Source organism: Streptomyces sp. CA-250714 (genome assembly GCF_050936705.1).
GTDB lineage: Bacteria > Actinomycetota > Actinomycetes > Streptomycetales > Streptomycetaceae > Streptomyces.
In genome coordinates this window covers 795,873-1,254,861 of sequence record NZ_JBNJMI010000001.1, presented here as the reverse complement: position 1 = coordinate 1,254,861, position 458,989 = coordinate 795,873, and the positions used below count along the sequence as shown (strand labels likewise).

Here is a 458,989-nt window from a genome sequence, read left to right as displayed (position 1 = left end):
CGTACTACACCGAGCGCATTGCCGAGGGCGACGAGATCGCTGTGCACGCCAAGGCGCTGCCGACGGTGTTCATCCACCACGAGGAACTTGCGGACGTACTGCTGTGGGCGGCCACCGCCACCGGTTTCACCGGCCCGGTCAACGCCTGCTCGGACGGCCTGCTCGACGTGCGCGACCTGGCCGCGGTCGTCGCCGAGCAGACCGGCCGCGAGCCCGTCTACCGGACCGTCGCCGCGGGCGGGGCTGCCTCGCCGTTCTCCTTCGACCGGCACTACGCCATGAGCAACGCCCGCGCGAACCAGCTGGGCTTCGCCTTCTCCCGTACTGCCGACTGGCTGCCCGGCGCCGTCGCCGAAGCCCTCGCCGCATCCGCCGCCCCCAGCGCCTGAGGAGCACGATCCGCCATGCAGTACCGCGCCATCGGAGACAGCGCTGTCAGCGCCATCGGACTGGGCGCCATGCCACTGTCCATCGAGGACCGCCCGGACGAGACGCGTGCCATTGCCACCGTCCACGCCGCCCTCGACGCCGGCGTCACACTCATCGACACCGCCGACAGCTACCACTGGCACGCTGACGAGGTGGGCCACAACGAGCTGCTGATCGCCCGCGCCCTGGCCCGCTACGGCGGCGACACCTCCGGCGTCCTGATCGCGACCAAGGGCGGCCGTGGGCGGCCCGGCGACGGCAGCTGGACCGTGAACGCCACCCCGGAACAACTCAAGCGCGCCGCCGAAGCCTCCGCCGGACGGCTGGGGGGCGAGGCCATCGGCCTGTACCAACTGCACAAGCCGGACCCGGCCGTGCCCTGGGCGGAGTCCGTCGGCGCCCTGCGCGACCTGCTCGACGCCGGCACGATCCGCGCCGCCGGCGTCTCGAACGTGACCACCGACCAGATCCGCCAGGCGCACGCGATCCTCGGCGACGGACTCGTCTCCGTACAGAACCAGTACTCGCCCGCCGTCCGCGACAGCGAGCCCGAGCTGCGGTTGAGCGCACAGCTGGGCCTGGCGTTCCTGCCCTGGAGCCCCCTCGGCGGCATCTCCCGCAGTTCCCTCGACGGCCCCTCCGGACCGACCTCCACCGGCACCGCCTTCCACCGCATCGCGGCCGAGCGCGGCGTCAGCCCGCAGCAGATCGCCCTGGCGTGGCTGCTGAGCCGCTCACCCGCGGTGATCCCGGTGCCGGGAGCCAGCCGCCCGGCCTCCATCACCGACTCGGCCCGGGCCGCGGAACTCGAACTGGGCCCGCAGGAGCTGGCACAGCTCGAGGACGCGCACCACGCCACGCACCAGGGCCGTTGAGTGCGTACGCCGGGTGTCTCTCCTCCCTCAGCCCTCGGCCGGGAGGTGCCCCCGGCGACGTGAAGATCAGATGCCGTACAGCCGCCTCGCGGTGCCGCCCGCGATCATGGCCGTCACCCGTTCCGCGTCGGACGGTGACCACTCGCCCCGTTCGACCCACTGTTCCGTCAGGTGTGTCATCGCCTCGCGGAAGAGTTGGGCGCCGGTCAGATAGAGCTCCGGAATGCCGTAGGCGTCGGTGGAGAAGAGGAGTTTGCCGAACGGGGTGAGTTCCAGCAGTTCAGCGAGCACATGGCGGGCGCGGGCGCCGGTGTGGGTGAGGGTGAGGCCGAAGTCGGCGTAGACATGGGGGAAGACGGCGGCCAGATAGCCGGCACCGCGGTGGTACGGGTAGCAGTGCAGGAGGATCAGCGGGACGCCGTAGGGGGCCGCCGCGCGGATGAACTCGGTCAGCAGCAGCGGATCACAGCGGTCCAGGCGCAGATCCGGGTCGCCGAAGCCGGTGTGCAACTGCAGCGGCAGGCCCGTCCGTACGGCAGACCACAGCAGATGCCGCTCCAGTACGGGGTCGGAGAGCCTGCCGCCCTGCACCCGGGAGGCCAGCCAGCGGTCGGCCGCGGCGTAGATCTCCGAGGTGCCGGGAGGCGCGGGGTCGAGGTCCAGGCCGCAGCGGTAGGCGACCACGGACTTGAAGCCCCGGGCGTTGCGGGCCGATTCACGCACGCTGTCCGAGAGCTCGGCCAGGAAGGCGTGGGTGTCGCGGGCTGTGTCCGCGGCCCGCTCCGCCAGCCGTTCGAGCCGGACGATCTCATGGGCCTCCGCGGTCGCCGTCTCGGCCAGCTCGCCCGGGGTGAGCAGCGGGCCGGGCAGCCCGGTGTCCATGAGGAAGGCGGAGATGCCGCTGGCCCGCAGCAGCCTGCCGGTCACCTCGGTGGTGCCCAGTTCGGCACGCCGGTGCAGATAGGCCGACGGCTCGCAGTGCGGCTCCAGGCCGAGCACGGGTGCACACCAGCGGCGTACGGCGAAGCCCAGTTGGGTGTCGAAGTAGCTGAACGGCGGGCCGGTGTCGGTGGCGGCGGAGCCGGTGCCGGGAGCGGGGCGCTGCGGGAGGTGGGCCTCCGTCAGATAGCTCTCGAACGCGGCAGGGTCGGGGCCCGCCCTGAGGACCCCGTGGCAGTGCTGGTCGATCAGTGGCGGGAACGCGGGCATGGACGTCGGCATTCAGTACCTCCCCCGGGTCGCGGCGGCGATCTCGTGTTCACTTGTTCCCTCGAACAGCTCGATCTCGCCCGCCCGCACCGCTCGGATGGCGCCGAACAGCGGCTCGCCCAGCGCCTGGCGCAGCACGGCGGAGTTCTCGAAGTGCTCCAGCGCGGCCCCGAGTGAGCCGGGCAGCGGCCGGGGCCCCGACTCCCGCAGCGCCGGGTCGCCCGCCACGGGTGCGGGCAGCCGGGCGGCGGCCGGGTCAGCCCCGGCGAGGTCGCCGAGACCGGCCAGCCCCGCCGCGATGACGCCGCCCACCAGCAGATACGGGTTGGCCGCCGAGTCCACACACTTGACCTCGGCGTTCGCGCTGTCCGCGGCGGTCCCGCTGCCCGCGATGAAGCGGAGCGCGGCCTCCCGGTTCTCCAGGCCCCAGCACTGGAAGGCGCCCGCCCAGCGGGACGGCCGCAGCCGCAGATAGCTGGCGGGGGAGGGGGCGCCCAGCGCCAGCAGCGCGGGCATCTCCCGCAACACCCCGGCCAGGAACGCTTCGCACTCCCGCGTCATCCCGAACGGCCCCTCGCCGCCCGCGCACAGATTCCGGCCGTCCCGCCACAGGCTCAGATGCAGATGCCCGCCGTTGCCCACCCCGCCCGGGTCGACCACCGGCGCGAACGACGCCGTCAGCCCGTGCCGGAGCGAGACCGCGCGTACGGTCTCCCGCACCAGCACCGCCAGGTCCGCGGCGCCCACCGGATCGGAGGGCGCGACCGACACCTCGAACTGGCCTCCGGCGTACTCGGGATGGATCTGGAGCACCTCGATGCCCTGAGCCGTGAGTGCCGCGAGGACATCGCGCAGATAGTCCGAGGTCTCCACCAGCCGCGCCATCCCGTAGGCCGGGCCGGTCGTCGGATACGCCGGCTCGCCGCCCGCCTCCGGCAGCGCGCCGCGCACAACCACCCATTCCGTCTCGAATCCGGCGCGCAGCTCGATGCCGTGCTCGGCCAGCGCCCGTTCGGCCATCCGCCGTGCGAAGCCCCGCTGGCAGGCCGCGTACGGCGTGCCGTCCTGCTCGTGGCGGTCCACCGGCGCCCAGGACCAGCCGGGCTGCCCCGACAGCACCGTCAGCCGGTCCAGGTCCGGTACCAACCGCAGATCCCCGTCGGGGCCGCCGATGTGCTCGCTGGCCGTCATGGAGTCGTCGACCAGATAGACGTCGAAGCAGGGGGACATGCCAACGCCGGTGGCGACGGCCTGCGGCAGCCGGTTCGCCGGTACGGCCTTGACGCGGGTGAGCCCCGCGTTGTCCACCCAGGTGAGCGCCGTGCCGTGCACCCCGGCCCGGGCGAGCCGCGCCGCGGCGGCCCGGGCCCGCTCCTGGTCGCGCGCGGGGTCCCGGTCCCGCCGGTGGCCGGGGTGCCGCGTCGTGTCCGCTGTGGTCCGTGCCGTGTCCGTTCCGGAGGCCGGCGTCCGCCGTGTCGTTCCCATGCACGAGGCGTTTACTCCCCCTTCGCGATCAGGGCAAGTCGCCGTGCGCCTGGGCCCCGGATCCGTGCCGGAACCGTGCGGGATCAGCGTCTTCGCACGCTGTGGGATGTGCCAACGGCAAGAAGCCTGGGTACGACGTGCCTGACTTCAGGGCTAGTTGGGCAGGTACCCCAATGAGGGCACATCGGAGCGGGGAGGGAAACTTGGAAGGTGGCGAGACCCATGCGGCTACGGTACGGGAGCAGCGGTATGCACATCACTGACGTCACTGGCGGTGAAGCGGCCGCCAGAGACGCCGTGCAGGACGGTTCGGCGGAAGGAGGCGGCGCGTCCCCGGCAGTACCCCGGATGGTGCTGGGGATCCGGCTGCGAAGACTGCGCGAGGCACAGTACATATCCCGCCGGGAGGCCGCGGAGGCCATTCGGGTCACCCACCAGCGGATCCGGGATCTCGAACAGGGCCGTACCGGCTGCGCCCTGCGGGACATCGCGGACCTGCTGACCATCTACGGCGTCACGGACGAGAGCGAGCGCGCGGTGCTGACCGCGCTCGCCGAGCAGGCCAACACTCCCGGCTGGTGGCAGTCCTTCCAGGGAGTCGTCCCCCACTGGCTGCACACCTACCTGGGCCTGGAGCAGGCGGCCAGCGTGATCCGCACCTACGAGGTGCAGTTCGTGCCCGGACTTCTCCAGACCAGCCAGTACGCCCGCGCCGTCATCGAACTGCTCCACGAGGATGAGCCGGAGGCGGGCATCCGGCGCCGTGTCGACCTGCGGATGCGGCGCCAGCAGATCCTCTACGGTCCGCGCGCCCCGCATGTGTGGGCCGTCATCGACGAGGCCGCGCTGCGCCGCCCCGTCGGCGGAACGGCCACGATGCGGGCCCAGCTGCGGCACCTGAGCGCGATGAGCGAACTGCCGCATGTGACGGTGCAGATCATGCCGTTCAGCGCGGGCGGACACGCAGCAGCGGGAGGCCCCGTCACGCTGCTGCGGCTGCCCGAGAGCGAACTGCCTGACATCGTTTACCTGGAGCAGCTGCACAGCGCCACGTACCTTGAGGACGACGCCGATATCGAGGCGTACCGTCGTGTCACCGATCGGCTGGTGACCCGCTCGTTGCCGCCGTCCCGGACGCGGGACATGTTGCGGGAGATCGCCGAGGAGCTGCCGGGCGATGGGTCCGCGGAGCCAGTCGTGCGCCGCCTCGCCTCGCGCTAGAGCTTGTTCGCCCTCTCCGGTGCTGGGGAGGGGCTGCCCCTTGCTGACATCCGCAGACTGCGGGTGAGTTGTGGCTGGTCGCGCAGTTCCCCGCGCCCCTGACGGGGCGGCAGCCCCCACGCGGGGTCAGTTGGTGTCGGGTAGGCGTTCGAGAATCGCGGCGAGGCCTTGGCCGCCGCCGATGCACATTGTCTCCAAGCCGTAGCGGGCGCCGGTGCGCCGCATCTCGTGGGCCAGGGTTGTGAGGATGCGTGCGCCCGTGGCGCCCACCGGGTGTCCCAGGGAGATGCCGGAGCCGTTGACGTTGATCCGCTGCTCGTGGTCCCGCTCGGTCAGTCCGAGGGCGCGGGTGCAGGCGAGGACTTGTGCGGCGAACGCCTCGTTCAGCTCGATGAGGTCGAGGTCCGCGAGCCCCAGCCCGGCCTTGGCGAGCGCGTCCCGGGTGGCCTGTACCGGGCCCAGGCCCATCGTCGTGGCGGGCACGCCTGCCCGGGCGAAGGAGACCAGCCGTACCAGTGGCCGCAGTCCGAGCCGCTCGGCGGTCTCCGCGCCGGTGACCAGGCAGGCGGCCGCCGCGTCGTTCTGACCGCTGGCGTTGCCCGCGGTCACGGTGGCCTCCGGGTCCTCCCTGAGCCGTACGGGCCGCAGCCCGGCCAGCTGTTCGGCGGTGGTGTCCGGGCGGGGGTGCTCGTCGGTGTCGATACGCGTCTCGCCCTTGCGGGTCCGCACGGTCACCGGCACCGTCTCCGCCTCGAACCTGCCCTCGGCCAGCGCCCGTCCGGCGCGCTGCTGGGAGCGGAGCGCCAGCGCGTCCTGCTCCTCGCGGCTGACGGAGAACTCCCGGCGCAGATTCTCGGCGGTCTCGATCATGCCGCCGGGCACCGGATGGTTCTCGCCGCCCGCGGTGACCCGGCCGCGGGCGAGGGAGTCGTGCAGGGTCAGCCCCGGGCCGTTGATGCCCCAGCGGCCCTCGTGGGTGTAGTACGGGGCCGCGCTCATCACCTCGGCGCCGCCCGCGATGACGACCTCGCTGAACCCGGCCCGTATCTGCATCGCGGCGTCCAGCACCGCCTGGAGGCCCGAACCGCAGCGCCGGTCGACCTGGGTTCCCGTCACCGACTCCGGCAGCCCCGCGTCCAGCGCCGCCACCCGGCCCAGGGCCGGGGCCTCCGAGGTGGGGTAGGCGTGGCCGAGGATCACCTCGTCGACCCGCGCCGGGTCGATGCCCGTACGCGACACGATCTCGGAGATCAGCAGGGCGGCCAGCGCCTGCGGCCGCTGCCCCGCCAGCGCCCCGCCGAACCGGCCGATGGGGGTGCGCAGGGGTTCGCAGATGACGATGTCGGTGTCGGACATGCGGTGGCCTTCCTGGGGTTGAGGGACGGTCGGGCGGGCGGCGCAGCGCCGGTCACCCGGTCTCCGCCGCGGAGTGCGGCTCTTCCTCGGGATCCGGCGTCCGCGGTGGCGGGGTGGGCAGCACCTCGTTGGCGACGTCCAGCACGCTGTGCAGCGCGGCGGACGGGTTGTCCGGGCGCCAGGCGAGCGCCGCGCGGAGCACCACCGGCGGCCCCGCGAGCGGGCGGTAGACCAGGCCCGTCTGCTGGATGTGGGTGCAGGAGGTGAGCGTGAGGGTGACCCCCACGCCCATCGCCACCAGCGCGAGGATGGTGTACGAGTCCGGTGCTTCCTGTACGACACGCGGGATGTGTCCCGCGCGCTCGCAGGTCTGGAACGTCACATCGCGCAGGCTGGAGCCGGTGTCGGCCGGGAAGCTGACGAACGGTTCGCCCGCCAGGTCCGCGACGTCCACCCGCTCCCGGCGGGCCAGCGGATGGTCGGAGGCCAGTGCGCAGATCAGCTCCTCCTCGGCGATCACCCGGGTCGCCACGCCCGCTCTGCTCACCGGCAGCCGGACGAAGCCGAGATCGAGAGAGCCCTCGGCGACCCGGGCGAGGGCCCGGTTCGCATAGTTCTGGCCCTGCATCACCAGCTCGATTCCGGGGTGCGCGGTCCGTACCGCGCGGGTCAGCAGCGGGAGGGTGCGGTGGCTGGAGGCGCCGGCGAAGCCCACGCTCACCCGGCCGGACTCGCCCCGCCCCGCGGCCTTGGCGATCCGGGTGGCGGCGTCCAGGTCCGCCAGCACCTTGCGGACCGGCGCCAGAAAGGACTCGCCCGCGCTGGTCAGCCGTACCGAGCGGGTACTGCGCTCGAACAGCCGCACCCCCAGCTCCTTCTCCAGCTGGCGGATCTGCTGGCTGAGCGGCGGCTGAGCCATGTTCAGCCGCTTGGCGGCCCGGCCGAAGTGCAGTTCCTCGGCCACGGCGACGAACGCGGCGAGGTAGCGCAGCTCCACGGCGGGCTCACTTTCACAAAGGCGGCCTGAAGCGGCCACTGATCTGTTGCTCGTCTCAAAAAGACTCTAATTTGGTGTCGGACGCGGATCAATGGGCTGTCAGTGTAGGCCCGCGCAGCAGGAGAGGGAGCCGTTCATGCGGATCAGGGTGGTCGGAGCCGGAACCATGGGGCGCGGCATCGCGCAGTGGGCCGTCATGGCCGGGCACACCGTCGAACTCGCCGACGCGCGGCCCGAAGCGGTGGCCGACGCGGTCGCGTTCGTCCGCGGAATGCTGGAACGGGCGGTGGAGAAGGGCCGGATGAGCCGCGCGGCGGCCGACCGCGCGATCGGCGCTCTGCTGGCACTGGACTCGCCGTACGACCTTGCCGGGGGCGGTGCGGCTCCCGAGTTGGTGATCGAGGCCGTGCTGGAGGATCTGGAGGTCAAGGCGGAGCTGTTCATCGGCCTGGAGCGGGTGCTGCCCGACTCGACCGTCTTCGCGACCAACACCTCGTCGCTGTCCGTCACCCGGATCGGCGCCCGGCTCGCCGATCCGGGGCGGCTGGCCGGGCTGCACTTCTTCAATCCCGTACCGCTGATGAAGCTCGTCGAGGTGGTGCCGGGCGCCGCCACCCGCGAGGGCGTTCCCGAACTGTTGACGGCGCTGGTCGCGGAGTCCGGCCACCGCCCGGTCACGGTGGCCGACACCCCCGGCTTCCTCGTCAACCACGCCGGACGCGGGCTGGTGACCGAGGCGTTCGCGCTGCTGGAGGAGTCCGTCGCGGGGCACGCGGCGATCGACCGGATCGCGCGCGACGTACTCGGGCTGCGCATGGGGCCGTTCGAACTGATGGACCTGACCGGGCTCGATGTGACCGCCTCCGTGATGGACACCGTCTGGGACGGCTTCCGCCACGCGGACCGGCTGCGCCCCTCCTATCTGCCGGCCAACCGGGTCGCGGCCGGGCTGTACGGGCGCAAGTCCCTGCGCGGCTTCTACGCGTACGGCGAAGGGGAGGCGGGGCCCTCGCTCCCGGAGCCCCGGATCGAGGGAGGCGACCCCGCGCGGGCCGTGCGGACGACGGGTGACGAACTCGCCGCTGTGGCCACCGCGTCGGCGGCCGCCGAGGATGCCCTGGTCCTGGTGCCGACTTGGGGCACCTCGGTCGCGGCCGCGGTCGCCGCGGACGGGCTGCCCGCGGAGCGCACTCTGGGAGTGGACCCGCTGTCCCTCGGCACACCGCGCCGGGTACTGGCGGTGACCCCCGCCACCCGCGACGACGCCGTACGGGACGCCGTCGCCGTGCTCGCCAGGGACGGTCACGCGGTGTCCGTCGTACGGGATACCGCCGGGTCGGTCGCGCAGCGGCTGCTGGCCTCGATCGTGAACGTCGCCACCGGTATCGCCGAGCGCGGTGTTGCCGAGCCGGCCGAGATCGATGTGGCCGTCACTCTCGGCCTCGGCTATCCCCAGGGCCCGTTGGCCTGGGGCGACAGTGTGGGCTCCGCCCGGATGCTCGCCCTGTTGCGGGCCCTCGCCCACGAGACCGGCGACCCCCGCTATCGCCCCACCCCCTGGCTCACCCAGCGGGGGAGCCTGCGCCTGCCGCTGAGCACCCCGATGGCCCGCCTGCCGGAATGACGCGCGCCCTCTTTCCGCCGCTTGCCTGCAGGCCTTCGGCGGGTACGGCCACATCGGCGTGCCCCGCAACCTCACCGGCCGGGTGGCGACTCGTCCTGGAAGATCCGGGTGACGAGTTGGCCGTCCCGCGTGAGGTAACCGGTCAGCATGCCCTCGCTGCTGTGCGGCGCGTCGAAGGTGCCGGCGCGGTCCAGCGCGATGACCCCGCCGTCGCCGCCCAGCTTCGGCAGCCGCTCGATCAGGACTTGATACGCGGCGGAGGCCACGTCCTTGCCCTTGAACTCCATCAGATCGGAGATCGTCGCGGTGGCCGCGCCGCGGATGAAGACCTCGCCCTGCCCGGTGGCGCTGGCGGCGACGGTGCTGTTCTTCGCGTACGTTCCGGCGCCGATGACGGGTGAGTCCCCGATGCGGCCCGCCATCTTGTTGGTGAGCCCGCCGGTGGAGGTGGCGGCGGCCAGATCCTTCTTCCGGTCGAGCGCGACGGCGCCAACCGTGCCCTTGGTGGCGTCCTTGACGGGCTGCTTGCCCTTGGCCTTCATCAGCTCGTCCCAGCGCCGCTGGGTGTAGAAGTAGTCCTGCGTCACGGGCTTCAGACCCTGCTGGGCCGCGAAGTCGTCGGCGCCCTGCCCGGCCAGCAGCACATGCTTGGTCTCGTCCATCACCAGCCGGGCCGCGGTGATCGGATTGCGTACGTGCTTCACGCCGGCGACCGCGCCCGCCTTCATATCCGAGCCGCGCATGATCGAGGCGTCCAGCTCATGTCCGGCGTCGGCGGTGAAGACCGCGCCCTTGCCCGCGTTGAACAGCGGGTCGTCCTCCAGGACGCGTACCGCCTTCTCCACGGCCTTCGTGCTGCTGCCGCCCGCGTCCAGCACCCGCTGCCCGGCGCGCAACGCCCGCCGCAGACCGTCCCGGTACGCCTTCTCCTTCTCCGGGCTGGTCTCGTCCCGCTTCAGCGCGGTTCCGGCGCCGCCGTGCACGGCGAGCACCACATCGCGTGCGTCCGGCTCCGCCTTGCCGGCGGGCGCGGGTGCGGCTGCCGCAGCGGCGGAACCGGGGGAGTTGTCATGTGTACCGCCCGGTGGGCCGCCACCGTCCCGGGGGACGGCGACGAGTACCACCGCCAGCGTGGTCGCCGCGGCCAGCGCCGGGGTCAGCCACGCTGCGGGATGTACGGGACGCAGGGAACGTACACGTGGACGTAGCCGTATCCGAGCACGCATGCCCATCCTCCTCGGTCCGCGACCTGGGACGCGCGCACCCTACTGCTCCGCACCCCGTTCGCTGTAGAGGGCGTCGATCTCGGCCGCGTACGCCTCGGCCACGGCCTTGCGTTTCACTTTCAGGGACGGGGTCAGCAGCCCGTTCTCCTCGGTGAACTCGCCGTCGACGATGCGGAAGCGGCGGATGGACTCGGCCGTGGAGACCGCCTCATTCGCGTAGTCGACGGCCCGCTGCACGGCGGTGATCAGCTCCGGATCGTCCCGCAGCTCGACGAGCGGGGTGTCGGCGGGCCGCTTGCGCACCCTGAGCCAGTGCGCCACCGCCTCCGGGTCGAGGGTGACGAGTGCGCTCACATAGCGGCGGCCTTCGCCGACGACCATGCACTGCGCCACCGGTGGCCGACTGCGCAGCCGGTCCTCCAGCGGAGCGGGGGAGACGTTCTTGCCGCCGCTGGTGATGAGGATGTCCTTCTTACGGCCGACGATGGTCAGATACCCGTCTTCGTCCAGCTCCCCGAGGTCACCGGTGGCGAACCAGCCGTCGGACAGCACCTCGGCACTCGCCTGCGGCTGGTTCCAGTACGAACCGAAGACGATGCCGCCCTTGATGAGCACCTCGCCGTCGTCCGCGATCCGTACGGCGGTGCCGGGCACCGGGCGGCCGACGGTGCCCGGGCGCGGGCTGAGCGGCGGTGTGACAGTGGCGGCGGCGGTCGTCTCGGTGAGCCCGTAGCCCTCGTAGACGACGATGCCGGCCGCGTAGAAGAAGAGGTTGAGGCGGCGGTCCAGCGGTGAGCCGCCGCTGATGGCGTAGCGCAGTCTGCCGCCCAACTCCTTGCGGACACGCCGGTAGACCAGCAGGTCGTACAGGCCCCAGGCCAGATACAGGCCCGGCGAGGGGCCGTTGCCGGTGCCCAGGAACTTGTGCAGATACGCCTCGCCGAAGCGCACCGCGATCCGGTCGGCGCGGTCGAAGGAGGAGCCGCGCCCCAGCTTCTCGGCCGTCTCTCGCCCGGTGTCGTGGATCTTCTCGAAGAGGTACGGCACCCCGACGACGAACGTCGGCCGGTAGGAGCGCAGTTCGGGGCGGAGTTCGTCGGGCTTGATGCTGGGACAGTGCCCGAACTCGATCCGGGCGTACATGCAGGCGATCTGGATGGTCCGGCCCAGAATGTGCGCGAGAGGCAGGAAGAGCAGCGTCGAGGCCGTCTGGCCGGTGACTTCTTTGAAGACCGGGTGCAGCAACTCGACCGTGTTGGCGGCCTCGGCGTGCAGGTTGCCGTGGCTGAGGACGCAGCCCTTGGGCTTCCCGGTGGTGCCGGAGGTGTAGCAGAGGGTGGCGACGGTGTCGGGGCCGAGGGCCGCGCGGCGCCTGGTCAGCTCCGCATCGGGTATCTCCCGTCCCGCGTCGGCGAGTTGGGCGAGTGCGGACCGTGCGCCCGGGGCCGGGTCGATCTGCCACAGCCGCGGCCGCTGTGGCTGCGCCGCCAGCGCGGGTTCCGCCGTGGCGGCGTGCTCCGCCGTCTCGACGAACAGGAAGGCCGCGCCCGAGTCGCGCAGGATCCACTCGATCTGCTCGGTCGAGGAGGTGGCGTAGACGGGGACGGTCTGGCCGCCTGCCGCCCAGACGGCGAAGTCCAGCACACACCACTCGTAGCGCGTACGGCACATCAGCCCGACCCGCGCTCCGGGCTCCAGCCCGGCCGCGACCAGCCCCTTCGCGGTCTCGGTGACCTCGCGGGCGAAGGCCGCTGCGGACACCGGGAGCCACTCGCCCGCGACTTTGCGGCGGACGACGATCGCGTCGGGTGCCTCGGCGGCGTTGGTGAAGGGGAGGTCGGCGAGGCTGCCGGAGGTGGTGGGCGGAACCAGGGGCTCGGCACGTGCCTCGCGTACGGTGCCGTTCTCCTTGAGCACCTTCACCGGGCCACGTGTTGCCAGGTCGCCGCGCCGTTTCGCTGTCCTGAGGTCTTTCCAGACGCCCATCTTCGGCTCCTGTTCGCGGGTGCCGACGCGCTGCGCTGTGCTGCGCGCGCTTGGTGACAGGACAGTCAACTTACTCGTGCGTAAGGAGAAATCAATGGGCGCGGCAGAGGGAGTTGGGCAAGCTTCATTGGGGGATGCGCCCCGAAGGGGCGCGGGGAACTGCGCGACAAGCCACAAAGCACCCGCAGCCCGCGAGCGTCGGATAGGGGCACCCCCTGACCGGAACAACGGAGGGCGGGGAAGACCCGCCGGACCCGGCGATCCGGATCGCCCCCCGCGGCTCTGTTGCGAACTCCCCGCTCCGGATCGCCGTCATCCACGCCGGGCCGTTACTGACGGCGGCGGCCCATGCGATGTGTGCCCTCGCTGGGATCGGGCCCGCCGAGGATCGGGCCGTTGATGCCGCCCGCGGACCCCCCACAGGCCGCGGGCGGCTGCCCAGCGGTGGCACGGCCCGGGCGTCTGACGGGGAGACGCCCGGGGACTTCCTTCAGAGTGCCCTACACCGGCTCAGCCCAGCAGGGCCGAACGGCCCCTCTCCTGGGCGGATCAGTGCTCGTGCGGTCCGTCGTGGTGCACCGGTCCGTGCGGGGTCGCACAGTGCCCCGCACCGGCCGCAGCGGTCGCGGACAGCGCGTGCGCGCCCGCCGGCAGCCGGTCCGCGGCGTGGTCGATCTGCAGGGTGGTGTGGGTCAGTCCGTGCCGCTCGGCCAGCATCCGGTCCAGGTCGCGGCGCACCCGGTGACAGTCGCCGCCCGGCTCCACCAGGACGTGCGCCGACAGCGCGGGCTCGCCCGAGGTGATCGTCCAGATGTGCAGGTCGTGCACCTCGGTCACCGAGTCGGCCGCGGCCAGTTCGTCGCCCACCTGGTCCGGGTCGAGGCCGACCGGCGCCGCCTCCAGGAAGATCCGGCCGGAGTCACGCAGCAGCCCGTAGCCCGCCTTCAGCATCAGCCCCACCACGAGCAGCGTGGCGATGGCGTCGGCCCGCGCGTAGCCCGTGAGCAGGACGACGAGGCCGGCCACCGCTGTGCCGATGAAGGCGAACAGGTCGTTGAGAATGTGCTGGTAGGCGCCCTCGATGTTGAGCGAGGAGCGGTTCGCCTTGGACAGGAACCAGGTGGCCAGCAGGTTCACCACGATGCCGGCCAGCGCCGTGGTCAGCACCATCCAGCCCGTCACCTCGGGCGGACTGATCAGCCTGCGTATGGCCTCGTAGCCCAGCCAGCCGGCGGCCAGTATCAGGGTGAGACCGTTCGCGTGGGCGGAGAGGATCTCGGCGCGCTTGAGCCCGAAGGTGTAGCCGCCGCGTGCGGGCCGCGCCGACAGCCGCATCGCGACCAGCGCCAGCACGATCGACACCGCGTCGGTCAGCATGTGCGCCGCGTCCGACAGCAGCGCCAACGAGCCCGCCAGTACGGCGATGCCCGCCTCGACGACGATGAACGCGGTGATCAGTGCGAGCGCCATCGACAGCCAGCGGCGGTCGGCCCCGGCGGAGACGCCGTGCGTATGCCCGGCGTGCCCGTGCCCGTGCCCATGGCCGTGGCCCGGCTGTCCCTGGTGGTGCTGGTCTCTCCCGCCCACGTCGGTCCTCCCCATAGATGACTCTCGGCGACCCTCCCGGCCTCCGGCCGGAAGGTGCCCCACCGCCCGTCGGCGACCGTGGTCCGCCGCCCCCTCGCGGTGTCGGGCTGAGTGCAGTGAAACCCACCACGCGCCGAGGGTGCAAAGGCTGCATCGGTGACCGTTGTCAAAACCAACAACACCGCTCTGACCTGCGGTTTCTTTATGATTTCCGTTGTCGTCGCGAGCCTGCGGGCCGACCCGCCCGATACGGTCCGTGCGGCTGCCGCGCCGTCCTGCATCGTGACCACTCCGACTGCTTTCGCAGCGCCCCCGAGCACCGGATCTGAGAGGCTGGCCACAGCCAGTGATCGACAAGAGCGACATGAGCGGTGTGAGTCGAATGGACCGTAGCTCCCAGAATGCCGCTGCCTCCCCGCACGCCTCCGCCTCCCGGCATGCCGCCGTCGAGGCCGCGCTCGCCGGGCTGGACCTGCCGACGAAGGTGGCGCTGCTCGGGGGTACGGACATGTGGTCGGTCGGCCCGGTCGGCGCCGGGGCGGCGCCCGGTTTCGGCAGGCTCGTCCTCTCCGACGGCCCGGCCGGGGTGCGCGGCGAAAACTGGACACCCGAGGACCCCAGCATCGCGCTGCCCTCGCCCTCCGCGATCGGCGCCACCTGGGACACCGAGGCGGCCCGCACCGCCGGGCTGCTGCTCGCCCAGGAGGCCCGCCGCAAGGGCGCCCACGCGGTGCTGGCCCCCACCGTCAATCTGCACCGCACCCCCTACGGCGGGCGGCACTACGAGGCGTACTCCGAGGACCCGCAGCTCACCGGCGTGCTGGGCGCCGCACTCGTCGCGGGCCTCCAACAGGGCGGCGTTGCCGCGACCCCCAAGCACTACGTGGCCAACGACGCGGAGACCGACCGCTACACCGTCGACGTACGTGCCGACGGGCGCACCCTGCGCGAGCTGTACCTCGAACCGTTCGAACGCATCGTGCGCACCGCCCGCCCCTGGCTGGTCATGGCCGCGTACAACAGCGTGAACGGCGTGACGATGAGCGAGCACGACGTGCTCAACAACGGGGTGCTGCGCGCCGAATGGGGCTTCGACGGAGCGCTGGTCTCCGACTGGACCGGCGCCCGCTCCACCCTCGGCTGCGTACGCGGCGGCCTCGACCTGGCCATGCCGGGCCCGGACACCGTCTACGGCGAACATCTGGTCGCGGCCGTCCGCGAGGGCCGGGTGGCCGAGGAGACGGTGGACATGCTCGCCCGCCGGGTGCTGCTGCTCGCCGCCCGCGTCGGCGTCCTGGACGGTGCGCCGCCCGCCGTGCCGGCCGACACGCTGCCCGCACCACTCGACGGGCCCGCCACCGTACGCGACCTGGCCACGCGCTCCTTCGTGCTGCTGCGCAACGAGAACGCCGCGCTTCCGCTCCGGACCGGCGGCCCCGCGGAGTCCGCCGAGGGCGCCGTACGCCGGATCGCCGTCAGCGGACTGCACGCCTCCGCGCCCCGGTTCGGCGGCGGAGGCAGCTCACAGGTCTTCCCCGAACGGGTGGCCACCCCGCTGGACGCGCTGCGTACAGCGGCCGGGGCCGGAACCGACGTGACCTACGAGCCGGGACCCGACCCCCGCTCCCGGCTGGCCCCGGCGTCCGACGCCGACGGCTTCCGGCTGACCGCCGTGCTGCACGGCCTGGACGACGCGGAGCTTGCCCGCGTGGAGCAGCGCGACGGCAGCGTGCGGTGGATGGGCAGCCTGCCGGGCGACGTCTCCTTCGCCGATCTGGGCCGGGTCGAACTGGTCGGCGAGTTCACCCCGCGTCAGAGCGGCACCCACCGGCTCGCGGTGCGCGGCGTGGGCCACTTCCGGCTGGAGGCGGCGGACCGGGTGCTCTACGACGCGGAGCTGCAGGCCGAGAGCGAGGACCCGGCCGCCGCTTTCCTGCACCCTCCGCAGCGGACGTTTCTGCTGGACGCGGAGGCGGACAAGCCACTGCCCGTCCGCCTACTGCACTCCGTCCCCGCGTACGGGGTCGGCGGCCTGTTCGGGCTGGTCTCCTTCGAACTCGGCTACGGCGCGCCTGCCGTCTCCGAACAGGAGCTGATCGAACGGGCGGTGGGTGCGGCGGCCGAGGCGGACTGCGCGGTGGTGTTCGTCGGCACCACGGACGAGTCCGAGAGCGAGGGTGTCGACCGCGATTCCCTCGCCCTGCCGGGCCACCAGGACGAACTGGTGGCCCGCGTCGCCGAGGTCAACCCCCGCACCGTGGTCGTGGTCAACGCGGGCGCCCCCGTGCTGATGCCGTGGCGGAAGGACGTGTCCGCGGTACTGCTGTGCTGGTTCCCGGGCGAGGCGGGCGGCGAAGCCCTCGCCGATGTGCTGCTGGGCGCCGCGGAGCCCGGCGGGCGGCTGCCGACGACCTGGCCGGACGCCGAGGGCGACGTGCCGGTACGCCAGGTCGTACCCGGAAGCGACGGCCAACTGCCGTACGCCGAAGGCCCGTACATCGGCTACCGCGCCTGGAAGCGTGCCGGCTCCGAGCCCGCCTACTGGTTCGGGCACGGGCTGGGCTACACCCGGTGGGAGTACGAGTCGCTGAACATCACCGCGCTGGAGGCCGCCTCCGACGGCGATCCGTACCGCCCCGTCGCCCGGACCACCGTCCGCGTCCGCAACATCGGCCCCCGCGCGGGCCGCGAGGTCGTCCAGCTCTATCTCGGTCCCGAGGGCCCGGACCGCAGGCTGGCGGCCTTCGCCGTGGTCGAGGCCCCGGCAGGCGGCGCGGTCGAAGCACACCTGCAGGTCCCGCTGCGCGTCGCCCAGACCTGGGACGACACCCACGCCACCTGGCACCCGACCCCGGGCCCCCACCACTTCGCCGCCGGCCGCAGCGCCGCCGACATCCGCCTGACGGCCGAACTGGAACTGAAACTCCCGACCTAGAGCGCCCCGAAGGGGCGCGGGGAACTGCGCGACAAGCCACAACCCACCCGCAGCCTGCGAGCATCGGGCAGGGGCACCCCCTCCCCAGAACAGGGGAGAAGGGGTCACCCAGACATGGCGGTCACAGGGGCGCGGAGGCCCCCAGGAGGGCGAAGCGCCGATGGCCTGCCCTCAGCGCCGTACCGAGGCGCGGAATGCGCCCGGGGCCGTGCCGGTGCGCTGGTGGAAGAACTTGGCGAAGTTGGTCGCGTCGGCGAAGCCGAGAGCCGCGGCGATACGCGCCGCGGAGCGGTCGGTGTGCGCGAGGAGGCGCTTGGCCTCCAGGACGACGCGGCGGTCCACGAACTCCTTGGCGCCCAGCCCGACCGCGGCGCGGGTGGCCCGGGAGAGGGTGCGCGGCGAGTAGCCGAGGGCACGCGCGTAGTCGGCGACGCGGCGGGTGCGGGCGAAGTCCTGCTCGACGGCGGCGCGGAACCGGCGGAAGGTGTCCGAGGGCGTGGCCGCGTCGGCCTCCTCGCCGTCCGGCTCCGTCAGCTTGACGAGCCGCAGCAGCAGCACCGCCAGCAGATGGCGCAGCACCTCCGTATGGGCGCTCTGCGCGGGCGGGTGGCGTTCCGCGGCGAACTCGAAGCGCAGGTGGTCGAGGGCGATCCGGACCGCGCGGGCGTGCTCGCCGTACGGGTGCCGGGCCACCGCGCCCGACGCTTCGTCCAGGCCCACGGCCTCCGCCGTCGCCGGGCCGGGGAAGGCGGGCTGGAAGAGGATCAGCGTGCCCTCGGCGTCGTCCAGCTCGTCGTACTGCTGCACCTGCCCGGGGTGTACCCACAGCCAGCCGCCGGCCGGGGTGGTGTGCTCGGTGAAGTCAACGGACTGGCGCAGTGTTCCCGACTCCACGGCGAAGAGCTGGTGGAAGTCCGGCCGCTGCGGGTCCGCCGGCCGCTGACCGGCGCGCGCCATGCGGTCCCGCAACTCGGACAGCGTCATCACTTCGAGGCCCGTGGCCGCGACGCCCGGCGGCGGGGCGTACGGGAGCTCGGGGATCGCGGCGGATGCGGATGCGGTGGACTGTCCGGTTCTCACCATGGCTGGTCGTGACCTTACCTCGCGGGGTGGCCGATGCCCGGTTAGCTTCGAGGTGTCGGCTTTCCGGCAGGGAGAACCCGGCGCGAACAGTGGCGGAAAAATGCCACCCGCGCGGTGTTCCCCTCCCCGCACCCCTCCCTCGTCCGCACAGCGCAACAGGAGTACCACCATGGCGAACATCGCCGTCTTCGGCGCCAACGGCAACATCGGCAGCAGGATCGTCCGCGAGGCGCTGGACCGCGGCCACCAGGTCGTCGCCGTCGTCCGCGACCCCGGCAAGTTCGTCGCCTCCCGGGACGCCGTCACGGTCACCACCGGCGATGTGCTCTCGCCCGAGTCCGTCGCGGCCGTCGGCGGGAACGCGGACGTCGTCGTCAGCGCGGTCGGCGGCAAGGACGGTCCCGGCCATCTGGCCACCATCAGGCCCGCCGCCGAGTCACTGGTCACCGGGCTGCGTTCGCTCGGGGCCGGAGCGCCGTCGCTGGTGTTCGTCGGCGGTGCGGGGTCGCTGCGCAGGCCGGACGGCTCCAGGGTGTGGGACACCGAGGGTCTGCCCGACACGGTGCTCCAGATCATGCACGCGCACGGCGAGGCCCTCGAATACCTGCGCGGTGTGCACGACGTGCGCTGGACCAATATCAGTCCCGCCGCGACGATCGAGCCCGGTGCGCGCACCGGGACCTACCGCATCGGCAAGGACGAGCTCGTCGTGGACGAGAACGGTGAGAGTCACATTTCCATGGAGGACTACGCGGTCGCCGTCCTCGACGAGATCGAGAACCCGAAGCATGTGAGGGAGCGCTTCACCGTCGCCCATTGAGCCTGCGGGCGGGGTGCCCCTTCCGGGGCGACCCCTCCTACTGTGCTTGGGCAGTCTGCTCCCCCAAGCTCTTCGAGCAGGGGGTACCCCCAGAGCGCAGGGTGGGCAAGCGCAGCCCTCACGGGTCAGGGCAACCGTCGATCCAGCGCTGCGCGGCCTTCGGCCGCAATGCGCTCGCGGGCCCACTGGAGGTTCGCCTCCGACAGGTCGCGGCCGGTGGCCATGACGAGGTCCTCGGGGGTGGGCTCGCTGTCGGGGGCGGCGTGCAGGATGGCGTCCGGCGACGTCCCCTCGTAGCGCTGGCGGAACTTGGCGATCCGGCCTTCGGAGTCCACGACTCGCGCCTTTCCGGTGTAGAACGGATGGCTCTCGGAGGAGATCTCCACATCGACGACGGGATATGTGCGCCCGTCGTCCCACTCGATCGTGGTGTCGCTGGTGGCCGTCGAACGCGTCAGAAACGCGTAACCGGCCGCCCGGTCACGGAAGACCACCTCGCGGTATTCGGGGTGAGTATCAGACTTCACAAGTCGCTCCTTCCCCCACGTACAGGGCGCCCCATCCAGGCTACGTCCGCACTCCCGCCGGGGCATCCCGCCTGGTGGTCCGCCCCGCCCTGCGGCCTCGCCCGGAGGGGCCGGTACCTGCGGGTACCCGCAGGCCCGGCGGCCAGTACCGCGGGTACCCGCGGTCTCCGCGGCTCCGAGGTGCGGAGCTCCGGGTCGGGCGAGATGCTGGAGGGTGCGGTCGTCGTCCCCTTCCGGAACGAGGTACGGATGCGCACCAACGACCTGACCAACGAGGTCCTCGCCAATCTGCGGAAGCCGCGCCCCTACCCCGCGGTCACCCTGGTGCTTCCCACCCACCGCACCAAGCCGGACAAGCTGCAGGACCCGGTGCGGCTGCGGAATCTCATCGCCGAGACCGGGCGGCGGCTCGCCGATGATCCGCAGGTCACGGCGGCGGTGCGGGCCGATGTGATCAAGCAGCTGGAGCAGGTCGAGAACGAACTCGACCTGATGTACGCGCTCGACACACTGGTCGTCTTCGCCGCCCAGGGCGAGCACCAGTTCTGGCATCTGACCCGGCGTGCCGACACCGAACGCATCGTCATCAACGACACCTTCCTCACCCGCAACCTCGTCGCGGCCCGGGCCCAGAGCCGCCCGTACTGGGTTCTCACCTTCGACGAGGACACGGCCAGGCTGTGGAGCGGTGCGGGTGAGCAGCTCACCGAAGAGCAGCGCTACGGCTTCCCCGTCGAGCACGAGACCAACGTCTCCGAGCGCGAGCGGGCCTCCCGTACCGGGGTCTACACCACCGGTTACCGCGACGAGGCGGCGCTCCAGCATCTGCGGGACGTGGACGCCGACCTCGCCAAGGTGCTGGAGAACGAGCCGCGCCCGTTGCTGGTGGCCGGGCTCCAGCACGGGCTGACGGCGCTGGCCGACGTGGGCACGCACGCGGCCCGCAACGCGCTGGCCACCGTGCCCAAGGGCGGGCTGGCCAACGCGCGGGCCTCCGTGGTGTACGAGGCCATCGCACCCGCGCGCGACGAGCTCCTCCGGACCCGGGCCGACCGGGCGCTCCGCGACCTCAGCGACGCGATGGGCCGCAAGGAGTTCGTCGCGGGCATCGACGAGGTGTGGCGGGCGGCCCAGGAGGGCCGGCTGGCGCTGCTGGTCGTCGAGGAGACGTACCGGCAGAAGGTGCGGCTGACCAGCGGCCATCTCTCGCCCGCCGCCGACGACGCGGTGAGCGACGAGTCGGGTGAGGTGCGCGATGACATCGTGGACGAGACGGTGGAGTCGGCGCTGTCCACCGAGGCCGATGTGGTCTTCGTGGCCGACGACGCGCTGGCCGAGCACGACCGGATCGCGGGCGTGGTCCGCTACACCTGGGCCGGGTAGGGGCCGGGGGAGCGCCGGGGAGTGAGCGCCCAGGGCCACCAGGGCCGGCAGCCGTGACCCCGCACAGCGGCGAAGCCGCCGCCGCGCCCCCGCGTCGTCTGCTGTGGTACGCGGCGGCGACCTTCGTGTTCGCCGTCGGCATGGCGGGCACCACGCTGCCGACCCCGCTCTACGGCCTCTACCGGCAGGAACTCGGCTTCGGTGAGCTGATGGTGACGGTCGTCTTCGCCGTCTACGCCGTCGGCGTGATCGCCGCGCTGCTGGTCGCCGGTGACTTCTCCGACAAACTGGGGCGCCGGCCGGTGCTGTTCGCGGCGATCGTCCTCTCGGCGGCCAGTGCCGGGTGCTTCCTGCTGGAGGGCGGGCTGCCGTGGCTGTTCGCTGGGCGGCTGTTGTCCGGGTTCGCCGCCGGGCTCTTCAGCGGCGCGGCCACCGCGGCCGTCCTCGAACTGGCGCCGAGCGGCAGCCGGGGCTTCGCCGCGACCGCCGCGAACATGGGCGGACTCGGCTGCGGACCGCTGCTGGCCGGCCTCCTCGCGCAGTACGCGCCCCGCCCGCTCACCCTGCCCTTCGCCGCCCATCTGGCGCTGCTGGCCGTCGGGTTCGCCTGGACGCTGGCGCTGCCGGAGACCGTACGGCGGGACGGCCCGCGGCCCCGGCTGCGGCCGCGCGGGATGGAGGTGCCGCGCGAGGTGCGGCCGGTGTTCGTCCCCGCCGGGCTGGCGTGCTTCACCGGCTTCGCCGTCTTCGGCCTGTTCACCGCGGTCTCGCCGGGCTTCATGACCGGAACCCTGCACATCGGCAATCTGGCGGTCTCGGGCGCTGTCGTCTTCTCCGTCTTCTGCGCCTCGCTGCTCGGCCAGTCGCTGACCGGCCGGATCGGCCCTCCGGTGGCGCTGCCGCTGGGCTGTCTGGGACTGGTCGCCGGCATGGCGCAGGCGGGGCTGTCGCTGGTGGTCAGCTCGCTGGTGCTGCTGGTGACGGGCGCCGTGACCGGGGGAGTCGGGCAAGGGCTCGCGTTCCGTTCGGCCATGGCGACGGTCAGCGCCCGGGCACCCGAGGACCGCCGGGGCGGCACCATCTCGGCGCTGTTCGTCGTCGCCTATCTGGGTATCTCGCTGCCGGTGGTGGGGGTGGGCGCCCTCAGCACCGGGCTCGGGCTGCGCGACGCGGGACTGGTCTTCGCCGCCTGTGTCGTGGTGCTCGCGTCCGGCGTCGGTGCCTGGCTGTGGCGGACCAGAAAGGCGGAGGCGGCGGCGCTCGCCACAAGCGGCTGAGGCTGCTCCGCCGCACCGGAGGGTCGCCTCAACTCCCTTGCACCGTACGGCCGGACACCCCCTTGTCCCCGTCCGGCAGGCGCGTGTAGCGTCCCGCCACGTCAGGACATCCCATGTCCTACGTGTGATCCTTTCCGGCGGCCGAAGGGGCGCTCCGCGATGGCGAAACTGACCAGACAAGACGGCAAGACGCTGTTCGCCGCCTGGCTCGGCTACCTCATGGACGGCTTCGACTTCGTGCTCATCACCCTGGTGCTGACGGAAGTCGCCGACGCCTTCGACCTGTCGACCGTCACCGCTGCCACGCTGGTTTCCGCCGCCTTCATCTCCCGCTGGTTCGGCGGCCTGGCCATCGGCGCGGTGGGGGACAGATACGGCCGCAAACCCGCGATGATCCTCAGCATCGTGCTGTACTCCCTCGGTTCGCTGGCCTGCGGACTCTCCTGGGGCTACTGGTCGATGTTCGCCGCCAGGCTGGTACTCGGCCTCGGCATGGCGGGGGAGTACTCCGCCAGCGCCACCTACGTCATCGAGAGCTGGCCCGTCGCGGCCCGCAACCGCGCCAGCGCGCTGCTCATCTCCGGCTACGCGGTCGGCGCCATCATCGCGGGGCAGGTCTACCGCTTCGTGGTGCCCGCCTGGGGCTGGCGGGCGATGTTCTTCCTCGGCGTCGTTCCCATCGCGCTGGCTCTGTGGATGCGCCGCGGGCTGAAGGAGTCCCACGACTGGGAGCAGGCGCGCGCCGCGGCCGCCGACGGGGCGGATACGGCGAACGTGCCGGCTACCCGGCGGGACTTCGTCACGGTCCTGTACCGCGGCCGCCACGCGCTGCTGAACCACGCCGTCACCGTCGTCGTGGGGGTGAGCCTGTTCCTGCTGTTCACCGAACGCGCCGGGGGCTTCGCCTGGCCGCTCGCCCTGCTCACCGCCGCCGGATTCGTGCTGTTCGCCGCGCAGTTCGCCCGTGGCCGTACGCCGACGATGGTGACGCTGATGATCACCGTCTTCTGCGCGTTCCTCTACTCGTGGCCCATCCAGGCGCTGCTGCCCACCTACCTCAAGAAGGACCTGGACTTCTCCCCGGGAACCGTCAGCGACATGCTGTTCTTCGCCGGGTTCGGGAACGTGGCCGGCTGTGTGCTGGTGGGGTTCCTCGGCGACCGGTGGGGCACCCGGCGCACCTATGTGGCCTCGCTGTGCGTGTCGATGCTCTTCGTGCTGCCGGTCTTCGCCATGGACAGCGGTCAGACGGTCTGGCTCGCGCTGCTGCTGTTCTTCCAGCAGATGTTCGCGCAGGGCATCTCAGGGCTGCTGCCGAAGCTGATCGGCGGCTACTTCCGCACCCCGGAGCGCGCGGCCGGGCTCGGCTTCACCTACAACGTCGGCTCACTCGGCGGTGCGGTGGCGCCCGTGCTGGGCGCCTCACTGGCGGGCGGACACAGCCTAGGGCCGTCCCTCGCCTGGCTGACGTTCTCCCTCACCCTGGTGGTGATCGTGCTGATCGCGGTCGACGCGCCGGCGCGTGCGCAGAGGCTGTTCCGGGCGGACGTTTCGGTCGCGGCCGTCGAACTGCCGCCGGAGCCTCGCTTCCCCCAGCCTCCGGCCGGGAGGTACCCCCAGGGTTCCCGCCGCGACGGCGGGAAGGATTTGGCGGCAGAGCATGATTGATTCGCAGCAGACATGAGTGAGGGGACACCGACCCGATGACCGTCCAGCCCTCGTCCGGACCCGTCACCCCTGACCGTGCAGCCCTCAGCGGTGTGATTCCGCCGTTGTGTACGCCGCTGACCGCACAGCGGGAGCTGGATGTGGGCTCGCTGGAGCGGTTGTGCGGGTTCCTGCTGGACGCCGGGGTCGACGGGCTGTTCGTCAACGGGTCGACCGGCGAACTCGCCTACCACACCGACGAGGTGCGGCTGGCGGCGCTGCGCGTCGTACGGCGGATGGCCGGCGGCTCCGTTCCGGTACTGGTGGGGGCTGTCGACATGACCACCAACCGGGTCATCGCGCAGGCGCGCGCCGCGCGGGACGCGGGCGCGGACGCCGTCGTAGCCACCGTGCCGTTCTACTCGCCCACCCATCCGGGCGAGATGGCCGACCACTTCCGCGCGGTGCGGCAAGCCGTCGAACTGCCGCTGTGGGCCTACGACATCCCCGGCAACGTCCAGCGCAAGCTCCCCGCGCAGGTCGCGGCCGAACTCGCCGCCGACGGGGTGCTCGCCGGCCTCAAGGACAGCAGCGGCGACCTCGACGGGATGCGCACCCTCCTCGAACTCACCGAGGCCAACGGCGCACGCGGCACCGGGTTCGCGGTGCTCACCGGCTCCGAGACGATGGCCGACACCGCCCTCGCCCTGGGCGCCGACGGCATCGTGCCGGGCCTGGGCAACGTGGACCCGCACGGCTTCGTCGCCCTCCACCGGGCGGCGCGGCGCGGCGACGCCAAGGAGGCGGCGGCCGAACAGGCCAGGCTGCGGCGGCTGTTCGCGCTGACCACCGTGGGCGACCCCGCGCGGATCGGCACCTACTCGGCTGCCATCGGCGCATTCAAGGAGGCCCTGCGCCGACGCGGAGTCATCGACACGGCCATCACCCCGCTGCCCATGCGTCCCCTCACGGACGACGAGCGCGCACTGGTCGCCCGCCACCTGGAGGAGGCCGGCCTGGGGCCGGTGTGACCCGGAGGGGAGGGGCGGGGCTACTGCGCCGCGTAGCCGCCGTCCACCAGGTGATAGCTGCCCTGCACATAGGAGGCGCGGTCGGAGAGGAGGAACGCCGTCAGCTCCGCGACCTCCTCGGCCGTGCCCAGGCGGCCCTGCGGATGCAGGGAGACGAGACGCTCGTGCATCGCATGGTCCGTCTCGCGCAGCAGCGGCGTATCGATGAACCCCGGCCCTACGGCGTTGATCCGTACGCCCTTGTCGGCGTACTCCAGCGCCGCCGTCCTGGTGAGCCCGACGACGCCGTGCTTGGCGGCCACATCGGCGGGGCTGCCCGCGAAGCCGTGGGTGCCCAGGACGGAGGCCATGTTGACGATGGCGCCCCGGCCGGCGGCTGACATCACGGGCAGCTCGTACCGCAGGCCGTAGAAGACGCCGCTGAGGTTGGTGGCGATGATCCGGTCCCAGGCGGTGATCTCGTACTCGCCCGTGGGCAGCGAAGGGCCGCTCACCCCCGCGTTGTTCACCGCCAGATCGAGCGAGCCGAAGGTCTCGGTGGTGAACCGCACGGCCCCGCGTACCGAGTCCGGATCGGTGACGTCGACGACCAGCGCCTCGGCGCGCGCCCCCGCGGTCTCCAGCTCGCCCGCCGCCAGCTGGGCACCGTCCTCGTCATGGTCGGCGACGACCACCGAGGCACCCGCCCGCGCGAGCCGGCGGGCCACGGCCAGTCCGATACCGGAGGCGGCGCCGGTGACCAGCGCGGCCCTGCCCTCGAACTCGCCGCTCATCCGTTCGACCTCCCGCTCGGTGCCCGCGTCCGGCCCTCCTGGTCACCCTCCACCCCACTGCCGCGGGCCGCACCGCCGCCACCGCATCCGGGTGAGCGCCCCACGGAGCCCGCTCGGTTGCCGCGGGCCGGTCGTGCGCCGTACGGAGGGTTCCGGGTTGCGGGCTGGTCGTGGTACGCGTGACATGGCGGTGACGGCACTGCCGCCGCGCCCTCCGACCGCCCGCACCCAAGGACTCCGGATGACACCTCTGCAACTGGTCTCCCGCCCGCTTCTCGGCGCGTTCTTCGTCAATGCGGGGGTGGGAACGCTGAGCAATCCCGAGCCTCCGGCCTCCATGGCGGCGCCCTTCCTGGACAAGCTGCGCGAGAAGATCCCGCTGCCCGGCGACGATGTGACGCTCGTACGAGTGAACGCAGCCGTACAGGTGGTGGCCGGTGCGCTGCTCACCACGGGACGCGTCCCGCGGACCGCCGCGCTGACGCTGGCCGCCTCACTGCTGCCCACCACCTTGGCCGGGCACCCGTTCTGGGAGGAGGAGGATCCCGGGCAGCGCGCTGCCCAGCGCATCCACTTCGGCAAGAACACCGCCATCATGGGCGGCCTGCTGGCTGTGGTCAGCGACGCCAACCACCAGGCGGTGGCCCAGGCGGTGCGGGCCCACCTCAAGAAGCAGCGCAAGAAGCACAAGGCGGGACACTGCCCGCTGCCCGTCCGGCATGCCGCCCCCAAGTCGGGCGTGGCCCGGCTCGCGCACTGCAAGCCGGGCGGCGGGAATCCGGCCCGCTCCAAGTAGCGAACGGACGCGGTGCCGTGGCTGCGGGCCGCGGCTCCCCGGGCCTGCCGCGGCTCCCCGGGCCTCAGGAACCCTGAGGCCCGGGGAGCCTCAGGAGCCCTTCAGGGTGTACTTGCAGCCCTGTGAGCTGTCACCACCTGGGTTCTCGTCCACCTTCTTGCCGTCGACCTCGAGGACGCACGGTGGGAAGACGAACTTGCCGTCGGCTCCCTTCACGGCCTGCGGAGTGACGTACAGCTGTACGCCGTTCTTCAACTCCGCCCCTTCGAGCGTGACCGCGGTCGTCTTCTTCCAGGGCAGCGTCGCCGTCCCGAAGTGGCTGGAGCCGGCCGCCCAGCCGATCTGCGAGGAGCCGGTGCCCTTCACCGTCAGGGTCACCTCATGGGTCTCGGGCTGCGCCGGCTTCTTCTTCGACTTCGCCGCCGCCGACTTGTCGCCGCCGTCTCCCTTGCCGTCCCCTGATTCACCGCCGCAGCCGGTCAGCAGAACGCCAGCCATGACCAGGGCCACTCCCGAGACTGTCCTGCGCACCTTCTTCTCCTCCGCGTCCGACGGCCAAGCACTTGCCCAGAACTCGACCGGGAGCCTAGTGCGGCCGGAGCTGTTCGGTGGGCCGAATGCGGCGGAGAGAGATCACCGTCTCAGACGACATATGCCCCCGGGCTAACTCCCCAGCGGACGTGCTGTTTCCAGCACGCGTTCCGCCGCGTGCACGGAGTCGACCAGGGGGTGGAGGGCGAGGGCACGCAGGGCGGCGCGGGGTGACATGTCGGTCGCGGCCTCGATGGCGCTGCGTTCGACGGCCTTGAGCTGAAGCATCAGCCCCAGCTGGTCCGGGGCGACCGGGCCGGTTGCCAGCGGGCGGGCACCGCCGGCGTCGACCAGGCACGGCACCTCCACCACCGCGTCGGCGTCGACGCCCGGTACGGCGCCACGGTTGCGGACGTTGAGGATCAGGGTGGTGCGCTCATTGCGCGCGATCGCCAGCATCAGAGCCAGCGCGACGCGGTCGTAGCCGCCGCCGTCCAGGTCGCAGCTGTCGCGCTGCCAGCCGCCGGACGCCTGGCGGCTCTCCGCCATGTACGTCTCCTCACGTTCGCGGCGGGTGGCGTCCCACGCCTTGAAGGCGCCGCCGGTGTGTGCGCCGCCGCCCGCGAGCTCGGCGTAGAAGCCCTCCTGCTGCCGGGCGAGGAACTCGCCCCGGGTGGCGTCCGCTTCACGGATCGCGGTCAGCGCCTCGCGGTGGTGGTAGTAGTAGTGCAGATATTCGTTGGGCAGGGCACCCAGCGCGCGCAGCCACTCGGCGCCGAAGAGCTTGCCCTCCTCGAAGGACTCCAGCGCCGGGGTGTTGTCCAGCAGCTCCGGCAGCCGGTCGGTGCCGTCCACCACGATGCGGCGCAGCCAGCCCAGGTGGTTGAGGCCCACGTAGTCGTAGTCGGCGCGGTCGGGGTCGGCGCCGACGGCGCGCGCGGCACGGCGGCACAGTCCGACGGGCGAGTCGCAGATGCCGACGACCCGGTCGCCCAGTACCCGGCTCATGGCCTCGGTGACCATACCGGCCGGGTTGGTGAAGTTGATGACCCACGCCCGGGGGGCGACCGCCGCGATGCGCTCGGCGATGTGCGTGGCCACCGGAACGGTGCGCAGCCCGTAGAGCACTCCGCCCGCGCCGACGGTCTCCTGGCCCAACAGCCCCTCGGCCAGCGGGAGTTGCTCGTCGCGGACCCGCCCGGCCAGGCCGCCGACGCGGATGGCGCTGAAGACGAAGTCGGTGCCGGCCAGCGCCTCGTCCAGATCGGTGGTGGTGCGTACGGCGGGCGCCGGGCCCGGGTGCTGTGCGGCCTGCTCGGCGAGGACGGCGCCGATGGCGGCCAGCCGCGCGGGGTCGGTGTCGTGGAGGACGAGCTCGGTGCAGCGCCCGGCGGCATCGGGACCCCCGGCGTCGTCCAGCAGCGCCCGGTGGACCAGCGGAACCCGGAACCCGCCACCGCCGAGCACGGTGAGCCGCATACCGTCGGAGCCGGCCGTGCCCGTGGCGCCTGCCGCGTCCGTGGCGCCGGTCATTCCCGTCATAGCTGTACTACCTCCACATCGGCCTCGCGGAACGTGGCGAGGGTGGCCGGGTCGCTCTCCTGGCCGGTGATCAGCATGTCGATGTCGCCGGCCTGGCAGACGCGGGCGCTGCCGGTGCCGGGGAACTTGCGCGGGGTGGCCAGCAGTACCGCCTGGCGGGCCGAGCTCAGCATGGCCCGTTTGACGGGGACCTCCACCTCCGTGGTGTCCAGCACCCGGCCGTCGGCCAGCACTCCGCTGGTGCCGAGGAAGACGCGGTCGGCGTAGATCTCGCGCAGTGCTGCCTGGGTGAGCTGGCCGACAAGGGAGCGGTAGTTGCGCCGTACTTCGCCGCCCAGCAGTACGAGTGCCACCTCGGCGTCGGAGCGGAGCTCCTCGTAGACGGCGAGGCTGGAGGTGACGACGGTGATCTTCCGGCCGTGCAGCAGCCGCGCGAGTTGCAGGGTGGTGGTGCCGATGTCGAGCAGCACCGTCTCGCCGTTCTGGATCAGCTGTGCGGCACCGGCGGCGACGGCCTCCTTGGCCGGAAGGTCGTCCACCTCCTCCTCCGCGAAGGGGCGCTCGACCGGTTCGCGGGCGATGGCGCCGCCGTACACCCGGCGCAGCCGTCCGGCCCCGGACAGGTCGGACACGTCGCGCCGCGCGGTGGCCTCGCTGACCTGGAGCCGCCTGGCGATCTCGACGACGGGCAGCACCCCCTCCTCGCGGAGGAGCCGCAGCAGCTTCTCGTGCCGGGTTTCGCGCAACATACTCAGCACCCTAACCCGCTTGAGCGTCTTTGCGCGAGTGTGACCGATCTCTTGCAATCCGGCCCGGGAAGCGTGCAAGGTATCGCTCAAACAGATCACTGAAAAGCTAAGTTCTGGCCATTGCTGAGAGGGGCGAGCGGCCTTGAGTACCACTGGGAGCGCCCTCCCCCAAGTTCTCGACTTCGCTCGAACAGGGGGTACCCCCATCGCACCCGCCGGGAGCTGGTTGGACCCGCTCGCCGCCCTCCGCACGGACGGCGGCCCCGAGACCGATGTGTTCCTCACCGGAACCGTCTTCCTCGACATCGTCTTCACCGGCCTCGACCACGCCCCCGTGCGCGGCACCGAGACCTGGGCCCGCGGCATGGGATCGAGCCCGGGAGGGGTGGCCAACATGGCCACCGCGCTGCGCAGGCTCGGGCTGCGTACCGCGCTCGCGGCGGCCTTCGGCGACGACATGTACGGCGACTACTGCTGGGAGGCCCTCGCCGGCAGCGAGGGCATCGATCTGGCGCCCTCGCACCGGGCGAAGGGCTGGCACTCGCCGGTCACCGTCTCGATGGCGTACGACGGCGAACGCACCATGGTCAGCCACGGGCACGAGGCGCCCAAACCGTGCGTCAGCGTCGCCTCCAGGCCGCCGTCCCGGGCCTGCGTCACCTCACTGTCCCCCGGCCGGGTGGGCGACTGGGTACGGCAGGCGCATGCCGAGGGCAGCCTCATCTTCGCCGACACCGGCTGGGACGAGACGGGCGCCTGGGATCCGGACACCCTGGCCGATCTGTCGCTGTGCCACGCGTTCCTGCCGAACGCCACCGAGGCCCTGCACTACACCCGCACCGACACCCCCGAGGCAGCAGTACGGGCACTCGCCGAGCTGGTGCCCGTCGCGGTCGTGACCAAGGGCTCCGGCGGCGCGGTCGCCGTCGACGGGACCACGGGCGAGTACGCCGACATACCCGCGCTGGAGGTCGACGCGCTCGACCCCACCGGCGCCGGGGACGTGTTCATGGCCGGTTTCACCACCGGGACGCTGGCCGGCTGGCCGCTCGCCGACCGGCTGGCCTTCGCCAATCTGACCGCGGCACTGTCCGTACAGCACTTCGGCGGCTCCCTCTCCGCACCCGGCTGGAGCGAGGTGGCGGCCTGGTGGCAATACGCGCGACGGATCGGCGGCCAGAGCCAGGACGTGATGCGGCGCTATTCCTTCCTGGACGACCTGTTGCCCGGCGGCAGCAGCGACTGGCCCCTACTCCGCGCCACCCCCACCATCGGCTTCCGCCAATGAGAGGGCACAGCGCCCCGCAGGGGCGCGGGGCTGTGCTCATTTATGCGGCTCCGCCGCGTGGGCGCGAGCAACCACAAACCCGCGCAGTCTGCGACGCACCGGCAGGGGCAGTCCCAACCCAGCAGGCGAAGCATCAAGGAGGGGGTACAACGATGAACGCGCACCGGCACCACAGGAGAGGGCGACCGCGCCACGCCCTCACAGCGCTCGGCGCCCTCGGCGCCCTACTGCTGGCCGCCGCCTGCGTGCCCGGCACCGACGGTTCCGGCGCCGCAGGCCCCGGCGGCGCGGCAGCCACCGCCATACCCGACCCGGGCAAGGCCGGCAAGGTCACCCTCACGGTGTGGGACCAGCAGGTGCGCGGCGGCACGAACGCCGAGATCGAGCGCCTCAACAAGGAGTTCGAGAAGAAGTACCCCAACGTCACCATCAAGCGGGTCGCCCGCAGTTTCAACGACCTGAAGAAGACTCTCAAACTGGCCCTCAGCGGCGACAATCCTCCCGACGTCGTCCAGGCCAACCAGGGTTACGCCGACATGGTGGCCTTCGCCCGCGCCGGGATGCTCACCCCGCTGGACAGCTACGCGGGTCTCTACAGCTGGAACACCCGCTTCCCGCAGACCCTGCTCAACCTGAACCGGGTCTCGCCCGACGGAAAGCGGTTCGGCACCGGCCAGCTGTACGGAATCTCCCAGGAAGCGGAATATATCGGCGTCTACTACAACAAAACGGTGCTACGAAAGGCCGGTGTCGAGCCGCCGAAGACCTGGCAGGACCTCACCGGCGCGCTGCCGAAGCTGAAGCGGGCCGGTCAGTTGCCGGTGCAGTTCGGCAACTTGGACAAGTACCCCGCCATCCACACCTTCGGCGTGCTCCAGGGCCAGGCGGCGGGCAGCGCCGAGCCGGTCCGCGAAACGGTCTTCGGCCGTGGCGGTGGCTTCGACACCGACGCCACCCGGGAGGCGGCCCGTACCCTCGCCGACTGGGCGGAGAAGGGTTACTTCCCCAAGGGCGCCAACGGCAAGGGCTACGACGACGCCGCCAAGCAGTTCGCCGACGGCAAGGGCGCCTTCCTGATCACCGGCACCTGGCAACTCGCCGACCTGCTGGGGCCGATGGGCGACGACCTCGGCTTCATGCCACCGCCCCCGGCCGCCGGGCGGCAGCCGGTCACCACCGGCGGCGAGGGCCTGCCCTGGTCCATCACCTCCAAGTCCGACCACCCCGAAGTCGCCGCCGCCTACCTGGACTTCCTCACCGACGCGCACGCCTCGAAAGTGATGACCGAGGAGGGCGTGCTGCCGGTCGTGCCCGGCAAGGCAGCGAAGAAGCTCGACCCGGACACCGCAACCGGCCAGATGTTCGCCGGCTGGCAGAAGCTGAACGCCGCCGACGGGCTGGTGCCCTACCTCGACTACACCACCCCCACCTTCTACGACACCCTCTCCGCCGACCTCCAGGGCGTCCTCAGCGGCAAACTCAGCCCCGACGGCCTCGCCGAGCGGATGCAGAAGGAGTACGCGGACTTCCGCGCCCAGCAGCGCGCCGACGGCAAGGACGAGGAATGAGCGCGGCCACCGGCCCCGGCACGCGTACGGGCGCCGGGCAGGATGCCCCGCGCGGACCCGCCGTGCTGGGCCGGATCACCGCCCGCTACCGGCGGCAGGCACCCGGCGAGCCACGGGCGGTGGGCTATCTGTACGTCCTGCCGGCGCTCGCCGTCTTCGGGGTGTTCCTGCTGTGGCCGCTCGGCCAGACCGCCTGGCTGTCGCTGCTGCACTGGGACGGGCTGACCCGCGCGAGCTGGGCAGGTCTCGACAACTACCAGGACCTGCTCACCGACCCCGAGCTGCGCGCACCCTTCGCGCACGCTGCGGTGCTGCTGCTCTTCTACGCCGTACTGCCGGTGGCGATCGGCCTGTTGCTCACCGCTGCGCTGACCCGCTTCCGCATCCACGGCATGACCTTCTTCCGCACCGTGCTGTTCCTGCCGCAGGTGCTGGCCATGGTCGTCGTCGGTGTCGCCTGGCGCGCGGTGCTGGCCCCCGACGGGCTGCTGAACGACGCCCTCGGCGCCGTGGGCCTGGACGGACTGGCCCGGTCCTGGCTCGGCGACGACACCTGGGCGCTGCCCGCCGTGGGCGCCATCGGCACCTGGGTGGAGACGGGACTGTGTCTGGTGCTCTTCCTCGCCGGAGCCCAGCGCATCCCGCGCGAACTCTACGAGGCGGCACGCCTCGACGGCGCGGGCCCCGTACGGGAGTTCTGGACCGTCACCCTGCCGGGACTGCGCGCCGAGATCGCCGTCGCGCTGACGCTGACCATGGTGGCGGCGCTGCGCAACTTCGACCTGATCTACATCACCACCAGTGGCGGTCCTGGCAACGCCACCTCCGTGCCCGCCTACGAGGTCTACCGCCGGGCCTTCGAGAGCGGTGAGGTCGGCTCGGCGTCCGCCATGGGCATCACCCTCACCGCCGTGATCTTCGCGCTGACCATGGTGGTCACCAGGCTCGTGGAGGGCCGGAGACGTTGAACACTTCCCGCACCGAACGCGGCGTCACCTACGCCATCCTCTGCCTGTTCGCGCTGATCGCCCTGATACCCGTCGCCGGGATCCTGACCACCGCGCTGTCCCGGCAGGACTCGCTGGACACCGGCTTCGCCGTGCCGGACGGCCTCAACTGGGGCAACTTCGCCGATGCCTGGACCCGCGGACACTTCGGCAGCTATCTGCTCAGCTCCGTAGTGGTGGCCGTCGCCGTGGTGGCCGCCACCACTGTGCTGGCCACGCTGGCCGCCTACGCTTTCGGCACCATGCGCTTCCCCGGCTCCAACTGGCTCTTCTACCTCTTCGTCGTGGGGCTCACCCTGCCGCAGGAAGCGGTGATCGTCCCGCTCTACTTCGACTTGCGGCACTGGGGGCTCACCAACACCTACTGGGGGCTGATCCTGCCGCAGACCGCGCAGTCCCTCGCGTTCGGCGTCTTCTGGATGCGGACGTACTTCCGCAACACCCCGCGCTCGCTGCTGGAGGCCGCGCGCATCGACGGGGCGACCCACTGGTCCACCCTCACCCGGATCCTGGTGCCCATGGGACGGCCCGCCTTCTCCACGCTGACCGTCATCGTCTTCATGTGGACCTGGAACGAGTTCCTGATGGCGCTGGTGATGGTGAGCGACGAGGCCCACCGCACGGTCCCCCTGGGACTCGCCTTCTTCCAGGGCCAGCACGCTTCGGACACCGCCCTGCTTGCGGCTGCCGCCACGCTGATCGCGCTGCCTGTCGTCCTGGTCTATCTGCTGCTGCAACGGCGCTTCATCCAGGGCATGCTGACCGGCTCCGCGAAGGAGTGACGGGGCGGCGGCTTGCCTATCAGCGCACGGAGTGCTTTATGGCACTGACGAACGTGGTCCAGGCCGCCGTTGAGAACATGAGCGGTGCCCGCTCGGTGTCCTTGCTGTCCCGTACGGGGACGGTGCCTTTTCGTACCTCGGACGGCGCCCACTCAAGGCACTGCCCGCCGTTGCCGGCGCTGTAGCTGCTCCTGATCCACTTCATTGGTACACCTCGGAAATCTCTCGGATGTAGCGCACTGACTCTTCAGGGCTGAGTGCGCGTGCCCTGAGCAGGTCATACATATCCATACACGCTGCGGCGAACTGCTCGTCATCGTAAGCGCGACCACCGTATGGGAACTCGGTGTACACGCTCCATTTGGTGTCTGCCCTCAGCATCGTGTACGGACTGGGGCACGGCGAGGCGCCCGCCTTGTACGGGAGAACCTGGATCGTCACGCGAGGATGCTCCGACACATCTGCGAGGTGTTCGAGTTGCCCTCGCATCACGCTCGCGGGGCCTACCGGCGTCCGTAGACAACTCTCTGTGAACACTACCCACAGCAGGGGCGCGTCCTTCTTCTCAAGCAGTTTTCGCCTAGTGATTCGAGCTGCGAGCGCCGGACCGAAATCCTCACCGCGAGCGGCCATCGCTCCAGCGCGGTAGACGGCTTCTGCGTACTCAGGCGTTTGGAGCATGCCCATCGGAAAGATGGGACTGAAGTCCAAGATCCGGTCAGCCCGTTCCTCGAGGTCAATATACGGAGCGAACCACTCAGGGATTCGGTCACCATGAAGGAGCCGCCGCAACTGCTCAGCAAAGAGGCTGCCTGTCCCGAACACCTTGTCGCATCCCGCCGCGAACCGTTCCGACGGTAGACGAATCCCCGCCTCGACACGCGATACATAGCCCTCGCTGTATCCCGTCCCGTGGCCTAACTGCTTCTGCGTCAGCTTCCGAGCGAGCCGCACCTGTTTGATGTCCTCGCCAAGCCTGCGGGCCACTGGAGAGCCGCGCAAGTCGTCGCCGCCGTTCTGTTTACGCCCCACCCTGACCAGCCCTTTTTGCGCCATCACCGCTGAGCAGCGACTTGCCGACTTGCGAGCAAGCCGTACCAGCGTAGCTCCCTTTGTGTTGGGTTGGCTACACAGCGCAAGCACGCGGCAAGGAGGCAGGGCCATGCCCGAGGACGGAGCAAGCGTGAAGGTGGCGATGAACGGCGGCTGCCAGGACTGCGAATGGTTCCGGACGATGATCATCCGGGCGCGAGGGGCATGCGACGACAGGGGCGCCGCGGATCTGGAAGCGTTGCAAGGTGCGCACCTGCATTTGAAGCACAATCCTGACGCCCGGCCTGGACTGCGCGGCCTTCCGAGTGGGCTGTGACATGTGGCAGGTCGGCGACACCGCGAGGGACGTGAAGAGTGGCCACGCCGGGGAGATCGTCCAGGTCACTGGTCCGGCCCCGTACATCTACCGGTTGAGGGTCGTCACGGGCCCCAACGAACCCCCGATCATGCTCTATCGCTATGCCCCCGAACTTCGCCGCGTGGCAACCCCCGTCTCCCGACGCACTTGAGCCAGTCAGTTCAAGGCCGCGGCGGCTGGGGAGAGGACCAGACGCCGCACCGTCTCCGCCTCCACGCGGGGGCGGGAGTAGGCAAGAGGGAACGCCCCATCGGCGGCCCACGCGGCGAACAGATCCCCATAGTGCGGGGAGCGCGGATCCCCGGACTGGCCGGGGGAGTTCATCGCGAGGGAGTCGTCCCAGGAACCGACGTCCACCGCCATGCGGAACGTCGCCCCACCGTTCTGCCGGAAGTCCGGCAGATACGCGGCGGCGCCCACCGTGTCGCCGCTGCCACCCCGCGGGAGCGGACCGAGAGCGCACCAGTCGGGCGCGTTCGTCACCCCGCGGTGGGCCAGCAGCGTGGCCACCGGATGGCGTAGCTCCGCGCGGTGCAGGGTGCCCCAGGACCAGTCGTCCGGGTCCGCGCCCAGCAGCTCGGTGACGGCCGCCACCGCCGCGCCGAGACTCGTCAGCAGCAACTCCCCGCGTTCGCCGCCCGGATCGGGCGCGGCCAGCAGCCGTAGCTCGACCCGTGGGTCCGCCGAGTCGCTCTCCACGGGCAGTACCCGCGCCAGTGCATCCTCCAGCCGCGCCGCCGGTACCAGCCCGCGCAGCGCCCGCCGCAGCAGCGCGGGCCGCAGATGGCGGCGGAACCACACCTCGAACAGCGCGGCCGCGGCCGAGTCGGCGCGCAGGGTGCCGTCCCAGCCGCGCAGCAGCGCAAGGCCGGTCCGTACACGGGGGTCCGTACTCTCCAGCCCGGACAACAGCGGCAGCACTCGCCGCGCGGGCAGGCTGACCGCGTCGGTCTGCAACCGCACACAGTCCTCGACGCTCCAGTCGTCCCGCGCCGCGAGGGCCTCGGCGCACCGCTGGTGGCGGAAGGGCGCGTACCAGTCGTGGGTGACGGGCCGCTCGGCGTGCGGATAGTCCGGCGGCAGATTGAGCTGGTTCGCGGTGGCCAACCAGCCCTGGGCCGGGTCACGTTCGCTCGGCAGCTCGTCCGCTTCGAGGAAGCCGTCCCACTCGTAACGCCCGTCGCCCGGCACCGGCAGCGTGCCGTCCCAGCCGCGCCGCCGCGGGACGCGTCCGGCCGGGCGCCAGCCGATCGTGCCGTCGGGCGCCGCGTACACCTGGTTCTCCCCGGGCGCGCCCCAGCGGCGCATCGCTGCCGTGAACGCGTCCGGGCTCACGGCGCCCATATAGCCGGCGCTGCCCAGGTACGGCGCCATCCCGGGCCCCAGCCACGCGGCGCGCACCGCGAACGCGGCCTCTTTCTCCGGGTGTTCGCGGATGACGGGCCCGTGCCGGGTGAACCACAACCGGGCCCGCACCGGCTTCGCGTCCCTGACCGGGATCTCCTCGGTCACGCACGTCATCCGCTCCCAGCCGTCCCCGTACGCGTAGGAGTGCGGGTCACCGGGCCGGGTGCGGTAGACGTACAGGTCCTCCTGGTCGATCGGGAAGATCGTCAGGCCGAACGCGATACGGCCGTTGTGCCCGATGGAGATCCCCGGCAGCGCCGGCTCGCCCGCCCCGATGACGTCCAGCCCGGGCGCTGACAGGTGGGCGAGATAGCGGAGCGAGGGCACGGTGACGGCCCGGTGCGGGTCGTTGGCCAGCAGCGGCCGCCCGGTGGCGGTGCGGGAGGGCGCCAGCACCCAGTTGTTGCTGCCGTCCAGGCCCTGGCGGGGCGGGGTGTCGGTGGCCCAGGGCGGGGTGGTGGCCAGATCGTAGACGCGGAGTACGTCGTCCGGGATGACGTCCAGATCCAGGCCCTCGGGAACGCGCAGCTCGTGGCCCTCGGGCTCCCGGACCTTGCGGAGCTCCTCCACCTCGGGGCCGAAGTCGCGGAGCGTGCGGGCCCGGGCCACCTCCTCGCGGAGGTTGTAGAAGAGGCCGTGTGTGCGGATGCGGGCCAGATCGCTGTGGTGCCAGTAGGACGGTGCATGGTCGAGGGCCGCGAACTCGAGCGGGAGGGAGCCGGCTCCGCGCACTGTCGCCACATACGCGTTGATCCCGGCGACGAAGGAGCGCGCCATCTCCTCCGTCCCCGGCCCGTACGCCGCCCACTCCTCGGCCATGTCGCCCCGGTACAGGAACAGCCGGGCCGCCCGGTCGTGCTCGACGTAGCTCTCGCCGAACACCTCCGCCAGCAGCCCCAGCCCGCGCCGCCGCCACAGGTCGAGCTGGAACAGCCGCTCGCGGGCCGCGTTGAACCCCTGCGCGAGGAAGAGGTCGGCGCGGGAGGCGGCGTACAGATGCGGCACGCCCCAGCGGTCCACCAGGATCTCCACGGGCTCCGCCAGCCCCGGAACCTCGAACCTGGTCACATCCACGCCGACTCCTCCTCGCCGGTTCACACCGATTCCTGACCGTGCCTCACACCGACTCCTGCGCCGGTGACGGGGTCCGCCTGGCCGGCGCCGGTGCCGTTCCGGGTGCGGCGGGCCGGGCGTAGGTGACCGCGAGGGACACCAGCAGATTGGCCGCGAGCCCCAGGACACCGCCGTTGATCCCGTGCCACGGGTCGTTGTCCGTCCACCACAGCAGCAGTACCACCCCGAGCCCCACCAGCATGCCCGCGACCCCGGCCGCCGCGGTCAGCCGCCGCCAGAACAGCGACAGCAGGGCGAGCGGCACGAGCTGCGCCAGCCCCTCGTACGAGAGGACCGACAGCTGCACCAGGGTGTTCGGGAAGAAGAGGCTGCCAAGCAGCGCCACGAGCCCGGCCAGGAAGCACACCAGCTGGGACAGCCGCTTGATCCGCACGTCCTGCGCACCGCCCGGCTCGTCCACGGGCTCGCCCGCGGCGCGGGCCCGGTAGGCGCGGCTGCGCGGGTCGGAGCCGTTGCCGCCGCCGAGCAGCGTACGGCCGCACAGCGTGCCGATCGCCAGCATGAACACGCTCATCGGCACGATCGCCGACAGTGCGCCCGCCACCCCGATCACCGCGACGACGGGAGCCGGCAGCGAGTCGGTGACCAGCCGGAACAGTGCCAGGTCCGGGTTGTCCAGCGCGGGCAGCGCGAACAGCGCGACGGCGCCGACCATCATCGGGATGAACAGCAGCAGTTGGTACCAGGGCAGCAGCAGCGCGTTGCGGCGCAGCGCGTTGGGGTTCTTCGCGCTGAGGTACCCGGCGACGGTGGTGGGGAAGATGGAGATCGTCACAGCGTTCAGCAGCAGCGTGGAGACGAACCAGGTGCCGTTCAGCCCGCCCGACGCATGGCCGGGGAACGTCAGCCACTCGGGCTTCTCCTGCACCATCCGTGTCATGAAGTCCCCGTACCCGTCGAGGTAGTGCAGCGGCACCCACACCGCGAGGAACACCACCGCCACGATGACGAGCACATCCTTGAGCACGCTCACCCACGCCGAGCCACGCAGCCCGGAGACGAGGATGAACGCTTCCGCGACGACAAAGGAGATCACGGCGGCGACATGCAGATCGACGCTGCCGTACGTCATCGCGTTCACCACCACCCCCATGCCCTGGATCTGCACCTGGACGTAGGGGACGATGAAAACAGTCGCCGTGATCGCCACCAATATCCCCACCGGCCGGGAGCGGAAGCGGTGTTCGGCCATGTCCGCTATTGACAGCAGCCGGTGCCGGCTCGCGTACGTCCACAGCGCCGGGCCGACCACGTACGCCACCGCGAAACCGACCGTCAGATAGGCGACCAGGTAGAGGATCGGCACGCCCATCGAGTACGACCAGCCGGCCGTGCCCAGGAACGAGAAGCTGGTGTAGGTCTCGCCCGCCATCAGCAGCCAGATGAACAGCACTCCGAGGCCGCGGCTGGAGACCGACCACTCGGCCATGCCCTTGTCCCGCCCCCGTGCGCTGAGCACGCCGATGGCGAGGGTCGCCGCCATGGCGAGACCGAAGATCGTCGTCGCGATCGCCGCTGATCCGCTCATCGCGCGCCTCCCATGTCATCGACCGGAAGCGGTTCGACCGCGCCCTCCTTGAAGGCGGGGTCGAGCCGCGAGACCGCCCAGATGACCAGCGGGCTCACGACGGTCGCGGCGAGGATCCAGAACAGCAGGAAGGGGAGGCCCGCGATGCGGGGTTCGATTCGGTTCGCCACCAGGGGGGCCGAGCAGTAGAGGACGGCGGGGACGAGCAGGAGCCACAGCGCTGGGCGCTTGGCTCTGCTACGGGGGAGCCCTTCGAGGGGGTCCTCCCCTTGCGGAGGGCGGTGGTGCTCGGGCATGACGGGGTGCTCCTTCGGGGATCGTGGGTAACGGCATGGGGGTCACACGGCCGGGTCGTACCGTCCGTCGACGGCGGTCCATCCGCCGTCCACGGTCAGGACGCTGCCGGTCACGAAGGTGGCGGCGTCGGAGATCAGATACACGACGGCGCCGGCGATCTCGTCGGCCCGCGCCCACCGCTGCAGCGCGGAGGCCCGCGCATAGGCGTCGTACCACTCCGCGTCGGCGGCGATCTGGTCGGTGAGCGGAGTCCGCACCACCCCGGGCGCCACGGCGTTGAACCGCACACCCTGCGGCCCCCACTCCGCGGCAGCCGTCCGCAGCAGCTGGACGAGGCCCGCCTTGGAGGCCGCGTACACGCCCTGGCCCGGCTCCACCTGGAAGGCGCGCATGGAGGCGAGGGAGACCACCGAGCCCCGGCCGCGCTCCGCCATCGCCGGGGCGCAGGCCCGCAGCAGCGAGAAGTGCGCCCGCAGATTCAGCGCGACCACCCGCTCGAACTCCGCCACGGTGTAGTCCGCGATCCGCTTGCGCACGTTGACGCCGACCGTCACCACGAGCCCGTCCAGCGGGCCCCAGTCGGCCGCCGCGCGGGTCAGCGCTTCCTCGTCCAGCACATCGAGGGGGTACGGGGAGGCGCCGGGGCCCGCCAGGCGTACGGTCTCCGCCGCGCCCGCCTCGTCCCGGTCGGCCACCACGACTTGGGCGCCGTGTGCCGCCAGCGCTCGCACCGCCTCCCGGCCGATGCCGCTCGCGCCGCCGACCACGGCCACCCGCCGCCCGTCGAGCCGGAACAGCCGGCTGTAATCCACCTCGGCACCCCGGTCGTTGTCCTGGCTCATGGCTTGATCACCGCCATCTTCGTCACCGTCAGCTCCTCGATCGCGAACCGTGGACCCTCCCGTCCGATGCCGGAGTCCTTGACGCCGCCGTAGGGGGCGACGTCGCAGCGGTAGCCGGGCACTTCGTTGATCACCACGCCGCCGACGTCGAGTTCGTCCAACGCGCGGAATGCGACGTCCAGGCGGTGGGTGAAGACCGCGGCGTGCAGCCCGTACCGGCCGGCGTCGACCGTGGCGAAGGCGGCGTCCAGATCGGGTACGGAGCGCAGGCATACGACGGGCCCGAAGATCTCCTCGTCCCACGCGGGCTGCCCGTCCGGCACCTCGGCCAGCAGCGCCGGGGTCAGACAGCGGCCCACCCGCTCGCCGCCCGCGACCAGCCGGGCGCCCGCCGCACGGGCGTCCGCGAGCCACGACAGCACCCGCTCGGTGGCCGCCTCGTCGATGAGCGCCGCGACCCGGGTGCTGTCCTCGCGCGGGTCGCCCACCCGTACCGATGCCAGCCGCGCGGTGATCCGCCGCTCCAGCTCGGCGGCGACCGGCTGTTCGGCGATCACCCGCTGGACGGCGATACACGCCTGGCCCGAGGCGTAGTAGCCGCCGCGTACCACCGCGTCGGCCGCCGCGTCGAGATCGGCGTCGGCCGCGACGACCAGCGCCGCGTTGGAACCCAGCTCCAGCACCACCTTGCGGGGCGCCGCGTCCTTCGCGATGCGATGGCCGACGGCGGCCGAGCCGGTGAACGAGACCGCGGCGACGGCCTCGTGCGTGGTGAGCGTACGACCCACCTCGACGTCGCCGGTCACCAACTGGACCGCGCCCGCCGGGGCGCCCTCGGCGACGAGCCGTTCGCGCACCAGACGCACCAGCCACAGGGTCGCCAGCGGGGTCGCCGGCGCCGGTTTGACGATCACCGGACAGCCCGCCGCCAGCGCCGGCGCGATCTTGTGACTGGCCAGCATCATCGGATAGTTGAACCCGGCGATCCCGACGACCACCCCCACCGGGCGCCGCGTCCAGAAGCCGGTCATCCCGTCGCCGGACGGCAGCCCGTCCAGCGGCACCGTCTCGCCGTGGATGTGCACCACCTCGTCGGCCGCGGCCCGCCAGGTGGCCACCGCCCGGGTCACCTCCGTACGGCAGTCGACGCGCGGCTTGCCCGTCTCCAGGACGAGCAGGTCCTCCATGCCGGCGGCCACGCTCTCCAGCGCCTCCGCCACACCGCCGAGTACGGCGCGGCGGGTGCGGGTGGGGAGCGCGGAGACCTCGCGGCGCAGTGCGGCGGCGTGCTCGACGGCCTGCCGGGCGAGCGCCGGGTCACCGAGTGGGGCCTGCGCCACGGGGCTTCCGTCGTAGGGGAAGGTAACGAGCTGCTGCCCCGGTGCCGCCGACCAGCTCTCGCCGACCGGCAGTCCGTCCGGGAACTCCTTGCCCTGCCACAGATTCACGCTGCCGTACCTCCCGTGCCGCCCGCGGTGAGGAAGTGGTGCGCGGCTGCCGCGTACACCCGGGCGTACTCGCCGATCTCCCGCACCTCCACGAACTCGTCCTTCTGATGGGCGATCCACTTGCCGCCCGGGCCGTAGACCACGGTGGGCAGCCCCGCGTCCCGGGTGAGGATCGTGCCGTCGGTGGTGCCGGGCACCGCGCCGAACGCCGGTGCGCTGCCGTGCACCTGGGTGTGTGCGGCGACCAGCCCTTGGACCACGGGATGGTCCTCGGCTATCTCGATGGCGGGCCGGTCGTCGACGACGGTCAGCCGTACGGTCACCCCGAAGGCGGCCGCCGCCTGCTCCGCCGTGCTCCGCACCCGCTCGGTCAGCTCGGCGTGGTCGGTGCCGGGGATGGTCCGTACGTCGACGCCGACGACGCCGTGCGCGGGGATGACGTTCAGCTGGTCCGGGTCGCCGCCGAGCAGCACGGTCGGGGTGACCGTCACCGAACCGGCGTGCGGGTGGTGGCCGAACCGCACGGTCGCCCACTCCTGCACCGTGCCGAGGGCCTCCACGATTCTGGCCCCCGCCGCGATCGGGCTGCGCCCCTCCTGGGGCATCGCGCCGTGCGCCATCACACCCGTCAGATCCAGCCGCAGCCGGATGCCGCCGCGCGCCGAGGTGCACACCTCGTAGCCCTCCGGCTCGCAGACGATGACGCCGTCCACCTCGCCCGCCAGCGGGGAGGCCGCGAACGCCTTGGCGCCGAGCATCATGCCTTCCTCGTCGGCCATGACGCCCAGCACGATCCGGCCCGGGAAGGAGGCTGCCTGCTGGAGCGCGCGCACGGCGTAGATCATCGCCGCCACACCGGACTTCATGTCGGCGGTGCCCCGGCCCCACATCCTGCCGTCGCGGATCTCGGCGCCGTACGGGTCCACGCTCCAGTCCGCTGGATCGCCTTCGGTCACCACATCCGTATGGCCCTCGAACATCAGCGTGGGGCCCGGGCCCCCGCCGCCCTCGACGACCGCGATCACGTTCGGGCGGCCCGGAGCCACCTCCGTGACGGTGTGTTCCCAGCCGAAGCGGGTGAACAGCTCCGCGACCAGCTCGGCAGCCGGTCTCTCCACGTCCTCGGCGCCCTCGGCGTTGACGGTGCGCAGCCGTACCAGCTGCTGGGTGAAGGCGATGGCCGCCTCGGTGTCGAGCAGGGAATCCCACGGCAGTGCGCCGGGACCGGAATGCATCTGGCTCCTCCACGTCCCTGTCCCAGTCGGCCGGCCGATCGGCTTGCTCCGGAGGCCAGGCGACTGGTCAGACCAGTTGACTGGCCGTACTCTGCTTGCGGGCCACGGTCCCGGTCAAGGGGTCGGCAAGCAGAGCGCACGAAAGCAACATGAGAAGCCGCCGAGAAGGCATCGGGAAACCGGTGGGAAACAGCGCGAAAGCCATCAGCAACCGCCGCTGGACAACCGATCAGCCTTCGGGGCCAACCACGCGACGAGTCACGAGGAAGGGTGCCGGATGACGGCCGAGTCACCTGGTCAGATCGGATTCAAGCCGGTGCGTCCGGTGCGCGCCTACCAGCGCGTCGCCGAGCAGATCGAGGAGCGCATCCTGGACGGTGAACTGCCGCCCGGCTCCCGGCTGCCCGCCGAGCGGGAGTTGGTGCGCCAGTTCGCCGTGGGCCGCTCGACCATCCGCGAGGCGCTGCGGGTCCTCCAGTCCTCGGGGCTGATCCGCTCCCGGCCCGGCGATCCGCTGGGCGCCGAGGTGCTGGGCGTCTCGCCCGACACCCTCAGCCACGCCCTCGGCCGCCTCGCCCGCTCCCATCTGTCCGGTCTGGCCGAACTGATCCAGTTCCGGATGGTCCTCGACGCGGAGAGCTACCGCCTGGCGGCACGGCTGCACACCGAGGACGATCTGCACCGGCTGACGGAGCTCGCGGACCGGATGGAGGAGTGCGTCCCGCACGACCCGCACGCCTTCAGCGAGGCCGACGCGGAGTTCCACCGCGCCGTCGCCGAGGCCAGCGGCAACGCGCTGCTCGCACTGTGCGCGCGGGCGGTCCATGACGCGGTCGTGGACGCCATCGAGGGCAAGCTGGTCCGCGCGAAGCGGGCCGGTGACGCGAGTGACTGGATGCGGCGCTCCGTCACCCATCACCGCGAGATTCTCGCGGCCCTCCGCGCTGCGGACGGCGCCCGTGCGGCGCGGCTGGGCCGGGAGGCGTTGTTCGAGCACTATGCCCCGCATCTTCCGGAGCAGGACCGCGAGCGGTTGAGGGCGGCGCTGGACTGAGTAGGGGCTGCCCCTTGTTGTGCGTTGCAGGCTGCGGGATGGTTGTGGCTGGTCGCGCAGTTCCCCGCGCCCCTGATTGGCAACCTCCTGCGCTTGGGCAGTCTGCGCCAGGGGCGCAGGGTGGGCAAGCGCAGCCCCCGCGCGGGGTACGCCCCTGTCAAACGGTGAGCTCGTGGAGGTCCGCCAGTGTGCCCGCGCTCGCGTCGGCCAGCCAGGCGGCGGGGGTCGGCCCTCCCGTGTAGCCGAGGACCGGGATGTTGGCGGCGTGGGCGGCGCGGATACCGGCTGGACTGTCCTCGATCACCAGGCACTCCGCGGGCGGCACACCCAGGGTGGCGGCCGAGTGCAGGAACAGATCGGGGGCCGGCTTGCCCTCGCGTACGTCGTCCGCGCTGAAGACCCGGCCCGCGAAGCGCTCCCACAGACCGGTGGCCGTCAGCGAGTGCCGGATGCGCGGATGACTGCCGCTGCTGGCGACGCAGTACGGGATGGAGCCGGCATCCAGCGCGTCCAGCAGCTGGACGACGCCCGGCATCGTGTGCGGGGCCGCGTCGAACGCGGCGGCCACCCGCCTCCGGTACTCGACGAGCCAGCTGTCGTCCACGGGCACCGTGGCGTGTGCCCGCACCTGCGCCAGCAGATAAGGCTCCGGGGTGCCCAGGAACTTCTCGAGCACGTCGTGGGGAGTCAGCGGCCACCCCGCCTCGGTCGCCATCGCGGCGACGACCTTGGGCCCGATCCGCTCCGTGTCGACCAGCACCCCGTCGCAGTCGAAGATGACGAGCCGCGCCGCCGCGAGGGCCCGGGCGGGGGAGGGGTGGGGCGTACTGTCCATACGCCCCACCCCATCACGCCCCGGCGCGGGGCCTCAGCCCGGGCCCGGCCTGCCGACCCGGTCGGTGACCCAGGTGTGGAACTCCCCGATGTGGTGCTCGCTGGGTACCAGCACCCCGCCGTCCCGGTAGGCGCGGGAGGCCATGGCGGGCTGGGTGCGTTCGCAGGCGTCGAAGTCCTGGACGTTGACCCGGTGGAAGAGCTCCACCGAGTGCGAGACGTCCGCACCCGCGGCAACCACCTCCGGCGCGTACAGCCAGTCGCACTCGATCACCGTGCGGTCCTCGGCCAGCGGGAACATCCGGTGGACGATCACATGGTCGGGCACCAGGTTCACGAACACCTGCGGCCGGATGGTGATGGCGTAGTAGCGGCGGTCGTGGGCGTCCGGGACGCCGGGCAGCCGCTCGAAGCCCGCGCTGCCGTCCACCGTGAAGCCCTGGGCCTCGGCGGCGAACTCGGGCCCGTGCCCGACGTAGTACTGGGCGGCGAACCCGTCGGCGAACTCCGGGAGTACCTCGGTCAGTTCAGGGTGGATCGTGGCGCAGTGGTAGCACTCCATGAAGTTCTCGATGATCAGCTTCCAGTTGGCCGCCACGTCGTAGGTGTGCCGTCGGCCCAGGGCCAGCGACTCGATCGCGTAGTGCCCGATCACCTCGGTGCCGCCCAGCCGCTCGGCGACATCCCCCATCACGGACTCCTCGAACGAGGGCGGCTCGGCGGCCAGGCACACCCACGCATAGCCCAGCCACTCCCGCAGCCGCACCGTGTGCAGTCCGTACTCGGTACGGTCCACATCCGGCATCCGGGTCAGATTGGGGGCCGCCGTCAGCTTGCCGTCCAGGTCGTACGTCCACGCGTGGTACGGGCACTGCAGGCTGCGCCGTACCTCGCCGGCCTGCTCCGTGCACAGCCGGGCGCCGCGGTGCCGGCACACATTGAGGAAGGCCCGCAGCTCACCCCGCCGGTTGCGGGTGATCAGCACGTTTTCGCGGCCCACTTGAACAGTGCGGTAGGCGCCTGGCTTGTCGAGATCGGCCGAGCGGACCGCGCAGAACCACTCGGTCTCGAAGATGCGCTCCTGCTCGCGCCGGAAGTTCTCCGGATCGGTGTAGCGGTCTCCTGGCAGAGTCGCCAGCAGGCTGCCGACAACGGTCGTCATGTCGTGGTTTCTCCCTCGGGAGTGGCGAACTGGCGGTGCGGGGCCTTCAGGGGCTCCCTGAGCGGGTCGAACAGGGCGATGGGATGCTCGGTGGTGCCGTTGAGCGCCAGATCGGCGAGTATCTCGCCGACGACGGGTACGAACTTGAAGCCGTGCCCGGAGAATCCGCAGGCCACGGTGACCGCGTCCGGATGCTCCGGGTGCCGGGCCAGCACGAAGTGCTCGTCGGCCGTTGTGGTGTACATACAGGTGACGGCCTTGCGCAGCCGCCCCGGCAGATCGGGGATACGGGGCCGCAGCTGCGCCGCCATCGCCCCGGCCTCCGCCTCGGACACGGTGCGGTCGATGGTCTCCGGGTCGCACAGCGAACCCTTGCGGAAGAAGGCGACCTTCGCCCCGCCGTCCGGGCCCTCGATCGCCGGGAAACCGTAGACCTGCACGCCGTCGGTATCCTCCCACACGTAGACGGGGTGCTGCTCCGGCGCGAACGGGGCGGTGCCGCCGCGCGGGTGGAACCAGTACATGACCTGCCGCTCGATGGCGAAGCCGACACCGAGGTCGGCGAGCAGGCGCGGTGCCCACGCGCCGGGGCAGACCACCAGATGCCCGGCGGTGTAGACGTCATCCGTCGTGTGCACCCGGACGCCTCTGCCGCCCGGCAGCACCTCCCAGCGGGTCACCGGTTCCTCGAACCGCAGGTCGGCACCGGCCTGCTGGGCGAGCTGCACATGCGCGGTGACGGTTGCCTCGGGGCGGACGAAACCGGCGCGCTCCTCGTAGAGCGCGACCTCGTCGTCCGCCGGTGTCAGGGTCGGGAAGCGGCGGCGTACCTCGGCCGCGTCCACCATCTCGTGGGGGAGGTCCCACTGCCGGGCCGAGCGCAGGCTGCCGGAGACGGCCCGGCTGTCCGGGCGGCCCACCATCACGCCGCCGCAGAGGGTGGCGAGGGTGCGGCCGGTGTCGCGTTCCAGCTTCGCGAAGAGGTCGTAGGAGCGGAGGAGGAGGGGGACGTAGGCGGGGTCCTCGAAGTAGGACTGGCGGATGATGCGGGAACCGCCGTGGCTGGAGCCGCGGTTGTGGGCCGGGCCGAAACGCTCCAGTCCGAGGACCTGGTGGCCGCGGGCTGCCAGATGACAGGCGGCGGCGCTGCCCATACCGCCGAGTCCGATGACGATGACATCGCGGGAATGTGCCACTGCGGGCCTCCTTGTGGGTCAGCGGCGGATGCGGGCCATCTCGGGGTCGAACAGCGGCTCCGGGGCGACGGTTGCCGCCACCTTTTCGCCGAAGTACTCGACGGCGACCGAGGTACCCGGCACAGCTGCGCCGGCCGGCACCCACGCGTAGGCGACGCACCGCCCCACGCTGTAGCCGTACGAAGCGCTGGTCACATAGCCGGCGACGACCCCGTCGACATGCACGGGTTCGCTGCCCATGACAACCGCGGCGGGGTCGTCGAGGGTGAGGCACACCAGCTTCCGGGTGGGCTCCCCGCGTTCGGCCAGCGCGTCCCGCCCCACGAAGTCGCCCTTGGCGGGGCGGACGGCGAAGCCGACGCCGGCCTCCTCCGGGGTGTGCTCGGTGGTCATGTCGGCGCCCCAGGCGCGGTATCCCTTCTCCAGCCGCAGGCTGTTGAAGGCACTGCGGCCCGCGGCGATGACGCCGAGCCGCTGTCCGGCCTCCCACAGGGTGTCCCACAGCCGCAGTCCCACATCGGCATCCGTGTACAGCTCCCAGCCCAGCTCGCCGACGTAGCTGACCCGCAGCGCGGTCACCGGGATGTGGCCCACGTATGTCTCGCGCGCCTTGAAGTAGCCGAACGCCTCGTGCGAGAAGTCCGCGGGGGTGAGGGGCTGCACCAGCTCCCGGGCCAGCGGGCCCCACACCCCGATGCAGCAGGTGCCGGAGGTGATGTCGCGGATCTGTACGCCCTCGGGCGCGTGCCGGGTGAGCCAGTCCAGGTCGGCGGGGGAGTTGGCGCCGAGCTGCCAGCGGTCCGGGCCCAGCCGGGCGGCGGTCAGGTCGCTGCGGATGCCGCCGTTCTCTTCGAGCAGCAGCGTGTAGGTGACTGAGCCCGTCCGCTTCTTGAGGTTGTTGCTGGTCATCCGCTGCAGGAAGGCGAGCGAGCCGGGCCCGGTGACCTCCAGCCGCCGCAGCGGCGTCATGTCGTACAGCGCGACCTTCTCCCGCGTCAGCTTCGCCTCGACGGCGGCGATCGGCGACCAGTGCTGGACCGACCAGCTGTCGCGCTCGGGCAGCTGAATGCCGAGCTCGGCCACGAGCGGCGCGTTGGCCTCGTACCAGTGGGGCCGCTCCCAGCCGCCCGACTCCAGGAAGTGGGCGCCCAGTTCCTGCTGCCGGGGGTAGAAGGGGCTGGTGCGCAGGGGGCGGCCCGTGCCGGGCGGCTGCAGCGGGTGGATCACGTCGTACACCTCGACGAAGCTGCGCTCGCCGCGTGCACGCACATACGCGGGGGAGCGCTGGGCCTTCTCGAAGCGGTGCGGATCGCACTCGTGGACGTCGACCGTGGTGCGGCCGTCCGTCATCAGCTCGGCGACGGCCCGCGCGGCGCCCGCCGAGTGCGTGACCCAGACGGCTTCGGCGAGCCAGAAGCCGCGCACCGTGTCGGACTGGCCCAGCAGCGGCATCCCGTCGGGGGTGAAGGAGAAGACGCCGTTGAAGCCCTCGTCCACCCGGGAGCCGGCCAGTGCGGGCAGCAGCCGGCCGGTCTCCGTCCAGCTGGCTGCGAAGTCCTCCTCGGTGAAGGGCAGCGAGGACGGCATCTCGGGGGCTTCGTCGTAGGGCAGGATCGTGTACGGGTCGACGGGCAGTGGACGGTGTGCGTACGTACCGATGCCGATCCGGCCGGGGCCGCCCGCCGGGTCGAGGTGTTCGCGGTAGTACAGGTCGTGGTCCTGGTGGCGGAGCAGCGGCCGGACGGCCTCGACACCGTTGGCCCCGGTCAGCTCCGGCAGCGGCGCCGTCCTGGCGTACTGGTGGGCGAGCGGCAGCAGCGGTACGTCCACGCCGGCCATGGCGCCGACGACCGGCCCCCAGAACCCGGCGGCGGAGACCACATGGTCGGCCGGGAAGGTGCCCCGGTCGGTGACGACGCCGGTGACCCGGCCGCCCTCGCGCTCGATGCCGGTGACGGTGTGCCGGTCCAGGAAGCGGGCACCGCGCTGCGAGGCGCGCTCGATCTGGGCCAGGCAGGCGTCGACCGCGCGGGCCAGACCGTCGCCGGGGGTGTGGAAGCCGCCGAGCACGCTGTCCGGGTCGAGCATCGGGAAGAGCTCGGCGCACCGCGCGGGTCCGACCAGCTCGCCCTCCACGCCCCAGGAGGCGGCGAGCCCAGCCTTACGGTGCAGATCCAGCCAGCGGGCCTCCGTCGTGGCGACCTCCAGGCCGCCCACCGGCAGGAAGCACGGCCGCCCCGCGTGGTGCAGCGAGCTGAACTTCTCGACGGTGTAGCGCGCGTACTGGGTCAGCGTCCGCGAGGGGCTGGTGCGGAAGACGAGGCCGGGGGCGTGCGAGGTGGATCCGCCGGGTGCTGCCAGCGGGCCCTGTTCGAGAACGGTGACGTCGCGCCAGCCGCGCGCCGTCAGCTCGTCGGCCAGCGAGCAGCCGACGATTCCGGCGCCGACGATGACGACGCGCCCGGCCCGCGAATCGGCCGGCGCCTGGGGAGATTCGCGGGGAGGCTCAGAGGAAGAAGTGCTCACAACACCACCACCGATCGCAGCACCTTGCCGCGCTGCATCCGCTCGAAGGCGACCTCGACCTCGTCCAGCGCGATCGTCTCGGTGACGAAGGCGCCCAGGTCGAGCTTGCCGCTGAGGTAGAGGTCGATCAGGACCGGGAAGTCCCTGCTGGGCAGGCAGTCCCCGTACCAGGACGACTTGAGGGCACCGCCCCGCGAGAAGAGCTCCTGGAACGGGAGCTCGATCGTCACGTCCGGGGCCGGGACGCCGGCCTGGACCAGCACGCCCGCCAGGTCCCGCATGGCGAAGCCCTGGAGATAGGTTTCCGGACGGCCGACCGCCTCGATGACGACGTCCACGCCGTGCCCGCCGGTCAGCTCGCGGACGGCCTCGACGGGATCGGTGCCGCGCGAGTTGACGCTGTGGGTGGCGCCGAACTGGGTGGCGACATCCAGCTTGTTGTCGTCGATGTCGACGGCGATGATCCGGCGTGCCCCGGCCAGCGAGGCCGCCGCGATGGCCGCGTTGCCGACACCGCCGCAGCCGATGACGGCGACGGTGTCCCCGTAGGAGACACCCCCGGTGTGCACGGCGGCGCCCCAGCCGGCCATCACGCCGCAGCCGATGAGTCCGGCTGCCTCGGGCCGCGCCGCGGGGTCGACCTTGACGGCCTGCCCCGCGTCGACCAGCGTCTTGTCGGCGAACGCGCCGATGCCGAGCGCCGGGCTGAGCGGGGTGCCGTCCAGCAGCGTCATCGGCTGCCGGGCGTTGCGCGAGTCGAAGCAGTACCAGGGCCGCCCCTTACGGCAGGAGCGGCAGCTTCCGCACGGTGCGCGCCAGGCGAGCACGACGAAGTCGCCGGGGCGCAGATCGGTGACGCCCGGGCCCGTCTGTTCGACGACGCCCGCGGCCTCATGGCCGAGCAGGAACGGGAAGTCGTCGCCGACGGCGCCTTCCCGGTAGTGCAGATCGGTATGGCAGACACCGCATGCCTGGATGGAGACGAGGACTTCGCCCGGGCCGGGGTCCGGTACCAGGACCGTCTGCACCTCGGCCGGGGCGTCCTTCTTCATCGCGATGACAGCGCGGACCTCGTGTGGCATTCCCAGACCTCGCAGTTGTTGCGTAGTGCACGACTGGTTGCGCTATGGGAGACATAGTGAGAACGCCGAACCTCGCCCGTCAAGAGATGTGGATCAGTGGTTCATGACAAGGCGTCAGAAAAACGCACCGCGGGCCCGGCCGATGCCGGACCCGCAGTTATGGGAGGTCGGGGCGCTGCTACTGCTGACGCTCCATCAGAAATTTGTACTTTTCGACGGCAGATTCCCGGTCGGTTCCAGAGCTGTTCCGGGCCGGTTCCGGGCCGGCCGACGGGTGCCCGCAGCGGGTGCAGGCCGGGCTCAGTAGGCGTAACCCATCCGGCGCGAGAGATCCTGGGCCGCCGCCATCGTGCGCTTGGCGACCTCCTGGAGCCGTTCCTCCTCCAGCCGGTAGGAGGGCCCGGACACGCTGATCGCGCCGATCACCTTCCCGTCGTGCGCCCGCACCGGTGCCGCCACCGCGTGCAGGCCCAGCTCCAGCTCGTCCCTCGCCACCGCGAAACCGGTCTTGACCACCGATTTCAGCTCAGCGCGCAGCTCCGCGGGGGAGACCACGGTCGACTCCGTCAGCCGTGGCAGCTTCCGCGACAGCACGCTCTCCTGGACGGATTTCGGCTGGTGCGCCAGCAGCGCCTTGCCGCTGGAGGTGGCGTGCAGCGGCGTCCGTCTGCCCAGCCAGTTCTGCGCGGTGACCGACGACGCGCCACGCGCCTGCATGATGTTGACCGCGGCGTCGTCGTCCAGCACCGCGATGTTCGCCGTCTCCCCGGCGTCCTCGGCCAGCTCGCGGCAGACCGGAGCGCCCTCCTGTGAGATGTCCAGCCGGGAAGCCGCGGCTCCGGCCAGTCTCAGCACGCCCGGGCCCAGGTAGTACTTGCCGCGGTCCTGCTCCTGGGAGACCAGGCCCCTGGCCTCCAGGACGCCCAGCAGCCGGAACGCCGTCGATTTGTGGACGCCCAGTTCCTCGGCGATCTCCGTCACGCCCGCGTCGCCGTGCCGGGCCAGGATCTCCAGCACGCTGACGGCGCGGTCGACCGACTGGACCGAAGCAGCCGCGCCTCTGGACTGCTTACCAGTCGCTGTGTCCTCCGATTTTTCACTCATCTGCTCAACGTCACCGCCTGCTGGCCTGGTTGTGGTTCCCGGTTCCCGGTTGCCGGCGCGCGGCCGCGCGCCGTGCTCCCCGGAGGCTGCCGTTTCTCTCCACTATCCGCGGAGGTCGTCGGCGGGTGCTTGACGTGAAGCCTCCCCGCTTGGATTCTGTTGCGCATCACGCTCCATCGTGCGCGATACGGAACTCGGATAGTAGCGAAGTGTCTTCCCCGCGCTTCTCCGGTCACCCGGTACCGGGATCCGCCGACCCTGCTCACTCGAACGTGCTCGCGAGGTGAATCACAGTGATCCCTGTCTGCCGCCTTGAGGACCTGCCCGAAGGCGAATCCGTCCGTCTCGACCTCGAACCTCCCATCGCCGTCTTCAACGCCGACGGCGAGCTCTACGCAATCGACGACACCTGCACCCACCAGGACGCGTCCCTGTCAGAAGGCTGGCTCGAGGGCTGTCTGGTCGAATGCCCGCTGCACGCTGCTTCATTCGACCTGCGCACCGGCCGCCCCACCTGCCTCCCTGCTCGCAAGCCGGTCCGCACCCACGCGGTGAGCGTGCTCGACGGCACCGTATGGGTGCACGTCGAGGCCGACCGGGCCGCGCAAACACCGCACACCGCCGTAGCCGGACAAGGGAGCGCCGCATGAAAACCATCACCGTGATCGGCGCCTCCCTGGCAGGACTCCATGCCGCACTGGCGCTCCGCGCAGAGGGCTACGACGGCAGGCTGGTGATCGTAGGGGAAGAACACCATCGCCCCTACGACCGGCCTCCACTCTCCAAGGAATTCCTGACCGGCGCGCTGACCGCCGAACGGCTCTCCCTCGCCGACGCGGAGGAGATCGCCGAGCTGGACGCCGACTGGCTGCTGGGCACCCGTGCCGAGGGCCTCGACCCGCCCTCCCGTACGGTCACGCTCACGGACGGCCGCAGGCTGTCCACCGACGGCGTCGTCCTGGCCACCGGAGCGGTGCCCCGCACCCTGCCCGGCGAGCCGCTGGAAGGGGTGCACACCCTGCGCACCCTGGACGACGCCGCCGCGCTCCGCGAGGAGCTGAGCCGGGGGCAGGTGCGGGTCGTGGTGATCGGCGCCGGATTCATCGGCGCCGAGGTCGCCTCCTCCTGCGCCACCCTCGGGCACACGGTCACCGTCGTCGAGGCCGCCGAGCAGCCACTGCTGCCCCAACTCGGCCCTCAAGTCGCGGAGTTCTGCGCCGACCTGCACACCGACCACGGCGTCACCCTGCTCACCGGCACCGGAGTGCGCGCACTGCACCCGGACGGCGCCCGTAACCGGGTCGGCTGGGTGGAGCTGGCCGACGGGCGGTTCCTGCCCGCCGACGTGGTCGTGGTCGGTATCGGCGTACGGCCCGCGACCGGCTGGCTGGAGGGCTCAGGCCTCCCGCTGGACGACGGCGTCGTCTGCGACGCGGGCGGCGTCACCCCGGTGCCGGGTGTGGTGGCCGTGGGCGATGTGGCCCGCAGCGCCGGGCACCGGGCCGAGCACTGGACGAGCGCCATGGAGGCCCCGGCCGTCGCCGTACGGAATCTGCTGGCCGGCACGACCGTGGAGACGTACACGGCACTGCCGTACTTCTGGTCCGACCAGTACGGCATCCGGCTCCAACTCGCGGGCAGCCGCGGTCCGGACGACACCCTACGGGTGGTGGAGGGCTCACCGGAGGACCGCAGCTTTCTCGCCGTCTACGAGCGCGACGGCACCACCACGGCAGTCCTCGCAGCCAACCGCCCCCGCCCCTTCATGCGAGCCCGGCGCGAGCTGGCCCGCGCCGGGATGGCGGCGGTCTGACGCTGCGGGTTGCTGTGTTGCGGCGAAGAGAGGTTCAGGGGGCTCCGCCCCCTGAACCCCCTTGCCGAAGGGCCGGGGGCTCGGGGGCGGAGCCCCCGAGATCAATCCCGCCGCAACGGCGGGAACCCCAACAGCGAGGGTCCGGCGGAAAAGGAGGCGGCCGGAACCACAACGTCCGGCGTCAATTACCGGCGGTCGCCGGCTGCTTCTCGCTGGGGCGGACGATGACGAAGCCCTCTCCGTCCAGCCTCAGCTGCACGGCCTCGCCCGAGCCGCCCCGGATCATCGAACCGAAGCTCTGCGAGCGGTGCAGCGAGGTCTGCAACTGGGCGCTCCAGCCCACCACCGCGTCGGTGTCCACGAACACCGGCATCTGCTGCGACACCGGGATGACGATCGGCGTGCCCTCGCAGATGACACCGAGCCTGCCCTGGCCCGAGAAGACGCTGTTGAACAGCCCGCCGCCGGCCATTCCCGCGCCCTTGACGATGCCGATCTCGTAGTGCAGACCGGCGTCGAAGACCAGCACGTTACGCCCGTTGACGGTGAGCGAGTCGCCGGGCGCTATGTCGATGAGGAAGCAGTTCTCCGCCTCGTGCGCGAACCACGCCTCGCCCTGGCCGCTGACCGACATCAGCGCCAGCCCTTCCCCGGTGACCTGGCGCTTGAGGAAGTTGCCGACCCCCTGGCCCTTCTTCTCGAACCGGAGATTCCCCCGGAAGGCCACCATCGATCCCTGCCGCGCGTAGCACTCGCCGTTCACCGTGTACTTCACGCACTTGTCGTTCTGCAGCTCCATCCCCGCTGTGGGGCTGGGCTGCGCCATGTTCTTCGTAGCGAAGAGATCACTCTGCATGGCGCCATGTTCCCCCGGAACCTGTCGCTCCTTCCAGACATTCCGTGCCGCTGGTTCACCTGACCCCAGCGCAGTCGGCTCGCTCCACCGGACGGGTGGGAGATCGTCAGGTCCGTTTCTGGCAGCGGGCGCGTCCGGAGTGCCGCGGTGGTGCTTGAGCAGCTCGTACTTGGCCGTGCCGCCGGTCGATCGGTCGATTCTTCTTCGGCGCGGGATACGGGAGATGCGGGTGGGTGGATGCGTCCCGCGCGACGTCTGCTTGCGCCCGGGTGCGCTGGAGTGTGCGCGTGGTGTGGGAGGGCCCCGGTGTACTGCGGTGCCGCTCATAAGGGGGGCACACGGCCTGATCGTGGCGGGTATGCCTCCGACGGTCGGCACACGAGGCGGTGGAGCGAGGAGAAGGGCGCGATGGTGCCATGCGCGGTTGCCCGAACTGTAGGGGCCGTCCTCGCGCTGGTAAGTAGCCGTACTGCTGTCCCGCGCCACCTCGCGCACTTCTGTCACCACTTGCCGGACCTGATGCCCCGGCGGTCGGGCAGAGCCTGACCAGGTCGCCGAGCGGCGAGCCACGCGTTCCCCCGAGCGGGGCCGCTTGCCGGTGTGCGGTGACGGACCGAGGCATTCCGCTGTGCTGGGAGAAGGCGCCTCGACAACGAGGACGCCGCCTCGACAACGACAACACTTCAGCAGCTTGGACACCACAGCAAGGAGACAGGACATCATGGCTTCCCCCGCTTCCGGCAACGACAACGCCCGGCCCCACGCAGCCCCGACCGACCACCCGATCGCTAAGGACGAGCCCCCGTACGTGCCGTACTGGCACCCCGGCGACACGGATCTGCCGTCGAACGGCCGAAGCATTCTCGACTGGTCGCCCGCCACGGACGCGGACGCGCCTTTCAACCGCAGCTGCGTCCCGCTGCACCCGCGCGTGCAGAAGTCGTCGCTGCGTGCCAACAGCAAGGCCTGCGCGGGCGAGGGCCGGATCATGTCCTGCGCGGAGTTCTGGGGCACTGTCCGAAACCCGTCCCAGGGCGTGGCGGATCACCGGTACTACGCCTTCAGCCACTGGCAGTACGTGGACACGCTGGTCTTCTGGGCAGGCGTCGCCGACGAGGGGCTGATCTGTCCACCCAACGGGCACGTCACCGACGCTGCGCACCGCAACGGGGTCAAGGTCTACGGCAGTGTCTTCTTTCCGCCGCCCGACGCCGGCGGCAACCCGAACTGGGTCAAGGACTTCGTCCAGGCGGGTGCCAGTACGGGAGAGGAACGGTACCCGGTCGCTGACGCGCTCATCGCGGTCGCCGACTACTTCGGATTCGACGGCTGGTTCATCAACTACGAAACGCCCACCGACGCCGAGACCGAGGCGAGGCTGCGTGACGTCCTCGCCTACGCCAACGCCCGCTCCAGCCTCGACTTCGTCTGGTACGAGGCATTCCGCTACGAACTGACCGACACTGACACCGACACCGGCATCGGCAGGAACGAGTTCTACCTTCAGGACGGGACCAAGAAGGTCTGCGACTCGATCTTCATCGACTACGAGTGGGGCAACGACAACATCGCACGTTCCATCGCCACGGCAGAGAAGATCGGACGCGACCCGTACGACGTGCACTATGGTCTCGAACTCGTGCGCAAGGTCCCCCAGAACCCGGCCCGAGCGCGACTGGTCTGCCCCGCCGGTACGAAGCACCGCGGCTCGCTGGCCCTGTACGCCGCGCACACGGTCTCCAACCAGCCGAAGGAACCCAAAGACACCTGGCTGGACTACTTCTACCGAGCGGAGGCCGACTACTGGACCGGCCCCAGCCACGATCCCTCCGACTCCGGCTGGCCGGGAATCGCCGCCCACATCGCCGAGCACACGACCGTGCTGAGCATCCCCTTCGTCACACACTTCAACGCCGGTCACGGAACTGCCTATCACCATGCCGGAGCCAGGACCGATCAGAGCGCCGACGGTTGGGCCAACCTGTCACTGCAGGACGCCCTGCCCACCTACCGGTGGATCACCCGCAGCACCGGCAACTCCCGTATGTACGCCTCGCTGTGCTTCGAGGAAGCCTGGGAGGGCGGTTCCTGCCTGCGGCTGACCGGCGCCCTGGCCCCCGGATACGACTCCGCGGTGCGCCTGTACCAGACGCAGCTCACCGCCACTGGCAGTACGAAACTCACGGTCCGGGCCAAGACCCCTTCCGACCAGAACTTCAGCTTCCACGCCCTGATTGCTCTGGACAGCCGACCGGAGCGCTTGGTGCCCGTACCGCTCAGCACCACCTCGACCAGCGGCTGGAAGACCTACACCGCTGATCTGTCCGCCTACACCGGCCAGACGGTCGTCCAGCTCGGCCTCAGGCTCGCACTGGCCCGGTCCGCCACAACCGACCTCGCCTACGACATCAGGGTCGGCCAACTCGCGGTGCACGACCAGGACTTCACCGCGCCGCCACCTCCAACCGGTCTCACGATCGACCACCCCACCACGCTCGCCCCCAACCGCAAGGCCCTGCGTCTGTCGTGGACACCCCCCTCTTCCGCGGCGGAGGTCCACCACTACGAGGTCCATCGCGGCAGCACGGGTGCCCTCACCCACCTCGGTGCCACTCCCAACACCGTGTACTACGTCGCCCAGCTCGACCGAGGCAGCGACGCCACAAGCACCACGCTCACCGTCACCTCTGTCGGTATGGACGGCACCCACAGCACCACCGGCGCCACAGCCACCGTCACGTGGTGACGCCCGCAGCCGAGGAGCGGCGGACGACGGCGTCGGGCACCCTGTCTTCTTCCCCCGTCGTGATTTCGCCGGTACGAGTTCGCCAGGCAGAAATTTCTCGGGTAAGGCCGAGGACGTAAATCCCAAGCGCGCTCTCTTCCTGCACCTGACGGCAGGGCGAAGGGATGAGGAAAAGCAGGAAAAGTCTCTTCCGGGGCGGTGCGCGAGTTGTGTCCTCACTTGAGGGGGATTTGAGGGGGACTTGACGGGCGTATTCCCGATAATCACGTTCAGGCTCTTCGCGCCGATCCCGCATCCGTGCGCCCCCGGACCTGTCCGATTCGGTGCGGAAAAGTGAGGGAATCAACCTCAAGCCGACATCCATAGACCCGCGAGGCCGCCGCACACGCGGCATTCCCGCTGGAGTCCACCGGGCGCCGATGCCAGGCCCGGATCACGGCAGGCCGCGTTTCCCGGCACTTCCGCCCCAGCCGCTGAACGGCTTTACCGCGGGCATCCCGAAAAGGAGAGAACAGTGTACTCGAATACCCTCGACACCTTCGTCAGGTCCGTGCAGCACGGCAAGGAAATCATGATCATCCACCGGGTCACCGGAGGCTATCTGACCCAGAGCGGCGACTTGCAGATCGCCATGGACCCGCTGGAGGGCATCACCGACAACAAGCACCTGTGGGTCGTCCATCTGGACGGCTACATCAAGAACAACACCGTCTTCAGCCTGGAGAACAAGAGCTCCGGAAAGCGTCTGACCGTCAACGACAAGAACCCGCGCGAGGGCATGACGTTCACCGATGCGCAGGATCCGGGCGCCACCGGCAAGGCGGCCGACGCGCAGCGGTTCTTCGTGCTGCCGCTGTGCTGCGGCGGCTACTCGCTGGTCCCCGTGCTGTGGCCGGAGTACTGCCTCGGGCCAAAGGACAACCACCCGCAGCCCGGCTGCGACCGGCCGATTCTCCACTTCGGCAACGACTCCTCGCTCAACTGCTCCCACGACTTCGTACTGCCGCCCACCGGGCCGCCCCGGCGCGACCCGACGGACACCAACCTCGACGCGGCCGGCGGCTCCGGCCAGTCGGGCGGCTCCCAGACGGCTGCGCCCGCACCCCGTCGGGCCTCCGACCGGGCGCTGAAGACCGCCGTCACTCCGGTGGTCTGGGACCGGTGAACGGCTGGTTCCTGCGTGGCGTGCTGGCCAGGATGCGCACCCCGTCGGCGGTCAGGGAAACCCGCCGACAGGAGGCGTCTCCCGCAGGGCTGGCGTCCGGGGCCACCGGCGAAACCGTGCGTGCGGGCGCGCCGGTCAACGGCCACCATGTGCTCGAGCAAGTAGTGCGGCTTCCAGTGAGCACCTGGCGCTACCACTGGGATCCGCCGCACGTACGGCACATCGGGCCCATGGCGCAGGACTGGTGGGCGGCCTTCCAGGTCGGCGAGGACGACCGGACCATCTGCTGCACCGACGCCAACGGCATCGCCCTGGTCGCGATTCAGGCGCTGCACCGGCAGGTGGAGGAACTCCGCAGCGAAGTCACCGCGCTGCGGGAACAGGTCGCCCACCAGCGGGCACAACAGTCCGAACCAGCCGGGCCGCAAAACGGCTGACTTGCTCGGACGACAGCCCGCCCGAGCAGCGGACCGCTCACTTCCGACCCCGCAGCGACTCCGCGCTGCGATCCCGAGTGGTAAAAGCGCGCCGAGTGGCAAAAGCGCAGGCCACTCCGCCCGGGCCTCCTCCCCGTCACCGGCGATCCGCCGGAAGCCGATCTGGTCCGCTTCGTTCGGCGTTGTGTCAGTTGAACTGGTCCGCCGTGAGCCCGGCGGTCAACGGCGTTCCTGAGGCCGTATGGCACTGGTGCGAATCCGCTCGGCCGCCCATAGCACGCCCCCGGGAGATCTGACGTTGCTCATGCTTGGAGCTGGCGCTGGCGCTGCCGGTCGTCGGTGGTCAGTAGCCGAGGCTCGGGTACCAGTCGTCGCGGCCCTGCGGGGTCAGGTCGAGGAGGTGCCAGACGGGGGTCAGGAGGTCGATGCCGCGCTCGTCGATGTCGTCGGCCATGCTGGGGTGAGTGGAGTAGAAATGGCGGACCGTGCCGGCGCCGTCGCGGGTGAAGACGGAGATGGTGGAGTCTTGTTCGCCGTCCTGGTCCTCGCTGCCCAGGTCGTACTTGAACGTGCTGTCGCCGCAGCTCAGCAGCCGTAGTCGGTGCCAGCCGCGATTGCGGGCGTGCTCCCGGAGGGTGGGCGTGTCGGCGGCCGCGACGATGGCGAAGTCGGCGTTACGGGCAATGTGGTGGGCGATGCCGTTGAAGCCGTCGATCCAAAGGGTGCACATCGGGCAGGGGTCGGTCTGCAGCTTGCCGTACATGAAGTGGTAGACGATCAGTGGGCGGTCCGGGGCGGTGAACAACTCACTCAAAGCGACCTCACGGACCGGTGCGTCGCCGGCGTCGAGGTCGGCGGGGCCCTCGATGAAGACGTAGTCGTCGACGGGTGGCCCCTGAGGGAGCGCCCGTCGCCGGGCCGCGACCTGCTCGCGGTGGCGCATGAGGTCGATCTCGGCCAGGCGCAGCTCTTCGCGAGCGTCGAGGTAGTCGGCCGATTCACCGGCCAGTCTGGTCTGCCGCCACATCGCGTCCTCCTGGGGTGGCCATCCCCCCGGCCCCCGGTCCGGGACGCGAACTCCCAGCTCCCACGTTCCTGAACCGGCCCTTTGAGTCTATGGCGGTTCCACGGCCGCCGACAGTTGAGCCGAAGCCCGACTCCGTGCTGATCCTCGACTGGGCAAAGAAGGCAGGCCCCGTACCGTGGGGAGCCCGGATGCGGCAACCGCTCACGAACCGCGTGTGTTGTCAGAGTGCAACGGTTCGACGTGACAAGAAATTCGAACACTTGCTTCAATCTGGGCTATGCGGTCAGCCCCCTTCCCTCACGACCTCATCCAACTCCAGCACGCCTGGAACCGTACGTACGAGGAACTCGCAGCACGTCCGCGCGACGTGACGACGTTGCGCCGCCGCATGTACCGACTCTCTGTGCGCCTGGTCTGGCACCCGTATTTCAACGCGGCCCCAGGCGGAGCGTCAGCGGCCCGAGCTGAGCTGCGACACCAGGTGCGCGCACACGAGCGGCACAGTACGAGGAGCTTGTGACCAGCCTCTCGGGCACGCAGATCCTCATAGCCCGGAGCGCCCGGGCCGGGCGTGCGTCGCCGAGTACGGCGAGGATACGTCGATGCGCGAACTCGCTGCGGCTGTTGGACTGTCCAGCGCATGCACGATCGCGTACCACCCTCGACGGATGCGGGAGCAGGGCATGACAGCGCAGACCCGCGGGGCCTCGCCCTTACCAGTGCGTGCACTGCTCCCTGGCTCGATCCCGCTCCGCGCCGGCGCCCTGAGCCAGGGCGTACGGATTCCGAGGAATACGTGTTAGGGGCATGCCGCAGTCGGCAGGATGGGGGCATGGACCTTGGGGATGTGGGGCCGGGCGGGGTGCGGCCGGTGGTGGTGCGGGTTCCGGTGGAACCGGTCGAGGCCGCCGTGGAAGCGGACGCGGTTGATGCCGCGGTGCAGGCCGGCGGTGTGGCGGTCCGTGGCCCGCTGTTCGGTGTTGCCGCACAGGATGCGGACGACGGGCCGCGGTGGCGGGTGGTGGTCGCGGTGTCGGTCGGCTGTCCGCAGATGGCGCGCGACAGCTTGAATTCGCTGCTGTGGTTCCGTGCGAAGGACGAGGCCCAGGACAGGGCGGAGCGTCGTGCTCTGCTGGCGGCGGTAGCACGGCTGGAGAGCGAGCGCGTCGACGAGCTCACCGTGCTGGGCACCCGCTACCGGATCGTGCGCGCCGAGGAGTACGCCGGCATCGGCCCGAACGGCATCGAGCAGCCGCGCCCGACCGATCCGGAGCCTGTCAACCCCGACTGGAACCGCGGCTCCAGGGAGGCCAAGATCGATGACGATCTGGTCCTGGATCCGGACGCGCCGGTCACCCCGGCCCAGGCCGCGGAACGGCTGACGCTGCGCGACATGGCCTACGCCGGTTCCCGGTACCCCGAAGACGTGCTGCTCGACTCGCAACGGGCCCTGAAGACCCACCCGGACATCTTGCTGCTGCCCGCGACGTTCAAGGTCGTGGAGCGGACCGATACGGAATGGACGTCGGGCAGCGGCTTGCACGCCAGTGCGCATGACGCCCGGAAGACGCTGGACTTCACCCTGACGTGGTGGGAGCCGCGCCGGCGCGGTCTCATCCCCATGCACGCGGACGGAGACGTCGACGCCCGTACCCGGGTTGCCGAGAACGCCGACGGCGCGGACGGAGAGCTGGCCGCGTACGCCGAGGCCGCCGACCAGTTGCGCACCGGCCGGGTCAACCAACTGGAGGTCCTGGGCACCGTCTACCGGATCGGCCGTACCCGCCGCCTGCTGCGCTGGGGGCCTGACGGACCCGAAGGGCCGCGTCCATCCGACGTCAACCGTCATGCCCCCGGCCCCCTCCACCCCGTGCTCGATGAAGACGGCAACATCCACTACGAGGACGAAGACCAAGCGGACGACGACGGCTGAGTCTTCCCGGCCTGGCCTCGGAGGCGCCGCCTGCGCGACACCAGTCCCGAGCCCAGCCCGGAGCGACTAACCCGCCACCCTGACTTCCGCGTGAGGCCCCACGACCGTGCGGCCGGGCCACGGTTTCGTCGCGCGCGGTGGCGCTGGAGGACGTCCAGCGCGCTGTCGACCATGTCGAGCAGTGCGCCGCAATCGCGCGGTCGGTGTGGCCGGGACGTCGCGACGGTGGCAGCCCTGCGTGGGCGACCGGTGCGGGCACGCCTGGCCGCGACCCGACCCGCACCGTGCGAGGGGATTTGAGGCTTTGCCTGCCCCGCACGCTACTGGACCAGTCGGCCAGCAGTCACAAGTCCCCAAAAGCAGTTCAATGAAACGATGGAAGGTGCCAGGGGGCGCGGTCCTCCGGGGCGTGCGCCCCATGGCATGGGAGAAGGAGACGAGGCATGAAGTTCGTGCTCGAGGTCGACACCAGCGAGATGCGCGGCGAGGGGGAGGCCGCGGCAGAACTGGGACGGGTGCTGCGGTACTGGGGCGGCAATCTGCGCCACTACGCGCTGGAGCCGGGCGACGGCTCGGTCGTGTACGACTCGCAGTACCGCGAGGTCGGCAACTGGCGTATCACCGCGTCGTCGTGACGGGACAGACCGGGGAGCGGAGAAGAGAGGTGAGCGTGACCGAGGGTGCGGACCCCGAGCGGATCGGACAGGAACTCGACGGCGCTGTCGTCACAGTCGACGCCGCGCTGCCCAAGCCGGTGCGCGAGGGGATCGAGGAGATCACCGGCCGGCCGGTGGGCACCGGCGAAGGGCCCCGGGTGCATGTGGGCCCCGACCTGCCCCGACTCGCCCCCGGCGAGCGGCTGTTGTGGATGCACAGCACCTACGCCGGAGTCGACGCGCTGCTCAAGGCGCACACCCCGTGGCCGACGGGGACGCTGCTGACCCGCACGGTCGGCCGGATGGGGGAGCGGATCGGCCAGTACGTACTGGCCTGGGCACTGGCCGAGCTTCAGAACATCCCCGACTACGTGCGCCAGCAGGCGTCCCGCACCTGGAACCGGCTGCCCAGCGAGCTGGCCGACGGCACCCTCGCCGTCATCTTCGGCACCGGCAGCATCGGCGCGGGGATCGGGGCGGCGCTCCAGCGCTGCGGCGTCCGTACGGTCGGCGTTGCCCGTACCCCGCGCCCGGCGCCCGGCTTCGACGAGGTCGTGGCGCTCGGCACGCCGGACGGTGCGGGCGGCCCCTCAGCCGAACTGGCAGGCGTGCTGGCCGAAGCGCGCTGGGTCGTCGACGCGCTGCCGCTCACGCCGCAGACTGCCGGGCTGTTCGGCCCTGGGCTGTTCGGGGCGATGGACGGCGCGACCTTCTTCAACGTCGGCCGAGGCGCGACCGTTCACACCGACGCGCTCGCTCAGGCGCTGGAGCGGGGTCAGGTGGGGCACGCGGTGCTGGATGTCCTCCCGGAGGAGCCCGCTCCGCCCACCTCTCCCGCCTGGGACCTCCCCCGCACCACACTCACCTCCCATTCGGCGGGTCCCACAACCCCCCTCGACATCACCACCGACTTCCGTACCGCCTGGCACACCCTCCGTACAGGCCAACTCCCCTCCCTCGCCGTCCACACCGCGGCGGGCTACTGACCCGCGCTCTCCCGCTGACGGGACAAACAGCCGCCGGTCACGCCGCCAGCCGCTGGATACGGCGGGAGAGGCGGGCGTGGGCAGTGAGCATGTCGCGGATGTGGGGCAGGGTGAGAGCGCCGTCCTCCACCACGGGACGGCCTTGGACGAGGGTGTGCCGGGGGTGTACGGGGCCGCAGCGCAGCCACGCCTCCACCAAGTCGGTGTGCGCCCCGGCGAAGGCGAACTCGTCGAGGTCCCATACGACGACGTCGGCCGGGGCGCCGGGGCGGAGTCGGCCCAACTCGTCGCCCCGGCCCAGGCAGGCAGCGGCGTCCACGGTGGCGGCGCGGAGGATGTCACGTGCCCGCGCCGCCGCCGCGCCACCGCGCTCCCGGGCGGCGGCGAGGGCGGTGCGCGCCTCCAGCCACAGGGAGGCGTGATCGGTCGAGGCCGAACCGTCGCAGCCCAGACCGACGGTGACGCCCGCGCTGCGGAGGTCGGGGAGGCTCGCCGCGCCGGCGCCCAGCATCATGGTGGAGCCGGGGCAGTGCGCGACGCAGGTTTCCCAGCGCGCCAGCCGGGCCCTCTCCTCCTCCTCGGAGAAGACGAAGTGGGCCACCCACGCCCGCTCGCCGCCCCAGCCGACGTGCTCGAACTGGTCCACGGGGCGCCGCCCGAAGGTCTCCAGGCAGTACCGCTCCTCGCCCGGGTCCTCGGCCAGATGGGTGTGCAGCCGTACGTCAAGGCGTTCGGCGAGCCGTGCGGTCTCCACCATGAGCCGCTCGGTGACGGCGGCCTGGGTGGAGGGCGCGAGGGCGATACGGAGCATCGAGCCGGGTGCGGGGTCGTGGTAGGCGGCGACGAGGCGTTCGCTGTCGCTCAGGATCTGCTCGACGCTCTCCACCAGCTCGTCGGGCGCCGGGCCGCCGTCCCGCTCGGAGAGGTCCAGCGCGCCGCGTGCCGGGTGGAAGCGGAGCCCGACCTGGCGCGCGGCCCGGATCTGGGCGTCCACCAGGCCGGGCCGCGGATGGGCGTAGAGCATGTCCGCTGTGGTGGTGCAGCCGCCCAGCGCCAGCTCGGCCAGGCCCACCCAGGTGGAGACCTCCACGGCCTCCTCGTCCAGCGCCGTCCACAGCGGATAGAGCGTGCGCAGCCAGTCGAAGAGCTCGTAGCGGGTAGCGGGGGCGTAGGACCGGGTGAGGTTCTGGAAGATGTGGTGGTGGGTGTTGATCAGCCCAGGTGTCACCAGGGCGCCGCGCGCGGAGAGGGTGCGGGCGGCCGGTGGTTCGTCACCCGGGTGGCCGACCCCCGTCACCGTGCCGTCGGCGAGGGCAACCCAGCCGCCCGGGATCTCCTCCCCGTCCATGGTGACGACCAGTTCGGCGTCACGTATCAGCGTGTCGTTCATGGACAACTCCTCGTGGTCCCGGGTCCTGCGTTCTGCCGGTCCGGGAGCCGGGTGGGCCGAACGGGCGCGGTCATGCGTACGGCGACGCGCGTAGGGGAACTTGCGCACAGTCCGCCCTTACGGCACGAGAGAGGGGGCGTCATGCACTGCTACGACTGCTCCGAGGAGGGCACTCAGACCCCCGCGGTCGCGGTCTGTGTCGACTGCGGCGCGGGTGTGTGTGCGCGCCACCTGCACAGCGAGCCCGAGCCTGTCCGCCGCTCGACCAGCCCCGGCCAGGCCTGGTCCACGACCGAGGCGCGCCGGATGGTCTGCGTCGTCTGTCACCAGCAGTCGTTGCAGCAGGGGCGGCAACAGCGGGGGTGACGCGCCGGGGTCGGTCAGCGGGCTGAGCAGCCATCCGGCTACGCACCGTTCCAGCCATCCGGTTACGCCCCGTTCAGTGCCCGGCGCACGGCCGCGGCACCCACGGCTGCCGCTGCCACGGTGCCGAGCGCGGCGAGCAGGCCGTGGTGGTGCGACGCCCACAGCTGGTAGCTGCGCCTGGCGGACTCGTCGTCGAACTCGCCGTGTGCGCCGTAGTCGTGCCGCATGTCCGCGGGCTTCCACAGATTGTCCGGCTGGGCGGGGGAGCGCGTGTGGTCGGTCTGCTGGCCCTCGAAGCCGGTCCTGGCCAGATAGCGGTCGAGCAGGCCGGGTGCGAACTTGTCGCCCAGCATGGTGGCGACCGTCGAGCCGCCGACCCAGTGCTCCCTGCGCTGCGGGTGATCGGCCGCGTACAGGATGCCCCGCGCGGCAACCTCGGGCTGATAGACCGGCGCGACCGGACGCGGATTATGCGGCAGCCGTGACTTGACCCAGGTGAACTGCGGGGTGTTCACCCCGGGCAGCTGCACCATCGTCACTTGTACGCCGCTCTTGTTGTGCAGCAGCTCGCAGCGCAGCGATTCGTGGAAACCCTGGATCGCGTGCTTGGCCGCGCAGTACGCCGACTGGAGCGGAATGCCCCGGTAGGCGAGCGCCGAGCCGACCTGGACGACGGTTCCCGCGTCGCGCGGCTCCATATGGCGCAGCGCGGCCAGCGTCCCGTGGACGAAGCCCAGGTAGGTGACTTCGGTCGCCCTGCGGAACTCTTCGGCGCTCACCTCGGTGACCGGTGCGAAGACGGTGGAGAACGCGGTGTTCACCCAGACCGAGATCGGGCCCAGCTCCCGCTCGATGCGGTCGGCTGCCGCGTCCACTGCCGTGTGGTCGCTGACGTCGACCTGGAGCGGCAGCGCCGTACCGCCCGCGTCCCGTACATCGTCCGCCGCGCGGGCCAGGCCCTCCTCGCCGCGCGCGATCAACCCGACTGCGGCACCGCGTGCCCCGAAGGCCCTGGCTGTCGCGCGGCCCACCCCGCCGCTGGCGCCGGTGACCACGACGACTTGGCCGTCCGCTCCCGCGCGCCTGGACTGCTGCCGGCTCATCGCCCACCTCCGCGTCTGCTTGTCCGGCGGCTCTCGCGTACCCCGCACGCGTGCCCGTCAGGGGCCCAGCAGGCAGAAAAGGCCGCCGTCCGGATCACGTACCGTGGCGACCCGGCCGTGCGAGGCGTGCTGGACGGGCGAGATCACCGTGCCGCCCGTCTGCTGGGCGGCGGAGAGTGCCGCGTCGATGTCGTTCGCGCGGAAGTACACGTCCCAGCGGGTGCGCACCTGGGGGTCCGGGGCGGCCTCGACGCCGCCTCCGCGCAGTCCGGCGACGGTCTCACCGTCCACCAGGATGTGCACCTCGTCGTTCTGCTCCTCGTAGCTGACGCCATGGCTCGGGTTCTTCGTCCAGTCGAGCACCTCGCCGTAGAACAGTGCCGCCGCGAAGGCGTCGCCGGTGCGCAGCTCCAGCCAGGCGGGCGCGTGCCCGGCCCCGACCGCCCAGCCCCGTGGCAGCTCCCCCTGCCACATGCCGAACGCGGCTCCGTAGGGGTCGGCGGCCATGGCGGCGCGGCCGTCGCCAACGCGCAGCGGGCCCACGGCGACGGTGGCGCCTCTTTCGCGGACGCGTTCACACGCGAGGTCGGCGTTCTCGACGGCGAAGAACACGGTCCAGCGGACGGGTAGCTGCCAGGAGACGGCGGCTTCGTTGAAGCCCGCCACCGGTTCGCCTTCCCTGGTGGCCGTGCGGAATCCGGGGCCGAGAGAGCTGTCGGTGAAGGACCAGCCCAGTACGGCGCTGTAGAACTCCTCGGTGGCCCGCCGGTCGCGGACAGTGAGACTGACCCAGCATGGCACCCCGGGTACGGAATCCATCACGTCACCTCAAGCCTCCTGCGTGTTCCTTTCGCTTGTTTCGCTCAGTTCATTTTTTCCGTCCCTGCGCGCCCGGGTGCCCACTGCCTGCGGAGACGAAACGAGAGCGAACATACGGGGAAACTGTTGAGTTTTGAGAGTTTTGCCCTTTTTGGCGTCGGGTACTGGGCGGGATGCGCCGAAGTCGTGGCTTGGCCACGGGTCCTCTCGGCAAGTCCCGCACCCGTCGAGCGCCGCCGCGCGCCACCGAGGAGTCGTCATGATGGCCCACCCCGACACACTGCGAAAGTTGCTCGACCGCTACGAGGCACTGCGTGCCCGGCCAGGCCACCAGCAGGAGCTGGACGATGTCTCGTACACGCTCTGTGTCTCGACGGGCACCCGCGACATCCGTGACGCGATACGGGCGGCCCGAGCCCATATAGCGGACGTCTACGCGGCATAGCGGACGCCTACGCGGCCCGAGTACCGGTGCCGCGAGCTCCGCGCCCCGCCGCGCCGGCCCGCGGGCGGAACGCCGCACCGGAACCCTCGGGTCCGGGCCGGGGGTCACGGACCGGGCGCCAGTCGGCCACCAGGGCCGCCGCGAGCAGCAGTTCGGCGAAGTCGCCGCCGTAGTACATCAATTCGGCCCCGCCCCTGACCTCGGCGACCGGCGCGGGGATGTCGATGAGAAAGCCCCCGTACATCAGCTGCGAGAGCACCGCATGCCCCGCGATCGCGGCCCCGAGCACCACCAGCCGCGCCGGGACACCGGGCCGCGCGGGCGCCGGATCGGGCCCGGCCACGACCCACGCGAACAGCCAGCCGGACGCCAGAAAGTGGACGTGCAGCAACCAGTGCCCCGCAGGGTGCGCGGTGACCGCCCCGTATACAGGCGTGCAGTAGAGCACCGCGAGGGAGCCGGTGTTCAGCAGCAGCGCCGTCACCGGATGCGCCACCCCGCGCACCGGGCGCGAGTGCAGCACCGCGGTGAGCCGTCGCGCCCGGGCCGCGGGCAGCGTACGCAGCAGCAGGGTGACGGGCGCCCCAAGCACCAGCGCGATGGGCGCGTACATGCCGATCAGCAGATGCTGCGCCATATGGCCGCGGAAGTCGTGGTGCGCCCACATGGCGAACGGGGGCACCAGCGCGAACGCGAGCAAACCGCACCCTGCGACGAAGCTCGCCGTCCGCCAGGCGCTCCAGCCCCGCTCCGGACTGCGCCGCCGGGTACGGCACACCAGCAGCAGATAACCGACCGCGGGGAGCACAGCGATCACGGCGGGCAGTACGGCGGATACCCCGGGCAGGTGCGAAGCGCCGCCGGTCACAGCGACCGCCCCGAAACCCGCGCACCCCGCGGCGCGTCCGGGTCGAGAGGCCGCCCGCTCCGCTGGAGCAGATAGCCGCCCGCCAGCAGTACGGCGCCGAGAACGAGGAAGCCGATGTCCCACCACAGCCGGTAGGGGCCGCCGTGCACATGGTGGATACCGAGGATCTGGTGGTCGAGCAGGCCCTCGACCAGGTTGAAGAGCCCCCAGCCCGCCAGGACCCAGCCCCACAGCACCCGCGAGCCCCACACCCGGCGGCGGCCGTGCGTGACCCGCGCGTAGAGGATCGCCAGCCCCAGCAGCACAGCCAGCCAGCACACGGTGTGGAAGATGCCGTCCCAGACGGTGTTCATCTCCAGCCCGGAAACCGTGCGCGGCGAGTAGTACTTCACACCGATCCGGTCGTCGTTGGTGCTGGTCAGCATGTGGTGCCACTGGAGGAGCTGGTGCAGCAGGATGCCGTCGACGAAGCCGCCCAGCCCCACCCCCAGCACGATCCCCGGCAGCCGCAGACTCTCGGGAACCGGCCCGGTGCGAACCCCGCCCGTCATGGCCATCGTTCTTCTCCGTCCTCGCGCTCGTCACGCCGTTGACCGCCCGCGCCGTCGTTCACGGGCGTCCGTGCACCATGGCGCCCGGTTTCCCGCGGCGGGCCGGGCCACTCCGGCCTTCCGCCGACCGGCCCAGCGTTTTCCCCGTGAGCCGCGGGGAACCCCGGAGCCCGAGTGATCACAGGCGGCTCGAACGAGCGGCCATCCGAGCGAGCGAGGTGAGCGCAGTGCCGGAGCCCGGCAGCAAGAGCTACGACAAGCACCGTGCGCGGCGCCGTAAGGACCTGGAGAAGAGCGGCACGGCGGACGCGCAGGAGGCCAACGAAGAGGCCAAGCGCGAGATGGAACGCGATCCGAACTGGCGCCCCTCCGGCCCACGGACGGAACGCGGCCGCGGCCCCAAGGGCGAACGCCCCGAGTCCGGGAGCTGACCGAGGGGCATCGGCCCTCGCCCCTGAGCGACCTCGGTGTGCCCGTGCCGCCCCTCACCCCGCGTGGTAAGGGGCGGCACGGGCAGGCCCCCGGCGCTCTGCGAGAGTTGCCCCATGGGCGAGAACAAGCAGCGCATGCTGGCAGGGGAGTGGTATCTCCCCAGCGACGACGAACTGCGGGCGGACACCGTACGACGGGCCGAGCTGTGCGCGGCCTACAACGCGTCCGAGACCGCGCCCCCGGACGAACGGCGCAAGATACTGGAGCAGTTGCTCGGGGAGCTGGGGGAGAACGTCAACATCCGCCCGCCGTTCCGCTGCGACTACGGCACGTACATCACTATCGGGGCCGGTACGTTCGTCAACTTCGGCGCCGTCTTCCTGGACGCCGCGCCGATCACCATCGGCCGTGACGTACAGATCGGGCCCAACGTCCAACTGCTGACCCCGACCCACGAGTTGGACACGGAACGGCGCCGCGCGGGCTGGGAGAAGGCCGTCCCCATCACCATCGGCGACAACGTCTGGCTCGGCGGCGGCGTGATCGTCTGCCCCGGAGCAACCATCGGCGCCAAAACGGTCGTCGGCGCCGGGGCAGTCGTCACCAAGGACCTTCCCGAAGGCGTACTGGCAGTGGGCAACCCGGCCCGCGTCGTACGCGATCTCTGACCGGCCGATCTCTGACCCGGCCCGGGGAGGCCCCACGCTCGACGCGTTCAGACTCGGCGCCAGGAGTCATCCGGAAGGTGCGAGCCCGCCTGGGGGCCCATCCGCAGCATGCCGCCGTCGATTGCCCAGGAGGCGCCCGTGACGTATGTGGACTCGTCGCCGGCCAGGAAGGCGATGACGGAGGCGACCTCCCGGGCGTCGCCGGGCCGTCGCAGCGGCACGCCGGGCCGGGGCGCGGCGTTCACGTCCTCGTCCTCCTGGCCCGTCATGGGGGTGGCGATCTCACCGGGTGCAACGGCGTTGACGCGGATGCCGTGCTCGGCCAGCTCCAGCGCCATGACCTGGGTGAGCAGCCCGAGGCCGCCCTTCGCCGCGCAGTAGGGCGCGGCGCCGACCCGTGGCTGGTGCTCGTGCACGCTGGTGACGTTCACGAAGGACCCGCCGTCACCCTGGTCGATCATCCGGCGCGCGGCGCGCTGGGAGCACAGGAACGGGCCCAGCAGATCAATGTCGAGCACATCCCGGACAGTGGGAAAGTCCAGGTCGACAAAGGGCGTACGGGTGCCGGTACCGGCGTTGTTGACGAGCACGTCGATGCGCCCCAGATCGTCGGCGAGCTGGTCCACGACCTCTGCCGCTTCCGGCAGTCGCGTCAGGTCCAGGTGCCGGACCGCCGCCCGCTGTCCGGTGTCCCGCACCAGCGCGGCGGTCTCCTCGGCGCCGTCACGGTCGGCGTGCCAGGTGATACCGATGTCCATGCCGTCCTGGGCCAGCCGAACCGCCGCCGCCCGTCCGATGCCCGAGTCCGAGCCGGTGATGACCGCGACCCGGCTCCCGCCGCTTCCGGTGGAGCTTCCAGTGGACACGCCGACCTCCCTCCACAGCTCACGACTGCGCTGCCGGGTGACCCCTGGGGCGGGTGCGTAAACCGGGAGCTGAGGGGTACGCCGGGCCATCGGGTAAGCCCCACCGGTAAGCGTGGCTCGCCCGAATGTGCGACCCGGTCGCGCGGCGCGCATGCTGGAAGGGGTCCCGTGTTGTCACTGCTCTAGTGAGGGAGAAGCACCATGCAACACGACGAGTTCATCGGCCAGGTGCAGGCGCGGGCCCACCTCGACAGCCGGGGCGCGGCCGAGGCCGGTACGCGCGCCACCCTGGAGACGCTGGCCGAGCGCATCCCGGCACCGCTGGCCGAGCACTTGGCCGCGCAGCTGCCGACCGAGCTGGGAGAACATCTGCGCCGCGTCGAGTACGCGCCGGATGTGCCGCAGACAGGGGTCCGGATGTCCAGGCAGGAATTCTTCGACCGCGTGGCGCAGCGCGCCGGAGCCGATCCGCCGAAGGCCGTCCACGAGGCGCGCACCGTGGTCGAGCTCCTGGAGGAGGCGACCCAGGGCTCGGTGACCCAGCACATCCGTGAGTCCCTGGACGAGGAACTGGCCTCCATCCTCTTCTCCGGCAGCACCGGCACAGCCGGCGCCCCCTGACGATCCGCGGGCCCGGCATAGGGGGCTGCGCCCCGTAAGGGGCGCGGGGAACTGCGCGACCAGCCACAACGCACCCGCAGCCCGCAAACGACGCGCAGGGGCACCCCCTCACCGGAGCGGCGCGGGCACAAAACACACGTACCCCGAGGAGGTCCAACATGGTGCGCAAGAAGGTCGAGGGCGACGAGGACCAGCGACGTACGGCAGCGCACAAAGCGCACCGCGCCGAGGAAACGCCGAGCGCCCGCTACGCGACGACGGGCGCGTCGAAGCAGCGCACCCATCGCACGGGCGGATCCGCGGGCAGGGACGAGGAGACCCCGGCCCAGCGGCAGGGCAAGCAGGGACACAGCTCCGCGGAGACGCAGCGCAGGCCCGAGGGGGTCGGCCCTGCCGAAACCCGCAGCCCCTACGAGGGGCGGGGCCGCCCCGACTACTCGCGGGAGCACGAACAGGTCTTCAGCGCGCTGGTCACCGCCGAGCAGCAGCACGGCGGCGAGCCCGTGACTCTCGACGAGATCTCGCGGACCGCAGAGCTGCCCCCCGAGCGGACCCGCACCCTCGTGCACGACTTGGTGACGGTCCACCATCTCGCCACCGAACTCCAGGGCGCGGAGGAACCGGACCTGTCCCACTACGAGACCAAGCCGCGACACTGAGCCTCGGCCCACGGCCGGCTGCCCACGGCCGCCTGCAGGGGCAACAGAGCACTTCTGTCACAACCGTTGACAGGCTCCGGCCCCCTCCTTACTGTTCCGCGCCGAATCGCTTCGGGACACACAGTCGAAACGATTCGACAGTCCAGCGGAAACAGTTCGAGGAGGGGGCGTTGGTCAAGATCACGGACGTGGCCCGGCGGGCCGGCGTCTCGCCCAGCACCGTCTCCTACGTGCTGAGCGGCAAGCGCTCCATCTCGGCCGCGACCCAGCGCCGCGTCGAGGCGAGCATCCGCGAACTCGGCTACCGCCCGCACGCCGGGGCCAGGGCGCTGGCGAGCAGCCGTTCCAATGTGCTGGCCCTGGTGATGCCGCTGCGCAGCGGCATCCATGTGCCCGTACAGATGCAGTTCGCCGGCGCGGTGGCGACCGCCGCGCGCGGTCACGACCACGACGTACTGCTGCTCACCCAGGAGGAGGGCGAGGACGGGCTGCGCCGGGTGGCGGACAGCGCACTCGTGGACGCGCTGATCGTGATGGACGTCCAACTGCGCGACGCCCGCACTCCACTGCTCCGCACGCTCCCGCTGCCCTCGGTCCTGATCGGCTTCCCCGCCGAGGCGGACGGACTGACCTGCATCGACCTGGATTTCACCGCGACCGGTGAGAGCTGCCTCGGCCACCTCGCCGAACTCGGTCACCGGTGCGTGGCGTTGCTGGGTTCCCCGCCCGAGGTGTATGTGCGCGGTACGGGCTTCGCACGGCGTACGGCGGCGGGCTTCACCGCGGCCGCCCACCGCTACGGGATGACCTCGACGGTGCTTCCGTGCGAGCCCTCCGGACCCGCCGCGCGGCAGACCGTCGAGCGACTGCTGCGCGAGTATCCAGGGCTGACCGGTGTCGTCGTGCACAACGAGCCCGCGCTGCCCCTGCTGATGGAGGCGTTCCAGCAGGCGGGGATGCGCATTCCGCAGGACCTCTCGGTGGTCGCCGTGTGTCCGGACGAGCTGGCGGAGAACGCCGCGGTACCGGTCACCTCCGTCGCCATCCCGGCCGAGGAGGTGGGGGAGCGGGCCGTGGACCTGCTGATGGCCAAGCTGAACGGCCGGCCCGTACCCGACGCCACGCTGCTGCCCCCTCGGCTGACCCCCCGCGCCAGCACCGCACCACGCGGCTCCGCCTCATGACCACCACCGTCCGTACCGCGCCTTCCTCGCCTCACCTGTCCTGACCTCGTCTTCCGCCCCGCCGCCGACCCTTCCCGTCACAGCCTCCGCCCGCCGCACCCTCGGAGCTGACGCCCCGTCAGCCCCGACTTGCACCCCCCCTCGCTCCCGCGCCGTCCGTCGAAACGCTTCGACCCCGTTCGACTCGTACCGACACGTTCGGCTTGACCTCGAAGGAGAGCCCCGTGCAGGAACAGGGCACCCCCAGACGCAACGTCCTCGCCCTCGGAGTCGCCGCCCCGCTGCTGGTGGCCGGTACGGGACAGGCGGTGGCCGCGCCCGCCGGCGCCTCCCCGCGGACCGGCCGGGCCGCCGCCCGCACCGGCCACCCCTTCCAGGACCCCGAACTGCCCTTCGCCGACCGGGTCGAGGATCTGCTGGGCAGGCTGACCCGCGGCGAGAAGATTTCCCTGCTGCACCAGTACCAGCCCGCCATCCCTCGGCTCGGCATTCGCGCCTTCCGCACCGGCGCCGAGGCTCTGCACGGCCTCGCCTGGCTCGGCAAGGCCACCGTCTTCCCGCAGGCGCTCGGTCTGGCCAGCACCTGGAACCCCGCGCTGATCAAGCGCGTCGGTGCGGCCGTCGGCGACGAGGCACGCGGCTTCCAGCACGAGCGGCCCAAGGGCTGGGGCCTCAACCTGTGGGCGCCGGTGGTGAATCTGCTGCGCGACCCGCGGTGGGGCCGCAACGAGGAGGGCTACTCCGAGGACCCGTATCTGACGGGCCTCATCTCCGTCGCCTACGGCACCGGTCTCCAGGGCGAGCACCCGCGCTATCTGAAGACGGCTCCCACCATCAAGCACTACCTCGCCAACAACACCGAGCGGAACCGCTCCACCTCCGACTCGATGCTGCCCCCGCGGGTCCGCCACGAGTACTACGAGGCGGCGTTCAAGCCCGCGCTGACCGCCGACGCCGTCACCGGCGTGATGACCTCCTACAACCTCGTCAACGGGCGCCCGGCCACCGTCAACCCGGACCTCGACGACGCCGTACGGAAGTGGGCGGACAAGGATCTGTTCAACGTCACCGACGCGGACGCGCCCAACAACCTCACCGGAGGGCAGGACTACTACCCCACCCTCGCGGAAGCGGACGCGGCGGCGCTCAAGGCGGGCATCGACAGCTTCACCTCCGACAGTGAGGACTCCAGCAAGACCGTCAAGGCCCTCACCACAGCCATGGAGAAGGGGCTGATCAGCGAATCCGACATCGACACCGCCGTTCGGCACATCCTCGGCATCCGCTGCCGGCTCGGCGAGTTCGACCCCGACGGCGGACCGTACGGGAAGATCAGCAAGTCGGTCGTGGACAGCCCCGAACACCGCGCACTCGCCCGCGAGACGGCGCGGGAGGCGGTCGTACTGCTGAAGAACGCCCCGCTGGAGGGCGACCGCCCGCTGCTTCCGCTGGACGGCAAGAGACTGAAGAAGGTGGCCGTCGTCGGCCCGCTCGCCGACACGCTCTACACCGACTGGTATTCCGGCTCCCTGCCGTACGAAGTCACCCCACGCGAGGGCATCAAGAAGCGGCTCGGCTCGGCCGGAAAGGTCACCGGAGGCGAGGGCGTCGACCGGATCGCCTTGAAGAACGCCGCCACGGGCGCGTATGTCACCGCCGGCAGCGACGCCGACGGTGCAGTGCTCACCGAGCGGGGCGGCGGCACAGGCGCTGGCAGCACCGCGCAGTTCGACGTCTTCGACTGGGGCCAGGGCATCGTCACCCTGCGCAGCGCCGCCAACGGCAAGTACGTCGGCTACGACGGCAAGGTCTTCCGCAACGACCAGGAACAGCCCGGCGGCTGGTTCGTACAGCAGCAGTTCACGCTGGAGAAGCACGGTGATGGCAGCTGGCTGGTGCGCTACGCCGGATACGACACCCTCACGGACTGGTTCGGCGACAAGAAGTACCTCAAGGCGGGCGACGACGGCACCCTCGCGCTGGTCGCCGAGAAGGACGCCACCAGGTACGAGGTGGAGACCGTACGCGACGGCGTGGCCGAGGCCGTGGCGGACGCGCGCGCTGCCGACGTGGCTGTCGTCGTGGTCGGCACCATGCCCGCCATCAACGGCCGCGAGGACCACGACCGTACGGACATGGCGCTCGCCGAGGGGCAGGCAGCCCTGGTCAAGGCCGTCCACCGGGCCAACCCGCGCACAGTCGTCGTACTGGAGACCAGCTACCCGGAGACGATCACCTGGGAGCAGGCGCACATACCGGCCCTCGTCTGGACCACCCACGCGGGCCAGGAGACCGGAAACGCACTCGCCGACGTACTGTTCGGCGACCACAACCCGGCCGGACGGCTCACCCAGACCTGGTACCGCTCCGCGGACGACCTGCCCGATCTCCTCGAATACGACATCATCAAGGCCGACCGCACCTATCTCTACTTCAGCGGCGATGTCCTCTACCCCTTCGGGCACGGCCTGTCCTACACCACGTTCCGCTACGGCGAACCACGGCTCTCCTCCCGCACGTTGGGGCCTGATGGCACCGTGACCGTCTCAGTGCGGGTCACCAACACCGGACGCCGTGACGGCGACGAGGTCGTCCAGCTCTACGTCCGCCGCCGCGGCTCCCGCGACAAGCAGCCGTTGCAGCAGTTGCGTGGCTTCGAACGTGTCCGGGTGAAGGCCGGTCGTTCCACCACTGTGCGGTTGACGCTGCGCGCCGCTGATTTCGCCCACTGGGACGTCACCCGGGGCCGCGAGGTCGTGGAGAGCGGGGAGGTCGAACTGCGGGTGGGGGCATCCTGCGGCGATATCCGTGGGCGTACGACATTGCGGGTGCGCGGCGAGGAGATTCCGCCGCGTGATCTGTCGCGGACCACGCGGGCTGCCGATTTTGATGACTACCGCGGTGTTCGGCTGGTGGACGAGAGCAAGGCATGGGGCGAGGCCGTTGGCGCTGTCGCGGATGGCGCGTGGGTGGTGTTCCGCGATGTCGAGCTGGGGGCCGGCGCGCGGAAGTTCACCGCGCGGGTGGCGCGGGAGGGCAAGGGTGGCGGGACGTTGACTGTGCGGGTCCGCTCGCCGCGGGGGCCTGTGGTGGGTACCGCTTCGGTGCCGAGTACGGGTGATCGGTACGCGTACGAGAGCGTCAGCGCGCGGTTGCGGGGTGCGCATGGTCGGCAGGACGTGTACCTCGTCTTCTCGGATGCGATGCGGATGAGTGCCTTTTCGCTGCGCTGAGCTCGGGGTGGAGCCGGTTGTTTCTAGCTGCGGGTGTGTTCGTGGCTGGTCGCGCCCACGCGGCGGAGCCGCACATGAACACAGCCCCGCGCCCCTTCGGGGCGCGACCCGTACCGAAATGGAGATGTGTCCCCATGCAAATGCGCCCCGTACTCGCCGCGTTGACGGCGGGGGTGACGGTCGCTCTCGGGCTCACCGGGTGTGCTGCTACGCCCGAGCCCGGGACCGTCACCGTGCTCAACTCGGCCACCGATACGGCCGAGCACACCAAGAACCAGAAGTTCTTCGATCGCTGTGGGAAGAAGTTCGGGCTGCGTGTGGAGCAGAACAGCGTGCCTGCCGATCAGGTGTCCTCCAAGGCGCTGCGGATGGCGTCCTCGCACTCGCTGCCCGACATCCTTGAACTCGACGGGTCCGAGCTGCCGCAGTTCGCGCAGACGGGAGGGCTGCGCGAACTGCGGGATCTCGGGGTGCGCACCTCCGGGCTGTCGCGCAGCGGTGTCTCCCTCGGTTCCTACGAGGGCACCCGCTACGGCATCGCGCGCTCCGTGAACTCCCTGGCGCTGTACTACAACCCGAAGCTGCTGAAGAAGGCGGGCGTGGCGGTGCCCCGGACATGGGACGAGCTGCGGAGGGTGGCGAAGAAACTCTCCGGGCGCGGCACCTACGGGCTCGCCTTCAGTGCCAGCCCGAACGCCGACGGTGTCTACCAGTTCCTGCCGTTCTTCTGGTCGGCGGGCGGTGACGAGGCGCGGCTGGACAGCGGCAAGGGGCAGGCGGCGCTGCGGCTGTGGAAGGACATGGTGGCGGACAAGTCCGTCTCCAAGGCCGTCGTCAACTGGAACCAGCAGGACGTCAACGACCAGTTCATCGCGGGCCGCGCCGCCATGATGATCAACGGCCCTTGGCAGGTGCCGGTGCTGGACGCGCAGCACAAGGTGGACTGGGCCGTCGCCAGGTTCCCGGTCCCCGAGGCGGGTGGCAAGGCCGTAACGCCGGTCGGCGGCACCGTGATGACGGTCCCCAAGAGCGACGACAGCGAGCGCGAGAAGAACGCCGCCAAGATCCTCAACTGCCTCAACACCCCGGGCAACCAGCTCGACTGGGGCGAGGCCGTCAACAACGTCCCCACCCGCGCCGCCGCAGCGCGTACGTACGCGAAACAGAACCCGAAGCTCGCCCCGTTCGCCGACCTGGTGACCACGGCGCGTTCCCGCACCGCGCAGGTCGGCACCCGCTGGCCCGCGGTGAGCGACGCGCTCGCCGGCGCCTTCCAGTCCGTACTCACCGGCGGCAGCAGCCCGGAGGCGGCCCTGCGCCGTGCTCAGCGGCAGGCGACGGCGGGGGAGTGAGGAGCCCAGCATGAGCACTGTCACAGCTCCGTCCGTCTCCGCACCGGCCGCAGGTGGCTCCGGAGCGGTCGCCCGCGGCCGGACCGGCGGACGTCGTACCGCACTGCTGCGCTGGCTCTTCATCGCGCCCGCGCTGCTCTACATGACCGCCTTCTTCGGCTACCCGCTGGTGCGCAACGTGCTGATGAGCTTCCAGCACTACACGCCCACGACGTACTTCACCGGCGAGGCACCCTTCAACGGCCTCGACAACTGGCGGGCCGTCTTCTCCGATCCGCTGTTCACCGACGCGCTGTGGCACACGGCGCTGTTCACGGTGGGCTCACTGCTGGGCCAGTTCACCCTCGGGCTGGCGCTGGCCGTCTTCTTCTCCCGCCGCTTCCGCCTCTCCCGCTTCATACGGGCCGTACTGCTGCTGCCGTGGCTGGTGCCGATGGTGGTGGCGGCCGTGGTGTGGCGGCGCATCCTCGACCAGGAGCACGGCGTCCTCAACGCGGCCCTGCGGACGCTGGGTCTGACGGACGGCGGCGTGCCCTGGCTGACCAGCCCCGATGTGGCGCTGCTGGCGGCGGTGCTGGTCAACATCTGGATCGGCATCCCGTTCAACATGGTCATCCTCTACGGCGGCCTCCAGGAGATCCCGCGGGATCTGTACGAGGCGGCCTCGCTGGACGGCGCCGGGCCGTGGCGGGTCTTCCGCTCCGTCACGTTGCCGATGCTGCGGCCCGTGATCACCGTCGTGCTCGTCCTGGGCTTCATGTCCACCGTGAAGATCCTCGATCTGATCCTCGCCCTCACCTCGGGCGGCCCCGCCGACGCCACCCAGACCCTGGGCACCGTCACCTACCAGATGTCGTTCCTGCGCCTCGACTTCGGCCAGGGCGCCGTCGTCGGCAATGTCCTCATCCTGATCAGCGCGGTCTTCGCGGTGCTCTACCTGCGTGCCAACCGCGCCGACTTCGGCAACGGGAAGTGAGCACCATGCCCCCGAACCCCGCCCGCACCACCGGCCCTGGCACCGCTCGCCGGGTGCGCGGTGCCTGGAACACCGCGGCCGCGCTGCTGATCCTCGCCGTGCTGCTCTTCCCCGTCTACTGGATGCTGGTCACCGCGCTCCAGCCGTCCTCCGGCATCGCGGTGGACTGGTTCCCCACCTCGCCGGGGCTCGACAGCTTCCGTGCGGCGCTGGACAGCCAGGGCGGCTCCCTGCTCACCAGCCTCGTGGTGGCGCTGGGCGCCGTCGCGGTCTGCCTGGCGCTGGCGGCGCCCGCCGCCTACGGGCTCGCGCAGTTCTCGCTGCGCGGCGGCCGTGCCGTCGTCTTCACCACGCTCATCACCCAGATGGTGCCGGGCATCGTCATCGCCAACGCCCTCTACAGCGCCTACGCGGAACTCCGGCTGGTCAACTCCTACCTGGGGTTGATCCTGGCCGACGCCTCGCTCGGGCTGCCGTTCTCCATCGTGCTGTTGCGCGCCTTCATGGTCTCCATCCCCGGCGAGGTGGTGGAGGCGGCACTGGTGGACGGTGCGAACCGGTTCACCGCGTTCGTCCGCGTGGTGCTGCCGATGAGCCGCAACGCACTCATCACAGCGGGGCTGTTCACCTTCCTGTTCGCCTGGTCGGACTTCATGTTCGCCCTCACCCTCAACACCACCGACGACGTCAAGCCGGTCACGCTCGGCATCTACCAGTTCGTCGGCGCCCACGTCAGCGACTGGGGTGCCGTCATGGCCACCGCCGTGCTGTCCGCCGTGCCCGCGGCGGTCCTGCTGGTCGTCGCACAGAAGTACATCGCCGCCGGGATCACGGGCGGGTCGGTCAAATGAGCGACGCCTTCCCCGCGCTTCCAGCGGACTTCGTCTTCGGGGCCGCCACCGCCGCCTACCAGATCGAGGGAGCCCACGACGAGGACGGGCGCGGCCCCTCCATCTGGGACACCTACTGCCGCGAGCCCGGGCGGATCGAGGGCGGCGCCACCGGTGACGTGGCCTGCGACCACTACCACCGCTACCGCGAGGACGTCGCACTCCTGAAGGAGCTGGGCGTGGACAGCTACCGCTTCTCCATCGCCTGGCCGCGCGTCCAGCCCACCGGCACCGGGCCCGCCAACCAGCGCGGCCTCGACTTCTACGACCGGCTGACCGACGAACTGCTCGCCGCGGGCATCAGTCCCGCCGCCACGCTCTACCACTGGGACCTGCCACAGGCGTTGGAGGACCGGGGCGGCTGGCGGGTGCGGGAGACGGCGCAGCGCTTCGCCGAGTACGCGGCTCTGGTCGCCGCCCGGCTCGGCGACCGGATTCCCCGCTGGATCACCCTCAACGAGCCGTTCTGCGCCGCCTTTCTGGGCTACGCCACCGGCCGGCACGCACCCGGCGCCCGGGAGGGGCGCGGAGCCCTCGCCGCCGCGCACCAGCTGCTGGTCGGGCACGGCCTCGCCGTCCGCGCCCTGCGCGCGGCAGGTGTGGCCGAGGTCGGCATCACCCTCAACCCCGACCGGCTGCTGCCCGCCACCGACTCGGTGGCCGACCGCGAGGCCGTACGGCGGGCCGAGACACTGCACAACGAGACCTGGCTCGACCCGCTGTTCGCCGGGCGCTATCCGCGTGGTGAGGCAGAGGCCTGGGGGCCGATGGCCGACGGCTCCTGGCGCGAGGAGGGCGGCCTGGAGCTGATCGGCGCCCCGCTGGACTTCCTCGGCATCAACTACTACCGCCCGATCACCCTCACCGCCGCGCCCCACCGTGACCCGGACCCGGTGACCCGTACGGCCACCGACATCCGGGTCGCCGAGTGCGCCCGCGACGACGTCCGGCACACCACCATGGGCTGGCCCGTCGACCCGCCCACCTTCACCGACCTGCTGACGGACCTGACGGCGCGCTACCCGGCGTTGCCGCCGCTGCTGATCACCGAGAACGGCTCCGCCGAGGCCGACACCGTCTCCCCCGACGGGCGGGTGCACGACACCGACCGCATCGACTATCTGCGCGACCACCTGACTGCCGTGGCCGACGCGATCCGCGCCGGCGTCGACGTTCGCGGCTACTACGTGTGGTCGCTGCTGGACAACTTCGAATGGGCGCGCGGCTACGGCCGGCGCTTCGGCCTGATCCGCGTCGACTACCCGACCCAGCAACGCATCCCCAAGGACAGCTACCACTGGTACCGCGACCTGATCGCCGCCCACCACCACGACCGCACCCGGCACCACATATCCACCGCACAGCACACCGGAGAGCAGGCCGCCCGATGAAGTTCACCGACGGCTACTGGCTGATGCGCGACGGCGTCCAGGCGTCGTACGCCACCGAGATCGCCGACACCCGCGTCCACGACGACCGCTTCACCCTCTACGCCCCCGTACGGCACGTCCGGCACCGGGGCGACACCCTCAACGGGCCACTGCTGACCGTCGAGTGCTTCTCACCCGCCGAGGGCGTGATCGGCGTCCGCGCCACCCACCACGCCGGCACCCTGGACCGCGGCCCGCACTTCGCGCTGGGCTCCGGCCAGAACGACGCCGCGGCGGGCAAGGTCACCCGGGATGGCACCCTGCTCGAACTGGCCGGCGGCAGCCTGTCGTTGCGGGTCGACACAGCAGCGCCGTACCGGCTGGAGTTCACCGCCGACGGCCGCACCCTCACCTCCGTCGAGGCACGCGGCACCGGCTACGCCACAACGGCCCCCGACGGCGCCCACCACTCCCTCGCGCAGCTCTCCCTCGGTGTCGGTGAGCTGGTGTACGGGCTCGGCGAGCGCTTCACCCCGTTCGTCCGCAACGGGCAGAGCGTCGACATCTGGCAGGCGGACGGCGGCACCGCCAGCGAACAGGCGTACAAGAACGTCCCGTTCCACCTCACCAACCGCGGCTACGGCGTCTTCGTCAACCACCCCGGCAAGGTGTCCTACGAGGTCGGCTCCGAGGCCGTCGGCCAGGTGCAGTTCAGCGTCGAGGGCCAGACGCTGGAGTACTACGTCATCCACGGACCCGGCCCCAAGGAGATCCTCGACCGCTACACCGCGCTCACCGGCCGCCCCGCACTGCCCCCGGCCTGGTCGTTCGGACTGTGGCTCTCCACGTCCTTCACCACCTCCTACGACGAGGAGACCGTGCGCGGCTTCGTACGCGGCATGGCCGAACGCGACATCCCGCTGGGCGTCTTCCACTTCGACTGCTTCTGGATGCGCGCCTACCAGTGGTGCGACTTCGCCTGGGACCCGGAGGTCTTCCCCGACCCGGAGGGCATGCTGCGGCGGCTCAAGGAGGAGCACGGCCTGCGGATCTGCGTATGGATCAACCCGTACATCGCCCAGAAGTCCCCCCTGTTCGACGAGGCCGCCCGACTCGGCTACCTCGTACGGCGGCCGGACGGCAGCGTATGGCAGTGGGATCTGTGGCAGGCGGGCATGGGCCTGGTCGACTTCACCCACCCCGGGGCGCGCGCATGGTACGCGGACAAGCTGCGCGGGCTGCTCGGGCAGGGCGTCGACTGCTTCAAGACGGACTTCGGCGAGCGGGTGCCCACCGATGTCGTCTGGCACGACGGCTCCGACCCCGAGCGGATGCACAACTACTACACCCAGCTGTACAACCGCACCGTCTTCGAGACCCTCACCGAGGAGCGCGGTGCGGGCGACGCCGTGCTCTTCGCCCGCTCCGCGACCGCCGGCGGCCAGCAGTACCCCGTCCACTGGGGCGGCGACTGCGAGTCGACGTTCGGTGCCATGGCCGAGTCGCTGCGCGGCGGGCTCTCCCTCGGACTGTCCGGATTCGGCTTCTGGAGCCACGACATCGGCGGCTTCGAGGGCGACCCCGCTCCCGAACTGTTCAAACGCTGGGTCCAGTTCGGGCTGCTCAGCTCGCACAGCAGGCTGCACGGCAGTACGTCCTACCGGGTGCCGTGGGCCTACGACGAGGAAGCCGTCACCGTCACCCGCGAGTTCACCAAACTCAAGCACCGGCTGATGCCCTACCTCTACCGCGCGGCGCAGCAGGCCGCCGAGCACGGCACCCCCGTGATGCGCGCCATGCTGCTGGAGTTCCCCGACGACCCCGCCTGCCACACCCTCGACCGGCAGTACATGCTCGGCGACGACCTGCTGGTGGCACCGGTCTTCACCACCGACGGCACCGTCGAGTACTACGTACCGGACGGCGAATGGACCCATCTGCTGTCCGGCGAACGGATATCCGGCCCCGGCTGGCGCCGCGAACAGCACGGCTTCGACAGCCTGCCGCTGCTGGTGCGCGGTGGCGCGGTGCTGCCGTACGGGGAGCGGGACGGGTGCGCCGACTATGACTGGGCGCACGGGGTCACGCTGCGGGCCTACCGTCTTGCTGACGGGGCCACGGTGACCACGCGGGTGCCGCGTCCCCGCGCCGCCGACGCTGTCTTCCGCACCCGGCGGCACGGGCAGCGGATCACCGCCGAGGCCACCGGGGCGCCCGGACCGTGGCACCTGCTGCTCGTTGGCGCCCGTGCGGATGCTCCGGAGGGAGCCGATGTGACGTCCCGTCACACCGATGAGGGCACACTGCTGAGGGCTCCCGCCGGCGTGACGGAACTGACGGCGCTGCTCACCTGACGCTTGCCCGGCAAGGGGGGCTGCGCTTGCCAGCCCTGCGCCTCAGGCGCAGACCTCCCAAGCGCAGCAGGGGGACGCGGACGCGCCCCGTAAGGGGCGCGGGGAACTGCGCGACAAGCCACAACGCTTCCGCAGTCTGCAAGCGCCGGGCAGGGGCAGCCCCTGGCCACACCGTGTCATCGAGCGGCCCTCACCTCGCGGCCTTCCACTTCGGCGTCCCCCGCGACGGGCTCCGCGGTGCCGGACCGCGGCACCGCCACCCGCGCGGTGGGCGCCGCGCCGACGGCCTCCGCGGGGCGCCGTGCGGCCACATGGCGGCAGACGCCCGCGACCAAGCGAGGTGCCGTGAATGTGGCCCCGTGTACGAAGCGCATCGCGGGGCCGAAGGACGGTGCCGTCAGCAGCCCCGCGAAGAACAGCCCCGGGTGCGAGGACTCGAAGTCCTGCGTCAGCCACGGCGCACCGCTGTTGCCGACCCGGCGCAGGGTCTCCCGCAGCGTGGAGTCCAGCAGCCCGAGCCGGAACAGGTCGGGGACGAAACCGGTGGCGGCGACCACATGGTCGGTCTCCAGCGTCCGCGCCGTACCGTCCGTCGCCCTCAGCCACAGCCGCAGCCGTTTGCCCGGCCCGCCACCGACGCTGCCGATGCCGGTCGTACGGTCCGCTGCCGTGATGGTGTGCCCCAGCAGCACCGGTACGTCCGGCTCGAACCGCTCCCGCAACCACCAGGCGCCCGCCGGGCCGAGGGCGTGCCGGGCGATGTGCAGTCGTACGGGCGCGGGCAGCCGCCGTACCGCGCCGGGCTGCCGGGACCACACCCACGTCGGCCAGCCGGTGCCCAGCGCGCTGTGCGGGTCACGCAGCGCGGTGAGCCGGCCGCGCTCCAGCGGCTGTGGCGGCGCGTTCCAGTTGATACGGGGCGCGCGGGCCACCACCTGGGGCTCGGCGCCGGCCTCCGCGAGCAGTGCCGCGGTCTCCAGCGCGGCCTGCCCGGCGCCGACCACCGTGACGTGGCGGCCCCGGAACCGGCTCAGATCGCGGTGGTGGGTGCTGTGCGAGACCAGATCGGCGGGGAGTCCGCGCAGTACGTCGGGCCGGTGCGCGAACGGCATGAAGCCGATGGCCAGCGCCACGGCCCGCGTCGTGAGCTGCTCGCCCTGCGCCGTCCTGATCCGGAAACCCGAGGGATGCGGGGCGACACGCGTGACGGCCATCTCCTCGACGGGCGGCGCCGCATGCCGGCCGAACCAGGTGCCGTACTCGATGAAGGTGTCCAGCGGCAGCGGACGGCCGTGCCCCACCTCGATACCCCGGTCGGCACAGTAGGCGGTGAGGGTGTGGGCACCGTCCGGGTCGGAGAGGGCTGAGGCGCCCGGCTCGGACTTGAGGAGCATGCCGCGCGGCATGTGGTCCCGCCAGGAAGCCATCGGTCTGCCGAGCACCCGCAGGCGCAGCCCCGCCGTGGCGGCGTGCGAGGCGATGGACAGTCCGTAGGGGCCGGCGCCCACCACTACGAGGTCGTACATGGGTTCCTTCTCTCTGTGTGCGGTGAGGGCTTGGTCTGTCGTGCGGCTGCGCGGAGACATATGGCGCGCAGGCCCTTGCCGAGACAGCGCCCCACCCACCCCCCGGCCATCGCGGCGAAGGGCACGGGATCGTCGACGGCGAACCAGGCACGCTCCACCGGCCCGCGCGCCATGGCCGCGCCTTCCGGTCCCGGCGGAGGCGGGCCCAGCAGCGTGGCGAGCAGCGCGTAGTTCTCCACGACGAAGACCCGGCCGGGGCCGCCGCGCGACTCCCCCCGCCTCCGGCCGACAGCTGCCCGGGGCATGGCGCGCCCTGTCAGATGCAGATGCTGGGCCCGGACCACGTCCAGCCCCGCGCCGTCGGTGAAGAGCCGGAACTGTGCGCCGGGCCGCGGGTTGAAATCCACCAGATGGTGGACGCCCGTCGCCGGGTCGCGCCGGAAGTCGAGGTCGAGGATGCCGCGGTAGTCCAACGCCGCCGTCAGCCGGGCCGCCGCCTGTTCGACGGACGGGTTGGGCAGCCAGCTGCCGACGGCCGTCAGTCCCGTGTGCGGCGGCCACGAGCGCTCCTTGCGCCCGGCACCGCCGAGCAGACACCGGCCGCCCTCGGCCGCGTATCCGTGGAAGAACCAGTCGGCTCCCGGCGCGTCCGGCAGCCGGCGCTGCAACAGCAGGGCGCTTCCTGCCTCTTCGGACCGTTGGAACAGGCGCGCCGCTTCCGCCTCCGTCCGGACGAGTACGACGCTGCGCAGACCGGGCGGCAGCAGCCAGGGGCGGCTCCACTTGGCCACCACCGGCAGGCCCAGCGCGACCGCCTCGCGGACCGCCTCACGGGCGCTGCCGGGCAGCACGGTGGTGGGGTGCGCGATCCCGGCGCGTGCGCACACGGCGGCCAGCTCGGCCTTGTCCGCCAGCCGGGCGGGCAGCCCCGGCTCGACAGCGGGCAGCAGATAGCGCCCGGCGAGCCGGGGCGCCAGCCGCGCCGTGGCGATCGCCCCGTGGTCGTCCAGCGGAACGAGCACGGCGGGCCTGCCGACCGTGTCGGAGACATCGAGCAGCAGGCGCTCCAGTTCCGCGTCGGGCAGTGCCCCGCACCCGCCTGACCCGCCCAGGCGTGCAGCTGTGTGCGGTGGGGTGTGCACCCGGTGCAGAAAACGGGTCCTGGTCACGGGGCCGCCCGTGGAGCCGAGCAGGGCGTGCACCTCGAGCCCCGCACGCCCCAGCGACCGGGCGGCGCCCAGGGTGCCGTGGTGGTACGGGTTCGGATCGAGGCGCAGCAGCAGCGCGGGAACGTCCGTGGCGAACGACGGCATGGGGGGCATGTCCTTCAGACGTGGGGCGGGTGTGCGGGGCGACAATTCCGCTGACGGATCATCGGCAATCCGTACCTGCGGATGACCGGACAACGCCCGGGAGCGGCCAAGGGCCACGGGTGGCGGACAACGGCTCGCGGGCGGGCAACTGCCCGAGGGCGGCCAGGAGGAGCCATGCGGAGCCACAGACGCGAGCGGATCGGGGCGCTCCTGTGCGGCGGCGCCCTCACCGCCGGGCTGCTGGCCTCCTGCACCGTGCTGCCCAGCGCCCTGCAGGGCCCCGGCTCCGCACCGGGCGAGCGCACCGCCCGTACTCCGCCGGCGTCCGCTGCCGCTGCCCCGCCCGTGCTGTCCGGCGCCACGGCCTCCGCCGGTCCCTCCGCTCCGGCCTCCGCCGGTGCCGCCGCTCCGGCCTCCGCCGCCGAGCCCCGCGTGGGGGCGTTCCTCGGCTCCGGTCCCGAGGGGGTGCGCCGGATCCGGGGTATGGAGCGCTGGCTGGGCGGCACCCGGCTGCGCGCCGGGCACACCTACCTGCCCGGCCGTCTGTGGACCGACATCGAGGGACGGCCCGGCTTCCTGGAGCCGTGGGCGCGCTGGCGGCGTGAGGAGGACGAGCGGCTGCTGGTGCTGAACGTGCCGATGGCGGACCACAACGAGGCCGGGCTGTCCGACGCGCGGGTGCGCGCACTGCTGCGCAAGGGAGCGGGCGGACACTTCGACGGCCACTACCGCACGCTGGCCGGGCGGCTGGTACGGCAGCACCTCGCGGACACCGTCCTGGTACTGGGCTGGGAGATGAACGGCACCACCTACACGCACCGCTGCGGTCCCGACCCGGCGGCCTGGAAGGCGTACTGGCGCCGGATCGTGGCCACCATGCGCGCCGTGCCGGGCCAGCGGTTCCGGTTCGACTTCGCACCAAGCCGCGGCCGGGACGCGGTGCCCTGGACCCGCTGCTACCCGGGCGACGACGTGGTCGACGTGCTCGGCATGGACGCCTACGACCAGCCCGAGGGCATGCCCTTCGAGGAGCAGGTGCGCGAACCGTACGGACTGGCGGCGCACGTCGATTTCGCGGCCCGGCACCGCAAGCCCGTCTCGTACCCGGAGTGGGGGCTGTTCCGCAACGGCGACAACGCGGAGTACGTCCGCCGGATGCTCGCCTGGATGCACCGGCACAAGCCGCTCTACCAGACGATCAGCGACTACTGCCCGCACGGGGTGTGGCAGTGCCGCGGGAACGTGGCCTCCTCGGCGACGTACAGAATGGCGCTGTCCGCCGAACCGCAGCCGTGGTGGGAGCGGTGCTTCGGCATCGGCGACTACTGCGTCCGCCTCGACTGGCTGCGCCCCCTGGCGGGTTAGGACTTGCCCCGCGGATCTTGCGGGGTTGCGCCCCGAAGGGGCGCGGGGAACTGCGCGCCCAGCCACAACTGACCCGCAGCCCGCAGTCGACGAACAGGGGCACCCCCTTACCGGAACACCCCGAGCCCGGCCCGGCTGCTGTACCGCCGTCACCGGCGCCCCCGCAGAGTCCGAACCACACTGGCCGCCCGCATGCGGGCGGCCACCTGCGCGGCGAGCAACTCCATCGCGGGTGACAGCTCCCGACGGGCCAGCAGATAGCGCCGGTTGACGGCGGTCACCGGCCGCCATCGCAGCTTGTACGGCTCGGTGCCGCGCAGCAGGCTCAGCGTGCCGCGGCCGGTGGTGGACGCGAAGTGGGCGTCGTGCCGCAGCAGCATGGTCGCGATGTCCACCCGCTGCTCGCGCAGCCGCGGGTCGGCCCCGTACAGATAGCCGCACACCAGATCCGGCGAGGTGAAGGCGACATCGCAGGCGACGATCCGGCCGCCGATCCGGTACTCGGTCACCGCGGCGTCCCCGGTGGCCACCAACGCCTCGGTGGCGCGCACCAGATGCGCACCGAACCGGGACCGCAGATGCTCGGGCGTGACACCCCTGCCGCGCCACTGCCGCTCGTGCAGCCGCAACATGGTGCGCACCGCGTCGGGCACCCGCTCTCCTGCCACGTCGTGGAACTCGATGCCCAGCTCGTCGATACGGCGCAGCTTGCGGCGGGTGCGTTTGGCGCCGGCCGGTGCCAGCCGGCGCAGCATCTCCTCCATCGGGATGCCGGGCAGCTCCAGGCAGGACGAGTCGGCCAGACATCTGCTGACGCCCGGCCAGGCCGCGTACAGCCGCTCCGCGGCGCCGCCGGGGCGCACCTCGCGCAGATCGAGAACGGCGCTGCGGGTGGCCACGTAGAGGGCGCGCGCCAGCGCCCCGGCCGCTCGCGGACAGCTGTCGTCCAGCAGTACGTCCTGGTAGTCGGAGATGGTGCCGCCCAGAGTGACGAGCGCGGGCAGCGGCCGGTGTACGAGCATCAGCGGAGCGGCGGCGACCAGGCGGCCGTTCTCCCGGACCAGAACGACGCGCAGCCTGCCGCGCCGCCCGTACGACCGCCACCACGACCACAGCCAGGCATGGCTCTGGAACGGGGTCGCCGACCGGTTGCGGGCGCGCAGCCCGTCCCAGTCGCCGGCCAGCGCGGCGAACTGCTCCTCGGCCCGGCACAGGGTCGCCGTCAGTCGGACCGGCGGCTGCCCGGAGGCGTCGCCCCGCCCGCCGCGCCATGGTGAGAGCACGGGCCCGGCCAGCCTGCGGCGGGTGGGTGGCGGCAGCGGTGACGTCATCGTGCCTCCTCCAGCTCCGCCGCGGGCCGGGCTGGCGTACCGGTGTCGTCGGCCGTTGCCGCGTCGTCCTCGCCGGCGGTGGGCGCCGGCACGGTGGCGGTGCCGGCCTGCCCGGACCGTTGCGGGCGGGCCAGCAGCGCCAGCCCGCCGAGCAGCCCGCCCGCGCTCGCGCCCACCGACAGGGCGATCGGCAGCGAGGGGGAGACCGGCCCGGTGGACGGCACCGCGTGCGAGACGACGGTCAGCCGGACTCCGGTGCTCCGGGCCGACTTCCGCGCCGTGCCGGTGAGGGAGCGGGCAACAGCGTCGGCGTAGTCGGCCGCCTTGCCCGCCCGGGGCGCGCTGCCGGTGATCCGTACCATCGGCGCGTCTGGTGAGGCGGCGGCACGTACATGGGACCGCAGCGCACCGCGCGGCAGCCCGGAGCCGGCCTCCGCGGCGCCGAGCACGACGGCGTCCGTGGCGATCTTCCCGTACGCCTGCGCATAGCCGAGGGCCGATGCCGCCTCCGTGTGCGCACGCGGGGAGACGAGCACATAGCTGGTCGCCTCATACCGTGGCTCCGCGGCGGTCGCGTACGCCGCCCCGCCCAGCACGCCCAGCGTCACGCACGCGGGCAGCGGCCACCACCCGGGCACCCGGCCCGGCCTGCGCCGTCGCCGCGCTGTCGGCGCGGTGTCCGCGGGGGCTGTCGCGGCGTCGGGGTCGGCCGCTTCCGCCGCTTTCTCGGAGGCCGGTGCCGCCTTTCCCGGTGCGGCCTTGGACATGGAACTCACCTCGTCGTCAGGGGGCTGTCATGGGGGAGGGGGAGGGCACGGGGAGAGGGGCGTGCCGCCCGCTGGTGGGTGCGGCCTCGCCGCCCGTGCGGGTGCCGAGTGCCGTGCGGTAGACCCGCGCCAGCCGCTCCGCGCAGTGCGCGATGTCGTAGTGGCGGACCACCGGGGGCACCGGCAGCCGCGCCGCTCCGGCGGCCCGCGCAGCCCGCAGCGCGTCGGCCAGCCCGCCCGGTGCGGCGTTGAATCGGCGGGCGCCCGGGGCCAGTTCGGGCGGCAGATCCTCGATCGCCGGGCAGGCGGCATACAGCACGGGCAGCCCGGCGGCGAGCGCCTCGACCGCCGCCAGCCCGAAGGACTCCTCGGCGGACGGCGAGACGAACACGTCCGCGGCGGCCAGCACCCCGGGCACGTCCAGCGCCGGACCGCCGGGCGGCGCCGCGCCGAGTCCGCCCGAACACGCGCCCAGCAGCAGTACGCGGTCCGCGATGCCCAGCGCCGCCGCACGGGCGTGCAGGGCGGGGCGCTCCGGGCCGTCACCGGCCAGCAGCAGCCGCGCCTCGGGCAGTGCGGCGACGGCGTCCAGCAGCGCGTCAAAACGCTTGCCCGGCACCAGCCGGCCGACTCCGGCCACCACGAACGCCCCCGGTGCCAGGCCCAGTTGCTGCCGTACAGCGGCGCGGACGCAGGGGTCGAAGCGGAAGCGGGTGGCATCGACGCCGTTGGGCACCGTGCACAGCCGTGCCGCGGGTACGCCCCAGCGGCGCAGCCGCCCGGCGACCGTGCCGGAGACGGCGACGGTGGTGGTGCCGAGCCGCTCGGTGGCCAGGTAGAGGGCGCGGACCGCGGGGGAGAGGGGGCGGCCCTCCAGCGTGTCGGCGCCCAGCGAGTGTTCGGTGGCCACCACTGTGCGCACACCTGCCAGCCGGGCCGCGATCCTGCCGTACACACAGGCCCGGTACAGATGGGTGTGCACCAGGTCGTAGCCGCCACGGCGCACCAGCCGCACCAGCCGGGGCAGCGCGGACAGATCGCGGTTGCCCGTCATACCCAGGTGGGTCACTCGGGTGCCGTCGGCACGGATGCCCTCCCCGACCGCGCCCGGCGTGGTGAGCGTGACGACCTCGCCGTGCACACCGTGCGCGGGCAAGTGGCGTAGCAGCAGCCGCAGTTGCTCCTCCGCGCCGCCGACGCCCAGCCCCGTGATGATGTGCAGCACCCTCATCCGCGTCCCCCGTCCGCGGAGACGGTTTCGGCTGGCAGCGGTGCACGGCGCAGCGGGTGCAGCACCTTCTTCAGATACAGCCGTACGGAGGTGTCCCGGGCGTCGATGTGGGCGCGCGGCAGTGCGTGCATTCCGGTGAGCGGGCCGGGATCGATGGCGCACGCATACGTGTAGCCGGCTGCGCGCACTGCTGCGACGGTGCGGCTGTCGAGCGTCCCGTACGGATAGCAGAACCCGGCCGGCGGCGTCCCGGTGAGCTCCGTCAGCAGGCTGCGGCTGTCCGCCGTCTCGCGCTCCAGAGTGGCGTCGTCGGCCGTGGTCAGGTCGGTGTGCACCAGTCCGTGCGAGCCGACCTCCATGCCCGCCGCGGCAACGGCCCGGATCCCGTCGGCGTCCAGCAGCGGCTTGCGCGGGCCGAGTTCGTCCCAGGCGTTGTCGCCGCCCAGCCGCCCCGGCAGTACGAACGCGGTCGCGGTGCACTCGTACCGGCGCAGCAGCGGCAGCGCGGCGGTCAGGAAGTCGGCGTATCCGTCGTCGAAGGTGAGCCCCACCAGGCCGCCGCACCGCCGTGCCGCGCGGGCCCGCAGCAGCTGTCCGACAGCCACCCCTCGCAGCCCCCGGTCGCGCAGCCAGCGCAACTGCCGCTCCAGCCGCGCGGGCGAGACGGTGATGCGGTACGGGTCCTCGGCGTCCTCGGCGACCGAGTGGTACATCAGCAGCCAGGGAGTTCTGGCACGGGCGTCAGCGGGCATACGGAATCCTCCGGTCGACGGCGGCGAACAGGCGCGGCAGCTCCGGCGCTCCCACCAGCAGCCCGACGGCCAGGAAGCCGGTGAGCACGACGGTCCCGCCCACGACGGCCCCGGTGAGGGGTGCGGAGCAGAGCGCGGCGGCGGCCCAGCCCGCGACGGCGGCGGCCCCGGCAGCCACCAGCAGCCGCAGCAGCCCGCCCGCCACCCGACGCACGTCGATGGCCACCACCCGGGCGCCGAGCCCGTGCAGCAGCAGCGCCGCGGTGAGGGTGATGCCCAGGGCGTTGGCCCCGGCGATGCCCAGGACGCCCCATCTGCCCGCAGCCGGCACGCCGGTGCCCACCGTCACGGCCAGTCCTGCGGCCATCGCGGCGGCCGGGTACCAGGGCGGACGGTTTCCGGAGAAGAACGGGCGCACCAGTGCGCCGACCATGCTGTGCCCCAGCAGTCCGCAGCTGTAGACCCGCATCACCTCGGCGGTCGCGGCCGTGTCCCGCGCCTCGAAGGCGCCGCGCTCGAAGAGCAGCCCGACCAGCTGCGGAGCGCAGGCGACGACGTACGCGGCGCCCAGCAGCACCACGGTGCCCGCCAGCGTCAGATCGCGCTCCACCCGCCGCCGGGCCGCCACCGCGTCGCCGTCGGCCATGGCACGCGCCACGACGGGGAACGTCACGGTGCACACCATCAGCGACAGCACCATCGGCAGTTGGGCCACCTTCTGCGCGTAGTTGAGGTGCGAGATGGCACCCGCGGGCAGCGAGGAGGCCATGAAGCGTTCGAAGAAAACCTGCGCCTGCCGGCTCACCGTGAAGGCGGCCACCGGCGCCAGCACCCTGACGCCGACGAGCGCACCGGTACGCGCGTGCTCCCGTACCGCGTGCGCCGCCGGGCCCGCCGCTCGCCCCGGCCGGTCGGGCAGCCTGGCCAGGAACGCGGGCAGTTGGACGAGCACCATCAGCGCCCCGCCCACGGCGACGCCCAGCGCCGCGGCCCGTACGCCCAGGAGGCCGTGTCCCGCGAACATCACCGCGATGACACCGCAGTTGTAGGCGAGGTAGATCGCGGCAGGCGCCACGAAGTGCCGGTGCGCACGGAGCGCCGCACTGAAGTACCCGGCAAGACCGAAGGTGAGCACCGTCAGCGCCGTCAGCCGCAGACAGTCCACCGCGGTGCCGATGTCTGGCAGACCGGGCGCGAGCAGCCGTACGACGTACGGCGCGCACAGCGCCAGCAGCCCGGCGGCGCAGGCCAGCACCAGCGAGAGCCGGGTCAGGGTCGCCGCGACCAACGCCCGTACGGGGTCGGTCCGATCCGTCAGGGTCTGCTCGTCCGCCTCCCGGGCTGCCCGGCGGGAGAGCGCGAGGCTGAAGGCGGGTACCAGGACCAGCGCCATGGCGTCCTCGATCAGCAGGGTGGCGGCCAGCTCCGGCACGGTCCAGGCGACGAGGAACGCGTCCGTGTCGGCGTCCGCGCCGAACAGCGTGGCGATGGCCTGATCCCGGAACAACCCGAACAGCGAGCCCGCGGCGGTGAGCCCCGCGGTCACCGCCGCGGCCCGCGCCAGAAACCGCCCGAGCCGCGGCGACTCCTCGCCGGCCGTCTGCCGGGCCTCGGGGGCGGGGTGCGGGCGGGGGCCGGTCATCGGGTGGGGCTCCGGTCCGTGTCCGGGTCCGCCACCGGTGACAGCGCCCACCAGGTGGCCAGCCCCAGCACCAATGCGGTGAGCACCGTCGAGGGGCCGCCGATGTCCCCGTACAGGAAATCCACGCCCTGCCACACCAGCAGCCCGACAGCAACAGCGCCGCAGTCGGCGGCGCGGGAGACCGCACCGCCGCGCCCGGTGTCGCGCAGCCGCCGCAGGGCGCACACCAGCAGCGCCCCCCAGGAGCCGACGAGCGCCACCGTGCCCACCAGGCCCTGTTCGCTGAGCACCAGCAGATACATGTTGTGCGGCGACAGCAGCGGTTCCCGCTGGAAGGGCGTTCCGGCGCCCGCCGTGTCACTGCCGGAGGAGAGCTCCAACGCGGCGTGTGCGTCGCGGTGTTCGGGGAAGCCCTTGGGGCCCACGCCGGTGACGGGCGTCTGCCGCCAGATTCCGGCGGCCGCACGCCACAGGGCGTACCGGTCCGTCACCGAGCGGTCCGGCGCGTTCGAGACCTCGGTGATGCTGCCGGCCCGTTGGGCCAACTCCCGCGTGGCGACCCCGAAGCCGCCCACCAGCACCACACCGACGGCCGTCGCCGCAGCGAGCACACACAGCGTCGTACGGACCCCGCGCAGCAGGAGCAGCAGCAGACACGCCACGGCCGTCGCGATCCAGGCACCCCGGCTGTAGGAGAGGGCGAGCGGTACGACGAGTACGGTGGCGCAGCCCAGCGCGCAGGGGCGCAGCCATCTGGGCGCGCCCGGCGGCGGGTTGAGGCCGCAGGCCAGTGCCGTCACCAGTCCGTACGAGACGGCTGTGGCCATGCCCATCACGTCCAGTGCGCCGAAGGTGCCCACCGCGCGGACGTCGTCGCCCTGGTAGGAGGCGCCGGTGCCGGTGAGCGCCTGTACGACGCCGACCCCGCCCTGGACCAGCGCCAGCAGCACCACCGCCGCGCACACCAGCCGGGCGTCCCGCGCGTCCCGCAGCGACAGCAGCACCGCGCCCGGCACCAGGACGAAGAGCTGGAGGTAGCGCACGAAACCGGGCAGGCTCGCCGCAGGGTCGGCCGAGGCGATGGTCGTCACGGCGAACGCCGCCGCTGGTGCACCGAGCACCACCGCGGCGAGCGGTGTCAGCGCGCGCGGCGCACCGCCTGCCGTACGCCGCCCCGCACTTCGCTCCCGCAGCAGCCTGAGCGCGCACCACACCACCAGCACGCCCGAGCACATGTCCGCGAGGGTCGTACCGCCGTGGCCGCCCGGGCTCGTCCGGTCCGCCGGAGCGCACAGCAGCAGCACCGTCGCCACGACCGGTACCACCGGCCCGCCCCGCGGCAACCGGCCCACGAGCGGTCCCCGGCCGGTCCGCGCCGGCAGTGCCGCGCTGCCGGCCGCCGCGCTCACCGGCCCTCCGGACGGAAGAAGGAGGTCGCCGTACGGCAGATGATGCGGATGTCCTGCCACAGCGACCATGTCTCGATGTAGTGGTTGTCGAACCTGGCCCGGTCCGCGATGGAGGTGTCGCCGCGCAGCCCGTGGATCTGCGCCAGCCCTGTGATGCCGACCGGGGTGCGGTGCCGCTGCGCGTAGCCGGGGTGCAGTCGGCTGAACTGCTGGACGAAGTAGGGGCGTTCCGGCCGCGGCCCCACCAGGCTCATATCGCCCCGCAGTACGTTCCACAGCTGCGGCAGCTCATCCAGCGAGGTACGCCGCAGCAGCCGGCCGACGCGACTGGTGCGCGCGTCGCCTTCGACGGTCCACCGGGTCGCCGCCTCGTGCTCGTCGGTTGGCCGTACGGTGCGGAACTTCAGCAGCGTGAACGGGCGCCCGTCCTGACCGACGCGCTCCTGCCGGAACAGCACATCCGGGCCGTCCAGTACCCGTACCGCCAACGCACAGGCGGCCATTACCGGTGCCGCCAGCAGCAGCGCGGGGACGGCCAGCGCGAGGTCCAGCAGGCGCTTGCGCAGACCGGTGCGCGGCCGGGGGCAGTCCAGCACCAGAGGGTGGCAGGAGAACCCCCACAGATGGGCCTCGGCACACCCGCGGACGCCGGGTGCGGCATGTGCGCCGTGTGCGCCCAGCGCGCAGCCGGGTCGTACCAGCCAGCCGGTCACTCCCCGCTCGCCCAGCAGTCCGGCCAGCGCCGCGGTGTGCGGGTCGTCCCAGGGGTGGCGTACGAAGACGGCGTCCTGGACGGCTCCGCTGGCGACCTCGCGCGCCACTTCCTCCTGTGTGGTGACGACGGGCACTGCCGACCGGCCGGTGGTGTCGCTTCCCGCCGCTCCGTGGTTCGCGTCCGAGGTGCCGTCCGTGTCGGAGCTGCCCGCTGCGCCGTCGGGCTTCACCAGCGCCACGGGCCGCAGACCGTACCGGGGTCGTTCCGCGAGTGCGGCAGTCACCGCCCGCGCCGTCTCGTCCTGCCCCACGACCAGTGCGGCGCGCGGTCTGCGGCGCCCCCGGTGGCGGCGCACGCCGTGCACCAGGGCGCGGGCGGTGCACACCAGTGCCACGTTTCCGGCGACACCTGCCAGCAGGGTGCTGAGGCTCAGCGCCCAGGTGCGTCCGCAAGTCGCGAGCACCGTGACCCCGAGGCACCAGGCGATGACAACGCGCCTGCTGAGCTTGGGGAGTTCGGCGAGCGCCTGCGGGTCGATCCCCGGCCGGTAGAGCCCGGCTCGCGCGCACAGCGCGGACAGCGTCGCACATGCTGGGGCCAGCAGCAGGGGTGCCGTCTTGGGGCCCGCGCAGGCCAGTACGGCGATCGCGGTTGCTGCCACATCGGCGGCGGCCAACGGCAGGGCCGCCACGCAGTGGCGCCGGGCGGTGGCCATGGGCGGTGACGGGACCGGCCCACGTGCCGACGGCACCGAAGGGGGCGGCGGAGGGGCCGGCGGCTGTCTGTCGTGCTCGGTCGGCTCATGTGCTCCGGAACCCCCGCCGGAGACCGGACGGGGTACGACGGGGGCGGCGGGGGCGGCGCGGGCGGCCCGCCGGGCAGCCGCCTGCGCCCGGCCGGTGGACGCGCTCTGCTGCCCTGTGGCGTTGCCGGGGCTGTCCGCGCTCATCGCGTACCCGCCCCCTCAGCGACCGGGTCGGCCGCCGTCGTCCCCCGCTGCCGCAGCACCTCCCGGTACACCTCCAGCACGGCGGCGGCCGTGCTCCGCACGTCGAAGCGGGCCCGTACATGTGCAACGGCCGCCTCCGCCAACTCGGCGCGCAGCTCGGGGTCGAGCGCGAGCCGTACCACGGCGTCCGCGAGCGCATCCGGGCTGCCGGGCGGCACCAGACAGCTGGTCTCCTGGCCGGGGGGCAGCAGTTCGCGGGATCCGGCCACATCGCTGACGATCACCGGGCAGCCGCAGGCCATCGCCTCCAGCGGGGTCAGTGCCATGCCCTCCCACAGGGACGGCAGCACCACCAGGTCCGCGGCGGCATACCAGTCGGCCACCGCGTCACTGGCGCCCGCGAACACCACCCCGGGCGGAGCGATCCGGCGCAGCGCCTCCAGGTCGGGGCCGTCGCCGACGAGCACCAGGCGCGCGTCCGGCACCCGGGCCGTCACGCGCGGCCAGGCGGCCATCAGGGTGCGCTGGCCTTTCTGTTCACACAGCCGCCCGACGCATGCCACCAGCACGGCCGACGGCGGCAGCTCCCGCAGCGCCGGCGGGAGGTCCGGCAGTGACGACGGCAGCTCCCCCGGCGCTGTGAGCCGCGCCGTGAGCGGCGTGGTGGGCCCGCCCGCCTGCCGTGCGCCGCGTGCGGAGAAGCGCGCCGTGTCGACCCCGTTGTGCACCACTGCCCATCGGGCGCGCACTCCGGCCGCCGCGCCGATGGCCCGTTCGGCCTCGCTCACGCACAGCACCCGGTCCGCCCACCGTGCCGCGTATCGCTCCCAGGCCCGGGCCAGCCGCGCGGTGTGGCCTGTGGCGGCCTCGAAGGACCAGGCGTGCGGCTGGTAGACGGTGGGCAGTGCGCCGCGCAGCGCCAGCCGCCCGGCGAGCCCCGCCTTCGCGCTGTGCGCATGCACCAGGTCGGGACGTACGGCACGGAGCAGGCGCTGTACGCCGTACACCTCGCCCGCGATGCCCGCGCCCGGCTCCCGGACGGCGGACCACCGTACGGTCCTGGCACCCGCTGTCGCCGCCGCGTGCGGCAGTCGGCCGCCCCCGGGGCACGCCACGACGACCTGCAGTCCCGCTTCGACCTGGGCCTCGGCGAGATCGGCGACGACGCTGGCCACACCACCCTCGACGGGCTGGGCGAGGTGCAGGACGGTCGTCAGCGCCCGAGACTCGCTGCCGCATCGTGCAGTGCGCTGTGCCGGAAATTCAGGCATGGACGACTCCGCCTCCCGAGATGACGCAGAGTGACCTTGACAAAATCCGACTGTCGAACCTGAGCGGCGCGCCGGTTATCTTCTGGTTTTCACCGACTGATCCCACGCGTGGCGGGTGCGACGCCGGCACATCCCGATGAGCGCCTCGACCATGGGGCGCGGGCCCCGTCCCCGGTTGACTGGACGCACGGCCCGCCGACCGAGTGGAGCGGGCACGGCAGAGAGGGGACGGGTGTGCGAGTGCTGCAAGGGGTGTCGCTGATGGGCGCCGTACTGCTGACCGGGTTGAGCGCGGGTCTCTACTACGGCTTCGCCGCTGCTGTGATGCCAGGACTGCGGCGCTCCGGGGACAGGACGTTCGTGGAGGGCATGCAGCGCATCAACACGGCCATCCTGAACGGCTGGTTCCTGCTGCTGTTCGCCGGTTCGCTGCTGTTGATCGTTGCCGCCGGTGCGCTGCATCTGTGGGGTGGCGGCAGCAAGGGTGCGGTGCCGTGGATCGTGGCGGCGGCCGTGCTGTACGTCGCCGTACTGGTGATCACCATGGCGTTCAACGTCCCGCTGAACGACGCGCTGGACGCCGGCGGTCTGCCGGACAGCGCGGAGCGGCTGGCCGAGCTGCGCGAGCGTTTCGAGGGCGCGTGGAACCGGTGGAACCTGCTCCGTACCGTCTGCAACACGGCCGCGTTCGGGTGTCTGGCCTGGGCGCTGGTGCGGTACGGGAACGGGAGCTGAGCCCGGGAGATGTCCCGTTCGGGCACATCTCCCGTTGCCCGTACTGCTGTACCTCCCGGTGTCCGGGTACCTGCCGTCCTACTTTCCTCGGCGGCGGCCGAACCGCAGTGCCCGGGCCAGTACGTCCAGTGCCTCGTCGGCCCAGGCGATGGCATCCAGGCCCGAGGTGACGTTGTTCGGCGGGCGGTTGATGAGGGTGTCGCGGCGCATCAGCCGGGTGAAGTCCACCCGCACCGGGTCGGTGCGCGGCCGGCCCCCGTAGGGGGTGCGGAACTCCACGCCGGCGCGGCGCATCACCTCGATCAGCTCCTGGGCGAGGATGCCGTAGGCGACCGTCGTCGGATGGACGCCGTCCAGCGAGAAGAGCCCGCCGTCGCTGCGCCGGTCGCCGTCGCTCAGCAGGAACCGCGAGTTGGGCACCGGATCGAGCGCGGCCAGCTCGCGGGGGAGCGGATACGGCGTCCACCAGTCGGGCCGCGCCGCCTCGTCCTCGAAGTAGCGGCGGCAGGCCAACCGGTCCAGCAGCCCCGCGGTGTCCAGCAGATACCAGTCCCGCCCGGCGCGCCGCGCCGTGCGCACGGCCTCGGCCATGGCGTCGTTGTACTGGTCGATGGCCGCGTCGATCGCGCGCGCCTGCTCGCCGGTCAGATGCGGGTCGCGGTCGGCGTCGAAGGCGCTGTCGCTGATCCATGGGCGGGTGTAGTACGGGAAGTACCGCGACCCCGGCTCCTGTTTGCCCCGCACGCCCCGGGCGATGGGGGCGATGGTCACGTGCGGGACGGTGCACCAGATCACATGCCGCGCCTTGATCTGCCCGACGGCGTCGGCCAGTTGCCGCAGCTCGGCCGCGAAGTGCTCGGGCCGCCACACGGTGAACCGGGTCTTCTCGCGCAGATCGTCGTAGCCCTCCTCGCTCCAGACAACCTTGAGCTCGATGACCGAGGAGAGCGCGTTGTTGGCGCCGAGGAAGACGATCAGCGTCTCGATGCCGTGGTCGGGGTCCGCCTCCCGCTCGCCGTCCTCGGTGTGCTCGCCGTGCCGGGTGCCGCCGGTCTGCTCGCCCAGCGCCGCCGCCGCTGTCACCTGGGTGAGCGCGCCGGCGGCCGGGGGCCGGGTGGGGAGGGTGCGCAGCGCGGCGCGCTCGCCCGGACTGCCGACCACCTGCCGCACCAGGTCGTCGCTCGGGGTGTCGATCATCTTGCGGCACACGTCCGCCGACTTGTCCAGCGCGTCCCGCAGATCCCAGCCGAAGACGGCCAGGTTGTGGTTGATGGCCGTGTTCGTCGCCGGAGCGCAGCCACCGCCGCGCTCCCAGTAGTCCTCCACCTTGTCCATGAACCGGCGGGCCCGGAACAGCGCCGAGGGGGTGTCCCACCAGTCGATCGTCGGTCCGCAGCGGTCCTCGATGTCGCGCAGCAGCATCTCCAGGTTGAGCGGGAGGCCGCCGCAGCCGTCGAAGGAGGGGTACCGGAAGTGTTCGGCCCAGCCCATCTCGTGCGCGATGATCGCCGGGTACGACAGCTCCGTCTGGAAGGCCGCGCAGTTCTGGAAGCCCTGGGTGAGGGAGTCGCCGATGGTCACCAGCCGGTTGCGGGGCTCGCCGCGCCAGGAGGTGGCGACCGGGATGCCCAGGGTGGGGTCGGTGTAGGGCGCCCCCGGCTCGGCCCGCCCGGTGGCGGTCTCCGAGGCCGCGCTCCGGGCCGGTGCGGAGGGGGGTTCCGGTGCGGATGAGGGGTCCGGTGCCGTCATGTCACGCCCGATTCCGCCGCTGCCGGGGCTGCCGGTCTGGCTGCGCACTCCGGTGCGGCTGTGTCCGGTGAGTACGGTGTCCCTCCAGCACAGCGCGACGGCGCGCGGCAGGCCAGAGGCGGGACGGCGAACTACGCGCGATCTACGTACGGTCTACGCCAACTGCCCACCTGGCGTCGGGTGGTTGAGAACCGGGGGCGGCGGGGGTGCGGGTCGGCCAGACTGTGGGCGGGCCCGGGCGAGGAGCCGTAGCGCGGGTGGACCACAGGCGCCACAATGGTGAGGCAGAACATCAGCAGTCGCTCTGCCAACTGGCTCAACTCGCTTCCCTGGGGCCCGAGTCTGCGGGATCATCGCTCGCGGCAGTCAGGACTAGACCACTACCGCACATCCGGAAGTGGCCGCACACGGGGATTGGGTGAACCGCATGACCGAGATCCAGGAAAAGCCGGACACCAGCGATCGCACCGAGGCCCGGCTGGCCGTCGCCGTCCACGTCGAGGCCGAACTCCTCCGCCTCGGCCTCCAGGCAATGCTGCCCGGCCTGGAGAGCGTGGAGAGCGCCGAACAGTTCACACACCCCGCGGCACTCGAGCGGGCGTTGGCAGACAACAGATTCCATGTGCTCATCCTCTCCAGCTCCAACGCCGCCTCCGGCTCCCTCGGCCGGCTGCGCCACAGCCACCCGGGGCTGCGTACCCTCGTCCTCCTCGACCCCGCCGACGCGGAGTCCGACTCGGCGCTGGCCCGGCTGCCCGCCGACGGATACCTGCTGCGCGAGGAACTGACGGCGGCGGCCCTGGACCGGGCACTGCGGCAGCTGGCCGCGGACGAGATGCCGATGCCGCTGCGCCTGGGCCGCCAACTGCTCAGCCACGCGGGCGAGTCCGCGCATCTGCTGCCCGCCCGCACGGTGCGGCTGACGGCCCGTGAGCACGAGGTGCTCGCCCATCTCGTCGCCGGGCTCAGCAACAAGCAGATCGCCCGCCATCTGCGGATCTCCGAGCACGGCGTCAAACGGCTGGTGAGCAGCGTGCTGCTGAAGCTGGGCGCGGCCAACCGGACGGCCGCCGTGGTCACCGCGATCAAGCTGGGGCTGATCGACTGAACCGCCGCCCGTGGGAGGGCGGTAGCCGAGCGGAACCGGAATGTCCCCGGCCGGGCGGGCGCCGAGCGACCCTGCCCGGCCGTTCGGCGTGCCCTCGACTGACCACCGGGGCTACCCGATCGGCCACCCCCATCGGCTCAGCTCAGTGTGGGCGCTCTTACGGGGCTGTTGGCGGTCCGAAGCGGAGAGCAGGATCAGCGAGGCGTCCTGGTTGCGGCTCTCGAAGGCCCGCCGGACTCCCGCCGCCGTGGCTCGTCGCCGCATGACACGGCTTCCGCACCTGTTGAGAGGACCGCCCAAGATGAGCTGGAGGCACCAGGAGCCCGCGACGCTCGCGGACGCCGCCGTCAGCAGCGTCGCCCTCGCCGCGGACCCGTTCGCGCAGTCGGCGGCGCCCGGCTTCTGGGTCTGGTCCCGTGACGCGCACCGTGCCGTCACCGACGCGGTACTCGCCCTCCCCGACGAACGTATCCGCACCCTGGCCGGGACAATCGGCAAGGACCCCGCCGACATCACCGCCTGCCGCCGACTGACAGCGCTGCTGGAGGACCGGCTCACGCACGCCGTGGACGAGCCGCACACCGAGCGCCTCGCGGCCCTCGTCTGGGACGCCGAGACCCGCTCCCGGCTCCGTATGCAGACCGGCACCGAGCGGCCCCCCGGGCTCGGCGCACCGGCAGCCGGGGAGATCCTGCGCACCTCGCGGCCCCCGGCCAAGCCGACCGGGCCCGTGGACGCGGCGCTGGTGATCCCGTTCCGGGAGCGCGGCGAGGAGGGGGACCGCACCCGCAACCTGGCCGCCGTACTGCACGCGCTCAACGACCAGAGCCACCCGCGGGACCGCTACCGCGTCGTCGTGGTGGAGGCCGACTCCCGGCCGCGCTGGGAGAGCGTGTACGCGCCCTGGTGCGACACCTATCTGTTCGCGGAGAACGACGGCCCGTTCAACTACTCGTGGACCATCAACGCGGGCGTGGTGCACGGCGCCCGTCCCGCCGAGCTGATCTGCGTACTGGAAGCCGACATCCTCGTCGACCGCGGCTTCGTGGAGCGGGCGGTCGAACGGTTCCGGGTGCCGGGCACCCAGGCGCACTGGCCGTTCGAGGACATGCTGTACCTCGATGCCGACTCCAGCCACCAGGCGGTCACCGAGCGCTGCCTGGACGGGCACTCGGCCGTGGACCGGGACGTACTGCGCGGGGTCTTTCTGCGCCGTACCCCCGGCGCCTGCGTATGGCTGCGGGAGAGCCTCTTCACCCGGATCGGCGGCTACGACGAACGGTTCACGGCCGGCTGGGGCGGCGCCGACAACGACTTCACCTGGCGGGCCGACCTGCACGGCGGTCTCGACCGGTACCGCGACCGCATGGTGCACCTGCACCATGCGCGCGCCACCGACTGGTACGACGCCGAGGGCGCGGGGGCCGGAGCCTACGAGACGTTCCCCTGGTGCACCTGGCCGCCGGACTCCGAGATCGGCGATCTGACCAAGTTCACGCAGCGCCGTTCCCAGCAGCCCCAGCAGCCGCGTTGAGCGCGAAAACCCTCGAGAAACAGGGGAAGACACCCATGGAACCTGTGGTCGGCATCGGCCCGGTCTCACGCTGTACCGTCGACGCGGCCGTCACCGTCGCCCGGCGCACCCGCACCCCGCTCATGCTCATCCCCAGCCGCCGCCAGGTGGACGCCGCCGAGTTCGGCGGCGGCTATCTGGGCTGGACCACCCAGGAGTTCGCCGAGTACGTCAGGGAGCGCGACCCGGACGGGCTGCTGCTCCTGTGCCGGGACCACGGCGGCCCCTGGATGCACACAGCGGAGGCGGAGATCACCGAGCCCGCCGACGCGCTGGACTCGTGCGTCCGCTCCTTCACCGCCGACCTCGACGCCGGATTCGGACTGCTGCACATCGACACCTCCGAAGGCCGCCCCGGCACCGGGCCCGTCCCCGCGCAGACCGCAGCGGCGCGGCTGGTGGAGCTGTACGCGCGCTGCCACGCCGAGGCCACCGCGCGCGGCGCCGAGGTCGCCTACGAGATCGGCTTCGAACCGCAGGACGTGTCCACCAACGACCCCGACGAGTTCAAGGCCGCCCTCCGGCTCGTCCTGGAGGGCATCGAGGCGGCCGGCGCGCCGCGGCCCCGCTACGTCGTCGCCCAGACCGGCACCAAGGTCGCCGAGCTGCGCAACGTCGGCCGCTTCCACGAGCCGCAGGCCCGCGACGAGACGCTGCGCCAGGTCTCCACCCTGGCCGCCACCTGCCACCAGGAGGGCGTCCTGCTCAAGGCGCACAACTGCGACTACCTCACCGTCGAGGAGACGGCGCTGCTGCTGCGCGCCGGTGTGGACGCCTTCAACGTCGCACCGGAGTACGGCGTCGCCGAAACCCGCGCCCTGCTGCGCGTCCTGGACGAGATGGCGCTGACCCGCGAGAAGGAGGACTTCCTGCGGCTGGCCCACGACAGCGGCAAGTGGCGCAAGTGGATGCTGGACCCGACCACCGCCACCGACGTCGAGCGTGCCGTCATCGCAGGCCACTACGTCTTCCGCAGCGAAGAGGGGCTGCGCATCCGCGAGGAGGCCGCACTGGCGCTCGCCGCACGCGGCAGGCCGCCGCTGGAGGCGGTGCTGCAGGAAGCCGTTGCCGAGCGCATCGAGTCCGCGCTGCGGGCCGTCGCGCACGCCGCGGGGCAGACCGCGGCGCCGGCCGGCGAGCGTACCGTCGAGGCGGTACGGTGAGCGCCCCCGTGACCGACGTCCACGCCCCCGGCACGCTCCAGGAAGCCGTCGACCGCGTCCTGCGCGTCCCCGACGAGCACCGTACGTTCGCCAAGGACGCCGCCTTCGCCGAGGAGACATGGGCCATCGGGCCGGCCCTCCTCGAAGCCCTCCTCGACCACGGGCTGCCGCACCGGGGCGAAGGGCAGCAGCGGCGCTTCGAGCGCACCGACCTGCACAACATCAGCACCTATCTGAACCTGCCCTCGCCCTACTTCAAGGCCCTCACCCGCAAGGCCCAGTCCATGGACGAGGTCGCCCGCAAGGGCGAGCGGCACATCCACGAGCTGGAGCTGCGTGCCGACTGCGCCGACCCGGGCCACCCGGGGGAGTGCACGTTCGCCCCCATTCCCGGGCTGAGCCGCCACAGCGAGCCCGGCAGCCTGCGCGAGACCTCCCCAGGGGTGTTCACCGTACGGGCCCAACTGCCCTCCAACAGCCGGGTCTTCGACGAGGACCGTTCCGACCTGCTGTCTCTCGTCGCCGACTGGGAGCTGTATGTGCTGCCCGACGGGGTGATCGAGGACGAGGGCTTCTCGCGTGAGACCCGGCTGGCCAACTGCCTCATCCCCACCCGGCTGCTGCTGCGGGAGGCCGAGCGGCGTGGTATCCGCGCCCGGCACGGGGCCGGGCTGCTGATCGCCCCGCCGTTCACCACCCTGCACCACTGGGTCGAGTTCGAGCTGGACGGCGACTGGATTCCGGCCGACCCCGTGCTGCTGACCGCGTTCTCCCGCTGGGGCATGACCGACCCCGCCGACTGGCCGTACAACCGCTCGGTAGCTGGCATCGTCTGGCACCTGCTGACCTGGCCGCCCGAGGTGTTCTTCCCCGTCGTCCGCGACCTCGGCGGCCAGGCACCTGTGCACATCTCGGCGCGCTAGTCCCCCGAGCCCCCTGCCACCCGACGCACCACCACCCTCATGGAAGGACCGCACATGGGCAGCCCCGCGACCGAAGCCGGCTTCACCGCCATCAGCGAGCCCGAGGGCGACACCGGCGCCCACGAGGCACGCCCGGCGCGTGAAGTCGCCCCCGGCGTACGGGTCAACGAGTTCGCCGACACCAAGAAGGTCGTCAAACTGTGGGGCCAGGAGCGCTGGCTGCACGAGGAGGAGCCGGACGGCCCGTACGGCTTCAAGTTCATCCGCATCAAGGCGGGCCACCGCACCTCCCTCCAGTACCACGAGCACAAGCGGGAGAGCTACTTCATCCTGGAGGGCGAGGCGGTGATGCACTACCGCGAGTCCCGCGACGGCGAAACCCGCCAACTGCCCATGCCCGCCGGGACGCTGGCGCACGTGGACCCCGGAGCGGTGCACCGGGTGGAGGGCGTCACCGACATCGTGCTCGTGGAGGTGTCCACCTACGACGACGGCTCGGACAACGTCCGGCTGGAGGACGACTACGGGCGCGGCGACGGCCGAGTCGAAGAGGAACACGCCGAGCGCACCGAGCACGGCGAGCGCTGATGGGCGGCGCCGGCGATTTCAGCGTTCCCAAGTACCGCTACCCCGCCCAGTTCGAGGGCGGGGAGCGGGAGCTGCTGGCCCGGATCGAGGAGCTGCTGCTGCGCGGCGGCTACGTGCTCGGCGAGGAAGTCGCCGAGTTCGAGGAGCGGCTGGCCGGCTATCTGGGCGCCGCGCACACCATCGGCGTCAACTCCGGTACGGACGCGCTGATCCTCGCACTCGACGCCCTCGGCATCGGCCCGGGCGACGAGGTCGTCACCGTCGCCAACTCCTTCCACGCCACCGCGCAGGCCATCGCCCGGCGCGGCGCCACTCCCGTGTACGTGGACTGCCGCGACGACGACTTCCTGATGGACCTCGACCGGCTCCCGGCCGCGTTCACCGAGCGCACCCGCGCCGTCATCCTCGTCCACATGTTCGGCAAGGCGGCGGACGTGCCCCGCGCCCGGCGCCTCGCACACGACGCCGGGGTCACCCTCATCGAGGACTGCGCACAGGCCATCGGCGCGCGCAGCCACGGAGTGCGCGTCGGTACCGTCTCGGCAGCCGGCTGCTGGAGCTTCGCACCGTCGAAGAACCTCGCCGCCGCCGGGGACGCCGGAGCGATCAGCGTCCAGGACGACGAGCTGGCCGAACGGCTCCGGCTGCTACGGCACTTCGGGCAGCCGCGGCAGAACCAGCACGAGATCCTCGGCTACAACTCCCGCCTCGACACCCTCCAGGCCCTCGTCCTGCTGCACAAGCTCGACCGGCTCGATGTCTGGAACGCCCGCCGCGCCGAGGTTGCCGCCACCTACCGCGAGCGGCTGGCCGGACTCCCGCTGCGCTTCCAGCAGCCCGGCGAGGACGGAGAGCACGTCTACCACCTCTTCCAGGTCCGCACCGAGACCGAACAGGCCCGCGACGGGCTGCTGAAGCAGCTGACCGCCTCCGGTATCGACGCCGTCATCCGCTACCCCGTCCCGCTACCGCACCAACCCGCGCTCGCCGGACCCGCCGCACGACGCCACCCCTGCCCGGTCGCCGAGGAACTGTCCCGGCAGACCCTCTGCCTGCCGATCCGGCCCGACCTGGACGCACAGGAGATCAGCCACGTGTGCGACGCGGTCACCGGCTACTTCGCCTCCCGGACGAGCTGAGGGAGCCACCAGATGAGTCGGACAGCGAGACCCCGGGTGAGGGGGACGGCGAACTGATGGAGACCCGCGTCCGCACGGCCGCCGACGACGCCGAGTTCGAGGGCTACCTCGCCCAGACCCGGCACGCCTTCGGCAAGGTCCCCTACGACCACGCCACCCTGCGCGCCCACGGCGTAACGGCCGTGGCCGTCCGCGGAACGGAGGTGCTGGGCGGCGGACTCTTCCTGCCCTTCGCCCAGCACTTCGGCGGTCGTCCGGTGCCGTCCGGCGGCGTGGCCTGGCTCGCCGTCGCACCCTGGGAGCGCGGCGCCGGACTCGCCCGCCGGCTCACCGAGGAGGGCATCGACCGGCTGCGCCACGAGCACGGTGCCGCCGTGGCCTGCGCCTGGACCCCGGCCCCCGGAATGTACCGGCGCTGGGGCTGGGAGGCCGCCGCTGTCGCCTCCGGCTACGCCCTCACCCCCGCCGAACTCCCCACCCCGGCACCCGACTTCGAGACCGTCGTACCGGACGAGGCCGCCTGCGCCCGGCTGCGGCAGCGGCTCGCCCCCGGCTGGAACGGGCCCTTGCGCAGGCCCGCCTGGTGGCACGGCTGGAAACAGCGCGCCACCGAAGGGGCGTTGACACTGGGCGTCACCCGCGCCGGGTCCCGGGACGGAGCGGGCGCTGAGGACCTGGCCGGATACGCGACCGTCACCGTCGAGCCGCACCAGCCCTGGGGCGTGGCCGCCGTCGTCCACGACTTCTGGCACGACAGACTGGACGCGCTGCCCGCGCTGCTGGCGGCCGTCAGCGCCCGCTCGCCCCAGGTGCGCCAGATCCGCTTCCGCCGCTCCGTGCTGCCCCGCCCCAGCACCCTCCAGTGGGCACTGGACCAGTACGCGGTGCGGGAGGACGGCTGGTACCCGTGGGTGCTGCGGCTGCTCGACGTACGCCGAGCGCTGGAGGCCCGCGGTTGGGACCCGCAGCCGCGCGGGGGCGTCGGGCTCGACGTCGTCTCACCGGAGGGCAAGAGCGCCCCGTACGCGCTCACCTTCGAGGAGGGCCTGATGCACGCCCAGCGCGGCAGCCACTCCTCGGCCCGCACCGTGCGGCTGCCCTCGGCGACGCTGGCCGCCTGGTACGCGGGAGGGCTGCCGCTGCGACAGGCAGCGCGACTGGGCATGGCCGAGGGCGACGCACGCGACCTCGCCCTGCTGGACGCGCTGGCCGCGGGCCCCGCGCCCTGGCTGCCCGAGAGCTTCTGACATGGCAGCCCATCGACGCCCCACCGTGACCACCCCCCGCCCCACGACCGAGGACGCGTGATGCCGGTGCCGGAACCCACCACGCTGCTCGTCATAGCCAAGGAACCCCGCGCGGGCCGCGCCAAGACCCGCCTCGCGCCCGCCTTCACCCCGCAGGGCGCCGCGGCCCTCGCCTCCGCCGCGCTCAGCGACACCCTGCACGCCGTGCTGGCCGCACCCGCACGCCGCCGCATCCTGGTATTGGACGGCAGCCCGGGGCCCTGGCTCCCCGCACCCGGAGAGGGCGGCGACCGCATCACCATCGCCCCCCAGGCGGACGGCGGCCTGGACGAACGGCTGGCCGCGGCGTTCGCCCTGTGCGACGGGCCGGCGCTGCTCGTCGGCATGGACACCCCGCAACTCACCCCCGCGTTACTCGCGCCCGCCACCCGGCCGGACGCCTGGCAGCACCACGACGCCTACTTCGGCCCCGCCGCGGACGGCGGCTTCTGGGCGCTCGGTCTGGCAGCACCGGATCCCGCACTGCTGCGCGGCGTCCCCATGTCCACCGCCACCACGGGCGCGGTGCAGCGCGCCCGGCTCGTCGACGCCGGGCTGCGCGTGTACGACCTGCCGCAACTGCGGGACGTGGACGAGCCCACCGACGCCGCCGCCGTCGCCGCCGAGGCCCCCGACAGCCTCTTCGCGGCCGAACACGCCCGGCTGCGGCGCCTGTTGGGCTCAGGGCACGCGCTGACCGGGCCCGCCACCCGGAGCACGCCAGTGGGGGAGACGTGAGAGGGCGGACGGGCGCTGACAACAGCTCCTGGACCGAGGACCCCTACACCGAGGCCCTCGACCTCGGCTGCGGCCCGCTTCAGCTGCGCGCCCACGACGGCTGGTCGCTCACCCTCGACGTGGAGCGCTGGTGCGCCGTCGCCGACGCGGCCGACATGACCGTCCTCGACCGCTGCCAGGGCACCGTCCTCGACATCGGCTGCGGCCCCGGCCGGCTGGTGGCCGCACTGGGCGAGTACGGGCACCCCTCGCTCGGCATCGACATCAACGCCGCGGCCGTCTCCCGCACCGTACTGCGCGGCGGACACGCCCTGCGCCGCTCCGTCTTCGACCCCCTGCCCCCACCCGGCACCTGGGACACCGCGCTCCTCGTCGACGGCAACGTCGGCATCGGCGGCGACCCCGCACTGCTGCTGCGCCGGGTCGCGCATCTGGTGCGTCGCGGCGGACTGTTGCTGGTCGAGGTCGCGGGGGAGGACGTGGACGAGCGGCTCCATGTGTGGATGGAGAACGGCCGCGGTACGACGGGTACTCCTTTTGCCTGGGCGCGCCTTGGTGCCTCGGCGTTGCATCGCGTAGCTCGTACCACCGGCTGGACCCCGGAAGACACCTGGTCCAAGGACACCCGCGAGTTCACAGCACTGCGCCGCGATTGAGCTGAGGACGCCCTGTTGCGTGCTCCGCGCCGGGGGCTGCGCTTGCCCACCCTGCTCCCCCAAGCTCTTCGAGCAGGGGGCACCCCCATGGGGCACCTCCCGGACGGAGTCGGGGGGAGCAGACTGCCCAAGCTTCGCGGACGGCCCTCGTGCTGGAGAGCGGCGCAGCGGAAGGCCCGGAGCCGCACCGTACGGCGTGCGCGCCCGGCGGCAGCTTCTTCGAGGCCTGGGCCGTACTGGCGGCCGAGGGCGTACGGCCGGCCGTCGTCCGCGCCGAGCACGCCGATGACCCCGGCCGGCCGGCGGCCCGCGGCATCACGGAGACCGTGCACCCTCATGAGGTGCCACGCCCGCGCCGTGCCATGATCCAGGGGTGACCTGAGGCGGAGGCAGCGCAGCACCGCCGCACCGCGCCCCTCGCGAAAGGACACCCGTTGAAGGGGAACTGGCCCGGTGGCACGATGCGTGCCGCCCGTATCACCGGCATCTCCCGCACCGACCTGGCCACCGTCCCGGTGCCCGAACCGGAACCGGGCACGGTGCTGGTGCGCACCCGGCACGTCGGGATCTGCGGCACCGACCTGGAGATCCTGCACGGCACATCGGCGTTCCTCCAGGACGGCCGGATCACCTTCCCGCACGTCTTCGGCCACGAGTGGTACGGAGAGGTGGCCGCCTACGCCGACGAACCCCCGGCGAACGCCCCCGCGGTCGGTTCCCTCGTCGTCGGCCGCACCATGGTGCCGTGCGGCCGCTGCGCCCAGTGCCACGCGGGGCGCGCCCAGATGTGCACCGCGCTGCGGGAGACCGGGCTGTACGGGTTGCAGGGCGGCGCCGCCGACTATGTACGGGTGCCCACGCATGCCCTCACCCCGCTGCCCGCGGGGCTGCCCGAGCCGGCGGGCGCGCTGATCGAACCGGCCGTCTCGGTGGTGGAGGCGTTCGAGCGGGCGCGGCTGCGGTTCGACGACCAGGTTGCCGTCATCGGCACCGGCACCATGGGCCTGCTCGCGGTGCAGTTCGCACACCGGCACGCCGCCAAGGTGCACGCGATCGGTATCGACCGGCCGGGGCTCGACCTCGCACTGCGCTGCGGGGCCGACGCGGCCCTGCACGCCGATGAGGCCCCGCAGAACGCCTACTCCCTGGTCGTGGAGGCGTCCGGCGCCGCCTCGGCCTTCACCGGGGCGCTCGCGATGGCCGAGCGCGGCGGACGTGTCGCGCTGGTGGGCGTCGCCAGGGAACCGGTCTCCTTCGTGCCCGGCGAACTCTCCCTCCAGGGCGTGGACGTGCTCGGCATCCAGCACGGCATCTCCCACTACGACCGTACGGTCGCACTCTTCGAGCAGGGCACCCTGGACGCGGGCCCGCTCGTCGCCGAAAACTTCCCCGCCGATTCCGCGGAGTCCGTTGGCGCGGCCTTCGCGCTGCTGGAGAAGGGCAGAAGCGGACCGCCGAAGGTCCTGCTGACCTTCGGCGGCTGAGCTCTGCTGACGTCTACCGACGTCTGCTCATGTCCGCTTTCACCGCGCCCTGTGGGCGGAGCGGGAGGCTCCGGTGAACAGCCGGGCCAGCGCCCGGAACGGGAGCGTGACGACCGTGGCGATGGCGCCGCCTATGGCGCGCAGCACATCGGCGATGGCGCGGAGCATGGTGTCCTCCTTGCCGCGACGTGGTCTCTGTCCGCCTCACGGGTGGCCGTCACGGCCGAAAACAAACCCCCTCACCACAGCGTCGCCCCGGCACCGCCGCCCTGCGGTACCAGAGCGCCCCGCTCGAAGTCCAGGAGATGCCGCTTGCGTTCGATACCGCCCCCGTATCCGGTCAGCTGCCCGGTGGAGCCGATGACCCGGTGGCACGGGACGATGATGCTGACCGGGTTCCGCCCGTTGGCCAGCCCGACGGCACGCGCGGCACCCGGCCTGCCGATCCGCTCGGCGAGCTCCCCGTAGGACAGCGTCTCGCCGTACGGGATGTCGCACAGCGCGTTCCACACGGTGCGTTGGAAGTCGGTGCCCTGTGGTTGGAGCGGCACCGTGAACTCCTTCCGGTCCCCCGCGAAGTACTCGCCGAGCTGCTCCGCCGCCTGCTCGAAGGCATACGTGCTCGGATCGCGCACCCCGAACGTCTCCTCCGCCGGTCGGTGTCGCTGCTTTTCCATGTAGACGGCGGACAGTGTCCCGTCGGTGGCGACGAGAGTCAGCGGTCCGACGGGGCTGTCGATGACGGTGTGCGTGCGGTCCATGGCGCGTCCCTTCTGTTCCCCTCCAGTCTCGCCGCCCACCGGACGCCGCACCGGCGGAAAAACGACATCGGGGTCCGCCGCGCAGGGAGACGCGCCCGGGGGCGCGGGGAACTGCTCCCCCAGCCTCCGGCCGGGAGGTGCCCCCAAAGCCACGAGGTGCCCGCAGCCCGCGCACTACGGACAGGGGCACCCCCTCACCGGCAATGCAGCGGGGTGCTCACACTCCCCAGCGAGCCCTCGCAGCGGTGATCCGCTCGCGGTACTCCGCGTAGCCGCGCTCGTAGTGGTCGCGGTCGGCGTCGTTCGGCTGTACCAGTCGGTACCCGGCGTTCCAGCGGTCCTGGTCGACGGGGTCGCCCAGGGCGGCGCGGGCGACGATGGCGGCGCCCTTGGCGCCGACCTCTGTCTCGGTCGGTACCCGCACGGGGCGGCCGAGGATGCCGGCGAAGGCGCGCATCCAGCCCTGGGAGCGGGTGCCGCCGCCGCAGGCGGCGAGTGTCCGGGACAGGCCCGCGGTCTCCAGGCAGTGCCGGGCCGCGTAGCCGACCGCCTCGCACATGGCGCGTACCAGGTCGGCACGGTCGTGCGCCAGGGACATGCCCTCGAACGAGGCCCGCGCGGCGGGTGCGACGAACGGCGCGCGCTCACCGGCCTCGGACAGGAACGGCAGCGCCACCACCCCGCGCGCCCCGGCGGGGCTCTTGTCCAGGAGCGCCTCCAGATCGTCGGTGGAGGCGCCGACCACGCCGAGCGCCCAGTCGATCCCGGCGGTGCCGACCATCGCGGGCAGGGCGCGCAGCCAGCGGTCGGTCTCCGGAGTGCACAGCCACATCCCGGCCGGTTCCCCGTCCGGGTCCCGGTCCGTACGGTCGGTGAGCACCTGGCAGGCCAGCGTGGTGCCCACCGTCAGCAGACCGTCGCCGATCTGCTGCACGCCGCTGCCGATGGCGCAGGCGGGCAGGTCGTAGGGGCCGGAGGTGACCGGCAGCCCGGCGGGCAGGCCGAGCAGCGCGGCGCCCTCCGGGTCGAGCGACAGTACGGCGCGCGGGGCGGCGGGCGCGGGCAGCAGGTGGGACAGCTCCGCCACGCCGCAGGCGGCCAGCGCGGCGGGGGAGTAGCTGCGGGTGGCCGGGTCGAGGAACGGCAGCGTGGCGTCGGAGGCGTCGACGCTGACCGTGCCGGTCAGCCGCTGCACTATGGCGTCGACGCAGTAGCCCGCGACCGCGGCGCGCTCCAGCGTCTCGGGCTCGTGCTCACGCAGCCACGCCAGCAGCGGCGCGTGACAGCCGGGGAACATGCCCGAGCCGGTGTGCCGGAAGACCTCGCGCACGGTGCCGTCCTGCTGCCAGCGGCTGACCAACTGCGCCGCGCGGCCGTCCATCCAGGAGATCATGCGCCGTACCGGCCTGCCCTCCGTGTCGCGAAGCCACAGTCCGTCTCCCTGGCCGGTCAGGGCGAGCGCGGCTGGTGGTGCGGGCAGTGCGGCAGCGACTTCTCTCACCACTTCGGCGACGCCGTCCAGCACCTCTTCCAGGTCCTGTTCGACGACACCGCCGGGCTCGCGCAGCAGCGTGGAGCGGCGCGCCGCTGCGTGCAGCCGGTTGCCGTCGCGATCGAAGGCGACGGCCTTGGTGACGGAGGTGCCGATGTCGACACCGATGATCGCCCCAGCGGTTTCAGTCATGGCCGTTCGCCTTCCAGTCCCGGCAGCTCGCACTGCTCTCCACATCGAGATTGTTATATTTATAGCGCTCGACGTGAAGAACCCCAATGGGCAGGAGGTGTGCGTCACACCGCACTGCCCGCCGCACGAAGCCCCGCACCGAACCCTGCCCGCACCCCCACACCGAAGCGCCGCCCCGAACTGCGCACTCCCGCACCGCAGTTCCGCACCGAAGCCCTGGAGGACGTATGACCGCCCGGCTCCTGCTCGTACGGCACGGCCAGACCGTCTGGCACGCGGAGAACCGGTACGCCGGGATCTCCGACATCGCGCTGACCGACGCCGGCCGGCAGCAGGCCGAGCAGCTGGCGGAATGGGCTGTGGCGCGGTCCAGGGAGCAGCCCGTCGGCGCCGTCGTCAGCTCGCCGCTGGAGCGCGCACGGCGCACGGCCGAGCCGGCGGCACGGGCGCTCGGAGTGGTGCCCGGCGTGCACGAGGGGCTGCGCGAGGTCGACTTCGGCTGGGGCGAGGGCCGCACCATCGCGGAGATGACCGCCGACGATCCCGAAGCGGTGCGCGCCTTCCACCAGGACGCGGAGACCGGCGCCTTCCCCGGCTCCGAGCCCCCCAGCGGGGCCGCCCCGCGGGTGTGCGGGGCGCTGCGCGAGGTGGCGGCGGCGCACGACGGGCAGACGGTGCTGGTGGTCGCGCACAACACCGCCTTCCGGATCGCCCTGTGCGCGATGCTCGGCATCCCCGTCGGCCGCTACCGGCTCGTCCTGCCCCGGCTCGACAACGCGGCGGTCACCGAGATCGAGGTGGCCGGCGACCGTACGGCGCTGCGCTCGCTGAACGTACCGACGGGCACCGGCGCGGCCACTGCGGGCCGGCTGCCGCTGACGGCCCCCACGGCCGCCGGCTGAGGGGGAGACGCCGTGCCGAACCAGGGACCGCCCGCCGGCTCCGCCCGCTCGCAGGAGAGCCGCAGACAGCGCATGGCCGAGCACGTCGTCCAGCACGGGACGGTGACCGTCAGCTGGCTCGCCGAGACCATGGGCGTCAGCGTGATGACCGTGCACCGTGATCTGGACGCGCTCGCCAGACGTGGTGTGCTGCGGCGCTTCCGCGGCGGTGTCTCCGCGCTGCCCACCAGCGTCTTCGAGAGCAACCTCGACTACCGGCTGGGCGTCCATGTGGCGCAGAAGGAGGCCGTGGCCCGGGCCGCCGCCGAGCTGGTCGAGCCCGGTATGTCGGTGATGCTGGACGACTCCACGTCCGTACTGGCGCTGGCTCCGCTGCTGCGCGAGAAGACGCCGCTGACCGTGCTGACCAACGCGCGCCGGGTGCTGGAGGTGTTCGCCGGGTGCGAGGAGATCCGGCTGATCGCACTGGGCGGCGAGTACTCGCACACCCACGACTCGTTCCTCGGCGTCCCCTGTGTGGAGGCCATCGAGGCGGTGTCCGTGGATCTGGTGCTGGTGAGCACGTCCGCGATGAACGGGCACATGACCTTCCACCAGGAGCAGGACGTGGTGCTGGTCAAGCGCGCCATGCTCGCCTCCGGGAGGCGGGCGGCGCTGCTGATGGACCACTCCAAGGTCGCCCGTACCGCGCTGCACCGGCTGTGCCCGGTGGCCGACTTCGACCATGTCGTGGTGGACGACGGGGTGTCCGGTCAGCTGCTGGCCGAGCTGCGCGAGCACGCCGACGTCCGGGTCGCGGAGGTGAGCGGCTGACCGCCGATATCACACCACGCGTGTGAAATTAACACTCTTACTGAAAGGGATGCCATGCACAGCCCAGCCCCGGCGCCCGGAGAATCGCCCTCCGCTTCCGCCGCCACCCCCCTCGTCGCCGGGATCGACGTCGCCACGGCCGCCGTCCGCGTCGTCTGCGTGGACGCCCACGGCACGGTGTTCGCCGAGGGCCGGGCCGCTCTGCCGCAGCCGGTCCGCGACGGCGGCGGCCGCAGCGAGCAGGACGCCACCCGCTGGTGGCCCGCCGCGGCCGAGGCGCTGCGCCGGGCCACCGCGGCGCTGCCCGCACACGGTGCCGAGGTGCGGGCCGTCGCCGTCTCCGCCACCTCGGGCACCCTCGTACTGGCCGACGCGGACGGCCGGCCACTGGGCCCCGCGCTGATGTACGACGACCGCAGGGCCGCGGACCTCAACGCCGAAGCGCAGCGCGTGGGCGCGCCCCGGTGGCAGGCGCTCGGCCTCACCGTCGGGCCCACCGCGGCGCTGGGCCGCGTCGCCTGGTACGCGCGGCACACCGCCGACTTTCCCGGCGCCGCGCGGCTCGTGCACACCCCCGATCTGATCGGCCGCCACCTCACCGGGGCACCCGTCGCCACCGACTGGAGCCACGCGCTCAAGACCGGCTACGACCCGCGCACGGGCGAGTGGCCCGGCGAGGTCCTCGACGCGCTCGGCATCCCGGCGCACTGGCTGCCCTCCGTCCGGCCGCCGGGGACCTCCGTCGGCACCGTATGCGCCGAGGCGGCGGCCGAGACCGGGCTGCCGGTGGGCTGCGACGTACGGCTCGGTATGACGGACGGCTGCGCGGGCCAGCTCGCCACCGGCGCGGTGGCACCCGGCCAGTTCGTCGGGGTCCTCGGCACGACGTACGTACTGAAGGGCGTCACCCGCGATCTGGTCACCGATCCGGCCGGCGCCCTCTACAGCCACCGGCACCCGGATGGCTGGTGGCTGCCGGGCGGCGCCTCCAACACCGGCGGCGAAGCCCTCGCCCACCGCGCCGCCGAACGGCTGCAGGCGCTCGACGAGGCAGCCGCAGCGCGCGGGCCCGCGTCCTGCGTCAGCTATCCGCTGCGGCGCGAGGGTGAACGCTTCCCGTTCGTGGCCGGGCAGGCCCGCGGCTTCACCCTGGGCACCCCGGCCGACGACGCCGACCGGCACCGCGCGGACCTGGAGGGCGTCGCCTTCCTCGAACGGCTCGCCCTGGAACGGGTCGCCGCGCTGGGCGTGCCCGTCGAGGCGCCGCTGTACGCGGCGGGCGGTGGCAGCCGCAGCCCACTGTGGACCCGCATCCGCGCCACCGTGCTCGGTGTGCCCCTGCGGGTGGCCGACCGCGCGGAAACCGCGTTCGGCGCTGCGCTTTTGGCTTCGACCGGGACGTTGTACGGCACCGTCGAGGAGGCCGCCGCCGCGATGACCGGTGAGGGCCGGCTGGTCGAACCGGTGCCGCAGGAGAAGGCCGCACTGGACGACTCGTATGCGCGCTTCACGGAGGAGCTGGCCACGCGGGGGTGGTTGTAGTCGGACGTGGTGGTTGCGGCCCCGCCTGTTCCGCCGGACCCTCGCCGTCGTGGTTGCGCGCCGTCGCGGCGGACAAGATGTGGGGGCTCCGCCCCCACACCCCCAGGCTGGGGCTTGACGCCTGAACTCCCGCGCGGGGCAGTGGGGGCGAAGCCCCCACAACCACTGCCGCCGGGACGGCGAGCAACCCAGACGGCGAGGGTCTGGGGGTACCTCCCGGCCGGAGGCTGGGGGAGGCATAGGCGACGGCCGCAACAAGTACGTGCGGTCAGAACGGGTGCCAGCGGACCGTGGGGTCCGAATCGCGTAGGGAGGCCACCCGGCGTTGGAACTCCGCGCGGGCGGCGGGGTTGCCCGGCGCGTGTTGGGAGACCCACGCGCAGCTTGCGGTCTCGCGCGCTCCGCGGAGCACCGCGCACCCCTCCCACTCGCGCACGTCCCAGCCGTAGGTGGCGCAGAACGCCTCGTACTCCGGCTCCGGCAGCCCGTAGCGGTCGTGGCTGAGCGCCATCACGACGAGGTCGTGCTCGCGCAGGTCGGAGGAGAACGTCTCCAGGTCCACCAGCAGCGGCCCCTGGGGGGTGACGTGGACGTTGCGGGGCAGCGCGTCCCCGTGCACCGGGCCGGGCCGCAGGTGGGGGACGAGGCCGGGCAGCGCGGCGAGGATGTCGTCCCGGCGCGCCCGCAGGAACGCCGCGTCCTCGCGCGGCACCGCGTCCCCGGCCAGCCGCAGCCACCGCTCCACCCCGCCCAGCAGCTCCCGCGGAGGCAGGGGGCACCCCCTGCTCGAAGAGCTTGGGGGAGCGAACGGCGGCTCGGGCAGCGCGTGGACGAGCCGTAGCAGACCGGCCAGGTCCGCGGCGCCGGCGGGCCGCACCGCGGCGGGCAGCCGCTGCCAGAAGGTGACCGGGTGGTCGCCGACCAGCCGCGCCTCCGGTTCGGCCGCCCGGACCGCGGGCACCCCCTCGCTCTCCAGCCAGGTCGCCACCCGCAGCTCGTGCTCGGCGCGCGCGAGCAGCTGCGGGTCCCGGCCGACCCGCACCACGGTCCCGTCCAGCCCGAATACGGCGTTCTCGCCGAGCGACAGCAGCTCCGCCGTACCGCCGCGGCCGTCCGTCGCGGCGGCCAGCACCTCCCGCGCCAGATCCTCGGTGAATGCCACGCTGGTCGCCATCGCCTGTGCTCTCCCTGCTCTTGGTCGGTCTGTCCCCAGGCTGTCAGGGTGCCCCGGCCGCAGCTGCCCAGCCGTGCCTCGAATGCGGCGTATCTCTCATCTCAGGGACGCAACCGCTGTTCCTCCCGAGAGGTCTGCATCATTGCAAGTTCGGTGAAAACGGGCAGTTGGGAGCAAGAAGTGCACAGCAAGCGGGGCAGCAGGCCGGGAACCGTGGCGATCACCGCCGCGGCGGGGACCGTGGCGGTCGGTCTGCTGACGGCTTTCCTCGGGACGGGTTCGGGGGCTGCCGCCTCGAGCCGGCATCCGGGCTGGGAGCAGAGCGTGCGCGCCGCGCGCGTACAGCAGGGCGCCCAGACCCCGGCCGGGAAGAAGTCCCACGCCAAGCCCGCGAAACCGAAGGCTCCCCGGAAGACGGGCCGGGGGATAAGCCACCACACCGCCGCCGGCGGTCGCTCGGTCTCGCTCACCCTGGACGACGGTCCGCACCCGGAGTGGACGCCGAAGATGCTGGAGCTGCTGCGCCAGTACCACGTCAAGGCGACCTTCTGTCTGATAGGCCCCAACGCGGAGCAGCACCCCAGGCTCGTCAAGCGGATCGTCGCCGAGGGGCACCGGCTGTGCAACCACTCGGTCGACCACGACACGGGGATGGACCACAAGTCGGTGGCCTACCAGAAGCGGCAGATACTCGACGCCAAACGCATGATCGACAAGGCGTCGGGCGGTGCGCCCGTCTACTACTACCGGGCACCCGGCGGGGCCTTCACCCCCGCCAGCCGGCGGGTCGCGGCAGAGCACGGAATGCGGCCGCTGGGCTGGGTCGTCGACCCCGGGGACTGGCAGCTTCCCGGTACGGAGGCGATAGTCCGGCAGGCCAAGGAGCAGATGGAGGACGGCGCGGTGATCCTCTTCCACGACGGCGGCGGCGACCGCGTCGAGTCTTACGAGGCGCTGCGGCAGTTGCTGCCCTGGCTGAAGGAACAGGGCTACAGCTTCAGCTTCCCGAAGGCTTGACCACGCGGAGGACCACCTGGAGGCACTGCTGTGCCGCGAAGGCTTGACCGTCCACGGCTAGTCGTTAAAGTCCAGACCAATCCCCACTGTGTGCTCTCCCCCACCGAAGGAGCTGAGATGCACCGAACGACGCGCCAAAAGCAGCACAGCAGACGCAAGCTAGCGGCACTGACCGGCGTCGGCCTCGCACCCCTCCTGGTCCTCGGTCTCACCGCCACCCCGGCCAACGCGCACGGCTGGGTCACCAACCCCGCGAGCCGGCAGGCCCAGTGCGCCACCGGCGTCGTCTCCTGCGGCGACATCAAGTGGGAGCCGCAGAGCGTCGAGGGCCCCAAGGGGCTCAAGGACTGCGCCGGCGGCAACGCACGCTTCGCCGAACTGCGCGACGACAACAAGGGGTGGCAGGTCACCAACGTCGGCCGCTCGGCCACCTTCAACTGGAAGCTGACGGCACGTCACCGCACCACCACCTGGCAGTACTTCATCGGCGACACGAAGATCGCCGAATTCGACGACGGTGGCGCGCAGCCCCCGGAGTACGTCTCCCACAACGTCGACTTCCGCGGCTTCACCGGAAAGCAGAAGGTACTCGCGGTGTGGAACATCGCGGACACGGCCAACGCCTTCTACGCCTGCGTCGACCTCAACATCGGCGGCTGACACCCGGCGCCGGCCCTCGGCGCCGCCGTGGCCGACGACTGACCTCCCCGTCGGCCACTGACGAGCGCCGGCTTCGGCCGACGCCTCGTTCCGCCTCCCGGCCGGGGCGGCTCCACCTCCCTCCGGCCGGGAGGACCCGCCCGTCGGCCGGTCCACTCCGGGCCGACGGGCACCACGGCCACCCCGCGCCGGGTGGCCGTGGTCACGGCCGGGTCGCGGTCAACGGCGAAGCGTGAATCGGCCGCTTTCTCCGGTTCACCGGTCGACCGCGGTCCGCACCGGTCGGATTTCGCCATTCGGTTGCCATACGCAATTCACTTGCTGGTAACCGCAATTCTTGCGCCACAACCGCCGCATTCGTCACCGGCAACTCTCTTTACCCGTAAGGCGATCGGCGAAGTCCATGGCGACACGCCGAATCACGGACCTTCCACGGATGGCCTCTTGGTGGCCCGGCGCCCCGACTGCCTTGATTCCAGGGGGAGTTCGGAGAATTCCCAGAATCCTATTATGGGCAGCCTTATGGGGAAACCGTTTGCTCGAATCCGGTATTGCGGCACGCTTCCTTTCAAGGAACGGCCCGCCGAGGCGAGCCGGGCAGCCCAACACCCCACTCCTGCAAGGAGGTCCCGTTGCCCCTTGCCCTCCTGGCCCTGGCCATTGCAACGTTCGGTGCGGGCACGGCCGAGTTCGTGATGATAGGTCTACTGCCCGAGGCCGCCTCCGACATGGGAGTGAGCATCTCCGATGCCGGTGGCTATGTCTCCGCCTACTCACTCGGTGTCGTGATCGGGGCACCGCTTCTCACCATCGCGGGTATGCGGGTCCGCCGTAAGACAATACTGCTCGTGATGACCGGCCTGTTCATTTTCGGAAACACAGCGTCAGCCCTTGTCCCGAGCCATGAACTGCTCCTGGCGGCGCGCTTTACGGCAGGGCTGCCGCACGGTGTGTTCTTCGGAATCGGGGCTGTTGTCGCGGCCGGACTCGTCCCGTCCGAAAAACGCGGCAGAGCACTCTCGGTGGTGCTGGTCGGTGTGCCGATGGCCAACATCGTCGGCTCCCCGCTGGGCACCCTGCTCGGGCAGACGGTCGGCTGGCGCTGGACGTTCATCGTCGTCGCGGGCATCGGCCTGTTCGGCTTCGTCTCCCTCGCGACGCTGATTCCCGTACAGCGCGAACCCGGCAGAGGAACCGTGCGCGGCGAGCTCGGCATATTCAAGAGACCACAGGTGTGGCTCGCCTATGCCGTGGTGGTGTTCGGCTTCGCCGGCACCTCGTCGTTCTACACCTACATCCAGCCGCTGGTCACCCAGGTCAGCGGCTACACCCCCACGGCCGCCACAGCGCTACTGGCCCTCGCAGGGGCGGGCATGACGGTGGGCACCATGCTCGGCGGCCGGCTCGCCGACTGGCCGGTACGCACCATCTGCTGCGCCCTGCTGGCCCTCGCGCTCTCACTCGTCATGATTCAGGTGACAGCGCAGAACACCGTCCTGGTCGCCGTCAACGTGTTCCTCACCGGGATCGCCGGCATGGCCGCCATCCCCAGCGTCCAGGCGCGCATTCTCGACCACGGGAGGGACGCGCCCGAACTCGGCTCCGCCAGCGTGCAGTCCGCCTTCAACATCGCCAACTCGCTGGGCGCCTCGCTCGGCGGTGTGGTCATCGCCGCGGGCTTCGGCCTCACCTCACCGAGCTGGCTCGGCGCACTGCTGGCACTGGCGGGCGCCTGCTTCGGGCTGCTGTCCGGGTGGCTGGACCGCAGCTCCGGCTCCTGGGAGGTCGCTCCCTCCGCCGCCTCCTGGAAGAGCGTCAAATCGGAAGCGTTATGGGCCCGAGCGGTACCGGCGCGGTCCGTTCCCGCCCCCGGCCGGGCGGACCCGCGCACCAGGCGCTCAAGGGGAACCAGGCGCCCAGGGGGAGGGGTCACCCCGTGGCGGCTGTCCCCTCCTGGTGGCTCCACCGCAACAGCGCTCCGAGCCCACCGACCGGCAGTTCCTCCTCCGGATCGGCGACCAGCACCTCGGCATCGGTCGCCAACGCGGAGCGCAGCAGCGCGTCGTCGGCGCGCGCGGGCGCGGGGTCAGGGGCGCCGAGGTACTGCAGCTCGGAGCGCCGCACGGCCACCTGGTCGTAGCCGTCACCCACCCACACCTCGCGTTCCCGGTCCGGACCGCCGGGCCGCACCAGCAGGGTGTCGACCCGGTGTTCACGCGCCGCCTCGACCAGGGAGGGCACCGTCTCCGCGGTGGCCGAGCCGGCGGGCGCGGGACCCGGCAGATGGGCGGCCCGCATCGCGGTCAGTGCCCGAGCGGTGTGCTGGGCGACGAACTCCTCGCGGGCCCGCGCCGTCTCCCGGTCCAGCAGTTCGGAGGAGGAGCCCGCCGCGCGGCCACCGTGCGAGGTCTCCACGGCGATGGCCCGCAGCTGTTCGGGCAGCCGGTCACGGACGGCACGCCGCTCCCGAGGGTCGCCGCTGAGCATGAGCACATCGGCGCCGGTCTCCTCGAAGCGGCGGGCAATGGCCTCGGCGACCAGCCCGGCGTTGCTCTCCCAGGTGTTCTCCACCCGCAGCTGGAAGTGCTTCTCGGAAAGCTCCCCGGTGGCGGTGCGGTGCACCGGCCACTCCTCGCCGGTCGCCTGCCCGGCGCTGTGCGTACCGCGCGCGTCCACCAGTTCGAAGTCGGCGCCCGTACGGTCGATGCGCGCCGTCAGGCAGCGCGGGTTCTCGCCCAGCAGCTCGGGCAGCGGCCCCAGGTGCGGCAGCGCCGACCAGCAGACGTGGTTGCGGTCGGGCGCCACGGTCAGCGGCAGATCGAGTACCACGTCACCGTTGGCCGCGAACACCACACTGCCCTGCGGCTGGGTCCGCGGGGAGAGCGCGGCCAGATGCCCGGTGACGGCGTCCACGGTGGCCGCGTCGGCCCCCTGCCGCTTCAGCTCGTCCCCCGCGGCACGGGCCGCCAGGCGGCGCTCGTCCCCGGCGGTCTCGGTGGCCCGTGCCGTGCTCGTGTAGACGGTGGCCCACGGCCCGCTCCGGTCGAGAAGGGGTGCGAGGGAATCGAGGCGCATGGTTCCTCCCTGCTTCGTGCGGGGCGCGTTGTGCGTCTGTCCACGGAGTGCCGCGGCGAGTCCGGTACGCCGGTGGCGACCGTGACCATCCACGGACAGCGCGGGTACCCCTCGCCCCTGGCACCGACACGGGAGCCGTCCGTACGGGAGCGCGCCGCACCGGCCTCAGGACGCGTGGGGGGAGGCGCCCTGACCTCGTGCGGAGCGGCGTGTCAGGATCCGGGCATGGCGTCACTGAGCGAACTGCTGCCCCGCGAGGCGATCCGGCTGGACATACCCGCGGCGGACTGGCGCGCCGCCGTGCGCGCGGCGGGCGAACTGCTGGTCACGCGGGGTACCACTACCGACGCGTACACCGACGAGATGATCCGCAACGTCGAGGAGAACGGGCCGTACATCGTCATCGCGCCCGGTCTCGCCTTTGCGCACGCCCGCCCCTCGCCCGCGGTGCGGCGTACGGGCATGGCGTGGGTGCGGCTTGCCGAGCCCGTCGCGTTCGGGCACGAGACGAACGACCCGGTCACGCTGGTCGTCGCACTGGCGGCAGCGGACTCCGGCGCCCATACGGCGGCCATGGCGGCCCTCGCCCGGCTGCTCGGCGACCCGGACACCGAGGCGGCCCTGCGCACCGCGGCCACTCCCGAGGAGCTGCACCGGTTGATCGCGCAGCCGAAGCCCGACGACGAACAGCCCGTACGGGCGAGTGGACCGGCCGTGCAGAAGATCCTCACCGTCTGCGGCAACGGCGTCGGCACCAGCCTCTTCCTCAAGAACACCCTGGAACAGGTCCTCGACTGCTGGGGCTGGGACCGGCACATCACCGTCGAGGCCACGGACACCATCTCGGCGAAGGGCAAGGCGTCCGAGGCCGCGGCCATCCTCACTTCGCGCGAGATCGCCAGGACCCTCGGTGACGTGGGCATCCCGGTGAAGGTCGTGGAGGACTTCACCAGCGCGAAGGAGGTCGACGCGGCGCTGCGGGAGACGTACGACGTGTGAACCGCGCACCGCAGCCCCGCAGCAGGCCCCTGACCCCCCACGACAGAACCCCCTGAACCCGCCTCCCTAGACAGAACCCCCACGACACAACCACCTCGCACGAGCACACTGAGCACACGAGCACGGCACGAAGCGGAAGGCGCCATGGACTGGCTGGTCACGATCGCGAAGTTCCTCGTCAACGAGATCCTGAGCGTTCCCGCGTATCTCATCGGTCTCATCACGGCGGCGGGCCTGATCGCGCTGAAGAAGTCGGCGGGACAGATCGTCGGCGGTGCCATCAAGGCGACGCTGGGCTTTCTGCTGATCGGCGCGGGCGCGGGGCTCGTCGTCAGCTCGCTGGCGCCGCTGGGCGAGATGATCCAGGGCGCCACCGGAGCGCACGGGGTGATCCCCACCAACGAGGCGATCGTCGGAATCGCCCAGGCCAAGTTCGGCGCGCGCGTCGCCTGGCTGATGATCGTCGGCTTCGGACTCGGCCTGCTGCTGGCCCGGTTCACACCGTTGCGATACGTCTTCCTCACGGGCCACCACATGCTGTTCATGGCGACGCTGCTGACCATGGTGCTGGCGACGGCGGGGCTGTCCGGGTGGGTCGTGGTGACGGTCGGCGGCGTGCTGCTGGGCATTCTGCTCGTCTCGATGCCCGCCTTCGCACACCCGTGGACCAAGCGCATCACCGGCAACAACAGCATCGCCATCGGCCACTTCGGAACGGCGGGCTATGTGACGGCCGGTGCTGTCGGCCAGCTCGTGGGCAAGCGCAGCCGCAGTACGGAGGACATGAAGCTGCCCGAGGGGCTGCGCTTCCTGCGGGACTCGATGGTCGCCACCGCGCTGTCCATGCTGCTGATCTACGTGGTCATGGCGGTCCTCTACGTCGCCAAGGCCGGTGAGAAGACGGCCTTCAAGGCATTCGCCATCGAGGGCGGACAAGCCGCCACCGATCTCGGCGACTATCTGATGCAGGCCATCATGCAGGGCCTCCAGTTCGGCATCGCGGTCGCCGTCATCCTCTTCGGCGTCCGGACGATCCTCGGCGAACTCGTCCCCGCCTTCCAGGGCATAGCCCAGAAGGTCGTCCCCGGCGCCGTGCCCGCACTGGACGCGCCCATCGTCTTCCCGTACGCGCAGAACGCGGTGCTCGTCGGCTTCCTGGCCAGCTTCGTCGGTGGGCTGTGCACCCTCGCCCTGCTGGCCTGGGTGCTCAACCCCGCGTTCGGCCTCGCGCTCGTGCTGCCGGGCCTGGTGCCGCACTTCTTCACCGGCGGCGCGGCGGGCGTCTACGGCAACGCGACCGGGGGCAGGCGCGGCGCTGTCCTCGGCTCCTTCTGCAACGGCGTACTCATCACCCTGCTGCCCGCCGTGCTGCTGAAGGTGCTGGGCGCCTTCGGGGAGGAGAACACCACCTTCGGAGACGCCGACTTCGGCTGGTTCGGCTCCCTCATCGGCTTCGCGGGAAAGGTGGGCGAGACCGGCGGCATCGTACTGATGCTCGCCACCGGGGGCGTGGTGCTGGCGGGCGCCATCCTGGTGCAGAAGCGTGTCGTCGAACCCGGCTGGGACCCTGGAGCGCGCCGCGACGCCCTGCTGCCGCCCGACGCCGTCGGCGCCGGCGCGCCCTCCGACGTGCCGACCGGTACCGGAACCGCCGAGCCCGGTACCGGCGCGGCGGCCCCCGCAGCGGGCGCCGCGACGGCCACCGTCCCGCGCGGCTACGCCAAGCTGCCGCCGCCCGCAGGTGCCCCCACGCCGCCTCCGCCGCCCGAGGACTGAACCGGCCGCGGGCCGCGCCGCGTTTCGCCCGGGTTGTCACTGGCTGCTGGTAGAAGTCTCAGCACAACACCACAGCCAGGAAGGGCCCGCCATGACCGTGCGCTTCACCACTTCCCTCGACGGCACGAAGCTCGCCTACGAGCAGTTCGGCGACGGCCCGCCCGTCGTCCTGGCGGGCGGGGCGCTCACCACCCGCACCGCGGGCGTGCCGCTCGCCCGCCAGCTCGCGGGCCTGGGCCTTTCCGGAGTGGTGTACGACCGGCGGGGGAGGGGCGACAGCGGCGACACCGAGCCCTACGCGCCCGCGCGTGAGGGCGAGGACCTGGCCGCCGTCGCCGCGGCGCTCGGCGCGGGAGAGGTGTTCGCGTTCGGGATGTCCTCCGGCGGCCTCGTCGTCCTCGAGGCGGCGGCACACGCCGGGGCCGCGCTCAGCAGACTCGTCCTCTTCGAACCGCCCTTCACCGGCGCCGCTGGGGAGCTTCAGGACCCGGTCCGGGTGGCCCGGCTGATCGAGCTCATCGGGCAGGGCGAGCGCTCCCAGGCGGTCGCGCACTTCATGGCGGAGATCATCGGGCTGCCCCCGCAGGCCGTTGAAGGCGCCCGCCGGTCCCCGGCATGGGACGACATGACGAAGATCGCCCACACGCTCTCCTACGACACCACGCTGCTCGGCGACGGGACGCTGCCGACCGAAACGCTGGCCGCGGTGCGCGTCCCGACCCTCGTGCTGTCCAGCGACGCCAGCACGCCGGTACTCCAGGACGCGGCCCGCGCGACCGCCCGGGCCCTGCCGTACGGTGAACACCGCGCCGTGCCCGGCGCCTTCCACCAGGTGCCCCCGGAGGACCTGGCTCCGGTGGTGCGGGACTTCCTGGCCGGCTGAGCTCGTCCCGCGGTCATGCCGGGCGTTCGGTTCATCCGCTCACGCGTCGATACTCGGCACGGACCGTGTCGGAGTGATGGGATGCGCTCGGGCGAGTGACGACTCCGCCCCGACCTGCGAGAAGGAGACCGGAATGAGCACCGCTGAGGCCGGCGACGGCGCCGGGAACACCGAGTACGGCCGGAAGGCGTTCAAGAGGTCCAAGAGCCACTTCGCCGACCGGATCACGGCCGACGGCCGGGACGGCTGGCCCGTCGAGGCGGGCCGCTACCGGCTCGTCGTCAGCCGCGCCTGCCCGTGGGCCAGCCGCGCCCTGGTCTCGCGGCGACTGCTGGGGCTGGAGAGCGCGCTCTCGCTGGCCGTCACCGACCCGATCCAGGACGACCGCAGTTGGCGCTTCACCCTCGACCCCGACGGCCGCGACCCGGTGCTCGGCATCCACTTTCTGCACGAGGCGTACGACAAGCGGGAGACGGACTATCCGGGCGGGGTCAGCGTGCCCGCCATCGTTGACGTGCCCAGCGGCAAGCTGGTCACCAACGACTTCCAGCAGATCACCCTCGATCTGGCCACGGAGTGGCGGGAACTGCACCGGCCGGGCGCGCCGGACCTCTACCCGGAGGCGCTGCGCGACGAGATCGACGAGGTGGCCGAGGGCATCTACCGGGACGTCAACAACGGCGTCTACCGGGCCGGTTTCGCCACCACGCAGCAGGACTACGAGACCGCGTACGCGGACGTCTTCCGCCGGCTGGACCTGGTGTCGGAGCGGCTGCGGGACCGGCGCTACCTGGTGGGCGACACCCTCACCGAGGCGGACATCCGGCTGTTCACCACGCTGGTGCGGTTCGACGCCGTCTACCACGGCCACTTCAAGTGCAACCGCAACAAGCTGGAGCAGGACCCGGTGCTGTGGGCGTACGTGCGGGACCTGTACCAGACGCCGGGGTTCGGCGACACGGTCGACTTCGACCACATCAAGCGGCATTACTACGTCGTGCACACCGGCATCAACCCCACCTCGATCGTGCCCGCCGGGCCCGATCTGTCCGGCTGGCTGACCCCCCACCACCGCGAACAACTCGGCGGCCGCCCCTTCGGCGACGGCACCCCACCGCCGCCCGTCCCTGCCGCCGAAGAGGTCCCATCCGGCCACCGCCCCTGACACGAGGGGGCACCCCTCCGGGGGCGCGGGGAACTGCGCGCGTGACGACGGCGGCGGGTGCGTCGCCGGCGGTCCGCACCATCCGAGCTGTGTTGCGCGCGTTGCGCGGCCGGCTCGGTTGGTGCGGTGGTTGCGCGTCTGCGGGTTGTGTGTGGCTGGTCGCGCAGTTCCTCGCGCCCCTGACGGGGCGCGGGTCAGGCGTTGGGGACGCGGTCCAGGAAGCCCTGGACCGCGGTGATCCGGCCGTCGTCGGCCAAGGTGAGCACATCGGAGCCCGCGGCGGGCGAGGAGCCGTCCGCCGTGACGACCAGGTCCCAGGAGAAGCGGGCGATGTCGTGGTGCCCGTCGACCGTGCCGGTGAGCCGGAACTCGCAGCCGGGGAACTGCTCCCGCGCCGCCCCGATCGCGGCAGCCAACTCGTCGTGGCCCGACACCTGCGCCAGCGGGTCGGTGTAGCTGCCGTCCTCGGTCCACGCCGCGGCGACGGCCTTGGCGCGGCTCTCGGCGTCCGGCGCGTTCCAGGCGGCGAAGTAGCGCTCGACAGCGGCCTCGTAGCGATTCATGGCGTACGTCCCCTCACTCGGGTGGGCTCCCGCAGGTCTTGTCCGGCGGCGATGCCACGACAATGCCGCCGCACCGGCCCCCGGTCGATTACGCGCGGGGTAATGCCCGACCCGGCCACGACGGCCCGGAGTTGACGTGTTCGCGGCCTGCGTGAAGAGTCCCGCGTGTGGAGATCAACGAACTGACGGCGCCCGAACGGCAGGTGTGGGCCGCGTTTCCGCGGGGCGAGGAAGTGGACCTCTCGGCGGACGACGACCGGGCGGTGCGGGCGCGGGTGCTGCGCTCGCTGATGCTGACCGTGCCGGAGGTGGACGGGGAGATACCGGCGCTGCGGCTGACAGGTGCGCGGGTCACCGGCGAACTCGACCTCCACTCCGGCGTCGTCACCGTCCCGGTGTCCCTGCGGGACTGCGACTTCGACCGGGGAGTTGTGCTCTATGGCGCAGAGTTCCGGCAGCTCACCCTGCGCGGCTGCCGGATGCCGGAACTGTGGGCGACCACGCTGCGGGTGGAGGGGGCGCTGCGGCTCAACGACTGCCGCGTTCCGGGGTCGGTGAAGCTGGGCGGAGCGCGCATCGGGGGTGCGCTCTTCCTCGACCGTGCCGTGCTGGGGGCGGAGCCGGGACAGCAGAGCCCCGGGGAGAGCGGGGCAGCTCTGCGACTGGACCACGCCACCATCGGCGAGGACCTGCGCGCCGCCAGGCTGACCGTCCATGGGCTCGCGCGGCTGGACGGTATGACGGTGACGGGCTACATCCGGCTCGACAACGCCCGCTTCCTGCACCCGGGCCACCCGGACAACACCGCGCTCCAGGCGGAGACTCTCACCGTCGGTACCGACCTGCGAGCCAGGCGGCTGCGTGCCGAGGGCCGGGTCAACCTGCGCGGGGCCACCGTTCCGGGCCAGCTCGACCTCAACCGGGCGCGGCTCTCCAACCCCGGCGGCGTCGCCCTGCGGGCCAGCAGCTGCACGGTTGGGGAGCTCTGGCTGCGCGAGGCCGTTCCTGTCGAGGGCATCGTCAGCCTTCGCCGGTCCCGTCTCGACATGCTGCGCATTGAGCCGGAGGTGTGGCCCGACGAGGTACGTCTCGACGGACTCATCTACACCACCCTCGCGCCAACTCTGCCCGCCGCCGAGCGGCTTCAGGTGCTCACCCGCGACGGGGACGGCTACGTACCCTTCGCCTACGAACAGTTGACCGCTGCCTACCGGCACATCGGCGACGACGCAGCGGCCCGCACCGTGCAGCTCGCCAAGCAGCGCAGGCTCCGCGCGACGCTGTCCCCGCACGGGCGACTGTGGGGGTACCTCCAAGACGTGACCGTCGGCTACGGCTTCCGCCCCATGCGGGCTGCCGGGTGGCTGGCCGGGCTGCTCCTGCTGGGGGCGCTCGCGTACGGACTGCACCCGCCGCGTCCGCTCAAGGCCGGCGAGGCGCCCGACTTCAACCCCTTCGCCTACGCCCTCGACCTGCTGCTGCCCATCATCGACTTCGGCCAGGAGAAGGCGTACGCCCCGCAGGGCGGGTACCAGTGGCTGGCGTATCTGCTCATCGTGGCGGGCTGGGTGCTGGCCACCACATTCGTGACAGGCGTCAACCGGGCGGTGACCCGGAACTGACCACCCGAGAATTCGGGCCACCCGAGAACGCCAGGTGTCAGGCGCGCCAGACCGTCGTCGCGTTGCAGAACTCGCGGATGCCGTGCCCGGACAGCTCCCGCCCGTAGCCGGAGCGCTTGACGCCGCCGAACGGCAGGGCGGGATGCGAGGCGGTCATACCGTTGAAGTAGATGCCGCCGGCCTCCAGATCCTGGGCGAAGCGGTCCGTCTCGCACTCGTCCTGCGTCCACACGTTGGAACTGAGCCCGAACGGGGAGTCGTTGGCCAGCTCGATGGCCTCGTCCACGTCCCGTACCCGATAGAGCGAGGCCACCGGGCCGAACGCCTCCTCGCGGTGGATGCGCATCTGCTCGGTGACGCCGGTGAGGACCGTCGGCTCGTAGTAGAAGCCCCGGTCCAGCCCTTCCGGCCGGCGGCCTCCGCACAGCGCCTGCGCGCCCTGCGTGAACGCGTCGGTGACCAGCTCCTCCAGGTCGTCCCGGCCCTGCTTGCCGGAGAGCGGGCCGACATCCGTCCCCGGCTCCATGGGATCGCCGACGGTCAGCCCCTGCATGCCCGCCGTGAACCGCTCGGCGAACGCGTCGTAGACGTCGGTGTGGACGATGAAGCGCTTGGCGGCGATGCACGACTGGCCGTTGTTCTGCACGCGCGCGGTCACCGCCGTACGGGCCGCGGCGTCGATGTCGGCCGAGGGCATCACGATGTAGGGGTCGCTGCCGCCGAGCTCCAGTACGGTCTTCTTGACCTCGTCGCCGGCCACCGAGGCGACCGAGCGGCCCGCGCCCTCGCTGCCCGTGAGGGTCGCCGCGACCACGCGCGGATCGCGCAGCACCGACTCGATGGCACCGGAGGACACCAGCAGCGTCTGGAAGCACCCCGGTGCGAAGCCCGCCCGGTGAAAGAGATCGCCCAGGTAGAGCGCGGTCTGCGGCACGTTCGAGGCGTGCTTGAGCAGTCCCACGTTGCCCGCCATCAGCGCGGGCGCCGCGAACCTGATGACCTGCCAGAGCGGGAAGTTCCAGGGCATCACGGCCAGTACGGGTCCCAGCGGGCGGTAGCGCACCCTGGCCCGTACGGCGCCCGAGTCCGCCACGTCCTCGGCGGCCGGGTACTCGGGCGCCAGCAGCGCCTCGGCGTTCCTGGCGTACCAGCGCATCGCCTTGACGCACTTGGCGGCCTCCGCCTCCGCGGCGGCCAGTGTCTTGCCCATCTCCGTCGTGATGACGCGCGCGACGCCGCTCGCCTCCCGCTCCAGGAGATCGGCCGCGGCGTTCAGCAGCCGGGCCCGCTCCTCGAAGGTGGTGGTGCGGTAGCTGCGGAAGGCGGCGTCGGCGTCCGCGAGGCGCTGTTCGATCTCCTCGGCGGACAGCGGGTCGAACGTCTTGAGGGTCTCGCCGTCAGCGGGGTTCACCGTGGCGATTGGCATGGCTGCGGCCTCTCAACGCTGGGGGCCGGCCGTGGGCCGGCCCTCGGGGTCTTCAGGATTCCGTCGCGGGCGGTACGTCCTCGGGGTCGTAGTCGTCCACTCCGGCGTCGACCCGCTCCTGCTCCGTGCGCCTGGCCAGCTCCTCGTCATCGGGCTTCTCGGGCATACCGCCGTGGATCCGGCGCTCCTCGGGCCCACGGATCTGGTCGGGTTCGCTTCCTGCCTGGTCCGGTTGGCGCTTGGACATGTCCTGCTCCTCACCTCAGGTAGGGGCGTTCAGGATTTTGCGGGGCTTGGTCTTTGTGGTGCTTGGCTTTGGTCTTTGTGGTGCTTTTCAGGGCTGTCCACCGTATTCGGGACATTCCTTCTTTCCAGGGAACACCCATCCGCCCGGTCACACCAAGCGGAGCCGGGCACCTTCGCATTCTCTTGATCGTTTCAGTGCTACGACCCGTTCCGACGGTCCCCGCGTACCCGTATCAAGGAGTGCCCATGACCGAACCGAACGCCGCGGCGTGCCCCGCCGCAGGGGTTCGCCCCGCCGTTCCTGAGGACGTCCCCGTCGCGCTCCGTACTCTTGCGCGCGCGTTCGCGGACTACGCCTTCACCCGCCACGTCGTCGCCGCCGACGGCCACCAGGAGCGCATCGCCCGCTTCCAGGAGCTGTTCCTGACCCGGGTCGGCATACCGTACGGGCGGGTATGGGTGGCGGACGGTGGGCGGGCCGTAGCGGTGTGGACGACGCCCGAGCGCGACCCGTCACCCGCGTTCGAGGAGATCGGCCCGCTGCTCGGGGAGCTGGCCGGTGACCGTGCCTCCGCCTTCGAATCCGCGGAGCGTGCGCTGACGCCGTACCGCCCCACCGAGCCCACATGGTTCCTCGCCACGGTCGGTGTCGACCCGGAAGCACAGGGCAGCGGCCTCGGCAGCGCCGTCGTACGCGCCGGTCTGGACGCGGCCGACCGGGCCGGTCAGCCCGCGTTCCTGGAAACCTCCGCCGAGCGGAACGTGGCGTTCTACGAGCGGCTCGGCTTCACCGTCACCGCCGAGCTCGTCCTCCCGGACAGCGGGCCGCGTACCTGGGCGATGTCGCGGCGGCCCGGCGCGGCGGCGGACCCCTCAGGTGTTCGCGGCGGCGGTGCTGATCGCGCTCAGGGGTGAGCCGGGGGCTCGCTCGACCGCCAGGTCGCCCAGCGCCACGACGCCTACCGCCTCGGTCCCGTCGACTACCGGCAGCCGCCGTAGCGCGTGGCGGCGCATGAGGTCGGCGGCCCGGTCGGTCGTGTCATCGGGGGAGACCGTCACCAGGTGCGGGCTGCAGACCTCGCGGACCGTCGTGTGGAGGGGCTCCCTGCCCTCGGCCAGTACCCGGACCGTCAGATCGCGGTCGGTGACCAGACCGCGGAGCTCGTCGCGCTCCGTCACCAGTACGGCGCCGATGTCCTCGTCGCGCATGCGCTGTGCGACTTCGCAGACGCCGGTGAGAGTGCCGACCGCGACCGGTGCGGGGGTCATGACGTCGCGGACCCGTTGTGTCATCGCCGTCCTCCTTCCGAACGGGCGGCGCGCTTCGGCTGCCGCCGGTGGGCGTCGCCGAGTACCCGGTGTCGCGGCGTGCACACGGGCACCTGCGGTCGGCCTTCTCCGTTGTTCCGGGGAGGAGGTGCCCCCAGGGGAGCAGTTCCCCGCGCCCCTGACGGGGCGCCCGGGGACGCAGAATCCGCCGGGCACGGCTTAGGGTCGTGGGCATGGCTGCTCGGTCGGATGGCATCGACGGCATGGAGCCCTGGGCGCTGCGGGAGTACGCCTTTCTCGGCGACGGCGAACGCGGCGCGCTCATCTCGCCGCGCGGCGAACTGGTGTGGCTGTGCGCGCCGCGCTGGGACAGTGACGCGGTGTTCTCGCAACTCATCGGCGGCGCCGGGCACTACACCGTACGGCCTGCCGACAACTGGCAGGTCAGCGGCGGCTTCTACGAGAACGGCACCCTGGTGCGGGTCAGCCGGTGGGTGACGTCGCAGGCCGTACTCATCACACGAGAGGCGCTCGCCCTGCCCTCCGACCCCGAACGGCTCGTGCTGCTCCGCCAGGTGAGCGTCGAGCGTGCCCCGTCCTCCGGCGCGGGCGTGCGGCTGGTGCTCGACCCGCGCCCCGGCTTCGGCCACTCGGCGCCGGGCGGCTGGCAGCGGTCCGAGCAGTGGGCAGGACCCGACGACGCGGCACCGGTGTGGACGGCCTCCGGCGGCGGACTGCGGGTGCGCTGGTGCGGCGCCCCGGAGGCGGGCCCGGACGCGGACGGCGCGCTGCGCGGCGCGTTCACGCTGCGGGAGGGCGAGCGGCGGGACCTCGTCCTGGAGATCGCCACCGAACGTGCCGCGAGCACCGGCAGCCTGGAGCCGCGCGGGCTGTGGGAGGAGACCCGGCGCCGCTGGCGGCAGACGGTTCCCGACTGCGACAGCCTGCTCGCCCCACGGGACGCCCGGCAGGCGTACGCCGTACTGCACGGGCTGACCAGCGGCGCGGGCGGGATGGTGGCGGCGGCCACTACCTCGCTGCCCGAACACGCAGGTGAGGGCCGCAACTACGACTACCGCTACGCCTGGCTCCGCGACCAGTCCTACGCGGGTATCGCCGTCGCAGCGCACGGGCCGCACCCGCTGCTGGACAGCGCCTGTGACTTCGTCACCGCGCGAGTCCTGGAGGACGGCGACGCGCTGCGCCCCGCCTACACCGTCACCGGTGAGCCCGTCCCCGCCGGGCGGAGCCTGGGACTGCCCGGCTATCCCGGCGGCAGCGACCGGGTGGGCAACCAGGCGGGCCGGCAGTTCCAGCTCGACACCTTCGGCGAGGTGCTCCAGCTGTACGCGGCGGCAGCCCGCCACGGGCACCTGGAGAACCGGGATGTGAGGCGCGCCGCCGATGTCGCCGTCACCGCCGTCGAGCGCAACTGGCAGCGCCCCGAGGCAGGGTTGTGGGAGCTGGAGGAGCGCTGGTGGACGCACTCGCGGCTCAGTGTGGTGACCGGACTGCGCGCCCTGGCCGCGCAGCTGCCCGGGCGCGCGGCCGAGCGCCCCCGCGCGCTGGCCGAAGCGGTGCTGGCGGAAACCCGCGCCCGTTGCCTGCGCCCCGACGGAGCGTGGGCCCGCGCCGCCGACGACCCGAAGGTGGACGCCGGTCTCCTGCTGCCGCTGGCCCGCGGCTGTCTGGCCGGGGACGATCCGAGCACCGCGCGTACGGTCGCGGCCGTAGAGCGGGAGCTCGCCGAGGACGGCTACGTCTACCGCTTCCGCCACGACGGCCGCCCCCTCGCCGAGGCCGAGGGCGCCTTCCTGCTGTGCGGTTTCATGATGTCCCTGGTCAGCCACCATCTCGGTGACCGCCCGGCCGCCTATCGCTGGTTCGAGCGCAACCGCGCCGCCTACGGCCCACCGGCGCTGTACGCCGAGGAGTTCGACGTCGAACAACGCCAACTGCGCGGCAATCTGCCCCAGGCGTTCGTACACGCGCTGCTGCTGGAGAATGCGGTGCGGCTCGCCGGGTAATCGGCGCCCTGGGAGCAACCGGTCGCACAGGCACCCCACCCGCGAGGGTGTTTCTCGCCACTCACGAGCCGGACTCGTGGCGGCCGAACGTACTCTCGTGACCAGCCTGTCCCCGGCAGGGCACGGGCGGCCGTGCGAGTGACGAGGATGATGTCCGTGGATGCCAGCAGCCGTATCGAAGCGGTGTACGCCGACGTTCTGCGCCGCAACCCTGGAGAGCCCGAGTTCCACCAGGCCGTGCGGGAGGTGCTGCACAGCCTGGAGCCGGTGCTGCGCAAGCGCCCCGAGTACGCCGAGCCGAAGCTGGTGGAGCGGCTGGTGGAGCCCGAACGGCAGGTGCTCTTCCGGGTGCCGTGGACCGACGACGCGGGCGAGGTGCACGTCAACCGCGGCTTCCGGGTGGAGTTCAGCAGCGCGCTGGGCCCCTACAAGGGCGGCCTGCGCTTCGTGCCGCAGCTGGGGCTGGGCACCGTGAAGTTCCTCGCCTTCGAGCAGATCTTCAAGAACGCGCTGACCGGGCTCGGTATCGGCGCGGGCAAGGGCGGCGCCGACTTCGACCCCAAGGGCCGCAGCGACGCGGAGGTCATGCGCTTCTGCCAGTCCTTCATGACGGAGCTGCACCGCCACCTCGGCGAACACACCGATGTGCCCGCGGGCGACATCGGCGTCGGCTCCCGGGAGATCGGCTTCCTGTTCGGCCAGTACAAGAGGCTGACCAACCGCTACGAGGCGGGCGTGCTCACCGGCAAGGGCATCGGCTGGGGCGGCTCACACGCGCGTACGGAGGCCACCGGTTACGGCACGGTCCATTTCGTCCGCGAAATGCTCGCCACCCGCGGCGAGGAACTCGCCGGGCACCGCGTCGTGCTGTCCGGATCCGGCAATGTCTCCCTCTTCGCCATCGAGAAGGCCCAGGCACTCGGCGCCCAGGTCATCGCCTGCTCCGACTCCTCCGGCTACGTCGTCGACGAGGCGGGCCTCGACCTCGAACTACTCAAGGAGATCAAGCTGGAGCGCCGCGGCCGGCTGGACACCTACGCCGAGGCACGCGCCGGCGCCCGGTTCAGCACCCGTGGCTCCGTCTACGACGTACCGTGCGACATCGCCCTGCCGTGCGCGACGCAGAACGAACTCCACGAGGAGCACGCCGTCCGCCTCGTCAAGAACGGGGTCAAGGTCGTCGCCGAGGGCGCCAACATGCCCTGCACTCCCGACGCCGTCGGCGTGCTGCGCGAGGCAGGCGTCCGCTACGGCCCGGGCAAGGCAGCGAACGCGGGTGGCGTGGCCACCTCCGCGTTGGAGATGCGGCAGAACGCGGCCCGCGAGGCGTGGACGTTCAAGGAGACCGAGTCCCGGCTGGCCGCCGTGATGCGGTCGATCCACACCGACTGTGTTACTGCCGCCGAGGAGTTCGGCAGCCCCGACGATTATGTTCTGGGCGCCAACGCGGCGGGCTTCCAGCGGGTGGCCGAGGCGATGCGGAGTCAGGGTGTCGTGTAGCGGCTGATGAGGGGGTGCCCCTGCCTGTCGTCCGCAGGCTGCGGGTGCGTTGTGGCTTGTCGCGCAGTTCCCCGCGCCCCTGACGGGGCGCGGGACGCTCAGGGGATGCGGTGCCGGGCGATGTGGCGGGCCGGGAAAGTGGACGGGTCCTCGCCCAGCCGGTCGAGCGTGCGTTGCGCGAACGTGACGCCCGACTCGGCGATCTCGTGCAGCGGCGCCAGGAAGTCCACGGCTTCCTGGCGTTCGGCGCCTGCGGCGACACGGGCCCGCAGGCCGGCCTCGCTCAGCCGCAGCAGCTCGGCCGCCACCTCCCGCACCGGGCGGCCGGCCAGCTCGGCGGCCAGGCCGCGGCAGGCGATGTCGCGGAGCGCGGCCCGGTGCTCGTCCGGGCCGATACCGCGCAGCAGTTCCCAGGCCGCCGAGCGGGACGGCGGGTGGTAGCTGAGCCCGGTCCAGAAGGCGGGCACCGCGCAGAGGGCGCCGAAGGGCGGGCCGTCCACGGCGCGCAGCTCCAGCGTCTCGCGCAGCCGCACATCGGAGAAGATCTGCGACAGGTGCGAGCGCCAGTCGGCGAACCGTGGCCTGCTCCCGTCCCCGAAGCCCTGCCGCAGCAGCGTGCCGAACGGCACCCGGGGCGCCGCACACCGGCCGCCGCCCGGGGCCGCACGGTGGATCATCGGAAGGTTCAGCGCCCAGTCGATGAACATCTCCGCGTCCACGTCCTCTCGCAGCATCATCGGGATGACGCTGGTGCGGGCCGGATCGGTGCGGCTGAGGTAGTCCATCCGCCGGGACAGCTGCCCGCACGGGCGGCCCCCCTCCAACGGCGCGTTGACGAACAGCGCGGCCGCCGGTGTGGAGGCGGCGGCAAGCAGCCGCAGCTTCTCCCGCAGGTCCTCGGGCGAGGTGTAGTCGAGGGAGACCTGCGTCGAGAGGGCCAGCGACATCACCTGCACCCCTCCCGCGCCCCGCTTCCCCAGACTCTCGAAGTGGCGCCGCATCAGCGGGGTCCGCGAGTGCGGCACCCACCGCACCTCGGCGGGCCCGGTGAACGGGTACTGCGCCCCCGGCACCAGCGCGAAGCCGAACCGTCGTGCTGCCGCGGCCAGTCCGCGCAGCGTACGGTCCGTCAGCTCGGCGAGCTCGGCAACGCAGGAACACGGCGGCGAGGAATACTCCACGGCGCCCCCGTGCTCCAGCGAGACCGATCCGCCCTCCGGCAGCCGCACCGCCACCAGCGCCGAGCAGTCGTACTGGGGCACGGCTCCCGGCCGCTCGGCGACAAGGTGCTCCAACAGGGCGCGGACCCCGCGCGGCCCCTCGTACGGCACGGCGGCACCGGTCCCGGGATCCAGCGCGGCCGTCTCCACCTCGATACCGACCAGCTCCCGGGCGCCACCGGCAGCCTGCCCCGTACCGGCGGCACCGGTCGCGTCGGTGCCCTTCTCGAAGACTCCGCGCAGCTCGGCCCGGGACAGTGACGGTGTGACGGGGGCGAGAGCCATGACGCACCTCGGGGGATCGGCCAAGCGGTCAACGGACGGGAGAAACGGAACCACCCCGCCGCCTGTTGCGTGGGTCACCTCTGGCGTGCGGTCACCACAGGTAACCCTTACAGGCGATGCCCGGCTCTGTCGCGTGCCGCGCCCTCACGCCAGCCAGGCGCCCGCGGTGACCACACCGAGTCCGGCACCCGCGGCCGTCTGCGCCACCGTGTGGTACGCCAGCGCTGTCCGCGACCAGCACACGGCCACCACCAGCGGCCCGGCCAGCAGCCACCACGGCGAGTGCGCCACGGTCGGCATCGCCACCACGGCCGCGGCCACCGCCGAGTCCACGCTGATCTTCCAGACGGTGTTCACCGCCAGCAGACACACCGTCATCGCCCACAGCGCCAGCATCGCGATCAGAATGTCCCGCGGGGCATGGCCCAGCACCATCACCAGCGCCCCCAGCCCCACCGAGCCGAGGATCACCAGAAAGATCGGCAGCCGCTGGGTACGGTCGACCACATGCCGGTCGCCCCAGGTGCCCCGCCTGCGCTCCCACTCGATGTACGAGGCCGGCACGATGCCCGCGCACAGCGCGGCGAACAGCCCCCAGGGAATACCCGTCCAGTTCCCCGCCGCCGCCACGCCCAGCCCGGTCAGCCCCACGAGCAGCGCGTTGCGGGGCTGGAGGACGTCGGTGACCAGACGTGCGGCTCTCACGGTGCGGGCTCCTCGCGGGGGACGGACCTGCCGCGAGGGGCGCGGCGGATGCCCCTACCGTAGCGGGGCGCTGCCGCCGCGGCCCGGGCGCTACCACCGGAGTGCGGCGAAGTCGACGGGCCGCGGCCGCATGGTGGCCGCCCGCTCCGCCAACCGCCGCAGCCGCAGGGCCATCTCGGGCGCAGGCAGCTGCTTGCGCCGCCTCGGCGGCCCCCGCGCCCACGGTGGTCTCCATGGGAACTCCCTCCTGGATATGCGTCTGCGACATCCAGGACATCCCCGAACGGCCGGGAGCGAAAGGGGGCCTTCCGGCCGCACTCCGCTCCCGGCCGTGCTTTCGCGGGCTTTACGGAGCAGCCCCGGGGAGCAGCCACGGGAGCCCCGTGCAGCAACCCCGCGGGGTGCCGCTCGCTCAGCGCCAAGTGATGCGGTCCGCCTTGGGCGGGGCGATCGGCTTCTCCGGAGAGGAGTGGCTCTTGAGGTAGTCGGTGAACGCGGCCAGATCACGGGTGACGGACTTCTGGTCCGTCCCCTCTTTCAGCACGCTGAAGCCGTTGCCGCCCTGGGAGAGGAAGTCGTTGACCGTCACCCGGTAGCCGCGCGACTCGTCCACCGGCTTGCCGTTCACCCGTACGGTGTCGGCCAGCAGCCGGTCGGCGCCCTTGCGTGCCATGTCGGCGTCGAACCGCAGCTCGTCGGAGATCTGCAACACCTGCGGATAGCCCTCGTTGTCGCCGGAGAACTGCTGCCGCAACACAGCCAGCAGCTGCTTCCCGGAGAGCGTCATCGTCACCAGCGGGTTGTCGAAGGGCTGCGCCTGGAAGGCTTCGCCGTACGTCACCACACCGTCGCCCTCCTTGCCGGAGGCGCGGTAGGTCAGATCGGAGCGCACCCCGCCCCAGTTGAGCAGTGCCAGCTCGGCACCCGCTTCCCGGGTGGCCGCCACCTGGGCGTCGGTGATCAGATCGCCGAGCGGGGTCTCCGGATCCGGGGCGCCCCGGCCGGGGATGTCGGCGGAGATGTAGCCGACCGGTTCGTTCGCCAAATCGGCGGAGCGGGCCCGCCACTTCTCGATGACGCGGTCCACGCGCGGCTGCTTGGGGGTGTCCGTGGCGACGATGTGGGCCCGGGCGCGGGCCGAGGAGCGCACCAGCTCACCGCTCTCCCGGTCGAGGTCGAAGCGCAGGTCGGTGAAGGTGCGGCCGAACGACGCCGACTGTGTCACCAGCCGCGGTTGCCCCGCCGGGTCCTTGACGCTGCATACGTACGGCTCGTGCGAGTGCCCGGTCACGAACAGGTCCACCTTCGGCGACGCCTGCTCGGCGATTCCCTGGATACGCCCGTCGAGCCGCTCCGGGGCACCGTTCCTGCCGCAGGTGGCGTCGTACGTTCTGGCGGGCGGCTGGGCACCCTCGTGCACGAGCGCCACCACCGCCTTGACGCCCTTGCGGTCCAGTTCGTCCGCGTACCGGTCGATGGTCTCGACCTCGTCCTCGAAGACCAGGTCCTTGGTCATCGAGGCGCTCACCACCGACGGGGTGTCCTTGGTGGTCAGCCCGATGAACCCGATGCGCTCCCCGCCCGGCAGCTTCTTGATCCAGTACGGCGGGAGGATCGGCCTCCGCTCGGGCGCCGCCTTCCGGGACTGTTCCGGGGTACGGGGCAGCACGTTCGCCGCGAGGTAGGGGAAGTCGGCGCCGTCGTAGGGCCGGTCGGGGTCGGCGCAGCCGTCCTTCGGGTGACAGCCGCCGGTGGCCATCCGGCGCAGCTCGTCCGGCCCCTCGTCGAACTCGTGGTTGCCGACCGCCGTGACGTCCAGGCCCAGTGTCTCCAGCGCTTCGACGGTCGGCTCGTCGTGGAACGCGGCCGACAGCAGCGGGCTGCCGCCGATCATGTCACCGGCGGCGACGGTCAGCGAGTCAGCGCCCTTCGCGCTCTTCCGTGCCCGGTCCAGCAGGGTGGCCAGCCGCGAGACCCCGCCGGCCTGCACCTGCTCCGGCTCGCCGCCCGCACCGGTCCGGTGGACGGCCCCGGCGGGGCCCGGTACGGCATCCAGATTGCCGTGCAGATCGTTGACGGCGAGGAGTTGGACGGGCGTCGTTCCGCCGGGCCCTGACGGGCCGTCAGCGGCAGCCGAGAGGGCCGGTACCAGTAGAAGGAGCGTGCTCGCGCCGGCGAGGGCGAGACGTCGGCGGGGGCTGCGGGGGCTGCGCGGGCGCAGGCGGGTGCGAGGGCGTGGGGGTGCTTCGTGCACGGGGTGCCTTTCGGGAGTGCGGACAGTGACGGGTGGTGGGGCTCAGCCCCACCACCCGTCACTGATCAAAGCGCCCGCACCGTCCCGGCATTCGCCGGATCGCCCGGGAGACACCCGTAGGAGTGGCCCTTTGGCTTGCCCCGCGGGTCCTGCTTGGCCCCTTCCGTTGCTCTGGGCAGGGGGTGCCCCTGTCTGACGTCCGCAGGCTGCGGGGGTGTTCTGGCTGATCGCGCAGTTCCCCGCGCCCCTTCGGGGCGCAGGTTCCTACGCCGGGTAGGCCAGATACAGCAGGGCTGCCAGGACGCCGCCGATGAGGGGGCCGGCGACCGGGACCCAGGAGTACGCCCAATCCGCCTTGCCCTTGCCCTTGATCGGCAGGACGAACGCGTAGGCGATCCGGGGTCCGAGGTCGCGGGCCGGGTTGATGGCGTATCCGGTCGGGCCGCCCAGCGAGGTGCCGATCACCAGCACGACGAAGGCGACGCCCGCGTAACCCAGCGCGGAGTTCCCGAAGTCGGGGATGGCGCCCTCACCCTCGCCCGGCTTGAACGTCGGCGAGAACAGCACGAAGGCCACCAGCACGAAGGTGCCCAGCACCTCGGTGACCGTGTTCCACAGGCTGTTGCGGATCGTCGGCGCCGTCGAGAAGATGCCCAGCGTCCCCGCCGGGTCGTCATGGTCGTCGAACTGCAACTTGTACGTGGCCCAGCACAGCACCGCGCCGAGGATGCCGCCGAGCATCTGCGCGAGCATATATATGGGCACGTCCGACCACTCGGTCTTGTCGGCGACGGCGAGGGCGAGCGTGATGGCCGGGTTGAGGTGCGCCCCGCTGGGCGCCGCCACGCTCGCGCCCGTGAAGACCGCGAAACCCCAGCCGATGTTGACGAACAGCACACCCCCGCCATTGCCGTTCGTCCTGCGCAGCACGTTGTTGGCGACAACGCCGGTACCCAGCATGATCAGCACCGCGGTACCGAGTAGTTCCCACAAGAAGATCGAGCCAGCGCTCATCCGCTACCTCCACAACGTCGCGGCTCAACACACCGTTCACTCGACGGCGATGGGCGCGCACCCTACTTGCTGCACAGCGGCCTGCTCCAGCCTGATGACCAACAAATCCTGTCGGAAATCGCGCGTCACGCGCGGAGTTCGACGACTGCGAAGACCGCCCCCTGCGGATCGCGCAGCACGGCGACCCCGCGGCCCTCCCCGTTCACACCCTCGTACAGCACGGTGGCTCCCTCCCTCCGGGCGCTCCCGGCCGTCGCCTTGGGGTCGCGCGTCCCGAAGTACGGCATCCAGAACGGCTTCACGTCCCGCTGTTCCGCGCCCAGTACCGTACGGCCCGCCACCGGCTCGGCTGCCGGGCCCTCCGGCCGCCGGTCCGGCAGCCGGAACGCCGCGTAGTGCTCTTCACCGGCGGCGCTGTACTCGGTGGCCCGCACGCCCAGCACGGCCTCGTAGAAGCGGTCCGCCTCGGCCGTGTCGTGTACGGCGAGCTCCGCCCAGCACAGCGCTGACGGCCCCTGGAAGAGACCCGTTCCGATGTGTGCCCGGGGCTGCCAGAAGCCGACGTGCGCGCCCGAGGGGTCCACGGCCACGACGGGCCGCCCCAGCACTCCGAAGTCCTCGGGGCCGTGGGTGACCTCGCCGCCCGCCGCCGCCACCCGCCCGGCGAGCGCGTCGGCGTCCTCGGTGGCGAAGAAGACGATCCAACTCGCCGCCGCCTCGCCGTCCTTGCCGTCGTCTTCGTCTCCGTCGTCGGGGTCGAACGGTGCGATACCGGCCACCATGTGCCGCTGCCAGGTGGCGTATCCGTAGTGGTCGTAAGCCGGGCCCGCATGCAGATACCCCCAGCCCAGTACGGCCGTATAGAAGCGCTCGGAAGCGGCCGGGTCGGGGGTGTGCAGATCGGCCCAGCAGAGCGCGCCCGGGGGATAGGACAGGGGCTCGGGCACCGGCGTTCTCCTCCCTCGGCGGGCCGCCGGCAGCGGCCGGACGGAACGAGCCCGCCGTACGACATTGTCGAACTGTACGCATTGACGGGCGAGTTGGCGCATCGGAGGATGCTCGAACATCAGGTAAAGGGGGCTGCACGGTGCAGAGTACGAACCCGCAGGGGCCCGCCGGCGCGGCCGGGAACGATCAGCACGACCGGGTCGCGGAGGACGCCATCGCCGTCGTCGGCATGTCGCTCCGGGTCCCGGGCAGTGCCGACCTGGACACATTCTGGGCCAATGTGGCGGGCGGCGTGGAGTCGGTCACCAGGTTCAGCGAGGAGGAGCTGCGGGAGGCCGGTATACCCGATTCCGTCCTCGCGGACCCGCACTACATCAGGGCGAAACCGGTCCTCGAGGACATGGCCGGATTCGACGCCCGCTTCTTCGGCCTCACACCCCGCGAGGCGCAGGTCCGCGACCCGCAGCACCGGCTCTTCCTGGAGTCCGTCTACACGGCCCTCGAACACGCCGGCTACGACCCGTTCCGGGTGCCCGGCACGGTCGGTGTCTACGGCGGCGGTGCGCCCGACTTCTACCGGGAGTGGAACGTCAACTCCCACCCCGAGGCCACCGCTTTCCTCGGTGAGGTCGGCGTCATCGTCGCCAACGCCACCGACTACCTCACCACCTCCGTCTCCCACCAGCTCGGCCTCACCGGGCCGAGCGTCAATGTGGTGACCGCCTGCTCCACCTCGCTGGTCGCCGTACATCTGGCCTGTCAGGCGCTGCGCGGCGGCGAGTGCGACGCCGCCGTCGCGGGCGGCGTCCAGGTCGAGCTGCCGCCCAAGACCGGCTACCACTCGGCCGAGGGCGGAATGTTCTCCGTCACCGGCCGGGTCCGCCCCTTCGACGCGGACGCTGACGGGACCATCTTCGGCAGCGGCGTCGGCACCGTCGTACTCAAGCGGTACGGCGACGCGGTGGCCGCGGGCGACCACATTCACGCCGTCGTCCGCGCTTCCGCCATCAACAACGACGGTGCGCTCAAAGCGGGGTTCACGGCGCCCAGCGTCGAGGGCCAGGCCATGCTCATCCGGCGTGCGATGCGCGCCCACGGCATCGACCCCGCGGACATCGGCTACGTCGAGGCCCACGGAACCGGCACCCGGGTCGGCGACCCCATCGAGGTGAACGCGCTCACCCGCGCCTACCGCGACCTCGGCATGACCGGCGTCCGCAGCTGCCCCATCGGCTCGGTCAAGGGCAACGTCGGCCACCTGGGTCCTGCCGCGGGAGTCGTCGGGCTCATCAAAACCGTCCTCGCCCTCCGGACCGGCCGTATCCCGCCGAGTATCAACTTCACCCGCCCCAACCCGGCCATCGACTTCGAGGGCGGCCCCTTCTACGTCAACACCGAGCTGTCCGACTGGCCCGAGCACCACGACTCCCGGCTGGCGGCCGTCAGCTCCTTCGGTGTCGGGGGGACCAACGCACACGTGGTGGTGGAGCAGCCACCTGCCCGCCCCGAGCCGGAGCAGCCCGGAGCCTCGGCCGCGCAGCGGCCGTTGCTGCTTCCCGTATCGGCCCGTACCCCCGAAGCGCTGGCCGCCGCCACCGGCCGGCTGGCCGACCACCTCGAAGCGCACCCCGAACAGCGGCTCGCCGATGTCGCCGCCACGCTCAGCCTGGGCCGCCCCCACTTCGCGCACCGCGTCGCCGTGGTGCCCGGTGCGGACGGTGCCGCCGCCGCGCTGCGCGCCGCCCGTACCGGGGACGCCGCCCGCCCTGAGGCACCGGGAGGGGCGCCGGCTCGGTCCGACGGCGCGCCTGTGGCCTTCCTCTTCCCCGGCCAGGGCTCCCAGCACCTCGGGATGGGCCGCCGGCTCTACGAGCAGGAGCCGGTCTTCCGCGAGGCCGTCGACGACTGCGCCGAGCTGGCGCGCCCGCTGCTGGAGACCGATCTCCGCGAAGTGATGTTCGCGGCGGACGAGCCCGGTGCCGCCGAGCGGCTGACCCGCACCAGCATGGCCCAGCCCGCGCTGTTCACCGTCGAGTACGCCATGGCACGGCAGTTGATGGCGTGGGGACTGAGCCCGTCCGCCATGGTCGGCCACAGCGTCGGCGAATACGTCGCCGCCTGCCTCGCGGGTGTCTTCCCACTGGCCGACGCGGTCCGGCTCGTGGTCCGGCGCGGAGCGCTGGTCCAGCAACTGCCCACCGGCAGCATGCTTGCCGTGCCCGTTCCCGCCGCGGAGGTCGAGGGACTGGCCGGCTGCGACATCGCGGCCTACAACGGCGCCCGCCTCACCGTGATCTCCGGCCCGGACGAGGCGATCGACGCCGCGCAGGCGACCCTGGCCGAGCGCGGCGTGACCGGACACCGGCTGCACACCTCGCACGCCTTCCACTCGGCGATGATGGAACCCGCACTGGAGCCGTTCGCCGCCGAGCTGGCCAAGGTCGAACTCCAAGCCCCTGAGCTGCCGTTCATCTCCAACGTCACGGGCGAGTGGATCACCGACAAGCAGGCCATGGACCCCGAGTACTGGACGCGGCATCTGCGCGCTCCCGTCCGGTTCGCGCCCGGCGTCGCCCTGCTGCTGGAGGACAGCGGTCTGTTGTTCGCCGAGGCGGGTCCCGGCCAGGTGCTCACAGCGCTGACCCGCGCCCAGGCGGTCGCCTCCGGCAGCCGGGACCGCACCGTCGTGCCGACGATGCCGATGCCGCAGGGCACCGACGAAGGGCCGCACACACTGGCCCGCGCCGTGGCCGCACTGTGGACGGCCGGCGCCGGGGTCGACTGGGCCGCCTACCTGGGCGAGAACTGGTGCCGAGTGCCGCTGCCCACTTATCCCTTCCAGCGCAGCGTCCACTGGCTCGACCCCGTATGGCAGCCCGAGACCCCCGCCGCGCCCCAGGAGCCGCCGGCCGACGAGGAGCGACGCCCCATCGAACGGGCGCTCTTCCGCCCCGAATGGCGCGAGGACCCGGCTCCGCCTCCCGGGACGGGCACCATGGCCGGCACCTGGCTGGTCTTCCGCAGGGGCGACAGCCTGGACGGCACCGTCAACCGGCTGCGGCGCACCGGCGCCCAGGTGGTGACCGCCGAACCGGGCGAGCAGTTCGCACGGCTGACGGGTAGTCGCTATGTGCTACGCGCCGGAGCCAGGGACGACTACGACGCACTCGTCGATTCGCTGATCGCCGACGGACTGCTGCCCGAACGCGTACTGCACGGCTGGCTCTTCGGCCCTCCCGCGGCCACGGCCGGTGAGGAGCCCCCGGGCGCGGCGTACGGACCCGACGACACCGGTGGATGGCTCGACCTGGGCTTCTTCAGCCTGCTGCACCTCGCCCAGGCGCTCGCCGAGCGCGGCTCGGCGCAGGTGCGGGGCATGCGCTGGGACGTGGTCGGCTCGCGCCTGCGCGCCGTCTCGGGTGCCGAACCGGTCGCACCCGCGCGGGCCGCGGTGACCGGAGTGTGCGACGTGATGGCCAAGGAGCTCCCGGAGATCTCCGTCCGCTGCCTGGACGTGGCCGAACACCGCTTCGAGCAGGGCCTGTGGGAAGAGCTGGCCAGAGCCGGGCAGGCAGCACCGCCGTTCGCGGCCTGCGGCGACCGCTGGATCGCGATGCGCGGACGCAGACGCTGGCTGCTCAGCTATGCGCAGGTCCCCGAGCCGCGGATCCGGGACGCCGCCGGTCCGCTGCGCGAGCGGGGCACCTATCTGATCACCGGCGGCCTCGGCGGCATCGGACTGGCTGTCGCCGAGAGCCTGGCCAAGGCCGTACGAGCACGTCTCGTACTGACAGCGCGCTCCGCCTTTCCCGAGCGGGCGGAGTGGGACCGGCTGCTCGCCGGGGGCACGCCGGAGGGCGTGGACGACTCGGTACGGGAGACCGTACGGCGGCTGCGCCGGATCGAGGAGTACGGCGCCGAAGTGCTGGTGTGCCGCGCCGATGTGGCGGACGAGGCGGCGATGCGGGCCGTGGTGGAGCGCGGGGAGCGGGAGTTCGGCGCCTTCGACGGCGTCTTCCACACCGCGGGTGTGCCCGGTGGCGGGCTGCTGGCGCTGAAGACCCGCGCCGAGGCGGAGCGGGTGATGGCGGCGAAGGTCGCGGGCACGCTGGTGCTGGACCGGCTGCTGGGGGAGCGGGTGGAGCTCATGGTGCTCTTCTCCTCGATCACCTCGGTCGCGGGCAACCTCGGCCAGACCGACTACGCGGCGGCCAACGCCTTTCTGGACGCCTACGCACACGCCCGCGCGGCCGAGGGCCCCGGCTTCACCGTCTCCGTCAACTGGGACGCGTGGGCCGAGATAGGCATGGCGGCCAGGGCCGACTCCCTCGCCCCGGCCGCCTTCCGCGCGCTCCAGACCGGCAGTACGGCTGCCGACATCGGGTCTCTGGCGATGGGCGACGGTGAGGGTGGTGCGGATGGTGGCGACGATGCGGGCGGGGGCGAAGGTTCTGGCTGGGACGGCGGTGACAGCAGCGACGCAGACAGCAGCTACGGCTACGGCCTCAGTGACCGAGACGACGCAACCGGCACTACCGTCGACGAGGTTGCCGCCCACGTCGGCCTCGACGGCGATGTCCGGTCCGGCAGCCGTACCGAGCCTGACGGCCACCCCCTGCTGGGGGAGCGCAGCGAAGGGCCGGACGGCAGCATCGTCCACCGCGCCGTCCTGGACGGCGAGACGCACTGGGTGTCAGGTGAGCACCGGGTGGCGGACATTCCCGTCTGGCCCGCGACGGCCTACCTGGAGATGATCCGTGCGGCAGGCGCGGAGGCGCTGTCGGCGGATGCGGCGTCGGACGGGCGGCTGCTGTTGACCGATGTCACCTTCCTATCCGTCCTCGCCCTCTCCCGCCGTACCATCCTGCGGACGACCCTCGATCCCGAACGCGGCGGCTACCGCTTCACCATCGCCAGCTCCACCGACGGCACGGAGTGGACGGAGCACGCGACGGGACTGGTCCGCCCGGCCCCCAAGGCCAGGGCGCAGGTGCACGACCTCGACGTGCTGCGGGAGTGCTTTCCCGTCGTCAAGCCGGACACCGAGTCCTTCTACCCGGAGCTCGGCCTCATCGACTTCGGGCCCCGCTGGTCGAACATCGCCGAGCTGCGGCGTGACGACTCCTCGACGCTGGCCCGGATCGAGATGCCCGAGCCGTTCCTCCGTGAGCTGACCGACTTCCCGCTGCACCCGGCCCTGTTCGACGCGGCGACCTCCAACTCCGTCTATCTGCCGGAGCTCGGCCCGCGGGGGGAGAGCTATCTGCCGTTCTCCATCAGCAGCATCACGGTGCGCGGGCCGCTGCCCCCGACGGTCCATGCGTACTCGCGGCGGCGCGGTGCGCACCAGAACATGGTGACCTTCGACATCACCCTCACCGACGACGACGGGCGCGAGCTTGTGGACGTGACCGGCTACACCGTGCGGGTCTGGGACAGGGAGGAGTTCCGGCGCAGCGTCATCGCCGCCGCCCGCCCTCCGGCCGTCCCCGACCCTTCGTCCGTCCCCGACTCCCAGGCCGCCCCCGACCGTTCGGACTGCCCCGGCCTCACCGGGCGCGCCGCGGACGCGGGCCTTCCCGGCGCCGTGGACGACCCCGCCCCGCAGGGCCTCGGCGGCGCGTTCGCGATCCGTCCCGAGGAGGGCATCCAGGCGCTCTGGCACATCCTCGGCGAACGCATCGGACCGCAGGTCGTCGTCATTCCCGAAGGCATGGGCAAGCGGCTGCGCGCCGTCGAGGCACTCACCCAGAATGTCATCGCGGACGCCGGACAGCCTGCCGCGTCCCCGACCGCCGCCACCGGCGGTCGGCCGGCTACCGTGCCCGGCGCCCGCAAGCCGGCGGAATCCGCGGCGGAACCGGCCGACACCCACCAGCGGCTGGCGAAACTGTGGTCCGAGGCACTGGGCATCGAGGACATCGGGATGGACGACGACTTCTTCGCGCTCGGCGGCAACTCGCTGGTCGGCGTGCAGCTGGCGGCCCGCGTACGGCGGGAGTTCGACACCGACCTGCCGATCGCGACGCTGATCGAGAACCCCACCGTACGAGCCATCGCAGGGATCATCACCGCATGAGCGCGACCCCTCCGGCGCACGCCCCCGGTGCATGGTTCCCCTTCCAGCCACCGGGGCCGGGAGGGCGGGCGCGGATACGGTTGCTGTGCTTCCCGTGCGCCGGACAGGGCGCCTCCGCGTACCTCGCCTGGCAGCGGCTGCTCGCACCCGACATAGAAGTGGTCCCGGTACAGCTCCCCGGCCGGGAGGGCAGGGCGACGGAGCGACCGCACACCACCATGGACAGCCTGATGTCGGATCTGCTGCCGCAGCTGCGGCAGAAGGTGCGCGGAGCGGACGGCTATGCGCTCTTCGGCCACAGCCTCGGGGCGCTGGTCGCGTTGGAGGCCGCGCGCAGACTGGAGGCCGCCGGGCCGGCACCCCGGAGCCTGACGGTCGCGGCGCAGCGCCCGCCCCAGCTGCCCCTGGGCCGGGAACCGGTCCACGACCTGCCGCGTGCGGCCTTCATGACCACGCTCGGACTCTACGGGCAGGTTCCCGTGGAGCTGTTCGACGATCCGGCGGCCGTCACACTCGCGGAGGCCGGACTGCGCGCCGACTTCAGCATCGCCGAGACCTACCGTCCGCCCCCCGAGCCGCTGTTGAGCTGCCCGGTGACGGCGCTCGCGGGGCTGGCGGACACCACCCTCCCGCCCGCCTCGATGCGCGCGTGGAGCGAACTCACCAGCGGGCCCTTCACCTTCCGGCCCGTGCCCGGTGACCACTTCTTCGTCAACGAGCGCACCGAGGAGCTGGTCGGCGTGCTCCGGGCGGCACTCAGCAAGGACTTGCCCGGGTGACGACCGGTGAGGGGCAGGAGCGGGTCAGCCCTGGATGGCGAAGAACAGGGTGTCCATGGTGTGTCCGTATTCGAGAGCGTCCTGCCATTCGTCGTGCTCGACCCGCATCATCTCGATGAGCCTCCGGGCCTCATGGACGAAGGCGCTGTCCATGCGGTCCAGAACTGCGGCGTAGGCGTCGGCGAGTGGCTTGGCCTTGGCCAGCGGAAGCCGCCCGATGGCCGGGTACCCGTCCATGGGCGAGGGAATGTGGTAGGGGATCTCGTCGGGCGGCCCGGCGAACAGGAAGTCGTGCGGCAGCAGGTCGGCGGGGACGCCGAGGCGCCGCAGTTCGTCGCCCATGTGCCCGAAGAACGTGGAGGGCTTGGAGTACACGCCGAAATCGATGGGGTCGGACCCGCTCCAGTCGATGATGTGCTGGAGCGCCTTGTAGTAGGCGTTGCCCACGTATTCGCCGTCCGCGTCGGCGTGGCCGGCGAGGAGGTGGTCGAGTGCCTCGGGGATGGTGAGGCCCAGCTCGATGCCTTGCCGTTCGAGGCTGAGCTGGTCGGCGTGCGCGTCCCCGCGTATGTGATCGCGGAGCATGCGCTGCTGAGTTGCGTCGAGTTCGCCGCCTCGCACGTAGGACACGACGCGGCTCTGGTTGGCTGTGGTCATCGTAATGATGTGGCTCATGGGTCTCATGGTGACAGTGGGGGGCCAGACGCCTGCGAGGGCCTCATCGGCGCAGCCCCCCATGCCGCGTACGCAAGAGCCGCCGGACAAGTCCTAGTCGCCGCTCGCCACCCACAGGTCGACCACGTACGTCTCCTCCACCTGTTCGTCGGGGAAGACCGCCCGCAGTCGGTCGCGTTCGGCGTCGAGGAAGGCCTGGGTGCTGTCCTCGTCCATGACGAGGAAGCCGGAATGGCTGGCGAGGTTGCCCAGGTGGGTGTCGAGCGGGACGGTACGGCTCCACCGCACATGGCGGCGGCCGACGCGCAGCCCTTCTAGCCCTGCTCTCCGTACCGCCTCGGGATCGTCGATCGGGGACAGGGAGGGCGAGGTGGCGCAGGTGTGGCGCGTGATGCGCTCGGTCTGCTCGGCGATCCACGGTACGTCGAGGGCGGTTGTGTTCCACCAGATGACGAGCGAGCCGCCCGGGCGCAGCACCCGCAGGGCCTCGGGGACCGAGCGTGTGGTGTCGGTCCAGTGCCAGGACTGGGCGTAGGTGAGCAGGTCTCGGCACCCGTCCGCGAGCGGCAGCGCGTTGGCGTCTCCCCGTACCAACGGCACGTCCGGCAGGCTCTTGCGGAACCACGCGGCCATGCCCTCGCCCGGCTCCACGGCGATCACTTCGGCGCCGCGCTCCACCAACTGCTCCGTGGAGATGCCGGTGCCTGCCCCGACATCGGCAACGCGGGCTCCTGCCAGCGGCATTCCGGTCAACTCGGCTATGTGGGCGAAGAGTTGGGGCGGATAGGAGGGCCGGTACGCGGCGTAGCGATCCGCCGCCGCGTTGAAGGACATGGCACGCGTTCGAGAAGTCACCGTCCCATCCTGCCCGCCCCGGGCCCGGCTATTACCCGCCCCCGAATCGCCTGGGAACGGCCACCAATTGGCTGTGCGAGCAGCAGCACGTAGACGTCCACAGGGCGGCGCTTCGTAACGTCCTCGCGAGGTCCCCCGGGGAGCGCCTCCTCGCGGATCCCGGCGGCGTACGGCTCACTCGTCCCTCTCGTCCGTACGGCCATGCACACCAGCCGCCTGGCCGGTGGCCCTGCGCAGCAGGCGCGCCTCGTGCGGGGGGAGCACGTGCAGGGCTTCCTCGTGGGTGAGCCGGCGGGTTGCGGTGGGGCGCGGGGGCGCGGTGACGCGGGCTGCGAAGAGGTGGATGACCAGGGTGCGACCACCGACCGGGCAGCTGGTGCTGTCGACGGCCAGCAGCCGGCCCACCGTTCCGTCCGCGAGCCCCAGCTCGGTGCGCAGGGCCCGGGCGGCGGCTGCACCGGGGGTTTCGGTCGCCGACACCAGCGTCCCCGGCAGTCGGCAGGAGGCGCTGCCGCCCCACCCGTCGTCCCACTCGCCGACGTCGTGCGTGACGTCCCGTACCAGGATCCGGCCCGCCCCGTCCGTGACCAGTGCGGCGGCAGCGACCGCGGGGCCGGGCAGCAGGGCGCGGCGGTCCCGTTCGTCGAGCGGAGCCGGGTGACCGTCGAGCAGGTGTGCCGTATGGGCGCCGCGCTCGGCGGCGAGCGCTGCGGCCGTACGGCGGCGCAGCCGCTCCGGGAGCCGGGCCAGCGCCTCGTCCTGCGGCACGAACTCGGCAGCGCGCAGTTCGTCCCGCTGGAGGCGCAGGTCCTGAGCTGTCACCGGGTGCGGCAGATGGACGGCGTACACGCAGGCGGTCAGCGCCCTGCCGTACACGGTGGCCGGCACGTTGTCGACGGCCAGCAGCCGGCCGATCCGGAGCGCCGCGGGCCGCAGCTCCTCGCGGAGCTCCCGTACCAGCCCGTCGACCAGGCCCTCGTCGTCGACCATGCCCCCTGGCAGGTCCCAGCCCGCCTTGTAGACCGGGTCGACCACCAGCAGCCGGTCCCGCTCGTCGCGGATCACCGCGTCCACGGCGGCGGCCGGGGCTGGGTGCCTGGCGAGATAGGCGGCGAGCTCGTCCTGCGGACTCGGTACAGCCACCGTGCCGGGTGTCCGGAGGGCCGGAGTGGACGCGGGTGCGGTGGTGCTGGCAGGCGTACGGGGTGTCGACGTCATGCGGCCCTCCTCGTGTCCGGTGGCGGAGGCGGGCCGAAACGGTGCACGCCCCCAGTGAAATCAACTGACCCGCCGTGGAATTGGGTACGCCGCTCGTTCGGCTCAGCGGTGGTGCGGCCAACCGTGTACCCCGGGCTGCTGAACGGACAAAACATGCATAACGTCGGCATTCGGCAAGGACAGCTGATTGTCACCGAACGGTGCCGCAACGGGACCGAACGGTGCCGCAACGGGACCGGACGTCGAGGGGAACGCGACGGTGAGCGAACGACTGAGCGAACACGCGGGCGAACACATGGGTGCAGAACCGGGTGGAGACCTGGGCGGGAGCGCGGCTCCGAGCGGGGCGACTGGCGCGGCCCCGGGCGGGGTGACCGGCGCGGGTCCGCGCGCGGCGCCCGGCATGTCCGGGGGCGCGGCGCCGAGTGCGGCTCCCGGTATGCCCGCGAGCGCTCCCCATACGTCCGCCGGCGTGGCGACCGGCGCGCCCCCGGGCACGGTGTCCCACCCGCACATTCACGTACGGCCCGACCCGGGCACCCCGCACGATGCCGCGCCGAGGCAACCTGTGCACCCCGTCGTGCAGATCTTCGAGGACGCCGCGCGGGCCGTGCCCGGCTACCCGCTCGCGCCACTGGTGACCGACGAGTTCTGTGTGCTGATCGGCCCCGGCAACGCCTCCACCGTGATCGCCGTCTACTTCGACGACGTGGCCACGCTCTGGGTGGACCAGTACATGTGGAGCGAGTACGAGTGGTCCGACCAGGACACCGGTGACCTGGGGTTCCTCGCCGAAGCCGTGGCGGCGGTGCAGCGCGGGGACGGTGCCTGGCACTTCCGCCAGGACGACGGGCGCCTCGTCCACCTGGGCGGCAGGCTCGGTAGCCACGTCGTCGGTCCCGGCGGTGTCAACCCGCCCCCGCTCACCCTCCCGCTGACCCCCTGGGCCTCCCAGCTCGGGCCCGCGCACTGACCCGTCCTCCTGCCGGCCGGCCGCTCCCGCTGCGAACCCGTGTGGCCCGCGCGACAGTGGGAACGCGGAGCATGCGAAGAGCGCACCGAGCACACGGAGCCCGGCGTGCGCACCGTACGCGGCACGGAACGTGAGGATCAGGCGTGAGTGGTGACGACGACACGCTGAGGACATACCGCGGCAAGCGGCGTTTCGACCGGACCGCGGAACCCGAGGGCGAACGCGCGAAGGACAGCGACGAGCCGCACTACGTGGTGCAGATCCACGACGCGACGACGCTGCACTTCGACTTCCGGCTGGAGTGGGACGGCGTCCTGAAGTCGTGGTCGGTGCCCAAGGGCCCCTCGACGGACCCGCACGACAAACGGCTGGCCATGCCCGTCGAGGACCACCCGCTCGAATACCGCACATTCGAGGGCGTCATCCCGAAGGGCGAGTACGGAGCCGGACCGGTCATCGTCTGGGACGAGGGCACCTACGAACCCCTCTCCCGCGACTTCGGCAAGGCGCTGGAGAAGGGCCACATCTCCTTCCGTATGCACGGCGGCAAGCTGCGCGGCGACTGGGCGCTCTCCCGCTTCCGCAGCGGCGACGACGGCGAGCGCGAGGCATGGCTGCTGGTCAAGAAGAACGACAGCCACGCCTCCTCGCGCGGCACTCCGGACCCGTGGCGCGTCCGCTCGGCCCGCAGCGACCGCACCCTCAAACAGGTCGCCGAGCAGGCGACCGAGGAGTGGACCCGCGAGGGCGGGCGGTCATGAGCGATCTGCTCGACACCCTGCCCGACGACCAGCGCGCACTGCTGCGCCGCGCACCGCCGGGTGCGACGCCGGCCGAGCAGCCCATGCGTGCCGAGCTGAGCGACAGACGGGACTTCCCCGCCGGCGGCTGGATCTTCGAGCGCAAGCTCGACGGGGTGCGGGCGCTCGCCGTACGCGAGGACGGCCACGAACGGCTGCTGTCCCGCTCCGGGCGGCGCGTCGATGCCACGTACCCCGAGATCGTCGACGCGCTGGGCGAACAGAGCCGCGCCGACTTCACCGTCGACGGCGAGATCGTCGCCTTCGCGCACGGCCGCACCGACTTCGCCCGCCTCCAGCAGCGTATGCAGCTGAGCACCGAACGGCAGGCGAGAGCCAGCAGGGTGGCCATCACCTACTACGTGTTCGACCTGCTGCGGCTCGACGGCATGGATCTGACCCGGCTACCGCTGCGCACCCGCAAGTCACTGCTGCGCAGGGCGCTGGACTTCCGCGCGCCCCTGCGCTTCACCACCCACCGCAACGAGGGCGGGCAGCAGCTGCTGGACGAGGCGTGCGCGCACGGCTGGGAGGGGCTGATCGCCAAGCGTGCCGACAGCCGTTATCTGCGGCGCCGGTCGCCCGACTGGCTCAAGCTCAAGTGCGCGAGCGGTCAGGAGCTGGTCATTGGCGGTTTCACCGAGCCCGCCGGGACGCGCGTCGGTTTCGGGGCGCTGCTGCTCGGCTACTACGAGGGCGGCGGGCTCCGCTACGCGGGAAAGGTCGGCACCGGCTACGACCGCAATACGCTGCTGACGCTGCGCCGCGGTCTGGACGAGCTGGAGGTGCGGCGCTCCCCGTTCGCAGGGCCGGTCCGCGAGCGCGGCGCGCACTGGGTGGAGCCGCGGCTCGTGGCGCAGATCGGCTTCACCGAGTGGACCCGCGACGGGATGCTGCGGCATCCCCGCTTTTTGGGGTTGCGCGATGACAAGGAGCCCGGGGACGTCGTGCGAGAGGGGCCCCGCGAAGGCCGCCACTAGGGCGCTTCCTGTGCTGACACGGGGTGCCCCTGCCTGTCGTTCGCAGGCTGCGGGCGCGTTGTGGCTTGTCGCGCAGTTCCCCGCGCCCCTGACGGGGCGCGTGGTCCCTGTGCTGCGCTGCGCTGTGCTTCTCTTCCGATTGAGAGGGCACCCGGGGGCGTATGGATCACAACGCCGCACCGGTGCTGGAGGCACTGGCCCGATATCAGGCGGTGGGGGAGCTGCCGTTCACCCCGCCGGGACACAAGCAGGCGAGGGGCGCCGACCCGCGGGTGCGCGCGGTGCTGGGGGACGCCGTCTTCCACGGTGACGTACTGGCCTCGGGCGGGCTGGACGACCGGCGCACCCGGGGTGCCGTACTGGTGAAGGCCGAACAGCTCATGGCCGACGCCGTCCACGCCGAGCACACGTTCTTCTCCACCTGCGGCAGCTCGCTGTCGGTCAAGGCGGCGATGCTCGCGGTGGCAGGTCCGCACGAGAAGCTGCTGGTCGGCAGGGACGCCCACAAGTCGGTGATCTCCGGGCTCCTGCTGTCGGGCATCCACCCGGTCTGGGTGGAGCCGCAGTGGGACGAGGAGCGGCTGCTGGCCCACGCCCCCTCGGCTGCCGCGTTCGAGGCCGCCTTCGAGAAGCACCCCGACGCACGCGGCGCCCTGGTCACCAGCCCCACTCCGTACGGCACCTGCGCCGATCTGTACGCGGTCGCGGAGGTCTGCCACCGCAGGGGCCGGCCGCTCATCGTCGACGAGGCGTGGGGTGCCCATCTGCCCTTCCACCAGGATCTGCCCACCTGGGCGATGGACGCGGGCGCCGACGTCTGCGTGACCAGCATCCACAAGATGGGCAGCGGCTTCGAACAGGGTTCCGTCTTCCATCTGCAAGGCGATCACATCGACCCGCTGCTGCTCGCCCAGCGCGCCGACCTGCTGGGCACCACCAGCCCCAACGTGCTGCTCTACGCGGGTCTGGACGGCTGGCGTCGGCAGATGGTGCAGCACGGCCACCAACTGCTCTCCCACGCGCTCGACCTCGCGGCCGAGGTGCGGGAACGGCTGGCGGCCATGGACGGGCTGCACATCAACGGCCGCGCCGACTTCGTCGGCGAGGGCAGGGCAGCCGACCTGGACCCACTGCCCGTCGTCATCGACCTGGCCGCGCTGCCGGTCAACGGCTACCAGGCCGCCGACTGGCTGCGCGAGCAACAGCACATAGACGTGCACATAAGCGACCACCGCAGAATCAACACCCAGCTCACCCACGCCGACGACCGGCACACCACGGGCAGGCTCCTCGACGCGCTGCGCGAGCTGACGAAACGCGCCGACGAACTCCCCGAGGCACCCCCGGTCCGCCTGCACGCCCCGTCCGACCTGCGGATGGAACAGGCGTGCCTGCCCCGGGACGCGTATTTCGGCGAGATCGAGGACGTACCCGTGGACGAGGCCGAGGGCCGGATCGCCGCCGAGATGGTCACCCCCTACCCGCCCGGCATCCCCACCGTGCTGCCCGGCGAGCGGCTGACCAGGACCGTGCTGGACTATCTGCGCACCGGTGTGGAGGCGGGAATGAACCTGCCCGACGCCGCCGCGCCCGACCTCGGCACCGTACGAGTGCTCGCCGACGGCCGCCCGCCCGCAGCCCCCGGCAGCCGTTGACCCACCGCTCCGGACGCACCTCCGACGAAGGAGCCGCCATGCCACGCGCCGCGCTGTTCGATGTCGACGGCACCCTCACCGACACCACTTACCTCCACGTACACGCCTGGTGGGAGGCGCTGCGCCAGGCCGGACACAAGGTGTCAACGGCGGACCTCCACCGGGCCATCGGGCTCGGCGGCAGCGATCTGATCGCCCAGGTGCTGGGGGAGGGCAGGGACCGGGACGAGGACGAGTCGATCGACGCCGCGCACAAGACGCTCTTCGCCACCTGTCACGAGCGGCTCTCCGCGCTGGAGGGCGCCCGTGAACTGCTGTACGCGGTGCACGACCGCGGCTGGACCCTCGTACTGGTCACCTCGGCTGCGGGCGGTGAGCTGGCCGCACTGCGCCGCGCTCTGGGCGCCGACGACATCGTCGCCCACATCGCCAGCGCCTCGGACGTCGCGGCGGGCAAGCCGGCACCCGACTCCGTGGAGCAGGCCAGGCAACAGACGGGCGCAGCCCATGAGCAGACGGTGTTCATCGGCGACTCCGTATGGGACATGCGTGCCGCCTCCCGCGCGGGGGTCACCGCGCTCGGGGTGCTGTCCGGCGGCATCCCGCGCGCCGACCTGACAGAGGCGGGCGCCCAGGAGATCTACGCGGGCCCCGCCGACCTGCTCACCCGGCTGGACGAGAGCGCCTTCGCCCGCATGGAGCGCGAGACCTGATCCGGACCGCTCCACATGCCCTGACCTGCTCGGCGCCCGCGTAGCCGCCGTACAGGAGGGGTACCCGGAGCATCCACACGAGAGGAGGCCACCATGACGGGAGACGGCAGGGACATCCCCGCGGAGGAGGGCGTCACCACCGAGGACGCCGCCGAGATGCAGGCGGGCCCCGTCGAGGGCCGGCAGCCGGACGAGCGCCTGGAGCGCGGCCGGTGGCAGCCACCCGTGGAGTCCGACCCGCCACCCCGGGTGAGCGGCCGCGACAGCGGCGGCTCGGACACCTCGTTCCTGACCCCCCAGGCGGAGGCCGACCAGGAGCACGCGGAACCCGCCGATCCGGGTGCCGACCCCGAGGACCAGGGCATCCCGGATCTGCAGGACGGCGCCCCCATGCAGCAGCGGTCCAGCGACCCGCAGCAGGAGTCGGTGCCGGGCGACACCCCGACAGCGCCCACCCGCTCCGCGCCCACACCCGCCGAGATGCGCAAGGGCGAGTCCCTGGACGAGCGGCTGGCCGAGGAGGAGCCCGAGGAGTCCGAGCGCGACGCCGTCTCCGGCCCGCCCGACGACCGGTCCGGAGTACTCAGCGCCGACCCGGAGGCCGCACCGCCCCGCCGCCAGGACGTCTACGGCCGGGAGAGCGGCGACAACCGCGGCCTCTCCCCGGAGGAGCAGGCCCTCCACACCGTGGATGAGGACGACGAGCGTTTCGGCTGAGACCGTCGATTTTGCCGCCGGACCCTGTTTCGTCGTGGCTGCGCGCCGTTGCGGCGGGAATGGTGCTGGGGGCTTCGCCCCCAGACCCCCTGGCAGGTGGCAGGGGCTGCGCCCCTGAATCCTTGCCGCCGCGACGGCGCGCAACCACGACGGCGAGGGTCCGGCGGAAGAAGCGAGCCCCGCAACTACAACGTCCGCGGCTGCACCCGAAAGCACAGGGTGAAGTGATCCAGCGTCGCCGGCACCGGTGCTGAGGCCCGCAGCTGGGGATGCGAGGCGAGGGAGTACGCGTGCCGCTCCAGCAGTGCGGCCAGCAGCGTGCTGACGGTGAACAGCACCAGGTTCTCGCCGGGGCACCCGGCGGGGCCCGAACTGAACGGCACCAGCGCCGGGTTGGCCCGCGCTTCCTGCCCCGTCTCCGCGGTCCACTGCTCCGGCGCGAAGCTGTCCGCGTACGGCGCGGCGGGCTCGGCGCGGTGCAGATAGGGCGTGTAGAGGGCGAAAACCGTTCCGGCCGGCAGGGTGCCGCCCGCCCACCCGGTCTGCGCGGTGCTCTCCCGCAGGATGAGCGGCGTCGTGGGCCACAGCCGTACCGACTCCAGCGCGCAGCCGCGCAGGAACGGCAGCTCGCGCGGGCTGTCCGGATTTCCGGCCGTCGCCTCCTCGTGGGCCCGCACCGCCGACTGCGGGTGGGTGGCCAGCAGCGCCAGCGCCCGCATGGTCGCCATCCCCGCCGCGTCGTAGGCGAACAGCCAGTGCGGGATCTGGCCCGCCCGGTCGGTGCCCGTCGGCGCCGGGGTCTCCGCGACGCGCTCCGCGAGACTGCCGGGCTCCGGCTGTGCGACGTAGGAGCGTACGCGGGCGAGGAATGTGCTCCGCAGCTGCCTGCGACGCGGTCCGGCCAGCGACCAGTTGGCGGCCGAGCGCAGGGCGCCCAGCTGCGCGGTCAGCGTGGCGTCGTCGCGTGCCGCGTCCCCGAGGACGATGCGCCGGACCGTACGCCACCATGCGGCGTCGAACTCCTCCCACAGCAGCTGCCCGGACCGCTCGGCCCCCTCCAGCAGCACCGCGGCTTCCTCGCGTACGACATCGGTCAGCCGCCCGGCAAGGTCGTGCAGCGGTTCGTGGGTCTCCAGCACCTGCTCGGCGAACTCCCGGCGCCGGGTGCGCTCCGGGCCGCCGGAGATGACCACGCCGTGCGGCTGGAACTGCGCCAGTGAGGCGCGCTTCTCCAGCGTCGCCGGACTGAACGGCTCCGGCGTCTCCAGCAGGACGCGACGCGCGTCCCCGGGGTCCAGCACCATCGCGTACGACCGGCCCCGCACCGTCAGCGGGAGCGGTCCGGGGCCGTACCGCTCGCGCAGGGTGCGCATCCGCTCGACGCCGCGCCGGTCCCAGCCGGTGCGCTCCACCAGCGACATGGCCCGTGGCCTGCGCACGATGACGCCGCCCGCCAGCACCGGCAGCAGTACGTCCGCCACCACGCCCGCGGCCTCCCGGGCACCCAGCGCGGGCAGCGTCCCCGCCGGATCCGGTGCGTCCGGTTTCCCGGGCGCTTCCGTGCTGCTCTCGGTCAGTCGCATCTCCACTCCGCTCACTCCGCTCGCCGGAGGTGCTCCGGCCGTCGTCGGGTGCGTCGTCTCCAAGAGCCTCGCGGTACCCGCAGGTAATCGGACGAAACGACGCGCGAGAAGACACCGTTTGCCGTCGGCGACCCGGTGGTACCCACAGACGCGTCCGAGCGGGGCGAGGCGGAGGGGAGACCTGATGGCGCGTCGGCTGACGGCCGTATCGGAGGTGGCCGCCTGGTGGGTGCTGCTGGCCGGGCTGTGGCTCTTCCTCATCCAGACGGTCGACGCCCTGGAGTGTTGGGTCGGCGCTGCAGCCGCACTGCTCGCCGCGGTCGCCGGGCGGGCGGCCCGCAAGGCGGCGCGGCGGTGAACGGTTGGCTCGCCGCAGCCTGCGCGCTGCTCATCGGCGGCATCTTCCCGGCACTGTGCGGCGTGTGCACGGGCCCCGTACGGCGGCGCGTGCAGGCGCAGAACCTCGCCACCGTGCTCGCCGCCCTCACCCTGCTGCTGCTCTCCCAGGGCTACGCCCGCCCCTCCTACACGGACATGGCACTCGCCCTGGCCGTGCTCGGCCCGGCCGGCACGCTGGTGTACGAGCGGCTGCTGGGCGAGGAGCTGCGGTCCGACCGGCCGCCCGCCCCGGTGACCAGGGCCATGACGGTGTTCAGCGTGGCGCCCGTGCCGCTCGTCGTGCTCCCGGTGTGTGCCGCTGCCACTCCCGGCAGGACGACGGTGAAGCTGCTCCTCATCGGGTGCCTGCTGGTGGCGGGCAGCGCCGTGTGCATGCGGGCACTGACGACACCTCCCGGAGGAGATGAGCCGGTTGGACAGTGAACTGCCGGTGGCGCTCGCCCTGGTGCTGGTGACGCTCACGGGTACGGCCGCCGCTCTCACCCGCGACCCGGTGCGCCAGGCCACCGTTCTGGCGGGTCTCGGACTGGCGCTCGCGCTGCTGTTCGCCGTCCTCCAGGCGCCCGATGTGGCGCTCTCCCAACTGGCCGTCGGCACCGCGCTGACCCCGCTGATGGTGCTGCTGTCCGTATGGAAGGTGCGGCGCAAGGCCGCCCGCAGCGAGCGGCGGGAGGAGCAGCGGTGAGTCGCCGGGTGCGTCTGTGGGTGCTGGCCGCGGGCGGGCTCGGGCTGGCGGTGCTGCTGGCGGCAGCCTGTTTCGCGCTGCCCGGCTTCGGCGGCTCCTGGCACCCGTACGGCGCCCGCGCGGTGGAGGCCGCGCTGGGCCGGCACACCGCCAACACGGTCGCCTCCGTCAACTTCGACCAGCGTGCCTTCGACACCCTCGGCGAACAGGCCGTCCTCTTCGGCTCGGTGCTCGGCACCGTCGTCATCCTGCGTACCACCCGCGACGAGCACCGGGTGGAGCCCGCACCCGCCGTCGTCCCGTCCCTGGTGCGCCGCTACGCGCTGCTGGTGCTGCCCGTCACCCTGCTGACCGGGCTCTACATCGCCGCGCACGGACAGCTCAGCCCCGGAGGCGGCTTCCAGGGCGGGGTGGTGGCCGCGACCGCGCTGCACCTGCTCTACATCGCCATCGACTACCGCGCCCTGCGACGGCTCCGCTCGCTGACGCTGTTCACGCTGGCCGACGCGGCCGGTGAGGCGGGCTATCTGCTGGTCGGTCTCGGTGGCGTGCTCGCCGGGGCGGCCTTCCTCGAGAACGTTCTGCCGTACGGCACGTTCAACACGCTCTCCTCAGGCGGCACCGTGCCACTGCTGAACGCCGCGATCGGGGTGGAGGTGGCCGCTGCAGTGGTGGTGCTGCTGGCGCAGTTCCTCGACCAGGCCATCGTGATCGAGGGCGGGGACGGAGCGCAGCAGCCGGGCAGGCACGGGGCCGGTCCCCGCGGCACGGCGGGTGAGGGGAGCGGCGCGTGAGCGTTCTGCCGTACCTGGTTGCGGGCTGGCTCTTCCTGGTGGGCTGCTACGGGCTGGCCACCAGCCGGAACCTGATCCACGCCGTGGGTTCGCTGGCGGTCTGCCAGGCGTCGACGTATGTGCTGCTGCTGGCCGTCGGCTACCGGCGCGGCGGCACCGCACCGGTCTACTCCGACATCGAGCCGGGCTCGCGGCCCGTCGTCGACCCGGTGGTGCAGGCGCTCACCCTGACCGATGTGGTCGTCGGCGCCACGGTCACAGCGCTGCTGCTCGCCCTCGTCGTCCAGGTCGCCAAGCGGCACGGCACCGTCGACCCGGACGAGTTGCGGGAGCTGCGCGGATGACGGCGGCTCAGGCCCTGCCGCTGCTGGTGGTGCTGCCGCTGCTGGGCGCCGCGCTGCTGGTCGCCACCGGCAGATGGCTGCCCAGGTACGTCGCCGACGTCTGCGGCTGTGCGGTCGCGGCGGGGACTTCCGTGCTGGCGGTGGGGCTGCTGGTGACCGCGGCGGACGGGCCGGTGCCGGTGGAGTGGCTGGGCGGCTGGCGGCCCCGGCACAGCTCGGGCGTGGGGATCGTGCTGGTCGGGGACGGGATCGGGCTCGGGCTGACTGCGCTGGTCTCGGTGCTGGTGGTGGCCGTACTGGTCTACTCGTGGCGGTTCTTCGACGATCCGCCGCCCCGCCAGGCCGGTGCCTTCCCGGCGCTGATCCTGATCTTCCAGGCGGGCATGTGCGGATTCACGTTGACCGGCGATCTGTTCAACGCGTTCGTCTTCTTCGAGTTGATGGGCGTGATCGCCTACGCGCTGACCGGCTACCGCGTCGAGGAGGCCCGCGCGGTCCAGGGCGCGCTCACCTTCGGGTTCCTCAACTCGCTCGGCGGCTACGCCACCCTGCTGGGCGTCGGGCTGCTGTACTCGCACACCGGTGAGCTCGGTCTCGCCCAGCTGGGGCAGCGGCTGGACGCCGCACCGGGCGGCTCCGGCGTGCTGGTGAAGGCCGCTTTCGTACTGGTGGCCGCCGGGTTCCTGATCAAGGCTGCCGCCGTCCCGTTCCACTTCTGGCTGCCCGACGCCCACACGGTGGCGCCCACCCCGGTGTGCATGCTGCTGTCCGGGGTGATGGTGGAGCTGGGCGTCTACGGTGTGGCGCGGCTGTACTGGACGGTGTTCGCGGGGCCCGGTGGCGTTCCGGAGACACAGGTGCACCGCGCGCTGCTGGTGCTGGGCGTGCTGACGGCCGTGACCGGCGCGCTGCTGTGCTGGTTGCAGCGGCACATCAAACGGCTGCTGGCCTTCTCCACCATCGCCCACACCGGGCTCTTCCTCGTCGCACTGTCCGTCCTCACCCCTGAGGCCGTCTCCGGCGCCGCGCTGTACGTCCTGGGGCATGCCGGGGTGAAGGCCGCTCTGTTCGCCTGCGCGGGCGTACTGGTGGACCGCTTCGGCAGCGTCGACGAACGCGATCTGCACGGTAAAGGACGGGAACTGCCGCGCATCGGAGTGCTGTTCGGCGTCGGCGGGCTGGCGCTCACCGGACTGCCGCCGTTCGGCACGGGGCTCGGCAAGGCCCTCTCGGAGGAGGCGGCGGGCAGTTGGCTGACGGTCGTCTTCGTCCTCGTCTCCGCCGCCACCGGCGCCGCCGTGCTGCGGGTCGCGGGCGGGGTCTTCCTGGGGCTCGGGGAGCCCGCACAGGAGCCGGCACCAGGCGGCCGTGCGGAGCAGTCCGCCCGCGAGCCCGCGGGAGCCGCAGCGGAAGCGGCGGGAGAGACGGCCGGTGAGCGACCGGACCGGAAAGCTGGCACGGCGCCGGAGAGCCCGGCAGCGGAAGGGGGCGGCGATGAGGAGGAGATGACCGGCGCGGACGAACCCGCCGAGACTCCGGGCCGGGTGACCCGGGTGCCGGACACGATGCTCGTCGCCGCAGGTGCCCTCCTGGCGGGCGGGCTCGCCGTGGGGTGTGTGCCGCCGCTGTGGTCGGCCGTCAGCCGGGCCGCCGACACGTTCACCGACCACACGGGTTACGCCACGGCCGTGCTGTACGGCACCGAGCAGCCCGGTGTCCACTCTCCCGCCCCGCACTGGTCGACGCTGGGCGTGCTGTTGGGGCTGCTGTCGGCCGCGCTCGCCGTGGGCGCGGCGTACGTCGCCCTGCGTACCGTGCCCAGCGGGGTCCGCCCTCGCTGGTCCGTACCGCTGCGGCGGCTGCACTCCGGCCATGTCGGCGACTACGTGGCCTGTGCGCTCGCCGGGATCACCCTGCTCGCCCTGCTGGTGTGGTGACCGTGCCGTGCCGGGAAGTGCGCCCCCTCGTTGCGCCCCCATAACACATCGCACACATTCGGTTTCAATGTGTGGCCAAAACTGTGCGTCTTTTCGATGCCGTGAGCTTGTATGTATTGAACTGCGCCTGTCAGGTGAGGATCGGGCACGTAGGGGGGACTGAGTGTGATCCGGGTACTGCTGGTGCACGACGTGCGCATACTGCGCTGCGCGCTGGCCGCTCTGGTCGGCAGAGAACCGGACATGGCCATAGAAGCCGCGTCCGCGAAGGAAGCGGCCAGGCTGGCACGGACACTGACCGCCGATGTGTGTGTCGTGGACGCCGATGTGACGGGACGTTCTCCGCTGGACGAGCTGGCGGGGCTCTCCCGCAGGGGTGCCGCACGGGCCGGCGGAGCGGCGCACCGGCTGCTGGTGCTGGTCAGCCAGCACTGCCCCGGGGCCCTGCGGAGGGCGCTGGACGCGGGGGCGTCCGGATTTGTGTGCAAGGACGCGCTCCCGGAGCAACTGGTGACCGGCATCCGGCGGGTCGCGGCAGGTGAGCGCTTCGTGGACAACGCACTGGCGGGCACACTGCTGCGCGCCTCCGAAGTCCCGCTCAGCGAACGGGAACTGACCGTGCTGTCGGCGGCGGCCGAAGGCGCGTCCGTCACCGAGATAGCGCGCCATCTGGGGCTGTCGACCGGCACGGTGCGCAACTACATGTCGGCCATCACCCGTAAGACAGGCGCCCGCAACCGGGTGGACGCCATCCGTATCTCCCAGGGGGCCGGCTGGCTGTGAGCGGACGCGGGAACAGGCGCAGGGCGAACCGCGTACGCCGCTACACGCGGGACCGCGGGGCCCAGCCCGCCGCAAGGTCGCGGTAGAGCGGGGAGCGCTCCAGCAGTTGTGTGTGCGTACCGCAGCAGGTGCGCTCCCCGTCCAGTACCAGGACCCGGTCCGCGCGGAGGGCCGAGCTGATCCGGTGCGCGATCACCACCAGCGCACCGCCGCGCCGGATGAAGGCGTGCTCGGCCACCTCCTCGGCAGCCGGGTCCAGATGGCTGCTCGCCTCGTCCAGCACGACCAGCGGCGCGGGGGACAGATAGGCGCGGGCCAGCGCCAACTGCTGCCGTTCACCGGCCGAGAGCGCCACCGGGTCCACCCGCCCTTCGAGACCGCCCAGCCGCCGCACCAGCGCCTGCGCGCCCACCGCCTCCACTGCACCGAGCAGCGCCGGCCCGGGCAACTGGCGGGAGCGGTCCGGCAGCAGACAGCAGAGGTTGTCGCGCACGCTGCCGGAGAAGACGTACGCCTCCTGGGGGATCAGCACCCGTTGCTCGGAGGGCAGTTGGCGCAGCGGCTGCTGTGGGTGCGGCTGCTGTTCGGGTACGACTGGCTGTCCGTACAGCCTGATCTCGCCGTCCGAGGGCCGCAGCATCCCGGCCACCAGCAGGGCCAGGGTGGACTTGCCCGCACCGCTGGGGCCGACGACCGCCAGCCGCCCGTCCGCGGGAACGGCGAGATCCAGCCCCGAAAGCACCGGCACGGCCGCCGGACCGTAAGCGAAGCCGACACCGCGCAGTTCGAGTGCGGGAGTCCCGGGGGCGACGGCGCGCGGCGCGGCTGTCGAACGAGGGCCCGGCAGACTCGGCACGGGTGTCCGCTGCCCCTCCGGGCCCGGCAGACTCGGCACGGGTGTCCGCCGCACCTCCGGGCCCGGCTCCGGTGCGCCCTCCCGCAGCCGGCCGATCACCACCGCCAGCCGGGCACCGGCACCGCCCAGCCCGTGCACCAGGCTCTGCAGCGCGGGCAGCAGCGCCTGGGTGAGATAGGTGAGCGCTCCCGCCAGCGCTCCGGCGCTCACCCCCTGCCGCAACAGCCAGGGGGTGAGAAGCAGCAGCAGTACGACGGGCAGCCGCCCGCCGAGTCCGAGTGCCAGCGCGCGGGCGATGCCCCAGCGGGCGAGGGCGTCGGCCGCGTGCCGCTCGGCCGTCACTCGCCGGTCCACCGACCGGCGCACGGTCTGCTGCGCGCCGCACGCGGTCACGTCCCGCAGCGCGCGCACCGTCGTGCCCACCTCGTGCGCCAACTCCTCGTCGGCGATCAGGAAGTCCCGCTGTCTGCGGGCCAGCGGCCGCAGCGTCCCGGCGAAGACAGCGAGCCCCGCCACCAACGGCGGTACGACAACGAGCAGCAGCACCGGCGCCAGCGCCAGCAGCCCAAGGACCGCCCCCGCCAGGGTGAAGACGAACGAACGCGAGACCATCACCAGCCCGGCGAAGCTGTCCCTGGCGATCTCCACCTGGTGTGTCAGCCGCGAGACCACACCCGCGCCCGACGCTCCACCCGGCCCACGGCCGGGCGCGCCGACGGCGGTGACGGCGTCGTACAGTCCGCGCCCCACCACGCGGCGCACCAGTTCGTCCCGCAGCGGTTCGGCGAGCGCCGCCACCTGGCGGTAGACCCGCGCCGTGCCCCACGCCCCCACGAGCAGACCGGCGGCGGCAACGGCCAGCCAGGCGAGGCCCGTTGCCGCGCTGCCCGCCAGGAAGCCGTCGTCCAACGCACGGGCGAGCGCGAAGCCCAGTGCGAAGGTGTGTGCTGCTTCCAGCACCGACCAGGCCGCGAGCGCCACCAGCACGCGGGGCCGCCGCAGCAGGAAGCGCGACCCCGCCCGTACGAGCCCTCGCCGAGCGCTGTGCCGTTCCGCCGGTGCCGTCCTCGTGTGCTTGACGCTGTCAGCCATCGGCGCTCCCGGTACCGAACAGGGCCCGGTAGGCGGGCTGTTCCCACAGCTGGTCGTGCGGTGCCAGGGCGCGGATCAGGCCGCCGTCGAGCCAGGCGGTCAGGTCCGCGCGGGCGGCCGTCGAGGCGCGGTGCGCGACGACCAGCCTGGTCCGCGGCCCCGCCATCCCCTCGGCCCTGCCGTCAGCGCCGTCCGCGTCGCCCGAGCCCACCAGCGCCCGTGTCACCTTCAGCTCCGTCACCGTGTCCAGGCTGGAGGTGGCGTCGTCCAGGATGAGCACCCGGCCGCCCTGGGCGAGTGCGCGGGCGAGGCCGAGCCGCTGCACCTCGCCACCGGAGAGCGGAGCCTGCTCGCAGGGGGTGTCGTAGCCGTACGGCAGGGTCAGGACGAACTCCTCGGCGCAGGCGGCGCGCGCAGCGGTCCGTACGCGGGCCTCGCGTATCTGCCCTGCGTCGTCCGGAACACCTGCGGCGATGGCTTCGCCGACGGTGGCGCCGAACAGCACTGGGCGCTCGAACGCGAAGCCGACCGCCCGGCGCAGCGCCGACGCGTCCAGCTCGGCCAGATCGACACCGTCCAGCAGCACCTGTCCGGTCTCCGGTTCGACCAGCCGCCCGGCGACGGCCGCCAGCAGCGACTTTCCCGCACCCGACCGGCCGACCACCGCGACCGTCGTCCCGCCGGGCACCACGAGATCCACGCCGCGCAGCACTGTCTCACCGCCGTACGAGGCCCGCACACCGCACAGTTCCAGCCGACCCGCGCCGACATCCGGGGTGTGCTCCGGCACCATGCGACGCCCACCTGTCATGGGCGCGACGTCCAGTACCTCCGCCAGCCGCTGTGCAGCAGTGCGACCGCGCACCAGCGCGTTGAGCTGTCCGACGAGCGTGCCGACACCCGCCGCCAGTACGGCGTAGCGCGCCGCGGCGACCAGGCCGCCGACGCTCAACTCGCCTGCGGTCAGCAGCAGTCCGCCGACCGCGATCACCGCCACCTGGAGCAGCGGCACCAGTACTGCGGCCTGTGCGGTGGCGCGGCCCTGGACGTGCCACATCCGGTGTCCGTGCGCGGAGAGCTCCGCCAACGGCTCCAGCACGCGGGCGCGTTCACGCTCCCGGATGCCGCCCGCCGCGATGGTGCGGGCTCCGGTGAGTGCCTCCACCAGCCGCCCGGCGAGCCGCGCCTGCGTCTCCTGATAGCGGGTGACGCAGTCGGTCGAGGTACGGGAGAACGCGCGCAGCAGCAGCACCAGCAGCGGCGTACCGGCGAGAAAGACGGCGGCGAGCCGCAGATCGAGCAGGGCCAGCGCCACCAGCGCGCCCACCGGGGTCACCACAGCGGCCAGCGCCGAGGCGACACTGCTGGGCCCCGTGCCCGCGTGCGCGGCGTTGCCGGTGCAGCGGGTGACCAGATCCCCGTGGGCGAAGCGGTCGGCACGCAGCGGCCCGACCGCCAGCAGATGGCCGACCAGGCGGAAGCGCAGCCGCGCCGTCGTACGGGAGTTGAGGGTGCCGGTGAGCACCGTGTCGGCGGCGTCCAGCACCACCAGCGCGCACGTCAGTGCCGCGCATACGGCGAGCCAGCGGGTCGCTTCCGCACCGCCGCCGGTCCCTCCACCGGTCAGCAGCAGGTCGAGGGTGCGGCCGAGTGCGGCGGGCAACACCAGCCCGGCACCCGCCGCGGCGGTCGCGGAGAGAAACAGCGCGACCGTGCGCCACAGATGAGGGCGCCCCTCGGTGAGCAGCAGTCGGTCGGCGCTGGTCCGCTGTGCGGAGACAGCTGAGCGCCCCTGGGCGGGGGACGAACCCCGCCCAGAGGCACCGGATGCGTGTGTCACCCGGTCACAGGCACAGGAGCGTGCTGTGGGAGCTGTGCTTGTCGCACAGGAGGAGGCTCGCGCTGCTGTCGTCGCCGCCGCCGGTCCGCTCCTCGGGCTCCATCGTCTGCAGGTCGAGAAGTGCCATGGTGGTGTTTCCTTCCCTATCGGGGTGTTGGGTTGTGTGTGTTACAGGGACGGTGGTGCTTCAGTACGGCCCCCGCCCCGGAGGCCGGTCTATGGGTTGCGGACTGGGAGGGGCTGCCCCTGTCCGATGTCCGCATGGCGCGGGTTTGTTGTGGCTCGTCGCGCAGTTCCCCGCGCCCCTGACGGGGCGCAGGGTTGCGCCAAGAACGGCAGGCTCGGCAGTGCCTCACCCGAGTCGGCGGCAGCCGCCGCGCCCGTGGCGAGCAAGCAGCCCGCCGTGCCGGTCGCCAGGTCCATCGACAGCCGCATCATCTGGTCGCCGGGGAAGGCGAGACCGCCCGCGTAGGCCATGCCGTACCAGCCGAGTCCGGCGAGCTGTGTCTCGCGGTCGGCGTCGGTGACCCCGGGAGTGGTCGTCCTGCTCAGGTGCAGCAGCATCCCGGCGCGGCCCTGGAAGATGCCCGGCTGCGCGTAGTAGCGCATACGGGCCGCGGGCAGGATGCCCTCCCGGGCGCGGGTGAACTCGGTGTGGTCCGGGCGGTGCGCGAGAAAGTCGTCCAGCGCCATGGCGATGCCCACGCTGCCGGCACCGAGGTACGGCATCACGCGGTTGCCCTCGTCCACCTGCCAGGTCCCCGCGCTGTCCTGTACGCAGTGCGCCAGATCGCGGGCGAGCGCGTGTTCCGCCAGATCGAGCATTGCGGAGTCGCCGTGCTGCTCGTACAGCCGCAGGAACAGCAGCGCCGCTCCGGTCGCGCCGTGCAGCAGTCCGGCTCTGTTGACGCCGGGGGTCGGGTCGTCGGGCTCGTCCAGCCGCTGGGCCAGCAGCTGTGCGGCCTCGATGGCGGTCGCGTGCAACCGCTGCTCCGAGGTGTCGTCCGCGAGTTGCCCCAGGGCGAGGCCGAGGCCGGCCAGTCCGCCGTACAGCGAGCTGCCCAGCCGCTGCCACTTCTCGTCCAGCACCCGCTCGGTCAGCTCCAGCGCCCGCTTGGCGTGTCCCAGCCGGGCCAGTACGCAGGCGACTCCGGGCAGTCCGTCGTAGAGCCCCAGCGGGGTGCCGCGCGGCGGGGGATCGGTGTGCCGCAGCAGCCACTCCTCGCCTTCCGGATACCGGTCCGCGCCGGTTTCGGCGAGTACGTGCAGCACTCCCGCCGCGCCGTGTGCCAGGCCGAGTCCGCCGCCGTCGCCGAACTGCGCGATGTCGCCTGGGAAGAGTCGGTCGTCGCGCTCGGGGGTGGCCGAGGCGAGGATCGCCCGCGTCATCGCCGCACGCGCTGCCGGCCAGTCGCCGGGTGCGACGGTGGCGGTGGTGCGATGGGTGGCGGCGGTGCGGGGGGTGGCCGTGCCAGGGATGGTGGCGCGGGTGGCCGGGGCCGACGTGTCGGTGCCCTCGATGGTGGCGACCGCCTCGGCCAGGAACTCCTCCGGGATGCCGGGGAACTGTTCGGCCGCGATCTCGGCCAGATGGGCCGCCTTGCCGCGGTCGACGGCCAGCAGCGTGGTCATCGGGACGAACAGCGCGAGCCGCAGACACGCCAGCGCATAGCGGTCGATGTCGTAGCGGGTGCGGTCGGCCGGGGCGATGAAGCCGGGGTGGGCGACGATCTGCCGCGGATCGTCCTCGGCGAGCGCGGCCGCCTCGAAGTCCAGCAGCGCGACGGACTGTTCGTCGGGCGCGACCATGATGTTGAACATGTGCAGGTCGTTGAAGACGATGCCCCGCCCGTGCACCGCCGCGACGGCCTCCGCCACCAGGCGATGCATCCGCAGCGCCCACTCGGTGTGCCGGGCCACCGCTGCCGGGTCGGGGTCGGCGGTCAGCAGCGGATGCCGCTTGGCGAAGAAGGCGTTGAGGGTCTGGCCCGGCAGCTCCTCCATCACCAGGAAGCGGTGTCCGTCCAGCTCGAACCAGTCGCGTACGGCCGGTACCACCGGCAGCCCGGCGAGCCGGTCGAGCGCGGCCTTCTCCCGCTCCAGCCGCGCCACCGCGTCGGCCCCGTCGGCGGCGAGCCCGGCGTGCGGCCTGGCCTCCTTGAGCACGACCCGGCTCCCGTCGCGGGTGTCGGTGCCGCCGTACACCCCACCGCCGTTGGAGAAGTGCAGCGCCCGCTCGATGCGGTACGGCAGATCCGTGACGCTGGCCGCCGAACGCGCCGCCAGCTGCGGGCGGAGGAAGACGGGCAGCTCCACACCGTCCGGCACCCGGAAGGCGGGGTCCTTGCGGTCGGGTATCAGCCTGCCCTGCGTGTCCTCCACGGCGGGTACGAGCCTGCCCTGCTCGTCGACACAGAAGCGCGGTGCGAAGCCTCCGTACCGTACGTACAGCGGCCCATTTCGCCAGCGCAGATCAGTGAGAATGTACGGGCCGGGACGGCCGTCGAGTATTGCACCCAACTCGCGGAGAATGCTTTCGAGTTGCGCTTCGTCGGCCGGGTAGATGGTTGCGAATTTCCCGCTCGTGCCGCGCCCGGCGTATTTGGCGTTGCGCAGATACAGCAGAGTGCGGTGCGGTACGAATTTGAAGGGAATTCCGCGCGGCACGCAGTGGTCCCAGACGGCCGTGCCGATCTCGTCCGCGTTCTCCAGTGTGGCCGAGGCGTGGATCTTCCAGCCCTGGAGCGGGAACTCGCCCGCCACCGGGCGGAGTTCCAGCCAGTCGCCGGACCTGGTCTGCCGCCACCCCGCGGGCACCGGGCGGCGCGCTACCGGTAACTCCCCGGGGTCGGGCTCCACGTCGCCGGCGGCCGGCGTACCGGTGTGGACATCGCCCTGTGCGGTGCTCGATGCGGAATCCGACAAGCGGTCAGGTGTGTCGTAGAAATACGGGTCTGCAAGGCAGAAAATCTCGTACCGCTTGTCCATCGTTCCCCTCCCCTGGGAAGCACGGGATCAAGCGTGCAACATGGGAAGGGGAATGGGTAGTCAATTCTGTCACGAACCGTATGTGAGAAACGCACGGGTAACTCGGTCGGTCATCCGTCGATCCCTCGGAATTTCCGCATACGAAGCACCAGGTTCACACGCCAAGTGCCAGATCCCCGCTCTCCGGAACGGCGAAGCGGGCCACGGTTGCCCCCCCCCGAAGGGGCGCGGGGAACGGCGCGATCAACCATGGGGGTACCTCCCTGCTCGAAGAGCTTGGGGGAGGATCCGCAGCCCGGCGTCGGCGGGCAGGGGCACCCCCTTCCCGGCAGAGGCGAGGGCGCGGCAACTCCACCGGATACGGTCCGCTGACCAATCAGCTGCGCGGCGTGACGACAGCGTCCCCGGCGGCGACGCCCGTCGCCGCCGGATCGGTGCCGGGCTCCAGGGACCAGGCGCCCGCCAGCAGTTCCTCGACGAGTTCGTCCAGCTCCAGGCGGCGCTCCACCCGTTGCAGGTCCGGCACCCTGGCCCGGGTGCTGACCTGCCGGGGAGACAGCAGTGAGCAGCAGTCCTCGTCGGGCAGTACCGAGACGTCGGCGGTGCCCAGGGCGCGCGCCTCGTCGATGATCTCCTGCTTCTCCCAGCCCAGCAGCGGACGCAGCAGCGGTACGGAAGCCGCCTCGTCGACGGCCGCCAGGTTGGCCACCGTCTGGCTGGCCACCTGGCCCAGGCTGTCCCCGGTCACCAGCGCCTCGGCGCCCAGCCGCAGGGCGAGCGCGCTCGCCGTCCGCGCCATCAGCCGGCGCTGGGCGACCACCTGGAGCCGCCCGGCCCCCGCGATCGCGAGCTGCTTCTGCGCCTTGCCCAGCGGGACCACCCACAGCGTGCGGTCCGGCTGGAAGCGGTTGAGCTCGCGGGCGAGCGCGTACGCCTTGTAGACGGAGGAGGCGTCGGTGTACGGAGCCCCGGTGAAGTGCACGAAGTCGCAGGCCAGTCCGCGGCGCATGGCCCGGTACGCGGCGACGGGCGAGTCGTACCCGCCGGACAGCAGGGCCAGCGCCCGGCCGCTGGAGCCCACCGGCAGCCCGCCCTGTCCCGGCATCCGGCGCCAGGACAGGTAGCTCGCGCGCCGGTCGACCTCCACCGCCAGCTCGACGTCCGGATGCGAGAGGTCGACCCGCGCTCCCGTCTCCAGCCGCACCCGCTCACCCACAGCGACGGCCAGTTCGGACGAGGTGAGCGGGAAGGACTTGTCCCGCCGCTTCGGGCGTACGGCGAACGTGAGCTCCCCGCGCCCGCCGGCGCGCTCCTCCCGCTCCCGGCGCAGGGCCCGCACCGCGTGGTCGCCGATGTCCTCGACGGTGCTGGGGATCCGCACCGCCGGCTGCACCAGGCTGAAGCCGATCACACGGCGTACGCAGTCGACGAGTTCCTCCAGCGGCGGCTCGCCGCCCACGAGCGTGACACTGCGGCCCTTCTCGACCCACGTCGAGCCGGGGAGCGTGCGCAGCGCGTCCCGCAGGTTGCGGTACAGCCGCTCCTCGAAGCGGGCCCGGTTACGGCCGCGCAGAAAGACCTCGCCGTGCTTGAGCAGGACGCACTCGCGCGCATCCTCCGGCGCGGTCCGGCGCGCTGGCGCGTCGTCCCGGACATGTCCCTCGGGGATCGAACGGGGTGCTGAGTCGGTCACGGAACTCTCCTCCTGAGGACCAGGCTATGCGACCCCGCAGCGGGTCCCCGCCGTCCGCCGGCCAGTACGCCGGGCGCCCGTCGGCGCCCCGGCCCGCGTCAGGCCCGGTACACACGACCGGGTCGGCCGTGCGCACAATCGACGGGCACCGACCGATCGGGCACACGAGCAGAGGGAGCAGCACATGGCCGAGGTCGTCGAGCTGGTCTACTACCCCGTCAAGGGGTGCGCGGCCGTCTCCACCAGCAGCGCGGTCATGCGGCCCGCCGGACTCACCCACGACCGCGGCTTCATGGTGGTCTCGCCGGAGGGCGTGGGACGCACCCAGCGCCGGGACCCGAAGCTCGCCGTCATCCGGCCCGAGGTGGGCGAAACGGCCGCGGGCGGCGAGCGGTTGACACTGCGCGCGCCCGGCACGACGGCGTTGCACGTCGACGTGGAACTGACGGGCGAGCGGCGCGAGGTTGACATGCTGGGCCGGCCGCTGCGCGGGATCGACCAGGGCCAGGACGCCGCCGACTGGCTCTCGGACGTCCTCGGCGCCCCCAGCAGGCTGGTCCGCGTCCCGCCCGAGAACGGCAGGGTGACCGACGGCCTCACCCCGGGCACGTCCCGCTACGCCGACAGCTCACCCGTCCACCTCCTCTCGCGCGCCACGCTGGAGCACCTCAACGCGCGGCTGGCCGCACGTGGTGCCGAGCCGCTGCCGATGACCCGCTTCCGCCCCAACATCGTGGTGGACGGCTGGGACGCGGAACCCCACGCCGAGGACCGGGCGCGGCTGCTGCGGATCGGCGACGCCGAACTGGGCTTCGCCAAGCTCGCCGTCCGCTGCGCGGTCACCCTGGTCGAACAGGGCTCCGGCAGCAAGGCGGGCCCGGAACCCCTCCGTACCCTGGCGACCTATCGCCGTTCCCCGGAGGGCGGCGTCACCTTCGGCGCCAAGTTCTCCGTACTGCGGCCTGGGACCCTCGCGGTGGGGGACAAGGTGGAGGTCGCCGCTTGGTCCGACGGCGCGTAGAGCCTGGGCGGCGCGGCCTTCCCCGCTGCTGGTGAGGGGGTGCCCCTTTCTGTCGGCTGCAGGCTGCCGGTGCGTTGTGGTTGCTCGCGCAGTTCCCCGCGCCCCTTACGGGGCTCGTCTCCCTGCCCGGGCGGCCAGCCGCAGCAGGCCCCGTACATATCCGCTGTGCCGCGCTGGCCGGCTCGGCTCGCCGCCGCAATTACGTTCCGCGCGGTCCAGGCCGTCCTCGAGGCACGCGTCGTGCAGCGGGCGCCAGAACAGGGGCCAGCTGAGCCGGGCGGGGCCGCGTGCCCGCATGGCCAGGGTGTGCCGCAGCAGTGTGCGGTCGCCGTCCGCCGTGAGGACCGCGTACTCGTGGAAGCCGTCGAAGCCCCGCGGGCCGGTGAAGGCGAACCGCACCCAGGTGCCGGGGACATACGCGGCGACCGTGTAGCGCACCGGGCCGTGGCCACCCGCGGCGCCCTCCCCCAGGGGCCGGTCGAATGCCATGGGGGGCCAGCCGCGCGGCCACAGCTGGTCGTCGTCGCCGGCCAGCGAGTCGAGCAGGGTGGCCACCCTGCTCGGCGGTGCGGGCAGCAGCCGTTCGTGCACGTTGTAGACGTCCATCGGACCTCCAGGGTCGGACGAGGCGGTTCATGGAGCGAGCCGTATTAGAGAGAGCTCTCTAATACGAGGCAGGTTACCCTCCCGACCATGGCGAGGCCACCCCGATTCGACACCGATCAGCTCCTCGACGCCGCCGTGCGGCTGGCTGCCGTCTCAGGACCGGCAGGCGTGACCATGGCAGCCGTCGCCAAGGAGGCGGGTGCGCCGAGCGGCTCGCTCTACCACCGCTTCGCGGGACGGAACGCGCTGCTGGCCGAGGTGTGGCTGCGTACCGTCGAACGCTTCCAGGAGAGCTATCTGCGGGTCCTGTCGGCGTACGACGATGTGCGGCAGGGTGCCTGTGCCGCCACCCGGCACGTGGTCGCCTGGTGCCGCGCCCACCCGGACGAGGCGGCGCTCCTCCTCTACAGTCCGGGCGACTTCGGCCGGGAGGAGTGGTCGGACGAGCACCGTTCCCGTGCGGACCGGGGCAACCGGCGGGTATTCGCCGAACTCGGCCCCGTGGCCACGGCGCTGGGCGCGGACGGCGCCGAGGGCGTCGAACGTCTCACCCTCGCCCTGATCGACCTTCCGCTCTCCGTCGTCCGGCGTCATCTGCGTGCCGGCGGCGCCCTTCCCGCGTATGCCGAAGCCCTCGTCGAGGACTGCGCGGCAGCACTCATCGACACCCTGCCCGGATCCGGACAGGGCGCCCGGCGGGAGGGCAGCGGCGCAGGCCGGGACGGAAGTTGAGAGCGGAGGCCGAGGGGGTGCGCGAACATGAGGGCATGGCTTCTCACTCAGTACAGGGCGACCGCGGACGGCGGGCCCTCCAGGTCACGCTCGGGACCCTCGCCGCGATCCCGTTCGCTTCCGGTACGGCCGGAATGCTCGCCGGTCCCTCGGCGCTGCCGGGGCAGAGCGGGCAGGTCAGCGCGACGCTCGACAGCGAGTACCGCTTCGTCAACGCCTTCTGGCTGGCCGCCGCGCCACTCATCTGGACCTCGCTGCCCCGGGTGGAGCAGCGTGGCGGTGTACTGCGCCTCGTGCTCGGCACCGCCTTCGCCGGCGGGCTCGGGCGCGTGGTCTCCTGGCGGAAGACCGGCCGTCCGTACCCGACGATGATCGCCGCGCTCGGCCTCGAACTGGTCGCGGTGCCCGGCCTGCTGGCCTGGCAGGCCGCAGTCGCCCGGGCGGCCCGCGCCCAGCAGGCCCCCCGCCGGGGCGGGAGGGCGAACCGGGTCGCCGCCCGTCGGTGAGCGGCGGAGCAACGTAAAGAGCCCCTGTCGGACAGCGCATGTGCTGTCCGACAGGGGCTTCTTCGGCAGGCTCAGCTCAGCGTTTCGGCGGCTTGATCCACCCCTTCTTCACCAGCTGGTTGCAGATGTTCTTGGCCCGCGCGTCAGTGGCCTTGTGCTGCTTCTTCACCTCTTTGATGCAGTCGACGTACGGGAAAGGCGGCTTGGCGGCCCGCGTCTGGGCGTGTGACGTGGCGGTGGCCTGCCCGGTCGCCAACAGCACGCCGCTCATCGCAACGGCTGCTGCCAGCGCGATACTCCTCCGAGTCAACGAGTTCTCCTCTTCTCGCTCCGGAACCCGGTGTTCCGGATTCGCACTGGCTCCAACGATCAAGCTCGCGATCGGCAACGAGACACCACCCGGCCTGACGCGCACGTTTCCCCGCTCCGCTGTCCGGCAACCCGGTCCCGGCTGCCGGGACCGGGCCAGTGCGCCGGCGGCCCCGGGCTCGACCCGGGACCACCGAACAGTGACGTGGAGGGTGCACGTGTCCATATCGGAAACCGACAAGAAGAACGTCTTCGTCCTCGGCATGGACGACGCCAACCGCGCCACTCTCCAGGCAGTACCCGAGGTGGCGCGCTACCGCTTCCATCCGCTGCTGGTGCCGGAGGAGTTGCAGGGGGACGCAATCTCGGTGCCCGAGCTGCTGGACCGCGCCGAGCGCATCCTCGACTCCTTCGACGGCAGCATCGACGCCATCGTCGGGTACTGGGACTTCCCCGTCAGCGTCATGATCCCGCTGCTGGCCGGCCGGTACCGCACACGCAGCACCAGCCTGGAATCGGTGGTCAAGTGCGAGCACAAGTACTGGAGCAGGCTGGAGCAGCAAAAGGCCGTCGACGAGGTGCCCAGGTTCGGCCGGGTCGACCTGGACGCCGCCGAACCGGAGCCGCCCGAGGGGCTGCGGTTCCCCATGTGGGTGAAGCCGGCGCTGGCGTACTCCTCGGAACTGGCCTACGGCGTGACGGACCGGGCGGAGTTCCGGGCGGCCGTCGACAAGATCCGTAAGGGAATCGGGCGGATGGGAAGGCCGTTCGAGTACATCCTCGACCAGGTCGAGCTCCCCGAGGAGATGGCCGGGGTGGGCGGCATGGTCTGTCTCGCCGAGGAGCGGCTGACCGGCGTCCAGGTCGCCGTCGAGGGCTATGTGCACCAGGGCGCTGTCACCGTCTACGGGGTGCTGGACTCCATCAACTACCCCGACACGTCCTCCTTCCTGCGGCACCAGTATCCCAGCAGCCTCCCCGTGCCCGTCCAGGAGCGGTTGGCGGCGGTGTCCGAGCGCGTCATGCGGCAGATCGGGATGGAGGCGGCCACCTTCAGCATCGAGTTCTTCTACGACCCGGGGAAGGACGAGATCAAGCTGCTGGAGATCAACCCTAGGCACTCCCAGTCGCATGCCGAGCTGTTCGACTACGTCGACGGCGTCCCCAACCACCACTGCATGCTCGCCCTCTCTCTCGGCCGCGACCCCGCGCTCCCGTACCGTGCGGGCCGCTACGCGTGCGCGGCCAAGTGGTACCACCGCTGGTTCACCGACGGTGTGGCGCGTCGCGTGCCCTCCGCCGAGGAGATCGCCAGGGTCGAGGAGGAGATCCCCGGTGTCCGCGTCGACGTGGTGCCCGACGAGGGCCAGCGGCTGCGGAACCTCACCCAGCAGGACAGCTACAGCTACGAGATCGCGCACGTCTTCACCGCCGGGGAGGACGAGACCGAACTGCGCGAGAAGTACGACCGCGCCATCGCGGCCCTGGGCCTGCACGGCACCGCGCCAGGGCACACCGCGTCGACCGGCGTCCCCACCGGTGATACGGCCCGGCACGCGTAACCGCGCGGACAGCCGCCCGCCAGGAGCCGCGCACAGTAGTACGACAGGAGCGGAGACCGCACCCATGCGCAGCGTGCACAACCTGCCCTACGAGACCAAGGAAGAGCCCGTCACCGTGCCGCTCCCGGACGGCACCCGGCTGTCGGCGCGGGTCTGGCGCCCCGTCTGTTCGGACGAGGAACCCCTGCCGGCGGTGCTGGAGTACATCCCCTACCGGCAGCGCGACCTGACCGCCGTACGGGACTCGATCCACCACCCCTACATCGCCGGGCACGGCTACAACTGCGTCCGCGTCGACCTGCGCGGCACCGGGGACTCCGACGGGGTGCTCCAGGACGAGTATCTGGAGCAGGAGCAGCAGGACGCCGAGGACGTCCTCGACTGGCTCGCGGCCCAGCCCTGGTGCGACGGCACCACCGGGATGATGGGCATCTCCTGGGGCGCCTTCGCCGCCCTCCAGGTCGCGGCGCGCCGGCCGGAGAGCCTGCGCGCAGTGGTCATCGCCTCGTTCACCGACGACAGGTACGCCGACGACATGCACTACATGGGCGGCACGCTGCTGTCGGACAACCTGGCCGAGGCAGGCACCATGTTCGCCTACAGCACCTGTCCACCCGACCCCGCTGTCGTCGGGGACCGCTGGCGCGACATGTGGTTCGAGCGGCTGGAGCACAGCGAACCATGGGTACTGGAGTGGCTGCGCCACCAGCGGCGCGACGACTACTGGCGGCACGCGTCCGTCTGCGAGAACTACCAGGCCGTGCGCTGCCCGGTGCTGGCCTCCAGCGGCTGGGCCGACGGGTACTCCAACGCCGTCACCCGGCTCCTCGCCCACCTCGACGTCCCCCGCAAGGGCCTCATCGGCCCCTGGTCGCACAAGTTCCCGCACCTGGGGGAGCCGGGCCCGGCCATCGGCTACCTCCAGGAGGTCGTCCGCTGGTGGGACCACTGGCTCAAAGGCGTCGACAACGGCGTCATGGACGGCCCCATGCTGAGCACCTGGATGCAGGACAGCGTGCCCCCGTCCACCGCCTACGAGGAACGGCCCGGCCGGTGGGTCGTCGAGCCCGAATGGCCCTCGCCGAACGTCACCCAGGTCACCCACCCGCTGTCCCGCTACCGCATCTGCCCGCCGGAAGAACGACGGGAGGAGGAGCCGGAGCACCAAGCGGCGCTGACGGTGCGCTCCCCGCTGTCGGTCGGCCAGTTCGCGGGCAAGTGGGCCTCGTACAACGCGCCCCCGGATCTGCCCTACGACCAGCGTGAGGAGGACGGCGGGTCACTGGTCTTCGAGACGGCGCCGCTCACCGAGCGGGTGGAGATCCTCGGTTCGCCGAGCGTGGAGTTGGACCTGTCGGTCGGCGAGCCGGTGGCGCAGGTCGCCGCGCGGTTGTCCGATGTGGCGCCCGACGGCAGCGCCACCCGGATCACCTACGGCCTGCTGAACCTCACCCACCACAGCGGAACGGACGCCCCCGAGCCACTGGAGCCAGGCCGCCGCTACCGTGCCACCGTGCAGCTCAACGGGGTGGCACAGGCCTTCCCTCCGGGCCATCGCATCCGGCTGTCACTGTCCACCTCGTACTGGCCGCTGGCCTGGCCGCCCCCGGAGCCCTCGCTGCTGAGCGTGTACGAGAACTCCAGCGCCCTCACCCTGCCGGTGCGGACCCCGCGCGAGGAGGGAGAGGCACCGCGCGCCCTCTTCGGCGAACCGGAGGGCGCGCCGCCGCTGGCCACCACCACGCTGACGCCGCCTGAGGAGCGCTGGGACGTCAAGCGCGATCTGATCGGCTACCACCACGAGTTGGAGATCGTGAAGGACCGGGGCATGGAGCGCCTGGACCACATCGGGCTGGATGTCGGCCGCCGCGCCTACGAGCGGTACACGGCCGTTGCCGACGACTTCACCTCCGTAGCCGGCGAATCCACCTGGACGATGACGTTCCGACGGTCCGGCTGGGAGTCGCAGACCGTCACCCGCACGGTGCTGACCTGCACCGAGGGCACCTTCCATGTGCACGCCACGCTGGACGCGTACGAGTCGGGCCACCGCGTCATTTCCCGCACCTGGAATGAAGCGGTGCCCCGCGACTGCCTCTAGGCGTGCCCTGCGGTTCTGCGTACTCCGCGAAGGGGGCTGCGCTTGCCAGCCCTGCGCCTCTGGCGCAGACCTCCCAAGCGCAGCGCAGGGCTCCCTCTTACGGGACCACCACAATCTTGCGGCCCTTCCCCTCCGCGAAGCGCCCCAACGCCTCCGGGTAGGAGGCCAACGGCATCCGGTCCGAGATGAACACCTCGGGATCGAGGATCCCGCCCGCGAACAACTCGGCGGCCCTCTCATAGCTGTGCAGGACGGCCATCGAACCGGTGATGGTGATCTCCTGGTTGTAGATGCGGTACGGCTCGATCGTCGCCCGCGTCGCATAGTCGGAGACGCCGAACTGCAAAAACGTGCCCGCCTTGGCGACCCGGCCCAGGCCGTCCTGGATCGCGGCGGCGTTGCCCGTCGCGTCCACCACCAGGTCCCAGCCCTCGGGCCGGTCCAGCTCCTCCGCCGTCGCCGCCGCACCGCTGCACCCCAGGCTGCGGGCCGTGGCCAGCCGGTCGGGGTTGAGGTCGAGCACATCGACGCTCGCCGCACCGGTCCGCTTGGCCAGCTCCAGCATCATCAGCCCCATCGTCCCCGACCCGTAGATCAACACATGGGAGCCGAGCTGGCTCTTGAGCACGTCGTAGCCGCGTACCGCGCAGGACAGCGGCTCTATGAGCGCGGCGTCCTGGGTACGGACGTGCGGGGGCAGCCGTACACAGTTGGCGACCGGTGCGACGGCGTACTCGGCGGCGCCGCCCGCGCGGGACACACCGATCGCCGCCCACCGGTCGCACAGGTTGTTGTGGCCGCGGCGGCAGTAGCGGCACTCGTGGCAGTACAGCGACGGGTCGACGGCCACCTGGTCGCCCTCGGCCAGCTCGGTCACCTCCCTGCCCAGCGCCACCACCTCCCCGGCGAACTCATGCCCCGGCACCAGCGGCAGCGACGGGGCGAACTCGCCCTGGAGGATGTGCAGATCGGTGCCGCACAGTCCGCACGCCGACACCTTCACCACCACCTCGCGGGGTCCGGGGGTCGGGTCGGGAATCTCCGTCAGGGACACCTTGCCCACGGACTCGACGAGTGCGGCCTTCATTTGACAGCTCCTAGCGACAGGCCCTGGACCAGCTTGTCCTGGGCGGCGAACCCCGCGGCGAGCACCGGCAGGGAGATCACGAGAGACGCGGCGCACACCTTGGCCAGGAAGAGGCCCTGGCTGGTGATGAAGCCGGTCAGGAAGACGGGCGCCGTCTGCGCCACGACCCCCGTCAGCACCCGCGCGAACAGCATCTCGTTCCAGGAGAAGATGAAGCAGATGAGCGCGGTGGCGGCGATGCCGGGCGCGGCGACCGGCGCGACGACCCGGGTGAGGACGGTGGGCAGCCGTGCCCCGTCGATCTGCGCCGCCTCGATCAGCGCGGTGGGCACCTCGGAGAGGAAGGACTGCATCATCCACACCGCGATCGGCAGGTTCATCGAGGTGTAGAGGATGACGAGCAGCCAGATGTTGTCGAGGAAGCCGGTGTTCTTCGCGAACAGATAGATCGGCAGCAGTCCGGCGACGATCGGCAGCATCTTCGTCGACAGGAAGAAGAACAGTACGTCGGTCCACTTGCGTACCGGCCGGATGGACAGCGCGTACGCGGCCGGCAGTGCCAGCACCAGCACCAGCAGGGTGGAGAAGACCGAGGCCATCAGTGAGTTGGCCAGCGCGGGCCACGGCCCGGCGCCGCCGCCCGCACTGAAGAACTCCCGGTAGCCGTCCAGCGTCAGCGGTGCGGCCAGCGACGGCGGGTTGGTGGCGGCGTCCGACTCCGAGTGCAGCGAAGTGAGCACCATCCAGGCGATCGGCAGCACGAAGAGCAGTCCGCACACCCAGGCCAGCAGCCCCAGCGCGGCGTTCTTCCGGCGGACGCTTCTCGGCGCGGTGGACGCGGCCTTCGGTGGCGCGGCGGACGGTGCCGCCTCGGGTGCGCCTGCGGTCAGGGCGCTCATGCGCGGACCTCCTCGCGGAACAGGGACGAGACCACCCGCAGCGCGAGGGTGGCGATGATCAGGGAGCCGATGACGACGAGTACCCCGGCGGCCGACGCCAGTCCGTACTCATGGCCTTGGTAGAAGGTCTGGTAGATGGTGTACGGCAGGTTCGCGGTGCCGAGACCGCCGGAGGTGATGGTGAAGACGGCGTCGAAGTTCTGCACGATGTAGATCGACCCCAGCAGCGCCCCCAGCTCCAGATAGCGGCGCAGATGCGGCAGCGTCAGATAGCGGAAGATCTGCCAGGCCCCGGCGCCGTCGATCCGCGCCGCCTCGATGGCGTCGGCGGGACGGCTCTGCAGTCCGGCGAGCAGGATCAGCATCATGAACGGTGTCCACTGCCAGATCAGCGCCACCTCAACGGCGCCCAGCGGCATTTCGGCCACCCAGTCCGGCTGCGGTGCCTTCTCCCCGAACAGCCAGCTGAGCACCCCGTTGAGCAGCCCGTATTCGGGGTTGTACAGCACGTGCTTCCACAGCAGGGCCGCGGCCACCGGCACCAGCAGGAACGGTGCGATCAGCAGCGTGCGCACCAGTCCGCGCCCCCGGAAGCTGCGATCGAGCAGCAGCGCCAGCAGCAGCCCGAGGACGAGGCTGACCAGCACGACGACGGCGGTCAGCAGCGCGGTCGTCAGCACCGAGTCGCGCAGCTCGGGGTCGCTGAGCACCTCCTGGTAGTTCTCGAAGCCGCCGAAGGACCGTGCCTCGGGGTAGAGCGCGTTCCAGTCGAAGAACGAGACCACCAGCGTGGCCACGAACGGCAGCTGGGTGACGACGATCATGAAGACGAGCGCGGGCAGCAGCGGCGCTCTGGTGACCCAGGCCCGCAGCCTGTTCGGCGGTCCTTTCGGAGCGGCGGCCGTACGGGCGGCCGGCAGGCGCTCCTCCTCGTGCGCGCCGGGCGCCGGAGTGGTGGTCGGAGTGCTCATCGGCCTCGCCCCTCGTAGTCGTCGGAGACCTCCTGCGCCAGCTGCTGGGCCTTTTGCAGCGCTTTGTCCACCGACTGGCGGCCCGCGATGGCGGCGCTGATCTCATGGGAGACCTTGGTGCCGAGGTCGGAGAACTCGGGAATGTCCACGAACTGGATCCCGATCGTGGGGCGCTTCTGTACGCCCGGGTTCCGCGGCTCGGCCCGGGTGATGGCCTCGCGGGTGACCTCGTGGAAGGCGCCGGCGGCCTTCTTGTACTCGGGCAGCTCGTAGGTCGAGGCGCGCTTGCCCGCCGGGACGTTGGCCCAGCCGAACTCCTTGCCGACCAGCTTCTCGTACTCCTTGCCGGACGCCCAGGAGATGAACTTCCACGCCTTGTCCGGGTTGCGGCTCGCCTTCTGGAGGCCCCACGCCCAGGAGTAGAGCCAGCCCGAGCTCTTGGTCCTGACGACCGGCGCGGGCACGTAGCCGATCTTCCCCTTCACCTTGGACTTGGCGCTCTCCAGTGAGCCGGCGCCCGCCGTCGCGTCGTACCACATGGCGGTCTTGCCCTGCGTCATGTTGTTGAGGCACTCGGCGTAGCCGGACTGCGCCGCACCGGACTGACCGTGCTTGCGCACCAGGTCGACATAGAACTTGGTCGCCTTACGGAACGCGGGGTCGTTCAGCCGCGCGTTCCAGTCCTTGTCGAACCAGGTTCCGCCGTAGGTGTTCACAACGGTCGTCAGTGGGGCGATGAGCTCGCCCCAGCCGGGCAGCCCGCGCAGGCAGATGCCCTTCATGCCCTGCTCGGCGCCGTCCGCCTGGGCCGCGAGCTTCGCCACCTGCGGCCAGGTGGGGCGCTTCGGCATCTTCAGGCCCTCCCGTTCGAAGACGTCCTTGCGGTACATCAGGAAGGACGACTCGCCGTAGAAGGGCTGCGCGTAGACCTGGCCGTCCTCGCCGCTGAGCGACTCGCGCACCGGCGGCAGGATGTCCTGCTGGTCGAAGCCCTTGTCATTGCGCACATACGGGGTCAGGGAGCGCAGCCAGCCGTTCTTGGCGAAGATCGGCGTCTCGTAGTTGCTGAGCGTCGCCACGTCGTACTGCCCGGCCTGGTTGGCGAAGTCCTGGCTGATCTTGTCGCGGACGTCGTTCTCCGGCAGCACCGTGAATCTGACCTTGATGCCGGTTTCCTTGGTGAAGTGCTTGGCGGTGAGCTTCTGGAGCTCCTGCATCTGCGGGTTGTTCACCATCAGGACAGTGATCGTGTCGCCTCCGGAGCCGAGCGCGCCTGCCCCCGCGCAGCCGGACAGCGCGAGCAGCACACCCGCCGTGCCGGCGGCGGTGGCCGCCCTGACCGCCCTGGTCCGTCGTGGTCGGCTGCGTATCCGGCCCTGCGGACTGCTCTGACAGCGCATATGAACTCCTGGCGAATCTGGATATTACGGTCAATCGGGGGCGCACTTCACGGCCGCCCGTGCGAGCTGGGGGAGCGCGGTCAGACCCTGAGGACCTGCGGCCCGCGCAATGCGTAGCGGTGTGCTTCCGGAGCGGGCAGGCCCGTGGAGGTGACGAGCGCCTCGAAGTCGCCCACCTCCGCGAAGCGGCAGAAACTCACCGCACCGAACTTCGTGTGCAGCCCCGCGAAGACCCGCCGCCGCGCGGCCCGCACCGCCTGCGCCTTGACCTCGCTGACGGCCGGATCCGGGGTGGTCAGCCCGTGCTCGCGGGAGATGCCGTTGGCGCCGACGAAGGCCAGATCGATGACGAACCCGGCGAGCATCTTCGTCGTCCAGTGCTCGACGGTCGCCAGCGTTCCGCCCCGCACCCGCCCGCCGAGCAGCAGTACGGTGAACTCCCCGGCCGTCGCCAGCACGCTCGCCACCGGCAGCGAGGCCGTCACCACGGTCAGCTGCCGGTCCCGCGGCAGCGCCTCGGCGATGAGCTGCGGGGTGAACCCCTCGTCGATGAAGACCGTCTCCGCGTCCCCGAGCAGCTCGACGGCCGCCGAGGCGATCCGCCGCTTCTCGGGCACATGCATGGTGGTGCGGTACGCGAGCGTCGTCTCGAACCCGGCGCTCTCCACCGGGTAGGCGCCGCCGTGCGTCCGCCGCAGCAGCCCGTGCTGCTCCAGTACGCGCAGATCGCGGCGGACCGTCTCCTTGGCGACGCCCAGTTCCGCGGCCAGCTGGGCAACCTCGACGGAGCCCAGTCGTCGTGCCGTACCGACGATCTGCCGCTGCCGCTCCGCCGCGCTCATGGCTCCTGCGCCCCTCTCCGTTCGGTCACGGACGTGCCCGTTCCTGCCCGTGTGGAGAGTTCTACAGCCCTCCGGCGGGAGCGGCCAGCCTTCCGACGAAGAAGATGATGCCTGCTTGTGCCCGTTCCGCTTTTCCCCGGAAGCCCCCATGACCAGCAGTTCCGGCGCCGTCTGCGGCAGGGCGCCGCCCGTTCCGGTCCGGTGTTCGCCCGTTCGGTGCCCGTCCCGTCCGCGAGCCGTACGGTCACGCGGCGGCTTGCCCCCACTCCGTGGAGTCGGGGTTAGCGTGCGGGCAACAGCACCGGCACCGACCCGAGGAGGGGAAGGAGACCACGTGGACGACCTGACGCGGCTGCCCGCCGGACTGCCCGTACCCGAGGACGACGGTGCGGCCGACCACCTGACCGGGATGCGGCTGCCGCACCTCCAACTACCGGAGACCGGCGGGAAGTTGGTCGCCCTGGACCAACTCGGCCCCGGCCGCACCGTCCTCTACGTCTACCCCCTCACCGGCCGCCCGGACCGCGAGCTGCCCAACGGCTGGGACAGCATCCCCGGCGCACGCGGCTGCACCCCCGAAGCCTGCGGATTCCGCGACCACCACGAAGAACTCCGTACCGCGGGCGCCGCCGCGGTCTTCGGCGTATCCAGCCAGGACAGCCCCTACCAGCGCGAGGTCGTCGAGCGCCTGCGGCTGCCCTTCGCCCTGCTCTCCGACCCCGCGCTGACCCTCGCCGGAGTCCTCGGCCTGCCCACGTTCACCGCCGACGGGCGGACGTTCTACCGCCGTCTCACCCTGATCGTCCGCGACGGCGTGATCGAGCACGTCTTCCATCCCGTCTTCCCTCCGGACCAACACGCCGCCCAAGTTCTCGACTGGCTGCGGGCCCACTCCGGCTAGGTACCGCCCAACGGGGACGCCCGGTACCTCTGGACGGGTGAAAGATCGGCAAAGCAGAACGGATCGTCGGCCCGGATCGCATCTGACGGAGTTTGCTACCGCCCTGACGGGCTTTCCTCTGACCCCAACAGAGAGTCTTCGGGCTCGACGGTAAGGACTTGATTCAGATGCGTAAGACCAAAATCGCCACCTTCGGCGTCCTCACCGCGGCCGCCGTTGCCGTCCCGGCCGCCCCCGCCTTCGCGCAGGAGGGGCAGTCAGCCGACACGCACACGCACACGGAGGCCCCGCAGCGTCAGGGCTCCCCGACCACCAACACCTACGAGGTGCGGTCCGGCGACACCCTGTCCGAGGTGGCGCAGAACCATGGCACCACCTGGCAGGAACTCGCCGAGCAGAACGGGCTCCAGGATCCCGACCGGATCTTCCCCGGGGACCGCCTGACCGTCGGGGAGGCCGCACCCCAGCCGGCCCCGACGTCCCCGGACACCGCGGCCCCGCCCAGCGCCGAGCAGAACACCGCACAGCAGGCGCAGGAACCGGCCTCCCAGCCGCAGCAGGCACCGGAGGGCCGCACCAAGGGCCAGGCTCCCAACGCCTCGACAGCGGAGAGCGCCGCCAAGGCGGAGATCATCCGCCGGGAGTCCAGCGGCAACCCGAACGCGCAGAACGGCAAGTACTACGGCCTGTTCCAGACCGACCAGCCCTGGGGCAGAGGCACGGTCGCCGAACAGCACGCCGGCGCGGAGCGCTACGTCCAGGAGCGGTACGGCTCCTGGGCGGCGGCACTCGCCTTCCACAACGCGCACGGCTGGTACTGACCAGCACGCAGGGCACCCCCCGCTCCGGTCCCGGTCCGCCCACCGTCACGGCGGACCGGGGGCGGTGGCCCAGAAAATCGGTTCGGCGCCGTTCCCAAGTCGTGCTAGCGTCCGCGCGACGGTGGTCGGCGGGTCGCTGACCTGAGCGAACAGCGAACGGGGAGATGAGTTGATGATTGCCGTGGAGACCGCCGCGACAAGCGGTGCCCGGACAGTTCTCATCTCCCGGGTCCCGGTCCTGAGCTGAGGCCAGGGGCACACCCGTTCCGATACCACAGGGGCGCACACCCCGCTCACCCGCAGCACCGGGATCCCTCATCACAAAGGTGTTCCCGTTGTCCCAACCACCCACAACTGTCTTCACCACCCGCGCCGAGAAGCCCGGCTCCGCCGAGGACGCCGCCGCGATCCGCAGGATCACCCTGGCGGCGTTCCCGACCCCGCAAGAGGCCGGGATCGTCGAGGCGCTGCGCAGCGATCCCGCTGCGTGGATCGACGGTCTCTCCCTGCTCGCCGAAACCCCCGACGGCACTCCCGTCGGTTACGCGCTGCTCACCCGCTGCCACGTCGACGGACACCCCGCACTCACCCTCGCCCCGTGCGCGGTGCTGCCGGCGTTCCAGCGGACGGGAGCCGGTTCGGCGGCGATCCGCGCGGCACTGGCCGCCGCTCGCGGCCTGGGCGAGAACCTGGTGCTCGTCCTCGGACACCCCGAGTACTATCCGCGGTTCGGGTTCGTACCTGCCTCCCGGTTCGGTATCCGCGCCCCGATCGAGGTGCCGGACGAGGCGATGATGGCCCTCACCCTGGACGAACAGGCCGACACGGTGCCGTCCGGAGTGATCCAGTACCCGCCCGCGTTCGGGATCTGACGGCCCCGTCGCCCTCGTCCGGCGGCACGTTGCCGGCGACGGCGCTGCGGCCGTAACGACGCTGCCGTGCCCGAACGGGACATTCCGTACGGGCACGGCAGCGTGCTGTTGCCGGGCGTGACGCCCGTCAGTCCTCGGCCCAGCCGTGGCTCTTCCCGAACTGCACCAGACGGCGCCGGATGTCCAGGATCTGCGCCCCGGTCAGCCCCGGCCCCGCCTCCAGCAGCAGTTCCGTCACGGCCTTGGTGTACTCCGCGACACTGAGCACATCGCACATCGGATCGTCGCCGTCCTCCGCACGGGAGACCGCTGACCCGTGCGTGGTGTGGCTCCCGGCGGCTGCCGGCGACTCGAACGAGGGGGAGTCGGGGCGCTCCAGGAGCCGGACGGACGAGGCCTTCAGACCTCGGTCCCCGTCCTCGATCTCGAACTCGACAGCCACGCCGGTGTGGACGAACGACTCCGGCATCATCAGATCGTTCGCGTGCAGAAAGACGTCCTCGCCCCCGTGGTCCGGGGCGATGAACCCGTAGCCCCGCGCACCGTCGAACCGGACGACTCGGCCAGCAACCATATCCACCCCAAACCACACTCCCCGGGCCCCTTGCCCGGACACCTGACCGGGATCTTAGCGACCGCGATCCGCGTGAGGGATGCGGACGACAGGCCCCGGCAGGCACCCGCACCCCGGGCGTCATGCGGCCGGAACGCCGCCGAAAAGGTGACCTGCCGTCAGGAATCAAAAACCCCGGAGGAGTTGGCGAAACAGGCGGTTCCGAGGGGTTTACCGGCGCGGCATTCGGGCACGCGGCCCTTGCCGGGTCTCTCCTCCGAGGCTCGGGCCCCATCGGGACGGCTCCCGAGGTCGACGTGCCGGGAGCCGGGGAGAAGGCGCACATGTTCACCACCCTCCTCACCGTCGGCCTCGCCGTGATCGTGGCCGTCGCGTTCGGGCTCGCGATCCGGCTCAGGCAGCGAGCCGCGGCTCTCGACGGGCAGCAGATGGAGCGGCGCTTCGGCCCCGAGTACGAGCGTGTCCTGGCCCGGCGCAACGGCGACGCCAAAGCTGCCCGCCGGGAACTGGCCGACCGGCTCCGGCGCTACGGCTCGCTCAAGGTCCTGCCGCTCACGTCCGGCGCGCGCGAGCGCTACCTGGCTCAGTGGAAGGCCGTTCAGGAGCAATTCGTCGAGTCCCCTGTCAGGGCGCTCGGTGAGGCGGAGGCGCTGCTGACACGGTTGGCCGCCGAGCGCGGCTACCCGGCCGAGGCGCCTTTCGAGGAGCGGATCGCCGCGCTCTCGGTGCACCACGCGCGGCGCGTACAGGGATATCTGCGGGTCCACGACGCACGACGCGGCAACACCCCGAATACGCCTGATGCCGGGAGCGCCCCGGATACGGAGGAGATGCGCGCCGCCCTCCTCGAAGCGCGCGCCCTCTTCGACTCGCTGCTCAACGCCCGCGCCTGCAACGGCGGCGTACAGCAGCGGGAGCGCGTCCCCCGGCCCGCCCGCCCCCGCATCGGTCTGCCGGGCGGTACGGCCTCGGGCGCGCATTGACCCTGAGCGCGCCGGTCAGTCCACGAGCGCCGACGCCAGGGCGCGGGCCTGTCGCAGCCACTCGGCGCGCTGGGCTTCGGTGGAGTCGGTGACCGTACGGAACACGGTCCGCCGTACGTCCGTCACGCCCGTGTACGGCAGGACGCAGGCGCCCCAGATGTTGTGGAGCGGGTCGTTGAACTCGCGCTCTTCCCGCCGGGCCGGGGTGTCCGAGGTGTTGAGGATCAGCGCGCGGCCCGCGGACAGCAGCCCGATCGGCTCGCCGTCCGCCGTGCCCAGCTTGTAGGCGACCCCGGGCGCCAGCACCCGCTGCACCCAGCCGGTGAGGATCGCGGGCGGCATCCCCCACCAGTTGGGGTGGACGAACACTAGGGCGTCGGCTGCGGCCACCTGCGCACGGTGCCGGGCCAGTGCGGTGTCCCCGGCGTCTTCGGGGTCTCCCGCTGTGGCCGCCCCGTCCACGGTCTCCGTCTCCCACGCGGTCAGCACCGGGTCGAAGGACTCGGCGTACAGATCGTGTGCCCACACCGCGCAGCCGCGCTGCCGCAGTTCGTCGACGACGGCGTCGAACAGGGCGTGGTTGCAGCTGCCGGAACGGGGATGTGCGAGGTAGGCCGCTATGCGCATGGAGTCATTGTGCGCCACTGCCACCTGGCACAACGACGGCATTCCCGCACGCTGCGTGAACGCCTGTCGCAGCGGGCATGACATGCGTCCGGCCGGGCATACGGGGTGATCAGGGATAGGCTTGTCGATGATGGGCGCCGCATCGAGCCGGTGAAAGCCGCCCCCTGCGTACCCCGACCGGCGCCGGCACGAACGTGCGGAGCGCCCGGCTTCCCCAGCGCCGACAGCGCCCCGCCGAGTGGAACGCTGAGGAGAAGCAGGCGCTGGGCCCGGCTGGCCCGTGCCGCCGATATGGAGTGGTACTGATATGGGCGTGAACCCCTCACCTCCCGGTCGGAACGCCCGAGAAGCCGCACAACGGGCAGGGGAGGTCATCGAACTGCTCGAAGTGCTGTGGGAGCAGGGCCGGAACGCCGCCTCGACCGCGCCCGTCTCGCCCTCGCAACTACGCGTCATGTACTGCGTCGACCGCGACGAGGGCATGAACCTGCGGACGCTGGGGGAGGCGCTGGGCTCCGCGCCGTCATCGGTCAGCAGGCTCTGCGACCGGCTGGAGGCGATCGGGTTCGTGGAGCGCTCACCGAGCCCCACCAGCAGGCGGGAGCTGGAGCTGCGGTTGACCCGCCGGGGCAGGGCGTATCTGCGGGGTCTGCGTGAGCAGCGTGAGGAGGCCCTGCTGGAAATCCTCACCACCATGCCGTCCCACGAACGGGACGCACTGCTCAAAGGGCTCAAGGGCTTCGTCTCCGCAGCGGAAGGCGCCTCCTCCTACCCTGCGCCGGCCGTGTCCGCCGAGACCTCCATGAGACCCGCCTGACCGAGGCCGGCCTCGGCCGGGCACCGGTCTACCCAGCGGTGCGCTCACTCCCTAGTGTGGCGTCACCGACCCTGGAGGGGGGATCAAGTGTCTTACTCGGGACCGCCCTATCAGTCAGGACCGCCACCCGCCAACGACTCCAACACGCTGAGCATCGTCGGCATCGTGCTGGGCACCATCGCCTTCATCTTCTGCCCGCCCGGCTTCGGTATCGCGGGGATCATCTGCGGCGTCGTCGCCAAGTCCAAACAGGAGCGGCTCGCGCCGACCGCGATCGGGGTCTCCATAGCCGGGCTGGTCCTCGGCACGGTGCTCGGAGTGCTGGTCTTCCGCGGTATGTACGGCGGTTGACCCTCGACCGCCCCCACACGGCACGGTTTGAGGACACGCTGTGCGGTTACCCGCAGCCGCATGGCTGATCCGGTGAAGAACGCGAAGCGAAGCAGTGCGGGGAACGCGGCCAAGACCGCGACGGCGAACGGGGCGGAGGACGGCGCCAAGCGCGCCACCAAGGCCGCGTCCGGCACCACCGCCGCGGCCTCCAGGACCGCCGCCAAGGCGGGCGAAGCCGCCAACTCCGCAGGAGAAGCCGCCAAGAAGAAGGGAGAGGCCGCCAAGGACACGCTGGTGTCCGTGGGATCCAAGGCCGGCACGGCCGCCACGGCCGGAGTGGCCGCCGTCAAGGAGCGCAAGAAGGTCACCGCCGGTGCGGCCGGCGGGCTGCTCGCCCTCCTGGCGGGAGCGTTCGCGCTGGGCCGCAGGAGCGCCCATAGAAGCGCGGGTCCCGTGACGCGACTGACCAACGGCCGTATCTGAACGAACTGGTGCGGTGGGGCCGACGAAGGCCGGACAGGCGCACAGCCTGTCCGGCCCTCGCCTGTCCGGCCCTCGCAGCGCACGCTGCGCCGCGCCTTCGTTGTGCGGGTCCGCAGCGGGTTTGCACCCGGCCCTGCGGCCTCAGTGGCGTATCGAGCGGAGCCGGCCGAGACGGCGAGTGGTGCGCCGTTGACCGAAGGGGCCGGGCAGCTGTAGCGATGTCGTACGGCGCCCCATCGACCTGCGTGCCCGGCGCGGGCTGTGACGGCTGCCCGTGGTGATGGACACCGACCCGCGGCGGATGTTCATCCGTACCCCCGGCAGAATCCGGAAGCTCTTCCGGTAGGCGAGCCCCATGGTTCCTTCCTCTCGCTCTCGCTGTCGTACCGCTGAGGTCCCCGGGTACCCGCCGGGGACCCGCCCAGTCACAGTCCTGCCCGGCCCGGGCCCACTGCTGCGCATCGGCTCGACTACGAGGAGCGACCGACCGCACCCGCCGTATGTGCCGTGCCACCATGAGCGACTGTGGGCACACGGACACCGGACGGAAGGCGGTGCGGGGTGGCGGGGAAAGCCCTGGTGGTGCAGAACACGGCTCGGGGAGGACCGGGGCGGTTCGGCGACTGGCTGGCCGAGGCCGGGCTCGCCGTGGAGATCGTCCGGGCGTACGAGGGCACTCCGCTGCCGCCGCGACTCACGCAGGACGCGCTCGTCGTTCTGGGTGGCGGGTTCATGCCCGACGACGACGTGCGCGCTCCCTGGCTGGCGCCCACCCGCGCCCTGGTGGCGCAGGCGCTGGACGACAGTATCCCGGTGTTCGGGATCTGCCTCGGCGGACAGCTGCTGGCGCACGTCGCCGGGGGAGAGGTCGCGGCGGAGCACGGGGAGCCGGAGATCGGCAGCACCCCGCTCACCCTGCGGGCCGAAGCGGAGAGCGATCCGCTCTTCCACGGGCTGCCCCGGCGGGTGACCGCGATCGAGCGGCACGTGGACGCGGTCACGGCGCTGCCGCCCGGCGCCGTATGGCTCGCCGAGAGCGAGCGCTGCCCGTATCAGGCGTTCCGCGTCGGGGAGCGGGCGTGGGGTGTGCAGTTCCACCCCGAGACGGAGCCGGAGCGGATCCGCACCTGGGACGCCCAGCGCCTGGCCGCCGAGGGCCTCGACCGGGCGGCGCTTCTTCGCCGGGCAACCGAGGACGCCGTTGCGGCCACGCCGGTGTGGCGGCAACTGACCTACCGCTTTGCGGAGTTGGCGTTGTTCCGGTGAGGGTGCCCCTGTTTGTCGCTTGCGAGGTGCGTGTCCCTGCGAAGCTTGGGCAGTCTGCGCCAGGGGCGCAGGGTGGGCAAGCGCAGCCCCCATTGCGGGGTACGCAAGACCCGCCGGCAACACCTATCGGTACAGCACCGACTTGATCCTCGGCTCGTCCACGTTATGCCGGTCATACCAGTAGTACCCGGTGTTGATGGTCCTCGGCAGTTTCTCGCCCCGCTTGGCCTTCAGCGCCGCGTCCACCAGTTTGCGGCCGATGGCGAGCGGGTCCTGGGTGATGGCGCCGAGCATCTCGCCCTTCTTGATGGCGTCGATCTGGCCCTTCCCGGAGTCGAAGCCGACCGTCTTGATGTTCTCGCGGCCGCTTTCCCTGACGCCCTGGATGACACCCATGGCGGAGCCCTCGTTGGTGCCGTAGATCCCCTTGAGATCGGGGTTGGCGGTGATGATCGCCTTGGTGATGTCGGCCGATTTGGTCTGGTCGCCGCCGCCGTACTGCACGGGCAGCAGCGTGATGCCCGGCGCGTGTTTCGACATCCAGCCCGCGAAGCCGTCCCGGCGGTCGATGCCCGAGCCGCTGGTCTGGCTGTGCGCGACGACGGCGACCTTCCCCTTGCCGCCGAGCGCCTCGGCCAGGTGCCGGGCAGCCTCGGCGGCCGCCGCCCGGTTGTCCGTCGCGACGGTGGTACGGGGAATCTCGCTGTCCACACCGGAGTCGAAGGCGATGACCGGCACATTGTTCCGCTTCGCTTTCCGCAGCATCGGCTCGGTGGCCCGCGAGTCGAGCGCCGCCAGCCCCAGCGCGTCGGGGCGCTTGCCCACGGCGTTGGTCACCTGCGTCACCTGGGTCTCGACATCGCTCTCCGTTGCCGGTCCCTGGAAGCTGATCTCGGCGCCGCGCTCATCGGCCTCCTGCTGGGCGCCCTTCTTGACCGACTGCCAGAACTGCTGTTGGAAGCCCTTGGAGACGATCGCCACGTACGGCTTGTCGTCGCCGCCCGGCTTGTCGGAGGCCGCGCAACCGCTGAGTGCCGACAGCAGGGCCGCCACGAGCAGCGCGGCGTTGCGCCGGGGCCGCATCATCGGGCTCCTCCAGTGACGCCGGTGACGCCGGAGCCGGCAGCCGCACGTTTGCGCGCCATGTCCGCGTAGACGGCGACGACGATCACGCTGCCGAGGATGACGTTCTGCCACTCCTGCGGGACGGCCAGCACTTGGAGGCCGTTGTTGAGCACCGAGATGATCAGCGCGCCGATGACCGTACCGACGACGGAGCCCTTGCCGCCGCTCAGTGAGGTGCCGCCGATGACGACCGCGGCGATGGCCTGGAGTTCGTACCCCATACCGGTGGCGGGCTGGGCCGAACCCAGCCGCGCGGAGATCAGCACGCCGGCCAGGCCGATGAACAGGCCCGCCAGCGTGTAGACGACGATTTTCCATTTGCGTACGTCGACACCGGAGAGCGCGGTGGCTTCCTCGTTGCTGCCGATGGCGTAGGTGTAGCGGCCGAGCACGGTGCGGCTGAGCGCCACTGAGGCGAGCACGGCGACGGCGGCCAGGATGAGCACCGCGTTGGGGAAGTCGGTGCCCGGGATGATGCTGCCGGTGGAGATGTCGGTGTACGCGGTCGAGTCGAAGTAGATCGGCGCGCTGCCCGAGATGACCAGTGCCAGCCCGCCCGCGACCAGCATCATCGCGAGCGTGGCGATGAACGGCGGCAGTCCGAGCACGGTGACGTTCAGCCCGTTGAGGAAGCCGATGAGCGCGCCGAACAGCAGTGTGCCGAGGACGCCCACGGCAATCGGCAGCCCCATGTTGGTGATCAGCGCACCGGAGATGACGGCACAAAGCGCCATACCGGTACCGACCGACAGGTCGATACCGCCGGTGATGATCACGAACGTTGCGCCGAGGGCCAGCGTGCCGATCACCACGGTCGCGAAGAGGATCGAGGTGATGTTGCCGTAGCTGAGGAAGATCGGGTCGGCGATCGCGAAGAACACACAGATCACGACCAGGCTGCCGAGCGCCAGCAGTTGCTGGAGGCGGCCCTTGAGCGTGCCGCCCGCCTCGGCGGCCGGGGTGGCGGGGTGTTGTTCCTGCTGGGGCGCGGAGGCCGTCGAAGCTGTCATCACTCGCCTGCCTTGGGAATGCCGGGGTTGCTGCCGGTGCGGGAAGCGGTGTTGTCGTGGGACGCGGAGGGCTCGAGCGAGGGCGTGCCCGGACGCAGCGTCGCGTAGTGCATGACCCGTTCCTGGGTGGCTTCGGCGGCGCTCAGTTCGCCGGTGATCCGGCCCTCCGCCATCACCAGGACGCGGTGCGACATCCGCAGTACCTCGGGGAGGTCCGAGGAGATCATGATGATCGCCTTGCCCTGTTCGGCCAGTTCGTCGAGGAGGCGGTAGATCTCCTCCTTGGCGCCCACGTCGATGCCGCGCGTCGGCTCGTCGAAGATCAGCACATCGCACTCCTTGACGAGCCACTTGGCGATGACGACCTTCTGCTGGTTGCCCCCGGAGAGGTTCTTGACCGGACGGCCGACCGAGGGCGTCCGGATCCGCAGCGTGGAGACCAGCTCGGCCGCGCGCTCCTGTACCGCAGCGTCACGGACGAAACCGAACGACTGGAAGCGTTCCCTCAGGGAGCTGAGCGCGATGTTCGTACTGACGCTGTCCTCCACCAGCAGGCCCAGCCGCTTGCGGTCCTCGGACAGATAGCCGATACGGTGCCGTGCCGCGTCCGCCGGGTTCTTGATCCGTACGGGGCGGCCGTGCAGGGTCACCGTGCCGGAGGTGATCGGGTCCGCGCCGACCAGCGCCCGCGCCACCTCGGTGCGGCCCGCGCCCATCAGCCCGGCGAAGCCCAGGATCTCGCCCTTCCTGAGATCGAAGCCGACATCATCGAGCAGCGTTTTGGTGCACAGCCCGGAGACCGACAGCACCGTTTCGCGCTCCTGCCGTACGGTCCGCGGTCCGGCGCCCGCCTCCAGCTCGCGGCCGACCATCCGCGCGATGACCTCGGGCATCGAAGTCTCCGCCGTCCGCAGCGTTTCGACGTACCGGCCGTCGCGGATGACGGTGATCCGGTCGCAGAGCGAAGCGAGTTCCTCCATCCGGTGCGAGATGTAGATGACGCCCGTGCGGGGCCGTACGAAGCGCCGGATGAGCTGGTGCAGCACCCGCACCTCGGTGTCGTTCAGCGCGGCGGTTGGCTCGTCCATGATGAGGACGCGCGGGTTGTACGAGAGGGCCTTGGCGATCTCCACCATCTGCTGCTGCGCGACGGTGAGGGTGCCGACCGTGCGGCGTACGTCCAGGGGGAGTTCGAGGCGGTCGAGCAGCTCCCGGGCGCGGGTGTCGAGCGCCCGGTGGTCGAGCAGGAGGCCGGCCTTGCGGGGTTCGCGGCCGATGAAGATGTTCTGCGCGACCGTCAGGTCGGGCATCAGGTTGAACTCCTGGTGGATGATGCTGATGCCGCGCTGTTGCGCGTCCCGCGGCCCGGTGAGCCGCAGCGGTTCGCCGTCCAGGAAGAACCGGCCTTCGTCGGGGGTGTGGATGCCGGAGAGCAGCTTCATGAGCGTCGACTTGCCCGCGCCGTTCTCCCCGACCAGTGCGAGCACTTCACCGTGCCGCAGGTCGAGCCGCATCCGGTCCAGGGCTTTGACACCGGGGAAGCTCTTGCTGACGTCCTCCACGCGCAGCAGCGCCGGACCGGCCTGGGCGGCTGCTGCTCCGGCGTTCTCGCCGGCCATCTCAGGGCTGTCCCATGGGATCGAGGCTGAGCACGGCGAACTCCTCCAGAAATCGATTTCAGGTAGCGTAGAAACGGCCGGTCGGGACGTCAACAGGTGTGCCAGGCGGCTTTCTTACGGAGTTCCCGCCGGGCGGCGTCGAGGCTGCCCGATCCTCCGCGGATGGCTGCTCAACGGGCGATACGGTGCACGGCCGTTGACGGTGAAATCGATTTCTGAAAGCCTGCGCGCATGGTCAACGCAGTCCTGGGTGTGGATATCGGTACCTCCAGCAGCAAGGGCGTTCTGGTCGCACTGGACGGCACACTGCTGCGCTCGGCCGTACGCGAGCACACTGTCGACCGGCCCGCTCCCGGCCATGTGGAGATGGACGCCGCAATCTGGTGGGACGAACTGGTCTCCCTGTCCCACGAGCTGACCGGCGGCACCGACGCCGAGGTCGTCGCCGTCGGGCTCAGCGGTATGGGCCCCTGCGTCCTGCTCACCGACGCCGAGGACACACCGCTGCGCCCCGCGGTGCTCTACGGCGCCGACACCCGCTCCACCGCCCAGATCGCGCGGCTCAACGAGGAGTTGGGCACCGAGGAGATCCGCCGCCGCTGCGGCTCCGAACTGTCCAGCCAGGCTGCCGGAGCGAAGATCGCCTGGGTCGCGGACGAGGAACCCGAGGTGTACGCGCGCGCCAAGCGGCTCTACATGCCCAGCTCCTGGCTGGTCCGCAAGCTCACCGGCGCCTATGTCCTGGACCACCACTCGGCGAGCCAGACCACCCCGCTCTACGGCACCGTCGCCCGCCAGTGGTACGCCCCCTGGGCCGACCGTATCGCCCCCGGCCTCGAACTCCCGCCGCTGCGCTGGTCCGGCGAGGCCGCGGGCACCGTAACGGCCCAGGCCGCCCGCGCCACCGGACTGCCCGCAGGCATCCCCGTCATCACCGGCACGATCGACGCCTGGGCCGAGGCGCTGAGCGTGGGCGCGCACCAGCCGGGCGACCTGATGCTGATGTACGGCACGACGATGTTCCTGATCCACACCGTGCCCGGGCTGCTCACCGACCCGGCGCTGTGGAGCACCGTCGGCGCCCTCCCCGGCACCCGCAACCTCGCCGGAGGAATGGCCACCTCGGGCGCCGTCACCGGCTGGCTGCGGGAGCTGTTCGGCGACCCCGGCTACGCCGAACTCCTCCAGCTCGCCGAAGCCTCCGGGCCCGGCGCCAACGGCCTGCTGATGCTGCCGTACTTCGCGGGGGAGCGCACCCCGGTCATGGACCCGCAGGCCCGCGGCGTCATCGCGGGCCTGACCCTCTCCCACACCCGCGGCGACCTCTACCGGGCCGCGCTGGAGGCCACCGCGTACGCCGTACGGCACAACATCGAGGCCCTGGAGAAGGCGGGCGGCGACATCCGCCGGGTCGTCGCCGTCGGCGGCGGCACCCAGGGCGGGCTGTGGACGCGGATCGTCTCCGATGTCATCGGCAGGCCCCAGGAGTTGCGCACCACCTCCATCGGCGCGAGCTACGGCGGCGCACTGCTCGCCGCGCAGCTGGTGACCGACGCCTCGATCGACGACTGGAACCCCGTACGGGAAACCGTTGGGCCGGACCCCGAAAACACCGCCCGCTACGAGGAGTTGTACGGCCTCTATCGCGCGCTCTATCCGGCCTCGGCGGATGTGGTCCACGCCCTCGCGGCCCGCCAGGACCGTTGACTGTTCTCGGGGCGTCCGGGGGAGCCGGGGCGCACACCGCGGACGAGGCCCTGTGTGCCCGGGCCGCGGTGTGCGCCCCGTGAACTACGCGGTTCGCCGCGAGTAGGTGAGGAAGAGGGCGCCGCTGTTCAGGACGGTGTGGTCGGTGAGATCCCAAGTGCGCGGATCGAACCCGGCCTTGTCGGAGAAGAGCGGTACACCGGTGCCTATGGTCATCGGGCTCAATTTGACGATCAGCGTGTCGATCTCGGAGTAGAGCGCGCCGGCCAGTTCGCCGCCACCGATCAGCCAGATGTCCTTGCCCTCCTCCTTTTTCAGCTCCCGTACGGTCGCGACCGGGTCCTCGGCGATCAGTTCCACGGCGGGGTCAGGGCTCTCGGTGAGGGTCCGGGAGAACACCAGGTGCCGTAGGTGCGGATAGGCGTTCGTCGTGCCGGCGTGCAGCCCGATCTCGTAGGTGCGCCGTCCCTCGAGAACGGTGTCGAAGTGTGTACCTTCCGCCGTCACGGAGAGCGCGGCACGTGCCTGGCCGGGGAGGGTTTCCGGGTACTCGGCGACGAGATGCTGAATGTAGTCCTCGGGGATGGGCCAGAAGCCGTCGGGGCCGGTGGGGTCTGCGCCGTCAGGCCCCGCGATGAAACCGTCGATGGTGGAGGCGATGTAGTAGACGAGGTTTCGCATAAATGTCCTGACGTTGCGGTTGATCGGAGTCAACAGTGTCTAGCAGTGCGGTCGGCCAGGCGTGTTCGGCCAACCGTTGTTCCGGTGAGGGGGTGCCCCTGCCTGACGCTTGCGGGGTGCGGGTGTGTCGTGGCTGGTCGTGCCCACGCGGCGGAGCCGCATATGAACACAGCCCCGCGCCCCTTCGGGGCGCAGCCGGGCGTCAGGCGTCGGTCGGGGGGGTCCATTCGACGAACTGGATGATCACGCCGTTGGGGTCGGTGATCTGGAACAGGCGCTCGCCCCACGGCTCTTCCCGCAGCGGCATGGTGATGCTGACGCCCTCGGAACGGAGTCGCTGCTCCTCGTCCTCCAGTCCGTCGACGGTGAAGGCGAGGATCAGACCGGAGGCGCGCTGGTCGCGCTGATCGGCCGGCAGTACCTCGATGCCGCGGCGCAGCAGGACGATGTCGGCGGCGGCGTCCGGGCGGGTGAGGGAGGCGAATCCGTCGGCGGCGGCCGCCTCTGTGTAGCCGAGGTACGTGGTGAAGAACGCCTGGGAAGCCGCGACGTCGTCGACGGTGAGGGAGAGGGTGGTCGTGGAGATCTGCACAGTGGACTCCTTGTGAGGGCAGGGGACTTGGGCGAGGGATGCGTGACGGCGGTGGGATGCCGGTCGGCCGGGGAGCGTCAGCACCCCTTCCCTTCGGTGCAAACTTGCGATGGACGTAAACTTATCTGGCCACACGGGTGCTGTCAACATATTTTTGCCACGGGTGTAAGATTGCCTCCATGGCTACCGAGACGCACACCAACACCGGCCCCGAGGCAGGCACCGAGACACAGGCCGGAGCACACGCCGGCGAACCGGGTCTGCGGGAGATCAAGAAGCGGGAGACCCGACAGCTGATCTCCGATCACGCGACCCGGCTCTTCCTTGAGCAGGGCTTCGAGCACACCACCATCGCCGAGATCGCCGCTGCCGCCCGCGTCGCCAAGAAGACGGTGACGAACTACTTCCCGCGCAAGGAGGACCTCGCGTTCGATCACCAGGAAGAGTTCATCGCCGGCCTGGCACGCACCGTCGCCGCCCGGCAGCCGGGCCAATCCGCCTGGGCGGCGCTCCGCGCGTCTTTCGAGGCCGCCGTCGCGGCGCAGGATCCCGTCGCCGGTTTCGCCGGGCCGGAGTTCTCCCGGATGATCGCTGACAGCCCCACCCTCTCGACCTGTCTGCGCACGCTGCACGACCAGCGCGAGAACGCACTTGCCCAAGCCCTCGCGGAAGCCACCGGCACGCAGGCCGACGACATCACTCCCCGTACAGCCGCCGCACTGTTCGCCGGTGTGCATCGCACGCTCTTCCAGCGCATCCAGGAACTCACCCTGGCCGGCCACTCCAACCCCGAAATCGCCGCGATCCTCACGGAGGAGACCACCCGCGCCTTCGACCTCCTCGAACCGGCACTCGGCAGCTACGCCGTTGCCTGAACCGCTGCCCGACCGCCGCCGGATGACGGCAGCGGATACCTTCGACACCTGGGCAATACGGCAACTGGGCAACCGGCGGAAGGTGTGGGCATGGCGGTGTTCTCACGGAGCAGGCGCGCGGTCCTGGCCGGGGGAGCCGTCGTGGCGCTGGCCGGAGTGGCGGCCCGCTCGTCCGCCGGACGCACACCGGCCGCGGCAGCGCACGCGAGCACGCCAGCCGCGTCAGAGGACGGGAGCTCACCGGCGGTGGCAGCGGACGGGAGTACGGCGGGTGGCGGGCCCGCCGACGGCGGCCGGATGTCCGACGAGTCGGTGCCGCACGCGCGCACCTTCATGGCCTGGCCCACGCGCCGGATCTGGGGCGCCGACACCCGGCGGGTGCGGGCCGACATCGCGCGGATCGCCCGGACCATCGCCGACTACGAGCCGGTCACCCTGCTGGCCGGCCCGCTGGAGGCCGCCGCCGCGCGCCGGGCGGTCGGCTCCCGCGTCCATGTGCTGGTCCAGCCGGTCGACGACCTGTGGCTGCGTGACACCGGGCCGGTCTTCATCGACACGGACCGCGGACAGGCGGGCGTGGACTTCCACTTCAACGGCTGGGGCGGCAAACAGCAGCACCGTCGCGACAGCCGGGTCGCGGCCGCCGTGCTCCGTCACACCGGGGTCCGCCGGATCTCCGCGCCGCTGACCGCCGAGGGCGGCTCCTTGGAGGTCGACGGCAGGGGAACTCTGCTCGCGACCGAAAGCTCGCTGGTGAACGAGAACCGCAACCCCGGCAAGAGCCGCGACCGGATCGAACGCGAGCTGAAGGCCCTCCTCGGCGTCAGCAAGGTCATCTGGGTCGAGGGCCTCAAGGGTGCGGACATCACCGACTTCCACATCGACGCGCTCGCCCGTTTCGCAAGGCCGGGCACCGTCGTGATGAGCAGCCCCGCCGAAGGCGCTCCGGACGACAAGTGGCGTCGCGCGTACCAGCAGGCCCGGCACATCATCGAGCGGAGCACCGACGCGGAAGGGCGGAAGCTGAGAGTCGTGGACATCCCGGAGGCGGATCCGGGCAAGGCGGGGGTGACGAGCCCGGATTTCCTGGGCAGCTACGTGAACTACTACGTCGTCAACGGAGCGGTGATCCTGCCCAGGTTCGGCGATACGGAAGCCGACGACCGCGCCGCGGCAACGGTCGGTGAGCTCTACCCCGGCAGGGACATCCGGCAGGTGGACATCGGCACCCTGGCCACCGGCGGGGGCGGCATCCACTGCGCCACCCAGCAGCAGCCCGAACAGCGCGCCGTCGCACGCTGAACCCCGGCTGCCATGGGATCCGCTGCTCGACACCTCGGCAACGGCTCGTCAGCTCACCGTCCTTCGACACTCCTCGGCATCCCGTGTTCGGCCAGCGGCCCCACCGTCCAGCCCGCCGCCCGACACCGTGCCACCAGGTGGGGGAGGGCCGCCAGTGTCACCTGCCATGAACAGGGGGCACTGTTGCGGTCACTGTCGTGCAGTAGGACGGTGGCCCCGCCCGACAGCCGTTTGCAGAGTTCGAAGAGCACATCGTCGGGGTCGGTACGTGCCTGCCAGTCCCGGCCCCAGGCCGTCCACAGCACCGGGCGCAGCCCGAGCCGCCGCGCGGCCCACCAGCGGGTGCCGGTCAGCACCCCGTACGGCGGCCGGTACCAGCGGGGCACAGCGCCCGCCGTCGCGCGTACGGCAGCCACAGCGCGCGCCAGGTCCGCGTGGTCGGCGACCGGGCGGGGCAGCCACGGCGGCTGGTGCTCCCAGCAGTGCACGGCCAGCTCATGGCCGTCGGCGGCCATCCGCCGTACGAGTTCCGGGTGCCGCCGCACCGCGGCGCCCTCGAGGAAGAAGGTGGCCCGGACGCCCAACTGGTCCAGCTCACGCAGGAAGTGCGGGGTGGACCGGTCGTCCGGCCCGTCGTCGAACGTCAGGGCGATATGGTCGGCGCTGCCGCGCCCGTCCAACGACGGGCGGAGCACGGCCCGTACGGGGGGCAGCCAGGTCGCCGCGGGGACGATGTGCACGGCGGCGACCGTCGCCGGGGCTGCCGCCAGAGCCGCCAGAACGCGCGGCCGGGTCACCACATCTCCTTCTCGGAGGGGCCCGACACCGCCGGGGATCTGGCCAGCTGCACACTCCCTACGCAGATCAGCGCCAAGGCGACCACCTCGGGCACCACCCGCCACCCGAGCGACAGCCGCTCGTCGAACAGCGCCGCGCCCAGCACCACGCTCAAGAACGCGTCGCCCAACGTGAGCGCGGGCTGGGACGCCACCAGCGTGCCCGCGTGGAGCGTCAGTTGCAGCAGCAGGAACCCTGCCACCCCGGCGACCGCCACCCCGTAGGTCTGCCACGCCGTCAGCAGCGCCACCAGCCCGTCGTCCGCCAGATGCGAGATCGCGTCCTTCATCAGCGCGGCCGTCACCCCGAACAGCACGGCCGTGGCCGTACCCAGCACGGTCGCCCGCGGCGCCGACGGCAGCCGGAAGGCCACCACGGTGAGTACCACGACCAGCGCCGTCACCAGCGGGGCCGTCACCAGCCAGCGGTCGTCGGGTACGTTGGCCGAGCCGCCCGACGGCCACACCAGCCACAGCAGCGCCGACAGCCCCACCACCATCGCCGCGAACGCCACCCACATCCGTGGCTCGGGTCGCCGCCGGAACACCAGACTGCCCAGCATCAGGGTGAACAGCAGCTCCGTCGTCATCACCGGCTGCACCACGGCCAGCGGCCCCGTCGCCAGAGCGCCCGCCTGACACACCGCGGACAGCACCAGGGTGGCCGCGCCCCACAGCCACACCGGACGACGCAGCAGCCCCGGCAGCCACGACAGCCGACGCCCGGAAGGGCCCGGCAGCTCCACCGCGGCAGCCCGCCGCTGAAGCACCGAGGCAGCGGCGTTCCCCAGTGCGGCGAGTACCGCCAGCACGATGGAAACCGCTGTCCACAGCACGCGTGCGCCTACCCGAAGCGCCGGGCAAGACTGCGGAACACCCCCGGCGCCGTCCCGTGCAGCCACGCCGGCATGGCCATCCAGGACGGCACGTACGCGTTGGGGCGGCCCGTCCGCAGCGCCCGGCACACCGCCTCGGCGACGTGCACCGCCGGGACGGGCCGGGGCCGGTCCCGGCGGTAGGGGGCGCCGCGCCGCTGGAAGAACGGGGTGTCGACCACCCCCGGCAGCACCATCGAGACCCGTACTCCGCTGGAAGCCAGCTCGTAGCGCAGGCTGTCGGCGAACGCCGTCAGCCCGGCCTTCGTCGCCGCGTACACGGCCTCCCCCCGTACGCCCACGCTGCCCGCCATGGAACCGATCAGCACCACCCGGCCGCGGCCCTGGTCCACCATGCCCGGCAGCAGGAGGCGCACCATGTGCAGCGTCGCGTTGAGGTTCACCGCCAGCACGTCGTCGATGTCCTCGGGCGGCATCGCGGTGAACGACCCGGCCCAGCCGATGCCGGCGCCCGCCACCAGCGCGTCCACCCGCCCGCTGTGCACCAGCGCCTCCTCGGCCACCCGCGCCCGGGCCCGCGGATCGGTCAGGTCCGCCGCCAGCGGCACCCCGCCGGTGCGCAGCGCGACCTCCGCCAGCCGTCCCTCGTCCCGGCCGTTGAGCAGCAGCCGCCAGTTGCCGCTCGCGGCCAGCTGCTCGGCGACGGCCGCGCCGATGCCGGACGACGCGCCGGTGACGAGCGCCACCGGCCGGTGCACATGCTGACCGGCTTCCGCACGCGGCTCGGCCCTCGTGCGCTCCGGTGGCCGGGCCCGCGCGGAGACGGACAGCTGCCCGGCCGGATGTCGCCGCAGCGGGCGCCGCACCGAAGGGGCTCGGAGCAGAGGGTGCGCCAGACGGCGGTCGGATCTGCCGAGCCTGTCGAACACAGACGCCTCCGGTGAGCAGTACGGGCCGCGACGGGGCCGGGAACGTGTACCGGGGCACAACGGGCCCCGGCTCCAGCATGCTGGCAACCCGGCGGCGCACCCGCCCGGAGCCCTGCCCGGGCCAGCCGAACCACCTGTTCGGCTCCCCGCCCGGACCACGGGCCCGGCCGGGAAGCCGTCCGGGATACGGGGCTTCGGCAGGGGAGGCCGCGCGCGGCGCGGCGGTGTCGGCACCGCCTGAGTGTCGCTACGTCGCGGTCGACGGCCGGACAGCACACTGGTCTACGGACGTGCTGAGGGTCCACGGACGTGCCGAGCCGCCGAACCCGAGGCGCCGCCTCGGACCGAGCCGTCCGGGGCCGCGCCGGTCCGCCCACCGACGACCCCTGGAGCCCCATGCCGCACCGCTTCCTGCTGCTGAGTGCCAGCATGGGCGCGGGCCACGACGCGGTCGCACAGGAACTGGCGCACCGGCTGCGGGCCCGCGGTCATGCCGCCCTCGTGCGCGACATCCTCACCCTCCTGCCGGCCGGGACAGGCGAGGCGCTGCGTTCCGGCTACCGCGCCACCGTACGGCACGTCCCCCGGCTCTACGGCGCCGTGTACGCGGGCTTCCTGGCGACGGCCGGCGCGCCGGGACCGCGCCCGAGCAGCGCGCCCCTGGCCGCACTCGCCGAGCGCCCGCTGCTGCGGGCCGTCGCGGACTGGCGTCCCGATGTCGTCGTCCCCACCTTCCACCTGAGCGCCCAGGTGACGGGGCGGCTGCGGGCGCGGGGCGCGCTGACGGTGCCGGCGGCGGTCATGGTGGTCGACTTCGCCGTCCACCGCGGCTGGCTGCACCCCGGGAACGACCTCCACCTGTGCGTCACCGAGACCGCCGCCGAGGAGGTACGGGCCACCACCGGAGGGCCCGCGCGCACCACAGGCCCCGTGGTGCCCGCACGGTTCTTCGAGCCCCGCGACGCGGACGGCCACTGGCGCGCGCTGCTGGACCGGCACGTGGCGGCAGCGGCGCAGCACACCACACCGCTGTCGCCGGAGCGGCCCGCCGTACTGATGTCCACCGGCGCCTGGGGAGTCGGGACCCGACTGCTGGCAACGGCTCGGCAGCTGGCGGCCCACGGCTGTGTGCCGGTGCTGCTGTGCGGGAACGACGAACGGCTCAGACACCGCGCCGCCCGCAACCCCGGCCTGCTGCCCCTCGGTTGGGTGACCGACCTGCCAGGGCTGATGGCCGTGGCCCATGTGCTGCTCGACAACGCGGCGGGCCAGACCGCGGCCCAGGCTCTCGCGGCGGGGTTGCCCGTCATCGGCCACCGGCCACTGCCGGGGCACGCCGCGGCCGGCGTACAGGCCATGGCGCGGGCCGGACTCTCCCGACACGCCGTCGGCAAAGGCGAACCGGCCCGCAGCGCCCACGAACTGGCGTTCCCCGGCCCGGCCCGCGACCGCCAGACAGCGGCAGCCCGCGCCGCCTTCCGTACCGACGCCGCCGAGGAACTGGTGGCGCTGGCCGATCGGGCGGACGCGGGCTCGTGGGCGCGGTGAGTCAGCGCAGCTCGCGGAAGAACGCGCGTACGTCCTCGACGAGCGGGCCGGGGGCCTCCATGGCGAGGAAGTGGCCGCCTGCCCCGAGCTCGGTCCAGCGCACGATGTTGTGGTCCCGCTCGGCCCACGGCCGGACGGTCACATCGTGCGCGGAGAGCAGCACGCCGGTGGGTACGGTGCCGCGCTGTGCCGCAGCCCAGTCGTGGGCGGCATCGCTGTCGGGGGTGTTCCAGTCCGCCTCCGACCCCGCTTGGTCGACGGTCGACTCGGCCGGGTCCCAGGCCGATTCGCCCCAGTCCGCCGCCGAGATCGCCTCGTAGTAGACCTGGGCCGACGACCCCGCGCTGGCCGTCAGCCAGTACAGCGAGACGGCGGTCAGGAACCGGTCCCGGTCGATGCTGTCCTCCGGCAGGCCGTCCTCGGGGTCGGTGAGTTCCTTGAACTTCTCCACGATCCAGGCGAGCTGTCCGGCAGGCGAGTCGGTGAGGGCGTAGGCGACGGTCTGCGGCCGCTTGGAGTTGCACTGCAAGTAGCCGTCGTTGAAGTTCTGCATCCGCTGCCAACGCTGCTCGTCCGCCGCAGAGAGGCCGTCCATCTCGCCCTCCACTCCGAACGGTACGGAGATCAGCGCGTTGACGTGGATGCCGATCGCGCTCTGCGGCGCCTGCTTGCCGATCTCGGGAGCCACCCAGGCGCCGGTGTCGTAGCCCTGCACGCCGTAACGCTGGTAGCCGAGCCGCTCCATCAGCCGCACCAGCAACTCGGCCATCCGGGCAGGCCCCATGCCGGGGCCGGCCAGTGGGGTGGAGAAGCCGAAGCCCGGCAGCGAGGGGATCACCAGGTGGAAGGCGTCGGCTTCCGCGCCACCGTGTGCCGTCGGATCGGTGAGCGGGCCGACGACATCGAGGAAGTCGGCGAAGGTGCCCGGCCAGCCGTGCAGCAGAAGCAGCGGGGTGGCGTCCGGGTGCGGGGACCGTATGTGCAGGAAGTGCAGCCGCTGCCCCTCGACCACCGTCGTGAACTGCGGGTGGGCGTTCATCCTGGCTTCCTGCGCCCGCCAGTCGTACTCGCCGGCCCAGTACGTGGCCAGTTCCCGCAGGTAGTCGGGCGGCACGCCGCGGCTCCAGCCGACCTTGGTCAGCGCGTCGGGCCAGCGGGTGCGGGCGAGCCGGTCGGCCAGGTCGTCGAGGTCGGCCTGCGGGATGTCGATACGGAAGGAGACGATCTCCTGTTCGGTGCTCATGACGGCGACAGTAAGGTGCTGTTGGGACAGGTCCGGTCCTAAGTCGCGGGAGAAAGCAGCAGGCATGGCGAACACTTCCGCGCGACTGCTCAGGCTCCTGTCCCTGTTGCAGACCGGCCAGGACCGCTCCGGCGAGGAACTCGCCACCCGTCTCGGCGTCACCGGCCGCACCGTACGCCGCGACATCGTCAGGCTCCGCGAGCTCGGCTACCCGGTGCACTCCGTCCAGGGCACCGCCGGATACCGGCTGGCCGCGGGGGCTGCCCTGCCGCCCCTGCTGCTCGACGACGACGAGGCGGTCGCCGTCGCCGTGGGGCTGCGCACCACGGCGGGCAGTGCGGTCGCCGGCATCGAGGAGACCGCACTGCGCGCCCTCGCCAAACTCGAACAGGTGCTGCCCTCCCGGCTGCGCCACCGGGTCAACGTCCTCCAGACGACCACCGTCCATGTGGGGGCCGCCGGCCCGCGGGTCAGCCCCGACACCCTGCTGGCCCTCGCGGAAGCCTGCCGCCGCAGGGAACGGCTGCGCTTCGACTACACCAGCGCCCACGACCGTGAGACCCGCCGCGACGTCGAGCCGCACAGCCTGGTCCACTTCGGCGGCCGCTGGTACTTGATCGCCTGGGACCTCGAACGCGCCGACTGGCGCAGCTTCCGCGTCGACCGACTCCGCCCGCGCACCCCGACCGGCCCCCGCTTCACCCCTCGCCCGCTGCCGCACGGCGACCCGGCGACGTACCTCGACCACCAGCTCTCCGCCCGGACCTGGACCTACCAGGCCACCGTCACCCTGCACGCGTCCGCGGAGACCGCGGCCGAGCGGGTCTGGCCGGGCATGGGGGTCCTCGAAGCCGTGGACGACCGGAGCTGTCTGCTGTACGTCGGTGCCGACACGGTGCCCGACCTGCTCTGGATGCTCACGTCCGTGCACACGGACTTCACCCTCGAGGACGGGCCGCCCGAGCTGGCCGAAGCCCTGCTGGCCCAGGCGGACCGCTGTCGCAACGCTCTCCGGCGCCCCGGTGACGCAGGTGCCTCTGATGCGCCCGGTCAGGCCCTCTGACCTGCGGAAAAATCAAGGTTGAGTCCAGCCTTGGCAAGTTTCCTGTTCGTGAGTTATATAAGTGGTGTAGGGCATCGCAGCGCCGGGGGCACGGTGTCCCCGGACGGATGGCTCGCGGGAAGGAGATGACCGTGATGCTCATGCGTACCGACCCCTTCCGGGACCTGGACCGGCTCACCGAGCACTTCTTCGGCACCACCGCCAGGCCCGCCGGAATGCCGATGGACGCCTACCGTGCCGGTGACGACGTGGTCATGCACCTCGATCTGCCCGGTGTCGACGCCGACTCCATCGACCTGGACGTCGAGCGCAACGTCCTAACGGTCCGCGCCGAGCGCCGCACGGCGACGCCGCAGGACGCCGAGCAGATTGCGGCCGAGCGCCCGGTCGGCCACTTCAGTCGCCAGATCTTCCTCGGTGACACCCTGGACACGGACAGCATCAGCGCCTCCTACGACGCCGGTGTCCTGACCGTCCGCGTCCCCGTCGCCGAACAGGCCAAGCCCCGCAAGATCCAGATCCGCGGCGGCGGCGAGGCCAAGCAGATCAGCGGCTGACGCCGAGCGCGGTGCACATCCCCTTCCGACGGGCCGGAGCCGGCCCGGTTTCCCGCCCCGCGACCACGGCTTCCGCGGTCGCGGGGCGCACGTTTGTGTGAGGGCGCCCATAGGGCCCAGATCACTTACGAAACGAGGTCGTACGAGCCGCCCGCGTTGATCGGGGCGAGCGGCGTGGCGGCGCGAGCGGCTCGATGTTGTGCACTACTTGGGGTAGTACATCACATATTTGCGGGGCCGGGGAGCCGGTTTCCAGGGTGGGTGCCAGGTCGCGACGAGACCGGGGCGCACCCCCCGGGATGCCGTGGCCGGAACGTCCCCCCACGAAAGGCTCTCCGCTCGCATGCGTAACGCCCTGCGTACCCTCAAGCCCACCCGCCGCCTGACCACCACCGCCCTCACGGTTGTCGGCACCGCCGGTATCGCCGCCACCACTCTGGCCGGCACCGCCCACGCCGAGGCCCCGGCCAAGCCGGCCGCGAAGCCCGCCGCCATCGAGAGCGCTGCCTCGACTGCGCAGCACGTCAGCGCGCAGGCCGCGCACGCTCAGAAGGCTGAGGCCGCGAAGGCTGAGGACGAGGCCGGTGGCAGCCAGAAGTACGCGGACAACCTGGACGGCTGGATCCGTGAGGCCCGCGCGATCATGGCCAAGCACGACATCCCCGGCTCTTATGAGGGCATCAAGCGGAACATCATCCGTGAGTCGGCCGGTGACCCCAACGCGGTCAACGACTGGGACATCAACGCCAAGAAGGGCACTCCCTCCAAGGGCCTGCTCCAGGTGATCCAGCCGACCTTCGACGCCTACCACGTCGAGGGCACCCCGGATGAGCTGACCGACCCGGTGGCCAACATCGTCGCGGCCTGCAACTACGCCGCCGACCGCTACGGCACCATGGACAACGTCGACTCCGCCTACTAAGACACCACGACACCCCACGTACCCCCGCGCATGCGAACAGGAGCGGGTGGGAGGCACACACCTCCCACCCGCTCCTCGTCTCTGTCCTGAAGCTTTGGCACAGTCGGTGCCCATGACGAACAGCGCGGCGGGTGCGCGTATCGCACTGGTGGTTCTCTACACGGAGCACCTGCAGGAGACCCGCCGCTTCTACAGCGGCCTCGGCCTCTCCTTCGTGGCGGAGCGCCATGGGAAGGGCCCTCTTCACTACGCTGCCACCCTGCCCGACGGCACCGTGGTCGAGCTGTATCCGGCGACGGACCGGCGACCGGTCTCCAGCGTGCGGCTGGGCTTCGACGTCGTGGGGCGGGAGATGAGCCCGCCGTTGGCACCGGGCCGGCATGTGGTCGACGACCCGGACGGGCGGGCCGTCGAGCTGTACGTGCGGTGAGAGGGAGCGGGGGTCGGCGGCCGGGGGGATGAGGTCAGGCGGCCCCGAGCTGCTGGGACAGGTACTGGCCGTCGGAGCACACCCAGTAGGCGACGAACCGGCCGTCGGCGCCTCGCAGGATGTCGTTGCCGCGGAAGACGACCTTCGTCCCGGGTTCGGCGGTGGCTCCGGGGAAGCCTCCTTTGTAGGTGCCGCGGCCGACCCAGCGGGCGCTGAGCAGATCGTCCTGCACCACAGGGCCGACCTCGGTCTCGAAGGTCAGGTCGTCGAAGTACTCCCGGCTCATGGAGATCAGGCTCGCGATCCCGTCGGGCCCTGTCAGCTCGTTGTCACCGCCCGGCTGGATCGCGCCGTGATGGATGGTGAACCCGGGGGCGACGATCTCCTCGGCGACGGACAGATCCCCGTTCCACAGCTCCTTCAGCCAGCGCTCGTACAGAGCGCGCAGCGTGGCCTCGTCCATGGCTCCTCCTCTCCGGGCCGGGGCCGGGACGCCCCGTCCTCGCTATGTCGGCCGTCCTTGCGGGAGGTGTCGTCGGGGCCGGTACCGAAAGGTTTGCGTACATGTACGCAAACATGCTCGCGAGGCGGCGTCAACCGCGTGCCAGCCATCCGTCCAGCAGCCGCTCCAGCGCCTCGGGGTACAGGTCGCGCCCCCGGGCCCGTGCCCAGTGGTCGTGGAGCGAGGCCAGTACCGGCATCCTCGCCGGATCGACCTGGGCCAGCACCCGCAGCGCGTACGGCTGCTCGCCCTGGGCCTTCCGGCTGCGCCGGGCCGTCGCCGTACGTACTCCCAGGTGGCCCACGGTGTAGTGCCAGGTCGCCAGGTAGCAGTCCGCCGCCTGCTCCGGTGGTAGCCCCGCGTCGCACAGTGCCTGCACGATGTGCTCGACGTGCCACAGCACGGACGGGCCCATCAGGTCCCCGGCGCTGAGCACCTCCACCGTCCACTCGTGCTCGGCGAGACCGTCGTGGATGAACTGCCACAGCATCAGCAGCCGTTCGCGTGGTTCCTCGGGCAGTTGCGGACGGGGCAGCCGGGCAGCCAGCCGGTCGAGGACCAGGGCGAGGATCTCGTCCTTTTCCGAGACGTGCCGGTAGAGCCCCATCGGGGAAGTGCCGAGATCCTTGGCGAGGCGACGCAGCGTGAGCGCTTCCAGCCCGCCCTCGTCGAGAATGCGTTCCGCAGCGTCGACGATGGCGGCGCGGGAGAGGACCGCGGGGCGCCCGGGCCGTCGTTCTGGCTGGCTACTCTCTGCCATTCCCGCAGTATGGCAGCGGCCTCACAGCGCGCCACCTGCCCTTGGGTCCCTCGGGCCGAGGAAGCGTCACGACCCGCTGCGCGACTCAGGCGCAGCAGTCACACCCCGGACGGCAGCCGCACGCGTCGGTCCCGCCCTCGTCGCGCAGCGGCGCGGCGGTGGCCGGAGTGGCGCAGCACCCCTTGCCTTGCCAGGCGTCCCGGCCCTCCTTGATCGCGACGGCGGCGATGACCAGCGCGGCGATCGGGTCCGCCCAGGACCAGCCGAGGGTGGCGTTGAGGACCAGCCCGACCAGCAGTACGGCGGACAGATAGGTGCACAGCAGGGTCTGCTTGGAGTCCGCGACCGCGGAGGCGGAGCCGAGCTCCCGTCCGGCCTTGCGCTGCGCCGCGGACAGGAACGGCATCACGGCCAGCGACAGCGCGGCCAGCACGATGCCGGGAACCGAAGGCGAGGCCTCCCCGGTGCCGACCAGCGCGCGGACGGCGTCGAAACTGACGTATCCGGCGAGCGCGAAGAACGACACCGCGATGATGCGCAGTGTGGTCTTCTCCCGCGCCTCCCGTACGGCGTGCTCACGGGCCGAGAACTGCCAGGCGACCGCCGCGGCGGAGGAAACCTCGATCACGGAGTCCAGACCGAAGCCGATCAGTGCGGTGGAGGAGGCGATGGTGCCGGCAGTGAGGGCGATGATCGCCTCGATGACGTTGTAGGCGAGCGTCGCGGCGACCAGCAGCCGTATTCGTCGGGTCAGCGCGTCACGCCGCGCGGGACCGGGCGCGAGGGATATCTCCGCCGCCATGGTCAGCAGCATCCCTTCTCGTCGGCTTCCCCGCAGGCGCGGTCGCTCTCCACCGCCACCACGGCGGAACGCAGATCGTCCAGCGCGTGCCCGAGCCGTTCGTCGGCCAGTTCGTAGCGGGTACGGCGACCGTCGGGCGTCGTGACGACCAGCCCGCAGTCGCGCAGGCACGCCAGGTGGTTCGACAGCCGGGTACGCGAGATGCCGAGCGTGTCCGCGAGCTCGGACGGGTAGGCCGGGGCCTCGCGCAGGGCCAGCAGCAGGCGGCAGCGGATCGGATCCGCGAGCGCACGGCCGAACCGGGCCAGCACCTCGATATCCGTGGCAACAGTCAGCATTCCTCGACGATACACGGGATCCTGAATTCAGCACATCCTGAGTAGTCGCCTGGGTCGACGACCCAGCCGCCGAGCCCGGGCTGTGGCCGTAACGCTGCGTGCTCGATCGCCGTACGACGAGTGTGTGAGTCGGGTGCGTGGCGGGGGTCGGCTGTGAGGGCGCCCATAGGGTCCAGATCACATACGAGGCGCCTTCGTATGTCCGAATTGCCCTGACCTAAAGCGGGGCGGGGAGTGGTCGGGCCTGTCGGGGGTTTGCGACGATTCTGGATCGTACGTCACATATTTGCGGGGCCGGGGAGCCGGTTTCCAGGGTGGGTGCCAGGTCGCGACGAGACCGGGGCACAGCCCCGGGGCGCGTGGCCGGAACGTCCCCCCACGAAAGGCTCTCCGCTCGCATGCGTAACGCCCTGCGTACCCTCAAGCCCACCCGCCGCCTGACCACCACCGCCCTGACGGTTGTCGGCACCGCCGGTATCGCCGCCACCACTCTGGCCGGTACCGCCCACGCCGAGGCCCCGGCCAAGCCGGCCGCCAAGCCCGCCGCGATCGAGAGCGCCGCCTCCACCGCGCAGCACGTCAGCGCCCAGGCCGCGCACGCTCAGAAGGCGCAGGCCGCCAAGGCCGAGGACGAGGCCGGTGGCCAGAAGTACGCGGACAACCTGGACGGCTGGATCCGTGAGGCCCGCGCGATCATGGCCAAGCACGACATCCCCGGCTCGTATGAGGGCATCAAGCGGAACATCATCCGTGAGTCGGCCGGTGACCCCAACGCGGTCAACGACTGGGACATCAACGCCAAGAAGGGCACCCCCTCCAAGGGCCTGCTCCAGGTGATCCAGCCCACCTTCGACGCCTACCACGTCGAGGGCACCCCCGATGAGCTGACCGACCCGGTGGCCAACATCGTCGCGGCCTGCAACTACGCCGCCGACCGCTACGGCACCATGGACAACGTCGACTCCGCCTACTAAGACACCGCGACACCACACACCCCCGCGCATGCGAACAGGAGCGGGTGGGAGGCACACACCTCCCACCCGCTCCTCGTCTCCGCGGAGACCCACACGTGTGGGGCCCAGAGGTCCAAGTCGGTGGGGGAGACGTGGTGCTCTACCGATTGAGCTACGGACGCCTCGGCGTCCGACGGGACTCGAACCCGCAACCGCCCCATTAAAAGTGGAAGTATCCCCTACCTGCGCACCTGGGCTTCACCCACTGTAGCCCCAAGTCGTCCTGTGCTCAGCCTGATTTACGGGCCGCGCAGCGCGGTGGAGGAGGGGGCGTCAGGTGTGGATGGCCAGCTTGAACTGTGCGTGCACGAGATGTCGCGACCGGGAGTCGTTGTGGGCGACGCGGATGGCCAGCGGCACGTCCGGGTGCACGAATATCTCGTAGTGCTTGGTGAAGCACTGCATGCCGGGGGTGGGTCGCCTGTGGTCCGTGGCCGTGGTGTCCACAGGGTTGTCCGTGAGGCCGAGCGGGTCGCGGACGATCTGGTCGCGTAGTTCGGTGTAGCTTCCGTCCTCCCACTGGATCATGGCTGTGATGACGCCCCAGCCGTCGACGGAGGGCCAGATCAGCCCCGACCGGTCGTCGGTGCGCCAGTTGGTGACCTCGTAGCCGTCCGGCTGCCGCACTTGATGCATGCCTTCGGCGTCGTACGATTCCCCTCCGCCGAACGGGAAGCGCACCACGTGGTACGCGCCGTCGGCGGAGATTCTCTGGTGTTCGTTCGTGATCAGTGAGCACACAGGTATGGGCATCGACTCGTTCCCTCCTCGCCGTTCAGGGCCCGCTGCTGACTGACCGCGGCCCTGGCCCTGGGGTAACAGTGCGCCGTTCACAGCGCGTATGGCGACGGCTTGGAACGTGCAACTGTTGTGAGCCTCCGCCTACTTGGTTCTGCCCACTCACCAGGCGTGCTCACCTCCTGTGCTCACCCCCTGTGTTCACCCTGGGTGCGGCGCCGGTAGTAGTGCACGGTCACCACTCCCAGCAGCGGTCCCCAGGCGGCCATCGGTATGTAGGAGAGATCGAGGATCCACTTGCCCCACGGCGTGATGTCCATCTCCGCGTGCAGGGTCGTCCAGACGAAGAGCACGCCGTAGACACTGCACGCCAGCGTCCCGAACGCGGCCGGGACGACCGCGGCCCACACGGGTATGGGACGGCCTCCGAGGAACGGCAGTCGGCGCGGCCACACTTCGCCCCACGGGCGGACCAGACCGAGTGTCAGCAACGCGAGCCCCTCTTGCGCCAACGACAGCAGGGGCAGCACCAGTAGCCCCCAGCCCGGTATCAGCATGGCGTCGTACTCGGCGTCTCCGAGACCCAGTGGGATGCCCAGGACGACGGCCAAGCGCCAGAGCCCGGACGGGAGCGAGACCCACACGACCGCCATCGCGGCGCGCCGCGCCCAGGTCGGTACGCCCGCGACCGTGCGGGCCGGCGCAGGGCCGGGGGCACGGGTGTCCTTGGCCGGTAGAGGGGTGGAGGCGGAAACATCGGCGGGCATGCAGCACGTCCTTCATTCAGGGGGTGTGGTACGACGCTGTAGATGCTTCCGCGTGCTGTCCCGTCCGACGTCGCGCCACGGCACGAGCCTCGGTAACTCCCGCGGCGTACTCACAACTCCGCCCGGTCAGACCGTAGATGTACCTGCCCAGCGGCTTCCGGCGGCCCGCTTCATGATCCGGTCGACGCGAGTGCGCTGACCCGGTTCTCGTACTCGCGGCGGGCTTTGCGCTGGGCCGGGACTGCGGGAGCCCTGGGTGCCGTCGAGGGGCCGGCAGCGAGCGAGGAGCCCTCGCTGTACGGCGGGGACGGCGCTGACGCGCAGGGTGAAGCCCTGGCCGCGCCGTACGGCTACCCCCTGGTCGACGCGGCCGCCCGTGCTGCCATTGGCCCTGGCGGCGCGCAGTCCGTCGTACGTCAGCTCGCGCTGGAGTTCGCTGGCGGCGGCGAGGGTCTGCACCGTGAACTTCACGGTGGACAGCAGCTCTCCGGCGTGCGGGGGGCGGAGCCTCGATCCGGGCACTGGCCGAGGAGGCCGGCTGCTCCTACGGCGGCGTGCACCGCCTCTTGGCCGACGCGGGGGTGACTTTCCGCTCGCGCGGCGGCGCGACGCGAGGGAGCTCGGCATCGTGATCCCGCTGCCGCCGCACCGCACCAAGGGCGGCGTCCTGCTCGGTGCAAGTGGCCCGGGGACAAAGTCCCCTTCAGACTCAACCACGTACCGCCCCGGCATTGGGCATAGCTCTCGTGTGGTTGCAGTCACACGCGGATTATTGAACCGCGAGAGCAGGCGATCCGTTTCGCAGTACGACCGTGTCACTTCAGTTGGTGTCAAAGCAGGTGCTGACCAGCGTATTCAGGCCGAGTGCGAGTGGCATGAAGAGAATTCACGAAACACTACTGAGTTGAGGGCTCATTTCCTGAGCAGGGCCGGTGGTGGGCGCGGCGGCTGATGCTTCGTCTCCAGTCCCCGATCCTACTGAGCGTGAGGAGGCGGCGTGCCATTTGACGAACGCCTAGCGCATTTTGACGAACACGTTCCCCGTGATGCCAGTCTCCTTTCCGACATGCAACGGGAGGCACTGAAAGACGGTTGCTACTTTCAGAATCTTCTGTTGGACCCACCGCCTGTACCGCGGATGCAAGATGCGCATCTCGGTGAGGTGTGGGCTGCGGGTGCGGAAGCTGGCAGAAACGGTCTATTTTCAGATGACGAGTATGTTCGATATGAAGCCGACGTGCGCACAGAATGGCAATCAAGGCGCGCCACAGGAGCGCATGAAGGTTGGGGCAGGGATCGGGCAACGCGTCGAGCAGGCAGCCGATGGGAACGGAATTATCAGCAGTTGAAGGAGGCATACCGCCAGGGGTGGGAGTATGGCACCCAGCTAGGGCAACTCGGTTCTGAGGAACGTGTTCTGCAGGCTCGTCTGGACGGGGCCCACGAGGCCGCTAGAAATGCCCATCTGGCGCACCTTTGGAGAGTTTCACATGGGATAGAGCCCGCGCGGGCTTCCACGCCGCCGTCACCCTCTTACGCTCCTGGAGCGGCTACGGCACACCTACCAGAAGCTGCCGCCTCTTCCCCTCCCTCTCTGCCTCCTGCCGGAAGTTCGGAGCCGCAGCGTCCGCAGGGCAGTAGGGAGAGTTCACCGGTCCGGTCCTCACCTGGTAGGAGCAGGTGAGAGTCGAGGCTGTGACGGCGGCTGCGAAGACTCTGTCACCTTCGCAGTCGTGAGCGGCGCGGGCACAACGTCTGCGGTGCTCAGACGAAGGTCCCTTTCGGATCCTGGGATGGTACGAACACCAAGTCCGATACAGAAGGAGGGGAGGTCGGCGGCCCGTGGAGCTTCGGGCGGGTCCGGGCGTGGCTCACGGTGCCGGTGACCCGGTGATTCAGCAGCGTTCGGTGGAGCCCCGGAGAGGTCCTACAGGCGGGGCCAGGGGTCGGCCACGAGGGTGAGCGGGCCGCGACGGACCCGGTGTCGTACGGCGCCGGAACCGGCGTCGTACGCACCGGCGCGGGCGGGGAGTTACCCAGCGGCGTCGTCATGTTTGACTGCCCTCATGACGACGCTGCCGCATCGCGTCCTGGGCGCACTCGACCGATTCAACGCCGCTCATCCCTGGGACCACAACGCCCACTACCACCGGTGGATTCTGCGCCGGCTTCCCCGGCGCTTCGGCCGGGCCCTGGATATCGGCTGCGGCAGTGGTGAACTCGCCAGGCTGCTGGCCGGCCGGGCGGACGAAGTCCAGGCGATCGACTCCGATCCGGTGATCGTCGCGCGGGCGCGCGAGTCCACGCCCGCGACAGCAGCGGTGACCTACACCGTCGGGGACGCGCTGACCGGGCATCCCGCCGGGCCGTACGACGTGATCACCTGTGTCGCCGTCCTGCACCACCTGCCGTTCACCGAAGCACTGACGCACCTGCGCCGGCAGTTGGCTCCCGGGGGCACGCTGGTCGTCGTCGGGTGCGCGCGGGAGCAGACCGTCGGTGACTACCTTCTGGCTGCCGTCTCGGCGCCGTTGAACGCTGCGGTGGGCTGGTGGCGGAACCGGGGCCGTACGGCAGCGCGCCCGCCCGCGATGACCGCTGTGACCCGGCCGCCGGAGATGGGCTTCCCGGAGATCCTCCGGGAAGCCCGCTCCGTCCTGCCGGGGGCGCGGCTGCGCCGCCGGCTGTTCTGGCGGTACACGCTCGTATGGCGTGCGGACGCCTGAGCGCGGCCGGTCCGTCGGTGCGACAGGCCCGTCAGCGCAGTACGACTGGCATCTCCTGATAGCCGTTGATGCCCAGGGACGGCACGCGGGGCGCCGGTCCGGAGGCGAGCGCGAGCCCGGGGAAGACCTCGAACAGCCGCCGTAGCGCGATCTCGGCCTCCAGCCTGGCGAGGGACGCGCCGGGGCAGCGGTGCGGTCCGACACCGAAGGCGATATGGCGCGAGGCATCCGGCCGGTCGGGAGCGAAGACCTCGGGATCGGGGTCGGGGAAGGCGTGCGGGCAGCGCTGGATGGCCGGCAGCGGCACCAGTACCGCCTCGCCCTCCCGGATGATCTGCCCCTCCACGTCCACGTCCTCGGTGGCATAGCGGAACATGACGTTGCGGCTGGGGGACTCCCAGCGCAGGGCCTCTTCCACGATGTCGGGCCACGGGTTCTCGCCCGCTTCCTGCCGGGCTCTGGCGGCCTCCAGCGTCCCGGGGTGCGTCAGCAGCCCCCTGACGGCGTGGCAGATCAGGTTGGCCGTGGTCTCGTGCCCGCCGATGACGGTGACCACGAGGTTTCCGATGACCTCGGCCTCCGTCAGCTCACCCTCGTCCATGGCGGCGACCAGGTCCATCGTGAGATCGTCCTCGTCGCCGCGGGCACGCTTCTGCTCGATCAGGGACATCAGCGTCGCCGGGAAGCGCTGCCCGACAGTCTTCTGCACCTCTTCCACGCCGGCCTCGGAGTTCATCGCCGCGGCCGACAGCTCGTGCAACTCCTGGCGCAGCGTGCCGTCCTCCGGGACGCCGAGCAGGGAACAGATGACGTCCAGCGGCAGCGGCAGCGCGAAGCCCCGGTGCAGATCCGTCTCCTGCCCGGCGGGCACGGCGGCGAGTTGCGACAGCAGCCGGTCGGCAATGGCCTCGATACGGGGACGCAGCGCCTGTACGCGACGGGGGGAGATGGCGCGCTGGATGGGCTGCCGCAGCCGCCGGTGGGTGTCGCCGTCGGTGGTGAGCAGGCCCTTGCCCTCCACGATGAACAGCAGCGGCCAGTCCGCCGGTATCTCTCCGCGGGCGTGTGCGCCCCAGTTCCGGATGTCCTTCGAGAAGCGGGGGTCGCCCAGCACCAGGGCGCCCGCCTCCCGGGTCGTCACCGCTTTGGCCACCACGCCACCAGGGAGCGCCACAGTGGCAACCGGCCCTGCCGCGCGGAGGGCTGCTCCTTCGGTTCCGTGGAGATCGGCCGGGGCGGGTTCGAGATAAAGCTGTGCTGTGCTGTCCACTGCTGTCCATTCGTCGGGCGCATCGGCGGGAGAGGGAATACCACCGGCAGCGCGGTGGGGGACCGTGCGACATACGGCAGGTCCCAGACCAGGCTCTCCTTGGGGACGGCCAGCCGCAGCCCTGGCAGCCTGTTCCAGAGGACCTCCAGTCCGGTACGGACGATGAGCGTACCGAGGTCGGGTACCGGGCAGCCGTGGGAGCCCGCGCCCCAGGCCAGATGCGATCTGTTGGTGCGGGAGACGTCGAAGCCGGCGGACAGCATCGCCGGGTCGGCGCCGGTCGCACCGAGGCAGATGATCGCCATGTCACCGCAGTTGACGGGATACCTGCCCAGCCTGGTGTCCTGGGTGGCCCAGCGGCCTATGAGGTTCTGGATGGGGGCGTTGACCCACATGACGCGGTTCATCGCCTCCTCCATCTGGCAGCGGCCCGCGATGACGTCGGCGTTCAGGTCCGGATTGGTCAGCAGCTCCAGCACGGTGTTGCAGATCCAGGTCGTGCTGGCGCCACGCCCGGCGACGATCTGCAGCCACACGTCCTCGCTCAGCTCATGAGCGTCGAGCCCCGGCTGCAACTCCCGGTTGTAATGGTGCATCCAGGAGATGAGGTCGGGCCCCGGGTCGCGCTGTTTCGCGTCGACCAGGGCCCGCATCCGGGAGTCGAGCTCAGCGGCTGCGCGCTGGGCCCCGGGCCCGCCGCTGAGCATCTCGTGGATGGCGTTGCCGGTGGCCAGCGCGCTGTCCTCGTCCATGCCCATCAGCCGCATCATGACCAGCAGGGGCAGTTGCAGCGCGTACTGCTCCAGAATGTCGACCTCGTTCCATTCCCAGGGCCCTCCGTCGAGGAAGAACGAGGAGATGAGCTGCTCGGCGAGGTCTTCGATGAGGTCCCGGGTACGGAGCAGATTGAGCTCGGCCAGCGCCTTGTTGCCGGGGCTCGACAGGCGCGAGTGCTCCATGCCCTCGGCGTAGAGGCGGCTGCGCCGGTAGGCGAACTGGGGGATCAACGGGTGCGGCGGCAGGGTGCCTTCGGCGAAGTCCCGGTACCAGCGGGAGTCCCGCGTCCACACATGGCCGCGGTTCTGGAGGATCTCCAGCTGGTAGGCGTGGTCCAGGACGAGATATCCGCGGAAGGTCCCGGTCTCCTCCAGCGCCACGGGAGCTACCGGGCCGAAGGTTTTGCGGAGGCTGTCGTAGTAGGAGAACGGATCGTTCGCGAAGTCCTGGCCGTAGAGCGGGGCGCTGCGTTCGGGCCACGGCGTACGGACGCGGGGCCAGGCTTCACCGAGGGGGGTTGTGGAGGCATTAGTCGGCACAGCGATCATCCTGTCGGCGGCGCCCACCGGAGGCAACCGCCGCCAATGCGATCTGTGCGGAATGCGCACCTCTGTGGCCATCAGCGGCTTGTTCCGGTGAGGGGTGCCCCTGCCCCTTGCCCGCGGGCTGCGGGTTCGTTGTGGCTTGTCGCGCAGTTCCCCGCGCCCCTTACGGGGCGCGGGGACGGCCTAGCAGAAGTGGGGGCTCCAGCCTCCTCCTGGTGTCATGTTCGTGCTGTCGAGGCGGAGTTCGGCCAGTTGGGTGGCGGCGTGGGCGATGGAGGCGAGGGTGGCGTGGCGGTTCCAGCCGGCGTATGAGCGGCCGACGAAGTCCCTGATTCCGACGCGCTCGGCCAATGGCACGCCGTGGTGGGCCACTTGACGGCTCAGTCCCACCAGCCGCAGCAAGGCCGAGAGATCGGCTGTCGGCATATCGGTCAGCCACAGTTCGTCGGGCCACTGGGCGCGGCTGCGGCCCACGGCGACCAGCAGATAGTCCCCGTTCCCGGGCACGCGCTCCCAGGCGTCGCGCACGGCGGGAAGGCGGACGCGTACGGTGACCACGAGTTCGGGTGTGTCAGAAGGGCCGTATGGGATGAGTGCGACGCGGTTCCGGCCGGCCTTGGCCATCTGCGCTATCCGCCTCGCCTGGAGCGGGTCGTCCCCCCAGCCGGGCAGCGAGGGGTCGCTGGGCAGCAGCCAGGTGTCCCCGGCGACCTTCGAGACGTGCCGTAAGCCCGCCGCGGCGAGTGTGCTGACCAGCTTGATCCCGTCCAGCCGCTCGGCGTTCAGCACCACCGGCCGCCGCGGCAGCGCCAGGCGTGCCGCGGTCTCCAGGTAGGCGTTCACCATCGACTTCTCCGGCGTCTCCGGGTCCGTCCCGCCGGCCGTGGCCCGCCGTGCGCTCCCCGGGATGCGCCTGGAGGCCGCCTTCGGGGGCAGATGCAGCTGCCAGTTCAGCGGGCTCGCCGTGTTCGTGGTCACGCCCCAGACTCCGGTCACCTGCTGCGCGGTCACGGCCTGGCCGCGTTCCCAGGAGAAGGTGCGGGTCACCCCCGCGGAGTGCGTGCCGGATTTCGGGATGAGCAGGGGGTGGACCACGTAGGCACGCGGGGGCAGCCGGTGTACGAGGTGGCGGCCCAACGCTTCCCGCATCGGGGCCCATTCCCAGGTCGAGTCGTTGATGAAGTGGTGCAGGCCCTGATCGTTGACCTCGTCCTTGAGAAAGGCCGCGATGTTCCGGACCGATTTCCTTCCGGTGGCACCCAGCAGTCCCCGCAGATACATCAGCCCTTTCCGGCGTTGATCCGCCCTCGGGAGCGAGGCGAAAACAATAGGGGAAAGCTCCGCCACTGAACGGTCGAGGGCTACTCTCCTCGTTGCTTCCGGCGCCGGGCAGTCCTTCGGGTCGTCCAACAAGCCGACGCAGTCGGGGTTTCCGCTGACGAGCGTCATTCCGTGCCTCCTTGTGGGTGCGCGGTGCGTTTCGGCGGAACGCGCACAGGCGTGCGCAGCCGTGATCGTTGGGGAGGGACAGTTGGCTGGAGCGGGAGTACGTCCTGGCTGTGCCGACCGCGCGGCGTCCCGGTGCCGCGGGCGGCGCGATTACCGTGCGCGCGGTGTCGGGCGGCGCGCGTCCGAAGCGGTGCACGGGTGCGGAGGGACGTCGAGATCCGTGGTCGGAGTGGCCCGGAGCCGGTCACCGGAGCGTGCGGCGTCGTCGGCGCACGACTTCGGTCTCAGCGTGTCCGGGGAGCAGGGGAACCTGGGAGGGGCCGGCCGCGGTACGGGCGTACGGGCGGCACCGGCTGTCGAGCCTCGGGGGCTCGGACCCCCGACGGCGGGTGGATGCTGGATCGCGTACGGGAGGGAACGGCCCGCGTGGAGGGGGCGCATGGCGCGGCGGGCCGGGGGAGTCGCGTGGGGAGCGGAGGGAACGTGGGTGGGGGAACCCGGGATGTGCGGGGACGCCGGAGACTCAGTCACGTCCCCGCGCGGAGGCGACCCGTGGTGCCCGGCGGTGCGGACGGATCCGTGGGTGCCCCTCGGCCGACGGGTCGGTGCGGAGCGAGGGCCCGGTCAATTGCCGCGGCGCTCGGCGTGCATACATTTCTCCCCCTGTATTTCCGGCCCTTGGTTGAATCTTCATCGGAATGGGGGGCGTTATGGCTGCGGTCACCGGATGTCAGAATCCGGCAGCCTGTCCTTCCCCCGTGCCGCAAGGCTGCCAAAATCCAAACCCACGGGGCATGTGCCGCGCAAGGTTGTCAGGGGGTCAGCTGGTCAGGGGAAAGGTCAGTGTGGTCAGCGGTACGGCGGGTGAAAGAATCCGCTGTGTTTTCCGGTGAACTACCTGGAATCCGTATACCGGAGCGGTCCGGGCCGACGAATTGCGCACCCGGCAATGAGGGCTGCGCCCGTAAGGGGCGCGGGGAACTGCGCGGGTAACCACAGCGAGCCCGCAGTCCGCGACCGACAGGCAGGGGCACCCCCTCACCGGCACAACGGAGAGGGGGCCAGTCAAGACCCGGACCCGCCGAGTGCAAACGACCCGGCGGAGTCAGGAGAGCCGCAAACGCGGTCAGGAACTGTCAGCTAACAGTCAGATGTCGTCGCCGACCGCAGTGACCGGGTCACCAGACCAGGCGCGTCTCCGAGATATCCGGCCGGATCGCACAGCCGGCGCAGCTCATCCGCGCTGATCCGGCCCGCCAACTCGGGGGCCGCCTCAAGGTGTTCGGCCAGGGGGCGCCGGTCCCGGTCGGCCGCCCCGGTGACCCGGGTCAGCAGTTCCCGGGCGGCGGCCTTTCCCAGCAGCGGGGCGAGCGCGGCCACGAGCCGCTCGGCGACGATCGCACCACCCGTGAGCCGGAGGTTGGCGCGCATCCGTTCCGGCCGTACCACCAGCCCCTCCGTCAGCTCCACCGCCGTATGCGCGGCGCCCCCGGTCAGCCGCAGACACTCCCGCAGCGGCTGCCACTCCGCATGCCACGCGCCGCCCGAGCGTTCGTCCTCGGAGAGCATGCACTGGTTCAACACACCTGCGAGCGCCGGTACTTGGAGTGCGGCACTCCGGATCAGCGTGGCCAGCACCGGGTTCCGCTTCTGCGGCATGGCCGAGGAGCTGCCGCGTCCGGGTACGTACGGCTCGACCACCTCGCCCACCTCGGTACGGGTGAGCGACTGCACGTCCACCGCCAGCTTGCCCAGCGCCCCGGCGCAGTGGGCCAGTGCCGCGGCGAGGTCGGCCAGGGGAGTGCGCAGGGTGTGCCACGGCAGCCCCGGAATGCCGAGCCCGGTCTCGGCGGCGAACTCCGCCACGAGGCGCTCCGGGTCGGCGCCGTGCTCGGTGTATCCGGCCAGGGTGCCCGCGGCGCCGCCGAGCGAGACGGGCAGGGCGGCCAGCACGGCGGCCACGCGAGTGTCGGCGGCCAGCACCGACTGCCGCCATCCGGCGGCTTTGAGTCCGAACGTCGTGGGCACGGCGTGCAGTGCCAGCGTGCGCCCCGGCAGCACCGTGTCGCGGTGCTCCAGGGCGAGACCGGCGAGCGCGTCCGCGACCCGGGCCAGATCCGCCCGCAACAGCCGCAGGGCGTCGCGGGAGACCAGCATCGCGGCGGTGTCGAAGATGTCCTGGCTCGTCGAACCCCGGTGCACATATGCGGCGGCTTCCGGGTCCACGGCGGCGACCGTACGCGTCAGTGCCCCGACAAGACCGACCACGGGATTCGCGCTCTCGCGTGCGTGGACCGCCAGCGCGCGCAGATCGAGCCGCTCGGCCCGTGCGGCTTCGGTGATGGCCTCGGCGGCCGACGGCGGTACGAGACCGAGCGCGGCCTGCGCGCGGGCGAGCGCGGCCTCCGCGTCCAGCATGGCCTGCAGCCACGCCGTGTCGGAGACGGCAAGCTCGACCGGGGTACCCGCACGGACCGGGGACAGCAGCCCCGCGTCGAGGGTGTGCGGGGCGGGATCCGGTGAAGTGCCCGCCGGGGAGCGGTCGTTCACAGCAGGACCTCCCCGTGCGGGCTCCCGGGAGCCCCGTCGGTCGCCTGGGCGCTCGGCCCCAGGGTGAGGACGGACCGGGCGACGGCGTCGGCGTCGGCGAGTGTCACGGAGTCCACGCCGGGCCGGATCCCGGCCGCCGTCACCCAGTGCACCGCCTCGGTCGGCACCCCGTACGCGAAGCGGCGCGGATGCGCCCGCCCGCGCGCGTCGACCAGCCGGTAGGGCCGCTCGGTCACCGCCAGTCCGCCCGTCTCGTATGTGCCGCCGTCGGCGGTGCCGATCCGGTACGGGGCGCACGCGTCGGTGTGCCGCAGGTGCCGCAGCAGCGGATCGGCCGTACGCCGCAGATCCGGCTCCGGGAGGCGGGCTTCGATGAGCACCTCGGCGCGGAGGGTCGGGCCGGGAACGGTCTCGGAGTCGGCCACGAACGCCGGGCCCCGGGTGTCGATCCTGATCCGGGTGTCGGGCCCGGTCAGCTCCAGGACACCGGCCTTCAGCAGCGCGCGCATCTCCTCGATGCGCTGCGGCGGCGGGCCGATGGAGAGGAAGGCGTTGAGCGGGGTGTACCACCGCTCCAGCTCGTCCCGATGGGACAGGCCCTCCAGGCCGCCGTGGTCCACCGCGAGGCGCACCTCGTTCCGCAGGTCGCGCAGCACGTCGAGCGCGGCCTTGACCGGTCCGCCGACATTCCCCTCGCGGGCGTGGCGGACATCGTCCGCCAGCCGGCCGAGCAGCCAGGCCCGGAAGTCGTCACGGTCGGCGAACGTCCGCGTCCGCGCGGGGTCGGCGAGCGCCTTCCAGTCCCACCGCTCGGACGCCGGGATACGGTACGCGTCCAGCACGGCACCGCAGGCCGCCGCGTCGGGGCAGGTCAGATAGCGGGCGGCGAACCGTGCCGCCACGTCGGCGGACAGCCGCCGCCGGAGCAGCGTTTCGTAGTAGACGGTCTCCACCTCGCGCGCGATCAACGGCCGCAGATCCCGCATGAAGGACAGCCCGGCCCGCTCCCGTCCGGCGCCGGACCGCAGGTGGGCCACATGGTCGGCCGTCAGCAGGCGTGGCAGATACCGGCCGTGCGCGCCTTTCTCGTTCTCGCCGCGCGCGTGGAAGGGCACCCCTCGGCGGGAAGTGGCGTACAGGACAGGCTCGTTGCCGCTGCGCCGGTACACCAGCTCACTGTCGACCCGCTCGAACACGCCGCCGCGGCCCGATGTGAACAGGGCCAGATAGTCGAAGAAGCACAGTCCCAGGCCGCGCAGCAACACTGCCTTCCCGGCCGGGATGCCGTCGAGATCGGCGTCCGCGGGGTTGGCCGGCGGGAAGTAGGTCAGGTGGTTGATCCGGGAAAGGCTCGCGATGCGCTCCTCGTGCGGCGTCGGCCGGGTCGGCAGATGGCCCTGCGCGAGTACGACGGCGTCCAGATGGTTGAGCCGGGTCCCGTTCTCCAGACGCACGCCCTGCGGCCCTCCCGGATATCCGTAGGTGTCGGCCATGGCCACGGCACGCGACCGGTGCACCCTGATCTCCATGTGCGACGGGGCGCCGTCGATGACACGGCGGAGACAGTCGGCGAAGTACCGCCCGCACAGAGCACGCGTCGGATAGGAGTCCGGACCCAGCGACCGGGCCTCGGCCAGCGTGGCGGCGTCGTATCCGCCTTCCGTGGCCTGGCCGTCCGGCGCCGGCGATCCGTCCGGCGGTGGCGCGCTGTCCGACGGGGGCGCGCCGTCCGAAGGTGGCGCGGGCAGCGATCTGGCCCATGCGTACAGGCTCGGGCCCGGCTCGACCGGCCCGGCGATACGGGAGGCCACGTCGGTGAAGACGGTGATCTGCGAGGCGACGGTGTTCGCCAGCAGATGCCGCGACTGGCCGGTGCGCCACACCGCGCCCGCGCCGGCCGGTGCGGGGTCGACGACGTGGACGAGTACCCGCGGATGTGACGGCTGCGCCCGTTCGTTCGCGCACAGCCTCTCCAGTACGGCGAGTCCGCGAGGGCCCGCGCCGATGACCGCAATCTCGTGCGCCGTCGCATTCAATGTGAGCACTCCTTCTGCACTCCGGATCGCCGTGGGCGCGTGGCAGCGCTGGGCCCGCACACAAAGGGCGGGCATTGTTGGCAGAGCACGCCCGAATACTGAAAGAGCGCGCGCACTTCGGCAATGCCGGCCGGGGTAATCAGTCAAGTGCGCCGATGTGACCACGGGCAGCGAAAAGAGAGTTGACAGATCCCCCTCGCAGATCGGCCGAACGGGGGCTCGCCGTGGAATTGCTTGGGAGAATACCCAGCATGCTTGCTGCGTACATCAATGAGTTCGGCCCGGCAGATTTCATTCGCTTCGGTGCGCTCCCCGATCCCCGGCCGGGCGCCCACGATGTGCTGGTGGACGTCGAGGCGACGACCGCCAACCACGTCGACACGTTCATACGGTCCGGCGCTGTGGACACGCCCGTCGAGTTTCCGTTCGTGGTCGGCCGCGATCTGGTCGGCAGGGTCGCCGCGGTGGGCAGCGAGGTCACCGGATTCGAGGTGGACGAGCGGGTGTGGTGCAACAGCCTTGGCCACTCCGGACGGCAGGGCGCGGCGGCCGAGCGGGCGGCGGTCCCGGCGGAGCGGCTTTACCGGCTGCCTGACGGTGTTGCCCCGCACACCGCTGTGACGCTCGTGCACCCGGCCGCTACGGCGTACTTGGGACTGGTGACCCATGGCCGGCTCCGGTTCGGTGAGACCGTGGTCGTCATCGGCGCGGCGGGCAACGTCGGCGCCGCCATGGTGGTCATCGCGGTCAGAGAGGGCGCCCGGGTGGTGGCCGTCGCCCGCGCCCGGGACGCCGCGTACTGCCGTGACCTGGGCGCCGATGTGGTGGTGGAGTCCGACAGGGACGACCTGGGCGCGCGGCTGGCACGCGCGTGCCCGGAAGGAGTGGATGTCTACGCGGACGCGGCGGGCGTCAACGATCTCAGCACTGCCGTCGGCCTGCTGGCCCGCCGCGGTCGCGTCGTCCTGCTCGCGGGGCTGCACACCACCCCGGTGCTGCCCGCCGGGCCGCTCTACGTGGCGGACAGGTCGGTGGTCGGCTTCGCCATCACCGGGGCCACCGCCGATGAGCTCGCGCAGGCGGCACGCTGCGTCAACGGGCTGCTGGCCGGCGGCCGACTCCGCCCGCGCGAGGTACGGGTCCTCCCGCTGAGCGCCACCGCGGAGGCACACCGCATGCTGGAGACGGGCGAACTGCACGGGCGCCGGGTCGCGTTGACGACCGCGTGACGATCGGGGAGGGGCCATGCCGCCGGGGAGCCTGTAAGGCACGGACGGCACCGGCATCGCCGCCTGCCGCCCGCACCGACGCGGCCACCGATGCGGCCACCGACGACGACACCGGTGCGGGACGGCAGGCCCGCCCTCCGGTCACGACCCCACCGGATCCCGCGCACCGTCGAGCACATCGGCCAGCAGCGTTCCGAGGATCCGCACCCCGTCGTGCGTGAGCACCGATTCGGCGTGGAACTGCACACCGGCGAAGTGCGGGCCCCGCAGTGCGTGCACCTCGCCGGTCTCCGGGTCCCGGCAGACCTCGACCGGGCCGACACCGGCCGGGCTCAGCAGATCGGACGAACTGCGCGCCACATAGCTGTTGTAGAAACCCACCCGCTCCCGGCGCCCGAACAGCTCGATGTCCTTCTGCACCCCCTGGTGAGGAGTGCCCCGCCTGCGCACCTGGAGCCCCAGCCGGTGACTGAGGACCTGGTGGCTGAGACAGACGGCCAGGAACGGGCGGCGCTCGGCCAGCAACTCGCCCACCGCGGCGTGCAGATGGGCGATCCGCTGCTCGCCGACCTCCAGCGGACTGCCGGGGCCAGGGCCCATGACGACGAGGTCGTGGTCGGCGAACTCATAGGGCTCGTCGAAGCGGCACACCGTCACCTCAAGCCCTGACGACCTCAGCTGATGGGCGATCATCGAGGTGAATGTGTCCTCGGCGTCGACGACCAGCACCCGCCGCCCGCTCAGTGCCCGGTGGCCGGCCGTGGCGGGCCCCGGCCCGTGCAGCCAGAAGCGCGCGATGTCCTCGTTACGCGCCCGCAGCGCAGACCGCACCGAGGGATGCCGGGCCAGTGGGCCCGCGGGCTCCGCACGCAGCGCTGTGAGCAGTCCGGTCGCCTTCGCGCGGGTCTCCGCCACCTCGGCGGCCGGCTCGGAGTCGCGGACCAGGGTGGCGCCCACCCCGATCGCCATCCGGCCGCGGGAGGTGATGTCGGCGGTGCGGATGAGGATGGACGAGTCCAGTGTGCGACCGCCGTGACCGTCCCGGCCGATGAGCGCGGCGACGCCGCTGTAGTAGCCCCGCCCCTCCGGTTCATAGCGGCTGATGACCCGGCTCGCGCTCTCCAGCGGGCTCCCGGTGACGGTCGGGGCGAACAGGGTGGAGTGCAGGATCTCCCGCACATCGCGCCCGGTACGCCCCTCGATGACGTACTCGGTGTGGGCGAGCCGCGCCATCTCCTTCAGGAACGGCCCCACGACGCGGACTTCCGTGTCGCAGAAGCGGGACATCATCTTCAGTTCCTCGTCCACGACCATGAAGAGCTCGTACGTCTCCTTGCGGTCCGCCAGGAAGTCCATCACGCCGGACAGGGTGGGCCCGTCGGCCGGGTAGCGGTAGGTGCCGCTGATCGGGTTCATCACCGCGGTACCGTCCGCCAGGCTGAGGTGCCGCTCCGGAGTGGCTCCCACCAGGGTGCGGTCGCCGGTGTGGATCAGGAACGTCCAGTAGACACCGGCCTCCCCGGCCAGCAGCCGCCGGAAGAACGCGGCTGCCGTGGCCGGGGTGTAGTCGGTGATGTCGGCGAGGAAGCGGCGCTTCAGCACGAAGTTCGCACCGGCTCCCGCGGCGATCTCCTCGTTCAGTACCCGGCGCACCAGCTCCGCGTACGCGTCGTCGTCGATGTCGAAATGCCCGTCGCCGAGCCGGATGGGCACGTCCCCGATCCGCTCCAGCACCTCCGCCCGGTGCAGCGCGGCCTGCTCCGTCACCGTCATGGCCAGCAGCGGCTCCCCGTCGTCCGGGGCGGGGAAGCCGCGCTCGGCGAGCTGCCGGTAGGGCACGAGTGTCAGTACATCCGCGCCGGCCGGTCCCTGTGCCGAGGCGGGCACCGGCAGGTCGGCGATACGGTCAACGGCGTGCACCGGGCCCGTGAGAACGTCCACCTGGTCGTGCCCGTTCGCCGTCGGCCGGTAGAGCAGCGCGAACGGGGGAGGGGAGGGCGCCAGCACCCGGTCCAGCAGCGCTCGCGCCGGGTCGGTCACCGCCCGGGTGCTCACGCGGCCCGCCCTGCCGGGGCGGCTCCGTACCCGACGAGGGCGCCGTCGTCGGCGGGCAGCCCCCTGGTGGTGGCCACCACGGCGCACCTGCGTGCGGCGTAGCCGAGGGCGAGCCGGTGCTCCTCTGCGGAGAAGTCGGCGACGGCGTCGGCCACCATGAAGGTCTCGATGTCGTGGGTGAACGCCTCGATGGCGCTCGCCAGCACCCCGATATGGGCGTAGACGCCGCAGACGACGAGCTGGTCACGAGCGTGCTCCCGCATCCGCGCCAGCAGGTCGGTCCGGAAGAAGGCGCTGTAGCGCCACTTGGTGAGCAGCCAGTCGTCCGGGTGCGGCGCCAGCTCGTCGACGATGTCCCGGTCGGTCGGGTCCAGGCGCATGCCGGGCCCCCAGAAATCGCTCAGGAGACCGCGCTGTTCCGCCGTCATACTGCCGGGCTGTGCCGTGAAAGCGACGGGGATACCGAGGCGCGCGCACCGCTCGCGCAGCAGAACGACGTTGCGGACCAGCTCGCGACGCTGCTCCTCGGCGAACGGGCGCAGGAAGTAGCGCTGCATATCGTGCACCAGCAGGACGGCACGATCCGGATTCACCGTCCAGCGCGCGGTGTTCGTCGGCAGGTCCTGTTCACCTGGCATCGGGTACGCGGGGATGTCGGGGATCCCGGGCATGTCGTTTCCTCTCAGGTTCCGTTCAGGCGCCGAGAGCGGCGCCACCGTCGACCGTGAGGTCGTGCAGTGTGATGTGGCCGGCTTGGTCGGACAGCAGGAAGAGCACCGCGGCGGCGACGTCCTCGGGGCGCGCCGTCTTGCCGAGCGGGATGCCCACCCGGAAGTCGTCGGCGTTGCCCTGGACGGTGTGCGCGCGCCCGCTGTCGTCGTGCCACATCGACCACAGCATCGGCGTCTCGGTCGAACCGGGTGCCACGACGTTGCAGCGGATCCCGTACCGGGCCACTTCCAGGCCGAGCGATTTGGTGAACATGGTGGCCGCCGCCTTGGAGGCGGCGTATCCGGCCATCCTGGCCCGCGGTGTCGCCCCCGCGTTCGAGGCGACCGTGACCAGGGCGCCGCGGCCCCGCGGCGCCATCCGCTCCACCACGGCGCGGGACATGTGGAAGACACCGCCCGCGTTGACCGCGAACATCTCCGCCCAGTCGCCCGGGCTGGTGCTGCGCACCTCGCCCATACGGAGCAGCCCCGCCGCGTTGACCAGATACTCCACCGGTCCTGTCCGTTCCTCGACCGCCGCGACCGTCGCTTCGACCTCGGCGGCGTCCGTGACGTCCGCCGGGTACGCGGTCACCGTCAGGCCGGAGCCGGCCAGTTCGGCGACGTGCTTACGCAGCCCGTCGCCGTCCCGGTCGACGGCGGCCACAGTCGTGCCCTGCTCGGCGAGGGCACGCACCACGGCTCGGCCGATCCCTCCGGCGGCGCCGGTGACGAGGGCCACCCCGCCCGTGCCGGCGCCTCGGGTCGTTGCTGCCATTGATCTCAACCTCCTGTCGCCTGCCGCGTCGCGGACACCTCGGCCGCCATCGCCGGTGTTCCGGTCTCGCCCCACACACTCAGTACGTCGAGTGCCTGGTCGACGGTGAGCCGGGGGTCGCAGAAGCTCGTGTAGACCCCACCGGCTCGCTCGGCCTCCCACTCGTCGAGGACACACTCGGTGACCTGCTCGGGCGTCGTCTCCAGATGCACGCCGCCGGGGAACGCGCCTGCCTCGGCCAGCACCGCGCGGAACTCGCGGATCTCGCGCTGCAACGTCCGTACGAAACGGGTCTTGTAGCCGCCGCTGGTCGTCACCGTGTTGCCGTGCATAGGATCGGTCAGCCACACCACGGGATGGCCGGCCGACTGCACGGCGCGTACCAGCGCGGGCAGGCGCTCGGCCACCGTCCCTGCGCCCATCCGGACGATCAGGGTGAGCCGCCCCGGCTGCCGCTCCGGGTTCAACAGGGCGCACAGAGCGAGCAGTTCGGCGGCCTCCATCGAGGGGCCCACCTTGACGGCGACCGGGTTGACCACCTGGGCGAGCAGCGCCGCATGCGGCCCGTCGACCTGGCGGGTGCGCTCCCCGAGCCAGGGCCAGTGGGTCGAGGCGAGCAGCAGCTCTCCCTCGGCGGTCCGGCGCAACAGTGGAACCTCGTAGTCGAGGACCAGCGCTTCGTGGCTGGTCCACACCGGCTGGTCGATACCGGCGGCGCGGCCGCGGCCGAGGTGGGCCATGATGTCGGCGGCGGCCATGTACCCGGTGACCAGCCGCAGGGGGTCGGGGCGCCGTTCCTCGGCTTCCGGAGCCGGACCGTTGACCAGGTGTCCGCGGTAGACGGGCAACTCATCGTTGCCGCACCGCTCGGTCGGCCGCGACCGTGGCTTCGCGAACTGGCCCGCGATCCGGCCCACTCGCAGCACCGGGCGCCTGCCGGCCAGCTTCATCGCACCGGCGAGCAGGTCGAGCACCGCCACCTTGCGCGCGACATGGTCCGCCGTGCAGTCGGCCGGGTCCTCGGCGCAGTCACCGGCCTGTACGACCTCGGCCGCGCCCTCGCAGACGAGCGCCAGCCGGGCACGCAGCGCGCGCACGTCGGTCGCCTCGACGAGTCCGGGGCGGTCGGCCAGGGTCTCCCGGGCGCGCTGCACCTGCGCCGGGTCTTCCCAGTCCGGCTGTTGTCTTGCCTTTTCCAGCGGAATTGGCAGCATGTCCCTTGTCAATGCCGGCTCCAGCTTTCGCACGGCGACCCGAGTCGGTCACGGCATTTCCGCGCCGTCGCCCGGCATCGGTCATCGCCTGGATATCGGTCCGAAATGAATAAGGCGGGCACGCCTCCACCCTGGGGCCTGGGTGGGTTCGGACCAAGATGTGGTGAACCTGTTCGTCAGGTCAGCCAAAGTCTGTCAATTGCCGGGGGAATCCCCGCGGTGACGCACACCTGACAGATCACGGCCGATTGCCTTGGTCCTTATTTTTCGCGCTGCGATCGTGTGACGGATTCCGGAACCCACACCGCAGGGGCCGCTGATGACATCCGCAGCACAGCCGCAGCCGCCACCACCGGTGGCGCACACCCGCGCGGGAGCACTGCGCGGCACGGTGACCGCGCCGGGTCCGACCGCCGGGTCCCCGGGCAGGCCCCGAACCGTGGCGGCGTTCCTCGGCGTCCCGTACCTGGCCCCGCCGACCGGCCCGCTGCGGTTCGCCTCGCCCCGGCCGCATCCGCCGTGGGACGGCATCCGCCCCGCGGACCGGAAACCGCGGGCCTTCGTCCAGCCCTCGGCGCCCGCCCCGGTGACCGCCCCGATACGCGCTCCGATCGGCACCGAGGACACCGTCCACGCCAACATCTGGACCCCGGACATCCGGGGCAGCCGACCGGTGCTGGTCTATATCCACGGGGGCGGCTGGCAGGCGGGCACCGCGGCGAGCCCGACCTTCGACGGCGCCCGGCTCGCCGCACACGGCGACCTGGTCGTGGTCACCTTCAACTACCGTCTGGGGCCCTTCGGTTTCGGGCTGCACGAGCAGCTGGCGGATCCGGGCACGGAGCTGTGTGCCAACTGGGGCCTGCAGGACCAGATCGCCCTGGTCGAGTGGGTGCGCACCACCATCGCCGCTTTCGGTGGCGACCCGGAGAACATCACGCTGTGCGGTACGTCCGCCGGCGGCTCCAGCGTCTGGCAGTTGGCGCTTCTGCCGCGGCTGCGCGGCGCGATCCGCCGTATCGTCCCGATCAGCGCCGGTCACGTCTGGGCCCCCGCCTACGCCCTGGAACCGGCGGACGCCCGTACGGCCTTCGAGGCGCTGGCCGGGCGGCTCCGCGTCGATGTGCCCGGGCTGCGCACCGTGGACGCCGAGCGCCTGCTGACCGCCTGGCAGGACTACTTCGCGAACGCTCCGGACGGCCACCCGGTGGCGTCGGGGCGGGGATACCGCGGACCCGTGGTGGACGGTGAACTGGTGCCCGCGTACGACATCCACCGGCCGGTACCCGATCTGCCCGCGCTGGTCGTCACGACCGCCACGGAGGGCTCCTTCTACACGGCCGGTGCGCTCCCGCACCCGTGCGACGACGCCGAGCTGCACACCATGGTGGGCGCTCACCTGCGCATGGGCGGCGCCGGCCGGTCGGAGCAGCTCGTCGCGGAGACCGTCGCGCACTACCGAGCGTGTGCGCGGGAGGAGGGGAGGGGGAGCGACCCCGTCTCGCTGTTCGCGGAGATCGTCGGCGACAGCATGTTCCGCCACCAGATAGTGCGGCTGGCCGAGCGCGGAGCCAGGGAGAGCCGGGCGCCTCGGTTCCTCATGCACTTCGAGCACGCCGTACGCCCACCCGGATTCGGCACTCCGCACGAGGCGACGTCACCGTTCCTGTTCGGTACCCACGGGCTTCCGCAGCACCGGGAGATCTTCGGCGACGGACCCGGGGAGCGACGGCTCTCCGCCACCCTGATGGACCTGGTGGCATCCTTCGCGCACACCGGGGTGCCGCGCAGCGAACACGCCCCGGAATGGCCCGCCTTCACACCTGACGGCGCCAACACGCTGCGGCTCGGCGGCGCCGCGGGGCCGCAGGTGGCAGCCCTCCCGAAGGCGGCCCAACTCCGGTTCTGGGACTCGGCCGGATGGCACCCGGCACCGGTCGAGAGGGCGGGCGCGGGCGGTTGACCCGGCGTCGGCTGCCCCGGTGCCATGCGGCGCTACGGGCCCGGCTCGGGGCGCCGCAGAGGCTCGGTGGAACCGGAACCGAGCCCCCCGGCGGAGCGCCCCGAGCCGCCGGAAGTCAGCCGTCCGCGGAGACTTCGAGCAGGTCGAACGCTGTGCCCTGGGCGTCCGTGACCCGGGCGCACATGCCGTGCGAGGTCTCGAACGGGCCGTCGAGGGTGGCTCCGCCCAGCTCGGTGACCTGGGTGAGGGCGGCTGCCAGGTCCCCGACCCCGAAGGTGACCTCCCAACGGGAGGGCGCGGCGTGGCCGGACCCGGGGGAGGGCTCGCCCACGCTTGCCACCGGGCGCCCGTCGAGGTCCAGCGTGGTGCAACCCGCGCCCTGGCCGGCGGGCGAGCGCGTCACCGTGTGGCCGAAAACCTCGGCGTAGAAGGCCAGCGACGCCTCGACGTCCTGGCTCGCGCAGTGGTGCCACACGGTGGCCCCGGCCACTCCGGTGACCTCCGCGCCGGGATACGCGTACGCCTGCCAGACCGCGAACTCGGCTCCGGCCGGATCGGCCGCCACCGCGAACCTGCCGTGCGTGCCGACGTCGTCGGGCGGCAGCAGCACCTTGCCGCCCGCATCGACGATCTTCGCCGCCACCGCGTCCACGCTCCGGGCGGCGAAGCAGACCAGCCATGCCGGGGGTGCGTCCGCCGCCTCCGTCGCGGGCCGTGGGCCGATGTCGGCGACGGCCCGGCCGTCCAGCCGCGCCGTCAGATAGTGGTCGTACTCGGCGCCGTGATCGAAGAACGTCCAGCCGAACAGCGCCGCATAGAACGTACTGGTGCGGACAGGCTCGGCCACCCGCACCTCCACCCAGCACGGCGTGCCCTCGGGCCATGGGGAGTCGCGGAAAGTCATGCCTGCCCCGTCAGATGTCCAGGCCGAATGTGCGCAGCCGCTCATCGCTCACCATGGTGATCTTCGGCTCCGGCTGCAGCCCGCGGCTCAGCGCGCCGGCGACCTGGAGGGTGCGCAGCGTCTGGTACTCGATGGCGCCGAGGTTGTCCTCGGTGACGTTGTTCGCCACATGGCGCGAGATGGTGCCGGTGCCGTACGGCGCCCCGTTGCCCGGCTGGTGCAGCACGGCGGCGGCCGAGCCGTTCGGCACGATCACCGCTCCCCAGTGGCAGAACGCGTTGTGCAGGGCGAGGATCGCCGCCTGCTGGCCCGCGTGCGGCATGGAGCCGGAGGCGAAAGCGGACACCGCCTTGTTCATCAGCTTGCCGGGGATGGCGACAGGCCCTGTGTGGTCGATGAAGTTCATGATCTGCGGGGCGGGCAGACCGTAGTGCACCGGCGTCCCCACCATGATCGCGTCGGCCCAGAGCAGATCGTCCAGCCCGGCGTCCGGGACATCGGCGGTGGCCGTAGACAGCTCCGCGTACGCCGACTTGTCGAGGATCATCGGATCGGGCAGGTCGGGCACCTTGCGGACGCGTACTTCCGCACCCGCGTCCAGAGCAGTTTTCGCGGCCTTTTCCACCAGCTGATAGGTGTTTCCGCTGCGGGAATGGAAGAGCAGAGTGAGCGTGGTCAAGTGAAGCTCCTTGTCGACCGATTCAGAAATACCGGCGCACGGCGGACCCCTGCATCATGCCGGTCCCCTGAAAGACGAAGCCACGTTCGTCCCCGTCATCTGTCAGGTCCGGTGTCCGCACCCCACGGCATTACCGGATGAAAGCGCGAAGCTGACAGAGAACGGTCCCGCAGCTGTCCGCCGGGTTTTTCCGGCTGCTGTACTCGCCTCATGAATGACATACAGCACAGCGCGGGCCTGCCCGTCGAGCCGGCCGATCTGCCCTATGTCTTCGCGGACGCCTTCAACGCACGGAATCTCGAACTTCTCGACGCCCTCTTCGAGCCTGAAGCCGTGCACGTCGTACGGCCCGGTGAGATGTCCGCGGGCGAACGACGACGGGCCGCGCTCCCCGCGGTGGTGCGCGACCGGGTGCCGATCACTGTCGCGCTGCGCCACGTCTATGTGGTGGGCGACACCGCGCTGCTGATCAACGATTTCGTCCATGACGGCCCCGGGCCTGACGGCATCCCGGTGCACATCGAGGGCACGGCGACCGACATCGCCCGCAGGGGAGCGGACGGGTACTGGCGGTACCTGGTCTCCAACCCCTCCGGCACGGCCTGACCCGACCGGCCCGCCGAACGCCGCAGCGCTCCGCCCCCGGGATGTCGTCCCGGGGGCGGAGCGCTTGTGGTTCCCGGCCGCGCGCCGTCAGTCGAACGACATGGGCACCGTATTGCCCTGGGAGGCCTTCACAGGCAGCCGCTCCAGCCTGATCCCGAACCACTTGTCGTACGCCTCGCGGATCTCCTCCTCGCCGGACAACTGCCGGCTCTCCCGCTCGGTGCCGACGATGCGGGTGAGCTGGTCCTCCTTCAGGGTGATCCGGCCGTTCTCCGTGGGCATCGAGCAGAACAGGTTCTGCAAGAACGGCGAGTCGCGGGCTGTCCGGTACCACCACAGAGTGGGCCCGAAGTCGGAGATACGGCACGGAATGTCGTACACCCGGTACTGCGGTGTGTCGTTCAGCCGTACGTCGATACCGCCGTCGTCGGCCGCGACGACCTGGAAGCGGCCGTGCGGGTCCTCCTGCACCTCGTCCGTATCCAGCGCGAGGGGGTACAGGCTGTTGCGGCCGAAGCCCACATCGACCAGCCGGGTGCTGCCGTCCGCTGTCCGTACCTTGAGGGCGAGATGGCACAGCGGGGCGGTCAGCTCACCTTTGATCCACACCCTGCCCGGCAGCAGGGAGACCTCATAGCCGAGGGCTTCCAGCAGGAAGGAGAGGGCCGGGTTGACCTCGTAACAGCCGCCGCCCCGGCGCTCCTTGACGACTTTGTCGACGACCCGCTCGTCCATGTGGATCTCTTCACCCAGGTGATAGCCCAGGTTCTCGAAGGGCACGGAGAGCAGATGACGCATCTGCAGATTCCGCAGCGATTCCAGATCGGCTCGCGCCGGACGCTGCGCCGAAATGCGGTCGAGATATGCGGTGACTATGGTGTCATCGAGCAAGCTGACGGCCCTCCTGCTTGTCGTTGGCGAATCGTGGGAAGAGCCCGGCGGCGTTGCCGAACTCGATGCGTGCCAGTTCGTCCGCTGTGAACCCGCCCTGTTCGGCGATGTAGCGGCCGCCGTCCGCGCTGAAGGACTCGGGCATGAACGGGAAATCGGAGCCGACGAGGAGCCGGTCGGCTCCGGTGAACGAACGCACCGAGGGGAAGGCGTGCGGATCGCCCACCATCGCGGTGTCGCTGTAGAGGCGCCGCAGATACCCGATCGGATCCGCGGGCAGCCGCTCGGCCAGATCGGCGCGGATCAGCGGACCGCAGGCCAGCCGTGCGGCGTAGTAGGCCACCCCGCCGCCACCGTGGGACAGGATCATCCGCAGCCCCGGATGCCGTTCCAGCGTGCGGTTGTACAGCAGCTGAGCGGTCAGCCGGACGGTCTCGAACGGGAACTCGCACAGCGAGACCGGCAGTCCGAAGGCCGGCTGGTCGACGGGAGGCGCCGTGGGATGGACGAACAGCGGCGTACCCCGCCTGGCCGCCTCGGCGTGGAACGCGTCCAGTGCCGGATCCGCCACATACACCCCGCCGTAATGGGTGACCAGACCGACCCCGTCCAGGCCGAGGACGTCCGTGCAGTACGCGAGTTCGTCGAGCGCGGCATCCACATGCGGCAGCGGCAGCACCGCGAACGCCCCGAGCCGGCCGGGGTGTGCGGCCGTCAGTTCGGCGAGGAACTCATTGACCCGGCGGGCCAGCCGGGCGCCCGTCGCGGCGTCCACGGCCGGCACTCCCGGCCAGACGTTGACCACAGCCGCCCGGATGCCCTGCCGGTCCATCATCGACAGGCTCGTACCGATCTCCCACCGGGGTTTGTCGACGCCGGGCAGCGTGGACGCGAACCCGAGTTTCCCCAGTTCCTCGACATAGAATTCCGGAATGACGTGGTGATGCACGTCGATGGCGCTGGCCCAAGGTGGTTGGGCTGCTGCGGAATTACTTGTCCCCATGAATATCCCTTGTTCGGACGGCCGCCACCTCGGCGCTCAACGTACGGCCCTGGCGGGAAGAACGTCGATGTACCGGCCGGGAAGTCTGTCAACTTCTCCGCCCGGCCCCGGCACATCGACAGGCGTGCCGGGCGGCTCGAGCTGACAGTTGTTACCGCAGTGTCTGGGGGCACACTCGCGGCGCCGATTACGGTGCCACACAAAGCTTTTCGTACCGGACGCCGCGCGTACTCCCCGCCGGGAATGCCGCGCGGCGACGAGCTGAAATGAGTCATCATGGCCAGTCGTGCAGTACCGGTCCATGACGCGGACACCGTCGGAATTCTCGGCACCGGTTCCTGTCTCCCGGGAAAGGTCGTGACCAACGACGAGGTCGGAGCGCCGGCCGGTGTGACGGACGAATGGATCACCCGGAAGACCGCCATCAGGGAACGCCGCTGGGCCAAAGCCGATGAAGCCACCTCCGATCTGGCGTCCATGGCCGCACGTGCGGCGTTGGACGACGCGGGGGTGTGCGCCGCGGACATCTCCCTCGTCCTCGTGGCGACCTCCACCCCGGACTCGCCCCAACCACCGACCGCCGCCGCGGTCGCCGCCGAACTCGGCGTGTCCGCGGGCACACCGGCGTTCGACCTCAACGCGGTGTGCAGCGGCTTCGTCTTCGCGCTGGTCACCGCGGAACGTATGATCCGCGGCACGGGCGGACACGCCGTCGTCGTCGGCGCCGACATCTACTCCCGTACGCTCGACCCCGCCGACCGCCGGACCGTCGTACTCTTCGGGGACGGCGCCGGAGCCGTCGTACTGGGACCCACCACGACCGGCGGGGTCCTCGCGACCGAGCTGGCCACCTTCCCGCAGGAACGGGACCTGATCAGCGTGCCGGCCGGCGGCTCCCGGATACCCGCGTCACCCGCCTCCGTCGCACAGGGCCTGCACTACTTCACGATGGACGGCCCGGCGGTACGCCGCTTCGTGGAGAGCCGGGTCGGGCCACTGATCCGCTCCTTCCTGGACCGCCATCTGCCGGACCGCACCCGGCGCCCGCACTTCGTCCCGCACCAGGCCAACGGGCGCATGATCGAAGCCCTCGCCGAGCAACTCGGATTTTTGCCCGAGCACACGCACACCACGGTGCGGTTCCTCGGCAACACGGGCGCCGCGTCCGTGCCGGTCACCCTGGACCGGGCCGCAGGCTCGCTGGCCCCCGGCGACCTGGTGGTGCTCGCCGGGTTCGGCGGCGGCATGGCAGCGGGCCTGGCCCTGGTCGAATGGCAGGCGACAGGCTCCGCCGGCCGCTCGCGAACAAGGCCCGGCGCTCTTACCGGAGACGGAACCTGACGAACCCGTACCCCGTTTACTTGCCCGCGCTGAAAAAGCACGCGGAGGATTCCCCCATGAACGCCACAGAATCGAGTGAGCCGCTCTTCGAGATCAGCGTCGAGGCCCAGCTGTCCAGGAGCCCCGAGTTCGTCTACTCCGTGGTGAGCGATCTGCCGCGCTCTCGCGAGTGGAGCGAGGAATGCACCGGCGGGGAATGGATCGAGGGCACTCCCGGCGCCCTGGGCTCGGTGTTCCGGGGACACAACCACCGCAGCCCCGACGTGGTCGCCTGGGCCCCGGTCGTCCGCGGCGCATGGACCACAACAGCCGAGGTCGTCACGGCCGAACCCGCCCACCGCTTCTGCTGGGCGATGCGCACCGAGGCCGGCCGGGCCCAGGACAGCGTCTGGGGCTGGACGCTTCGCCCGGCGCCCGGCGGCGGCACCGCGCTCACCCACCATTTCCGTATGGGATCACCGACCGAGGGAATCGCGGGGATCACCTCCCGGATGAACGACGACGAGAAGAAGGCCTTCTTCACGGAGTGGGGGGCCAAGGTGAAATCCGACATGGCCGCCACCGTCGAACGCCTCAGGAAAGTCGTCGAACAGTCCTGACCCCTTCCATACGCCGGCAGAATCGCATCGAGGTTGACGCATGTTTCTCCAACGCATAGGAAATCGCGGCATCCGGCTGGGCACGCTGTTCGACCGGGCGGCCGCCCGCTATCCGACCAACGTCCTGCTCCTCGATCACGATCTGGACATCGCTCCGGACCGGGGGCGAAGCCTGACGATGACCGACGTCGCAGATCTCGTGAGCGACTTCGGCTCGCGGCTGTGGCGCGCCGGAGTACGGCCGAGCGACCATCTGGTCGTTCACAAGAGCAACGCATTCGACATCACGCTGCTCGCGGTGGCGGCCGCGCGGATCGGCGCCGTCCCCGTCCTGCTGTCACCCCACCTGGACGGGGAGACGGTCACCGCACTGCTGCGCCGCGTCGACCGCCCGTACCTGCTCACCGACGAGGCGAAGCTGACCGACTCGCTGCCCGGGGAGGTCTTCACCCTCAGCCGTCGCGTCCTGCTGGCCTCCGGCACCCATGAACGTGCCACCGCCCTCGCCGAGTTCGCCGGGGCGCCCCGGGTCCCCGCGCTGGAGCTGCCGCCGGAGCACCCTACCCTGGTCACCCACACCTCAGGCACCACGGGCCTCCCGAAGCTGGCTGTCCACACGGCCTTCAGCCTCGAAGCCCGCTACCGGCCGCAGGCGCTGGCGACAGCACTGCTGCGCCGGCGCGAGCCGGTGGCCATCCACGTCTCGTTCGTCCACTCGCGGCTGTTCACCGCACTCGCCATCTCGCTGCTGCGCGGGTTTCCGGTGGCGGTGCTGGCGAACCCGGACCCGCAGCAGGTCGCCCCGCTGTTCGCCCGGCTGCGCCCCGCCGTACTGGAGGCGCACCCGAACACCTACCTGGACTGGGAACAGCTCGTCTCCGACCCGCTCCAGCCGCTGTCCAACGTCAAGTTCTTCAGCAGTACGTTCGACGCCCTGCACCCCCGCACGGTGCACACCCTGATCGGGGCCTCCCAGCGCCGCTTCCCGCGGTTCGGCCAGATCTACGGGCAGAGCGAGGTCGGCCCGAGCGTCGCCCGCTCCTACGGCAAGCGCCGCTCGCCCCAGGCGGACGGACGCTGTGTGGGGATCCCGTTCCCCGGTATGACCGGGGTACGGGTGGTGAGCCGGGACGGCAAACGGCCCACCGCCGCCTCACCCGGGTACATCGAGGTGAGCAGCGACGGCAGGATCCGCACCTATCTCGGTGAACCGGAGCGGTTCGCGCAGCAGGCCACCGAACGCTGGTGGCGGATGGGCGACTTGGGCTACCGCACCCGCTGGGGATGCCTGCATCTGCTCGACCGGGAGGTCGACGAGATCCCCGGCTTCGGCAGCACCCTGTCGGTGGAGGACCGGTTGTTCTCCCGGCTCCCCGAGCTGTCCGAAGTGGTGATCATCGAGGCGGAGAACGGGCTGCCTCTGCCGGTCGTCTGCACCAAGGACGACCGTCCCCTGGACCCGGTGGCCTGGCAGGCGGCGGTGGCCGATCTGCCGCGGATGGCCCCACCGGTGCAGTGGCGGCAGGCGGACCTGCCGCAGACGGCCACCACCAAGATCAAACGGCTGGAGCTGGCCCGTCTCGTCGGAGCGGATGGCGGCACGGGCGACCGGCGTGCCCCGGTACTGTCCGCCGGCGGACCCGCGGCCGGGGGCCGGGCATGACGACGGTGGCCGTGGCCGGAGGCGGCATCGGCGGCCTGGCCACGGCGCTCAGCGTCTCGGCGCAGGGACACCGCGTGGTGGTGTGCGAGCGCGGCGCCGAGTTCGCGGAGCTCGGCGCGGGCATCCAGCTCGCTCCGAACGGTATGCACGCGCTCGCCCGGCTGGGCCTGGCCGCGGCCGTCGCCGAGATCGCCGTACCGGTCGAGGAACTGCGGTTCATGGACGGGCTCTCCGGCGCGCATGTCGTCAGCATGCCGCTCGACGAGCGCTATCGCTCCCGCTTCGGCAACCCCTACGTCGTCGTTCACCGCGGCGAGCTCTACCGGCTGCTGCTGCGGGCGTGCCGGGACAGCGACCGTATCGAGCTGCGCCCGTCCTCTCCCGTCGTCGGCTACACCCACACCCGGCAGGGCGTGCGGGTGCTCCTGGGGCAGGGGAGCGCCCTGACCGCCGACGCCCTGGTGGGCGCCGACGGGCTGCATTCCGCCGTACGCGCACAGCTCGTCGGGGACGGCAGGCCACGCAACGCGGGCATCACCGTCTACCGGTCGACGGTGCCGATGGACCGCGTACCCCCGGACCTGCGGCACCGGTCCGTCACCTGGTGGGCGGGTCCTGGCCGGCACTTCGTGCACTATCCGATCGCGGGCGGCAGTCTGCTCAATCTGGCGCCCAGCGTGGAGAACCAGCCGGCCGAGGTGTTCTCCGGAGTGGCGGTGCAGCAGACGGAAGTACGCGAGCAGTTCGCCCAGTTGTGCGACACCGCGCAGCGGCTCCTCGCGTTGGGCACGGAGTGGAAGGCGTGGGTGCTGGTCGACCGCGAACCGGTGGACGTCTGGACCGAGGGCCGGGTCGCACTGCTCGGCGACGCGGCCCATCCGATGCTGCACTACGCGGCGCAGGGCGCCTGCATGGCTCTGGAAGACGCGGTGGTCCTCGGTGAGCTGCTGAACTGCCCGGCCGAACGGTTCAGCGCGCAGCTGCGTCGCTACAACGAAGCCCGCCGGGAGCGCACCGCACGCGTGCACCGGACGGCCCGGGACAGCATCGGACTGTGGCACGCCAGGGGCGAAACGGCTGTCGCCCGCAACAAAACGCTGGCCGCCATGGGGGCGAACGAACTGCACGACTACGTGGCATGGCTGCACGGGGCGCGCGACTTCGCCGCCCCGGACGCGGTCACGCCGTTCCCCGCGGGGCGCGGTCCGGCCGACGAGGGCACCTACACGCTGGCCGGCTATCTCGCTCCCGCCGACGGGGACGCCGACCGGCCGACGGCACGCCCGCCGTCCGGGACACACACCCTGGGCGGCTACCTCGATCTGCCGCCCGCCCCACCGCGGTTGCCCGACTCGGCCGCCTGAGCGCAGTCCATAACCCGCCATGTTCCGGGGACGGCATCGGCCGTACGGGAAGCGCGCCGATGCCGTCGCCGGACAACGTGCCGATGTCGTCCCCGGACAAGAGGCCGTGACCGGTTCCGGTCACGAACCGGTTGTCACAGATCGCAGTTGCACGGGCTCAGGCCGCGGCCCGGCGATGTCACCGCACCGGATCGCGCACCGATGACGGGAGCGTGGATACGCGACCCGGGCCGCGGCAGCCTGCCCTCACCGTCCCGCAGCCGGACATGGCCCACCGAGGAGGTCCCCGGCGAACCGACCGGCCGGACGGGGGCACCCGCCTGGTCGGCCTGCGCGGCCGGATCGTCGGCGAAGTGCGCGTACATCCGCGCCTCCCGCGAGGCCAGCAGCGAGTGCGGCATGCCGGGTACGGCGTCGTCCATACCGACGTCCGCGAGCTTGACGAGCCGCAGCGCGTCCTGCCCGTTGCCGCACTTGGTGAGCTGATAGCTGAGGCAGGACAGGACATACGCCCCCAGATTCCGGTCGCCGGCGAGGTCGGACGCGCGCAGGGCCCCCAGCAGATAGTGCTGGCCCCGGACGTACTGACCCAGGTCCTCGGCCAGCCATCCGGCGAGCTGCGCCAGCTCCGCGACGGCCCCGAACAGCCGCCTCCCCGTCGGTGCGTCGTAGGCGGTGCTCTCGGTCATCCGCAGCGCCCAACGCAGCTCGTGCACCACCCAGTTCATGACGAGGGTGGTGTCCTCCGTGGTGCTCACGGTGCGCAGCCGTGCGATCCGGCTGCTGAGCATGTCGACCATCTCCGTGGAGACCTCGGCCCCCTCCGACCGGGCCGAGACCAGCCGACTCTCGGCCGTCAGCCAGTCCACGGCGAGAGAGACCAGCACGGCACCGGGCACCGGCTCACTCGGCCACGGTTCCCCGTTCTCCTCCTCCCGGTCCAGGAGCGGTCGCAGGATGCGGCCGACGTGCTCCTCCGACCACGGGGGCCCGAGCGCCGGATCACCGACACCGCCCGGTTCGGGGGCCGGGAAGCGCTGTGGCCAGATATGGCTGATATCGATCGTTCTGCCCAGTTGATCCGAGAGGATGGCGGCGACAAAGCCAGGAACCTGACCCCGGGGATACGCCCCCTTCGCCCACCCGTAGGGGGCCTTGAGGCTGACGGTGCCCTCGCCGTATCGCCGATTGATTTCCCGCGCCAGCCGCTCCGGCGACCAATGCAGGTTTTCGAGGAATACTGCGAGCTGCGATCCTTTGTGCACCGGTGCATCTCCCCCCTGGAAGCTCTCCCCCGGATTCACTGTCGGATGGTGTCGCCTGGTCGAAGTCTCAGATCTGTTCCAGTCCTACCACGCCGTTTTGGAGTTGGGTTCGGATCGAGCCGGGGCCGGGGCCGCGGGGAACGCGGGTCACAAACGCGCGCGGAGACGACACCACCCATTCCAGGTGGTGTCGTCGTCGCGCGTGCGGCTCGAATCCTACTTATGGTCCCAGGAGCCGATGCGCATGACTTCCTTTTTCAGTACGTCACCGAAGGTCGGCACCCCCTCCGTGGTGAATACCGAAATCACCGAGCGCACATAGGAGTTGTCGGTCACCTCACGCAGCAGAGAATTGGCGAGATCGATACGGGAGGTGTAGAGCCCCGGCGACTCCGGCGGACCGAAGTGGTAGTTGCTGAGCACGTCGGTGTTGTAGAGCGCGGACGGCCGGACGATGGTCCAGTCGAGCTCGGTCGCGCGCACGATCTGCTCCATGCGGAGCATGTCGTCGTAGAGGGTGCGGCCGAGGGTGGTCAGGAAGGGATAGAGGACCCTGCGGTACATGAACCGTTCGTAGAGCGGCTTTTCCCCCGCCGACCGGGGCGCGTGCACGGCCAGCAGCCGCGAGGTCACCGTGACCAGCCGCTTGACGCCGTGCAGCGCCATCGCGTCGGTGATGTGGGTGATGCCCCGGGACAGCACCGTCACCGGCTGGCGTCCGTAGGGGACGCCGAGGATCGAGATGACCGCCTCGTTGCCGGCCACCGCCTGCTCGACCGCCGCCTGGTCGGTCACGTCCGCGGCGCACACCCGCAACTGCGGATCGGTGAGGGGGAAGGCCTCGGGCCGGCGTACGGCCGCGGTCACCGTGTGCCCCGCGGCGAGCGCCTGCTCGGTCAGGTGCCGCCCGGTGGAACTGTTTGCTCCGAACACAGCGAGCTTCAATGCGATTCTCCGTCTCGAGAGTGTGCCACCCGTCCGGTTTCCGCCCTCCCGTTACGGCTTGGTGGCGGTGTAGAGGGCGAACGGCGGGTTGGCCACGAAATCGGCCCAGTAGCCCTTCTCGGACAGACCGGCGATGTGCCCGGGCGCGCGATTCGGGTGCCGCTTGACGTCCACCAGTCCGGCCTTTTCCATGGCCTCCTCCGTGGTGCCGGGCGGCCAGAAGAAACCGTCGAAACCGACATGCGGCTCGACGTCCATCTCGATGTGGATGACCTGAAGGTCGCCGTGCTTCTCCTTCGGGGTGATGGAGAGCCCGTAGCGGGGATAGACGGACATCTTCTCCAGGTCGATGTCCGGGTTCGAGCACAGCGCGACCATCGTGCCGCCGCTCACCAGGTTCTCGGCGCACCGCTCCACCATGGCCTGGTATTCCGCGGTGTCCTTCGCGTGTACGAACGCCCAGATGGGTGCCACGACATCGAACTCTCCCAGCACGGGAAGTTCCGCGGCGTCCACCGCCTGGTACGAGATCCCCAGCGGCTGCTCCTCCTCGATACGGCTCGCCACATCGACCATGCTCTGCTCGATGTCGACACCGACGACCGTCGCGGCGCCGAGCCGCTTGAATATACGGGAATAGAAACCGGTGCCGCACGCCACATCCAGAACGCGCTTCCCGGTGAGGTCCGGCATTCCGGAGAGCAGCGTCTCCCGCTCCACAAAGGCGTACGGCAGATTCTTGACGTTGTCGTACTGCGTGCTCGAAGCCTGGTACTGCTCGCTGATCCTGTCGTGGTGGACGCTCTTCTGATTCATCCCTTGCCTTTCTACGGAGCCGGACTCTGTGCTTTTCTTCGACCCTAGGTGCGGCTGTGCCGGCGGACTATGTGAGGGCGATGGATCTGTCAACTCCGAAGAAATTCAGGAGAATATCTTCTGGACCTTGCGCGACACCCAGTCGCTGACGGTCACGGTGTCGAACCGCTCCACAGCGGAAGAATCAGTGAAAGGCCGCATCGGCTCGATGGAGGCGTCGTGGTTGGGGAGGTAGAAGAAGGGGATGGTGAGGCGGGATGTGGTGTCGCCGTGTGGGGGGTTGATGACGCGGTGCATGGTGGAGACCCAGCGTCCGCCGGTCCACAGGGCCATGAGGTCGCCGATGTTGACGACGAAGCTGCCGGGGATGGCGGCGATGTCGCGCCAGTTGTCTTCGCCTTGGAGGACTTGGAGGCCGCCGCGGTCGTCCTCCTGGTAGAGGATGGTGAGGCTGCCGAAGTCGGTGTGCGGACCGCGGCGGAGCTGGCCGGGGAGGGGCGGCTGGAGCTGGGGCGGGTAGTAGTTGACGGCGACGGATGAGCCGTGGTGGTCGAACTTGTCGTCGAAGAAGTCCTCCTCCAGCTCCAGCGCGAGGGCGAACAACCGCATGAGATCGGCGGCCAGTTCGCTCATGGCGGCCATGTACTCCCGCCACGCCTGCTGGAATCCGGCGGGGTTCTTCGGCCACACGTTCCGGTGCGTCCAGCTCGCCCACTGGTCGCCGAGCTTGAGGCGCTCCTCGTCGCTCAGCTCTCCGGTCACATGCGCCGCATAGGTCTCACACAGGTCGGGCGGTGTCTTCTGGTCCAGGCTGCGCGCCAGCGTGCCGCCGGCCCTGCGGTATCCGGACACACCCGGGCGGGAAGCGACCAGATCCTTCTCCTCCTCCGGAAGTTTGAAGAAGGAGTTCGTCACCGAGAACATACGGTCGATGAGTTCCGGAGAAATCTGGTGCCCGACGATGATGAAAAACCCGGAATTCCGCAGCGCCTGCCCGATCGCCTCGGCAATCGCGGCGCGCCCCGTGGAACTTCCACGCGCGGAGAGGTCGATGACCGGGACGAATCCATCGGTCACCGTGGCGGTCGACTGATCAGTGCTCACGAATTTTCCTTCCTCCGCATTCCCGAGGCTTACGCGGCTACCCCCAGGAAGTGATGTCTCGCCCTGACGGTAGGTCCGCCCGACTGCGGGTCGCCACGTCCGGCGGCCGAATATGTCAACTCATCCTCAGTCCCGCCCAGGTGGCCGAGCCGGTCTGCCGTGCTTTTCTTTACGCGTTCCTATCGGCCGGAAACCGCTGCCACTAATGGCTGAAAGCCGATCCGTTGCCGAGGTGCGTATACGGGGGAGTGCACCTCGGCAACGAATCGGGGTCGGGTACGCGCTCCTCGCGTTACGGAGCGCCGGCGAACATCTTCTGGATCTTGCGGGACATCCACTGCCCGGCAATCACCCGGTTGTGGTGCTGTGGGCGGCCGTTGTGCGCGTCCACGCACTGCTGCAGCGGTTCGATCGTGGCGTCGTGGTTGGGGAGGTAGAAGAAGGGGATGGTGAGGCGGGATGTGGTGTCGCCGTGTGGGGGGTTGATGACGCGGTGCATGGTGGAGACCCAGCGTCCGCCGGTCCACAGGGCCATGAGGTCGCCGATGTTGACGACGAAGCTGCCGGGGATGGCGGCGATGTCGCGCCAAGTGTTCTCGCCTTGGAGGACTTGGAGGCCGCCGCGGTCGTCCTCCTGGTAGAGGATGGTGAGGCTGCCGAAGTCGGTGTGCGGACCGCGCCGCCACTGTCCCGGAAGCGGCGGCTGGAGCTGCGGCGGGTAGTAGTTGACGGCGACGGATGAGCCGTGGTGGTCGAACTTGTCGTCGAAGAAGTCCTCCTCCAGCTCCAGCGCGAGCGCGAACAACCGCATCAGGTCCGCCGCGAGATCGCTTATGGCGGCCATGTACTCCTGCCACACCTCCCGGAAACCGGCGGGCCGCTCGGGCCAGATGTTCGCCAGCGTCCAGGTGGCCCACTGATCGCCGAGCTTGCAGCGCTCCTCGTCGCTCAGCTCACCGGTCACATGCGCCGCGAACGCCTCGCACAGATCGGGCGGCGTCTCCTGGTCGAGACTGAGGGCGGTCGTACCGCCCGTCCGCCGGTAGCCGGACACCCCCGGCCGATGCGCGACGAGGTCCTTCTCCTCGTCGGGGAGATGGAAGAAGTCGCTGGTAATCGTGAACATACGGTCGATGAGGTCCTGGTGGACACCATGACCGGTGATCACAAAGAAACCGGAACTCGTGCACGCCTGGTCGATCGCGGTGGCGATCGCGGCGCGTTCCTTGGCCGTGTCTTTCGCGGACAAATCGATGACGGGTACGAAACCCTCGGCAGCGGTGGGGGGCAGCTGCGCCTTGTCCATGGGCCTTGTTTCTCCTTCTTCGGCTGGGGGCGGCCTGGCTGGTTGGTCCGGGTTGAGCGGAGTGTGACGACCTAGTGCGTGGCCTCGAGAGCGGCCTCGGGCTCGGGAGTACGGTCACGGCGCTGGGAGAAGCAGGCGACGGCCAGTGCGCCGGCGAGGAGGATGCCGAACGCCACCCACAGCGCCACCGTGTAACCGTGCACCGTTCCGGCGTTGACGGCTTCCCGTCCGGCCCCGTGCTCCTCGAGGTAGTCACCGGTGACGCTGGTGGCGATCGAGTTGAGCAGGGCGGTACCGAACGCGGCGCCCACCTGCTGCACCGTGTTGTACGCCGCCGAGGCGACACCCGCTTCGGCGTAACCGAGTTCGACCGTCGCCATGTTGGTCGCCGCCGCCAGCAGGCAGCCGAGACCGAGACCGGTCAGGATCATCGAGGGGGTCAGATAGGCGGCGAAGACGTTGGAGCTGTCCACTTCGAGCTGAGTGAGGATCAGCATGCCGAGTGCGGAGGACAGCAGGCTGCCCGCGATCAGCACGTTCGCATGGACGCGTCCGGTCAGTTTCCCGGCGATCAGCATCGCGCCGATGGTGGTGCAGACAGCGTTCACCAGCAGCGTCATGCCTGCCTTGACGGGTGAGTAGCCGAGGATCGTCTGCGTGTAGTAGCTGACGAACAGATAGAAGCCGAACATCGCGATGAACATCACGCACACGGAGACGAAGGCGACGCCCCGCGTCCGGTGGGCGAGGATGCGCAGCGGCAGCAGCGGATGCCCTGTCCTGGCCTCGACCAGGACGAACAGCCCCAGCAGGAAGATGCCGCCGATCAACAGGGCCAGCACCTTGGGGTCGCCCCAGCCGTGCGGCTCGGCCTGGGTGAAGCCGTAGACCAGGCAGACCAGCCCGGCCACGCTCAGCAGCACTCCGGGGACGTCCAGATTGCGCAGGGTTCCGCTGGGCCGGTCACGCTTGATGAGCGGTACGCCGAGCAGCGCGAGCGCGGCCATGGGGATGTTGATGTAGAGGCACCAGCGCCAGTCCGCGTACTCGGTGAGCAGGCCACCCGCCACTACGCCGAGCGCCGCTCCACCGGCGCCCACACCGGCGAAGACGCCGAATGCTTTGCCGCGTTCACGTCCGTCGGTGAACGTCAGGATCAGAATGGACAGCGCGGCCGGCGCCAACAGAGCGGCGAAGACGCCTTGTCCCGCGCGGGCGGCGAACAGCATGCCGGCGGAGTTCGCCGCGCCGCCGAGAGCGGAGGCCACGGCGAAGCCGATCAGGCTGAGGGTGAAGGCCCGCCGGTGCCCGAGGGCCCCGCACACCCGGCCACCCACGAGCAACAGGCCGCCGAAGGCCAGCGCGTAAGCGGTGATCACCCAGTGCCGGTCGGCGTCCGTCATGCCCAGATCCTGCTGGGCCGACGGAAGAGCGATGTTCACGATGGTCGCGTCCAGCACGACCATCAGCTGAGCAAGGCTCACCACGGGGAGAGTCCACCAGCGTTTTGTCGATTGAGCGGGAGGAGCCGGGGCTTCTTGCTTGATGTCTGTCACAGTCACTCGCACTATGGTCGGGTATCTCGAACGTTGGTCTAGTGAGCAGTGACTGTACTACAACTCAGCGCAGCGGGACATGACGAAAGGTGGCTGTGGACGCCCCGGGAGGGCGCCCCCCGGAGCGCCAAATGCCCTGGTCAGCCGGGGTGTTGGAAATTTTTCAGAAAGTGGGACGCGACTCGGCCGGGGGGCGGCAGCCACCTGGTACGGACCGGGAGTCAGGACATGCGAGACTCCAGTGCACACTCGGCGCGGACTGTCGTGCCGGGTCCGAGCCGCGCGATTTCGGAGGTGACGTCATCGCAGACAAAGAGCGCACGAAGAGCCGCTCCGGCGGGAAGGTCGGCAACGTCTGGCTGCGGCCCTCGCGGGAGAACAAGGGCGAACCCCCGCTGACCCGGGCACGTATCGTCGAGGCGGCCGTCGCGCTGCTGGACGACGAGGGCATGGACCGGCTGACGATGCGGCGGCTGGCCGAACGGCTCCAGGTGGGCGCGACGACGCTGTACTGGCACGTGGCGACCAAGGACGACGTCGTCGACCTCGCGGTCGACGCCATCTTCGGGGAGACCCAGGTCCCGGACCGGCACGCCGACAGCGCCCGCGACGACATCGCGGCCCTCGTCAACGACTGGCGCAAGGCGATGCTCCGGCATCCCTGGGCAGCCACCGTGCCCGCACGTCAACGGCCGCTCATGGGGCCCAACTTCCTGGCGTGGATGGAATTCCTCCAGACCGCGCTGGTACGCGCGGGACTGACCGGCAAGCGGCTCAACGCGGCGACATGGGCGCTCTACAACCATGTGATGGGTGCCACCGCCACCCAGTCCAGCCTGCAACTGTCCGCGGAGGAGACCCGGATGGGACAGCAGTACCTGGAGAGCCGGCGCGAGCAGTACCCGACCGTCGCCGCGAACAACTACATCGCCGACGACGACTGGGACGCCAACTTCAGGCTCGGGCTGGAATTCCTGCTCGACGGAATCGAGGCGGGCTCCCGCCCCTGACCCGCGAGGCGGTGGAATCCCGCTGCAGTCGCCGGTGCCCCGGGGGCACGGCCGGACCCGGGGGCCGGCCGGAGGGGCACCGGCGGTCATGACGCGCCGCGCCGTCGGGCCGGCGTGCGCGGTGCCGGGCCGCCGTGCGTAGTGCCGACGCGACGAGCCGTTGCCGGAGAAAGTCTCCGATTCCCGTGGACTTTGCTGCCGGTCGACGTTCGGCTCAGCGGGTGCTGTCGGCGGTCAGTTCGCGGTGGATCGCCCGGGACACGGTCTCGATCCTCTCGACGCCGTCGGCCATGGTCTTGTTGTCCTGGGAGAGCACCGCGATCCCGTAGTCGTGGCCGCTTCCGGTGAAGGCGCCGATGCTGTTGACGCGCCAGCCGTGCGTGTCGCGGGACAGCCAGCCGTTCTTCACATGCACGGTGGCGTCCTTCGGGGCGCCTGCGGGGGTGCCCCAGCGCTGGTCGGCGGTGACCTCGTTCATCAGACGGAGCTCGTACGCGCGGGACTTGGCGTTCAGCACCTTGTTGTCTGAGGTGAGCAGCTTGAGCAGCTTCACCTGGTCGCCGGCTGTGATCCGGGTGAGGCCCCAGTAGCCCTTCCGGCCCGGCTCGGTGCGCTTCATGCCCGCCAGATCGAGGAAGTGCTGCACATTCCCGCGTCCGACCTCGCGCCAGAGGGTGCTGGTTGCGTCGTTGTCCGACTTGGTGATCATGGCGGTTGCGAGCTTCTTCTCGCGCGGGGTGAGCTTGCGGTGGTCCTCCTGGGCCTGCCGCAGCAGCGCACCGAGAAGGGTTGCCTTCACCACGCTCGCCGAGTCGTACGCGGCACCCGCCCGATACGTGCACGAGGTGCCGGACGAACGGTCGTAGAGCGCGACCGCCGCCGTGCTGTGATGCTTGCCCAGAGCGCCGGCCACGGCCTTGGACAGCCGGTGCGCCGGCTCGCCGTTGTCCGAGGTGCACGCCACCCGTGCGTCCCCGGCCCGGGAGCGCTCGGTGGCGGCCGCGGCATCGTTCGCCACGGCCGGCGTCCCCGCTGCCGTTCCACCGACCAGTACGGCGGCCACCAGGCCGACGGCGCGCCGCTTACCGCGCTGCCGGACGCCCTCGCCCGGCCGGGACGAGGCATGCGGTATGCCGGACTCCGCGCCGCCGGAGCCCTCGCTGGGGCGGGCTTCCGTCATTCCCCTGCTCTTCCTCATGCGGGTCTCCCCGTTCGGTGCTCGGTGCTGGTCGCGACTGGGCGTACTCGGTGACATGCCAGACGGGCACAGCGGCCATCGGTCCCCCGGCGATGTGACTGTGTCGGCGCGCCGCTGTCGGACAGGTGGGTGGGCCCCGAAGGTCCGGGGCGGCCGGGCGCGGGCTCCGATGCGCGCGCCCTCGGCAACTGAGGCGAGGATCCGGCTGCGAACCGTTACTGAGCTGCCCCGATATGTGATCGCCGAGCCCCTCGCCGACGCGCGAGCCTACGCGGAGCACACCCTGCTCCGGGAGGGGAGAGGGCGAGGTTGTCGCCAGGAGAGAGAATCTTCACGGCCTGAGCACCGGACGGACAACGGTGCAGCGAAAACCGAGTACAGCGAGTCACCAGCCCGCACTGCACGGGCGGTGGTGCGGCTGTTGCACGCCGTACACGAGCGACGCGGATGGGGACCAACTCGGCACGCATGTCGGCCGCGAACCGCTGCCTCTGCCGCTATGGCGCGTGCCGCAGCGTCGCCCGTACGCGTTCGTCAGCATCGACTGCGGCCAGAGCGGCCAGCAGCACGGCGCGTGCCGGTCACATGCGCGGCGGTCAATCCGCGGTGCTCATCGTCGGACCTCGGCGGCCGCGCCTCTGTGTCGCGTGCCGGGGGCCCCGGTACACCACTGTGCCGTCGGTGCGGCGCATACTCGGTGATCGCGCGGTACCCGCAGGCGGTGACCGCGGCGACAGGTGCACTCGGCGGGCAAGAAGGGCTGAAGACGGAAATGGCGGAAGCGGACGGGCCGGCTGTGCCCGAAGTGGTGGACAGTCCCGCTCTCCGGAGCCGGCCGACCGGGCGACTGGCCGGCTGGCTGCTGCGTCATCAGGTGGAGCCGGTCGGTCCGGCAGCCGGCGAAGGGCACGCCAAACCACATTCCTGGTGGAAGGTGATGTGCCTGACGGGTGTCGACTACTTCTCCAGCCTGGCCTATGTGCCCGCGATCGCAGCCCTGGCGGCCGGGGCGGTATCTCCGTTGGCGACGCTGCTGATCGTGACGTTGACCCTGCTGGGGATGTTGCCCATGTACCGGCACGTGGCCCGGGAGAGCCCGCGCGGTGCCGGGTCGGTGGCGATGCTGGAGGACCTGCTGCCGTTCTGGTGGGGCAAGCTGTTCGTGCTGGTCCTCCTCGGTTTCGTGGCGACTTCCTGGATCATCACGATCACCCTGTCCACGGCGGACGCCTCCGTGCACGTCGTGGAGAACCCGTTCTTCCCGCAGGCCCTGCACGGCCACGAGGTCGCGCTCACGGTCGCCCTGCTGCTGGTGCTCGGCGGCGTCTTCCTCCTCGGGTTCAGCGAAGCGGTCAGCGTGGCCATCCCGCTGGTCGTCCTCTTCCTGGTGCTGAACGCGGTCATCATCGCCGTCGGCCTCATCGACGTCTTCACCACCCAAGGGGCCCTGACGGACTGGTCGGACGCGCTCCTCGAAGGGGGCGGCGGCTTCGGCGACCTGATGGGCCCGGCGCTGTTGGCGTTCCCGCTGCTCGTACTGGGCCTCTCCGGCTTCGAGACCGGGGTCAGCATGATGCCGCTGGTCTCCGCGGCGGGCGCCGATGCCGAGCAGCGGCTGCGCTCGCGGATCCGCAACACCCGCGCGCTGCTGACCACCGCCGCGCTCATCATGAGCGTCTATCTGCTGTCCGCGAGCTTCGTGACGACCGTCCTCATCCCGCACAAGGAGTTCGAACCCGGCGGCGCCGCCAACGGCCGTGCCCTGGCCTGGCTGGCGCACGAACACGTCGGAGAAGCGTTCGGCACCGTCTACGACATCAGCACCATCCTCATCCTCTGGTTCGCCGGCGCGTCCGCGATGGCGGGGCTGGTGAACATCGTCCCCAGGTATCTGCCCGGCTACGGCATGGCACCGGAGTGGGGACGCGCCGTACGGCCGGTCGTCCTCGTCTACACCGCCGTCTGCGTCTGCATCACGATCGCCTTCGACGCCGACGTGGATGCCCAAGCCGGTGCCTACGCGACCGGCATTCTCGCCATGATGGTCTCCGGTGCCTTCGCGGTCACCGTCTCGGTCGCCCGCAACGGGCGCAAGGTCATGGCCGTCGGGTTCGCCCTGCTCACCGCGGTGCTGCTCTACGCGCTGGTCTACAACATCGTCGACAAGCCCGACGGCATCGCCATCTCCGGCTTCTTCATCGCAGGCATCATCGTCGTGTCACTCGTCTCCCGGGTCTCCCGCACCACAGAACTGCGCGCCGACCGCATCGTCTTCGACCCGGCAGCCCGCCGGTTCATCAGCGAGACCCTCGCCTACGACAACTCCATCAACATCATCGCCAACCGGCGCCAGGCGGGCGACCGGACCGAGTACGACCTCAAGGAGCGGGAGCAGCGCGGAACCAACCCCGTTCCCGGCCCCGCCGATGTGCTGTTCCTGGAGATCGACGTGGTCGACCCATCGGACTTCAGCAACACCCTGGAGATACACGGTGTCGAGGTCGACGGCTACCGCATTCTGCGCGCCGAAGCCCCCGCAGCCCCGAACGCCATCGCCGCCATTCTGCTCGCCCTGCGCGATGCCACCGGCGTCCGTCCGCACTGCTACTTCGCCTGGGCCGAAGGCAGCCCGCTGCGGCACATGTTCCGCTACTTCCTACTCGGCCGCGGCGACACCGCACCGGTCGTTCGCGAGATCATCCGCAGCAACGAACCCGACCCGGACCAGCGACCCGGCATCCACGTCGGCGGCTGACCTGCATGCCGTGGCTGCCCCACATCTCGGCCGACCCGTACAAGGTGCGGCCCGGCCGCCGAAGTCGGTACGGTCACGGCGCGGCGGGGTCCCGGTCCACAGCATCAGACGGGCGGCGACCTCCACCCACAGCCAACTGGCCGTGATTTCACTGTACTTACGGCCCACCTGGCCCCGCTGAAGACTGCGGTGCAGCTCCCCGAACCAGGCCCGGAGCGGCAGCCACTACCCGTACGTACGTCTCCAGGCGCGGCGCTGCGGTACGGCCCCGGCGGAACGCGGAGCAGGGGCCGTCCCAGTGAGTCGGCGGACGAGCGGGCGGAGTTCCGAGCACCGGCGCGGAAGGAACGGTGACACCCGCCACACCGGCCACACCCGCGCGGCGTGACGCGCCGCACACCGATGCCCCGGAACTCGGCACCGCCTCGGCCCGACCCATGAAGCGGTACGGCCTCGCCCGGGCGGGCCGACAACCGGCCGGCAACCGGTCGGCACCGGACCGGCCGACAACCGGGCCAGCCGACAACCGGCCGACAAGCCCGGCCGACCGACAAAACCCGGCCGACCGACAAACCGGCCGACCGTACGACGCGATCTGGGAGGCGCTCATGGACGAGCCCCGACGATCTCCTGCCGCCATGGGCGCGACAGCTGCCGCCACGGGTGCGACAGCACGGAAGCTGCTGCCCCCGCCCGCGCTCTGCGGCTTCCTTCTGCTGCTGGCGCTGGTGTTCGCGGCGTCGTACGCCGTCGGCTCCGTGGCCGGGCCGGTGGCGCCCGGTATGCACGGCACCGGGTCGGGCACCGGCGGCGAGCCGGACGGCGGAGGGGGCGGCGGTATGGAACACGGACACGGGGGAGGCGGCCGATGAGCGTGGAGCCGGTGGTCGCGCTGATGACGACCGATCTGACCGTCGGCGGGATGACCTGCGCGGCCTGTGTGCGCCGCGTGGAGAAGAAGCTCGCCAAGCTGGACGGGGTCACGGCGACCGTCAACCTGGCCACGGGGCGGGCCCGGGTGAGTCATCCGGCGGGCGTTCTGCCCGAACAACTCCTCGCCACGATAGAGCAGGCCGGATACACAGCCGCCCTGCCCGAACCTCCCCCGGGGAAGAGGCGCGAGGAGGACCAAGAGGACCAACAGGAATCCGCGGACGCCCGGCTGGAGCGCAACCGGCTGGTGGGCACCGCGCTTCTCGCGGTGCCGGTGCTCGTGCTGTCGATGGTGCCCGCACTCCAGTTCCGGAACTGGCAGTGGCTGTGCTTCGTACTGTCCGCGCCTGTCGCCTCCTGGAGCGCGTGGCCGTTCCACCAGCGGGCGCTGCGCGGCCTGCGGCACTCCGCGGCGACCATGGACACCCTGGTGTCGCTGGGCGTCGCGGCGTCCTTCTCCTGGTCCGCGTACGCGCTCTTCCTCGGGGGCGCGGGCGAGCCGGGGATGCGGATGCCGTTCAGCGTGGTTCCCTCCGCGTCCGGCGGCGCCGCGCATCTGTATCTGGAGGCGGCAGTCGGGGTGCCGCTGTTCGTCCTGGCGGGACGGTATGCGGAGGCACGCGCCCGGCGGGGGACAGGCGTGGCCCTGCGGTCGCTGGCACAGCTCGCGGCAAAGGAGGTCTCGATCCGCGACGGCGACTGCGAACGTCTCGTTCCGATCGAGCAGTTGGGCATCGGCCAGGACTTCGTCGTACGTCCCGGCGAACGGATCGCCACCGACGGCGAGGTGGTGGAAGGCAGCTCGGCGGTCGACCTGTCGCTGATCACCGGGGAGAGCGAACCGGTCGAGATCCGGCCGGGCTCCACCGTGGTCGGTGGCGCCGTCAACGCCGGCGGGCTGCTGCTCGTACGGGCCACGGCCGTCGGCGCTGACACCCAGCTCGCCCGTATCACCCGGCTGGTGACCGAGGCACAGGCAGGCCGGGCCCGCGCGCAGCGACTGGCCGACTCGGTGGCGGGTGTCTTCGTGCCGGTGGTGTTGACGCTGGCGGCCACGGCGCTCGGGTTCTGGCTCGGTGCCGGGGCCGAGCCCCAGGCGGCCGTGACCGCGAGCGTCGCGGTACTCGTCGTGGCCTGCCCGTGCGCGCTCGGCCTGGCGACGCCGACGGCGCTGATGGCCGCCACCGGCCGGGGCGCACAGCTGGGCGTCCTCGTCAGCGGTCCGCAGGCGCTGGAGGGGCTTCAGCACATCGACGCCGTGGTGCTCGACAAGACCGGCACCCTCACCTCGGGCCGGATGAGCGTCGCCCGGGTCACCGCCGTACCGGACGGGCTGGGGAAGGAGGCGGTGCTGTCGCTGGCGGGCACCGTCGAGCAGGGGTCGGAGCATCCGGTGGGCCGCGCGATCACCGCCGCCGCCCGGCGGTCCCGCACCGGCGGGGCCCTGCCCGAGGTGAGCGGGTTCAGCGCGCTGCCCGGACGGGGAGCACGCGGTCGCGTCGCCGGCCGGCTGGTCGAGGCCCTCGCCCCGGACGGCGAGTTGCCGGCCGTCCTGACGGAGGCGTTGGCCAAGGCCGAGGCCGCCGCGCACACCGCCGTGCTGATCCGGGTGGACGGCGTGGCCGAGGCCCTGTTCGAGATCGGTGACGTGGTGCGCCCGGGGAGTTTCCGGGCAGCTGAGCGGCTGCGACGCCTCGGTGTGCACCTCGTACTCGCCACCGGAGACCGGGAAGCGCCTGCCCGGGCCATCGCGGCGACACTGGGAATCGAGGAAGTGCACGCCCGCTGCACTCCCGAGGACAAGGCATCTCTCGTACGGGAGCTGAGGGAGCGCGGCCATCGGGTCGCGGTGGTGGGCGACGGTGTGAACGACGCCGCGGCCCTGGCGGGCGCCGACTTGGGCATCGCCATGGGCAGCGGCACGGATGTGGCGATCGGCGCGGCGGACGTGACGCTGGTACGTGGCGACATCGAGACGCTGGCCGACGCGGTCCGCCTCGCCAGGCGCACGCTGGGCACGATCCGCACCAATCTCGGGTGGGCCTTCGGATACAACGCGGTGACCGTGCCACTCGCCATGGTCGGCCTGCTCAACCCGATGCTCGCCGCGGCGGCGATGTCGGTCAGCTCGCTGCTCGTCGTCGGCAACAGCCTGCGGCTGCGCGCCTGGCAGCCCGCACCGGCGCACGCGAGGAGGGGCCTCCGGTGAGCGAACACCTCTGGAGACCGTCCCGCCGCCGGGTGGCCGAAGCGCTGCGGGCCGGCGTCGCTCCCGTCGCCGCCTGCGGCATCGCCCTCGGCGGGCTGACGGCATGGGCCGCCACCGGCCAGGCGGGCAGCCCCGCCCGGATCGACGTACCGCGCGGACAGGTCCTCCTGCCGTACGGGAACACCACCGAGACCGCCGCGTTCTTCGACATCGAGAACTCCGGCGACGCGGTGGACGAACTGGTCGAGGTGACCTCTCCCGACACGAGCGCACGCATCGCCCTCAGCCGGCACCGCACCACCCGCAGCGGCGCCCCCTACAAGGACAGCGTGGCGTCGGCGACGGTGCCTGCGAGGAGCGAACTGTCCATGGACCCGCATTCCGTGGACGTGACGCTGTCGGCCGGACCGGAGTGGCGCCCGGGCGACGTGGTGCGGTTCACGCTGCACTTCAAGCACAGCGGGGCAGTCAGGACGACCGCGACGGTGATCCCGCCGAGCGCGCGCGACGAGTGACCGCACAGTTCCGCGGTGCACTCCAGGGAGCCTCCAGCGTGCTGCTGCTCTCCGCCCGCCACACTGGGCAGCGGATACCGGACCGGTACGGCTGTCGTACCCCCGTACGACCACCGCTGTCCGGATGCGACGATGAGGCGCGATGACTGTCGGGTGGGGTTCTCGCACGCTTAGGGCCGGAATGTTCGCGGCCCTCTGCGTGTTGGTCGCCGCCTTCGGACACGTCCTGATGTCCGGCAGCGACGTACCCGCCTGGGCGCTGGCCGCCGGTGCCGCCGTGACCGGTGCGGGCGGCTGGTACCTGGCAGGCCGCGAGCGCGGGCTGCCGACGGTCGTGACGGTCGTCGTCGCCGCGCAGGCGCTGCTGCACTCGGCGTTCTCGCTCGCCCAGTCACTCGCTCCGGCACCGCCGGAACCGGCGTCCCGCGGGGCCTCCATGCATATGGGGCACCACATGGGCGCGATGGACCACGCCACGGGTTCCGCGTCCACCGGCATGGGGCACATGGGCGCCGCCCCCACGGGATCCATGGAGCACATGGGTCACATGGGCCATTCCGCGAGCGGCACCTGGTCGCTCGGCATGCTGGCCGCTCACCTGCTGGCCGCCGTGCTGTGCGGTCTGTGGCTGGCATACGGCGAAAAGGCCGCCTTCCGCATACTGCGGGCCGTCGCCGGATGGCTGGCCGCGCCGCTGCGACTGCTGCTCGCCGCGCCCCTCACCCCGAACCGCCCGCGGGTCCGCGCGGCTCGCCGTCGCTCGGACCGGGCACCGAGCCTTCTCCTTCTCCATCACGCCATCACCTCCCGGGGGCCGCCCGCGACGGCGGCTGTCGTCTGAGACAGCAGGCACCCCGAGGCAGCCCCTGCGCACCTCGGGCCCCGGTCGCACGCGCGCAAGCGCCATGCGGCCGTCTCGACTCCCACCGGACCGTGTCGGCGCTCTCCGCGTCCGCGTTCCGCGCCCGCGTGCTGCCACCGGTCCGGGTCATGGATGACTGAGAAGGACATCAGGTGATCACTCCTGCCTTGACCACGCCGTACGAGAAACCCGACAACGCCGAAAGGACATCGGCCGACGAGTCGATCACGGCATGGGCGCTGGCCGCCCGTGGCGGCGACCCCCGAGCCGTCGAGCTGTTCGTACGTGCCCTGCACCGCGACGTCCTGCGGTACATCGCCCACCTGTGCGCCGACCCCCAGGCAGTCGACGACCTGGCGCAGGACACCTTCCTGCGGGCACTCGGCAGCCTGCACCGTTTCGAGGGCCGCTCGTCGGCCCGCGCGTGGCTGCTGTCCATCGCCCGGCGCGCGGTGATCGACAGCTATCGGCATGCTGCCGTACGGCCCCGGCTTTCGGACGTCCCCGACTGGCAGATGGCCATCGAACGTGCGCAACCGCAGGATCTGCCGGGCTTCGATGACGGCATCGCGCTGCTCGAACTGCTGGGCTCGCTGCCGGACGAGCGCCGGGAGGCGTTCATCCTCACCCAACTGCTGGGCCTTCCGTACGCGGAGGCAGCGAAGGTCAGCGACTGCCCGGTGGGCACCGTCCGTTCACGCGTGGCCCGCGCCCGGGTCACGCTGACGGATCTGCTGACTGTCGCGGACGAACCCGCCGCGGTCGCGGCCTGAGCCGAACCGCCGCACACCGGAAGGTGCCGGTACCGGACAACGTCTCCGGTGCCGGCACCTTTCCCCTTTCCCGGGAGATCCCCCACATGTCCGACCACGCTGAACTGGCCGCGCATCGACGGGAGTTGGAGCAGCGCGCCGGTCGGCGCAACCATGCCTCGGCAGCAGGATTTCATCCCTTTGTGTAGGAGCGATCTTCCACGGCCGGAGCGTGCAGTCCCGGCTGGCACGATGAGCCCGCTGAACAGAACCGGTCACGCCGACGGGCAGCACACGCATGCCAGTTGTCGTTCTGTCGACCGGACGCGGTGCCGTCCGCCGAACGATCGGCGGGCGTCTGCTTGTGCCCGTCGGCCGGCTCGGCGCCGTCGGGTGCGGAGCGTGGGTGGAGGTCGTCGGAACATTGCAGGAGGTTGCCCCGTGTCCCGTCATGAGCTTGCCGCTGTGGAGGACGGTCCGGCATCGGTCGCGCAGCACAAGGCGGATCCGTCGGCGGAGGTTCTGCCGCTGACAGCCGCCCAGCGCGAGGTCTGGTTCTCCGAGCAGCACGCTCCACAGGCCGGCGCCGCGTTGCGCGTCGCGGAGTACCTGGAGATCCGCGGACCGGTCGACCCGGCAGTGTTCGAGGCGGCGCTGCGCCAGGTCGTCGCGGAGACCGATGCGCTGAGGGTCCGTCTGGTGCTGGGTGACGACGGCCCGGTACAGCTCCTGGAACCCGAGTTGCCCTGGTCACTGTCGGTCGTCCAGGTCGGCGACGAACCCGACCCGGAGGCCGCCGCACGCGCGTGGATCGCCCAGGACCTGGCCCGGCCCATGGATATGGCGGAAGGCCCGCTGTTCAGCTTCGCCCTGCTCCAACTGACGCCGGACCGGTTCTGGTGGTCCCACACGTACCACCACGCCGTCATGGACAGTTTCGGCCGCTCCCTCGTGGCACGCAGGACCGCGGATGTGTACACCGCCTTGGCCCGCGGCCGGCGGACGGGCCACAGCCCTTTCGGCCCGCTGTCGGACCTGGCCCGGGCGGATCAGAAGTACCGGGAGTCCCCGGAGTGCGCTAAGGACCGGGAGTACTGGGCCCGGCAACTGGCAGGCTGGGAGCGGGCGGCGGCGATTCCGCCCCGCCTCGGCTTCGGGCCAGCGGAGCACGGCGTGCCGGGAACAGAACAGCCCTCCCACCACCCGGCTACCGGGGTTGCCCGTACAACCGAGGTACACCGCTTCCTGCGCCCCCAGGCCCTGCGTGCGGCAGCCCGGCGCGCCGACATCACCCAGAACCGCTTCGTGATCGCGGCGGTGGCGCTCTACATCCACCGGCTGACCGGTACCAGGGACGTCGTCGTAGGGCTGGCCGTCTCGGGCCGTCCTGACCATGTCTCGCGCACGACGCCTGGAATGCTGGCCAACGGCGTTCCCCTGCGACTGACCGTGCGGCCCGACATGTCGCTGGGCAGCCTGTTGGCCCAAGTCGACGACCGGGTGCGGGAAGCGGTGGCGCACCAGCGCTACCGCGGCGAGGACCTGCATCGCGAGCTGGGCCTGCCCCGTGCCGCCGGTACGGCGTTCTCGCCCGTGGTCAATCTGATGGGCTTCCCCTACGACTTCACCTTCGACGGCCACCGGTGCACCGCGCACCAGACCTCCGCCGGGCTGTTCGCAGACCTGATGATCGCCGTGTGGGACCGCCGGGACGACGAAGGCCCTCAACTGCAACTCCGCGGCGCTCCCGAGGTGTACGACGACGCGGCCCTCGCGGACCACCAGCGGCGGCTGCTGCGCCTGCTGGCGGACCTGGCGGAATTCGACCCGAGTCTCCCGGTCGGCAGGCTCGATCTCCTCTCGGCCGACGAACGCCGGCGCTTGACCGGCGACGCGGAAACACCGGCGCGCGGAGCTGCTGCCGTTCCCGTACCGGCGCTGTTCGAGGAGCAGGTGCGCAGCACACCAGGCGCGGTGGCGGTGCGCGTCGCTGATACGACCCTCACCTACGGCGAGCTCAACGCGCGCGCCAACCGGTTCGCGCACGCGCTCATCGCGCGGGGAATCGGGGCCGAGGACGTGGTGGCCCTGGCTCTGCCACGTAGCCCGGAACTGGTGGCGGCGATCCTGGGAGTGCTCAAAGCAGGGGCGGCCTACCTGCCGGTGGACCCGGCGTACCCGGCGGCGCGGATCGAGTATCTGCTCACCGACGCGCGGCCGACCCTCATGATCGACGATCCGCGGACGGTGACCGAACTGGCACAGGGCCGTCCCGACACCGACCCGGGAATCGTGGTGGACCCGCTCCACCCGGCGTACGTGATCTACACCTCGGGGTCGACCGGCCGGCCCAAGGGGGTGGTCGTCACCCACACCGGCGTGGCGAACCTGGTCGCTGCCCAGGCGGAGCGCTTCGCGATCGACGCCGACAGCCGCGTCCTCCAGTTCGCCCCGCCCAGCTTCGACGCCTCCGTATCGGAGCTGTTCACCGCCTTGCTGACCGGGGCCACCCTGGTGCTCCCGCCCACCGACGACCCGCTGGCAGCCCTCACCGATCCGGATGTGTCGATCACCCATGTGACCGTGCCGCCTTCAGCACTCGCGGCAGTGGACGAAACACAGTCCTCCGTGAGCACCCTCGTGGTAGCAGGAGAGGCATGTCCGGCGAGCCTGGTGGCACGCTGGTCCGTGAAGTGCCGGATGGTGAACGCGTACGGACCGACCGAGGCCACCGTGTGCGCGACCATGAGCGATCCGCTCACATCTGCCCACAACCCGCCACCGATCGGTACGCCGATCCCCGCCACCCGCGTCCATGTGCTGGACAGCGCGCTGCGCCCGACACCGCCCGGCGCCGTGGGTGAGCTGTACATCACGGGGGTGGGGCTGGCGCGCGGTTACCTCAGGCGGCCGGGGCTGACCGCCGAGCGCTTCGTGGCCGACCCGTTCGGCCCTCCGGGGAGGCGGATGTACCGCACCGGTGATCTGGCCCGGTGGCGTCCCGACGGGCTGTTGGAGTTCGCCGGACGCGGCGACCAGCAGGTCAAGGTACGCGGTCACCGTGTCGAACCCGGCGAGGTCGAGGCCGCACTTGTCGGTGATTCCGACGTCGCTTCCGCCACCGTCGAGGTACGGGAGGGGCGTCTGGTGGCCTACGTGGTGCCTGCCTCACGGGCGGAGGCGGATATCGCGTCGATGCGCGCCCATCTGCGGGACCGGCTGCCGGAATACATGGTGCCTTCCTCCTTCGTGGTGCTGGAGGAACTGCCACTGACACCGAACGGCAAACTGGACCGGGCCGCGCTGCCCGCGCCCGCCGTCACCACGACCGCGGCTACCGGCCGCCCGCCGCGTACGCCGGACGAACAGGTGCTGTGCGAACTCTTCGCCGAGGTGCTGGGGGTGCCCGCCGTCGGTGTGGACGACGACTTCTTCGCACTCGGCGGCCACTCGCTCCTGGCCACCCGCCTCAGCAGCCGCATCCGGGCCACCCTCGGCACCGGCGTGGATCTGCGCGCGGTGTTCGAAGCACCCACCGTCGCCCGGCTGTCGGCCCGGCTGCACAGCGCGGCGGAGAAGCCCCCCGCCCTGACCGCCCGTGAACGACCCGATCCCGTACCGCTGTCGTACGCGCAACAGCGGCTGCTGTTCCTGCAACGTATGCGGGGACCCGACGCGACGTACAACATCCCCCTGGCGCTGCGGCTTTCCGGCGAGCTCGACCGGGCCGCGCTGGAGCAGGCGCTGCTGGATGTCGTCACCCGGCACGAGATCTTGCGCACCGTCTATCCGGAGGTCGGAGGCGTTCCGCGGCAACAGGTCTTGGAGGCCCGGGCGGCGTGTCCGCTGCTTCCGGTCGTCGAGGTGGACGAGGAGAGCCTCCCGTCGCGGCTCACGGAATCCGCTCAGCACATCTTCGGCCTCAGTGTCGAACCTCCGCTGCACGCTGAGCTTTTCGCCGTGAGCCCGACGGCGCATGTGCTGCTGCTCGTGGTCCATCACATCGCGGCCGACGGCTGGTCGATGGCGCCGTTGGCCCGGGACCTGGCGACGGCGTACGCCGCTCGGCGCCGGGGGGAGGAGCCGGGGTGGGCGCCGCTGCCGGTGCAGTACGCCGACTGCACGCTGTGGCAGCGCCAGTTGCTGGGCGACACCGCCGATCCCGACAGCCTGCTGAGCCGTCAGCTTGGCTACTGGACGCGAGCGCTGGCCGGCCTGCCCGACGAGATCACGCTCCCCACCGACCGGCCCCGCCCGGCCATCGCCTCGCACCGCGGCGCTGACGTCCCCCTCCGTTTCGACGCGGAACTGCACACGGCTCTCACGGAGCTGGCACGCGGCTCGGGGGTCAGCCTGTTCATGGTGCTGCACGCGGGACTTGCCGCCCTGCTCACCAAGCTCGGCGCGGGTGACGACATCCCCGTCGGCAGCCCCATCGCCGGACGTACCGACCAAGCCCTCGACGATCTGATGGGCTTCTTCGTCAACACCTTGGTCCTGCGCACCGACACCTCTGGCGACCCGACTTTCCGCCGGCTACTGGAACGCGTTCGTGAGACCGCACTGGGCGCCTTCGCCCATCAGGAGGTGCCCTTCGACCACCTGGTGGAGGCGATCAACCCGGCCCGGTCACCGTCCCGGCACCCGCTGTTCCAGGTGATGTTCTCCATCGACACCGACGAGGCCGACGTGTTCTCCCTCCCAGGTCTGGAGACCACCGCCGCAACCGTGGCGACGCCGACGGCCAAGTTCGACCTGGACATCGTCGTCTCTGAGCAGCACTCGGGGGACGGCGAGTGCCTGGGTCTGACGGGGAAGGTCGAGTACGCCACCGACCTGTTCGACCACACCACGGTCCAGGACATCGCCGTGCGCTGGACGCGGCTGCTGAAAGCGGCCGTGCGGCACCCGGACCGGCCGATCAGCCATATCGACGTCCTGTCAGCCGACGAGACACACCGCGCCCTCGGCGGGACCGCGAAGGACACGGCGACGCGTGGGCCCGCACGCACCCTCCCCAAACTCTTCCGCGAGCAGGTGAGCGCCGCTCCCGACTCGGTCGCCGTGGTGGCCGGCGGAACCGCCCTCACCTACGGTGAGCTGAACGTCCGGGCCAACCGGCTCGCCCATGCCATGACCGCTCGCGGTGTCGGAGTCGAGGACGTCGTCGCCCTCGCTCTGCCGCGTTCGGCCGACCTCATCGTGGCGATCCTCGCCGTCCTCAAATCCGGTGCCGCGTACCTCCCGCTCGACCCCGACCATCCGCCCGCCCGCCTCACGCGCATGCTCGAGAACGCGCGACCCGTGCTGCTGCTGTCGGATACGGCCACCGTCGAGGCGGTGGGTTCCGGCTCCCGTCTGCCGCACCTGCTGCTCGACGCACCCGAGACCGCCCGGGAGTTGGCGGCGCAGTCCGAGGCCGACCCGAACACGGGACTGCTGCCCGACCACCCGGCGTACGTGATCTACACCTCGGGGACGACCGGCGAACCCAAGGGCGTGGTGGCCCGGCACGCCGGCGTGGCCGATACGGTGACCCAGTACGGGGAGCAGGTGTTCGCCCCCGCGGCCGAGCGGGCCGGAAGGGGACGGTTGCGGGTGGCGCTGACCGCCTCGGTCTCCTTCGACGCCTCCTGGGCCCAGCTGGCGGCCCTCATGACCGGACACGAACTGCATGTGCCCGACGGTGCGACCTACGCCGACGGCGACCGGTTCGCGACCTGGCTCCTCCGCCACCGGATCGACTCCGTCGACGTCACACCTTCGTATATGCGGGTTCTGATCGAGCACGGACTGTTCACGAGCGAGCGATGGCGGCCGAGCGTTGCCGTCCTCGGCGGCGAGGCGCTGCCCGCGCGGCTGTGGCAGGAGCTGCGGGCTGTGGAGGGACTGACGGCCCACAACATGTACGGGCCGACCGAATGCACCGTGGACGCCGTACGCGCACGGCTCGACGACGCGGCCACCCCGCTGCTCGGGCTGCCGGTCCCGGGCGCTCGTGCCTATGTGCTGGACGGCGCGTTGCGGCCTGTGCCACCGGGCGTGGTCGGCGAGTTGTATGTGGCCGGTGCGGGCTTGGCGCGCGGCTATCTGCGTCGGCCGGGGCAGACCGCTGCGCGCTTCGTCGCCGATCCGTACGGGCCACCGGGGACGCGGATGTACCGCACCGGCGACCTGTGCCGCCGACGCCCTGAGGGGTGGCTCGAATTCGCCGGCCGCGTCGATGACCAGGTCAAGGTGCGCGGTCACCGTATCGAGCCGGGCGAGATCGAGACGGCGCTGACCCTCCACCCGCAGGTCGCCCAGGCCGCCGTGGTCGCCCGTGCGGACTGCCCCGGCGACGTACGTCTGGTCGCCTACGCCGTGCCCGTTCCCGGGGCTGAGGCGGCTCCGGCCGAGCTGCGTACCTTCCTCCGCAAGCGACTCCCCGACCACATGGTGCCGGCGGCCTTCGTGCGGCTGGACGCGCTGCCGTTGACGCCGAACGGGAAGCTGGACCGGGCCGCGCTGCCCGCCCCGGATGCCACCGCTGCCGCGGGGGTGCGTCGGGGTTCGTGTACGCCGGAAGAGCAGGTGCTGTGTGAGTTGTTCGCCGAGGTGCTGGGGGTGTCCGACGTCGGCGTCGACGACGACTTCTTCGCGCTGGGCGGTCACTCGCTGCTCGCGACCCGGCTGACCAGCCGCATCCGGGGCACACTCGGCGCGGAGCTCACCGTGCGCGCCCTGTTCGAAGCTCCCACCGTCGCCGACTTGGCGGCGCGCCTCGACGGCGGCGCGCAGCCCGCGCGCAGCCCGCTGACTCCCATGCCGCGCCCCGACAGGATGCCGCTGTCGTCGGGGCAGCAGTTGATGCTGTTCCTGCACCGCTTGGAGGGGCCCAGCCCCACGTTCAACATCCCGTTGGCACTGCGGCTGACCGGTCGGCTCGACAACAGGGCACTGGAGTGGGCCCTGGCCGATGTGGTGGCCCGGCACGAACCCCTGCGCACAGTGTTCCCCGAGGCAGACGGTGAGCCCATCCAGCACGTACTCGACGCGGAAGCGGCCCGGCCACGGCTGCATATGACCGCGATCGGTGAGGAGGAGCTGCCGGAACGGCTGACGGAAGCCGCCCGCTACGCGTTCGATCTGGCCGCCGAACCGCAGCTGCGTGCGGAACTGTTCGCCCTCCGGCCGACAGAGCACGTGCTGCTGATCGTCGTCCACCACATCGCAGCCGACGGCTGGTCGATGGCGCCGCTGACCCGGGACCTGACGACCGCCTACGTCGCCCGCGCCCGGGGCGAGGAGCCCGTATGGAAGCCGCTGCCGGTGCGGTATGCCGACTACACGCAGTGGCACTGGCGGTTGCTGGGGGACCCAGCCGACCCCGAGAGCCTGCAGAACCGCCAGCTCGCCCACTGGGCACGCGCGTTGAGCGGGATGCCCGACGAACTGAAGCTCCCGTACGACAAGCCACGCCCCGCCGCCATCTCACACCGCGGTGCCGACATCCTGGTCCGGATCGACACGGACGTGCATACGGCCCTCACCGAGCTGGCCCGCCGCTCCGGCGCCAGTCTGTTCATGGTGCTGCACGCGGGTCTGGCCGCGCTGCTGACCAGGATCGGCGCAGGCACCGACATCCCCGTGGCCTCCCCCATTGCCGGTCGCACCGACCAGGCGCTCGACGACCTCGTCGGCTACTTCGTCAACATCCTCGTCCTGCGCACCGACACCTCCGGTGATCCGACCTTTACCCAACTCGTCGAGCAGGTCCGCGACAACGCACTGGCAGCGTACGCACACCAGGACGTGGTCTTCGACCATCTGGTGGCGGGCGACGACGCCACACAATCCCTCGCCCAACGCCCCCTCTACCAGGTCATGCTCATGCTGCAGAACCTCCCGGAAGACCAGTTCGAGCCACCCGGGTTGCAGGTGAGGGACGTCCCAGTGGACGCGGGAACCGCACACGAGGACCTCTCCATCGGGCTGACCGAACGCCGGAGTGCCGACGGCACCCCCGCCGGTCTGGAGGGATTGGTCAAGTTCAGCACCGATGTGTTCGAACGGCCGACGATCGAGGCCCTCTTCACACGCTGGGTGCGGCTGTTGGCGGCCGCCGCAGAGACTCCGGACCAACCGCTGAGCCGCCTCGACGCACCCTCGCCCTAGAGAGCAGCGTGAACGGCCGGTGCCCGACGGTCGCTCCACCGACCTTGCCCGTCACCTGAGTTGAGCTCGACGCCCCGCAGGTCGCAGATGTGGCCCACCCGCCACATCTGCGGCCCAAGCTCGCGCCGCCCGTCACAATGCCTTGCCGTGCGCCTGGCTCCATCAGATGATCACGGTTCGTTCGCCGGCCCGCCGAGACCGGGCCGCCTGCCTGCCACCAGACCCGGACTATTCACTGATTGGTCAGCGTCCATGCTCACTCACGCCACTCCAGCCCCGCTGGTCACCTATGAGCTCATCGCACCCGCCCCTGCGCCGGGTCGCGGTCGTCCGACCGCCGTGCGACGCCGGAGGAGAGGAGACCGGAAACCGGTTTTGTGCCGCCCGCTCGTGCCGGGCTTCGACCCACAGCAGTGACCACTGAACCCACCCATGTCCGGCCCTGCATGCCACGATCCGGCGCTGACGCGAGGAACCCGAAGTTGAGCGTACTGTCGCACCCGAACCTGAGTATCGGCGAGAAGCCCTGTCCCGCCGAGGAGACCGCGTCGGCGCTGCGGGAGGTTTCCCGACGGCTGTCGCAAGCCCGGGAACACTTCCTGGGGTTCCCCGGCAACATGGCCTTCGACGACTCCGACAGCGGGCATCTGCTCGCCGCCCTCGCCAACAACGTCGGCGACCCCGACAGTGACGACGCCTCAGGGGTGCACACGAAGGACTTCGAGCGCGAGGTCATCACCTGGTTCACCGAGCTGGCGCAGGGCGACCCGGACACGACGTACGGGTATGTGACCAACGGCGGCAGCGAAGGCGTCACCTTCGGGCTGTACGTGGGACGCCAGCAGCTCCAGCACGCGCCCCTCTACGCCTCCTCGCAGGCGCACTACAGCGTGCGCAAAGCGGCCGAACTGCTGCGGATGCGCCTGGTCACCGTGCCCTGCCGACCGGACGGCACCATGGACGCGGAGGCGCTGGCCGCGCTGTGCCGGGCCCAGCGCAGCGAGGACACCGCGGCCGGACGCCCGCCCCGGGGCGCGGTGGTGCTCGCCACGGCCGGGACGACCATGGGCGGAGCCTTCGACGACGTCCCGGCGCTCCGGGAAGCAGCCGGCGCCGCGGGTCCCTGCTATGTGCACAGCGACGCGGCGCTGGGCGGCATCGTGGCGGCTTTCAGTTCTCCGCCGCCTGCCTGGAACTTCCGGGACGGCGCGGACAGCGTCTCGGTCAGCGGTCACAAGTTCCTCGGCGCTCCGGTGCCGTGCGGCATCGTGCTGGCCCGGCGGAGCCTGCTGCCGAGCTCTCCGGTCGGTGAGTATGTGGGCGCCCGCGACCACACGCTGGCCTGCTCCCGCAGTGGGCTGGCCGCTGTGCTGCTTTGGAAGCGGCTGCGCCAGTTGGGCACCTCCGGGCTGCGCGACCTGGTGCACCGCTGCCAGGACACCGCCGAGTACGCGATGGCGTCGCTGACCGCCGTGGGGGCGCGCCCGCAGCGGCAGCCGCACGCGCTTGCCGTCACGTTCGACCGGCCACCGGAGGAGGTGCGCCGACGCTGGCGTCTCTCGGTGGAGGGACAGCGGGCGCAGTTGATCGCCATGCCGCACGTGACGCGCCGCGTGGTCGACGAGTTGTGCGCGGATTGGGCGCCGGCGGGTGAGCGGCTGCCCTTACCGTCCTGCCGGGTGGTCGCGGCACGGAACGAGCGTGCGCACCGGCCCGGAACCGCCGCGGCGCAGCACGGGGCGGGTTGAGCGGCGCGGGTACGCTATGGATGACTGAGATGACGCAAATTTGCGTCATCTCAGTCATCCACGTAATCTCCTGGTCATGGCTGATGACTGGGAGCTCGGATTCGCCGACGAGGCCGGCCGCCACTTCGCGCGGCAGTACGGTCTGCCGCCGATGACCGGGCGAGTGATCGGGTGGCTGTTGCTGTGCGAGCCCCCGCAGCAGACCATCGCCGAGATCAGCACCGCCCTGCGGGCCAGCCGCACCGCGGTGACGAGCGCGATCGGTGAGCTCGAAGCCTGGTCATGGATCCAGCGGACGCGCGCCGCGGGTGAGCGAGTCGACCGCGTGCGCCTCGACCCCGAGGTCTGGCAACAACTGCTCGACAACCAGGCCGAGTACACGGCTCTCGACGCGCTGGCGCGCCGAGGGCTGGAAGTGATGAGCGGTGAGTCCGCCGAGCGGCGGGCCCGCCTGGAGGAGATGGCCGAGTTCGCCAAGTTCCTCGCCGAGAAGATGCCCGCCCTCACGGGCGAATGGCAATCCCGCGTCAACGCCCTGCGCGCCGCCCGGAAATCCTGACGCGCTCCACACTCTGACAACCCACGGTCGCCTGCCGCCGGTTCCGTGCCGGGTGGCTGCCCCGTCCTGCCCGGAAACCTGGAGAGATCATGAACTTCGACCATGCTCATTGGCAGGCCCGCCTCGACACCCTGTGCGCCGCCCACCACGTTCCGGGCGCCACGCTGGCCGTCCTGACCGGCGGACAGATCCATGAACTCGCCAGCGGCGTCCTGCACCGGGGCACCGGCGTCGAGGTCACCACCGACTCCGTCTTCCTGTCCGGCTCGCTCGCCAAGGTCTACACGGCCACCGCTGTGATGCGGCTCGTCGACAACGGCGCGCTCGACCTCGACGCGCCGGTGGCCGAGGTGCTGCCGGAATTCGCCACGCCGGACCCGGCGGCGACCAAGGCCATCACCATACGACAGCTCCTCAGCCACACCGGCGGGCTCACCTGCGACTTCACCTACGACTCCGGTCGGGGCGACGACTGCCTCGCCCGCTACGTCGAAGCAGCGGGCGACGTGGCCCTCGACTGCCCGCCCGGCACTGGGCTGTCCTACAGCAGCGTCGGCTACGCGGTGCTGGGCCGGGTGATCGAGGTCGTGACCGGTACCACATGGGACAAGGCGTTGCGGGACCTGCTGTTCACCCCGCTCGGCCTGGAGCACTCGGTGACCCTGCCGGAGGAGGCGTTGCGTTTCCGGACGGCCATGAGCCACCTGGGCGAGCCGGGCCAGGAACCCGAACCCGCGCACGCATGGGACCTGATGCCCCGCTCCGCCGGACCTTACGGACGCGTCATCATCTCCGCGGGCGACGTCGCACGCTTCGCGAAAATGCACCTGGACGGCGGCCTCGCGCCCGACGGCACACGCGTGCTGTCCGCAGACGCCGTCGCCGCCATGCAGCGCCGCGTCGTCGACAGCCCCGACAAATGGACCGTCTCCGCCGACGGCTGGGGCCTCGGCTGGACCCTCTACGACTGGGACGGCACCCCCGGATTCGGGCACGACGGCAGCGCCGTCGCCCAGCACTCGTTCCTGCGGGTCGTGCCGCACGCCGGGGTGGCCGTCGTACTGCTGACCAACGGCGGTGGAGTCAACGGCCTCTACCACGACCTGCTCAGTGAACTGCTCAGCGAACTGGCCGCGGTGCGCATGCCCGAGCCGTTCGCTCCGCCGGCGAACCCGCCCGCTGTGGACATCAGCCCCATGGTCGGCACCTACCGGCGGGAAGGCGTGATCACGACGATCAGCCGCGACGACGACGGCAGCGCACGGATCCGCTATGAATTCGTCGACGGCATGAAGGACTTCTCGCCGCCGCTGGAGGCCGACCTGATTCCCGTGTCCGACACCGTGTTCGCCGCCTGCGGCAGCTCCTTCGGCCCCGAAGCGGTCCCGGTCGTCTTCTCCCACCTGGCCGACGGCACACCCTGCGTCTACATCGGAATGCGCGCCACCCCCAAGACGGCCTGAGTCAACTGGGGGGCGCGCGACCGCCGGGTGCCCGCACTTGGGCCGGAGTGCGGGCACCCGGGAGGGGGTGCGGGCGCCTGGGCGGTGCGGGTCAGCCGTTGGTGGTGACCCGCACGTAGTCGACGGTCATCTGCTGCGGGAAGCTCGTGGAGCCGTCCGGGTCGCCGGGCCAGTAGCCGCCCACGGCGAGGTTGAGGGTCAGGAAGAACGGCTTGTCGAACACCCACGGGTTGCCGCCGACGTCGGCGGGCGTACGCGTCTGGTAGACGTGCCCGTCCACCGACCAACTGATGGAGCCGGGGGACCAGTCGATGGCAAAGGTGTGGAAGTCGTCGGCGAAGTCCGCGCCGTCGGGCAGGGTGTATCCGGCGCCGATGCCGCCCGATCCGGAGTAGCCCGGACCGTGCAGGGTGCCGTGCACCGTACCCGGCTCGAAACCGACGTTCTCCATCACGTCGATCTCCCCGCAGGCGGGCCAGCCGACGCTGCCGATGTCGTCACCGAGCATCCAGAACGCCGGCCACATCCCCTGGCCGCGCGGCACTTTGATACGCGCCTCCACGTGGCCGTGGGTCTGCGTGAACTTGCCCGCGGTGTTCAGCCGCGCCGAGGTGTACTCACACCTGCCGTACCAGCACTGGTAGTTGCCGGGGTTCTCCTTGCGCACTGTGATGACAAGGTTGCCCTTGCCGTCGAGCGCGGCGTTGTCGGTGCCCGGGGTGTAGTACTGCCGCTCATGATTGTTGACGTTGTCGCCGGTTTCGGTCTGCCACTTGCCGCTGTCGACCGGAGCGCCGGCGGGTCCGTCGAAGTCGTCGGAGAAGACGACCGCTTGTGTGCCGGTGCCGGTGCGGCCGGTGTCCTTGCCGTCGGCCGCCGACGCGGCGGTGGGCAGCAGCGTCGCGGCAACGCAGCACAACAGGGAAACACCGCACACAGCGGTGCGGCTTCGCCAGGAGAGTCTCACGTCAGCCCGTCCTTTCGTGGGGGAGTGGACGGAGGGCTTGCGCATGACAAAACATCAACGGAGTGCACGCGGTGCGGGCGGCAGGCTCCGGACTTTCTTGAAGACTTGTTGTAAGCGCACCGCATCGAGCCGTCAAGGCTTTGGTCCAGACCGCAGTGCGTTCAAGAACCAACGGAAGCACGCGCGCCGTAAGGGGCGCGGGGAACGGCGCGACAAGCCACGGAGAGGGCCCGGCAAAGTCCGCCGGACACCACCTGGATGAATGAGTGGTCAGCGGCGATCAGAGGGCTCGGAGTACGGCTTTGTCGGCGAGTTGGGTGAGGACCTGGGTGGCGGCGGGCGGGAAGGGGGCGGTCTCAAGGGCTGACAGGGCCTGGCGGTGTCTGGCGTTGATCATGTCCTCGACGCCGGCGCGGGCTCCGGTGGTGGTGAGGATGGCGCGGATCTCCCCGGCCGTCTCCTCGGTGAGACCGGGCCGGCCGACCAGGGCGCGCAGGCGGTCGGCCTGCGCAGGGGTGGCGCGTGCGAAGGCGAGGGAGAGCAGGACGGTGTTCTTGCCGTCGCGCAGGTCGTCCAGGCAGGGCTTGCCGGTCCTGCCCGGACCGGCGAAGACGCCGAGGAGGTCATCCCGCAGTTGGAATGCCTCACCAAGGGGAATGCCGTAGGCGGTACACGCCTCCAGTACGGACTGCGGGGGATCGGCGAGCAGGGCTCCGAGGTGCAGGGGGCGTTCGACGGTGTAGGAGGCCGTCTTCTTCCGGGCCACGGACAGGGCCGTATCGATGTCCGGAGCGGAGCCGCCGGTGGTGAGCAGGTCCAGATACTGCCCGGTCATGACCTCGGTGCGCATGGTGTCCAGGCACTCCAGGACGGCGCCGCGCCGGGGTTCGGGCAGGTCGGTGGTGTGCAGGAGTTCGTCGGACCAGGTCAAGGCGAGGTCGCCGAGGAGGATTGCGGCATTGGTGCCGAACCGTTCGGCCACGTCGCCGCCGCGGGTGCTGGGCGAGCGTCCGGCCAGGGTGCGGTGGACGGTGGGGCGTCCGCGGCGGACGTCGGAGGCGTCCATGACATCGTCGTGGATGAGAGCGAAGGCATGGAAGAGCTCCAGGGAGGCGGCCAGGCGCGTGACCGGGGTGGGGTCTCCTTCCCCGGTGGCGGCGTGCCAGCCGGTCATGCACAGCAATGGGCGCAAGCGTTTGCCTCCGCGGAGGAACTCGCCGAGCAGCTCGACCAGTTCCTTCCTAGGGGCGGTGGCGGCGGTGCGCGCTTTGTGGGCCAGAAAGCCGTTCAGCAGGGTCTCGACGCGGCTGCGGGTCTCGGCGAGGAAGGCGTCGGCCGCGGTTGCGGGGGTCATGTGGCTCATATGACCCACGTGGCTCATATGGCTCATGAGGCCTCCTTGGCTTCGCGGTGCTTCACTGGTGGAGGGGGTCCCACCACCAGGTGATGGAGGGGATCGGCGGTGGGGAAGTGTCGGCGGGTGGGGCCTGCGTCAAGGAGCCGGTGGTGACGACGGCACCGGGTGAACGGCCGTCGGGATTGCGGTAGCGGTCGGCGTTCAGGCCCCATTCGAGGTTTCCGGGCAGCAGGTGGTCGAGGTGGTCCAGATAGGCGCGCAGGGGGCCGCTTGCGCGTGGGGCGGCCCGTTCGCGGAGCTCGATGTAGCGGTGGGTCAGCCGGTTGCACAACTCCGTTGCAACCTGCAGTGCTTCGCGCTGGGAGCAGCTGCGCTCCCGGCGCAGGATCTCCACAAGGCCGAGTCCCGATGGCGGGGTGCCTTCGGCGCGGGCCACCCACAGTTCCTTGCCGTAGGAGAAGAGGTCGTCGTCGAACGCGGCGGTGGTGAAGGCGAGTTCGGTCAGGGCCCGCACGAGAGGGGAGGACAGCTCCCGGTCGGGTATCTCTTCCCCGTCGATGATCTCCGACCAGACCAGCGTGGCGGCGCCCGCCGCGGTGTGCTGGCGTAGGTGGGCGTAGTCGTTGAGCGCCGGTGTGGTCTGTGCGGCGCGGTGGCCGAACTCCCACAGCATGGCGAGGAACCAGGCTCGGTGTGTTTCGGCGCAGCGCCGTATCTGGGTGGGGGTGGCCCACTGGTGCGCTCGGAGCGCCAATTCCCGCGTCGGCGGCGTCAAAATGTCCTCGGGCCTGCCCACCCGCGCGTCGGGAGCCTCCAGAACCCGTACGAGCCTGGTGGCCAGGTCCGCGAACCGGCCCGCGCGATCGGCGGCGGGTCCTTCGTCGTGCACATCGTCGACGTGGAACATCAAAGTGCACCAGTCCACCGCCAGTTGCAGCCGGTCGGCCGGGGCCCGGGGCATGATCCGCCCGTAGAAGCCGGGACAGTCGTTGCCGCGCATACGGGTCTGTTGCCGGGGTGTCAGCCCTGGCGCGAACTGGTTGATCCAGTCGGCTGTACGCCGCGCCAGAACGGCCTCATCAGGGTGCCGGGCGGTGGGCAGCGGGCAGTAGCGGGGCGGGAGTTCGATCACCAGCGTGTCGGCGGTTCGCATGCGGTGCCTCGCGGTGGGGTGCTGGGGGCGTTGCCATGGGGTGCCTGGCCTTGACGTGGGATGCCGTGGCGGTCATGACTGCCCGTCCTCCGCTGTACGCGCGTCCCGGGCGGAGATCTCCATCAGCAGACGGCGGGGACGCAGCGCGGTGGACAGGGCTACCGGGCGGACGTCGCTGCCGGGAGCGCGTCGCAGCCGCCACCGGCCGACGATGGTGGCGAGCAACAGCGTGCTCTCGGTGCGGCCGAAGGCGTCACCGGCGCACTTGCGGGCTCCGCCGCCGAAGGCGGCGAAGGCCCCTTTGGGCAGGGCACGGGCGCGCTCGGGCAGCCACCGGTCCGGGTCGAAGGCATCGGGGCGGTCATACAGCCCCGCGCGCCGGTGCACCGCCGGGGCGCAGAACGCCACGGTGGTGCCGGGTGGCAGCTGGTGCCCGCCCAGTTCCGTCCGCTCGGTGGTCACACGCGTGAACAGCCAGCCCGGCGGATACAGGCGCAGCGCCTCCGTGATCACCTGCCCTGTGTACGGCAGATCGGGCACCTCCCCGCCGTTCGCGGGCCTGCCGCCGAGCACCGTGTCGACCTCCCGGTGGAGCCGGGTCAGCACTTCGGGGCTGCGGTCGAGCAGGTACAGCGCCCAGGACACGGCTGCGGCGACGCTGTCGGAACCGGCGGCCAGCATGGTCAGCACCTGGTCATGGATCTCGGTGTCGCCCAGGCTGCCGCCGCCGGACGCGGCCTCGTCGGACGCGGCCTCGTCGGACGCGGCCTCGTCGGGCGCGGCCTCGTCGGGTGCTGTCTCGTCGCGTGCGGCGATGAGAGCGGAGAGCAGATCTCCGCGGTCCGTGCCGCCACGCCGGTACTCGGCGACCAGGTCCTCGATGCCGCGCCGTAGGTCGGCCACGGCGCGGTCGAACCTGCGGTTGACCGGCAGCGGCAGCCGCTGCAGCGTTCGCGGCAGGAACATCCGGGCGGTGAGCTGGTTGAGCACCGTCTCCACCGACTCCCGGAACCCGGCCACCGCCTCGGCGTCGAACTGTGTGGCGAACAGGCTGCGCAGCACCGTACGCAGGGCGGTGCCGTACAAGGCCCGGTAGACGTCGACGACCTGCCCGTCCTCCCAGTCGTCCGTCAGCGCGGCAGCCTCCTGCTCCATCACCGTCGCGTACCGCTCCAGTCGCTCGGGGTGGAAGGAGGGCTGGATGAGCCGACGCTGTCTGCGGTGCTGGTGGTACGGGCAGCTGCCGACCCCGTTGCCGATCGTGCTGCGCACCCGGTCGAAGAACGGACCTCCCTTGTCGAACGTACGGTCGTCCGTCAACACCTGCCACAGCAGGTCGGGATGGCAGGGAACATAGGCTCGCACCGGACCCAGGCGAACCTCCACCAGATCACCATGGCCGGACAATGACCCCGCGAACCGCATGGGGCGGCGCATCAACGGCCACGCATGGCCGATCAACGGGAGTGCCCCCGGAGTTACCGCTGTCGTGTAGCTCATCGGACCTCCAACCGCGCTCCGCAAGCCCGCCCGACGCGGCGCCACGCCCGCAGGAGCCGTTGTCCTCCTCGCGTCCGCGTACCCGGCGCGCCGTGACGCAGTCCCTGGGCATCGCCGGGTGGCGCGATGGGTGGTTGTGCCGCGTACCACCGTGCGGCCCTCCCGTATTTCCACCTGTCTCACTGGCAAGAGGAAGACGGCAACCCGCAGAGGGCGCGGATGCGTTGAACACGTTGAAAGCAGAGCTGGCGGCCATGCCCAGAGGAGGGAGAAGGGCGCCGGTTGGCCTGAGTGTGACTTCCGACCTGGGCGCCCTTCTGGCGGCACTGTATGTGTTCATCGACTACTATGCGGCTCCTCGTCGCCGGATCGGGCGACTGCTCTCCCTCGCGACCGCTTCCCGTACGGCTGGAACGATTTCGCCGGCCCAGCGGCGGAGGGAGACGGCATCCTGCATTCCGCCCTCTGCAGAGAACAGCGTGAAGCCCGAGGCGCCGTGTTCCAGGACGGCGCCGGTCAATTCCTCGACCCACTGGTCGACGGAGCCGCCGATCCAGCGCCCGTCAGCAGCACGCGTGGCTGGCAGCGGTCGGTCGGTGATGCGTCCGGTGAAGTTGAAGACCGTGCGGATCTCGCGCGGGTCGCGGCCCACGGCCGCTGCCGCCTCGTCGATGACAGGGCGCGATGTCCGGTAGCGCTCGCTGAGCCAATCCGCCGCATGGCCCGGGATCCAGCCGTCGGCCACCCGGCCGGTGGCAGCCAAGGATTTCGGGCCGACCGAACCGGCCCACACCGGGGGTGCGGCCACCGGAGACGGCTCGATCTCGTCCACCTGGTAGTGGCGCCCCGAGTAGGTGACCGGCGGACCGCCGCCCGACAGCGATTTGACCAGGACGATCGCCTCCTCGAAGGCGTCCACGGCCTCGCCCGGTGAGAGCCGTGGCACCCCCATGGCGGCGATCCGGTTCCACAGCCCTCCCGCCCCCATACCGAGCACGATGCGGCCGCCCGAGAGCGCCGAGAGCGTCGTCACCGTCCGGGCCAGCATGGGAGCAGGCCGGGTCGGCAGGTTGGTGACGTTGGCGAAGCCCGAGATGTGCTCCGTGCGTCCGAGGAGGAAGCCGAGGGAGGCGTAGGCATCCAGGCGTTCGCCGATGTAGGGATGGTCGGAGAGGGAGAAGTGGTCGAGCCCGTCGCGATCGGCCTGCTGCACCGTACGCAGCAACTCCGGCCCGTCGTCGATGGTGCTGTGCGCGCCGAAACCGAAGACGACTTTTTGAACAGACAATGCTCTGCCTTTCATTCGATGGGTTACGTCGCCGGTCGTTCCGCGACGGGGGGGGGGTCCGCGGCTGCACCGTCGTGCCATGGGGATGTCGGCGACTGCCCCGGACGCGAGCGCCTACGTTGCTCGCGTTCAGCGTCCGGGTCGGATCACCGGCGTACGCCCCGGGCGCGGGCTCGGTCCCGTTCGGCGCGGCTGGCGGGAGCGGTTCAGGCGGTGGGGCCGAACTGTTCGATGAAGCGGCTGGTGAACAGATCCGCGCCCTTGTACTCGGAGACCATCGCGGCGGGTGCGACGGAGGGGCCCTCGTCGGAGGGCAGCTGTCCGACGCCGCCGTTCACGCCGAGCGGGAGCAGGATCGCGGGGAAGGGCGAGGGCTCGTAAGTGGCCGTGGGCTGCTCGCCGTTCAGCTGGGCGGTGATGTTCTCGACGACGACCTCCGCGTGCTGCATCGCGTTGGCGGCCATCTTGGCCTCCGCGACATCGGTGATGTCACCGACCGCGTAGACGTGGTCGTACCCCTTGACGTTGAGGAGCGCGGTCACGGGAACCTGGCCCTGTGGCGTACGGGGCGTGAGCTTGCCGTCGGCCAGGTAGTCGCTGTTGGTGCTCGTCCCGTAGGCACGGAACCAGATGTCGGCCGTGATCCGGTCCCCGCCGGTGGTGGCGACGGTGAACGCGCCGGCCCGGCCGGCCTCGGTGCTCGGCGCCGCAGCCAGGCCGGTGTTGAGGCGCACCTCAATGCCCCGGGCGTCGAGCTGGCCGCGCAGGTCCTCGACCATCTCCGGCTGGAATCCGGGAAGCAGCTCCTCGGCCGGGTCGACGATGGTCACGTGCTTGTCCGGCCAGAACTCCTTGATCTCCCCGGCCAGTTCCAGGCCGACGGGACCGGCGCCGAGAATCAGCACCCTGTCGGCCTGGAGCAGTTCCTTGTGCGTACGGCGGAGGTCGTCCAGCGCCTCACCGACCGAGTCGGAGTCGGGCTTGGCCGGGTAGGCGTAGCTGGAGCCGGTGGCCAGGACCAGGTGGTCCGCCGCGACGCGCTCGCCCGAGGCGAGGGTGACACCGCCCGGGTCCACGGAGACAGCGCGGTCGCGGATCACCGTGCCCTGCGTGAGCAGCGTCTCGAAGGGGAAGAACATGTTGCCCGCCCAGTCGGGCCGGGTCAGCGCCCGCAGCGATGCGGCCGCGTTGACGAATGCCTCCCGAGGATCGATGAGGACGACATCGGCCTCGGACTCCAGAGCTTTGGCAACTGCGGCGCCCCCGTAGCCGCCACCGATGACCACGACTGTACGGCTCATGATTTCACGCTCCACAGACAGACGAAGAAGTAAGTTCGTACTGCGAACCATATTAGTTCGTAGTACGAACCACAAATCCCTGCGGAGGGCGTGGTGCCGACTTCAGCACTTGCGGGCGGCAGGGGCTCCCTCGTCCGACTTCAAGAAGACGACCGGAACCTCGTTGTCCAGCACGACGCGGCCCAGCAGGCTGGTGAGCGTGTTGCGCTCGTCATGGCTGAGGTTCGCCGGCAACTCCTCCATCCGCCTGCAGGTCACGGCGTAGAACTCGCCTGCCAGCCTGCTGCCGTGCGCGGTGAGCGAGACCCGCGCCGCACGCGTGTCCTGCGGATCCGGCTCACGCCGCACCAGGCCGTTGCGCTCGGTGCGGTCCACCAGACCGGTGAGGCTCGACTTGGCCAGCCTCAGCGTCGCCCCCAACTCGCTCATGCCGTACGACCGTGCCATCAGCACACACAGCAACTGCCCCTGCTGCGAGGTCAGTCCATGCTCCCGCGCGGATTCGGCGTACACCACATTCACCAAGTACGAGCACCGCACCAGCGCGTCCGCAACCCCCATCTGTCCATCATCATGCTTATCCACTCGGCCAGGGTAACACCGGACTCTTTTATAATTCGCAGGACGAACTATGAGTCCCCGGAGTACGGAGCTGACCGCGCGATCGCCCTCGGCGTTCACCGGCCGGGCGGCGGGGTAGAGGGCGAAGGCCCCGAAGGACAGCATCTGCTGCTGTCCTTCGGGGCCTGGCTCAGCGGCGTGCCCTGTGACCTGTGCTAGGTCACACCGCCGGGGAGGCGATGGCTCACGGGGTGAGGGGGTGCCTGTCCGGGTACGAGCAGTTGATGTACCCGATGTCGTTGCTGTAGTTCCTCGCGCAGACCTTGAAAGTCACGTAGCCGCTCTGGTTCAGCCCCGTGACGGTGCACGATTTGGTGCCGTTGTTCGCACCGTTCCGGTCCGCGCACTCGCCCTTCGTGCCCCGGTCGGACTCCCAGCGGATCACGACGCTCAGCCCGTCCTTCTTCTTGTCCTGGGCGCCGGCCAGGTCGGGGTAGTTCTGGCGGTTGGGCCAGTTCTCGAAGAAGCCGCTGCCCTCACCATTGGTCGTCGATCCCCAGGCGGCGACGGCGTTGGCCGGGCTCGCCGTCAAGGCGACAGCGGCGACAGCGCCGAGAGCCGTGCCGACGACGGTCCCTGCACGTCTTGCACGTGTCATCTGTATTTCCTTGTTCTCTCACTGAATGGTGTCCCCCTGGCCCATCCCGTGAAGAACCTGTCGGCCAGGTGAGGGAATCATGGCATCGGCATATTTCGGAAACCAGCCCCGAACCTTCACTTGTTGATTACAAAACCACAACTGCCCCGCGTGCAGCAGCACTTGCCAGCCCTGCTTCCTCAAGTGCAGGGGGGGCGCCCCGAACGGGCGCGGCGCGCGTCGGGCGCAGGAGCACCCCTATACCGGAACTACGGACACTGCCTAGCCGGCGCCGACAGGGCTCACCGTGATCGAGGAGTCGGGGCTGTCGGAGACGGGCAGGTTGATGCTGGCGGGCACGGTCTTCGAGGTGGTCTCGTTGGGCGGTGTGACCACGAGACCGGTGACGTCCACGCCGCTGCCGCCGGAGTCGTTCGGCGGGTAGTTGAGGGTGAAGTGGGTTGCCTCGCCGGGTTCGATGCTGACCGCCGGAGCCGCGGCGTTGTTGCGGGCGGCGTTGAGGGAGCCGCCGCCCTCGGTCTGGAGGTCGACTCCGGGGAAACCTTTGAGGGTGCAAGCGGCAGACCCGGTGTTCCTGAAGTTCACCAGGAGGCTGCCCTCGCCCATGCCGTTCGCGGTGCTCAGCGCGAGATCAGAGGTTCTGCACGAGGCGGACGTGGGTGTCCCGGGCCCGGAGCCTCCCGTCGCCGACCCGGAGGAGCTCGTGCCGTCGTTCCCCGACGAGTCGGGCGGCCCCTCGCGGTCCTCCTTGTCGCCGTTACGGGACTTCGACGGCGACGAAGGGGAGGCGCTCTTCTTCCCCGACTTGTCCTTGGAGGAGTCACCGGGCACGGGTGCTGCTTCTCCGGCCACCTTCTTGGGCGCGGACGTACCCGCCCCCTCCTTGCCGCATCCAGTCAGCAGGACCGCTGCCAGCCCCACCGCAACGACCGCTGCGAGGCGCGTGCTTCTGTCCATGCGCGCTCGGACACACCCGGTCCGTATGGACCTTTCGGTCGCCCCCACCGCGTCCTGCTGCTGTTCCCTCACTGCCGCCACTTCCTGATCATCCCATCGTGAATGTACGCCCCGTGCGGGGAGCCGGGCCCCGCCCCCTGGCTCGACTTTCCCGTGCCGTACGCGGTTCGATGACCGGCCCGGAGGAAAAGTTCACCATGGTTTCCACATGACGGGCCATCAACAACCTCACCCAGCCCTCTATGCCGACCTTCTCGGGGCAGCCGACGGCGGGGTCAGATCACGCGGAAGAGGTCGGCGGCGGCGTGCACGTCGCCGAGGTCCTCGACGGAGCGAAGGTTGTCGCACAGGGCGTCCAGGACAGAGCCGGCTTCGGCGGCTGGCGGGGCGCCGATGGCCACGCCGAAGACGCGGAAGCCCAGCAGGCGTTTGGCGTCCTTCCAGCCGCGCATCCATTCCTCTGTGACATCGCATTCGTCGTCGGTGAGCAGCACGACGTCGCCGCGCGTACGGGCAGCGCCGTTGAACTCCTCCTCCAGCAGTTCACCGGCCGCTGTCAGCGGCGTCTGGTAGCTGGTGCCGCCGCCGAGGAACGTCTCCGCGAAGTCGAGGACCTGGGCGATGTCGGCGGGCCGGTCGGCCGGGAAGCGGAAGACCTGGATCTTGTCGGCGGCGGAGAACAGGATGCCGACGAAGTCACGCTTGGCGTGGCGGGCCTGATCCAGCAGCGCCAGGGCGCACGCCTTTGCCCACGCCTCCCTGGTGACTCCGCCGGGACCGGCCTCGTACATGGAGTGCGAGGTGTCCACGCACGCGATGATGGCGCCCTGGCCGGTGCTCTGCTCTCCCTGGCTGTCGTAGAGCATCAGCTCCCCGGCGGCGTAGCGCGTGGCGAACACCGCACGCAGCTCGGGCAGGCCGAGGCCCGCCAGCTCGGAGGGGATGACGCGGGAGAGGTCGTCGCCGAGCGTGACGCCGACCAGCTCCCCGGTGGCGTTCTCCACCTTGCGGGCACGCTCGCCGCCGGCCATCTGCCGGAACCGGCCGATCAGTTCGGCCCAATGTGCGAGACGGCTGGTGCGGAGCCGCTCGGCGAGCTGGGCGCGTCGGTCGTACGACAACCGCTCCAGTTGGCCGGAATCGACCCCCCATGCCCGCATCAACGCGGCCTCCTCCCGCACGGCCTCGGCGGCCTTCGCCGAGGCATTCCGCGCGGCAGCACGGATGCCGGGAGCCGCAGCCGCGAGGGCCTGGGCGGCCAGCTGAGCAGCGGTCTCGGCAGCCTCGATCGCCTGTTGTACGGCGTCGGCCGCCGGGCCCGGCATGGTGCCGGCCCCGGCTGACCAGTCCGCCCCGTCGGCGGTCTGCCGCAGCGCCTCGCCCACGGCGGTCGCCCCGCTGTCCCAAGCCCCGGGCTCATCCCCCAGCCTTCGGCCGGGAGGTGCCCCCAGGGGTACCCCCATGGCGTCCTGCTGGGTCTTCTTCGCGTGCTCGGCCCGTTCCTGGGCCTCCCGGGAGCGCTCCAGCATCCGACGCAGCTCGGCGGCCTGGGCGAGCACGCTCATGGCGGCGGCGTAGGGGTCGCCGACCGTCTCCCGGCGCAGCTCGACGAACTCCACCGACGCCGTCAGAGAGGTGATGACCTGGTGGTTGACCAGTCGGCAGGGGTCCATCTCCGCGCGCTCGCGCAACCGCGGGCCGATCTTGTAGGCGGCCAGGAACGCATCGGTCAGGAGATCGGTGGCGTAGTCGTAGCGCTCGTTCAGCTCCTCGGCCAGCTCACGTAGCCCGGCCGACTGCGCATAGGTGTCGCGCCATGCGATCTGGTCGAACCGGTCCGCGACCACGACCGCGGTGTGCTGCTCGGCAGCCGCGGCGGACAGGCCCGGCCACTTCTCCGCCCGGCTCGCCGGCTCGTTGAGGTTGTCCGGTTCCTCGCCCATGGTCCTGATCCCCCCCGGACTTCACAGCTGGGCCTGCACCATGCTCGCGTCCACGCCGAGGGCCTCGGTGAGAACGCGGGCGCGGACGGCGCGCTGGCGGCCGAGGACCCGGTCGATGGTCGCGGTCGACCGGCCGGCGCCCGCCGCCTCCTCGCGCAGCTTCTCCAGCCGCTTCCCCGCCATGGCGAGCTTGTTGTGGGCCTTCTTGATGACCCACTCACTCAGCGCCTCGCGGGACTGCCCGGCCATGGCGTCGAGCTGGGCTTCCAACTCCTCGATGGTGTCGGCCAGGTCGAGTGTCTCCTTGGCGTCCGGGTTGACCAGCTGCAGCACCTCGCGCTCGACGGTCGGACGCTCGGTGGGGGAGTCCCACAGCACATGAGTCAGCACCGACAGGTCGTTCTCGGCCACCGCCGGGCGGCCGTCGAGGTACGCGGACGCCTGGAGCAGGCCCACCGCCTGCCGCCAGCGGCGGTCGGAGGCGATGAGTTCCTTGCGGCGCAGGGCGGCCCGCAACGTACACACCGCGTCCACGATCACGTCGGGGACATCCACCGCCGGGACGGCTTCGGTCACGGCGTGCTGTAACGCGGCCAGTTCGATGGTGGTCCGCATCGGTGTCTCCGGGCGGCCGACGGCGGAGCGGACCAGCGCGGCGAAGTTCGAGGGGTCTGCCAGGTACCCGACCTCGATCCGCACCAGCAGCCGGTCGTAGATCGCGGCCGAATCCTCGCCGCTGGGCAGCTCGTTGCTCGCCGTGATGGCACCGATCAAGGGGCAGCGGATCGGCTCGCCGCCACTCTCGGGGTGGTAGATCCGCTCGTTGAGGTAACCCAACGTCTCGTTCAGTGCCGCCGTCGAGCACTTGAAGATCTCGTCGATGAACGCGATATGCGCTGTCGTGGCACGGCCGTCGTAGATCTGGCGGTACTCACCACGCGCCAGCGCGGCGACGTCGATGGGGCCGAACATCCTGGTCGGCGCGGTGAACTTCGACAGGAGGATCTCCCAGTAGGACGCCCCCTCGACCCGGCCGGTGAGCTCCCTGGCCATCTCGGACTTCGCCGTACCCGGAGGGCCGAGCACCAACGAGTGCTGACCGGCCAGCAGCGTCACCACCAGCGTCCGCACCACGTCGGCCCGCTCGTAGAAACGGTCCGAAAGCTCATTGCTGATCGCCCGCAGCCGCTTGGCCGTGTCCTGCGCATCCTGTGCGCCCATACTCAACTCCCCGCCTGCGACGCCCCGTTCCACTGACCGGACGGCCTTTCCCCCGAAGCTACGACGAAGAGGCAAGCAGCTGAGGGCGATCGCGATGACGCTGGGCTGGTCTCAGGAACGTCCTTTGCCCGAACAAGATAGCCCGGAGCCGGGGAAGACCCTCAGGGCCCTTCGATGTGCGCACATCCGGGCTTCAGCAAGGGGCGGCTCCGGCGCTGACGGGGGCGGGTCAGGTGAGGCGGGTCAGGTGAGGCGGAGGCGGTGCTGGAGGGTGCGGAGGGAACCATCGATCAGCTGGGTGGGCGAGAGCCGGAAGTGCCAGAGAGGGCTGGAGCGGAGCAGCGCGGCGCCCTGGTGTTCGAGGCCGTTCATGGCCTGGGAGAGGAGCAGCAGAACGGGACGGTAGAGGAACTGGACTGCTGGGTCGGCGTCGTCCAGGGCGGCCTGGGCGGCGTGGAAGGCGGCGCGGGCCTTGCCGCAAACATGGGCGAGGAGGGCTCGGACGGCGGGGGTGTCACGGCTGGCTTCCAGGTCGTCGGCCAGGTCGGCGAGGTCGTCCCAGCGCTGCGCGGCGTCGAAGGCCAGTCTCGACGCGGTCTCGTTACTGGGGTGCGGCGGGGCCCGGCATGCGCCGAGCAGAATGCGGGCGGTCGGCATGTTGCTGCGGTCGACGTTGTCGTGGTGGTCCTGCTCGGTGGCGTAGCCCGTCAGCCCCAGGCGCTGGGCTTGTCCCGCGAGGTAGTCGTGGACGTCGGCAGGGTTGATGGGCTGCGTGTGCGCGGTGTGCAGAAAGGCCCGCAGGTAGGGTCGTTCGGCGCGGCCGGTTGCCAGCCCCTGCCGTACCTCGTCGGCCCAGGCGTCGAACAGCGTCGGGTCGTACTGGTGCGCCAGCACATCCGCCAGGCAGTCGGCGTGGACGATGACGGCGCCCACGGCGAACAAGTGGGGCTGCCAGGCGGGCGGGCTCAGTAGGTGCCCGGGGGGATAGAGGCCCGGGTACCGGCGGGCTGCCAGGCGTGCTGCGGCGGTGTAGTCGCGGCGCAGCCGGCCCCGGGGAATTCCGGCCAGGTGCAGGGTGCGCTGCCAGGGCACGGCCTGGGTCAGAATCTCACGCAGCAGTGTCAGGCCGGACCCGGTCATGAGGGCTGGTTCGAACGCCCGGCCCTCGCCGAATCGGTGGTGAGCTGGTGCACGGTGAAGCGGGCTGTCTCCCGCAGCCCGTCCCACAGGGTGGTGCCGAGATGGGAGGCGATCGCCGTGGGCAGGCCGAGCAACGTGGCAGGGCCGGGCGGGAGAGCGGGGCTCTTGACCGGCACCGAGGCGGCTGCGGCGGCTGCGTCCGTCGGGTCGAGGGCGCCGAAGCGGCGCCGGCGCTGTTGGTACAGCTCCAGGGCATGCCGGAAGTGTGAGTCGCGGAAGTCGGGCCACAGTACGTCGAGGAAGACGAGTTCGGCGTAGGCACAGTGCCACAGCAGGAAGTTCGACAGCCGGTGCTCGCCCCCGGTACGCAGGAGCATGTCGACGTCGGGCAGTTCGGGCATCTGCATGTGCTGGGCAAAGGTCTCCGTGGTGATGTCCTCGGCCGGGACTTCCTCGGTGACCAGGGAGCGTGCGGCGTCACACAGGTCTTGGCGGCCTCCGTAGTTGAACGCCAGGCTCAGCTGCAAGGTGCTGTTGTCGCGGGTGAGTTCCTCTGTCTCGCGCAGCTTGTCCATCACCTGCGCGGGGATGCGAGGGTCCTCACTGCCCAGAACGCGCAGCCGCACCCCGCGCCTGTGCATGTACTGGGTTTCCCGGCCGATGAGATGCTGCGTGAGGAAGCGCACCAGGAAGCTGACCTCTTCCTCGGGGCGCGACCAGTTCTCTGTGGAGAAGGCGAAGAGCGTCAGCCATTCGACCTTCTCCTTCAACGCGCCGTCCAGGATCGCTTCGACGGCAGCTCGGGCGGCCATATGGCCGTGGGTGCGCTCCAGTCCGCGGTGTTGGGCCCAGCGGCCGTTGCCGTCCATGATGCAAGCGATATGCCTGGGAGGAGTCCCGGGTGCCATCCGCCCTCCAGCGAACACATAGAGCAACATTTCAGCTTCGGAGGGTAAATGCCCGATGTGAGCGGTCGTATCCCTTTGCTGCGGCACTCCGACGAGGGAATTCGGGCAGGCTGTCCTGTGGCAGGCCGAGGAGGAGGCGTTCGTCGGGCGGTACTCGGAGGTGTCACGTTCCGTCTTCGGTCCGGCCGTCTTCGGCTGGGCCGCCGTCTTCGGTCCGGCCCGCCCAGATGCCGCGGCTGTGGGTCAGGTGCTTGCGTACGAGTTCTTCCGTCAGTTCGGCGTTGCCTGCGGCGACGGCGTCCACGATGGCGATGTGCTCCTCGCAGGACTGGGTCAGCTCTCCCTGGTCCGCCAGCTTCTGGAGGCCCTCCATACGGGCCTGGTCGCGCAGCTGGCCGACCATGTCCACGAGACGGCGGTTGCCGAGCAGTTCCAGCAGTCCGATGTGGAACTGCCGGTCCAGGTCCAGGAAGGAGACGAGGTCTCCCTCGCGCGCGGCGTCGGTGATCTGCTCGGCGAACTGCCGGAACCGCGTCACGGGCGCCCGCTCCGCAAGCCCGGCAAGCTGGACCATGGCCGGGACCTCCAGCATGGTGCGCAGGCAGAAGATCTCTTCGAGGTCGTGATCGGTGAGCACCGGAACCCTGAAGCCCCGGTTGCGGATGATCTCCACCATGCCGAGATTGGCGAGATCCATGACTGCCTCGCGGACCGGTGTGACGGAAACTCCCAGCTCTGAGGCGATGTTGATGACGCTCTCCACCCGCCCGGGCTCGATCTGCCCCAGCACGATCCGGGTGCGCAGCGCCTCCCGCGCCTGCTGACGGAGGCTGACCGCCTTCAGCTGCGGGCTGCGGGTGGAGGCTGCCGGCGAGTGAGGAGTTGTCACGCCTTATGCATAACACGTGACGCCAGGGCGGCTGCTCGCGTCTACTTGCTGAGAGGTATGAGGTGTCATACCTTACTCCCCTCCGAGATCGAGAACGCCGACCGAAGAAGTGAGGGGGCGCCATGAAGACCATCACCGTCGGTGAACGCAAGATTCGCGAGGCCGTGACGATGGACGAGGCGATCGAGAGCGTCCGGCGCGCCTTCGTCGGTCTCGCCGGCGGGGAGTTCGAGATGCCCACCCGCACCGCGCTGCGGGACGGGCAGTTCCTGGTGATGTCGGCTCATCACCGGCCGACTGCGTCCGCCATGTTCAAGACGCTGAGCGTGAACTTCGAGCGCGAGCCCGCCATCGCGGGCACTGTGGCCTGGAGTGAGACCGGCCGCTCCGACCACCTGGTCGCTGACGCCGGAGCGGTGACTGCTCTGCGTACCGGTGCCGTGGTCGGGGTCGCCACCGATCTCCTCGCCCCGCCCCAGGCCGGCCGGCTGACGCTGATCGGCGCCGGTGGACAGGCTCCCGACCAGGTCCGCGCCGTCCACGCGGTCCGGCCGCTGCGGCAACTGACCGTGGTGAACGCCGACCCGACCCGCGCCCAGCGCCTCGTCGACACGCTGGAGGCTGAACTGCCGGGCGTGGAGCTCCGTACGGCGTCCGACGCGGAAGCTGCCGTGCGGACGGCGGAGATCGTCTGCTGTGCGACCAACGCGACCAGCCCGCTGTTCCCGGAGTCGGCGCTACCGGCCCAGGTGCACGTCAATGCCATCGGCGCCTACCGCCCCACCATGCGCGAACTCCCCGACGAACTGCTCGCCGACAGCACCGTCGTCATCGACGAACTCGCCGCGATCCTGGAGGAGTCCGGCGAGGTCATCCACGCCCTCGAAGCCGGGGCCATCACCAAGGACGCCCTCACGGAGCTCGGCACCGCACTGACCGCCCCGGCCGCCGTGTACGGCAAGCGCACCGTTTTCAAATCCGTCGGCGTCGCCGTGCAGGACTGGGCCCTCGCCCGCCTCCTGGCCGACAAATTTCTCCCCTGACCCGGCCACCCGATCCCCGGGACTTCGCACACGGTATAGATGCCCTCACCTCGCCCAACGAACGGACGCCGGCCCTGTTCGACGCGTACGAGGAGGACGGCGTGAGCTTCGAGCACCACCGCAGAGGCTAGCTTCCGGTCTTCACCACCCGGCAGGCCATGGATGGGCACCGGGCGGCGACGGCACCCATGGAGCGGATCGGCACGGTGACCTCGGTTCTCGCCGGAGGTGAGGAGGTTCGCGGCGACCTGTTCGTTCTCGCTGCCGGGGCGCACAGCACCCCCCTTCTCCGCGCAGCGCTTCGCTCTACGGCGCGGCGGCCCGCTCCGCGGCGTACGGCGGGAGCCCGCCGTGTTCTCGGGATGACCTGGCCGGTATCGGGCCGGCCAGGTCACGGGCGCGGAGCGGAGTCATCCGCGCGACTGCGGCCGCTGGCGAGGCGTCAGGAGGACGGGCATGTCTTCCAGGCGAAGTGGTAGGTCGTCTTGATGTTCCCGTCGGTGGAGTCCATCGTCATGAAGCTCGTCTTGGCCGGGTCGGAGCTGCCGGCGTCGACGCGTATCTCCGTGTTGACGTTGAAGTTGCGCTGCTCGCCGCAGGGCTTCCACACCAACTGCCCCCAGTCCGTGGAGTCGGTGGCCTGCCAGTTGCCGTCCCGTGGGCCGGTGAAGGGGTGGCTGGTGGCCGCGGTGTCGGAGGATCCCTGGAAGTAGTACGACGCCTTCTGCAGGCCACTGGCTCCGGGCTGGAGGTAGGTGTAGCCGCGGTAGTCCGCGCTGACGATCGCGTAGGTGAAGCCCTGCGGTACGCGCACGATGAGGTTGAGCTGGCAGTTCTTGCGGCGGTCGGTGGGGGACGAGTTCGGTCCCACTTCGGCGAGGTAGTCGCTGTAGGTGACGGTGAAGGCCGTGTTGTCCTCCGCGACCGCCACCTTGGCCGTTCCCTCGGGGCAGCCGGAGCCGTTGACCGTGGCGATGTCGATGACGATCTTGTCGTCAGGCGGGTCGGCGATGACGCCGGGTGCGCCATGAGCGGGCTGCGCGGAGAACGTGGCGGCGAACAATGCCGTCAACGTCGCCGCGATGATCTGGGCCTTGAGGGATCTTCGAGACATGACCGTACCCTTCGAGTGGTCTTCCGGTCCGAGTCCGACTGGCAGGCGGAGCTGAGGTGCTGGTCCAGGGGCGGGCGGGTCGCGGCGGGCGCCGCCGGCTGTCGGGCGTTCCGCTGCCGAAGCGCTTCGCCACTCACCCAGTGGCGCCTTCCTTCCCCCGGTTGGTATGTACCTGGCAGACCGAGGGTTGGACAGATCGATTTTTGGCCGCGCTCACCGCAGCCGGCTCGCCTGCGGCGACATCGGTGCCGCCCTGACCGATAGAGGGGACGCCCGGCAGTCGCGCTGGGCGTCCGGCGCGCTGGAGTCGCGCTTGCCCACCCTGCGCCCTGGGGGTACCCCTGCTCGAAGAGCTCGGGGGAGCAGACTGCCCAAGCTGCGCAGGGAGCACGCGCCCCGAAGGGGCGCGGGGAACTGTGCGACAAGCCACAGACGAACCCGCAGTCCGCAAGCGTCGGGCAGGGGCACCCCCTTACCGGAACAACGGATAGGGGCCGCCGCCCAGGCGTACCGACTCCTGGTACGCCTGGGCGGCCACGCGGTGAAGCCGAGGGGGAGGTGTGGTCACCGGACCGGGGCGCAGACCCGCGAGTCGTGCTTCCGTAGCGCTCGGGAGGGCCGAAGGTCGGTCACGGCGAAAGAACGCCGGAGCCACCTGTCCGCTCCGTCGTAGCCGGGGGTGAATCCCGTACGGCCGTGTACGGCGGTGCGGTTGTCGATCAGGATCAGGTCTCCGGGCTGAAGGAACACTCCGCACAGCACTTTTTCGACCGCCCCGCGCAATTCGTCCAGCGCTGTGGACCCTCGTTCGTCGACCGCCTCCGTCCCGAAGAAGTTCACGCGCAGCTCGGGATCGTCGACCGGACCGCTGAGTACCGGCAGGGGCGAAGTGTGGCGGGGAGCCGACGCATCTCCGGCGAACGAACTGCTGAACTGAGTGCGGAAGATCGGCTCACGGAGCGTCGCCGCGCAGACCGGGGACAGGAGCGGCAGAGCCGCCCTGATCGATCCCGTCACGGTGATGGCGCCGCGGTCCGGTCCCGAGCGCAGGCAGTAGAGGCTCAGATAGTCGGGCTTGTAGGGGTGGAAGCTGTCCTCGGTGTGCAGATCCAGCAGGACGCTGCCGGAGTTCTCCTGGCGCTCTTCGGCTCCGGGCTGCGGGCAGATGTCCTGGACGAGTCGCCCTTCCTTCTCGTCCGCGTAGGACACCGTGTCTCCCAGTACGCTCATGATCGCCAACTGGGTGAGTGTGCTCAGCGGGAGCGTGGACCAGTGGCCCTGGAACCTTCCGTCCTCGGGAGTCCGGGGCAGTGGGGCTTCAACCGGGAGATTCCGCAGCAACAGCGTTCCGGGCTCATTTCCCGTCACCCGGAAACGAATCAGCTGCTCCAACAGGAAGGTGGGCAGACTGCGACTTGCGACAGCGGCAGCGGTCAACAGATGCGGGTCGTCGAGCTCCCTTTCCGCATGAGATTCGGCGATCCGGTGAGCTGCCTGCTCGAAGTCCGCCAGGTCCTCATCGGCTACGTCCAGAACGGCTTCACCCGCCAGGACACCGAACCGCCAAGTCTCGCCTATGCCTTCGCAGTTGGCAGTGTCCGAGGACAGGTCCATCACTTCGATTCCCTCCGGGTCATGTACGGAGCTGAATCATAAGCATCCGCCGCTTGTTGGCGGCCGGGGGTCATGTCAGCAGTCGCGGACGCCGGGGGAGTGGGGCCCGGTTGCACGTACGGAAACGGCGCAGCGGCACCTCGTTCATTGAGCGGAACAGGGTGCTCCGCAGGCTGAAGGGGGCGTGGAAGGCATGTACTCGCGCACACCGACCGGTCGGTCGGTCATGGGAGGGACCCCCCGACCGCCGCCGGACGGCTCGGCACTTGGGACTTGGGACTCGGAATCGGCCCTCAAGGGTTCCCGCACCTCGTTCATCAGTGCGGTCCAACTACGATCTCCCCATGGCCAAGCTCTTCTCGCACCGCTTGCGAGTGCGCTACAGCGAGTGTGACCAGCAAGGCGTGGTGTTCAACGGCCACTATCTCTTCTACTACGACGTCGCCCTGACCGAGCTGTGGCGGGAAGTCCTCGGGGACTACACCTCCATGGTCGAGGGCGGGGCCGACCTGGTCGTGGCAGAAACGCGGCTTCTCTACCGCCACGGCGCCCGCTTCGATGAGCTGCTCGACATCGAGATGCCCATCACCCATCTCGGAACGACCAGCATGATCGTGCGCCCGGCGTTCAAGGTCGGCGAACGGCTCATAGCCGAAGGCGAAGTACGACACGTGTTCACCGACCCCGCGACCCACAGCAAGAGGGAGATGCCCACCGAGGTTCGTACGGCTCTCCAGCCCTACACCTCAGCGGGGGAATAGGGCCGACACAGCGGACTGCGATGTCCTCTGGTTGGACAGGTTGGCCTGCCGTTCCCGCGGTTCAACTTGCCGTCTCGTAGCGAGCCGTAGCGCGGTGCCCGTACCCCGGTACCGGCCTCCCGGAGGTTGTGCAACCATTCAGTCGCTCTGCATGTCGGATGTCTTGAAGTCGCGCATCCTGCGGCGCCAGGTGGAGCTTTGGACTGAACGAGGGAGCGATGCAGATGGCCGGTGGGGGTTTGCCGGGGGAGCCGCCCCGTGGTGGTCACCGCAACCATCCCGTGTCGCCTGGTCCGTACAACCCGCCGCCCCCGCCGCCCGGCTATCCGTACCCTCCTGGGGCCGGCCGACCGTATCCGCCCCCGTATCCCTACCCTCCACATCCAATTCCGGTGCGCCGGGTCGGGCCGCTTGCGCGGGCTTGGCGTGCGGTGGGGCCGATCGGGGTGGGGAGGCGGGTCTTCCTGCCGACGCGGCAGGGGCGGGTCGAGGACGCCAGGGTGAAGCGCATCCAGAAGGTCCGAACCATGGTGGGTCTGGGTGCCTTTCTCTGGGTGTCGCTCTCGTACCGCCTCGCGGAGAACCTGGGCGACGTGGCGAAAGCCCGCTTCGATCAGTCATGGATCACTGTTCTGGCTTTGTCGGTCACCTTCCCCGTACTTGTCGGGGTGCTGGTCGCGCTCGCCCGGCCGGCACAACGCAGGGAACTGCTGCGGCGGGCTGCCCGGCCGTTCGGTGCGATCGTCGCGATATTCGCGGGCATGTTCCTGTTCCCGTTGCAGGTGCTCACGGGATTCGGGAGCGGACTTTTCGCGGGAAATCTGCCCATGACGATCCTTGAGCATACGGCCACGGTGATCACCATCGTCTGGGTGCTGCCCTTTGTGATCTACGGGGTCGCGATGAGCCTCGTACACGTCTTCCGCACGGCCGACATCCACGAGACTGTGCCGCCACTGATCGCGATGACCGTGGTGTGGGAGATGCTGATCGTCGACCTGTTCACCGGCGCCTACGCGGGCGTTCCCGGCCCCCTGCGGATGATCATGCTCGTGGGCGCGCCGGTGTCGGTGACCGCAGTGGGCCTGTGGGAACTGCACCGCCTGCGCGCTTACTACGGCCTGAGGCTGCGCGGGGCACTACTGCGCTGAGACGGCTGGTGCCTGCCGTGGCGTCGGCGGCGGGGCCGGTTCAGTCTCTGGGCACCAGGCAGAAGGGGTGACCAGCCGGGTCTGTGAGGACCCGCCACCTGCGTTCGTGCGGTTGGTGATCCGGCTTGCCGGCGCCCAGCTCAAGGAGCCGCACCTCGGCCTCGTCCAGATTGTCGACTGCGAAGCAGAGGTGAAGCTGCTGGGGGACATTCTGGTCGGGCCAGCTGGGAGGCCGGTAGTTGGCGACCCGTTGAAATCCGATGGAGAGACCGTGCTCACCGTTGAGACCGGCGAATTCGGCGTCGGATTTCGGGTGTGGTTCGAGACCGGTGGCCTGTTGATAGAACGCCGCCAGCGCCAGCGGGTCGGGGCAGTCAAGTGTTATCGCGCTGAGCTTCATCAGCGGCGGCATAGCAACTCCGAACTGGTCGTCGGTCTCTCGCGAGATCACACCATAGAGGCGGCCACCTGCTTACCCGACCCGCAGGCCGGGGGTGGTGGCGATATCGAAGCGCCCCCCGGAGGAATCTGCCAAGTTGGTTCGAGGAACCCCAATATCGACAGATTTCTGCCCGATATCGGGCAGAATTGTAGAAGTCCCATGCCCTCCGGCCTAGGGTGATCGCTCGGGATCACCCTGCTCCGGCGCCCGTCGAGCGGGTCACCTGTTGCATCGTTCTGGGCGAAAGGGAACTCTCATGCGCTCGCTTCCCACCGGCACGGAGGGCGCGGTCTTCGACTGTGACGGTCTCCTGGTGAACACCGAAGACTGCTGGACTGTGGCGGAAACGGCGGTCTTCGCGGCACACGGCGAGAGCTTCGGCCCTGCGCAGAAAGCCCTGGTCATCGGTCGCACTTTGGAAGCCGCAGGGCAGGCGATGGCCGACTACTTCGGACGGCCCGCAGCCGGTGCGGAAATCGCTGCCGAACTCCTCGAAAGAGTCCGCAAGGAACTGGCCCGGGGCGCCACGGCCCTCCCCGGAGCGGTGGAACTGGTACGCGCCTGCCGGGCGAGCGTCCCCATAGCCGTCGCCAGCAACAGCCCGCGAGAACTCTTGGATATAGCCCTGGAATCGGCCGGCCTCATGGACTACTTCACCTACTCGTTCGCAGCCGACGAGGTGCAGTCACCCAAGCCCGCACCGGACCTCTACCTCACGGCGTGCGAAGCACTCGGCGTCACTCCGAAGCGTTCCGTCGCCTTCGAGGACTCAGCCACAGGCATCGCCTCCGCGCGCGCTGCCGGTCTCTACGTGGCCGTCGTACCGTCCCTTCCCGGAACCGATCTCGACCACGACTGGCTGGGCACCAGCCTGGCTGACCCCGAACTGCTGGAGTGGGCCGGCGGACTGGGCTCCGAACACGTCCACTGACCCCACCCCGCGCCCCCGGCCCTCAGCAAGGCTCCCACCATGCCGCTCGCGTACTGGGAACGGCACCGCTTCGATGACCCGGCGGACCAGAACCCGGACCCATACGCCGCCTTCCTCAGGCTGCTGCGCTCCGGTCAGGTGTGCAGGACGCGTACGGCGAGCAGCGTCTGCCAGGTCCAGCCGATGGTGAGCGATATGCGCTGGAGCAATCCGCCGAGGTGGACCCACCGTTGATGCTGGTCGAACGCGGCACTGGCCAGCGCCATCGTCGTTGCGAAGAGCGCACCGCTGGCGATCGAATAGGCGGCCCACCCAGGCGAGTTGGACAGGGCGAATACGAAGCAGGCCGCAGCGAGGGAGAGGAATCCGATGAGAGAGAACAGATCATGCATGGCCCCTGCGCGGGTGGGACGCCGGAGCTGATCAGGAGTGCCGGGAGGATAACCGCTCACCGGATCTGTTCGGAAAGCACCTGCGCCCAGCAGACCGACCGCCCACACGCCGATCAGCACGGCACCCCAGCGCGAAGGCCCAACACGCCACAGACCAGCGGCGAACATCAGCGACAGCAAGCCCGTAACGAGAAAGTTGGCGATCTGCGCCCACCCGGCGCGGCCGAGGGCGAGCGAACTGACGGGATGGCGGAACGGTCTGTAACCCACACGGCCGGCGCCTTCCCAGAGATGCGCGACGGTGAAAAGAGGCCCAGCAGCCATCCCGCAGACAAGCAGCACTTGATTCCCCATCCTGTCAATGTAGGTTGACGGCTTGAAGCGCGTCAATCGGAGTTGACACGCTGATGTACGGCCCCTGGAAGTCGATGCCAAGTGACGATTTACGGGACAGCCCTTGGACGGCATGTTTCCTCTCAGCACCCCCCGGTGCTGGTAGCCACGTCGATTCCCCGCCTGCTCGCGGCTGTGCCGCCGCCCGGCGTCGGATGAAGGAGGTCCTTGATGACGTATCGCTACCGTGCGCTCCTGCTCGACTTCGCCGGCGTTCTGACTGTCGGTATTCGCGAGGCACACGACGCCTGGTGCGCAAGCGAAGGTCTGCCTCCTGGCACCTGGGGGGAGACCTTGGACCGGCATCCTGTCGGGCGTCGCTACTACCGGGCGTTGGAGATCGGCGAGATGACCCAACGTGAGTGGAACCGGCGCACTGCCGCCCTCATGGGCCTGGCCGATCACGACAACCTCATGGGCCGGGTCTGGAGCGCGGTACGACCTGCCGCTGACATGATCAACCTGGCCCGCACCGCACGCGCTGGCGGCCTGAGGGTCGTACTGCTTTCCAACAGCTTCGGTCTGGATCCCTACGACCCCTACGCGCACTGCGGTGCCTGGGAGATCGCCGAGCTCCACATCATCAGCGAGCGCGAGCATATGGCGAAACCCGATCCCGCCATCTATCAGCTCACCCTCGACCGTCTCGGCCTGCCCGCGCACGAGTGTCTCTTCGTCGACGACAACCCCGTCAACCTGCCACCAGCCCAAGCCCTGGGTATCGCCACCGTGCTTGCCACCACACAGCAGGAGACCGTTGCCCGCCTCGCAACGGCCCCGGGTCTGCCCGACGACTGGGACTCCGGCTGCCCCACATCCCCGTAACCGAAGGCTCGACCCCGGCGACGGCTTCGGCGCGCGAGCCGGCGCAGCCGGACCTTACTTCGAGGCCGGGCTCGGGCGGCAGAGACACACGTCACAGGAGGCCATGTCACAACGCGGCCGGGTTGTTCCGTCGAAGGTGTGTAGGCGCCGGACAACGAATGGAGCGCATCATGGAAGCACGGCTGAACCCGTTCACGAACCCGGTTCTGGGCAAGGTCTTCAAGCACATCATCGCTGCGGGAAAGGTGCTCGAGGACTCGACCCTGCCCGCCTCGACGCAGGAGCTGGTGAGGCTGCGCGCCAGCCAGATCAACGGGTGTGGTTTCTGCACCGACATGCACTTCAAGGACGCCGTGCATGGCGGAGAGTCAGCGGAGCGCCTCAACATGGTTGCGGCCTGGCGGGAGGCCACGGTGTTCACCGAGGCCGAGCGCGCGGCGCTGGAGCTGACGGAGGAGGCCACCCGCATCGCCGATGCGGCCGGGGGCGTCTCCGACGCGGTCTGGGCGAATGCCGCCAAGCACTACGACGAAGACCAGCTCGCGGCACTGGTGGGTGTCATCTCCATCATCAATGCCTTCAACCGGGGGAACGTCATGCTCCAGACGCCCGCCGGTGACTACCAGCCGGGCCAGTTCGGATGACCAGGCTGTTCCGTTCGGCGGCTCGCTCCCTGACGAGCTGAGCCTCGGGTGGAAAGGCCACTGTTGAAACTGAGCGCTCTACCTGGCGACCACCGCCAAGTAGAGCGCTCAGCCTTCGTCGCCCAGGGGACTGCTGGACGGAACGGTTCGCAATACGGGGCGCCCCGGATGCTCAGGCCGGGACGGGCTCCAGGTCGGCGTCGTCGAAGGGCGGGTAGCTCTCGTCGCCCATTCGCTCGGCCGCATCGATGTAGTCGGCAAGAGCGTCGCGGGACTGGGCGAGCCTGTGCATCTGATCGTCCAGTCGCTGCAGCCGTGACCGCATCGCGGCCAGCAACTCGGGGCATCCGGGCAGCTCCGGGGCCTCTCCGACCGCACAGGGCAGTACATACGCGATGTCCTCGGAGGACAGACCGGCGCCCAGCAGATGCCGGATCTGCTTCACCCGCAGCACGGCCTTCTCGTCGTACTCGCGGTAACCGTTCGCCCTGCGGTCTGCCTCCAGCAGGCCCTGGGCCTCGTAGTAGCGCAACTGATGGGCGTTGACGCCCGTTCGACGACTGAGCTCCCCGATTCGCATCGAAACCTCACTTGGCCTGCATACCGGTATCAACGTTGACGATCCTGCCATGAACAACACATCGATACACCCGTGACAGTCCTCGGACGCGGACCAATGGGCCAGGCACTCGCCGCGGTCGACCGTCATCGTCGCCCTCGAACGGCCGTGGTCCCCGGCGGGCTCGCCGGGGACCACGGGTCAGGGGACGGTGACGGTCAGCAGGCGCCGCTCGTGCAGGCGTCGAGCCAGGCGTTCCAGTCCTGGTCGTAGCGTGTGCCGATGTTCTCGGTCAGATGCTTGCGTGCCGCGTCCCAGTCGCCGGTGCGGTAGGAGGCGAGCACGGTGTCCACGTCGTCCGGGTGCTTCTCCAGCATGTAGCGGACGGCGAGGTAGCCCCACTGGTAGGTGCGGGCCGTGTTGGTGTTCTCGTACGTCGTGTTGAAGAGTTCGCTCAGCCGATACGTCTTCTTGCCCGCCTCCTTGATCGCCTCGTCGTACGGGAGCTCGCGGTACGAGTACGAGATGTACTCCGCGAAGCCCTCGATCCACCACACCGTCGGGGTCGACACCCCGGCCTCGAAGTCGCCGTGCATGTTGAAACGGCCGTCGAGATAGTGGGTGTACTCGTGGTTGAGGTTCCAGATCCGGAACTTCTCGCCGTCCGGCCGCTCGAAGGCGATGAAGCGGGGGAGATTGCCGTCGGCCGACGGGTCGCCCTCCAGGTACATACCGCCGTTGTTGGTGTCGATCTCGTAGAGCACTCCGGCGTACGTCCGGTAGTTGACGTCGGAGTCGAAGACCACGACCTCCAGCTTCGTGTTCTTGTCGTCCTTGACCGGGCCTTCGTCCTCGGCGACCTTGTGGAAGAACGCGTCCTGGCCGTTGAGGCTGGTGCAGGCGTCATCGAAGTTGCCCGCGTCCATGGCCTGGGCGACCATCGAGACGCTGTCGCTGCACGGCTCCTCGTCCTTGAGGACGGCCTCCTTCAGCCGCTCCTTGAGGTCGCAGACGCCGTCGCCGTAGTAGTCGCAGTTGTCCTTGTCGTGCTCGTCGGCCATCTCCGCGACTCCGACCCACAGCGGCGCAGTCCGCCCGATCATCTCGCTCACGCCGAGCAAGTCCTTCATATGCGGGCGCACCTTCTCGCGCAGCTTGTCGTGCTGTACGAAACGACCCATCTCGCGGCCCGCGTTGGAGGTGAGGTAGGACTGCTTGCCGCCGAGCAGGTCGAGGTGGTCCTTCGCGAAGGTGTGCAGGGTGTCGAGGACGCTCGGGTCGGCTGCCACCGCCTCGACGAATTCCGGTAGCTGATGCCCGCGCCACAACACCGTATAGACGTTGTTGACCGCGTTGACCATCCACCACTTGTCGTTGTACGAGCTGTCGTAGCCCTCCAGCATCCGCTTGACGATGCCGAGGTAGCGGGCGTTCTCCTCGGAACTGTCGATGAGGGTGATGGCCTCGGACAGGGTCTCGCCGTTGGCGTCCGTCACATCGTGCGAATGCTCGGAGTCGAAGAACGCGTCCAGGCCGCCCTGGATCGCGGACTTCAGCTCGGGCCCGTACTCGCCCACGTCCTGCTCGTGGTTGTACTGCACGTAGTAGCCGGCCCGTAGGAACAGCACGATCTGCGGCATTCCGGTGCTGCCGTCGCCGGGGTAGGCGGCGGAGCCGTCGCGCAGCGCGTTGGCGACAGTGATCATCTGCTCCTCGCGGAACGCGCCCTTGGCGTCCCCGCCCGTGAGGCTGAAGAGCGTGTTGATGCACTCGGTCGTGGACGAGGTGATCTGCTTGACGAGCGCGTCGCCGGTCTGTGCGAAGTCGCCGGGTGAGCAGGCGGCCTTCGCCGTGTCCTGCGACACGCCCTTCATGGAGGGCCGCTTGTGGGACGGCTGGGCCGCCGGATCGTTGTAGCGGTGCTTGAGTGCGTCCTGGGAGGCGGGAATCGGCGCGCGGTCCTCGACGTCGAGGCGCTTGCCGCGTATGTGCTCCGCCTCCGCGGCGGCGTCCGAGGCCCGGGGGCCCGACACCTTGTCGCGGTCGCGCGACGGCGGCGCTGCCTGGGCCGCTTCGCCGTCGCCGAACTGGCCCGTGCCGACGCCCAGCGAGACCGCCAGGGCTCCGGCGCACAGAGCGCGGGTGAGACGTGCGCGTAACGAGCTTCTTCGATCGTTCCGGCTCATCTGGCTCTCCAGTTGTGTGTGGGGGTGTGCTTTGTGCTCACGAGCTCGTGCGTCCAGTACAATTTCACACATCACATGTCATGCGGAAGGGTCGTGAAGGGCCGGGAATCCGGGAGTAGTTGGCGGTTCCCCGACATAGACTCGGCTGGATCACACCCGAGGAGCCGCGCGCGCATGACCGCAGAACGTCCGCTGAAGCTGCCCGCTGTGCCGGACCGGCTCAGCATCCGTGATCACGTCGCGCACGCCCTGCGCGCCGCGCTGATCGCGGGAGAACTGCGCCCCGGCGCCGTGTACTCCGCACCGAACCTCGCCGCGCAGTTCGGTGTCTCGGCAACGCCCGTGCGGGAGGCGATGCTCGACCTCACCCGCGAGGGCCTGGTGAAGCCCGTACGGAACAAGGGCTTCCGTGTCACCGAGCTCTCGGAGCGCGATCTCGCCGAGTACGTCGCGATCCGCGAGCTGATCGAGGTGCCGACGGTGGGGCGGGTGGCCCGCTCCGGCGACCCGGCTCGGCTGGAGGAACTCCGCCCTGTCGCCCGTGAGATCGTTGCCGCCGCACGCGCGGGCGACCTCATCGGCTTCCTGGAGGCGGACCGCCGCTTCCACCTGGCGCTGCTCGAACTGGCGGGAAACCGCCGCCTGGTGGAGGTCGTCGGCGAACTGCGCGGCCACGCCAGGCTCTACGGGCTGGCCGGGCTCGCGGAGAGCGGCCAGCTCATGGAGTCGGCCGAGGAGCACGAGGTGCTGCTCGACCTGGTGCTGGCCCGGGATGCGGAGGGAGCCGAGCGGCGGATGCGGACCCATCTCGGCCGGCTGCGCTCCCAGTGGGAGAGTGCGGGGGACGCCGGGGGCTGAGCCCTGCCGCCGACTACTTGCTCGCCGCGTGTTGTTCCGGTGAGGGGGTGCGCCTGGCTGTGGATTGCGGGGTGCGGGTTGTGTTGTGGCTGGTCGCGCAGTTCCCCGCGCCCCTTACGGGGTGCGTCTCCCTGCTGCGCTTGGGCAGTCTGCTCCCCCAGCCTCCGGCCGGGAGGTACCCCCAGGGCGCAGGGTGGGCAAGCGCAGCCCCCATGCGGGGTACGCAAGAGGCGCCGGACGGGCCGACGCGGCGGCGGGTGTGCGATGTGCCGCCGCATCGGCCAGGTGGGGGATCACGCCGTGTGCAGGGTCAACCCGTAGCGGTTGAGAATCTCGTTGAGGGGCTGATACCACGTCTCGCCACCGCTGCCGCAGTTGCCCCAGCCGCCGGAGGTGACGCCCTGTGCCTGGTCGCCGCTGATGAAGGAGCCGCCTGAGTCGCCGCCTTCGGCGCAGGCGCTGGTCTTGGTCATCTGATGTACGGCGCCCTGGCTGTAGTTGACGGTCTCGTTCTTGGCGAGCACGGTGCCGCAGTGCCAGTGGGAGGTCGACCCGGAGCGGCAGATGGAGGCGCCCACCGGGGCCTCGGCCGAGCCTCGGACGAGTTGGTCGGGGACGGTGCCCCAGCCCAGGACGACCGGGACGGTCCACCATCCGCTGCCGACGTTCACCCAGGCGTAGTCGTTGTCGGGGAACGACGAGCCCTGGAAGTTGCCGATGTGCGTGCCGTCCCAGCCAGTGACCGACTGGCCTGTGCCGCCGCAATGGCCGGCCGTGACGAATCCGCCGTGTACCGAGAAGCCTATGGAGCAGCGCACGTTTCCGGTGTAGTACGGGTCGCCGCCGACCGTACCTGCGGCCAGCGGCGCAGGGGTGTGCTCCGTCGTCCGCACCGTCACCGGACCTGCTGCGCGTGCCCGGGCGAGGAAGCGCTTGACATCGTTGTCGCGCTGCCGTTCGGTGAGCACGTCGATGACGACCCGGTTGGTCTTCCAGTCGGCGTGCCAACTTGTCACTCCGGTGGGCGCATCGAGTGCGTCGATGCGCTTCTTGGCCGCGTCGAGTTGTCGCGCGCTGCGGTCGACCAGTTCGACGGTCGCGCCTGTGGCCCGTACGGCTGCGGCCTTCTTCCGGTCGGAGACGGCGACGGTCAGCTTTTGGCTCTTTGCGGTGAACCAGGCGCCCGCATACGCGGAACCGGCCGCTCGTTTGGCCTTCTTCTCGATGGTGGCTGCTCGGCTCTCCGCGGCGAGCCGTGATACGGCCTGCTGTCTGGAGAGGCCGAGGTCTCGCTGCATTGCGGTGAGTACGCCGTCGGACGCGGGGGCCTTCTTGGTTCGTGGGCCTGCGTCCGCTGTTGAGGTCGGGAGTAACCCGGCCGTCACGAGAGCGCCGCTGACCAGTAGTGCGGACAGGACGGCACGCGGGGTTCTGGTGCGTCTCATGGGTCGGCCCTTCGTTGTTCCAGTGGTGTGGGGGTGGAACAGCAAAGCCTGGGAGCAGTCCTTCCCGGGACATGCCGCTGCGCAGGTTAGCGGGAAACCATGTTCAGGCCTAGACCAATGCGGAGGGCTGTTGCCGACAGCGTGGGTCCGCCGATCGTGGCTGGCCCCCGGCCGAGCGGGGCTCTGACGGCGAGCCGGTCAGAGCGGGCGCAGCTCCACGGTGGTCAGCGCCATTGCCAGCGGCCCTGGCACCAGCAACACACCCGGCGCGGAGTCCAGTCCGGGTCTACGACATTGCCGCACCCCAACCGTCGACTCGCCGTGCCCTCCCGGGCACGGCGAGTCCGCCATGGGCGAAGGGGAAGCCTCCCGGAGCGGCGTGGGCCCTCACCGCAGGCCGAGCGGATGGTCAGCGGGCGTCGTTACGGTAGGTCTTCCCGCCGTCGTTCGCGGTGGTGCCGTTGTAGAGGCCGGTGGGGCTGGTCTCGGTCGAGAGGGCGAACCATGCGTAGCGCTTCACGAAGTCCAGGCCCTCCAGCATCTTCGTCGAGGACTTGATGAAGGCTGTCTGCTCCTGCTCGTTCGGGTAGCGGGGAGTGCGCTCGGTGAAGTCGATGAGGGCGTACTCGGTCAGCCAGACCGGCTTCTTGTACCGGTCGTGGACGCGCTTCAAATAGTCGGCCAGTTGGTCGGTGGCGGCGGGCCCGAAGTCGGAGCCGTACCAGTGCACCGGGATGAAGTCGACGCGCAGGCCGCGCTTCTCGGCGCCCTTCATGAAGCGGTCCAGCCAACTGCCGGGCTTGTCGGCGTCGACGGCGACCGCCGGGGCGCCCAGGTTCAGGCCGGTCTTCTCCAGCCGGGGCCACAGATCCAGAGCCTGCTCGGGCGTCATGTTCGCCTGCTGGGGCAAGTCGGGCTCGTTGAAGGTCAGCAGACTCTTTCCCTCCTTCGCGGCCTTGTTCAGCTCGGCGTCGTTGACCGAGTTCGGACCCCAGATGGTCGGGACGTACTCGACTCCCTCCGGCTTGGTGATGCCGTCGCTGGAGGAGGTCCAGTTGTGGTACCAGGACGCGCCGGAGTCCTTCAGCGCCTGGGCGGCGCCGTCGACGGGGTTGAGTCCTACGCCCTTGCGGTGCGCGGGTGCGGGGTCGTCGCCGGATCCGGGCCCGTCGTCGTGGCCGGGGTTCGGCTTGGAGCCGGGTTCGGGCTTCTCGGAGGTGCCGGTGCCGTGGAAGGTGACGGTCAGGCCCTTGCACTTGCTGCATTGGCGTACGACCTGGTTGCCGTTCTCCGCGTCGTGCTTGGACCATCCGTACGCCGTGGGGCACTGCTGTTTCAGCGCTTCGCTGTACGCGGTCTTCGCGTCCCGGTTCGGGTTGATGCACACCTGCGGTTTGCCCGTGCTCTTGTCCTTGGTCAGGTTCTCCGGTGGGCAGTGGGCCAGCAGATCGGTGGGGCAGCCCACCGAGGCGCACTCGCCGCCGTTCTCGGGCGGGGCGACTCCATCGGGAGTGATGGTGATCGGTGCCGAGACGGCATTGACGTAGCTGACGTTGTACCAAGGTGCCTGCTTGTCGGCCGTATCGAAATTGAACTCGGCAAGGCTGGCGGGCTGTTCGCCGGTGGTGCAGCGGTCGGCGAACGGCCCGCAGTCGCCCACGGCACAGTGGAACGTGCTGCCCTCCTCTCCGGAGCAGCCCTGGCGGGCGAAGAACTTGCCACGCCAGTGCCCGGCGCCCGCACGCTCGGGCACGGTGACGGTGGCGGACTGTCCCGGGTCCAGCACCGGCAGGTCGGTGAGCGGGGCGGAGCCGTCGGCGTTCACCGTGGCCCCGACCCAGATACGGTTCTCCGTCTCGTTCCGCAAGGTGACGGTGTGCTCGCGGTCACCAACGGCCGCCGCCCCGGTCATGTGGTCCTTGCGTTTGTCGGAGGATTCTCGGAACTCCGCCGCGGTCACGGCCGAGACTCCGGCGACGACCAGCAGAAGAGCGAACAGCAGCGGTCGGAATGATCGAAGTGGTGTGAGTGGTCTCCCGCGCACAGAACACGCCTCTCGGGCCTCTTGGCCTTTCGGGTTGGAATCGTCTGCGCACGCACACGTATGCGAGCAGGGGACGGTTCATCCCGGGAGGGCGACCACCTGTGGCTCGCCGGGCCATCACTGTCACCGGCAAGAGCCGGTCGCCGGTGATCGGCTACAGCTCAATCTTGAGCGTCACGGTGGCCCGGCGCGGCGGACTTGCCCGCGCACCGGGCCACCAGGTAGCCGGGAATTACGGCTACCACCACCAGCGGCGTGCCGGCTTGTTCGTGAGGACACGCTGGACAGTTGCGAGCATGGGTGTTCACCTCCTTTCGGCTACGTGGGTCATGTCGAGGGATTGGGGCTGCGGTGAAGAACGAAGGGCCGGGGAATGGCAGCGTCGGTCACCATGGGATGTGTGACACCGGCTGAGACGCTTAGGTGCGCCCCTTCGCCCAGGCAATCGAGTGCTTCAGTGACCATGCTGTGTGCGACTGCCGCTGCGGAGCACGTGAACGGGCCGGAGCTGAAAGGCAGATAGGGGCCGCACGTTTGTGGCCGTGACCACCGCTCGGGGCGGAAAGCCCGCGGCTCGGGCCATCGATGCTCGTCGTGGTGCAACAGGTAAGGGCTCACGGACAAGAGCGTGCCGGCGCGGAAGTGAATGCCGCCGAATTCCTGGGAACGAGGAAGGCGGCGTCCCACCATCCAGACCATCGGGCGATACCGAGCAGCCTCGCGTACGACCCGGTCCGTGGGCCACGGCCATGGCGAGCCCGGTGCACTGTGCAGACAGGCCAGCAGCACCGACCACGCCAACGCGTATCCGACGTTGCGTACGACAGACTGATGGATCACCCGATACAGGTCGGATACCGTCCGGTCGGTTGAATTGCCGGGACAGGCGTGGAGAATCGTATCGAGGAGATCCCGCGGCTGTCGGGTGCAGCCCTTTCGACGGCGTTCCCCGACGTGTACGAGCGTCGCTTCGGCCAGCTTGGCCCGCACCATCTCTGCCCGCACCCGCTGCCGTACGAGTGGCTGGCGGACCAGGACTCCGCTGTGCACCGCTTGATGCATCATCCGCCTCAACGCAGGCGCGGCATCCGGGTGCAACAGGAAGTCTGCTGTGCTCTGGAACACCAGGTCGGGGCCGGTGAGGGGCCAGGGGCTGTTGGCGGGCAGTTGGGCGACCGCTTTTGCCATGTTGTCGCGGTAGTCGGACTCGTAGTCGCGTAGAGCATGGCGTACCTCGCGCCCGAGCGTGATCTGAGCCGATCGTGACGGCAGAAGGTCCCCGAAGAATGGAGACCTCCCCGCGTTGAAGTCGGGGTCGTTCAATACGGTGAGTGCCAAGTCGGTATCACTCACACACCAGCCACCCCACGGAAGCTGGAACACCCCCGTGGGGCTGCGGTGGGCGAGGTCTTCCATAAAACCGAGCGGATCCTGCCGGAAGCGGCGCATGTACCCGAGATTCATCAGTCACCTCCTGTGCCATGCGCCTCAACCATTGAAGGACCCCAACTCCACCGATTCCGCCCGTAGTTAACCACTGACGGCGCATGGGAAATATCCGGAGCCCTGAACGAAGAAACGCCCCACGCCGCCGGACCACCCGAACGAGACCCCAGCAATCCGGAGCCGACGCGGTCATGTGACCAATGCCAGTCGCTGGTGCGGCGGCCGCAGCACCACCCACGTCAATGAAAAGGAGCTACGACCGCGCGGGCTCCGGAGAACTACACATCACGCGAGTACACGTCCGCTCTGCCGGTTTCGGAGACGTATTGACTCAAGGGTGACGGACGACGATGGCCGGTTCCGCCTTGGGAGCCCGGGCCGTCTGGGCCCGATCGGCGGACTCCGGCTTGCTGGGCTGAACACCGTGAGCGAGCGCAAGCCCTGCAAGACCAACCTGCCCGACGAGCAGTGGGCGCTGATCGAGCCGGTGATCGCCGCGTGGAAGGCCGCACACTCCTCGGTCATCGGCCACCGGGGCTGGTACGAGATGCGGCAGATCGTCAACGCGCTCCTCTACCAGGGCCGCACCGGCTGCCAGTGGGACCTGCTTCCGCACGCCTGCCGCCGCGTGGCGCGGTGTTGTACTACTTCACCAAGTGGCGCTACGACGGCACTGACCGGACTCTGCTGCTCTGGCAGGTGCGGGAGAAGGGGCGGCGGAAGGCGGACCCGAGCCTGGTGGTGCTCGACACTCAGAGCGTGCACGCGGCGGCCGGGGTGCCCGCGGAGTCGACGGGGCGCGATGTGGCAAAAAGTACCGGGCCGCAAGCGTGGCCTGGCCGTTGACAAGCTGTTTCTGATCCCCTCGCCCCTTGTTGGCAGGCGGGTCGGGGAAACAGGGGCTCCGGCCAGGCTGTCGCGGGTCCCGGCGGCTGCCGTGAGCGCGTCGGTCGAGTGCGGTGAACCTATCCCCCGCGAGGGCCGTTGTGGGGTGCGACAGGACCAGTGAGCGCTCGCCAAGCAGGTGCGTGCCGCCCGCTGTTGGATGAACAGGAAGTGATCGTTGTGCCAGAAACATGGCTCCCTCCTCGCGGACTGCAACCGCGGCACTTCGTCGCCGCAATCCCCCAACGCTGCGACCGGGACGGTAACGACGGCGTGCCGATTCAGGCGCACGAGGTGGAGACGTTGCCTGACGGTCGCCGTGTCCCGCTGGGTGATCTGGGCGAGGCATTGAAAGCGGGGCCCCCAGTCCTTGCGGCAACCATGTCGACGGAATTGCGGGACACGTTCGATTACCACGGGATGCCGCTTCGGACAGTGCAACCGAATGATGGCGGTCCTGAGCTGATATACATGCAGTGGGACGCTTCACCGCGTCCGTCCGGCTGGGAACACGCCTTCATCGCTGACCTTGACGCCGAGTTCGCACGTAATCCTGGTGTCTGGCCTGAACGGTACCCGCGTACTGAGGACGGAACTTGGATTCGGCATTCCCTCGCAGGCCGCAGGCTGGAGCAATTGGAACGCCATGGTTTGACTGCCGAGAACTGGCGGCGCCTGCCGCACTTGCGGCAGGCGCTGGAGCGCCACCACATTCCCATCACTTATGATGACGACGGTCGAGGTCGCGTCGACCGGGACGCCTTCCAGGCCGCCCGCATCCTAGCCGAAGCGCGCCGTGCGGCACTCAACTCATCAGCCTCTTATCAAACCGGTGACCGCCGTCGCCGTGAATCTGGCTCGCCGTCCCCAAGCTCAGCGTCAGGAGTGCAAAACATGCAGCCCCCATCACAACGTCGCCGACGGTGATCTGCGGACCGTCACGCCTCTTTGTTGACGTTGTTGGGCCTGATGAACGTGGTTGTCGTGCTCGCCGCGTCCGGGCACGACAATGCCGCCGGCATCGTGCTGCCGGAGAAGGTCGCGCCGACCGGGGCGATGACCGCGGTGATACTGCGACGGCTGACCGGGGCCACCGCTGCGGCCCGGCGCAGGACATGACCGGCGGGGAACCGACCCTCGGGGCGGTGCTGGCGCGGCTGGAGGACGGTCGTCGAGGGCAGCAGCCGCAAGGGGGGCTGACGCTCGTCAGTGGAGCCTGGAGCGGCACGGGTTCATTACCGCACCGTCCACCCGGCGCACCACCGCCCGTGGAGTACGCCATCACTCCACTGATCGACGAGACCCGCGCCGCTGGAGGCACTGGCGTCGTAGGCCAACCGGAACAGGTCGGCAAGCGCAGCCCCACAGGACGCGTACGACAATTGCCATTGAGCCTGGCAGCAATTGCACGTCCGTTGCCCAACTGGCGTGGCGGTACTGACTGGGCAGGCCCGGGTGGAGGGGGTTCAGAGGGTGAGCATGGCCTTGATGGCGCGGCGTTCGTCCATGGCCCGGTAGGCCTCGGCGGCTCGGTCGAGGGGGAGGGTGAGGTCGAAGACCTTGCCGGGGTTGATCTTCCGCTGCCAGATCAAGTCGATCAGTTCGGGCAGGAAGCGGCGCACCGGGGCCGGGCCGCCCAGCACATGGACCTGGGAGAAGAAGAGCTCCTCGCCGCTGAGGGCGACATCGTGGTTGACGCCGACGAAGCCCATGTGCCCGCCCGGCCGGGTGGACCGGAGGGCCTGCTGCATCGCTTCCTGGGTGCCGACGGCCTCGACGACGGAGTGCGCGCCCAGCCCGTCGGTGAGTTCCTTGACCTGTGTCACGCCGTCGTCGCCGCGCTCGGTGACGATGTCGGTGGCGCCGAACTCGCGGGCGAGCTTTTGCCGCGGCTCGTGGCGGCTCATGGCGATGATCCGCTCAGCGCCGAGCTGCTGGGCGGCCAGGACGGCGAGGAGGCCGACCGCGCCGTCGCCGACGACCGCGACCGCCTTGCCCGGCCCGGCCTCGGCGGCCACCGCGCCGAACCAGCCGGTGCCCAGCACATCGGAGGCGGCCAGCAGGCTCGGGATCAGGTCCGCGTCAGGCGTACCCGGCAGCGGTACGAGGGTGCCGTCGGCATGCGGGATCAGGGCGCGCTCCGACTGGGTGCCGACCTGGGCCATGAAGACGCGGTTCACACAGGACGAGGGGTAGCCCGAGCGGCAGATCCCGCAGGTGCCGCAGGAGGCGACGAACGATCCGACGACGTACTGGCCGGGCTTGACGTCGGCGACCTCGCTGCCGATCTCCTCGACGACGCCGATGTACTCGTGACCCATCGGCATCGGACCCTCGACGGAGTCGACGCCGCGGTAGGGCCACAGGTCCGAGCCACAGACGCAGGCAGCAGTCACGCGGATGATCGCATCCGTGGGGGCAGTGATCTGCGGGTCGGCTATCTCCTCCACCCGGACGTCGCCGGGGGAGTGGAGAAGGGTTGCGCGCACGGTGGTGCTCCTTGGTTGTTGGTATCTGCTGAGTGGTTGGTGTCTGCGCAGCGGGAGGCCCGAGCCGGGGGCGGCTCCGGTGCCGTGCGCTCTTGTTGGACTCAAGGGGTCCGGGCGGATGCGGTGCCCGCACTGCCGGTGCCCCGTACGACTGAGGCCGCCGGACGGCGGCGCTGTACGCGAGCGATCGCGACCGTGGGAATCAGGGTCAGCGCGGCGATGACCGTGCCCACTGCGGCGGGGCCGGTCACCCCGAGCGGGGAGCCGAGGGCAACGCCGGCGATCCAGGAGCCGACTGCGGTGCCGAGGTTGAACGCCGAGACGGTCAGGGCGGACCCCAGGGTGGGAGCCTGGCCCGCGAAGCGGACGGCAAGCGAGATCAGCACCGGGTTGGCGCCGAGCCCGCACAGCCCGAGCAGCGCGACCAGCACGATGGTGAGCCCCGCGAAGCCGGACAGCAGGCAGACCGCCAACAGCAGGGTGGTCGTGGCCGCGGCCGCCGTGATGGTCGTCGTATACGGGCGGACGTCTCCAAACCGGCCGCCGATCAGGAAGCCCGCCATCGCGCCGGCACCGAAGCCGACAAGGACCAGCGGAACCAGACCGGTCGCGAGATGGGCCCGGTCGGTCAGCAGCGGGGATATGTAGGTGTAGGTGGAGAGTACGCCGCCGGTGGTGGTTGCGCAGGCCGCCAGCGCCAGCCACAGACGGCCGGAGCGCAGGGCGGACAGCTCGGACCGGATCGACACCGGCTGATGGCCGGGGCCGTCGTGCGGCACACAGCGCGCGATCAGCACCGTGGCGGCGATGGCAAGGACCGCGAGAGTCCAGAACGGGCCACGCCAGCCCAGCAACTGCCCGGCGAAGGCACCGGCCGGCACCCCCACGACGTTCGCGAGCATGGCGCCGGAGCCCACCACCCCCAGCGCGCGGGAACTCGCGGCCGGACCGGCGGCGCGTGCGGCCACCACGTTGGCCACCGCCCAGAACGCCCCGGTCGCCATCGCGGTCAGGAAGCGCGCAGCCAGCAGCAGCGCGAAGTCTGTACCGAGCGCAACGATGATGTGACCGGCGGCGAACACGGCCAGGGCCAGGACGAGCGTCCAGCGACTGGGCAGCCGCAGCGTCAGCATCGCCATCAGCGGCGCGCCGATGACCATCCCGAGAGCGAAGACTGTGATCAGCAGCCCGGCCTGGGCCACGCTCACCTGTAGGTCACCGGCCATCTCCGGCAGCAGGCCCGCCACGACGAACTCGGTCGTGCCCATCAGGAAGGTGCCCAACGCCAGCACGTGGATCACCGGCGGCAGCCGGTCGGCCATCCGGTCACGTTCTGCGACGCGTACGTCACCGGGGGCGGGGAGGGTCCCTCCTCGCATGCTCATTCGTTCTTCTCCGTACGGGGTCGTGGTCGAGGCACAGGCTCGTGGTCGAGTCGAGCCACAGGCCCGTGGTCGAGTCGAGCCACAGGCCCGTGGTCGAGTCGAGCCACAGGCTCGTGGTCGAGCTGTCGACCCCACGAAACCGGCCTCCGCGCCCGCGGAGAAGGTCGCGTTTATGGGGGGTACCAGCTCAACCTCCCTCCACGGCGGCGCGTGGCTACGGTGGAGGTATGGACCAGCGCCCCGACAACCGCTCCGACATCCGGGACTTCCTCGCCAGCCGGCGAGCCAAGATCACCCCGGAGCAGGTCGGGCTGCCGACCAGCGGTCGGCGCCGGGTTCCGGGACTGCGCCGGGAGGAAGTCGCCGTCCTCGCGGGCGTGAGCACCGAGTGGTACACCCGGCTGGAGAAGGGCCACATCAACGAGGTGTCCGAGGACGTGCTCGCCGCGGTCGCCCAGGCGCTGCGGCTGGACGAGGACGAGCGCACCTACCTGTTCGACCTGGCCAAGGCCGCCCGGCCCGTCCGCCGCACCCCTCAGCGCCGCAAGGACGTCGAGGTCCCGCCGCGCATCCAGTGGCTGCTCGACTCCATGACAATGTCCTCCGCCTTCGTGCGCAACGGCCGTATGGACGTCATCGCCCACAACGCGCTGGCCCGAGCCGTGCACGCGCCGATGTTCGACAGCCACACCGCCCATGAGAACGGCCGCGCCAACATCGCCCGCTACATCTTCCTCGACCCCGGCGCCCACCACTTCTACGTCGACTGGGACGCCGCCGCATCCGCCACCGCCGCGCTGCTACGCGCCGAAGCCGGGCGCGAGCCGCACGACCGGGCACTGCGTGATCTCATCGGCGAACTGTCCACCCTAAGCGCCGAGTTCCGCACCCAGTGGGCCGCACACGATGTCCGCATCCGCCACGACGGCATCAAACGGCTCAGGCACCCTGAGGTCGGCGACCTGGAGCTGACCTACCACTCCCTGGACCTGCCGCTGCCCAACCGGGCCGTACACGACCTCACCGTCTACGCCGCCGAACCGGGCACCGCCTCAGAAGAGGCCCTGCGTCTGCTTGCCTCTTGGGCCGCCGCCACCCGAGGCACCCCCTCCCGGACGTCGAGGGAAGACTTCCGCGGCTCGTCCCGGAAGTGAGTTCCGCCAACTGGTGCATTTCGGCTGGGTGATGCCTGCACCCTTGGGCCGGTCCTAGGCGGTTTCGTTTGGATCACCATTCAGCCGCCGCCTGTGCCCTACAGGGTCACGAGGATCTTGCCGGTGTGCGCGTTGGACTCCATCAGCCGGTGCGCGTCGGCAACGCGGTCCAGCCCATCGAAGGTCTCGGCGATCACGGGCGCCAGCGTGCCGTCGGTCAGTCCCGAGCCGATGTATGCGGCGGCCCGCCGCCGCAGGTCGGAACGCTCCACGAGAGTGCCGTTGTTGTACATGTGCACCGTCTGGGGCCAGTTCAGACCCAACTGTGCCGGACGCGGGTCGAGCCAGCCGTACAGCACCGCCGTGCCGCGGGGGGCGAGGGCGTCGCCGAGTGCGGCGAAGCCGGGACCGCCGATGGCGTCGAAGACGATCTCCGCGCCCTTGCCCCCGGTGATCCGACGGACCTCTGCAACCAGGTCCTCGGAGTCCGTCGCGATCACATGGGCCGCGCCGAGCTCCAAGAGCCGCTGCCGCTTCCGCGGGCCGCGCGTGGTGGCGATGGGGATCGCGCCGTGCCGCAGGGCCGTCTGGATCGCGGCCGTGCCGACACCGCTCGACGCGCCGGTGATCACCACATGGTCGCCGGGGGCCATCCCGGCGGTCTCCACCAGCCCGCCGTATGCGGTTGTGTACGTCAGCCAGGCCGCAGCCGAGGTCACGGCGTCGGCACCGACGAGGCGATGCACCACCGACTCCTGCGGCAACACAACCCGCTCGGCGTACACCCCGTGGACCCCAAAGTCGAAGTTGGCCGCGGCCATCACCGGGTCGCCAGGCACGAAGCCGGTCACGCCCTCGCCGACCGCCTCGACGACCCCGGCAGCCTCGTAGCCGAGTCGTGAGCCGGGCAGGGTGGGCGCGTAGTAGTAAGTGCCCGCGCGGAAGAGGGCGTCGGCGCGGTTGAGGCCGATCGCCTCCACGCGGAACAGCACCTCACCGGGGCCGGGCGGGCCGAGCGGCACGTCCTCGACGCGAAGCACCTCGGGGCCGCCGAGTTCGTGGAAGAGAACTGCCTTGGTGTGAAGGGGAGTCGTCATGGAGACGACGCTATGTATCAGCCGCGAGACGATCCATGTCGCAATGTCTTCCCCTACTGTCCGATCGTCTCGCAGAGCGTATGCCGTACGGTTCGAGCATGGATGTGCTCAGCGACGCGGTCGCCGCCATGCGCACGGGACGACCGCACTCCTCCCGCACGGCGCAGACCGGTCCGTGGGGCGTGCGGTTCCCCGCCTCGCAGGGCGCCGGATTCCACGTCGTACTCCAGGGCGCGGCCTGGCTCCTGCGCCCCGGGGAAGCCGCTCCGGTGCCCCTCGGGCCCGGCGACGTGGTCTTCCTGCCGCACGGCTACGGGCACGCCCTGGCCAACCATCCCGACACTCCCTTGGAGAACTTCGCGCTGGAGCCCGACGGCTCCTGGCCGGTGCTGCCGGATCCCGGTCCCGGTCTGGACGACGCGGACACCGTGCTGCTCTGCGGTGCCTACCAGTTGAACCGGTCGCGGGCGCACCCGCTGCTCTCGGAGCTGCCCCCAGTCGTCCATATCCGGTCCGGGATCGGGACGCAGGACGGCCTCCGGTCCGCCCTCGACCTGCTAGGCGCGGAACTGGCGGATCCGCACCCCGGCTCCGACGCGATCGTCTCCGGCCTCCTGGACACGCTGCTGGTGTACCTGCTGCGCACCTGGTGGCTGCGGAAGTCCCCGGAAGGGCGGGAGGCGACGGGCTGGGCGGCAGCCCTGCGGGACCCCGCGGTGACCACCGCACTGCAGGCGATGCACTCCGACCCGGCCCTGCCCTGGACCGTGGACAAGCTGGCCTCCCATGTCGGCCTGTCCAGGGCCGCATTCGCGCGCCGCTTCACCGCCCTGGTGGGCAGATCGCCCTTGGCCTACCTGACCTGGGTGCGCATGACGGCGGCGGGCCGACTGCTGCGCTCGGGCGATACGCCGCTGCGCATCGTGGCGGAACGCGCGGGCTACACCTCGGAGTTCGCCTTCGCCAAGGCGTTCAAGCGCGAGTACGGCATCCCACCGGGGAAGTACCGTCAGCGTCCCGCGGCCGCCGCCGACCGCTAGGCGGTTTCGTTTGGATCACCGGCGGTCCAAGCGTCTGCCAGAACGCTCCAGCTCGGTGGGGGTGTGGTGGGGTTGGCCGTCGCGCCGTGAGAAGGGCCGCCTGCAAACCGTCCTATGGCGCAGATCCACCGGGCGCCAATGGTGAGCTGAGCAGGGCGGGGAAGTGGCGGCGCCAGGTGGCATCGACGCGCGGGGCGGCACCGGACCACGCCGGGCGGCAGGCGGAGCCCTCCCGATGAGCTTCGCGGGGAAGGTACCCCTCGAAGAGACACCGTTCCCGGAACCTGCCGTCGATCACCGTGGCACACTCGGTGACGGGCGAGATCCCCTCATGCGGTACGGCGCTGAACGCCCCGTCGTCCCACCGAAAGGCCGCTCGGGCAAGGTAGTCGACACCGCGGGCAGTGAGCAGTTCACCGTTCATGAAGAGGGCGGCGTGTTCGTGCCCGAGCACACCACCGAAGGTGCTGTCGCTGACGAGCAGGACGGGCGCGGCCAGGCTGAGGAACGACCCAAGGTGGTAGTCCGACGCGTCGAAGGCGTCCAGCGGGTCGGGTTCGCCCGGCACGGCGGCAGCCACGCGCCAAGCGCCCGGGTCAGCGGGTTTCAGCGCGGATTCGTTCACCGCGAGGCGACCGTTGGTCCCGTACGCCAGCTGCCACGGGTCAGGCAGTACCCACCCGTCCGGCAGGCCATTCCCGCGCGTCCGCAGGGCATGGCCCGAGCCTCCGGGGATCACCACGTCGAACAGCGCGAACACATCAGCATCAAGCGTGAACACACCGGCCAGATCGAAACCCATCGGAGGACCGTCTCACGCAGGAGTGTCTCCCGCACAGCGGATTGAGCCACCTCTGGTCCACATGGTGATCCAGACGAAACGCCCTGGCGCGTGTCCGGCGGGTCATGCCCGTTGTTCCGGGAACGGGGTTCCCTGACCGACGTTCGCGGGCTGCGGGTGGATTGTGGTTGTGGGGGCACCTCCCGGCCGGAGGCTGGGGGAGCCGTTCCCCGCGCCCCTGACGGGGCGCGTGTCCCCCTGCGGGGTACGCAAGCTCCGCCGGCCACCCCCGCCCAGATACGACGAGCGCAGGCTGACCGGCCTTTGTAGGAGTCTACGAAGAGACGGTCTCAGCCTGCGGATTTTTCATGTCTTCGGTCCTTGGCCGACTGCACTTGGTTGGCGGTGTACTCCCTCTCACGAGTTGCGACGAAGCAAGGGATGGGTGCCGTGGACCGACCCGCTCCGCACGTACTCACTTGACCCAAATCCACTTGGCCCGAACTCCGGCTGCCGAGTATCCAGACAGTGGAGGCTTTCTGATGGCCGACCAGACATCTCCTGCCCGCGCTCCGCAGGATCTCAACGAGTTGATCACCGGTGGGATCGGCGACAGTCCGCTGCGGCCGGACGGAACGCTCAAGGTGCGCGGGGAGTACGCCTATTCCTCGGATTTGTGGGCGGAGGACATGCTCTGGGGCGCGACACTGCGCAGCCCGCACCCCTATGCGCGGATCAAATCGATCGATATCGGTCCCGCGCTCAAGCACCCCGGCGTATACGCGGTGCTGACCCATGAGGACGTCCCCGGCGAGAACATCTACGGCCTGAAGGTCGCCGATACGCCGGTGCTTGCCGAGGACGTCGTGCGCTACAAAGGCGAGCCGGTTGCCCTTGTCGCCGCCGATCACCCGGAGACCGCCCGGCGCGCGCTGGAAAAGATCGTGGTCGACTACGAAGTGCTCGAGCCGATCACCGACCCGGAGCGGGCCGCGCACGACGACACGCTGCCCAAGTTGCACCCCGAGGGAAACGTGGTGCGCTATCAGCCGATCATCAAGGGTGACCCGGATGCCGAGGCGGACGTCGTGGTGTCCGATGTTTACACCCTGGGCATGCAGGACCAGGCGTTCCTCGGGCCGGAATCCGGATTGGCCATCCCGGCCGAGGACGGTGGGGTCGACCTGTTCATCGCCACCCAGTGGCTGCACGTGGACCAGAAGCAGACGGCGCGGGCACTCGGACTCCCGGTCGAGAAGGTGCGCTTCACCATGTCCGGTGTCGGCGGTGCTTTCGGCGGCCGCGAGGACCTTTCCATGCAGATCCACTCCTGCATGCTGGCTCTGCACACCGGTAGGCCCGTCAAGATGGTCTACAACAGGGAGGAGTCCTTCTACGGCCACGTGCACCGGCATCCGGCGAAGATGTACTACGAGCACGGCGCGACCAAGGACGGCAAACTCGTTTACATCAAGGCGCGGATGTACTTCGACGGCGGCGCGTACGCCTCCAAGACTCCGGTCGTGGTCAGCAATGCCACGTCGTTGGGCACTGGCCCTTACGAGGTGCCCAACGTCAATATCGAGGGCTGGGGCCTGTATACGAACAATCCGCCGTGCGGCGCGATGCGTGGCCTCGGCGCCGTGCAGCCCGCATACGCCTACGAGTCCCAAATGGACAAACTCGCCAAGGCGTTGGGAATGGACCCGGTGCGGCTGCGTCAGCTGAACTCCGTCGAGGAGGGCTCGACCCTGCACACCGGGCAGGTGCTGGATTCCCCCGCGCCGGTCGCGGAACTGCTGGAACGGCTGAAAAGGCTCCCGCTGCCACCGGAGGACCGGACCAACGCAGTGGATATCCGGAACATGCCGGGTGGTATATCCAACACCACGCATGGCGAAGGCGTTGTCCGGGGTGTCGGCTACAGCGTGATCATCAAGAACATTTCCTATGCGGAAGGCGCCGACGACTACTCCACGGCGCGGGTGCGGTTGCAGGCCATAGGCGGCGAGCCGGTAGCGATGGTGCACACCGCGGCGGCCGAAGTCGGACAGGGCCTGGTCACCGTGCAGCAGCAGATCGCCCGCAGCGAACTCGGCGTGGAGCGGGTGAACATCCACCCGAACGACACCAACGTCGGGGATGCGGGGTCGAGTTCGGCTTCGCGGCAGACCTACATCACCGGCGGTGCCGTCAAGAACGCGTGCGAAGCCGTCCGCGAGGTGCTCTTCGACCGGGTCGCCCGGCGTTTCGGCGAAAAGCCCGCGGATTTGTCGCTCACCGGTGGCAAGGTCATCTCCAAAGTCACCGGTGTCCTCGCCGATCTGGTCGACGTTCTCGGCGATGACGTGATCGAGGAAACCAGGGAATACCACCACTTGCAGACATACGAAATGGACCCGGTCACCGGACAGAGCCGGCGGGTGCACGTCCAGCACGGCTACTCCGCGCACCGGGCTGTGGTGGACGTGGACACCGAGTTGGGCCTGGTCAAGGTCGTGCAGCTGGACTGTGCGCAGGACGTCGGCAAGGCGATCAACCCGGACGCTGTCGTCGGGCAGATCCACGGTGGTTCCGCACAGGGGCTCGGCCTTGCCGTGATGGAGGAGATCCAGGTCAAGGACGGCCAGATCCGCAATCCCTCATTCACCGACTATCTGATCCCCACCATTCTGGACGTGCCACCGATGACGGTGGATGTGATCGAGAGGGGCGACCCGAACTCGCCGTACGGTGTGCGTGGTGTCGGCGAACCTCCCACCATTTCCGCCACCCCGGCAGTCGTGAACGCCATCCGCAATGCGACGGGATTGAACCTGACCCACACCCCGGTCGCACCGGAGCACATTTGCGGCATCGAGCCGTGATGATTCCCCGCGGGTGTGGCTGAGCATCCGGGAGTTAGTCCTTCAACCGTCTCCAATTAGGAGTGAACGTGACCACGCATACCCAGGAAACGAGCAGCCAGGAACTCGAACGAGCCTGGATGGCCGAGGCAATCAGGCTGGCCACCCACAGCGTGACGAACGGCGGCGGTCCGTTCGGCGCACTGATAGCCAAGAACGGCGAGATAGTCGCGACCGGGAACAACCAGGTCACCGCGACCCTGGATCCAGTGGCGCACGCCGAGGTGAGCGCGATGCGTGCCGCCTGTAAGCAACTGGACACCTTCTCGCTCGAAGGCTGCGTCCTGATCACCTCGTGTGAGCCGTGTCCGATGTGCCTTTCCTCTGCACTGTGGGCGCGAGTCGACCGGATCGTCTATTCCGCCGATCGGAACGATGCGGCAGTGGCCGGATTCGACGACCGCAAGTTCTACGATCTGTTCGAAAAGAAGCCCGCGTCGATGTGGCCGATGCTGGTCGAGCAATTGGACCTGCCGAACCGTACGGCGCCATTCGACGCCTGGCTCGCCAAATCCGACCGCATCGACTACTGAATACCCCGGGGGCCGCCTCCAGGGACTTCGCCGTCACGCGGCGCAGGTGCCGGGCCCAGGAGGCGGCCCCCGGTCTCGCTGGTCGACGCGAACCCGTACGACACAACCGGGCCTCCCGATCAGATGCTCCGCATGGGCTTCTTGCATTCCTGCGGTTCGCGCTCGGCAGCCCTGTAGGACGGCAGCATTCGTAACGCGGCGAGCGGCGCATCAGGGGAGATGCGAAATCACGGTGCTGCTCTATTGGCTGTGAGGCGGAGTCACTTGCCCTTGGCGAGCTGATCGACACGCGGGACCGACAGACCGAGCAACTCCGCGATTTCCCGCAGCTTCATGTGCTCGCGCAACTGGACTACCGCCTCTCCCCGGACTGACTTCACGCGTCGGGCCGCTTCGGGTAGGAGGTCGTCGGCCAAAGCTCGGGCCGTCACCTCGCGGTCGGCCGGGTCGGTGATGGAGTCAAGGCAGGCAAGCGCGGCCTCGATGTGTGCAGCCATGGCCGCGCGCACTCCGGGGGCCACATGTGGGAAGGGGCCGGGCGTGTCGGTCATACGGTAAGCCTACGACGCTCGGGAGCCCCTCTTCTACCCCCTCTTGATTTCCTTCTATCCCCCCTAAAAAATGGGCCTACGCCGACAGCGAGGGGGGTTCATGAGCAAGGACGACGTGGCCCTCATCCTGACGGCTGTGTCGGCGCTGTCCAGCGTGATCATCGCGATTGGGACCATCACGTCCGTCTGGATCGCCCGAGAGGCGACCAGGCAACGGAGCAAACAACGGGGTAAGCGCCGCCGCTGGAACCGTACGAGAGAGCGCAAGGATTAGGCCGCGTCCGGCGGATCTTGGCCGGCCCTCGCCGCTGTTCCGGTATGGGGGTGCCCCTGTCCGGCGCTTGCGGGCTGCGGGTTGGTTGTGGCTGGTCGCGCCGTTCCCCGCGCCCCTTCGGGGCGCGTCCCCCTGCGCTGCGAAGCCGCGCGATTGGGTCGGCCGAGGGCGGCTCCGGTCAGGACGAGTACCAGGCCGCACAGTTGCTGGACCGTCAGCACTTCTCCGGCGACCGCTGTGCCGAGCAGTACGCCCGTGACGGGGTTGAGCAGGCCGATCAGTCCCACCGTCCCGGCGGGCAGGTGGCGTAGTCCGGTGAACCAGGCGGCGAAGGCCAGCGCGGTGGCGATCAGGGCGACATAGCCGAATGCAAGGAGCGCCGGTGTGGAGAGCGCGGGCGGAGGCCCCTCCACGGCTGCGGCGACCGGCAGCAGGAACAGGCCTCCGGCGGTGAGTTGCCAGGCGGTCGAGGCGAGCACATCGACACCGGCGCTCCACCGCTTGGCCAGGATGTAGCCGAACGACGACACCAGCATGGCCGCGGCCGAGAGACAGATCCCCGGCACGCTTGCTCCTTCGACTCCCGTGAGCAGCATGAGGCAGACCCCGCCGAGCCCGATCGCGGCGCCGGCCAGGTGCGCGGTGCCGGGACGCTCGGACACCAGGGCCCAGGCGATGAGCATCATCGTCAGCGGGGACACCGCCATGACGGTGGAGGCGACGCTTGTCGGCAGCAGTTGGGAGGCGGCATAGACGAGTACGAAGAACACGCTCACGTTGAGCAGTCCGAGCACTGCCGACCGCCACCACCACGTGCCGTGCGGCAGCTGCCTGCACAAGCCCAGCAGGATGAGCCCGGCGGGAAGCGCCCGCAGAGCGGCCCCGTACAGCGGGTGGTCCGCCGGCAGGAACTCGTGAGTGACGAAGTAGTTGGTTCCCCAGGCCACCGGCGCGACCGCGGTCAGCGCCACCCACCGCATATTGGCTTCCATGGAAGATAATATAGCTTCCCAGGAAGCTACCATGGTGTGCATGGAGGCTCGTCAACAACTGGACCGTGTAGCCCGCATCCAGGCCGACTGGCGCCGCGAACGGCCCGACCTCGACGTCAGCCCGCAAGGAGTGATCGGCCGACTGCACCGCTTGGCCGACCGGCTCACCAAGGAGCTCTGCCTCGTCTACGGCCGTTACGGCCTCAGCGAGGGAGAGTTCGACGTCCTCTGTGCACTGCGCCGCGCCGGTGAGCCCTACGAACGCGCACCTGGCGAGCTCGCCGCGCACACCATGGTCACCACCGGCGCGATGACGAAGAGAATCGATCGCCTGGAGCGAGCCGGACTCGTCACCCGCCGCCAGTCCGACGACGACCAACGCGGCCGGATCGTCGCCCTCACCACACCTGGGCGCGAACTGATCGACCGAGCGTTCACCGACCACATGCGCAACGAACGCCACTTGCTGGATCTGCTGACGCCGACCGAGGCCGAGGCGCTCGAAACGCTGCTCACCAGTTGGCTCTCCCGTCTGGAGGATCCGCGTCCGGCCGACAGTGAGTGAGACAGCCCAGGGCTGGCCCGATCAGGGGGTGCCCGTGCCGGATGCGTGCGGGCTGCGGGTTTGTTGTGGCTTGTCGCGCAGTTCCCCGCACCCCTTCGGGGCGCGGTCCTAGTCTTCGTCGGGCGGAGATTCGAGCAGTCGGAGCGTGGTGGCCGTGTCCAGTGCGGCGCGGATGAAGGCGCGCTCCGAGGGGCGGTCCCTGGTCGAGGTTCGTCGGATGACGGTGATCCGGCGCTTGATCGGGTCGCGGAAAGGGAAGACGTCGACGCCCGCGGGCCGCAGCGGCAACGCGAGTTCGGCGACCAGAGTGACGCCGAGACCCGCCGCCACCATCGCCATCGCTGTTGCCTGCTCGTCTATCTGGTGCGCGATGTGGGGCGTGAAGCCGGCCGCCCGGCACACCGACAACAGGGCGCGGCCGAACTCGGTATCGGTCCCGGACGCGACCCAGGAGCACTCGGCCAGGTCCGCGAGCTCAACGGGGGCGCCCCAGACCGCACGGTCCTCGTCGGTGCGCCGCGGCAGAGCGGTGGTCGGGAGAGGGCGCTCAGCGAAGCCTCCCGGTTCCGCGGGGGTGTTCAGGCTCCCGTGCGGGGCGACGAGGTGGAGCTGTTCCACACCGATGAGCGTGCACTCCAGGGCGCTGTCCCGGGCGCCGCAGCCGGGTGCGGCCGGATAGTCCAGCACGAACGCCAGGTCGAGGTCGCCGTCCCGTACGGCCGACTGCGTCTCCTCCGGTACGACCTCCCTGGTCTTGACCCGTACGCCGGGGTGCCGTTCGGCGAGGGTCGCCAGAGTGGGTGGTACGAGGGTGCCCGCGAGGGTCGCCAGTACGCCCACGGTGAGGTCGGCGGTGAGGGTTTCCCTTGCCTGTTCGAGTGCTATCCGGGCGCGCTCCTCGGCGGCCAGGATCCCCTCGGCGTGCTGCGCGAGCACACGCCCGGTCTCCGTCAGCCGTACGCGGCGTCCGACCTGCTCCAGCAGCGGTACGCACACCTCGCGTTCCAGCGCCGCCAACTGCTGGGAGACGGCGGAGGGCGTGTAGTGGAGCGCCGCTGCCGCTGCGGTGATGGTGCCGCACCGGGACAGCTCCCGGAGCATCCGCAGGCGATTCAGCGAGAGCTCCATTAACCGAACCTTAAGCATTCGCTGAAGGATTTCCCAATAGACGTGAAGGAATTCGGTGAACGAGACTGCGTGCGCGGCGAGAAGCGGAGGTCGGCCGACCTCGCCCCGCAGCCCGACCTCGTTCATCCACCTGTCTCAGCGATCACGCCGGTCCTCGTATACGTCAACACCGAGGCACAGCCGGGAAACGGCCGAACGCGGCGGCACCGCTCGTTGCGGCACGCCCGGCGCAGCCCGAGCACCGAGCCCACCGAACGGTCCCCCGGAAATTCTTCAAACAGGAAGAGGGTCACATGGGCACCACAGAGCACGGCGGACACGGCCCGGACATCACTCGGCTCGGCAACGCTCCGTCGCCGGGCTGGCTCACCGAGGAGGCCGCGGCGTCGATACGGGCCGCCGAGGGCCCCGCGTTCGACGAGGCCGAGTACGGAGCGCGGCTGAGCGAGCTACGCGGTCGCATGGAGCGGCTGCCGCTGGACGCGATGCTGGTCTTCCGCCCCTCCAGCGTGGAGTACCTGTGCGGCTATCACACAGCGGAGACAGCTCCCCAACCGCTGCTGGTCACCGCCTCCGACACCCATCTCTACCTTCCCGACCTGGAAGTCGGACGGGCGCTGGCCAGCTCGGTGGCCGGGAATCTCCACTACTGCGGTTACGCGGACGCACTGCGCGGACTCGAACTCTTCCTCCAGCACGCGGCTTCGGTGCTCCCCAAGGGCGCTCGGGTCGGGGTCGAGATCGGGCATGCCTCCACGCCCCCGCGCGCGCTGGACATCCTGCGCGATCTCGGTCTGACGGTCGTGCACCCCGACTACCTCGTCGAACGGGCCCGGCTGGTGCTCTCACCAGCCGAGCTGCGCCGGGTGGAGGAGGCAGCCGCAGTGACACAGCAAGGGGTGGAAGCGGGAGTGGCCGCCACCCGCGCGCCCGGCGCCACCGACTCCTCCGTAGCCGCCGCGATCGCCGCGGCACTGTACGGCGAGGCCGACTCACCCTCCGCCTGGGGGCCGGTCGTCGCCACCGGGCAGCGCGGCGGCATCCCGCACTCCAGCTGGGTGGGAAGGGAGTTGGGCAGCGGCCCCACCTTCATGGAGTTCGCCGGCACCCGGACGCGCTACCACGCGCCGGTGATGCGCACCGTGGTTCGGGACGGAGCGCTGAGCGCCGCGGACCAGCGGCTGGCCGAGCTCGCGCGTACCGCCGTCGCCGCCGTGCTGGAGACCGCAGCGGACGGCGTCACAGCCTCGCAGGTCGCCGTCCAGGCGGGGAAGGCGCTCGGCCCGCTCCCGGACGACGTCATGTTTCACCAGCTCTTCGGATATCCCGTCGGCCTGGCCCACAAACCGCACTGGATGGACGGCGCCCCGTTCTATCTCACTCCCGACAATCACGAACCTCTGGTGAGCGGCATGGTGTTCCACATTCCCGGCTCATTCCGTTCCTTCGGCACGTCGGGGGTCGGACTGAGCCAGACCTTCGTCGTGGAGGAGCGCGGCACCCGAGTACTCACCCACGGCCCTGCGGACATCATCGAAGTGTGAATCCGCGATGACGATACGGCGGAGCTTCGATGTTCGTCGTCGAGTACAGCCCCGGACCGGCGCCGCGGATTCCGGGGAGTCGGCTGGAGTACGGGCCACCACGGCCCTCGCATTCCCCCTCCCGAGCATTCCGAGGTGACCGTGAAAACAGCTCGTACCGCCCCTGAGCATGTCGCCGTCGTCGGCGCCGGTATGGCCGGACTTTGCACAGCGTGGTTTCTCCAGGAACGCGGCGTGCGCGTGACCGTACTGGACCGTAAGGGAGTTGCCGCGGGTTGTTCCTGGGGGAACGCGGGCATGCTGAACCCCGCATTCACCGTGCCGCTTCCGGAGCCTTCCGTGTTGCGTTACGGCTTCAGATCGTTCCTCGACCGCTCCTCGCCGGTGTCGATTCCGCCGACGGTCGACCGGCAACTCTGGTCGTTTCTCCTCTCGTTCGCGCGCAATTGCACGGCACGGCAGTGGCAGCGCGCGATGGCGGTGTTCAACGAACTCAACCGCAGCTGTCTCGCGGCGTACGAGCATCTCGCCGAGGGCGGCGTGAGCGCTCCCGTGAAGAGCGCCGACCCGCTCATCATCGCCTGCCGGAACCGTCAGGACCGGGAGCACGTACTGAAGGAATTCGCGCACATCAGCGCAAGCGGCGGCGACGAGGCCCGCTTCGAGACCGTCACCGGTGGGGAGCTGCGGGAACTCGAACCCGTACTCAGCGCCGAAGTCCGCACCGGACTACGGGTGTACGGGCAGCGCTTCATCAACCCGCCTGAATTCGTGCGTACTCTCGCGGAAGACGTACGCAACCGGGGTGGCGAAATCGTCGAGAATTTCTCCGTGGACCGGGTCCACGACCTGGGGGAATCCGGTGTCGAGCTGGTCCCCTCCGCCTCCTCGCGGACTGCTGACACGGTGCGTGCTGACGCCGTCGTACTCGCCGGTGGCGCCTGGCTGAACGACCTGGCACGGCCCTTCGGCGTAAAGATGCGGGTGCAGGCGGGACGTGGATACAGCTTCACGGTGCGACCGCGGGTGATGCCCACGCATCCGATCTACCTGTCGGGCCAGCGCATCGCCTGCAATCCGCTGGGCGACCGCTTCCGGGTCACCGGCAGCATGGAGTTCCGCTCGCCGGACGCGCCGTTGGATCCACGGCGTATTCGCACCATCATCGAATCCGCGCGGCCAATGTTCTCCGGTATCGATTGGAACGACCGCCACGAGGAGTGGGTCGGCTCGCGCCCCTGCACCGCGGACGGGCTGCCGCTGATCGGCCCCAGCCGCTCGCCCCGTGTGCAGATCGCCGGAGGACACGGGATGTGGGGCATGGTGCTCGGGCCGCTCACCGGCAGGCTCCTCGCCGACGCCATGACGGGCAACGGCGAAGTACCGCCGCTCATACGCCACTTCGACCCGCTGCGCTGAGCACGCTGAGCATCGTCGGACTGGCCTGCTCGGCGGAGGCGAGGAGGGCGCTCACTTCGGGTTGTGCCCGCCCCTGGGCGAACGCGGAGGCGAAGCCCGTCTCGCCAAGGGCGGCGCGGGCGCGAGCCGACGCCCGGTCGACATCGACGCGTCCGGCCGCCGGGAGAGGGGTGCCGACGGAGTCGCGCAGGGCGGCCGCCCGCCCCAGCAGGGACGCGGCACGTTCGGGGTGGTCGCTGCCGCGTGTGCGCCCGCCAGGCCCTCCAGCGCCAGCGCCAGCGCACGGGGGTCACCGGTGCGGCGGGCGGCGGCCAGCCCTTCCCGGTGCAGGGCCTCGGCGCCCTCGGTATCGCCGCGTTGTTCGGCCGCGTAACCGAGCTGCGCCAGGTCGTCCTGCGACCCCTGCGAAGGGTTGCCGAAACCGCACCGGGCGAAGGCAAGCAGGCGGCTCCGGCTCCGCTCATGACCCGGCGGATACTTCCTCGCGTACGGTGCCGTCCCACTGCCAGTCCACCCGCCTGGGCAGCCCGGGAAGTGTGGTGCGGCCCGTGCACCACAGCAGGGTGTCGGACGGTACGTGCCCGGATGGAGCATCAGGGAAGAGGCGGGCGAGGACGGCCTCGCTGAGGCCAGGAGGCGGGGCCCAGGAACCTCCGAGGGCGTGGGTGATGTCGTAGGTGTGGACTAGCAGTTCGGTGATTCCCATGGCGGCGAAGCCGGTGGCGTCGGAGTGACCCCAAGGGTGCCAGGCCCGTACGTCCGCAGCCGTGTCATGGACGGTGGAGGTCAGCAGGGTGGCGGCGATCCGGAGGCCCTCCAGGCAGACTGGGACAGGGGCTTGGGGGTCGAGTGAGGCGAAGAGGGTTATGTAGCGGTCGTCGGGCCGGGCGATGAGCAGGCCGGTGTAGCCGATCAGGCCGAGGGCGAGATGATCGAGGGTTTGGCGGCAGGTCCAGTCCAGGTTGTGAGCGGGACGTGACCAGTCCTGGTCGGATACTTCGAGGAGGGCGGCGAGGCACTCGTCGGTGGCAGCCGGCAGCAGTTCTGTCCAGGGCGTGGCGGTAGAGGAAGCGGTAGAGGAAGGCACCGGGATCGTCTCGGGATGAGTAAGGGTTGTGGCTGCTGTGGTCACTTGTGGTCCGCCGCGTCCGTCAGGTCCGCCGGTGCCGCTAGGTCCACTGGGTTCTTCAGGACCTCGATCACACTCGCGTAGCTGTCGGAGCCGTGGCCCGCCGCACTGGCCCGCTCCATGGCGGACTTCAAGAGCTCCGGCAGGGCGTTGTCGATGCCTCGGCGCTCCGCTGCGTGGATGAGATGGTCGATGGCCGCGATCTGTATGTCGACGGTGGCGTCGTCGCCCGGGTAGCGGCCGACGTCCACCTGGGGTGCATACGTCGTCAGGAAACCGGCAACGGCGGTCAGCCAGCGGATCGCGATGGGGGTGAAGGCCGTGGCCTCTGTCTTCTCAGCGCCGACCAGCGCGGTGCCGTGCAGCCAGCCGGTCATGGTGGACCACATCAGTCCGAGCAGAGCGGCATCGTAAAGAGAGGCCAGCCCGGGGTCGGTGCCCAGGTACAGGGGGTCGCCCAAGGCTGCCAGGGTCGGACGATGGGCTTCGAAGACGGCATGCGAACCGCTGTACAGGAACATCATTTCGGGGCTGCCGACGCCCGGCGGGGTGGTCATGATGGCGCCGTCGAGGTACTCGGCGCCGTGCGATCGGGCCCACTCGACGGCCTCATGCGCCTGCTCCGGGGAGCCGGAGGTGAGGTTCACCAGCACCTTGCCCGCCAGACAGTCGGCGACGGGGTCGAGGACCGTGTGCAGCACCTCGTAGTCCCGTACGCAGGCAACGGTGAGTGGGCTCGCCGCGATGGCCTCCTCGGGCGTCGCGGCCAGGCGGGCGCCTCGGTCGACCAGCGACCTGGCCTTGTCCTCCGAGCGGTTCCACACCGTGATCGGGTGGCCGCGCTCCAGCAATGTGGCGGCCAGCGCCGAGCCCATTGAGCCCAGTCCGATGACAGTCACCGCTGTGCGATCAGAACTCATGTGACAACTCCTTGTACCGTCCGCCCGTGGCGGTTGATCACGTCAGGACAACGCTCGCAGCGCGCGGCAGTCGGGAACAGTGACAGGAATGACAGCTGCCACCAAATTCCTGCCATACCCTTTGCGGTATGAGCGCTGGTTCTGTCGCCGTGGTCGTGGACGAGGAGATCGGGGTCCCCTCATGGGACCTCTACGAGTTGAGCATCCCCTGCACCGTCTTCGGGAAGCCGCAGCCTGATCTGAGCGACCCCTGGTACGACCTGCGGATGTGCGGCACAGGGGAGCCGCAGCACGCCGACGAGGGTGAACATCCGGCCGGCATCGGGCTGTCGCTGCGGACCCGTTACGGACTCGAGGATCTCGCGGGCGCCGATACGGTCATCGTCCCCTCGGTGCCCGACTCTTGCGTGGAAGACGGCCGACCGGTGCCGCGAGAGCTGGTCACAGCCCTGCGCCGCGCCTACGAAGGAGGCGCTCGTATGGTCTCCCTGTGCACCGGTGCCTTCGCACTCGCCGAGGCGGGGCTGCTCGACGGACGTCGCGTCACAGCACATTGGATGCACACTGCTCAACTGGCCGAGCGTTACCCGAAGGTGCACGTCGACGACTCCGTGCTGTACGTGGATGACGGCGATGTCCTCACCAGCGCCGGGCTGACCGCTGGACTCGACCTCTGCCTCCATCTCGTACGCCGTGACCTCGGCGCACACGTCGCCAACCAGCTGGCCCGCCGCATGGTGGTGCCCGCGCACCGGCCCGGTGGGCAGGCGCAGTTCATCGATCTGTCCGTACCCACCACCGACGACAGCAGCCTGGGGCCCGTACTGGACTGGGCCAGGGCCCACCTGGACCAACCGCTTTCGGTGGAGGAGCTGGCACGGCGGGCGGCGATGAGCACGCGGACGTTCTACCGGCGGCTCCAGGAGGTCACCGGTATGACTCCGCTGCAGTGGCTCCTCAACCAGCGTCTGGGACGGGCGCAGAGCCTGCTTGAATCGACAACCCTGCCGATCGACAAGATCGCGGAACTGAGCGGGCTGGGCACGGCCAACAACCTCCGCCACCACTTCCTCAAGCAGATCGGAGTCGCCCCTGGCGACTACCGACGGGCCTTCCCCTCGAAAGCGCCTGCCGCGAGTCACCGGTCGGACATCCCCTAGCCAAGAGCATGGAGGGCGACCTGATGAATTGTGGACCTACGGGGAACGGGCTGCGCTGGTTGGACGCTGCCTACGGCAGCAGCTTCACGCTCACACTCAGCGAGGGCCTCTCGTCGTACGAGCTGCTGCACCGCGTCGGTGCCGAGGAGCGACACATTGTCCCGCTCACCCGTTCCGCAGCGTACGAGCTGCTGCTGAGGGATGAGGAGGACCACATCAGTGATCTCGACTTCCTGGACTGGGAAGACGAAGCGGCGGTTGCTCGGCTGACAAGCGCCGGCTTTCTGCCCACACCGCCGGAAACCATCGTCCGAGCGGGTTCGGTGGTGGGCTGGGCGTACGCACTGGAGGAATTCCACTGCCGGACCGACAGATACCTCGCGGCGCTGTCCGAACGGGGACGGGCGTTCTGCGTGCATCGCAACGCGAAGGGCTTCAGCCGCGTCGGCTATGCCCGCCGTGGTGACGAGGTCACGTCGTTCGAGCCTGGCATGCCGCACCTTGTGAACGGCACCCCGGCCGAGGCGGCGCTCGGGTTCGTGTACGACGGTGACGAGCCGGGCGATGTCGCGTTCCTGCGGTTCCTGGAGGGCGAGCCCGGGCTCTACCTTCCCTGGGAGGAGACGGAAGCAGAGCTTCCGGCAGCGGCGTTCACCTGACGCGGCTTGCCACTGTCCATGAACCTGTAGCCGCTCAGCCCGCGAGCTACCGCTTAAACTCGCGGCACGACACAAGCCCCACAACCCCAAAGAAGAAGAGCCCCGCATGAACCAGGACGAGCGTCGCGAGCGGTATGCCGTGGCGCTGTACAGCACCCTCGGGCACAGCGCGGAACGCCACCCCTGGGTGACGCTGTCCCCGGCTCGGCGTGAGATCTGGTACGTCCGCGCCGACGCCGCCATGGCCGTGGCAGACAGCGAGATCGCGGAGGCGTTGCGCGCTTCGGGGTGAACCACTGCCACGCGGTGGGCGCGGCGTCTGCAGGCGATCGTGCGCTCCCATCGACAGGGGACGGAGGATACCGACGTCCGCCCCACCCGGCACGGCATACCATCCGGTCGGTAGGCGAGTGACCACTCCATACGCGGGGCCGAAGAGCGGTGACCCGCGGGGGACACACAGGGACGGGCCCGACCGCTGCGCGGGTTTGTCGGAAATCACCGTCGCGGCAGCCCCGAGGACTTGGCGATCTCCTGCTCGGCGGCGGCGATGATCCCCAGCATGGCCGATGATGCCGCCGCGGGATCGCCGCCCTCGACGGCCTCCACGACGGCGCGGTGGGCCGGCAACGAGGCCTCGACCGCCCCGGGAGTCTGCGTACTCACGGCGAAGCTGTGCTCCAGTGCGACGTCGACCGCGCGGCCCAGTGAGCCGAGCAGGCGGTTGCCGCTCGCGTCCAGCAGGGCGCGGTGGAAGGTGATGTCGGCCTCGACGTAGCCGTCGCGTCCGGGCCGCACCGCTGCGGCCTCCATGGTTGCCAAGGCGTCGTAGAGGGCCCGTATCTCATCGGGCGCGGCCCGGCCGGCCGCCAGTCGGGCCGCCTCGGGCTCGACGATCCGGCGCAGTTCACTGGTGTCGCGCAGCAACGCCGCGGAGTCACCGGACTGTTGCCAGCGCAACACGTCGCGGTCCAGATGGTTCCAGTGCTCCGGTGGCAGCACGCGCGTGCCCGTACGCGGGCGTACGCGCAGCATCCCCTTGGCCGCGAGGGCCTTGACCGCCTCTCGCAACGCACCGCGGCTGACACCGATCTCGGTGGCGAGCACGTCCTCGACCGGCAGCGGCTGCCCCGGATGCCACGTGCCGCCCACGATGCGTCGGCCGAGCTCGTCGACCACCCGCTGATGCATGGTCCGGTAATGCTCCACGATCTTTGTTCACCCCCTGGACGCCAATCATCGAATCATTTAATGATTGCCCGCATCGTACAGACCCGCGAGCTCAACCAGCCGGAGAGAGGCGGTCCCGATGACGCACGCGGACGACGGCGTCGGCACCCCCCACGGTGCCGACGCCCCCTTCCCCCTCAACAGCCGCCACCTCCCACTGCCCGAGGTACGGACGCTGCCGGCGCCGCCCCGCAAGCCCTGGCGGATCATCGGGCCGGGCATCGTCGCAGCCGGAGTGGGGCTGTCATCGGGCGAGTTCATCCTCTGGCCGTACATCGCCTCCCAGGCCGGGCTCGTCTTCCTGTGGGGCGCGGTCGTCGGCCTCGTCACCCAGTGGTTCCTCAACATGGAGATCGAGCGATACACGCTCGCCACCGGGGAGACGGCCATGACCGGCTTCAACCGCTACTGGCGGCACTGGGGCGCGGTGCTGGCCGTACTGACGTACGCGGCGAACCTGTGGCCGGGCTGGGCCACCAGCTCCGCCACCATGCTGTCCTACGTCTTCGGCGGCGAGCCGACCCTCATCGCCGTCGGCCTGCTGCTGCTCATCGGCGCGATCCTCACCCTCGCCCCCGTGGTGTACACCGCGCTGGAGCGGCTGCTGTTCGTCAAGATCGCTCTGATCGGCGGGTTCTTCGTGCTGGCGGTGATCCTCGTCATCAAGGCGGCGAGCTGGAAGGAACTGCCGCAGGCCGCCACTCATGTCGGCCAGTTCCCCAGTGAACTCGGCGTCGCCGTGCTGATGGGAGCGATTGCCTACGCCGGGGCCGGTGGCGGGCAGAATCTGTGCCAGAGCAACTGGATACGTGACAAGGGCTTCGGAATGGGCCACTACGTGCCCCGGCTGGTCAGCCCGGTGACCGGCAAAGAGGATGCTGCTTCCGGCCCGGCCACCGGATACGTCTTCGTCCCGGAGGGGGAGAACCTCGTGCGGTGGAAGCGCTGGTGGCGCTTCGCCAACACCGAACAGGCGGTGACCTTCGGCCTGACCACCGTCGTCACCATCGTGCTCGCCTCGCTGATGGCGCACTCCACCCTCTTCGGCACGCCCGGTCTCGCCAACGACGTGGGCTTCGTACGGGAGGAGGGCGAGGTGTTGCAGTCCCAGGCGGGCAACTGGTTCGGTGTGCTGTTCTGGCTGATCGGCGCCTTCTCCCTGTTCTGCGCGGCGACCGGCATCGTCGACTACACCAGCAGACTCGCCGCCGACGTCCTCAAGTCGACGTATCTGCGAGGCTCGCGGCACTCCGAGAGCCGGCTGTACTTCCGGCTCGTGTGGGGGCTCGTCGCCATCGGCGTCACCATTCTGGCGCTCGGATTCGACCAGCCGCTGGTACTGCTGGTCATCTCCGCCTGCGTGGCCGGGTTGATGATGTTCGTCTACTCCGGCCTGCTGCTCTTCATGAACCGCAAGGCCCTGCCCGCACCACTGAAGGTACGCAGCTACCGGGCGGCTGCGCTGGTCTGGGCGGTCGGCCTCTTCGGCGTGCTGTCCGTGCTGACCGTACGGCAGCAGATCCAGAACCTCTTCGGCTGACCCGACTCGGCCGACAAAGCCCAGAGGAGTGCACTCTTGACGGAGGAGAAGCAGCCGGCCCGCCGCAGCCAGGCCTGGTTCGGGGCGGGCGGCCGCAGCGGGATGGTGTACCGGTCCTGGATGCGCAGCCAGGGCTTCGGCCACGAGGTGTTCGACGGGCGCCCGGTCATCGGCATCGCGACCAGCGCCTCCGAACTCGCCCCCTGTAACGTCCATCTGACCCGCGTCGCCGAGGCGGTCAAGCGCGGCGTATGGCAGGCCGGCGGCTTCCCGCTGGAGTTCCCCACCATGGCCACCGGCGAGACACTGATGCGCCCCACCGCCATGCTCTACCGCAACCTCATGGCCATGGAGGTCGAGGAGCTCATCCGGGCCAACCCGCTCGACGGCGTCGTACTGCTGTCCGGCTGCGACAAGACCACGCCCGCCATGCTCATGGGCGCCGCCAGCGTCGACCTGCCAGCCCTCATGGTCACCGGCGGGCCGATGCTCAACGGCAAGTACCGGGGGGAGGACGTCGGATCGGGCACTCACGTATGGAAGTTCGAAGAGGACCTGAAGACCGGCAGGATGACCCAGGAGGAGTGCTTCTTCGCCGAGGGCTGCATGGCCCGCTCAGCCGGCCACTGCATGACCATGGGGACCGCCTCCACGATGGCCTGCATGGCTGAGGCACTCGGCATGCAGCTCCCCGGGTCCGCGACCTGGCCCGCCGTCGACTCCCGGCGGATGGAGACCGCGCAGGCGGCGGGGCAGCGCATCGTGCAGCTGGTGCACGAGGAACTGCGCCCCTCACACATCCTGACCCGGGAGGCGTTCGAGAACGCCATCCGCACCAACGCGGCCATCGGCGGCTCCACCAACGCCATCATCCACCTCACGGCCCTGGCCGGGCGGGTCGGCGTCGAACTGGCACCCGAGGACTTCGACGCCCTGGCCCGCGCGGTGCCGACCCTGGTCAATCTGATGCCCAGCGGAAAGTACCTGATGGAGGACTTCTGCTACGCGGGCGGGCTGCCCGCCGTCCTGGCCGAGCTCCTCCGCGGTGGACTGCTGCACGGCGAGTCGATCACCGTCACCGGCCGCGGCATCGCCGAGAACGTCGCGGACGCCGAGCGCATCGGCCCCGAGGTCATCACCGGCCTGGAAGCGCCGTTCCAGCCGGCCGGCACCGGCACCGCCGTACTGCGCGGCAACCTGTGCCCCGACGGCGCGGTGATCAAGCAGTCCGCCGCGTCACCGCACCTGCTCACCCACCGCGGTCCGGCGCGCGTCTTCGACTCTCCTGAGGCGTATCACGCGGTGTGCGACGACCCGGGCCTCGACGTGGACGAGAACACCGTGCTCGTCATCCGCAACGCCGGGCCCAAGGGCTACCCCGGTATGCCCGAAGTCTCCAACGTCCCGCTGCCGGCCAAGCTGCTGAAGGCGGGCGTCACCGACATGGTGCGGATCTGCGACGGCCGGATGAGCGGCACCGGGTACGGCACCGTGGTGCTGCACGTGACACCCGAGGCCGCCGTCGGCGGGCCCCTCGCCCTGGTGCGCGACGGCGACCCGATCGTCCTCGACACCCCGAACCGCACCCTGCGCCTGGACGTGGACGACGCCGAGCTCGAGCGCCGCCGGGCCGCGTGGCAACCGCCCGCCCCACAGCACACCAGCGGCTACGCCTGGCTCTATGCCCAGCACGTCGAACAGGCCGACCAGGGCGCCGACTTCGGCTTCCTCCGCGGCTGCCGGGGACACGGCGTCCCCCGCGACTCCCACTGACCCGCTCCCCGCAACACTCCTTCGAGCTCAGGAGGAACACCGTGGACCCGGCAGCCCGCCCCCGTCCGGCCCTGTCTCCCGGTTCCGTCTTGCCGGACGACGCCGCTCAGGCCGCTCTCGTCGCCCGCGTGTACGAGCCGGAGTGGGGCGGCCCATGTGTGGCCGCGGTGCGGGGCGAGTACGTCGTCGATCTGACCGCCCTCGCTCCCACCGTCTGCGATCTGCTGGAACGCGAGGACCCGGACACGGTCCCCGCGATCGTGCGCGACGCGCCCGGCGGACGCTCGTGGCGGCTCAGCGAGCTGCTGGAGGCCACGGCGGACGGCCGCCGGGATTCCCCGCACCTGCTCGCCCCTGTCGACCTCCAGGTGATAAAGGCCGCGGGCGTCACCTTCGCGCGCAGCCTGCTGGAGCGGGTCATCGAGGAGCGCACCGGCGGCGACCCGGCCCTGGCCGCCCGGGTGCGCGAGCGCGTCGTGAACGCGGTCGGGGGCGCCCTCGCGAACCTGCGCCCCGGATCGCCGGAGGCCGGCAAGGCCAAGGAACTGCTGATCGCCGAAGGGCTGTGGTCGCAGTACCTGGAGGTCGGCATCGGCCCCGACCCCGAGGTGTTCACCAAGGCGCCGGTGCTGTCAGCGGTCGGCACCGGAGCCGACATCGGGGTGCTCGCGGCCTCGGTATGGAACAACCCCGAGCCCGAGGCCGTACTCGCCGTGGACTCGCGCGGCCGCCCGCGCGGCGCCACGCTCGGCAACGACGTCAACCTCCGCGACATCGAGGGCCGCAGCGCGCTGCTGCTGTCCCAGGCCAAGGACAACAACGCCTCATGCGCGATCGGCCCGTTCCTCCGCCTGTTCGACGACGGCTTCGGCCTGGACGATGTGCGCGGGCTGGACATCGAGCTACGGGTCGAGGGCCGGGACGGCCATGTGCTGCACGGCAGCAGCTCGATGCGGGAAATCAGCCGCGACGTGCTCGACCTCGTCGCCTCCGTGCACGGCCCGCACCACCAATACCCCGACGGCTTCGTGCTGTTCACCGGCACGCTCTTCGCCCCCACCGAGGACCGGCACGCCCCCGGCGCGGGATTCACCCACGAGTACGGCGACATCGTGCGGATCTCCAGCCCCCGGCTCGGTGCCCTGGTCAACACCGTCACCTCCAGCGAACAGGCCGCACCGTGGGAATTCGGACTGCGCGCGCTGATGCAGAACCTGGCTGGGCGCGGCGTGCTGTGAGCCTTCGGCGCGGGTGAAGATCTGACTCGTACCCGCGTGCTTGATCAGCGAGTTCCGAGGCGAACGGAGACCGGCAGCGGTGATGTACATGTCGGGCATTCGAGCTGGATCTGACGGAGCAGCCGGGTGAGGCTTTCGATGCCCGGCGGGCCGAAGGAGGCTGTCATCGCGATCTCGGCGCTGATCCGGTAGGAGTCCTCGTTGCGGACATCCGTGAACCACCACAGCACCGGGGCCAGCGTGCCCAGTTGAGCCGGAAGCTCCTTCTCGTTCTGCATGGCCCAGCGATAGAGATCGGTCAGCTGCTTGAAGCGCTGTTCCGACGGGGTGGGCTCCAGACCGAACTCCGTACGCGCGATCCGGTCCCCGTGATCCAGTGACGCCTGCTCTGCCGTGCTCCATTCCTCGTCGTGCCGGGGACGTGAGACGAGGCGGTCGGCCGCCAGGTTCGTCAGATAGGTGGACCAGCGCAGGGCACCGGGGTTGCCGTACACATCCGCATCCGGGTCGCGCCCATGCGCGAGCCCTCGCTCCATCGCTTCCAGCAGGCCCGCGTTCGTCACTGACATCCACGTCCCGGGATCGCCGAGTCCACGGTCCCGCGCCGCTGACATCACTCCCACGATCGCGGCCCAGCGCCGGAAGCCGGGTTCGAAGGCCTGGCCGTGCCGCTGCTGCAGAGCGCGGACCAGTTCCACCCGGTCTGCCATGGACATACGCTCCAGCTCGGCCATGTCGCAGCGCAGCGTCGCCGCGCAGTCCCCTGCCGGGGCCTGGGCCGGTGCGGCCGAGGCGTCCGGTACGGGTCCGGCCAGCATGGCCAGCAACGCCAGCACCACCACGACGACCCGAGCCGACCACGACAGCTGACCCGTGAGCATGGGCTCCCCTCTCCAGGGACCGCCGTTGCGAAGCCCCGTACGCCATTCCAGCAGTTCCTCCCTGAACTGCCCAGAGCGCACATCGAGTTGGGAGCACGGCCCGAACGCGTGTGCCGCCCGGGCCGGGTCCTTGTCAGCCTACGAAGGCATCGCGCGTGGACGCAGGACCATGAGCGAGCCCTCCAAGGTCGCCACCATGGCAAAGGGGAACCGATCGACCTCAAGACAGAGCGCGACGTCATCAGGATGGACTCCTTGGCGCACCCCCTCCGCCAGCTCGACGGCGGCGCGCGACTCGGCAGCGCGGCGGAGGAACTCATCAGCATCCGTCCCGGCCTCGGTGGCCCTCCGAGCGATGTATTGAGCACACGCCAGATCTTCATCGGCCTGGCCATCTTCGCCGGTGACCACGAACGTGACGCTGTCACTCCCGCGCGTCCGCAAGAGCTGAGCCGTTGCCTCCGCCACCACGAAGCTCGCGCACAGCACCAGCGACGACTCCTTGACCGCAAGGGCGCCGACCGTCCCTGCCGTGGTCTTCTGCACAACGGTCCGTCCGTTGACGTCAACAGACCGCAGCAGACCGGGGGAGTTGACGGCGTCGAACCCGGGCGCGGGCGGACCATCTTTGAGCGCCACCCATTCCGGGTGGCGAGCCTTGAGCGCCAGCGCCTCGTCCAGCGACTCAGCAAGCACGATCTTTTCCGCCCCCTGGCCAAAGGCCCAGGCGGCCACGGTGAAAGCGCGCATGACGTCGACCACGACCGCCACGGACGGGACTTCGACCAGATCATCGATGCCGAGGAAACGAGCGTCCATTCGGATCATGATTGCGCATGCCCGACGCGGACCACTCAGAGAGTGCTCCGCATCACAAATGGCCCGCACTGGCCTTCCGCAGTGAAGCACTGATCCTGCTCGCACCGACCGTCCCCACCGCCACGCTCATCTCACTGGACCGCAAGGCGCCCGCAATCGTCGTCGGCCGCCGGATCGCTGAAGGACGGCTGGATGTGATCCGTACCGCGGACAGCGACGGGGTCGGCCAGACCATCGACCACCTGATCGCGCTGGGCCACCGCACGATCACCTACGTCGACGGCGGTACGGGGGTGATCGCCGCGGACCGGCGCCGCGGGTACCGCACGGCGATGCGCCGTCATGGCCTGGACGCGGGCATCCGGATTCTGCGCGGAGACACAACGGAAGCGGCCGGCGAACGCGCCGCCCGCCTCCTGATCGACTCCGGTGACCTGCCCACCGCCGTCGTCACCTTCAACGACCGCTGCGCCGTCGGCCTCCTGACCGCCCTCACCCGCGCCGGCATCGCCGTCCCCGACGAGGTGTCCGTGGCCGGCTACGACGATGACCCCCTCTCCCGGCTGAGCTGCTTCGACCTGACCACGGTCAGTCAAGCGGCGCAGGACCAGGCCCGCCAGGCCGTGGCTGCCGCCGTCGAACGCCTCGACGAGGGCCGCGTCGAGCCCCGCGAGGCCGTTCTCACTCCTCGCCTCGTCGTACGCGGCAGCGTGACCGGGCCTCGCTGACCCGCTGTGTGCTGTGTTCGTCGGAATGGACCAGCGCGGCTCCCACGTCGCGATTGATCGCTTACGGTTCGAGACCGGCGCCCCTTCCCCGGCAGGGTGCCGGTGGTGCCGGCCGATGTCCTGGTCCGCGCTGGAATGTGCCGTCGAGCAGCGTGTACGTGCGCCTTTCGCTGAAGGCGGCGATCGGTCCGTCCGTCAGCTTCCGCAGCGCCGCGGCAGCGCGGTTGCCGGCCACATGCCGGAAGCCCCGTCTGCGTCGGATGGTGACCAGATCTGCTGGGGCGCCGGGGCCTGCTGATGCGGGTGCCCGCGGAGAGTGGCGGGGGTAGCGTGGAGAACGGTGTGCCGAGCAGCGAGGCGGCGGCGGTGTGCGGTGCAGGGCTCCGGCCCACGGGAACCGGGTCGGCGGCGCATCGGGAGGAGTGTGGTCGGCGTGGCCCGGAACCGGCGTCTGATCCTGAGCTCACCGTCCGAGGTCTGGAGTCTGCTGTCCGACGGGTATCGCTACGGCGAGTGGGTGACGGGAACCCGGCAGGTCCTGGCCGCGGACCCGCACTGGCCTGCGGTGGGAGCCCGTCTGCGGGTCCGCGTCGGCATGGGGGCCATGACCCTCGATGACACCTGCGTCGTCCGTATCTCTGAACCCCAGCGCCGCCTGGAACTGGAGGCGAAAGCCGAACCCTTCGGCGCGGCCCGGATCGCGATGAACCTGATCCCCTGGGGCGACCACACTCTCTTCGTCCTCGACTGGCATCCCCTTCGGGGCCCCGGGACGAGGATGCACGGGCTCCCTGTGAACTACCTCGTCGCGGTACGCAACGGCATGATGCTGACGAAGCTGGCCCGCATCGCCATGCGTGAACACCGGCGTGAACCCGTCACTGGCGACTGAGGGCTCACGCGCCGCAGGGGGCATGTGCCGACCCACGAACCGATGTCGGCCCTCGCTGGGGGCAAAGCCGCCCCGCAAGCAATTCGCGGTCCGCCATCAAATGCAGGAAGAAGGCGTCCGGCACCATCCTGATTCCCCGCGAAAGACGACCACAGGATTTGGAGGGCCTGCTGCCGGTCAGCCGAAAGGCTTGCTGTCGCCGTCCGGGCAGACTTCCTCACCAGTAGGGGCTGTGCGGTGCAGCAGGTACGCCTCACTCTTGGCGCGGCTGCAGTTGGTCGGAACCCCGTGCCAGTGGCCGTGGATGATGACCAGGCCGCGCTGGCCCATCGCCTGCCTCATGTTGCGTGCCCACCGCAAGGGCGTGGACTGGTCCCAGCGCTGGTTGATCAGCAGGATCGGGACCCGGGCGCGGTTCCAGGGGCCGGTGTGGCGGGGGGCGGCGGCACGGAACTTGCTCGGCCAGTCCCGGCAGTACTTCTTTTCGATTACTTCCCCCGGGCCGAAGAGCGGTGCCTGCGCCCGGGCCTGACGGAACCATGTGAGCCAGTGCCGGTGACGCTTGGGCAGCGGCGGGGTGTCCAGGCAGTTGGTGGCGGCGAGGACATCTTCCTCGTTCGTCGGCACCTGAGCGGCCTGAGCGGCGCGGGAGTTCGGCCGCCGAGAGCCGAACGTGGACTCATAGAGGTGCTGAAGTTTTTGCGCGGCGGCTCTGGTCCCCAACTCGTCTTCGTTTCCGATGAATGCCGAGGCGTAATAGAGGAGCTCGTCCCATTGTTTCCGGGAGGCGGGGCGAGGGCGGTGGGTGTTGCCGAGGTGGGCTGCCAGCCTGTTGAACTTCGCCTCGGCGTTGCCGGTGAAAGCACAGCGCTGCTTCGACGTCTTGTCACAGGCGTGCAGCCGGGCTCTGAGAGCGTGGGCATATCCCTGAGCCTGAGTGATGCTGAATGCGGCGGTGTTGTTCATCTGCGTCCTGGCGTCCACGATGCCGTGCAGAATCATCGAGCGGACCCGGTGGGGGTAGAGGTTGGCGTAGACGGCACCGATGGTCGTTCCGTAGGACACGCCGAGGAAGTTCAACTTGCGGTCTTTCACAGCCTGGCGGAGCCGCTCCAGGTCGCGGACGTTGTCGACCGTGGACATGTGGGGCACCAGTCGGCCGGCCTTTTTGGCACAGCCCGCACCGGACTTGTCCTTCTTCCGTAGCTCGGCCAGCATCTCCCGAGCGGTGCGCGGGTGGGGAGGGTAGTCATCGGCGTCGTCCTGTTGGGCGCAGTTCAGTGCGGGACGGCTGTGAGCGACCCCGCGTGGGTCGTAGGCGACCAGGTCGAACCGCTCCCGCATTTTGCCGGTGAAATAGCGTTGCCAGTTGCCGTTGGCAGCGTCCGCGATGCCGGATCCCCCCGGCCCACCAGGGTTGGTCAGCAGCGATCCGACGCGTCGTTCGGGCTTCCTGGCAGGCAGTTTGGCGACGGCCAGCTCGACCGTTCCTTTCCCCGGGCGGGCATGGTCCAGGGGCGTGGTCATCGCGCCGCACTTCCAGCCTTGAGGCATCTTCCAGCCCTTGGGGCAGGCGTCGTACCAGCGAATCCGGGGTGGCGACACGTTCGAGTGGCCCACCGGGGCACCCTGAGCACGCGTCGTGCTCTCAGCTGGAGCGTCGTGCTCCACCGCTGTCGCGGGTGTCAATGCCGTCGCACAGGTAGCCGACACGGCCAGTGCAGCTGTCCACCACCAGCTCTTGCGAAGCCGGGGTTTGCCTGTCCCCGTGCGCGTCCCGCTGCCCAGCTCCACCTGTCGCCTCCGGCTCGCCGCTTATCGGACCGTCATGCAACACCCTGGTCATTCAAGTCACCGGAGACTTCGATGACACGTCGCCACAGGCCCAAGACCACCCGGAAGGCTCCAGCACCACGGCCGCTGACCTGCGTCATCGTGCACCCCCGGAACCAGCTCGCCGCCCCTGACCAAATCCGCGAGGGGGCAAACAGCCACAGGCCCTCGACCTGGGGCGTTCGCCGGAATGAACGGCGTCCCGGCGTGATCGCGGTTCAGGGCCGGCACAGGGCTTCGGTGATCCCGGCGAGGGCTTGGGCGAGGTCCGGCACCAAGTGCTCGGGGACGTGGTCGAGGACGCGTCGGCGTGCGCTGGCGAGGTGGGTGGCTTGGGCCGAGGCCATGGTGCGCAGACCGGTGTCCGTGAGGACGGCATCGCTGCCACGTCCGTCGTTGCCGTGGCGCTCCTTGCGGACCATGCCGTGGTGGGACAGCCCATCGACCACGCGGGTGATGCGGGAGGGGGTGAGACCGGCCCCGGCGGCGAGCGCGGACATACGCATGCGCCGGTCCGGGGCCTCGCTCAAGAGGAGCAGGACCGCGAACTCGGTCATGGTCACCCCGGTTCGGGCCATGTCCTCCTCCAACGCGCGCGGCAGGGCATGGACCAGTCGCCCCAGGCTCCGCCACAGAAGGAGTTCGTCGGGGGTCAGTGCTGGGGGATCGGTGTCGGAGGCCATGTCCCCAGTTTATTTGACGAGGCAAGCAACCAGGAGTACTACTTGCTGAAGCAAGCAAATGGGAGGGGGAAGTATGGAGCCCACGGATCCTGTGTCAGAGGGGTGGAGACACTTCCACGCCGAGGTGAACGGCGTCCGGCTGCACTATGTGAGTGGCGGTACCGGCCCCGTGGTCGTCCTCGTGCACGGTTGGCCGTTCACATGGATCGAATGGCGGGCCGTGATACCGCTCCTCGCCGAGCGGGGCTTCACGGTCGTCGCACCGGACCTGCGCGGTTCCGGCGACTCCGCCGTCCCGGCAGGGCACTGGACCAAGCGGGACGAGGCCGAGGACCTGCACCAGTTGCTGCGCCACCTCGGCCACGAACGCTGCTTCGTCGTCGGTACGGACGTGGGCGCGATGACCGCCCACGCCTGGGCCCAGGCGTATCCGGACGAGATCTCCCGGCTGGTGCTCAGCGAGGCGTTCCTGCCCGGCTTCGGCCTGGAGGAGCACATGAACCCGGCCAACGGCGGCTCATGGCACTTCGGGTTCCACGCCCAGAGCGAGTTGGCGGCGATGCTCACCACGGGCAAGGAGGAGCAGTACCTGTCGGGCTTCTGGTCGATGATGACCCGAGGCGGCGTCACCGACGCCGAGCGCGCCGACCTCCTGCGCGCCTATACCCGCACCGACGCCATGCGCGGCGGGTTCGAGCATTACGCCACGCTCGTCGAGGACGGCCGGGCCGCCCGTGCCGGGGGCCTCGTCGGGATGCCGGTGCTGATCCTCAACGGCGAACACGGCCTGCCCCAGGACGTCCTGCTGGACGGCGCCCGCCAGGCGGCGACGGATGTCCGTGCGGACATCGTTCCGGCCGCCGGTCACACCTTCGCCGCCGACAACCCGGAATGGACCGCCGCCCGGCTCGCCCGCTTCTTCACCACCACCCCTGCCGACTGACCGCGAAACACCACACGACACACGACACGGCACACGGAGAACCGCTCATGCAGATCCTCGTCATCGGCGCCACCGGCTACGCCGGCCGCCGCGTCTCCACCGCTCTGGCCCGCGCCGGCCACCGCGTCCTCGGCCTGGCGCGCGACACCGCAGGGCCGGCCGCATGTGACCTCGCGGTCAACGAGGTCACGCCCGTCGGGGGCGACTTCTCCCGGCCCGAGACCTGGCGCGGCCACCTGGACGGCACGGACGCGGTCGTTCACCTGCTCATGGACATGAGCGATCCCCTCGGCGGCGACCGGCGGCTGTTCGCCGAACTCACCGCCGCTCAGGAGCGGGACGGGCGCCACCGGCACCTGGTGTTCACCACCGGAATCTCCTCCTACGGCCGCACCGGCCTGCCGCTGATGGACGAGCACACGCCCGGCAATCCGGAAGGCCCCCTCGGCTTCCGCTTCGCCCTGGAGAAGGAACTGGCCGCCAGCGGCCTCGCGCACACCGTGGTCCGCCCCGGCTTCATGTACGGAGGGCCCGCCACCACATCCATGACCGGCGAGTGGTTCGCCGCCGCCGAGGCAGGCAAGCCCGTGTTCTACGGCGACACCGCCAAGCGCTGGAGCTGGGTCCACGTCGACGACCTCGCCGACGCCTACGTCCGCGTCCTCGACAACCCGACCGCCGTGGACGGCGAGGTGTTCGTCGTCGCCGACGACCAGCGCCTGACCGCCCTGGACATGCAGCGCGTCGCGGTGCGCGCGGCCGGCTACACCGGCGAGATCACTCTGGAGACGGCGGAGGCCGGCGGGATGATGCAGATGGCTGCCGACCAGGACGAGCTCGTCACGAGTGCGAAGGCCCACCGACTGCTCGGCTGGCGCCCCCGCCACGCCTCCTTCACCGACAACCCCGCGCGGCACTACCGCGCGTGGAAGGCCAACCAGTCGAACACCTGCTGAACGCTTGAGCCGACCCAGGTGGGCGTGGCGGTTGGCGCGCAGTTGGAGGGCCCATCGCGGCGGTTGAACCGGTGAACGGTTGAGTGCGTTGCAGAAGACACAGAGTCGCAGCGGCGCACGAGGGAGAACTCATGCCAGAACCCATCAGTGATGAGCAATTTGCGGAAGCGGCTGCCAAAACCTTCGGCACACGACCAGAATTTGAACCTCTGGTGGCTGCGGGGCTCGTGCCCAGCAAGAAACACATGATCGAGGTCAGCGGGCGGGAGGATCCCGTGCACTACGGGAGCCGCCTTCACAGGCTCTTCAGAGGCGAACTTGCCGCGGGTCCGCTTGAGGCAGTGGAACTGAGCCGTGCGGAGTTCGGGATGAACTATGACACGGAGAGAGGCGGCTGGCTCATGGATCCGAACAGCGCTGTGCTGGCCAGCGACATAGCCCGCGATGAGGCCGATCTCAACTTCGCCACAGCCATCATGATTGGGCGCAAACAGGGCAAGATATGGCCCGAAGAACTGCCGCCCAGAGGCCTCAAGATCCCAGTGCCAGGGGTGAAAGACCCGATACCGATCGGTTCGCGCTTGCACAACCTCGCAAGCCACGAGAGGCCGGCCATGCCCCTTCCTCTCGAGGAGGCGCAGCTCGATTTGTTGCGGTATCCCATGGTGGAAAGGGATGGCCTTAGGTACGTTGACCCGAACATTCGCAGATCTGGCGAAAAGCCGGATTGGTTGGTTGGGGGTGGCAGGCGGCCTGCTGAGCGGGTGCGGAGCGAACAGCTGCGGGCTTCGGGGGCTGCTTCACCTGACTCGGCGGGTTACGGGCAGCCGCCGGTGAACACCGAAGGGTACGCGACGCCGCAGCCCGATCTCCCACCCGCCCCGCTGCCGTCGCTGTACCACTCCCAGCCCGATGCGTACGCTCAGGGCACCGGGGCTGTGGAGGGGTCGCGCCGGCCCCTCGCCACTGCGGGACCCTGGGCCGCCCACGGCGCGCCGGGCATCCCGTCGGCCCCCTCTTATGGTGCCGCTCCCACCGGTCACCCGGCACCGCAGACGACGAGCGCTCCCGGCTCCGTCGGCTTCGCCGCAGCGGCCCAGGCGTATACGGCCTCCGGCCAGTCTCGCTCCGGCCGGCCCACCTCCTCCGCGTCCAGCGCGACCGAAGCCCACCAGGTCCATCAGCAGGGCAAGCAGGGCCGCCGCCGGTGAACAGGCCGCGAACAAGCCCAGGTTGGCGAGGCATCCGGAAGTGCGCCCACCTCCTGAAAGGGCCCACAGCTATGCCGCAGCCGCACAGGAATGAACTCGTCATCGTCTCCGGCGCCGCAACGGGCATCGGAGCCGCAGCGGCACACGAACTCGCCTCGATGGGTTACCACGTCCTCGCCGGTGTACGCACCGACCGTGAGGCTGACGCCATCCGGGCCGCGGGCGTCGAACCGGTCACCTTGGACATCACCGTCCCCCAGCACATCGAAGCCCTTGTAGAGCGCATCGCCGGCGACCCCGAGCGGCGAGCACTGCGTGCTCTGGTCAACAACGCCGGTATCGAGGTCAACGCACCCGTCGAGGTACTGCCACTCGAGCAATGGCGGGAACAGTTCGAAGTCAATCTGTTCGGGCATATCGCTGTCATTCAGGCGCTCCTGCCGTTTCTCCGGCAAAGCCGAGGCAGGATCGTCAACATCAGCTCGGTGGGCGGGGTGGCCGCACTCCCGATCTTCGGCGCGTACGCGGGAACGAAGTTCGCACTCGAAGCAGCGAGCGACTCTCTGCGTCGAGAGGTCACCGCGCACGGCGTACAGGTGGTGGTGGTTCAACCAGGCGGCGTCAAGACCGAGATGGCCGCCCACAGCGGAGCCATCTCCCTCGAACTCGCCGACAAGATGAGCGCCCATCACCAACGCCTTTACGGGAACCTCGTCAAATCCACAGTCGCCTCGAACGCCGCCTTCCTCAACCGCGCCCTCCCCGTGGCGAAAGCCGGAGCCAAAATCGCCAAAGTGGCCACGACAGCCCGACCGCGCACGAGATACACACTCGGCATGGACGCCGCATTCATCATCCCCCTCGCCCGCATCCTTCCCACCCGCTTGATGGACAGGGTGCTCTCGGTGAGTCACCGGGCTCAGCGGAACACGTCCGCTCGCTGACACCAGGGCGCGGGCCCGTCATGTCGTCCCTTCCGTGACGGCGCGTCGATGACGGGTCCCACGCTCACCGAGGGGATGTACCTGACGAGCGTGATGCCCCTGCCCAGCTGCCGTCGGCCACGGCTTGTGCGCAGGTCATGTGCGTACGACTCCGCGCGGCTTATGGGCTGCCCGGGTGCCGTGGCCGCGCATCCTGTGGATCAGGAACCCGGTCGGGACGGCGGCGAGGGCGAACACGCCGGCGGCCACAGCGATGTAGGCGTGGATGCCGGTGGACGAGTTCACGGTCTCCCCGTCGACGACGGTGTTGGTGGCTCCGAGAATCGCCGACCCGATGAAACTCATCGTCACGGATCCGATCGCGACCATGACCATGACGATGCCGGAGACCGAGGCCTGCCTCTCGGGCGGCGCGAGCACGGAGGCGAGGTTGAACCCGGAGGTGACCAGCGAGCCTGCCGTCAGGCTCAGCATGAACGAGCAGACCACGGCGACCGGCAGACTCGCGGTGCCGGCGGAGAGCATCACCAAGGACGCGGTCGTGCCCAGCGCCACGCCTGCGCCGAGCGGCCAGGCCGGGCCGAGCCGGGTGGCGATCGTGCCCGCCACGACGCCGCCGAGCATGATCCCGATCGACGGGATGCCGAACATCAGGCCCAGCGCCCCCGGCCCGGCGATCCCGTAGCCGAGACCTTCGTCGGGAGACACGTCGACGAGCAGGCTGAACAGGGAGAGCATGCTGCGGTACGCGCCCGTCCCCGTGACCACCACGAGGAGTCCGAGCCCCAGGGCCAGTGAGATGCCGCGGAGATCGATCACGGGCTCGGGTATCCGGCTGAGGACGAAGAACCAGACCAGCAGCAGCGCCACGCCGCCCGTGAGGATCGCGAGCGGGACGGCACCGGCCCAGCCGAGTTCCTGCCCGAGACTGATGTAGACGAGGACGCCGGCGAGGCCGCCGCCGAGGGCGAGCCCACCGCGCAGGTCGACCGTGCCCGGCGTGCGGATCCGCGAGTTCGGGATCACGCGCCGCACGCAGAACGCCGCCACGGCCGCGAACGCCGCCGAGACCACGAAGACGAATCGCCAGCCGAACACCGCGGTGGCGCCCTCCAGAACGAAGGGGGAGACGATCCCGAACACCGCGGAACCCGAGGTGACGACACCGGTCACGACCATGGCGAACCGCGAGGTGCAGAGGTCCCGGATGATCGCGACGCTGAGGAACATGGCGGCGACCGCCGACCCTTGCAGGGCACGTCCGAGGACGAAGACGCCGATGTTGGGCGCCAGCAGACACACGACTCCGCCGATCCCCGCGACCAGCAGCGCTGTCACCAGCACCCGACGCTTGCCGTGGATGTCGGCGCTCTTGCCGAGCAACGGTGCCCACATGGCTCCGGCCAGCATCGCGCTGGAGTCGATCCACGCCAGCTGATCGGTGTGGAAGGCGTCCTTCAGCTCGGGCAGCACGAAGGTCGGCGCCGCGAGGACGGTGTCGACCATGACGTTGACCAGGATGAGGATGGCGACATAGCCGATGACACGGCGGGTCCAACTGCTGTGCGTACCGTCCGATGACTCGTCCGCGGCCGCGCCGGACGTCTCGTCCTGCATGAACTTCTCCTTCCCGCTGCGCCACAACCGGGACGGCACGCGGAGACATGGGATCGGGCCGGGCCGGCTCACGGGAGCAACCCGGTGGAAAGTCGTCCGACGGCGGAGGGGCGCTGATCCGACGCGCCGCCGTCGGGAAGCGCGAGTTTGTGGATGACGCCCTGTTGGGCGACGAGGGCGATCCGCTCGGGCGCCGCCAGCAGGGCGATGTCCTTGAGGGGGTCACCCGCGCACAGGACGAAGTCCGCGGCGTATCCGGGGCGCAGGACGCCGAGTCGGTCCTGGACTCCCAGCAGCCGCGCGCTGTTCGAGGTGGCCGCGCGGATGGCGTCCATCGGCGACATGCCCAGCTCCACCAGGCACGACAGCTCGCGGAGATTGTGCCCGTGCGGGGTGACGCCGGCGTCGGTCCCCGCTGCGATGTTCACCTTCCGCGCGATGGCCTCGGCGAGGTTCTCCTTGGCCCGCTCGTTCCAGCGAAGCTTCATCTGGTAGCGCCACGGTGCGGTCTTCTGCGGTTCCACCGGCTGGAAGACGGCCGAGAGCGTCGGTACGAGGAAGGCCCCCCGCTCGCCGATGAGGTCGCATCCTTCGTCATCGATGCCGAACCCGTGCTCGACCGAGCGGACGGCGCCGCGCGCCGCCGCGATGATGCCGGCCCGTCCCTGGGCGTGGGCGGCGACCGGCCGTCCGCGGTGCCGCCGCCCTTCCTGCACGGCCGCCGCGATCTCCTCGTCGAGCAGATCCTGGTCATCCGGGTCGTCGTGGGCGCTGGTGATGCCCCCGCTCGTGCAGATCTTGATGACGTCGGCACCGGCCCGCAGCATCCGCCGCACCGCCGTGCGGACGCCCACGACGTCGTCGGCGGTCTCGCAGTAGCCGATGCCGAGGCTCTTCCCGCTGGGCAGGGTGTCGTCGGCGTGCCCGCCGGTGTGGCTGATCACGCCGACCGACGTCTGCACGCGAGGGCCGGATATGAGTCCCGACGTGACGGCCTCGCGGAAGCCCCGGGGGAGTCCCCCCAGATCGCGGACGGAGGTCACTCCGGCGTCGAGCGTGGCACGCAGTCGCGCGGTGGTCCGGAGGACTTCCACGACCGGGTCGGACACCAGCGCGGTCTCCAGGACCGAGCGGTCCGAGGGGACGCCGAGGTGGGTGTGGCAGTCGAACAGTCCGGGCAGCAGCGTCCCTCCGCGGCCGTCGACGGTCCTGACGTCGGCGCGGGCCTCGGGGGCTCGGGCCGACGGTCCGGCGTAGGTGATCCAGCCGGCGGCGTCGGTCTCCAGGACGGCGTCGTCCACGACTTCGGAGTGCATCCCGTCGATCAGCCGCACATTGCGGATTCGTAGGGGCGCTTGATTTCTCGGTTCCACTCGTCGACCTGTTCTCGCTCGGTTTCACCAACAGCCGCACGCTAGGCTCGTCTTGTGTGCACGCCCCGAAAACGCATGGGATCTTCATGAGCCAGGGGGATGCTGCGGGAAAGCTGCAGTCCTGATGTCCGCCGGGTCTTTCGACGAACTCGATGTCGCCACCGTCGACGCGGTGCGCTCGGCTCCGCGTGCGAGCTGGCGGGACCTCGCGAAGGTGCTCGGCGTCGACCCGGCGACGGTGGGCCGGCGCTGGGCCCGGATGGAGTCCGAGGGCGTCGCGTGGGTCACCGCGTACCCGTCGGGAGGAGCGACGCCCGCGTGCGCCCTGGTCGAGGTCGACTGCGCGCCGGATCGAGCCAGGGACGTCGCGTGCGCGCTCGCGGAAGACACGCAGGCGGCCACGGTCAAGGTGACCAGCGGCGCGCGGGACGTGCTCGTACTGGCCCAGGCGCCGACTCTTCCGGCCCTGTCGGACTACCTGCTCGGCCTGGAGGGGCGGGTCCCGGGGATCGCGAAGGTGCGCGGCCACGTGGTCACGCGGTCCACTCTGCAGGCCAGCCACTGGCGGGAAGGGGCGTTGAACCAGGAGCAGAAGCAGCTCCTCGGCTCCGGCGCGCCGCCCCGTCCGCGCGGTGGCGACCTGCTCAAGGACGCGGATCTGCGCATTCTGCGTGCGCTGCACACGGACGGGCGCATGTCGTTCGAGCGGCTCGCCGAGCATGCGGGCATCGGCCCGGTGTCCGTGAACCGCCGGCTGACGCGGCTGCGCGCGGCGGGACTTGTCACCCTCCGGTGCGATGTCTCACCGCACCTCTCGGGCCGCGCTGTCTCCGCGGTGTACTTCGGCTCCTTGGACGTCCAGGACCTGACAGCCGCGGAGCAGCGCATCCGCGCCCTGCCCGGCGTGCGCGCCTCCACATTCGTCGCGGGGCCCTTCAACGTGGTCATCAACGCGTCGCTGCGATCGACATCCGAGGTGCACGACCTGGAGTGGCGCATGGGCCAGGAAGTACCGGCCCTGCGCGTCCAGGACCGTTCGGTGGTGCTGAACATGACCAAGCTGCTGGGGCGGATCCTGGACCCGGAGGGCCGCTCCGTGCGCGCCGTGCCCCTCCTCTAGTGCGCCAGCCGGGGCACGGCTGGATCGCCCTGTTCCAGGCCCCGGTCAAGGCGCCTGACCCTCGTGGCTGTCGTGGCCCGAGGCCAGAAGCGGAGGCGAGGTGTCGTCAGGGGGCGCGGGGAAGTCGGCCACGGAAAGGTCGACTTGCTCTTCGCAGCCTTCCCGTGCGCACTCGCAGGAGAAGGGCAGTACGACATCCGACGTGTCCCCGAGTGCCCGCGCCCACGACCGGGTGAAGAAGGTCTGGTACTGAACGACGAAGGCACGGTTGGCGTAGCGGAGGAGCTGCCGCCGTTCCAACGGGCTTGTCGCCACCGGCCCCTGAGCGAGCACGTCGGCGAAGTGTCCTTCGGCCTCCATGACGACGTGCTCCGGCCCGCACGAACCGTCGACCACCACGACCCGCCCCCCGAACTGCCTCACCTCTGCCCCGATCACGTCGCCCAGGTGCTGGTAGAACTCCCCTACGCCGGGGCGCAGGTCACGCTCGTCGAGCCGGTCACGCTGGAACTCCGGGGTCGGCAGGAGCCAGAGGGCCGGGCCGCCGCCGACCACCTCCGGCGTGATCGGTGTGCCCTCGGCAATCGTCAACGGTGTGGTTGGCAATGCCCGGAGGTCGTCCCGGATCATGGGGCCGCGCGCGTGGTGCAAGGACATCGCGAGCCGGTCCTCCATGGGCGCCGACCAGCGGTCCGGGACCGGCATCTCCTCGTACCGGATCGCGGCCTGATGCCCCGCGGCGATCGCCCGGTCGCGGTGCTCCCAGGTGTGAGCGTCGGCGTTGTACCAGCGCAGTCCGTGGCGCCGGGCGAGCAACCGGGCGACCGTGGACTTGCCCACGCCCGGCGGGCCGCCCAGCCACAGCACGGCGTCGAGGCTGTCCGTCATCTGCCGCTCCTGGAAGCCTCGGTCGAGGCCGTCGGCCGCCAGCGCCAGCCGGAGGCATGCAGCGCCTCCGCACGATCGAGGACGATCTCCTGGCGCAGTCGCTTCTCCTCCTCGTCGTGGTAGGCAGCGGTGACGGTGTGCTGCCCGGGGTGCTTGCGGTAGAGCTCGCCCGGCTCGGGCTGCATCCACCCCCGGCTGACGGCCTCGCAGAACAGGAGGAGCGCTGCATCCTCGAAGGCCGGGATCGCGGGCCAGCCGCCCACGAGACGCACAAGGTCGGTACGGGCGGTCAGCGTGGTGCCCATCACCGGGAGTTCACCGCGCCTGGCACCGTCCAGAAGCGCCCGCTCCGGCAGCAGTCCCGGGTCCGGGTCGTACGGTCCCGGCTCCAGATGGCCGTCGGCGTGGAGATCCAGGCACGGGGCAACCGTCCAGCCGTAAGCCGGATGGGCCTCCAGAACCTCGATGTCGCGGGCGAGGGACATCTGATCGGGCAGCAGGTCGTCACAGTCGACGCAGCGCAGCAGCGTTCCGGTGGCACGCGCCAGTCCCAGCGTGCGGGCCTGCGCCGCACCACCCCAGCGGCCGGCGCCCTTGGAGATCCACGGCGCGTCAGGAACGGCTTCCAGCGGCCGACCCGTCCGCCCGTCCTCCTGCACCACCCATTCAAGTCGCCAGCCGGCGGGCAGCTTCTGCCCGCGCAGGCACTCGTACAGTTCGCGTATATAGACGTACCCGCCCTCGTGGACGGGCGTCAGAACAGTGATCGTCGGCATCGGGGATCACAACGCGGACAAGGGGCGACCGGTTCAGCGGACAGCGGGCCTTGGGCGGTGGATTGGTGCGATGCCGAACGTGCTCGGTGAGGCCGGCGCGGAATGCCGGTTCGCGTAGGCGAGTTCAGCGGTAAGCGCGCAGAAACGCGTCGACGCCGTCGGCGATGACGGCCGCGATCGTCGGCGCCTCGGCCCCGGTGTCCTGCCCGGCCTTGAGTTCGTCCAGTGCGAGGCCGATCGTGAGGGCGCTGAAGTGCCGCGCCGCGAGGCCGGGGTCCGCGGCTCGGAGCTCGCCGTTCGCGGCGAGTTCGGCGAAGCGCTCCTCCAGCATCCGCTCGGGAAGGTCGCGCGTGACCTCGGGCAGTCGAGGAGTCGACCACGGCTGCGAGGTCAGTCGCTGGAAGGTGACGTAGGCGGTGGACGGAACGGCCTGGGTGATCACCCGCTGCCCGAACGCCGTCAACGCGTCCTTGAGTTCACGGCCCGGCGTGAGCTCCTCGTCGAGCGCGGTCCGTACGACACCGACCACGGCCTCGTGTGCGCGCTCGACCACCCGGGCGAAGAGCGTCGCCTTGTCGCCGAAGTGGTCGTAGACGGTGCGCTTCGACACCTGTGCGTGGCCCGCGATGGCATCGACGCCCGTCCGTTCATAGCCCTCGGTGAGGAACAGTGCCTCCGCCGCGTCCAGAATCGCGGTCTTCTTGGCCTCGGACCGCCGTCGGCGCCCGGGAGTCTGAACCGTCGCGATCGTCCTCGCCATGGCCCCAGATTACCTCCCGCACACCAAAAGCACACTCATGAGTGTACTTTGTGAGAGGACAGCCCAGAGGCTGCCGGACCCGTACACGGAGGTAGTGGCAATGCCATTCGAACCATCCGAGCAGTGGGAGGGCTACATCGCGCCGCCCGCATTCGAGGAGTACTCGGCCCGGTACCAGGACTTCTTCCGGATGCGACGCGAAGGCGGCATCATCGAAGCCCGCCTGCACACGAACGACGGCCCCTACGCCCACACCCACGCCGCACACAACGCGTGGACGCGGGTGTGGCAGGAGATCGGCAACGACCCCGGGAACCAGGTGCTGATCATCACCGGCACCGGCGACAAGTGGATGACCGGCGACCCGAAGGGGCACAACCCCCGGCCCGCCTCCGAGCTGGACCCGGACCACACCCACCAGCGGATGATGGACGGCTGGAAGCTCATCGAGAGCTTCGTCACCAGCATCGACATCCCGACGATCGCGGTCGTCAACGGACCGGGCGTGCACACCGAGTTCGCCATGATGAGCGACGTCACCTTCGCCGCCCCGGACGCCGACTTCATGGACCCGCACTTCTGGCTGGGCTCACCACCCGGCGACGGCCAGGGCATGGCCCTGGAAGCCCTGATGGGGCCCAAGCGCGCCGCCTACTACATCTACGCGGCCAAGCCGATTCCGGCGGACAAGGCGCTGGAGTGGGGGATCATCAGCGACGTGTTCCCGCGCGAGCAGCTCCTCGGCCGCGCCTGGGACCTCGCACGCTTCATCATGAACCGCCCGCGCTACACCCGGTGGGCCACCCACAACATCGTGTCCCGGCACTGGAAGAAGGCAGTGACCGAGGACTTCGGGTTCCACATGGCACACCAGATGCTGGCCAACATCGCCGGCAAATCCCGGGTGCCCGATCCGGACCTGATCACCGACACGTATGAGCGACACGTATGAACGACAGGTATGAGCGACACGTATGAACGACAAGGGGAGGCTTGACGGTTTATGACCGGTGCGGCGTTCAGGCCAGCAGCAGGCACGCGTCCCAGTCGGCGGCCGGCCCGGAATCCGGCTCGGTGCTCTGGAAGGCCAAATCGGCTCCCGCGGCACCGTCGAGGAAGCCGGTCTGCTCCGGCGGGCTCAGGGCGCGGAAGCGTGCGCGGAGTTCGGGCAGCCGGCTGGTGAACGACGAGGGGCCCTCCGCGTCCTCGGAGACACGCTGGAGAGTGCGCATCAGGCCGCCGATGCCGTGCCGCAGGCCGCGGTTGGTGAGCTGGTCGAGCTGGCGAGTGTCGGCCAGGCAGTACAGGAGAGCGCGTTCAGCCATCCTCTTGCGGTCGTCGTCGGCCAGCGCGATGGCCGCGAGCTGCTGGGCACGGGCCAGCCCTGGGGTGCCGTGGCACCAGGCCGGGGCGGTCGCACGTACGGGGGCTGACCCGGCCCCGGAGACCCACTGCGGCCAGCGCGCTCCGTCCCAGGCGATCTGCCGTATGCGATCGAGCCAGCCGCATATACGGGACATGGCGATGTCGTGGTCGTCCACGGTGATTCCCCGACGCTTGGCCAGGGCGAGCAGCGAGAGTGGTCCGGCGATGCCGTGTGCCGGTCCGGAGGCGGCGTGACCACCGGGCGCCGCGGGTGCGTTCAGGCCGGGGGCGTGGCCCACCCACCAGCCGGGCCGCGGCTGCCCCTGCGGGCCGCTCACGGGTTCCGTGAGCCGGACCAGGTACCGCAGGACGCTCTTCAGCTCGCCGCTGTCCGGTCGCCGCCGCAGCAGCAGGGCACCGAGACCGGTCAGGCCGCTCATCAGGTCGTACTCGGCGTAGGAGGCGTAGCGGCCCTGGTCGATGCGGTCGTGAGCGGCGACCAGACGGCGGCGGGTGAGCGCGGCGACGATGCCGTCGAGCGTGCGCAGGACATCCGCGTACCGGTCGGCGCCATCGGCCGCGAGGTGCAGCACGTACGCCATCGCGGGAGCACCGGAGAACAGGCTCGCGTCGTCATCGTCGGTCAGAGGGCGTGCGTCTGGGCGTGCGAGTCGCCGGTCGACGACCTGCCAGGGCAGGAGTCCACGCCGGGCCTGCTCGATGTCGAGCAGAGCGGTCCCGAGTGGACCGCGCGCGAGGGACGGGCCGGTGGCCGGGTCGGTGTCGGGTCCGGCTGCGGCTGCGGGGGGAGTGCTGATCGTCACGGTGCTCCTCCGGTGCGGGGTGGTCCTGGGCCGGCGGAGTCAGGGGACCCGGGGCACTTCCCTCCGGGGGCGTCGGCCACCGGAATCGTCGTCCGGTTGGCGGGCATTACGTCGCTGTCGGTATTCCGGTTCAGCGCTCCGGCATCGAACGCTCGGTAGCGCCGTCGGTTGCCCGTAGCCGAACGGTGGAGAGAACCGGGATGCGGCATGGCACGTAGTGCGGTGCGGAAGCGCACAGCTGACGGCCGGAAGGGGAGCTGACGTGGAAGAGGAACCGAGGGGATCACGTCCCTGGGATGAGGAACTGCCCCCGGCGGAAACGGCGTCGCTCCATGACCTCGCCCAGACCCTCCGCAGTCTTGGCGACTTCGCATCCTCTCTGGAGCAGCCGGCCCCCTCCGAACAGGAGACGGCCGAGCAGGCCCGGCGCATACACCACCTCGCCGACTGGATCCGCGCCGCTACCGCCGCCCTGATGACGCCGGCGGGCGACCTTCCCACTGCCTTGGAAACCTGGGGCGATCCGGAACCAGGGGAGTTGAGCCACGCCATGCTCGTCGCCACGCTGATGCACAAGGGCGGGTCCTGTGTCCTGCCCTCTTCAGCCATGATCTCCGATGCGCTGAGTGGACGTGACGGCGCACTGCACGCCGTGGCGCTGGAGCCGCTGCCCGACGGGTTCATCCGCCTCTCTGTCTGCCCGCGGCCCGACACCGACGGTGCGGGCACGGCCTACACCTCGCCATGAGGCAGCAGATTCACTTGCCCCGGCCCTGCCCATGTCTCTTGGTGAGCTTTTTCTGAGCTTGCAATGACTGCGGCAGGGTCGTGGCACTCGTAGCCTTGCGTGCCATTCCCCTCATCATTTCCTCCAGAACCGAGCGTCCTTTTTGGCCCAGCGGGTTCTGCGGGATCTGCGGGTTCTGTGGGTTCTGCGGGTTCTGCGGCTCCTGGGGTACGGGCCTCGGGGGCGGGTTCGGGGCCGGCCTCGGGTTCTCGAACTGCGGTGGACTGTCGGGTGGCTGTGTGGTTGAGGGCGGGTTTGGGGGTGTTGGGGGAGGGCTGTATACGGAGGCTGAGTACTGGGTGGAGTCCGAGTGCTGGCTGGAGGGGGTGGTTGGTCTCTGGCTGTCGGGTGGCTGTGTGGTTGAGGGCGGGTTTGGGGGTGTTGGGGGAGGGCTGTATACGGAGGCTGAGTACTGGGTGGAGTCCGAGTGCTGGCTGGAGGGGGTGGTTGGTCTCTGGCTGTCGGGTGGCTGTGTGGTTGAGGGCGGGTTTGGGGGTGTTGGGGGAGGGCTGTATACGGAGGCTGAGTACTGGGTGGAGTCCGAGTGCTGGCTGGAAGGGGTAGTTGGCCTCTGGCTGTCGGGTGCCTGGGCGATGGTCGGCGGGGTCGGAAGGGCCGAGGAAGAAGCCGTACGCCGCCTCCGCTCCTGACTCGTAGTCAGGTCGCGATAGGTGTCTACCGTGCTGTCCAGAAACCTGTCGTACGAGTCTTCCGAGGCCATGCTGCTGCGCGGATCCTGCTCGGGCATTTTCGTTGCGCCCCCATCCTCTGGCCGGGGAGCGGATGGATGCACGAGCACTCCACAGCCCGGCCCTTGTCGTCGTTTCGGCGTACTTCAAGCGGAGAGACGGAGCCGAGTCCGTCCCGGTTCAACTGGCAGCAGCCACAGGTCCCACGCCCGGAGTTGGGGCGACAGGGCGTCCAGGGGCAGCACGGCGCGCAGTCTGCCTGCTGCCGGCGTCGGGCGGAGCGGCAGTCGGACGGACGATTCCGGACCGTGGTGATGGCGGCCCCGACGATGGTCATGCCGAAGGATTCGAGGCTCGAGGTGACGGCGCAGATTGCGCCTTTCACCCACTCGGCCTCGATGGGGTTCGCCGGGCCCACCAGGAACACTTGGGTGTGGAGGCCGAGTTCGTCGATGAGTTGCCTCCGTCCGGCCCGCTCGCGGCCTTGGCCGTAGCTCCGCAGGCCCCAGTCGGGGCGCTCGGCGATGACCCGGGCGAAGGCGTTTCAGTACGCCGTAGTGCTTGGCAGGGGCGAGTCGTCCCGCGGCGACGACCCACTTCCCCGCACCGTCCGCCGGGCGGATGTCCGGTGCGGGCACGCTGTTGGGCAGCGCCTCGACGCGTACGCCGGGCAACCGGAGCGCGCTTCGATAGGTCACGGGCGTCGGCCTCGGTGACCGTGGTGAGCGCGTCCAGCCGGGGATGGACGCGGCGCAGCAGGAGCTCCATCCGAGGGGAGTGCGTGGCGAGCGTCAGGTGTTCCCGGCCCAGGCGTGCGGGGCCACGCCGCGGCTGCCTGGCCGTATGCACATTCAGCCCGGGGCGGATGCTGAGGACGACATCCGCCGTTGAGCCGGCCAGGTGCGCGCCGATGCGACGGTCGGTGAGCGCGCTGAACCGGGGTACTGGCCGTCGGCGGCGGGGAAGACGCGGGCGGGACGGGGCGTGTTCGGGCTCGCGGACCTGTGACTGGTTGCAACGGAAAGGCTCGTCAGCAGGCTGACGGGTCCTCAGCCTCGTGCGAGGGCGAAAGGCTAACGCTTTCTCCTCTCCTTGCCTGCTGATGAGGAGTTGTGGGAGATGTTTCCCGGAGGGGGCGAGGGCCGGCTGGGGTCTTGGTGCGAAGGCTGGTGGGGATTGTTGTAGGCGCTGTATTGCTGTTGGTTGAGCCAAGGGGCGGCCGGGTTCTGAGGGCCGGAGCTGTACTGCTGCTGCGGTGGCTGTGCTTGCGACTCCGGAATGCCGTGGCTGCTGTCCGGCTGTCCTGCGCGTGCCCCTGACGACTGATCAGTTGTACTCCTCCCCGTCCGCTCCTCGTTGAAACGATCCCGAATGCTTTGCGTCGGCGCATGCGTCGGGAGCGCTTTTCCGAATCTCTCCAAGTGCCAGTGGCGGAGGTCGGTTTCCCTGAATTTGGTCCAGTCCTTGTGTTCTCGTGCGTAGTATATGGCGTACAAGGGGGCGTGGAGGTGCCGGTTCGCGTATTGGCGCGGGGGATTCTGGCTTCTCCAATATTGTGCGATACGCTTGTCCTCGGTGATTTCGGCATCAGTACGGAGGTGCTGAGCCCTGTCCAGTGCTTCTCCAGTGAGGCCTCTATCCTTCGCGAATTCTGTTCGCAAGTCTCTGGTTGGCTGGCCGGAGAGTGTCGAGCCGTATTTGAGTTGATACCACTGCGACACGTCTCGCTCTCGGAAATAGGAGAGATCTCCATGGGTCTGTGCGAAATAGAGCGCATGAAACTTGGGGCTCATGTCGGGGGACAGATATCGAATATTCTGGTCTTTCCAATATTGTTGAATGATGCGGTTCTGTGTCTCGTTGGGGAGCTCGCGGATGTGCTGTTCGCGGTGGTGTGCGGCATTGAACTGGTCTGCGATCTGTCGGAATCCTTCCAGCCCCTGTGCCAGGTTCATCTTCCTTATTGGGTCTTGTCCGAATTGGTTGAGGAGGGAGCTTGCCAGTTCCAGTTCGAGGAGTACGTTGTCCTGAATCTGTGGTTCGGATTTGGCGTATTCGCGGTATTGGCTGTGTTCGTGGCGGAGTGCTGCTTGGGTGAATGGTGTGTTGGTTCGGGTGTTGTCCAGGTGTTTCAGGGCGTTCCAGTTGTTCCGTAGATTTGTGATTGCTTCGTTGATTGGGGCGATGGGGTCTGTGATGGTGGGGGCCAGGATCGGGTCCGTGAGCGAGGGGTTTGTTTCCCTTTTGCGCCACTCGAGTACCTGGAGGGCGTCTTCGACGTGCTGACTCAGTGCCATTCGCTGATTCGCCAGAGCCTTTTTCTGCTCGTATACCTGCACGGGGGTCAGTGGCTCGTCCTGCGAGCCTTCGTTCTGCGGAGGCATGGCTGATCTCCTCTGTTCGGCATGATCTTGCGGTGTCGGCACACCGGTACGACTTCGACAACGGGCGGGGCGGGGGTCTGGTGTAATCCGGGCCTGTGCTGATTGCAGCGGAAAGGCCGGTCAGCGGGCTGACGGGTCCTCAGCCTCGTGCGAGGGTGAAAGGCTAACGCTTTCTCCTCTCCTTGCCTGCTGATGAGGAGTTGTGGGAGATGTTTCCCGGAGGGGGCGAGGGCCGGCTGGGGTCTTGGTGCGAAGGCTGGTGGGGATTGTTGTAGGCGCTGTATTGCTGTTGGTTGAGCCAAGGGGCGGCCGGGTTCTGAGGGCCGGAGTTGTTCTGCTGCTGCGGTGGCTGTGCTTGTGGCCCCGGGATGCCGTGGCTGCTGTCCGGCTGTCCTGCACGTCCTACTGGCGGCTGATCAGTTGCAGTCCTCCCCGTCCGCTCGTCCTCGAAACGGTCGCGAAGGGATTGAGGCACTCCGTGCGGCGGCGGCAGTTCTCCGAATCTCTCCAAGTGCCAGTGGCGGAGGTCGGTTTCCCTGAATTGGGTCCAGTCATTGTGTTCTCGTGCGCGATATCTGGCGTACAGAGGGACAGAGTAGTGCCGGTTCATGTAGCGGTGTGGGGGATCCTGGCGTGCCCAGTATTCTGCGATACGGTAGTCCTCTGTGATCTCGGCGTCGGTCCGGAAGTGCTGGGCCCTGTCAAGTTCTTCCCCGGTGAGACCTCTATCCTTCGCGAATTCTGTTCGCAATTCACTGGTTGCGGAACCGGAGAATACAGAGCCATATTTGACACGAAACCACTCCGGTATGTCTTGTTCTCGGAAGTAGGTGGGATCTCCATGGGTTTGTGCGAAGTAGAGCGCATGAAGCTTGGGGTTCCTGTCGGAACCCTGGTATCTTTTGCCCTGGTCTTTCCAATATTGTTGAATGATGCGGTTCTGTGTCTCGTTGGGGAGCTCGCCGACGTGCTGTTCGCGGTGGTGTGCGGCATTGAACTGGTCTGCGATCTGGCGGAATCTTCCCAGCCCCTGTGTCAGGTTCGTCGTCCTTGTTGGGTCTTGTCCGAATCGGTTGAGGAGGGAGCTTGCCAGTTGTAGCTCCAGGTGCACTTTGTCCTGTATCCATGGCTCGGATTTGGCGTATTCGCGGTATTGGTGGTGTTCGTCGCGGAGTGCTGCCTGGGTGAATGGGGTGTTGGTTCGGGTGTTGTCCAGGTGTTTCAGGGCGTTCCAGTTGTTGCGTAGGTTTGTGATTGCTTCATTGATTGGGGCGATCGGGTCTGTGATGGTGGGGGCAAGGATCGGGTCCGTGAGCGAGGGGTTTGTTTCCCTTTTGCGCCACTCGAGTATCTGGAGGGCGTCTTCGACGTGCTGGCTCAGTGCCATTCGCTGATTCGCCAGAGCCTTTTTCTGCTCGTATACCTGCTCGGGGGTCAGTGGCTCGTCCTGCGAGCCTTCGTTCTGCGGAGGCATGGCTGATCTCCTCTGTTCGGCATGATCTTGCAGTGCGGGGGCACCGATGCGACCTCGACAATGGGCGGGGCGAGGGTCTGGTTTGGTTCAGGCCTCTGCTTGTTGCAAGGGAAAGGCATGTCAGCAGGCCGACGGGCCCTCATCCTCATGCGAGGGCGAAAGGCTAACGCCTTCCCCTCTCCTTGCCTCCTGATGAGGAGTTGCCGGAGATATTTCGCGGGGGGCGCGAGGGCTGGCTGGGGCCTTGCTGTGACCGGTGGAAAGTGTGGAAGGTGCCGTATTGCTGTGGGTTGAGCCAAGGGGCGGCCGGGTTCTGAGGGGCGGAGTTGTACTGCTGCTGCGGTGACTGTTCTTGCGGTCCCGGGGTGGTGGAGCTGCTGTCCGGCCGCCCGCCAACTCGTGCCTGATACTCGGCGTACAGACGGTGAGTGGAATAGCGGTCCTTGTAGAGGCGCCCCTGGCTTGCCCAATAATCTCTGATGCGCAAGTCCTCTTCGACCTCGGACTTACTGCGGGGGCGCTTACTCCTGTCCGGTGCTTCCCAGGTGATTCCTCTATCCTTCGCGAATTCTGTTCTCAATTCATTGCCTGCAGGGCCCTCGAGTGTGGAGCCGTATTTGAGCAGATGCCAATCCCCTATGTCTTGATCGCGGAGCAAGGAGGGTTCCCCATGTGTCTGTGCGAAATAGAGTCCATGAAGTCGGGGGGGTGGCGGTCGAGTTTTGATATCTTGTGGATCGATCGTTCCAGTATTGTTTGATGATCTGGTTCTGCGTCTCCTTGGGGAGTTTTCCGATGTGCTGTTCGCGGTGGTGTGCGGCATTGAACTGGTCTGCGATCTGGCGGAATTTTTCCAGTTCCTGTGCCAGGTTCATCTTCCTTGTTAGGTCTTGTCCGAATCGGTTGAGGAGGGAGCTTGCCAGTTGTAGCTCCAGGTGCACTTTGTCCTGTATCCATGGCTCGGATTTGGCGTATTCGCGGTACTGGTGGTGTTCGTCGCGGAGTGCTGCCTGGGTGAATGGGGTGTTGGTTCGGGTGTTGTCCAGGTGTTTCAGGGCGTTCCAGTTGTTGCGTAGGTTGGTGATTGCTTCGTTGATTGGGGCGATGGGGTCTGTGATGGTGGGGGCCAGGATCGGGTCCGTGAGCGAGGGGTTTGTTTCCCTTTTGCGCCACTCGAGTATCTGGAGGGCGTCTTCGACGTGCTGGCTCAGCGCCATTCGCTGATTCGCCAGAGCCTTTTTCTGCTCGTATACCTGCTCAGGAGTCAGTGGCTCGCCCTGCGAGCCTTCGTTCTGCGGAGGCATGGCTGATCCCTTCTGTTCCGCATGGTCTCGGTGCCGGCCGCGAAGGTTGTGTCAACTGCGAACGGAGGCGGGGCCGCAGCCCCGAGGACTGGTGCGACGTCTCGTGCTGCTCGGCGAGCGGCTGAGGCGAAGGGCTAACGCCCCCTTTTTTGACCCCCCTGTCCGGAGCGTGGAGGGTTCGGGGGCTGAGCGCGGTATTGCTGGGGGTCGGACCCGGTGGCCGGGTACTGCGCATGCGCTTCGCTCACTGCCTGGGGAAGGAAGTGCCCGGCGCCGCCGTATCCGGGGACTGGCCCGGCGCCGTATCCGGGGACTGCTCCGCCGCCATATGCAGGGCCTGCTCCGGCGGACTGCTGGGTGTACGGATTCGGAGCGCCGACCCCGTAACCCGGCTGTACACGGTGATCCACCGACGACCGATCATCGGTAGGTATCCCTTGCAGAGCCTTTTGGAAATCCTCTCTGATCTTGGGGTCCACGTTCCCAACCGGGAGAGCTTCCCCCCTCGTGTCCAGATGCCACCAATACATGTGTTTCTCTGTGAGTTTGGTCCAGTCGCCGTGCACCCTGCCGTGGTATCTGCCGTAAAGGAGGCTGTGTACGTGTCGATTGCGGTAGCGGACTGGTGGATTCTGAGCTGCCCAGTATTGTGCGATTTGCGCGTCTTCTGCCTTCTCGGATTCGGTGCGTGGGGGCCGAGTATTACTCGGTGTCGCGATACCTCTGTCCTTATTGAACTCCTCCTGCATTTTCTTCGGCAGGTTGCTATGAACCTTCTTGCCGTGTTTCAGTTCTTCCCAGTATCTTTTGTCCTTGTCTCTGAGTTGGGAGTAGTCTCCGTGTGTCTCCGCGAGAAAGCGTGCATACAGCACGTGATGCCTGCCGCGCCCCTCGTACCTGTACTTGCCTTCCCAGTACTTCGCGATCAGTCGCTCTTGTTCGTCGAATGTGAACTCGTCGAAGCTCGGCTCTGTGACGACCAGATTTCTTTGATCGGACACAGAATCAATGGGTGAGGGAGAGGGAGAATCTTCCTGTTCCCGAGCGTGTACCGCGTTGATTTCCTTGGCGACTGCATTGAAGCTTTTCCAGGCACCTGCCAGGTAACTCTCCCCTGCCTCGTCCGGTCGGTAGTGGTTGGCGAGGGAGATCGCTGATCCCAACTGGAGGGACACCCTGCCTTGGATTTCCGGCTCGGAGTTGGCGTAGGTCTCGTAATAGCGGAGGACTGACGTCCGGTTGTAGGGCGTGGTCTTCCGTGTCTTGTCCAGGTACTCGAGGAATTCCCAGTTGTCCCGAAGCTGCTTGATCGCCTCGCCGGTCTCGGCGATCTGATCCGTGGCTGTGGGGTCCGTTTCTCGCTGGTACCACTCAAGAACTTGGACGGCGTATTCGATGGCCGGGCGCAGCGCCATCCGTTGGTCTGCCAAGTCCCGCTTTCGCTCGTACACCTCCTCGGGAGTCAGTGGCTCACTCTGCGAACCTTCATTCTGCGGAGGCATGGTTCGTCCTTTCTGTCGTGGGAGCGGAATCCCGTCCGGAAGCGGTAGGAACTTTGGCTGCCCGGCGCCGCGCCGGGCAGCCGAAACTCAAAGGAGGCGGAACTTCGTCAACGAAGCTTTATAGTCACCACCGAGCTGTCGTCCCATCCCAGAGACCATCCTGTCGCGGAGACGGAATGGGTCGATTCTGCGGCAGTGGCAGAGCTTGCGGTCAGTGGAATGGCGACTCCCGCGGCAGCGATGGCGAAGGCGGCAATCAGACGGGAACGCCGATGTTTTATGTGTCCTCCATGTGTGGTGACGGTTCGCTCTCCACCCGGCGCGGAACATCCCGGGCCGGTGGTTCTTCCGGCAGGTAGCAACGGACCCGCGCTGTCAGCAGTTCAATCGGAGGCTCACTCGGGAGGAACCCCTCACGGGGCCACTGGAGCGGCGGCGTTGCGGGCGGCTTCGAGCCGGGCCTGGTGGTCCAGTACGGCGGCGAAGCCGTTGCCGTGCTCGCCGGGTATCTGGTTGCGCAGGCGCACCATGGCGAGTCCGACGGACAGGGCGGCGTCCAGGTCGCTGATCTGCGTCCAGAGCGTGTGGGCGCGGGCCGCGGACGCCTCGGCCTGTTCGTCGGCTCCCTGGTAGTGCCAGCGCTCCGCGACGTCGCGGTACAGCCGTACGCCGCCGACGGGGTCCCCGGCCAGCGCGGTGATGCGTGCGCGCGCCTCGCGGACGCGCAGCGCGTCGGGGTGGGAGAGACCCAGCGCGTGCGCGGCGTGCTCATCGGCCTGCACGGCGAGGGCGACAGCCTCGTCCATGCGACCCGCCGTCGCGTACGCGTCCACGCGGGCCACGGCATCGTCGAGAGAGTCGGGAGCCGTCGGCGGGTCCACGGGCACGGAGGCCGCGGCCGGCACAGGTGCCGGGCTGGGGCCGGGCCGCTCCGCGTCCATGTCCCGGGTCGGGGCGGCGACATGGACGTCGGTGTCCGGGTTCGCGTCGGGGGCGGGGGTGTTGCGCTTCTTGGAGGGCTTGCCGCGCGTGGGGGTGCCGGAGAGCTCGCTCACGGCTCCGTCCGGCGCGATGACCAGAAGCCAGACGGTGCCGTCGGGCTCGGTGGCTTCGGCGCGGACCGGGCGGCCCAAGGCACGGGCCGTCGCGGCGACGGCGTCGATGGCCGAAGAGCGGGTGGGGTGCTCGATGGTGGGACGCAGCGGGCCGGAGACTCCTACCCGCCCGTCGTGCCGGACGACGAAGACGTAGGCCGGCCATGCGGGTACCTCGGTCGGCTCGTAGTTGGTGGGCATGCTGCTCCTTGGGGTCGAAGAAGGAACTGACGGCGGAGTGCCCTGCGGGCGTCGCCCGGGTAGGACGGCCCGCCCTCTGGCGGCGGCCCGGTGGGATTCGGTGGCGCTACCGCGCGGTGATGTCGGCGACCTGCCAGGGTGCGTCGGCCGACTTGCGGACCAGGTGCACGAACGCCACGACGGACGTGGGCTCCTGTGTCCATCCGTCGCGGCCGTGCGGCGTCGGGGCGACGGTCCACTGCCGCCAGGCCACGGTGTCCGTGTCGTCCGGCATTGCCGCGTCCTCGGTCTTCGTCAGTGAGACCTTGGTGTAGGCGCGGTGCTTCGCCCACGTACCCCACTGGGCGCCGGGGCCCGAACGCGCTCGGCGCTCGCGGAGTTGCCCGGCGTACGACGGGGTCAGCCACCCCGCGTCGGCGGTACGCACACCGGCGTCGGCCGGACCGCGGTCGATGGCGGTGTCGTACGTCCACATCGCCGTGAGCGCCCCCTTGCTGACGGCGTCGGCATCGGTACGGTCGACGTCCTCGGGCTGGGGCACGCCGCCCTTCGGGGTGCGCTGGGTCTTGTTGGTCCCCCTGGTCTTGTCGGTGGCCTCGGTCTCCCCGGCGTCCGTGGGCGCGGGGGAGCGAGGGCCGGTGCCGGGCGAGGCCGCGGCGGGTGTGCGGCCCTTGTCGCCGCCGTCGGCAACGCCGTTGCCCACGGCACCGCACCCGGCCAGAAGGAGGAGTGCGAGTGCGAGCGCGAGCCCCGCCGTGGCGGCTATGGCGCGTGAACCGAGCGTATTCATCCGAACCGCCTCACCTTCTGGGGCTTGCTGGCGTAGTAACGCTCATCGAGCTGGCTGATCTTGACCACGTCGCCCGTTTTCGGTGCGTGGATGAACTGCCGGTTGCCGAGGTAGATCCCGATGTGGTCGTAGCTGCCGTTGAGGTTGAAGCCGATCACGTCACCCGGTCGCATCGCGTCACGGGCGACCGGCCGTCCCTTGGTGACCTGGATCTGCGAGGTGCGGGGCAGGAGCGTCTTGCCGCCGCTCGCGCGGTAGACCGCGTACTGGACCAGGCTGGAGCAGTCGAACCCGACCGTGCCCGCGCCCTGCGCGAACCCCTTTCCGGGGCCGTCGGTACCGCCGCCGCCCCACGAGTACGGGGTGCCGAGCCATTTCTTGGCGTAGGCCACGATGCGGCCGCCGAACTCGCCGCCGTCCTCGGCCGGTGCGTCCTGCCCGTCCATGCCCTCCGCCGCCTCCGGCCCTTCGCCGGTGTACTGCACCATCGACGCGGTGATCCGCGCGACATAGGCCTGCGTCTCCGGGTACGGGGGTATGCCCCCGGACTTCTGGACGGCGCCGGGACCGGCGTTGTAGGCGGCGAGCATCAGCCGTGTGGGATCGCCCCCGGTGCCCAGGGACTTGACCTTGCCCGCGAGCCAGCAGTCGTAGCGGGCCTGGGTCATGATGGCGTCGCCAGGGGTGAACGGGTCGGCCCTGCCGTCCGGTTCGGGGCTGCCGTCCTTGCCTGCCGCGTCCACGCCCCACGTCTCCCAGGTGCCGGGCATGAACTGGCTCAGCCCGTGGGCCCCGGCCGGGGATTTCGCGTTCGGATTCCAGCCGGACTCGGCCGCGATCTGGGCGGCGATCAGCGGTGCGCTGACCTCTGGGCACTCCTTGCCGGCGCGTTCGATCCACACGGCGTACTCCTGCGGAACGCGGGCGGTGTCGAGCGCGGTGACGGGGCCTACGACGGGAGCGCCGAGGTCCGCCTCCGTCTCCTCCTCGGCCGCCGCCACCACGGAGAGCCCGACCAGCAGCGCGAGCAGTCCCATGACGACGACACCTCCCGCCCATCTCGCTGTTGTCGTGGTCATCTGCGATCTCCCTTGAACCAGTTCGTTCGGAGGTCCGTATGTGGGACCGCAGTCGAAAACCTGGTTTTGAAATGGTTTGTCAATTTTTGGAGCGAGTCGCGACGTCGAGTTCGCGTCGGAGGGAGATGCCATGGCCGGGGATGCGCCGGTTTCCAACCCCTGGCTGTCGCCGAACCGCCCTTCGGCGGGCAACAACGGGGAGCCGCAGCGATCGGTTCAGGACGCGCTGACGGCGCTGACCGGACCGGCGGCACCGCAGGGAGCCGGCGTACCGCGGCCCGCGCACGTACTGCCCGTCACCGCACCGCAGCCGATCGCCGGTCCAGGGTGGTGGTGGCTGGGCGTCCATGGCGGTGCCGGGGTCACCACGCTGGAGCGGGCGGTGCCCGGTGGCCAGGACGCGCATCGCGCCTGGCCCGTGTCCGAGGTCCCGCAGCCGGTCGTGCTCGTGGCGCGCTCCAGCGCCGGTGGCCTCAAGGCCGCGCAGAGCGCCGCACAGCAGTGGGCTTCGCGCACGGTCACCGGCGTCGAGCTGCTCGGCCTGGTCGTGGTCGCGGACGCCCCCGGCCGTCGCCCCCGGGTCCTGCGGGACCTGCTGCGCCTCGCCTCCGGCGCCGTGCCCCGGCTGTGGGAGATCCCGTGGGTGGAGGCGTGGCGGCTCGGCGAGCCGGCCACGGCGCATCTGCCCCGGGAGTGCGTGCCGCTCGCACGCGACCTGGCCCAACTCACCCGACGCGCGTAAGGGGAAATCGCATGTCCAGTCTGTTGGCGGCCGTCTCGGTCGTCTCGGCCGCCTCGCAGGATCTCGCTCACCTCGCCGCCGATCCGGCCCCGTCCGGGGTCCCGGACGTCGGCGGCGGGTCGGCGCCGCCCGGATCCGAGGGGCTGGTGACAGTGCTCAAGTGGGTGGCCTGGACCGTCACCGCACTGTGCGTCGCGGGCATCTTCGGCGTCGCCGCGCGGATGGCCGTCGACCACTCCCGGGGCGGCAGTCGTGAGCACGTGAAGGGGCTGGGGCTGGTGCTGGGCGCTTGCGTGCTCGTCGGCTCCGCCTCCGGCGTCGTCGGAGCGCTCGTCTGACCGGCCCACGGGCCGTCACCGAGCAGACCCGGCGAAGCGGTACCGGACACAGCAGATACGAATCACAGGGATGGGCAGGGACATGGCAGAGTCCGGCAACCGCGCGGGCGACGACGAGCCGCGCAGCCCGTGGCTGCGTGGCGGCTTCGTCCTCGCGGTCGCGTTCATCGGCTTCGTGGCCGTCATCGGAGCGGTGGTCCTCATCACCTCCGACTCCTCAGGGCCCGGCGGCCGGGAGGACGGCTCCACCGCGGCCTCGGCAGCACGCAAGGCGACACCCCCGGCGGGCGGCGGCGCCACGGAATCTCCCCCGTCGGCGGCGGGCGGCGCGGGCGCCTCGTGTCCCGAACTGGCCGACAAGCGGAAGGAGTTGCCCGCCGAGATGCCCGGAGGCGTCACCTGGACGCTGTTCCAGGGCGTCGCCCTGCCCTCCTCGAAGGCCGCGGGCCCGGCCGTGACCGAGCGGGACGTGGCCCGCTGCTACGCGCACACCCCGCTCGGCGCACTGCTGGCGACCAGTCAGATCAGCGTGCGGTACCTGGCCGCTGACGACTGGCGGCAGGTGACGCGTACGCAGACCGTCGGCGCGGGGCGCCAGTCCTACATCGCCGCCCGGGCCAAGGCGGAGCGCACAGCTGGCCCGGAGACGCCGGGCGGCGAGGGGCAGGGCGAGGAGCTGAACGACGGACAGGCGCAGGGACAGATCGCGGGCTTCAAGTTCGTCACGTACACCAGCAGCACGGCGGTGATCCAGACCGTGTGGCGGTTCCCGGACGGCCGGATGCAGGCCGCCACCACGACGGTGCTGTGGCGGGACGGCGACTGGCGGCTGGAGTACCCGGCCGATCCGGCGGCGCCCACCCCCGTCGACTCCCTCGCCGGATACGTCAAGTGGGGCGGTGTGTGATGGCGGGCTGCGACTTCGGCTTCGCGCGTCCCACGGTCGGCGGCTACTGCGTGGGGGAGGGCAAGGGCACGAGCCCTCAGGACCTCGGCGACAGCGCGTTCGACAACATCGTCGACAGCGCGGCCGAGGCGGCGGCGTCCACCGTCAAGGCACTCGGCAGCGCGTGGGCGTCGATCGAGAGCCCCGACCTCGGTGCGGACAGCGGCCCCGTGGAGTTCCTGCGCGGCTCCACCGTGTGGTTCACCTCCTTCACCGCCGTCCTGTGCCTGCTCATCGCGGCCGGGCACATCGCCTGGCAGCGCCGCAGCGAACCCGGCAAGCAGGCCCTGCAGGGGCTGCTCAACCTGGTCGTGGTCTCCTCGGCCGGAGTGGCCGCCGCCAACCTGCTGACCGTGGCAGGGGACAGGTTCAGCGTGTGGATCATCGACAGGTCCACGGGGTGCCGCCAGATCAGCCCGGACGGCGAGCCCGTCGAGCAGTGCGTGTCCGAGTTCGACAAACGGGTCTCGGCCATGCTCGCGCTCGGGGACGCGGACTCGTCCTTCCTGGTCCTGATCATGTCCGTACTGGTGATCGCGGCCAGCGTGGCGCAGATCGCCCTCCTGATCGTGCGGGTGGCGCTGCTGGTGATTCTCGCCGGCACGCTCCCGCTCTCGGCGGCGGCGAGTTCCACCCCGGCAGGGCGGGCCTGGTTCCGCAAGTCCGTGGGCTGGCTGCTGGCCTTCGTGCTCTACAAGCCGGCCGCGGCGATCGTGTACGCGGCGGCGTTCTCGATGCCCGGCACGGAGGGGGACGGGGAGGGAAGCGAGATCATCTCCATGGTCTCCGGAGTCGTCCTGCTCGTGCTGGCCTGCTTCACCCTGCCCGCGCTGCTGCGGCTCGCGGCGCCCGTGGCGCAGACCGCGCTCTCGGGCACGGGCCGCGGCTCCACATCCCGTGCCGACAGCGGAGACCGCCCCTCGGCCACGGGTGCGCAGACCGTGCCGCAACTGCGCGGCCTCGCCGCCGGGCGGCCGGTCTCCGGGGCCACGCTGAGCATGGACCGGCCCGAGGCGACCGGCGCGCGCGGCGCCCCGGGCAGTGCGGCAGTGCGCCGCCCGGCGCATGGCGCCGGCGGTACGCCGCACGTGCCCCCGGGCGGCGAGCACACCACGGCCACCATCGCCGAACGCGCCCGGCACCCGCACCCGTCAGCCGTACGCAACCGGCCCGGCGAGCAACCAAGCGCCGAACAGGACGGATCCGGCAAGGAGTTGCTCCCCTCCGCGCCCGCGACGACGCGCGACCGGCTGGCAACTGACGGCCAGACCACTGACCGCCAGACCACTGACCTGCAGACGACCCACCCCCACCACGATGACCAGCAGAGGGAATCCCGTGGCAGCGACTGACCTACACACCCCACGCACCTACGGCAACTTCCGCAAGCCGCGCACCTCCGGGCTCCGGGGCCTGTCCCTGGGAGCGACGCTGCTGGTGTTCGGCGGCCTGATCGCCGTCGTCCTCACCACACTGGTCTCCCTCTGGGCCGCGCTGGCGCTGGCCGTCCTGCTGGCGCTGGCCATGGCTCCGCTGGCGCTGCGTGACCGCCACGGCCGTACGCTGATGCAGCGCGCCGCGGTCCGGCTGGCCTGGTGGCGCACCACGTCCTCCGGCGGCAACCTGTACCGCTCGGGCCCGCTGGGCCGGGCGGGGAACGGGACGTGCCGGCTGCCCGGGCTGGCCGCGCAGTCCTCCCTCAGCGAGGCGCAGGACGGTTACGGCCGCCCCTTCGCCGTGATCAGCGTCCCGGCGACCAACCACCACACCGTCGTCCTCTCCTGCGACGCGGACGGCGCAGCCCTCGTCGACGAGCGGCAGGTCGACACCTGGGTGGCCCACTGGGGCCAGTGGCTCTCGGCGCTGGGCTCGGAACCCGGGCTCGTCGCCGTCGGCGTCACCGTGGAGACCGCGCCCGACCCCGGCGTCCGGCTCCAGCAGGAGATCTCCACCAACGCCACCGAGGACGCTCCGGAACTCGCGCAGCAGATGCTGCGCGACGTACTCGCCGCCTACCCCAGCGGATCGGCGCAGATCACCACCCGTATCGCGGTGACGTACTCCGGCGCGGCGAGCCCCGGCGAACCCCGGCGCAGCGCCGAGGACATGGCGGTCCACATCGGCACTCGACTGCCGGGCCTGACCGCGGGGCTGTCCATGACCGGAGCGGGCACGGCCGTACCGATGACGGCGACCGAACTCGCCGAGGCCATACGGGTCGCCTACGACCCGACCGTCGCCGTCCTCGTGGAAGAGGCGCGCGCCACCGGAGGCACCGGGCTGACCTGGGACGAGGCGGGCCCCATCGCGGCCGAGGAGGCGTGGGACCACTACCGGCACGACGGGGTCTTCAGCGTCACCTGGGCCATGACCCAGGCCCCGCAGGGCGAGGTTCTCTCCAACGTGCTGACCGGCCTGGTGCAGCCCACGCGCGAGATCGCGCGCAAGCGCGTCACCCTGCTCTACCGCCCGCACAGCAGGGCGGAGAGCGCCCGCGTCGTCCAACAGGACTACAAGAACGCCCTGTTCACGGCGCAACAGTCACCGATCGGACGGGCGAGCGACGACGCGGAAGTGGCGGCGGCGCGGAAGGCGGCCGAGGAACAGGCCCAGGGACACGGGGTGATCCAGTTCGGCATGCTGATCACCGCGACCGTCGACTCCGCAGCGGATCTGCCGAGGGCGACCGCCGCCGTCGACAACCTGGCGCCCGCGGCGCGGATTGCCGTCCGGCCGGTTTACGGCTCACAGGCCGCGGCGTTCGCTGCCGCGTTGCCGCTGGGTTTGGTGCTGCCCCTGCATACGGCCCTCCCGCAGACGGTGCGGGACGCGATGTAGGCGGACGCGCCCCGTCAGGGGCGCGGGGAACTGCGCGACCAGCCACAACGCGACCCGCAGGCAGTACACAGGAGGAATCAATGGCACGTACGACCGAGAAAACGCGGGGCCGAAAGGACAAGACGGGGGCACCCAGAGCCGCCAACAGCCGGCCGCAGGCCACCGCGCGGGGCTGGCCGGGAAGGGGCGGCGGCATGGTCGGCTACGTCGACCCCGCACCGGAATGGCGCGGCACCTCCGTGCAGGTCTGCGGCCTGTGGCCGTTCGGCGCGGGGGCCGGAACCCCCATGGTGGGGGTGCCCCTCGGCCGTGACCTGGATTCCGGCGCCACTGTGTGCTGCGATCCGGTCAGCTGGTTCATGCGCACGGGACTGCTGGCCAGCCCCTCGATGTTCGTGCTCGGCCGTCCCGGGCTCGGCAAGTCCACCGTGGTGCGGCGGATGGCGCTCGGACTGTCCGGCTACGGGGTGCACCCGCTCATCTTCGGCGACCTCAAGCCCGACTACGTCGATCTGATCCGGGAGATCGGCGGACAGGTCATCAGCCTGGGCCGGGGACGCGGGCACCTCAACGTCCTCGACCCCGGCGAGTCCACCGCGGCGGCCGCCCGGCTCACCGGCAGCGCGCGCCGGGGGCTCCTGTCCGCCGTCCACAGCCGCCGTCTCAACATGGTCTCGGCGCTGGTGACGATCCTGCGCTCCGAGCCGCCGAGCGACCGCGAGGAGACGCTGCTGGCCACGGCGCTGGCTCTGCTCGACGACCGGCACGACCCCGGTCACACACCGGTGCTCGCTGACCTGGTGCGGCTCATCAAGGACGCGCCGGAGCCGCTGCGGGCCGTCGCGCTGGACCGCGGTGACCTGGCGCGGTACTGGGACATCACCGAGAACCTGGAGGCCTCGCTCACCGCGCTGTTGGGCGACGGCCTGCTGGGCGACTCCTTCGCCCGCCCGACGACGGAGCCGATGAAGCTCGACCGCCCGGTGTGTTTCGACATCAGCAACATCGACGACAGCGAGACGGTGCTCCAGGCCGCCGCGCTGCTGTCGTGCTGGTCCTACGGCTTCGGCGCGGTCTCCGCCGCGCACGCCCTCGCGGACGCCGGGCTGGAGCCGCAGCGCAACTACTTCCTGGTCATGGACGAGTTGTGGCGGGTGCTGCAGGCCGGCCGCGGCCTGGTCGACCGGGTCAACGCCCTCACCCGCCTGGACCGGCAGCGCGGCGTGGGCCTGGCCATGGTCACCCACACCATCGGCGATCTGCTCGCGCTGCCCACCGAAGAGGACCGGATCAAGGCCAAGGGCTTCGTGGAACGTGCGGGCATGGTGGTCTGCGCGGGCCTGCCGCCCGCCGAGATGCCTCAACTCGGCCAGGTGGTGGAGCTGACGGAGGCCGAGAAGCGGCTGCTCGTGGACTGGTCGACGCCCCCGGCGTGGGACGGTGCGCTCAGCCGCCGGGCCGACCCGCCGGGCCTGGGCAACTTCCTCGTCAAGGTCGGCAGCCGTCCCGGCATACCGCTCCATGTGGACCTGACACCGGGGGAGTTGGCCGTGAACGACACCAACAAGCGGTGGAACAAATCGGCTGTCTGAGGTGAACCGGTCCGCGGGGCGATCCGTAGGAGCGGGTGAGAGGCCGCCTTCCCCCGCGGGCGGCCTCTCACCAAGAACTGGGGGCTGACCGCTCCCTCCCCCCGGAGCGGTCAGGCCCCTTCCCTTTCTGCATGGCTGTTTCCCCGCGACCAGTTCCTTGGGGCTGTGGCACTGAACCGATGCGGCCCATGGGCCGTTTCGACGCGTGAGTTCCATGCAAACGAAGGCGTCAGGGAGTGGATCCACATGAGCGAGAGCGGAGAAGCACAGCCGACAGGGGCGCGGGCACGACCGTACGCGCCTTTCCAGGTGATCATCGCGGACGGCGCCGCCACCATTGACGGAGAGCCTGTCCCGGTGCTGGGCGACCAGCCGCTCGACGCCGCGATCCTCGACACGCTGCAGGGGTTCGCGCGGGTCCGGGACGACGTGGTGACGGCGGCCATCTCCAACCCGGCCACGGGTTACGCGGTACGGGTCGAGGTCGGTCCCGACGGTTCCAGCCGGGTCCTGGAGCAGGACACCGGGTCGGCGGCCACCGGCGGGGCGACAGCTGCGGAAGCCGAGACGCCCCGAGGCGGTGTCGGCGGCGGGCCCGACCTGCCGTCCGGGGCAACCGGGCGGACGGGCCCGCCGGGTCAGGAGGCGGCCGGACAGCAGGCCGGCACCGCGTCCATCCCACGCCCCTCGATCCCGCGCCCGTCGGTTCGCCGTCCGACGATCACCCGTCGCCCGCCCGGCGGCGGAGGGACGACACGCGGGTCGGACGAGGAGTTCGAGCCCGGCGGCATGCTGAAGCGGCCGTGGGTCGTCGTCGCGGCGGGCGTGGCAGTGGCGGTGCTCGTCACCACGCCGCTCATGCTGGTCGGTTCCCAGGGGGGCGAGGGGGAACAGAAGAGCGTGGCCGACAAGAAGAAGGACGAGCGGCGCGACAAGCCCACGAAGCTCCGTCCGTCCCGCCCTCCGTTCCCCTCCGGGAGTGCCTCAGGGTCCCCCTCGAAGAAGCCGTCCAAGAAGCCCTCTTCCAGTCCCTCACCCGGCGAGCCGAAGCCGTCCGCCACCCGCCCCGGCAGTCCCGACAAGCCCGCCCGGGGTCAGCCGAAGGCCACGATTCCCTCCGGCGCTGTCAACGTGGTGAGCGAGCGCACCGACCAGTGTCTGGACATCCCCGGCATCGGCAAGGGCCGACCGACCACCCCGGTCCGTACGGGCGCGTGCGACACCATCGGCAACGGCAACCAGCGGTGGAGCCTGGACCGCCGCGGGGACGGCACCGGACCCGGGGGCGTCGACCTCTATCTGATCCGCAACGTCAAGGACGACCTCTGCCTGGACGTGGCCGGTTACGGTCCGGCGCCGGCCACCACTGAGGCTGCCGAGTTCAACTGCCGTGCCATTGCCGACAACCAGCTGTGGTGGTTCGACGAGCGGCCGGGCGGCACGTTCTGGATCCGCAATCACGTCAGCGGCGACCTCTGCCTCGACGCCTCGACGGAGGACGACCAGTTGGCGATCGTCGGCTGCGAGGGCGAGGAGCACCAGTGGCGCCTGCGGAAGCCGTGAGGCCGACGCGCCGGCCGGGCTCAGCCGCCGCGGGCGTCGTCCAGCGCGCTGAGCTTGTCGCGGATCTCCACCGCGTCGGGGTGGCTGAACTCCTCCAGCGTCTTGAGCGCCTGGCCCCAGTCGGTGCGCGCCGCGTCCGGTTCGCCCATGGCCAGCCGGACGTCGGCGAGGTGGTCGAGGGTCTGCGCCACGCCCACCTCGTTGCCCACGTCCCGGTGTGTCCTGAGCGCCCGCTCGTAGTAGCCGATGGCGTCGGTGTGGCGCTCGAGCCGATGGCAGACGGTGCCGAGGTGGTCCAGCGTGCCTCCCTCGACCCAGCGGTTGTCGCTGGCGCGCTGGACCACCAGCCCCTGCTCCAGGTAGTCGCGGGCCTCCTCGAGCCGGCCGAGCCGCAGACACGCCTCGCCCAGGTTGTGCAAGGCGACGCCCTCACCCCATGTGTCGCCGCGGGCGCGCTCGTCCGCGAGCGCCGAATGGATGTGATCGAGTGCTTCCTCGAACCGCCCGGCCCGCAGATAGAGGTCGCCGAAGTTGGCCTTGACCCGGAGCACGCCGTAGTCGTCCCCGAGTTCCTGCCAGATCGGCAGCGCCTCCTCATACGCGGCGATGGCCTCGACGAAATTGCCCGCCACGGTGAGGGCGTTGGCGAGGTTGGTGAGGCTTTCCGCCTCCCCCTGCCGATCGAGGGCGCTGCGGGCCGCGTCCCGGCTCGCGCAGGTGGTGGCGATCCAGTCGTAGGCGTGGTTGCGCAGGTAGAAGAAGCCCCACAGTGCCGCGGTCAGCCGCCACGCGAGGCCGGGGTGGCCGTACGTGGCCGCGTGGCGGATCGCGGCGACGAGGTTGGGGCGCTCGGTCGTGCACCAGTCCAGCGCGTGGTCGTAGGCGGTGAATTCCAGAGGCCGGCAGTCGGCGGGCGGTGGGGGGAGAGGGACGCGCGGGCGCTGGGGGGTGATCAGCTGGGAGGCGGCGTCCGCGGTGTGCAGATACCAGGTGAGGACCTGCTCGACAGCGCGGTCGCGGTGCGCGGCGGCCTCCTCGGCGTCGGCGCACTCGGCGGCGTAGACCCTCACCAGATCGTGAAAGACGTAGCGGCCGGGGAAGTGTTCGGTGAGCAGGTGGGCATGGGTGAGTTCGCCGAGCAGTCCGCGGGTCTCGCGGACGCCGAGCCCCGCCAGTGCCGCCGCGGCGGGTGCCGAGACGTCCGGTCCGGGGTGGGTCGCCAAGAGTCGGAAGAGCCGCGCCGCGGGGGCGGACAGCGCGTGATACGACCAGGAGAACACCGCCCGCACATCCGTGCCGATGTCCCCGCTCGCGAAGGCGTCCAGGCTGCCGTGGCTGTCGCGGAGTTCGTCGGCGATGGCGCGGAGCGGGAAGCTGGGGTGGGTGGTGGCACGGACGGCGACGATGGCCAGGGCCAGCGGCAGCCGGGCGCAGCGAGTGACGAGGTCGTCCGCCGCCTCCGGTTCCGCCACCAGCCGCTCGGCCCCGATACGGGAGGCCAGGAACTCCCGCGCCTCGGCGTGCGAGAGCGGGCTCAGCGTCAGCGGCCGCGCCCCGTCGTTCGCGATCAGGCCGCTGAGCCGGTTACGGCTGGTGACGATGGCCAGGCAGCCGGGACCGGTGGGCAGCAGCGGACGGACCTGCTCGGTGTCCCGGGCGTTGTCCAGCAGGACCAGCACGCGCCGGTCGGCGAGCATGCTGCGGTACAGCGCGATGCGTGCGTCCGTCCGGCTGGGCATCTGCTCCGGAGAAACGCCGAGCGCCTCCAGGAAGGTGTGCACGGCCTCGTCCGGAAGCATGGCCGAGCCGGTGGGGGAGAAACCGCGGAGATTGACGTACAGCTGGCCGTCGGGGAAGCGGTGGGCGATCTCGTGGGCCCAGCGCACCGCCAAGGTGGTCTTGCCGACCCCCGCCATGCCGCCGATCGCGCTGATCACCACGGCGGCCGGGTACTGCCCTTCGGACGGCAGCAGGGCGTGGCTCCGGGCGAGTTCGGAGTCCCGGCCGGTGAAGACCGTCAGATCGGCGGGGAGCTGTGCCGGGCGGACGGCGGACGGCGCGGGCGGGTGGGGCGCGGGCGATGTGGCGGCGGGTGTGGGCCGCTGGGCGGGCTCCGCCGGGTCGGGGGGCGACAGCGACGGCTCGCCGTTCAGGATCCGGCTGTGCAGGTCCGCGAGCGAGGGGCCCGGCTCGACGCCCAGCTCCGCCACCAGGGTGTCCCGCACCTTGCGGTAGGCCGTCAGCGCCTCGGCCTGCCGCCCGGACCGGTACAGCGCCAGCATGAGCAGCTCGGACAGCCGCTCGCGCAGCGGATACTCGTCGGCCAGTGAGCGCAGTTCGGCGCATATCCCCTCGTGGCGCCCGAGCCGCAGGTCGATCTCCAGTCGGGTTTCGAGCGCGGTCAGCCGCAGTTCGTCGAGCCGGTACCGCTCGGATTCGGCCAGCGGTCCGGGGAGTCCCGCCAGCGGCGTGCCGTCCCACAACTCCAGTGCTGCATGGAGCAGTTCCGCCGCCGCGCCGAAGTCGCCCGCGGTGTGGAGCTTCTTCGCCTCGGCCATGCGCCGCTCGAAGACGCCCAGGTCGAGGGCGTCTTCGGGGATGCGGATGCGATAGCCGCCCGCTGCCGAGGCGATCACCCGCGGAGCCTCGCCCGCGTCCCGGCCCGGCTCCAGCGCCTTGCGCAGCCGCGAGATGTACGTACGCAGTACGGTCAGCGCACCCGTCGGCGGTTCCTGGCCCCAGAGCGCGTCGATGAGGTCATCGGTTGTGGCGGGGCGTCCGCGTCGCAGCAGCAGTGCCGCCAGCACTGCTCGCTGCTGAGGGGGTCCGAGCGGGAGTTCCTGTTCCGCGCGCCATGCCTGGACAGGCCCGAGAACGGCGAAACGCAGTGCCTTCTGACTCACGTTCACGTGTGCGACGTTACCGCAAACAAGGGTAGTTCGGAATTCAATCAATCGAGCTCTTGTGAAAGGAACTTGCGGAATCGTGAACCCCTTCGGCCCGCGTCCCGTGGTGGCCCGCGACGTACAGGCGCACGGCAACCGACGTACCGGCGCAAGGCACCACGGAGGGGCACGGCATTGTCCGCGAACGAGGGAACGGGTGCGGCCACCAAGGGCGTCGGACGGGCGGCCGACCGGGCCGCGCCACCGCGGCGTATCAGGGACGTCGACGCCCTGCGTGGCTTCGCGCTGCTGGGCATCCTGCTGGTCAACGTCCAGGTCATGGCCGGTCCGTACGCGGACCTCGGCGCGCGGCCCGGCGCGTCGTCCGCTGACACGGCGGTCGCCTGGCTCGTCACGGCGCTGGTCAGCGGAAAGTTTTACCTACTCTTCTCGTTTCTGTTCGGGTACAGCTTTACGCTGCAAGCGCGGTCGGCCGCGCGCGAGGGGGTGGCGTTCGGCCCGCGGCATCTGCGGCGGCTGCTGTGCCTGTTCGCCCTCGGCCTGGCGCACGCCGTGCTGCTGTTCCCGGGCGACATCCTGATGACCTACGCGGTGCTGGGCCTCGTCCTGTTCGCCGCCCGCGGGATGGCACCGCGCACCGCGCTGCGGGTGGCGGGTCTGCTGACCGTGGCGCTGGGTGTCCTGCTGCTCGGCAGGGGACTGCTCGCTCTCGTGGCCCCGGCCGGACCCGTCCCGCAGCACTCGGCGGTGGCCCACACCGCGGCCGCCTACCTGGGCGATCCGGCCTCTGTCGTCCAGGCCAACCTGGGGCAGTGGCGCGGGATGCTCGCCGGTGACCTGCTCTTCGCGCCGCACCTGCTGGCGGCCTTTCTGGTGGGCCTGGCCGCGGGCAATCATCAAGTGCTCGCCGATCCGGGCCCGTCCCGCTCGCAGTTGACGCGTCTGCTGCGGTACGGACTGCCGGTGGGCCTGGTCGGCGGGGTGGTCGAGGCGCTGTGCCGCAACGGGCCGTTGGGCGCGCGCTGGAGCGACATCGGCCTGGCCGTCGGAGTGCTCACCGCCCCGGCCCTGGCCGCCGCGTACGCCGGCGGACTCCTGCTGGTGCTGCGCACGGGGCGCGGCGCTGCGCTGCGGATCGGTGACGCGCTGGCCCCGGCCGGCCGGATGGCGCTCACCAACTATCTGACGCAGTCGCTGGCCATGGCGCTGGTGTTCACCGGCTACGGCCTCGGGCTGTACGGCCGTATCGGCGCCGTGGCCGTACTGGCCGGGTGCCTTGCCCTCTACGCGGCACAACTGGCCCTCAGCGGGTGGCTGTTGCGCCGCGTACGGTATGGCCCGGTCGAATGGCTGGTCCACACGGCGACCAGGGGACGCCGCGGCTGACGGTCCGACAGCCGGGCCTCGCGCGCCTCACGGAGCCGTCTCCCTGGGTTCCTTGTGCCACAGCAGCTCGCTGTCCGGGATTCCGGGGATCGCCGTGCCTTCGAGATGCTCCACGCCCGGGGAGGTTCCCGCGCCGTGCGGGCTCTGTGCCCACGCGCGGGAGGCCCGTTCGGTGATCGCGTCCAGCTCGGCCTTGGCGGCGGCCGAGATCGCCGCGGCGCCGGGCTCCTTGAACCACGGCCGGAGCCGGATGAGCGCCGGACGGATACCGGTGGCCAGCAACAGCGCCGTGCCCTTGGGCAGGGCGCGGATCTTGTCCGGGGGCAGCACCGGGTCCAGGCGGTAGGAGACCGAGCGGGAGCCGCCGTCCTTGCTGCGCGAGTAGCTCGGCGTCTTCACATCCCGCTGCCCGACGAGCTTGGAGATCTTGTCCACGAAGTCGGCGTCGTCGAGCCCGGCGCCGAGGAGTTTGACGGTGGCGGCGCTCCACAGCGCGTCCATCCCCGCGTCGCCCCAGACACGCGCGCCCTGGCGGTAACTCTGCAGCAGGGTGACGACGTTGATGCCGCGGGAGCCGAGGTGGCTGTAGAGGTCGGGGAGGTCGGAGATGCGGCAGACGTTGGCTGCCTCGTCCAGCACCGCGGTCATCGGCGGGTCGAGCCGGCCTCCCATCCGTTCGGCGGCGATCACCCCGGCGCGCAGCGTGGCGTCGGCGAGGCCCGCGATGATGCCGGCGGCGGAGCCGCCGCCGTCCTTGGAGAGCAGATAGAGGGTGTCCTGGGTGAGCACGTGCTCATGCGGGCGGAACTCGGGCAGCCGCGGGTCGGGGGCGACCCACGCGGCGATCTCCGGGTCGAGCAGGCAGGCCACGCACTGCCGCGCCGTCTCGTAGATGCCGTCGCGGGTCTCCACCGCGCCGCGCACGGTGCCCTGCAGCTGTTCGGCCATGGCGGGCATGTTCACATCGCGCAGCACATCGACAGGGGTGCGGTCGGCGGGGTCGGCGAGCCAGCCGAGCAGATCCGTCACGGAGCAACGGCCGCGTGCCGCGGCGAGGAACAGCGCCGTGAGCGTGTTCTGGGCCGCGGAGATCCAGAAGTCCTTCTTCGACTGGTCGTCGTTGACGGAGGCGACGAAGTGCCCGGACAGCCGGCGGGCCCCCTCGACGGTGGTGCAGTCGGCCAGCATGTCCCACCACATGTGGCGTGGCGAGTGCGCGATGCCCTGCGGATCGAACGTCCACACCCTGCCGGACTTCTCGCGCTCGGCCCGGGTGACGGCGTAGACGTCGGACTTGTTGGAGGTCAGCAGCACGGCGCCGTTGGCGCGCAGCACCCGGGGGACGGCGATACCCGTGGACTTGCCCGCACGCGGGGCCATCAGGTCCAGCTCGACGTCCTCGAAGGAGGAGCGCAGTTCGGGCCCGCTCGGCTCCAGGTCGCCGAGCAGATTGCCGGTCTCGTCCGGATGCAGCTCGGCACGGCCCTTCAGGGAGGGGCGCAGCTCGCGGGCGCGTGCCGCGATGCCCTTGGGGCCCATGGCGGCCAGCTCCTTCCTCCCGGCCAGGCCCTTGGTCCGGGAGGAGGCCATGCCCAGCACCTTTCGTACGGCGAAGAAGACACCGACGCCGAACGTACCGAGCAGGCCCACGATGCCCGCGTACACAGCGGCGGGCGGTGCGCCGGGCCACATCGTGCCGGTTCCCTCCGAGAACAGGGTGGCGAACACGGTGATGCTGAACGCCGGAGGGTGCCAGCCCGCACCGGCCAGCGCGGCGCCCACCGTGCCGCCGAACCAGACGCCGGCGGACGAGCCGAGGGCAAAGCCCATCGCCGCCACGACGGCCCAGGGCCACAACTCGTGTATGTCCGTGCTCCCCGCGCGCGCATTCATGTGGTCCTACCTCGCTTCCAGTCGCCGCTGCGTCCAGCGGGAGTTGGTGTCGTGCAGCTCGCGCTCGGTGTCGGTGATGTTCACGTTGATCGGGATGCCGGGCCGGCCGCCCACCTTGATCAGGAAGCGGCCCCGGCCCGGGGGCTCCTCGCGCTCGCCGGTCATGGCCCAGCCCGGCGGCGAGGACCAGGAAGAGACCAGGTCGATCTCCCGCTGGGACAGGCCGACGGTCCGGCCCAGCTCCTCCATCTCGTTGCGCGGCAGACCCGCGCACACGACCATGCCCGCGCGCTCCACGAAGCCGCGTGCCTTGGCCCGGTCGGAGTCGGTGCCCAGGGCCTCCGCGTCCTTGAGCGTGTGAGTGATCTTCGCGTCGCCCAGGCCGAGCGTGCGGTTGAGCCGGGTGAGCGCGTCGATACGGTCGACGATGCCCGACGCGGCGCGCAACGGCCGCCAGAGTTCGTCCAGCACCGTGAAGAACCAGCGCCGCGGCGCCAGGCCCTCGTCGGCCAGCGCGTGCGAGGTGGCCACCGAGCCGAGCCCGTCGGACCACGCGGCCAGCATCGCCGCAGCGGTCAACTGGGTGTCCGCCTCTCCGATCCGGGAGATGTCCACACACACGGCCGGAGCGTTCAGATCGATACGGGTGGAGGTCTCGGAGGCGAAGGTGTCGCCCAGCGGCCCGTCCAGGATGCCCAGGAGCGAGCGGTGCAGGGGGTCGATGATGTCCCGGTACCGGGCGTCGTCCCCGCGGTCCAGGGTCACGGCCCTGACCCGGTCGGGGCCCGCGTCGAGCACCTCCAGGACGTCGGGCAGCACCGGCGCCCGGCCCGTCGGCGTCCGGTCGTGCAGATGATGCAGGACGGCCGAGAGCACGGCCTGTTCGTGGTCGTCCATGGGGCGGTTGCGGACGATGGACACCAGCGCGGCGACCATGTTCAGCACCCGCCCGTGCGTCTCGGCCTCCAGCGCCCGGCCCCGCGCCCCGCCGATCTTGGCGGCGGCAGCGCCCATGGCGCCGGGGTCGAGCACGTTGATGCCGCCCGTGCCGCGCCCGATGGAGATCACCTGTCCGCCCAGGGCCCGGACCGTGTCGGCGTAGTCGGGCTTGAGGTCGCCGAGCACCAGCGGCACCACGCCGGTCGCGGCCAGGCCGATCAGCATCCTGTTGACCAGGGTGGACTTCCCCAGCCCCGGCATGCCGAGCATGAACAGCGACGGGTTGGAGATGTAGCGGGCCCGGGTGAACCACGAGATCGGATCCCCGCACACCGCGGCCCCGGTGTGCAGGTGCTGTCCCAGCGGCACGCCCGACATCGGCGCGCCCGAGCCCGCGGCGAACGGCCACAGCCCGCACGCCTGCACCGTCGTGGCCCGCCACATGGTGGGCGGATCCAGGCTGCCGACCTGACCGCCGCCGGGCCCGGGCCAGCCGCGCGAGGAGGGCAGCGGCGCCCTCGATCGCGCGTTCGCCTTGCCGGTGGAACGTCCGTTGCCGCCGCGCGCGCTCACAGCGCCTCCCGGATGTTGCGCGGCACCAGCGTGTGCTCCCAGGGCAGGATGCCGACGGGCAGCGTGCAACTGAAGGCCGCCGCCTGCATCCGGTCGGCCGGGCGCATCGACAGCCGCGAGATGCCCTGGAGGTTGCGGACGGCCGTGTCGGCGTCGTCCAGTTCCTCGTCGGCGTCCACGGTTACCGTCAGCATCATCGAGAACTCCACCAGGCCGGCGCCGGTCGCCTCCTCCTGCGCGGTCTGCTCGGCGGCACGCACCTCCGTGGCCGCCCGTGCCTGGATCATGCCGCGCCGGGAGGTGGCCATGAACTGGGCCGCGCGGCGGTCGGCCTCCACGATGCGCGCCGAGGTGGCCGGATCGATGGGCCGGTAGAGCAGCGCGACCCGCTTGCGGCGGATGCCCGGGGTGACCTCCAGCAGCCCCTGGAGCACGTTGGCCCGCACCGTTCCACGCGGCGCCAGCGTCAGCAGCCAGGTCCGGGAGACCCCGGAGTCGTGGTGGTAGGAGCCCACGTGCTCGACGCAGGCCGTGGGGCCCGCGTCCTCCCACTCCAGTCCGGTGCTGCCGTCCTGGGCACGGAGGGCGAGGACTTCCCCGGCGACTTCGGGGTCGTACGCCACCCGCACGATCTCGGCGACGCGTTCCGCCGACAGCGGGTAGGCGGCCCCGCCGCCCCCTCCCACCAGCCCGGACAGCAGGCCCGGGATGCGGGTCGCCAGGTCGAGGATCATGTCCTCCGGCTTGGTCTTCCGCCCCGCCGGGACGCCGTAGGTGAGCGTGACGTATGTGTGCATCTCGGAGGAGGCCTCCGGGTAGCGTTCGACGACCTCCTCCATCACGGCACGCGCCGCCGCCGGCGCGTCGGGGGAGAGGCGTGGCAGGACCTCGTGGGCGAGCCGGGTGCCCGAGTCGGGCGCCGTCTCGACGATGACGGAGGCGCCCCGCAGGCCCGGTTCATGGGCCAGCCGGGCCAGCCAGCCGCCCCAGGAGGCAACCCAGTTGTCCACCTGGTCGGGGTCGACCAGGGAGCCGCCGTCGGGGTCGCAGCCGAGCACGATGGTGTACAGATTGCGGCTGGGCTGGTGGAGCACGCCGAACTCACGGTCGTAGGCGTCCCTGCCCTCGTACATCTCCAACTGGCTGAGCAGCCCGGGGGGCCGGAACCGTCCGCCGGACCGACGGGAGAGCGGGCCCGAGACGAAGGTGGTCGACCCCTTGGCCTTCCGCCGGATCCAGCCGATCCGCACGGCGAGCAACTGGTAGGCGTTCCGCCCGTCCTGAGTGCGCACCACCAGGGGGACGAGCAGCACGGACAACGGGACCAGCACGATCGCCGCGGCGGTCATCGAGACCAGCGAGGCCAGCAGTGTGATGACGAGTCCGCCGAACACACCGACGGTGCCGAGCAGGCCGAACGACCCGAGCCCCGGCCGCCTCGGCCGACGCCAGTTCCCGTAGGTGGGAGACGACGTGGCGGCTTCGGTTGACATTCTGGAGTTTTCCTTCCGTGTTCCTTGTCCGGGATTCCCCCGGCCGAGCGCGAGACCCCGGCGTAGGGACCGTGGGACTACTGGTTGTGGCCGCGGGACCCGTCGGCGTCGTCCACACCGCCCTTGACGACGCCGCCGATGGCCTTGCCCGCCTTGACGGCTGCTTCGATCGCCGCGCCGACCGGCCCGGCCGCGGCACCCGCGCCCTTCGCGGCGCCGGCGGCTGCTCCCGACCCGCCGGAAGCTCCGGACCCGCCGGCTGCGCCCGCGCCCTGGCCCCCGCTGCCACCCTGACTGCCCGTACCGCCACCGCCCTGGGCGGCGCCGGTGGGTAGGGGCCGGCCAGGCGAACCGGACTGGCCTCCGCCCGACGCCGAATCGGCCGAGGCACCCGCGGGTCCTCTTGGGCCTCCGCTGCCGCCGGCTCCGGAGGCGCTCCCGTTGTTCGACGTGCTCGACACGACCTTCGCACCGGAGGCGAGCGCGCCCCCGACGGCCGAGACGCCCGCGGAGTAGGCCTTTTCGCCGCCGAGCCCCGCGGTGGCGGGGACGACGAGCTTGAGCAGCGCGGGCAGGGCGATGGCCGACAGGAGCATCACGCAGATTCCGGCGATCTTGGCGTGCGCGTTGAGCTCCCCCTCTTCGCCCTCGCCTCCTCCGCCGGCGCCCGTGAGCAGGTCCGAGCCCGCGTAGATGACGAGGCCGGCGGTGGGTTTGTAGAGGAGCCAGGCGATCATCCAGCCGATGTGCTTGCGCCACCAACCGCCTCCCCAGTCGCTCATCGACGCGGCTGCGGCCAGCGGCAGCGTGCCGAACAGCAGGATCATGACGGCGAGCCGCACATAGAGCAGGATCGTGTGTACGAGCGCGGCGATGAGCAGGAGAAGCGCGAGGACCAGGAGGAGAAAGGGCTCGACCCCGGTGGCCGAGCTGCAACCGATCTCGTCCAGCTGCTTGTCCACGGCGCCGACGAACAGATAGTTGGCGTAGTCGTCGCCGACGGCCGCCACGGCGCCCACGATGGCAGTCGATCCGCCGGCGACGACGATGAGGCGCACCAGGCCCCGCATCGCCGTCGTCCCAGGTTCCGCCTTGCGCTCCACAGCCATCTTGATGCTAGCGACGAGCAGGGAGCCCATGGCGACATAGACGACGAGCCACTGCACCTGCTCATTGACTCCCCTGGACAGCTTCGGCGCGAAGGTGGGGATCTCATTGGTCACCGTTCCGAACGCGGCGATCGCCCCGGCCAGAATGGAGTTGGCGATTCCCTTGATGATGGTGCCGACCGGGTCACCCAGGAAGTCGAAGAAACCCTTCGCGACATCCAGCAGCGGATTTCCCGTGCTGCTTTCGCACACTGCCATCTCAGGCCGCCCCCCACCTGATGAATCCGCCGGTGCTCGACGTGGAGGTCGGGGAGGAATAGAGCGCCCCGTTGGCGCGCGGTTGCACCTTCCAGTCGCCGCCGCTCCACCGCAGGGAAACCGTCGTCCCGGTCAGGCTTCCACTCGAGCTCTTCATGATGATCCGGACCGTCGCCGCGTCCCGCGAGAAGGCCTGCACGGTGAAACCGGAGTACACCCCGGCCTCCTGGTTCTCCACCTCCGACTGCGGGATGGAGGACCGTTGGGAGATGAATTCCTCGCGGCCCTCTCCCGCGACGAGCTGCTGCTGGGCGACGGTGCGCCAGTCGGCGCCGCTCATGTGCGTGAGGATGCTGTGCGCCGCCATGACGGCGCCCATGGGAGTCCGGGCGTAACACCACCACACCGGACCACTGACCAGCGTGGGCCCGGCCGAGGGCGAGGTGGGCACCATGGTTCCCTTGAGATTCCGCCACGCCACATCCTTCGGCGCGGACGAGGGGAGCTGTGTGCTCCCCTTGCTCCCGCCGGTCCCGGCCTCGATGCGGCACCCGTCGGGCCGCTCGGCCGCCGAGGCTCCGCGGCCCTTCGGCGCGCCCTTGGACAGCGGCCCTGAGTCGGCTTTCCGGCTCGGAGCCGCCCTTTCGTCCTCGCCGTCTCCCGAACCCGTCAGATACGAGACCGACCCGACGACCAGGGCGGCCGCCAGAAACACCGCCGAGAAGATCCAGCTTCGCTGCTTCCAGTACGGTGAGTCATTCGCCTGGTTCGGCTGGCCGTTCTTGCGCCTGAACACCCTCAGCCGTCCTGATTCTGAGGCTGGTTCTGCGGCTGCTCCTGCGGGGCGGTGCCGCCGTCCGAGAAGAGCCAGTCGGCGAAGGGGCCCGCCGCGGCGATGAGGCAGCAGCCGGCAAGCACCATGCCGAGCCGGCTCATGTGCTCGGAACTCTCGCCGCGCTTCATGGAGATGGTCATCATCACGCCGGTGATGATGATCCCCAGCACACCCGCCGCCGTACCGACCCAGGCGGCCATGCCCAGCATCTGCGTGACCTTCCTGTCGATACCGGCCGGCGCCTGCTTCGTCGGGTCCGGAGCGGCCAGATAGACCTTGAGCATGAGGTCGTTCATTGAAATCTCCTACTGGTGAATAGCCGTAAGCTACTGGTGAATTGCCGTAAGGTGCCGGAAAGTCCCGGCGGAATTCAGGGGTTGTACGGCCCGAACATCTCGACGATGGGTCCGGCGGTCGTGGCGACAATGGACGCGACGACCACGAAGAAGAACCCCCTGAAATACGTCGCCCCTTCGCCCATCTCTCCACGGCGCAACTGGGCGGCCATCTGCATGCCGACGACGATGAGACCGAACACCCCCGCCGCCGAGGCGCCCCAGGCGAGAAGGCCGAGCAGGCCGTCCGCCTCGACAGTCGGTTTGTACGGTGCGAGACCGGCGGCGACCAGGAGAGCGGACCCGTGACTCAAGGAATCCAAGGCGGTCATCGTGTGGCTCCCCACTTTCGTGGCGGACCGTCGGGCACGGTCCCGGCCAGCTCGGCGAGGGCGCGCACGGCCTTCGGCGGCTTCCCCTCCCGTTTCTCCCCCCGCCACGCCGGAACCCAGGGCACACGGTGCACCTCGGCGACGGACCGCAGTACCCGGATGCGCTGACCGAGCTGGAAGGGCAGCCGCCCGGGCGCGTCGGCGACCAGGACCAGGGCGAGCAGTTCCACCCCGCCGGGGGGCGTTCCCTCATTCAGGGCCTCCAGTGCCCGGGACGCCGCCCGTAGCCCGGTGCCGTGCGTCCGCGCCACCAACAGCACGTGCCGCGGTTCGCCTTGGGCCGGATCGGGCCATCGGCGTTCCAGGTCCATGCCGCCCACCAGCTCGGCGAGCGTGCTGGTGCCCGCTCCGCCGTGCGCGCCGACCCAGGCGACCGAGCCGCCGCCGTGCTCCGGGGGATTCGCGCGTTCCGGGGTTCCCCCAAGGAGCGCGTGCGCCGGGGGCCGGGCCAACTGGAGCGTGTCGGACGGATCCGGCGGCGCTGCCTGGAGCACCGGACCCGATGACTCCGTCGGTTGGTTCGGTGTCCCGGCCGGCCTGGGCGCGGTCGGGCCACGAACCCACATCTTCGGACCGGCGGACGCCGGTGAAGGGACGCTCATGAGCGTCCAGCCCCCCTCCTCGCGATTCGTGAACTCCTGTGCCTCTGCGGCGCCGCTGCGCTCCCACAGTCCGAACCAGGACGAGACCAAGGTGAATTGAACCGATGTGCCCCTGTCCCCGTTCGGACCAGCAAGCGCTGTGCGTCCCGCTGGAGGGCCACAACGGGACCGCCGCCGAAGCGGTTCACGCCATTCGTCAACCCGTTGTCATCGCGGCGCGGAGAGAGCCGGCCGGCAACCGGCCGGGGGAAAGGAACGGACTCGCATGAGTGAGGGTGAAGGATCGTCGGGCAGCACGGTCCCGGTGCTGGCGGCGGCGGGGGGCTGCCTCGGGTTCATGGCGATACTCGGCACGAGTGTCGCCGGCGTCGTCGTGACGACCATCTTCGGCGGGCTCGGCGTCCTGTTCTCCCCGATCATCGCCATCATCCTCTTCTTCGGCGGTGGTGGAGACGACGGCAGCGACGAGGTACCGGAGATCGACACTGATGAGGTCGCCGCGTCGGTGCAAGGCGACGGCAAAGGGAAACTGGACACTGCCACCGTCCCCGATGACCTGGCGGAGACCATCGAGGAAGCCGGGGGCATCTGCGACGCCATCGGCCCGGTCGTCATCGCCGCACAGATCGAGCGGGAGTCCTCCTTCAACAAGGACATGAAGAGCCCCGACGGGAAGATCGGCATCTCGCAGCTCCCGCCCGACAAGTTCGAGGAGTTCGGCGAGGACGAGGACGACAACGACGAAACCTCCGCAACCGATGCCGAGGACTCGATCATGGCCCAGGGCCGGTACCTCTGCTCGCTCGCCGAGAGCGTCAAACCGCTCGTCGACAGCGGTCAGGTACCGGAAGGACAGGGCGTCCTCGACCTGACCCTCGCCGCTTACCACTCGGGACTGGACGCGGTACGGGGCGCCAAGGGCATCCCCAAGGACAACGGCGCCCAGAACTACGTCATCGGCATCCGGTCGCTGTTCCCCCGGTTCGAGGGTATCGGCGGCTCGGTGGCGCCTTCGGAATTCCCGTCCTACCCGAGCGGATCCGCAACCCCCGAACCAGACCAGAGCGGAGGGTGAGCACCGCATGCTCCTCAACCGAACACGCCGGGACCGGCCAGGGGCCGACGACGTATCACCGCAGCTGCCGGAGTCGCCGCAGCTGCCCGAGTCGCCGCAGCTGTCGGAGTCACCGCAGCCGGTGCTGCCGGCGCAGCCGCCGGAGTCGTCGCCGCTACTCAGCCGCCCGTACGTCGTCATCACCCGCAACGGCGCTGTGGCGTTGAACGGCGAGCGCCTCCCGGTACCGGAAGGCGAGCCGCTGCACGCCGTGGCACTCGATGCCCTGCACAGGGCCGCGCGGGCCGGCGGCGAACCCGTCGACGCCACCGTCCTCGACCTTCGGGGCAGCGGCTACACGACCCGCGTCCAGGTCGCCCCCGACGGCTCCAGCCGCGTCCACCAGCCCGAAGACACCGTGCCACCGCCGGCCCCGGACGAGACTGCTCCGACCACGCCCCCGACCCCAACCCCAACCCCGGCCCCGACCCAAACCGCTCCGGAGGCGCCCGTCTCCAGCACGCCTGCGCGCCGCCGGCCGGCGGAGGACACCACCGGGCCGACCGTGCCCGGCGAACTTCAGGAAGCCGTCTCCCACGTCAACCGGGCCGCCGCCCGCGGTGAGTCGCAGCACGCCATGGTGCTCGCCCTGCGCCTGCGGGAGCACATCGTGAGCCGCTACGGCGAGGCGCACCCCTACGCCGTGGCATCCCGCGATCTGGAGGCGTACGTCGCCCACCTCGGTGGAAACCACGCCGCCGCCACCGCGGCCTACCTCGAGCTGGCTCGCGTCTGCCACCAGCAGGGCGACGCTCGCGCGTCCGGGTACGTGCGGCGTGCCGCCGTCAACTGGTGGCAGCTCACCGACCCGCGGCAACTCCGCACCCACGGACGGGCCCTGCTCGACACCTGGTCCGCGGTCGCCGCCGAGGCCGACCCAGAAACCGGCGACGCGGCCCTGCCGAGCCGCGTCAAGCGGAGGCTGGAAGCCCTCCTGGACGCTTCCTGAACCGCGCTCCCTCGCTCTGACCAGCAGGATCTACAACGCATTGACGGCCGCTCAGAGCGGATGCGACCCCCGCGGGCACCGCCGGAGCAGGGCCCCCACCAGCGCAAATGCCCGGCCGGGGACCGCTTCGCCCCACCCGCGGGGGCCCGCATCGCCGTCCCATCCGCCGTCAACGTCGTGTGGTTCTCCCTTCACCAGACTCCGACTCCCACGGGACCCGCCTTGAACGTCCCGAGGCCGACCCGCCGCGTGGCGCGGAGAAAAGAACGAGGGGGAAATCCATCATGAGCTGGACTCTGTTGGGATCTGCCGACGCCGACAGCGACCAGGAACGGGCGACACGTCTGCTCTACGAGGAGTACGCACAGCCGTTGTTCGGCTACGTGCTCCAGTTCCTGGGCGGTGACCGGCAGCGGGCCGAGGACGTGGTGCAGGAGACACTGCTGCGCTGCTGGCGCCACCAGCAACTGGCGGTGTCCGTTCCCCAGCAGAATCTGCGACCGTGGTTGTTCAAGGTCGCTCGCCGCATCGTCATCGACGAATACCGCTCGCGCCAGGCGCGCCCGAAGGAAGTGAACGGCTCGGGCTGGCTGGACGAAGCACTGTCCGACTCCGATGACGTCGACCAGTTGGTGTCCTCGCTGCTGTTGGCCGAGGCGTTCGAGAAACTGTCGCCCGTGCATCGGGAGGTGTTGTACGAAACGTACTTCACCGGCAGGTCGACACGTGAGGTCTCCGCCGTGCTCGGCATACCGCAGGGCACCGTGAAGTCGCGTCTGTACCACGCGGTGCGAAAGCTGCGCTCGGCACTGGGCGTTTCCGAGCCGACGGCTTCCGTGCTCGGCACCGAGCGGGAAACGGTCGGCAGTCGCTGAGACCAACAGCCCCACGCATTCACGCCCCTTGACTCAGCGTCGCCCCAGCTTCTTCGGGCGGTCCGCTGGGTTCAACTCGGGGCGGTACGCGGACGGTTGGCCGACGCTCGGGTCCGTACGGTGGGAGGCAGCATGCGGCAAGAGCGCGGCCGCGGTGAGGCCGCTCGGATTCCTCGCGGAGTGGTTCCCCTGTCCTTCCACCGGGGCGGTCAGGCTGATGCGGTAGCCTCCGTCGTTCCTCAGCGTCAGGGGGACCCCCGCCTGGTCGAGGACCTGCTTCACTTCCGCCGGCATCAGACGACCGGGCTGGAGGAGCTCGTGCAGCTCCGCCCTGGTCTGGTTCTCCCAATCGGGCGCGCCCTCCCTCCACTTCTGGGGGCGCTGCCCGTGGGGGACCAAGGGGGTGGAGCCGGGCTCCAGGCCATACAGCCTCGCGACGTTCGTGCCGAAGTCGTGGTTCTCGACTCTGGCCTTTATGTTACTTTCCAGTGGAACATCGGGGTGAACGTGGTAGGTGCCCCTCCTCTGCCTCTCCTTCAGAGCGATCAGTGCTTGGTCAAGGACCCTTTTCACCTCAGGAGGCACCGTACGCCCCGGCTTGGTAACAAGGTTCACCAGTCTCCTGGCTTCTCTTTCCCATTCCGGCGTATTCGGATCCTCTTTCGTGGTTTGGGAGGGGCGGTAACCCAAGGGGACGCGTCGAGTGGAGCCCTCTACGAGACCGTACAGCCGTGCAACATTCACGGCTCTTTGGTCACGGGCGTTCTTGTCAGGAACGCTGTCCTCGGGATCCGCGTTCCAGTCGATGATGTAGCCGCCTCTCCCACCTGATACCAGACGGATATTCTTCGCGCGGAGAACCTGCACCTCCTCAGCGCTCAACGGCTTGTCTTCGAAGGTGCTTTGGCGCAACCGTTCCCTGGTCTCCACCTCCCAGGCAGGGGCATCCGCGCGAACCTGCAGCGAGGGGCGGTAGCCGTAGGGGACCAGCGCCGCGACATGCGCGGCGTGTGCGGCATTGGCGGCTCTCTCGGCCGTGCTGACTTCCGTGGGCATGTCCGGGTGGACGAAGGCGAAGCTCCCCTCGTCGACCAGTCGGATATCGGCGTGTTCGAGGACCTTCTTCAGCACCGGATTCTTGACGACCCGTTCTCCCAGGGAGAGATTGAGCAGCTGCTCCCTGGTCTGGTTTTCCCACGTCGGCGCGTCGATTCTGTAATACCGAGGGAGGATACCCGTGGGGAGTACATGTCTGGAGCCCGGTGTGAGCTGGTACAGCTTTGCGATGTTCGTGGCGAGTTCGATATCCGTAGGTTCGGCATCCCTGTCGGCGGAGCTCACGGCCGGACCGATTTCCGTGGGGACGTCCGGGGCGACGAAGGCGAAGTCCCTCAGCTCGACCAGTCGGATCCCCGCGTCTTGGAGAACCCTCTTGACCGCCGGGCTCTCGATGAGTATCTCTCCCCTGGAGAGCGAGAGTACGTACTCCCTGGTCTGGTATTCCCACTCAGGTGCGCCTTCCCACGGAGGCCCGAGGAGGACGCCGCTTTGGACCGCACCGGTCGACCCCGGTGCCAGGCCGTACAGGTTGGCGATGTTCGTGGCGAGTTCGACGTTGGCGACCAGGGCCGGGTCGCGCCAGCCGGCCTGCTGTTCTTCGGCGTCTCGTGGGAGCGGATTCTCAGGCAAAGTGTCCTCCAGCGCTCAGTGGTTGAGACGGGCTCGTTGCTGTCCGTGCCGATGGAACTGGTGCGGTGACTCAGTGAGAGGGCGGCGGAGGCGGTGCACCGAAGGGGTCGAGAGTGTCCACGACCGGGGTCTCCTTCGGACGGTGGGTGGGCTTGCATCCGGCGAAAGGCCCCATCGGGTCCCGCAAGGCGTTCATGGTGTGAACCAGGTAGTCCCGGTGCCAGTTGGCGGGGCCACACATCCCCGAGCCGGGACCGGTCAGCTCCCCCCAAGCAAGCCACAGCCCGTGGAACTGGGCGACCGCTTCCGGGTGCTCCCACCAGCGAGAGCACCAGGGAGCAGTGGAGGTCACCTCCCGGCCGTAGACGGGCAGCAGCACATGGTGAACCCACAGGGTCAACTTCCGGAGCGCCGCCGCGTATTCGGCCCCTTCCAGGTAGAGGATGAACGACGGCGGGGCGAGGCCAGGGGGAGGTGGCGAAGCGGGGGGAGACTCCTTGACTGCATCGCCCTGTTGTTCCTGGGGCGCGGGTTGTTGTTCCTGGGGTGCGGGCGTCTCCAACTCGGAACTCATGGTGTCGGTCGTCATGGGCGCCACCACGTACGTGCGCGGCATCGGGTTCATCGATCCCGCGGTGCCCTCGAGACTTGTCCGGTATTCGACCCCCGCCCTCCGTGAACCGCCCACTTCCCGGTTCCGTTGTGCTGCCCGGTAAGCAGATCTCCCGCTCCGCGAAAGGACTCCCGCGTGTCATCGACCGGCACAGAAACCTCAAGGCATTCATCGGAGCTGTCGGCCAACGGCAGTCATGACAGCGAGCACAGCAGCCTCCGCACCGTCAGCCTCGCGAGCCCCGGCGGTGCCGCGAGCGCCAGCGGCGCGCAGACGTTCACGGCGGCTCACGAGAGTGCCATGACCAGACATGCCACGGCCGCTCGCCTGGACGGGGCTCCGGCCGACACTCCGGACGAGAGTCCCGTCCTGGGGTTCATCGACCTCGAACGGGGGCCAGGGGAATTTCTCGCGGCACGTCGCGACGCGGACCAACTGGCCGTCTTCCGATGGCTCCGTGATTCAAGGCAGTGGGTGGCGGACAACCAGAGTTCCGTCGCGCGGTTCATCCGAGACGCCTTTCCGCTGGCCCTGCAAGTCGGGGGCAAGGGCATGCAAGCTGCCGGGTTGGAGACAGCGGGAAAGTATGTGGGATTCGCCGGCATGGTCCTGGTCGCGACCGAGTCCGTGCGACAGGGGTACAAGCACTATCGCCTGGGCGAAATGAGCAACATCCGGCTGGACGCCGCATCGTTCTTCGGGGCGGCGTTCAACGCCGCCGGCACGATGCCCCAGATGGCCAAAGAGACAGAGGCATTGCTCACCATGATCGGGACCGCGGCTCAGATAGGCAGCATCAGGAGCCGGCGAACCCCGATGTCATATCCTCCCGTGAACACCGCACCGGCCGGGGACTACTCCCCTGTTCCCTCGTCACCGAACGGATCGGCGGGGGAGGAGATGGCAGCGAGCGTGGATCTGACACTGCAACGTTCGTACACGAGCGGGGCACACTCGCGTCCTCCGGGCCGGCCTGATGAACTGCAGCGCCAGCCGACTCTTCGCCGCAAGTGAGGGAGGCCGCGCAGCCGACGCGGCATCGGTGAGCCGAGCCAGGCTCATGACGAGAGCCGGGGGCACGGCGCGCGATGCCGGGCCGATCGGGCAACGGACACCTCGCCCGATCGGCCCACCGGCCCCGACGCCCTGGCCGGGCCTGGCAGGAGCCTCACAGATCGGCCGCATATTTCTACCTACGCCTCTGCCCCTGGGGCGCCGGGGGCCTTTGCTGTCCGGGTGCCAGGCTGTGGGCGTGCGCGGGAGCCGCGGACGAGGACGGGGGCTGATACCCGCCGACGGTTGGCGGGGCGAATGCGCCCGCTCCGGCCCAGGTCGGAACTTCAGGAGAGGGCTGGAATGGGAGTGCGTGCTGGGCTCCCGGCTGGCCGTACGAGGCGCCGGGTTGCCGGGCGGACTCCGCCGCCCCCAGCGGGTTGTCCTGCTGTGCGATACCGGGCCCGAACTCCCGCACCTCGGGGGATAGCTGGCCCAGGCCCGCCCTGATCTCGGCGGAAGTACATGTCTTCTTGTTCTCCTGGGAAATCCTCAAGCCGTTGCCTGACTTGCTGGGCACCAGAGTGAGTCGGCCGGCCTCTCTCAGCGCAGCGATTTCCGGTTCCTCCGACGCGGCGGCCGAACCGTCTGCCTTTGCGAGATAGTGCAGTCGAGCCAAGGTTCGCCGCGCCCACTCAGGTACATCATCGCCGCCGGCAAGGGCGGAGCCTGGCACATGTTCGCGGGGTACTACCCCCCAGTCGTACAAGGCGCGAATGTTTCGCCCGTGTTCCTCGCCTCTTTCGCGCGCGGCCTTCTCGCTTTCCAGGAGCACGCTGGAGGAGATTTTCAAATGGTGCTTCTCCTGCGAATATTGGATGGGTATGTCATTGTCAATCAGTGCCCATGCCCCCGCAGGGCCCAGCGAAATTCTGTTCTGCCGGCTGTGATGCAGTCGCGATCTGATGTATACGGCCCACCCCGGCTCGGGATTCCTCCGGTTCTCAACCGAGCTTGGGTTGATCTTGGGCGGTAGATATCCCCTTGTTGCCCGTCCTTCATTGAAGAGCTTATAGATGTCGTCGGCATCCGCGATATCTTCGGGGGTCGCCCATTTGGTGAGTTGGTCCGGGTTGAGCGCTCGTGGGTGGATGTGCCGGCCAAGGCCCTCCAGGTCGTGTACGGGGATGCCGCTGTATTCCAATGTGGTTGCTGTCTCTTTTCCCGCTCCGGGGTTGGCGGGATGGAGGAAGCTGTGCAGCGTTGCTCCGAGTCTCACAGGCTGTGCCGGGAAGGACGGTGTGGCGTCGACGTAGATCTCCACATCGTCGTTCGGCAGGGTTCCCATGCGCTCTTCCGGCGCTTGGTTGAGCCATTGCAAATAGGCGTATGAGAGCACGCCATCATCGATGTCCAGATTCGGCACAACATCCTCCAAATGAACCGGAACGAGGGGTCGTTTCGCGCGTCGCGGGTCGTACTGGCCCGACGACTCCTGGAACGGGAACGGAAGCCGAGCGGTTCAACTTCGTCGGCGCACCTGGTCCTCGCCGGCTCGCCGTCACTGCCATCGTGTCGACCCCGATATGTGACGGCGGACTCGTCAAACGAAATGGCGGCTTACTTCCGCCGCTGCCCCTGCGTCGGCTGGAGCTGCGGGTCGGGTGCCCCGCTGGGCGGCATTGCCGGGGTCGTGGACGACGGGGGCTGGTGTCCGCCGGGGGATGGCGGGGCGAATGCGCCCGCTCCGACCCAGGTCGGAACTTCAGGAGAGGGCTGGAGCGAGGGCTGGGCTCTCAGCTGCCCGTGCGGGGCATCGGGTTGTTGGGCGGACCCCGCCGCCCCCAGCTGGTTCTGCTGCTGTGCGTTACCGGGCCCGAACTCCCGCACCGCGGGCGGTAGCCGGTCCAGGCCCGCCCTGATCTCGGCGATAGTGCATGTCTTCTTGTTCTCCTGGGAAATCCTGACGCTGTTGCCTGACTCGGTGGGCACCAGAGTGAGTTGGCCGGCCTCTCTCAGCGCAGCGATTTCCGGTTCCTCCGACGCGGCGGCCTGACCTACTGCCTTTGCGAGGCCGTGCAGTCGAGTCACGGTTCGCCGCGCCCACTCAGGTAGGGGATTGCCCCTGATATGGGCGGTGGATGGTACGTGTTTTGGGGGTAGCACTCCCCAGTCGTAGAAGGCGCGAATATATCGCCCGTATTCCTCGGCTCTTTCGAGTGCTGCTTTCTCGGTATCCAGGAGCACCTGGGAGGAGATTTTCACATTACCTCTCCATTGTGAATGTTGGAGGGGTATGTCATTGTCGATCAGTGCCCATGCCGCCATAGGGCCCAGCGCAGCTTCATCCTTCCGACTGTGTTGCAGTTGCGACCTGATGTGTATGGACCAGTCCGGCTCGGGATTCTTCCGGTTCGCGGCCGTGTTTGGGTTGATCTTGCGTGGCAGATATCCCCTTGTTGCCCGTCCTTCATTGAAGAGCTTATAGATGTCGTCGGCATCCGCGATATCTTCGGGGGTCGCCCATTTGGCGAATTGGTCCGGGTTGAGCGCTTGTGGGTGGATGTGCCGGCCGAGGCCCTCCAGGTTGTGTACGGGGATGCCGCTGTATTGCAATGTGTCTGCGGTGTCTTTTCCTGCTCCGGGGTTGGCGGGGTGGAGGAAGCTGTGCAGTGCTGCTCCGAGTCTCACGTTCTGTGCCGGGAAGGACGGTGTGGCGTCGACGTAGATCTCCACATCGTCGTTCGGTAGAGTTCCCATGCGCTCTTCCGGCGCTTGGTTGAGCCATTGCAAATAGGCGTATGAGAGCACGCCATCATCGATGTCCGGATTCGGCACAACATCCTCCAAATGGACCGGAACGAGGGGTCGTTTCGCGCGTCGCGGGTCGTACTGGCCCGACGACTCCTGGAACGGGAACGGAAGCCGAGCGGTTCAACTTCGTCGGCGCACCTGGTCCTCGCCGGCTCGCCTTCACTGCCATCGGGTCGACCCCGATATGTCACCGCGGACTCGCCAAACGAAATGGCGGCTTACTTCGGCCCCTGCCTCGACTGGGGCCGCGGGACGGGTGCCCCGCCGGGCGGCATCGCCGGGGTCGTGGACGACGGGGGCTGATGTCCGCCGGCGGACGGTGGGGCGAATGCGCCCGCTCCGGCCCAGGTCGGAACTTCGGGACGGGGCTGGGGTGGAAGTGTGTGCTGGGCTCCCGGCTGGCCGTACGAGGCGCCGGGTTGCCGGGCGGACTGCGCCCCTCCCAGCTGGTTCTGCTGCTGTGCGCTACCGGGCCCGAACTCCCGCAACTCGGTTGGTAGCCGGTTCACGGCATCAATGATAGCGGTGATAGGCCATGTCTTCCTGCTTTTCGTGGAAACCCTGAAGCCGGTGTGTGACTCGTTGGGCACCAGAGTGAGTCCACCGGCCTCTTCCAGTGCAGCGATTTCCGGGGCCGTCGATGCGGCGGACTGACTTCCTGTCTTTGCGAGATCGGCCAAGCGATTCACGGTTTGCTTTGCCCACGCCGGCAGGTTGTCCTTGGAGCGGGTATTGCTGGATGGTGTGTATCCGCGGGGTACTATCCTCCAGTCGTAAAAGGCGCGAATATTCCGCCCGTGTTCCTCGCCTCTTTCGCGTGCGGCTTTCTCGCTCTCCAGAGGCACGGCGGGAGAGATTTGCACAAGACCTTCCCGTCGCGAATCTCGGACGACGGGGATATCATTGTCAATCAGTGCCCATGCTGCGGCAGGACCCAGAAAACCTTTCTCATCACCCTCCCCCACTTTATTGAAATACATTCGCCTCCTGATCTCCAATGACCAGTCCGGCTCACGATGTTTCCGCTTTTCATTCTTGTCTTTCAGTATCTTGGCCGGCAGGTGCCCTGTTATTGCGCGTCCCTCTTCGAAGAGCTGGTAGATCATGTCGGCGTTCTTGCGGTCGTCGGGGGTCGCCCATTTGGCGAGTTGATCATCGTTCAGAATTCCTGGGTGGATGTGCCAGCCCAGGCCTTTCACATCGTCCACCGGGACGTCGCCCGTGCCCAGTGCTACTACTAGTTTTGGTCCTGCTCCGGGGTTGGCGGGGTTGAGGAAGCTGTGCAGTTCTTCTCCGAGCTTCACCAACTGTTCCGGGTAGGGCCACATGGCCGGTACAGTGATCTCCACATCACGATCCGGCAGCGTTCCCCAGCGGTCTTCGGCTGGTTCTGGTGGGTTGACCCAGAGGAGATAGGCGCGTGAGAGCGTGAGGTCATCGGGGGTCGGGTTCGGCACGATATCCTCCAAGTGAATTGGAACGAGAGGTTGGCCTGTCGGCCTGGCGGTCACTCCTGGTCGGCCGAAAGGTGGCCGTGGCGACGTCCCCCTCGCGCACGGAAATGGACGGCAACACCTTCGTCTCCTGCAAACGGGGACAGACCCCGTACGGGTTCACGTGGCGGCAAATGCCCGCCGCAGGGGGACGCCGAGGAATTCCCGGCCGGTGGGGAACGCCGCCTTGTCCGCGCCACGGGTGTTGCCTGGCCGCACGATTGCAGCTCCGTTACTTTTTCCGCACCTGCCGCGTGTGCTGGGACCGCTGATCGGGTGCCCCGCTGGGCGGCATCGCCGGGGTCGTGGACGACGGGGGCTGGTGTCCGCCGGCGGATGGTGGGGCGAATGCGCCCGCTCCGGCCCAGGTCGGAACTTCGGGACGGGGCTGGAGTGAGGGCAGGGCTCGCGGTTGCTGGTACTGCGTGCCGGGAGGTGCCTGCTTTTCGACTGGCTGTCCATTCAGTCGCGCTATGATCGCGGGGGTAGAGTATGTCTTTCTGTTCTCCATGGAAACCCTCAGGGCCTTACCTGACTTGGTAGGCTCCAGATTGAGCTTCCCGGATTCTCGCAGTGCATCGATTTCCGCCTTCTGCGAAGCGCCGGACTTGCCTGCTGGATTTGCCAGATTGGCCAATCGTTCCAAGGTACGCCTCGCCCACTCCGGCAACCGTTCCCCTGCGCGTGGAGGGCCAGTCGGCACGTAGCCGGGGGGTATTATCCCCTGGTCGTACAAGGCACGAATGTTTCGCCCGTGTTCCTCCGCTCTTTCAAGTGCGGCCTTCTCGCCTTCCCGGGGCACGTCGGGAGAGATTTGCACAGCGCCTGGCCATTTCGAATGTTGAACGGTGATATCGTTGTCAATCAGAGCCCAGGCTGCCGCAGGGCCCAGTGCGGTTCTCCCTTCTCGATTATGATCCAGTCGCCTTCTGATCTGTATCGACCAGTCCGGCTCGCGGTCCTCCGGTTTCCGTTTATCGTTCCTTTTTTCCAGAAGCTTTCTCGGCATGAGTCCTATCGTTGCGCGTCCCTCGTCGAAGAGTTGGGAAATCCTCTTTGCGTCATTGAAGTCGTCGTGGGTCACCCATTTGGCGAGTTGAGCATCGTTCAGAATTCCTGGGTGGATGTGCCAGCCCAGGTCCTTCAGGTCGTCCACGGGGACGTCGCCCGTGCCCAGTGCTACTACTAGTTTTGGTCCTGCTCCGGGGTTGGCGGGGTTGAGGAAGCTGTGCAGTTCTTCTCCGAGCTTCACCAACTGTTCCGGGTAGGGCCACATGGCCGGTACAATGATCTCCACATCGCGGTCCGGCAGCGTTCCCCGGCGGTCTTCGCCTGGTTCTGGTTCGTTGACCCAGAGGAGATAGGCACGTGAGAGCGTGAGATCATCGGGGGTCGGGTTCGGCACGATATCCTCCAAGTGAATCGGCTGAAATATAGTTCAACCATGTGGCGCTGTTGGTGAATTTGCTTGTCCATGGTGTCGCCGATGCCCGGCCTTTCCGTCGCCTCGTCGTGCACACGTGAAGGGACGGAAACGCCTTCCTCTCCTGCGCCGGGGACAGAATGCGTAGCGCGGCGCGACGCGTTTTTCGGGACCGCCCGTTGGAACAGTTCCACAGCTCGTCCGGCACCAGCCGCTCCACGATCGAAACCACGACCGGCATCCCATCGATCCCAGTGAGAAGTCGTCTGGATCCTCAGCGCCGATCCCCTCTGTGTGGTCGGGAGGTGCTGCTGCTTTGCGTGCTTCCTTGGCTGGGGGCCTGCGCCGAAGCATCATTGCGGGACTGAATCCGTGCTGACCGGCGAAGCCCTGTTCGTTCCTCGGGCCGTTGCCCGGACTGATTCTGCCCAGCGCCGGCATAGTGGGCTCGGTCAGTGATTGTGGACTCAGCCGACGGCGCTGAGGAATGTTGCGACGGGGTATATGCGGGTGGTGGGCCGGCCGACGGGGTGTATGCGGGCGGTGGGACGGCAACTTGCCACGGTGTGATGTCGTCCTGCCGCGGTCAGAAAAATAATCCGGCAATTCGGCTTGCTGGCCATGCGCATTCGAGCCCGTCGGGCCAGATCCGGCGGGGCCTGCGGTATGAGATGCGACGGTTGATTGGTTCGCCAGCGATCGTTTCCACGCTCTATCTCGGGCCTGGTCGAGCGCGACAACTGCATCGATCCTGGTCTCGTACAGTCCGGCGGAAAACACCGTCTCAACATCACGCCGGAAGCTGAGGTCGCGACCTCTGCCGATCCGAACAATCTCCGTCTCGTAGAAAGCGTCCTGTGCGCTCAGTCCACGATCCGTGTGCCGAACAATGTCATCCTTGCCTGACAGGATAAGATCCCGCATGTCCGGAAACTGGACAAGAAGCGTCTTGAGGTGAGGATCCTGCAAATTGTCGGCATCATAGCGTTGCCCAGCCTCGAACATGGCATCGTCGATGCCCATCTCCGAAATCAGTGCCACGATGTCGTCGTGCTTTTGACGGGCGATCTTTTGATACTTGTCCAATAGTTCTTGCGAGTCCTCGCGACCCAGCTCCCCATTCTCAACCAGTTGCTGAATATGCTGAGAATAGTCGTCCAGGTGTTGTTGAATTCGGTCATCAAGGGGGCCGATGGCTGAGGGCATGAGGTCTCCCGAACGTTGATTTCTTGCAGGTGGCTTCCTCACCTTTGGCGAAGACAACGCACTGCGGCCAGGTACGGTTCACCTCGATGCGTCAGGGGATCGGTTCGGGCCAGGGCACCGCCGTGCTCGCGGTTGGCGGGGGAATGCACCGGGACCGATGGTGGGCAGGTCATCCATCAGCCTGTCTCGCGTGCGCCGCAGGTTGCCCGAAGGCAGCAGGACTTGGTGCCGGGGTGGATCGAGGTTTCTCAGAAGGTAAGGCGATCGGCGATGGCCGCGCAGAGCCGTCGCTCCTTGAAGGTCTTGCCCCCGGTGAAGCGGGGAGATCGTCGCGACCGCGATGGGCTTGCGTCGTTCGGACCGTGGGGAGCGGCGGTTCACCGGGCTTTGCCGAGTGGTCGAGGGCCCGGGTGTGGGCAAAGCTGTCTCGCCTGGTCCTCCACGGGCTCGATTCCGCAGCGAGTGGGATCGGCCCCGTTGCGCGATCGCCCCGGTGAACTGAGGGCTCGGAAAGAGGGGGTCCGACGAGCCCGCATCCTCTCGACCGGGCACGTTCGGCTCGGAGATCAACCTCCCCACCAGCCGGCGGTGATCCCGCCGGCGAAGGGGATACCGCCGATGCCCGGAGCTCCGGATGCCGCCCGCTTGTCCGGCGAGGTTCCGGCGCGACGTTCAGCCGGTATCCGGCTGCGCGGGGCGGCCCGTGCGTCCGCGCTCGTGGGAGTCGGGGATCGGCACGGTCCTGATCCGGATCTCGACGGCCCGTTTCGCTGACGGAGTTCTCGGTTCCGAGCGGTCGCTTGCTGCTTTTACTTCCGCCCCCGCGTTGACCGGGACTGTGGCCGTCCGGAGGTCCGGTTGAGTGGTTCTGCCGGGGTCGTGAACGACGGGCGTTGGTACCCGCTGGGGGAAGGTGGGGCGAATGCGCCCGCTGCGGCCCAGGTTGGAACTTCAGGGCCGGACTGGAGTGAGGGCTGGGCCGGCGGTTGCCCGTACGGGACGCCGGGTTGCTGGGCGAAATCCGCCGTTCCCAGCGGGTTCTGCTGCTGCGCGTGGCCGTGCGAAGACGTCGGCGGCTCGGCGGCTCCTGGCCGTTTCAGATTCGCTATGATATAGCCGATAGCGCAGGTCTGCTTATTCTGTGAGGAAATCTTGAAGCTCTTGCCCGACTTAGTGGGCTCCAATTCGAACCCACCGGACTCTCTCAGCGCTGCGATTTCCGGTTCCATCGATGCGGCGTTCCTACTGCTATCTTTGGCGAGATTGAACAATCGGGTGAGGGTTTGCCTCGCCCACAGCGGCATCTCGTCTCGGTCGCGAGGATGGTGGCTTGGTACGTGTTTGCGGGGTACAATTCCCCGGTCGTACAAGGCGCGAATATTTCGCGCCCTTTCCTCGGCTTGTTCGTATGCCGCCTTCTCGCTTTCCAGGGGCACGTTGGGGGAGATCTGCACACGGCCTGCCATCCTCTGTGAATATTGAAGGGGAATGTCATTGCCAACCAGGGCCCAGGCTGCCGCAGGGCCCAGCGGCGACGTACCATCCCTACTGGAAATCAGTCGCTTCCTGATGCTCACCGACCAGTCCGGCTCGCGGTCCTCCGGTTTCCGTTTATCGTTCGCTTCTTTTGTTACTTTCCTCGGCAGGTACCCTATCGTTGCGCGTCCCTCCTCGAAAAGTCGGGAGATTGCATCGGCGTCCTCAAGGTCCTTGCGGGTCGTCCATTTGGCGAGTTGATCATCGTTCAGAATTCCTGGGTGGATGTGCCAGCCCAGGCCTTTCACATCGTCCACCGGGACGTCGCCCGTGCCCAGTGCTACTACTAGTTTTGGTCCTGCTCCGGGGTTGGCGGGGTTGAGGAAGCTGTGCAGTTCTTCTCCGAGCTTCACCAACTGTTCCGGGTAGGGCCACATGGCCGGTACAGTGATCTCCACATCGCGGTCCGGCAGCGTTCCCCGGCGGTCTTCGCCTGGTTCTGGTGGGTTGACCCAGAGGAGATAGGCACGTGAGAGCGTGAGATCATCGGGGGTCGGGTTCGGCACGATATCCTCCAAGTGAATCGGCTGAAACATTGCTCGACCATGTTGCACCGTTGACAAATATGATTACGGCAACGCCTTCATCTCCTTCCGGGACAAAGCCCGCACGGTTCACTCCCTGATGCGCGGGGCCCTTCCCTTGTGGCTCCGGGCCACTATCGGGTTTGCCGGCGTCGGCCGTTATTCTGGCTGTTAGTAGGTGCCCGCGCGGGCTCGGAGGCCGAGGGGCCGGGTTTCGAGTCCGTCGTCGACAGTTGTTGGCCAGGAACGCGCAGCTGGTCCCGGCCGACGCTGGTGAGCAGGTGCTGAGGGGACTGACTCGATGATGTGGCGTGCTGGGGGTCGGATGTCCCCGGCGCGGATTCCCAACGTGCCTTCGCAGCCTGGGCGACTTTCCACATTTCCTCAGCGCTCGGCAGGTCCGGCACGGAACTCAGGCCCGGCACCTCCTCGATCTTCGGAGGCCCGGTCGGCAACGGACGTTCGGCGGCTGCTTCCTGGGAGTTCGTTCGGGTTGCGTCCGCCGGCACATCAGCCCATGCCGGTGCGGCGGGGGCAAGGTTGTCCGCTCCCTCGAAGTCAGCCGCCTGGGACCGGGGGCGAGTTGGGGCCTCTTCTATCAGCGGTCGGCTCCTCAGCTCGCCCCAGAGTTGCCATCCTTCCGAGGGCGATTCCGCCCGTTCCTGAACGGTGCCGGGGTCGGGACTGGCGAGTGACGAGAGCCGCGCCAGGGGTGACTGTTCCGCGCCGGGGGACGGTCGGGCCGCGCTTGCCGCTCTCGCCCGGGACGCGTCCCCGAGCCCTCGCGACACCTCGGTGTCCGCCTGCGCGGGTGCGTCTCCGCCCATGTGCGGACGGGCCCCGTCGTATTCGTGGCCGCGCGGTGCCCCCAAGGGTGTGTTCCGGCCGGCGCGTTCCGCCGGCGGCTGCGCGACTGGAGAGGTGAACCTGTTCCTGAGCCACCGCAGCAGCCGCTTCAGGACGTCCCATGCCGTGCGGCTGCGGACTCCGTTCCTTGATTCCACGCGGAACGAGTCGTCAGCTCGCCGTGCCGTCCTGTTGTCCTCGGTGCCGGAAGGTGGGGGTCTCCCCGTGTCCGCCTGCCCACGTGGGTCGGTACCGGCCATGACGCCCTCCTGTTGCGCAGACAATGCTGTGGAAGGCACAACGGGTTCTGTGGCCTGCCAGTTCACTGCTCCGACGGGGGCCGCGGTCCCATTTGAACCGGAACGGGGGGCACTGCGTAGGAGGAGTCCTGGGGCTGCGTCAGGCTTCAGCCATCGAGTGCAGTGGAGTGCGTCATGTCAGCTGTGCATACCCCGCGAGAGGTGACGGCTGGGCTGACGGACCTCGCAATGGAATACACCCGGAGGAAGGCACAGACATGCCCCCACCCGTGCAAGACGACCAAGATGCCGCACGCCTTATCAGCGCATACCTCAATCACCCGAACCGGCCGTCAATGACGGTCTTCGCAGAAGCTTACGACATGACTGGCGAGACGTTCAGCCATTGGATGAATGGTCGAGTTCGTCCCGGGGCTTTCCACCACCTGTCCAGAGAGGATCAGCAAAAGCTCACCGCGTGGCGTCAGAAGGCCAATGGCCCGAATTACCGTCTTCCTGTCAGCCAGATCAATCGAGCTAAGGACATTCTACGAGAACTGGCCCACACCGACGAAGGGACAGCAGAGGTCGTACGGCGCCACGGTGTCGCCAAATCAACCGTCGATAGGTGGGCCAGAAGGGAACGTGTCCCGGAGGCTTTCGACAGCCTGAGTCCCGAGGAGCAGAGCGCGCTTCGCACGCGGTATGGACTGACCGAGGGCGGGCAGGCCCCTCAGCCTGCCCACCGTCTGGGGGAAGAGCATGCCCAGGGGCAGTTCGGGCAGCCGCAGCCGGGTTATGGGCAGCCGCAGCCGGTTTATGCGGAGATGGGGTATGGGCAGCCAAAACCGGTTTATCCGGAGATGGGGTATGGGCAGCCGGGTGGCGGTCAGCAGATTCCGTCGCTGAGGGAGACGCTCGGGCCGGAGTTCGATCCCCCCTCCGTCCACCGCCATCCCGCCTCCGGCCCGCAGGAAGGGCATGGCCAGGGGCAGTTCGAGCAACCGCAGCCGGGTTACGCGGAGGTGGGGTATGGGCAGCCGCAGCCGGGATATGGGCAGATGGGGTCCGGGCAGCCGCAGCCGGGCTACGCGGAGATGGGGTATGGGCAGCCGGGCGGCGGTCAGCAGCTCCTGCCGCTCAGCGAGGCGCTCGGGGAGGAGTTCGATCCCCCCTACGTCCACCGCCAGCCGGGAAACAACCAGCAGTGGCTGACGGGCCAGGAACCGAGCCACCCACAGCCGGGTAGGAACGAGCAGAACGCGTCAATCAGCGACGCGCTACACCAGTTCGCTCCTCCATCCGCCCACGGCGCGCCGTCGGCGCCCCATCCCGGAACAGGCTATAGCGGCCCGGCCGCACCCTCTTCCGCTCCTGGGCACGCCTCCGGGGCGCGGCGCGCACGCTGAGGTAAGCCCCGCCGGTGCCCGGGCGACCTGGCATCGCGGGCGCGCACCGGCCCGTCCGTCCGCGTGCACAGCTCCCACAGGATGCGGGAACTGTGCGTGCGGACGCGAGCGCTCACTGCTGTCGGCCCGTCGGGCGCCTGTCCAGATCCGCCGTCATGACGTGGGCCCAAGGCCGGCGCCTCGCCTCGGCTCATGAGGCCTGCATGCCCCCGTCGACGGAGAGGACCACTCCGGTGACGTAGGAGGCGCGGTCGCTCAGCAGCCAGGCGGCGGCCTCGGCGACTTCCTCGGGCCGGGCCGCGCGGCGCAGCGGGGTGTGCGCGTTGAGCTGGTCGATGACGCCCGGCGATTCCGCTTCCCAGTGACGCATCATCTCGGTCAGCGTGGTTCCGGGGGCGATGGCGTTGACGCGGATGCCTTCCGCACCGTAGGCGACGGCGGCCGACTCGGTGAGGCTGTGTACACCTCGCTTCATCGCGCTGTACGCGGGCAGTACGGGGTTGCCCCTCCAGCCGCCGACGGACGAGGTGTTGACGATGGCGCCCGTGCCCGCGGTCGCCCGGATCGCTGCGACCTGAGCGGCCAGGGCCAGCCAGACGCCCCTGAGGTTGACGCTGTATTGCTGGTCGAAGTCCGCCTCCCGCACCTGGTCCATCGGGCCGAGGTGCTGTGTGGCGAGCGCCCCGTTGTTGAATGCGACGTCGAGTCGGCCGTACACCTCCACGGTACGGTCGACGGCGGCGCGCACGCTTGTCGCGTCGGCCAGGTCGCACACCGCGTACTGAGCGGTGCCGCCCGCCGCCCGGACCTGTTCGGCCACCGCTTCGAGCTGCTCCTCGGTGCGGGCCGCGAGCAGGACGCGGGCGCCTTCCCGGGCGAACAGCCGCGCCGCGGCGGCGCCGATGCCGCGGCCGGCTCCGCTGATGAAGGCGACCTTGCCGGCCAGCAGACCCGAGGCGGCGGGGGCGGAGGTGTCGTTGGTCTGTGTGTTGTCCATGCCGACGAGCCTGTGCCTGGCCGCGCACCCTCATCCAGGCACCGGCGGTACCTGGCTCGGCTTCGCGGGCCCCGTACACACTGGGGGACATGGACAGACGAGAGCTGGCCGGCTTCCTGCGCAGCAGGCGCGAGCGGATCACCCCCGCGGACGTGGGGCTGCCCGCCGGGCCGAGGCGCCGTACCCCGGGGCTGCGACGCGAGGAGGTGGCGCAGCTGGCGTTCATCTCCACCGAGTACTACACGCGGCTGGAGCAGGCCCGCGGCCCGCGCCCTTCCCGCGAGGTGCTGGCCGGTCTGACCCGTGCCCTACGGCTGTCGGACAGCGAACGCGCCCATCTGCACCACCTCGCCGGCGCTCCGCCCGGCCCGCCGCCAGGGCCCTCCCGCGAGGTGCGCCCGAGCATCCTGGACCTGCTGCGGCGGCTACCGCACGCCGCGGCGCTCGTACTGTCCGCGACCTATGAGGTGATCGCCCACAACGACCTGGCGGCCGCCCTCCTGGAAGACTTCTCCGCCCTGCCTCAGCACGAACGCAATTTTCTGCGCCGTACCTTCCTCGACCCGCGAGTGGGGGAGCGGCAGTGGTACAGCCCGCCCGGCATGGAGATCTTCGGCCGTACCGCCGCGCGGCACCTGCGGGCTGCCGCTGCCCGCTACCCCGACGACCCCGAAGTGGGCAAGCTGGTGAACGACCTTGTCACCGGCAGCGCGGAGTTCGCCCGGCTGTGGGTCGCCTACGACATGTCGGTGGAACCCGCCCCGCGCAAGACCTTTCGGCACCCCCTGATCGGTCCCGTCACGCTCAACTGCGATGTCTTGGACATCACCGACCGGGACCAGCGGGTCGTGATCTACACGGCTGATCCGGGCTCCCCGGCGGAGGGGGCGCTGCGGCTGCTGTCGGTGATCGGCACACAGCGCATGGACGTAATCGGCTGACCGTGGCCTCCAGCGGTTGGCCGGTTCACTTCAACTCTCCTGGGCGGCCTGCTCCGGCTTGCTCCCGCCTGCTCCGGCCTGGCCCGTGCTCGGCACGCTCGCACCGACTCGACGTGGGCGACCGCCCCGCGGGTGCGCTGTGGCGTGAACCGTTCGTGCACAGGGTTCGTTGCGGGCCACCACGGAGTCGGCCTATCAGGCCGTGGAAGGAAAGGAGGCGCCGCACATGGAGGACGAGCGGGCTGCTGAAACCCCCGAGCAGCGTTTGACGCGGCGGACCGTCAGCAGCGTAGGCAATCCTGGTCCGAACGCGCAGTCCGGTGACGACGCGGGGCTCTTCCACGGCTTCACCGTCGTCGTGAGCAGTGCGGACATCTTCGTACTGCGCGGCCTGCGCTGGATGGTTGAGCACCAGGCCGGGAACAAACCCTCCGAAGTACGCGTCACCGAGGCCACTACGCTCACCGAGGTGGTGGCCTCGGTGACGAAAATCCGTCCAAAAGTCATCGTTGTGGATATGGGCCGAACCCCGGCACAGTGCTTTGCTCATCTGCCTGCCCTCACCCGGTACAGCGGCGTTGTCCTGATCTCCAGGCGCCACGACGCGAACTTCGCGCAGCTTGCACGACGTCAGGGGGCCGCGGAGATCCTTGTGTACGACAAGTCGTCGGATCTTCAGGTCGTGCGCGCCGTGCAGATTGCCGCCGCGAGCACATCCTCCGCGGGAAAGATCGTTTCGACATCGAGCCCATCCCCGTCATACGCGCGGAACAGCACTGGCACGCTGCCGAACCTGCCGAACCTGCCGAACCTGCCGAGACGTGCTTCCGGAGCACAGCACATTTCCGGTGCGCGCGCTCCTCGATTGCATCTGGTGGGCGACCCGCCCGGCGGGACGGCCGGGGTGCGGGTCACCCTGTCGCAACGGGAAAGCCAAGTGATGGACCTGGTTGCCGGTGGCCAGACCAACGGAGAGGTGGCTGCCGCTCTGGGCCTTACGGAGAAGACGGTCAAGAACCACATCAACCGCATCTTCTCGAAGCTCAATGTGCAAACGCGCGTCCAGGCTGTGCTGGCATGGAAGTCGGGGACCGACCGCTGAGTGTCCGAGCAAGTCGTCGCGTCGCGCTCCGCACCATGTGAGAGCGGCAGCTGCGGGCCCCCTCCTCATGCTGCGCCGAGGATTTGCTGCACGGCGGCGTCGACCTTCAGCCACAGCTCTTCTTCGCCTACCGGGACGACATCGTAGGTACTTTCAAGGAACTCCTCGATCTCCGGCAGAGGCATCCACAGAGATGCCTGCTCGGCGTCGGTTCCCAGTTGCAGCAGAACGAATTCCGGTGTGGCCGGTGTGATCTGGACGTTCCCCAGACCCGCGGGAATCAGCAGTCCTTCTGCCAGCAGGCTGCGGCTCAATACCCAAATCGACGGCTGCTGACTGTTGCGGATCTCCAGGTCCATGGCAACCGCGTAAGGGTCCCTGGTGTCGTACACCATCTCCACGTCCACGGGGGCTGTTCCGTCCGGCTCGACAATTTCGAAAACCGTCTCGGTGCAGACTCGCGTGTAGTGATTTCCCATGACTGCGTCTCCTTCTCGATCGTTCTGATTGCTCCACAGAGCCGTGCGGGGCGCGTTGGCCGGCCGGAAGAGTCTCATGAGGGTCCTACTTGTGCTCGGGTGTGGTGGAGGTGACCGTCGGCCGGTCCGAGCTGGTGGGCTGAGTCGGCAGGGTGCGCCGGGCGGTGGTGACCTCGGCGTGCTGGGCCGTGTCCGTGTGCCGCAGGAACCGGGAGAGGAAGAGGCCCAGGACCGCGCCGTAGATGAGGTGGCCCAAGAGGCTCAGCACGACAATCGAAGCGGTGGGGGCGAACAGCATTTCCTCGCCGCGGGGCAGCAGGAGAACCGTGGCTATCAGCCCGAGCCAGATGAATACGCCGTAACCGACAGCCAGGATGACCGGGCGGCGGCGTATCAGGGAGGGCCAGTAGTTCATCAGGGCACCGCAGAAGACGAAGAAGGCCACCGCGATGCCGCCACCGTCGCCGATGTAGCGCCAGAGGTATCCGACCGGCACGTTGCCGGAATCGGTTGCCAGGATCCAGCCGCCGAGGCGCGGGATGAAGTCGGGCCAGGCGTCGGTGAGATAAGCCATCGGCAGCCGCAGCCCGTCGTAGGCGGTCACCGCGACAAGGCCGGCAACCATTCCCCGGCCGGCCCACCGGCCCTCCGGAGATCCCCGCTTGATCAGTACGGCCTTCGCCACCATCAGGGGAATCACCAGCAGCGCGGCGAGGTTCATCGGCAGAACGCCGAGAACGTACAGCGGAATCGCCAATACCGGCAGGGCTCCCGCGGCCATCAGGACTCCGACCCGCGGCCAGTTCGTCTTCTCACGCCGTGAAAGCAGGCGGGGCGGTGCGACAGGGAGTCGCCAGGGCTCGGGCCGTACGGAAACAGGCTGAGTAGGCGAGGACGGCGCCTCGGTCCGCTCGACAAATTGTGTGAGTGCCACCGGAAACTCCTCCTGGTCCGTCTTCGGCTCGGCCTGTGTCATCCACAGCTACGGCCCTGCGTCTGAGCTGAACTGCCGCCCAGCGCGAGCGACTGACAGGAGACTCCCGGAAGCGCCCAGCCAGGAACAGGGCCCACGGGCCCAACGCGGCCGAGGAAAGGGGGCTACTGGATGGAAAGCCCCCGCCAGGACCCCGCCGTTGAGGGACGGCAGAGCCGTGCGAGTGCCGGGTGTGGAGGATTGTGCCCTGCTCAAGCGGCTCAGGTACGCGACGCCGCTGACGGACCCTGGAAGGCGGTCCGCTGCGGCAGGTCCGTCGTCGCGGGACTCCCAGCACATACGTAAGCGTCGCGGGCCGTGGAGATGGGCGGTGGCGGATTCGGCGACCCAGCGGACGCGGCCCAGCCCGGAGCCGTGGGCCTGTCCGCGCCGCGCGATCTTCGGGGTGACGTTCCGCTCACGGAGCCTGCGGCGGTAGATGTCGTTGTCGTAGCCCCGGTCGGCATACACAGCCCGGGGCTGGCGGCGGGGGCGGCCCCGCTTGCCCCGCACCGGCGGCAGACCATCGGCCAAGGGCAGAAGCTGGGTCACATCGTTGCGGTGGGCACCGGCCGGCGCGACTCGCAGCGGAATCCCCTTGGCGTCGGTCAGCACACATGATGCTTCGAGCCCGGCCGCGCACGGTCAACCGGACTCGGACCGACTTTTGGGTGGCTTCGCCCCCGCTTTGCCTGCACATACGACGCATCGATCGTGGCGCGGGAGAAATCCAGCCGGTCCGCCGCCCGCAACCGGCCCAGCAGCACCTGCTGGAGCTCATCCCACACGCCGGCTGCCTGCCACTCGGCCAACCGCCGCCGGCATGTCGGCCCCGAATCGAAACCCAACTCCTGCGGCAGGAACTCCCACTGGATCCCGGTGCAGAGCACGAACAAGATGCCCTGCAGCGTCTTGCGATCATCGATCCGCTTACGGCCCGGATACCGGAAGCGGCGCTCATGCCTGGGCAGGAGCGGTTCGATCACCGCCCACAGCTCGTCACTGATCTCCCACGGCTTCGGCCGGGCCACCCTCACCCTGAGGAACAACGAGAACATCTGCCCCTCCACCGCGCCACATGAAGAACATTCTGCAAGGACTCCTCAGCCGCGGCGACCGTACGGGACTCGCCGCCAACGCGTTGCCGACCCGAGCCACCGGCGAGGCCGCTCCGAACGGATGGCGCCGCCAAGCCACCCTCCTCCTGGACGGCCTGCGCGCCGAATCCGCCCGCCGCCCCCTTCCCGCAAGCCAGCCGACCCAACAAGTCCACGACGCTTTGGCAAGCCTCGGGGCAATGCGTAAACGGCCGGCACCGGTTGGCAGCCGAGATGCTGGGCAGCACAGCCACGGACGCCATGGTCCACCGCCTTAGCGGACCAGGCGTACGAACCGCGTACCACCCTCTGGCAAGACGCCCACCCCGGGCTCACCGGCCCCGCGCTGCTGATCTGCCTGGAGGGCAGCGACCCCCACACCCGTTCTCGCCCTCCTGGCCCGCATCGCTGCCCGGCACCAACTGATCGGCGGAATCTCGGATCCAGCGCCCCTGGACTTGATCGCCGGCGCGTGGACCGGCGCCGCAAGCGCACAATGTGACTGCACGCTGGGCGGTCTCTCCAGCAGCCTCGGCGCGAACGACCGGCTGCGCCTCGTGCCCCAGGACCGGCTCGCCGCCTGGGCCGCCGTCATTCTCCGGCCGCTCTCCCGAACGGAGCGCCGGATCCTGGAAGTCTGGCTGCGCTTCCTCAGCACCGCCCACCTCCGCCCCGACGTCCCCCTGCCGACAAGCGTCCTCAGCACCGACGAAGCCACGCGCTTGGACTTCGACTGCCGTCTGGTAATCGATGCGCGCCCCGGTGAACCCGGTGAACCGCCCACCCCCGGTTCCGTCGTGCTCCCCGGCAAGCAGACCTCCCGCTACGTGAGGGAGACAGCGCAGCCGACACGGCACCGGTGGCCCGAGCCCGCTTCACGATGGCGCGGGGCCCACGGCCCGGCAGGAGCCTTCGCCGATCAGCCGTCGCTTGCCGCGTCTACTTCCGCCCCGGTTGCCCCTGCCCCCCGCCTCGCGTTTGCTGGGACTGCTGTTGGGTCGTCAGGCTGGGCATCGCCGACTGGGTTGCGGACGAGGAGTGTTGCTCGCCGGCGGCCGGTGGGGCAAACGCCCATGCTGCCCCGGCCCAGGTCGGGGCAGGAGGAGGGGGGAGAATGGGCTGGTGTGGGGCTTGCGGCTGCTGGTACGAGGCGCTGGGTTGTGGAGCGAACCCCGCCGCTCCCAGCAGGTTCTGCTGCGGCGGGCCATCGGGTCCATGGGCCCGTAACGCGGGCGGCAGCTTCGCCAGGGCCGCTCTGATATTGGCGAGAGGCTCACTCTTGGTATTTTCCATGGAGATCTTGTAGCTCTTGCCTGACTTGGTGGGCACCAGAGTGAGTTTGCCGCTCTCTTTTAGCGCAGCGATTTCCGGTTCCTCCGATGTGGCGTGCTTACCTGTTACCGCCGCGAGATGGAACAATCGACCCAGAGTTTGTTTCGCCCACGGCGCAAGCTCGTTATCCGCGCTCCCGTGAGGAACGTGGGATGGCACGTGTTCGCGGGGTATTACGCCCCACTCGTACATGGCGCGAATATCTCGCCCATATTTCTCGCCCCTTTCGCGTGCGGCCTTCTGGGTGTTCGTCAGCACCGTGGGAAGAATTTGCACACGGCCTTCCGTCCGCGAACGTTGGACGGGGATTGCATTGTCAATCAGCGCCCATGCTGCCGCAGGGCCCAGCAGAGTTCTCCCCGTCCGGTTGTGATGCAGTCGTATCCTGATGGTAACGGACCAATCCGGCTCGCGATTCCGACCGGCCCGTTTAGCGTTCTCTTTTTGGCTGATCAAAGCCGGCAGGTATCCTCTTGTGGTCCGTCCTTCATTGGAGAGTCGGTAGATTCCGGCGGCATCCTGGGCGTCTTGGGGAGTAATCCATCTGGCGCGTTGGTCCTGGTTGAGTACTCTTGGGTGGATGTGCCAGCCCAGTCCCTCCAGGTTCTGTACGGGGAGGTTGGTATTTCTCAATTCTATTGCCGTTTGTTCTCCTGCTCCGGGGTTGGCGGGGTTGAGGAAGCTGTGCAGTGCTTCTCCGAGGTTCACTGGCTGTGGCGGAAAGGCTGGTGTCCCTGGTACGTGAATCACCACATCGTAGTTCGGCAGCGTTCCCACGCGCTGTTCGGGTGCTTGACCGACCCAGCGGAGGTAGGCGTATGCGAGCACGCCATCGTCGCGATTCGGCACGGTGTCCTCCTGGTGAACTGGAATGAGGGGTTGCTTCCTCGCGTGGGCGGGAGCGGCACGTCACGGCTCCTGCAACGGAGACAGGACCCGGACGGTTCACCTGGTGGCCGGGGGCGGTCAGGCGTTGGTTGCGCGGTGTGCGTAGGGGGTGGTGGGGCGGTGTGGAGCCAGGGCTGGTGCTGAAATGTGTTCTCGCGTGTGAAGCGGCTGTGAGGTTCCGGGAGTTGCTGAGATCGCCAGGGGCACCGGTGCGGAATCCACCATCTGATGCGCAGCGCTCGCCGGGATATGGTCGCTGGTGAGGAGCCCGCGCAGGCGCGGACCCCAGGAATCCCGCAATCACACGGCGTCGAAAAGGAAAGGCCCCTACACCCCTGAGTGGGCTGACCCGAAGACGGCGGCGCGCTGCGAGGCCCGCCCACTCACGCTCGCGCGCTGGGGGTCGACACCGGTCCTGGGCCGGGTCTCAACGCCCGTGCCCGCCCTATGGACAGTGCGCGGTTCAGACCGTCATGGGCTCCGGGCGACCAAGTCATTTGCGCCATGGACGGGCGCCAGCCTGCGCGGAAATGGAGGACATGCCGATCCGGGCAATCCGCTGCTTTGCTGTCCTGGAACGCCCGGACGAAGCAGAGGCCCCTACGTCATGGCCGCTCCATGTGGCGAGCTGCTTTCGGAGCCGGTGGCGGGCCAGACCGACTGCTGCTTTGTGAGTATTGTCGGGAATTCGTCTCCGGCTGGGACAGGCCAAGCGCGTGAGCGCCCGCCGACAACTCGTGCACCTACCTGCCCGATTGGGAAATGCTCTCCCCAGCAGTCCTGGGTTGCCCCTTGCGGCCTGAACGGCCCAGGGGGATTCGAGGTTCCGAGTTCGCGGCTTTGTTTCATTGCTCGTCGAGAGCTTCGACCCGTCTACCGGATTCCGCTGACGGCATTGGGGGAGGACGGAACTCAAGTCACCGGCGTGGGGCCTGAACTGTCTCTGTCTCCAGGTGAACCGTGCGGGTTCTGTCCTCGTTGCAGGGGCGGAGGTGTTGTCGTCCCGTTCTGTGTGCACGAGGAGGTGGGATGCCGCGAGACAGGGTCTGCGGGGAGGGCGGCGCGTGCGCGACGAGGGCTCTTGGGGTGTCCGTCCGAGCTTGTCGTTCGTGGCCACGGCCACGACTGACCGAGGTCGCGGCGTTTGAACGCGGCCGCGCGGAGCAGCGGAGCCCGCTCGGGCGGGGCAGCTTGTCCCACAGGCCGGCAGCGGATGCGGGCATCCGACACGCCCGGGTAAAGACAGAGGCGAAAGCGGGGGGAAAGCTCGCAAGAAAACGGAATGTGCAGTGTCATTACCATTTGCCGGCGGGTAAAAGGAGTAACCGCCGGGCCGGCGGGCCCGTGCGACCCGTGATGCGCGGAAGCAGCCCTTCATTCTGATTCACTGGGAGGATATCGTGCCGAACTCGATCGTTGATGATCTCAGGCTCTCACATGCCTATCTCCTCTGGGTCCGCCAAGCGCCCGAGGAGCGCCGGGGAACGCTGCCGGATCGTGAGGTGGAGATCACTGTACCGGCCATGCCGCCCTACCCGGAAGAAGTGGTGCACCTCGGAGAAGAACTGCACAGCTTCCTCAACCCCACCAATCCCGGGGCAGGAGAAAACCTAGTAGAAGCGCTGAGTACGGGCGGCGTCCCGGTGGACAATCTGAAGGACCTGGGCTGGCACATCCACCCAGGAATTCTGAACGATGATCAACTCGCCAATTGGACAACAAGCGTCGACCTCAGGGACGCCAGCAGAATCAATCGGCTCTACGAGGAAGGACGGGTATCGAGGGGCTACGTGCCGTCCAAGATCGATTCGCTGGCAACGAATGAGAAGCGCGGGATTCCCGAACCGGACTGGTCCGTAAGAATCAGGAGGCGGCTGCATGATAAGAAGGATGGAAATCCACTGGGTCCTGCAGCGGCATGGGCACTGATTGACAACGGGGTCCCCATTAAGCCTTCGCCATGGGAAGGTTATGCGCACATTTCTGCCGAGGCGCAATTGGATAGCCAGAGGGCCGCGCTCGAAAGAAGTAAAGAATATGGGCGAAATATTCGCGCCTTGTATGAATGGGAAATAATACCTCGCGAACACGTACCAGCCTCCGGTCCTCGCGGGAAAAAGTGGCCGGACTGGGTGAAGGAAACCCTGAAACGAATCGTTAATCTCGCACAGAAGGGAGGTACAGCCGCCGCGTGGGAGGAAACGGAAATCGCTGCTCTGCATGATGCCACTGGACTCACGCTGGAGCCCACTAAAAATGGCCAGAGCTTCAGGATCTCCGCAGCAAATCTGAAGAAATATCCCGCCGCAGCTATCCTGGCGGCCCTGGATAAGCTGGAGCCCGAGTTGCGGGAGTACGGACCCAGTGGCCCGTCGCAGCAGGCGGCACCGGGGGCGGCGGAGCCCGCTCCGCAGCTGGGCGCCTCTTTTGGGCAGCCGCCGGCCTCGCCCTCATTCCAGCCCTCTGCTCCTCCCTTTCCTCAAGCCTTTCCTCAGAATCCGACCTGGGCCGAGGCGACGAGGGCGTTTGCTCCACCGGTCCCCAGCGGGTACCAGAATCCGTCGTCCGCAGGCCAGGCAGATATGCCCAGACGGGAAGCCGAACAGCAGCGGTCCCCGCAGCAAGGGTCCAAACAAAGGCGGTAGGAGAAGCAGCCGGCGGCGGCCGATTGGCGAGGCTCTTGCCGGGCCGATGGTCCCCTCGGGTCACCGATGCCGCGCCGGCTGCGCCGCCCCAGGGTGCTGGTCTGCGCTTTCAGGGACCCGATCTACCGTGACCGTCGTCTGTTTCGTGTGCTGCTGCTTTGTGGGTTTTGGGGAGGCGTGTTCTGCGCGGCAGCGTCGCGGGCTTGAATTCGTGCTGATCGGCGGCGTGGTGTTTGGGTCTGCGGCTGTGGTCCGGGCTGTTCCTGCTGAGTGCGAGCGTGACGGGCCACGTCGGCGTTTTCGGGTTGAGCGGGTGCCGGGGGGTGTTGCGGCGGGGTGTATGCGGGTGGCAGGTCGGGAGCTTGCCACGGTGTATGAGATTGCGGGTCCGCCGAACGTTCGCGGACATAGGCCGGGAGTTGTTCGTTGTGAGCGGCCGGGTCTGGTGCGGAGTATCCAGGCAGGGGCGGCGTCTCGGGCCAGTCGGCTTCTTGACCGTACGCGTCGACCAGATAGACCTCATTTGGGTCTGAAGATCCCCGCCCTGGTGTGGCGAAGTTGAAGGACTGTGGTGTCCCCTGAGGGCCTGGCCGCCCGCTGGGGTCGTACAGATACATGGAAAAAGCATCCTGGGCGAAACGTAGTTCAGCTCGGTCCAGAGCATCCCTCTCCGGCTGGGACAGATCAAGCTCGTCCACGCCCGCCGACAACTCGCGCACGTACTGCCCGATCGGAAAATTTTGCTCGTAGCAGTCCTCGGTTGCATCCTGCGGCGTGAACCGGGCGTTATCCCTGTGATCGATGGATCCGTAGAAAATGCCCTGGTTGCTCATGTATCCAAAATATTGCCTAATCGACGTTGTGATGTCGTCGGCCGACCATTCCCGCCCGCTATTATCGGCCCACGGACGTTCAGGGTTGCGAGTCCACGGCATTTTTGCTCCTCGTGAAAATTTTCCATAGTGCTTCTGCTTCTGCTGTGGCGTTGCTCGTCGAGAGTTTCGACCCGCCTCCTCGGCTCTTCGACCGGGGCTCACACCCTCTGTACGTGCTCCTACCTCTGAACGGTTCACCGTTGTGATGGGGGAGTCGATGACGGGGCTTCCTCGAGCTGGCCACCGATCAGGTGGCGGTCCACGCAGCCTCGAGTCACGGGCACGCGGCTTGAACCGTCTCTGTCTCCAGGTGAACCGTGCGGGTTCTGTCTTCGTTGCAGGGGTGGAGGTGTTGTCGTCCCGTCCTGTGTGCGTGAGGAGGTGGGATGTCGTGAGACAGGGTCTGCGGGGAGGACGGCGTGTGCGCGACGAGGGCTCTTGGGGTGTCCGCCCGAGCTTGTCGTTCGTGGCCACGGCCACGACTGACCGACGTCGTGGAGTTTGAACGCGGCTGCGCGAAGTGGCGGAGCCCGCTCGGGCAGGGGCAACTGTGTCCCACAGGCCGGCAGCGGATGCGGGCATTCGACATACCCGGGCAGAGACAGAGGCGAAAGCAGGGGAAAAGGTCGCAAGAAAATTGAATACAGTGTGATTACCATTTGCCGGCGAGTATGGAATAACCGCCGCGCCGACGGGCCCCTGCGATCCGCGATGCGCGGAAGCAGCCCTTCATTCCGATTCACTGGGAGGATATTGTGCCGAACCCGGCCCTCGATGATCTCAGGCTCTCACACGCCTATCTCCTCTGGGTCCGCCAAGCGCCCGAGCAGCGCCGGGAAACGCTTCCGGATCGTGAGGTAGAGGTCACTGTACCGGCCATGGCGCCCTACCCGGAAGAAGTGGTGAAGCTCGGAGAAGAACTGCACAGTTTCCTCAACCCCGCCAACCCCGGGGCAGGGGACAACCTAGTAGAAGCGCTGAGTACGGGCGGCGTCCCCGTGGACAACGTGGAAGGCCTGGGCTGGCACATCCACCCAGGAATTCTGAACGAGGATCAACTCGCCAAATGGACGGACAGCACAGACCTCAGGGAAGCCGGCTGGATCCATCAACTCTACGAGGAAGAACGGGCGACGAGGGGCTACGTGCCGGTCAAGATAGGATCAGAAAAAGCGAACAAGAAGCGGAAGATTGTCGAGCCGGGCTGGTCCCTGGAGACCCGGAAGATAATGTATCGCAGTCGGACTGGGGAGCATGCGTTTGGCCCTGCGGCGGCATGGGCACTGATTGACAATGAAATCCCCGTCAAGAGTGCGCTGGCGAGGGGGCGTGTGCGAATTACCCGCGAGGCGCCGTTGGATAGTGAGAGGGCTGCACGCGAACGAGGTGAGATGCTTGGGCGAAATATTCGTGCCTTGTACGACTGGGGAATGATACCTAGTGGGCACCTTCCGTCTTCCGATCCTCGCGGTAAGGTATGGCCGGAGTGGGTGCGGCGAACCATAAGAAGAATTACAGTGCTTGCGACGGAAAGTGACCCAGTCGCCACGTCGGAGAAACCAGAAATCGCCGCACTGGAAGAATCTGGTGGACTTACTCTGAAACCCGCTAAGTCGGGCAAGGGAGATAAGATTTCGACAGATAATGTGCCGATACATCCTATCAGGGAGATCTTGAAAAAGGTGAAGCAGTTGCCGCCCGGCGTGCGGGAGTACGGCCCCGATGGCCCGCCGCAGCAGGCGGCACCAGGGGCGGCGGAGCCCGCTCCGCCGCTGGGCGCCTCTTTCGGGCAGCCGCCGGCCTCGCCCTCATTCCATCCCTCTGCTCCTCCCTTTCCTCTAACCTTTCCTCAGAATCCGACCTGGGCCGAGGCGACGAGGGCGTTTTCTCCACCGGTCGCCGGCGGGTCCCAGAATCCGTCGTCCGCAGGCCAGGCAGATATGCCTAGCCGGGCAGCCGACCAACAGCAAGGACCCCAGCCCAAAAAAATGCGGAAGTAGCAGCGGCCGGCGGCGGCTGGTCGGCGAGGTTCTTGCTGGGCCGATGGTCCCTCGGGGTACCGATGCCGCGTGGGCTGCGCTGCTCCAGGGCACTGATCTGGGCTTCCAGGGACCCGACCTACCTTGACCGCCATCAGTTTCGTCTGCTGCTGTTTCGTGGGCTTTGTTGGGGCGTGCTGTGCGGGGCAGCATCGCGGGCCTGAATTCGTGCTGATCGGCGACGTCGTGTTTGGTTCTCCGGCTGGCCTGAACTGTCTCTATCTCCAGGTGAACCGTCCGGGTTCTGTCTTCGTTGCAGGGGGTGGAGGTCCTGTGTGCCTGAGGAGGTGGGACGTCGCGAGACAGGGTCCGTGGGTGGGCCGGAGCGTGCGCGGCTGCTGAGCCGACGGTGGGTGCCGGCCGACCACGCCAGGCTCTTGGAGTGTCCGTTCGCGGGGTGTCAGCCGTGGCGTGAGCGTGGCCGCGCGCAGCAGCGGAATCCGCTCGGGCGGGGGCAGCTTGTCCAGAGACAGAGGCGGAAGCAGGGGGAAAGTTCGCAAGAAAGCGGAGTGTGCAGTGTCATTACCGGTTGCCGGCGAGTAAGGAGTAACCGCCGGGCCCGACGGGTCCGTGTGATCCGCGATGTGCGGAAGCAGTCCTTATTTCGATTCACTGGGAGGATATCGTGCCGAACCCGACCATCGATGATCTCACGCTCTCACGTGCCTATCTCCTCTGGGCCAACGCACCAGAACCAGGCGAGGATCGCCGGGAAACGCTGCCGGATCGTGAGGTGGAGATCACTGTACCGGCCATGGCGCCCTACCCGGAACAGGTGGTGAAGCTCGGAGAAGAACTGCACAGCTTCCTCAACCCCGCCAACCCCGGAGCAGGACCAAAACTAGTAGTAGCGCTGGGCACGGGCGACGTCCCCGTGGACAACCTGAAGGGCCTGGGCTGGCACATCCACCCAGGAATTCTGAACGAGAACCAACTCGCCAAATGGGCGAGCAGCAGAGACCTCATGGAAGCCGGCTGGATCCATCAACTCTACGAGGAAGAACGGGCAACGAGAGGGTACCTGCCGAGCAGGATAGATTCAGCAGAGCAGAACGAGAAACGGAAGAATTCCGAGCCGGCCTGGTCCGTAGCGACCAGGCAGATACTGCATCGCAGTCGGGCTGGGAAGCATCCGTTGGGTCCTGCGGCAGCATGGGCGCTGATTGACAACGACATCCCTGTCCTGCGTTCACAGACGAATGAACGCGTGCAAATTCAATCGAAGGTGCCGTTGGATAGCGAGAGGGCTGCACGCGAAAGAGGTGAGATGCTTGCGCGAAATATTCGCGCCTTGTACGACTGGGGAATTATACCTAGCGGACAAATTGCGACCTGCATTCCTACCGTGAGTGGGACGCCGAAGTGGGTGCAAGGAACCATAAAAAGAATTGAAGAGCTTGCAAGGGAAAAAGCTGCAGCTGCCACGAAGGAGAAACCGGAAATCGATGCGCTGACAGGGGCTGGTAGATTTACCCTGAAGCCCTCCAAGTCGGGCAAAGCATTCAAGATTTCGACAGATAATTTGAAGAGGTACCCTGTCGCCAATATCATGAAAAACCTGGACCAGTTGCAGCCCGACTTGCGGGAGTACGGCCCCGATGGCCCGCCGCAGCAGGCGGCACTGGGGGCGGCGGAGCCCGCTCCGCAGCTGGGCGCCTCTTACGGGCAGCCGCCGGCCTCGCCCACACTCCGGCCCTCTGCTCCGCCCTTTCCTCAAGCCTTTCCTCCGAATCCGACCTGGGCCGAGGCGACGAGGGCGTTTTCTCCACCGGTCCCCAGCGGGAACCGGAATCCGTCGCCCGCACCCCAGGAAGATATGCCCAGCCGGGCAGTCGACCAACAGCAAGGAACCCAGCGCAAAAAAATGCGGACGTAGCAGCGGCCAGCGGCGGCCGATCGGCGAGGTTCTTGCCGGGCCGATGGGTCCCTCGGGGTACCGATGCCGTGTCGGCGGCGCTGTCCCAGGGTGCTGGTCTGGGCTTCCAGGGACCGGCCTACCTTGACCGTCGTCTGTTTCGTGTGCTGCTTTGTGAGTTTTGTTGGGGTGTGCTCTGCGCGGCAGCGTCGCGGGCCTGAATTCGTGCTGATCGGCGACGTGTTTGGTTCTCCGGCTGTGGTCCGGGCTGTTCCTGCTGAGCGTGGGCGTGACGGGCCACGTTGGCGTTTTCGGGCTGAGGGGGTGCCGGGGGCTGTTGCGGCGGGGTGTATGCGGGTGGCAGGTCGGGAGCTTGCCATGGTGTATGAGGTTGCGGGTCCGGCCGATGTTCGCGGACATACGCCGGGAGTTGTTCGTTGGGAGCGGCCGGGGCTGGTGCGGGATATCCAGGCAGGGGCGGCGTCTCGGGCCAGTCGGCCAGTTCGCTGTACGGGTTGGCCAGATAGAACTCGTCCGGGGCGAAGTTGAAGGACTGTGGTGTTCCCTGGGGGCCGGGCCGCCCGCTGGGGTCGTACAGGTACATGCGATAAGCGTCATCGTGCGCAAAACGAAGCTCAGCTCGCCACAGAGCATGCCTTTCCGCCCTGGTGAGATCATCATCCTCCACGCCCGCCGATAACTCGCGTACGTACTGCCCGATCGGGAAATCCTCTCCTCCGCATTCCTGGACTGCGTCCTGCGGCGTGAACCGAGCGTTATCCCTGCGATCGATGGATACGGAGGAATAGCCTAGCCGGTCCGTGTATCCAAAATACCCCGAAATCGCGCTCGTGATCTCGTTGGCCGACCAATACCGCCCGGTGTTATCGGCCCAGGGATATCCGGAGTCTTGAGTCCGCGGCATTTTTGCTCCTCGTGAAAATTGTCCATGGTGCTTCTGTTTCTGCTTCTCTGTGGCGTTGCTCGTCGAGAGTTTCGGCCCGCCTCCTCGGCTCTCCGACCGGGGGCTGACACTCTGTACGGCTCCTACCTCTGATTGGTTCACTGTTGTGATGGGGGAGTCGATGACTGGACTTCTTCGAACTGGCCACCGATCAGGTGGCGGTCCACGCGGCCTCGAGTCACGGGCGTGGGGCCTGAATCGTCTCCATCGCCAGGTGAACCGTCCGGGTTCTGTCTTCGTTGCAGGGGTGGAGGTGTTGTCGTCCCGTCCTGTGTGCCTGAGGGGTGGGATGTCGTGGGACAGGGTCTGTGTGTGGGGCGGGGTGTGCGCGACGAGGGCTCTTGGGCGTCCGTCCGAGCTTTGTCGTGCGTGACCAAGGCGAAGACTGACCGAGGTCGCGGCGTTTGAACGCGGCTGCGCGAAGTGTCGGAGCCCGCTCGGGTGGGGCAGCTTGTCCCACAGGCCGGCAGCGGATACGGGCATCCGACACACCCGGGAAGAGACAGAGGCGAAAGCGGGGGAAAGCTCGCAAGAAAACGGAATGTGCAGTGTCATTACCGTTTGCCGGCGAGTAAGGAGTAACCGCCGGGCCGCCGGGTCCGTGCGATTCGCGATGCGCGGAAGCAGCCCTTATTTCGATTCACTAGGAGGATATCGTGCCGAACCCGACCCCCGATGATCTCACGCTCTCGCGTGCCTATCTCCTCTGGGTCAACGAAGACTTCGAGGAGCGCCGGGAAACGCTGCCGGATCGTGAGGTGGAGATCACTGTACCGGCCATGTGGCCATACCCGAAACAGGTGGTGAAGCTCGGAGAAGAACTGCACAGCTTCCTCAACCCTGCCAACCCCGGAGCAGGACCAAAACTAGTAGTAGCGCTGGGCACGGGCGACGTCCCCGTGGACAACCTGAAGGGCCTGGGCTGGCACATCCACCCAGGAATTCTGAACGATGATCAAATCGCCGAATGGACGGACAGCACAGACCTCAGGGAAGCCGACTGGATCCATCAACTCTACGAGGAAGAACGGGCGACGAGGGGCTACGTGCCGACCAGGATAGACTCAGCAGAGCGGAACGAGAAGCGGAAGAATAGCGAGCCGGACTGGTCCCTAGGAATCCGGAGGAAAATGAATCGCAGTCGGGCTGGGGAAGATTATCCGTGGGGTCCCGCGGCAGCATGGGCGCTGATTGGCAACGAAATCCCCGTCCAGCGTTCACAGGAGAGTGGGCGCGTGCGGATTTCCAGCAGGGCGCCGTTGGACAGCGAGAGGGCTGCGCGTGAAAGAGGTGAGATGCTTGGGCGAAATATTCGCGCCCTGTACGACTGGGGAATAATACCTCTCGAACACGTGCCACCCTCCGCTCCTCGCGGGAGGCAGTGGCCGGAATGGGCGAAGAAAACCCTGAGCCGAATCGCTCATCTCGCAATAAAGGGAGATTCAGCTGTCGCCTCGGAGGAACCGGAAATCACTGCTCTGAACGATTCCGCTCAACTCACCCTGCAGCCCACTGAAAATGGCAAGGGCTTCAAGATCGCCATTCGGAAGACGTATCCCACCGCAGCTATCCTGGCGAACCTGGAACAGTTGCCGCCCGACTTGCGGAAGTACGGCCCCGATGGCCCGTCGCAGCAGGCGGCACCGGGGGTGGCGGAGTCCGCTCCGCAGCTGGGCGCCTCTTACGGGCAGCCGCCGGCTGTGCCCCCATTCCAGCCCTCAGCCGCTCCCCTTCCTCAAAATCCGACCTTGGCCGAGGCAGCGAGGGCGCTTGCTCCACCGATTGCCGGCGGGTATCAGTTCCCGTCGTCCGAAGCCGAGGCAGAGACGTCCAGCCGGGCAGCGAAACAGCAGCGAGAGTCCCATCGGAGGCGAGGGCGGAAGTAGAAGCAGCCAGCAGCAGCCGAACGACGAGGCTCTTGCCGGGCAGGCCGACGGGCCCCTCGGGGAAACGTGTCCGTCGCCCCGAGGGGCCCGGCACGTCGCGCCGGAGTCCCCGGCCTTCGTCGTGAGACGGGCTCGGGTCACCGATGCCCGCGTCAACTGCGCTGCCGGTTATGCAGCTTGTGGAACCGGTTCGGATTCGTGGTCATCGGAGGAGCTCCACGGTGCTGAAGTGGCTCGGCACGTACGTGGCGCACTGGGCGGGGCTGCTCATCCTGGCCACCACTGATGACAACGTGTGGGTTACCGGCGTCCTCGTCATCATCACCCCGGTTGCGGTAGCGCTCGTGCTCCTGCCCTTGGCGCCGGCGCCGGTGGGCGTCCTGCTCGCGCGCCTGCGCGAGCAGGACGACGGCGGTCCGGGTTCACTTGCAAGTGATCTCAGCCCTGGCCAGGGCGCCGCGCAAGTCGCGTGAGTCCCGGCCAAGAGGAGGGCAAGAGGACCCTCCTGGTGCTCGGTGAAGACCCCCCGCTCACCGTCCGGCTGATCGCCTTGACCCCGAACGGAGCACGGAGCCTTGGGCAGGAGGTGTCGCGCTCCCACCGTGGTGATCGGAACCGCTCGACGACGGCCGGAGTTCGGGACCGTATGCGTTCGCGGCGAAGCCTACTGAGTCGACTGACCGGGAGGTTGCCGGCCGGGAGGATACCGACGGGTCATTCGCGACTCTCAGTGGATTGGCCCAGCCGCCGAGTAGCGAGTAACTCGCTTCCGCGGCGGCCAGCATGTCCTTTTCGCGCGATGATTCCGCTACCTCGGCGCGAGCAGCTGCCTCCTTCGGATCAGCGGACTTGGAGAGACGGCGGAGTCGCGTGCTGGCACTCCGGGCCAGGTTCTTGATCATGCTTTCCGAGCGGGTGACTATCACGCTTTTCGAGCGGGTGAACGCGGCAGTTGCAGTGTCTCTGGCGTGTGCTGCGCGTATTTGCCTCTTCTCGGATTTGCTGGCGCTGCTGTAGGCGAAGCCGCGGAGCGTCTGACCAGAGCGCTTCACGATTTCACTGTCGGGGTCTTCGAGGTCGGGCACGTTTCCTCCTCCGGGGCCGGTCGGACAGGACGTACAACGGGCAATCCACCCTCTCGGTTCATCTCCGGCACAGAGGGCCCGCCCCCTCCGCCAACGGCAAAGGTCAAGCGGTAGCAACGGGAACCCCTCGATTGAACCGATACGGCGGACAGCACGTACTGGCGGCCTGGAGATTGCCCATCACCCTCAGCCCGCAACTTTCGAGGGAGCTCAGCGCATGTCGTCTTTCGGACCTTCCCCCCATGCCGCCCGTTCGGTCGGTTCTTCGGACACAACACATCCCGCCGGACCTGAGTCCACGGAGGCCGAGCCCATCGCGATCATCGGCATCGGCTGCCGCTATCCCGGCGGTGTGGCGGACCTGCACGGGTTCTGGGACATGCTCGAATCCGGCACCGACGCGATTTCCGACGTTCCGGCCGAACGGTGGCGTACGACGGACTACTTCGACGCGGACCGCTCGACCCCCGGGCGGATGTTCGTACGGCAGGGCGGCTTCCTCCGTGCGCCGATCGACGAGTTCGACGCCGGGTTCTTCGGGATGTCACCGCGCGAGGCCGCCGCGCTCGATCCCCAGCAGCGGCTGCTGCTCGAGGTCACCTGGGAGTCACTCGAGGACGCCGGTGTCCCGCCGAGTTCGACCGCGGCCGCGAACATCGGGGCGTACATCGGCGGCTTCACCTTCGACGCCGCGACGTTGCAGCTGGCGGAGTCGAACCAGCACCTGGTCAGCTCCGCCACGCCGACGGGCGTGAGCATGACCATGTTGGCCGCTCGGCTCTCCTACGCGTTCGACTGGCGTGGCCCGGCTTTCACCGTCGACACCGCGTGTTCCTCGTCGTTGGTGGCGCTGCACCAGGCGTGCACCGCGCTCGCGCTCGGCGACTGCGAACTCGCGGTGGCCGGCGGGGTGAACGTCATGGTGAACCCGGTCACCACCATCCTGATGTCCAAGGGACAGTTCCTGTCGCCCGACGCCCGGTGCAAGTCGTTCGACCACCGCGCCGACGGCTACGCGCGTGGTGAGGGCGCGGGCGTCCTGGTGCTGAAGCCGCTCTCGTCGGCGGTGCGCGACGGTGACCGTATCCACGCCGTCGTGCGGGGCACCGCGGTGAACCAGGACGGCCGCACGCCCGGCATCACGGTGCCGAGGGTGCAGTCCCAGCGGACGCTGATCGAACGGGCCTGCCGGGTCGGCGGCGTCGAACCCGCCTCGGTCGGCTATTTCGAGGCGCACGGGACCGGGACCGCGGCGGGCGACCCGGTCGAGGCGACCGCGATCGGCGAGGTGCTCAGCGGCTCCTCCGATACGCACTGGATGGGGTCGGTCAAGTCGAACTTCGGGCACACGGAGGCTGCGGCCGGGGTGGCCGGCGTGATCAAGGCGGTGATGTGCCTGCGGCGCGGTGCCATCCCGCCCAACCTGCACTTCGAGAAGCCGAACCCGAGGATTCCCTTCGACCGGCTGCCCATCCGGGTACCGACGGAGACGGTTCCGTTCCCGGAGCGCCAGGGGCCGAGGCGGGCGGGTGTGAACTCGTTCGGCTTCGGTGGGACGAACGCACACGCCATATTGGAGCAATGGCCCGCCCGCGAGCCGATCAGTGCGGCCGATGCGGACGACGGCCGACCGACGCTCCTGCCGCTGTCGGCCCGGAGCCAGGAGGCGCTGCACTCGCTCGTGGCCTCCTACGCGACGCTGCTGGAAGGCCCGGATGCTCCGGCGCTACGGCAGGTCGCCCGTGCCGCCTCCCGGCAGCGCGACCACCATCCGATGAGGACGTTCGTCGTCGCCAGGGACGGCGCGGAGGCCGCGGAGAAGCTACGAAACAGCACTCCCGAGCCGACACGGACGACGCGTCCGCCGGTCGCATTCGTCTACACCGGAATGGGCCCCCAGTGGTGGGGGATGGGCCGTGAACTGCTGGAAACGGAGCCACGCTTCGCGGAAGTGGTCGAGGCCTGCGACGCGGTGCTCGAACGCCATGGCCTGTCGATCGCGGACGAGCTGCGCCGTGACGAGAGCACGTCGAGGCTTACGCGCACGCTGTACGCGCAAGTCGCCAACTTCGCGGTGCAGGCCGGGCTCACCGCGCTGCTGCGTGGCTGGGGAATCGAACCCGACGCGATCGTGGGACACAGCGTGGGCGAGGTGGCCGCGGCGTACGCGGCCGGTGTGTACTCGCTCGAAGACGCCCTCACAGTGAGCTTCCATCGCGCGAATCTCCAGGCCCGCCTAGCCGGACGCGGCGGGATGGCGGCGGTCGACCTGCCGGTGGACGCGGTGACGCCTCATCTGGTCGAGGGCGTGACCGTGGCGGCGGTCAACAGCACCCACGCGACGACCATCGCCGGGGACCACGAGGCCCTGGCGGAGGTAACAGCGGCGCTCACCGCGGCGGGCGCGACGGTGAAGCAGCTGCGGGTCGAGGTGGCGTACCACAGCCCTCAGATGGAGGAGATCCGCGAGCCGCTGCACGCCGCGCTGGAGGGCATCAGCCCCGGCCACGCGCGGGTTCCGCTGTTCTCGACGGTGACCGGGGACCGGGTCGCGGGCCCAGGGCTCGACGCGGGCTACTGGTGGCGGAACGTCCGTCAGCCGGTCCGGTTCGCCGACGCGTTCCGCAAGGTGCTCGCCCAGGGGGTCGGCGCCGTGCTGGAAGTGGGTCCGCACCCCGTACTGGCCCCGGCGATCGACGAGGCGCTGGCCGATCGCTCGGACACCGTCACCCGGCTCGCGTCGCTGCGCCGCGACCGCCCGCAGCGCGAGCAGCTCATGGACACGCTCGGACGGCTGTACGAGGCCGGCGTCGATCCCGCCTGGGAACGCGTCCACCCCGGCCCTCGTGAACACCTCGACCTGCCGCGCTATCCCTGGCACCGCGAGCGCCACTGGACCGAGTCGGCGGTGTCCCGGGAGCGGCGGTTGGGGGCCGACGGTCTGCGCATGGCCGGACGCGCCGTGCCCTCGGTCACGCCGGTGCGGGACGTGGAGCTGACCGCCTCCGCGTTCCCCTACCTCGGGGACCACCAGGTCGGCGAGTCGGTGGTCTTCCCCGGCTCCGGGTACCTGGAGGCCGCGTTGGCCGCTTTCCCGGACGACGAGCCGTGCTTCCTCGAAGACGTCGTCTTCCACCGGCCGCTGGGACTGCCCCCCGCGTCGGTAACGACCCTGCGCGTGGGGTACGACCCGGCGCGGCGTCTGCTCACCCTGCACAGCCGGGCCCAGCCGGACGGCGCCGACTGGACGCTGCACGCCGAGCTGCGGCGCGCCCACGTCGCAAAGCCGCGCGCGGCGCGGCCCCGCGGCGAGAGCGTCGCCGAGCTCACCGAAGGACTGCCGCAGCTCGGCCACGACGACGTCTACGCGAGGCTGACCGGAACCGGGCTGCGCTACGGGCCGGCGTTCCGCACCGTGCGGCGCCTGTGGTGGCGGACGGAGACGCGTGAGGTCTTCGGCGAGCTCGCACTCGACACCGTCGACCAGGAAGACCACCGGTTGCACCCGGTCCTGCTCGACGGTGCGCTGCAGGCCGCCATCACGGGTGCGCACCTGCTCGGAGACGAAGCGGAGCCCGGCACGTATGTGCCCGCCCGAATCGGCGCGCTCCGGTTCTTCCGCTCTCCCGGCACCCGGTTGTGGATACACGGCCGGGGCCGGGACACCGGCAAGCCGGGGACCATCGAGTGCGACCTGACCCTCGTCACGGACGGCGGTGAGGTCGTTGCCGAGGTGGAGGGCTTGCGGGCCAGGCGGCTGGCCGAGGCCGAGGAACGGCCGCCGAACCTGCGTTACGAGCACGTGTGGCAGCCAGAACCGCTGGACCGGGTCGCGGGTGCCGAGGGGCGCTGGATCGTGGTGGGCGCCTCGGCGATGGCGGACGACCTCGCCGGCGGACTGGCCGAACTCGGTGGCGACGTCGTCCGCACGGACACCACCGACGACCGCTGGCTCGGCCACGTCCTCGCCGGTCTGACCGGTGGCGCGGCCTGCCGTGGAGTTGTCCACGTCGAGGGCGCGGGGGACGAACAGGACGAAGGGGCGCAGTTGTGCGGTGCGGTCGCCGCGCCGCTGCGGCTCGTTCAGGAGCTCCCGGCCGGGGCCGGGCCCCTCTTCCTCGTCACCGCGGGCGCGCAGAGCGTCTCCGCCGACGACCCCACGACCGCGCCGACGGCCGCCGCCCTGTGGGGCTTCGGCCGGGTCGTCGCCGCTGAACGGCCGGAGCTGCGCTGCCGGCTCATCGACGTCAGCCCGGCCGACCCGCCGCACGGGCAGCCCTGGTCGCCCGGGTCGCCCGACAAGCTCCTCGACGCCCTGCTCACCGAACTCACCCAGGACGGCTCCGACGAGGTCGCCCTGCGCCCCGAGGGCCGGTACGTCCGGCGGCTGGCGCGGGCCGAGGAAGGCTCCGACCTCGACCACGTCCGTACGAGAACCGACCTCACCCCGGTGCGCCTGCGGCCGCCCGGAGCAGCGGGAGCCGACCTCGGCTTCGTCGCGGCCGGCCGCCGGGCGCCAGGGCCGGGCGAGGTCGAGGTGGAGGTCTCCCGCGTCGGCGTGAACTTCAAGGACGTCCTCAAGCAGACCGGGCTGATCTCGCCGCACGCGGTCGAGGGGAGCCACTCCGGGGACACGCTCGGCCTGGAGTGCTCGGGCACCGTCGTCGGTGTCGGGCAGGGGGTGGCCGACTTGTGCGTCGGGGACGAGGTGTTCGCGCACAGCCGCGACCTGTTCGCGTCCCACGTGACGCTGGAGGCGGTCCGTGTGGTGAAGAAGCCGACGACGCTGTCCCGCGCCCAGGCGGCGTCGCTGCTTCCCGTGGTCACCGCGCACCTGGCCCTGGTGCGGCTGGCCGACGTCCGCTGCGGGGAGCGCGTGCTGGTCCACTCGGCCGCCGGAGGGGTCGGTTTGGCGGCGGCGCGGATCGCGAGGTGGCTCGGCGCCGAGGTGTTCGTCACCGCGGGGAGCGACCGGCGGCGGGAGCTGCTGAGCAGCGAGGGCTTCACCCGGGTCGCCGACTCCAGGTCCTCGTCCTTCGCCGACGACGTGCTCGACTGGACCGGTGGCGCCGGTGTCGACGTCATCGTCAACTCCCTGCCCGCCGACATGATCCACCACAGCCTCCGGACGCTGAGCACGTTCGGGCGCTTCGTCGAGCTGGGCAAGCCCGGTGACGTCGCGGACCACGCTGTGCGGCTGGCTTCCGCGCAGCGGGCCCTGTCGTTCCACACCTTCGACTACGACCAGATGATGGCGCTGCGGCCGGAGGACGTCCGGGCGAGCATGCGCGCCGTCGCGGACCTTCACGAGCAGAACGCGATCGCCCCCTTGCCGTGCAGGGAGTTCCCCGCCGACGACATCGGTGCGGCCTTCCGGGCGATGACGCGCCCCGAGCACCACGGCAAGGTCGTCGTCCGGATGGCCGACGAGCCCGTACGGGTCCCGGCGGAGTCGATTCCCGGCTCGCCGATCCGGCCGGACCGCACCTACCTCGTCACCGGTGGTCTCGGTGGCCTCGGCCGTACGGTCGCCCGCTGGCTCGCGGACAACGGCGCCCGCCACCTGGTGCTCGCCGGGCGGCACGGGGTCACCTCGTCCGCCGCCGCTCGGACGGTGGCCGAGCTGACCGACCGGGGGGTGCGGGTGCGGGTCCACAAGACCGACGTCAGGGACCGCGACCAGATGCGCTCTCTCCTGTCGCGGGTGCGCGCCTTCCTGCCGCCCCTCGGCGGGATCGTGCACGGCGCCGCCGACTTCGACGACGTGGTGCTCTCGGACACCGACGCGCCCCGGCTCGTCGGCGCCACCCGGCCGAAGGCGGACGGGGCCTGGCACCTGCACCAGGAGACCTTGGGCGAGGAACTGGACTTCTTCGTGCTGTTCTCGTCGGTGGCGGCACAGCTCGGTGCGCTCGGCGCGGGCGCCTACGCCACGGCGAACGAGTTCCTCAACGGGCTGGCCCGCCACCGCCGCGCACTCGGACTCCCGGCGACCGCCATCGGCTGGGGAATGATCGACGAGGTGGGTGTCGCGGTGAGCCGCGAGGGCTACGTCGGCGACGTCCTGCGGCGCAACGGCCACGTGGGGATGCCGCCCGCCCGGCTCGTCTCCGAACTCGCCACGCTGCTCCGCACCCGGCCGACCGAGGTGTCCGTCGCCGACATCGACTGGCCTCGGTGGGCCCGCGCCAACCGGCAACTGGCGTCCTTGCCGAAGTTCCGCACCGTGCTTCCGGAAGGCGCAGCGGACGGTGACGGCGGCGGCGACTTCGGCGGTGAGGAATCGGTCGTGAAGCGGCTGAGGGAGGCGACCCCGGACGAGCGCACCGCGATGCTGCCGGCGCTCGTCACCCCGCTGCTGCAGCGGACGACCGGCCTGTCCGAGCAGCAGCTCGGCGACCAGCAGGCGGTGGACGTCGACTCGCTGACCGCCGTCGAGCTGCGCGTCCTGCTCCAGAAACAACTCGGCGTCGCGGTCCCCGCGGCGAGGCTGCAGCGCAGCCTGAGCGTCGACGTGCTCACGAGCCTGCTCGCCGACGAGCTCGACCGGGCGCAGCGGCCCGAGGAGGCCGAGCCTACCGAGCACCTGACGGTCCACGAGATCACCTCGGACGACGGGACGGTCATCTACGGCCACCTCAGCCTGCCGACCGGGGCAGGACCGCACCCGGCCGTCGTCGTATGCATGCCGGGCCACGGCGGAGTGCTCAACTCCCAGGGCGAGTACCGGCACACCAGCGAGCACGCACCGCTGAACGCGGCCGGGTTCGCGGTCCTGTCCGTCGACCAGCGGGGCGCGCCCGGGCACGGACCCGAGTTCCGCGCGCTGGCCCAGATCGGGGGCGGGGACATCGACGACGTGGTCGCGGCGACCCGGTATCTCGCCGGGCTGCCGGAGATCGACCAGGCGCGCATCAGCATCCTGGGGACCAGCCGTGGCGCGTACTCCGCGCTCCTGGCGCTGGAACGCGGGCCCGACCTGTGGCGTCACGGGGTGCTGCTCATGGGCTTCTACGATCCGGTCGGGTTCGTTGCGGCCGACCAGGCCAGGCCCGGCTCGCTGCTGCCGGAGAGCGATCCGGCCGCGGTCGAGAAGTACTTCGCCGCACCGGAGCGCCGGCCGCTGACCGCTCTGGGCGATGTCGGCGCACCCCTGCTGATCGTGCACGGTGACGCCGATCCGGTGGTTCCCCTGACCGAATCGGAAGGGCTGGCCGCGCAGCTGCGCGACGAAGGACTGCCGGGCGAGCTGATCACCGTGCCGGGGCTCGCCCATGACACCGATCACGAGCACACGGTCTGGGCCGAACTGTGGCCCCGGATCACCACGTTCCTCCAGGAGGATGACGCGCGATGAAGTTCAGCATCTTCATGCCGACCGGGTTCGCCCAGGAATTCGCCGACTTCACCGATCCGGTGGCGGCGTACGTCCGGATGATGGAGATCGCCAGGATGGCCGACGACGCGGGCTACCACGCGCTGCTCGCGCCGGATCACCTCACCACGGTGCGGCCGTCGAACTCGATGGTCTTCGAAGCGTGGACGCTGATCGCCGCACTGGCCAGGGAGACCACCAACGTGCGGATCGGTCACCTGGTCACCGGGAACGGCTACCGGAACCCGGCGCTCCAGGCGAAGATGGCGTCCACCGTGGACGTCCTGTCCGCGGGCAGGCTGGAGTTCGGCATCGGAGCGGGCTGGCTCGAGCACGACCACCTGCAGTACGGCTACGAATTCGGCACCACCGGCGAGCGGCTGCGCAAGCTCGAGGAAGCGGTGCAGGTCGTGCTGGCTCTGTGGACCGAGGAGAAGGCCACGTTCGAGGGCCGGTACTACCAGATCAGGGACGCGGTCAACGAACCGAAGGGCGTACAGCGCCCGCACATCCCACTGATGATCGGCGGCGCCGGTGAGAAGGTGACGCTGCGGCTGGTGGCGCAATACGCCGACGCCTGCAACATCATGGATTCCCCCGTAGCGGCGAAGCACAAGTTCGCGGTCCTGCGCGACCACTGCCACGACGTCGGACGCCCGTACGACGCCATCAAACGCACCGTCACGGCCCCGTGCATCATCCGGGACACCGACACCGAGGCACGTGCGCTGATACCGCCGGCCTCGAACTTCGTCTTTCCCGGTGACGTCGGGTCGTACGGCCTGGTCGGCACTCCGGACACGGTCAGGGAACGCATCGCCGCATTCGAGGAGGCCGGGGTGCAGGAACTGATCGTCTACTTCGAGGATCCGACCAGCGTGCGGCAGGTCGAGGAGTTCGCCCGGCTCTTCCTCGCATAGGAGGTGTGAACCATGACCGGGTCCGGACCCTGCGTGGGACGGGCACTCGTCGTCGGAATGGGCGTCAGCGGCATTGCCACAGCTGCGCGGTTGCGCAGAGCAGGCTGGCGCCCCGTTCTGGTGGAAAGGGCGCCGGCGAGGCGTTCCGGTGGCTACTTCATCGTCCTGTTCGGTGCCGGCCGTGCGGCTGCGGTCCGGCTGGGCATGCTGGACCCTGTTCACGATCGTGGTACGACGACGCAGAAGCTCGACATCGAACGCGACGGCTCCAGTCGGCCGGGGATGTCCTTCTCCGACCTGCCCGGCAATCCGTGGACGATGCTGCGGGGTGACATCGAAGCAGCCGCGTTCGCTGTCCTGCCCGACGATGTGGAGACCCGCTACTCAACGGTGCCCACGGCGATCGACCAGGACGCCGACGGGGTCGACGTCACGTTGCTCGACCTCGCGACCGAGGCGTCGGTCACCGAACGGTTCGACTTGGTGGTGGGCGCGGACGGGCTGCGCTCGACGGTCCGTGCCCTGGCGTTCGGCCCGCACGAGAACTACCTTCGGCCGCTGAACTACATGGTCGCCGCGTTCCAGTTCCACGGCACGCCGGCCGGTCTCGAACCCGGTCAGGCGGTGACCCTGCTCGAACCGGGCCGCTCGATGTGGGTCTTCGCGTACCGGGACCACGACCCGACGGTCATGATGACCTACCGCACCGACGACGTCGACGCGGAGTTCCTCCGGCCGCCCGTGGCACGGCTCCGGTCCGTCTTCGGTCCGCAGCCGCTGGGCAGCACGCTCGGCGACGTCATGGACGCGGCCGAGACCGCCGACGAGCTCTTGTTCGACTCTGTGGAACAAGTCCGGATGGACAAGTGGCACGAGGGACGTGTGGTCCTCGTCGGCGACGCTGCCTGGTGCGTCACCTTCTACGCGGGCATGGGCGTCTCGTCGGGGCTCACCGGAGCTGAGCTGCTCGGTTCGATGCTCGAACGGCATCCCGGTGACGTCGGTGCGGCCCTCGCCGCCTGGGAACGGGCCCTGCGGCCTTACGTCGACCACTACCTGGACGGCGCGTTCGCGGATCGCAGGGTCTTCGTCGTGAACAGCCGACTCGAGATCCTGTTCCGGCGCATGGTGCCCCGGCTGCGCCGCTTCCGGCTCGGCAAGCGGCTCGTCGACCGGGTCGTGAGGATCGACGAGATCGCGAGGTACAAGAATCCCGACATCGTCGGCGAGGTAACGGGCTCCTCGCTGCAGAGCACCTCGGAGTCGGCAAAAACGGTGCGATGGTTATCCGTCGCGACCACTGGCGCCCGGCTGGGCATGCCGGGCGCCCGTGGACCCTGGAGCCGGGCGGAGGTGGTGAGCCTGCCGGCTCAGGGCCGGCTGCGGGCGGCCATGTCGCCCGCGGCGTCTGAGGCCCCTTCGGGTGCTCCGCCCGTCCGCGTGCCCTCGCGCACGATCCTTGCGACGATCACCGCGGTGACACCGGCGGGGATGAGCGCCATGGGCCCGGACACGGTCGGCCCGGAGCCCGCCACGGCCGCCATGCTTCCGACGAGCCAGGACTGTGACCAGCCGGCCACGAGGCCGGTCAGCGGCGTGCCCAAGGTGACGAACCAGCCGAGCGCGGACAGTCGTCGGGCCGCCGTGCCGGTGAACGGCTCGGGCTGCCCAGCGGCTCTCAGCAGCCGGGAGAAGAGCAGCAACGCGAGGGCGCTGAACAGCAACCAGGGCAGCCCGTCTCCGAGTCCGGCGGCACGCTGGGCTGTTGACGGGCTGTCCTGGCACAGGAGCGTGGTACTGCTGGAAGCCTGCACGTCCCTGCCGATCGGCAGGCTGTCCCGCGCCAGTGAGGCATTGCGCCAGAAATCGGTCTGCACGCAGACCGCTCCGTCATCGAACATCCGGATGACCCCCATGCCGGCGAAGGCGAGCCCGACCAGCAGCGCCAGCGCAAGGGACGCCTGAGCAAGGAGCCTGAATCGTGTTTGCATTCCCCGTCTTCCCGTCGATTTCCGCAGTGGCACGGCCTGCAACGGGCTTCGTGACGAAACAGTTCACTGCGCCGACCGGGACGCGACGAGCGCCGCAGCGGTCGTGAACCGCCAGGCTTCCCCTCCCGTTGAGGGAGCTGTCGGCGGAGTGTCGAGCAGATCGGAGTGTCAGCGCCATGCCACCGGAGCAGCGACAGCCCACGGGCCAAGACGGACAGCAGAGGGATTTCGGAGGCAGCAGCACTGCGCGCGAACCGCGGGTTGCACGACAGGCGGAGCAGAACAACGCGAGCGCGAACTACCTCGCCATGATCGGCGCCATGCAGTTGTCGGCTTCGGAGCAGGGCATGGAGGCCGAACGGAAAGAGCCTGAACGGAAAGAGCCTGCACGAGAAAAGCCTGGACGAAAAGACACTGAAGCCGAACGGCCGCCTCTCACCAAGGTTCCTCCGGGCGAATGGATGCTCCAGCAGCCCGTACAGGGCCTCTCCTCATCTTCCGAGAGGGCGGCAGCCACGCAAGACGAGCAACTGCGGCTGCGGCAGCGCGCCGCCGCAGCCAGACTCTCACCGGCCGTCCACCACCCCTCACAGCACATGGAGCGCTCCCGCCAGGACGGGAACCGATTCCACCCCTACCAGAAGCCCGCACAGCAGCCGACGGCCGACCAGAGCCGTCGGGGCAGGAGGAAGTGATCTCACGCGAAGTAAACCGTCGCTGCCTTGCACCCGTAGTGCCCCCTCGCACACCTACTGGCCACATCGCCGTGTGCGCGTCGGCGGACATGGCAGCAACAGCAAGGAGGCACGGGTAAGTGATCTCGAGAAGGAAGCTCCTCGGCGGAGCCACGGCCGCAGCGGCCGCCACCGGTCTCACACTCGCCGGCGGTCGCGCCATGGGCGGCCTCAACGCTGCCGGCGCAGCGGCCACCACGTCCAGCGCAGCGGCCACCACGCTCGGGCTGAGAGTCGTGAACAACTCCGGCGAATTCGACGACGCCTCCGTCTTCCTCTACATCCTGGGCGAAGTGGACGGTCAGCGCGTATACGCGACCCCCGCGGGCGAAGCCAAGCCCGTCACGCTCGCCGACAACGGGGCCGACGGCTTCACCGACTACGCCATCCCCCTCTCCGACATCCGCGGCCTCAACCTGCCCCAGATGGACGGCGGCCGCATCTACACAGCCCTCGGCGGCAAACTGAGGCTCAAAGCCGTGCGGGACGGCAACGGCAAGGCGTCGCTCGCGTACCCCGCCGGCTGGGTCGAGTCGGACCCCAACTACCCCGTCCTGCACGACTGCGTCGAGTTCACGTTCAAGGAATCCGGCATGTACTGCAACACCACCGCCGTGGACATGTTCAGCGTGCCGCTCTCGATCACCCTCCAGGGCAACAAGGAACAGACCACCGGCACGCTCGAGCCCGGAGGCCGCGGCAAGGCGTTCGCGGCACTGGCGGGCGGCGCGTTCGCCGACCTGGTCGTCGAGGACCGCCGCATCATCGCTCCGGGCCACGGCATCGACGCCGGCAAGTTCCCCGCCGACTACCTCGACGCCTACATCGACGAAGTGTGGGACGTCTACTCCTCCAAGGACCTGACCGTCACCACCGGCCAGGGCCGGTTCACCGGGCGGGTAAGTGGCAACACGCTGGGCTTCACCGGCCCTGGCCAGGTCACCATCGAGAAACCCACCACCCGTGACGTAGTGTTCTGCGACGGCGCCCTCGCCGCGCCCAACGACCACCTCGGCGGCCCCGTCGCAGCCGTCATCGGCGCCGCACTCAACCGCACCACCCTGGCCGCGCTGGACAACCAGCCCACCAGCGATCCCAGCCGGTTCCACCAGGCGAAGACGCCACACGAATACGTCAAGGTCATGCACGAGATCAACAAGGACGGCAAAGCCTACGGCTTCGCTTTCGACGATGTAGCGGGCCACGCCTCGTACATCGAGGACAGCGACCCAACAGGGATGACACTGACCCTGGAGCCGATGCGGTAGGCCAACGGAGGCGGGGAACGACGAGCGGGGCATACGACGGCGCCCACACGCCGCTGTATGTCCCGCCGTATGCCCCGAGGCCGCGTCAGAACGTCATCTGCTGTGCCGACGGACAGTTTTCGCGGCATCCGGCTTCTTGATGTGAGTACCAGGTGTACTAGGCGTACTGGGTGCCGAATGCGGCTGGGGGCTCCCGAGAGGGGGTACGGACGGCGCGTACAGAGAAGCCGCCGACGCGACCGGATTGACGGGGAGCGCGTTCTCGACGGGATTCCCGGGTGAAGTGGCCGCTGTGCGGGCGGGGTTGTGCACAGGGAGAAGCGGACCGCTGCTCGGCTGCTGCGGAGTCGCTTCGGAGGAGTGACTCTTCGTGTAACTCTCATAGCCGGAGTAGAGGAGCCGACCGAACTCCGCGGTCGCCAGTGCCCCCGCCCCGATGCTCTGCAACGTGTCGTTCTCCAGCCCCGCTCCCGCACACCACACGAGTGCGCCGGCTCCATGCCCCAGGAAGCCCCGGTCTTTGGTGGCCTCGCTCAAGTACTCGAGAGCCACGAACCCGAATCCCGCTGCCGCGGCTACGGGACTTCCCGTGCGATTGGCAACCGCGAAGGAGCCCATCTCCCCTGCGGCAAGCGCCTCTTCACGCCAGCCCTCCTCGCCGCGGTAATACCTCTTTGCCGCAGAGATGGCATTCGTGAGGGAGTTGATTGCCGGGCCCGCGGTCTTCAGGCCCCGATCGCCGAGCCCCGTCCCGGCAGCCCACACAAAGGCACCGACACTGTTGATCGCGTGGACGCCAGCTGACCAGTGCTGTTTGTTCTCAAGCTCCTTCAGCGACTTCTCCGCTTTGTAGGCGGAGATCAGGCCGAAGCCGGCCGTACGCAAGGTGCTGTTCTTGACCGCCCACCCGGCGGACATCAGAGCCATGGCGTTCGACATGGTGAACTTGTTCAGCGCGTCCCAGTACGGGGAGTTCTCGCTCGCGCGGGCGTCGTGCTGTCCCTCGTCCAGGTCGTTGAGCCGGACAGCCGCCCCTTCCGGGACGCCTCCTTGCGACCGAACGGTCGAGTCAGTCATATGTGACTCCTTCCCGGGCGGCCCGCTCGAGGACTTCACCGAGTTGTCCTGTGCCTCGACCCATCCGAGATCGGGAACCAGCGGGATCCTCCCTGCCGGTCACCAACGGATTCACGCCACCGGCGGTTCAATCACCACCATAGTTGGCCCTTGGCTTGGCCCTTGGCGCGGAACGAACGCAATCTCGCCGACCAGCAGGCCCGAGCGGCGCCCCTCAGACCGGGATCACCTACTCGCCCGGCGCCGGAGACCGTTGTTTGCTGCCTGCTTAGCCGGAGTGGTGGCTGACGACTGCGAATCCGAGCCACTTTTACTGCGCGGGCTGAAGTCCCGGATGCTTTTGGCGACAGAGTTGGTGGGCTCCAGCGGACTCACGGGCTCATGGGGAGCCGGGGTGCCGAGAGGCCTTGAGGGACGGGAGATCTCCCCGGGCGCGGCCCTGACGGGAGACTCGGCCCGGTCCATGGAGAGCTTGGGCGGCACAGGCGGCGGGGGCCGCTCTGTCGTCGGCGGCCTGGCATTTCCAGGAGAAGCTTGAGAAGCCGGAGAAGCCTGAGAAGTCATCGCCGCGCGTGCCAACGCCTCCTCGGCGCTTCGGGGACCAGGGAGTCCCCGGGCGCCATCGGGCGGGCGGGTCGCCACCTCCTGCCGCGCCCTGGCGTTCTCGACAACCGCGGCGGCTCTGGACAGCTCTCGGATGTCCAGCTTCCGCTCTTGGAGCTGCTTCCTCACCGCGTCCTCGACCAACGCCTTCATACGCGGATCGAGTTCCTGGTAGCGCTCGAAGGGTGTCGGCGCGGCTTCCGGACGGCGCTTCCTCAGGCGCCGTCGGCCATCTGCCTGCTGCCGCGAACGGTCGCCCTCCAGGAGTTTCCGCACCCAGTCCATGGCGGCGCGGAGCCTTCCCCCGCCGGATTGCTCTTGGCGCCGTATGGGCTGGTCGGAATCTTCCCCGGGGCCTGGCGCAAGGCCCTCGCCTCGGGTCCTGGGGCCTGGCGCAAAGCCCTCGGCTCGGCCGAGACGCTCTGCCAGAGCACGGTCCTGCCTGACCTGCTCGACATTGCGCAGGTCAGCTCTGATGATCTCCCTCGCCAAGGACCTGGCGAAGTCGAGGCTCTGCCGATCGGGCTGCTGCTCCGGCATACGGACGTCCTCCTCCGTGTCGCGAGCGACTCCGAGGAGGAGAACGGCTCGGCGCGGCCATCGGTTCACTCGCCCAGGCGCCTGCACCGTGAGCACGGTGGCCGCGATGTTCACCCCCAGCACGAGAAGCCGCCTGCCCAGTGATCACGATGAGTTGCCCGACAGTTACGAACGTTCGACGCTAACGTCGTCGTCGCGGGGTGGCGCGACGAGAATCAGAGGGAGGCGTGCGACTGGCTTCCCCTTGGCTCTGCTCATTCCGTGACGCGTGCGTCGGGGGAGGTCCTGCCCGCCTGATCGCGCTGGCCAGTGCGCTGTTCAGACCGGCGCGGGCTTGTTCACGCTGATCGTAAGCGGGGGGAGTTCCCAGACGTCGGAGCGCGCTGGCTACCGCGTTGTTCAGACCGACGCGGGCTTGGTCACGCTCGTAAGACGGGGGAGGTCCTGCCCGTCGGCGCGCGCTGGCCAAGGCGATGTTCAGGCCGGCTCGGGCTCGTTCACGATCTGATCCACCCACGAAATCCAGTGGCTCGGGGTTGAGGCGCCAGTCGCGATCACCGTCCAGCGGCTCGGGGGCCTGCTGCCAGTAGTCCTCAGGCATGCCGGCCTCCTTCCTCCTCGATGAGCTGTCCAACGTGCACAACGGATACCGGCGTCCGCCGGTTCATGAAGTCAGGCAGAGGTCGCGATGTGCGGGGCCCGGAAACAGCTCAACGCACAGCCGGAGGCCGTGAGTTCACCCGAAGTTCAGCTGTCGTCCCTGAACCGACCCATTTCCCACTTCGTAGCTGCGCGCAGCAGCAATTCCGGCGCGGAGCTCTGAAGGAACAGGACGGCCCTGTGGAGCTTCTCGTCAGTCAGGAGGCGATTCGGCATGGCACCACCCGACGACGGCGGGCACACGCAAATACCTGATACCTGGGGGCCAGATGCCAGTTCGCCCAGTAATTCGGGCGGAGGCCGGATGTCCGCCGAACTCAGTGACCTCGACGGGAACGGCCCGGAAACCGGCCGTCGGACCTCGGTCGATTCAGCGGGACGGTACAGCTTCAGCTCCATCGTTGACTTCTATCTGAGCCCGCTGTCAGAAGTCTCCAGCCCCCGCACGGCGGTGTCGGCGGAAAGCGTCGAGGCCGCACGACCGGATACGGCTCCGGAGCCGCCTCGATATCCGCCGGTGCATCGTGCCGTGAACGAGACCTGGAATCTCCTGCAGCGCTCCACGGTGGATGCACTGCGGGCCTCGGCCCAGCAAGCGCATGAGTGGTATCAGCGAAGTGGGGGCCCGCAGAAAGTCGACGGAGCCATTTCCGGATTCACCTACGGGATGCAAGGGGCCGCCTTCCTCGCCCGGGACAAGAAATGGTATGCGGCGGGCGTCGCTGCGGGAATGCTGGCGGTGGGGCACACAATGGTCAAAAGCAAGAACAGGACCTACCAGCAGTGCGCCGCGGCCCTCATCGCCGCGGCTGGAACGCTGAGTTACGCCTACGGTGCCTCCGGCGATTCCGCAGCCAACCACTGGGCCAGGGGCCTGGGACAACTGGCCGTCGGGGGAGGATCCGCGGCGATCCCCTGGTTGGGCGGTGATGAGCCGGCCACGACATCGCGCGAGGCCGATCCACCGTCCCCGTACCACCACCCGGCCTATGGCCAGGGTGACGGCAACCCCCGGCCGATGAATCCGACAGGGGGCGCCGCGAACACGTATCTGCCTCCACTCGGAGAGGCGGACAGCCGCCCGACGACCGACTCCTCGCGCCACGCGCTTCAAGCAGATCCCCGCCATCAGCCAATCGCGTGCCCCACCCCCACCGGTTCCCCGAGCCGCGCGACCGCAGCCCCCAGGAGTCGATAGCGCAGCAGGGCGGACGGCCGCCTGGTGTCGGCCCTGTAGTCCCAGCTCGGACACCGGGGAGCAAGTAACTCGCCGGTAGCTTTCAGGGCTTCGCGGCGGCGGTCTTCTTCGGCCGGCGGGCAAGGTCTTGGTCTTGGTCGATGCACTGCTCGATGACGTGCAGCCGATCCCGCGCTCGCGCAGCTCGGCGCCGAGGGGCACCAGGTGCAGCACGGAGCGGGGGAGCCGGTCGAGCCGGGTGACCTTCAACGTGTCGCCCTCGCGCATCCGTCAGTGGCAGACGTCCAGCGCTGAGCAGTCAGCGCCGGCCCACCAAGATCATCACTTGGCGGGCCGGCGCATCTGTGCCATGCCAACGCTTCAGATGCAGATCACGATCTTTCCGCGTGTGCGGCCGCGCTCGGCGTGCGCGTGGGCGTCGGCGGTCCGCTCCAGGGGGTAGGTCTGTTCGATACGGGGTGTGTAGCGGCCTTGCCTGCCCAGTTCCGCCGCCGCGGACAGGAGGGTGGAGTCGTTCTCCGCGTTGACCACATGCGTGCCCAGGCGCTGCCCGCCTGCGTGGTCGGCAACCGTCGCGACGCGCGTCGGGTCGCCCGTGATCGCGACGAGGTCGTCCAGGGATCCGGAGGCCGCGGTGTCGAGCGCGATGTCGACGCCGTGCGGAGCAAGAGCGGAGAGGCGCTGCGCGAGTCCGGGGCCGTAGGTGGTGGGAGTGGCGCCGAGAGAGGTGAGGAACTCGTGGTTGCGTTCGCTGGCTGTCCCGATCACGGTGGCACCTTGTGCCACAGCGATCTCGACTGCCGCGCTGCCCACGCCTCCGGCGGCGCCCTCGACGAGAAGGGTGCGCCCCGCGACGGAGCCGAGCGCGTTCAGGCCACGCATCGCGGTCACGGACGCGAGACCGGCGCCCGCAGCCTGCTCATCGCTCCACGTGTCGGGGGCATGGGCCCAGGCCGAGAGGATGACCAGCTCTGCGGTTGCGCCGGTGACACCGCCCAGCCCGAAGACGCGGTCGCCGATGCTCACCCCTTGCACTCCCTCACCGATTTCGTCAACCACGCCGGCGGCGTCGCGCCCGGGGATGGCGGGCAGCTCCAGGGGAAGCAGCTGGTGCAGGGCGCCGGTGCGCAGCTTCCAGTCGATGGGATTGACGCCGGCCGCCGCGACGCGGACCCGGATCTCCCCAAGTCCGGGGTGGGGGTCGGGGGCCTGCTCGACCACCAGGCTCTCCGCTCCGCCGTATTCATGGAAGCGAGCTGCACGCATAATGTCCTGCCTTACCTTTATAGGTCGAATGGGTTCATTCGACGCCCGTTACTCTCAACTTGACGTTGACGTGAGGTGCAAATCGGCAAGCCGGCTGCCTTCCCGCCAGAGGAGGACGGGTGCGGACCGGTGAGGGTGCCGAGCAGGCGGGCGGCCACGCGCCCCGAGAACCACGATCCTGCCCGTCGTCGGAATACCTCCCGTTGAGTCGATGCTCCAGAAGATATCCAGAGGGTCGGTCACCATCTGGATACCAAGACCGGAGACGGGAGACCCTCGATGACGCAACGGCCACCGCTGCCACCCGACTTGTTCGACGAGCTGTGCCCGTCCTCGCTGCTGCCTTTCCGCTTCGGTGACAAATGGGCATCCATGGTCCTCCGCTGCCTGGAAGACGGCCCGCGCAGATACTCCGAACTCCGCGTGCCACTGGGCCGCGTCACTCCGAAGGCGCTCACCCAGTCACTCCGCGGCTTGGAGCGGAACGGGTTCGTGTCACGCACGGTGTACGCCGACCCGAAACTGCGGGTGGAGTACGCGCTGACACCGCTGGGACGCAGCATGCTGGAGCCGCTGGCCGCCGCGTGCCGATGGGCGACCGAGCACTGGGACGAGTTGCTCGACGCCCGCGAGGGCGGCGAGGGCGGCGTCTCCTCCATCGGCTGACTCGAACCTGCGTTGGCGCGTGCCGCACCGGACGAGCCGCACCTCTGTGTTGATTCGGGGGAATCGCCAACAGCGTTGTCCGCGGTCCAGCCGTAGCCGCCGCCCGCAGTGAAGATGCCGGAGGTCTCGGTGAAGCCGGCCCGGTCTGCTGAACGACGCCGGCCGCGTCCTGTCCCTGACCGTGCGCCAGCCGGCCTCGGTCTGCCGCCGCCTCCACAGCCGCGCGACGACCTCCTGCTCCTGATGCCCCAGCACCGGGTCGGCGGGCAGCACGACGCGTACCCGCACCGGCTCGACTGCGTCGTTGGAGGACATCGTCGCGGGCCCACCGTGAACAGCGAGGTCCGGTCCCACCAGCCCCTCCCAAGACGGCGACCACGACGCACGTCACAACCGCCACCACACGCCTGATCATCGTCGCTCAGTCTGGTCCGGACCGGGGCGCTTTGGGCGACCCACCGGTGCTGGCGGGCAACGCTATCGGCGTAGAACGAGCTGTACGACGACCGCAGGGTGGTGCGAACCTTGACCTTGAAGACCTTCTCGTTCGCCTTCGGCCTCTGCCACCAGGTCGCGCAGCGTCTTCTCCGCGACCACCGGATACAGCGCCGTGCCCACCACCTCGTCCGGCTTGCCGATCGCCGCGTCGGCGAGCTTGAAGAGGATGCCCTCCCTGCCCCGGACCTTCTTCAGCTCCGCCGTCAGCTGCCTCTCAACCCGCCGCTCAGGCACGAGCGTTGATCTTTCCGCTCGACACGGCACTGCACCAACAGGGCCTCCCGCTGCCGGTCCTCGACCACCTCGACCGGGCAGACCTCCGTCGACAGCCACTCGGTCAGCCGTTCCTGGTCCGCCACTGTCGACGGCCGGAACCCCGGAGCCTCGCGGACCTGCTTCCGGTGCCGCTTCGCGCCCGCAGGTCGTACTCCGAGAGCTCGGCCGCCGGCACCTTGACCCGCCCGGCGACGTACTCGACAGCGGGGTGAGGAAACTCCTCGATGAACTCCGCGAACCGGGCCTCGATCTCGAAGAACTTGAGCATCAGGCGGAAGCCGAGCCTGGTCGGGCCGGACTTGTTGGCGACCAGGTCCCAGTCGCCATCCACCCGCGTCCAGCACGCCACCACGTCTTCCGGCGACCACTCTTGTCGCACACCCGACCCTTGTCGTCGTCGAGCCGTCGGTTCATCCGATCAGCCCAACGAGGCGCCCCAACGGCAGGAAACGGCAGGCCCGAGCCCCTCGGAACCTACCGGCGGGTTACTTGCTCCCTGGTGTCCGAGCTGGGACTACAGGGCTCATACCGATCGCCTTCCGCGGCCACTGGGAAGGCATGGGTGAACGGCAGAAGGGCTCGGGGCGGGAATCGGACGCGCCATACGCCCGGCTGGTGATCGCGAAGAAGAGCGTCGAGTCGGCCCCTCCTGGACAGGTCTCAACTGTGCGTCTGGCAGACCACCATCGCCGAGGTCGACGACCAGCGATGCCGGTACTCGGCCGAGTGGCTGTGTCAGGGTCTCCGGGTGCCATTTCAAGGTGACTCCCGGAGTCGCTTTGGCGAGTTGCGCGTGATCAATGTCAACGTCTCTTGCTGTCGCATGCGCGTGCGATTGGTGGGTTCCGCCGGGGCAGCCTGCTCGGCATGGATCGAGCCCGCCTGCTCAACGAGAGCACGCTGAGAACCCATCTTTGAACCCGCACCCGCCGATGCCGCGGAACTCAGCACGCGGATCGCCCGTCTCGAACACGGCCTCGGGGAGCAATGGAACAGTGGTTGGCGTTGAGCATTGACCCACGTCATGGACGCCGTTGACGGCGGGCGTTCCCGCCGGTTACCCGTGCTTGTCCGGTTCGGCGTCGGCGAAGGCGCGGTATCCGCCGAGATCTCGGGCTGGGCGAGGACGTCGCCGCGGTGTACGACTCGGATCGGATCCGGGGCCATCATCGGATGCTGATCCGCCGGCGTAGCGAGGTCGTGTCGGACATTCAGCAAGACCGCCGTCGTCATCACCGCGAAGTCCGCCGGGCGCAAGGTCTTCGGCTCGCCACCGCAGGCGTCCGTCTCGCTTGACCTCTTGCGCGTCAGTCCGGCAGCCAGTGCAGCTCGTGCGCCAGGGTTTTGGCGACGGCACGGATGCGGCGGTGTAGCGGCGACTGCTCGCGTGGGAGGACCAGGTGGATCGTCAGGCTGGGCGCGCCCCGCAGCGGTCGCCAGGTGAGACCGGCCGGTTGTGCCGTGGCCGCGGCTTCTCCGGCCGGGGCGAGGGTGACCCCGTCGCGCAGGTCGCGCTGGGACATGTCGAAAGAGACTGCGGGCGTGTGGAATCGGGGGTGTGGTCGGGTGTCTCGGAACAGTGCGGACAGCTGATCGTGGATCACGGGGTTGGCCGCACGGTCCGGGAGTCGCAGCGGATACGCGGCCGCGTCGGCGATCTCGATCTCCGGGTGTTCGGCCAGCGGATGGTGCTGCGCCAGCTGGACCCCGATGCGCGCACGCCGCAGCAGGAACCGGCGCACGCCACGGCCCGGCTGTTCACCGCGGGTGATCCCGGCATCGATGCGGCCGTCGGCGACCGCGGGGGAGATCTCCGGCGTCGCCATCGGGACCGCGCCGACCTCGAGTCCGCTGTTGCCGCGAATCAGCCTGTCCACCAGGGCCGGTGCCGTCTCGGCACCGGCGCTGAGGCTGTATCCGATGCGCAGCGTGCCCAGTTCACCGGCCGCCGCGCTCCGGGCGGTGTCCCATGCCCGGTCCAGCGCCGCCAGCGCGGGCGGCGCGGACTCCGCCAAAGCCGCACCGGCCGTGGTCAATACGACGCTACGCGTGTTGCGGACCAGCAGGGCCGTACCGAGTTCCGCCTCCAATCGGCGCATCCGGGCGCTGAGTGCGGGCTGTGCGATACCGATCCGTGCGGCCGCGCGGGTGAAGTTCAACTCCTGTGCCAGCACCAGGAAGTACCGCAGGCTTACCGTATCCGGCGCCACGTGCCCTCCCTGCCGATTGATAACGATCCGTTCTGAGTCTATCCCGTACCGGTCTTTCCCTCGACCGCAGATCAAGGTCTAACCTGCGCATATGGCGATTCAACTGACCGCAGTTCCCGTCGCCGGGATCGATCGATCCGAGTGTCAATTCGCAGTCGGACGTGTCCGGCCCAACACAGGAGATTTCCATGGCTAAGGGCTACTGGGTCAGTGTCTACCCCGCCATTTCCGACCCTGAGAAGCTGACTGCCTACGACAAGCTGGCCGGTCCGGCTGTCCAGGCTGGGGGCGGGCGCGTCCTGTCCCGGATCCCGTCCCGTGGCGGTCGAGTCGTCGCCCACGAGGCCGGAATCACGCAACGCGTCGTTCTGATCGAGTTCGACAGCTTTGAACAGGCCGTCGCGGCATACGAGAGCGAGGCATACCAGAAGGCGCTGGTGGCCCTCCCCGACGGCGTCGAGCGCGACTTCCGCATCATCGAAGGCATCGACTGACCGGCGGGCCCAGCCATCGCTGAGCATCCGTAAGCCGGCCGCCTGGCCACACCACAGGCACCACCCTCACCCGAAAGCTCGGGCAGGGTGTCACACACCGCACACCGTCGGGCAGACCCACCCGGGCCTGCCCGACAGGCCGTCTCCGGAGAGATCCCGCACAACTTGTCAGCCCATAGCGAGAAGGCTGAGTTCGGGTCGCTGTCGGGAGGGTCCCCCGCGTGGTGGCCGGTCAGCTGGCCTCGGCGCGCTCGGCCACCGCCTTCGTGTGGGCGAGCCGGTAGGACTCGGTGCCAGTCTGGATGATCGCGCCGTGGAAGGTCAGCCGGTCGACGATGGCCGCGCAGAGCCGCGGATCCGTGAACGTCGTCGTCCACCCGGAAAACGACTCGTCGGAAGCAATCGCGACACTGTTCTTCTCTTCCCGCTCCGTCAGCACCTCGAACAGCAACTCGGCTCCCCGCCGGTCGAGTTCCATGCAGCCGAGCTCGTCAATACAGAGAAGATCGACGCGCCCGTAGCGGGCGATGGTCTTCGACAGTTGCTTCTTGCCGGCGGCCTCGACCAGTTCGTCGACCAGCTTCGATGGCCAGCACGTAGCGGACGCGGTAGCCGAGCATGTCGGCCTCGGTCCCCAGCGCGATCAGCAGGTGGGACTTGCCCGTGCCGGAGTCGCCGATCAGGCAGAGCGGCTCGCCCTTCTTGACCCGGTCGCAGGTGGTCAGTGTGTTGACCGTGGCCGGGTCGATACTGGGGTTGGCTTCGAAGTCGAAGGCCCTCAGCGACTTGTCCCGGGGGAAGGACGCGGCCTTGATCCGGCGTTCGGAGCGTCGCCGTGCCCGGTCGTCGCACTCGGTGGCCATCAGCAGTTCCGCGAGGGAGGCGCGGTAGGACATCTGGTCGCGGGCAGCACCTTCGGCGAGGTCGTGGAACTGCTGGCGGATGGAGGGCAGCCGCAGCAGTCGGCATGCCTGGTCGATCGATGCGGTGGCGGCTTCTTCGGTCAGCCCGCGTTTGCGTGGGCTCATGATGCCTCCTTCTCGCCGACCGTCCGGCCGTGCTGTTGGCGCAGGAGCTGGTCGTAGTGGGCTACTGATGGAAGAGGTCGGGTGTCGGGCGGCAGATGGGAGAGCTTCCAGTCGGAAGTGACCGTCGCCGATGACTCATCGCGGGGCGCCCCCGTTCTGGCGGAGGTTTCCGTCGTCTCGCCCTGTGCGGCCTTACGTGCTTCCAGCGCGACCGCGTCCGCGGTCAGTGCCCCGGCCCGGTGGGCGGCCGCGAGTCCGTTGACGACATGGTCGTGCTCCATGTGCCGGGTCAGCGGCAACACCTCGATCAGGGCCCGGGTGCCCGCGGCCTCGCCGTGGTCTGCGCGGGCGGCAGCGCACCACCCCAACCACCGACTTCCACAGTCACCGCTGAAACGACTCCCGAAGTCACCGCTGTAACCAGGCCGAGGCGTTCTCCGTGCACGAGGGCAGGCTCATCCTCTCTCCTGGCAAATAGAAATCCGACTCCTCGGTACCGAAGTGCACCGACAACTTCCCCCGGCTGGTCCTCGACACTCGACACGGCGGGCCAGGGGAAGGGCCGCATCCGGATAGCTCCCCTCGACACGGCCGCCCGCGCACCGTGGTTCGGCAACCTCACCCGCAAGACGTAGGTCCTGTCGGCTGCGGGGACTTGCCGAAGCGGGGTGCTGCGCCGCGCCAGTTCCAGCATCCTGCTGCCCCCGGGCCATTACGAGGAGTTCGGAGCGCACGCGGTACCGTCGTGGTCCGTGAGTCCGGACATCGGTGCCCTTTCCAGGCAGGCCGGATGGCACGGCAGATCCCCGGAACCGATGTCCGACAACGGGGCACGGGAGAACCGGCACTCTCGCCGCGCCCGGCTCCTGGCGTCCTCCAATCAACCCTGCCGGGCTCTCGACGCCGGGGTACTCCTCAGCCGAGGAGCTGACGGAGACCATGGGAAGGCTGTCGGTCACCGCTGCGATGCATGGCAGCAGACTGCCTCCTACGGTCCGTCGGGCCCCACCCCTGCGGGCGTGGTTCACGGTCTGCTGGTGGGACAGCAGGCCCGCGACGGCCTGGGCGGTGTCGCCCATGTGTTCTCGGCGGCCGAGGTGGTGAGCCAGGGCCCGCCAGTTCCTCATGCGGGCGATGCCGTGCTCGACCCGGATACGCCGCGAGGAGTGTGCCCTGCGCTGCCGCTCGTGCATCTCCTCGTACCACTCGGGCGGATTCTTCTGGAATTGCGATGCGGTGGTGTCACCATCGGGCCGCCTGTCCGGGCGCCCAGTCCTTGGTGGCCGGCATCGGCGAGGATCTCGACCGCGGGCCGCTGGTCAGGAGTCGGGCCAGCTCCAACTCGCGGGCGTGGGTGATGCCGCGCAGCTTGCGGGGCGGGCCGGGCTGCACCACAGCGCGCGGCCTTCGCCGTCCCTGACCACCATGGATTTGACGGCGTTGTGCTTGTTATTGCTGGCGATGAACTTGTCCCGGTCCTTGCGTTCCGGCGGCGGGCCGCCGGACCCGGATCTCGGTGCCGTCGATGATGCCGGTCGTTCCGCCGGCGCCGAGATGGTCGACGGCCTCGGCCCGAGTCCGCAGCCGCACGTCGGGGCTGACGGTGCCCCCCGATCGGCGAGCAGAGGCCGCACTTCACCGATGGCCCGGGTGACGGTGGAGTGGTCCATCCACGCCGAACCAGCAGGCCAGCACGTCGTGGGAGACCCCGTGACGGATGAACGAGCGTGGCAAGCAGCCGGTCGACGAACACCAAGCGGTGCTTGGCACCGGCGCCCACAGCCCGCTTCCGCGGTCGGGAGGCAAGGCCACAGACCTTGCGTCGCCGCCCTAGTCAGCGGCCGCTATCGGGACGCGAAACGCCTTATGGCCGCCTGCGGCCGAACGATGGACGCTGCACAACAGATCGTCGGACGCGCCCACGAAGCCGACGTTCTCCGTTCCGATTTCACCAATGCGGATCCGGTGTTCGCCTTCGCCGCCAACGAGTTGCCAGCCAGAGCCACCGGCGAGGTCGCTCCGAACGGATGGCGCCGCCAAGCCGCCTTCCTCCTGGTCGGCCTGCGCGCCGAATCCGCCCGCTGCCCCCTGCCGCAAGCCGGCCGACCCAACAACAGGTCCACGACGCTTTGGCAAGCCTCGGAGACAATGCGTAAACGGTCGGCACCGGTTGGCAGCCGAGATGCTGGGCAGCACAGCCACGCACGGCACGGTCCGCCGCCCTCAGCGGACCAGGCGTACGAACCGCGTACCAGGCCCTCTGGCAAGATGCCCGCCCGGGCTCACCGACCTCCGCGCTGCTGATCTGCCTGGCGGGAACGGAACTAGCAGGTCATCCATCTGCACGAAGCGCACAGCGCCCCCCACCCCGTTCTCACCTTCCTGGCCCGCACCGCTGCCCGGCACCAGTCAGTTTTCGACTGGCAGTGAGGGAGACAGAGCAGCCGACACGGCACCGGTGGCCCGAGCCCGCCTCGCGATGGAGGCGGGGCCCACCGGCCGGCAGGAGCCTTCACCGATCAGCCGCCGCTTGCCGCGTCTACTTCCGCCGCGGTTGCCCCTGCCCCTGCCCTCGCGTCTGCTGGGTCTGTTGCTGTTGGGGCGTCAGGCTGGGCATCACTGGCTGGGTTGCGGACGAGGGATACTCGTACCCGCCGGTGGCCGGTGGGGAAAACGCCGATGCCGCGCCGGCCCAGGTCGGGGCTGGAGGAGGAGCGGGGGGAACAAAGGGCTGGTGTGGGGCTTGCGGCTGCTGGTACGAGGCGCTGGGTTGTGGAGCGAACTCCGCCTCTCCCAGCTGGTTCTGCTGCGGCGGGCCGTCGGGCCCATGGTCCCGCAACTCGGGCGGCAGCTTCGTCAGGGCCGCTACGATATTGGCGATAGGCTCAGTATTTTCCGCGGAGATCTTGTAGCTCTTGCCTGAATCGGTGGCCACCAGAGTGAGTTTGCCGGCCTCTTTTAGCGCAGCGATTTCCGGTTCCTCCGATGTGGCGTGCTTACTTTTCGCCCTCGCGAGATCGGCCAATCGATCCAGGGTTTGCTTCGCCCACGGCTTAATCGCTTTCGCCGAGCCTGCGCGAGGACCGTAGGGTGGCACGTGTTCGGGAGGTATTATGCCCCACTCATACATGGCGCGAATATTTCGCCCACGCTTCTCGCCCATTTCGCGTGCGGCCTTCTGGCCAATTGTCGGCGCCCGGGGATGAATTTGCACAAAGCCTTCCCTTTGTGAACGTATGACGGGGATTGCATTGTCAATCAGCGCCCATACTGCCGCAGGGCCCAGCGAAGCTGTCCCTCCCCGGTTGTGATGCAGTCGTATCCTGATGGTAACGGACCAATCCGGCTCGCGATTCCAACCGGCCCGTTTAGCGTTCTCTATTTTGCTGATCCAAACAGGCAGGTATCCTCTCGTTGTCCGTCCTTCATTGAAGAGCCGATAGATTCCGACAGCATCCTGGGTATCTTGGGGAGTAAACCATTTGGCGCGCTGGTCCTGGTTGAGCGCTTTTGGATGGATGTGCCAGCCCAGTCCCTCCAGGTTCTGTACGGGGACGTTGGTATTTCTCAGTTCTATTGCCGTTTGTTCTCCTGCTCCGGGGTTGGCGGGGTCGAGGAAGCTGTGCAGTGCTTCTCCGAGGTTCACTGTCTGTGGCGGAAAGGCCGGAGTCTCCGGTGGCCCTGGTATGCGGATCACCACATCGTCGTTCGGCAGCGTTCCCATGCGCTGTTCGGGCGCTTGCCCGACCCAGCGGAGGTAGGCGTATGCGAGCACGCCATCATCGGGGTTCGGCACGGTGTCCTCCTGGTGAACTGGAATGAGGGGTTGCTTCCCGGTGTCGCGGGACTGGCCGTCGGCTCCTGCAACGGAGCCAGGACCCGGACGGTTCACCTGGCGGCCGGGGGCGGTCAGCCGTTGGTTGCGGTGTGCGTATGGGTGGTGAGGTGGTGTGGAGCCAGGGCTGGTGCTGAAATGTGCTCTCGCGTGTGAAGCGGCTGTGATGTTCCGGGAATTGCTGAGATCGCCAGGGGCGCCGGTGCGGAATCCATCATCTGATGCGCAGCGCTCGCCGGGATATAGGTGCTGGTGAGGCGCCCTGCCCGTGGCTGGGAAGTCGCAGGGGGTGTAGGGGTCTTTCCTATTCGTCAGCCGTGTGATTGCGGGATTCCTGGCGTACGTGCCTGCGCGGGCTCGGGGCCGACGTGGGTGAGGTTTCGGGCCCTTCGCCGAGGGCTGTTGGGTCAGGAAACGCGCAGGTGGTCCCGGCCGACGCTGGTGAGCAAGGGCTGAGTGGGCTGACTCGGAGACGGCGGCGCGCTGCGAGGCCCGCCCACTAACAGCGAGCCCGCAGGACATCGACCAAGGGATGGAGTTGGGATGTGCCCACCCCATGGCTGCTGCGACTCCTCGATCTCATCGGGCTCGACACCGCCCAGGCCGTCGCCGAATCCCTGTACGAGGAGTTCAAGGAGCCCAGTTACGCGCCGCCCGCTCTGCTACGCGCATGGTCACCGCTGGACGCCTGGGCCGCAGGCCCAGCGTGATCCAAACGAGACGGCCCAGCAGGTCAGCCACGACGCCGGAAAACATCAGGACAAGGCACCTGAAAGGTCGCTTCGGGTTGCCGTTCAGTGGCAGCACATCCTGGCTATCGCACTCTGGGGGTTGCCACGCTGTGAATACAACGAACGCAGGCCACTCAACGCAGTGCCTCGACCTCCACCACTGTCCCGCATCTCCAGGGGGCACGCCCCCGATGGAGTGATCAAGATGTTCAACGCACCTATCGGCTCGCTGCCCGTCGGCGACCCACCGCATGCGCCTCTGAAGGATTTCACTACTGATCATGTTGAGGGGCGAGCAGGCTTCCAAGCGGAGTGGATTCTGCCGCGGCAACAGAGGACTCCTTCCCAGGCCAGGGAGCAGACGCGACGCGCCCTGGTGGCATGGGGGGACGTCAGCGAGGACGCGGCAGACGCGGCGGAGTTGATCGTGTCGGAGCTTGTCACCAATGCCGTCGTCCACACGCGCTCCCCTTCGGTGCAGGTGCAATTGCGACTCGACGCGGAGAGCATCTTCGTCATGGTGCGCGACCAAGGGTCGGCGCCGATGGAGCCGCTGAACATTTCCACTTCCGGCAGCGCCCAGAGCGAAGACGGCCGCGGGCTGTTCCTCATCGATCAAACAGCCACCTCCTGGGGGAGCCGGCGGCTCAACACAGGCACCCTTGTCTGGGCCCGGCTGGACCGGTCGCTCTCGCTGCAGGGTATGGCCGCTTGATCCATTCCGGGCTCGGGGCGGAACGGCCCCGAGTTATACCGGAAGCCTCGGCAAGCCCCCTATCGAACGTAAAGGAGAAAGATGCGCCGGGACACTGTCGAGTCGATGAGCCTGGACGACGTCGAATTGACTTACCGAATCGTCGGCGAGGGGCAGGAACTGGTCGTACTGCTCCACGGGTGGCCCCAAACGGGCAGGTGCTGGCGCCATGTCGTGGGGCCGCTCAGCCGCCACCGCACCGTGGTCGCCCCGGACCTTCGCGGATACGGAGCCTCGGGACTGGCCGAATCGGGATACGACAAGCGCTCCGTCGCAGCCGACCTGAGCAGTCTGATTCATCGCCTCGGGTACGACTCGGCGGTTGTGATGGGTCATGACCGGGGCGCCCGTGTCGCCCACCGATGGGCTCTCGATCACCCGTCGGAGATCGATGCCCTGGTGCTGCTGGATATTCTGCCGACCAGGTTTGTCATGCGATCGTTTGACCGCGACTCGGCGAGTGCGATGTGGCACTGGTTCTTCCACCGGCAATCCGATCTGGCGGAAAAACTCATCTCGCAAAATATCGAGGAATATCTTCGACACTTCTTCGACCGGGTTCTCGAATCCGGTGCCGTTGACAAGGATACCTTTGAACATTACGTCGCCGCCTTCTCCGACCGAGGTCACCTGCGGGCGTCACTGGAGGACTACCGAGCGGGCTTCACAACCGATCTCCAACTCGACGAGGCCGATCACGACCGCGGACTGCGCCTGCGGGCACCATTGCTCGTGCTCTGGGGCGCCCAGGGCGGACTCGCCCAGAGCGACGTCCTGCGCATCTGGCAGGACCACCACACCGATCCGGCCGCCGTGCGCGGTCACGCCGTTTCCGGGGGCCACTACGTTCCGGAAGAGGCCCCCGGGGAGGTCGTGACCGCGGTCGAGGCGTTCCTCGACGGCACCCGCACATAAGTGACCCTTGCACTGTGTGCCCCTCGCGTATCGCGCGGTCACACAGTGCAAGGGTCACTCAGGCCACCGGTGGTCACACGGCGGTCAGTCCGCCGTCGACCAGGAGCTCCACGCCGGTCACATAGGAAGACTCATCGCTGGCGAAGAAGAGCACCGCGTCGGCCACCTCGTGGACCTCACCAGCCCGCTTCATCGGCACACCGTCGATCTGCTTGGCTCGCCAGACCGGGTCGGCAGAGCCGCGCGACGTACGCATCGGAGGCAACATACCTGGTGCGACCGCGTTGACCCGTACACCGTGCTCAGCGTGATGTACCGAGGCGGTGGTGGTCATCGCCTTCACGGCAGCCTTGGACGCGCCGTAACCCAGGTGTACGCCGAGTTGGCCGATGGAAGCCGAGATCGAGGACAGATTGACGATCGATCCGCCGCCGGAGCGGGCCATGGCGGCGGCACCGTGTTTGATGCCGAGGAAGACGCCCTTTGCGTTGACCAGCATGAGCTGGTCGAAATATGCGGTACTGGTGAGGTCCGAGGCGAATGTGCCGCTGATCCCGGCGTTGTTGGCCAGCACGTCGAGCCGACCGAACGTGTCGAGGACGCCGTTGATCGCGGCGACCCAGGAGGTCTCGTCCGTGACGTCGAGGTGCAGGTACTGAGCCTGACCACCGGCGGCCTGAATCTCCTCGACCGCGGCGGTGCCGAGGCTGTCGTCGATGTCGGCGAGGACGACCGTGGCGCCCTCGCGGGCGAAGGTCTCGGCGGTGGCCCGGCCCATCCCGCCGGCCGCGCCGGTGATCAGTGCAACCTTGTCCCGCAGGCGCATGCTGTGGCTCCTTTCCGGTCCTGCTTGGTTGTCAGAAGAAGACCGGCCCCGAACAAAAGGGCTCGGCCGGCCGGGTGTTGTCATGCGATTTCCTGACGCGGCTTTTCGCCACCGACGGCCTTCACGGTGGCCGGCTCCCGGTTGGCGGTGGAGGCACGCCGCCCCTTGATCGTCACAGCGACGACGCACACGGCAGCGGGAATGAGCAAGGTGAGGAAGACCTGCCGGTAGCCGAGGTCCGCAGCGACGAGAGCGGTGCCGACTGCCGCGCCGGTTATGGCTCCGAAACGGGCGATGCCGGTGGCCCAACTGGTTCCGGTGGCGCGTATCGAGGTGGGGTAGAAGGCAGCTGACAGGATGGGGAAGCCCGTGCCGACGGTGTTGGTGAACATGCCCAGCACGAAGACCAAGGTTGCGATGACCATGACTTCCTGGGGAGCGAGGGCGACGCAGACGAGCATGACAGCGGCGCAGGCCATCGCGGTGACAACGATGCGGTGCAGCCCGAAGCGGTCCATCAGCCACCCGATCCCGAGGTTTCCGATGGTTCCACCGGCCTGGAGCAGCAGCCCGATCGTTGCGGCGGCGGTCAGGGAGAAGCCGATGTCGGTCATCAGAATGGGCAGCCAGCTGTTGGTCAGGTAGACGATGAAGAACGCGGCGAAAAACCCGACCCAGATGGTGATGGTCCCGGTGCGGAAGCGGCGGGCCAGCAGCCCGGCAATGGGAATCCTGGTGCCGACGGTGGGCTCGTCGAGTGCGAAGCGCGCATCAGACGGGACGTGCTCGGGCACGACGCGGTTCATCAGGCTGACGAGTTCTTCCCGCCGTCCCTCGTGGCGAGCGAGGAACTTCGGCGACTCGGGCAGCGCGACGACAACGACAACGGCGTAGGCGAGAGGAAGGACCCCTCCGACGACCAGGGCCCAGTGCCAGCTTGCGATCTCCACAAGGGCGCTGGTGAGGTAGCCGGCGACAGCGCCACCGAGGGTCATTCCGCAGTACGTCAGGGCCATCATCTGGCTCCGTCGCCGGGAAGGGGCGTACTCGGAGACCAGCGTGGTCGCGTTGGGGAGAGCCGCGCCCAGCCCCAGGCCGGTGAGTACGCGAAGCACGGAGAACCACAGTATGTCGGTGGTCAGGGCGGTTGCGGCGTTCATCACCCCGAAGAAGAGCAGCGAGGCGATGATGACCTTGCGGCGGCCGAGGTGGTCGGCGATCGGTCCGGCGACGAGGGAGCCGATCGCCAGGCCGAGCAGTCCGCTGGTGACGACCGGTCCGAGTTCCGCTTTTGTGAGGCCCCAGTCGGACATGAGCGACGGGCCGAGGTAGCTGACCATGGCGACATCGATTCCGTCGAGGGTCACGACCCCCAAGCAGAGCAGTAGTACCCGACGCTGGGTACACCCGACTTTATGCTGGTCAAGCATATCTTGTAGGTTACAAATAGCTGATGAATGCATATATCCTCCACTACACGGCTGCCACTGGTGTCTGTGTCGGGAGTTGAACGCGTTTCGGAATCCGGTTACGCGCATCCGGTTACGCGAAGTGGGTGCGGAAACCGGACGTGGATGAGCCGTGTCGGCCCTGGTCCCGCAGCTGGAGCCGCTCGCGGAATCGCCGTCCCGGTCCTCGCGGCTGCTGGATGGTTCCGTTCGGATCAGGGCGGATCGTGTTGGCGGCCTCCGGTACGTGCAGATGCGCGGTGGGGGAGGAGTGCGCAGCTATAGCCGCGTGTTACGCCGCAAATGCTGACAACGCCACCGGGGCATCTCCTGGCCGAAGGCTGGGGGTGCGTACCGGGGGCCGCGAGCCCAGCCTGAACCGAACGAAACGGCCTAGCCGGCGGGGCGGGTTGTAGGCGCGGCCCCGATGAGAGCGTTGCTGAGAATGTGGCGGAGATCGCCTTCGGCGATGGGCGTGGGGTTGGCGTAGGGGGCGGCGACAGCCTGGTCGATGACGGTCCGCAGGCCGTTGTCGGGCATACCCAGGGTCCTGAGCGACATCTCGGCGCCGAGGTCTTTGGCCAGGTGGAACAGGTGGTTGGCGGGATCGGCGGTGCCCAGTGCGGTCTCCAGCGCGGTCCGCGCTTGCGGGGCGGCCGGGAGGTTGACAGCCAGGACATGGGGGAGCACAGCGGTGTGGGTTTCGGCGTGCGGTAGGTCGAAAGTACCGCCGAGGATGTGGCAGAGCTTGTGGTGCAGCGACATCGTGGTCGATCCCAATACACTGCCGGCCAGCCAGGCGCCGTAGAGGGCCGCCGAGCGGGCGTCGATGTCCCGCGGGTCGGTGACGAGGCGGGGAAGTGCACCCGCGAGGGCCCGCACGGATTCAGCCGCGATGAGGGCGGTGATTGGAGAGCCGTCCGGCGCGTAGAGCGCCTCTGCGGAGTGCGCGAGTGCGTTCAGGCCACTGGTCACGGAGAACGCGGGTGGAAGTGTCAGCGTCAGCTGGGGGTCGTAGAGCACGGTGACGGGAAGCACCCTCGGATCCCGTCCTGTGGTCTTGCGGCCGGCGTCGCTCAGGCCCCAGACCGGTGTCATCTCCGATCCGGCGTAAGTCGTCGGCAGGGCCACGATCGGCAGTCCGGTGTCCTTCGCGATGCCCTTGGCCAAGCCGATGGCCGAGCCGCCCCCGATGGCGACGCAGCCATCGGCGCCGATCTCCCGGCTCCGCGCGATGGCCTTCGACGCGACCGCGACCGGCACGTGCATGGTGGCGTGCGGATGCAGCTCCGCGATCCTGTGACCGAGCGGAGACGTCAACTCTTCGGCGAGGCCGACTTGTTCGGGCGTGCACACCACGATCAGCCGGTGCAGGCCGAGGCGGTCGACTTCTTCCAGCAGCCTGGTTCTCGCTCCCGCCGCGAAGACGACCCGACCGGGACGGCTCTCGTGGACAAAATCAGTTTGCATGGCTGTGCCGTTCGGTGAGGGGATCGAGGACGATCTCGAACTCGATGAGCCGGAAGGGGTTGGCGACGTTGTACTCCTCGGCGCGCAGCGGATCGTCGACGGTCGTGACCGGCCGGACCAACGACTGCCTCACCCCGAACACGGCGTCGGAATCCAGGTAGGGGCTGCCTTCGACGAAGAGATGGGTGGTGAGCGGGGTGTGGCCGTCGGCTTCGGCGATGACGTGGATGTGTGCGGGACGGTTGGGGTGGCGGTCGGTGGCGGCGAGCAGCTTTCCGACCGGCCCGTCGTCCGGGATCGGGTAGTAGCGGGGAACGACGGTCCGCAGCCAGAAGCGTCCGTGCGCATCGGCGGTGAAGAGTCCCCGAAGGTTGAGCCCGGGCTGTACGCCGGGTTGCTGGACGTCGTAGTAACCGTCTCCGTTGGCCTGCCATACGTCCACGAGTGCTCCGGGCAGCGGACTCCCGTCGGACGAGCGGACCTGGCCGGCGAAGACACAGGGCTCACCGTTGTGGTCGAGGGAGATGTTCGCCCCGAGCTCACGCCTCGGTGAGTCGACCATGTGGAACGGGCCGAGAACGGTCGACTCCGTGGCTCCGGCGGATTTGCGGTGGTTGATCGCATCGACCAGCATCGACACCCCGAGCACATCGGACAGCAGGACGAATTCCTGCCTGGTGTCGTCGCACATGTGCCCGACATCGGTGAGGAAGTCGACGGCCCGTTGCCACTCTTCCTCAGTGGGTTCAACGTCCTTGACGAACGCGTGCACATGCTCGACCAGACTCGTCATGAGCTGCTTCAACCGCAGGTCCGGGGTGCGGGCGAAGCTGTCGACGACGATCTCGACCGAGCTCTCTTCCGCGAAGTCGGCACGCGGGGCAATGGACTGCTCGGCCTGCTCCGTGGTCATCGGGCTCCCTCCAGGTTGGTCGTCCAGGTCGGGGTGGGATACCCCGCGCGGTCGAGTGCCGCAACACCCGCGTCGAACGCCGACCGCGCCGCGACACCGGCGGGGCGCGCGTCGAGGTCGTCGGAGAAGACCTCAACCGACGCCGGCACGGTGATGCCGAGCTCACGCAGCGCGCGGAGCAGACCGAGCGTGTCCGAGGCTCCCTGCCCGGGAAGCAGCCGGCGGTGGCGGGCCTCGTCGGCAAGGTCGGGCTCGGACTCGGGGAGCACGTCGCACAGTTGGAGGGAGGTGATCGCGGACGGGGGAACGTCCGCGAGCTCCCCGGGCTCGGCGCCGGACCGGAACCAGTGCCAGAAGTCGAGGATGACCCCCGCGTTCGGCCGGTCCGCGGCGGCGACGACTTCCCATGCCTGGCCGAATGTCCGTACGTGGCTGTAGGGGAGGAACTCGAAGCCGACCAGCAGGCCGTGCTCGGCGGCCCGGTCGCACAGCGCCGCGAACGGTCGCACGAGATCCGGCAGCGGATGCGCCGCGAACATCGGGGCGTTGAGCTGCCGGACGCCGATCCGGTCGGCGAGCCGGAACATCGTCGCCTCCACCGGGTCCTTGCCGGCAGCCCAGTCCCATGTGTGCTCCAGCTCGAACAGCCGCAGCCCGTGCTCGTCGAGCAGATCGCGGATGGCCGCGTCCGCCATATCCGCGTTGAGGTAGTCGGATACGCGCAGGCCGAGGCCGGTGAAGCCCGCCGCGGCCGCCGCGGACGCCCGGGTGGGAAGGTCCGCGAAGCGCAGGGTGTTCGCGCTGCAGGTCAGAAACGTGGTGGACATGTCTGTATCCGCCTCTCAGTGTGGGTTGCCCGGTGCCGCCGAGCCGGCCAACCAATGTGCGCCCTCCTCGTAGAGCCGCTGCACGGCCTCACCGGTCAGGCCGGGGAGACCGGCCTGGACGGTGAAACCGGCTTTGGTCTGCAAGTAGCCGAGGTGGCGATAGCCCGCGGGAAACCGGTCCAGCAGCGTGCGGTCGAGCTTGAGCTCGGCGGACGGGTCCACCAGGTGAAGACAGTCCTTCTCGTAAATGGGCTGACGACGTACGATCTTCCACTCACCCCTGTGGCGTCGGCAGAAGTCGTAGAAGCGGCCAGTACAAACCACGTCGACCTCGACGCCGTCGATGCTCCCGCGCTGGTTGATCGTCATCTTCGTCTGGCTGACAGCCCGGTCGTCTGCGATATCCGCGGTATGTCCGCCCAGGAAATGCAGAATGCTCACGCCACGGTCGAAACCGGCTTTGCTGGCCGCTATGAACTCCGTTGCCGGGCCCTGGAACCACGTCGCGGACATCCAGCCCTCGGCCGGATCCCACACAGTGGCAAAGCGATCCCAGTCCCCGGCATCGCGCCACAATGCCCAGTTCTCGACCAACTCCCGCAGGGCGTACCTGCTTTCTCTGTTTGTCGACATCCTCATTCCCTCCCATTTCATGCCGGCCAGTCCGGGCCGAAGGCGTGTACTCGGTGTCCGGATCGCCTGGCACCCTCCCGGAACACACGGCAATATTGCGGTGCGCACTGCGCTGAATGCCGTACTCTCCTGCCGTCCAGTGGCACTGTCGTGCCTTGCGGGACGCGGTTCAGCCGATGAACGGAGCGAGCTGCGTTCCGGCCGCGACATGCACGATTTCGCCGGTGATGTTGCGGGCTCGGTCGGACAGGAGGAACGCCACAGCGTGTGCCACGTCGACCGGTTCCACGAGCCTGCCCAGCGGAGAGGCCGCGGCGAACCGCTCGGCGTATGCCTCGACGAATTCGGCGTCGCCCTTCTCGGCGTTGAGCGGGGTTCGTGCGAAGCTCGGCGCGACGACGTTCGCGGTGACCCCGATGGCGCCGAGCTCTCGGCATGCCACACGGGTCATACCTACGAGCCCCGCCTTCGAGGCCGAGTACGACGCGGTCGTGCCGCCGCCCAGCCACACGCGCGACCCGATCGACACCACCCGGCCGCCGCCCTGTCGCCGCCACAGCGGGATGCAGTGCTTGATCATCAGCGCCGGGCCGGTCAAGTTGACGTCGAGGGCCGCCTGCCAGGTGTCCCGTTCCAGGTTCTCCATCGAGTGCTGTGGTTCGATGCCGGCGTTGTTGACCAGCGCGTCGATCCGGCCCCAGGCCACATCGATCTGTTCGAGTGCGGCCCGGACGGCCCCTTCGTCGGTGATGTCGGCCTCGATGCCCAGAGCGCGGTGGCCGGCGGCTTCTCCGGCGTTGCGGAGCCGGGCGGCGGCCTCCCGCGCCCCGCGGCGGTCGAGCAGCGCGACCCGGAAGCCGTCGCCGAGCAGGACTGTGGCGATGGCCACGCCCATCCCCCCGGCGCCACCGGTCACGATCGCGACCGGCCCGGCCGCGTCGTCTGGTGTCGATACGTCCACTATGCCCCTTTCGTTGTGCTGGTCGGTGCTCGGTGCTTGGTCACGAAGTCGGCAATCGTGCGCGTGAGCGCTTCCGGCATGGAGAGCATCGGCGAGTGACCGGACTCGAGTTCACTGGCCGAGTCCAGCCGGGCCGCCATCATGCGCTGGACTTCGGGCGTACACGCTCGGTCCAGGGTGCAGATGACGAAGTGCGAGGGGACTGTCCGCCAGGCCGCCTGAGAAACGACCGTGGCCCGCGTATCGGCGTGCTCGGGCGTGAGGCGTCGGGCGGCGTTCCTCGCCTCCTCCGGCGCGCAGTCGTGGTAGAAGGCGTGCTGCGCGACCTCCGGATCGATGACCAGGTAGTCGCCGACGAGGCGGATGTCGTCCGCCCCCGCCTGCGACCCCGCCTCGGCGTCGTTGACCGACGCGACCGACTCCCCCGGCTGGAGGGCGAACCCGCTGACGTACACCATGGCGCGTACCCCGGGTGCGGCGCCGACCTCTGTCAGCAGGGCGCCGCTGTAGGAGTGGCCGACGAGGACGACGTCACCGGGGATGTCGGCGAGGACTTGGACGAGGTGGTCGCAGTGGCCCCGGAACGTGGGGTCGCCCGGAGCACGGTCCTTGCCAGGCAGCGTGACCCGGACGCACGGGTAGCCGGCCGCCTCGAGCAGTGTCGCGACACGCTCCCAGGCCCACCCCCCGTGCCACA

Annotated in this window: 385 protein-coding genes and 9 pseudogenes (2 of these 394 only partly in view); 188 read left to right on the top strand and 206 right to left on the bottom strand. The window is 70.1% G+C overall.

Going from position 1 to position 458,989, the window contains the following annotated elements; genetic code table 11:
• Positions 1 to 389, top strand: partial view of an NAD-dependent epimerase/dehydratase family protein gene (locus ACQEU8_RS05670; protein WP_433097457.1) — the final stretch only. Its footprint begins 550 nt before the window's first position; 389 of the gene's 939 nt are visible here — the last part of the coding sequence; its start codon lies off the left edge, out of view; it ends in the stop codon at positions 387 to 389.
• Positions 390 to 404: 15 nt separating this feature from the next.
• Positions 405 to 1,304: an aldo/keto reductase gene (locus ACQEU8_RS05665; protein WP_433097455.1), complete on the top strand. Its 900-nt coding sequence runs from the start codon at positions 405 to 407 to the stop codon at positions 1,302 to 1,304.
• Between the two features lie 66 nt (positions 1,305 to 1,370).
• Here ACQEU8_RS05665 and ACQEU8_RS05660 read toward each other — a convergent pair whose 3' ends face one another.
• Both ACQEU8_RS05660 and ACQEU8_RS05655 read right to left on the bottom strand, forming a co-directional pair.
• Positions 1,371 to 2,525, bottom strand: coding sequence for an amidohydrolase family protein (locus ACQEU8_RS05660; protein ID WP_433097453.1), 1,155 nt, complete (start codon positions 2,523 to 2,525; stop codon positions 1,371 to 1,373).
• On the bottom strand, positions 2,526 to 3,845 hold the full coding sequence (locus tag ACQEU8_RS05655; protein WP_433102161.1) for a glutamine synthetase: 1,320 nt from the start codon (positions 3,843 to 3,845) through the stop codon (positions 2,526 to 2,528). It abuts the gene before it with no gap.
• A gap of 402 nt (positions 3,846 to 4,247) precedes the next feature.
• Here ACQEU8_RS05655 and ACQEU8_RS05650 point away from each other — a divergent pair, with 402 nt between their 5' ends.
• Positions 4,248 to 5,219, top strand: coding sequence for a helix-turn-helix domain-containing protein (locus ACQEU8_RS05650; RefSeq protein WP_433097451.1), 972 nt, complete (start codon positions 4,248 to 4,250; stop codon positions 5,217 to 5,219).
• Positions 5,220 to 5,345: 126 nt separating this feature from the next.
• Here ACQEU8_RS05650 and ACQEU8_RS05645 read toward each other — a convergent pair whose 3' ends face one another.
• Positions 5,346 to 6,575 (bottom strand): acetyl-CoA C-acetyltransferase, encoded by a 1,230-nt coding sequence (locus ACQEU8_RS05645; protein ID WP_433097449.1) that lies wholly within the window; start codon positions 6,573 to 6,575, stop codon positions 5,346 to 5,348.
• A 52-nt stretch (positions 6,576 to 6,627) separates the two neighbouring features.
• The gene (locus tag ACQEU8_RS05640) at positions 6,628 to 7,572 is read right to left on the bottom strand and encodes a LysR family transcriptional regulator (protein WP_433097447.1); all 945 of its coding nucleotides are present in this window, start codon (positions 7,570 to 7,572) and stop codon (positions 6,628 to 6,630) included.
• A gap of 136 nt (positions 7,573 to 7,708) precedes the next feature.
• Here ACQEU8_RS05640 and ACQEU8_RS05635 point away from each other — a divergent pair, with 136 nt between their 5' ends.
• Positions 7,709 to 9,196, top strand: coding sequence for a 3-hydroxyacyl-CoA dehydrogenase (locus ACQEU8_RS05635; protein WP_433097445.1), 1,488 nt, complete (start codon positions 7,709 to 7,711; stop codon positions 9,194 to 9,196).
• A 71-nt stretch (positions 9,197 to 9,267) separates the two neighbouring features.
• On the opposite strand, the gene ACQEU8_RS05630 is transcribed toward ACQEU8_RS05635, so the two are convergent.
• The 3 genes from ACQEU8_RS05630 to ACQEU8_RS05620 form a co-directional block, all read right to left on the bottom strand.
• A complete protein-coding gene (locus tag ACQEU8_RS05630) occupies positions 9,268 to 10,422 on the bottom strand; it encodes an isoaspartyl peptidase/L-asparaginase family protein (protein ID WP_433097443.1) in 1,155 nt (384 codons plus the stop codon).
• A gap of 39 nt (positions 10,423 to 10,461) precedes the next feature.
• Entirely contained in the window at positions 10,462 to 12,408 is a 1,947-nt protein-coding gene (locus tag ACQEU8_RS05625; RefSeq protein WP_433097441.1) for an AMP-dependent synthetase/ligase, read from the bottom strand.
• Between the two features lie 549 nt (positions 12,409 to 12,957).
• Positions 12,958 to 14,010, bottom strand: a complete 1,053-nt coding sequence (locus tag ACQEU8_RS05620; protein ID WP_433097439.1) for a cation diffusion facilitator family transporter — start codon at positions 14,008 to 14,010, stop codon at positions 12,958 to 12,960.
• Between the two features lie 367 nt (positions 14,011 to 14,377).
• Between ACQEU8_RS05620 and ACQEU8_RS05615 the strand changes: the two genes are divergently transcribed.
• On the top strand, positions 14,378 to 16,930 hold the full coding sequence (locus ACQEU8_RS05615; protein ID WP_433097437.1) for a beta-glucosidase family protein: 2,553 nt from the start codon (positions 14,378 to 14,380) through the stop codon (positions 16,928 to 16,930).
• Between the two features lie 171 nt (positions 16,931 to 17,101).
• On the opposite strand, the gene ACQEU8_RS05610 is transcribed toward ACQEU8_RS05615, so the two are convergent.
• Complete coding sequence (locus tag ACQEU8_RS05610; protein ID WP_433097435.1) at positions 17,102 to 18,013, bottom strand: AraC family transcriptional regulator; 912 nt, start codon at positions 18,011 to 18,013, stop codon at positions 17,102 to 17,104.
• A gap of 169 nt (positions 18,014 to 18,182) precedes the next feature.
• Between ACQEU8_RS05610 and ACQEU8_RS05605 the strand changes: the two genes are divergently transcribed.
• Entirely contained in the window at positions 18,183 to 18,833 is a 651-nt protein-coding gene (locus ACQEU8_RS05605; protein ID WP_433097433.1) for an NAD(P)-dependent oxidoreductase, read from the top strand.
• A 287-nt stretch (positions 18,834 to 19,120) separates the two neighbouring features.
• Here ACQEU8_RS05605 and ACQEU8_RS05600 read toward each other — a convergent pair.
• Positions 19,121 to 19,360: pseudogene (locus tag ACQEU8_RS05600) on the bottom strand (type B 50S ribosomal protein L31); the annotation flags it as partial.
• 204 nt (positions 19,361 to 19,564) lie between these two features.
• Here ACQEU8_RS05600 and ACQEU8_RS05595 point away from each other — a divergent pair.
• The 4 genes from ACQEU8_RS05595 (at position 19,565) to ACQEU8_RS05580 (ending at position 24,698) form a co-directional block, all read left to right on the top strand.
• A complete protein-coding gene (locus tag ACQEU8_RS05595; RefSeq protein ID WP_433097431.1) occupies positions 19,565 to 20,743 on the top strand; it encodes a hypothetical protein in 1,179 nt (392 codons plus the stop codon).
• A gap of 140 nt (positions 20,744 to 20,883) precedes the next feature.
• Positions 20,884 to 22,020, top strand: coding sequence for an MFS transporter (locus ACQEU8_RS05590; protein ID WP_433102159.1), 1,137 nt, complete (start codon positions 20,884 to 20,886; stop codon positions 22,018 to 22,020).
• Positions 22,021 to 22,179: 159 nt separating this feature from the next.
• Positions 22,180 to 23,688 (top strand): sialate:H+ symport family MFS transporter, encoded by a 1,509-nt coding sequence (locus tag ACQEU8_RS05585; protein WP_433097429.1) that lies wholly within the window; start codon positions 22,180 to 22,182, stop codon positions 23,686 to 23,688.
• A 35-nt stretch (positions 23,689 to 23,723) separates the two neighbouring features.
• On the top strand, positions 23,724 to 24,698 hold the full coding sequence (locus ACQEU8_RS05580) for a dihydrodipicolinate synthase family protein (RefSeq protein ID WP_433097427.1): 975 nt from the start codon (positions 23,724 to 23,726) through the stop codon (positions 24,696 to 24,698).
• 20 nt (positions 24,699 to 24,718) lie between these two features.
• On the opposite strand, the gene ACQEU8_RS05575 is transcribed toward ACQEU8_RS05580, so the two are convergent.
• The gene (locus ACQEU8_RS05575; RefSeq protein ID WP_433097425.1) at positions 24,719 to 25,471 is read right to left on the bottom strand and encodes an SDR family NAD(P)-dependent oxidoreductase; all 753 of its coding nucleotides are present in this window, start codon (positions 25,469 to 25,471) and stop codon (positions 24,719 to 24,721) included.
• 241 nt (positions 25,472 to 25,712) lie between these two features.
• Between ACQEU8_RS05575 and ACQEU8_RS05570 the strand changes: the two genes are divergently transcribed.
• On the top strand, positions 25,713 to 26,267 hold the full coding sequence (locus tag ACQEU8_RS05570) for a DoxX family protein (RefSeq protein ID WP_433097423.1): 555 nt from the start codon (positions 25,713 to 25,715) through the stop codon (positions 26,265 to 26,267).
• Positions 26,268 to 26,357: 90 nt separating this feature from the next.
• On the opposite strand, the gene ACQEU8_RS05565 is transcribed toward ACQEU8_RS05570, so the two are convergent.
• From ACQEU8_RS05565 to ACQEU8_RS05555, 3 genes are all read right to left on the bottom strand, one after another.
• A complete protein-coding gene (locus tag ACQEU8_RS05565) occupies positions 26,358 to 26,798 on the bottom strand; it encodes a hypothetical protein (RefSeq protein ID WP_433097421.1) in 441 nt (146 codons plus the stop codon).
• Positions 26,799 to 26,930: 132 nt separating this feature from the next.
• Complete coding sequence (locus ACQEU8_RS05560; RefSeq protein WP_433102157.1) at positions 26,931 to 28,277, bottom strand: 6-phospho-beta-glucosidase; 1,347 nt, start codon at positions 28,275 to 28,277, stop codon at positions 26,931 to 26,933.
• A 59-nt stretch (positions 28,278 to 28,336) separates the two neighbouring features.
• Positions 28,337 to 29,089, bottom strand: coding sequence for a DeoR/GlpR family DNA-binding transcription regulator (locus ACQEU8_RS05555; protein WP_433097419.1), 753 nt, complete (start codon positions 29,087 to 29,089; stop codon positions 28,337 to 28,339).
• Positions 29,090 to 29,315: 226 nt separating this feature from the next.
• On the opposite strand from ACQEU8_RS05555, the gene ACQEU8_RS05550 reads away from it, so the two are divergent.
• The 4 genes from ACQEU8_RS05550 to ACQEU8_RS05535 all read left to right on the top strand — a co-directional run bounded on the left by ACQEU8_RS05550 (position 29,316) and on the right by ACQEU8_RS05535 (position 33,734).
• Positions 29,316 to 30,377, top strand: coding sequence for a carbohydrate kinase family protein (locus ACQEU8_RS05550; protein WP_433097417.1), 1,062 nt, complete (start codon positions 29,316 to 29,318; stop codon positions 30,375 to 30,377).
• A 152-nt stretch (positions 30,378 to 30,529) separates the two neighbouring features.
• Positions 30,530 to 31,945, top strand: coding sequence for an ABC transporter substrate-binding protein (locus ACQEU8_RS05545; RefSeq protein ID WP_433097415.1), 1,416 nt, complete (start codon positions 30,530 to 30,532; stop codon positions 31,943 to 31,945).
• Positions 31,942 to 32,913: a carbohydrate ABC transporter permease gene (locus ACQEU8_RS05540; protein ID WP_433097413.1), complete on the top strand. Its 972-nt coding sequence runs from the start codon at positions 31,942 to 31,944 to the stop codon at positions 32,911 to 32,913. Before ACQEU8_RS05545 ends, ACQEU8_RS05540 begins: the two co-directional genes overlap by 4 nt.
• The gene (locus tag ACQEU8_RS05535) at positions 32,910 to 33,734 is read left to right on the top strand and encodes a carbohydrate ABC transporter permease (protein ID WP_433097411.1); all 825 of its coding nucleotides are present in this window, start codon (positions 32,910 to 32,912) and stop codon (positions 33,732 to 33,734) included. Before ACQEU8_RS05540 ends, ACQEU8_RS05535 begins: the two co-directional genes overlap by 4 nt.
• Before the next feature lie 19 nt (positions 33,735 to 33,753).
• On the opposite strand, the gene ACQEU8_RS05530 is transcribed toward ACQEU8_RS05535, so the two are convergent.
• The gene (locus ACQEU8_RS05530) at positions 33,754 to 33,939 is read right to left on the bottom strand and encodes a DUF397 domain-containing protein (RefSeq protein ID WP_433097409.1); all 186 of its coding nucleotides are present in this window, start codon (positions 33,937 to 33,939) and stop codon (positions 33,754 to 33,756) included.
• Complete coding sequence (locus tag ACQEU8_RS05525; RefSeq protein WP_433097407.1) at positions 33,936 to 34,766, bottom strand: helix-turn-helix domain-containing protein; 831 nt, start codon at positions 34,764 to 34,766, stop codon at positions 33,936 to 33,938. The genes ACQEU8_RS05530 and ACQEU8_RS05525 overlap by 4 nt, the downstream gene beginning before the upstream one ends.
• A gap of 130 nt (positions 34,767 to 34,896) precedes the next feature.
• Between ACQEU8_RS05525 and ACQEU8_RS05520 the strand changes: the two genes are divergently transcribed.
• Positions 34,897 to 35,103 carry a hypothetical protein gene (locus ACQEU8_RS05520; protein ID WP_433097405.1) on the top strand — a complete coding sequence of 69 codons (207 nt, stop codon included), beginning with the start codon at positions 34,897 to 34,899 and terminating at the stop codon, positions 35,101 to 35,103.
• A 198-nt stretch (positions 35,104 to 35,301) separates the two neighbouring features.
• On the opposite strand, the gene ACQEU8_RS05515 is transcribed toward ACQEU8_RS05520, so the two are convergent.
• Genes ACQEU8_RS05515 through ACQEU8_RS05490 form a run of 6 tightly spaced genes read right to left on the bottom strand, consistent with a single transcriptional unit; the run spans position 35,302 to position 43,036 of the window.
• Positions 35,302 to 37,626 carry a penicillin acylase family protein gene (locus tag ACQEU8_RS05515; RefSeq protein WP_433097403.1) on the bottom strand — a complete coding sequence of 775 codons (2,325 nt, stop codon included), beginning with the start codon at positions 37,624 to 37,626 and terminating at the stop codon, positions 35,302 to 35,304.
• Between the two features lie 43 nt (positions 37,627 to 37,669).
• Positions 37,670 to 39,214: a sodium:solute symporter family protein gene (locus ACQEU8_RS05510; RefSeq protein ID WP_433097401.1), complete on the bottom strand. Its 1,545-nt coding sequence runs from the start codon at positions 39,212 to 39,214 to the stop codon at positions 37,670 to 37,672.
• Positions 39,211 to 39,510, bottom strand: a complete 300-nt coding sequence (locus ACQEU8_RS05505) for a DUF3311 domain-containing protein (protein WP_433097399.1) — start codon at positions 39,508 to 39,510, stop codon at positions 39,211 to 39,213. Before ACQEU8_RS05505 ends, ACQEU8_RS05510 begins: the two co-directional genes overlap by 4 nt.
• A gap of 42 nt (positions 39,511 to 39,552) precedes the next feature.
• The gene (locus tag ACQEU8_RS05500) at positions 39,553 to 40,353 is read right to left on the bottom strand and encodes an SDR family NAD(P)-dependent oxidoreductase (protein ID WP_433097397.1); all 801 of its coding nucleotides are present in this window, start codon (positions 40,351 to 40,353) and stop codon (positions 39,553 to 39,555) included.
• Positions 40,350 to 41,801: an aldehyde dehydrogenase family protein gene (locus tag ACQEU8_RS05495; protein ID WP_433097395.1), complete on the bottom strand. Its 1,452-nt coding sequence runs from the start codon at positions 41,799 to 41,801 to the stop codon at positions 40,350 to 40,352. Before ACQEU8_RS05495 ends, ACQEU8_RS05500 begins: the two co-directional genes overlap by 4 nt.
• Positions 41,798 to 43,036, bottom strand: coding sequence for a M20 family metallopeptidase (locus ACQEU8_RS05490; protein ID WP_433097393.1), 1,239 nt, complete (start codon positions 43,034 to 43,036; stop codon positions 41,798 to 41,800). The genes ACQEU8_RS05495 and ACQEU8_RS05490 overlap by 4 nt, the downstream gene beginning before the upstream one ends.
• Before the next feature lie 277 nt (positions 43,037 to 43,313).
• Between ACQEU8_RS05490 and ACQEU8_RS05485 the strand changes: the two genes are divergently transcribed.
• Positions 43,314 to 44,090, top strand: coding sequence for a FadR/GntR family transcriptional regulator (locus ACQEU8_RS05485; protein ID WP_433097391.1), 777 nt, complete (start codon positions 43,314 to 43,316; stop codon positions 44,088 to 44,090).
• Between the two features lie 157 nt (positions 44,091 to 44,247).
• Here the strand turns inward: ACQEU8_RS05485 and ACQEU8_RS05480 are convergent, their stop codons facing one another.
• The 6 genes from ACQEU8_RS05480 to ACQEU8_RS05455 all read right to left on the bottom strand — a co-directional run bounded on the left by ACQEU8_RS05480 (position 44,248) and on the right by ACQEU8_RS05455 (position 51,994).
• Positions 44,248 to 44,925 carry an HAD family hydrolase gene (locus ACQEU8_RS05480; RefSeq protein WP_433097389.1) on the bottom strand — a complete coding sequence of 226 codons (678 nt, stop codon included), beginning with the start codon at positions 44,923 to 44,925 and terminating at the stop codon, positions 44,248 to 44,250.
• A gap of 33 nt (positions 44,926 to 44,958) precedes the next feature.
• Positions 44,959 to 46,086 carry an aromatic ring-hydroxylating oxygenase subunit alpha gene (locus ACQEU8_RS05475; RefSeq protein ID WP_433097387.1) on the bottom strand — a complete coding sequence of 376 codons (1,128 nt, stop codon included), beginning with the start codon at positions 46,084 to 46,086 and terminating at the stop codon, positions 44,959 to 44,961.
• Positions 46,083 to 47,282, bottom strand: a complete 1,200-nt coding sequence (gene solA, locus ACQEU8_RS05470) for an N-methyl-L-tryptophan oxidase (RefSeq protein WP_433097385.1) — start codon at positions 47,280 to 47,282, stop codon at positions 46,083 to 46,085. The genes ACQEU8_RS05475 and solA overlap by 4 nt, the downstream gene beginning before the upstream one ends.
• 18 nt (positions 47,283 to 47,300) lie before the next feature.
• A complete protein-coding gene (locus tag ACQEU8_RS05465; protein WP_433097383.1) occupies positions 47,301 to 49,808 on the bottom strand; it encodes a GcvT family protein in 2,508 nt (835 codons plus the stop codon).
• Positions 49,805 to 50,890, bottom strand: a complete 1,086-nt coding sequence (locus ACQEU8_RS05460; protein WP_433097381.1) for an S-(hydroxymethyl)mycothiol dehydrogenase — start codon at positions 50,888 to 50,890, stop codon at positions 49,805 to 49,807. The genes ACQEU8_RS05465 and ACQEU8_RS05460 overlap by 4 nt, the downstream gene beginning before the upstream one ends.
• Positions 50,891 to 51,190: 300 nt before the next feature.
• Positions 51,191 to 51,994, bottom strand: a complete 804-nt coding sequence (locus ACQEU8_RS05455) for an IclR family transcriptional regulator (RefSeq protein WP_433097379.1) — start codon at positions 51,992 to 51,994, stop codon at positions 51,191 to 51,193.
• Between the two features lie 293 nt (positions 51,995 to 52,287).
• On the opposite strand from ACQEU8_RS05455, the gene ACQEU8_RS05450 reads away from it, so the two are divergent.
• Together ACQEU8_RS05450 and ACQEU8_RS05445 are read left to right on the top strand one after the other, a co-directional pair.
• Positions 52,288 to 52,644 carry a bifunctional 3-phenylpropionate/cinnamic acid dioxygenase ferredoxin subunit gene (locus ACQEU8_RS05450; protein WP_433097377.1) on the top strand — a complete coding sequence of 119 codons (357 nt, stop codon included), beginning with the start codon at positions 52,288 to 52,290 and terminating at the stop codon, positions 52,642 to 52,644.
• Complete coding sequence (locus ACQEU8_RS05445; RefSeq protein WP_433097375.1) at positions 52,641 to 53,807, top strand: NAD(P)/FAD-dependent oxidoreductase; 1,167 nt, start codon at positions 52,641 to 52,643, stop codon at positions 53,805 to 53,807. Before ACQEU8_RS05450 ends, ACQEU8_RS05445 begins: the two co-directional genes overlap by 4 nt.
• A gap of 181 nt (positions 53,808 to 53,988) precedes the next feature.
• Here the strand turns inward: ACQEU8_RS05445 and ACQEU8_RS05440 are convergent, their stop codons facing one another.
• Positions 53,989 to 54,663 carry an AIM24 family protein gene (locus ACQEU8_RS05440; protein ID WP_433097373.1) on the bottom strand — a complete coding sequence of 225 codons (675 nt, stop codon included), beginning with the start codon at positions 54,661 to 54,663 and terminating at the stop codon, positions 53,989 to 53,991.
• Positions 54,664 to 55,384: 721 nt separating this feature from the next.
• Between ACQEU8_RS05440 and ACQEU8_RS05435 the strand changes: the two genes are divergently transcribed.
• From ACQEU8_RS05435 to ACQEU8_RS05425, 3 genes are all read left to right on the top strand, one after another.
• Positions 55,385 to 57,409, top strand: a complete 2,025-nt coding sequence (locus ACQEU8_RS05435; protein WP_433097371.1) for an endo-beta-N-acetylglucosaminidase — start codon at positions 55,385 to 55,387, stop codon at positions 57,407 to 57,409.
• Positions 57,410 to 57,923: 514 nt separating this feature from the next.
• Positions 57,924 to 58,574, top strand: a complete 651-nt coding sequence (locus ACQEU8_RS05430; RefSeq protein ID WP_433097369.1) for a hypothetical protein — start codon at positions 57,924 to 57,926, stop codon at positions 58,572 to 58,574.
• Positions 58,571 to 59,011 (top strand): tail fiber domain-containing protein, encoded by a 441-nt coding sequence (locus ACQEU8_RS05425; RefSeq protein ID WP_433097367.1) that lies wholly within the window; start codon positions 58,571 to 58,573, stop codon positions 59,009 to 59,011. The genes ACQEU8_RS05430 and ACQEU8_RS05425 overlap by 4 nt, the downstream gene beginning before the upstream one ends.
• A gap of 343 nt (positions 59,012 to 59,354) precedes the next feature.
• Here ACQEU8_RS05425 and ACQEU8_RS05420 read toward each other — a convergent pair whose 3' ends face one another.
• Positions 59,355 to 60,038 (bottom strand): DUF899 family protein, encoded by a 684-nt coding sequence (locus tag ACQEU8_RS05420; RefSeq protein ID WP_433097365.1) that lies wholly within the window; start codon positions 60,036 to 60,038, stop codon positions 59,355 to 59,357.
• An 832-nt stretch (positions 60,039 to 60,870) separates the two neighbouring features.
• On the opposite strand from ACQEU8_RS05420, the gene ACQEU8_RS05415 reads away from it, so the two are divergent.
• From ACQEU8_RS05415 to ACQEU8_RS05405, 3 genes are all read left to right on the top strand, one after another.
• The gene (locus ACQEU8_RS05415) at positions 60,871 to 61,971 is read left to right on the top strand and encodes a DUF5954 family protein (RefSeq protein ID WP_433097363.1); all 1,101 of its coding nucleotides are present in this window, start codon (positions 60,871 to 60,873) and stop codon (positions 61,969 to 61,971) included.
• 443 nt (positions 61,972 to 62,414) lie between these two features.
• A complete protein-coding gene (locus ACQEU8_RS05410) occupies positions 62,415 to 62,606 on the top strand; it encodes a hypothetical protein (RefSeq protein ID WP_209208816.1) in 192 nt (63 codons plus the stop codon).
• 29 nt (positions 62,607 to 62,635) lie between these two features.
• Positions 62,636 to 63,613 (top strand): NAD(P)-dependent oxidoreductase, encoded by a 978-nt coding sequence (locus tag ACQEU8_RS05405; protein WP_433097361.1) that lies wholly within the window; start codon positions 62,636 to 62,638, stop codon positions 63,611 to 63,613.
• Positions 63,614 to 63,650: 37 nt separating this feature from the next.
• Here the strand turns inward: ACQEU8_RS05405 and ACQEU8_RS05400 are convergent, their stop codons facing one another.
• Positions 63,651 to 65,003 carry an amidohydrolase family protein gene (locus ACQEU8_RS05400; protein WP_433097359.1) on the bottom strand — a complete coding sequence of 451 codons (1,353 nt, stop codon included), beginning with the start codon at positions 65,001 to 65,003 and terminating at the stop codon, positions 63,651 to 63,653.
• 141 nt (positions 65,004 to 65,144) lie between these two features.
• Here ACQEU8_RS05400 and ACQEU8_RS05395 point away from each other — a divergent pair, with 141 nt between their 5' ends.
• Positions 65,145 to 65,369, top strand: a complete 225-nt coding sequence (locus ACQEU8_RS05395; protein WP_433097357.1) for a DUF2180 family protein — start codon at positions 65,145 to 65,147, stop codon at positions 65,367 to 65,369.
• A 62-nt stretch (positions 65,370 to 65,431) separates the two neighbouring features.
• On the opposite strand, the gene ACQEU8_RS05390 is transcribed toward ACQEU8_RS05395, so the two are convergent.
• The gene (locus tag ACQEU8_RS05390; protein ID WP_433097355.1) at positions 65,432 to 66,472 is read right to left on the bottom strand and encodes an SDR family oxidoreductase; all 1,041 of its coding nucleotides are present in this window, start codon (positions 66,470 to 66,472) and stop codon (positions 65,432 to 65,434) included.
• A 57-nt stretch (positions 66,473 to 66,529) separates the two neighbouring features.
• A complete protein-coding gene (locus ACQEU8_RS05385; RefSeq protein WP_433097353.1) occupies positions 66,530 to 67,291 on the bottom strand; it encodes a VOC family protein in 762 nt (253 codons plus the stop codon).
• Between the two features lie 259 nt (positions 67,292 to 67,550).
• Here ACQEU8_RS05385 and ACQEU8_RS05380 point away from each other — a divergent pair, with 259 nt between their 5' ends.
• Entirely contained in the window at positions 67,551 to 67,736 is a 186-nt protein-coding gene (locus ACQEU8_RS05380; protein WP_433097351.1) for a DUF5133 domain-containing protein, read from the top strand.
• Positions 67,737 to 67,743: 7 nt separating this feature from the next.
• On the opposite strand, the gene ACQEU8_RS05375 is transcribed toward ACQEU8_RS05380, so the two are convergent.
• Positions 67,744 to 68,553 carry a cytochrome c oxidase assembly protein gene (locus ACQEU8_RS05375; RefSeq protein ID WP_433097349.1) on the bottom strand — a complete coding sequence of 270 codons (810 nt, stop codon included), beginning with the start codon at positions 68,551 to 68,553 and terminating at the stop codon, positions 67,744 to 67,746.
• Positions 68,554 to 68,600: 47 nt separating this feature from the next.
• The gene (locus ACQEU8_RS05370) at positions 68,601 to 69,155 is read right to left on the bottom strand and encodes a DUF2243 domain-containing protein (protein ID WP_433097347.1); all 555 of its coding nucleotides are present in this window, start codon (positions 69,153 to 69,155) and stop codon (positions 68,601 to 68,603) included.
• Between the two features lie 227 nt (positions 69,156 to 69,382).
• Between ACQEU8_RS05370 and ACQEU8_RS05365 the strand changes: the two genes are divergently transcribed.
• Both ACQEU8_RS05365 and ACQEU8_RS05360 read left to right on the top strand, forming a co-directional pair.
• Entirely contained in the window at positions 69,383 to 69,586 is a 204-nt protein-coding gene (locus ACQEU8_RS05365; RefSeq protein ID WP_433097345.1) for a hypothetical protein, read from the top strand.
• 114 nt (positions 69,587 to 69,700) lie between these two features.
• Positions 69,701 to 70,255 (top strand): sugar O-acetyltransferase, encoded by a 555-nt coding sequence (locus tag ACQEU8_RS05360; protein WP_433097343.1) that lies wholly within the window; start codon positions 69,701 to 69,703, stop codon positions 70,253 to 70,255.
• A 47-nt stretch (positions 70,256 to 70,302) separates the two neighbouring features.
• Here the strand turns inward: ACQEU8_RS05360 and ACQEU8_RS05355 are convergent, their stop codons facing one another.
• Positions 70,303 to 71,121, bottom strand: coding sequence for an SDR family oxidoreductase (locus tag ACQEU8_RS05355; protein ID WP_433097341.1), 819 nt, complete (start codon positions 71,119 to 71,121; stop codon positions 70,303 to 70,305).
• 201 nt (positions 71,122 to 71,322) lie between these two features.
• On the opposite strand from ACQEU8_RS05355, the gene ACQEU8_RS05350 reads away from it, so the two are divergent.
• The 9 genes from ACQEU8_RS05350 (at position 71,323) to yicI (ending at position 83,760) form a co-directional block, all read left to right on the top strand.
• Positions 71,323 to 71,742 carry a DUF2267 domain-containing protein gene (locus ACQEU8_RS05350; RefSeq protein ID WP_433097339.1) on the top strand — a complete coding sequence of 140 codons (420 nt, stop codon included), beginning with the start codon at positions 71,323 to 71,325 and terminating at the stop codon, positions 71,740 to 71,742.
• A gap of 158 nt (positions 71,743 to 71,900) precedes the next feature.
• Positions 71,901 to 72,401, top strand: coding sequence for a hypothetical protein (locus ACQEU8_RS05345; protein WP_433097337.1), 501 nt, complete (start codon positions 71,901 to 71,903; stop codon positions 72,399 to 72,401).
• Positions 72,402 to 72,571: 170 nt separating this feature from the next.
• Positions 72,572 to 73,585, top strand: a complete 1,014-nt coding sequence (locus ACQEU8_RS05340; protein ID WP_433097335.1) for a LacI family DNA-binding transcriptional regulator — start codon at positions 72,572 to 72,574, stop codon at positions 73,583 to 73,585.
• 224 nt (positions 73,586 to 73,809) lie between these two features.
• Positions 73,810 to 76,818: a glycoside hydrolase family 3 C-terminal domain-containing protein gene (locus ACQEU8_RS05335; protein ID WP_433097333.1), complete on the top strand. Its 3,009-nt coding sequence runs from the start codon at positions 73,810 to 73,812 to the stop codon at positions 76,816 to 76,818.
• A 134-nt stretch (positions 76,819 to 76,952) separates the two neighbouring features.
• Positions 76,953 to 78,170 (top strand): sugar ABC transporter substrate-binding protein, encoded by a 1,218-nt coding sequence (locus ACQEU8_RS05330; RefSeq protein WP_433097331.1) that lies wholly within the window; start codon positions 76,953 to 76,955, stop codon positions 78,168 to 78,170.
• A gap of 10 nt (positions 78,171 to 78,180) precedes the next feature.
• Positions 78,181 to 79,146 (top strand): carbohydrate ABC transporter permease, encoded by a 966-nt coding sequence (locus ACQEU8_RS05325; protein WP_433097329.1) that lies wholly within the window; start codon positions 78,181 to 78,183, stop codon positions 79,144 to 79,146.
• 5 nt (positions 79,147 to 79,151) lie between these two features.
• Positions 79,152 to 79,997 carry a carbohydrate ABC transporter permease gene (locus ACQEU8_RS05320; RefSeq protein ID WP_433097327.1) on the top strand — a complete coding sequence of 282 codons (846 nt, stop codon included), beginning with the start codon at positions 79,152 to 79,154 and terminating at the stop codon, positions 79,995 to 79,997.
• Positions 79,994 to 81,427, top strand: a complete 1,434-nt coding sequence (locus tag ACQEU8_RS05315; RefSeq protein ID WP_433097325.1) for a GH1 family beta-glucosidase — start codon at positions 79,994 to 79,996, stop codon at positions 81,425 to 81,427. The genes ACQEU8_RS05320 and ACQEU8_RS05315 overlap by 4 nt, the downstream gene beginning before the upstream one ends.
• Entirely contained in the window at positions 81,424 to 83,760 is a 2,337-nt protein-coding gene (yicI, locus tag ACQEU8_RS05310) for an alpha-xylosidase (protein ID WP_433097323.1), read from the top strand. The genes ACQEU8_RS05315 and yicI overlap by 4 nt, the downstream gene beginning before the upstream one ends.
• Positions 83,761 to 83,936: 176 nt before the next feature.
• Here the strand turns inward: yicI and ACQEU8_RS05305 are convergent, their stop codons facing one another.
• Together ACQEU8_RS05305 and ACQEU8_RS05300 are read right to left on the bottom strand one after the other, a co-directional pair.
• Positions 83,937 to 85,286, bottom strand: a complete 1,350-nt coding sequence (locus tag ACQEU8_RS05305; protein WP_433097321.1) for an NAD(P)-binding domain-containing protein — start codon at positions 85,284 to 85,286, stop codon at positions 83,937 to 83,939.
• A complete protein-coding gene (locus tag ACQEU8_RS05300) occupies positions 85,271 to 86,599 on the bottom strand; it encodes an ATP-grasp domain-containing protein (protein WP_433097319.1) in 1,329 nt (442 codons plus the stop codon). The genes ACQEU8_RS05305 and ACQEU8_RS05300 overlap by 16 nt, the downstream gene beginning before the upstream one ends.
• Before the next feature lie 174 nt (positions 86,600 to 86,773).
• Here ACQEU8_RS05300 and ACQEU8_RS05295 point away from each other — a divergent pair, with 174 nt between their 5' ends.
• The gene (locus tag ACQEU8_RS05295; protein WP_433097317.1) at positions 86,774 to 87,964 is read left to right on the top strand and encodes a glycoside hydrolase family 26 protein; all 1,191 of its coding nucleotides are present in this window, start codon (positions 86,774 to 86,776) and stop codon (positions 87,962 to 87,964) included.
• A gap of 149 nt (positions 87,965 to 88,113) precedes the next feature.
• On the opposite strand, the gene ACQEU8_RS05290 is transcribed toward ACQEU8_RS05295, so the two are convergent.
• Genes ACQEU8_RS05290 through ACQEU8_RS05255 form a run of 8 tightly spaced genes read right to left on the bottom strand, consistent with a single transcriptional unit; the run spans position 88,114 to position 98,031 of the window.
• The gene (locus ACQEU8_RS05290; protein ID WP_433097315.1) at positions 88,114 to 89,295 is read right to left on the bottom strand and encodes a GNAT family N-acetyltransferase; all 1,182 of its coding nucleotides are present in this window, start codon (positions 89,293 to 89,295) and stop codon (positions 88,114 to 88,116) included.
• The gene (locus tag ACQEU8_RS05285) at positions 89,292 to 90,062 is read right to left on the bottom strand and encodes a hypothetical protein (RefSeq protein ID WP_433097313.1); all 771 of its coding nucleotides are present in this window, start codon (positions 90,060 to 90,062) and stop codon (positions 89,292 to 89,294) included. The genes ACQEU8_RS05290 and ACQEU8_RS05285 overlap by 4 nt, the downstream gene beginning before the upstream one ends.
• Positions 90,063 to 90,078: 16 nt before the next feature.
• Complete coding sequence (locus ACQEU8_RS05280) at positions 90,079 to 91,293, bottom strand: glycosyltransferase (RefSeq protein WP_433097311.1); 1,215 nt, start codon at positions 91,291 to 91,293, stop codon at positions 90,079 to 90,081.
• A complete protein-coding gene (locus ACQEU8_RS05275; RefSeq protein WP_433097309.1) occupies positions 91,290 to 92,045 on the bottom strand; it encodes a polysaccharide deacetylase family protein in 756 nt (251 codons plus the stop codon). Before ACQEU8_RS05275 ends, ACQEU8_RS05280 begins: the two co-directional genes overlap by 4 nt.
• Entirely contained in the window at positions 92,035 to 93,687 is a 1,653-nt protein-coding gene (locus ACQEU8_RS05270) for a lipid II flippase MurJ (protein WP_433097307.1), read from the bottom strand. Before ACQEU8_RS05270 ends, ACQEU8_RS05275 begins: the two co-directional genes overlap by 11 nt.
• Positions 93,684 to 95,096, bottom strand: coding sequence for an O-antigen ligase family protein (locus tag ACQEU8_RS05265; protein ID WP_433097305.1), 1,413 nt, complete (start codon positions 95,094 to 95,096; stop codon positions 93,684 to 93,686). Before ACQEU8_RS05265 ends, ACQEU8_RS05270 begins: the two co-directional genes overlap by 4 nt.
• Positions 95,093 to 96,760 (bottom strand): exopolysaccharide biosynthesis polyprenyl glycosylphosphotransferase, encoded by a 1,668-nt coding sequence (locus ACQEU8_RS05260; protein WP_433097303.1) that lies wholly within the window; start codon positions 96,758 to 96,760, stop codon positions 95,093 to 95,095. The genes ACQEU8_RS05265 and ACQEU8_RS05260 overlap by 4 nt, the downstream gene beginning before the upstream one ends.
• Positions 96,757 to 98,031, bottom strand: a complete 1,275-nt coding sequence (locus tag ACQEU8_RS05255; RefSeq protein ID WP_433097301.1) for a glycosyltransferase — start codon at positions 98,029 to 98,031, stop codon at positions 96,757 to 96,759. The genes ACQEU8_RS05260 and ACQEU8_RS05255 overlap by 4 nt, the downstream gene beginning before the upstream one ends.
• A 234-nt stretch (positions 98,032 to 98,265) precedes the next feature.
• On the opposite strand from ACQEU8_RS05255, the gene ACQEU8_RS05250 reads away from it, so the two are divergent.
• Entirely contained in the window at positions 98,266 to 98,766 is a 501-nt protein-coding gene (locus ACQEU8_RS05250; RefSeq protein ID WP_433097299.1) for a DUF1772 domain-containing protein, read from the top strand.
• Positions 98,767 to 98,844: 78 nt separating this feature from the next.
• Here ACQEU8_RS05250 and ACQEU8_RS05245 read toward each other — a convergent pair whose 3' ends face one another.
• Positions 98,845 to 100,515 carry a hypothetical protein gene (locus ACQEU8_RS05245; protein WP_433097297.1) on the bottom strand — a complete coding sequence of 557 codons (1,671 nt, stop codon included), beginning with the start codon at positions 100,513 to 100,515 and terminating at the stop codon, positions 98,845 to 98,847.
• Positions 100,516 to 100,942: 427 nt separating this feature from the next.
• Between ACQEU8_RS05245 and ACQEU8_RS05240 the strand changes: the two genes are divergently transcribed.
• The 11 genes from ACQEU8_RS05240 (at position 100,943) to ACQEU8_RS05190 (ending at position 111,173) form a co-directional block, all read left to right on the top strand.
• Positions 100,943 to 101,623: a LuxR C-terminal-related transcriptional regulator gene (locus ACQEU8_RS05240; RefSeq protein ID WP_433097295.1), complete on the top strand. Its 681-nt coding sequence runs from the start codon at positions 100,943 to 100,945 to the stop codon at positions 101,621 to 101,623.
• Between the two features lie 301 nt (positions 101,624 to 101,924).
• Entirely contained in the window at positions 101,925 to 103,157 is a 1,233-nt protein-coding gene (locus ACQEU8_RS05235; RefSeq protein ID WP_433097293.1) for a glycosyltransferase, read from the top strand.
• A gap of 35 nt (positions 103,158 to 103,192) precedes the next feature.
• Complete coding sequence (locus tag ACQEU8_RS05230; RefSeq protein WP_433097291.1) at positions 103,193 to 104,359, top strand: class II D-tagatose-bisphosphate aldolase non-catalytic subunit; 1,167 nt, start codon at positions 103,193 to 103,195, stop codon at positions 104,357 to 104,359.
• A gap of 8 nt (positions 104,360 to 104,367) precedes the next feature.
• A complete protein-coding gene (locus ACQEU8_RS05225; RefSeq protein WP_433097289.1) occupies positions 104,368 to 105,282 on the top strand; it encodes a hypothetical protein in 915 nt (304 codons plus the stop codon).
• A gap of 54 nt (positions 105,283 to 105,336) precedes the next feature.
• On the top strand, positions 105,337 to 105,870 hold the full coding sequence (locus tag ACQEU8_RS05220; RefSeq protein WP_433097287.1) for a cupin domain-containing protein: 534 nt from the start codon (positions 105,337 to 105,339) through the stop codon (positions 105,868 to 105,870).
• Positions 105,870 to 107,009, top strand: a complete 1,140-nt coding sequence (locus tag ACQEU8_RS05215) for a DegT/DnrJ/EryC1/StrS family aminotransferase (protein ID WP_433097285.1) — start codon at positions 105,870 to 105,872, stop codon at positions 107,007 to 107,009. Before ACQEU8_RS05220 ends, ACQEU8_RS05215 begins: the two co-directional genes overlap by 1 nt.
• A complete protein-coding gene (locus ACQEU8_RS05210; RefSeq protein WP_433097283.1) occupies positions 106,967 to 108,256 on the top strand; it encodes a GNAT family N-acetyltransferase in 1,290 nt (429 codons plus the stop codon). Before ACQEU8_RS05215 ends, ACQEU8_RS05210 begins: the two co-directional genes overlap by 43 nt.
• Positions 108,257 to 108,316: 60 nt before the next feature.
• Complete coding sequence (locus tag ACQEU8_RS05205) at positions 108,317 to 109,033, top strand: TIGR04282 family arsenosugar biosynthesis glycosyltransferase (protein ID WP_433097281.1); 717 nt, start codon at positions 108,317 to 108,319, stop codon at positions 109,031 to 109,033.
• Complete coding sequence (locus ACQEU8_RS05200; RefSeq protein WP_433097279.1) at positions 109,030 to 109,689, top strand: methyltransferase domain-containing protein; 660 nt, start codon at positions 109,030 to 109,032, stop codon at positions 109,687 to 109,689. Before ACQEU8_RS05205 ends, ACQEU8_RS05200 begins: the two co-directional genes overlap by 4 nt.
• A gap of 149 nt (positions 109,690 to 109,838) precedes the next feature.
• Positions 109,839 to 110,066: a hypothetical protein gene (locus ACQEU8_RS05195; RefSeq protein WP_433097277.1), complete on the top strand. Its 228-nt coding sequence runs from the start codon at positions 109,839 to 109,841 to the stop codon at positions 110,064 to 110,066.
• Positions 110,067 to 110,123: 57 nt separating this feature from the next.
• Complete coding sequence (locus tag ACQEU8_RS05190; protein WP_433097275.1) at positions 110,124 to 111,173, top strand: zinc-dependent alcohol dehydrogenase; 1,050 nt, start codon at positions 110,124 to 110,126, stop codon at positions 111,171 to 111,173.
• Positions 111,174 to 111,212: 39 nt separating this feature from the next.
• Here ACQEU8_RS05190 and ACQEU8_RS05185 read toward each other — a convergent pair whose 3' ends face one another.
• The 3 genes from ACQEU8_RS05185 to ACQEU8_RS05175 all read right to left on the bottom strand — a co-directional run bounded on the left by ACQEU8_RS05185 (position 111,213) and on the right by ACQEU8_RS05175 (position 113,618).
• Complete coding sequence (locus ACQEU8_RS05185; RefSeq protein WP_433097273.1) at positions 111,213 to 111,341, bottom strand: LPFR motif small protein; 129 nt, start codon at positions 111,339 to 111,341, stop codon at positions 111,213 to 111,215.
• 71 nt (positions 111,342 to 111,412) lie between these two features.
• The gene (locus ACQEU8_RS05180; RefSeq protein WP_433097271.1) at positions 111,413 to 111,934 is read right to left on the bottom strand and encodes a methylated-DNA--[protein]-cysteine S-methyltransferase; all 522 of its coding nucleotides are present in this window, start codon (positions 111,932 to 111,934) and stop codon (positions 111,413 to 111,415) included.
• 217 nt (positions 111,935 to 112,151) lie between these two features.
• The gene (locus tag ACQEU8_RS05175; protein WP_433097269.1) at positions 112,152 to 113,618 is read right to left on the bottom strand and encodes an FGGY family carbohydrate kinase; all 1,467 of its coding nucleotides are present in this window, start codon (positions 113,616 to 113,618) and stop codon (positions 112,152 to 112,154) included.
• A gap of 99 nt (positions 113,619 to 113,717) precedes the next feature.
• Between ACQEU8_RS05175 and ACQEU8_RS05170 the strand changes: the two genes are divergently transcribed.
• From ACQEU8_RS05170 to ACQEU8_RS05155, 4 genes are all read left to right on the top strand, one after another.
• Positions 113,718 to 113,849 carry a hypothetical protein gene (locus ACQEU8_RS05170; RefSeq protein WP_433097268.1) on the top strand — a complete coding sequence of 44 codons (132 nt, stop codon included), beginning with the start codon at positions 113,718 to 113,720 and terminating at the stop codon, positions 113,847 to 113,849.
• Entirely contained in the window at positions 113,846 to 114,520 is a 675-nt protein-coding gene (locus ACQEU8_RS05165) for a histidine phosphatase family protein (RefSeq protein WP_433097266.1), read from the top strand. The genes ACQEU8_RS05170 and ACQEU8_RS05165 overlap by 4 nt, the downstream gene beginning before the upstream one ends.
• Positions 114,521 to 114,592: 72 nt before the next feature.
• The gene (locus tag ACQEU8_RS05160; protein ID WP_433102155.1) at positions 114,593 to 115,333 is read left to right on the top strand and encodes a DeoR/GlpR family DNA-binding transcription regulator; all 741 of its coding nucleotides are present in this window, start codon (positions 114,593 to 114,595) and stop codon (positions 115,331 to 115,333) included.
• Positions 115,334 to 115,387: 54 nt separating this feature from the next.
• Positions 115,388 to 116,875 (top strand): FGGY-family carbohydrate kinase, encoded by a 1,488-nt coding sequence (locus tag ACQEU8_RS05155; RefSeq protein ID WP_433097264.1) that lies wholly within the window; start codon positions 115,388 to 115,390, stop codon positions 116,873 to 116,875.
• Between the two features lie 268 nt (positions 116,876 to 117,143).
• Here ACQEU8_RS05155 and ACQEU8_RS05150 read toward each other — a convergent pair whose 3' ends face one another.
• Positions 117,144 to 118,049 (bottom strand): aminoglycoside phosphotransferase family protein, encoded by a 906-nt coding sequence (locus ACQEU8_RS05150; RefSeq protein WP_433097262.1) that lies wholly within the window; start codon positions 118,047 to 118,049, stop codon positions 117,144 to 117,146.
• Between the two features lie 180 nt (positions 118,050 to 118,229).
• Between ACQEU8_RS05150 and ACQEU8_RS05145 the strand changes: the two genes are divergently transcribed.
• The 3 genes and pseudogenes from ACQEU8_RS05145 to ACQEU8_RS05135 all read left to right on the top strand — a co-directional run.
• A complete protein-coding gene (locus ACQEU8_RS05145; protein WP_433097260.1) occupies positions 118,230 to 119,066 on the top strand; it encodes a polysaccharide deacetylase family protein in 837 nt (278 codons plus the stop codon).
• Positions 119,067 to 119,183: 117 nt separating this feature from the next.
• Positions 119,184 to 119,726: a lytic polysaccharide monooxygenase auxiliary activity family 9 protein gene (locus ACQEU8_RS05140; RefSeq protein ID WP_433097258.1), complete on the top strand. Its 543-nt coding sequence runs from the start codon at positions 119,184 to 119,186 to the stop codon at positions 119,724 to 119,726.
• Positions 119,727 to 120,421: 695 nt separating this feature from the next.
• Positions 120,422 to 121,324 (top strand): annotated as a pseudogene (locus ACQEU8_RS05135) (MFS transporter); the annotation flags it as partial.
• A gap of 331 nt (positions 121,325 to 121,655) precedes the next feature.
• Here ACQEU8_RS05135 and ACQEU8_RS05130 read toward each other — a convergent pair.
• Positions 121,656 to 122,801 carry a Vms1/Ankzf1 family peptidyl-tRNA hydrolase gene (locus tag ACQEU8_RS05130; protein ID WP_433097256.1) on the bottom strand — a complete coding sequence of 382 codons (1,146 nt, stop codon included), beginning with the start codon at positions 122,799 to 122,801 and terminating at the stop codon, positions 121,656 to 121,658.
• Between the two features lie 225 nt (positions 122,802 to 123,026).
• On the opposite strand from ACQEU8_RS05130, the gene ACQEU8_RS05125 reads away from it, so the two are divergent.
• The 4 genes from ACQEU8_RS05125 (at position 123,027) to ACQEU8_RS05110 (ending at position 127,624) form a co-directional block, all read left to right on the top strand.
• A complete protein-coding gene (locus ACQEU8_RS05125) occupies positions 123,027 to 123,800 on the top strand; it encodes a PTS sugar transporter subunit IIA (RefSeq protein ID WP_433097254.1) in 774 nt (257 codons plus the stop codon).
• Positions 123,801 to 123,944: 144 nt separating this feature from the next.
• On the top strand, positions 123,945 to 125,576 hold the full coding sequence (locus tag ACQEU8_RS05120; RefSeq protein ID WP_433097252.1) for a PTS ascorbate transporter subunit IIC: 1,632 nt from the start codon (positions 123,945 to 123,947) through the stop codon (positions 125,574 to 125,576).
• 91 nt (positions 125,577 to 125,667) lie between these two features.
• Positions 125,668 to 126,459 carry an alpha/beta fold hydrolase gene (locus ACQEU8_RS05115; protein ID WP_433097250.1) on the top strand — a complete coding sequence of 264 codons (792 nt, stop codon included), beginning with the start codon at positions 125,668 to 125,670 and terminating at the stop codon, positions 126,457 to 126,459.
• Positions 126,460 to 126,592: 133 nt separating this feature from the next.
• On the top strand, positions 126,593 to 127,624 hold the full coding sequence (locus ACQEU8_RS05110) for a glutathione S-transferase family protein (RefSeq protein WP_433097248.1): 1,032 nt from the start codon (positions 126,593 to 126,595) through the stop codon (positions 127,622 to 127,624).
• Between the two features lie 194 nt (positions 127,625 to 127,818).
• Here the strand turns inward: ACQEU8_RS05110 and ACQEU8_RS05105 are convergent, their stop codons facing one another.
• Entirely contained in the window at positions 127,819 to 128,187 is a 369-nt protein-coding gene (locus ACQEU8_RS05105; RefSeq protein ID WP_433097246.1) for a nuclear transport factor 2 family protein, read from the bottom strand.
• Positions 128,188 to 128,354: 167 nt separating this feature from the next.
• On the opposite strand from ACQEU8_RS05105, the gene ACQEU8_RS05100 reads away from it, so the two are divergent.
• On the top strand, positions 128,355 to 129,809 hold the full coding sequence (locus ACQEU8_RS05100; protein WP_433097244.1) for a membrane-associated oxidoreductase: 1,455 nt from the start codon (positions 128,355 to 128,357) through the stop codon (positions 129,807 to 129,809).
• 37 nt (positions 129,810 to 129,846) lie between these two features.
• Here the strand turns inward: ACQEU8_RS05100 and ACQEU8_RS05095 are convergent, their stop codons facing one another.
• The gene (locus ACQEU8_RS05095; protein WP_433097242.1) at positions 129,847 to 131,235 is read right to left on the bottom strand and encodes an NADP-dependent succinic semialdehyde dehydrogenase; all 1,389 of its coding nucleotides are present in this window, start codon (positions 131,233 to 131,235) and stop codon (positions 129,847 to 129,849) included.
• A gap of 52 nt (positions 131,236 to 131,287) precedes the next feature.
• Complete coding sequence (locus ACQEU8_RS05090; protein ID WP_433097240.1) at positions 131,288 to 131,482, bottom strand: hypothetical protein; 195 nt, start codon at positions 131,480 to 131,482, stop codon at positions 131,288 to 131,290.
• Positions 131,483 to 131,727: 245 nt separating this feature from the next.
• On the opposite strand from ACQEU8_RS05090, the gene ACQEU8_RS05085 reads away from it, so the two are divergent.
• Positions 131,728 to 132,396 (top strand): GNAT family N-acetyltransferase, encoded by a 669-nt coding sequence (locus ACQEU8_RS05085; RefSeq protein WP_433097238.1) that lies wholly within the window; start codon positions 131,728 to 131,730, stop codon positions 132,394 to 132,396.
• Here ACQEU8_RS05085 and ACQEU8_RS05080 read toward each other — a convergent pair.
• Positions 132,355 to 132,774, bottom strand: coding sequence for a CBS domain-containing protein (locus ACQEU8_RS05080; RefSeq protein ID WP_433097236.1), 420 nt, complete (start codon positions 132,772 to 132,774; stop codon positions 132,355 to 132,357). The genes ACQEU8_RS05085 and ACQEU8_RS05080 overlap by 42 nt on opposite strands.
• Before the next feature lie 209 nt (positions 132,775 to 132,983).
• Here ACQEU8_RS05080 and ACQEU8_RS05075 point away from each other — a divergent pair, with 209 nt between their 5' ends.
• Together ACQEU8_RS05075 and gdhA are read left to right on the top strand one after the other, a co-directional pair.
• On the top strand, positions 132,984 to 134,777 hold the full coding sequence (locus tag ACQEU8_RS05075) for a glycoside hydrolase family 15 protein (RefSeq protein WP_433097234.1): 1,794 nt from the start codon (positions 132,984 to 132,986) through the stop codon (positions 134,775 to 134,777).
• Between the two features lie 147 nt (positions 134,778 to 134,924).
• A complete protein-coding gene (gene gdhA, locus ACQEU8_RS05070; protein WP_433102153.1) occupies positions 134,925 to 136,277 on the top strand; it encodes an NADP-specific glutamate dehydrogenase in 1,353 nt (450 codons plus the stop codon).
• 98 nt (positions 136,278 to 136,375) lie between these two features.
• On the opposite strand, the gene ACQEU8_RS05065 is transcribed toward gdhA, so the two are convergent.
• The 5 genes from ACQEU8_RS05065 to ACQEU8_RS05045 all read right to left on the bottom strand — a co-directional run bounded on the left by ACQEU8_RS05065 (position 136,376) and on the right by ACQEU8_RS05045 (position 142,702).
• Positions 136,376 to 137,782, bottom strand: a complete 1,407-nt coding sequence (locus ACQEU8_RS05065) for a glutamate-cysteine ligase family protein (RefSeq protein ID WP_433097232.1) — start codon at positions 137,780 to 137,782, stop codon at positions 136,376 to 136,378.
• Positions 137,783 to 137,926: 144 nt separating this feature from the next.
• The gene (locus ACQEU8_RS05060; RefSeq protein ID WP_433097230.1) at positions 137,927 to 138,487 is read right to left on the bottom strand and encodes a hypothetical protein; all 561 of its coding nucleotides are present in this window, start codon (positions 138,485 to 138,487) and stop codon (positions 137,927 to 137,929) included.
• A 412-nt stretch (positions 138,488 to 138,899) separates the two neighbouring features.
• Complete coding sequence (locus ACQEU8_RS05055; protein ID WP_433097228.1) at positions 138,900 to 140,741, bottom strand: bifunctional metallophosphatase/5'-nucleotidase; 1,842 nt, start codon at positions 140,739 to 140,741, stop codon at positions 138,900 to 138,902.
• Between the two features lie 264 nt (positions 140,742 to 141,005).
• Complete coding sequence (locus ACQEU8_RS05050) at positions 141,006 to 141,755, bottom strand: MIP/aquaporin family protein (protein ID WP_433097226.1); 750 nt, start codon at positions 141,753 to 141,755, stop codon at positions 141,006 to 141,008.
• A 125-nt stretch (positions 141,756 to 141,880) separates the two neighbouring features.
• Entirely contained in the window at positions 141,881 to 142,702 is an 822-nt protein-coding gene (locus tag ACQEU8_RS05045) for a VOC family protein (RefSeq protein ID WP_433097224.1), read from the bottom strand.
• 140 nt (positions 142,703 to 142,842) lie between these two features.
• Between ACQEU8_RS05045 and ACQEU8_RS05040 the strand changes: the two genes are divergently transcribed.
• Positions 142,843 to 148,782, top strand: coding sequence for an SDR family NAD(P)-dependent oxidoreductase (locus tag ACQEU8_RS05040; RefSeq protein WP_433097222.1), 5,940 nt, complete (start codon positions 142,843 to 142,845; stop codon positions 148,780 to 148,782).
• On the top strand, positions 148,779 to 149,561 hold the full coding sequence (locus tag ACQEU8_RS05035; RefSeq protein ID WP_433097220.1) for a thioesterase II family protein: 783 nt from the start codon (positions 148,779 to 148,781) through the stop codon (positions 149,559 to 149,561). Before ACQEU8_RS05040 ends, ACQEU8_RS05035 begins: the two co-directional genes overlap by 4 nt.
• Before the next feature lie 24 nt (positions 149,562 to 149,585).
• Here ACQEU8_RS05035 and ACQEU8_RS05030 read toward each other — a convergent pair whose 3' ends face one another.
• From ACQEU8_RS05030 to ACQEU8_RS05020, 3 genes are all read right to left on the bottom strand, one after another.
• Positions 149,586 to 150,236: a DUF7691 family protein gene (locus tag ACQEU8_RS05030; protein WP_433097218.1), complete on the bottom strand. Its 651-nt coding sequence runs from the start codon at positions 150,234 to 150,236 to the stop codon at positions 149,586 to 149,588.
• Positions 150,237 to 150,329: 93 nt separating this feature from the next.
• Entirely contained in the window at positions 150,330 to 151,091 is a 762-nt protein-coding gene (locus tag ACQEU8_RS05025; RefSeq protein WP_433097216.1) for a class I SAM-dependent methyltransferase, read from the bottom strand.
• Between the two features lie 174 nt (positions 151,092 to 151,265).
• On the bottom strand, positions 151,266 to 152,309 hold the full coding sequence (locus ACQEU8_RS05020; RefSeq protein WP_433097214.1) for an NUDIX domain-containing protein: 1,044 nt from the start codon (positions 152,307 to 152,309) through the stop codon (positions 151,266 to 151,268).
• A 472-nt stretch (positions 152,310 to 152,781) separates the two neighbouring features.
• On the opposite strand from ACQEU8_RS05020, the gene ACQEU8_RS05015 reads away from it, so the two are divergent.
• From ACQEU8_RS05015 to ACQEU8_RS04990, 6 genes are all read left to right on the top strand, one after another.
• Positions 152,782 to 153,282 carry a hypothetical protein gene (locus ACQEU8_RS05015; protein WP_433097212.1) on the top strand — a complete coding sequence of 167 codons (501 nt, stop codon included), beginning with the start codon at positions 152,782 to 152,784 and terminating at the stop codon, positions 153,280 to 153,282.
• A gap of 143 nt (positions 153,283 to 153,425) precedes the next feature.
• On the top strand, positions 153,426 to 154,043 hold the full coding sequence (locus ACQEU8_RS05010; RefSeq protein ID WP_433097210.1) for a DNA polymerase ligase N-terminal domain-containing protein: 618 nt from the start codon (positions 153,426 to 153,428) through the stop codon (positions 154,041 to 154,043).
• Positions 154,040 to 155,062, top strand: a complete 1,023-nt coding sequence (gene ligD / locus ACQEU8_RS05005; RefSeq protein ID WP_433097208.1) for a non-homologous end-joining DNA ligase — start codon at positions 154,040 to 154,042, stop codon at positions 155,060 to 155,062. The genes ACQEU8_RS05010 and ligD overlap by 4 nt, the downstream gene beginning before the upstream one ends.
• Before the next feature lie 161 nt (positions 155,063 to 155,223).
• Positions 155,224 to 156,717, top strand: coding sequence for an aminotransferase class I/II-fold pyridoxal phosphate-dependent enzyme (locus ACQEU8_RS05000; RefSeq protein ID WP_433097206.1), 1,494 nt, complete (start codon positions 155,224 to 155,226; stop codon positions 156,715 to 156,717).
• Between the two features lie 38 nt (positions 156,718 to 156,755).
• Positions 156,756 to 157,430 (top strand): HAD family hydrolase, encoded by a 675-nt coding sequence (locus tag ACQEU8_RS04995; protein ID WP_433097204.1) that lies wholly within the window; start codon positions 156,756 to 156,758, stop codon positions 157,428 to 157,430.
• Between the two features lie 93 nt (positions 157,431 to 157,523).
• On the top strand, positions 157,524 to 158,147 hold the full coding sequence (locus ACQEU8_RS04990) for a DUF5709 domain-containing protein (RefSeq protein WP_433097202.1): 624 nt from the start codon (positions 157,524 to 157,526) through the stop codon (positions 158,145 to 158,147).
• A 185-nt stretch (positions 158,148 to 158,332) separates the two neighbouring features.
• Here ACQEU8_RS04990 and ACQEU8_RS04985 read toward each other — a convergent pair whose 3' ends face one another.
• The gene (locus ACQEU8_RS04985; RefSeq protein ID WP_433097200.1) at positions 158,333 to 159,730 is read right to left on the bottom strand and encodes a cytochrome P450; all 1,398 of its coding nucleotides are present in this window, start codon (positions 159,728 to 159,730) and stop codon (positions 158,333 to 158,335) included.
• A gap of 184 nt (positions 159,731 to 159,914) precedes the next feature.
• Between ACQEU8_RS04985 and ACQEU8_RS04980 the strand changes: the two genes are divergently transcribed.
• The 7 genes from ACQEU8_RS04980 (at position 159,915) to ACQEU8_RS04950 (ending at position 164,672) form a co-directional block, all read left to right on the top strand.
• A complete protein-coding gene (locus ACQEU8_RS04980) occupies positions 159,915 to 160,088 on the top strand; it encodes a hypothetical protein (protein ID WP_433097198.1) in 174 nt (57 codons plus the stop codon).
• Positions 160,085 to 160,552 carry a monovalent cation/H+ antiporter complex subunit F gene (locus tag ACQEU8_RS04975; RefSeq protein ID WP_433097196.1) on the top strand — a complete coding sequence of 156 codons (468 nt, stop codon included), beginning with the start codon at positions 160,085 to 160,087 and terminating at the stop codon, positions 160,550 to 160,552. The genes ACQEU8_RS04980 and ACQEU8_RS04975 overlap by 4 nt, the downstream gene beginning before the upstream one ends.
• Entirely contained in the window at positions 160,542 to 160,814 is a 273-nt protein-coding gene (locus ACQEU8_RS04970) for a hydrogenase subunit MbhD domain-containing protein (RefSeq protein WP_433097194.1), read from the top strand. The genes ACQEU8_RS04975 and ACQEU8_RS04970 overlap by 11 nt, the downstream gene beginning before the upstream one ends.
• Positions 160,811 to 161,608 carry an MnhB domain-containing protein gene (locus ACQEU8_RS04965; RefSeq protein WP_433097192.1) on the top strand — a complete coding sequence of 266 codons (798 nt, stop codon included), beginning with the start codon at positions 160,811 to 160,813 and terminating at the stop codon, positions 161,606 to 161,608. Before ACQEU8_RS04970 ends, ACQEU8_RS04965 begins: the two co-directional genes overlap by 4 nt.
• Positions 161,605 to 161,952, top strand: a complete 348-nt coding sequence (locus tag ACQEU8_RS04960; protein ID WP_433097190.1) for a sodium:proton antiporter — start codon at positions 161,605 to 161,607, stop codon at positions 161,950 to 161,952. Before ACQEU8_RS04965 ends, ACQEU8_RS04960 begins: the two co-directional genes overlap by 4 nt.
• Entirely contained in the window at positions 161,949 to 163,889 is a 1,941-nt protein-coding gene (locus tag ACQEU8_RS04955) for a complex I subunit 5 family protein (RefSeq protein WP_433097188.1), read from the top strand. Before ACQEU8_RS04960 ends, ACQEU8_RS04955 begins: the two co-directional genes overlap by 4 nt.
• A 165-nt stretch (positions 163,890 to 164,054) precedes the next feature.
• A complete protein-coding gene (locus tag ACQEU8_RS04950) occupies positions 164,055 to 164,672 on the top strand; it encodes a LuxR C-terminal-related transcriptional regulator (RefSeq protein WP_433097186.1) in 618 nt (205 codons plus the stop codon).
• 40 nt (positions 164,673 to 164,712) lie between these two features.
• On the opposite strand, the gene ACQEU8_RS04945 is transcribed toward ACQEU8_RS04950, so the two are convergent.
• From ACQEU8_RS04945 to thiI, 5 genes are all read right to left on the bottom strand, one after another.
• Positions 164,713 to 166,620 carry an ATP-binding cassette domain-containing protein gene (locus ACQEU8_RS04945; protein WP_433097184.1) on the bottom strand — a complete coding sequence of 636 codons (1,908 nt, stop codon included), beginning with the start codon at positions 166,618 to 166,620 and terminating at the stop codon, positions 164,713 to 164,715.
• Positions 166,613 to 168,460, bottom strand: coding sequence for an ABC transporter ATP-binding protein (locus ACQEU8_RS04940; RefSeq protein WP_433097182.1), 1,848 nt, complete (start codon positions 168,458 to 168,460; stop codon positions 166,613 to 166,615). Before ACQEU8_RS04940 ends, ACQEU8_RS04945 begins: the two co-directional genes overlap by 8 nt.
• 4 nt (positions 168,461 to 168,464) lie before the next feature.
• A complete protein-coding gene (locus ACQEU8_RS04935; RefSeq protein WP_016471140.1) occupies positions 168,465 to 168,587 on the bottom strand; it encodes a SapB/AmfS family lanthipeptide in 123 nt (40 codons plus the stop codon).
• A gap of 89 nt (positions 168,588 to 168,676) precedes the next feature.
• Positions 168,677 to 171,448: a class III lanthionine synthetase LanKC gene (gene lanKC / locus ACQEU8_RS04930; protein WP_433097179.1), complete on the bottom strand. Its 2,772-nt coding sequence runs from the start codon at positions 171,446 to 171,448 to the stop codon at positions 168,677 to 168,679.
• Positions 171,449 to 171,824: 376 nt separating this feature from the next.
• Positions 171,825 to 173,045: a tRNA uracil 4-sulfurtransferase ThiI gene (thiI, locus tag ACQEU8_RS04925; RefSeq protein ID WP_433102151.1), complete on the bottom strand. Its 1,221-nt coding sequence runs from the start codon at positions 173,043 to 173,045 to the stop codon at positions 171,825 to 171,827.
• A 280-nt stretch (positions 173,046 to 173,325) separates the two neighbouring features.
• Between thiI and ACQEU8_RS04920 the strand changes: the two genes are divergently transcribed.
• Positions 173,326 to 174,162, top strand: a complete 837-nt coding sequence (locus ACQEU8_RS04920) for an MOSC domain-containing protein (protein ID WP_433097177.1) — start codon at positions 173,326 to 173,328, stop codon at positions 174,160 to 174,162.
• Positions 174,163 to 174,267: 105 nt separating this feature from the next.
• Here ACQEU8_RS04920 and ACQEU8_RS04915 read toward each other — a convergent pair whose 3' ends face one another.
• Positions 174,268 to 174,768, bottom strand: coding sequence for an SRPBCC family protein (locus tag ACQEU8_RS04915; RefSeq protein WP_433097175.1), 501 nt, complete (start codon positions 174,766 to 174,768; stop codon positions 174,268 to 174,270).
• 87 nt (positions 174,769 to 174,855) lie between these two features.
• Between ACQEU8_RS04915 and ACQEU8_RS04910 the strand changes: the two genes are divergently transcribed.
• The gene (locus tag ACQEU8_RS04910; RefSeq protein WP_433097173.1) at positions 174,856 to 175,500 is read left to right on the top strand and encodes a TetR/AcrR family transcriptional regulator; all 645 of its coding nucleotides are present in this window, start codon (positions 174,856 to 174,858) and stop codon (positions 175,498 to 175,500) included.
• 35 nt (positions 175,501 to 175,535) lie between these two features.
• Positions 175,536 to 176,006 carry a DUF4345 domain-containing protein gene (locus ACQEU8_RS04905; RefSeq protein WP_433097171.1) on the top strand — a complete coding sequence of 157 codons (471 nt, stop codon included), beginning with the start codon at positions 175,536 to 175,538 and terminating at the stop codon, positions 176,004 to 176,006.
• Positions 176,007 to 176,082: 76 nt separating this feature from the next.
• On the opposite strand, the gene ACQEU8_RS04900 is transcribed toward ACQEU8_RS04905, so the two are convergent.
• On the bottom strand, positions 176,083 to 176,316 hold the full coding sequence (locus ACQEU8_RS04900; RefSeq protein WP_433097169.1) for a hypothetical protein: 234 nt from the start codon (positions 176,314 to 176,316) through the stop codon (positions 176,083 to 176,085).
• Between the two features lie 223 nt (positions 176,317 to 176,539).
• Between ACQEU8_RS04900 and ACQEU8_RS04895 the strand changes: the two genes are divergently transcribed.
• Positions 176,540 to 177,877: an ATP-grasp domain-containing protein gene (locus ACQEU8_RS04895; RefSeq protein ID WP_433102149.1), complete on the top strand. Its 1,338-nt coding sequence runs from the start codon at positions 176,540 to 176,542 to the stop codon at positions 177,875 to 177,877.
• Positions 177,878 to 177,941: 64 nt separating this feature from the next.
• Complete coding sequence (locus ACQEU8_RS04890; protein ID WP_433097167.1) at positions 177,942 to 179,978, top strand: CocE/NonD family hydrolase; 2,037 nt, start codon at positions 177,942 to 177,944, stop codon at positions 179,976 to 179,978.
• 97 nt (positions 179,979 to 180,075) lie between these two features.
• On the opposite strand, the gene ACQEU8_RS04885 is transcribed toward ACQEU8_RS04890, so the two are convergent.
• From ACQEU8_RS04885 to ACQEU8_RS04865, 5 genes are all read right to left on the bottom strand, one after another.
• The gene (locus ACQEU8_RS04885) at positions 180,076 to 181,065 is read right to left on the bottom strand and encodes a zinc-dependent alcohol dehydrogenase family protein (protein ID WP_433097165.1); all 990 of its coding nucleotides are present in this window, start codon (positions 181,063 to 181,065) and stop codon (positions 180,076 to 180,078) included.
• Positions 181,062 to 181,964 carry a carbohydrate ABC transporter permease gene (locus tag ACQEU8_RS04880; RefSeq protein ID WP_433097163.1) on the bottom strand — a complete coding sequence of 301 codons (903 nt, stop codon included), beginning with the start codon at positions 181,962 to 181,964 and terminating at the stop codon, positions 181,062 to 181,064. Before ACQEU8_RS04880 ends, ACQEU8_RS04885 begins: the two co-directional genes overlap by 4 nt.
• The gene (locus ACQEU8_RS04875; protein WP_433097161.1) at positions 181,961 to 182,935 is read right to left on the bottom strand and encodes a carbohydrate ABC transporter permease; all 975 of its coding nucleotides are present in this window, start codon (positions 182,933 to 182,935) and stop codon (positions 181,961 to 181,963) included. Before ACQEU8_RS04875 ends, ACQEU8_RS04880 begins: the two co-directional genes overlap by 4 nt.
• Positions 182,932 to 184,335, bottom strand: coding sequence for an ABC transporter substrate-binding protein (locus ACQEU8_RS04870; protein ID WP_433097159.1), 1,404 nt, complete (start codon positions 184,333 to 184,335; stop codon positions 182,932 to 182,934). Before ACQEU8_RS04870 ends, ACQEU8_RS04875 begins: the two co-directional genes overlap by 4 nt.
• 80 nt (positions 184,336 to 184,415) lie before the next feature.
• The gene (locus tag ACQEU8_RS04865) at positions 184,416 to 185,177 is read right to left on the bottom strand and encodes a DeoR/GlpR family DNA-binding transcription regulator (RefSeq protein WP_433097157.1); all 762 of its coding nucleotides are present in this window, start codon (positions 185,175 to 185,177) and stop codon (positions 184,416 to 184,418) included.
• A gap of 334 nt (positions 185,178 to 185,511) precedes the next feature.
• On the opposite strand from ACQEU8_RS04865, the gene ACQEU8_RS04860 reads away from it, so the two are divergent.
• The 3 genes from ACQEU8_RS04860 (at position 185,512) to ACQEU8_RS04850 (ending at position 187,771) form a co-directional block, all read left to right on the top strand.
• Positions 185,512 to 186,078: a peroxiredoxin gene (locus ACQEU8_RS04860; RefSeq protein WP_433097155.1), complete on the top strand. Its 567-nt coding sequence runs from the start codon at positions 185,512 to 185,514 to the stop codon at positions 186,076 to 186,078.
• A 167-nt stretch (positions 186,079 to 186,245) separates the two neighbouring features.
• Positions 186,246 to 186,899 carry a LysM peptidoglycan-binding domain-containing protein gene (locus ACQEU8_RS04855; RefSeq protein WP_433097153.1) on the top strand — a complete coding sequence of 218 codons (654 nt, stop codon included), beginning with the start codon at positions 186,246 to 186,248 and terminating at the stop codon, positions 186,897 to 186,899.
• A gap of 335 nt (positions 186,900 to 187,234) precedes the next feature.
• Complete coding sequence (locus ACQEU8_RS04850; protein ID WP_433097151.1) at positions 187,235 to 187,771, top strand: GNAT family N-acetyltransferase; 537 nt, start codon at positions 187,235 to 187,237, stop codon at positions 187,769 to 187,771.
• A gap of 127 nt (positions 187,772 to 187,898) precedes the next feature.
• Here the strand turns inward: ACQEU8_RS04850 and ACQEU8_RS04845 are convergent, their stop codons facing one another.
• Positions 187,899 to 188,345, bottom strand: a complete 447-nt coding sequence (locus ACQEU8_RS04845) for a cold-shock protein (protein WP_433102147.1) — start codon at positions 188,343 to 188,345, stop codon at positions 187,899 to 187,901.
• Positions 188,346 to 188,668: 323 nt separating this feature from the next.
• Here ACQEU8_RS04845 and ACQEU8_RS04840 point away from each other — a divergent pair, with 323 nt between their 5' ends.
• Positions 188,669 to 189,328: a hypothetical protein gene (locus ACQEU8_RS04840; RefSeq protein ID WP_433097149.1), complete on the top strand. Its 660-nt coding sequence runs from the start codon at positions 188,669 to 188,671 to the stop codon at positions 189,326 to 189,328.
• Positions 189,329 to 189,343: 15 nt separating this feature from the next.
• Here the strand turns inward: ACQEU8_RS04840 and ACQEU8_RS04835 are convergent, their stop codons facing one another.
• The gene (locus ACQEU8_RS04835) at positions 189,344 to 189,955 is read right to left on the bottom strand and encodes an NAD(P)H-dependent oxidoreductase (RefSeq protein WP_433097147.1); all 612 of its coding nucleotides are present in this window, start codon (positions 189,953 to 189,955) and stop codon (positions 189,344 to 189,346) included.
• A gap of 307 nt (positions 189,956 to 190,262) precedes the next feature.
• Between ACQEU8_RS04835 and ACQEU8_RS04830 the strand changes: the two genes are divergently transcribed.
• From ACQEU8_RS04830 to ACQEU8_RS04820, 3 genes are all read left to right on the top strand, one after another.
• On the top strand, positions 190,263 to 190,772 hold the full coding sequence (locus ACQEU8_RS04830) for a MarR family winged helix-turn-helix transcriptional regulator (protein ID WP_433097145.1): 510 nt from the start codon (positions 190,263 to 190,265) through the stop codon (positions 190,770 to 190,772).
• Between the two features lie 87 nt (positions 190,773 to 190,859).
• Complete coding sequence (locus tag ACQEU8_RS04825) at positions 190,860 to 191,123, top strand: hypothetical protein (protein WP_433097143.1); 264 nt, start codon at positions 190,860 to 190,862, stop codon at positions 191,121 to 191,123.
• 60 nt (positions 191,124 to 191,183) lie between these two features.
• Positions 191,184 to 191,588 carry a hypothetical protein gene (locus ACQEU8_RS04820; RefSeq protein ID WP_433097141.1) on the top strand — a complete coding sequence of 135 codons (405 nt, stop codon included), beginning with the start codon at positions 191,184 to 191,186 and terminating at the stop codon, positions 191,586 to 191,588.
• A gap of 141 nt (positions 191,589 to 191,729) precedes the next feature.
• Here the strand turns inward: ACQEU8_RS04820 and ACQEU8_RS04815 are convergent, their stop codons facing one another.
• Complete coding sequence (locus ACQEU8_RS04815) at positions 191,730 to 191,945, bottom strand: DUF4236 domain-containing protein (protein ID WP_433097139.1); 216 nt, start codon at positions 191,943 to 191,945, stop codon at positions 191,730 to 191,732.
• Positions 191,946 to 192,149: 204 nt separating this feature from the next.
• Here ACQEU8_RS04815 and ACQEU8_RS04810 point away from each other — a divergent pair, with 204 nt between their 5' ends.
• Complete coding sequence (locus tag ACQEU8_RS04810; protein ID WP_433097137.1) at positions 192,150 to 192,854, top strand: type 1 glutamine amidotransferase; 705 nt, start codon at positions 192,150 to 192,152, stop codon at positions 192,852 to 192,854.
• A 123-nt stretch (positions 192,855 to 192,977) separates the two neighbouring features.
• Here ACQEU8_RS04810 and ACQEU8_RS04805 read toward each other — a convergent pair whose 3' ends face one another.
• Genes ACQEU8_RS04805 through ACQEU8_RS04795 form a run of 3 tightly spaced genes read right to left on the bottom strand, consistent with a single transcriptional unit; the run spans position 192,978 to position 196,608 of the window.
• Entirely contained in the window at positions 192,978 to 193,940 is a 963-nt protein-coding gene (locus ACQEU8_RS04805) for an ABC transporter substrate-binding protein (RefSeq protein ID WP_433097135.1), read from the bottom strand.
• Positions 193,937 to 194,989, bottom strand: a complete 1,053-nt coding sequence (locus tag ACQEU8_RS04800) for an ABC transporter permease (RefSeq protein WP_433097133.1) — start codon at positions 194,987 to 194,989, stop codon at positions 193,937 to 193,939. Before ACQEU8_RS04800 ends, ACQEU8_RS04805 begins: the two co-directional genes overlap by 4 nt.
• A complete protein-coding gene (locus ACQEU8_RS04795) occupies positions 194,989 to 196,608 on the bottom strand; it encodes a sugar ABC transporter ATP-binding protein (protein WP_433097131.1) in 1,620 nt (539 codons plus the stop codon). Before ACQEU8_RS04795 ends, ACQEU8_RS04800 begins: the two co-directional genes overlap by 1 nt.
• A 231-nt stretch (positions 196,609 to 196,839) precedes the next feature.
• On the opposite strand from ACQEU8_RS04795, the gene ACQEU8_RS04790 reads away from it, so the two are divergent.
• Complete coding sequence (locus tag ACQEU8_RS04790; RefSeq protein ID WP_433097129.1) at positions 196,840 to 198,315, top strand: FGGY-family carbohydrate kinase; 1,476 nt, start codon at positions 196,840 to 196,842, stop codon at positions 198,313 to 198,315.
• An 84-nt stretch (positions 198,316 to 198,399) separates the two neighbouring features.
• Here the strand turns inward: ACQEU8_RS04790 and ACQEU8_RS04785 are convergent, their stop codons facing one another.
• A complete protein-coding gene (locus tag ACQEU8_RS04785) occupies positions 198,400 to 198,996 on the bottom strand; it encodes a dihydrofolate reductase family protein (RefSeq protein WP_433097127.1) in 597 nt (198 codons plus the stop codon).
• A 202-nt stretch (positions 198,997 to 199,198) separates the two neighbouring features.
• Positions 199,199 to 199,588 (bottom strand): VOC family protein, encoded by a 390-nt coding sequence (locus ACQEU8_RS04780; RefSeq protein ID WP_433097125.1) that lies wholly within the window; start codon positions 199,586 to 199,588, stop codon positions 199,199 to 199,201.
• A gap of 179 nt (positions 199,589 to 199,767) precedes the next feature.
• Here ACQEU8_RS04780 and ACQEU8_RS04775 point away from each other — a divergent pair, with 179 nt between their 5' ends.
• Together ACQEU8_RS04775 and ACQEU8_RS04770 are read left to right on the top strand one after the other, a co-directional pair.
• Complete coding sequence (locus tag ACQEU8_RS04775) at positions 199,768 to 200,463, top strand: TetR/AcrR family transcriptional regulator (RefSeq protein ID WP_433097123.1); 696 nt, start codon at positions 199,768 to 199,770, stop codon at positions 200,461 to 200,463.
• A 90-nt stretch (positions 200,464 to 200,553) separates the two neighbouring features.
• Positions 200,554 to 201,765 carry an agmatine deiminase family protein gene (locus ACQEU8_RS04770; protein WP_433097121.1) on the top strand — a complete coding sequence of 404 codons (1,212 nt, stop codon included), beginning with the start codon at positions 200,554 to 200,556 and terminating at the stop codon, positions 201,763 to 201,765.
• Between the two features lie 53 nt (positions 201,766 to 201,818).
• Here the strand turns inward: ACQEU8_RS04770 and ACQEU8_RS04765 are convergent, their stop codons facing one another.
• The 3 genes from ACQEU8_RS04765 to ACQEU8_RS04755 are packed head-to-tail and all read right to left on the bottom strand — an operon-like array spanning position 201,819 to position 204,366.
• Positions 201,819 to 202,565, bottom strand: coding sequence for a polysaccharide deacetylase family protein (locus ACQEU8_RS04765; RefSeq protein WP_433097119.1), 747 nt, complete (start codon positions 202,563 to 202,565; stop codon positions 201,819 to 201,821).
• Entirely contained in the window at positions 202,559 to 203,437 is an 879-nt protein-coding gene (locus ACQEU8_RS04760; protein ID WP_433097117.1) for a DMT family transporter, read from the bottom strand. Before ACQEU8_RS04760 ends, ACQEU8_RS04765 begins: the two co-directional genes overlap by 7 nt.
• Before the next feature lie 8 nt (positions 203,438 to 203,445).
• Entirely contained in the window at positions 203,446 to 204,366 is a 921-nt protein-coding gene (locus ACQEU8_RS04755) for an SDR family NAD(P)-dependent oxidoreductase (RefSeq protein WP_433097115.1), read from the bottom strand.
• A 396-nt stretch (positions 204,367 to 204,762) separates the two neighbouring features.
• Here ACQEU8_RS04755 and ACQEU8_RS04750 point away from each other — a divergent pair, with 396 nt between their 5' ends.
• Positions 204,763 to 205,914 carry an MGDG synthase family glycosyltransferase gene (locus tag ACQEU8_RS04750; RefSeq protein ID WP_433097113.1) on the top strand — a complete coding sequence of 384 codons (1,152 nt, stop codon included), beginning with the start codon at positions 204,763 to 204,765 and terminating at the stop codon, positions 205,912 to 205,914.
• A 1-nt stretch (position 205,915) separates the two neighbouring features.
• On the opposite strand, the gene ACQEU8_RS04745 is transcribed toward ACQEU8_RS04750, so the two are convergent.
• The gene (locus tag ACQEU8_RS04745; protein ID WP_433097111.1) at positions 205,916 to 207,157 is read right to left on the bottom strand and encodes an epoxide hydrolase family protein; all 1,242 of its coding nucleotides are present in this window, start codon (positions 207,155 to 207,157) and stop codon (positions 205,916 to 205,918) included.
• 64 nt (positions 207,158 to 207,221) lie between these two features.
• On the opposite strand from ACQEU8_RS04745, the gene ACQEU8_RS04740 reads away from it, so the two are divergent.
• The 4 genes from ACQEU8_RS04740 to ACQEU8_RS04725 all read left to right on the top strand — a co-directional run bounded on the left by ACQEU8_RS04740 (position 207,222) and on the right by ACQEU8_RS04725 (position 210,129).
• On the top strand, positions 207,222 to 208,220 hold the full coding sequence (locus ACQEU8_RS04740) for a helix-turn-helix transcriptional regulator (protein ID WP_433097109.1): 999 nt from the start codon (positions 207,222 to 207,224) through the stop codon (positions 208,218 to 208,220).
• Positions 208,221 to 208,354: 134 nt separating this feature from the next.
• Complete coding sequence (locus tag ACQEU8_RS04735) at positions 208,355 to 208,777, top strand: Hsp20/alpha crystallin family protein (RefSeq protein ID WP_433102145.1); 423 nt, start codon at positions 208,355 to 208,357, stop codon at positions 208,775 to 208,777.
• A 343-nt stretch (positions 208,778 to 209,120) separates the two neighbouring features.
• A complete protein-coding gene (locus ACQEU8_RS04730; RefSeq protein ID WP_433097107.1) occupies positions 209,121 to 209,699 on the top strand; it encodes a transglycosylase SLT domain-containing protein in 579 nt (192 codons plus the stop codon).
• 112 nt (positions 209,700 to 209,811) lie between these two features.
• Positions 209,812 to 210,129: a VOC family protein gene (locus ACQEU8_RS04725; RefSeq protein ID WP_433097105.1), complete on the top strand. Its 318-nt coding sequence runs from the start codon at positions 209,812 to 209,814 to the stop codon at positions 210,127 to 210,129.
• 34 nt (positions 210,130 to 210,163) lie between these two features.
• Here ACQEU8_RS04725 and ACQEU8_RS04720 read toward each other — a convergent pair whose 3' ends face one another.
• The 4 genes from ACQEU8_RS04720 to ACQEU8_RS04705 form a co-directional block, all read right to left on the bottom strand.
• Positions 210,164 to 210,592 (bottom strand): ester cyclase, encoded by a 429-nt coding sequence (locus ACQEU8_RS04720; protein ID WP_433097103.1) that lies wholly within the window; start codon positions 210,590 to 210,592, stop codon positions 210,164 to 210,166.
• Between the two features lie 130 nt (positions 210,593 to 210,722).
• Positions 210,723 to 211,391 (bottom strand): TetR/AcrR family transcriptional regulator, encoded by a 669-nt coding sequence (locus ACQEU8_RS04715; RefSeq protein ID WP_433097101.1) that lies wholly within the window; start codon positions 211,389 to 211,391, stop codon positions 210,723 to 210,725.
• Between the two features lie 85 nt (positions 211,392 to 211,476).
• A complete protein-coding gene (locus ACQEU8_RS04710; protein WP_433097099.1) occupies positions 211,477 to 212,205 on the bottom strand; it encodes a cation transporter in 729 nt (242 codons plus the stop codon).
• Entirely contained in the window at positions 212,196 to 212,531 is a 336-nt protein-coding gene (locus ACQEU8_RS04705; RefSeq protein ID WP_433097097.1) for an ArsR/SmtB family transcription factor, read from the bottom strand. The genes ACQEU8_RS04710 and ACQEU8_RS04705 overlap by 10 nt, the downstream gene beginning before the upstream one ends.
• 398 nt (positions 212,532 to 212,929) lie before the next feature.
• Between ACQEU8_RS04705 and ACQEU8_RS04700 the strand changes: the two genes are divergently transcribed.
• Positions 212,930 to 213,505, top strand: a complete 576-nt coding sequence (locus ACQEU8_RS04700) for a transglycosylase SLT domain-containing protein (protein WP_433097095.1) — start codon at positions 212,930 to 212,932, stop codon at positions 213,503 to 213,505.
• A 312-nt stretch (positions 213,506 to 213,817) separates the two neighbouring features.
• Here ACQEU8_RS04700 and ACQEU8_RS04695 read toward each other — a convergent pair whose 3' ends face one another.
• From ACQEU8_RS04695 to ACQEU8_RS04685, 3 genes are all read right to left on the bottom strand, one after another.
• Positions 213,818 to 214,297, bottom strand: coding sequence for a hypothetical protein (locus ACQEU8_RS04695; protein ID WP_433097093.1), 480 nt, complete (start codon positions 214,295 to 214,297; stop codon positions 213,818 to 213,820).
• A gap of 173 nt (positions 214,298 to 214,470) precedes the next feature.
• The gene (locus ACQEU8_RS04690; RefSeq protein ID WP_433097091.1) at positions 214,471 to 215,049 is read right to left on the bottom strand and encodes a hypothetical protein; all 579 of its coding nucleotides are present in this window, start codon (positions 215,047 to 215,049) and stop codon (positions 214,471 to 214,473) included.
• Between the two features lie 126 nt (positions 215,050 to 215,175).
• Complete coding sequence (locus tag ACQEU8_RS04685; protein WP_433097089.1) at positions 215,176 to 215,571, bottom strand: hypothetical protein; 396 nt, start codon at positions 215,569 to 215,571, stop codon at positions 215,176 to 215,178.
• Between ACQEU8_RS04685 and ACQEU8_RS04680 the strand changes: the two are divergent.
• Both ACQEU8_RS04680 and ACQEU8_RS04675 read left to right on the top strand, forming a co-directional pair.
• Positions 215,550 to 215,681 (top strand): annotated as a pseudogene (locus tag ACQEU8_RS04680) (helix-turn-helix domain-containing protein); the annotation flags it as partial. The gene ACQEU8_RS04685 and the pseudogene ACQEU8_RS04680 sit on opposite strands and share 22 nt — an antisense overlap.
• 1,434 nt (positions 215,682 to 217,115) lie before the next feature.
• A complete protein-coding gene (locus ACQEU8_RS04675; protein WP_433097087.1) occupies positions 217,116 to 217,775 on the top strand; it encodes a class I SAM-dependent methyltransferase in 660 nt (219 codons plus the stop codon).
• Between the two features lie 31 nt (positions 217,776 to 217,806).
• Here the strand turns inward: ACQEU8_RS04675 and ACQEU8_RS04670 are convergent, their stop codons facing one another.
• From ACQEU8_RS04670 to ACQEU8_RS04650, 5 genes are all read right to left on the bottom strand, one after another.
• The gene (locus ACQEU8_RS04670) at positions 217,807 to 218,916 is read right to left on the bottom strand and encodes a cytochrome P450 (protein ID WP_433097085.1); all 1,110 of its coding nucleotides are present in this window, start codon (positions 218,914 to 218,916) and stop codon (positions 217,807 to 217,809) included.
• Positions 218,913 to 220,361 carry a cytochrome P450 gene (locus tag ACQEU8_RS04665; RefSeq protein ID WP_433097083.1) on the bottom strand — a complete coding sequence of 483 codons (1,449 nt, stop codon included), beginning with the start codon at positions 220,359 to 220,361 and terminating at the stop codon, positions 218,913 to 218,915. The genes ACQEU8_RS04670 and ACQEU8_RS04665 overlap by 4 nt, the downstream gene beginning before the upstream one ends.
• Positions 220,362 to 220,550: 189 nt before the next feature.
• Positions 220,551 to 221,816, bottom strand: coding sequence for an IS701 family transposase (locus tag ACQEU8_RS04660; RefSeq protein ID WP_433097081.1), 1,266 nt, complete (start codon positions 221,814 to 221,816; stop codon positions 220,551 to 220,553).
• Positions 221,817 to 222,956: 1,140 nt separating this feature from the next.
• On the bottom strand, positions 222,957 to 224,366 hold the full coding sequence (gene pcaB / locus ACQEU8_RS04655; RefSeq protein WP_433097079.1) for a 3-carboxy-cis,cis-muconate cycloisomerase: 1,410 nt from the start codon (positions 224,364 to 224,366) through the stop codon (positions 222,957 to 222,959).
• Positions 224,363 to 226,402: an FAD/NAD(P)-binding protein gene (locus tag ACQEU8_RS04650; RefSeq protein WP_433097077.1), complete on the bottom strand. Its 2,040-nt coding sequence runs from the start codon at positions 226,400 to 226,402 to the stop codon at positions 224,363 to 224,365. Before ACQEU8_RS04650 ends, pcaB begins: the two co-directional genes overlap by 4 nt.
• Positions 226,403 to 226,653: 251 nt before the next feature.
• Here ACQEU8_RS04650 and ACQEU8_RS04645 point away from each other — a divergent pair, with 251 nt between their 5' ends.
• Entirely contained in the window at positions 226,654 to 227,631 is a 978-nt protein-coding gene (locus ACQEU8_RS04645) for an NADPH:quinone reductase (protein WP_433097075.1), read from the top strand.
• A gap of 141 nt (positions 227,632 to 227,772) precedes the next feature.
• On the opposite strand, the gene ACQEU8_RS04640 is transcribed toward ACQEU8_RS04645, so the two are convergent.
• From ACQEU8_RS04640 to ACQEU8_RS04625, 4 genes are read right to left on the bottom strand one after another with little or no spacing between them, the layout of a single operon-like run.
• Entirely contained in the window at positions 227,773 to 229,686 is a 1,914-nt protein-coding gene (locus tag ACQEU8_RS04640) for an anthranilate synthase family protein (RefSeq protein WP_433097073.1), read from the bottom strand.
• On the bottom strand, positions 229,683 to 230,357 hold the full coding sequence (locus tag ACQEU8_RS04635; protein ID WP_433097071.1) for an isochorismatase family protein: 675 nt from the start codon (positions 230,355 to 230,357) through the stop codon (positions 229,683 to 229,685). The genes ACQEU8_RS04640 and ACQEU8_RS04635 overlap by 4 nt, the downstream gene beginning before the upstream one ends.
• 22 nt (positions 230,358 to 230,379) lie before the next feature.
• Positions 230,380 to 231,174: a 2,3-dihydro-2,3-dihydroxybenzoate dehydrogenase gene (locus ACQEU8_RS04630; protein WP_433097069.1), complete on the bottom strand. Its 795-nt coding sequence runs from the start codon at positions 231,172 to 231,174 to the stop codon at positions 230,380 to 230,382.
• A gap of 5 nt (positions 231,175 to 231,179) precedes the next feature.
• Positions 231,180 to 232,388 (bottom strand): 3-deoxy-7-phosphoheptulonate synthase, encoded by a 1,209-nt coding sequence (locus ACQEU8_RS04625; protein WP_433097067.1) that lies wholly within the window; start codon positions 232,386 to 232,388, stop codon positions 231,180 to 231,182.
• Positions 232,389 to 232,707: 319 nt separating this feature from the next.
• Here ACQEU8_RS04625 and ACQEU8_RS04620 point away from each other — a divergent pair, with 319 nt between their 5' ends.
• A complete protein-coding gene (locus tag ACQEU8_RS04620) occupies positions 232,708 to 234,351 on the top strand; it encodes a carboxylesterase family protein (RefSeq protein ID WP_433097065.1) in 1,644 nt (547 codons plus the stop codon).
• A 115-nt stretch (positions 234,352 to 234,466) separates the two neighbouring features.
• On the opposite strand, the gene ACQEU8_RS04615 is transcribed toward ACQEU8_RS04620, so the two are convergent.
• A complete protein-coding gene (locus ACQEU8_RS04615) occupies positions 234,467 to 235,255 on the bottom strand; it encodes a VOC family protein (protein WP_433097063.1) in 789 nt (262 codons plus the stop codon).
• A 10-nt stretch (positions 235,256 to 235,265) separates the two neighbouring features.
• Positions 235,266 to 235,934, bottom strand: a complete 669-nt coding sequence (locus ACQEU8_RS04610; protein WP_433097061.1) for a flavodoxin family protein — start codon at positions 235,932 to 235,934, stop codon at positions 235,266 to 235,268.
• 210 nt (positions 235,935 to 236,144) lie between these two features.
• On the opposite strand from ACQEU8_RS04610, the gene ACQEU8_RS04605 reads away from it, so the two are divergent.
• Positions 236,145 to 236,540, top strand: coding sequence for a YybH family protein (locus ACQEU8_RS04605; RefSeq protein ID WP_433097059.1), 396 nt, complete (start codon positions 236,145 to 236,147; stop codon positions 236,538 to 236,540).
• A gap of 87 nt (positions 236,541 to 236,627) precedes the next feature.
• Here the strand turns inward: ACQEU8_RS04605 and ACQEU8_RS04600 are convergent, their stop codons facing one another.
• Both ACQEU8_RS04600 and ACQEU8_RS04595 read right to left on the bottom strand, forming a co-directional pair.
• Positions 236,628 to 237,431 carry an arylamine N-acetyltransferase family protein gene (locus tag ACQEU8_RS04600; RefSeq protein ID WP_433097057.1) on the bottom strand — a complete coding sequence of 268 codons (804 nt, stop codon included), beginning with the start codon at positions 237,429 to 237,431 and terminating at the stop codon, positions 236,628 to 236,630.
• Positions 237,421 to 238,380 (bottom strand): amidohydrolase family protein, encoded by a 960-nt coding sequence (locus ACQEU8_RS04595; protein ID WP_433097055.1) that lies wholly within the window; start codon positions 238,378 to 238,380, stop codon positions 237,421 to 237,423. The genes ACQEU8_RS04600 and ACQEU8_RS04595 overlap by 11 nt, the downstream gene beginning before the upstream one ends.
• Before the next feature lie 330 nt (positions 238,381 to 238,710).
• Between ACQEU8_RS04595 and ACQEU8_RS04590 the strand changes: the two genes are divergently transcribed.
• The 4 genes from ACQEU8_RS04590 to ACQEU8_RS04575 are packed head-to-tail and all read left to right on the top strand — an operon-like array spanning position 238,711 to position 243,401.
• The gene (locus ACQEU8_RS04590) at positions 238,711 to 239,775 is read left to right on the top strand and encodes a 3-oxoacyl-ACP synthase III family protein (protein WP_433097053.1); all 1,065 of its coding nucleotides are present in this window, start codon (positions 238,711 to 238,713) and stop codon (positions 239,773 to 239,775) included.
• A 56-nt stretch (positions 239,776 to 239,831) separates the two neighbouring features.
• Positions 239,832 to 240,374, top strand: a complete 543-nt coding sequence (locus ACQEU8_RS04585) for an SRPBCC family protein (RefSeq protein WP_433097050.1) — start codon at positions 239,832 to 239,834, stop codon at positions 240,372 to 240,374.
• 40 nt (positions 240,375 to 240,414) lie between these two features.
• Positions 240,415 to 242,037, top strand: coding sequence for a class I adenylate-forming enzyme family protein (locus ACQEU8_RS04580; RefSeq protein WP_433097048.1), 1,623 nt, complete (start codon positions 240,415 to 240,417; stop codon positions 242,035 to 242,037).
• Complete coding sequence (locus ACQEU8_RS04575) at positions 242,034 to 243,401, top strand: FAD-dependent monooxygenase (protein ID WP_433097046.1); 1,368 nt, start codon at positions 242,034 to 242,036, stop codon at positions 243,399 to 243,401. The genes ACQEU8_RS04580 and ACQEU8_RS04575 overlap by 4 nt, the downstream gene beginning before the upstream one ends.
• 134 nt (positions 243,402 to 243,535) lie before the next feature.
• On the opposite strand, the gene ACQEU8_RS04570 is transcribed toward ACQEU8_RS04575, so the two are convergent.
• The 6 genes from ACQEU8_RS04570 to ACQEU8_RS04545 all read right to left on the bottom strand — a co-directional run bounded on the left by ACQEU8_RS04570 (position 243,536) and on the right by ACQEU8_RS04545 (position 250,303).
• A complete protein-coding gene (locus ACQEU8_RS04570; protein ID WP_433097045.1) occupies positions 243,536 to 244,666 on the bottom strand; it encodes a hypothetical protein in 1,131 nt (376 codons plus the stop codon).
• 216 nt (positions 244,667 to 244,882) lie between these two features.
• Complete coding sequence (locus ACQEU8_RS04565) at positions 244,883 to 245,611, bottom strand: NAD(P)-dependent oxidoreductase (RefSeq protein ID WP_433097043.1); 729 nt, start codon at positions 245,609 to 245,611, stop codon at positions 244,883 to 244,885.
• Between the two features lie 51 nt (positions 245,612 to 245,662).
• Complete coding sequence (locus tag ACQEU8_RS04560; RefSeq protein WP_433097041.1) at positions 245,663 to 246,427, bottom strand: class I SAM-dependent methyltransferase; 765 nt, start codon at positions 246,425 to 246,427, stop codon at positions 245,663 to 245,665.
• A gap of 105 nt (positions 246,428 to 246,532) precedes the next feature.
• The gene (locus ACQEU8_RS04555) at positions 246,533 to 247,531 is read right to left on the bottom strand and encodes an isopenicillin N synthase family dioxygenase (protein ID WP_433097039.1); all 999 of its coding nucleotides are present in this window, start codon (positions 247,529 to 247,531) and stop codon (positions 246,533 to 246,535) included.
• A gap of 292 nt (positions 247,532 to 247,823) precedes the next feature.
• On the bottom strand, positions 247,824 to 248,837 hold the full coding sequence (locus ACQEU8_RS04550) for an isopenicillin N synthase family dioxygenase (RefSeq protein ID WP_433097037.1): 1,014 nt from the start codon (positions 248,835 to 248,837) through the stop codon (positions 247,824 to 247,826).
• A 71-nt stretch (positions 248,838 to 248,908) separates the two neighbouring features.
• Complete coding sequence (locus tag ACQEU8_RS04545; protein WP_433102143.1) at positions 248,909 to 250,303, bottom strand: MFS transporter; 1,395 nt, start codon at positions 250,301 to 250,303, stop codon at positions 248,909 to 248,911.
• Positions 250,304 to 250,695: 392 nt separating this feature from the next.
• On the opposite strand from ACQEU8_RS04545, the gene ACQEU8_RS04540 reads away from it, so the two are divergent.
• A complete protein-coding gene (locus tag ACQEU8_RS04540) occupies positions 250,696 to 251,403 on the top strand; it encodes a TetR/AcrR family transcriptional regulator (protein ID WP_433102141.1) in 708 nt (235 codons plus the stop codon).
• A gap of 214 nt (positions 251,404 to 251,617) precedes the next feature.
• Here ACQEU8_RS04540 and ACQEU8_RS04535 read toward each other — a convergent pair whose 3' ends face one another.
• Positions 251,618 to 252,601 (bottom strand): serine hydrolase, encoded by a 984-nt coding sequence (locus ACQEU8_RS04535; protein WP_433097035.1) that lies wholly within the window; start codon positions 252,599 to 252,601, stop codon positions 251,618 to 251,620.
• 772 nt (positions 252,602 to 253,373) lie between these two features.
• Here ACQEU8_RS04535 and ACQEU8_RS04530 point away from each other — a divergent pair.
• From ACQEU8_RS04530 to ACQEU8_RS04485, 10 genes are all read left to right on the top strand, one after another.
• A complete protein-coding gene (locus tag ACQEU8_RS04530; RefSeq protein WP_433102139.1) occupies positions 253,374 to 255,356 on the top strand; it encodes an amino acid transporter in 1,983 nt (660 codons plus the stop codon).
• A gap of 608 nt (positions 255,357 to 255,964) precedes the next feature.
• A complete protein-coding gene (locus ACQEU8_RS04525; protein WP_433097033.1) occupies positions 255,965 to 256,228 on the top strand; it encodes a hypothetical protein in 264 nt (87 codons plus the stop codon).
• Positions 256,225 to 258,498, top strand: a complete 2,274-nt coding sequence (locus ACQEU8_RS04520; RefSeq protein ID WP_433097031.1) for a heavy metal translocating P-type ATPase — start codon at positions 256,225 to 256,227, stop codon at positions 258,496 to 258,498. Before ACQEU8_RS04525 ends, ACQEU8_RS04520 begins: the two co-directional genes overlap by 4 nt.
• Entirely contained in the window at positions 258,495 to 259,013 is a 519-nt protein-coding gene (locus tag ACQEU8_RS04515) for a copper chaperone PCu(A)C (protein ID WP_433097029.1), read from the top strand. Before ACQEU8_RS04520 ends, ACQEU8_RS04515 begins: the two co-directional genes overlap by 4 nt.
• 142 nt (positions 259,014 to 259,155) lie before the next feature.
• Positions 259,156 to 259,854: a hypothetical protein gene (locus ACQEU8_RS04510; protein ID WP_433097027.1), complete on the top strand. Its 699-nt coding sequence runs from the start codon at positions 259,156 to 259,158 to the stop codon at positions 259,852 to 259,854.
• 173 nt (positions 259,855 to 260,027) lie between these two features.
• Positions 260,028 to 260,648: a sigma-70 family RNA polymerase sigma factor gene (locus ACQEU8_RS04505; protein ID WP_433097025.1), complete on the top strand. Its 621-nt coding sequence runs from the start codon at positions 260,028 to 260,030 to the stop codon at positions 260,646 to 260,648.
• 420 nt (positions 260,649 to 261,068) lie between these two features.
• Positions 261,069 to 268,784, top strand: coding sequence for an amino acid adenylation domain-containing protein (locus ACQEU8_RS04500; protein ID WP_433097023.1), 7,716 nt, complete (start codon positions 261,069 to 261,071; stop codon positions 268,782 to 268,784).
• A gap of 482 nt (positions 268,785 to 269,266) precedes the next feature.
• The gene (locus ACQEU8_RS04495) at positions 269,267 to 270,532 is read left to right on the top strand and encodes a pyridoxal-dependent decarboxylase (RefSeq protein WP_433097021.1); all 1,266 of its coding nucleotides are present in this window, start codon (positions 269,267 to 269,269) and stop codon (positions 270,530 to 270,532) included.
• Between the two features lie 76 nt (positions 270,533 to 270,608).
• The gene (locus ACQEU8_RS04490; protein ID WP_433097019.1) at positions 270,609 to 271,091 is read left to right on the top strand and encodes a GbsR/MarR family transcriptional regulator; all 483 of its coding nucleotides are present in this window, start codon (positions 270,609 to 270,611) and stop codon (positions 271,089 to 271,091) included.
• 89 nt (positions 271,092 to 271,180) lie between these two features.
• A complete protein-coding gene (locus tag ACQEU8_RS04485; protein ID WP_433097017.1) occupies positions 271,181 to 272,554 on the top strand; it encodes a serine hydrolase domain-containing protein in 1,374 nt (457 codons plus the stop codon).
• A 91-nt stretch (positions 272,555 to 272,645) separates the two neighbouring features.
• Here the strand turns inward: ACQEU8_RS04485 and ACQEU8_RS04480 are convergent, their stop codons facing one another.
• The 14 genes from ACQEU8_RS04480 to ACQEU8_RS04415 form a co-directional block, all read right to left on the bottom strand.
• The gene (locus ACQEU8_RS04480; RefSeq protein ID WP_433097015.1) at positions 272,646 to 273,566 is read right to left on the bottom strand and encodes a glycoside hydrolase family 16 protein; all 921 of its coding nucleotides are present in this window, start codon (positions 273,564 to 273,566) and stop codon (positions 272,646 to 272,648) included.
• A gap of 235 nt (positions 273,567 to 273,801) precedes the next feature.
• Entirely contained in the window at positions 273,802 to 274,902 is a 1,101-nt protein-coding gene (locus ACQEU8_RS04475; protein ID WP_433102137.1) for a polyprenyl synthetase family protein, read from the bottom strand.
• A 34-nt stretch (positions 274,903 to 274,936) separates the two neighbouring features.
• Positions 274,937 to 276,031: a terpene synthase family protein gene (locus ACQEU8_RS04470; protein WP_433097013.1), complete on the bottom strand. Its 1,095-nt coding sequence runs from the start codon at positions 276,029 to 276,031 to the stop codon at positions 274,937 to 274,939.
• 72 nt (positions 276,032 to 276,103) lie between these two features.
• Entirely contained in the window at positions 276,104 to 277,531 is a 1,428-nt protein-coding gene (locus ACQEU8_RS04465; protein WP_433097011.1) for a cytochrome P450, read from the bottom strand.
• Positions 277,532 to 277,877: 346 nt separating this feature from the next.
• Positions 277,878 to 278,819, bottom strand: a complete 942-nt coding sequence (locus ACQEU8_RS04460; RefSeq protein ID WP_433097009.1) for an LLM class flavin-dependent oxidoreductase — start codon at positions 278,817 to 278,819, stop codon at positions 277,878 to 277,880.
• A 206-nt stretch (positions 278,820 to 279,025) separates the two neighbouring features.
• Positions 279,026 to 280,120, bottom strand: coding sequence for an NAD(P)/FAD-dependent oxidoreductase (locus tag ACQEU8_RS04455; RefSeq protein WP_433097007.1), 1,095 nt, complete (start codon positions 280,118 to 280,120; stop codon positions 279,026 to 279,028).
• Between the two features lie 102 nt (positions 280,121 to 280,222).
• The gene (locus tag ACQEU8_RS04450) at positions 280,223 to 280,681 is read right to left on the bottom strand and encodes a MarR family winged helix-turn-helix transcriptional regulator (RefSeq protein WP_433102135.1); all 459 of its coding nucleotides are present in this window, start codon (positions 280,679 to 280,681) and stop codon (positions 280,223 to 280,225) included.
• A gap of 244 nt (positions 280,682 to 280,925) precedes the next feature.
• Positions 280,926 to 281,339 (bottom strand): hypothetical protein, encoded by a 414-nt coding sequence (locus ACQEU8_RS04445; RefSeq protein WP_433097005.1) that lies wholly within the window; start codon positions 281,337 to 281,339, stop codon positions 280,926 to 280,928.
• A 261-nt stretch (positions 281,340 to 281,600) separates the two neighbouring features.
• Positions 281,601 to 282,296, bottom strand: a complete 696-nt coding sequence (locus tag ACQEU8_RS04440) for a DUF4232 domain-containing protein (RefSeq protein ID WP_433097003.1) — start codon at positions 282,294 to 282,296, stop codon at positions 281,601 to 281,603.
• A gap of 275 nt (positions 282,297 to 282,571) precedes the next feature.
• Positions 282,572 to 284,239 (bottom strand): VWA domain-containing protein, encoded by a 1,668-nt coding sequence (locus tag ACQEU8_RS04435; RefSeq protein ID WP_433097001.1) that lies wholly within the window; start codon positions 284,237 to 284,239, stop codon positions 282,572 to 282,574.
• Between the two features lie 21 nt (positions 284,240 to 284,260).
• Complete coding sequence (locus ACQEU8_RS04430) at positions 284,261 to 285,460, bottom strand: AAA family ATPase (protein WP_433096999.1); 1,200 nt, start codon at positions 285,458 to 285,460, stop codon at positions 284,261 to 284,263.
• 243 nt (positions 285,461 to 285,703) lie between these two features.
• Positions 285,704 to 286,600 carry a squalene/phytoene synthase family protein gene (locus ACQEU8_RS04425; RefSeq protein WP_433096997.1) on the bottom strand — a complete coding sequence of 299 codons (897 nt, stop codon included), beginning with the start codon at positions 286,598 to 286,600 and terminating at the stop codon, positions 285,704 to 285,706.
• Positions 286,597 to 287,508, bottom strand: coding sequence for a polyprenyl diphosphate synthase (gene uppS / locus ACQEU8_RS04420; protein WP_433096995.1), 912 nt, complete (start codon positions 287,506 to 287,508; stop codon positions 286,597 to 286,599). The genes ACQEU8_RS04425 and uppS overlap by 4 nt, the downstream gene beginning before the upstream one ends.
• Before the next feature lie 163 nt (positions 287,509 to 287,671).
• Positions 287,672 to 288,397, bottom strand: coding sequence for a GntR family transcriptional regulator (locus tag ACQEU8_RS04415; protein WP_433096993.1), 726 nt, complete (start codon positions 288,395 to 288,397; stop codon positions 287,672 to 287,674).
• 122 nt (positions 288,398 to 288,519) lie between these two features.
• Between ACQEU8_RS04415 and ACQEU8_RS04410 the strand changes: the two genes are divergently transcribed.
• Entirely contained in the window at positions 288,520 to 289,440 is a 921-nt protein-coding gene (locus ACQEU8_RS04410; protein ID WP_433096991.1) for an ornithine cyclodeaminase family protein, read from the top strand.
• Positions 289,441 to 289,882: 442 nt separating this feature from the next.
• On the opposite strand, the gene ACQEU8_RS04405 is transcribed toward ACQEU8_RS04410, so the two are convergent.
• Complete coding sequence (locus ACQEU8_RS04405; RefSeq protein WP_433096989.1) at positions 289,883 to 290,554, bottom strand: DUF4360 domain-containing protein; 672 nt, start codon at positions 290,552 to 290,554, stop codon at positions 289,883 to 289,885.
• Between the two features lie 564 nt (positions 290,555 to 291,118).
• Positions 291,119 to 292,168 (bottom strand): TauD/TfdA family dioxygenase, encoded by a 1,050-nt coding sequence (locus ACQEU8_RS04400; RefSeq protein ID WP_433096987.1) that lies wholly within the window; start codon positions 292,166 to 292,168, stop codon positions 291,119 to 291,121.
• A gap of 344 nt (positions 292,169 to 292,512) precedes the next feature.
• Between ACQEU8_RS04400 and ACQEU8_RS04395 the strand changes: the two genes are divergently transcribed.
• Together ACQEU8_RS04395 and ACQEU8_RS04390 are read left to right on the top strand one after the other, a co-directional pair.
• A complete protein-coding gene (locus ACQEU8_RS04395) occupies positions 292,513 to 292,929 on the top strand; it encodes an acyl-CoA thioesterase (protein WP_433096985.1) in 417 nt (138 codons plus the stop codon).
• 500 nt (positions 292,930 to 293,429) lie between these two features.
• A complete protein-coding gene (locus tag ACQEU8_RS04390; protein ID WP_433096983.1) occupies positions 293,430 to 294,080 on the top strand; it encodes a hypothetical protein in 651 nt (216 codons plus the stop codon).
• Between the two features lie 40 nt (positions 294,081 to 294,120).
• On the opposite strand, the gene ACQEU8_RS04385 is transcribed toward ACQEU8_RS04390, so the two are convergent.
• Positions 294,121 to 294,492 (bottom strand): VOC family protein, encoded by a 372-nt coding sequence (locus tag ACQEU8_RS04385; RefSeq protein ID WP_433096981.1) that lies wholly within the window; start codon positions 294,490 to 294,492, stop codon positions 294,121 to 294,123.
• A 286-nt stretch (positions 294,493 to 294,778) separates the two neighbouring features.
• On the opposite strand from ACQEU8_RS04385, the gene ACQEU8_RS04380 reads away from it, so the two are divergent.
• The gene (locus ACQEU8_RS04380) at positions 294,779 to 295,453 is read left to right on the top strand and encodes an HAD family hydrolase (protein ID WP_433096979.1); all 675 of its coding nucleotides are present in this window, start codon (positions 294,779 to 294,781) and stop codon (positions 295,451 to 295,453) included.
• Between the two features lie 134 nt (positions 295,454 to 295,587).
• On the opposite strand, the gene ACQEU8_RS04375 is transcribed toward ACQEU8_RS04380, so the two are convergent.
• Positions 295,588 to 296,199, bottom strand: a complete 612-nt coding sequence (locus tag ACQEU8_RS04375) for a DUF998 domain-containing protein (RefSeq protein WP_433096977.1) — start codon at positions 296,197 to 296,199, stop codon at positions 295,588 to 295,590.
• 210 nt (positions 296,200 to 296,409) lie between these two features.
• Here ACQEU8_RS04375 and ACQEU8_RS04370 point away from each other — a divergent pair, with 210 nt between their 5' ends.
• Complete coding sequence (locus ACQEU8_RS04370) at positions 296,410 to 297,063, top strand: HAD-IA family hydrolase (protein WP_433096975.1); 654 nt, start codon at positions 296,410 to 296,412, stop codon at positions 297,061 to 297,063.
• Positions 297,064 to 297,233: 170 nt separating this feature from the next.
• Positions 297,234 to 297,707, top strand: a complete 474-nt coding sequence (locus ACQEU8_RS04365) for a carboxymuconolactone decarboxylase family protein (protein WP_433096973.1) — start codon at positions 297,234 to 297,236, stop codon at positions 297,705 to 297,707.
• A 172-nt stretch (positions 297,708 to 297,879) separates the two neighbouring features.
• Here ACQEU8_RS04365 and ACQEU8_RS04360 read toward each other — a convergent pair whose 3' ends face one another.
• Entirely contained in the window at positions 297,880 to 298,287 is a 408-nt protein-coding gene (locus ACQEU8_RS04360; protein ID WP_433096971.1) for a MerR family transcriptional regulator, read from the bottom strand.
• A gap of 200 nt (positions 298,288 to 298,487) precedes the next feature.
• A pseudogene (locus tag ACQEU8_RS04355) lies at positions 298,488 to 300,452 on the bottom strand (collagenase); the annotation flags it as partial.
• 174 nt (positions 300,453 to 300,626) lie between these two features.
• Between ACQEU8_RS04355 and ACQEU8_RS04350 the strand changes: the two are divergent.
• Positions 300,627 to 301,310, top strand: coding sequence for a GntR family transcriptional regulator (locus tag ACQEU8_RS04350; protein WP_433096969.1), 684 nt, complete (start codon positions 300,627 to 300,629; stop codon positions 301,308 to 301,310).
• A 293-nt stretch (positions 301,311 to 301,603) separates the two neighbouring features.
• Here the strand turns inward: ACQEU8_RS04350 and ACQEU8_RS04345 are convergent, their stop codons facing one another.
• The 3 genes from ACQEU8_RS04345 to ACQEU8_RS04335 all read right to left on the bottom strand — a co-directional run bounded on the left by ACQEU8_RS04345 (position 301,604) and on the right by ACQEU8_RS04335 (position 306,263).
• On the bottom strand, positions 301,604 to 302,755 hold the full coding sequence (locus ACQEU8_RS04345; protein WP_433096967.1) for a S1 family peptidase: 1,152 nt from the start codon (positions 302,753 to 302,755) through the stop codon (positions 301,604 to 301,606).
• A gap of 409 nt (positions 302,756 to 303,164) precedes the next feature.
• Positions 303,165 to 304,715 carry a glycosyl hydrolase gene (locus ACQEU8_RS04340; RefSeq protein WP_433096965.1) on the bottom strand — a complete coding sequence of 517 codons (1,551 nt, stop codon included), beginning with the start codon at positions 304,713 to 304,715 and terminating at the stop codon, positions 303,165 to 303,167.
• Between the two features lie 411 nt (positions 304,716 to 305,126).
• On the bottom strand, positions 305,127 to 306,263 hold the full coding sequence (locus ACQEU8_RS04335; RefSeq protein ID WP_433096963.1) for a cytochrome P450: 1,137 nt from the start codon (positions 306,261 to 306,263) through the stop codon (positions 305,127 to 305,129).
• 406 nt (positions 306,264 to 306,669) lie between these two features.
• Between ACQEU8_RS04335 and ACQEU8_RS04330 the strand changes: the two are divergent.
• Positions 306,670 to 307,107 (top strand): annotated as a pseudogene (locus tag ACQEU8_RS04330) (transposase); the annotation flags it as partial.
• Positions 307,108 to 308,099: 992 nt separating this feature from the next.
• Positions 308,100 to 308,249: a hypothetical protein gene (locus ACQEU8_RS04325; protein ID WP_433096961.1), complete on the top strand. Its 150-nt coding sequence runs from the start codon at positions 308,100 to 308,102 to the stop codon at positions 308,247 to 308,249.
• Between the two features lie 347 nt (positions 308,250 to 308,596).
• Here the strand turns inward: ACQEU8_RS04325 and ACQEU8_RS04320 are convergent, their stop codons facing one another.
• Positions 308,597 to 309,619, bottom strand: coding sequence for a zinc-dependent alcohol dehydrogenase family protein (locus ACQEU8_RS04320; protein WP_433096959.1), 1,023 nt, complete (start codon positions 309,617 to 309,619; stop codon positions 308,597 to 308,599).
• Positions 309,620 to 309,720: 101 nt separating this feature from the next.
• Complete coding sequence (locus ACQEU8_RS04315; RefSeq protein ID WP_433096957.1) at positions 309,721 to 311,004, bottom strand: MFS transporter; 1,284 nt, start codon at positions 311,002 to 311,004, stop codon at positions 309,721 to 309,723.
• A gap of 227 nt (positions 311,005 to 311,231) precedes the next feature.
• On the opposite strand from ACQEU8_RS04315, the gene ACQEU8_RS04310 reads away from it, so the two are divergent.
• On the top strand, positions 311,232 to 312,158 hold the full coding sequence (locus tag ACQEU8_RS04310; RefSeq protein WP_433096955.1) for a helix-turn-helix transcriptional regulator: 927 nt from the start codon (positions 311,232 to 311,234) through the stop codon (positions 312,156 to 312,158).
• 98 nt (positions 312,159 to 312,256) lie between these two features.
• Here ACQEU8_RS04310 and ACQEU8_RS04305 read toward each other — a convergent pair whose 3' ends face one another.
• The gene (locus ACQEU8_RS04305) at positions 312,257 to 313,255 is read right to left on the bottom strand and encodes a zinc-dependent alcohol dehydrogenase family protein (protein ID WP_433096953.1); all 999 of its coding nucleotides are present in this window, start codon (positions 313,253 to 313,255) and stop codon (positions 312,257 to 312,259) included.
• A 98-nt stretch (positions 313,256 to 313,353) separates the two neighbouring features.
• Here ACQEU8_RS04305 and ACQEU8_RS04300 point away from each other — a divergent pair, with 98 nt between their 5' ends.
• On the top strand, positions 313,354 to 314,295 hold the full coding sequence (locus tag ACQEU8_RS04300) for an AraC family transcriptional regulator (protein ID WP_433096951.1): 942 nt from the start codon (positions 313,354 to 313,356) through the stop codon (positions 314,293 to 314,295).
• Positions 314,296 to 314,407: 112 nt separating this feature from the next.
• Here the strand turns inward: ACQEU8_RS04300 and ACQEU8_RS04295 are convergent, their stop codons facing one another.
• A complete protein-coding gene (locus tag ACQEU8_RS04295) occupies positions 314,408 to 315,097 on the bottom strand; it encodes a hypothetical protein (RefSeq protein WP_433096949.1) in 690 nt (229 codons plus the stop codon).
• A 521-nt stretch (positions 315,098 to 315,618) separates the two neighbouring features.
• On the opposite strand from ACQEU8_RS04295, the gene pucD reads away from it, so the two are divergent.
• Together pucD and ACQEU8_RS04285 are read left to right on the top strand one after the other, a co-directional pair.
• Positions 315,619 to 317,943, top strand: a complete 2,325-nt coding sequence (pucD, locus tag ACQEU8_RS04290; RefSeq protein ID WP_433102133.1) for a xanthine dehydrogenase subunit D — start codon at positions 315,619 to 315,621, stop codon at positions 317,941 to 317,943.
• 68 nt (positions 317,944 to 318,011) lie between these two features.
• Positions 318,012 to 318,515, top strand: a complete 504-nt coding sequence (locus ACQEU8_RS04285; RefSeq protein ID WP_433096947.1) for a nucleoside deaminase — start codon at positions 318,012 to 318,014, stop codon at positions 318,513 to 318,515.
• Positions 318,516 to 318,775: 260 nt separating this feature from the next.
• Here the strand turns inward: ACQEU8_RS04285 and ACQEU8_RS04280 are convergent, their stop codons facing one another.
• Complete coding sequence (locus ACQEU8_RS04280; protein ID WP_433096945.1) at positions 318,776 to 319,066, bottom strand: hypothetical protein; 291 nt, start codon at positions 319,064 to 319,066, stop codon at positions 318,776 to 318,778.
• Positions 319,067 to 319,166: 100 nt separating this feature from the next.
• Here ACQEU8_RS04280 and ACQEU8_RS04275 point away from each other — a divergent pair, with 100 nt between their 5' ends.
• The gene (locus tag ACQEU8_RS04275; protein ID WP_433096943.1) at positions 319,167 to 319,340 is read left to right on the top strand and encodes a hypothetical protein; all 174 of its coding nucleotides are present in this window, start codon (positions 319,167 to 319,169) and stop codon (positions 319,338 to 319,340) included.
• Here ACQEU8_RS04275 and ACQEU8_RS04270 read toward each other — a convergent pair.
• On the bottom strand, positions 319,337 to 320,332 hold the full coding sequence (locus ACQEU8_RS04270) for an EamA family transporter (protein WP_433096941.1): 996 nt from the start codon (positions 320,330 to 320,332) through the stop codon (positions 319,337 to 319,339). The genes ACQEU8_RS04275 and ACQEU8_RS04270 overlap by 4 nt on opposite strands.
• Positions 320,333 to 320,372: 40 nt before the next feature.
• Here ACQEU8_RS04270 and ACQEU8_RS04265 point away from each other — a divergent pair, with 40 nt between their 5' ends.
• Positions 320,373 to 320,897, top strand: coding sequence for a MarR family winged helix-turn-helix transcriptional regulator (locus tag ACQEU8_RS04265; protein WP_433096939.1), 525 nt, complete (start codon positions 320,373 to 320,375; stop codon positions 320,895 to 320,897).
• Between the two features lie 108 nt (positions 320,898 to 321,005).
• Here ACQEU8_RS04265 and ACQEU8_RS04260 read toward each other — a convergent pair whose 3' ends face one another.
• Positions 321,006 to 322,025 carry a LysR substrate-binding domain-containing protein gene (locus ACQEU8_RS04260; protein ID WP_433096937.1) on the bottom strand — a complete coding sequence of 340 codons (1,020 nt, stop codon included), beginning with the start codon at positions 322,023 to 322,025 and terminating at the stop codon, positions 321,006 to 321,008.
• A 293-nt stretch (positions 322,026 to 322,318) separates the two neighbouring features.
• Here ACQEU8_RS04260 and ACQEU8_RS04255 point away from each other — a divergent pair, with 293 nt between their 5' ends.
• Positions 322,319 to 323,569, top strand: a complete 1,251-nt coding sequence (locus tag ACQEU8_RS04255; protein WP_433096935.1) for a M24 family metallopeptidase — start codon at positions 322,319 to 322,321, stop codon at positions 323,567 to 323,569.
• A gap of 135 nt (positions 323,570 to 323,704) precedes the next feature.
• Entirely contained in the window at positions 323,705 to 324,988 is a 1,284-nt protein-coding gene (locus ACQEU8_RS04250) for an NAD(P)/FAD-dependent oxidoreductase (RefSeq protein ID WP_433096933.1), read from the top strand.
• 460 nt (positions 324,989 to 325,448) lie between these two features.
• On the opposite strand, the gene ACQEU8_RS04245 is transcribed toward ACQEU8_RS04250, so the two are convergent.
• Positions 325,449 to 326,081, bottom strand: a complete 633-nt coding sequence (locus ACQEU8_RS04245) for a maleylpyruvate isomerase N-terminal domain-containing protein (RefSeq protein ID WP_433102131.1) — start codon at positions 326,079 to 326,081, stop codon at positions 325,449 to 325,451.
• A gap of 35 nt (positions 326,082 to 326,116) precedes the next feature.
• Positions 326,117 to 327,037 (bottom strand): NAD(P)-dependent oxidoreductase, encoded by a 921-nt coding sequence (locus ACQEU8_RS04240; protein ID WP_433096931.1) that lies wholly within the window; start codon positions 327,035 to 327,037, stop codon positions 326,117 to 326,119.
• 149 nt (positions 327,038 to 327,186) lie between these two features.
• Between ACQEU8_RS04240 and ACQEU8_RS04235 the strand changes: the two genes are divergently transcribed.
• From ACQEU8_RS04235 to ACQEU8_RS04225, 3 genes are all read left to right on the top strand, one after another.
• Complete coding sequence (locus tag ACQEU8_RS04235) at positions 327,187 to 328,197, top strand: GlxA family transcriptional regulator (RefSeq protein WP_433102129.1); 1,011 nt, start codon at positions 327,187 to 327,189, stop codon at positions 328,195 to 328,197.
• A gap of 23 nt (positions 328,198 to 328,220) precedes the next feature.
• Positions 328,221 to 328,856: a DUF6461 domain-containing protein gene (locus tag ACQEU8_RS04230; protein ID WP_433096929.1), complete on the top strand. Its 636-nt coding sequence runs from the start codon at positions 328,221 to 328,223 to the stop codon at positions 328,854 to 328,856.
• A gap of 106 nt (positions 328,857 to 328,962) precedes the next feature.
• Positions 328,963 to 329,148: a hypothetical protein gene (locus ACQEU8_RS04225; protein ID WP_433096927.1), complete on the top strand. Its 186-nt coding sequence runs from the start codon at positions 328,963 to 328,965 to the stop codon at positions 329,146 to 329,148.
• 206 nt (positions 329,149 to 329,354) lie between these two features.
• On the opposite strand, the gene ACQEU8_RS04220 is transcribed toward ACQEU8_RS04225, so the two are convergent.
• Positions 329,355 to 330,047, bottom strand: coding sequence for a FadR/GntR family transcriptional regulator (locus ACQEU8_RS04220; protein ID WP_433096925.1), 693 nt, complete (start codon positions 330,045 to 330,047; stop codon positions 329,355 to 329,357).
• Between the two features lie 118 nt (positions 330,048 to 330,165).
• On the opposite strand from ACQEU8_RS04220, the gene ACQEU8_RS04215 reads away from it, so the two are divergent.
• From ACQEU8_RS04215 to ACQEU8_RS04205, 3 genes are read left to right on the top strand one after another with little or no spacing between them, the layout of a single operon-like run.
• Complete coding sequence (locus ACQEU8_RS04215) at positions 330,166 to 331,626, top strand: Nramp family divalent metal transporter (RefSeq protein ID WP_433096923.1); 1,461 nt, start codon at positions 330,166 to 330,168, stop codon at positions 331,624 to 331,626.
• A 36-nt stretch (positions 331,627 to 331,662) separates the two neighbouring features.
• A complete protein-coding gene (locus ACQEU8_RS04210) occupies positions 331,663 to 333,399 on the top strand; it encodes an IlvD/Edd family dehydratase (protein WP_433096921.1) in 1,737 nt (578 codons plus the stop codon).
• 41 nt (positions 333,400 to 333,440) lie between these two features.
• On the top strand, positions 333,441 to 334,637 hold the full coding sequence (locus ACQEU8_RS04205; RefSeq protein ID WP_433096919.1) for a fumarylacetoacetate hydrolase family protein: 1,197 nt from the start codon (positions 333,441 to 333,443) through the stop codon (positions 334,635 to 334,637).
• Between the two features lie 44 nt (positions 334,638 to 334,681).
• Here ACQEU8_RS04205 and ACQEU8_RS04200 read toward each other — a convergent pair whose 3' ends face one another.
• Positions 334,682 to 335,518, bottom strand: coding sequence for a hypothetical protein (locus tag ACQEU8_RS04200; RefSeq protein WP_433096917.1), 837 nt, complete (start codon positions 335,516 to 335,518; stop codon positions 334,682 to 334,684).
• A gap of 138 nt (positions 335,519 to 335,656) precedes the next feature.
• A complete protein-coding gene (locus ACQEU8_RS04195) occupies positions 335,657 to 336,337 on the bottom strand; it encodes a 2-phosphosulfolactate phosphatase (protein ID WP_433096915.1) in 681 nt (226 codons plus the stop codon).
• 17 nt (positions 336,338 to 336,354) lie between these two features.
• Between ACQEU8_RS04195 and ACQEU8_RS04190 the strand changes: the two genes are divergently transcribed.
• Together ACQEU8_RS04190 and ACQEU8_RS04185 are read left to right on the top strand one after the other, a co-directional pair.
• Positions 336,355 to 337,065, top strand: a complete 711-nt coding sequence (locus tag ACQEU8_RS04190) for a LacI family DNA-binding transcriptional regulator (protein WP_433096913.1) — start codon at positions 336,355 to 336,357, stop codon at positions 337,063 to 337,065.
• 433 nt (positions 337,066 to 337,498) lie between these two features.
• A complete protein-coding gene (locus ACQEU8_RS04185; RefSeq protein ID WP_433096911.1) occupies positions 337,499 to 337,957 on the top strand; it encodes an SRPBCC family protein in 459 nt (152 codons plus the stop codon).
• 177 nt (positions 337,958 to 338,134) lie between these two features.
• Here the strand turns inward: ACQEU8_RS04185 and ACQEU8_RS04180 are convergent, their stop codons facing one another.
• Positions 338,135 to 339,751 (bottom strand): alpha/beta fold hydrolase, encoded by a 1,617-nt coding sequence (locus tag ACQEU8_RS04180; RefSeq protein WP_433096909.1) that lies wholly within the window; start codon positions 339,749 to 339,751, stop codon positions 338,135 to 338,137.
• 257 nt (positions 339,752 to 340,008) lie between these two features.
• Complete coding sequence (locus tag ACQEU8_RS04175) at positions 340,009 to 340,473, bottom strand: MarR family winged helix-turn-helix transcriptional regulator (protein WP_433096907.1); 465 nt, start codon at positions 340,471 to 340,473, stop codon at positions 340,009 to 340,011.
• 91 nt (positions 340,474 to 340,564) lie between these two features.
• On the opposite strand from ACQEU8_RS04175, the gene ACQEU8_RS04170 reads away from it, so the two are divergent.
• The 4 genes from ACQEU8_RS04170 to ACQEU8_RS04155 all read left to right on the top strand — a co-directional run bounded on the left by ACQEU8_RS04170 (position 340,565) and on the right by ACQEU8_RS04155 (position 344,527).
• A complete protein-coding gene (locus ACQEU8_RS04170; RefSeq protein WP_433096905.1) occupies positions 340,565 to 341,416 on the top strand; it encodes an alpha/beta fold hydrolase in 852 nt (283 codons plus the stop codon).
• A 47-nt stretch (positions 341,417 to 341,463) separates the two neighbouring features.
• Positions 341,464 to 342,372 carry an NAD-dependent epimerase/dehydratase family protein gene (locus ACQEU8_RS04165; protein ID WP_433096903.1) on the top strand — a complete coding sequence of 303 codons (909 nt, stop codon included), beginning with the start codon at positions 341,464 to 341,466 and terminating at the stop codon, positions 342,370 to 342,372.
• A 131-nt stretch (positions 342,373 to 342,503) separates the two neighbouring features.
• Positions 342,504 to 343,583 (top strand): hypothetical protein, encoded by a 1,080-nt coding sequence (locus tag ACQEU8_RS04160; RefSeq protein WP_433096901.1) that lies wholly within the window; start codon positions 342,504 to 342,506, stop codon positions 343,581 to 343,583.
• 71 nt (positions 343,584 to 343,654) lie between these two features.
• Complete coding sequence (locus ACQEU8_RS04155; protein WP_433096899.1) at positions 343,655 to 344,527, top strand: SDR family NAD(P)-dependent oxidoreductase; 873 nt, start codon at positions 343,655 to 343,657, stop codon at positions 344,525 to 344,527.
• 135 nt (positions 344,528 to 344,662) lie between these two features.
• On the opposite strand, the gene ACQEU8_RS04150 is transcribed toward ACQEU8_RS04155, so the two are convergent.
• Both ACQEU8_RS04150 and ACQEU8_RS04145 read right to left on the bottom strand, forming a co-directional pair.
• Positions 344,663 to 346,144: an MFS transporter gene (locus ACQEU8_RS04150; protein ID WP_433096897.1), complete on the bottom strand. Its 1,482-nt coding sequence runs from the start codon at positions 346,142 to 346,144 to the stop codon at positions 344,663 to 344,665.
• Between the two features lie 68 nt (positions 346,145 to 346,212).
• Positions 346,213 to 347,478, bottom strand: coding sequence for an amidohydrolase family protein (locus ACQEU8_RS04145; RefSeq protein ID WP_433096895.1), 1,266 nt, complete (start codon positions 347,476 to 347,478; stop codon positions 346,213 to 346,215).
• Between the two features lie 163 nt (positions 347,479 to 347,641).
• On the opposite strand from ACQEU8_RS04145, the gene ACQEU8_RS04140 reads away from it, so the two are divergent.
• Positions 347,642 to 348,637 carry an Lrp/AsnC family transcriptional regulator gene (locus tag ACQEU8_RS04140; protein WP_433096893.1) on the top strand — a complete coding sequence of 332 codons (996 nt, stop codon included), beginning with the start codon at positions 347,642 to 347,644 and terminating at the stop codon, positions 348,635 to 348,637.
• 45 nt (positions 348,638 to 348,682) lie between these two features.
• Here ACQEU8_RS04140 and ACQEU8_RS04135 read toward each other — a convergent pair whose 3' ends face one another.
• From ACQEU8_RS04135 to ACQEU8_RS04125, 3 genes are all read right to left on the bottom strand, one after another.
• On the bottom strand, positions 348,683 to 349,525 hold the full coding sequence (locus ACQEU8_RS04135) for a hypothetical protein (RefSeq protein ID WP_433096891.1): 843 nt from the start codon (positions 349,523 to 349,525) through the stop codon (positions 348,683 to 348,685).
• On the bottom strand, positions 349,522 to 350,301 hold the full coding sequence (locus tag ACQEU8_RS04130; protein ID WP_433096889.1) for a GltA: 780 nt from the start codon (positions 350,299 to 350,301) through the stop codon (positions 349,522 to 349,524). Before ACQEU8_RS04130 ends, ACQEU8_RS04135 begins: the two co-directional genes overlap by 4 nt.
• A gap of 124 nt (positions 350,302 to 350,425) precedes the next feature.
• Positions 350,426 to 351,061, bottom strand: coding sequence for a TetR/AcrR family transcriptional regulator (locus ACQEU8_RS04125; protein WP_433096887.1), 636 nt, complete (start codon positions 351,059 to 351,061; stop codon positions 350,426 to 350,428).
• Positions 351,062 to 351,161: 100 nt separating this feature from the next.
• On the opposite strand from ACQEU8_RS04125, the gene ACQEU8_RS04120 reads away from it, so the two are divergent.
• Positions 351,162 to 352,013: an enoyl-CoA hydratase/isomerase family protein gene (locus ACQEU8_RS04120; protein ID WP_433096885.1), complete on the top strand. Its 852-nt coding sequence runs from the start codon at positions 351,162 to 351,164 to the stop codon at positions 352,011 to 352,013.
• Between the two features lie 67 nt (positions 352,014 to 352,080).
• Here the strand turns inward: ACQEU8_RS04120 and ACQEU8_RS04115 are convergent, their stop codons facing one another.
• A complete protein-coding gene (locus ACQEU8_RS04115; protein ID WP_433096883.1) occupies positions 352,081 to 353,250 on the bottom strand; it encodes a lanthionine synthetase LanC family protein in 1,170 nt (389 codons plus the stop codon).
• A 262-nt stretch (positions 353,251 to 353,512) separates the two neighbouring features.
• Between ACQEU8_RS04115 and ACQEU8_RS04110 the strand changes: the two genes are divergently transcribed.
• Complete coding sequence (locus ACQEU8_RS04110) at positions 353,513 to 353,998, top strand: hypothetical protein (protein WP_433096881.1); 486 nt, start codon at positions 353,513 to 353,515, stop codon at positions 353,996 to 353,998.
• 80 nt (positions 353,999 to 354,078) lie between these two features.
• Positions 354,079 to 354,687 carry a hypothetical protein gene (locus ACQEU8_RS04105; RefSeq protein ID WP_433096879.1) on the top strand — a complete coding sequence of 203 codons (609 nt, stop codon included), beginning with the start codon at positions 354,079 to 354,081 and terminating at the stop codon, positions 354,685 to 354,687.
• Between the two features lie 358 nt (positions 354,688 to 355,045).
• Here ACQEU8_RS04105 and ACQEU8_RS04100 read toward each other — a convergent pair.
• The 8 genes and pseudogenes from ACQEU8_RS04100 to ACQEU8_RS04065 all read right to left on the bottom strand — a co-directional run.
• Positions 355,046 to 355,718, bottom strand: a pseudogene (locus ACQEU8_RS04100) (glycosyltransferase); the annotation flags it as partial.
• Positions 355,719 to 355,799: 81 nt separating this feature from the next.
• Positions 355,800 to 357,110 carry a hypothetical protein gene (locus ACQEU8_RS04095; protein WP_433096877.1) on the bottom strand — a complete coding sequence of 437 codons (1,311 nt, stop codon included), beginning with the start codon at positions 357,108 to 357,110 and terminating at the stop codon, positions 355,800 to 355,802.
• A gap of 163 nt (positions 357,111 to 357,273) precedes the next feature.
• A complete protein-coding gene (locus tag ACQEU8_RS04090; protein WP_433096875.1) occupies positions 357,274 to 358,584 on the bottom strand; it encodes a hypothetical protein in 1,311 nt (436 codons plus the stop codon).
• 581 nt (positions 358,585 to 359,165) lie between these two features.
• Positions 359,166 to 359,888, bottom strand: a complete 723-nt coding sequence (locus tag ACQEU8_RS04085) for a hypothetical protein (RefSeq protein WP_433096873.1) — start codon at positions 359,886 to 359,888, stop codon at positions 359,166 to 359,168.
• Positions 359,889 to 360,022: 134 nt separating this feature from the next.
• Positions 360,023 to 361,390: a hypothetical protein gene (locus ACQEU8_RS04080; RefSeq protein ID WP_433096872.1), complete on the bottom strand. Its 1,368-nt coding sequence runs from the start codon at positions 361,388 to 361,390 to the stop codon at positions 360,023 to 360,025.
• Positions 361,391 to 361,803: 413 nt separating this feature from the next.
• Positions 361,804 to 362,685 (bottom strand): hypothetical protein, encoded by an 882-nt coding sequence (locus tag ACQEU8_RS04075; RefSeq protein WP_433096870.1) that lies wholly within the window; start codon positions 362,683 to 362,685, stop codon positions 361,804 to 361,806.
• 106 nt (positions 362,686 to 362,791) lie between these two features.
• Positions 362,792 to 363,475, bottom strand: a complete 684-nt coding sequence (locus tag ACQEU8_RS04070; RefSeq protein WP_433096868.1) for a hypothetical protein — start codon at positions 363,473 to 363,475, stop codon at positions 362,792 to 362,794.
• Positions 363,472 to 364,554 carry an NlpC/P60 family protein gene (locus tag ACQEU8_RS04065; RefSeq protein ID WP_433096866.1) on the bottom strand — a complete coding sequence of 361 codons (1,083 nt, stop codon included), beginning with the start codon at positions 364,552 to 364,554 and terminating at the stop codon, positions 363,472 to 363,474. The genes ACQEU8_RS04070 and ACQEU8_RS04065 overlap by 4 nt, the downstream gene beginning before the upstream one ends.
• Before the next feature lie 130 nt (positions 364,555 to 364,684).
• Here ACQEU8_RS04065 and ACQEU8_RS04060 point away from each other — a divergent pair, with 130 nt between their 5' ends.
• The 7 genes from ACQEU8_RS04060 (at position 364,685) to ACQEU8_RS04030 (ending at position 372,573) form a co-directional block, all read left to right on the top strand.
• Positions 364,685 to 365,296 (top strand): DUF6668 family protein, encoded by a 612-nt coding sequence (locus ACQEU8_RS04060; RefSeq protein WP_433096864.1) that lies wholly within the window; start codon positions 364,685 to 364,687, stop codon positions 365,294 to 365,296.
• 11 nt (positions 365,297 to 365,307) lie between these two features.
• Positions 365,308 to 365,634, top strand: a complete 327-nt coding sequence (locus ACQEU8_RS04055; protein WP_433096862.1) for a hypothetical protein — start codon at positions 365,308 to 365,310, stop codon at positions 365,632 to 365,634.
• Positions 365,635 to 365,716: 82 nt separating this feature from the next.
• Complete coding sequence (locus tag ACQEU8_RS04050) at positions 365,717 to 366,541, top strand: hypothetical protein (RefSeq protein ID WP_433096860.1); 825 nt, start codon at positions 365,717 to 365,719, stop codon at positions 366,539 to 366,541.
• Positions 366,526 to 367,932 carry a hypothetical protein gene (locus ACQEU8_RS04045; RefSeq protein WP_433096858.1) on the top strand — a complete coding sequence of 469 codons (1,407 nt, stop codon included), beginning with the start codon at positions 366,526 to 366,528 and terminating at the stop codon, positions 367,930 to 367,932. Before ACQEU8_RS04050 ends, ACQEU8_RS04045 begins: the two co-directional genes overlap by 16 nt.
• Positions 367,919 to 369,418 carry an SCO6880 family protein gene (locus tag ACQEU8_RS04040; protein WP_433096856.1) on the top strand — a complete coding sequence of 500 codons (1,500 nt, stop codon included), beginning with the start codon at positions 367,919 to 367,921 and terminating at the stop codon, positions 369,416 to 369,418. Before ACQEU8_RS04045 ends, ACQEU8_RS04040 begins: the two co-directional genes overlap by 14 nt.
• An 80-nt stretch (positions 369,419 to 369,498) precedes the next feature.
• Positions 369,499 to 371,010, top strand: coding sequence for an ATP/GTP-binding protein (locus tag ACQEU8_RS04035; protein WP_433096854.1), 1,512 nt, complete (start codon positions 369,499 to 369,501; stop codon positions 371,008 to 371,010).
• A 246-nt stretch (positions 371,011 to 371,256) separates the two neighbouring features.
• On the top strand, positions 371,257 to 372,573 hold the full coding sequence (locus tag ACQEU8_RS04030; RefSeq protein ID WP_433096852.1) for an RICIN domain-containing protein: 1,317 nt from the start codon (positions 371,257 to 371,259) through the stop codon (positions 372,571 to 372,573).
• Between the two features lie 20 nt (positions 372,574 to 372,593).
• On the opposite strand, the gene ACQEU8_RS04025 is transcribed toward ACQEU8_RS04030, so the two are convergent.
• Positions 372,594 to 375,482: an AfsR/SARP family transcriptional regulator gene (locus ACQEU8_RS04025; RefSeq protein WP_433096850.1), complete on the bottom strand. Its 2,889-nt coding sequence runs from the start codon at positions 375,480 to 375,482 to the stop codon at positions 372,594 to 372,596.
• Positions 375,483 to 375,653: 171 nt separating this feature from the next.
• Between ACQEU8_RS04025 and ACQEU8_RS04020 the strand changes: the two genes are divergently transcribed.
• Positions 375,654 to 376,865, top strand: a complete 1,212-nt coding sequence (locus tag ACQEU8_RS04020) for a DUF418 domain-containing protein (protein WP_433096848.1) — start codon at positions 375,654 to 375,656, stop codon at positions 376,863 to 376,865.
• 27 nt (positions 376,866 to 376,892) lie between these two features.
• Here the strand turns inward: ACQEU8_RS04020 and ACQEU8_RS04015 are convergent, their stop codons facing one another.
• The 8 genes from ACQEU8_RS04015 to ACQEU8_RS03980 all read right to left on the bottom strand — a co-directional run bounded on the left by ACQEU8_RS04015 (position 376,893) and on the right by ACQEU8_RS03980 (position 385,186).
• Positions 376,893 to 378,758, bottom strand: coding sequence for a TraM recognition domain-containing protein (locus ACQEU8_RS04015; protein ID WP_433096846.1), 1,866 nt, complete (start codon positions 378,756 to 378,758; stop codon positions 376,893 to 376,895).
• A gap of 6 nt (positions 378,759 to 378,764) precedes the next feature.
• Positions 378,765 to 380,207, bottom strand: a complete 1,443-nt coding sequence (locus ACQEU8_RS04010; RefSeq protein WP_433102127.1) for an ATP/GTP-binding protein — start codon at positions 380,205 to 380,207, stop codon at positions 378,765 to 378,767.
• 59 nt (positions 380,208 to 380,266) lie between these two features.
• Positions 380,267 to 381,763: an SCO6880 family protein gene (locus ACQEU8_RS04005; protein WP_433096844.1), complete on the bottom strand. Its 1,497-nt coding sequence runs from the start codon at positions 381,761 to 381,763 to the stop codon at positions 380,267 to 380,269.
• A 77-nt stretch (positions 381,764 to 381,840) separates the two neighbouring features.
• Complete coding sequence (locus ACQEU8_RS04000) at positions 381,841 to 383,130, bottom strand: hypothetical protein (RefSeq protein WP_433096842.1); 1,290 nt, start codon at positions 383,128 to 383,130, stop codon at positions 381,841 to 381,843.
• A 1-nt stretch (position 383,131) separates the two neighbouring features.
• Positions 383,132 to 383,926 (bottom strand): hypothetical protein, encoded by a 795-nt coding sequence (locus ACQEU8_RS03995; protein WP_433096840.1) that lies wholly within the window; start codon positions 383,924 to 383,926, stop codon positions 383,132 to 383,134.
• 2 nt (positions 383,927 to 383,928) lie between these two features.
• Positions 383,929 to 384,261 carry a hypothetical protein gene (locus ACQEU8_RS03990; RefSeq protein WP_433096838.1) on the bottom strand — a complete coding sequence of 111 codons (333 nt, stop codon included), beginning with the start codon at positions 384,259 to 384,261 and terminating at the stop codon, positions 383,929 to 383,931.
• A 74-nt stretch (positions 384,262 to 384,335) separates the two neighbouring features.
• Entirely contained in the window at positions 384,336 to 384,632 is a 297-nt protein-coding gene (locus tag ACQEU8_RS03985; protein ID WP_433096836.1) for a hypothetical protein, read from the bottom strand.
• A complete protein-coding gene (locus ACQEU8_RS03980) occupies positions 384,629 to 385,186 on the bottom strand; it encodes a DUF6668 family protein (RefSeq protein WP_433096834.1) in 558 nt (185 codons plus the stop codon). The genes ACQEU8_RS03985 and ACQEU8_RS03980 overlap by 4 nt, the downstream gene beginning before the upstream one ends.
• A 373-nt stretch (positions 385,187 to 385,559) precedes the next feature.
• Between ACQEU8_RS03980 and ACQEU8_RS03975 the strand changes: the two genes are divergently transcribed.
• The 3 genes from ACQEU8_RS03975 (at position 385,560) to ACQEU8_RS03965 (ending at position 388,232) form a co-directional block, all read left to right on the top strand.
• Complete coding sequence (locus tag ACQEU8_RS03975) at positions 385,560 to 386,369, top strand: transglycosylase SLT domain-containing protein (protein WP_433096832.1); 810 nt, start codon at positions 385,560 to 385,562, stop codon at positions 386,367 to 386,369.
• Positions 386,370 to 386,376: 7 nt separating this feature from the next.
• Positions 386,377 to 387,357, top strand: a complete 981-nt coding sequence (locus ACQEU8_RS03970) for a hypothetical protein (RefSeq protein WP_433096830.1) — start codon at positions 386,377 to 386,379, stop codon at positions 387,355 to 387,357.
• Between the two features lie 284 nt (positions 387,358 to 387,641).
• Positions 387,642 to 388,232: a sigma-70 family RNA polymerase sigma factor gene (locus ACQEU8_RS03965; RefSeq protein WP_433096828.1), complete on the top strand. Its 591-nt coding sequence runs from the start codon at positions 387,642 to 387,644 to the stop codon at positions 388,230 to 388,232.
• 33 nt (positions 388,233 to 388,265) lie between these two features.
• Here ACQEU8_RS03965 and ACQEU8_RS03960 read toward each other — a convergent pair whose 3' ends face one another.
• Together ACQEU8_RS03960 and ACQEU8_RS03955 are read right to left on the bottom strand one after the other, a co-directional pair.
• On the bottom strand, positions 388,266 to 389,921 hold the full coding sequence (locus tag ACQEU8_RS03960; RefSeq protein ID WP_433096826.1) for a hypothetical protein: 1,656 nt from the start codon (positions 389,919 to 389,921) through the stop codon (positions 388,266 to 388,268).
• 70 nt (positions 389,922 to 389,991) lie between these two features.
• Positions 389,992 to 390,510 (bottom strand): DUF4913 domain-containing protein, encoded by a 519-nt coding sequence (locus tag ACQEU8_RS03955; RefSeq protein ID WP_433096824.1) that lies wholly within the window; start codon positions 390,508 to 390,510, stop codon positions 389,992 to 389,994.
• Between the two features lie 159 nt (positions 390,511 to 390,669).
• Here ACQEU8_RS03955 and ACQEU8_RS03950 point away from each other — a divergent pair, with 159 nt between their 5' ends.
• Positions 390,670 to 391,548 (top strand): hypothetical protein, encoded by an 879-nt coding sequence (locus tag ACQEU8_RS03950; protein ID WP_433096822.1) that lies wholly within the window; start codon positions 390,670 to 390,672, stop codon positions 391,546 to 391,548.
• Between the two features lie 175 nt (positions 391,549 to 391,723).
• On the opposite strand, the gene ACQEU8_RS03945 is transcribed toward ACQEU8_RS03950, so the two are convergent.
• From ACQEU8_RS03945 to ACQEU8_RS03920, 6 genes are all read right to left on the bottom strand, one after another.
• The gene (locus ACQEU8_RS03945; protein WP_433096820.1) at positions 391,724 to 392,953 is read right to left on the bottom strand and encodes a hypothetical protein; all 1,230 of its coding nucleotides are present in this window, start codon (positions 392,951 to 392,953) and stop codon (positions 391,724 to 391,726) included.
• A gap of 194 nt (positions 392,954 to 393,147) precedes the next feature.
• On the bottom strand, positions 393,148 to 394,365 hold the full coding sequence (locus tag ACQEU8_RS03940) for a hypothetical protein (protein ID WP_433096818.1): 1,218 nt from the start codon (positions 394,363 to 394,365) through the stop codon (positions 393,148 to 393,150).
• 194 nt (positions 394,366 to 394,559) lie between these two features.
• Positions 394,560 to 395,798 (bottom strand): hypothetical protein, encoded by a 1,239-nt coding sequence (locus tag ACQEU8_RS03935; protein WP_433096816.1) that lies wholly within the window; start codon positions 395,796 to 395,798, stop codon positions 394,560 to 394,562.
• Positions 395,799 to 396,066: 268 nt separating this feature from the next.
• Positions 396,067 to 397,239, bottom strand: coding sequence for a hypothetical protein (locus ACQEU8_RS03930; protein ID WP_433096814.1), 1,173 nt, complete (start codon positions 397,237 to 397,239; stop codon positions 396,067 to 396,069).
• Between the two features lie 33 nt (positions 397,240 to 397,272).
• Positions 397,273 to 398,463 carry a hypothetical protein gene (locus ACQEU8_RS03925; RefSeq protein ID WP_433096812.1) on the bottom strand — a complete coding sequence of 397 codons (1,191 nt, stop codon included), beginning with the start codon at positions 398,461 to 398,463 and terminating at the stop codon, positions 397,273 to 397,275.
• Between the two features lie 809 nt (positions 398,464 to 399,272).
• Positions 399,273 to 400,535, bottom strand: coding sequence for a hypothetical protein (locus ACQEU8_RS03920; protein ID WP_433096810.1), 1,263 nt, complete (start codon positions 400,533 to 400,535; stop codon positions 399,273 to 399,275).
• A 1,363-nt stretch (positions 400,536 to 401,898) separates the two neighbouring features.
• Between ACQEU8_RS03920 and ACQEU8_RS03915 the strand changes: the two genes are divergently transcribed.
• Entirely contained in the window at positions 401,899 to 403,017 is a 1,119-nt protein-coding gene (locus tag ACQEU8_RS03915) for a hypothetical protein (protein WP_433096808.1), read from the top strand.
• A gap of 190 nt (positions 403,018 to 403,207) precedes the next feature.
• Here ACQEU8_RS03915 and ACQEU8_RS03910 read toward each other — a convergent pair whose 3' ends face one another.
• On the bottom strand, positions 403,208 to 404,014 hold the full coding sequence (locus ACQEU8_RS03910) for an SDR family NAD(P)-dependent oxidoreductase (protein WP_433096806.1): 807 nt from the start codon (positions 404,012 to 404,014) through the stop codon (positions 403,208 to 403,210).
• Positions 404,015 to 404,103: 89 nt separating this feature from the next.
• Between ACQEU8_RS03910 and ACQEU8_RS03905 the strand changes: the two genes are divergently transcribed.
• Positions 404,104 to 404,955, top strand: coding sequence for a helix-turn-helix transcriptional regulator (locus tag ACQEU8_RS03905; RefSeq protein WP_433096804.1), 852 nt, complete (start codon positions 404,104 to 404,106; stop codon positions 404,953 to 404,955).
• Between the two features lie 226 nt (positions 404,956 to 405,181).
• A complete protein-coding gene (locus tag ACQEU8_RS03900; RefSeq protein ID WP_433096802.1) occupies positions 405,182 to 406,057 on the top strand; it encodes a response regulator transcription factor in 876 nt (291 codons plus the stop codon).
• A gap of 65 nt (positions 406,058 to 406,122) precedes the next feature.
• Here the strand turns inward: ACQEU8_RS03900 and ACQEU8_RS03895 are convergent, their stop codons facing one another.
• From ACQEU8_RS03895 to ACQEU8_RS03880, 4 genes and pseudogenes are all read right to left on the bottom strand, one after another.
• Positions 406,123 to 406,536 carry an SsgA family sporulation/cell division regulator gene (locus ACQEU8_RS03895; RefSeq protein WP_433096800.1) on the bottom strand — a complete coding sequence of 138 codons (414 nt, stop codon included), beginning with the start codon at positions 406,534 to 406,536 and terminating at the stop codon, positions 406,123 to 406,125.
• Between the two features lie 85 nt (positions 406,537 to 406,621).
• Entirely contained in the window at positions 406,622 to 407,317 is a 696-nt protein-coding gene (locus tag ACQEU8_RS03890; RefSeq protein ID WP_433096798.1) for a hypothetical protein, read from the bottom strand.
• 468 nt (positions 407,318 to 407,785) lie between these two features.
• Positions 407,786 to 408,567: pseudogene (locus ACQEU8_RS03885) on the bottom strand (IS5 family transposase); the annotation flags it as partial.
• Positions 408,568 to 409,545: 978 nt separating this feature from the next.
• Positions 409,546 to 410,787 (bottom strand): hypothetical protein, encoded by a 1,242-nt coding sequence (locus ACQEU8_RS03880; RefSeq protein WP_433096796.1) that lies wholly within the window; start codon positions 410,785 to 410,787, stop codon positions 409,546 to 409,548.
• A 1,439-nt stretch (positions 410,788 to 412,226) separates the two neighbouring features.
• Between ACQEU8_RS03880 and ACQEU8_RS03875 the strand changes: the two genes are divergently transcribed.
• Complete coding sequence (locus tag ACQEU8_RS03875) at positions 412,227 to 413,471, top strand: hypothetical protein (protein ID WP_433096794.1); 1,245 nt, start codon at positions 412,227 to 412,229, stop codon at positions 413,469 to 413,471.
• A gap of 122 nt (positions 413,472 to 413,593) precedes the next feature.
• Here the strand turns inward: ACQEU8_RS03875 and ACQEU8_RS03870 are convergent, their stop codons facing one another.
• On the bottom strand, positions 413,594 to 414,304 hold the full coding sequence (locus ACQEU8_RS03870) for a hypothetical protein (protein WP_433096792.1): 711 nt from the start codon (positions 414,302 to 414,304) through the stop codon (positions 413,594 to 413,596).
• A gap of 797 nt (positions 414,305 to 415,101) precedes the next feature.
• Between ACQEU8_RS03870 and ACQEU8_RS03865 the strand changes: the two genes are divergently transcribed.
• The 9 genes from ACQEU8_RS03865 (at position 415,102) to ACQEU8_RS03825 (ending at position 434,463) form a co-directional block, all read left to right on the top strand.
• Positions 415,102 to 416,346: a hypothetical protein gene (locus ACQEU8_RS03865; protein WP_433096790.1), complete on the top strand. Its 1,245-nt coding sequence runs from the start codon at positions 415,102 to 415,104 to the stop codon at positions 416,344 to 416,346.
• Positions 416,347 to 417,010: 664 nt separating this feature from the next.
• Positions 417,011 to 418,261 (top strand): hypothetical protein, encoded by a 1,251-nt coding sequence (locus ACQEU8_RS03860; RefSeq protein ID WP_433096788.1) that lies wholly within the window; start codon positions 417,011 to 417,013, stop codon positions 418,259 to 418,261.
• A gap of 1,599 nt (positions 418,262 to 419,860) precedes the next feature.
• A complete protein-coding gene (locus ACQEU8_RS03855) occupies positions 419,861 to 421,090 on the top strand; it encodes a hypothetical protein (protein ID WP_433096786.1) in 1,230 nt (409 codons plus the stop codon).
• 221 nt (positions 421,091 to 421,311) lie between these two features.
• The gene (locus ACQEU8_RS03850; RefSeq protein ID WP_433096784.1) at positions 421,312 to 421,563 is read left to right on the top strand and encodes a hypothetical protein; all 252 of its coding nucleotides are present in this window, start codon (positions 421,312 to 421,314) and stop codon (positions 421,561 to 421,563) included.
• Positions 421,564 to 422,392: 829 nt separating this feature from the next.
• Positions 422,393 to 429,532 carry an SDR family NAD(P)-dependent oxidoreductase gene (locus ACQEU8_RS03845; RefSeq protein ID WP_433096782.1) on the top strand — a complete coding sequence of 2,380 codons (7,140 nt, stop codon included), beginning with the start codon at positions 422,393 to 422,395 and terminating at the stop codon, positions 429,530 to 429,532.
• Positions 429,529 to 430,470 (top strand): LLM class F420-dependent oxidoreductase, encoded by a 942-nt coding sequence (locus tag ACQEU8_RS03840; RefSeq protein WP_433096780.1) that lies wholly within the window; start codon positions 429,529 to 429,531, stop codon positions 430,468 to 430,470. Before ACQEU8_RS03845 ends, ACQEU8_RS03840 begins: the two co-directional genes overlap by 4 nt.
• 12 nt (positions 430,471 to 430,482) lie before the next feature.
• Positions 430,483 to 432,435: an FAD-dependent monooxygenase gene (locus ACQEU8_RS03835; protein ID WP_433096778.1), complete on the top strand. Its 1,953-nt coding sequence runs from the start codon at positions 430,483 to 430,485 to the stop codon at positions 432,433 to 432,435.
• A 202-nt stretch (positions 432,436 to 432,637) separates the two neighbouring features.
• A complete protein-coding gene (locus ACQEU8_RS03830; protein WP_433096776.1) occupies positions 432,638 to 433,156 on the top strand; it encodes a hypothetical protein in 519 nt (172 codons plus the stop codon).
• 119 nt (positions 433,157 to 433,275) lie between these two features.
• Positions 433,276 to 434,463, top strand: coding sequence for a beta-1,3-glucanase family protein (locus ACQEU8_RS03825; protein ID WP_433096774.1), 1,188 nt, complete (start codon positions 433,276 to 433,278; stop codon positions 434,461 to 434,463).
• 93 nt (positions 434,464 to 434,556) lie between these two features.
• Here the strand turns inward: ACQEU8_RS03825 and ACQEU8_RS03820 are convergent, their stop codons facing one another.
• Positions 434,557 to 435,540, bottom strand: a complete 984-nt coding sequence (locus tag ACQEU8_RS03820) for a hypothetical protein (protein ID WP_433096773.1) — start codon at positions 435,538 to 435,540, stop codon at positions 434,557 to 434,559.
• 714 nt (positions 435,541 to 436,254) lie between these two features.
• On the opposite strand from ACQEU8_RS03820, the gene ACQEU8_RS03815 reads away from it, so the two are divergent.
• A complete protein-coding gene (locus ACQEU8_RS03815; RefSeq protein ID WP_433096771.1) occupies positions 436,255 to 436,827 on the top strand; it encodes a hypothetical protein in 573 nt (190 codons plus the stop codon).
• A gap of 820 nt (positions 436,828 to 437,647) precedes the next feature.
• Positions 437,648 to 438,541 (top strand): hypothetical protein, encoded by an 894-nt coding sequence (locus tag ACQEU8_RS03810; RefSeq protein WP_433096769.1) that lies wholly within the window; start codon positions 437,648 to 437,650, stop codon positions 438,539 to 438,541.
• Positions 438,542 to 438,901: 360 nt separating this feature from the next.
• Here the strand turns inward: ACQEU8_RS03810 and ACQEU8_RS03805 are convergent, their stop codons facing one another.
• Positions 438,902 to 439,807: an NADP-dependent oxidoreductase gene (locus ACQEU8_RS03805; RefSeq protein ID WP_433096767.1), complete on the bottom strand. Its 906-nt coding sequence runs from the start codon at positions 439,805 to 439,807 to the stop codon at positions 438,902 to 438,904.
• Positions 439,808 to 440,086: 279 nt separating this feature from the next.
• Here ACQEU8_RS03805 and ACQEU8_RS03800 point away from each other — a divergent pair, with 279 nt between their 5' ends.
• Positions 440,087 to 440,473, top strand: coding sequence for a winged helix-turn-helix transcriptional regulator (locus ACQEU8_RS03800; RefSeq protein ID WP_433096765.1), 387 nt, complete (start codon positions 440,087 to 440,089; stop codon positions 440,471 to 440,473).
• Positions 440,474 to 440,950: 477 nt separating this feature from the next.
• On the opposite strand, the gene ACQEU8_RS03795 is transcribed toward ACQEU8_RS03800, so the two are convergent.
• The 3 genes from ACQEU8_RS03795 to ACQEU8_RS03785 form a co-directional block, all read right to left on the bottom strand.
• Positions 440,951 to 441,205, bottom strand: coding sequence for a hypothetical protein (locus ACQEU8_RS03795; protein WP_433096763.1), 255 nt, complete (start codon positions 441,203 to 441,205; stop codon positions 440,951 to 440,953).
• 103 nt (positions 441,206 to 441,308) lie between these two features.
• Positions 441,309 to 441,626 (bottom strand): DUF4158 domain-containing protein, encoded by a 318-nt coding sequence (locus ACQEU8_RS03790; RefSeq protein ID WP_433096761.1) that lies wholly within the window; start codon positions 441,624 to 441,626, stop codon positions 441,309 to 441,311.
• 928 nt (positions 441,627 to 442,554) lie between these two features.
• On the bottom strand, positions 442,555 to 443,457 hold the full coding sequence (locus tag ACQEU8_RS03785) for a LysR family transcriptional regulator (RefSeq protein ID WP_205361464.1): 903 nt from the start codon (positions 443,455 to 443,457) through the stop codon (positions 442,555 to 442,557).
• 188 nt (positions 443,458 to 443,645) lie between these two features.
• Here ACQEU8_RS03785 and ACQEU8_RS03780 point away from each other — a divergent pair, with 188 nt between their 5' ends.
• The gene (locus ACQEU8_RS03780; RefSeq protein ID WP_433096759.1) at positions 443,646 to 443,951 is read left to right on the top strand and encodes a DUF1330 domain-containing protein; all 306 of its coding nucleotides are present in this window, start codon (positions 443,646 to 443,648) and stop codon (positions 443,949 to 443,951) included.
• Between the two features lie 232 nt (positions 443,952 to 444,183).
• On the opposite strand, the pseudogene istB reads toward ACQEU8_RS03780, so the two are convergent.
• The 4 genes and pseudogenes from istB to ACQEU8_RS03760 form a co-directional block, all read right to left on the bottom strand.
• A pseudogene (istB, locus tag ACQEU8_RS03775) lies at positions 444,184 to 444,979 on the bottom strand (IS21-like element helper ATPase IstB).
• On the bottom strand, positions 444,976 to 445,347 hold the full coding sequence (locus ACQEU8_RS03770) for a hypothetical protein (protein ID WP_433096757.1): 372 nt from the start codon (positions 445,345 to 445,347) through the stop codon (positions 444,976 to 444,978). Before ACQEU8_RS03770 ends, istB begins: the two are co-directional and overlap by 4 nt.
• Before the next feature lie 874 nt (positions 445,348 to 446,221).
• Positions 446,222 to 446,374, bottom strand: coding sequence for a hypothetical protein (locus ACQEU8_RS03765; protein ID WP_433096755.1), 153 nt, complete (start codon positions 446,372 to 446,374; stop codon positions 446,222 to 446,224).
• 1,144 nt (positions 446,375 to 447,518) lie between these two features.
• Positions 447,519 to 448,775 (bottom strand): hypothetical protein, encoded by a 1,257-nt coding sequence (locus tag ACQEU8_RS03760; RefSeq protein WP_433096753.1) that lies wholly within the window; start codon positions 448,773 to 448,775, stop codon positions 447,519 to 447,521.
• Positions 448,776 to 449,316: 541 nt separating this feature from the next.
• Between ACQEU8_RS03760 and ACQEU8_RS03755 the strand changes: the two are divergent.
• The 3 genes and pseudogenes from ACQEU8_RS03755 to ACQEU8_RS03745 all read left to right on the top strand — a co-directional run.
• Positions 449,317 to 449,514, top strand: a pseudogene (locus ACQEU8_RS03755) (3-hydroxyacyl-CoA dehydrogenase family protein); the annotation flags it as partial.
• Between the two features lie 236 nt (positions 449,515 to 449,750).
• A complete protein-coding gene (locus ACQEU8_RS03750; RefSeq protein ID WP_433096751.1) occupies positions 449,751 to 450,260 on the top strand; it encodes an ATP-binding protein in 510 nt (169 codons plus the stop codon).
• Between the two features lie 105 nt (positions 450,261 to 450,365).
• Positions 450,366 to 451,214, top strand: coding sequence for an alpha/beta fold hydrolase (locus tag ACQEU8_RS03745; protein WP_433096749.1), 849 nt, complete (start codon positions 450,366 to 450,368; stop codon positions 451,212 to 451,214).
• A gap of 73 nt (positions 451,215 to 451,287) precedes the next feature.
• Here ACQEU8_RS03745 and ACQEU8_RS03740 read toward each other — a convergent pair whose 3' ends face one another.
• The 8 genes from ACQEU8_RS03740 to ACQEU8_RS03705 form a co-directional block, all read right to left on the bottom strand.
• Positions 451,288 to 452,040 (bottom strand): SDR family NAD(P)-dependent oxidoreductase, encoded by a 753-nt coding sequence (locus tag ACQEU8_RS03740; protein ID WP_433096747.1) that lies wholly within the window; start codon positions 452,038 to 452,040, stop codon positions 451,288 to 451,290.
• 80 nt (positions 452,041 to 452,120) lie between these two features.
• Positions 452,121 to 453,407 (bottom strand): MFS transporter, encoded by a 1,287-nt coding sequence (locus ACQEU8_RS03735; RefSeq protein WP_433096745.1) that lies wholly within the window; start codon positions 453,405 to 453,407, stop codon positions 452,121 to 452,123.
• Positions 453,408 to 453,881: 474 nt separating this feature from the next.
• On the bottom strand, positions 453,882 to 454,958 hold the full coding sequence (locus tag ACQEU8_RS03730) for a maleylacetate reductase (RefSeq protein ID WP_433096743.1): 1,077 nt from the start codon (positions 454,956 to 454,958) through the stop codon (positions 453,882 to 453,884).
• Entirely contained in the window at positions 454,948 to 455,871 is a 924-nt protein-coding gene (locus ACQEU8_RS03725) for an intradiol ring-cleavage dioxygenase (RefSeq protein ID WP_433096741.1), read from the bottom strand. The genes ACQEU8_RS03730 and ACQEU8_RS03725 overlap by 11 nt, the downstream gene beginning before the upstream one ends.
• Entirely contained in the window at positions 455,868 to 456,698 is an 831-nt protein-coding gene (locus tag ACQEU8_RS03720) for a sugar phosphate isomerase/epimerase family protein (protein WP_433096739.1), read from the bottom strand. The genes ACQEU8_RS03725 and ACQEU8_RS03720 overlap by 4 nt, the downstream gene beginning before the upstream one ends.
• 15 nt (positions 456,699 to 456,713) lie before the next feature.
• Positions 456,714 to 457,331 carry a nuclear transport factor 2 family protein gene (locus ACQEU8_RS03715; RefSeq protein ID WP_433096737.1) on the bottom strand — a complete coding sequence of 206 codons (618 nt, stop codon included), beginning with the start codon at positions 457,329 to 457,331 and terminating at the stop codon, positions 456,714 to 456,716.
• A 169-nt stretch (positions 457,332 to 457,500) separates the two neighbouring features.
• Positions 457,501 to 458,292 carry an SDR family NAD(P)-dependent oxidoreductase gene (locus ACQEU8_RS03710; RefSeq protein ID WP_433096735.1) on the bottom strand — a complete coding sequence of 264 codons (792 nt, stop codon included), beginning with the start codon at positions 458,290 to 458,292 and terminating at the stop codon, positions 457,501 to 457,503.
• Positions 458,292 to 458,989 carry the 3' portion of an alpha/beta fold hydrolase gene (locus ACQEU8_RS03705; RefSeq protein WP_433096733.1) on the bottom strand. 58 nt of this gene lie beyond the right edge of the window, so only the last 698 of its 756 coding nucleotides appear in the window; its start codon lies beyond the right edge, outside the window — the gene reads right to left on this strand; it ends in the stop codon at positions 458,292 to 458,294. Before ACQEU8_RS03705 ends, ACQEU8_RS03710 begins: the two co-directional genes overlap by 1 nt.

Excerpts from the sequence above, each read along its gene's own strand:
- ACQEU8_RS05665 (WP_433097455.1), top strand. The coding sequence starts at position 405 with ATGCAGTACCGCGCCATCGGAGACAGCGCTGTCAGCGCCATCGGACTG.
- ACQEU8_RS05660 (WP_433097453.1), bottom strand. The coding sequence starts at position 2,525 with ATGCCGACGTCCATGCCCGCGTTCCCGCCACTGATCGACCAGCACTGC.
- ACQEU8_RS05650 (WP_433097451.1), top strand. The coding sequence starts at position 4,248 with ATGCACATCACTGACGTCACTGGCGGTGAAGCGGCCGCCAGAGACGCC.
- ACQEU8_RS05645 (WP_433097449.1), bottom strand. The coding sequence starts at position 6,575 with ATGTCCGACACCGACATCGTCATCTGCGAACCCCTGCGCACCCCCATC.
- ACQEU8_RS05635 (WP_433097445.1), top strand. The coding sequence starts at position 7,709 with ATGCGGATCAGGGTGGTCGGAGCCGGAACCATGGGGCGCGGCATCGCG.
- ACQEU8_RS05630 (WP_433097443.1), bottom strand. The coding sequence starts at position 10,422 with ATGCGTGCTCGGATACGGCTACGTCCACGTGTACGTTCCCTGCGTCCC.
- ACQEU8_RS05625 (WP_433097441.1), bottom strand. The coding sequence starts at position 12,408 with ATGGGCGTCTGGAAAGACCTCAGGACAGCGAAACGGCGCGGCGACCTG.
- ACQEU8_RS05620 (WP_433097439.1), bottom strand. The coding sequence starts at position 14,010 with ATGGGGAGGACCGACGTGGGCGGGAGAGACCAGCACCACCAGGGACAG.
- ACQEU8_RS05615 (WP_433097437.1), top strand. The coding sequence starts at position 14,378 with ATGGACCGTAGCTCCCAGAATGCCGCTGCCTCCCCGCACGCCTCCGCC.
- ACQEU8_RS05610 (WP_433097435.1), bottom strand. The coding sequence starts at position 18,013 with ATGGTGAGAACCGGACAGTCCACCGCATCCGCATCCGCCGCGATCCCC.
- ACQEU8_RS05605 (WP_433097433.1), top strand. The coding sequence starts at position 18,183 with ATGGCGAACATCGCCGTCTTCGGCGCCAACGGCAACATCGGCAGCAGG.
- ACQEU8_RS05595 (WP_433097431.1), top strand. The coding sequence starts at position 19,565 with ATGCTGGAGGGTGCGGTCGTCGTCCCCTTCCGGAACGAGGTACGGATG.
- ACQEU8_RS05590 (WP_433102159.1), top strand. The coding sequence starts at position 20,884 with ATGGCGGGCACCACGCTGCCGACCCCGCTCTACGGCCTCTACCGGCAG.
- ACQEU8_RS05585 (WP_433097429.1), top strand. The coding sequence starts at position 22,180 with ATGGCGAAACTGACCAGACAAGACGGCAAGACGCTGTTCGCCGCCTGG.
- ACQEU8_RS05580 (WP_433097427.1), top strand. The coding sequence starts at position 23,724 with ATGACCGTCCAGCCCTCGTCCGGACCCGTCACCCCTGACCGTGCAGCC.
- ACQEU8_RS05575 (WP_433097425.1), bottom strand. The coding sequence starts at position 25,471 with ATGAGCGGCGAGTTCGAGGGCAGGGCCGCGCTGGTCACCGGCGCCGCC.
- ACQEU8_RS05570 (WP_433097423.1), top strand. The coding sequence starts at position 25,713 with ATGACACCTCTGCAACTGGTCTCCCGCCCGCTTCTCGGCGCGTTCTTC.
- ACQEU8_RS05560 (WP_433102157.1), bottom strand. The coding sequence starts at position 28,277 with ATGCGGCTCACCGTGCTCGGCGGTGGCGGGTTCCGGGTTCCGCTGGTC.
- ACQEU8_RS05555 (WP_433097419.1), bottom strand. The coding sequence starts at position 29,089 with ATGTTGCGCGAAACCCGGCACGAGAAGCTGCTGCGGCTCCTCCGCGAG.
- ACQEU8_RS05545 (WP_433097415.1), top strand. The coding sequence starts at position 30,530 with ATGAACGCGCACCGGCACCACAGGAGAGGGCGACCGCGCCACGCCCTC.
- ACQEU8_RS05540 (WP_433097413.1), top strand. The coding sequence starts at position 31,942 with ATGAGCGCGGCCACCGGCCCCGGCACGCGTACGGGCGCCGGGCAGGAT.
- ACQEU8_RS05530 (WP_433097409.1), bottom strand. The coding sequence starts at position 33,939 with ATGAAGTGGATCAGGAGCAGCTACAGCGCCGGCAACGGCGGGCAGTGC.
- ACQEU8_RS05520 (WP_433097405.1), top strand. The coding sequence starts at position 34,897 with ATGCCCGAGGACGGAGCAAGCGTGAAGGTGGCGATGAACGGCGGCTGC.
- ACQEU8_RS05510 (WP_433097401.1), bottom strand. The coding sequence starts at position 39,214 with ATGAGCGGATCAGCGGCGATCGCGACGACGATCTTCGGTCTCGCCATG.
- ACQEU8_RS05505 (WP_433097399.1), bottom strand. The coding sequence starts at position 39,510 with ATGCCCGAGCACCACCGCCCTCCGCAAGGGGAGGACCCCCTCGAAGGG.
- ACQEU8_RS05500 (WP_433097397.1), bottom strand. The coding sequence starts at position 40,353 with ATGAGCCAGGACAACGACCGGGGTGCCGAGGTGGATTACAGCCGGCTG.
- ACQEU8_RS05490 (WP_433097393.1), bottom strand. The coding sequence starts at position 43,036 with ATGCATTCCGGTCCCGGCGCACTGCCGTGGGATTCCCTGCTCGACACC.
- ACQEU8_RS05485 (WP_433097391.1), top strand. The coding sequence starts at position 43,314 with ATGACGGCCGAGTCACCTGGTCAGATCGGATTCAAGCCGGTGCGTCCG.
- ACQEU8_RS05480 (WP_433097389.1), bottom strand. The coding sequence starts at position 44,925 with ATGGACAGTACGCCCCACCCCTCCCCCGCCCGGGCCCTCGCGGCGGCG.
- ACQEU8_RS05475 (WP_433097387.1), bottom strand. The coding sequence starts at position 46,086 with ATGACGACCGTTGTCGGCAGCCTGCTGGCGACTCTGCCAGGAGACCGC.
- ACQEU8_RS05460 (WP_433097381.1), bottom strand. The coding sequence starts at position 50,890 with ATGCCACACGAGGTCCGCGCTGTCATCGCGATGAAGAAGGACGCCCCG.
- ACQEU8_RS05455 (WP_433097379.1), bottom strand. The coding sequence starts at position 51,994 with ATGAGTGAAAAATCGGAGGACACAGCGACTGGTAAGCAGTCCAGAGGC.
- ACQEU8_RS05445 (WP_433097375.1), top strand. The coding sequence starts at position 52,641 with ATGAAAACCATCACCGTGATCGGCGCCTCCCTGGCAGGACTCCATGCC.
- ACQEU8_RS05440 (WP_433097373.1), bottom strand. The coding sequence starts at position 54,663 with ATGCAGAGTGATCTCTTCGCTACGAAGAACATGGCGCAGCCCAGCCCC.
- ACQEU8_RS05435 (WP_433097371.1), top strand. The coding sequence starts at position 55,385 with ATGGCTTCCCCCGCTTCCGGCAACGACAACGCCCGGCCCCACGCAGCC.
- ACQEU8_RS05420 (WP_433097365.1), bottom strand. The coding sequence starts at position 60,038 with ATGTGGCGGCAGACCAGACTGGCCGGTGAATCGGCCGACTACCTCGAC.
- ACQEU8_RS05415 (WP_433097363.1), top strand. The coding sequence starts at position 60,871 with ATGGACCTTGGGGATGTGGGGCCGGGCGGGGTGCGGCCGGTGGTGGTG.
- ACQEU8_RS05410 (WP_209208816.1), top strand. The coding sequence starts at position 62,415 with ATGAAGTTCGTGCTCGAGGTCGACACCAGCGAGATGCGCGGCGAGGGG.
- ACQEU8_RS05400 (WP_433097359.1), bottom strand. The coding sequence starts at position 65,003 with ATGAACGACACGCTGATACGTGACGCCGAACTGGTCGTCACCATGGAC.
- ACQEU8_RS05395 (WP_433097357.1), top strand. The coding sequence starts at position 65,145 with ATGCACTGCTACGACTGCTCCGAGGAGGGCACTCAGACCCCCGCGGTC.
- ACQEU8_RS05390 (WP_433097355.1), bottom strand. The coding sequence starts at position 66,472 with ATGAGCCGGCAGCAGTCCAGGCGCGCGGGAGCGGACGGCCAAGTCGTC.
- ACQEU8_RS05385 (WP_433097353.1), bottom strand. The coding sequence starts at position 67,291 with ATGGATTCCGTACCCGGGGTGCCATGCTGGGTCAGTCTCACTGTCCGC.
- ACQEU8_RS05380 (WP_433097351.1), top strand. The coding sequence starts at position 67,551 with ATGATGGCCCACCCCGACACACTGCGAAAGTTGCTCGACCGCTACGAG.
- ACQEU8_RS05370 (WP_433097347.1), bottom strand. The coding sequence starts at position 69,155 with ATGACGGGCGGGGTTCGCACCGGGCCGGTTCCCGAGAGTCTGCGGCTG.
- ACQEU8_RS05360 (WP_433097343.1), top strand. The coding sequence starts at position 69,701 with ATGGGCGAGAACAAGCAGCGCATGCTGGCAGGGGAGTGGTATCTCCCC.
- ACQEU8_RS05350 (WP_433097339.1), top strand. The coding sequence starts at position 71,323 with ATGCAACACGACGAGTTCATCGGCCAGGTGCAGGCGCGGGCCCACCTC.
- ACQEU8_RS05345 (WP_433097337.1), top strand. The coding sequence starts at position 71,901 with ATGGTGCGCAAGAAGGTCGAGGGCGACGAGGACCAGCGACGTACGGCA.
- ACQEU8_RS05330 (WP_433097331.1), top strand. The coding sequence starts at position 76,953 with ATGCAAATGCGCCCCGTACTCGCCGCGTTGACGGCGGGGGTGACGGTC.
- ACQEU8_RS05325 (WP_433097329.1), top strand. The coding sequence starts at position 78,181 with ATGAGCACTGTCACAGCTCCGTCCGTCTCCGCACCGGCCGCAGGTGGC.
- ACQEU8_RS05320 (WP_433097327.1), top strand. The coding sequence starts at position 79,152 with ATGCCCCCGAACCCCGCCCGCACCACCGGCCCTGGCACCGCTCGCCGG.
- ACQEU8_RS05315 (WP_433097325.1), top strand. The coding sequence starts at position 79,994 with ATGAGCGACGCCTTCCCCGCGCTTCCAGCGGACTTCGTCTTCGGGGCC.
- yicI (WP_433097323.1), top strand. The coding sequence starts at position 81,424 with ATGAAGTTCACCGACGGCTACTGGCTGATGCGCGACGGCGTCCAGGCG.
- ACQEU8_RS05305 (WP_433097321.1), bottom strand. The coding sequence starts at position 85,286 with ATGTACGACCTCGTAGTGGTGGGCGCCGGCCCCTACGGACTGTCCATC.
- ACQEU8_RS05300 (WP_433097319.1), bottom strand. The coding sequence starts at position 86,599 with ATGCCGTCGTTCGCCACGGACGTTCCCGCGCTGCTGCTGCGCCTCGAT.
- ACQEU8_RS05295 (WP_433097317.1), top strand. The coding sequence starts at position 86,774 with ATGCGGAGCCACAGACGCGAGCGGATCGGGGCGCTCCTGTGCGGCGGC.
- ACQEU8_RS05290 (WP_433097315.1), bottom strand. The coding sequence starts at position 89,295 with ATGACGTCACCGCTGCCGCCACCCACCCGCCGCAGGCTGGCCGGGCCC.
- ACQEU8_RS05285 (WP_433097313.1), bottom strand. The coding sequence starts at position 90,062 with ATGTCCAAGGCCGCACCGGGAAAGGCGGCACCGGCCTCCGAGAAAGCG.
- ACQEU8_RS05280 (WP_433097311.1), bottom strand. The coding sequence starts at position 91,293 with ATGAGGGTGCTGCACATCATCACGGGGCTGGGCGTCGGCGGCGCGGAG.
- ACQEU8_RS05275 (WP_433097309.1), bottom strand. The coding sequence starts at position 92,045 with ATGCCCGCTGACGCCCGTGCCAGAACTCCCTGGCTGCTGATGTACCAC.
- ACQEU8_RS05270 (WP_433097307.1), bottom strand. The coding sequence starts at position 93,687 with ATGACCGGCCCCCGCCCGCACCCCGCCCCCGAGGCCCGGCAGACGGCC.
- ACQEU8_RS05260 (WP_433097303.1), bottom strand. The coding sequence starts at position 96,760 with ATGAGCGCGGACAGCCCCGGCAACGCCACAGGGCAGCAGAGCGCGTCC.
- ACQEU8_RS05255 (WP_433097301.1), bottom strand. The coding sequence starts at position 98,031 with ATGCCTGAATTTCCGGCACAGCGCACTGCACGATGCGGCAGCGAGTCT.
- ACQEU8_RS05245 (WP_433097297.1), bottom strand. The coding sequence starts at position 100,515 with ATGACGGCACCGGACCCCTCATCCGCACCGGAACCCCCCTCCGCACCG.
- ACQEU8_RS05240 (WP_433097295.1), top strand. The coding sequence starts at position 100,943 with ATGACCGAGATCCAGGAAAAGCCGGACACCAGCGATCGCACCGAGGCC.
- ACQEU8_RS05235 (WP_433097293.1), top strand. The coding sequence starts at position 101,925 with ATGAGCTGGAGGCACCAGGAGCCCGCGACGCTCGCGGACGCCGCCGTC.
- ACQEU8_RS05230 (WP_433097291.1), top strand. The coding sequence starts at position 103,193 with ATGGAACCTGTGGTCGGCATCGGCCCGGTCTCACGCTGTACCGTCGAC.
- ACQEU8_RS05220 (WP_433097287.1), top strand. The coding sequence starts at position 105,337 with ATGGGCAGCCCCGCGACCGAAGCCGGCTTCACCGCCATCAGCGAGCCC.
- ACQEU8_RS05215 (WP_433097285.1), top strand. The coding sequence starts at position 105,870 with ATGGGCGGCGCCGGCGATTTCAGCGTTCCCAAGTACCGCTACCCCGCC.
- ACQEU8_RS05205 (WP_433097281.1), top strand. The coding sequence starts at position 108,317 with ATGCCGGTGCCGGAACCCACCACGCTGCTCGTCATAGCCAAGGAACCC.
- ACQEU8_RS05185 (WP_433097273.1), bottom strand. The coding sequence starts at position 111,341 with ATGCTCCGCGCCATCGCCGATGTGCTGCGCGCCATAGGCGGCGCCATC.
- ACQEU8_RS05180 (WP_433097271.1), bottom strand. The coding sequence starts at position 111,934 with ATGGACCGCACGCACACCGTCATCGACAGCCCCGTCGGACCGCTGACT.
- ACQEU8_RS05175 (WP_433097269.1), bottom strand. The coding sequence starts at position 113,618 with ATGACTGAAACCGCTGGGGCGATCATCGGTGTCGACATCGGCACCTCC.
- ACQEU8_RS05165 (WP_433097266.1), top strand. The coding sequence starts at position 113,846 with ATGACCGCCCGGCTCCTGCTCGTACGGCACGGCCAGACCGTCTGGCAC.
- ACQEU8_RS05160 (WP_433102155.1), top strand. The coding sequence starts at position 114,593 with ATGGCCGAGCACGTCGTCCAGCACGGGACGGTGACCGTCAGCTGGCTC.
- ACQEU8_RS05155 (WP_433097264.1), top strand. The coding sequence starts at position 115,388 with ATGCACAGCCCAGCCCCGGCGCCCGGAGAATCGCCCTCCGCTTCCGCC.
- ACQEU8_RS05150 (WP_433097262.1), bottom strand. The coding sequence starts at position 118,049 with ATGGCGACCAGCGTGGCATTCACCGAGGATCTGGCGCGGGAGGTGCTG.
- ACQEU8_RS05140 (WP_433097258.1), top strand. The coding sequence starts at position 119,184 with ATGCACCGAACGACGCGCCAAAAGCAGCACAGCAGACGCAAGCTAGCG.
- ACQEU8_RS05130 (WP_433097256.1), bottom strand. The coding sequence starts at position 122,801 with ATGCGCCTCGATTCCCTCGCACCCCTTCTCGACCGGAGCGGGCCGTGG.
- ACQEU8_RS05125 (WP_433097254.1), top strand. The coding sequence starts at position 123,027 with ATGGCGTCACTGAGCGAACTGCTGCCCCGCGAGGCGATCCGGCTGGAC.
- ACQEU8_RS05120 (WP_433097252.1), top strand. The coding sequence starts at position 123,945 with ATGGACTGGCTGGTCACGATCGCGAAGTTCCTCGTCAACGAGATCCTG.
- ACQEU8_RS05115 (WP_433097250.1), top strand. The coding sequence starts at position 125,668 with ATGACCGTGCGCTTCACCACTTCCCTCGACGGCACGAAGCTCGCCTAC.
- ACQEU8_RS05110 (WP_433097248.1), top strand. The coding sequence starts at position 126,593 with ATGAGCACCGCTGAGGCCGGCGACGGCGCCGGGAACACCGAGTACGGC.
- ACQEU8_RS05105 (WP_433097246.1), bottom strand. The coding sequence starts at position 128,187 with ATGAATCGCTACGAGGCCGCTGTCGAGCGCTACTTCGCCGCCTGGAAC.
- ACQEU8_RS05095 (WP_433097242.1), bottom strand. The coding sequence starts at position 131,235 with ATGCCAATCGCCACGGTGAACCCCGCTGACGGCGAGACCCTCAAGACG.
- ACQEU8_RS05090 (WP_433097240.1), bottom strand. The coding sequence starts at position 131,482 with ATGTCCAAGCGCCAACCGGACCAGGCAGGAAGCGAACCCGACCAGATC.
- ACQEU8_RS05085 (WP_433097238.1), top strand. The coding sequence starts at position 131,728 with ATGACCGAACCGAACGCCGCGGCGTGCCCCGCCGCAGGGGTTCGCCCC.
- ACQEU8_RS05080 (WP_433097236.1), bottom strand. The coding sequence starts at position 132,774 with ATGACACAACGGGTCCGCGACGTCATGACCCCCGCACCGGTCGCGGTC.
- ACQEU8_RS05075 (WP_433097234.1), top strand. The coding sequence starts at position 132,984 with ATGGCTGCTCGGTCGGATGGCATCGACGGCATGGAGCCCTGGGCGCTG.
- gdhA (WP_433102153.1), top strand. The coding sequence starts at position 134,925 with ATGATGTCCGTGGATGCCAGCAGCCGTATCGAAGCGGTGTACGCCGAC.
- ACQEU8_RS05065 (WP_433097232.1), bottom strand. The coding sequence starts at position 137,782 with ATGGCTCTCGCCCCCGTCACACCGTCACTGTCCCGGGCCGAGCTGCGC.
- ACQEU8_RS05050 (WP_433097226.1), bottom strand. The coding sequence starts at position 141,755 with ATGAGCGCTGGCTCGATCTTCTTGTGGGAACTACTCGGTACCGCGGTG.
- ACQEU8_RS05035 (WP_433097220.1), top strand. The coding sequence starts at position 148,779 with ATGAGCGCGACCCCTCCGGCGCACGCCCCCGGTGCATGGTTCCCCTTC.
- ACQEU8_RS05030 (WP_433097218.1), bottom strand. The coding sequence starts at position 150,236 with ATGAGCCACATCATTACGATGACCACAGCCAACCAGAGCCGCGTCGTG.
- ACQEU8_RS05020 (WP_433097214.1), bottom strand. The coding sequence starts at position 152,309 with ATGACGTCGACACCCCGTACGCCTGCCAGCACCACCGCACCCGCGTCC.
- ligD (WP_433097208.1), top strand. The coding sequence starts at position 154,040 with ATGAGCGATCTGCTCGACACCCTGCCCGACGACCAGCGCGCACTGCTG.
- ACQEU8_RS05000 (WP_433097206.1), top strand. The coding sequence starts at position 155,224 with ATGGATCACAACGCCGCACCGGTGCTGGAGGCACTGGCCCGATATCAG.
- ACQEU8_RS04995 (WP_433097204.1), top strand. The coding sequence starts at position 156,756 with ATGCCACGCGCCGCGCTGTTCGATGTCGACGGCACCCTCACCGACACC.
- ACQEU8_RS04990 (WP_433097202.1), top strand. The coding sequence starts at position 157,524 with ATGACGGGAGACGGCAGGGACATCCCCGCGGAGGAGGGCGTCACCACC.
- ACQEU8_RS04985 (WP_433097200.1), bottom strand. The coding sequence starts at position 159,730 with ATGCGACTGACCGAGAGCAGCACGGAAGCGCCCGGGAAACCGGACGCA.
- ACQEU8_RS04980 (WP_433097198.1), top strand. The coding sequence starts at position 159,915 with ATGGCGCGTCGGCTGACGGCCGTATCGGAGGTGGCCGCCTGGTGGGTG.
- ACQEU8_RS04955 (WP_433097188.1), top strand. The coding sequence starts at position 161,949 with ATGACGGCGGCTCAGGCCCTGCCGCTGCTGGTGGTGCTGCCGCTGCTG.
- ACQEU8_RS04945 (WP_433097184.1), bottom strand. The coding sequence starts at position 166,620 with ATGGCTGACAGCGTCAAGCACACGAGGACGGCACCGGCGGAACGGCAC.
- ACQEU8_RS04935 (WP_016471140.1), bottom strand. The coding sequence starts at position 168,587 with ATGGCACTTCTCGACCTGCAGACGATGGAGCCCGAGGAGCGGACCGGC.
- lanKC (WP_433097179.1), bottom strand. The coding sequence starts at position 171,448 with ATGGACAAGCGGTACGAGATTTTCTGCCTTGCAGACCCGTATTTCTAC.
- ACQEU8_RS04920 (WP_433097177.1), top strand. The coding sequence starts at position 173,326 with ATGGCCGAGGTCGTCGAGCTGGTCTACTACCCCGTCAAGGGGTGCGCG.
- ACQEU8_RS04915 (WP_433097175.1), bottom strand. The coding sequence starts at position 174,768 with ATGGACGTCTACAACGTGCACGAACGGCTGCTGCCCGCACCGCCGAGC.
- ACQEU8_RS04910 (WP_433097173.1), top strand. The coding sequence starts at position 174,856 with ATGGCGAGGCCACCCCGATTCGACACCGATCAGCTCCTCGACGCCGCC.
- ACQEU8_RS04905 (WP_433097171.1), top strand. The coding sequence starts at position 175,536 with ATGGCTTCTCACTCAGTACAGGGCGACCGCGGACGGCGGGCCCTCCAG.
- ACQEU8_RS04890 (WP_433097167.1), top strand. The coding sequence starts at position 177,942 with ATGCGCAGCGTGCACAACCTGCCCTACGAGACCAAGGAAGAGCCCGTC.
- ACQEU8_RS04885 (WP_433097165.1), bottom strand. The coding sequence starts at position 181,065 with ATGAAGGCCGCACTCGTCGAGTCCGTGGGCAAGGTGTCCCTGACGGAG.
- ACQEU8_RS04880 (WP_433097163.1), bottom strand. The coding sequence starts at position 181,964 with ATGAGCGCCCTGACCGCAGGCGCACCCGAGGCGGCACCGTCCGCCGCG.
- ACQEU8_RS04875 (WP_433097161.1), bottom strand. The coding sequence starts at position 182,935 with ATGAGCACTCCGACCACCACTCCGGCGCCCGGCGCGCACGAGGAGGAG.
- ACQEU8_RS04870 (WP_433097159.1), bottom strand. The coding sequence starts at position 184,335 with ATGCGCTGTCAGAGCAGTCCGCAGGGCCGGATACGCAGCCGACCACGA.
- ACQEU8_RS04865 (WP_433097157.1), bottom strand. The coding sequence starts at position 185,177 with ATGAGCGCGGCGGAGCGGCAGCGGCAGATCGTCGGTACGGCACGACGA.
- ACQEU8_RS04855 (WP_433097153.1), top strand. The coding sequence starts at position 186,246 with ATGCGTAAGACCAAAATCGCCACCTTCGGCGTCCTCACCGCGGCCGCC.
- ACQEU8_RS04845 (WP_433102147.1), bottom strand. The coding sequence starts at position 188,345 with ATGGTTGCTGGCCGAGTCGTCCGGTTCGACGGTGCGCGGGGCTACGGG.
- ACQEU8_RS04840 (WP_433097149.1), top strand. The coding sequence starts at position 188,669 with ATGTTCACCACCCTCCTCACCGTCGGCCTCGCCGTGATCGTGGCCGTC.
- ACQEU8_RS04835 (WP_433097147.1), bottom strand. The coding sequence starts at position 189,955 with ATGCGCATAGCGGCCTACCTCGCACATCCCCGTTCCGGCAGCTGCAAC.
- ACQEU8_RS04830 (WP_433097145.1), top strand. The coding sequence starts at position 190,263 with ATGGGCGTGAACCCCTCACCTCCCGGTCGGAACGCCCGAGAAGCCGCA.
- ACQEU8_RS04820 (WP_433097141.1), top strand. The coding sequence starts at position 191,184 with ATGGCTGATCCGGTGAAGAACGCGAAGCGAAGCAGTGCGGGGAACGCG.
- ACQEU8_RS04815 (WP_433097139.1), bottom strand. The coding sequence starts at position 191,945 with ATGGGGCTCGCCTACCGGAAGAGCTTCCGGATTCTGCCGGGGGTACGG.
- ACQEU8_RS04805 (WP_433097135.1), bottom strand. The coding sequence starts at position 193,940 with ATGATGCGGCCCCGGCGCAACGCCGCGCTGCTCGTGGCGGCCCTGCTG.
- ACQEU8_RS04800 (WP_433097133.1), bottom strand. The coding sequence starts at position 194,989 with ATGACAGCTTCGACGGCCTCCGCGCCCCAGCAGGAACAACACCCCGCC.
- ACQEU8_RS04795 (WP_433097131.1), bottom strand. The coding sequence starts at position 196,608 with ATGGCCGGCGAGAACGCCGGAGCAGCAGCCGCCCAGGCCGGTCCGGCG.
- ACQEU8_RS04790 (WP_433097129.1), top strand. The coding sequence starts at position 196,840 with ATGGTCAACGCAGTCCTGGGTGTGGATATCGGTACCTCCAGCAGCAAG.
- ACQEU8_RS04785 (WP_433097127.1), bottom strand. The coding sequence starts at position 198,996 with ATGCGAAACCTCGTCTACTACATCGCCTCCACCATCGACGGTTTCATC.
- ACQEU8_RS04775 (WP_433097123.1), top strand. The coding sequence starts at position 199,768 with ATGGCTACCGAGACGCACACCAACACCGGCCCCGAGGCAGGCACCGAG.
- ACQEU8_RS04770 (WP_433097121.1), top strand. The coding sequence starts at position 200,554 with ATGGCGGTGTTCTCACGGAGCAGGCGCGCGGTCCTGGCCGGGGGAGCC.
- ACQEU8_RS04750 (WP_433097113.1), top strand. The coding sequence starts at position 204,763 with ATGCCGCACCGCTTCCTGCTGCTGAGTGCCAGCATGGGCGCGGGCCAC.
- ACQEU8_RS04745 (WP_433097111.1), bottom strand. The coding sequence starts at position 207,157 with ATGAGCACCGAACAGGAGATCGTCTCCTTCCGTATCGACATCCCGCAG.
- ACQEU8_RS04740 (WP_433097109.1), top strand. The coding sequence starts at position 207,222 with ATGGCGAACACTTCCGCGCGACTGCTCAGGCTCCTGTCCCTGTTGCAG.
- ACQEU8_RS04735 (WP_433102145.1), top strand. The coding sequence starts at position 208,355 with ATGCTCATGCGTACCGACCCCTTCCGGGACCTGGACCGGCTCACCGAG.
- ACQEU8_RS04730 (WP_433097107.1), top strand. The coding sequence starts at position 209,121 with ATGCGTAACGCCCTGCGTACCCTCAAGCCCACCCGCCGCCTGACCACC.
- ACQEU8_RS04725 (WP_433097105.1), top strand. The coding sequence starts at position 209,812 with ATGACGAACAGCGCGGCGGGTGCGCGTATCGCACTGGTGGTTCTCTAC.
- ACQEU8_RS04720 (WP_433097103.1), bottom strand. The coding sequence starts at position 210,592 with ATGGACGAGGCCACGCTGCGCGCTCTGTACGAGCGCTGGCTGAAGGAG.
- ACQEU8_RS04715 (WP_433097101.1), bottom strand. The coding sequence starts at position 211,391 with ATGGCAGAGAGTAGCCAGCCAGAACGACGGCCCGGGCGCCCCGCGGTC.
- ACQEU8_RS04710 (WP_433097099.1), bottom strand. The coding sequence starts at position 212,205 with ATGCTGCTGACCATGGCGGCGGAGATATCCCTCGCGCCCGGTCCCGCG.
- ACQEU8_RS04705 (WP_433097097.1), bottom strand. The coding sequence starts at position 212,531 with ATGCTGACTGTTGCCACGGATATCGAGGTGCTGGCCCGGTTCGGCCGT.
- ACQEU8_RS04700 (WP_433097095.1), top strand. The coding sequence starts at position 212,930 with ATGCGTAACGCCCTGCGTACCCTCAAGCCCACCCGCCGCCTGACCACC.
- ACQEU8_RS04695 (WP_433097093.1), bottom strand. The coding sequence starts at position 214,297 with ATGCCCATACCTGTGTGCTCACTGATCACGAACGAACACCAGAGAATC.
- ACQEU8_RS04690 (WP_433097091.1), bottom strand. The coding sequence starts at position 215,049 with ATGCCCGCCGATGTTTCCGCCTCCACCCCTCTACCGGCCAAGGACACC.
- ACQEU8_RS04675 (WP_433097087.1), top strand. The coding sequence starts at position 217,116 with ATGACGACGCTGCCGCATCGCGTCCTGGGCGCACTCGACCGATTCAAC.
- ACQEU8_RS04660 (WP_433097081.1), bottom strand. The coding sequence starts at position 221,816 with ATGACGCTCGTCAGCGGAAACCCCGACTGCGTCGGCTTGTTGGACGAC.
- ACQEU8_RS04645 (WP_433097075.1), top strand. The coding sequence starts at position 226,654 with ATGCTTGCTGCGTACATCAATGAGTTCGGCCCGGCAGATTTCATTCGC.
- ACQEU8_RS04635 (WP_433097071.1), bottom strand. The coding sequence starts at position 230,357 with ATGCCCGGGATCCCCGACATCCCCGCGTACCCGATGCCAGGTGAACAG.
- ACQEU8_RS04630 (WP_433097069.1), bottom strand. The coding sequence starts at position 231,174 with ATGGCAGCAACGACCCGAGGCGCCGGCACGGGCGGGGTGGCCCTCGTC.
- ACQEU8_RS04625 (WP_433097067.1), bottom strand. The coding sequence starts at position 232,388 with ATGCTGCCAATTCCGCTGGAAAAGGCAAGACAACAGCCGGACTGGGAA.
- ACQEU8_RS04620 (WP_433097065.1), top strand. The coding sequence starts at position 232,708 with ATGACATCCGCAGCACAGCCGCAGCCGCCACCACCGGTGGCGCACACC.
- ACQEU8_RS04615 (WP_433097063.1), bottom strand. The coding sequence starts at position 235,255 with ATGACTTTCCGCGACTCCCCATGGCCCGAGGGCACGCCGTGCTGGGTG.
- ACQEU8_RS04605 (WP_433097059.1), top strand. The coding sequence starts at position 236,145 with ATGAATGACATACAGCACAGCGCGGGCCTGCCCGTCGAGCCGGCCGAT.
- ACQEU8_RS04590 (WP_433097053.1), top strand. The coding sequence starts at position 238,711 with ATGGCCAGTCGTGCAGTACCGGTCCATGACGCGGACACCGTCGGAATT.
- ACQEU8_RS04585 (WP_433097050.1), top strand. The coding sequence starts at position 239,832 with ATGAACGCCACAGAATCGAGTGAGCCGCTCTTCGAGATCAGCGTCGAG.
- ACQEU8_RS04580 (WP_433097048.1), top strand. The coding sequence starts at position 240,415 with ATGTTTCTCCAACGCATAGGAAATCGCGGCATCCGGCTGGGCACGCTG.
- ACQEU8_RS04575 (WP_433097046.1), top strand. The coding sequence starts at position 242,034 with ATGACGACGGTGGCCGTGGCCGGAGGCGGCATCGGCGGCCTGGCCACG.
- ACQEU8_RS04560 (WP_433097041.1), bottom strand. The coding sequence starts at position 246,427 with ATGAATCAGAAGAGCGTCCACCACGACAGGATCAGCGAGCAGTACCAG.
- ACQEU8_RS04550 (WP_433097037.1), bottom strand. The coding sequence starts at position 248,837 with ATGGACAAGGCGCAGCTGCCCCCCACCGCTGCCGAGGGTTTCGTACCC.
- ACQEU8_RS04545 (WP_433102143.1), bottom strand. The coding sequence starts at position 250,303 with ATGGTCGTGCTGGACGCGACCATCGTGAACATCGCTCTTCCGTCGGCC.
- ACQEU8_RS04535 (WP_433097035.1), bottom strand. The coding sequence starts at position 252,601 with ATGAGGAAGAGCAGGGGAATGACGGAAGCCCGCCCCAGCGAGGGCTCC.
- ACQEU8_RS04530 (WP_433102139.1), top strand. The coding sequence starts at position 253,374 with ATGGCGGAAGCGGACGGGCCGGCTGTGCCCGAAGTGGTGGACAGTCCC.
- ACQEU8_RS04525 (WP_433097033.1), top strand. The coding sequence starts at position 255,965 with ATGGACGAGCCCCGACGATCTCCTGCCGCCATGGGCGCGACAGCTGCC.
- ACQEU8_RS04520 (WP_433097031.1), top strand. The coding sequence starts at position 256,225 with ATGAGCGTGGAGCCGGTGGTCGCGCTGATGACGACCGATCTGACCGTC.
- ACQEU8_RS04510 (WP_433097027.1), top strand. The coding sequence starts at position 259,156 with ATGACTGTCGGGTGGGGTTCTCGCACGCTTAGGGCCGGAATGTTCGCG.
- ACQEU8_RS04490 (WP_433097019.1), top strand. The coding sequence starts at position 270,609 with ATGGCTGATGACTGGGAGCTCGGATTCGCCGACGAGGCCGGCCGCCAC.
- ACQEU8_RS04485 (WP_433097017.1), top strand. The coding sequence starts at position 271,181 with ATGAACTTCGACCATGCTCATTGGCAGGCCCGCCTCGACACCCTGTGC.
- ACQEU8_RS04480 (WP_433097015.1), bottom strand. The coding sequence starts at position 273,566 with ATGCGCAAGCCCTCCGTCCACTCCCCCACGAAAGGACGGGCTGACGTG.
- ACQEU8_RS04475 (WP_433102137.1), bottom strand. The coding sequence starts at position 274,902 with ATGAGCCACGTGGGTCATATGAGCCACATGACCCCCGCAACCGCGGCC.
- ACQEU8_RS04470 (WP_433097013.1), bottom strand. The coding sequence starts at position 276,031 with ATGCGAACCGCCGACACGCTGGTGATCGAACTCCCGCCCCGCTACTGC.
- ACQEU8_RS04465 (WP_433097011.1), bottom strand. The coding sequence starts at position 277,531 with ATGAGCTACACGACAGCGGTAACTCCGGGGGCACTCCCGTTGATCGGC.
- ACQEU8_RS04455 (WP_433097007.1), bottom strand. The coding sequence starts at position 280,120 with ATGAGCCGTACAGTCGTGGTCATCGGTGGCGGCTACGGGGGCGCCGCA.
- ACQEU8_RS04450 (WP_433102135.1), bottom strand. The coding sequence starts at position 280,681 with ATGGGGGTTGCGGACGCGCTGGTGCGGTGCTCGTACTTGGTGAATGTG.
- ACQEU8_RS04445 (WP_433097005.1), bottom strand. The coding sequence starts at position 281,339 with ATGACACGTGCAAGACGTGCAGGGACCGTCGTCGGCACGGCTCTCGGC.
- ACQEU8_RS04440 (WP_433097003.1), bottom strand. The coding sequence starts at position 282,296 with ATGGACAGAAGCACGCGCCTCGCAGCGGTCGTTGCGGTGGGGCTGGCA.
- ACQEU8_RS04435 (WP_433097001.1), bottom strand. The coding sequence starts at position 284,239 with ATGGGCGAGGAACCGGACAACCTCAACGAGCCGGCGAGCCGGGCGGAG.
- ACQEU8_RS04430 (WP_433096999.1), bottom strand. The coding sequence starts at position 285,460 with ATGGGCGCACAGGATGCGCAGGACACGGCCAAGCGGCTGCGGGCGATC.
- ACQEU8_RS04425 (WP_433096997.1), bottom strand. The coding sequence starts at position 286,600 with ATGACCGGGTCCGGCCTGACACTGCTGCGTGAGATTCTGACCCAGGCC.
- uppS (WP_433096995.1), bottom strand. The coding sequence starts at position 287,508 with ATGGCACCCGGGACTCCTCCCAGGCATATCGCTTGCATCATGGACGGC.
- ACQEU8_RS04410 (WP_433096991.1), top strand. The coding sequence starts at position 288,520 with ATGAAGACCATCACCGTCGGTGAACGCAAGATTCGCGAGGCCGTGACG.
- ACQEU8_RS04405 (WP_433096989.1), bottom strand. The coding sequence starts at position 290,554 with ATGTCTCGAAGATCCCTCAAGGCCCAGATCATCGCGGCGACGTTGACG.
- ACQEU8_RS04400 (WP_433096987.1), bottom strand. The coding sequence starts at position 292,168 with ATGGACCTGTCCTCGGACACTGCCAACTGCGAAGGCATAGGCGAGACT.
- ACQEU8_RS04395 (WP_433096985.1), top strand. The coding sequence starts at position 292,513 with ATGGCCAAGCTCTTCTCGCACCGCTTGCGAGTGCGCTACAGCGAGTGT.
- ACQEU8_RS04385 (WP_433096981.1), bottom strand. The coding sequence starts at position 294,492 with ATGCCGCCGCTGATGAAGCTCAGCGCGATAACACTTGACTGCCCCGAC.
- ACQEU8_RS04380 (WP_433096979.1), top strand. The coding sequence starts at position 294,779 with ATGCGCTCGCTTCCCACCGGCACGGAGGGCGCGGTCTTCGACTGTGAC.
- ACQEU8_RS04375 (WP_433096977.1), bottom strand. The coding sequence starts at position 296,199 with ATGGGGAATCAAGTGCTGCTTGTCTGCGGGATGGCTGCTGGGCCTCTT.
- ACQEU8_RS04370 (WP_433096975.1), top strand. The coding sequence starts at position 296,410 with ATGACGTATCGCTACCGTGCGCTCCTGCTCGACTTCGCCGGCGTTCTG.
- ACQEU8_RS04365 (WP_433096973.1), top strand. The coding sequence starts at position 297,234 with ATGGAAGCACGGCTGAACCCGTTCACGAACCCGGTTCTGGGCAAGGTC.
- ACQEU8_RS04360 (WP_433096971.1), bottom strand. The coding sequence starts at position 298,287 with ATGCGAATCGGGGAGCTCAGTCGTCGAACGGGCGTCAACGCCCATCAG.
- ACQEU8_RS04350 (WP_433096969.1), top strand. The coding sequence starts at position 300,627 with ATGACCGCAGAACGTCCGCTGAAGCTGCCCGCTGTGCCGGACCGGCTC.
- ACQEU8_RS04345 (WP_433096967.1), bottom strand. The coding sequence starts at position 302,755 with ATGAGACGCACCAGAACCCCGCGTGCCGTCCTGTCCGCACTACTGGTC.
- ACQEU8_RS04335 (WP_433096963.1), bottom strand. The coding sequence starts at position 306,263 with ATGAATCTCGGGTACATGCGCCGCTTCCGGCAGGATCCGCTCGGTTTT.
- ACQEU8_RS04325 (WP_433096961.1), top strand. The coding sequence starts at position 308,100 with ATGAACGTGGTTGTCGTGCTCGCCGCGTCCGGGCACGACAATGCCGCC.
- ACQEU8_RS04315 (WP_433096957.1), bottom strand. The coding sequence starts at position 311,004 with ATGAGCATGCGAGGAGGGACCCTCCCCGCCCCCGGTGACGTACGCGTC.
- ACQEU8_RS04310 (WP_433096955.1), top strand. The coding sequence starts at position 311,232 with ATGGACCAGCGCCCCGACAACCGCTCCGACATCCGGGACTTCCTCGCC.
- ACQEU8_RS04305 (WP_433096953.1), bottom strand. The coding sequence starts at position 313,255 with ATGACGACTCCCCTTCACACCAAGGCAGTTCTCTTCCACGAACTCGGC.
- ACQEU8_RS04300 (WP_433096951.1), top strand. The coding sequence starts at position 313,354 with ATGGATGTGCTCAGCGACGCGGTCGCCGCCATGCGCACGGGACGACCG.
- ACQEU8_RS04295 (WP_433096949.1), bottom strand. The coding sequence starts at position 315,097 with ATGGGTTTCGATCTGGCCGGTGTGTTCACGCTTGATGCTGATGTGTTC.
- pucD (WP_433102133.1), top strand. The coding sequence starts at position 315,619 with ATGGCCGACCAGACATCTCCTGCCCGCGCTCCGCAGGATCTCAACGAG.
- ACQEU8_RS04280 (WP_433096945.1), bottom strand. The coding sequence starts at position 319,066 with ATGACCGACACGCCCGGCCCCTTCCCACATGTGGCCCCCGGAGTGCGC.
- ACQEU8_RS04275 (WP_433096943.1), top strand. The coding sequence starts at position 319,167 with ATGAGCAAGGACGACGTGGCCCTCATCCTGACGGCTGTGTCGGCGCTG.
- ACQEU8_RS04270 (WP_433096941.1), bottom strand. The coding sequence starts at position 320,332 with ATGGAAGCCAATATGCGGTGGGTGGCGCTGACCGCGGTCGCGCCGGTG.
- ACQEU8_RS04265 (WP_433096939.1), top strand. The coding sequence starts at position 320,373 with ATGGAGGCTCGTCAACAACTGGACCGTGTAGCCCGCATCCAGGCCGAC.
- ACQEU8_RS04260 (WP_433096937.1), bottom strand. The coding sequence starts at position 322,025 with ATGGAGCTCTCGCTGAATCGCCTGCGGATGCTCCGGGAGCTGTCCCGG.
- ACQEU8_RS04255 (WP_433096935.1), top strand. The coding sequence starts at position 322,319 with ATGGGCACCACAGAGCACGGCGGACACGGCCCGGACATCACTCGGCTC.
- ACQEU8_RS04240 (WP_433096931.1), bottom strand. The coding sequence starts at position 327,037 with ATGAGTTCTGATCGCACAGCGGTGACTGTCATCGGACTGGGCTCAATG.
- ACQEU8_RS04230 (WP_433096929.1), top strand. The coding sequence starts at position 328,221 with ATGAATTGTGGACCTACGGGGAACGGGCTGCGCTGGTTGGACGCTGCC.
- ACQEU8_RS04225 (WP_433096927.1), top strand. The coding sequence starts at position 328,963 with ATGAACCAGGACGAGCGTCGCGAGCGGTATGCCGTGGCGCTGTACAGC.
- ACQEU8_RS04220 (WP_433096925.1), bottom strand. The coding sequence starts at position 330,047 with ATGCATCAGCGGGTGGTCGACGAGCTCGGCCGACGCATCGTGGGCGGC.
- ACQEU8_RS04215 (WP_433096923.1), top strand. The coding sequence starts at position 330,166 with ATGACGCACGCGGACGACGGCGTCGGCACCCCCCACGGTGCCGACGCC.
- ACQEU8_RS04200 (WP_433096917.1), bottom strand. The coding sequence starts at position 335,518 with ATGCTCACGGGTCAGCTGTCGTGGTCGGCTCGGGTCGTCGTGGTGGTG.
- ACQEU8_RS04195 (WP_433096915.1), bottom strand. The coding sequence starts at position 336,337 with ATGGACGCTCGTTTCCTCGGCATCGATGATCTGGTCGAAGTCCCGTCC.
- ACQEU8_RS04190 (WP_433096913.1), top strand. The coding sequence starts at position 336,355 with ATGCCCGACGCGGACCACTCAGAGAGTGCTCCGCATCACAAATGGCCC.
- ACQEU8_RS04175 (WP_433096907.1), bottom strand. The coding sequence starts at position 340,473 with ATGGCCTCCGACACCGATCCCCCAGCACTGACCCCCGACGAACTCCTT.
- ACQEU8_RS04165 (WP_433096903.1), top strand. The coding sequence starts at position 341,464 with ATGCAGATCCTCGTCATCGGCGCCACCGGCTACGCCGGCCGCCGCGTC.
- ACQEU8_RS04160 (WP_433096901.1), top strand. The coding sequence starts at position 342,504 with ATGCCAGAACCCATCAGTGATGAGCAATTTGCGGAAGCGGCTGCCAAA.
- ACQEU8_RS04155 (WP_433096899.1), top strand. The coding sequence starts at position 343,655 with ATGCCGCAGCCGCACAGGAATGAACTCGTCATCGTCTCCGGCGCCGCA.
- ACQEU8_RS04150 (WP_433096897.1), bottom strand. The coding sequence starts at position 346,144 with ATGCAGGACGAGACGTCCGGCGCGGCCGCGGACGAGTCATCGGACGGT.
- ACQEU8_RS04140 (WP_433096893.1), top strand. The coding sequence starts at position 347,642 with ATGTCCGCCGGGTCTTTCGACGAACTCGATGTCGCCACCGTCGACGCG.
- ACQEU8_RS04135 (WP_433096891.1), bottom strand. The coding sequence starts at position 349,525 with ATGACGGACAGCCTCGACGCCGTGCTGTGGCTGGGCGGCCCGCCGGGC.
- ACQEU8_RS04130 (WP_433096889.1), bottom strand. The coding sequence starts at position 350,301 with ATGCCGACGATCACTGTTCTGACGCCCGTCCACGAGGGCGGGTACGTC.
- ACQEU8_RS04125 (WP_433096887.1), bottom strand. The coding sequence starts at position 351,061 with ATGGCGAGGACGATCGCGACGGTTCAGACTCCCGGGCGCCGACGGCGG.
- ACQEU8_RS04120 (WP_433096885.1), top strand. The coding sequence starts at position 351,162 with ATGCCATTCGAACCATCCGAGCAGTGGGAGGGCTACATCGCGCCGCCC.
- ACQEU8_RS04095 (WP_433096877.1), bottom strand. The coding sequence starts at position 357,110 with ATGCCTCCGCAGAACGAAGGCTCGCAGGACGAGCCACTGACCCCCGTG.
- ACQEU8_RS04090 (WP_433096875.1), bottom strand. The coding sequence starts at position 358,584 with ATGCCTCCGCAGAACGAAGGCTCGCAGGACGAGCCACTGACCCCCGAG.
- ACQEU8_RS04085 (WP_433096873.1), bottom strand. The coding sequence starts at position 359,888 with ATGCCTCCGCAGAACGAAGGCTCGCAGGGCGAGCCACTGACTCCTGAG.
- ACQEU8_RS04080 (WP_433096872.1), bottom strand. The coding sequence starts at position 361,390 with ATGCCTCCGCAGAATGAAGGTTCGCAGAGTGAGCCACTGACTCCCGAG.
- ACQEU8_RS04075 (WP_433096870.1), bottom strand. The coding sequence starts at position 362,685 with ATGCCCACCAACTACGAGCCGACCGAGGTACCCGCATGGCCGGCCTAC.
- ACQEU8_RS04070 (WP_433096868.1), bottom strand. The coding sequence starts at position 363,475 with ATGAATACGCTCGGTTCACGCGCCATAGCCGCCACGGCGGGGCTCGCG.
- ACQEU8_RS04065 (WP_433096866.1), bottom strand. The coding sequence starts at position 364,554 with ATGACCACGACAACAGCGAGATGGGCGGGAGGTGTCGTCGTCATGGGA.
- ACQEU8_RS04060 (WP_433096864.1), top strand. The coding sequence starts at position 364,685 with ATGGCCGGGGATGCGCCGGTTTCCAACCCCTGGCTGTCGCCGAACCGC.
- ACQEU8_RS04055 (WP_433096862.1), top strand. The coding sequence starts at position 365,308 with ATGTCCAGTCTGTTGGCGGCCGTCTCGGTCGTCTCGGCCGCCTCGCAG.
- ACQEU8_RS04050 (WP_433096860.1), top strand. The coding sequence starts at position 365,717 with ATGGCAGAGTCCGGCAACCGCGCGGGCGACGACGAGCCGCGCAGCCCG.
- ACQEU8_RS04035 (WP_433096854.1), top strand. The coding sequence starts at position 369,499 with ATGGCACGTACGACCGAGAAAACGCGGGGCCGAAAGGACAAGACGGGG.
- ACQEU8_RS04030 (WP_433096852.1), top strand. The coding sequence starts at position 371,257 with ATGAGCGAGAGCGGAGAAGCACAGCCGACAGGGGCGCGGGCACGACCG.
- ACQEU8_RS04015 (WP_433096846.1), bottom strand. The coding sequence starts at position 378,758 with ATGAATGCGCGCGCGGGGAGCACGGACATACACGAGTTGTGGCCCTGG.
- ACQEU8_RS04005 (WP_433096844.1), bottom strand. The coding sequence starts at position 381,763 with ATGTCAACCGAAGCCGCCACGTCGTCTCCCACCTACGGGAACTGGCGT.
- ACQEU8_RS04000 (WP_433096842.1), bottom strand. The coding sequence starts at position 383,130 with ATGGCAGTGTGCGAAAGCAGCACGGGAAATCCGCTGCTGGATGTCGCG.
- ACQEU8_RS03990 (WP_433096838.1), bottom strand. The coding sequence starts at position 384,261 with ATGAACGACCTCATGCTCAAGGTCTATCTGGCCGCTCCGGACCCGACG.
- ACQEU8_RS03985 (WP_433096836.1), bottom strand. The coding sequence starts at position 384,632 with ATGACCGCCTTGGATTCCTTGAGTCACGGGTCCGCTCTCCTGGTCGCC.
- ACQEU8_RS03975 (WP_433096832.1), top strand. The coding sequence starts at position 385,560 with ATGAGTGAGGGTGAAGGATCGTCGGGCAGCACGGTCCCGGTGCTGGCG.
- ACQEU8_RS03970 (WP_433096830.1), top strand. The coding sequence starts at position 386,377 with ATGCTCCTCAACCGAACACGCCGGGACCGGCCAGGGGCCGACGACGTA.
- ACQEU8_RS03965 (WP_433096828.1), top strand. The coding sequence starts at position 387,642 with ATGAGCTGGACTCTGTTGGGATCTGCCGACGCCGACAGCGACCAGGAA.
- ACQEU8_RS03955 (WP_433096824.1), bottom strand. The coding sequence starts at position 390,510 with ATGACGACCGACACCATGAGTTCCGAGTTGGAGACGCCCGCACCCCAG.
- ACQEU8_RS03925 (WP_433096812.1), bottom strand. The coding sequence starts at position 398,463 with ATGCCCTCAGCCATCGGCCCCCTTGATGACCGAATTCAACAACACCTG.
- ACQEU8_RS03920 (WP_433096810.1), bottom strand. The coding sequence starts at position 400,535 with ATGTTTCAGCCGATTCACTTGGAGGATATCGTGCCGAACCCGACCCCC.
- ACQEU8_RS03910 (WP_433096806.1), bottom strand. The coding sequence starts at position 404,014 with ATGGACAACACACAGACCAACGACACCTCCGCCCCCGCCGCCTCGGGT.
- ACQEU8_RS03905 (WP_433096804.1), top strand. The coding sequence starts at position 404,104 with ATGGACAGACGAGAGCTGGCCGGCTTCCTGCGCAGCAGGCGCGAGCGG.
- ACQEU8_RS03900 (WP_433096802.1), top strand. The coding sequence starts at position 405,182 with ATGGAGGACGAGCGGGCTGCTGAAACCCCCGAGCAGCGTTTGACGCGG.
- ACQEU8_RS03895 (WP_433096800.1), bottom strand. The coding sequence starts at position 406,536 with ATGGGAAATCACTACACGCGAGTCTGCACCGAGACGGTTTTCGAAATT.
- ACQEU8_RS03890 (WP_433096798.1), bottom strand. The coding sequence starts at position 407,317 with ATGGCCGCGGGAGCCCTGCCGGTATTGGCGATTCCGCTGTACGTTCTC.
- ACQEU8_RS03870 (WP_433096792.1), bottom strand. The coding sequence starts at position 414,304 with ATGAGCAACCAGGGCATTTTCTACGGATCCATCGATCACAGGGATAAC.
- ACQEU8_RS03845 (WP_433096782.1), top strand. The coding sequence starts at position 422,393 with ATGTCGTCTTTCGGACCTTCCCCCCATGCCGCCCGTTCGGTCGGTTCT.
- ACQEU8_RS03840 (WP_433096780.1), top strand. The coding sequence starts at position 429,529 with ATGAAGTTCAGCATCTTCATGCCGACCGGGTTCGCCCAGGAATTCGCC.
- ACQEU8_RS03835 (WP_433096778.1), top strand. The coding sequence starts at position 430,483 with ATGACCGGGTCCGGACCCTGCGTGGGACGGGCACTCGTCGTCGGAATG.
- ACQEU8_RS03830 (WP_433096776.1), top strand. The coding sequence starts at position 432,638 with ATGCCACCGGAGCAGCGACAGCCCACGGGCCAAGACGGACAGCAGAGG.
- ACQEU8_RS03820 (WP_433096773.1), bottom strand. The coding sequence starts at position 435,540 with ATGACTGACTCGACCGTTCGGTCGCAAGGAGGCGTCCCGGAAGGGGCG.
- ACQEU8_RS03810 (WP_433096769.1), top strand. The coding sequence starts at position 437,648 with ATGTCCGCCGAACTCAGTGACCTCGACGGGAACGGCCCGGAAACCGGC.
- ACQEU8_RS03805 (WP_433096767.1), bottom strand. The coding sequence starts at position 439,807 with ATGCGTGCAGCTCGCTTCCATGAATACGGCGGAGCGGAGAGCCTGGTG.
- ACQEU8_RS03800 (WP_433096765.1), top strand. The coding sequence starts at position 440,087 with ATGACGCAACGGCCACCGCTGCCACCCGACTTGTTCGACGAGCTGTGC.
- ACQEU8_RS03780 (WP_433096759.1), top strand. The coding sequence starts at position 443,646 with ATGGCTAAGGGCTACTGGGTCAGTGTCTACCCCGCCATTTCCGACCCT.
- ACQEU8_RS03750 (WP_433096751.1), top strand. The coding sequence starts at position 449,751 with ATGTTCAACGCACCTATCGGCTCGCTGCCCGTCGGCGACCCACCGCAT.
- ACQEU8_RS03745 (WP_433096749.1), top strand. The coding sequence starts at position 450,366 with ATGAGCCTGGACGACGTCGAATTGACTTACCGAATCGTCGGCGAGGGG.
- ACQEU8_RS03740 (WP_433096747.1), bottom strand. The coding sequence starts at position 452,040 with ATGCGCCTGCGGGACAAGGTTGCACTGATCACCGGCGCGGCCGGCGGG.
- ACQEU8_RS03730 (WP_433096743.1), bottom strand. The coding sequence starts at position 454,958 with ATGCAAACTGATTTTGTCCACGAGAGCCGTCCCGGTCGGGTCGTCTTC.
- ACQEU8_RS03725 (WP_433096741.1), bottom strand. The coding sequence starts at position 455,871 with ATGACCACGGAGCAGGCCGAGCAGTCCATTGCCCCGCGTGCCGACTTC.
- ACQEU8_RS03720 (WP_433096739.1), bottom strand. The coding sequence starts at position 456,698 with ATGTCCACCACGTTTCTGACCTGCAGCGCGAACACCCTGCGCTTCGCG.
- ACQEU8_RS03715 (WP_433096737.1), bottom strand. The coding sequence starts at position 457,331 with ATGTCGACAAACAGAGAAAGCAGGTACGCCCTGCGGGAGTTGGTCGAG.